Here is a 461,373-nt window from a genome sequence, read left to right as displayed (position 1 = left end):
CAAGCGGTGCTGGCGCATCGGGACACCCCGCCCGTTTGCGGCTGCATGGACCTCGTCTGATGGCAGGTCTCCTGGCTCGCGGGTCGTCGTCCGATGCCGGCCTTCCCGGTTTACCAGTGGCGCTGCGTGGCATGGACTCGCCGCTTACAGTTGCGGGGGCAGCCGCAGATTCGAGGCGTGAGCGCCTCTACTGCGTTCCCTTTTGATCCCGTCTCGGGGAACCATCAGCGCGCGAGGGTAAGGGCGCAGGCCGAGGTCCGTCAACCTCAGCGCTCATGAGTGTCGCGAATCGACACGTTTCGGAGGGCGCAGTGCAGACCCTGCCCTTCAAGCACCTTTCGGGATATGGGGCAAGCGGCAATGCTTCGGACGGGATTGCGCAATGCGTGGCCTTCATGTCGCTTTCAGGAGGTGGCTCTCAGCCGGCGATCCGAAGGGGTGACTCCAACGCGACAGCGGCGCGGAGGCAATGGCGTGCGAGCGGCAACGGCCTTCAGTAGCCGATTTTCACGCTGCTGCCGCCACTGCCTTCGCAAAACTCGCGATGCTTGCGGTGCGCAGGGGATAGAACGGTACTGCGTGCCGATCGCAGACACGCTTGATGGTGTTCATCGAATCGTGATCGATGCAATCGACGGGGAAGAACACCACGTCGGCGCGCGCGATGGCCGATGCGAGCAAGCCCTTGCGATCCTCGAGTCCGCCGTCGTGCGTCGAAAAGTGGCCGCCGGCCTCTTCGACGAGCGACCTGAGTACCAGGTTGGACCCGGGACGACCGCCGACATAGACGACTGTTTTTCCCTTGAGCGCATCGAACGCGGCTTCTCGCGACGTGTTTCGATCGAGCGCCATCAACATCGTCCGTTCGATGGCACCGGCCTCAGCGTCGAGGGTTTCGGCGAGCGCAGAGGTCTGATCGAGGCTCTGCCTGAGTCCATCCAGTTCGGCCTCGAGCGACTGCGCGCGCGCTTCTGCCGTTTCGCGACGCTGGTTCTGAAGCGCGGCGTTGGCTTCGGCGGCGGCGACGCGTTCGCTGAGCTCCCGCAGTTTCTCCGCGAGTTCGTGGTCGCTTGTGAGCGGCGCGCGTTCCGCGGCGGACTCGAGATCGGCGATCTGCGCCTGCGCCGCGCGCAGTTGCTGCTCGTGGCGATACGCCGCTTCATGAGCACGAGACTGCTGGTCGTCGAGTTTGTCCTGCAACGCGGCATTCTCAGCTTCGAGTTCCACCAGACGGCGAATGTCGGCCCGATTGGCGGCGCCCACAAGGTGGGACAGCATGTGCACGTCGCCGAACACGCGCTGGCGGACGTCGAGCGTGGCCACGGGATGGCTCATGATCGCCCAATAGGCCGATGCGACGTCACCCTTCTTCAGGGATGCGTCCCACATATCGATCAGCTGCGCTTCGTCACGTGCGTCCCGATACTGCCTGATCGCCATCGCGTGACGTTCGTCGAGCGCCTTGCTCAGGGCCTTGCTGGCTTCGCCGCCGTCCACGGCAAGTTGAACGGCTTCGTGATGAATGTCGAGGTCGGTGGCCGATTTGCGGTCGACAGGCACGAAGCGCGGAACGAGCCGGCGCAATTCGGACAGCGTGAGGCACGTACCGATAATCGAGCAATGAAGGTTGGTGTCGAGTTCCGACAGGCGCACACGCCGCGCGGTCCGCTCCGGCGCGGCAGGCTTTCCGTTGAGGGCATGCGAATCACAGCACGCTGCCGCGTTGTGGAGGGGCAGGCCGAACAGCTCTCGTGTGGCCTCGGCTTTCTCGTCGAGGCGTTGAAACGGCGGCCGGATCATCGGAACCTCGCGCTCATGACCAGTTCCGTCGAAATATACCATCGAATATAACGGGGTCGCGCGGAGGGTGTTTCCAGCTGAGGCTATCAGGCCGCGAAAACGGCAGGGCGGCGCACGGCCCGTGTCTCGGCCATCACGTCGCGGCGAGGCCGTCGAGCCGGCCTTACCGACCCGCTGCCCAGAGCAGGGACAGGCCCGAGGACAGCATCAGGCCGTCGACGACAAGCCTGAAGGTTTGCGGGGACATGCGCGCGACAATTCGGCGCGCGCCGAACGTACCGAGCATCAGCGCCGAACCGGTAATCAGGCCATCGGCGACGAGATGCGGGGGCAAGGCGCCAAAGTGCCGAAATACCGCGACCTTGGCGCCGTATACCGCCAGCGACCCGGCGGCTTCGGTAGCGAGGAATGCGCCTTTCACGAGGCCGTAGCCCATGAACACGGGCACCGTGATCGGTCCCGTAGACACGACGATGCCGGTCAAAAAGCCAACGACAGCACCAATCAGCGAGAGGTGTAGCAAGGAGAAGCGAATCGAGCGACGTGCGAGCCAGCGGCGCACCGGCACCATGCCGACAAAAAACAGTCCTAGTGCGAGTTCAACGGCGTGCGGAGGCAAGGCGAGCAAGGTTCGGACACCGAGCATCGCGCCGGGCACGGCGGTGATGCAGTAGGCGAAGCACGCCTGCCAGTCAATTTCGCGCCACCAGGACAGCACCTTCCCGAGGTTCCCCATGATCGCCGCGATGGCCATGATGGGCACCGCCTGCTGAGGGCCGTACAAGATCACGAGGACCGGCATCAGCATCATCGACGATCCCGTGCCGATCACTCCGCTCAGCACACCTGCCATGAGCCCCACGCATAGCACGACCAGATATCCCATTCACTCGCCCCGTTCATGTCGCGGGATTTTATCGGATGTGCCTGCTCATTCGTAAATTGCGCATTCCCTTACCACTTTCGATAACTGGGGTAAGCACGCATCGTTTTGCAGTGGCTCGCGGTCGATATATCCGATTTGTAAGTTCAGCGGTAACCGATTCAATCGACGCGTCCCTCACTGAGATTTACCGATCGCCATGTTTCGACACGCCTCCATTCGTTCCAATGTGACCTTCGTGATTGCGGCATTCGGCGGCATTTTGATTGCCGTCATTGCAATCGGCGTTGGAAGCCTGAATATCAGCAACGATGCGCTGCGCAAAATGTATACCATCGACACGAATGCGCTCGTCGATCTGCAGGAGAGTGCGGAACATTTGCAAAGCGCGCGCATTTCGATGAATAGCTATATCGCGCTGTATGGCGTCGGCGACCCGGAACCTGCATTGCTCGATCACGCAAAGATCGATCTTGACGCTTCGAGCCAGGCATTTTCCAAATACATCGAGGTGGCCGTCAAAGACGCCGACCTCTCCGCGTTGTCCCAACAATTGCAAAAGGAACGCGACGCGCTGATCAAGAACGCCGTTGTACCGAGCTTCGATGCGCTGAAGAACATGGACTTCAGCAACTTCAAGATGCTCCAGGGCAAAGACACGCAGACGATGTCGGATGCCTACTCGCGCGACATCGCATCACTCGAGAACCAGCTCGTTGAACGGCAGAAGATGCGATACGTGCACGCGCAATCGCGCTTCTCGCTGATGATCGGCATTCTCGGCGCGGCCGCGCTGCTTGCGATCGTGCTGAGTTTTCTTGCGCGGCATACGTTGCTCTCCGCAGTCGTCAGGCCGATCGGGCAAGCCATCGACCACTTCGAGCGGATCGCCGCGGGCGATCTGTACGGCGATATCTCGATCGAGCGGCATAACGAAATGGGTGCGTTGCTTGCGAGCCTCAAGTCGATGCAGGAATCGTTGCTGAACACGGTTGAAACCGTGCGCAGCAGCTCGGAGACGATCAGTATCGGCGCGAAGGAGATTGCCAGCGGTAATGCAGACCTGTCGCGGCGCACCGAAGAGCAGGCGGCCTTGCTTGAACGCACCGCGTCGAGCATGGATCAGATGACGTCGACCGTGAAGCTCAACGCCGACAACGCGCTCGAAGCCAGCAAGCTTGCATCGCATGCGTCGGACACGGCGGCATCGGGCGGTCAGGTGGTCGACGAGGTGGTGTCGACGATGCGCGGAATTGCCGGGCACTCGGGCAAGATCGCCGATATCGTGGGTGTGATCGAAGGCATCGCATTCCAGACAAATATTCTTGCCCTGAACGCAGCCGTGGAAGCGGCGCGCGCAGGCGAGCAGGGCCGCGGCTTTGCAGTCGTCGCGAGCGAAGTGCGCAACCTCGCACAACGCAGCGCATCAGCGGCCAAGGAAATCAAGCAACTGATCGGCGACTCGGTCGGGCAGATCGAACGCGGCTCCGAACTGGCGGAACGTGCCGGCACGACGATGAGCGGCATCGTCGAGTCGATTCGCAATGTCACCGTCATCATGAACAGCATCTCGTCGGCGGCCGACGAGCAAAGCCGTGGCATCGAGCAAGTCAATCAGGCCATGACGCAGATGGATGCTGCGACTCAACAGAACGCCGGGCTCGTCGAGCAGGCCAGCGCAGCGGCGCATTCGCTCGACTCACAAGTCGACGCGCTGACGCAGGCGATTGGTGTCTTCAGGCTCCGCGCGTAAGTCAGTCGTAGCGCGAAGCCCGGGCCGGGGAGACATCGCCGCCCGTCGTCTCCTCGCCCATCAGCCGTGCGGCGCGAGTTCGCCGCAGCGGTCGGCCGCAGAATCACGGGTTGGCAGCGCGTCTCTCCGTCAATCCTTTGAGCAGGGCCGCATGAAACGCATCGGGGTCCTGCATCTGAGGTGCGTGGCCGGCATCCGGGAACGCGACCAGCTGGATGTTCGGAATCGTTGCAGCGGCATGATGCGCAAGCTCCGGATAGTGGCCGAGTGAGGTGCGTACATCGGGAGGCGCCATGTCCTTGCCGATCGCGGTCGTGTCCTTGTCGCCGATGATCAGCAGCGTCGGCGGCTTGAGCTGCGAGAGTTCGTAGTAGACCGGCTGCGTGAGAATCATGTCGTACAACAGCGCCGAATTCCACGCGACCAGCGACTTCTGCGGGCCTCGATACATGCCCGCCAGCATCTGGACGGACGGTTCGTACTCAGGCCGCCACTGGCCCGCGAAATAGGTCGCCTTCTCGTACTCGCGGATCCGGTCCGCGCTCGTGTTCAACTCGCGCTCGTACCACTGATCGACTGAAATCGGCGGCACGCCCTTTGCCCTCCAGTCTTCGAGTCCGATCGGATCAACGAGGACAAGCTGATCAGTCTGTGCGGGATAGGTCAATGCATAACGAATCGCCAGCATGCCGCCTGTCGAGTGACCGATCATGGTCGCGTGTTCGACGCCCAGCGACTGAAGCAATGCACGCGTGTTGAGCGCCAGTTGCTGGAACGTGAACTGATAGTGCTCCGGCTTCGATGACTTGCAAAAGCCGATCTGATCGGGCGCGATGACCCGATAGCCCGCGTCGCTCAGCACACGGATCGTGGGGCCCCATGTCGCGGCACAGTAATTCTTTCCATGCATCAGTACGACCGTGCGTCCGTTCGCGGTTGCCGCAGCCGGGGCGACATCCATGTAGGCCATGTGCAGGTCTTGCCTTTGCGAATGAAACGTAAAGGTCGACACCGGATACGGATACTCGAAGCCTTGAAGCTCCGGGCCATAGACCGGGCCGCCGTCAGACGTGCTGCTCGAGTGGGCGGCGGCGGGAGACGTCGTGAGAGGCAGCGACAGCGCAATGGCTGCCGCAACGATGGTCGAGACGAAGAGACGGTTCATTGCGTTGAGAAGGCGCGGATCACGGATAGATCGATGAATCACTCAGGCGGGACTGAGCCTGAGACTGGGCCCATCATAAGCCTCGTCGCTCGAGCCGGCCTTGTAGCTGAATGCAAGCCCGTCTTCGTTCAACGCGTGAGTACGCTGTCGGCTGCGGTGTCGGCAGGCAGGCTTTCGATCCATGCACGCAGCGCGGTGTCGCGGATCTGCAGCGTGTCGAACAGCCCGATCGCGCGCAGCGCGGGAAGCAATTCGGCGATATCGGCTCCCGCCTCGTTGCGCGCCGATTCGCTCGCGCCGGCATCGCTCCAGACACGTGCATTGGACAGAAACGCGGCAACGGTACCCTTGCGGATCGTCGTGCCGCGTACATCGAGCTGGTTGACGTCATCGGGAAGAACCTGGTCGGCTCGCATCTTGATGCACTCCAGAAAAGTTTCACGGTGAAGCCAGTGTAGGCGTGCGCAATCGGCCGGTCTCAGGTATAAGAGCCATTCGATACGGAAATCCGGCCATGCCCTCACCGCTGATTCGCCCTGATCTCGTCTTGTCGTCCGGCGGCCCGTTCGTCGCGGCCGCCGCGTTGACTCAGCGAGACGCACGCGAGACCGCGTCACACAGCCATGCGCGAGGCCAATTGATGGGCGCGTTGAGCGGGCTGGTGTCGGTGGGCGTGAATCGGCAGCAATGGGTCGTCCCGGCCATTCACGCCATCTGGATCCCACCGCACTACGAGCATTCGGTGCGTTCGCACGGACCGTTTTCTGGATGGAGTGTTTTTGTGACCGAAGCACGGTGCGTGACGTTGCCGCGCGAACCGCGTGCCATCCGTACCTCGCCATTGCTGCGCGAGGCCGTCAAACGCGCGGCGACGTGGCCCGGCGCTGAACTGGATACGCAGCAGGCGCGCATCGCGGAAGTCATCCTGGATGAAGTGGCGGCCTCGACCCCGGAATCGCTGGGGTTACCCACGCCTGAAGATGAACGGCTCGCAAAGATCACGAATGCGATGCTCACGGACCTGTCGGATAGTCGCCGCCTCGAGGAATGGGCCGTCTGGGCAGGGCTCTCGCCGCGTACGATGAGCAGAAAGTTTGTCGCGGAAACAGGGCTGAGCTTTGCGCAATGGCGCCAGCAGGCGCGTTTGTTACGCGCGCTGGAGCTCGTTGCCGACGGCGTCGGCGTGACGACGATCGCGCTTGAACTGGGCTACGACAATGTCAGTGCGTTTATCAACATGTTCAAACGCGCGACGGGGATCACGCCGGGCCGTTATATGGCCGTCAAGGCTGGCCTCGATTCCGAAGTGCACGACAGCTAAGTCGTCCACGGCTACTGCGAAGTCATCCCGCTGCAGTCGCGCTTGTAGACGGTCTGAAGCTTTTTCTCGGCCTTCTCGATGTCGTCGGGGTAGTAGGCGTCGACGGCATTGGGTCGATATCCGACCGCTTCCAGCTCACCCAGCTCGCGCTGCAGGCCACGTTGGGTCACCTCTCCGCTCGCGGGCTTCGTGAACGGATATCGCTGACACTGACTCGGCGTCAGATGCAGGTCGGCATACGCCGACGACGACGCCCACGTGCCCAACAGCAACACAGCGAGACCACATGCTTGCTTGATCATATTGCCCTCCCGACTTTCGAAGCATTTAAAGGATCACATCTGGATCACGTCTTACCCGGTGCGTTCTTTTTTATTGCGCGGCAGTCGTCATGCCCGACGATTTTTGCCGGGTGCGTGCGACGAAATGCCGATCGTCGTTTGGATTCGGATAGTTGTTCGGTTCGTCCACGGCACGGGTGTCATGCAGATAGGCCCGAGTCAACTGAGCCTGCACTTCGGAACGCGTCAGCGATGGCGCCATCGGGTCGGCATAGGCCAGGCTTTGAACGGCGAGCGCTGCGCTCGCAACGACAAGAGGTAAAAGGAGTTTCATGGCACGCCTCACAATTATTTCGTTAAACGAAACATCGATCGCATACGTGTGCAAGAAATGAATAAGAGTAACCGCGTGGTGAACATATTCTTGCGCTGCGATAGAAGTCAGTATCGATGATCAAGCGTGAGATTCAAGTTAATAAATCTTCACTCCGATGATGGAGTTAGAGACGTCAATGAAGACTCAGGGTCTTGAGGCGAGCAATGAAGTTGGTGATGAACCCGGCAATGAGCCCGGCAGTGGCGGAACAATGATTTCTTCCGCACCCTGGAAACGCGATCAAAACACGAGTTGTTGCTCGCTGATATCCAGCGCGTGTGCAAGACGCTCGAGCGTTCGGCGGCGCAGATGATCGGTGCGTTCACTCGCGGACAAGGTCGGTTGCGAGACGCCAAGGCGCCGCGCGAGGTCGTGTTGCGTGACGCGCAGATATTCGCGCCATGCACGCGCGCATGAGGCGCCTCGCAGCACGCGAATCACGACATCGTGGGGAATCAGTACATCGTTCGAGAGGTCTCCAGGCGCACGGATGTCCCGATGGCCGCACGCAAGCACAACGACGCGTGCGTCGGAAAACGACCACGCAACCGAAAGCGTCAGCCCGCGACAGCAGAGTTCAAACGTATCGGGGCTGGTCTGCGTGACGGGAATCGAAGCTGGCTCAGGCAAGTGCATGAGCGGGCACGCCGCGCATTCGAGGGCCATGATGCGATCCGGCGGCATGGCGCGCGCATGCTGTGTCGCATCGCGGGTCCAGTAGATATCGTTCATCGGGCACAAAAGGAAAACGGCATGACGGTGCTGGGGGCGCGTCATGCCGACCGAGGAAGGACTGCGTAAAGCTCAGTTTCTTGACTGCTTATCGCCCACAGGGTGCGGGTTCTTTTCGATCGGCCGGATCAGAACGACGTCATGATCCCGGCGAACACGCCGGTCTGGCTGTGACCATAGTTCGGCGCCGTGCTGTTGGCGTCGCCCGTGGCCGGATCGTTGTTGATGTTGGCACCGTACGGATCGCTGTATCCGTTGCCCAGGCCGACGTTCGACGTCGAGCTGTTATGCAGATAACCGAACTCCGTATAGAGGAAGGTGCGCTTCGACAGGTTGTACGTGGCGGCGAGGGTCGCCATGGTCGCGTTGCCGTTTCCGTTGTTCGCGTTCGCGTGATAGACCGCGGCCGTGATCAACGATGCCGGTGTCGCCTGCCATGCGGCGCCGACCCATTCGTGATTGACCTGGGTAGGCAGCGTCACGCCCGCGGGCAGCGCAGTCGGTACGCCTGCGGTGCCGTAGACCCCGACATTCGACGCATCCGGCGCGCTGAGGTGCTGATAGCCCGCATAAAGCTTGACCGGCCCGAACGTGAACGTGCCGCCGGCCATCACCGAGCGCGAGTTCAGGTAGACATTGTCGAACTCACCGTTGCCGTCACGAATCTCGTCGTAGATCGCGAGCAGCTCGATGCCCTGGATGTTGTATTCGACCTTGAGGCCGTCGGAACGTCCCTGCGTGCTACCCGGCAGACCGGAGCCCGGCGCGTTGCCGAGTTGTCCGGGCCCGCTGTTGCCCATATTCCAGCTCGAACTGTTGCCGAGATCGTATTGGCCTTTGACCACGAAGCCGTACATATTCGGTGATGTGTACTCGAAGCCGTTACCCGCTTGCGCCCAGTTGCGTCCGCGCACGAGCGTCGCGATCGCGTACTTCTGCATGACTTGCGGATCGATATCCCAGCTGTCTTGCGAGATCTCGCCCGCGCCGAGGTTGCCGAGCTTCAATGTCCCCCAGTTCACGTTTGAGAGACCCACCGTCGCGTGACGACCGAACAGACTGCCGTTGTTGTAGGCACCCGTCTGCGTATTGAGGCCGGCTTCGAGCTGGAAGATCGCCTTGTTGCCGCCGCCGAGGTCTTCCGAGCCTTGCATGCCGAACCATGATTCACCCCAGTCGCCGGTTTCAGCGGCCCAGCGGTGGCCAGACGGCAGACCTGCTTCGTATTCAAGACCATTGTCGATACGGCCATACAGCGTCACGCTGCTTTGGGCCTGGGCGGCGGCCGCCACGGCCAGCAACGTTGCGGCCAAAGCGATTCTTTTCATGACGTCTCCTTGTCGATGTTTTTTCGGGCTTCCGGCCTTGCGAAACGTCGCAAGAGCCGGCGGGCTTGTTCACTGAACTCACCTTGGGCCGAGTATAGGGAGACGTTGAATAAATGATTTTTTATGGCAATTCGAGGGTTAACTTGGATTTGAAAATGCGTAGTTTCATCAATGTGATGTGATTTTCATGAAATCAATAATATTGTGGTGTGTGATTGAGAAAAATCATTGAAATTCAATGCATTGGAGTCGTGATTGAATTTAATGAAAATGATTGGATGAAAGGTGACTTCAGTTTAATTATCACGATGACGGCACTGAGATTCTTTATATTTTAACGACTGGAAAGAATCATAGGTTTCTGACTGTGAGATGTCCCGTACGCGAAATCACCCGATGTCTTTCCGAAGCAACACCGTGTTCCGATGGCCCATTCGGCTCGACGGAAATCGACTGCATATCGATGTCCAGAACGCAAGCCGATGACTCGCGATCGGCGTCGTTTCGAAGGAATCCTCGACTCCGTGCAATCACTTGGACAGGTGCAAATCCGGGTACTAGAATCCAGATCAAGAAATTCGCGGACTCACGTGAAATCTTGAAACCGAACCGAACAGCAGCGTTTGTTTGGTCACACCACTTCGTGACGCACGCCTTGGCGACTCGCCTGGCGCGCATGGCAGATCGTTCATTTGCCAAGGCTCACGACCTCGGCGCGACATGCGGCGCATTGGCCGCGACCTGCGTCTACTTCATCGACACCATCATGACCATCGCTGAGCTTTCGATGCGGCGGCTTCCCTCATTCTTCACGGCGTCAGCCGGCACCTGACGTCGCATCCGGCCGCGGATCACTGATCCGCGCTTCCTGTTCCTTCAAGTCCTGATCCGGTTCTTCGGAACGCGGAGGACCGCTGTCGACTTCAGGAACGTGCTTCACGTCCTTTAAGAGAACAACATGTACGACTTCTTCAATACGGGTTGGGTGTTTGCGGTGCTTGGCGAACTGTCGATCGCGGCGCTGATTGCGCTCGTGGTCCTTCGCTCCGGCATGATCCGCTACGTTCCGAACGATTCGATCGGCGTCGTCGAGCGGCTATGGAGTTCAAAAGGCTCCGTCAAATCAGGTCTGCTGGCCGGGCAAGGCGAAGCGGGATTGTTGCCTGAAGTGCGTCGGGGCGGGTTTCACTTCTTCGCTCCGTTTCAATATCGCGTCCATATCCGTCCGATGATTGCCGTCACGCAAGGCAAGATCGGCTATGTGTTTGCACGCGACGGGATCGACTTGCCCGCGGGGCAAACGCTCGCCGACAACTCGCGCATTGACGACTTTCGCGATGCGCGCGCGTTCCTCGAACGCGGTGGCCAGAAAGGTCCGCAACGCAAGGTCCTGCGTGAAGGCACGCATATTCTGAATCCGGCGCTGTTTGTCGTGGTCACCGAAGACCAGATCTATTCGCTCTCGCTTGGCAAGCAGGAGTCGGACTACTACGGCCAAATGCGCGCCTTGCTCGACGAGCGTAGTGCGTTCTCGCCGATCGTCATCAAGGAAACGACAGGCACGCATGGATCGGATCAGATTGCCGTCGTGACCGTGCAGGATGGTCCTGGCTTGATGAAGGACGAACTGCTGGCCCCCGATGTCGGCGATTCGCATCACGCGTTTCAGGAACCTGAAGCATTTCTTGCCGCGGGTGGACGTCGCGGCCGTCAGGAACGTGTGCTCGTTGAAGGCACGTACTACATCAACCGGCTGTTCGCGACGGTCGAGCTATTGACGAAGACCGTGATACCGGTGGGTTTCGTCGGCGTCGTGGTGTCCTATACGGGTCGCAAGGGCGATGACGTGTCGGGCAGCGACTATAGCCATGGCGAACTCGTCGAAAACGGCAATCGCGGCGTATGGCGTGAGCCGATGATGCCTGGCAAATATGCATTCAACCCGTACGCGGGCAAGATCGAGCTGGTGCCGACGACCAACTTCGTGCTGATGTGGAAGTCGGGTGAGAGTGGGTCGAGCTTTGATTCGAATTTGCGCGAGATCACCTTGATCACGAAGGATGCATTCGAGCCGCTATTGCCGCTATCGGTCGTCGTGCATATCGACTACCGCAAGGCGCCGATGGTGGTGCAGCGCTTCGGCAATGTCGGACAGCTTGTGGATCAGACGATCGATCCGATGGTGTCGTCGTACTTCAAGAACGTGTCGCAAACGCGGACCTTTATCGAGTTGATCCAGTCGCGTAGCGAGCTTCAGGCGAATGCCTCGCTGGAAATGCGTGAGCGTTTCAAGGCCTATTCGCTCGAGTTCGAGGAAGTATTGATCGGCACCCCGAAGCCGCAAGCCGGCGATACGCAGATCGAAAACATCATGGCGCAGTTGCGTGAGCGACAAATTGCGCGCGAGCAGGTCGAGACCTTTGCGCAACGGCAAGTGGCCGCCGACAAGCAACGCGAGTTGAACGAGGCTGAGCAACGTGCTTCGAAGCAGAAGGAATTGACGGCGTCGCTCGTCGACGTATCGATCAAAGAGAACCAGGGTGCCGCGAGCGTGAAGGCCGCCGAGAAGCGTCGTCAGGAAATCGAGGCGCTGGCGCAGGCAGAGAAATTCCGCCAGGAACTCGAAGGCGCCGGCCGTGCATCAGCGATTAAGGCCGTGGGCGAAGCCGAAGCTTCCGCGATCAAGGCCAAGGCCGAAGCCCTTGAAGGCGAAGGTGCCGACAAGCAAGTCATGCAGGCCGTGATGATGCGCATCGCCGAGGCGCTGGAAACATCGCGCGTTCCGCTTGTGCCGCAGATTCAGGTCGGTGGCGGCAGCGGTGGGGAAGGCAATGCGCTTAGCACGTGGCTCGCTTTGATGAGTTCGATCAAGGCCAGCGAGTTGGTGAAGTCGGTCGACGAACACGCTTGATGTCCGAGGGCCCGTCGCGCGCATGCGAAATGCGTGCAACGGGCCCACGAGTAGGAAGCACCGAATGCGCGGTTTTTGCAGCGCGCGCTTGAATTATTTACCTGAGTGGCGTCAACGAAAGCGCGACGGAGCGAAATCACCCGGCAGAAACGCCCATTGCATGCCGCCTTGAGTTGCGCGAATGTTCCGGTGCTCTCAAGCTGAGCAGCGTCGATATCGCTGTTTGGCTGGCCAGAATCCAATGCGAAGCGGCCCCACAGTAAGTCGGCGCGGTTTATGCTTTATGCGCTGCTGCGCATGACGCGCAACGACGCCTGCTAGCAGGCGGGTTCGCCAGTCGGGAGACACGGATTGTCTGCAAGACACACGCACAGGGGTTCTGACGTCATAAGCCGAGTTCACGTCGAGCCGGCGCAAGCCTGCGTTGACGGACTCGACTCTGGCGCGCTCACGCATGTTGATGGCGAAGCCGTCGGCAACGAGATGGCGGCGCGGATCCGCGACTTCGACTGGGCAAAGACGCCATTGGGCCCGGTGTCTGGCTGGTCACCCACGTTGCGCGCAGTGCTTCCTATCGTCCTGGCCAACCGCTTCCCCCAAATCCTGTGGTGGGGGCCTTCGTACGTGCAGTTCTATAACGATGCCTATATTCCGATCCCCGGAGTCAAGCATCCGGACCGCGCGCTCGGCTTGCCGGGCAGCGAAGGATGGGCCGAGATCTGGCATGTGATCGGACCGCTGGTCGAGCGGCCGTTTCGCGGTGGCCCGGCGACATGGGATGAAGACATTCTTCTTGAGGTCGACCGGCACGGGTTCCGTGAAGAGAGTCATTTCACGATCGCCTACAGCCCCGTACCGGACGAAACCGCCGAGGGCGGAATTGGTGGCGTGCTGGGTACGGTCAACGAGATCACGCAAAAGGTCGTGGGCGAGCGTCGGCTCGTTCTGCTTAGTGAGCTCGGCGCGCGAGTTGCGGAAGCGAAGACGGCGGACGACGCATGCGCACTAACGGCCGAGGTGTTTGCGACGCACGACAAGGACGTCCCGTTCGTTCTGCTCTATGTGCTCGACTCGACCGCACAGCGTGCCCGCCTCGCCGCCTATGCGGGTGTTGAACCCGGGCAGGATTGCTGCCCCGCCTACGTGGACTTCGACGGCGGACACAACAAGCCCTGGCCGTTTGACGAAGCACTCCGGGACGGCGCGGTGCTCGTCGAAGGTCTGAGCCGGCGATTTGCTGATGTGCCAAGCGGACCGTGGAGCGATCCGCCGGACTCCGCGTTCATCATGAAGATCCCGTCGAACCGCCCGGGCGAGCCCGCAGGTTTGATGGTCGCCGGGGTGAGTGCGCGACTCCGATGGGATGAGCGATATCGCGACTTTCTCGAACTGACCCGGACTCAGGTTGCAACCGCGATCGCCAACGCGCGTGCTTACGAAGAAGAACGAAAGCGTGCGGAAACGCTGGCCGAACTCGATCGCGCGAAGACCGCGTTCTTCTCTAATGTCAGTCACGAATTCCGGACACCGCTGACGCTGATGCTGGGGCTGGTTGAAGACCTCATGTCTCGTCCCGGCGCCGTGAGTGCAGCTGTGCGTGATGATTTGCAGAATGTCGAGCGCAACGGTCTGCGCCTGCTGCGCCTGGTCAACAGCTTGCTCGATTTCTCGCGCATCGAGGCCGGGCGTGTCGAGGCCACGTACGAAGAGACAGACCTGGCGGCGATGACAGAGGACCTTGCGGCCGTATTTCGTTCCGCCTGTGAACGGGCAGGACTGACGCTGACTGTCGACTGCGGCACGTTGAATCGGAGGGTGTTCGTCGATCACGGGATGTGGGAGAAGATTGTCCTGAACCTGCTGTCGAATGCGTTCAAGTTCACATTCGAGGGCGGTATTCGCGTGAGCCTTCATGCGCGCGGCAACGCGGTGGAATTGCGCGTGCAGGACACCGGCACCGGTATTTCGTCCGAAGAGGTTCCGCGCGTGTTCGATCGGTTTCATCGTGTGGCGGGCGCACCCGGTCGAACGCATGAGGGCACGGGTATCGGCCTCGCTTTGACGCTTGAACTGGTCAAGCAGCACGGCGGCACCTTGCAGGTCGAGAGCCGGTTGGGCGAGGGCAGCACCTTCATCGTGTCGATCCCGATGGGTCGCGACCATCTTCCGGCGGATCGCGTCGGCACACGCGGTTCGGTCGATTTGCCGGGCGTGGGTTCGCGACCGTTCGTCGAGGAGGCACTACGGTGGTTACCGGATGAGATGTCGAATGCGATGACGTCGATGTCGTCGGATGGCGAGGCCCCGGCATCATCCGGGTTCCCTGCATCCGCCACAGCCTCCGCTTCCCGTGCGGCGCTACACGCGACACACGACCACAGGCCTGCGTACGTGCTGGTCGTCGACGACAACGCCGATATCCGGCAGTACCTGAACCGTCTGCTCGCAACGCACTACGACGTCGAAACCGCAGCGGACGGCGTTGCGGCGCTCGAAGCGATCGGGCGTCGACATCCGGACCTGATCCTGACCGACGTGATGATGCCGCGCCTCGATGGGTTCGGGCTGCTCGAGGCACTGCGCCGCGATCCGAAGACCGCGGGCCTGCCCGTCATCATGTTGTCGGCGCGTGCGGGTGAGGAGAGCCGGAGCGAAGGCGTCGAGGCGGGGGCGGACGACTATCTGATCAAGCCGTTCAGTGCACGTGAACTGCTCGCGCGGGTCGGCACGCATCTGAAGATGGCGCAGTTCAGAAAGCAGGCCCAGGAGGCACTGCGCCAGAGCAGCATTCAGTTCAAGACGCTGCTCGATCAGGCGCCGATCGGCGTCTATCTCGTTGACGGCAACCTGTGCGTGCGTGAAGTCAATCCGATGGCGCGCCCGGTCTTTGGTGATGTACCGGGTGGCGTTGTGGGTCGTCATTTCGACGATGTGATCCGCGTGCTATGGAACAAAGAGAAAGCCGATGAAATCGTCGGCCGGTTCCGCCATACGCTCTTAACGGGCGAGCCTACCGTCGTTCCGGAATGGTCCGAGCGGCGCATCGATCGTGGCGATGTCGAATACTACGAGTGGAGGCTCGATCGCATCGCGCTGCCGGACGGTGGCGACGGCGTGGTCTGCTATTTCAGGGACATTTCGAATCAGGTTCGCGCGCGCAAGCTCATTGAAGCGAGTGAACAGGCGCTTCGCGAAGCGGATCGCCGCAAGGACGAATTCCTGACGATCCTCGCGCACGAGCTGCGCGGACCCCTGGCGACGCTCGGCAACTCGATGAGCATCATCCGGCGTCATGAAGCCGACAGTCGTCTCGCGTGGGAAGCACAAGAGCGGATGGACCGGCAATTGCGGCACTTCGTGCGGCTTGTCGAAGATCTGCTCGATATGAATCGCATCACGCACGGCAAGCTGAGGCTGCGCGTGGAGCGCATCGAGCTGGGTACGATCCTGCGGGACGCGGTGGAAATGGGCCGCCCGATCGGCGAGGATATGAAGCGCGAGATCGTGCTGCATGTCCCGGATGAGGCGATTTATCTCGATGCCGATCCGGTTCGGCTTGCTCAGGTGTTCGGGAACCTGCTGAGCAATGCCTGCAAATACACCGAGCCCGGCGGGCATGTGTGGATCACTGTATTTCCCGGTGACAACGAAGTGCGTATCAGCGTGAGGGACGACGGCATCGGCATCCCTTCGCACATGTTGCCCTCGATATTCGATTTGTTCGTGCAGGTCGACGCATCGCTCGAGCGCTCGCGAGGCGGCCTCGGCATCGGACTGACGCTCGTCAAACGTCTCGTCGAGCTGCATCACGGCACGGTCGAAGTATCGAGTCAGGCAGGAAGCGAATTCATCGTGCGATTGCCGATCGCTGCGGGAGCGGAATCGGAGGCTGTGCCTCTCCTGTCCGTGCCGGCTGTCGTGATGTCCGAGTCGGCCACCGCTCGCAGCGTGGTTCGCAGGGCGCTCGTTGTCGATGACGATGTGGATTCCGCATGGTCGATGGCCTCACTCCTGGAAATCGCCGGGCACGAGACCCATACGGTTCACGACGGGATCCAGGCGGTGGCGGCTGCCGAACACTATCGTCCCGACGTCGTGATCATGGACATCGGCTTACCGGGTTTGAGCGGCCACGAAGCCGCACGCCGCATACGAACACAGTCCTGGGGCAAGAACATGCTGCTGATTGCCATGAGTGGCTGGTCGCAGGATGAAGACCTCCGTAAATCGCAAGAGGCCGGGTTTGATGCCCATCTTGTCAAGCCGGTGGACCTCGATGCGTTGACGGAATTGATGCGGGCGAATCCGGCGTCCAAAGCGATGTGATGGCGCCGATTCGGAACGCGCTGTGTCGTGCGCGTTCTCGAATCGGCGTGTGATGATGCGTGCGTGTCCTCGCGCTTCGGCGTCCATCGAAACGGCTGCCGCGTCTCGGGCACCCATCTCTTCCTCGTCCAGAACGGTCATGTCGCAACGCGACCTCGCGTTGTCGACGCTTAGCCATCGGTCGAAGCGGTGACCGTTTCCCAAGCGCGGATTTCCTTATCAAAAGCGGATAACTTCGCACGCACGAGTGTCAGCGCGTCGCTACCCAGCAGAAGATGCGCGGGCGGGTGGTCCGAGGCGATGGCGGCGAGCATGGCGCGCGCGGCTTTCACGGGATCGCCCAGTTGCTTGCCGCTTTTCTCTTCGCGCGCCTTGCGCACCGGATCGAAGATCGCGTCGTAGTCGGCGATCGAACGCGGTGTGCGGGTCATCGAGCGGCCCGCCCAGTCGGTGCGGAACGAGCCGGGCGCGACCGCGGTCACGGCAATACCCAAAGCCTTGACCTCTTTGCCAAGCGCCTCCGAGATGCCCTCGAGCGCGAACTTGCTGCCGCAGTAGTACGTGATGCCCGGCAGCGTGATGTGGCCACCCATCGATGTGATGTTCAGGATGTGTCCGCGGCGTCGTGTGCGCATGAACGGCAGTACGCCCTTCATCATGGCCACGGCGCCGAAGACGTTGACGTCGAACTGACGTCGCATCTCTGACAGAGGCGATTCCTCCATCACCCCCTCGTGTCCGTAGCCTGCGTTATTGACCAGCACGTCGATGGGGCCGACGCTCTGCTCAATCTCCGCGATCACACCGTCGATCGCCTCGAAGTCCGTCACGTCGAGCACACGTGCGTACGCTGAACCCGCAGCGAGTGATTGGAAGTCGCGCTTCGCCTCTTCGCTTCTGACCGTGCCGACGACCGTGTGGTCCGCCGCGAGCGCTTCTTGGGCGAGCGCACGGCCAAAACCGCTGCTGACGCCGGTGATAAGCAGAATCTTGTTCGAAGCCATGTGCTTCTCCTGTTGCAGTTGCAAATTGGAGATTGCATGTTAGTTTGATTGGTGGCAGCGTATAAGGCGCATTTCGCTGACTTTCTTGCCTAAAAATATGAGTCCTTCGCAAGCCACCGATGTCGATCCCGATGTGTCGCCGGCCATTCAGCGCCGCATGATCGCCCTGCTGCGCGAGCTGGCGCCGCTCGAGGGCTACAACCTCACAGCGCTGCCAAGCGTGCGTATCTTGCGGTCGGACCGCGCGTTGTCACGTACGCCCGTGCTGTATGACCCGGGCATCGTGATCGTCTGTCAGGGACGGAAAAAGGGGTACTTCGGCGACGCGCTCTATCTTTACGACGAGCGTCACTATCTGGCGGTGTCGGCGCCTGTTCCGTTCACGATGGAAACCGAGGCGACGTCCGATCATCCGCTGCTCGCGCTTTATCTGCATCTCGACTTTGCGATGGCCGCCGAGCTGGCGGAGCAGATCGATCGCGAGGGCGCATGCGGTGTCGAGCAGGCTGCGCAGAGCATGATGTCGACACCGATGGATGCGCAGATGCAGGTGTCGGTGTTGCGTTTTCTGGAGGCCTTGCATTGTCCGCTCGAGGCTGCCGTGCTGGGGCCGAGCCTGTTACGCGAGCTGTATTTCCGCGTGCTGACCGGCGCGCAGGGGAGTGCCATGCGCGAGGCGCTGGCGATGCGAGGGCAGTTCGGGAAGATCGGCAGAGCACTTCGATTGATCCACGCGGGCTATGCGCAGCCGCTCGACATCACGCAACTCGCGGAAGAAGCGGGAATGAGCGTGCCGACGTTTCACAGCCATTTCCGGTCCGTCACGCAGACGTCGCCGATGCAGTACGTGAAGTCGACACGCCTGCATCAGGCCCGATTGCTGATGGTCCGTGAATCGCTGACGGCCGAGGTCGCGAGTCATGCCGTGGGCTACACGAGCCCGTCGCAGTTCAGCAGGGAGTTCAAGCGCCTATTCGGACTGTCGCCGAGCGCGGAAGCGAAACGGATGCGGGAGAGTTTTGCGATCCCCGCCGCGTTTCCGGGGGCGGAGTTTGTGGCTTCGCATTGACTATGTCGACCGAAATCAGGCCTCGGCTAAGCACGCGTTTTCGGGGTCTTCTTCGAACTTGGGTAGCGAATCGACGAAGATTCTAAAGCTCTCGTTGTTTTCGTAGCACGCTTTGAATCCGTCAGCCTTTCTAATCGGTTTGCAATGCTTTCTATAGAAGGTCGAATTCTTTTCGTACTTCTTGTTGTCGGCCGCGAACGCGGTATGAAGGCGAGCTTCGCAATTAAGAATGGCGATAATATCCGCCGGTTTCTTTGCGTACAGAGGCAATATCCAGCATTCGAGTGAATGGACGCAAATCGCGAACGTTATGCGATTTTTGAATTTCTCGAAAACTTCGATCCCGATTTTTTTAATGATTTTATCTCGCACATCCGCCACAAGTTCTATAACCGTTTTATCACGACCTTCGACTTGCTTTTTGATTGCAAAGTTTTCGTGCTCGCAGACGTCGGTGTCGATTTGAACGATTAAATGATCGTTCATCGAAAATACTTCGTAAACCGCGGTCGGACGTTCAAAGAATGCAAAGACGTTTTCCCATCCACCGAAGTCGCCTTGGCGATTTTTATCGGTGGCATCAAGCACAGGTTGAATCGGAAGAGTCGTGACGTCGTTGCCGTATATTCCATTCAGAAGTGCTTCAAGGAATCTTTGATCGGTTCCGCCTTCACAAACAAGCGCAATCTTCTTCATTTAGAATTTCGTTGGAAGTCCGCCAATCAGGCCACGCATAAATGCTTCTGACATTTTCAGATGGGGGAGATTCTCGAAGGACTTTGGCTTGCGAATTCTTTCTGCACACGTCTCTCCGTCCATATTCCGACTCACGACAAACAGTCGCTGCTCGTCGTCATCCAGATTCAATCCATCCAGAATCGCGGGATTGTGCGTCGTGAGAATGACTTGCTTATCGTGCTTCTTGGCCAGAATGACGAGTTCGCTAACCAAATTGCGGCACAATGCCGGATTAAGCGAGGCATCGATGTTGTCGATTGCAAAAAATGCGGGCGTCAAATTACTGGAAAACAGTAGGAAATAAAAAAGAAGAAAGAAAAATCCTTCGTTCGCGCTCGATAGCTCAAAATGTCGACCTTCTTCTTCGACGTAGTAGTCGCGCAATTCAAGTGAATCTTCTTGCTTCTCTTTTCCAAGTCGCAGGCCATCGAACCAACCGAGCATGCGTAGTGAGCGGTCCACTGAATCCAGTAACGATCGGGCGCGGTGGACAGATTCTTCGTCGATGTCTTTGCCGCCAAGCGCTTCACTAAGGTAGAAGGCGAATAATTTGGAAACACCCTCACCTTTGATACCAAGCGGTTCGATTTGCGCTTCTGCATGCGACGCGCGTAGCACGGAATTCTCCGGCGAGTATGTAACAAATTCGCTCAGTTCGCGTTGGGCATCTCGATCTTGTGTCGCCAGAAGCGCTTCGGACAGAATTGCTCCTTCCGATTGGGAAAGCTCAATGGAGCGTGGCTCCGAAAACTCTCCCTTGTCTGCTTCGGCAAGAATGGGAGTCAGTTTTTCGTCTAAAGACTTAAGAACACGCACAAGATCCTCCAGCGCGGGCGTGTCCGCATTGGCGATCTTCTTAATTCCGTCGGTACCAACGGCATTGTTTTCAGAGACTTTGGGACTTCGCTTCGGTGCAATTCGCGTCAACGTCGACGATATCCTGGCGATAAATTCCGCTCCGCCCAAGTTTGGATCCAGTAGGGCAGTTGCACGCCATTTAGAGTAGGGCTTATTGTCATTTGCAATGGAATAGCCGATGCGGCCGCCGTTTTCCGCCGTGGCGGTCACCGTGATAGCTATTTTCGGATCATTCCCGGTGAACGCAGGGCGCATGTCAGCCGGACGTACAACTCGAATGCCACGCGACGCGAGAAACTCATTGTCAAGCTTGTTAGCCGCTGCAGCACCTGCCAGCGCGATAGCTTCAAGTATGTTGCTCTTCCCTGCCCCGTTCTCGCCAATGAATACGTTGACACGCCCCAGTTCGAGGGGAAGGTCAATGATCGATTTGTAATTCTCGATGTGGATATTGGATATCACGTTGGCTGAATATTCTTTGGCTGGCGGTGAGAGACTCGGTGAAGCAACCCTCCCGAAGCGCGCGGAGGCACGCAAGGATACCATTCGCAGTCTTCCAGACGGGGCCAGCCGGCGCGGGCGCGCGAGCAAAAGCGACATGGTCAGATTAGTCAAAAAACGATGCAATAAATCCGATAGCGCTTGCCCGGCAGAGGAGAAATCGACGGTAGGTACTTCGTGACACCGCTTCACACCGAGATGGCACCGCTGAGCTCTTCGATCGTTAGACGCCCGCCGTATTCATTGGAACGGACCGACCCGCCAAGGGTGTCCGCGCGGGTTCAAGGGTTCGATGTCGGATGCGGGGATTCATCGCACGGGAATATTCGCTCGCCCCAGGTGTTTGCTGTGGGTGAGCGACGCCCAATGCCGTGTTCGAACCGCCGTCGCCGTTTCTACAGAGAATCCTCGATGGCAATCCGCTACCTTATTCCCACGATCGGCGCCCAGAAGGGCCCGACATGCTGGTACACCGCAGCGAAGATGATGCTGCGCTTTCACGGCATGATCGATCCCGAGCAGACTTACCACAACGAATGGAAGGAACTGCACGAGCTTCGCAAGACCATTACGGCGCTCGCAAAGGCGAAAGAGCCCTATGACTATCGTTCAGTGCTGAAAAACCTGATCAGCCGGATGACGGCGGAAGATGGTGCGAGCCCTGAGCGCGAACATCTGAGGTCGCTCAAGCGCAAGTGGGAATCCGCAGGGTCCGATGAACGATTCGACGTCCTGCAGGCCTTCGTGCCGGGCTTGATTGCCCCCCTTCCGCTGGCCGGCGCGAACTACGATGCGGCATTCGTCGAGACCAGCTTGGCGACCTACGGCCCTTTGTACGCGAGCGTCAACCGCCCGGGCACGTCGCTTATGGACATGGACTACGCCCCCGATCCGTTCCCGAACCAAACGGGATACGTCTACAAATACGATGCGAAGGCCAGCTTCGGAGGTCTTCATGCGATCGTGATCTTCGGCGTCGATGCTCAGGAAAACATCTACTACGCCGATCCGAACCACCCTCATCGATATAGCGTGATTCCGTGGGCAGTACTTCAAGGGGAACTCCATTCGCCCGGCGGTTCAATGAGCGATGCCTTGTTTGGCGCCGTTCACTGCACGAACTGCCACCATGTGCAGACGTTTCAGTCCTGAACGGCGGTTTGTGGAATGCCGCTTTGTGGCGATAGGGCGGAGTCGTCGAGGGAGAAAGGTTTGACGGGCTATCAGGATAAAAGTCACATATAAGAGGCGTATAAGACAAGTATTGGCTTAATGTGCTACATTTATGCGGCATATGGAGCTGCCAATGGAATGCACACTGCAGATTTTTCTCGGTGATCGATGGGTTGACGCCGCGCTGATCCAGTTCACCGGCGCGCTATGTCAATGGGACTATGCGGTGGAGTACGTTGTCGACCATGCCGACGCGGCGCTGTCGCTGATCGAACCTGTCGACATCCAGATTCGCGCGAGTTCGACCATGCCGGCTTTTCTATACGACTTGGTCCCGCAGGGCAGCGGCCGACGCTTTTTGCTTGGCGAACTGAAACTACCTGATGGCCCTGACGCAGACTTCCCCTTGATATGTGCCGGTGCTTTCAATCCGATTGGTCGGATTCGCATCGCCGAGGCGGTTCAATACTTTGAAACGCATGTGGCGCGGCATCCGGATGCAGTGGGCCTGCCCGGTCTGACAATCGACGACGTCGTAGCACGCAGCATCGAATTCAAGGAAAGGATGTTCCTCCATGGGATGCTTGGCACAGGCACCACAGGCGTCCAGGGCGCGGCACCTAAATATCTTTTGACTCAGGACCGGGCAGGACTTTTGCACGGCGATGCCGTGCTGCCGGACGACGAAGCCGTCCGGCACTTCATCGCGAAGCTGCCTCGTGGTACGAGCGCGGCCGACGTCAAGGTGCTCCGCAATGAGGCAGCCTATATGCAGGTGGCGTCCCGGCTGGGTATCCGCACACATCCGGATCTGCCGACGCTGCATGGCGACGTTTTACTCGTGCCGCGTTTCGACCGGTCCGTGAGCGAGGGCAAGGTCAGGCGTTTCCATCAGGAGAGCGCGGCGTCGCTCCTCGGCTTGCGTGGATTTGACCTGCGCCCGAGCCTCTTCGAAGTCGTCACCGCGTTGCGGAAGGTGGTCACTGACCCTGCTGGCGAGACACTTGAGTTCATCAAGCGCGACGTGCTCAATCTTGCGATGCGCAACACAGACAATCATGCGCGAAACACGGCAGTTCAATCGATTGATGGCAAGGTCCAGCTCACGCCATTGTTTGACTTCGCCCCGATGTACCTCGACCCCGAGTTGATTCCACGTGCGCTGCGGTGGTATCGGCCGGACACAGGGGTGGAACTGACAAATTGGGCCGACGTGCTCGACATGATGAACATGTCGAGAGACGAATTGGTTCGACTCGCTTCCGGGTTGCATGAGTTTGCCGGACAAGTCGAACGCCTGCCTGACACGATGGAAGCACAGAACGTCGATCACGACATCATCGAGTTTTTGATGCCGTCCATCGACACGCAGGTCCGCCAACTCCAAGCCCTTTAACCGCTGGAGGCTCAACATGCCCCGCCGGAACAAACCGACTCGCGACGAGCAGAATGCCATGCGCCGCGACTTCTACGACAGGCTCGCGCGAAACGAGTTGAATCTTCCTGAAGCCATGAAGGCGATGCGGAAAATGACAGGGCTGACTCAAGCGGAATTCGCGGCGCATCGAGGCGTAAGCCGTCGCGTGATCCAGGATATCGAAAGCGGAACGGGCAATCCGACTGTCGAGTCACTCAACAGCATTGCGAAGATGTTCGGTCTGAAGGTCGGGTTGGTATCGATTCGCCGGATGGAGCCAGCTGTGACTACCGCGCCCGCGAACCAAGCCACCGATCCCCGATAAGGCACGACTCCATATTCACCGCGGTCTCGGTGCGTTCTGGTCGCAGACCGTCCGTATGAGGGCGGTCCTGAGGCTCTGCCGATACGTTCGACCTACACGTGCAGATGATCGTGATGACTCTTCCCGTGCCCGTGATGATGCTCGGCGCGTTCGAGCGTGACCGGGATGGTGTGAAGCTGCGCGTAGCGCACTCCCCGCTGGCTCGACAGGCCGTCGGCGAACTTTGCAATATCCTGTGCGCTCCCTCTGAGCACCGACGACTCCAGGCAGCTTTCGTGGTCGAGATGCACGCGCAGGCTGGCGACCGCCAGATCGTGATGGTCGTGATGCGCCTGCGTGACTCGACGTGCGAGGTCGCGCGTCGCGTGGTCGTACACGTAGGACAGCGTCGCCACGCATAATTGATCGGGCGTTTGCGTCTGTTCGCGAGAACCGCGTTCGCGCACGATATCGCGGATGGCCTCCGAACGGCTCGTGTAGCCGCGCTCCAGCATCAGCTGGTCGACAACGGTTAGCAGATCGTCGTCTATCGTGATCGTGATTCTTTGCATCGCAGTTCTCGCGTCGAAAATCGGAAGCCGAATGGCGGATGTCGTGCGCCAAAGTGTAGGGCAGCTATATCTGAGTATCGTATTCGAACAAATGCCGTGTGATGTTTTTTGAAAAAGGTATTATTCGGGCCTGAATTCGATGTTATCCGGCAGCCACGTGCCGATCATATCGACATCCATTCTGCGGAGACAGCGATGATGGACCCGATTCGAGCGGTGTTTGCGGATGATCGCGGCAACCTGCGGCAGAAGGTCACCGGCGTCTACTCGCTCCTGATCGCATTCAATATCGGCGCCTGGATCTGGGCGTTCGCGGCGTTTCGCCACTATCCGCTGTTGATGGGCACCTGTCTGCTCGCATACTCATTTGGTCTGCGTCATGCGGTCGACGCCGACCACATCGCCGCGATCGACAACGTCACGCGCAAGCTCATGCAGGCAGACAAACGGCCGGTCACGGTCGGTCTGATGTTCTCGCTGGGCCATTCGACGATTGTCGTGCTTGCGTCCGTGGGTATCGCTGCGACCGCGCTCGCGCTTCAAGGCCGCCTCGACGGTTTCAAGGAGATCGGCGGCCTGATCGGCACACTGGTGTCGACGTTCTTCCTGTTTGCCATTGCCTTGATGAATCTTGTGATCCTGCGTTCGGTCGTCAAGGCGTTTGGACGCGTGCGCCGAGGCGAGCCGTACGCCGAGGAAGACTTCGATTTGCTGCTCGGCAATCGCGGTTTTCTCGCCCGTATTTTCCGGCCGATGTTCGGGCTCGTGAACAAAAGCTGGCATATGTACTTCCTCGGCTTTCTGTTCGGGCTCGGATTCGACACCGCAACGGAAGTCGGGCTGCTCGGGATCTCGGCGGCCGGCGCCGCGCACGGCATGCCGATCTGGTCGATTCTGGTGTTTCCCGCTTTGTTCACGGCGGGCATGACGCTGGTCGACACGACCGACGGCATTCTGATGCTCGGCGCGTACGGTTGGGCATTCGTCAAACCCGTTCGCAAGCTGTACTACAACATCACGATTACCTCGATCTCGGTGCTCGTCGCGATCGTCGTCGGCAGTATCGAAGGACTGGGTCTGCTGGCGGACAAGCTGCATCTGAGCGGCGCGTTCTGGGATGCCGTGGGCATGCTCAACGATAACTTCGGGCTCGTGGGCTACGGCATCATTGCCGTGTTCGCGGCCAGCTGGCTGGTGTCCGCGGTGATCTACAAGGTCAAACGGTTCGACGAGCTCGGCGTGAACGCGGAGTCGGCGTAGCCGCTGCACGAACGTTCTATCTCCCGCTCGACGGGCTGCCTATGCTTGATGCAGCCCCTTCTGCAACCTCCCACATCGAGCGGAGAGAACGATGTCTCAAGCGACAGCCACACCCACGGCGCCGGCCGACCGCGGCCAGTGCCGGACCATTGACCCGATCAGCAAGATCGACCACATCGACGGCTACTGGCAGCAACGCGTCATTGCCGAAATGAACGACTACCAGTTCAAGGTCGCGAAACTCGACGGCGACTTTGTCTGGCACAAGCACAGCGATACCGACGAGACGTTTATCGTGCTCGAAGGAGAGTTGCATATCGACTTTCGCGGTGCGCCGTCGGGCGACGGGACGATCGTGCTGCATGCGGGGCACATGGCCGTGGTGCCCAAAGGCGTCGAGCATCGGCCTCGCGCGCAAACCGAAGTCAAACTGCTGCTGATCGAGCCGCATGGCGTCGTCAACACAGGTGACGGCGAAGCCACCGAGCGCACCGTCGAACTCGATCAGTGGGTCTGAACGCGGTGTGTCGGTTTAGCACTTGAACATCCGCGCTCGAACTTGACCGCTTGAATATCAGCGCTTGAACATCACGGCGATCGTTTTCGGGTCGACCGGGCAGGACGAATGTTGATGGACGATTTTCCACGCTTCCCCGGCGCGCCTGAGCGTGACGGTGAGGCGATTGTCCATCGACCTTAACTCGACACCGGCGGGGTCTACGGCTTTGAACTTCATGAAGGTGTGCAGGACGCAAACGTCTTGCCCGCTCACGACCCGGGTGTCGCTGAAATCGACGATCACACGGTCCGTGCCGAGTGAGCCGAACCAGCCGGCCACCATGTCCCGCCAGGGCCCGATACCGTCGTATGACCAGACGCCCCACATATCGAAGACGGAAAGGTCCGGGTCATACAGGCTGACGAATGCGTCGACGTCCTGTGCCAGTACGGCTGCCTTGTAGTCATCGAGGACCTGCAGAACCGGATTGTCGAGTGTTTCCACTGTGCTTCTCCTGAGTGAACTGCGTTGACGGCCGACGTGGGCAACGGCCAAACGTAGCCCGTCGATCCTGCCGGTTTCAGAACCACGACGAACGACGCGTCGCAGGATCGACACGGAAGCGGAAGAATCGGCGGACCAGACGAACTCGGACTACACGGGGGCTGACAAGGCCAGCGCCACGCGCTCACGCAAAGTCGGCAATACGTCAGCTTCGAACCATGGATTGCGCTTGAACCACGCAATGTTGCGCGGCGACGGATGGGGCAAGGGCATGACGTTGGGCCCAAGTTCCCGCCACCCTAACAGCGTATCGGTCAACGTCGAACGGTATGCGTTGCCGAGGCCATATCGCAGCGCGTATTGCCCGATCAGCACGGTCAGCCTGATAGAGCGCATATGCGCAAGCAATTCGCTGTGCCAGCGCGCCGCGCATTCGGGCCGGGGCGGCAGGTCGCCGCTCGCTCCGCGTCCGGGGAAGCAAAAGCCCATCGGCACCAGCGCGATCTTCGAGTCGTCGTAGAACGTGGTGTCGTCGACGCCTAACCAGTTTCTCAGGCGGGCGCCGCTGGCATCGCTCCATGGAACGCCTGAGGCGTGGACCTTCGCACCCGGCGCCTGGCCGATGATCAAAACGCGCGCGTGCTCCGATGCCGCGACGACTGGACGGCAACCATGCGGTAAAAACGGCGCACAGATCGTGCACGCGCGGATATCGCGCAACAAATCGTGAAGGGGAACCACCGGGGAGGCACTCATATCGGAGACGGCGCGGCATTCAAGCGGGAGCGGGGCGAACCTGACAGCGCAAGCGGTACCGTGCAGATTCTTCGCGATGATACGCCGGAGGGGACGCAGACCCGTGTGCACTCCTGCGTTGGGCCAGACCCAGACGTGGATTCAGGCCATCGGGTTCCGATGCGGATTCGCGCGCAGACTCGAGCCCGGAGCGGGGCCTGGACTCCGGCCCCGGGGCGACGCACACTGAGACTCGACACGGTCAAGGTGCCTTGCCGTTTGCGACGGACGGCTGGGCGAGGTAAGTCGTCCACAGCGCGGGCCAGCGATCGGCCCAGCAGCATGCGTGTCCGAATTCGTCGATCGTGATCACAGTCGGGCGCTGTGCAGGCGCAAACCGGTCGGCGAAAGACTGGGTGAGGGCGGCGGGTACGACGGTGTCGCGCCCGCCGACAAAATGCCACTGTGAAATGCCAGCGAGTGGCTGGACGTCGTCGACTGGGTCGAGCGAGCCGTCGAGCGGGCGGAGTCCTTGTTGCTCGGCCCATGCACGAGGATCGAGATTGCCTGCGACGGTCACGAGACGGTCGACGTCAGTGCGGCGTGCGGCGACCAGCGCGGCGATGGCGCCGCCGCCGGAATAGCCAATCAATGTGAGGTGTCCGGCCCCTGAGACGCGCTTGAGATGCGAAACGACTTCGTCGGTCGCGCGGACGGCATCGTCCGAGAAGCGCCTTGAGGTCCAGTAAGCTGACGAGCACGACGTGTGTTCGGCATCGACGTACTGGCACGGCCGCGCAAGATACACCGCGCGCCCCGAAGGCTGCGCAAGGGCAAGCCGAAGCGCGATGGGATCGACGGGCGTCGGATCATCGGACGGCGACGACGGGCTCACCCACGCGAGGCCGTCGCCTTCGATATAGATCGACAGACGTTCGGGCGATATGTGCAGCGCCGGCATCCAGAGAGCGATCTGAAACGCGCCTGCGTTCCATTGCTCGTGCTGCCAGCCTTTCGATGATGCGAGCTGATCGGCGCGCTCATAACGGTCTGCCGGACTGGGTAGCAGCGAGCATGCGCTCAGTGACAGCACCAGTCCGAGTGCCAGTGCCATCATCGGCATCGGCATTGGCATCCGCGTCATTCCAGCAAGTCCGTGGCGTCGTTGCGCCGCGTACCTCACGTCCCCGGACCTCGTCTCGCCTGACTGGCATTCGCCGACGCTCATGACCTCACGCCCCGAACTGTGCCTCAGGCCTTCACGTAGTCGCCCAATGCTTCGAGCAACGGTCCGAGATAGCGCTCGTAATGTTTCCATCGTTCTACCGAGCTTGAATAGATAGGCTGGCGCACCTGCGTCACGCTCGCCGTGCGAATGGCACGCTGAGTCTTGTGGAAGTCGAGACAGGCGTCGTTCCAGGGCAGCTCGACATAGTCGATGAGGCGCCGCGCCTGGGTCTCGATGTCGGCGACCAGATCTTCATACTGCACCTCGATAAAGCTCCCTTGCGGCAGCACCGCGCGCCAGTGATCCATAAGCCGCGCGTAGTTCACGTAGTGAAGGCCCAGTTCGCGCAGGTCATAGGTCGCATCCTGATGGCGCGTGAAGAGTCGCGTAAAGCACGACAAGCACGTATCCACAGGATTGCGCCTGACATGGATGATCTTTGCGTTGGGCAACACCAAAGGTATCAGTCCCAGCAACATATAGTTGGCCGGCATCTTGTCAGTCATGCGAAGCGCATTCGGTGCGCGCGCACGAAGCCGGCGCACATACTCAGCGCCCTTGTGAGTAAAGTCCTCGGGGGTGGCGTGAACCAGGTTGTCCGGAAACCGTAGCTGCGTGCCTGCGCTCGCAATGGGCTGCTGGAATACGTCCATCAGATCGCGCAGTTCGCCGGCGCCGTGAACGTCGGGGTGGCTCGCGAGGATCTGCTCCGTCAACGTCGTGCCCGAACGCGGCATGCCCAATACAAAGACGGGTGCGCGCGAAGGGTCTCCTTCACCGCGAAACCGGTCGATAAAGCCTTGCGAAACGACCTGCATGATGTGGTCGACATGAGCGCGCTCTTGCTGGCTGTCGTACGTCAGTCGCGAACGCTTGATCCGGGCGCCTTCGAGATAGTGAGGAAACGCCGTGTCCCAAACGCGCATATCGTCGTAGGCCTTGCCGAGCGCGTAGTGGATCGCCAGACGCTGTTCGGGATTGGACTCGTCACTGAGCATGGCTTCGAGCGTCGCGACGTTGCTGTCGCCCGGCGTCACTTTGCGGGCCTGAATCAGCGCGAGACGCGCGCCGAGATGATCCGGGTGGGATGCAAGAAAACGCTCGAGCGCGTCGACGGCCTGATCGATCCGGCCGTGCTCGACGTGCAGATTGCAGAGCGCGGTCAGTGCATCGCCGGAGTCGGGGTCGAGACGCAGCGCTTCGCCGAATGCATTTTCGGCCTCGGTGATGTGCTCGAGTTCCACGCAGACCTCGCCGAGTTGCGTCCATGCGGCCGCGTTGGTCGCGTCGCGCCTCACTGCTGCTTGCAGGATGGCGTAAGCGTTATCGATCAGACCTTGTTCGCGCGCGATGCGCCCGTACGCGATCAGCGCCTTGGTGTAGGCGGGCGCGATCTCCAGGGCGCGCTGCACATGTTTCGAAGCTTCCTCGAGCCGCGCTTGCTTGAAGCGCAGCAGCCCGAGGTTGTACCAGGCTTCGGCATGCCGCGGGTTCAGCGACAGCGCTTTGTCGATCACCGGTTCGGCCTGCTCGAGCGTGTCTTGTTCGACGAGCGCGCCGCCGAGGTTGGAAACAGCCTCAGCGTAGTCGGGCTGCGTCTCGACCGCCTTGCGGTACCACTCGACGGCCTGGTCGAGCTCGCCGCGCTCGCGCGCAATGCTGCCGAGGTTATTCATCGATTGCGCAAGCTGAACGTCCAGGCCCAATGCACGTCGATGCTGGGTCTCGGCTTCGTCGAGGCGATGCGCATCAAACAAGGCGATGCCCAGATTGGACCGTGCGCTCGCGGAATGCGGATCGAGTTCCACAGCCGCGCTTCCGTGGTGGATCGCCATGTCGAACTGTCCCTTGCGGCGATACATTTCGGCGAGATTGCTTCGGAACAGCGGCGTGCCGGGGGCGAGTTCGACGGCACGTTCGACCAACGCCATGCCTTCGTCGACACGCTGCGTCTGATACAGCGCGACGCCCAGCAGATGCACTGCATAGGCATCGTTCGGGAACGACGAAATGACATCTCGCAAGAGAATTTCCGCATCGCGCCCCATGCCCTCATCGACGTAGCGCTGCGCGAGTTCGGTCAGTGCCTGGGCAACCTGTGCCTTGCCGTCTGCCGTAGGCAGGCTGTCATCCGCGTTGCCTTTGACGATCTCGATGAGGGGGCCGAGATGACGCGCAAACTGCTTCCAGCGATGAATCGATCGCGTATAAATGGGCTCGCGCACCTGGGCCGCGCTCGCTGTTTTGACCGTACGCGTGTTCTCATGAAAGGACAGCACGCCGTCATGCCATGGCAGACCGATGTAGTCGAGCATGCGTTCAGCCTGCGCTTTAGTGTGCTCGACGACGTGTTCATACGGCACATCGAGAAACGCATCGGTGGGCAGAACGGAGCGCCAATGGGTCATCACGCGTTCGTATCCGCGGTAATAGCGGCCGAGCGAGCGCAGGTCGTACGTGTAGTCCATACGGTCCGCGAACAATCGGGCGAAGCATGAAAAGCACGTATCGAGCGCATCCCGCGACGCGTGAATGATCTTCGCCTGCGGCAACGCGAGACGGATCAGGCCAACGAAGAAAAAGTTGGCGGGCATCTTGTCGACCACGAAGGCACGGCCAGGCGCGATGCGCTGGATGTTCTCGAGATAGAGACGCCCGATTCGCGCCAGGCCTTCATCGCCAAGCTGTGCCAGGGCAGACGGCTGCAATGTTCCGGCCGAGCCTGTCGCCTGGGCGATGGCATCGGTGAGCGCATTCAGCTCACCAGCGCCGTACACGTCGGGATGACTCGCGAGCATTTGCTCGAGCAGGGTCGTGCCGGAGCGCGGCATGCCGACGATAAAGATGGGCACCGGCCCGTTGTGCGTCTTGCGGGTGTCGTGTGCTGCAGCCTGATGTCGCGCGAAGTAGGGCACATCGAACACCCCGACCATCGCGTCGAGTAAGACACGTGTCTCCTGCTCCTGTTCGACCGCGCCGGACAACGTCGCACGGTGGATCGCGTTGCCCTCCGCGTAGGCGAAAAACGCCTCGTCATAGCGACCGATGTCCTCGAGCGCCTTGCCTAGCGCGAAGCACAGGCGCACGCGCGAACCAATGGGTAGCTCGGCGCGCCGCGCTCGCATGGCTTCGAGAATCGGAATGTGCGGATCGTTGCGGTTGTAGTGCTTGAGCGAAGACAGGTTGTAGTGCGCTTCGGCAAAACCGGGGCTTGCTGTCAGCGCGGCTTCGAACGCGCGTCGCGCCTCCGCGTGATCACCGGCGGCGACGTGGAGCGCGCCAGCGTTGTTCAATGCCTGCGCATTGCCGGGGTCGAGTGCCGCGGCCTGCTGGTACGCCGCAAGCGCGCCTTGTGCATCGCCGCGGCGTTCACGCACGGCCCCGAGGTTGTTCCAGGCCGCGGCTTGGTTCGGGTCGACCTCGAGCGCGCGAGTGAAGGCCTCGACCGCCTGCGTGTCGTCATGCGCCTCGAAGCAGGCCAGCCCGAAGTTCAGATGTGCGCCCACGTCGTCCGGCATCAGCGAGGTGGCGCGGCGGCCCATCGCGATCGCCTTGGGCAGGTCGCCGGTGCGACGACAGATCTCGGCCAGGTCGCGATAGTACAGCCCCTGATCGGGCCGCGCCGCGATGGCGGTTTCGAGGTTCGAGACGGCGTCGCGCCACTGGCCGGCTTCAAACGCATGAATCGCAAGGGCGTGCCAGGCCTGATCGTCGCCGGGCTGTTCAGTCACCCGTTTGCGCAGCAGGTCGAGCGTGGACGCATTCATGAAGGGTTCTCGCTGGATAAGGTCGCTGATGGTAGCGCGTACCGGGACGTCGAGGCCGGCCCGGCGCTGGCTAAGCGCGGGTTCAGCGCTGGCTCGACGCTGACTTGGCCCAGGCTTCGGGCGAGTTAAGGGTCGACGCGAGCAGATTGGAAGAAGCAAAGGGTAGCGGGCATATTGAACCAGAACCCCCCGATACGCAAAAGGCAGCGCCGCGTTCGGTCAATGCTTCCGCGGCGGACTTGCGTTGCAGTAAAAAAAGACCCGCACCTCGTCGGGGAGGTGCGGGTCTTTGTGCGCGAAGAAGGTCGTCTTCTTAGAACGCCCAGCGCACGCGCGCCGACAGCGTCTGGTTCAGGTACCCCGAGGTACGCGCTTCAAGGTCATAGCGCAGCGAATACTCGATGCCCTTGCTGCCGTCCTTGATCAGGGCTGCGCCAGCACGATAGATCCACGGCGATGCGAACAGGCCGTTGGTCACGAATGCCGGGCCGCCGCCCACGAAGATCGACGAGGTCTGACCTTGCTTGTTGAGGAAGTCATACCCGACGCCAGCGTTCGCGAGCACCTTGAGCGTATCCGTGAAGTTGTGCGACATCTTCGCGTCAGCCGACAGCACGAGCTCGCGATACGAGCTTGCGTCGACGTTCAGATCGAGCGGGCCGGCTCCCGATTCCGTATAGCCTTGCGTGCGCATATACGTGTAGTCGAGGCGCACCGAAGGCGTTGCGGTCGTCGTTTGCCCAAGCGCCAGCGTGTGACCGATACCGACGCTCGTGTGGACATCCATGCTGCTGAAGTCGGCCGTCGCGGTCGAGCCCATAAAGCCGATCGTGCGATGGCTCGTTGCGTCGTTGCGGCCGATATCGAGCTGATAGTTGATGTCGGTCAGCGGATTCAGGTTGTAGCTTGCATAACCGACGAGCTCGAACGTATTTACGCTGACGTGGCTCGGCGCATCCGATGATGTGCTGCGGATCGAGCTGTCCGCGTAGGTGAACGCACCGCCCGCGCGCATGTGCTCCGACACCGGCAAATCGCCACCGAACACGACACCGCCGGTGTCCGACTTGAAGCCGCTCACGCCGTCGAGGTCGTTCTGCGATCCCTGGTCGCCGAACGCACGCACCCAGAGGAAGCGGTCGGGCGTGGCGTCACCCGACGACAAGCCGTGGTTCGACTCGTTGCGCGACTGGATGATCTTGTTCATGCTGTGCAGCGCGTTCATGCCCGCTTGCGATGTCGCCCCCGTCACGGCCGGCAGCGTTTGCGTGACGGCGCTTGCGACCTGTGCGGAATTCATCGTCGACAGGCGGTCGAACACGGGCTGCATCGCTCCGAACGAGCCGCTGTTGAAAATCTGCTGCAGCGAATTGGCCGCGCCTGTTGCCACGTTCATGTGGTTGTCGAGCACGGACTGGGAGATCCCGGCCGAGTTCGCCTTGGCTACAAGGTCGAGATCCTGCGCATCGCGGCTGGTCGACGCGGTGAAGTCATACAGCGCGCTGTTGTCCGTGACCGTGATCGCGGTCGGGTCGACGCTCAGCTTGCCTTGCGCAGAGATCACGCCTTGTACGACGGCTCCATTGGTGATGACCGGCGAACCGACGACGTTGACGTTGACCACTGAGCCATTGGCGATCGATGCGTTGCCGGTCACGGCCAGACGGCCGTAACCGGAGGTCGCGCTCGGCAGGTTGATCTTGAAGACTGCGCCGGAGGCCTGGGTATAGTTGCCCGTCACCGTCTGAGCGGTGCTGCCGACGCCGACTGTGCCGTTGTTGTAGAAACCATTCACGGTTTCGACGCCGTTGGCCATGTTGAAGACGCTGCCTGCAGCCACGTTGAAGCGCGACACGTCAAACGTGCCTTCGCTCGTGAACACGGCGCCGCTCACCAGATCGAATTCCGTTGATGGCGCATCGACGTTGCCGACGAGTCGCGCGGTCGTGCCTTCGACTGTGATGGCGCTGACGTGCGAATCGGCGCTCACGTAGATCGCGTTCGTTCCGCCCGAGATCGTGCCGCTGGTGACGATGCCGCCGGCGATGGTGGCACCCGAGGTCACGCTGACGCCTGCGCTGCCGCCATGGATGAGCCCAGCGTTCGACAGCGAGCCCTGGACCGTGCCGCCGGCAATACTGACGCCGTTGGTGCCGCCCGTGATGGTCCCGCTTGCCGTGTTCGCGATGCCGCCAAGGATCGTCGAATGATCGATCAGGATGCCGTTCGTGCCGCCCTGGATCAGGCCGCTGTTCGTGATGCTGCCCGTCATGCCCGCGGCAGCGGTGCCGCTGACGCCGGCCCGGGCCAGCGTGACGCTGCTGCCGGACGTGTAGTAGTACGTCGACGTCCAGTTGCCCGCGGCGATCTCGATACCGTTGGTCGCGCCGATGATCGATGCGCCGGCGGCGTTGGAGATCGAGCCGTTGAGGATGCCGCCGTACAGGCTGATGCCGGCGCCAGACGTGCCGCGGATGGTGCCGCTGTTCGAGATGCTTCCCGTGAGCGTAGAGGATGGGACGCTGTTTGCCGTGACCGACGAGCCGCCCCAGAAGAAGCTGTAGTCGTCGACATGGGACGGGACACCGACCGTGATGCCGGACGCGCCGGCAATCGTGCCGGAGTTCACGATGTTCGCTGTAACGGCGCCGCCGACGAAAATGCCCGCGCCCGAGCCGCCCGAGATGGTGCCTGAGTTGACGATGCCCTGCGTGAGCGTGGCGTCGCCCAGGGAAATGCCGATTCCGCTGCTGCTGATCGCCCCCGTGTTCGTGATGCCGCCGGTGATCACGCTGCCGCTGTTCACCGCGATGGCCGTGCCGCTCGTGCCACCGACGTGGATCATGCCGGAGTTGACGATGCTGCCCTGCATCGGTCCGCCGGACACACCGACTGCGGTGCCGCCGTCCGTCGCGTCAATCGTCCCGGTGTTCGTCAGATTGCCGGTGAATTGAATGTTGTTGAGGATGATCGGGAAATAGCGCGCGCTGAGCACACCTGCGTTCGTGATGCCGCCCGTGATCGTGGCATTCGTGCCGCGGATCACGGACTGATACGCGCTCATGGTCCCGGAGGCCGTGTTGACGATGCCGTTGACCGTGGAGCCGCCCTCGAGTGTGAAGACCTGCGTCGTGTAGGTCGGCGCGAGATCGGTGTTGGCGATCGTGCCGCTGTTGATCAGGCCGCCCCCGAGATTACCGTAGACGACGATGGGTGCCGTCGAGCCTTCGGTATTGCTCTCGATCGTGCCTGCGTTGTTGATCGAGCCGACCGTCGTGTTCGCGCTGACGCTGACCGCGTTGCCCCCCGACCCGTTGATCGTGCCGGTCGATGTGACGACCACATTCTGCCCGGCGCTGGACAGCGTGCAGGTCTGTGACATCGTGCCCGAAATCGTGGTCGTCGACCCGGAGCAAACCGGCGTGGCGGCCGCTTCACCCGCCATCGCCAACACGGCGCTCGCGACTGCGATTTGAACGATGGCCGCCTTCGACTTGGTCTTGCCATGGCCCTTGACGTTCTCGGCCGCTGCCACAAATGCATTGCGGCGCGCGCTCCAGACAACCCGATAACAACGATTCATTAGTCTTCCTTAGTTCCAGAGTGATGGGACGTCGCAAAGTAAGCCCGGCCAATCCCGCGTCTGAAAACGTGAGGAAACGCAAATCGTCGAAATCCGGAAATGAATTCCGATTTGAGCCGAAATGAATTCTTGATTGCCTGATACCCGCGGGCGACCACAACGTGGCCCGTCCGTGGATGCTCTTAACGGTTTGTTACAAATAAACTTGATAGCGTGCTGTGCTGTTGTTGCGGTCGCGCAAATGCGGTGGGTTCAACCGCATGGAAGGTCTATCGCATTGATTGTTATGAGATTTCTAGATCGATTTATTGAAATCAGGTAATCCTGACTGATTAATTTAAGGCTGGCGATTGGCAATTGATTGGATCTGCTAAGTGAAAGCCCCTATCCGGTATCCAATGCAGTGACATTCAGTCATTCCTGAGCCGTAAAAAAATAAATTCAGCACACGTCGCCGTTTAGCGATTTTTATTTTGTTTATCTGCAGGGGTACGCTCGGCGTGTTCGGTGAACGAACGAACTCGCACCCGGCGTGCTTTTTTTCATCGAAGCCTCAAGTTCCCTGTTCGGCCTTCCGTTAGAGCGTAATAAGAGGCGGTCTGCGCGATGGGCAACGCGGGCAGACCCGGTGGTAGCAGACGACGCGCGCGGAGTGCGCGGGCGACGCGTGCCGCGCGCAAAGCGGGGCGCACGTCCGCTGTTCAGTCAGTAAAGCGGTCGTTGCCAGCGTTCAGGAATTCGAATAAATGATCACGGCACAGACCCTTTGGTTCACCGGCCTCTCCGGCTCGGGGAAATCGACGCTCGCGTCTGCGAGCGCGACGTTCTTTCGCGCTCACGGCCTCGCGTGTGAAATTGTCGATGGCGATGTCTTGCGCGACACGGTCTGTGCAGATCTCGGTTTCTCGCGCGAGGATCGCCGCGAAAACATCCGGCGCGCCGCGGTGCTCTGCCGCGATCTCAACGAGCGCGGCATCGTTGCGATCGCCGCGCTGATTTCGCCGTATCGCGAAGACCGGGAGATGGCCTGCGAAATCGTCGGCGCCCCGTTCAAGGAAATCTGGGTGGCCACGCCCATCGCCGAGTGCGAACGACGCGATCCGAAAGGGCTGTACCGCAAGGCGAGAGCGGGCGACATTCCGTCGTTCACCGGTATCAGTGCGCCGTATGAGCGTCCGTTGAATCCCGACCTCGTGGTTCACGCCTACAACGCGCCGATTTCGGAATGCGTCGCGACGATTGATATCCGCTTCGGACTGTCGAGCCTCGCGCACCGAGTCGCCGCTTAAGCGAAAAGGGTGCGAGGTTCGGCACCCGCTTCACGGCGCATGGGCCTGGATGTGTCGTTGTCCGGCCGGACGGTTTCAATGCTCCGGCTTCAGACCTGCGAGAACGCCGGAGGCGGCACAAAGCCGCCGAATGCCTGCTCGACGAGTTCGGCGAAGGCGATCGGCGTACGGTCTTCGAGGTAAGGTCCGATCGCTTGCAGGCCAATCGGCAGTCCACTCGCTCCGAGACCCACAGGGAAGGCCGTCGATGGAAGTCCGGGCAGCGTGGCGACGCACTGCCATACCGCCTGAATCGTGTACGGATACGGTGTGCCGTCGATCTCGAGCGTCCGGGTCGACATATCCGAGTGGTCGTGGCGGTAAGCGGGCACCGGCAGGATCGGACACACCACCACATCCCATTGCTTGAAGAACTGACGCCATTGGTGAAGCACCCCCGTGCGCGCGCTATCGGCCTCGAGCCAGTCACGGTGGCTGAGCACGAGGTTGCGCTGCTCCATCGCCGCGTCGCTCGTATCCGTCTTTGCCAGTCCAGCCACGCGCGCCCGAATCGCCTCGTATTGCTGCGGCGGCATCCTGCCGCCGATAAATCCGAGCAGCCGCTGCCCGAACGTGCGCATTACGGTCTCGAGATCCGGAAGCAGATCGCTCTTCGACGAGACCGTGCAGCCGGCATGCTCGAGCCGTTCCCTGAAACGTTGTGTCGCGGTCCGCACCTCGTCCGACAGCGGCATCATCGGATGGTCGTCGAATACAAAGACCTTGAAGTCCGCAAGACGCGTGTGCCGCGGCGCGGGGAGACTGAGCCGATAGGCGATCGCCTCGGCGTCATCCGGACCGGCCAGGACATCGAGTGCCAGAGCGAGATCGCCTGCGCTTCGCGCCATCGGGCCCGCGACGACAAGGTCCGGATCGACACCGATCGACAGCGTCGGTACGCCCGGGGGCGCGGCGCCTCGCAGCGGGATCAGGCCATGGGTCGGCTTGTGCGAGTAGATGCCGCAGCAATGAGCCGGCACGCGCAGGGAACCACCGATGTCGCTACCGAGTTCCAGCGGGACGAACCCCGCAGCCAGCACCGCTGCAGATCCGCCTGACGATCCGCCTGGCGTGCGCGCGAGATCCCAGGGGTTGTTCGTCACCCCATAGACCGCGTTATACGACTGCCAGTCCGACAGCATGGTCGAAATATTGGACTTCCCGATGATCACGGCACCGGCCTGCCTGAGCCGCTGGACGGCGACCGCCTCATCGGAAGCTTTGACGCTGCCTGTGCCGGGCAGGCCCCAGGTTTTTGGCATGCCGATGACGTCAAACGATTCCTTGACCGTCATCGGCAGGCCGAGCAAGGGTCGACGCTCACCGCGCGCGATCGCGGCGTCGGCATCGACGGCACTCTGGCGCGCACGCTCGAAGTCTCTGACCACCACCGCATTGATTTGCCCGTCATGGCGTTCGATGCGCGCCACCGCGTCATCGAACAATTCGACCGCGGAGACCTTGCGGGACTGCAAAGCGTCGATCAATGCGCGTGCTGTGGCGAAGCTCAAGGTGCACCTCCGATAAGAGCGGTTGTTATCCCGAGTTATCCCGAGTCCTGCAGCCCGCAGGCTACCAGGCGAATGATGCCTCAAGGTGTTGTCGCCCTGAAGTGTCATCCCTTATCGAAGGTGCCAGGTGTGAAAGAGGCAGCGAGGCAGCGAGTTAGTGAGTCAACCAGGCCGCCATCCAGCACGACATTCAACCCAACATTCACTCAAACATTCAACAAAACAATGAACGACACACTCAACGAAACGAATGGAAGCTTGCACGGACCTCTTCGGTAAATGTCTGCGGCTGTTCCCACGCGGCGAAATGCCCGCCCTTGGGAAGCCGGTTGTAGTGAATCAGCTTCGGATACGCTTTCTCCGCCCAGCTTTGCGGCGCTGAATAGATCTCGTCCGGAAACACGCTGACCGCGACGGGGAGCGTCACATGCTTGGGCGCAAAGAATACGAATTTGTTTTCCCAATAGAGCCGCGCGGAAGAGACGCCCGTTTGCGTGAGCCAGTACAGCGTGACATTGTCGAGCACGTCGTCCTTCGTCAGGCCTTCGGAGGCGCCGTCGAACACGCGCGCGATCAATGCCTGGCTTGCGGCGTCGTGATCGAGCATCCATGCCGCGAGGCCGATCGGGGAGTCCTGGATCCCGTAGAGCGTCTGCGGGCGGTTGGCCATTTCCTCGGCGTAGCCGAGTCCGTGTTTGTAGAAGGAGTCGAGTTGATCGTAGGCGTGCTTCTCATCGGGCGACAAGCCTGCCGGCGGCGGGTTGCCGTCTTTGAGTGCGTTGGCGATATCGTCCGGCACGGTCGCCGGCATGTTCGTGTGAATGGCGAGCAAGCCCGGCGGCGTGAGCAGCGCCATTTGCTCGGTGACGGCGTTACCCCAATCTCCGCCTTGGGCCACATAGCGCGTATAACCGAGCCGACTCATGAGTTCGACCCATGCCTTTGCGATACGAGCCGGGTCCCATCCCGTGGCCGTTGGCTTGCCCGAAAATCCATAGCCCGGAAGCGACGGGATGACGACGTCGAATGCATCGGCGGCGGTACCGCCGTGCGCGGCAGGGTTGGTCAACGGGCCGATGATCTTCAGTTGTTCGATGATGGACCCGGGCCAGCCGTGGGTGACGATCATCGGCAGTGCGCCGGATTCCTTCGATCGCACGTGGATAAAGTGAATATCGAGCCCGTCGATCTCGGTCACGAATTGCGGCAGGGCATTGAGCCGTGTCTCGACCTTGCGCCAGTCATATTGCGTGTCCCAATACTGCGCAACATGCTGCATCGTGGCGAGCTGCACGCCCTGGGAGGCATCGGTGACCGTCTCGCGCTCGGGCCATACCGTGGCTTTGACGCGTCTGCGCAGGTCGGCAAGCTGCGCGTCCGATGCATGAATGCGCAGCGGTCTAATCGCAGTCTTGCCGCCGCTCGCTGACTGCGCCACCGACGTGATGGAGGTGTCGGCGAACGACATGCGGCTTAGCATGCTGGCCGCGATCGCGGCAGCAGCCGTGCCGATGACACGACGGCGTGAAGGCAGGGGGAGAAGGGTATCGTCCGGCATGGAAGCTCCTGCCGGGAATCATTCGCGTGAATGACGCTATCGCGCCTCAGGGAGGTGTTCCCGGTTATTCAGTATCACTGATCGATGGGGCGGTGCGAGCGCACGCATGTGTCGCTACCGCATTGGTCGCTGCGAAGGGTGACGCGCGTGCCAACGCTTTTCATGATGCACACGCTTGAATGGCGTCGCAGAGCGATGACGGACGCGCAGACCTCACCGTCAGACGCTTTCCGGGTGAGATATCTGCTTGATGCAAAAGCGTATTTTTGCAATGGCTCACGCCGCGCGCCGGCATGGCGTGGTGAGCCGACTCGAACCAATCGAGAGGTCGGGCATACCTTTGTATGCCTTCTGTAGGGCCCCTCCAACCCGATCCTGGCCGGATCGAATCGAAGGCGCGAGCGATGACTATACGGGTGCCGCCGTGGACGATGCTTTTCGGCCCGGCACGAAGTACCACAGCGCGCCGAGGAGCTGGATCACGACAAGGGCCGCCCACACCGTTTGATGCGCGACGGCCGGATAGTGGCCGTCGACCATCGGCCAGTGACTCAAGGCGGCACCAATTGCGTTCTGGGCAACGAAAATGCCGACGAAGATCACCAGGGTGAACGTCGTGTTGGCGCGGCCCAGCAGGCTGGCGGGAAAGTATTCGGCGAGCACCGTGTAGGTCAGGATCCCGGTGCCGCCCAATGCGCCGTAGGCGGCCCACAGGACGGGTTCCGGGACCGGGACGCGCGCGGCGAGCAAGGCCTGCACGACGACGTACAGCAGCATGGTGATGCCGGAGAAGATCTGCACTCGAACACCCCGTCGTTCGAAGGTTCGCGCGAGCGCGCCGAAGCCGATATTTCCGGCGATAAAGGCTGCGCCAAGGACCGAGATCATCGCTCCGATTCGCGCCGTACCGTTCGCCGCGGTCGACGGTACGACATCGCGGAGAAACGCGCCGACCCAAAGCGATTGCATCGCGTAGAACACCGCCTGTGTCAGACCGGAGAACGTCGCCACTTTCCAGAACGCGCGGCTTCTGAGAATGTGCAGCGTGCCCCTGAACTGGTCAGCCACCGTTGCGCGCGATGCATTGGGGCCGGACCGTGGCCCACCGATCCAGATCGTGGCTGCGACGCAGGCCGTGAAAATCGCGAGGCCCAGACCGACTGACCGCCAGGGCATGACCATCAACAACCGCGTCAGCGGCGTGCCGACGGCCACGCCGCCCAGACCGCCGACCGCCATCACGAGGCCGTTGATCAACGTCAGCTGAGCGACGGGAAAATACTGCGCCGTCGCCTTGAATGCACCGCCGAGACAGACCGACGCGCCAACACCAATCAGCAATCGCCCGAGCATCAGGCCCGGCATGCTGTGGGACAGCGCGAAGCAGGCCGCGCCCGCTGCCGCGAACAGCATGACCGACGAGGTCACGCGCCGGGCGCCAAAATGATCGAGCAAGACGCCTGCGGGAATCTGCGCGCCCGCGAAGCCGAGGAAGTACAGGCTCGTAAGCGTACCCAGGTTGGTTGCAGTCAACCCCAGCTCTTTGGTCAGAAAGGGCGCAAAGCCCAGGTTGACGCCACGAAACAGGTACGAAACGAAATAGCCGAGCGAAAAAACGGCAAACACACGCAATCGGATTGCGGTCATGGCGACGAGGCTGGGTTGGGTAATCCCCGAAGTGTGCCAAAGCCTGAACGTCAGTCAACCTGTTGCCCGGGATCTATAGGGGATTAGCACTCTGCGCCATGCCGCTGTCACGTCACGGTCAGCCGGCGTGTTCACACGAGGCTCAACGTCATGCTATGTTCAACGTCGCCGGAAACCAGGGACGACCTCAATGACAACAATGCGTATAGCGTGCTCATGTGGAAAGGTGGAATGCCAGGCAACCGGGACGCCCATCGTGACGACAGTGTGCCATTGCGACGATTGCCAGCGAGGCGCTCGTCTGATCGAGATGCTTCCCGGCGCCGCGCCCGTCGCGGAGCGCGACGGAGGAACGGCCTACGTGCTGTATCGCCGCGACCGCTTCACATGTACGAAGGGTGCCGAGTGGCTGCGTGACATGCGTCTGCAGGCAGAGTCGCCGACCAAGCGCGTCGTCGCCGGCTGCTGCAACTCAGCGATGTACGCGGACTTCGAAAAGGGTCATTGGATATCTGCGTATCGGAGACGCGTGCAAGGCGCGGCGCCTCCGATACAGATGCATATCCAGACCCGATTCCGGCCGAAACCGGGGCCACTGGCGACAGACCCGCCGAGCTATCGGACGTTTCCGCCGTCGTTCCTCTTCAAGTTGCTGTTCACGCGCGTCGCCATGTTCTTCTCATAGCGCGATCTTCACCGGCCGCACGTTCCAGATCTGCTGGCAATACTGCGCGATCGCACGATCCGAAGAGAACTTGCCCGAGTAGGCGGTATTGAGGATCGACATGCGGGTCCAGCGCTGCGGCTCTTGCCAGGCGGCGCTGACGTCCTCCTGGCGCGCCACGTACGACGCGTAGTCGGCGAGCACCAGGAACGGATCCGCATACAGCAGGTTGTCGACAAGCGGCCGGAACATCTCGCGATCGCCGCGCGAGAAGTGTCCGCTGGCGATCAGATCGAGCGCCTCGCGCAGCGTGTCATTCGAATTAGCGTAGTCGCCCGGACGATAACCCTCTGCTTTTACGCGCGCCACTTCGTCCGCCGTCAGACCGAACAGGAAGAAATTCTCGTCGCCGACTTCCTCGCGGATCTCGACATTGGCGCCATCCAGCGTGCCGATGGTCAGTGCGCCGTTCATCATGAACTTCATATTGCCCGTGCCCGACGCTTCCTTTCCGGCCGTGGAGATTTGCTCGGACAGGTCGGCGGCCGGATAAATGAAGTGCGCATTCCTCACGTTGAAATCGGGGAAGAACACGACCTTGATGCGATCGCCCACGACGGGGTCGTTGTTGACGACCTCGGCGATGCCATTGATCAGGCGGATGATGAGCTTGGCCATTGCATAGCCGGGCGCGGCCTTGCCGCCAAAGACAAAGCAGCGCGGTGTCAGTGCAAGGTGCGGGTCGCGTCGCAGACGCAAGTAAAGCGCAACGATAAACAATGCGTTTAGATGCTGGCGCTTGTATTCGTGGATCCGTTTGACCTGAATATCGAAGAGCGCCGAAGGGTCGACCACGATGCCGGTCGCGCTACGGATATTGGCCGCGAGCCTGTCCTTGTTGGCTTGCTTCGCGCGGTGCCAGCGATCCTGAAACGCGGCGTCGCCGGAGTGCGTTTCGAGCTTGCGAAGCTTCGAGAGATCGGTCACCCAGCCTTCGCCAATCGTTTCGTCGAGCAGTGTGCCGAGGCCGGGGTTGCTTAGCGAGACAAAGCGCCGAGGCGTCACGCCGTTGGTGACGTTGAGAAACCGTTCGGGCCACATCTCGGCAAAGTCGCGCAGCACGGTTTGTTCGAGCAGCTTCGAATGCAATGCCGCAACGCCATTGACGGCATGACTGCCGACGGTGGCGAGGTTCGCCATGCGAACGCGCTTCTCTCCGTGCTCGTCGATCATCGACATGCGCGCGATCCGTGCGTCGTCGCCCGGGAAGCGTTGCCTGACTTCGTCGAGAAAGCGGCGATTGATTTCGTAGATGATGTCGAGGAGTCGCGGCAGCAGACCTTGAAACAGGGGCAGCCCCCATGTTTCCAGCGCTTCGGGCAACAAGGTGTGATTGGTATAGGCGAGCGTGTGGCGCGTGATTTCCCATGCGTCGTCCCACGGCATCTGACGTTCGTCGACGAGCAGACGCATCAGTTCGGCGACGGCGATCGACGGGTGCGTATCGTTGAGCTGCGCCGTGAAATTCTCGGCCAGGCGTTCAACGGGCTCGCCTTTGAGTTCGAGCAAGCGCAGCATGTCCTGCAGCGAGCACGAGACAAAGAAGTACTGCTGCGCGAGCCGCAGGCGCTTGCCGGCTTCAGGCTCGTCGTTCGGATAGAGGACCTTCGATAGCGTTTCCGACCGGACCTTCTCGTGCACGGCCTCGTAGTAATCGCCGGCGTTGAAATCCTGCAGGTCGAACGACTCGACCGCTTCACTCTTCCAGAGTCTGAGCGTGTTGCATGTGTTGACGCGGAAACCCGGCATCGGCGTATCGCACGCGACACCCTTGACCGTATAGGCCGGAATCCAGCGAACGACGAAGCGGCCCTGAGCGTCGGTACCTTGCTCTGTCCTTCCGCCAAAGTTCACATAGAACGCCACATCCGGACGCAGGATTTCCCACGGGTTGCCCTTCTGCAGCCATTTGTCGGTGACTTCGACTTGCCAGCCGTCGCGGATCTCCTGATCGAAAATGCCGAATTCGTAGCGGATGCCGTAGCCGATCGCCGGAATCTCGAGGGTCGAGAGCGAGTCGAGATAACAGGCGGCAAGGCGTCCGAGGCCGCCGTTGCCGAGGCCGGGCTCCTCTTCGATGGCGATCAGCGCATCGAGATCCTGGCCCAGCGCGTGAAGTGCGAGCCGCGCGTTGGTTTCGATACCGAGGTTGATCAGGTTGTTGCCGAGCTGAGGGCCGATCAGAAACTCGGCGGACAGATAGCAGGCGACTTTGGCCCCGCGGGCCACATAGGCGTGAGTGGTGGCGACGCGGCGCGTCATCATCCGGTCGCGCACGGCGTAGGCGAGCGCCATGTACCAGTCGTGCGGCGTCGCGATCTCTGGATAGCGCGTCTGCAGGCAGATCAGGTTGTCGACGATATCGCGCTGCAGTGCCGCAACGCCGAGGCCGCTGCGCGCGGGCTCCACGTCGATTGGCGATGCTAAGGTGGGCAAGTCATCCATGGACTATCCTTGTCTTTGCATTGATCAAGCTGCCGCCGACGGTTCAGCAGGGCAGCGCGTTTTGCCGTGCAGAAGTGCAAGAGTGGTCCAGTTGTATGTCGAATCGTTGACACGCCGGCATGCGATCGCGCCGTCGTGTCCGCGCTTGCGCCGGGAGGGCGATATGAACGGATTGCGCGTGGCGGTGCCGGTGGTCGCGATATGCGTCGTGTCGGGAGCGATGCTCGTTGGCGAGGCGCTCGCGCAAGCGGGACCGCCGATCACCCGACAAATGCAGGATACGCAGCGTGCGGCGCAGAAGAAGGCGCTCAAGTCCAAGAGCTCGGCGCACGATCAGTCGAAAAAGGAAGACAAGACGCTGCCCGCGTCGACGCCCGCTGCGCAATAAGGGATGAATCGAATGGGGCAGCGGCCGTTAGCGGGCTAACGATCGTTGGCGACTAGCGCCGTGACGGATCCATCGCATTGAGTGCGATGATCTTTGCGATCTCTTCGTCGGCCTGCGCGCCATACTGCGCGAAGACATCCGTGCGATACATCGTGTTGATGGCCGCACCGAGCTGCGTGCCTGAGTCGTCGTGCGTATCGACGCTGACCTGCATCGACAGACCAATGCGCAGCGGATGCGCTTCGAGCTCCTTCTGATCGAGCTGAATGCGCACTGGCAGACGCTGGACGATCTTGATCCAGTTACCCGTCGCGTTCTGCGCCGGCAGCGTGGCGAATGCCCCACCTGTTCCGGCGGAGAAGCCTTCGATCCTGCCGTGATACTCGACGCTCGACCCGTAGACATCCGCTGTCAGTGTGACGGGCTGTCCGATACGCATCCGCGTCAGTTGCACTTCCTTGAAGTTGGCGTCGACCCATACGCCGTCGAGCGGCACGATGGCCATCAGCGACGTGCCGGGCGAGACGCGTTGACCCACCTGGATCGAGCGCTTTGCGACATAGCCCGTGACGGGCGCGGGTAGTGTGTTGCGCGCGTACCAGAGGTAAGCGTCGCGGACCTTCGACGCCGCAGCCTGGACGTCCGGGTGCTCCCCGACCGTTGTGCGGTCCGTCAACGCGTGATTCGCCTTGGCCTGCTGCCGTGCCGCATCAAGCGCGGCTTGCGCCGTGTTGACGACATCATGGGCATGCGCGATATCTTCGGCCGATACGCCGCCGGTGTTGGCAATCGCCACGCGTCGCCGCAGATCGTCGCGCGCTCGCACCAGATCCGATTCCCGTTGCGCGATATTCGCTGCGTAGTAGTCGTTGTTCACGTACAGACTGCTCACGCGGCGAACGGTCTGACCGAGTGCCGCCTCTGCGTTCGTCAGTGCGATCTTTGCATCGGCCGCGTCGAGCTCGACGACCGGATCGCCTGCCTTGACGGTTTGCGTGTCGTCGGCATTCACGGCGACCACGGTCCCCGTCACTTGCGGTGTCAGTTGCACGAGATTGCCGCTGACATACGCATCGTCAGTGGCCTCGTGGAATCGGCCATAGCTGAAGTAGTACGCCGCATAGGCAGCACCGCCGGCAATGACGGCGGCGACGAGAAGCACCAGCAGGCCCTTGCGCTTCCCGGGCGGTTTGGCCGGCATCGTTTTGGCCGACGCTGCAGCGTGTGCGTGGCTACTGCTTGCGTGGCTGCCTTTGTGATCTGCCGTCTGACTGTCGGCCGTGAAAGTTTCACTCATGTCTGTTTTTCTATCCGGTGGGCAAACGAGCCGCGTGACGTGGGGTCAGCGCGCGGCAACAAAGGGGGGATGGGCCTGCATGGCGGAATCCGGAGGCGCGAGCGTGTCGGTCGACGTGTCGACGTATCCGCCACCGAGTGCCGAGGCGAGTGCGATCTGCTGATCGCGGCGATTCATCTTGAGATTGGCGACGGCCTGATCCGCGTTCAGTACGGTGACGTCGGCGTTCAATACCGTCAGCTGATTGGCGATGCCGGCCTTGTATTGGGCTATTGCGATTTGATCCGCTTCCTGTGCCTTCTGTTGCTCGACGTGTGCGTCGACGAGCTGTGCATCGCTCGAGCGAATCTGCGCGAGGCGCGTGGCGACGGCGGTCAATGCACCGATCAGCGTCTGGTTGTAGGTCGCGACTGCGTAATCGAATTCGGCGTAGCGTCCCTTCAGCTGCGCGCGCAGCGCTCCCGCATCGAAGATCGGCAAGTGGATCGCCGGGCCCACTGCCACCGTACGACTGGCGGCGTTCAGGAATTCGCCGAAGCCGAACGCGTCGAATCCGGCAGCCACGCTCAGATTGATGTCGGGGTAGAACTCCGCCTTGGCTTTGTTGACCTCGTGCACGAGGGAATCCACGCGCCATCGTGCGGCAACGATATCCGGCCGTCGGCTCACAAGGTCGGCGGGCAGATTGTCGGGAAGGTGCACATCGTCGCCGACGCCGAGAGCGGGCGGGTTGATCGAAAGACCACGGTCGGGGCCTGCGCCAATCAGCGCGGCCAGTTCGTAGCGTGTTGTGACGATATTGCCGTCGATAGCCTTCAGCGAGGCGCCGCTCGCAGCCACATTCGCTTGCGCGATCTTGCGTTCGACCTGCGTGTCGAGACCCGTTGCGATACGACCTGCAGTAATCGTGTCGATCTGATTGCGTCGATCGAGTTCATGCTGTGCGATGTCGCGCAGCACATAGAGCCGCGCGAGTTCGTTGTAGGCGCGCGCGATGGACGTGCTCAGGGTCAGCTTGACGATTTCCGCGTCGGCCTCGCTGGCCTTGGCCTCCGATACGGCGGCCTTCCACCCTTCGCGATTCTTCCCCCACAGGTCGAGATCGTACGAAGCGCTGAGCAGGCCGTTGTTTTCGGTGCGCCATTGACCCCGGGCCGGTGGCGGCACGATCGCGGTGCCGCTGAATTCTTCGCGGGTCAGCGAGTAACTCGCATTGACGCGCGGCATCAGGTCCGCGCTCGACGATTGAGCGAAAGCATTCGCCTCGGCGATGCGCGCCTGAGCCTGCGCTATCGTCGGGTTGGCTTTGAGCGCTTCGTCGATCAACGCTTTGAGTTGCGCGTCGCCGAACTGGTCGACCCAGTCTGATGCCGGCCAGTGACCTTGTTCACCGGCGAGGCTCCGATCGGTTTCGAACTGACCGCCTCGGGCGATGTGCTGGTCGCCATGAATGCCCGCGTAGTTCACGCACGCCGAGAGCATGGCTGCAAGGACGATGGGCGCGCCGCGTTTGAGCACGGGCGCGCAAAGGCCCGAGTGGGATACCCGCAGTTTCATATCTTTCTTGGGTTCTTGTTGGGTTGAATCAATGCCCGCCCGCACCGGCTGCGCCGGCGGCGGCGTTCTTGCTCGGGTGGGTCACCCAGATCAGCGGGATGATCAGCACGAAGATCACCGCCGAAATCCAGAAGATGTCGTTGATGCCGAGCATGGTGGCCTGTGCGTTGAGCGAGGCTTCGTAGAACGCGTTGGCCTTGGCGGGTGAAGCGTTCAGCGTCGTCTGCAAATGCGTGATGGCATCGACAAACGTCGGATTCGTGGCGCTGGTCTGCTCGATGAGCCTCGCGTGATGGAGGATCGTGCGGTCGTTCAGGCCATTGCTCAGCAAGGACGTGCCGACCGCGCCCGCGAAGATACGAGCGAAGTTCGACAGTCCGGCCGCTGCTGGGATCTTTTCAGGCGGCTGTCCCGACAGGATGATGGCAGTCAGTGGCGTGAAGAACAGCGCCGTAGGAATACCCTGCAGCAGCGTGGGCAGTATCAACGTGAAGGGGTCGACATCGGTCGTATAGTGCGAGCGCATCAGGAACACGCCCGCAAAGCCAAGGAACGCGAGCGTGGCGAGCACGCGCATGTCGGAGCGCGGCATGATCTTCTTGCCCATGATCGGCGCGAGAATCACGGCAAAGATGCCGAGTGGCGCTGTCACGAGCCCTGCATCGACGGCGCGATAGCCGAGGAAGCCCTGGATCCACTGCGGCAGGATCACGAGGTTGGCGAAGAAGATCGCATACGCCACTGAGATTGCTACAGTTCCGCCCGCGAAATTCCGCTGTGAAAACAGGCGCAAATCGACGACGGGTTTGTCTGCAGTGAACTCCCAGATCAGGAAGAACAGAAAGCTGATGCCTGCGACGATCGCGAGACACCAGATCACGGGCGAGGCAAACCAGTCGAGATCGCGTCCCTTGTCGAGCATGATCTGCAACGAAGCGACCCACGCAATCAGCGAGAAGAGCCCGGCCTTGTCGAGCGGCAGTTTGCGCGCCGGCGTTTCGCGATCGCGATAGACCGACCAGATCACGCCCGCTGCGAACAGACCGACCGGGACATTGATATAGAAGATCCACGACCAGCTATAGCTGTCTGTGATCCAGCCTCCGAGAGCAGGGCCTGCAATGGGGCCCACGGTCGCCGTCATGGCCCATAGCGCGAGCGCACTCGAACTCTTTTGTTTGGGGAACGACGCGAGCAGCAGTGCTTGCGAAAGCGGCACGAGCGGCCCCGCGACAGCGCCCTGGACGATTCGGGCAGCCAGCAGGATCGGGAGATTGGGCGCAAGGCCACACGCTGCCGACGACAGCACGAACAGCAGAATCGCCCATACAAAAAGCTTCACTTGCCCTACGCGCTGAGTCAGCCAGCCGGTCAGCGGAATCGATACGGCATTGGCCGCGGCGAACAGCGTGATCACCCAGGTGCCTTCGTCGATCGACACGCCGAGGTTGCCCGAGAGCGTCGGTATCGCCACGTTGGCGATCGACGAGTCGAGCACGTTCATAAAGGTCGCAAGCGCGACGGCAAACGTGCCGATGGCAAACTTGGCGCCACTCAGGGGCGGTCGTGCGCCCGCGTTAGTCGAGGGGTTCATCGTGCTTCGAGGTGAATTCAAATGATTCGGGGTTCAGTACACATATCCGGTATATCTGACATATCAGATATGTGTTTAAAAAAGGCCTCAGCCATCGACGAGTTTGCCCAGCAGCCTGCCCAAGGTCTCGATCTCGGGGTTCGTAAAGCGGGCGAGTCGAACGTTGGGCTCGGTGGGGGCGGCGCGTTCGCAACGTGCGATGGCGTCGTGACCTTCTTGTGTGACGGTGATATCGACGCGTCGACGATCCGTTTCGCTGCGCGTGCGTCGTACGAGCCCTCGTGCCTCGAGCTTGTCGAGCGCCCGAGTCATCAGCGCCGGATCGACCGCAAGCATTCGGGAGAGCCCGATCGCGGACCCGGCCGCATTGCGCGACAGCGCAAGCAGGATGCTGAGTTGCTGGGAATTGATGCCGACATCCTTCAATGCCGCATCGACTTCCGCCGCCACCAGGTTGCGCGCTCTGCCGAGCGTAACGCCGAGGCTCTGGATCCTCTCAAAGTCGTTCTGGGTACGGTGGCTCATCGAGCGCCTCGCATATCTGACTCGAACTATCTCTGACAATGCAGATATGTGCAAGCGATTTTTCGTCATCACAAAGTGCCTTCAAAAAGGCTGCTTAAGCCTAGATACACGAGTTATGGGCGGGTTTCGACCGGATGGCCCAGAAGCGGCAGGCAATGGCCCAAAACCGATGCAAATTGGTAGTGAAGACGCATCGGCACTACGTATTCCGTACCGCGGGTGTGGCGAATCGAACGAGCCGGAGAACCGCTTCGTGCTGTGGATAGATCAAGTCGTTGCGCTCACAAGCGGCGTGCGTGGCGAGGAGCGTGCAGACCGAGCGTCGCATAGGCATCGTTCGCGAGATCGGCTTGATCGCCTGGTGAAGGTGCAGCGTCCCCCGAATGGCCTTCGGGGGACTGAAGACGCTAGTGAAATAGCGATGGGTACGGTTTCTCGTCGACCTATTTCTCTTCGACGGATTCCGCCATGATTTGACGAATGGCCTTTTCGAAGGCATCCGCGGGCTGTGCGCCGGTCAGCAGATAGCGTTCGTTGAAAATGATCGACGGCACGGAGTTGATGCCGAGCGACTGGAACTTCGCCTCTTCGTCACGGACCTCATCGCCGTATTGACCGCTTTGCAGAACGGCGCGCGCTTCCGCACCATCCAGGCCTACCGATTCAACCGCGTCCACCAGGACGTCGTGATCGCTCGTCGACTTGCCCTGACCATGATAGGACTGCAGGAATGCCTCTTTAAGCTGGACTTGCTTGCCCTTCAAGCCAGCCCAGTGCAACAGGCGGTGCGCGTCGAACGTGTTGTAGATGCGCTCGCGCGTGCCGAAGGTGAATCCGACGGCGGCACCGCGCTGACGCAGTTCGCCTTGCGCCTGCCGGACCTGGTCCGGCGTACGGCCGTATTTCTTGCTGATGTGCTCGACAAGGTCTTCGCCCTCGTCCTGCATGTTCGGATTCAGTTCGAAAGGGTGCATGACGAGTTCGGCATCGACCGTGTCGCCCAGGCGCGCCAGCGCCGTTTGAAGCGATGACAGGCCGACCGCACACCACGGACACGCGACGTCGGAGACAAAATCGATTCGGATCGGTTGTTTCATAGGTTTCCTGCGGGTGATCGTCCATTGCCGTATTGACCACGACCGGATGCTTCGGGCGTGAACGGGCCTGGGGTCTATTCTGGACCCGATCGGGCAAACCGTGCTTGCGCATGGCGGCAATTCAATTGTTCCGGCCGGTCAAGCGTAGGGCGATCGTCGAAGCCGCGCGCGCCAGAGGAGGCCAGTGAAGCGGCCTCGATTCCACCTTGACTCGGTAGTCAGGACTTGCGTTTTCTTGCGCGGACGACCGGCGCGTCTTTTTGCGCAGTGACCGGCGCGGCTTTCTGATCTTCGCGAGCCTGTTCGGTATGGGAGATCCTCCAACGCATCAGCTCGTCCGCGCCGGGGCCGTTCTGAATGGCGATGTCCTGACCCGTCAGGCGCTCGCCGGTCTGAAGATCGACGAAACTCCACCCCACGTCGGCGCCTGTCTTTCGACTCACGAATTTCATCGGCGGGGCGGAGGCGCCCGACGCGTGCCAACGATCACCGATGCTGGCCAGTACCGGCATGATCGGCGCGACTTGCCGGCCTTTGGTGGTCAACCAGTATTCGAACCGCTCCGGATTGTCTTGATAGCGCCGACGCTCGACGAGGCCACCCGCTTCAAGGTGTTTCAGACGGTCGCTGAGGGTCGCGTTCGTGATGCCCGACGACTGTCGAAAATCGTCATAACGATGCAGACCGAGGATGAGATCCCGCAGGATCAGCATCCCCCAGCGATCACCGATCGCGGCCATCACGCCGGCGATCGAGCAGACCATTCCATCAAATCCCTTTGAGCGCATCAACAAGCTTCCTGTGTGCCCGCGGACCGTTTGCGCCGCGGACCGTTTCGCTTACGGTGGGTCTCATTATAAGAGCCACTGGATTTCCCTGCGGATACCGGTCGCCGATCGATCACGTCCTTCGCATGACGCGCCGCGACGCTGTCAAACACGCGTCGCTTGCAGGACTCGGTAGTTGCTCTTATTATGAGAGTGACTGGCGAGATACAACACGCGTGCCGTATGGCGCAGTGCATTGCGTCGGTTATCGCGACCCCGACGGGCTGCGCGTTTGCGGCCGTCGGGACCGCGCGTTCAGGAATTTCCGCGGAGACACCATGCATTCAGAAGCACGTTCCAAGATCTTTGTCGTTGGCGGCACCGGCGCGCAGGGCATACCGGTGATCAGCGCACTCGTTGCCGACCAACAATATTCAGTCCGCGCGCTCACACGCTATCCGGACTCCCGGCGAGCGAAGTCATTGCTGGCCCTCGGCAACGTTTCGCTGCTTGAGGGGACATTTGCCGATGAGGCCGTATTGCGCGAAGGGTTTCGCGGCTGCGATGGGGCCTACATCAATATCGACGGCTTCAATACGGGCGAGAAAACCGAAATCTATTGGGCGATCCGCAGCTATGAAATCGCCATCGAAGAAGGCGTGAAATTCTTCGTCTACGGGAATCTGGACTACGCATTGAAGAAAGCCGGCTACGACTCGAAATTCCGCGCCGGCCACTACGACGGGAAGGGCCGTATTGGCGAATGGATCCTTATGCAGAACGAGGCCAATCGAAACCGCATGGGCGCCGCGGTCTTCACGACCGGGCCGTATATGGAAATGGCCATTTCGGCGATGACGCCCATGACGCCTGCCGTGGAAGACGGCGTCGTGACCTGGCGAGTGCCGCTCGGCAACGGTGCCGTGCCGCACGTCGCGCTCGACGATTGCGGCCACTATGTTCGCTGGCTCTTCGACAACCCTGAGCGTGCGAACGGCATGAATCTCGAGGTCGCGATCGAGCATGTCGACTATCGCGCGCTTGCTGCGGCATTCGAGAAAGTCACCGGACATCCTGCGCGATACATCGACACCGACGTCGATACCTATTGGAATGGACCGCTGCGGATGGCTGCCGACAAGCCGGCGGGGTACAACGCCGACCCCAGCGACAAGAGCACGATGAGCTTCCGCGATAACTTCACGGGCTTCTGGAACATCTGGAAATACGGTGTCGTGCAGCGGGACTACGCGTTGCTCGACGAGATTCATCCGAATCGAATCCGTACCGTTGAAGAGTGGCTCAGGCGGGAAGACGATCTGGGCCGCGCGCAAGGCAAGGGAAGTCTTTGGGAAAGGGTGCAGCCTGAAAAGATGTACACGGCGCCGCCGCTGCTCAAGGTGTCCGAAGACAAGCGACAGGGCGTGCTATGAGCGTCGACGCTCACGCGGGCATTTTCATACGTTGATGTGTGTATAAACACATATGCAGGAGCGATGTCATGGATCAAGCAATGCAACGCCGCAAAAGCCGCGGCACACGCATGTTGTTGAGCGTATTGATCGCCTGGGGAGTCGCCGTTGCGATCGCGGCTCACGAGGGTGTGTATCAGTCGATTTACCCGCTGCTGATCGCGCCGATCATCGCCTTGGGCATCATCGTGCCGGTGATCGTCTATGCGATGTCAAAGGGCTTTCGGAGCTACATCGACATGGTTGGCTTGCGTCCGATCACGGCCTTTCATGTCTGGCGAATTGCGGCTGCGCTGGTGTTCTTCTGGTACGGCGCCTACAACTTTCTCCCCGAGGCTTTCGTTCGAAACGCGGGATGGGGTGACCTTCTCGCAGGCTTCTTCGCGCTCGGCGTGCTGATGCTTCCCGAGAGCCGCAACCGCTATCTGGCGTTTCATCTCTTTGGATTTGCTGACTTCGTTCTGGCCGTCGGAACAGGGCTGACCTATTTCATCCACAACGATCCCCGCATGGCCGCGATCCAGACTTTGCCGATGGCATTGATTCCGCTGTATGGCGTCGGCATCTCCGGAGCAAGTCACATCTTTGCCTTCGATCTGCTTCGTCGACGCGCGGGTATCGAACATCCGCTGAAGGCTGCACCGGTCAGGTTCTAGTCAAGAGACCAAGAGACGGCGTCGTCGAACCGGGAGGTTGGCGGCGCCGTCAGTCCGAGCATCACATTCCATCACGCAAGGAAAAACTGCCATGGTGTTTCACCGTGCTCGCGCCGCCGCGAGCGTCGTATCAGGTTTTCTGTGTTTCACATCCTTCGCCGCTCATACGGCATTCGCGCAATCCGCTCCCCAAGCGGCCACGTGGGACAGGCAGGTCAATCCGGCTGCCGTGCAAGGCGATGCGCTGTTCGACCACTACCGCTTCGAGGACGGCGAAACGCTCGCGAGTGTCAAGATTCATTACGCAACGCTGGGTACACCGCACCGCGACGCAAAGGGCGAAATCGATAACGCGGTGCTTGTCCTGCACTGGACGGGTGCCGACAGTCGCGCATTGTTAAGCCCGACCTATACCAAAGCACTCTACGACCCCGGCAAACCGCTCGACAGCCGTCGCTATTACCTGATCTTTCCCGACAGCGTAGGACACGGTCAATCGAGCAAGCCCAGCGATGGCCTCAAAGCCAAATTCCCGAATTACAACTACAACGATATCGTCGACCTTCAGCACAAGGTGGTCACGCAAACGCTGGGCATTCGACATTTGCACGCGGTAATCGGCATGTCGATGGGCGGCATGAACGCGTGGCAGTGGGCCGAAACGTACCCTGAGATGATGGATGGCGCGATGCCCGTCGTGTCGCTGCCGATTCCGGTCTCGGGCCGCAATCTGCTCTGGCGGCGCATGGTCGTCGACGCGATACGCACCGACCCGGACTGGAAAAATGGCGACTACACCGAGACACCGCGCGGGTGGATCGCCGGCTACGGCATCCTGCGCATGATGATCGACAGCGCACCGGCGTTGCAGCAGGAAGTGCCTGACGAAAACGCGGCAGACAAGTTCCTGGCCACCAACCGCTTTGCCGCCGAGCACGTCGATCCGAATGACATCCTCTATTCGCTGAAGTCGTCATTCAGCTACGACCCGCAGCCCGGCCTTTTTAAAATCAAAACGAAGCTCTTTGCCCTGAACTTCTCCGATGACGAGTTCAACCCCGATCGTTTGCAGATCCTCCAGACGGTGGTGCCGAAGCTCGAGCAGGGCCGCTACGTCGTTCAACAGGGAACGGCGTCGTCACCGGGCCACTACACGATGACCCGGCCTGATCTGTGGGCTCAGCATGTCGGAGCGTTCATGCATTGGCTTGGCGACGCTGCGCCATCAGCGAGTTAGCACTCACGCAGCTGTCGATTCTCCGGTGATCGCGCTCGCGTCGAAGCGATAGGCCATCAGCGCTGCGAGTCCGCGCCGTCCGTCGATCGAGGCCACTGCGCTCGTAAAACCATGTTTGGCGAGCAGGGTGGCTTCGATCGCGTCGGCGGCGGCTTTACCGACTTCGATCCCGTGCAAGGATGCGTCGCGATTGCGGGCCAGGCCCGCGGCCTGCGTGGCTGCGATGCCGAGTGCGTGGCGCATCTTGCCGGCATCGAGACCGACCAGGCGTGACACCGCAAGCGTGGCGCCCAATACGCCCAGCGCGGAAACGACGTTCCAGCGTTCGCGAAACTCCGGGCTATCGATTGCGTCGAGCAAGCGCGTCGTGGCTTGAGAAGCGACAGCGACGGCGGCCGCGACCTGCTCGCTTTGAGCCGCGGGCTGCGAATCGCTCCACGCGATCACGGCCGCGAGAATCGGCGTCGTCAACAGATCGGGCTCGGTGTTCGACAGTACGACGCCATGTGCCCAGGCGTTCGTGCGGGCATCGCCCGAAGGGCTGTCCTGCAGTGCGCCGGACATCAAGTGCGCGGGACGGCCGTCGCCAGAGGCGGAGCGCGCGGTCCCGCTGGATGCACTGATCCACTGACGCGCACGAAGCACGGCGCTGCGCGCTTCGTCGAGCGCTACGGCGTCCGGCGTTGACTGTGCAAGCGCGACGAGCGCATCCGATACGGCTGAGTGCGTGGCAGCGTTATGCATGAACGGCCTCCTTGTTCGGCAGGCAATGCGTGAAGAGCGGGTCGAGATTTGCGGCCTGGTCGATGCTATCGACGACCGCTGCAATGCGCGCGATCGCGCCTTGGCCCAGATGGGGCTCGACGAGATGACGGACCTTCTCGAGCAGTTCGTCGTCGGTCAAAGGTCGTGCGAGACTGCCACGCGCATGCTCGACGTGATGCGAGACGATGGCGCCGTCCTTGAGCTTCGCTTCGATATAGACCTCGTCACGATTCACGGAGGGGTCCGGCGCAAGCGTCGTGCAGGCTCGCACGCGCACGACGTCTTCCCGCACGACACGACCATCGTCGTATTGCGCGAGCCCGACGACCTTGTCGCACAACGCCGCGGCGACGCCGTGAATGGCGCTGAAACGAGCCTGCAATCCGTCGCGTGGATTCGGGTTGCCCATCAACTCGGGCACAAGTGGGTGGCAGCGCAACGTGATCGCTTCGATCTGATCGACATCGTCGATGCGTGTCGATAGGGCGAGACCGCCGTCGATTGCAGGGTGCGCAACGATGCCACACGGGTAGGGCTTATAGGTGTTGAACAGCAATTCCCAGCGTTCGCCCATCGCGCCGGTCATGCGCTCGAAATCGACACGCGTTGACAGTGAACGCGCATAGCCGCCCAGCGCTTCGAAAATGTCCGGCGCCGCACGCTGCCCATGTTGCGCAAGGCGCGCGGCGGCGATGCCGTTCGCAGCGGCCTTGCCAGGGTGATATGGCTTGGTCATCGTGCCAAACGCCTCGCGCTGGCCAACGAACATCGAGGCGGCAATCGAGATCGCCTCAGCGAGCTGGGCTTCGTTGAGCCCGAGCAGCAGCGAAGCGGTGACCGCGCATCCAATGACGCCGCATGTTCCCGTGATGTGCCAGCCGCGGTCGTAGTGCTCCGGCGAAATCGCGACACCGACGCGCAGTTGCGCTTCGCATCCCAGGGCGAACGCAGTCAATGCGGCTGCGCCCGAGGGTCGTGTCTGCAGGTTGAGTGCCGTCACCACCGCAAGGGTCGACGCAGCAGGATGAATGACCGTCGCGAGGTGTGTGTCGTCAAAGTCATCGAGATGACCGGCAAATCCGTTCGCAAGTGCGCAGAAGTGCAGGTCGACGCGTTCGTGCCGTCCGAGCACCGGGGCGATCTCGGCGACACCGAGTTCATGCGCCGTGGCCAGGATCGCCTGGACGCCAGGGTGATCGCACGCACCGATCGTTGTGCCGATCACGTTGAACAACGAACGTTTGGCTTCCCTTGATACGTCAAGGCGCAACGGGCTTTGCGCCAACTCAAGCATGCCGTGCGCGAATGTAGCGGCAATCGAACTCATCGGGACAACTCCTCAAGACGCACGCCGTTCGTGCGCGGACCGAGCACGCCGACGACGATAACAATGACCACCATGGCCGACGAAATCAGGGTGAACACAGCGGGCACGCCAGAGTGCTTGAGCAATGCCGCGACCCAGAACCCCACGAAGATGGAACTCACCCGGCTCCAGCTGAACACAAAGCCGACGGCCCGCGCGCGTATGCGCGTCGGATACAGTTCGGCCTGATAGGTATGGAAGATGCCGATGAGCCAGTTGTTGGCGATCGTGACCGCGCTGCCGAACACGAGAATCCAGAGTGGTTCGCGAACCATGCCGAAGACAATCCCCGCACCGGCAACGACGGCCGCGCAGGCGACGAGTTGCCACTTGCGTTGAATCCGCTCCGCGTACAGCATCGCGCCGACCGCGCCAAGCGGCGTGGTGATGGCGATGACCATGGTGTAAAGCAGAGAATGCGTCAGCGTGATGCCCTTCGAGTAGAGGAGCACCGGAACCCACGAGCCAAACCCGTAGACGCCGAATGTCTGGCAGAAGTTGAACACCGACAGCATGATCGTGCGACGCAAATAGGGTCCGTGCCAGATCTCGGACCACGTGCCTCCTGTCGCGTTGTCGTCATCCTGCTTGCGGCTTTCAGGCTCGGCGAGGTCATGTCCGATTTCGGCGACCACCTTGCGCTCGATCGTGTCGACGACCCGTCGTGCCTCTTCGGTGCGTCCCTTGCTCTCGAGCCAGCGCGGTGATTCAGGCAGGCCGCGCCGGAGAAACCAGATCAGCACGGCGCCTGCCGAGCCGATGATCATGACCCAGCGCCACCCCTCGAGGCCGTAGATCGTCGCGGGAACGAGCGCATACGAAATGGCCGCCACCGCAGGGACCGACGTCAGGATCACGAGGATGCTGAACGCCGTATATCGACCGCGCGTACGGTTGGGCGTCAGCTCTGAAATGTAAGTGTCGACAGTAATGAGCTGCGCACCGATTCCACAGCCGGCGACAAAGCGCCAGGCATCCATCGCGACGGGAGATGTCTGAAACGCCGCGGCGAGCGTGGCGATCGAGTAAATGAACATCGCAAACGTAAAGACCGTACGCCGGCCAAACCGGTCCGACAGGCCACCCAGTGCGACCGTGCCGACAAACATCCCCGCAAAGAACGACCCGAGAAAGCTCGCAAATCCGTTCACGTCGAACACGCCCGCGGTCGTCGCGTGATAGAGGCCACCGTGAATCATGCCCAGCGAGATGTACGCGGCCATGAACATCTCGTAGAACTCGAACCACCCGCCGATCGCGATGCGCGCCACGAGACCACGGAAATACCGGGTGGGCGGCAACCGATCGAGCCGCATGGAAACACTTGGCGGCTCGCGCGACGAGGCTCGGGCGTCGGCGTCGGTATGCGTCAGGTCGGTCATCTCCTCCACGTACATGCTCGTCTCCTTGCCGTGATCTGACATCGATCTGGCACTTATAGTGTCGACAGTTTGCGGATTTGCTCGACGGATGATCGCTAATTTACCGCCAATATTCCATTAAGTGTATACACTTAGCAAGGGCAGTGTGTGTTTGATCGGGCGGAGCGTCCCGCGGTGTTTGCTACAATCGCGCACGATTTGCGCCATGGATTCGCACCACACAACGACTCTGGAGAACGCCGGGTGACTGAGGACGACGAGGAAGGCCTGCGGCGCGACGACGGCGATATGACGCCCGTCGCGGCTATCGTCGACTGGGTCGCGCGGGGCATTATCGAAGGGCGCTTGCAGCCTGGAGACGACCTGAACTCAGTCGAACTGTCGCGGCGCTTCGGCGTGAGCCGGACACCCGTGCGCGAAGCGCTGTTTGCACTGTCGCGAGAAGGTCTGGTCGAGTGGTCGCCGCGTCGTCGGCCTCGCGTCGCGAAGATGCAGCTCGATGAGGTGCGTGAGATCTACGCGTTGCGAGCATTGCTCTATGGGCAGGTGTCGCTCGAGATTGTCGAACGCGCGACCGACGAGGATATCGAGGCACTCTGGCGCGCGAATCGGCGCCTTGCCGAGGTCGCCGAAAAGGGCGATATCGATGGCTATTTCTGGGCCAATGTCGCGTTCCGCGACGAAGAATTGCGCATCAGCGGCAATCGCATCTTCAAGGAAGTGCTCGATTCAATGCGCATGCGAACCAATCGTCTGCGCCATCTGAGTACGTCGCTGCCTGGGCGCATGCAACGCTCATGTGCGGATCACCAGCGCCTGTGCGAAGCGTATGCCGAACGCGACGGCGTATTGGCGGCCGCCATCAATCGATCGATCGTGATGAGCGCGCTGCGCGCGATCGAGAAGGCGTGGGGCGAGACGCCCGAGGCTTCCTGACGGACCCATCTGCAGGCCCCTCGTTTCTCCGTTTTGTATCGCCATGTATCCGCCTTACTTGCCGATACGTATCAATACATTGACATTTGCTGAGGAAATCCAGCCGATACATCACCGCCGTCAAATACGCCTCATCCAATACACCATGCACACGTGACTGACTCGACCGCCGCGTATGCGCTTGCAGGATGAGGTTAGACATGACACTCGAAGACACCGCTCTTGAAGACACCACACCGACCATAGAGCAAGGATCAACCGGTTGCGCCGTCCACTCGATCGCACGTGATTGCCTGTTGACGCGCACGCGACAAATCTCGCGCGTGATGACGGCGATCTACGACGATGCACTTCGATCGATCGACATCAACGCGACGCAGTTCTCATTGCTGGTGCTGATCTCCGAACTTGGGCCGCTCAGCCGCTCGGATCTCGGCCGCAAGAACCACCACGACCGCTCGACACTGTCGCGCAATCTCCAGCCGCTGATCATGCGTGGATGGGTATCAGAGGTGGCGGCAGACGAGGACCGCCGTCGTCGCTTGCTTCATGTCACGGAACAAGGTCAGGCACTGCTTCGTGATGCCACCCCAGCCTGGGTGAGCGCGCAAGCCAAGGCACGCGCCGTCCTCGGTGAGCGTGGTGCAAACGAACTCATGAGTATCGCATCCGACCTTCCGCGCCGCCTGAGTTGATTGTTACCACGGTGTCTTGCATATGCATCGATTCAGGGGCGCTTGCGCCCATCTCCCCGTTGGTTTCTGCAAAACGGCGTGTGAGCTGCCAGAACGAGCGCAGACCTGCCTCGGTGGTGGCCGCGCCGACGGGCGGTGAATTAGGCGTTGGCTCGGAAGGTCTCGAATCGGATACATTGGCGTTGACTGAACAGACTCCCGTTTTACGGCGCGCGAACTTCCGACAGAAGTTCGGGGTGCCGATCGAGCACTTTCAACAATTTGACCAAGGCGAGCGGTGGCTTGGTTTTACCCGTTTCGTACCGGGAGAAAGCGTTTATGCCGCCGCCAAAGATTTCGGCGGCTTCGCGTTGATCAAGAGCGAGTTTGCGTCGAACGCCCGCGATGTACGCGGGGTCAACGTATGACGCGTTCACTTCGCGTTGGAATTGACCGACGAGGTCACTGAATCTATTTCCTTCCTCTCTTTCGAGGACGACTTCTCCGCATGCAGGGCAGAAATCGCCATTCACGCCGCCGATTGTCGTGGTCTCGCCCTTGTAGGTATAGGGCAGATCTCGCGTGTCGTGGACCAATTCCGCCGCGCCGCAAACAGGACATTTCATGTCAGAGCTCCTTGAACGACACAATGAGCAAGCCATCGACGACCGTTAGTTTGAGGTATGCGATTCCGACCGGCGTTGAAGGTCGGTACACGTCTTGCCACATTGTGTGATCTGCATACGTCGTCATGCTCTTGTAGAAATCCGCTGAGGTGAGACTCATAACCACGGCGCACATACCTTCGAGGTTATCGATGCCAAACTCGCGAGCACCTAGAAAAGCGTTGCGCGTGGCTCGCACCTTTCCCTTCTCTACTAGGCTTCGGATTATCGAAAGCTTGCAGTGTGGCGTTCCTTTCTCCATGAGAATGCTAACCTACTTGGTTATTACCGGCAAGTTTGAAAATCGGATGAGATCAGTGATCTCCGTCGCTGCGTTCGCCTCGATGGGGCAAGGCGGTCAGATTTTTCAACGCGGGCTAAGTAGGTGCATCCATCATTCGCTCATCTTCGATCGAGCCCGCTTTAAGCCGACGCGATCGGTGCCAACGATTGGTTATTGCGACGTCGGCTCACGCGCGCCCGTCGCGCTGCAATCAAGGGTCATGAATCCGCGACGTCGGCGCGAAACGACCGGAACGCTCGCCACAACTCCGTCGCGAACAGTGCTGGCTGTTCGAATGCGGCGAAATGTCCGCCTCGGTCGACTTCGTTCCAGTAAAAGAGATTCGCCCACGCGGCCTCGGCCCATGCGCGTGGAGCGACGTAGTTTTCTCGCGGCGAGATGCTGGCTGCCATAGGCAGTTCAATGCGCTCTGACGATGCCCGCACCGACGAGAAAAACGTGTGCTCACGAAGGGTCTTGCCGCCGCAGCTTTCCCAATACAGTCGCGCGCTGCTTGTTCCGGTGCCCGTGAGCCAGTAAAGCGAAATGTCGTCGAGCATCTGGTCGCGCGTCAGCGCATCCTCCGGATGACCGCGGTTGTCCGTCCATTCGCCGAATTTCTCGTAGATCCACATCGCGAGCGCAAGCGGTGAGTCGTTGAGCGCATAGCCGATGGTCTGTGGGCGCGTGTTCATCTGATCGGCATAGCCCGCCTTGCGGTCGAGGAACAGTTCGATGGAGTCGATGGCCGCCGTTTCCTTATCGCTCGGATTCATCGGCAAGACCTCGGGTGCAACGAGTGGGAGATTCACGTGGGCGGCGAGCAACCCTTGCGGACGTTGGCTGGCCATCGCATGGGTGATGGCTGAACCCCAATCTCCCCCTTGAGCCACCCAGCGTCTGTAGCCGAGTCTTTCACGCATCAAAACGGCCCACGCCCTTGCGATGCGATGAGTGTCCCAGCCGGTCTCGGTGGGCTTGTCGGAAAAGCCGAAGCCCGGAATCGACGGGGCGACGACGTGGAATGCATCGTCGGCTTGCCCACCGAAACGCGTGGGATCTGTCAGCCGGTCGATGGCATCAAGGAACTCGGCAACCGATCCTGGCCATCCATGCGTCAGGATGATCGGGAGCGCATTCGGGTGCGGCGAGCGAGCATGGATGAAATGAATCCCGACGCCGTCGATATGCGTGCGGAACTGGGAAAACCGATTGATGCGTGCTTCGAACTTGCGCCAGTCGTAGCGATGAAGCCAGTAGTCGATCAACGCTTTCGCCGACGACAAGGGTACGCCTTGCGACCAGTCAGCCACGGTTTCACGATCCGGCCAGCGTATCAGCCTCAGTCGCGCTCGGAGATCCTCAAGCGCGGATTCGGGAATGCGGACTTCGAAGGGCGTCAGCGTTTCGGTCACAGTGGGCAGGACGGCGGCTTCGCAAGCGTCTGCGATGCTGAGCGCGCGCATGCTGGTGCGATCGGAAGAAACGGACATGTCTATCTCCGGATGAGGTGGCTGCCTTTTGCGAAGCGCGATGCACAAAGCGCGCAGACAAGCCGGGATGCGGTGGTCGCATAGTTGTAGTGAGTGCTACAACTATGATGTTGACGAGCATGCCGCGTCAAGCATTATCTTTAGCGGTCGCTACAACTACGGTATAGTCGCGGCATGGCACGCACGATTTCATTCGATTACGAACGAGCGCTCGATAGAGCGACGGCGCTGTTCTGGAAGAACGGCTATGCGCAGACGGCGTTACGCGACTTGCTGAAGGTCATGGAGATCGGCGAGGGGTCGTTCTACAACACGCTCAAAAGCAAGAAGGATCTCTATCTCGCCTGTCTTCAGCGCTACGACGACAAGGAGCTGCGCGTACGCATGGAAGCATTGGCTTCCGCGCCGACTGCCGCCGAGGGCATCCGGGCGTTCTTCAAGCTCGCGCTCGATCGCCTTGATGACCCGAACACGCCGTCACGCCTGTGCATGATGGCCGCGACCGCGGCCGAAGATGTGCTGGCGGATGCTGAGCTGAGAGACCGGGCGGAAAAAGGATTCGAGGATGTACGCTCGCGCATGCGCGAGCGTCTGACTCAGGACAGGGATCGCGGCGTCTTGCCGGAGTCGATGGACCCCGTGGCGACGGCATCGGTGATCACCACCTATCTCCAGGGTCTGTGGCGTTCGGCGCTGGTGGCGTACAACCGCGCCGAGTTTGAACGGCAGATCGACGCGCTCCTGACCGGACTCGGACTGCCCGCAACGGGTGTCGCCGGTGGCTCGCCTGCAAAAAAGCGGGCCCCGCGCAAGCAATAGTCACCAGAGCGATCCGGATCGAGCGCGCCTCCCTACATCTTCAACACCGACTTGATCGATCGCCCGCTCAGCGCGTCGTCGACAGCGTCGTTGATCTTGTCGAGCGAATACGACGTCACGATGCGGTCGAGCGGGAATTTGCCCTGGCTATACAGATCGGCCATCCGCGGAATAAAGACCTCAGGGTTGCAGTCGCCGAGGATCGCACCGCGCAGCGTGCGCCCGCCGGTCATCATGTGCTCGACATCGACGACAAGCTCCATGCCCTTCGGCGCGCCGCCGACGAACACGCACGTGCCCAGCCGCGCAAGCACAGCCATCGCCGTCTCCAACACGTTCATATTGGCCGTCGTGTCGAACGAGAAGTCGACGCCTCGCCCCGCAGTGGCATCCAGAATGCGCGCATGCGCATCTTCACGAGACGAGTTGATCGCAAGCGTGGCACCCAGCTCGACAGCTTTTTCAAGCCGCTCATCGCTCAAGTCGACCGCGATGATCTGACCCGCACCAGCCAGCCGCGCCGCCATCAACGCGCAAAGCCCAACCGACCCGGTGCCGAAGATCACGATCGAATGACCCGGTCGAAGCCCCATCACGTTGATGACCGAGCCTGCGCCGGTCTGCACCGCGCACCCCATCGGTCCAAGCACTTCGAACGGCACATCCCCGCGAACCTTGATCGCCGCGTTCTGATGCACGATGGCGTGGGTGGCAAACGACGACTGGCCGTGGAAGGTATGAATCAGGCACCCGTCCTGGGACAGCGGACTGCTCTTGTCGATGCGCCCACCCTCGAAATTGAGTGCATCGAAGTGCGCGCAATAGCTGGGCCGCGACATGCGACAGGCCGGACACTCGCCGCAATAGCTGAACGAGAGCACGACGTGATCGCCGGGACGCACCTTCGTGACCGACGCGCCGACCTGCTCGACGACACCTGCCCCCTCGTGGCCGAACACGCACGGGTGCGGGATCGGGTAGATCTCGTGGTCGCGCATCGCGATATCGGTGTGGCAGATACCTGATGCGCGCACGCTCACGAGGATTTCGTCGTCGCGCGGCATCTCCATCTCGAGCGTCTCGACCGAGAAGGCCTGCCCGATGCCACGCGCGACAGCTGCGTCGATTTTCATAGTGTTCTCCGGCATGGTGCCGATGTCATTGTCGGTATCGGGGATCAGTCGTGGGCCACGACGCGGCTGGTGCCTCGCGACACGGCCAGCGCGACAACGGCGATCACGATGGCCGTTCCGGCCGCCACGAGGTACAGGAATCGCGGCGCACCGGTGCCGCCGATCGCACTGGCGAGCGACTGGAAGAACGGCGATGCAACCACGCCTGCACCGATGCCTGCGGTGACCACGCCGAAGGCTGCGTCGTGCTGGTCCGAACGAATCCGTCCCGAGGTCATGGCCAGGATATGCGGCGTCAGCGCTGCATTGCCGGCACCGACGATAAACGCGCCGACCGACACCATCACAGGCGTATGCGCACCCGTCAGCACATAGTAGCCAACCGCATAGAGCAGAAACGATACGGGAATGATGAGGCTTTTGAGCAGACGCAGCGTTTCCGGATAAAACGGGCTCAGCACAAAGCATGCGAGGCCCGGAAACGAGATCACCACGCCGATCATCCACGGCTCGCCGATATGGTCCGACGTCATGAACATTGCAACGGACGTCGTGATGATGGCCTGGATCGCGAAGTTCAGTGTCATGAACGCGAACATGGCGAACACCGCCGGCGGCAGGTCACGTATGCCGCCATGGCCGGTCGAGCGTTGCGGCAGCGTGGCGGGAGTACCCAGCAGGGCAAACACGGCGATCACGAACACGATGGCAAAGGTATAGAACGGGTATTGCCACCCGTACGCGAGCAACATGCCGCTGACGAGACTCGCGATCACGTTGGCTACCATCGAGATCGACGACGTCATGCCGAGCAGGCGGCGCATCTTCTCGCCGTCGAATCGCTCGGTAATGATCGCATTCGGAATGGGCGATACGAGGCCCACGCCGACGCCGGTCAGCAGCCGCACGACCAGAATCGAATTGATGTCGTTGAGCCATGCGGGCAGCATCCCGGTGACACCGTAGATCACCAGACCCACGATCAGGATCACCTTTCGATCGACATAGCGGGCCAGCATTCCCGATACCGCGCTGAAGATGATCGCCGTGATGAAAGGCATGGTCATCACGAGTTTGATCTGCAAATCCGACGCCGATGAAAATGCCTCGGCGATGCGGCCCAATGCGGGCCCGATCGCGGACGCCTCGAACGTCCACATCAGCGGAATGAGCAGCACGACAAAGATATTGAACCGCGTCAGGGCAGTGCCCGAAGCAGATGATGTATCGGCTTGCATGAGTGTCTCCTCCTTTTTAATAGAATCCGTCACCTGTGGCGACGAACATGTGCTCGGCCCGGCATGCTATGTCCCGTGCATCAGCGAAATCAGGAGTGCCGGACCCGGTCCGAGATTGATCCACGCATGATGTGTCCCGCTTTGGCGGACCACATCGAACGGCCTGATTTCCAGCGGCTCGCCGTGGTCCAGCACGAGCCCGACGCGCCCTTCGAGCAAGATCACGCAATCGCTCGTGGGCGTCTTGTGCATCAACGGATGGCGGGCGCCGTCGACGCGGCACTCGTCAATCTCGTTGCCCTTGAAAAACCCCTCTGCGATCGCGTCCCAGTCGACGTCGCTATCGCCTGCCGCCGGCGGCGCCGGCAACACAAAGAAGCGCGGCAAGCTCTCGCCGTCCGGGGGATAGAACGGGATGCCTCGCTGACCTGCACCAGCCCGGGCTACGAAGCTCTGCCAGAGCTCGATATCCGCACCTTCGATCATGGGCACGTTACCCGCGCCGACGACGGTTGACGCCGCCTCGGTGTTCAGCCCGACGTCGTAAATCCGGATGTGTCGCTCCATGGTCATTTCAGCCCAGACATTGTTCGGCGATCATTCGCCCGATCGGAATGGATGACGTCGCGGCCGGTGAAGGCGCATTGCACACATGCAACATGTGCGGCGTCTGCAGGAACAGGAAATCGTCGACCATCGAGCCGTCACGACGCACCGCCTGCGCACGGATGCCCGCGCCCATCGGCAACAGATCGTCGAGCGCAAGCGAAGGGCAATACTTGCGGCACTCCTGCAGATAGCCTCGCTTCCAGAGCGAGTTCACGATCTCGTGCAGCGCCGAAGACCGGTGGCGGATCAGCAGTCTCCAGAAGCCGGCGAACGTCGACAGGTCGAACACGTCGCGCAGATTCATCGCCCGCTTCGAATAGCCTTCGCGCGCCGTGCCGAGTACGGCGTTTGGCCCGACGGTCTGACCGCCGGCCATTGTCTTCGTGACGTGGATGCCCAGGAACGGCAGCGCCGGGTCAGGCACCGGATAGACGAGGCGTTTGACGATATCGTTTTTGGCGCTTGGCAAACGAAAGTACTCGCCGCGAAACGGGATGATCCGATGATCGATGTCGAGGCCCGCGAGTCGTGCGATCCGGTCGGATTGCAGTCCGGCGCACGCGATGAGCTTGCTCGCTGAAAAGCTTGCGCCCGGCGTATCGACCTCGACGTGCCCGGCTTTTTCCCGGATGCCCGTCACGGTCGTCGCCATATGGATCGTCGCGCCGTTGCGCTGCAGCCGCTCACCCATCGCCGTGCAGACCTGCGTGTAGTCGACGATCGCCGTATCGTGAACCAGAATGGCGCCTTCACCGTCGACAGCCGGCTCTTCCGCACGCAGTTCGGCCTTTGTCAGTCTGTTGGCACGCACCCCGTTGATCGTCGCGCGTTCGAGCAGATCTTCCATGCGATGCAGCTCCTGTGCATCGGTCGCCACGATCAGTTTGCCGCACGTGTCATATGGCACGTTGTTGTCGTCGCAAAACTGCTTCATCGCTGAGGCGCCTTCGAGGCACAGGCGTGCCTTGAGACTGCCGGGCTTGTAGTAGATGCCGGAATGAATGACGCCGCTGTTGTGCCCCGTCTGATGTGCGGCAAGGCGCGGCTCCTTCTCCAGCAAAAGGACGCTGCTGCCCGGGCGGCGCGATTGCACGGCGAGTGCAGTCGCGAGCCCTACGATGCCGCCACCGATCACGCATACGTCGTATTTCATGCAGGCTGGCCGGCAGTGCCGTCTCCGATCATTGAATAGGTGTTCAAGGTACTCATCCGTGTTGCTTCGCGGTCTTCGTTTTTGTCTTCGACTTTGTTTTCACTATCCCCAACACCATCGTCATCGTCATCGTCATCGCCGCCATCAATGTTCTAGGCGGTAGTCTTCGTGCCCTGAAACAGCATGAGCCGCCAATCCGAATTGACCGGATGCCTTTGCCACACGGCCGTGTACCGGCTGCATACGTCGATGTCGCCGGTCACCTTGCGGATCGATGCGACCATGATGCCGGTCAGCACCAGTACGTCGTCGGAAGCCGCCCGTACGCAGATATCCTCGAGCGACAAGGCGCGATATACGATGGCGCCGCGCGACAGGTCCGCGAGATAGCGGGCTTTTGTGTCTTCGACGCCGTTTGAATGCACATACGCGAGTGCGTCGTCGAGCAGCGTATCCAGGCTGCGTATGTCAGCGTCTCGCATCGCCGCCTCGCGGCGAAGCTCAAGCGCTCGCGCAAGTTCGGTGGCGACTGGGGCCAAGCGAGGTGCGACAGCCTCTTGCGCAACAGCATCCGATAGCGCCACCAGCGTTGATTCCGATGTGGCACGGCTTCGATTCACGTTATTCACGATCGACTCCCGCAAGCCTGAGCTGCGTCGATTCGCAGCACGCGCGGATCAACGCCATTCCATAGTCGTTGCCGTTCGGCGTCCGCACGATCGTGTGGATATGGAATTTCTTCGGTTCGGTATTCGACAGAAACACACCGGCGTGATGGTCGAATTCAACAATGAGCACCGGGCTTTGAATGCGGTAATAGAACGGATCGTTGTCGCCGTATCCGCCGATCCAGCAAAAGTGCGTCTCGTCGAGGTGGCTTCGGATTTCAGCCATTCGAGCTTCGAACGGGCCGGTCGGCAGATAGGCGTGATAAATCGCAACGAGCTCGAGCAGCAGCGCTTTGCATTCGGCCGGGAACTGCTTAACCGCGACGCCTTCGTACGGAATGGTCCGGTTGTCCTGAAACGCGCCTGCCAGTAGCAGTTCGTCTCCAATCGCGACGCGTCCCGCCGGCATCGAAGGATCGCGCTTGAGATCGTAAAGCCGGGCCTGATCGCGAACGGCGGGAGGCAGGCTGCGCATGAGTTCGAGGCCGACCGCTTCCTCCTCGTTGAGTTCGGCGACGCCCTGATCCTCACCTGCGTCGATCACGTTGGGCTCGGCGCCCATGAACAGCGGAGTAAAGACCATCTGCCGCCCGATGATCGTGCAATTGAGGCACAGATGGTGTCCGTAGAAACTCCACCCCCACGGTTCGTCCGACGAGGGTGTGCCGAACACGTTGAAGTTGTAGCTGTACTCATTCATGACCTTGGGCGCATGAGTGAGCGCGCCAAGAAACGCATTGACCTTCATGAGATGCCGGGCCTTCTGGAAACCTCTTGCGCTCAGGCTGGCCTTCAGGATGGCAAGGATCGCATCGCGCTTGGGCGCATCGATTTCATCGAGCCTGAGACCGAAGCGGTTCATGTAGACCTCGGGGTTCATCCACGCACGGCGGGCGGGAGCGTCGAGCGGGTGCATGACCTTGGCCCTTTCTGCATCCGATGCGATCTGCAGGAATGCCTCTGCGGCTACGCGTATCTCGTCGACGGGTGCGGATTCATCGCGCGGCGCGTAGAGATCGTCGATGAGCGACCCGTCCGCGGAAATGCCGCGGAACGACTCTTCGGCAAGACGTTTTCTCCACATCGCGAACATCGGTCCGCTGCGCGGATTGGCGATGCACAGATCAGCCCAGGAATACGCATCGTGTTGCTCGATGCCGGCAACCTTGGGATCGTCGGCAGGCCGCAAATAGGCGCGGAAAGATTGAGGGTCGAGGTACTTAGACTCCGCAGCGGAAGCTTCTTCATCAAGCAAGCGTCGTTTCAATGACGTCAATGCATCGCATGCGGCTTCAATACTCTGAAACCCCGCAAAGACGTAGTGATCCGGCCGGACGATCGCGCCAATGCAGTCATGTCGTTCGAGGAAGGCACGCACGACGGTTCCCGATTCCACAACGCATTCGATGCCATACGCGTGCGCACGCTGTCGGGTCACCGTATCTCCGACGACGATGACCACCAGATTCAATCCATGTCGTGCCTCGTTCAAGGCGTGCAGCTCGGCGTCATCCGGCCACTGCGAAAGCACGATATGAAATTGCCCATCGAAGCGCTCGTCGAGCAGTGAAGCATGACCGAGCGCATCGATCACCTCGGGCTGAGGGAACACGCGGCCTGCCATCCCTTCTGCACCCGAAGTCGACGTGTCATATGCGATCAGGCCATCGCGAAGCGGTGGAATCATGTCCTGCCGCACGAAGGTCTGCGGCTCACCGGAGCTCAGCAACGCGGCATCGCGCGCACGGGCGGCGGTTTCGTCGCGCTCGGAAATCAACGTGCCGCGTTGTTTGGCGATCAGCGTTGTTTCGATGACATTGGGTTTGCGTTCTTCGACATAGGTGTCGAGTAACGAATCCGAAGCCTCATTGCGAATGACGCTGGCCAGCTTCCATTCGAGGTTTCCCGCATCGCGCAGGCCCTGACACATGCCTTGCCCGAGAAACGGAGGGGTCTGGTGCGCGCTGTCGCCCGCGAGAAAGATCCTGCCGCCGTGCCAGTCGCGCGCGACAAGGGCGTGAAATTGATAGGGTGCGGCGCGCAGGATTTCAGCCTGACCTGGCTTGAGCCAGCGCGACAGCAGCGACCACAGGTAGGTATCGGACAGCAGGGTGTCGCGGTCTTCGCCTTCGAGCACCATGAATTCCCAGCGCCGGTGATTGCCGGGGCACACGATATAAGAGCATGGGCGCGACGGCTCGCAATACTGGCGGTTTGCATCGGGGAGCAGGTGCAGGTGTGCGTCGTCGACTCTGACGTCCACGACCATCCATGACACGTCATAGTCGTAGCTCTGCAGTGTGAGGCCGAGGCTTTCGCGCGTCGGGCTCCATGCGCCGTCGCAACCGACTGCATAGCGGGCGGTCCATGATGCGCTATCGTCGATTGCGTCGCTGTCTGAACGCGTTTCGATGCGCACTCCGTTCGCGTCCTGTGAGACCGACGTGACTTCGTGTCCGAAGTGCAGGGTCACGGTCGGCATGTCGTGCAGCGACTCGCGCAGGACGGTTTCGACGCCAGGCTGGTCGCACGTATAGTTCGGCTCCCACGTGAGGGCGAACGGAGGTTGCTCGCGACGAAGCCGCTGGATGATCTGACCGTCGACGCCGGTGTATTCGGTGTCCCTGAACGAATCGATATGCGGCAGCAATTTGTGCGCGACGCCGATGCGCTGGAAGAGACGCATCGCATCATGATCGAATCCGACGGCACGCGGCTGCGGATAGACCGATGTCGTTCTTTCGAAAACGACGACGCGCAGGCCGCGTCTGCCCAGGAGTCCTGCGAGTGTGGCGCCGATGGGGCCGCATCCGAGAATGGCGACGTCGTAGGAGGTGAGGTCCTGGCTGGCGATCATGCTTGCGTCTTGTCCGATAGGGGCGGGAAGTAAGTGAACGCAAGCCTAGCGACGCGTACATTGCGGCACAATTGACATAATTTGACACCTGAGTTGCATTGGATTGAACGATGAGCCGCCGCCTATTCAAAATCCCGCTCGAGAGCTTGAACGTGCTGGACGCTATCGACAGATACGGCTCGTTTGCCGGCGCGGCGCAACATCTTTGCGTTGTGACGTCGTCGGTGACGCACTCGGTCAAGACGCTTGAGGAAATACTCGGGATTACCCTATTCGACCGCTCCGGGCGACGGGCTCACTTCACAGCGGAAGGCCGGACGATTCTCGAGCGCGGCAGACAATTGCTCGCTCAGGTCGGTGAGTTCAACGACGGGCTTCAGCTACTCGCGACGGGATGGGAGCCGAGGCTGCGCATCGCGGCCGATCACGTCGTGCGCATGGAGACGTTGATGTCGGTGCTCGACGAGTTTTACGCAACGACGTCGGACACTGCGCTGCACATCACTCAGGAAGCCGGATCGGGATGCTGGGACGCACTGCTCTCCGGCCGCACCGATCTGATCGTCGGTGCACCGGCCGAGGGGCCGCCGGGTGGTGGCTATGAATCGATCGTGATGCACGAGATGCGTTTCGTGTTTGCTGTCGCGGCGAGTCATCCGCTTGCCCGCGTCGAAGGCGAGGTGACCAACGAAATGGTCCAGTCGCATCGATCCGTGGTGATCTCGGACACGACGTTGTCGTTGCCGCGCTTGAGGCGCGGGTTGCTGCACAACCGCGATGTGCTTTACGTGCCGAACACGATGTCGAAGCTTCAGGCCATCCTGCAGGGCACGTCGTGCGGATTTCTTCCGCGTGACCTTGCGGCGGCGCACGTCGAGGCCGGCGCCCTCAAGATCCTGGATGTGCAGATTCCTCACCCGCCCGCGGAAAGTCGTATCGCCTGGCGCACCGACGAAGACGGCAAAGCGCTGCGCTGGTGGATCGAGCGCCTGACCGCACCGCGATTTGATGAGCAGCTTTTCTATTAATTTTCGGGGGCGACGCGCCTTGCGTCTTGAGACGCTGACATAGAGGGCGCATCGTTCAACGCCTCTCAACGTTCTCGTCAATATTTCTGAATTGTCCGCAGTGAAGACGTCCACTAACGTGACAGGCCTTGCCCTAGCGGCGATACGCCTCGCACTGAGTCTTTATTGCGCCCATGAAATACATCAGCTTCCAATACCAGCAACGCCAGAGCTACGGTGCAGTTGTCGCCGATCGCGTCATTGACCTTGGCCGTGAATTCGGGGCGCGCGCGCCTGACCTCAAAAGCCTGATTGCGCAAGACTTGATGCGCGACGCGGCACGGTTTGCGTTGCAAGCCACAGAGACGCTGGACCTCAAGGCGGTGCAGCTGCTTCCCGTCATCCCCGATCCGGGCAAGATTTTTTGCGTGGGCTTGAATTACTCCGAGCACGTCCAGGAAAGCGGACGTGAAGTCACCGAGCATCCGACGATCTTCCTGCGCGTGCCTGATTCGCAGCTTGCGCATGCGGCTGCCATCATCGCGCCACGCGAGTCGACCCGGCTCGACTACGAAGGCGAAATCGCGATCGTCATCGGCAAAGCGGGGCGCCGCATCAGCGAAGCGAGCGCCTACGAACATATCGCGGGGTACGCGTGCTACAACGACGCCAGCGTGCGCGACTGGCAACTCGCTACATCGCAATGGACGGCCGGAAAGAACTTTGCGTGCACTGGCGCGTTCGGTCCGTGGATGGTGAGCCGCGACGAGATTCCCGACGATCGGGTGATGACGTTGGTGACGCGCCTGAACGGGCAGGAGATGCAGCGCACCACGACCGACAAGCTTATCCACGGCATCCCGCGATTGATCGCGCATATCTCGACGTTTTCGCCGCTTGCTGCCGGCGACGTCATTGTGACGGGCACGCCGGGTGGTGTGGGGTCGCGACGCACGCCCCCGGTGTGGATGAAAGAGGGCGATGTCGTCGAAGTCGAAGTGGATGCGATCGGCGTGCTACGCAACACCGTGATGGGTGAGTGATTGTCTCTACGTCGTCGCTTTGATTCACGTGCGCATTGACCGCGCGAACACACGCTGCACAGCGATAACAAGGAATCACCATGGATTTGGGCATCCAATCACGTAAAGCACTCGTCGCGGCTTCGTCGGCAGGGCTTGGACTGGCTTGTGCGACGGCGCTCGCACGAGAGGGCTGTGTGGTCACGATCAACGGACGCGACCTGTCCCGCCTTGAACGCGCGCGCGAATCCATTGCGCAGGAAACCGGCGTGGAGGTTGCGACGGTTGTCGCGGACATCAACTCGGAGAGCGGGCGCGCCACATTAATTCAGGCATGTCCCGACGCCGATATTCTCGTCAATAACAATGCGGGTCCGCCGCCGGGATCCTTGTCCGAATGGGACCATGCCGCATGGGTCAGCGCACTCGAGGCCAACATGCTTGCGCCGATCCTGCTGATCCGCGCCCTGCTGCCCGGGATGCGCGCGCGGCGGTTTGGACGCATCGTCAACATCACATCGGCGATGGTGAAAAGTCCGCGTCCGCACATGGCGTTGTCGACGACAGCACGCACCGGGCTCACGGCTTTTTCCAAAGCCATGGCGCTCGAGTCGGCGGTCGACAACGTGACGATCAACAACCTGCTGCCCGAACGTATCGACACAGGCCGCCAACGGTTTATGGCGGAACGCATGATGAAGGCGCAAGGCATCGACATGGCCGAAGCGCGGCGACGCATCACGGAGACGGTCGCGGCCAAGCGCTTTGGCACGCCGGCCGAGTTCGGCGACGCCTGTGCGTTTCTCTGCAGCGCGCAGGCCGGTTTTATCTCGGGACAGAACCTTCAACTCGACGGCGGCACGTATCCGGGGCTGATCTAGATCGCGGACGTCGGGCGTTGCTTTGAGAGCGCGCGACACGATCCGGCCCGTTCAGCGCAACGTCGGGGGCTGACCGACGCGGTCGGATCGAGCAACGATCAGCAGCGATCAGCAGCGCCCCCGGTGGTCACTCGTCGTTGTCGTCATCCGGTCCGACGAGGTCGGCCCAATATCCTTGTTGCTTGAGGAATTCGATCCGTGCGAAGTCGGAATAGCCTTGCTCGCCGACAGTGTCGACCAGCACGCTGAGCGACACGCCCTGGCGGACGCTTTGCCTGTAGAGAGCCTGATACTCGTCGAGGGGCAGATCCCGGACGATTTCATAGCGCCGGGCGTCCCTTCGCCATTCGGAGATTCGTTGCTTTGCCACGCCGACTTCGATGGCGACGGTTTCGGACGTCAGCAGTCCGGTCAGCGCCTTTTGAATGAGCGCGAAAACTCGATCGTCCATTGACGCGACGTCTTTGCGTGCGACGTCCGCGATCGGACGAAGCGATTTGGTAGGGCTATTCAGCATCTTCTTTTTCCCCGCAGTCATCGCTGGAACATGGACCGCTGCGAACCGCACTGTCCGTGCCTGCGATGTGTTACCCCGTGTGCGCGCTATCTTTCCGACGCACCGTATCCGGGCCCTTTTCAGGGCCATATTCGCGATCGCCCTGACGGCGCACCGCTTTACTTCGCATTTCTGACAACCTGATTCTGTTGCGTTGTCGGTCACACTTTTTCGCACGCCTGTGCGCAATACTTCGTACCTCTATGACTGGCTAACGACCGTTGGGCCGTATAGTTGAGTCAAACTTACTTGCGCGATGTTTTATTCACTCATTCGTCATTCATCAGTCAAATCTCCAGATACATCAGCGCCGGCATTGGGATCGCGGCGGCTTCGATGCGTAGTGATCGGCTAGTGAAGGCGCAAGTACTCACTGCGACCGAAATGCGTGATGTGCCATGGCTCGACTTCACCATGTCGAACGCGAATGATGCAACGCGCCTCGGCATCGGCGCGTGCCGTTCAAATACGACCGGATTGATGGGCTTGCGTTCACGGACTGTCACCAGCAGCCGCGCACGTGCAACACGACATGAGCTATGCTTCAATCGAGTGTTGATTTCCTCATATGTATGTCTCGTCGGGCTGCGCCGCAACGACTCGATCCATCCCCTTTCCACGTGCAGTCGCACACTTCTCAGGAATAGACCATGGCACACGCCGATACCCCCGTATGGCTCATTACTGGATGTTCTACCGGCCTCGGCCGAGCGCTGGCGACGTTGATCGTCGAGCGCGGCTGGCGCGCGATCGTGACTGCGCGTGACGCTTCGAGTGTGGCCGATATCGTGGAGGGCGCTCAGGATCGCGCCATCGCACTCAAGCTCGATGTGACGAAGCAAGCCGATATCGACGCGGCCGTTGCGGCGGCGCGTGAGAAATTCTGCCGGATCGACGTGCTCGTGAACAATGCCGGGTACGGTTATCAGAGCAGCGTCGAGGAAGGCGAAGAGTCGGAGATCAGGGCGCAATTCGACGCGAATGTGTTCGGCCTGTTCGCGATCACGCGCGCCGTGTTGCCGGTGATGCGCGCGCAGCGCAGCGGCAACATCATCAACATCACGTCAGTGGCGGGTCTGATCGGATTTCCGGGCTCGGGATATTACGCGGCGTCGAAGCACGCAATCGAAGGCTGGTCCGATGCGCTGCGCGCCGAGCTTGAGCCTTTGGGCGTCGGCGTCACGTGCGTCGAGCCCGGCCCGTTCCGCACGGATTGGGGCGGCCGGTCGCTGCGTCAGACGCCGAGCTCGATTGCCGACTATGCGGAAACCGCAGCCAAGCGGCTTGCGATGACCAGGCAATTGAGCGGTACGCAAGCGGGCGACCCGGTGCGAGCCGGCGAAGCCATGATCGCGATCGCACGCAACACCGAGGCGCCGCGCCATCTGGTACTCGGCGAATGGGGCTTCAATGCAGTCGTCGAGCGCATGCACAAGCGCACACAGGACATCGAGAGTCAGCGCGAGCTGAGCTTGTCCGCGGACTTCGACAAGGCGGCGTCGTAGGCCATTGCACATCTTCCGAACCGGCGCGCAATCGCATATCGACGCAACGCTGCGTACGGATAGGCTGGCGACAATGAGTCCGGGACGAAATACTCCGGGCGAATCGGCGTTTCGCCACGCGTGCCCTCACTGGCGCTAAGATACGGGCCCCCTCAACGATCGTATTGACCAAGGATTGACCGATGATCGAGCCGACCCCCGTATTCAAGGACAACCTGTCCCAATTGCCTTCGATCGAAGGCATCGACCATATCGATCTGGTCGACGGCGCAGGCACTGTCGTCGCGACCATCGAGAACAAGCCGGGAAAGCAGGGCTCGGTGGCGGTGTACCACTATTTGAAAACCGTCTTCGGCTCGCTCGATGCGAAAGCCGCCGAGCATGGCCTTGCGGTGTTCGGCGAACACACGGCCGATGCGCGCAATCGACCCGGCGCGCATCCGAACGTCGATCGTCTTATCGTGATCGCGGAGGGCGGCGAGCCACTACGGATCGAGGTGTTGCCTAGCCAATAAGATCTGTAACTTGGGGTTAACCCATTTAGAAGAGTCCTCCAAAGCACGTACAGTGCTTGCCTACGAGCCTGCTCAGGCGCCGGGGTATCGCTCGGAGTATCGCTGTCCAAGGCCGCCAGGCTGTGTTTCCTTATTTCACGCACTGAAAGGAGGTGACAGATGGACATTCGAGACCCTTCCCCCGGCCTCTACAACGAAGACCTTGCGCCGAGCCGCGTGCGCAACTGGGGCGCCTTCAGCATCTTCAACGTCTGGACCTCGGACGTGCATAGCCTCTGGGGCTATTACCTCGCCGCGAGCCTGTTCCTGCTATGCGGCACCTTCATCAACTTCGTGCTCGCGATCGGCATTGGATCGCTCGTGATCTTCGCGTTGATGAACCTGATTGGCTACGCAGGCGAGAAGACCGGTGTGCCTTATCCGGTGCTCGCACGTGCATCGTTCGGCGTGTGGGGCGCGAACCTTGCCGCACTCGTGCGCGCCGTGGTCGCGTGCTTCTGGTATGGCGCGCAGACGGCCGCGGCCTCGAGCGCGCTCGTGGCATTGCTGATCCGCGACGACCACATGCTGCTGTTCCATCAAAGCACGCACTTCCTGAGCCATTCGGGTCTCGAAGTGATCTGTTATGTCGTGATCTGGGCGTTGCAGCTGCTGATCATTCAGAAGGGCATGGAGACGGTTCGCAAGTTTCAGGATTGGGCCGGCCCGGCGGTCTGGATCGCGATGCTGATTCTGGCGATCGGCTTGTGCGTGAAGGCGGGTGGCTTCTCGTTCGAGAGCGGCATTCCGACGAGCCTGTTGCTCGACAAGACCAAAGACGTCGGCGTGAGCGGCGACCCGGGGTCGTTCTGGGCGCTGATGGCGGTGGGCGCGACATGGGTCACGTATTTCGCGGCGCTCTATCTGAACTTCTGTGACTTCTCCCGTTACGCAAAGGATCGCGATGCCGTTCGCAAGGGCAATTTGTGGGGACTGCCGGTCAATCTGATCGCGTTCTCGCTCGTGGCGGGTGTCACGACGATCGCGGCATATCGCGTCTATGGCGAAGTGTTGCTGCATCCCGAACAGATCTCGGCAAAGTTCGACAGCTGGGTGCTCGCACTGATCGCAGCGCTGACGTTCGCGGTGGCCACGCTCGGCATCAACGTGGTGGCCAATTTCGTTTCCGCATCGTTCGATATTTCGAACGTGTTTCCCCGGCAAATCAGCTTCAAGAAGGGTGGGTATATCGCGGCCGCCATTGCGCTCGTGCTGTATCCGTCTTCGCCTTGGGAAGGCAATGCGGCGCACTTCGTCAATGCGATCGGCGCGACGATGGGGCCGTTGCTCGGCATCATCCTCGTCGACTACTACCTGGTGGCGAAGGGCAACATCAACGTTGCCGCGTTGTACCAGGAACATGGCGAATATCGCTATGAAGGCGGCTGGAACATCAACGCCTTGATCGCCGCCGCCGTGGGCAGCGTGTTTTCGACGTTCCTGCCGAACCTGACGACCGTGCTGCCGATCTGGTGGGGGACCTATGGCTGGTTCTTCGGCGTCGTAATCGGCGGCGGCGTCTATTTCGTCATGACGATGCTGCGTCCGCGCGTGGTCGCCACGCCCACGCGGGCGTGACGTGACTCCATAAAACGCGTTGACCGATGGCGCCGCGACCTAGGCTTTGACCCACGCGTCGGCCGTAACGACAGCGAAGTCAGGATATGGCCTCGGCGCGGAGCCCAAGAAGATGCGGTGACCGATGGCGCCGCGATTTATTCCTTGACCCATGCGTTGGCTGTCGCGACTGCGAAGTCGCGGTACGACCTTGGCGCGCGGCCCAACAAGGCGGTGAGGCGCTCGACATGCGCCGTGGAGGCACGCGCACCGTCCTGCTGGTAGCGCTGCATCATCAGGCGCATGTCGTACACGAGCCATGGCGGCGCAGCGGCCTTGAGTCGTTGCTCCAGCACGTCGAGGTCATTGCCGCCATAGCGAATGGGGCGGTCAAGGACCTCGGCCCAGACCTGAACGATGGATTCGGCCGTCATGGCATCCGGACCGACGAGGTCATAAGTTTCCCGCGGCAAGCGAGTCTCCGCGCGCTCCCGGCGAAGCAGTTCCTTGGCGGCCACTTCGCCAATATCACGCACATCGACCATCGAAATGCCTTTGTCACCGATCGGCATGCCATAGATACCGTGCTGGAGAAGCGGCTCCTTCTGCCGGACATCGTTCTGAATGAAATACGCAGGGCGCAGCACCGTGGCCGGCAAGTCGCAGCGTTCGATCATGCGTTCTGCGGTGTACTTGCCCGTGAAGTGCGGCACGTCGACGTACTCCTCTCCCTTGAATACCGACAGATACACGATGCCTTTGACTTCCGCTTCGCGAGCGATGCTCAACACCTGCAGCGCCTGAGTCAGTTCGTCAGGTGCGTTGGGCGCGAGAACGAACACGGTGCTGATGCCCTTCATCGCGCGCCGCACGGAATCGATGTCGGAAAAGTCACCCTGTACGGCTTTCACGCCGTCGGGGAATTGCGCCTTGTCGGGCGAGCGCGTCAGTGCATGGATCGACACGCCGCTACCGCGAAGTTGCTCGAGCACCTGCGTACCGATAACGCCTGTGCTTCCTGTGACGAGAATGGTCATGATGTCCTCTCAAGTGGATGGGGGCTGAAGGTTGAAGGGTTGAAGCGGCCCCGGTGAATACAGATTATTCGTTCCGAATATGACGCGATAGCCATAGAATCGAAACACCTCGTCTCATCAGCGGAACGATTATGGATCTGACGGCACTTTCTGATTTCAACGCAGTGGCCCTGTATGGCGGGTTCGGCCCGGCCAGTCGAGCACTCGATCGTCCGAAGGCGACGCTGTCGCGACGCGTCGCTGAACTCGAGGACGCACTCGGTGTGCGATTGATCGAACGGGGCGCGCGGCGCATGCGCCTGACCGAAGAGGGCATGGCGCTTCACGAGCGCACGCATGCCCTCGTCACGGAGCTTCAGGAGGCGGGCGAAGCGGTGGCCTCGCGAGGGCCCGTCGCTCGAGGGCGGCTTCGGGTCAGCGCGCCGGTCGTGTATTCGCACGTGGTGTTGTCCAGAATCGCGGCGCGTTTTGCTTTGGCCTATCCGGATGTGGAACTCGAACTGGTCGCTGAGGACCGCGTCGTCGATCCGGTCGAAGATGGTTTCGACCTCGTGATCCGTGTCGATCCGCCAACGGACGAGAGGCTGATGGGAAGGCGCATTCAGACCGATGAGCTATGGCTGGTTGCCACGCCCACCGTGTCGATTCCACCGAGACGCAAGCACAATGCGAACCCGATCGCGATTCCGGCCGTCGTGTCGACGGTCGGTCGTTCGAATGCGAACTGGAGCGTGTTGAACGATCGCGGCGCGGCGATCCGCTACGACCCGAAGGCCGTGCTTCGCTTGTCGTCGCTTCTGATGGTGCGCGAGGCGGTGCTGACGGGCGTGGGTGCCGGCATGCTGCCCAAATTGCTGGTCGAGCACGACGTCAAGGCACGTCGGCTGGTGCGGCTAGGCAAGGACGACGGCGCACCCGTGGAAATCTGGGCGTTGTACCACTCGCGCCGTCTGCTGAGTGTGAAGGTCAAGGCCTTCCTGAGCGTGCTTCAGGAAGCGGTGGGATCCGTCAGTTCGATACCGCCGCGTACTTAGCGATCGCGGGCTCGCTGACCGGCGTAAAGAAGTTGATCAGATTTCCATCGGGGTCGCGAAACAGCAATGACCGGTTGCCCCACGGCTGTGTTGTCGGGAGCTGTGCAATGACTGTGTCGGTTTTGCGCAGCTTTTCATACTCCGCGTCGACGTCGGCGACGATGAATTCCATGATCGACGTGCGATTGTCCGCCGCATGGGCAGCGCTTGCCCCGTAGGCGTCCATCGATCGCTTGCTGGCAATGGCCAGGGTGCCCGACGGCGTCGCGAGTTCGGCGAAGTCGTCCGTGTACCACCGGGGCGCGAGTCCGAGAGCGTTTTCGTAGAAACTGACGAGTCGCTTCATATCGTCGGTGATGACGCGGGTCGAGACAAAATTCATTGCATGCTCCGGAGGTGGTGTATTGAACGGGATTCGGTCGAGGCCGGATGTCGCTGGCTGTTCGCGGAAGCCGCGTATAGCGACGGGTTCGCTTGTCGTCGCGGCGGGGACCAAGCGCATGTCCGCTACTATTCGCGTCACAACGACATCGTTTGAACGCGACGTCGATCACATCCTAGACAAGGGCTGCTGCCACCGTGGTGTCAGCAGTGAACTGCGATGCGCCGATCCGACCGGCTCTTTCAAATCATCCAGATCCTGCGCCGTTCGTCGCGACCGGTGACGGCGACCGCATTGGCCGACGAGCTCGAAGTGTCGAAGCGGTCCGTCTATCGCGACGTTGCCGATCTGATCGGTCAGCGCGTGCCGATACGCGGCGAAGCGGGCATGGGATACGTCCTGGATCGCGACTACGACATGCCGCCGCTGATGCTCACGCCCGATGAGCTCGAAGCTGCGGTGCTGGGGGCGTTGTGGGTTGCGCAGCGCGGTGACCCTGCATTGTCGAGTGCAGCGAAAGACTTGATCGCCAAGATCACGGCCGCTGTTCCTGAACGGCTTCGTCCGTTCATTGATGAACCCACGACAGGTGCGCCGCCGCCACAAGTGCGTTTCCACGATGGGCTTGATGCGGTTCGGACGCGTGACTGGATTCGCAACGCGAAGAAGATCCGGATCCGTTACCGCGACGAGCACGCACGGGAGAGTGAGCGCACCGTATGGCCGGTGATCATCGGGTACGCGGAAACCGTGCGGCTACTTGCTGCATGGTGCGAGCTTCGCCAGGACTTCCGGCATTTCCGCACGGACCGGATCGTATCGGCCGAGTTTCTCGATGAGCGTTACGAAGGCCGCAGGAGTGAGCTGATGACGCGATGGAAGCGTTATCTCAAGCGTGCACGCGGGGTCGAGCTGCCATAGCGACCCCTCTCGCTCCGATGCGTCGTCCGGAGCGTGCGCCTTGTATGGATGGCAGCTGAGTGTCGCGGCCTTAGTAACGCGGCCTTGGCAACCCAGCCGTAGTAACGCAGCCTTAGTAACGAGCCTTAGTAACGGAGGCCTAGTAACGAGGCCTTTGCAACGTCCACTCGGGGTGGAGTTTGCGCATCTGCGCGACGTCGTTGCGTTGCGTGATGCCGCAGGTCAGGTAACGCTCGTGCAGTGTGGCGAGCGCATCGTAGTCCAGTTCGAGACCCAGGCCAGGCGCATCGGTAACCGTCACGCACCCGTTTTCGATCGGCACCTTGCCGCCCTTGAGCACTTCATCGTTCTGCCACGGGTAATGCGTGTCGCACGCGTAAGTCAGATTCGGCACGGCGGCGGCAATGTGTGTCATTGCCATCAGACTGATGCCGAGATGCGAATTGGAGTGCATCGACAAACCGAAGTCGAACGTCTCGCACATCGCGGCGAGCGTTTGCGTTGCGCGCAGGCCGCCCCAGTAGTGGTGATCGGACAGGATGATCTGCACTGCACCCAACGTGACATTGCGACGGAACTCGGCGAGATCGGTCACGACCATATTCGTAGCGAGCGGCAGACCTGTCGCGCGATGCAACGCGGCCATGCCTTCGAGATCGGGCGTAGGGTCCTCGTAGTATTCGAGTACGCCTTGCAGGTGTTCAGCCATGCGGATGGCCGTCTGCAACGACCAGTTCGCGTTGGGATCGATACGCAAAGGGTGATTCGGAAACGCGCGCTTCAGCGCCTTCAGGCAGGCGACTTCATGTTCAGGATCGAGTGCGCCCGCCTTGAGCTTGATACTGCCGAACCCGTAGCGCTCGATCATCGTGCGCGCTTGGGCGACGACTTGTTCGTCGCTGAGTGCCTCGCCCCATGAATCGCGTCGATAGGACGGGTCGACGTCGCTCGAATACTTGAAAAACAGGTACGCGGAGAATGGAACGCTGCGTCGCACTGCACCGCCAAGCAGCTCATGCACGGGGATGCCAAGCGAGCGAGCTTGAAGGTCAAGGAACGGCACTTCGAATGCGGCGAAGATCTTGAGTTCCTTCTTGTCTTCACGCGATCCGGGTGCGAGATCGAGTTCGATCGACGAGACGCTGGCCGTTGTGCCCAACGACGACGACACGACGCGTTGCCAAAGGCCATTGAGATCGAACGGGCTCAGGCCCCTGAGGCTGTCCTTGACGCGCAGCAGTGCATCGAGCACGGGCTTGTCGCCATAGGTTTCTCCAAGCCCGAGGAGCCCGTTATCCGTTTCGATTTCGATGATCGAACGCAAAGCGTAAGGTTCATGGACACCGCTTGCGTTGAGCAAGGGCGGATCGCTGATGGCAATGGGGGTAACGCGGACGGCCGTGATTTTCATGGTCAGAGGACTCAAAGCACGCGGGAAAGTCATCGGGTGCGATGATTCATGCTCGCCGCCCGAAACGCAACCGTGGTCATCCCGAAGATGCGCGTACGACTGCGGGGCGATAAGGCGCATATGACGTTCAACACGATTGTGTCTGCCGTGGCCGGATATCGTCGACTTCGCCGACGATATCCACACGTCCGGCTCCGGACTCAGGCAGTGAGGCGGTGCCTGACTTTGCGCTCGAGCGCGTCTGTGGCGTCGATGGAATCGACCATGTCGTTGGCTGCGTTCATCAGACGACGAAGATCAGCGCTCCCGATTTCGTCAGCGTTTTGAAACACCACGATCGAGTTGAATCTCGAAAGATGTTGCTGCAAGTGCTGGAGCACAATCGTTGCGAGTCGTGCTTTGTCGCGCCCGGAGACGCCAAAAACGTAAAGCGGCTCGGTCGTTCCTGTAATGGCGAAGTCGACCGGATAGTCGTCGGCGGACGGGAGATTGGGCACGCAGAACTTCTCGACGACCCGATCTGCGCCGACGATCGCGTGGAGGTTCCTCCGCAGGTCGTCGAAAAACGTCGATGTGACTCGCGCCCTTGACCAGGCACGCACCTCGCCCGCTCGTAGTAGTGCTTGGCCGTATCGCAGCAGAGAATGGCCAAGGTCCGGCTCGGACGTTTCCGCGATCACTTGCCCACCGTCGTCGATTCGTGCTCCGTACTCGAGAAGCATCTTGTCGAGCAAGACCTTTCTCGGACCTCGAAGTAAGGTCGACACGTCGGTATCGTAGGAAAGGCGCATCAACGTCGATCCGGCATCTTCCAGCCGCCAGCCTCCCAGTATCTCGCGAAGCCATACCGTGACAAGGTCTCCGTCCGACTCCAGAAGCGGCATCGAAAGACGTAGCGCATCACCATCCTCTGTCACTTCGAGGTCGGAGCACCACGACTCACAAAGTAGCCGCTTGATCGCCGTCGATCTATCAGCTTGCACGATTCAGAAAAGGCTCGGTTGGACTTGGGATTCTGCGAGTTCGGTATCGAAGCCGTCGACGTTGCAGTGGTCGCACAACGTCATGAGCGCTTCGTCGACATCATTGTAGTCTGACGCCGGTTCAGCGAAACCGTCGGCATCCAGCCCCGCTTTGATATAACGCTCGGTCGCGATATGCCGATGGCAGACCGCGGGCACCTTCGTACGCTCGAGGACGTTGCGATGCGAATGGTATCCGCCGTTGTACCGAGCGAGTACGAGCATCACGTCTTCAGCGAACACACGAATGAGTCCAACAGAAAATACTTGGTGATTGTGTTCCGATACGCGCGCGAAGATTCGGTACCGTTCTTCGTTGCATCGGCACGCTCTTAGATGAAAATTTTTCTCGCGATGACTGCCTTTGCTCACCCACCTTGCGGACGGATTGGAAACGATTTTCCGTGTTGCGCGCATGTCGTCAAGCTGTGCATCGGTGAGCCCTGTCAGATCCATATTTCCTTGTCTCTCTCAGCGCTAGCGGGGAGCTGAGAGGTTTCCCAATCAGGCCTGAGATTCGCGCTTTACTTCGCACGCAAGCACGTTGACGTGTCCAATGGCGAGCGATTCTAAGACCAATGGCACGCGCTGCGCGCTTGGGGTGGGAACTATGATCGGAATGTGCAAGTTGGACGAACTTGCACGAGTCGGAAGGCAGTCGGATGCGCCTGAGGCGAGAGGATGACGTCAAATTCCGACTCTCATCGGAATAGGTCTGTGGCGGGGTGCTACGTTACATCAGCGCGACGCGCTCCGTGCGATGGGCGACTTCGAGGCGGTTGCCGCCGAGTGCTTTCGCGCTGTAGAGCGCTCTGTCCGCGGTGGCGAGCAAGTCGGCGAGCGTCGAAGCCTCGTCGCCGAGCTGTGCAAGGCCGATGCTCACGGTCGTCGGGATATGGATGCCGTGGATGCGATGGGCAGTCGTTTCAGCGAAGTGTTTCGCGACTTGTTCGCCGATGGCTTGGGCACTCTGCCGATCGTGACCGGGCAGCAAAGCGGCAAATTCTTCCCCACCGATCCGCGCCAGAATGGCCTCGGATCCCAGCACGCCGCGTGCAATGTCGGCGAACGACTTCAACACTTCGTCGCCTGCCTTGTGTCCATATCGGTCGTTGATGGCCTTGAATTGATCCAGATCGAACGCCAACAGCGTTGCGGAGCGGTCGGCCTCGTTGCCGCCCAGGACGCGCTCGCCTTCTTCGAAGAACCACCGCCGGTTACCGAGGCGAGTGAGGTAGTCGGTCTGCGCTGCCTGCACAAGCTCGACGTGCGCCTCTTCGCGGAAGAGCTTGAGCAAAGTCATCGGCAAGACGACGGAGTACAACACGCCTTCGTACATCGTGACTTCGCTCGCGAACGATTGCGCGTGATGGCCCAACGTCGCGACGACCCATGGCAGCGCAAAGGCCCGGAAGACATAGAACAAGGCGTGAATACTCGTCACGGCCGCGGCAATCGGCCGCGATTGCGCCAAAGGCATGGTGTCTTTGCGCAAGAGTTCGCGCGCGGTGAGCGCAGTCGTGATGGCAATCGGTACCGACGTGGCGTAGTTCCACATCACAGCCTGCCAGTGCGAGCCGCTCGCTGCCCACGCAAGTGCCTGCAATGCGAGTAATACAACGGACACCGTTAAATATCGCCTGCGGCGCAATGCGGCGACGCCGTGCAATATCAGCAGATAACCGGTAAGAATGACGAGATTGCTGATGGCCGAACTCAGCGTGCCGGGCAAGCGGCTGCGAATGGCCACGCCCACGCATCCCAGCGCGAGCGTTGCAAAACCCGCTGCGAGGATCTTCAATTCCTTGCTGCGCTTGGGGTGTGTGCGATGCTCCCAGAGCATCATGCCGGCGCTAGCGAACAGCGTTCCGATCGCTAAGAGATACAGAGTGAGTAGATCAACATGCATACTGACGTAAAAGCGTGTTCGCCGATACGGCACGGCGACTGCGGCATTCTACGATGCATTGTGAATATCATCATTAAAGACCGACTTAAAGACCCGTTGAAGCGGTTAAAACGGCTGTTTGACAATGCGCGATTGACGGTTCTTGAAGCGTGTGTTTATCGGTGACAGATAAACATGGGCCATGGCGTCCGCGAGCGTTCGATATGCGCACGGACGCCGTTGTGGCTTAGTAGGTCAAATGTGCCTGTACATAGACCATGCGCGGTGCGCCGACCATTCGACCCGCATTGCCGTCGACGTTGCGCGTGTAATAGCGCGTGTCGCCAATATTGTTAATGCCGGTCGTCAGATCGCAGCCCTTCCAGCCTGGAATTTTCCAGTCGGCCTGCATATTCCACACGCGAAAACCGGGCACTCGGCCGTTGCTGCCGTCAGGCGATTCCGCCACGGTGTTTGCGGTGTCGGAATACTGCGAGGTTTGATGGGTCGTCGACACGTCGAACGTCCAGGCGTCGATCGCGTACTTCGCGCCGAGGGTGTCGGTGAAGCGCGAATAGAAGGGCACATCGAGACCCGCCGTTGCACCCGACTCCTGGATCGCCTTGGTATAGGTGAAGTTCGCGTACGCGTCGAGTCCCTTGAGCGGGCCATCCTTGAAGGCGTAGTCGATCGCGGTCTCGATACCCTGATGATGCGTCGCGCCGATATTCTGGAATGTCGCCGGCACGATGCCCGGCACTTGAAGAATCTGATTGTCGAATCGCAGATTGAACGCCGTGATTTCAGCGTGCAATTGCCGCCCCGTCCAGCGTGCTCCCACTTCGAACGTTCTCGCGAGTTCCGGTTGCAACGGATTGGTCGCCGACTGCGAGTTGAGCTGGATGTTCTGAACCGGCCCGAACGATGTGCTGTAGTCGGTAAAAAGCGTCAGCGACGAATTCCACAGATACGACAGGTTGATCGACGGTAGCGGCTTGTTGTTCGTCGTCGAGTAAGTCTGGTTCAACGCCTCGTTCAGGCGAGTCGACTCGATGTGTTCGAAACGCACACCGGGTGTCAGGCGGAATTTACCGAACGCGATCCGGTCGTCGATGTAGGCGGCACTTGCATTGGTCGCGTTGTCGAATCGCTGGTTCGGCGTGTCGCGGCCCGTGGCGATGACTTCGTTGTAGCTGTTGTCGTCGCCGCGCTCGCGGATGAAACGGTAACCGACGGTCACGTCGTTGACCGTCGGACCGAGCGCGAAGCGCTGTGTATAGCGCGGTTCGACGCCAAGCGTCGTGTAGTACCGCGGCTGATATTGCAACTGTGTCTGCGCCGTATTGATCAGCGCGCTGGTGCGGTTGCTCGAGTTGTAGAACGTGCGGATCTCGAACTCCTTGTCGTCCGAGATCGTATTGACGTAGCCGATATCGAAGGCTTCGCGCTCGCCTTGCCAATAGTCCGTCGGCCGCGTGTTCTGGAACGGATCGGCGTTGTACTGCGCAACCGTCAGACCACCCGGCGTGCGCGATTTCACGTCGTAGTACGAGAACTTTCCGTAGATTTCCGATGTCGGCGTGAGCTCGTACCGATACTTGAGCTGCAGGTCATTGACGCGTTCGTCGCTGCCGTCACGCCAGTCGCGGCCTGTCTCGCCCGAATAGAGCAACGCGAATCCCAGCCCGTTGCTCAGCTGCGTGCCAAGAAACGTGTTGTAGGTCGTATTGCTGCCACCACCTTGCGTGTAGATGTTTTCGCGAACCGATGCGTCGGCGGTCAGGCCGGGTTCGTTCGGGATCGAGCGCGTCTGGAAATTGATGATGCCACCGACGTTCTGCGGGCCGTAACGGACCGCGCCGCCACTCCGAACCACGTCGATCGACTCGATGTTGCCGAGGCTAATCGGCGCAAACGACAGTTGCGGCTGGCCATAAGGTGCGACAGCCAGAGGAATGCCGTCGAGCAGCACGGTCGAACGCGGCGAATACCGGCCCGTCAGGCCACGCACGCCGATGTTCAGCGAAATCGCGCTGCCGGCTGTTCCCGAATTGTCGGTCGACTGGACGCCGGGAACCCGGCGCAGCACATCGCCGATGCTGGTGGCGCCGCTGTCCTCGATCTGTTGCTTGTCGACGACGGTGCGCGCGCCGGCGAATGTCTTGACGCTATTTTGCAGGCCCGAGCCGAGCCAGCTTCCCGACACCTCGATGGGCTCGAGCATCACCGGGGTGTCGGCGAGCGGCGAGCCGGATGCCTGTGTCGTCTGCACGCCCGGTGCGGACGGGTCTTGCGAAACGCTCTGCGCGACCGCGCCTTCAACGGCAAAGGCACCTTCAGGCACCAGCGCAAAGGCCATGGCGGCCGCAGCCGCGAACGTCGTCAGACGTGTGAGTGCTTCCTTACTGTACGGACCCGCCAGCGCCATCGTCGTTTTCCCCGGTGTGTTGTGCGATCGCGATCCACAGATGCCGCGATCGCCAGAGGGAACCTGATTCCGGCAGCGCCACAGTGTTACCGATCCTTACTCGAACTGGGCGCGGAGTATAAATGCGAATCACTATCATTAGTAAGCATAGTCTTATAATTAAAAGGGTCTTGTAAACACACGGAAAGGTTTATTGATTTGAATCGCGCTGCGTAGCCAGCCGACGTGGCCATGCCTCGCCAACGCCAAGGCAGCGCGGGAGAGAGGATTTTTCCCGGATGATATTCGGGGGATATTGCGCGGATGTTTCCCGGGAAAAACGGCGAATCTCTGGAAGGCGAGTCACGCCTCCGGCGATTCAGCGGCGGTCAGGCGTTCGGCTGAGACTGGCTTGCCCGGTGATTGAAAGCGCTGACGTGCAGTGAACGACGCCCCGATCAGTGCGTCATCGAAAAACAATAGCAATCCCGTGCCTGGTCCCCAAACGCGGGCAACATCAGCCAGCGTCGAAGCGTGCCTTCGCACTCGAACCCCAGTTTCTCGAGAACGCGCCTCGATGCGTGGTTTTCGACATCGCACACGGTCCAGATCCGCTGGATGAAAGGATGGGTGAGCACATGCCGCACGACGGCGTGCCCCGCTTCAACGATCAGCCCCTTGCCGCGAAACGCCTTGCTGATGCCGTAGTGGATTTCGCATGCATGGCCATTCGAAAACACGAAAAACAAGCCAAGCGCCTTGTTGGTCTCTTTGCACCCCAAAATCCAGGCGAATTCCGCGCTGCCGTCCTGCCACTTCTTATGGCACCAGTTTTCGAGGACCTGCTGGGTGTGCTGAATATCCGCGTGCTGAGTGCGCTGCAGAAACAGTGAGCTGCCTGCGTCGCCGGTGTAGTCGAAGAGATCGATTTCGTCGCCGGGCTGGAAGCGACGCAGGACCAACCGGTCGGTTTCCAGATCGATGCTCCTCAGGCGGCTATTCATTTCGTTCATGTCGACGGCTCAGTTCCTGGCCGAAAAATAGCATCCTGGATTTCTTGCGGACAACCCTCGAGGCGTTACGAGCTTTTACGTTTGGACCCGTCGGGCACGTGGTTGGCTGGCGAAACAGGTCATCCGCATGATGTGCGGATGACGAGCCTCGGGTCAAAAGCGATCCGGGCACAACGAAAGGGTGAAAACATGACCGATCGAAAAGCCGCAGCGATTGAGCAACGTATCCGCGAACGTGCCTATCACCTCTGGGAACGCGACCATGCGCCCGGCAAGGACGCGAACGACTATTGGGACGCCGCGCGCCGGCAACTCGCCGCCGAGGGCTCATCCATGAATCTGGTCAGCGATGACCTCGCGGACGTTCAGCAATCGGACAAGCGTCGTCTGGAAACGCGTGATCCGCAGGACGATGGGCAAGCGCCGAACGTACATATCGACGCACCGCGGGCAAAGCGCGCGCATTAAGAGGGTCATTGCAGGGCCATTCCGTCCGGCAGAACGCGACGGGATGCTGCGAACGGGTCGCGTGATTGCGGCCCGTTTTGTTTTGCGGATTCACCCGCACTCGCGCCAAGGGCATCCGATCGACCCGGGCGCAAACCGGCACAATACGACACCGTAGCGCCGCACCTTGGCACCGCTTTATCGAACAGCATCGAACACGCATCGAACAGACCGATGACGCGCTACTGATTTCCGTCACCCACTCGCCGTCATGAATCCTGATACCCCCGACCGGTCACACGGTGCCGAGCGCATCGCCAATTCGCCGCGATTTCTTCTGCTCGTGATCTGTTTCTTTGTCTCCGCGGGGCAACTTGCGATCGACATCTACGTTCCTGCGTTGCCAGCGATGGCGCGTTCGTTTGCCACATCGCCGCAGGCGATTCAGTCGAGCGTATCGGGATATATGGCCGCTTATGCGTTCGGACAGCTCGTCTTCGGCCCCATCTCCGACGCACACGGACGCAAGCCCGTATTGGCATTCGGCCTCGTCATGTTCACGCTGGGCTGTCTGTTGTCGCTCGCCGCACCGAACCTCGAGACGTTCATTCTTGCCCGCGCCTTGCAGGGATTCGGCATCGCGAGCACGAACCTGCTCGCCAAGGCGATCACGACCGACTCGTTCACGGGGCAGGCGATGATGCACGTGTTCACGTATATGGCGACGGCATGGGGCGTGGCCCCGATCATTGCCCCTGTGATCGGCGCGCATCTGCAGGAGGCTTTCGGCTGGCGTGCGTGCCTCGTTTTCCTCCTTGTCTATTCGATCGTCATGTGGGGGATGTGGTGGCGATTCCGCGAGACACTCGCGCGCCCCGTGCACCTCGAAATACGGACGCTGACGAAGAACGCCGGCAAAGTGCTCGCCAGTCCCGTTTTCCAAAGCTGCTTTCTTGCGCAAGGCGTGTGCTACAGCATCCTGCTCGTGTTCAATATCGTGGGACCGTTCATGATCCAGAACACGCTGCACAAGCCACCGACGTTTTTCGGCTATCTCGCGCTGGCCATCGGCATGGTCTACTTCCTCGGCGGCCTGTCGAATCGTCTGCATGGTCCGCGTTTTCCCACACCGGAACAGCGGTTGCGTGTGGGCTCGCGCGTGATGGCGGGTGCATCGATCGTGATGCTCGTGCTTGCACTCACAGTCGGACTGCGTGTCTGGACGCTCGCGACGCCTGTGCTGGTGATGGGCTTCTGCGCAGGCGCGATGTATCCGACGCTGATGGCCAAGGGCAATTCGCTGTTCCCGCATATCGCGGGTCTGACGAGCGCGATTCTCGGCTGCGCGCTGTTGCTCGTGTCGTCGGTCGTCATGGCCCTGGCCGGTTTTGTGTCCGTTCAGATCCTTACGCCGCTCGCCGTTTTCTTCGTGATTCTTGCGCTGGCCGTCGTCGTGGTCGTGACCAAGCTCCTCAAGCATCTTGCCGAAGTTGAGTCGGAGAACGCTGCACGTCCCACCGCAAGTGCTGCTTGACAATAGGCCGCCGGCTCATGGCCGGTGATGTGCGCAAGCCCGCGCAGGCGTTCGCTAAACGAGCCCCTCGCTTCATCGGGGTTAACTATAAAAGGCAAACGCTTGCGCAAGTGCTTACCCTTACATACTCTCATTTGAGTAGATTTATTCAGTAGCCGCGAATCGTACACATCCCTAACCCGAGTTCAGAGGGGAGGAGACATGGATGTCGGTATTCGGCAATGGCGGAGCGCACGGTGACGATGCGCCTGCTCGAAGTTAAAGGCATCCAGAAGCGTTTTGGCGGCGTGCACGCGCTCAAGGGCGTGGACTTCGATCTGTCGGCAGGCGAAGTGCATGTCCTGCTCGGCGAGAATGGCGCCGGCAAATCCACGTTGATGGGTGTGCTCTCGGGGGCCTACGTTCCCGATGCGGGCGAAATCCGTGTCGATGACCACACGGTGCATTTTGCGCGTCCGCGCGATGCGCATGCGGCTGGCATCGTCATGATCCCGCAGGAGCTCGATCTGGTGCCCGGGCTCGATATCGCGGCGAATCTTTTTTTAGGCAACGAAATCACACGTGCAGGTGTGCTGTCGAGTGCCGAAATGCGGCGCAAGGCACAAGGCCTGCTCGAAAGCGCCGGCGTGTCGCTCGATGCGGGACTTTCGATTGCGAGCCTGCGCATGGGCGAACGTCAGCTCGTCGCGATTGCCAAAGCGTTATCGGCCAATGCGCGGATTCTGATCATGGACGAACCGACGGCAGCGCTCTCTGCTGCCGAGGCCGATCATCTGTTCGGGGTCGTCAAGGATCTTGCCGCACGCGGCGTTGGCATCGTCTATATCTCGCATCGGCTTGAAGAGGTGCCCCGTATCGCAGACCGGGTCACGGTGATGCGAGATGGTGCGGTCGTCGGCACGACCACACCCCATGCACCGCAAGCAGAGCTGGTGCAGCTGCTCGTCGGACGGCCGTTTTCCGATCTCTTTCCATCGCGCGCAAAGGCGATGGGTAAGCCCATCTTGCGTCTCGAACATGCGGCGTTCGATCCAGACATCATTCGAGCCGGATGGCAGGCCTCTGTCGATATTTCATTGACCGTGCATGCGGGCGAGATTGTCGGTCTGGCCGGGCTGATGGGGGCGGGACGTACGGAGTTGTTTTCCGCGCTCTACGGGTTCGGTGTGAGCGGGCGTTGGCGTGGTGTTGTCGAGATGCATGGCCAAGCCGCGCAACTCGGTACGATCCACGCGTCGCGTCACGCCGGGGTGGCGTATGTGACGGACGATCGGCGCGGCACCGGACTCATCCTGAACCACACGGTCGCGCAAAACACACTGCTTTCCACGCTCAAGCGCGTGACGCCATTCGGGTTGGTGTCGCGTGCGCTCGAACGGCGCGAAGTGCTGCGCGCACTCGAAGACTACGACGTGCGCCCACGTCTGCCGAATGCCAAGGTCCTGAATTTATCAGGCGGGAATCAGCAGAAGGTTGTGTTCGCCAAGGAGCTGATCAATCGTCCGGCGCTGCTGTTGCTCGACGAGCCGACACGCGGCGTCGATGTCGGCGCAAAAGCCGAGATCTATCAGCGCTTGCGCGGACTCGCCGACGACGGCCTGGGCGTGCTTGTCGCATCGTCGGAGCTGCCAGAACTGATCGGTCTGTGCGACAAGATCGTCGTCATGCGTGAGGGACGCACGATCCATGAGTTCGGTCCGGGCCCGAGTGAAGAGTCGATCCGCAAGATCAGCGAAGGGGAGGAGCTGGCCGCATGAGCACGAGTCCGACATCGTTGCCTACGCGCGCGCGTCACAGGCGCGGAGGAATCCTTGCGCTGCTGGTGCGGTTCCAGAGCCTGCTCGGGCTGATTCTGGTCCTGATTGCCGGGGTGGCGCTGTCGCCGCGGCGTCATGGTCATATCCTGTTTCTTGCGCCGGACAACATCGCCAATATCATTCGATCGATCTCGGAGACGGGGATACTTGCGCTCGGCATGACGTTCGTCATCATTGCCGCAGGGATCGATCTGTCTGTCGGTGCGTTGCTGGGTCTGTGCTCGGTGTTGACCGCGACATTGCTCGTCAACGAAGGGTGGGGCTTATGGACCACGCTGCCGCTCGTGATCGTGACGGGCATTGTGTTCGGCGCGATCCAGGGCGCGATCTCGACGCGCTTCCGCATTCAGGCATTTATCGTCACGCTCGCCGGACTTCAGGTTGCGCGTGGCTTATCGTTGATCGCTTCGAACAATGCCTTTATCAACATCAACTACGGCGAAGGACCGGGTAATGCGCCACCTGCATTTCAAGTGCTCGGCGAACGTATTGGTGGCGTGTTTCCGGTGGCGACGCTGATCTTTGTCGTGCTCGCAGTCATCGCCGCATTCATGCTCAACAACACGCGGTACGGGCGATACGTCATCGCCGTAGGCGGTAACGAAAAAGCGGCGCGACTCTCAGGCATTCCCGTGAGCACCATCAAGATATCGGTCTATGCGCTGACGGGCTTCGTGTCGGCGGTAGCCGGCATCGTGCACGCCGGGCAGTTTTCATTTGGTAGCCCCAATGACGGCGTCGGATACGAACTCAATGCCATCGCAGCCGTGGTGATCGGCGGAACGGATTTGTTTGGCGGGTCCGGCTCGATGATTGGCACGATCGCGGGTGCCGTCATGCTCGGTGCGCTCGCCAATATCCTGCAACTCAATGACGTCAGCGCGGCGATGCAACTGCTCGCGACCGGCGCCATTATCGTCGGCGCCGCGGCGCTGCAATCCTATGTCGCGGGCCGCGGAGGCACGGCCCGCTGACTGTCGTGCGCGGCTCCTTTGCGTGGGAGCCTCAGGTCCATGATGTCAAACAAGGGACGATCCTATGAAAGCGATCTTGCACTCGACGTTGATGGTGACCGGCATGGCGCTCGCAGTGAGCGCGTGGGCTGAAGGTGGAAAACCCCTGGCCAAGGATTGCGGGCCGAACAATAACTACGTGATCGGCTTCAGTCAGGCCAACTTCAAGGAGCCGTATCGCGAGCACGTGAATCACGAGCTCGAGCGGCTCGTAAAGAACTATCCGAAGTTCAAGATCGTGATTGCCGATGGTCAGGCGAGCGTCAATACACAGGTCTCGCAGGTCGAGAACTTCATGACGCAACACGTCGATCTGTTGATGATTTCGCCGTATGAAGCTGCACCGCTGACTCCGTCGGTGACGAACGTTTATAAGGCGGGTACGCCGGTCATCGAGCTGGACCGCAAGACGACGGGCGACAACTACACCGCGTTCGTGGGCGGTGACAATCGCGCGATCGCCAAGGAAGCAGGAGAGTGGACCGCCAAGACCTTGCTGCCCGATGGCGGTGAAGTCGCGATTCTCGAAGGCCTGCCGAGTTCATCGCCGGCGATCGAACGTCTCGAAGGCTACAAGGCGGGCATTGCGAGCAACCCGAAGATCAAGCTCGTCGCCGTGCAGCCGGTCGACTGGATGGAAGACAAGGCCGTGACGGTGTTTTCCGCGATGTTGCAGGCACACCCGGATATCAAGGTCGTGTACACCAGTAACGATCTCGCAGCGGCGGGTGCGTATATCGCGGCCAAGCAGGCGGGCAAGGCCGATCAGGTGAAGATCATCGGCACCGACGGATTGCCTGGACCCTCGGGCGGGATTCGTGCTGTGGCAGACGGGCAGTGGGCGGCGACATATACCTACCCGACCGGAGCCGCCGAAGCGCTCGAGCTGGCCAAGAAGATCCTGATCGATTGCGCGACCGAGGTGCCGCGCAGCGTTCTCGTTCCGACGCAGCGTATCGATCAGCAGAACGCGAAGTCGCTGTATGGCAAGGAACAGTTCTGATTGATGCTGAAGGCGGGGGCTGCGGTTGGAGATTTTGATCGCGATCGCGGCCCTGCTTTCGATTGCCACAATCTGATCGGCAGCTTGGGTTCCGGACTTAGGCTGGTTTCGGCCTAGGCCGTTGCTCAATCCCAACCGCTACCCAATTTACTATCTCGACGTCACCCGCCGTCTTCGACAGCTGAGAGCGGTGTCGCGACGTGTTCGAGCGATTTGCGCTCGGCGTCGACACCCCATACGGCTGCAATCACCGCGCCGACGATCATCAGTGCCGATCCGACCAGATAGCCCGTGAAGACTGCGCCGCGTTGATGCGTGTCGATCAGGCTGCCAAAGAAGGCCGGTCCGATGATCCCGCCGAGTGCGGTGCCGAATGCGTAGAACACCGCAATGGCCAACGCGCGAATCTCAAGCGGGAATGTCTCGCTGACGGTCAGGTAAGCCGAACTCGCCGCCGCCGATGCAAAGAAGAAGATCACCATCCACGCGATGGTCTGCGTTGTGACGGTCAGCCATCCCTGTGCAAACGCATATCCGCTGCAGGCCAGAAGAATCCCTGAAATCGCATACGTCGACGCGATCATTTTTCTGCGGCCGATCACATCGAAAAGCCGTCCGAGCAGGATCGGCCCTAGGAAATTGCCGAGCGCAAACGGCAGCAGGTACAGGCCGACCCTGCCGCCGGGCACGTGATAGAAGTCGGTCAGTACGAGTGCATACGTGAAGAAGATCGCGTTATAGAAAAACGCCTGTGCCGTCATCAGCGATAGCCCGACAAGCGCGCGCCGCAAGTGAACCCGAAACAGCGCATTGAACACGTCACTGAGCGGTGTGTAGGGGCGCGCATGCAGACGCAGGCGGTGCGTGGGTGAGTCATCGATTGGATGGCCCGTTTCACGAAAGCGCGCTTCGATATCTTCGACAACTTTCTTAGCCTGCTCGTGTTCACCATGCGTGATCAGCCAGCGCGGGCTTTCCGGTATCCATGCGCGCATGAACAGAATCACGAGCGCGAGCGCTGCGCCGATAAAGAAGCAGGCTCGCCAACCCCAGTCGGCAGGCAGCAGGTGCGGATCGAGCAGCACGAGCGACCCGGCGGCGCCGATGCCAGCGCCGACCCAGAACGTGCCGTTGATCGTGAGATCTGTCCAGCCGCGCACGCGCGCCGGCGTGAATTCCTGAATGGTCGAATTGATGGCGGCGTATTCGCCGCCGATACCGGCGCCTGTCAGGAAGCGGAAAGCGATAAAGGCAGCGAAGCTCCACGAGAACGACGTCGCCGCCGTCGCGAGCAGGTAGACCGCGAGTGTGATGAAGAACAGCTTGCGGCGACCTAGTCGATCCGTGAGCCACCCGAATCCCAGCGCACCTAGCACGGCGCCTGCGATATAGGCGCTACCGGCCATGCCGACCTCGGCGTTTGTCATATGCAAGGCCGGGCTCGACTTGAGCGCGCTCGCCACCGCGCCCGCCAGCGTGACCTCGAGTCCGTCGAGCAGCCAGGTGACGCCGAGTGCAATGACGATCAGCGTGTGAAAACGACCCCACGGGAGGCGGTCGAGGCGCGACGGCAGATCGGTATCGATGATCTCTGACGAAGTACGCGCGGTGGCGTCGTCATGCGCGCCGGTTGGCTTGGCGGCGGCAGCTGAATGTCCGGGCATCGGGGTCGGGTCGCGGGTTGGGACACCCCGGGAACGAGCACGAGGCATACCTGGGACCACGCGGGTGAGGTCTGTCGGGTCTTCGAAACCTCATCCGGTACGTCGCTTCGTCGGGGCTCTCAGCCCGGCTTGCGGAGAATAGCGGGTTTAATCTCCGCACAATCTGCGGCGAATAGACCGCCTAATCTCCGCATCCTTCGCGGAGATTAGGTGACCAACGCGCAAATTTATGGCGGTAGTCCTCACGACCGTGCAGAAATGTCCTGTGGGCCGATCGGAGTTGAAAACCAACTTCAGCTGCGGGGCGTTGGCAACTTACTAGCGTCAGTTGGCCAGCAAGCGCCCACTCCCGACCTGATTAACCCGGCGAGCCGACTGCGCCGAGTTGCATCATCAGCCCGAGCGCATCCATGAGGATGCGGGTGTCCTTGATACGGCCTTCCTCGAGGTGGTCGATGACCATGCCCCAGGTTTTCACCGCCCGTCCGGTGGCCGGGACGCCAAGGAAGTTGCCCTGATGCGTGCCGGTCCATTCGAAGCGCGTCATGACGCGATCGCCTTCAGCGATCTGTTCCTCGACGGTCCAGTGCATGTCGGGGAATGCGGAGCGCATCATCCGCAGCACATCTTTAAGCCCTTCAATGCCGGGACCCTGACCAGGGAAAGGCACTTGTTCGACCATGTCTTCCCAGAAGTACTGGTCGGCTGCGTCGATGTTTCCCTGATTGATAACGTCTTCGATAAAACCGCGAACAACACTACGAGCTTCTTGCATCAGCATGAGAGGCCTCTTCCATGTCGTTGGGTAGCTGCAGAGCGAAAGATCACATGACCTTTCGCGGGAGTGAAGCGAGGGGAACGTGCGATGGACATCGCACGAACTCATTGTAGTGAGTGAAATGCGGTGTGGAGGAATTGTTATCGTGGGATGCGATCGATTTGCAGGCGAAGGGAGTCAGCCTGCGCGATCTTTATAAGTGGCTATTTAGAAGCAGACGTTTAAGTCGCTGGTGGCGCCGAAGCCAATGCCAACATCAAAGCCGGCTTCGGCGTCAAACCCGATCCGATGATCGTGCGATGTTGCTCCGGCGAATGACGTTCCTGTGTGCGTCACTCGCCAGAACCCAACGCCTCCGACATTAATTCATGTTCAACAGCGTCTGATCCACGGCGTTTTGCGTCTTCACGGTTTGCGCATTCGCCTGGTAAAACCGTTGCGCGGTGATGAGATCGACGAGGTTGGCCGTCAAGTCGACGTTCGACTCTTCGAGTTCACCCGGCAACAGCGCACCGAGTGGCCCGGTGCCCGGCGTGCCGACTTCGGCGGGACCGGAGTCGGCGGTTGCGGTCCACGCGTTGTTGCCGACGTTTTTCAATCCGTTCGGGTTGATGAAGTTGGCGAGCACGACTTTGCCGAAGGTGACGGTCTTGTTGTTGGTATAAGTCGCTTCCACCGTGCCATCGGATTCGATCTGCACGCCGTCGTAGTTGCCAGCCGGGTACCCGTCGGCGATTGCCGCCGCCGCGTTCCCGACCCCTGCAAATGCCGTTGCGCCTTGAAAGTTGACCGAGATCGGCAACGGGGTGTTGGAACCCGTCGACGAGGTCAACGTCATCGACACGGTGTCCGGCGTGGTCGCGCTCACGTTTCCGTTGGCGTCGGAGAATTGAACCAGCGTACCTGACGAGCTGAATTGCATGTCGCCCACGAGGCCCGCTGTTGTCGCGGGCGCGGGCGGGGTGATCAGCGTGCCGTCTTCCGTCGCATAGACCGAAAAATTAACGGTCGCCGGCGTGACCGGCGGCGTCGGCTGCGGGTCTCTGACGAAGTACATATTCACGTCGTGCTTGTTGCCAAGCGAGTCGTACGTCTGCGTCTGCGCTACGTATGTATACGAGTTGCTATTGGTCGGGCTAAACGGCGTCACCGAAGGCACGCCAAGCGACGAGTCGAGATTGATGCCGCCCGATGTAATCGTGGTCGACGCACTCGGCGCCATGCTGCCTTCGTTGATTTGAAGCGGCTGCGGAATCATCGTTGTGACCACGCCGCCCGTGCTTGTCGGATAGCCCGTGAGGTTCGCGCCCTCGGCGTTGATGATGTAGCCGTTCGGGTCGACGTGAAACTGGCCGTTGCGCGAGTATTCCGTGACGCCGTTGGCCGACAACTGGAAAAAGCCGTTGCCATTGATGGCGAGGTCCGTCGCACTTCCAGTGCTCGTAAAGCTGCCTTCGCCGAAATTCTGCTGCACGCCGACCGTGCGCACGCCAATACCCTGGTCCGATGTGACGCCGGTGGATACCGTGTTGGCGTACATGTCGGCGAACAGGGTTGTGCCGGATTTGAAGCCTACTGTCGACGAGTTGGCGATGTTGTTGCCGATCGTGTCGAGCTCATCGGATGCGGAGCCCAGTCCGCTTAGTGCTTGCGAATAACCCATTGAATTCTCCGTATTCCAGATAGGACGCGACGCGCATTCAAACAATGCGTTGCCCGGATTATTTGTTTGGGTGGCGTGCTACGAAGTGTTGAACAGACGGCAGGAATTGACGGCTCCGGGTGCTTCAGGGGCTGATGCTATGACGAGGCATCAATGATTTATCTGCTTTGCTGAAATTGCATAGCGGTGCATTGCTAAGCCGGGAAATAAGCTCGATGATTCAGGTCTAAAGCCGACGCACTTGAAAATCGCCGTGCAATTTCCCGTTTCGACATTGATGCTGATGATGAATAGGCATAGCGTGACAATGAATTCTTAGGCGGAAAATAAGCGATGACTATGTCAATGTGCCATTACGCGTCGTTGCTTTATCAGTGCGTTTAGCACCGTGTGATCGTCTGATAGTCTTTTTGCATCTCAAGAATGACTGCATGAATCAAGCTCTTACGCCGGGCTTTTTTCTGTGCGGTCATCTTTAAAGGCACGACATCACGATGACCAAGCAGCTTGCCCACGCGCCGCAATTGCGCCCCGCCTCCCAGGATCTCTCCCTCTTCGAAACACCCATGCCGTTCGCGATTGGATTCGTGACGCGCGATGGCGATGTCATGGGCAGCTGTCTGAAGTTCTCACTCGACGCGTCGACGACGGCGACGATCCATTTGAATAGCGCGCTGACAGCGGGCCTGATTTGCTCGCTGACGGAACAACGGAATAGTGAATGGGCCGGGTGGATGCCGTTCGATACCGAGAGCGCTGAATCGAGCCTGCCACTCCCGCAACGAGAAATCGATACGGTCAAAAAGGCGACCGTGGCCGAGAGGTTCCACGTGTCAAAACACGACGGCGGTCTGGTCGTTCGATTCGACCTGATGAGCCGACGACATGTCGACGTGCCCATGACGTGGGCCACCGTCGAGCAGTGGCTTAAGCGAATGGACGGCTCGATTTCTCAGCTTGAAACGTTGAGAGACGCGCCTGCAGCGATGTGCTAAGACTGCTTGGGTGGGCCGTATTGCATGGGCCGAATTGCCTGGGTCGAATTGCCAGGAAAAAGGCCCATTTCTTTCGAAGAATGGACGCTGCTTTATTTACAGTGATTTCGATGCGCTACGCGCATTTACGCTTGCGGCAATGCCGACAGCCAGATTCGATCCACCGAATCGTTCTTGCTCAGCACATCGCGATAGAGCTTGACCGCGAGTTTCACGACCCACTCCTCGCCACCAGCCAGAACCAGCGCCCCGCTTTCGAGTTCTGCACGCACCGATCTTCTGCTTAACCAGGCCAGCGCGCGACCTTCAAGCACGAGATGCTTGAGTACGTGATCCCATTCCGATTCATAAGCGATCCGAAACCGACTGACGACTCTCGCGGCGGAAAGCATGTCCGCGACGCACCGGCCGAACAAGGTGGTCGACGCATAGCTCGCGAGCGGCAACAGCTGCGTCTGAAGCGTATTCAAATCGAATAGTGGCTGGCCCGACGCGCCGGGTTTGCAGACCGGCACCAGCTCATCCGTCTCGATCGAGAGGCTCGGGTAACGCGCCGGATCGATGCGCGACGGCTCGTCGTGTTTTTCATGGACCAGCATCAGATCGCAATGACCGTCACCGAGCATCATGGCGCCATCGTTCAGTGCGACCGGTGTGATTTTCGTCCGGCATTGCTGGCCATCGATTTGAAATCCATCAAGCCACGCAGGCACAAAGGAAGTCGCAAGCGCGTGACTCGCGGCGATTTTCAATGTCGGCGCGACGGTGCGCTGATGATTGCGAACCTGCAGACGCGCTTCAAATAAGTTATTCAGCGTGTCATACGCGGTGCCGGAAAAGATATGTCCGGCCTGCGTCAATGCAGGTGGAAACGTGCTCCGGTCAAACAACTCGGCGCCGAGCCATTGTTCAAGCGCCTGGATGCGTCGGCTTAAACCTGACTGAGTCAGAGAACGCGCGCGCGCCGCTTTGGAAAATGTCTTATATTGAGTGAGCGCAAGAAAGTCTTCGATCCACTTCACTTCCATGTTTGCATTCCCATTGCGTGCCGTACGCATGCGTCCAAAGGAACGCAGTATGAAGGGAATTTATCTTTGCCAAGAACCCGATTTCCAAAATTGTGTATTTTGGAATGGTGATGGAAAGCATAACCATGCTTTGGCAATTCATATTTCGATGACCTATGCGATTCTCGCATGGCGCATTCAATCATGACGTGGCGTGAATGACCCCGTAAATGTCATTTACGGCAATGGTCCGACGCGCTTGCTCCGACTACAGTGACTGAAACGGACATGCCGCCGATCGGTGACGTGCCCGATCCATGAAATACCGTCGGACGTTTCGATCTTCAGTGCAGGCGCATGCTCCGTGTCCTTGTGCTCGATGTCGTGTTCGACACGCACTGGGAGTGGGTATGAGTCATACGATATCCGCCGCACTGGACAATCCGGTCTGGTCGGCACTGACAATGCGGCAGGGCCATCTCGGCCAAAGCGCCGGAGTCGCCCGACGTTATCTGCCTGACGTCGCACCGTTCGCGGGCATCGAGCAGGAAAGCGAAGCGGCATTCGATCGTCTTCGCGAACTGGTGATACCCGACGAGGCGCTCGCGGTGCTGTCGAAGCGTCGCCTCGACCCGATCGACGGATTGCAGCTCACGTATGCCGGGGCGCTTCATCAAATGGTCGCGGTGAACAACGACGTCAAGGGCACGGACACGCACGACGTGATCCGGCTTACCCGGACCGATGTGCCCGATATGCTGGATCTCGCGCGGCGAACCAAACCGGGCCCCTTCGCGAAGCGAACCCAGGAAATGGGAAGCTACATCGGCATCCGCAATCAGGGACGGCTCGTGGCAATGGCTGGCGAGCGGATGCATCTCGATGGATATGTGGAAATCAGCGCGGTCTGTGTCGACGACAGCTGGCGCGGCAAAGGAATCGCGGGCCGGCTGATGAACATTCTTCGCGTTGAGATTGCGCAGCGAGGCGAGATACCGTTTCTCCACGTGTTCAAGCACAACACGACCGCCGTCGCGTTATACGAACGTCTCGGGTTCGAAGTGCACCGCACGTTTGAACTGACTCGCCTCAGCCGCGCCGCCTGATGCTCAGCTTTCGCCGAGCTGGGGTTGCTCTGCACTGACGGACCGTGCCGATCGCGACGGCACGGTTTCCTTGAGGCTCAGCGCCACGAGCATGCCGACGGCGAGGGCGACGAAGCCCAGCACCATGATGTACTGAATGCCGAAGTGTTTCGCGACAAAGCCCGCGATGGCCGGGGCAATCCCGCCGCCGAACACTTCCCCGACACCGACGACGATGCCCGATGCGGTCGACATCAATGCGGCGGGCACCGACTCGGCGCTGATGGGACCGACGGTCAGCGTAATCAGGCTGAAGATGAACAGCAGCGTCATCATCAGATAACCGAACAGCGCCGTGGGATTCGGCCCGGTGCGTGCTAGCAGCACCATAAAGATCGCAGCGCCGATCACACTCAGGATCATCACGGGCTTGCGTCCGAGGCGATCCGATAGCGTCGGCATCGTGACGGTGCCGAGCATGCCGCCGAAACCGATGGCCGACAGCACAAAGCCCATTTGCGACAGGTCGAGATGCAGGTAGTCGACGAGATAGCTCGGGAACAGCGCGCTCAGCACTACCAGGCACGTCAGCCAGCACAGCATGCCCACGACATTGAGGCGGATGTTGTGGTACCGGAAGACCTCGGTCCACATGTGCCGGGCGGCGTCATGTGCCGGAGTGTGGACGCTTGCGTTCGACGGCGTCGAATTGCGCAGCACGCGCCACATCAGCAAGGCGATCACAAGACCGGGCAGCGTGACCACGGCAAAGATCGAATGCCACGGCATGACCTTGAGCATCTGCGTGACAAGGATGGGCGCGAGGCCCAGTCCGAACAGCGGCAACGCCATCTGCTGTATGCCCACGTTGCGGCCGTGCCGGCTCGGTTTTGAAGCATCGAGCGTCGCGATGATGCTCGCCGGCGTGTACGCGCCTTCGGCGAAACCCATCACGGCACGAATCAGGACGAGCGACCCGACGCCGGTCGCCAGACCGCTGAGCCCTGCGAGAAGCGAGAACAGCACGATTGCCGGGATGATGACCTTGCGACGTCCGATGCGGTCGGACAAGTTGCCCATCAGCATCGCCGAAATACCCCAGGCCACGGACAGCGCGCCGGTGATGTGTCCGAGGTCCTGATAGTCGAGATGCAGGTCGTGCATCATGACGGGGAACAGCGGCATGATCATGAAGCGGTCGATACCGACCAGGCCGAATCCGAGTGAGAGCAATAGGACGGCCTTCCATTCATAGGCCGTGTCCCAGCTTCTATTGCGAGGGGTTTGCATGTTTGTGTCTCCTGATAGGATAGTCCCGAGAGGTGCGGGACAGATATCCGGAATCGGCGCCTCGTCAATGCGGGCGCTCTTGTGATCCCGGTGAGCGGCATGGGCTGCTCGATCGCATCGTCATGACCGATCGGTCATGACCTGTGATGCATGACGTTCGCGTGTCTACGTGGCGTCCGCCGAGACGGAGGCTTCCAAAGCGAACGCGGAATTCGCTTCAAGACCAAGTTCCACTGTGAGTCCGGCGACGAGTGCAGGCAGTTCATCCAGCGTGTGCGCTGCGCCGTAGATGTAGTAGTCAGGGCGCACGATGATGGCTGCGGCTCGATGCGTCTTGAAGAACGTGTCGTATCGGCCGCTGACGTCGTACATCACGCGATCGACAACGAGGCGGCCTTCGTTGCGCGTGAGGCCCACCGTGCTCGCACCCATTCGCGCGAGCGCGGCCCTGGCGGCTTCGCCGAGGCAGGTATTCGGATCGACGTCGAGCGCGATGACATGGAATCCGTTCGGAATGACATCGTCGTACCGGGACTCGACGCCTCGATTGCGTACTTGTCCGTGGACGCTCAACGCACCGGCAATGCCGCCGTGAGACGCGTTCCGCGTGTGACGAATCAACCCGTCCGTGAGCCCTGGAAAAGGCGGCAGTGGCGGCACGTTGCCCGACAGGAACGCCTCGTCGCGACGTGCGGCTTCGGCTGGGTCGGAGATGCACACGACCTTGCCCATCTCGATCGATGCATCGATGACGGCGCGCACTTGAGGCCGGCGCTCGAGCGTGTAGGCATCGAGGATGTCCGGCGAGGCGATCCCCTTGAAGATCATGTCGAGGCGCCATGCAAGATTCCAGACGTCGCGAATGCCGGAGCACATGCCCTGACCCATAAAAGGCGGCATCTGGTGCGCAGCGTCACCGGCGATCAATACTCGGCCGTCGCGCCAGTGCTCGGCGATCAGCGAGCGGAATGTGTAGACAGCGTATCGAACGAGCGTCGCTTGTTCGGGCGTGACCCACGGCGCGAGCAGCGACCAGACCTTCTTGGGCTTCTGAAGGTCCTCAAGCGTTTCTCCGGGCAGACGCATGAATTCCCAGCGGCGGTAACCCGGGCCGCCGGGCACCATCGTGGTCGGGCGCGCTGGGTTGCACCATTGACCGATGTCCGGCACATCGAGTTTGACGCCTTCATTGGGTTGCAAGTCGATGACGAGCCAGTCTTCCTGGAAGCCGAGGTCTTCAAACGCGATGCCTTGCGAGCGGCGCACGAAGCTGTTGGCACCATCCGCGCCCACGACGAAGCGGGCACGCACGGTTTGCGTTTCGCCGGTGGGGGTCCAGGTTCCGCTTTGCATCGTGCCGTGCTGGAGCACGACTTCGGTGTAGTCGGCAAACTGGCGAAGCTCGATGGCCTCCCAGCCCTGGTTCACGCTGACGTTCGGCAGCGACTTGGCCTTGCGATCGAGGATGGCTTCGAGCGAGGGTTGATTGAAGAGGTATCCGACCGGGCCGTCGCTGATCGACTCGGCCGACCAGTCGATTTCCACGAGCGTCTTCCAGTCCGCGTTGAACCATTGATAGGTTGCCGATGGCTGAGAGATCTTCTCGACTTCGGCACCCATGTTCATGGCGTGGAAAACGCGGCGGATCTCGTGGTCGTGGAAGACGGCGCGCGGCAACGGGTACAACGACGGCCAGCGTTCGTAGACGGCGACATCGTAACCGCGTTCACCCAGCAGGATCGACAGCGATTGCCCAACCGGGCCGTAGCCGATGATGACGACGTCATGCAGCGTGTTGTCAGTCATGAATGCACCTTCGTTAAAGCGAGTTGTGCCCTGGCGCCAGTCGGGCTGGCTGCCATACGGGAAAACTACGGGTTGAATGGGTCAGCGCGGTGCGCTGACGTCAGTGCTCAATGCCGGCGGATCGCAACAGGCTGAGCGCGATTCACCTGCCAATGCATGCGGCTCAATGAGTGGCCGCCATTCGATGCCGGTCAATGAAGTCGGACCCGCCACTCGTTGCCAACGACACGGCGAGCGGCACGGATCCGACACGTTGGGTTATTGATCGCCGATGTAGCGCCGGCGCTTAAGGCACGGCTTCCGTGTTGTGGATGAAATTGGGGGGGACGGCAGGACCCCAGAGGTAAAGCGAATCCTCTGGCGCGTAGTCGCCTGCGGGCCATTCGGAGCCCGCGGAAACGAAGTCGATGTCTGCCGAGTACTCGCAGAACGAACCCCACGGATCTTCGACATAGTGGAAGTAGTTGGAGCCCAATACATGGCGTCCCGTACCCCAGCCCTTTGTGTAGCCGGCGTTGCTCATTTGCGAGGCGCCTTCGCCGACCGTGTTGACATTGTCGACATCCCACGACGAGTGATGAAAGCCGCGCGCGGAGCTCTTGGCGAACGCTACGAGGTGGTGATCGCTGCCGTGAGGAGCATGGGTGAAGGCAATGATGTCTAGCGACTTGTCCGACAGGCGAAGGCCGAGCGCGCGTTCATAGAAATCAAGGGCACGCAGCACGTCGGGCGTAAAGAGCAGCACGTGCGAAAGCCGGCGCGGTCGAACAGTCTGCGAAGCGGAGCGCGTGTGCGAACCGCGTTCATCCGCGGCGCTACCCGTCATGACACACGGCGACTTTGCGGTGGGACTGGTTTTGACGCCGACTTTGACCTGAATGAGGTTGCCGTCCGGGTCCCGGAACCAGAATGCATCCTTACTATCCGTGACATGGGCTTCAATGGTGGCGCCGGCATGCGTCACCTGGTGACGGAGCGCATCGATGTCTTGCGCAAAGCAGCTGAAGCTCAGATACGCGAGGCTTTTGCTGGTGGACATCAGGACTCTTGCCCACCGGTGTCCGTCGGCCGCGCGCAGCGCGAGCTCTTGTCCTGTCTCGCCGACGTGACGGACGTCGAGACCGAAGGCGCTGAAAAAGCGCTCCGCGTCCGCAATGGACGGCACGTTCAGCGCGAAATGATCGATGGAATGCACGCTTGCTGGTGCGTGCCTGCCACCGTTTCGGATCGTGTTCGAGCCGCTGGATGCGTTCATGACTGTCTCCTGCCTGTTCAGGTTGAACCCGCTCTGCGGCAGGTTTTATCGGTGTGGGTCGAAGTGCAGCGTGGCGCTTGCTTTGGATCGCCTATTGCCAAACACCTGACCCGTGACGCGTATTCCTCAGTGCCGATTTCCGATTGTTAGTCGATTGCCGATTGCCCAACTCGAAACGCGCGATAGATCACACACGACGCATGAGGGGCGGCGCAACGCAGACCACGCGCGACGCCGCCGCGGGTGTTCACCTCAAGCCGCGACCTCGTCCTCGATCACGTTTCGCAACGTGCCGATCTGCTCCACAGTGACTTCGCATACGTCGCCGGCCTTCATCAGCAGGCGCGGACTGCGTGCCCAGCCGATGCCCGAGGGCGTACCCGAGACGATGACGTCACCCGGCTCGAGCGTGATGGCTTCGCTGATCGTGCTGATCAGGCTCGCTACATCGAACACCATCTGATCGGTGCTGGCCGACTGAACGACTTCGCCATTGAGCCGCGTTTCGAGGCGCAGACCCTTCACGCCAGGCGGCAACTCATCGGCCGTCACGAGGTCGGGCCCAAACGCGCCCGTGCCGTCGAAGTTCTTGCCGACCGTCCATTGCGGCGTCTTGAACTGATATTCGCGCACCGACCCGTCGTTGAACACCGAATAGCCGGCCACGTGCGACAGCGCGGTGTCCTTCGAAATATGACGGCCACCCTTGCCGATCACGACCGCGATTTCGCCCTCGAAATCGAGGCCGTCCGAATCGGTGACGCGAGGGCGGATCATCGGTTCATCGTGGGCGATCAGGCTGGTTGCCACGCGGAAGAACAGCGTCGGATAGGTCGGCTGCTCGTAGTTGCTTTCCTGCGTGTGGTCGGCGAAATTCAGGCCGACGCACAGAATCTTGGGCGGCCGCTGCAGCGGCGGAAGCAGCTTCACGGAGGCCGCGCTGACGCGCTCTTGCGATGCATGCGAGCGGACGTAGTCCGCCAGATCGACACCGCGCGCGACCAGCGACTCCATGGTTTCATCGCCGATGACCCGCAGTTGATCACCTTCTCTCACACCCAGCGTCGCCGATCCGTTACGCTCAAAACTTACCAATCGCATGTCTGTCTCCTAAGCCCCTCGCACCATGCTCAACGCACCGGTTGCACACGGGAACTGTCGTTTTGACGAATTCGTCAAAACTATTCTAGTCGATTTGATAAAATCGTCAATTCGAAAAATGCTCGGGACAAACCCGCACTCGTATACTTGTCGGGTGGATGGCAAACGGAACGAAAGATGAGCGAGTTGACGGAGAACTATCAAAGCCGGGTCGGCGCATTGCGGCGCGAGAAGACGCGCAATCGCCTGATCGAGAGTGCGCTCGTCGTATTTGCCGAAAAGGGGCCCGATGCGCCGTCGATTGACGACTTCATCGCGGCAGCAGGCGTCGCTCGAGGTACGTTCTACAACTACTTCCGGACGCCAGCCGAGTTGCTGTCGGCGGTGGCGGGCGAAAGCAGCGACGAGGTGCTCGCGGTGGTGGATCCGCTCGTGCAGACGTTCGACGATCCGGCGCAACGCGTTGTGGTCGGCTCGCGGCTCTATATGGGCATGGCTGCGCGTTATCCGCTGTGGGGCGCTTTTATTACGCGCGTGGGCACGCGTCGCGGGTCTCGCGGGCGATTGCTCGATGAGTATCTGACGCGCGATCTGGAGATGGCCATTGCAAAGGGGCGCTTCCATGTCGGGCATGTCACGATTGCACGCGACATGGCGCTGGGGTCGATCATGTACGGTATTGAAACGCTGCTTTCGCACGAGGCGCCGGCCGAGTATGTCGAGAACGCGATGTTTGCGTTGTTACGCGCCTTTGGTGTCGACGAAGAAGAAGCGCACCACATGGCGTGGGCGCCGTTGCCTGAGTGTCCGGAACTCAGCGGCGTGATCTTCCGACCGGCCAGCGAAGCGTGAACCGGCAACGCGCAACGTATGGCGAATCCGGACTTGAGCGGCGTGAATTTCCGGCTGGCCGGCGAAGCTTGAACTGTCGTCAGCGCGGTGTCCGGGAAAGAGTGTGAGGATTTTTTGTTGTCCGGTATCGAGGTGCAGGCACGTTAATGGCTCATTTTTTCATGACGTACTTGCAGACGTCGAATCGATGCGCGCCCGGTTCAACCGCCGGATAGCAGCAGATTCTTGAAGGGCGTCTGCAACGTTGAAATCAACGACAGGGCCCGATCATGATGCTTCCCATCGATACCGTCGCTTTCGCGCGCGGCGTACATAACGGTTACAGGAACGAAGTCCTGACAACCGTGAACGACCACAATGTGCATATCAGCGTGATGGACGAGCCGTTTCGATGGCACTTTCATCCGAACACCGATGAAACGTTTTTAACGCTCGAAGGCACGCTGGTGATCGACTTTGCTGAAGGTCCGGTTCACTTGCATGCCGGACAGATGCTGACGGTGCGCGCAGGCACGCGTCACCGGACCCGGCCGGGAGGCGCTCGTTCGGTGAATCTCACCGTCGAGCGCGAGGATTCCGAGACCGTGTTCTGCGATGGACCCGTATAGAGACCCAGTCTTCGCTACGATATGTATTCACCCTTGCTACGATTAGATCCATGACCACGTTTGCCGATCGTCCCCATACCGCACTGATTGTCATCGACCTTCAAGAAGGCGTTGTCGTGAATGCCTATAAGCGGCACGAAGTGCTCGACGCCGTGAAAGGACTGGTCGAGCGCGCTCGTAGCGCAAACGTGCCTGTGGTTTGGGTTCGACACGCCGATGATGACCTGGTCCCAGGGAGCGACGCGTGGCAAATCGTGTCTGAGCTTTCACCTGATCAAAACGAGTCGATTGTCGAGAAACGCTACCGGGACGCGTTCGAAGACACCGATCTCGAGCAGATACTGGCGACGAATCGCATCGGCAAACTGGTTGTCACCGGTGCGCAGACGGATATGTGCGTGCGCTCGACGTTGCACGGCGCACTCGTTCGCGGCTATGACGCTTTGCTCGTCAGCGACGCCCACACGACCGAAGACCTGACCGAATGGGGCGCCCCGCCTCCCGATGGCGTGATCAACCACACCAATCTCTACTGGCGAAACCAGCGTGCCCCCGGCCGATCAGGTGGTGTCGTGGAGAGCAAGGATGTGGTGTTCGGGTGAGCTCGTCGGCGAACCATTGAATCTGTCTAGCTACGCACTCGGATAGCGTGGAGGATCCAACCTGCAGCAGGCGTGTGCGTCTGGAAAAATTGTCGTAACTAACGAAAGTACTTGAGTTAACGCGAAAATTCCACGCGCGATTCAGGCTCGGGGTCGCCGCTTCGCCTGCGAAGATCGGATGATCGAGAGGGGAGCCTGCAGGCCATCAAAGCGCACTGCTAGTGTGCGACAGCATCCAAGACTTGCCTCAAGGACGTCTCTTGCATCGCAAACTTGGCAGCGTTCGATTTTCGAAGCTTTTCGAGGTTTTGAAGCTTCCATCGAATGGCGGGCATGTCCTTGAGATGCGGATACGGCATTAAGTCCCACTCAGGCGCGAGTCGCACAAACGAAAGCAGGAACCTTCTGTGATGATCCTGAAGTGACTGTGGCAGTTCGGTGAGCAAGCGTCGCTGGACCTCCTCAAGCGTCGTAGCCGGAACGTCGTCAATGGTCATGCCGACGAACTCTGATTCATGAAGCGCCGTAAGCGACTTCGGTTTTGCGAACAGAACTTCATGTACCGGTCGATCGTGTCCGACGAGGTATCCGACGAACGCGTCAATGAAATCGGAGGGTAAGCCGAAGGCGTCGTACATGTACTTTGCATCGTAGAAGTCTCTTGGATGCTGGCGATCCATCGCGGCCACGAGCTTGCTGCCGTACAACTCGGCGTCGGCAAGTGTGGGCACCGCCACTTCCATCGAAAAGAGTTCTCGTGCTGCCGGAACGAGCATCCTTGACACGGGCTCCAGCAACGTTCCGCGGAAGACATAGTTGACTTCCACTTTGACTGAGACGTCGTCGTGAAAGACAACAAGTTTGACTTCGCTCCCCTTGTCTCGTCGACTCGGTGCGATATGACTACGTGCTACTTGAAAGCCCTGCTTTTCAATCGCGAGGGTTACTCGTCCGAGTTCTGAAGCAATGTTTGCGAGGGACTCCTCTCGCGTCGATTGGTGAATGCGATAAACGACGTCGATATCCACCGATAGTCGAGGCATGTCCTGCACAAATAAGTTGATGGCAGTCCCGCCCTTCATGACAAAGAGCGGGTTTTCAAAGACGTCCGGCGCGATTGAAAGTAGCAATCGAACAGTCCTGAGATAGATGTCGTTCATTTCGGCTTCAGTGTCAGACGTTCGCCATCCTTGTTAACGTTGGACCAACGTTTGTCGGGGCCGAGTCGATCGACGTGTCTCTGAAGATCCGAGCCCCATGCATATCCGCTGCTCTTGCCGAGATCGCGAACGATCTTGACGACCTTGACGCGATGGCAATGCGCGAGGAATTGATCGAGGACAGACTGCCGAAGGTTTCTGAGGCCTGCTACCAAATTCTGAGCTTCCTCGAGCGATTGTCCCTTGCCAACATCGCTGGCCAGTTCGAGGAGCGCTCGTTCGGGCACGGACACGAGCACACCCGAGTTCATGTTGGGCAGCAATTTGAGTCCGGTGTCGTAGGGCAAATCCTCGTCGAACAACTTCGTTGTCTGAAACGAGTGTCGAAGATGGTGACTCACCCAAATCGGCATTGCGTAAGGTTTCTGGGCCCACAACGTCACCTTTTCGTCGAGTGCGATGTTGTGGCGCACGCCTTGCCAGTTCAGTGCTGTCTTGCCGCCGACATGCAAGCCGGGTGTCTTGCGGGCGAGGAAAGCGATGATCCCCTCCCGACCGGGCGCGTCACCGGTCATGACATAGGCGCCTTTGCCAAGACGCTGAAGCCACCCGGCTTTAACCAAGTAGGTCGCCAAGGCCGGACTTATCCCAAAGCCACGAAGCATTCTTGTGTCCATGGGCTGCCCGCGCGGGGCCTCCGTCATGAGACGCTGAAGTCGTTCGTTTGCCATGCGACCCTCGATCGGCGTTGTTTTTTCGCAGTAACTATCGTTTTCACTTTAGTTTAGCAGAATAAACAACGCAATCAGCGCCTGACAATGTGCCGTCGGCTATAGCACAACCTGCACCCCGAGCTCGATGACATCCTCGCTCTTGAGCCCGTAATACTCGGCGCTCGAGGCGGAGTGGAACGACATTTCGCCAAACAGTTTTTCGCGCCACCGTGCCATTTGGCCGTGGGAGCAGCCCGGGGTGATTTCTTCGCGGGGAAGGAAGAAGGTTGTGTGCTTCGGATCGAACTTCCAGTCGCCGAGCCTGCCCTCGAGTGAGGCAAGAAGGCTGGGCAGATTGGGTCGCTCGACGAAGCCGTGACGTGAGATCACCTCAAAACAGCCATGACCCAGATCCCGGACTTCGATGCGCATGCGCTCGTCGACCCGCGGCGCCGACTCGGACCGGTTGGCGAAGCAGATCACGGTGTGATGCAGCACGCGGTTATGCCTGACGTTGTTGACGAGCGCAGCGGGCGTGGTGCCCGACATGCTGCCCGGATACACGGCTGTGCCCGCCACGCGAGCAGGCGGATCGTCTCGGTCGAAGATATGCGGCAGGAACGACGTCAACGGTTCTGCGCGCGCCGCGCGTATCGCTGCGAGTTCGCGTCCTCGATGCCAGGTGATCATCAGAATGAACAGCACGGTGCCCACGGCAATCGGCGCCCAGCCTCCTTGCGGGATCTTCTGAAGGTTGGCGGATACCAGCAGCACGTCGATCACGAGCAACGGCCCGCTCACTGCGATCACGGCAAGCCATGACCACCGCCAGACATGGCGCGACAGACTCACCATCTGTACGGTCGTGATCAACATCGTCAGTCCCACGGCAATGCCGTACGCTGACGTCAGGCGATCGGAGCTTCGGAATACGAGTACCAGGAAAAGCACGGCGCCGAAGAGCAGCGTATTTACCGCGGGGACATAAACCTGACCCCGTTGCGTTCGCGAGGTTTCGATCACGCGCAAGCGCGGTAGAAAGCCAAGCTCGATCGCCTGACTCGTCATCGAAAAGGCGCCGGAAATCACGGCCTGCGAAGCAATGACTGTCGCAAGTAGCGCAATGACGACTGTTGGGATCAACGCCCACGGAGGCGCCGCATAAAAGAACGGCTGACGCACCGCACCGGGTTGAAACAGCATCGTCGCGGCTTGTCCGAAGTATCCGATGATGATCGAAGGAAACACGATGAAGAGCCAGGCAATGCGGATCGAACGGCGGCCGAAATGTCCGATGTCGGCATAGAGTGCTTCCGCGCCGGTGAGCGCGAGAATCACTGCGCCGAGCACGATGAAGGCCACCCCGGCGTGATGTACCGCAAGCGCCCACGCCCATGCTGGCGACAGTGCCTTTAAAACGTCCGGGTGCTGTACGACCCGATAGATCCCCACCGCAGCAAGGTAGACAAACCACACCGTCATCACCGGTCCGAACGACTTGCCAACGACCGAGGTGCCGCGTCGCTGGAAAGCAAACAGCGCGACGAGAACGGCCGCTGCGATCGGCACGACAAACGGATTGAAATGTGCGTCGACTTCGCGTAACCCCTCGACGGCGGACAGCACCGAGACAGCAGGCGTAATCATCGAGTCGCCATAAAACATCGCCGCCCCGAACAGCCCCGCAACGAGCAGCAAACGTGGCACGTGCTTGCCCTGTTGTTCATAGCCGGACCGCACGAGGGCTGTCAGCGCAACGATGCCGCCTTCGCCTTCGTTGTCGGCGCGCATGACGTACAGCACGTACTTGCCCATCACCACGATCACGACCGCCCAGACAATCATCGACAGAATGCCCATGACCGTTTGCACATCGACCGTACCGGCGTCGCTGACGGCCTGTCTGAGGGCGTAAATCGGGCTTGTGCCGATATCGCCGAACACCACGCCGAGTGCGCCGAGTGTCAGCCCGGGCAACGTATTGCTGGGCGCAGCCGCGTGCCGGCGATCGCTCGCTTGTTGGGCGCGATCGTCATTGCGCGCGGTGGATCCGTCACGCGGTTGCTGAGCGTCAGTCGAGGTATGGACCATGCGAAGAATTGGGTTGCGAGTGCTTTGCGCAATTAGGAGGCGGGGGCAGATCGGCAGAGATCCAGGGCAGCCGAGAGGCAGCGACATCCGAGAGGCAGCGACACCGGGGAGGCAGCAAGCTTCATTCCCTCCCGTGAAAAGTCCCGGAACGTAGTCCTGGGGCGGGCGAGCGGCCCGCACTGAAATTCGACGGCGAGTAGCGGACCATCGCGCTGGAGGGTCCGACGGCAACGCGATCACGATCGACGCGTTTGTACGGGCCAGGAAAACGACAGCACCGATCAGGGAGGATCCGGCGAATGTCATTCAAGGCGTTGGTCTGTACGTTGCTAGGGTGCGTGATACTGTGGCACGCCGGTTCCGCGGCCGCTGAGGTCGCTGCACAGGCGATCGCAGTGCACGAGCTGACCCGCTACAAGAGCGTCGAAGTCGATGGTCTTCAGATCTTTTATCGCGAGGCGGGACCGCCAACCGCGACGACGATTCTGTTGCTGCACGGCTTTCCGTCGACGTCACGAATGTATGAGCCCCTGTTTCAGAGGCTTGCTGACCGATATCACCTGATCGCCCCTGACTATCCGGGGTTCGGGCACAGCGACGCTCCGCCGGCGGACCAGTTCGCCTATACCTTCGATCATCTCGCGACGATCGTTGACCACTTCACGCAGCGTGTGCACGCGACGTCGTATGTGCTCTACGTGCAGGACTACGGCGGCCCGGTCGGTATGCGACTCGCCATGGCACACCCCGAACGCGTGAAAGCGCTGATCATTCAGAACGCGACGTCGCACGACGACGGGCTGGGCCCGCTATGGGAACCCAGAAAGGCATTCTGGAAAGACCGTGAGAAATACGAGGCGAAGGTCGAGGAGAACCTGATGTCGCTTGCCGCGGCCAAGCAACGGCACATCGGCTCGAGTCCGAACCCGGATGTCTACGATCCGGATCTCTGGACCGATGAGTTTGCGATGCTCAGCCGCCCCGGCGAGACGGCGATTCAGAGCGATCTGTTCTACGACTACCAGACGAATGTGGCTTCGTACCCCAAGTGGCAAGCGTGGCTGCGCGAAACGCAACCGAAGACACTGGTCATCTGGGGTCGATACGATCCGTCGCAATTGGCGGCGGAAGCAGCGGCCTATCAACGGGATCTGCCTCACGCCGAAGTGCACGTAATGGATGCCGGCCACTTTGCGCTCGACCTTGCGCCCGATGCCGACGCGATCGCCGCATGGATGCGTGATTTCCTGAGGCGCAACGGCCTGTAGCGCAAACGAAAAAACGATATGGGCATGGTGCCCATATCGCCCACACACCGCTCATCGTGGGAAAAAGCTGGCGGGTGGAGACACGCCAGCAGGCGAACCGTGGCGGCGGCGCTCAGCTGCTCCGCTTGCGATTGCGATACTGATCGGCCACGACGGCGGCGACGATGATGACGCCTTTGACGATCTCCTGGTAATACGCGTCAATGCGCAGGAAAGTGAAGCCGGATGTCATGACACCGAGGATCAGCACGCCGATGATCGTGCCGCCAATGCGGCCCACACCGCCCGCGAGCGATGCGCCGCCGATCACGGCCGCGGCGATCGCATCGAGTTCGTAGTTCACGCCCATGCCGGCTTGCCCGGTGATCGCACGTGCCGAAGTCACCATGCCCGCCAGTCCTGCCAGCAAGCCGGCGATCGAGTACACGATGATCAGGTGGCGGCCCACGTTGATCCCGGAGACGCGTGCGGCCGTACGATTGGCGCCGATCGCGTATGTGAACTTTCCGTAGCGTGTGTATCGCAGCGCGATATGGAAGATCAATGCGACCACCAGAAAGATCACGACCGGGTGCATGCCCGAGCCGATCCATGCGAAGTCGTCGGTCAACATGCTGATCGGGCGACCGTGTGTGTACCACTTGGCCACGCCGCGCGCCGAGACCATCATGCCCAGCGTTGCGATAAACGGTGGCAGTCCGGTATGGCTGATCAGCGCGCCGTTGATCAGGCCACATACCAGCCCGACCGCGAGCCCAGCCAGAATCGGCCAGACGATCGGCAGACCCGTCAGCGCCGGATAGACCGCGCGCCCATAGCCGGCCTCCTGCGCGAGGCTCGCAGACACCATCGCCGCGACCGCGACGACCGAGCCCGAAGACAGATCGACGCCACCCGTGATGATGACCTGCGTGACCCCGACCGCGATGATGCCGATCACGGACATCTGCAGGATCATCACTTCAAGGCGATCGGCGTTGAGCAGAAAGCTCTGGCCATTGACGAACCAGCCCAGTGCCTCGAAAAACAGGCCCATTCCCACCAGCACGAGGAAAATGCTGGCTTCCGGAGGCCACTTGCGGCGGCGTGACGACGACGGCCGCGGCGGCTCGCCGGTCCGGGTTTCGATTGCTACGTTGGTGTGTGCCATCTCCGTCTCCTGGAGTGCTGAAAGCAGGTGTGTTGCGTGCGTTTTGCCAGTGCCGCGACGGGTCGATGGCGCGGGTCAGCGACCCCGAGTGAGCGACCCGGGTGCGCGATCTACCTGGATGCAAGGTCCATGATCGTCAGCTGGTCGGCATTCGCGCGATCGACGATGCCCGTCATGCGTCCTTCGTGCATCACGATGATCCGGTCGCACATGCCGAGCACTTCGGGCATTTCGGACGAGATCATCAGCACGGCGACGCCTTTGCTTGCGAGCTTGCCGATCAGGCCGTGAATCTCTGCCTTGGCACCGACATCGATGCCGCGGGTGGGCTCGTCCAGAATCAATACTTTCGGGTGGGTCATCAGCCAGCGGCCTATGAGCACCTTTTGCTGATTCCCGCCGGACAGGTTTTCGATGGGCTCGTCCATGCCGGGCGTTTTGACGCGGAGGGTATTCGCCATCTCTCGGCAAGCCCTGGCGAGCGCCCCTTGTTCGACGAACCCACCCTTGACGAAGTTTCGGTTGAGCACCGCACTCCCCATATTCGATAGGACGTCGAGCATCAGGAAACAACCAGTGTCCTTGCGGTCTTCGGTCAGAAACGCGACGCCGTGGCGCATTGCGGTGGCTGGCGAGTCGATGTCGACAACGCGGCCTTCGATGCGAATCGAACCGCGCGTTGCCGGCACGACGCCGAACAGCGCCTCCGCCACATTGGAGCGCCCGGAGCCGATCAGCCCGGCCATGCCGACGATCTCGCCTGCTCGCACGTCGAAGCTCACGCCACTGAAGACACGCTCGAGCGCGAGGTCCTGAACCGAGAGCACGACCTCGCCGATCGGCACCGTCTCCTTGGGAAACATCTGCGTGATCTCACGCCCGACCATCATGCGAATGATTTCGTCGCGCGTGACTTCGTTTGCCGCATGCGTGCCGATATAGCAGCCGTCGCGAAAGACAGACAGCTCGTCGGCTATGGCGGCAAGCTCATTCATCTTGTGCGTGATGTAAACGATGCCCTTGCCCTTCGCCTTGAGGTCGCGAATGATCCGGAACAGCCGCCCGACTTCATGCTCCGTCAGCACCGAGGTCGGCTCGTCCATGATGAGCACGTCGGGATCGTACGAGATCGCCTTGGCGATCTCGACCATCTGGCGGCTTGCAATCGACAGATGGCGGACTTCGATTTCCGGATCGACATCGACTTCGAGCGTCTCGAAGAGGCGCTGCGTCATCCGGCTCATCTCGCGATGATCGACAAGGCCGATGCGGTTGTGCGGCTCTCTGCCGATCCAGATATTCTCGGCAACGGTCATATACGGCATCAGGTTCAATTCCTGATGGATCATGGCGATGCCATTGTCGAGTGCGTCGATCGGCCCACGCAGTTGCATGGGCTTGCCCTGGATCAGCACTTCCCCTTCGTCGGGCGTGTAGACGCCGGCAATGATTTTCATCAGGGTCGACTTGCCCGCGCCGTTTTCGCCCATCAGCGCGTGCACGGTGCCGCGCCTCAGCGTGAATTGCACGTCGTCGAGTGCGACAACGCCGGGGAAGGCTTTGCGTACGCCGCGAACTTCAAGCAGCACGTCGGCGGAACGGGAATTCCCGGGGCTTCCCGGCACGGTACGGTCCGCGGACGTCGTTACGAATCCAGTCACAGTCATCACACGCTCCTGATGCACGCGGCGCTGTCGAGCCGCGTGCGGTATGCGGCCAACCGTCAGTTTCTGCTCGCGAATTTAGGCAGGTTGCCCGGTGTCACGAGCTCGAAGGGGATCCACACGGTCGAGTCGACCTTCTGATTGCGTGCGAGCTTGAGGGCCGTTTCCACGGCGTCGGACCCCTGCGCCCCGCCGTTCTGGAACACCGTGACCTTGAGGTCGCCCGACTTCATCGAAGCGAGTGCATCCTGTGTCGCGTCGACGCCAGCGACGATCACACCTTTCTGAAATTTGTGCGCGGCCTTGAGAGCCTGAATCGCACCAAGCGCCATTTCATCGTTATTCGACACGATCGCATCGAACGTCAGGCCGGCGGACAACCAGTTGTTCATCAGATCCACTGCGTCGGTGCGTTGCCAGTTGGCCGAGCGCGCGTCGACGATCTTGATACCGTTGCAAGGCGGTTTGGCGATCACGTCCTTGATGTCCTGCGTGCGCTGGCGCGCGGCCTGGTTGGCGAGGTCGCCGATCATGACGAGGATATTGCCCTTGCCACCCATAAGACGGCAGACCTCGGTCATTTCGAGCGTGCCGGAATCGACCTCGTTCGAGCCGACAAACGAGACTTTCGGCGGAAGCGACTTGTCCGATGGCATGCGATTCACGTAGACGAGCGGAATGCCTGCGGCTGAAGCGAGCTTCGTCATTTTCGGCGTAGCGTCCGTGTCGACCGGGTTGACGATGATGGCGTCGACCTTCTGCGCGATGAAGTTCTGAATTTGATTGAGCTGCTTGCCGACGTCGTTCTGTGCATCTTCAAATTGAACACTGACGCCTTGCTGCTTAGCTGCATCCGCAGCCATCGAATTGCGCACGACAGTCAGGAAGTTGTCGTCGAACGCCGACATGCTGACGCCGATTTTCTCTGCATGGGCCACCGATGTGGCGAGCACCGCACCTGCTGCGAATGCCAACAGAATCCGTTTCATGTTTCGTCTCCTCCGGTTGGGTCCGGTTTGAAAGGAGCCCGGTTGTCTCCTCCTGGGCTCGGGGTGGACGTGCCTGAATCAGGCGAGCCCGGTCTGCACAAAATCCATGCTGGTTCTGAGCCGATGTTCGATATCGGCAGCTTCGGCAAGCTCTGCGGCAAAGGGCTCGAAGGACAGTGCACCGCGATAGCCGCGTCGCAACAGCGTTTTGAGTTGCCGGATATTGCCGAGCTGATCGGCTTCACCGACCAGTACGCGGTGACCGTCGCGCATACGCCCGACCGGGAGCCCGTCGTCTTCGACGCCGGAGATGTGGACGAGCCCGGTCAGGTCGGGATAAAAGATGTCTTCGCCTGACAGATGATGATGGAAGGTGTCGTGAACGAGTTTGAACACGCGCTCTCCGCCCGCGGCATAGATTCCCTTGACCGCGTCGGACTTGCGACGCAGGGCACACTCTTCGAAGCCGAGCGGTTCGATCAGGCCGATCAGGGCTCTTTGCGTGAGGATCGGGGTCAAGCCTTGCAAGGCAGCGACGAGGTCGGTGTGGCGCTGCGTGTCTGTACGGTGATCCTGACGCGAGTTGGTCGGGCACAGCACGAGGGCCTGAGCCCCGCATTGCACGGCGTAATCGGCCAGTTCGACGGCTTCCTGTTCGCGCTCGGCATTCCATTGTTCAAAGCGCTGCAGCGCGTTGATCGTCAGAATCGTGAGGCCCGCGCTTTCGACCGTTGCGCGAATCTCATTCGGCGAGGCGCCATTGCGTGTTTCCACACCGTCGAGATCATTGCGGATCTCGATCGTATCGATGCCGAGTCGCTTGCACAGCGACACGTATTGCCCGAACGGAAGCCGCGGCGCGCTCATGCGATTCAGGGAGAAGTGAAACACGGAATTCATCGTGATGGTCCTTGGTTGCCGGTGTGGTTTGCGGAGTCGTTTCAGGAATTCAAAGTTCATTCTTCAAGGGAAGCACTGCGCACTGGCGGCTATGCGTGAATGCCACTTCCGTATCGTTGTTCCATCTGACAAAGCCAGGTGTCGCGCAACCAGCGTGCGCACGCGACGTTGTCGCTCAGGGCATCGAGCGCGGCATCGCGACGCTGACCCGGGGCCGAGGCGAAGGCACAGGTGATCTGGCGAAGCCATGGACGCAGCTCATTCGCTTGCAAACGGATCAACTGGCGCAACTCCCGTTTCCAGCCCTCTGCCCGATTGACGGCCCAGACTTGTGATGTGACCGGTGGTGGCGCATGTATGCCGCGAGCCGCCGTGCGAGCTGCGCGCGTCTTGCGGGCCGTTCGCGACAGCAGGCCATGCGTGCGGACGTGGTAGACCCAACCTTGAGCAATCCAGTCGCTGTGGGGCGTGTCGGATGCTTGTGCGCTGCACGCGGAAATGGGCGAGAGGTCGCCCCGTGTAGCGCCGGCGTCGTTCGATGCGCCATGGCTCAGCGGCGGCAAATCCGACAGGTCGAGCGTCACGCGGAAGGGCGCACCGGCGTTCGTGATCCGCTCTCCCAGCCGGGTCACGCGTGTGCGATCTCTTTTCGAAACCGAGCACGCATCGAGACTGGGAACACAACCGACACGATCTCCCCATTCGCACAGCCTCAGATAGAAGGCGACCACTTCGTCGTCGGAGAGCAGGGCGCCGTCAGCGCGATGTCCGCAAAGCCGCAAGTTCAGCACTTTGCCGCCGACGCGTGATCCGGCGTCGATGACGTCCTTCGCTTTCGCTTCGTCACGACCGATACCCCAGGTGCCGTCGATCACGCGAACGGGCAACGCATAGCGATCCACAAGATCGAAGTACGGTGCGAGATCGTCGCCGGCTGACGCATGCGTTTCGACAAAGTCGAAGACACCGGCTTCTGCCGCAAGACGGAAGTGGTCGGCCTGGCGCGAGCGTCGCGTGTTGCCGCTGGCGCCGGGCATTGCTCCCCCGACGTCGACACCGATGAACATGGGTTCCGCCATGATGGTTCGAGCCTCTCCGGATCAGGCCGTAGGGCCACGATCCTGTGCGCTTGCGTACGGCAAAGCGATGCCCTTCCATGCTCGATGGTTCATGGGGTGTCTCCGGTTCTTTGTGTTCGGGCGCGGCGAGGCGTCGTGCTTCGTTGTAGCCGCTAACCATTAATCGCTAACCACTACACGCTGACGGTCTGCCGCTCGACGCGTTCTGTGATGTCCAATGTAGGAATGTGAACGGTGGCCCGCACGTGCTTTTTTGCCGAAAAATCGTCACAATGATTGCCGATTTCTCGGCAGCGACTTTCACGGCTACGCGCCTTATGACCCAGTCACCGTCTCGCCGCAAACGTTCCGCGCGCTTTATTGAAATCGCCGAGGCGGCGGGGGTCAGCACGGCCACGGTCGATCGCGTGCTCAACGAGCGAGGCAGTGTTTCGACGGCGACGCGCACGAAAGTGGTCGACGCTGCGCGGCGGCTCAGCGTGCCGCGTCTGCTGCCCGAAGTCCGGCATGGCCTCGTTCACCTCGATATCCTGCAACCCAGGAACAGCACGCCATTTCATCGGCGTCTGGCGCTTGCGATTCAGCGTTCGGTGCAGATGCTCGACCGGCGCGTGATCGTCCATCGCAGCGCGGTTCCGGAGGACGACGAAACACTGATTCTCGAGGCGATCCTGCATCCGCCTTACCGCCGGCATGGGCTCATCGTGACGGCGCACGATTCACCGCCGGTACGCGAAGCGCTCAACAGCATTATTGAAGCGGGTGAGCCGGTCGTGACCCTCGCGACAGATATCGGCGGCATCGACCGTGTTCACTACGCGGGGATCGATAACTACCGCGCGGGGCGTACCGCCGGTCATTACATCGGTCGCATGGCGCGTGGACCTGGGCGCGTTGTCGTGATCTGTAACGCCTTGCAGTACCGATCTCATGTGGACCGCACGCGTGGTTGCCGCGATGCAATCGACGAGCGCTTCCCTGCGTTGCAGTGCGAGCCGTTGAGTGTAGAAACGCATGACGATCCGGATCAGTGCTATCTCGCAGTGGTGCATGCATTGCAGCAACATCAGGACATCGTCGGGATCTACAACAGCGGCGCGGGATCCGTTGGCATCGATGCGGCGCTACGCAAGTTCGGTGCGGCGGGGAGAATCGTCTGGGTCGGCCACGAAATGTCCGATGAGCATCGGCGCTATATCGAGGAAGGCACGATGGACGTCGCGATAGATCAGGACCCGGACGGCCAAGCCATTTCGGCGCTGCAGCACTTGTTGCACGCGTGCGGCGTCGTCGACGAAGCGCCGCCGGGCGACACCAATGAATTCCGCCTGTACATGTCCGAAAACATCAGGCGGAATGCGTACCTGCCTTAGTGCCGGGAGATACCAGAGGTGTCGGGCATGCAGGCTTTCTGACACGCTGCGCGGTACGGGCTACTCAGGCTGCAAGAGAACGGGAACACGCATCCGGTACAGCGAAACGCCTTGCACCGCCAGTGCGCACAGCACGGCGGCCCCATACGTAAAGGGCAGCGGCCACTGGCCTAGTAACAACGTCAGCACAAAGAAGAACGACGCGAAACCCAGCAGCCCCGATACCAGGCCGCGCATCACTTGCTGAGCGGCCTCGGCACCGACCGCGCGATGCGCGCAGATTCCCACGAAGCTCACGATAAAGGGAAACGACGACAGCAGGCCGCTGACGCTTGCCCCGACATGTCGCGCGAACATCGTGACGCCGAGCACGAGTGCCGTAATGAACGTCATGCGCAGCGGCAGATCCCACCACGGTGAAGCGGGCATTGCGACACGATTGGTCGCCTTCGGCATCCGCACGAGCGCGACGGTCATCGCGAGGACCGCAAGGAGGAAAAGCGCAGCCGGCGGGAGTGCTGCCTTTTGCAATATCCAGCCGGCGACGGCGAACGCGCCGAAGGCGCCCGCCGCCGCAACCTGCCAGCCGCGCATCGCCAGCGCGCAATAGGCGAGCGCAAAACACGCCTGAGCAATGGTGGCGGCGAGCGATCCCGCCGCCGCTTGTGCAGCGAAGGCCGGACCGTGATCGAGCGCAAGAAACATGGAGATCGGGCCCGATGTCAGCGGCAGACCAATCAGGCATCCGCCGACCGCCTCACCCCAACGGCGCGTGGCGACGGTCGCCGCGAGCAGCAGCAGGGGGGTGAAGAGGAGTTTGAAAACCAGGATGCTCATGGTGAAGGTTCCGACGTGCGCGTAAAGCGCTGAATACGGGTATTGCCGGCAGGCATTGAGTCGCATGATCCGGAATGCGCTCTGATATGTAAAATCTTTCTTTCGTATCTGCGTGATACGTTTTTCGGAATTCAACGGCTACGTTCAATAGCCAGAATCACAAACGCCGCTGCAACTGCAGTGGCAGTTACCGGCAGGGGTGGGCGTACAAACGCGATCTCCTGGCGGTACGCACAACACACCGGATATCGCCCCGACACCGCGAGGAAAACCATGGAAACGACCATCGATTTCAGGCTGATTCGCCAGCTCTGGATGTTTCTTGCCGTCGCCGAGGAGCAACACTTCGGCCGTGCCGCAAAGCGGCTCAACATGTCGCAGCCGCCGCTGACAGAGCAAATCAAGGTGCTTGAGCAGTCGCTGAATTTGCGGCTGTTCGAACGCTCGCGCCAGGGGACAAAGCTCAGCCCCGCAGGAGCGGCGATCTTGCCGGCGGTACGACAGTTTGCGGGGCAGGCAGAGCGACTCGAGCAGGTCGTGCGCGAGATCGCTTCCGGACAATCCGGCGTACTGCGCATCGGCGCGATCACGTCATCGATGCTCGATATCGTGCCGTCGTTGCTCAGCGCGCTACGAAAGTCCTATCCGCAGGTGACGATGCTGGTGCAGGAAATCGACACAGTGGAGGGGATGCCGAGTCTCGAGCGAGGCGACCTTGACCTCGCACTCGTGCGACTCGATGGCGATGAGGACTACGGCATGGCCACCATGCCACTGACCGAAGAGAGGCTCGCGGTGGCGTTGCCCAAGGATCACGTCCAGGCGATGGAGTCGCGCGTCAAAATTCGCGCGCTCGCCGACGAACAGTTCGTGATGTCGGCGCGGCAGGTCAATCCACTGTATTTCGATCGCCTTACGGCGATCTGCCGGTCCCATGGATTTTCACCGCGCGTGCTCCGCGAAGTCCGTTCGATTGCGTCGCAGATCGCGTATGTGAGTTGCGGACAAGGCGTGGCGCTCGTGCCTGCATCGACGCAGCGCCTCGCGCCGGACAATGTCGTGTTCCGCTTGCTCAGGGAGCGCATCATGGTGCGCACCGCCGCGCTCGCGTGGAATCCCCATCGCCATCATCCGCTCGTGGATTTTGCCGTGTCGTGGTTAGGAAGCCGACACAAAGTTGGCGCGGCTAAGCCGTGAGTGCACGCGCAGCGCTGTGCCGTGGACGCACGCCTGTTTGCCATTGCAATCCGCCGACGTGGCCCGGGACCTCTGACGCATCATCGCGGCGTTGTCATACGTAATACGTTTGAGCACAATACGATCGCTCGTGAGCTTGCTGATTTGCCGACTCCCGGAGATCGAATATGCGTATGGTCCGTCGCTGGCACTTTGCGGTATGCGTTGCTCTGCTGAGTACATATGTCCTCACTCCGGTTGCCAACGCACAAGTTGCGCAAGCTAAAGTCAATCCGGCTGAAGGCAATTTGCAAGTCATCACGCCGCCTGCGGTGCCGGCTGCTCAAGCGACAGTGAACAGTGCGACCGATCAATGGACCGTCACCGGCGAACTGTTCAATCCCGAGAGCGGCTTCTATACCAACGTCGCCCAGAAGACGATCGGACCGAACAATCCATCGTGTCCGCAGTGCGCACCCGACCTCGATTTCCAGTACCCGAAGTCCGATTCAGCGCCGTTGTCCGGCACACCGGCCAATCTTTACGGGCGGGTGTCATGGCACACGCTCGAGCCTGTGCAAGGCCAGTACAGCTTTTCGACGATCGATCACGTGCTCGCTCCTTGCACATCGTCGCAGCAGACGACGCCGTGTCTGTCGCGCGGCATGACGTTCGGGTTCCGCGTCATGGCGCTGAATCCGCAGGCCAACCTCGATACGAACGTCACGACCGGCGAAGACGGCTATCCGGTCTACAGCGACTCGCCTTCTTACCTGCTGAAGGACAGCGCGGGCAAAGCGCACGGCTGGTTGCTGCCGCGGGACCCGAGTGATGTGACGCAAGGCCACTACTTCATCCCCGACTGGAACGACGCGTTCGTGATCCAGCGCATGACCGCACTGCTGAACGCGCTCGGACATCGCTATGGCGAAGATCCGCGCATCGGCTCGATCGACATCGGTCTCTATGGCAGCTGGGGAGAATGGCATACCGGCGGCTTGCCCGATACGACCGACTACAAGTTCGGCAGGATTCCGTATGCGTCGACCGATACGGGCTTCAACATCAATCAGGCCGCCTATCTCGCCAACAACGGCGTGGCCGGCGCGTATCAGGCGGGCAGCGCGGCTTCGAAGACGGCGATCATTCAGGCCCACGTGCATGCATTCCCGAGGAAGCAGCTCGTGATGCTGACGGACGATGCGGGCAGTCTTTGCACGGCCATGCGTATCGACACCGGCGACTTCCCGATCGGCCTGCGCCGCGACAGTCTGGGTTCCTATACCGGGTGGGCTTCGGGATTCCCGGTGACCTCGACATGCACCGCGCCCGATGGGACGGACCTCGTCGCCGAACGCTGGAAACGCGCGCCCTTCATCACGGAGCCGTTCGGCAACGGCAGTTCGCCGACGTTCCCGTGCCAGACATTTGAAACCGATCCTGCGACGGGGCAGCTCGCGATTCTCGAAGAGGTGCCGCAATTCCATATCGCGTCCATCAAGAATGCGAGTTACTGCACCGGGACCTGGGCGGCGCTGACGCAAACGGAGCAATCCGCCGTGTGGACTGCGGGACTTACGGCGGGCTACCGCTATGCGCCGGTGAAGATCACTGTGTCGACGGCGCGCACGGACGGCGCACGTCGTGTGCTGTCCTTGCAGACGCAATGGAGCAACACCGGCGTGACGCCGACTTACACGCATTGGCGCGTCGAATTCCGCTTGCGTTCGGCGAGTCATGCTTCGACGGCGCTCTGGAGCCGGCCGTCGGACTTTCTCGTGTCCCGCGTCGATCTGCGCAAGGTCCTGCCGGGCAGCCCATACACCATCGACGACACCTTCAGGATTGCCGGGGACACCGCTCCCGGAGCCTACGAGCTCGATGTCCGGGTCGTGGACGCAAGACACTATCTCGCGCCGATGCAGCTGGCGCTCAAAGACGCGGACAGCGACGGCTTCTATCGCCTGGGCGTGGTGCAACTTTCGCGGCGTGCGCTACCGGAAGCATCGGCGTCCGTGACGAATGCGAGTCAGTGAGCGCCGGGGAGCGGCGCATCGAACAACGACTCGCAGCGCGACATTGGGCAGGGCTCCAAGCGCCGTTTAAAGCGGCGGACTGAATGACTATGGAAGCGGCCTGACGCACCGTACCGGTTCCGATCCCTTGGGAACCTTCAGCGGGTGCGGCTTCACGGCGCCGCTCGATTCAAGCTGATCAAAAGCCACTTCTTGAAGCGACGCGACCTGCGCGGTCGACAGGCCGAGTTCGAAGCCCGAACACTCGGTGTCGCCAAGCGAGCGCGGGTCGAGTCCTGTGACGCTGCCGAACACCACCAGTGCCTCCAGGTAGTAGCCGTAGGCACTCGCGTGATAGTTGTCGTAGGACCAGAGATCGACCTTGCCCGCATCGATGCCGTCATACGGATTGCCATCGGCGACGCCGGTCTGGATCGCGCGCAGCCACGCTTCGCCGACGGGGATCACGGGCTTGAGGCCGCTCGTTCCCGCAGCGGCCATGTCGTAGCCTGCTCGAATGTCGTGCGTCATCGCTTCGACCGACTTGCCGTACCACGCACCCTTGGCATCAAAGACCTGATCCGCGCGTGGCCACGTGGCCATCACGCGAATATCGACGGCCGGGTTGCGTGAGCGCAAGAGATCCGACATGCGGTGCACGGTATCGACGAGCACCGTCGGGTCGCCAGGTTTCTTCGGATCGAGCGTGCTATAGCCATGCATGACGACGGCATCCCACGGACGTTGGCCGATCAGGCCGCTCTTGTGATCGAGATGCCAGTCGATGCCCACGCCGGGTTCTGTTTCCACATAGACGTCGTAATTCAGGCCAGCCTGCACGGTGAACGACTTGAACAAGGCCGGCATGCCGCCGATGCCTTCACTGTTGAGATCGGTGACGGAGTCGGACCGGTAAAAGTGCACCGATGATTTGTCCGCGAACGTGAAACTGTTGCCGATAAACAGAATGTTGCCGGCAACAGCGTGGCTGGCGACGACGAACAGGCCAGCGATTAACGCCACACAACGGGCTAAACGACGTGCGATATGACGACGTGCAACACGGTGCGTGATGCGCTTCGGCGACATGGCATTGCGAAAGCGAAACCGCAGGGGAAGGGGGAAGCGATGGGCAGCCAAGGACATCTCCTTTGCAAGGGCGCGACGCAGACCGTCGTTGAGTGCCCGCGTCAGGATCGATTCGGCAATGCGTGCGGGCGATGGATACGGATCGGTGCGAGCATGCCACCAATGGCTCGCGCCCGGCAACATGATGCGCTTCGACGCAATACATCATGCGTCGCTCGCAGTGGCGAGGGGGCACGCGTACCCCGCACCCTAGCCGTTTCCTCCGAGGATTGGTAACATCGTCCGGCACGTCCCGCGTGACCTCTGGCCAGATTGGTATGCCAGATGCGCGCAGGCTTTCGGGGAGGAGGTTTATGGACGCTGATACACCGCAGAAGCACAAGGTACCGGTCACCGATGCACGTGACGAGGCGCGGCGTCTGCGCGCGCTGGTCAAGGCGCATTCGCGACTCGCTGCGGCGCGCCTGGACGTCGAGCACTTTTTGCAGCTCGTCACGGACACCCTGCTCGAACTGGTCCCCGCCGCCACGGCATCCGTCGTCGAATGGATCGACGGCGATGAACTGGTTTACCGCGCATGCAGCGGGACAAACGCGGCGCACGTCGGCATGCGGCTCGGCCGCGTCGGAAGCCTGTCCGGGCGGTGTGCAGGGGAAAAGCGCATCCTCTATTGCGCCGACACCGAGACCGATGACCGGGTCGATCGCGAGGCATGCCGCCGGGTCCATGCCGCTTCGATGCTTGTCGCGCCCTTGCTTTACGACTCGCAATGCGACGCCGTCGTCAAGGTCTATTCGTCCCGCCCGGCCGCCTTCGACGATGACGATGTCGAAACGCTCGAACTCATCACCTCGTTGCTCGCCACAGGCATGGCGCATCAACGCGTGTTCGCGGAAAACCGCACGCTGATCGCTGAAAACTCGGTCACGATCGCCAAGCTGCGTGCCGAGGTCAGCCGGCGAGAAGCGGCAGATGAACGTTTGCGCGCGTTCTCCATGCGTCGCCGTCTGGTGCTTGACGCCTTACCGGACCCTTACGTCTGTGTCGACGCAGCGGGTGTCATCATCGACTGGAACGACGCTGCGACCAGCCTTTTCGGCGGCGAGCGGGAGGCGTTTATCGGCCGCCCGATTCGTGATGCGTTGATGTGCCCCGAGAATGCCGCCGAGTGCGAACGAAGCCAGATCTTCGACGTACAGCGCCTGCCATTCGACCGCCGACGCATTCAGACCACGGTCCGGCGTCTCGATTGCACATCGGTTCCAGTCGAAGTCACGGCTTGCTCGGTGCCCTCCGACGGCCGCATGGAGACAGCGTATTTCTTCCGCGACCTCACGCCTCACCGTCTCGCGGAAGAATCGGACCGGCGTTTCCGTATCCTGCTCGATGCGCTCAAGGATTTCTCCATTGCGATGCTGGATTCGCAGGGACGCATCGCGACCTGGAGTGCGGGTGCGACCGTCGTGATGGGCTACGACGCGGACGAAGTGATCGGCGAACCGGCCTCGATTTTCTACGCGCCCGAGGATGTTCGGGAAGGCCGCCCCGAACGCGATCTTGAAGCCGCTGCGCAGGAAGGCCATCTGGAATTCGAAGGATGGCGCGTGCGTCGCGACGGGTCGGTGTTCTGGGCGAACATCGTGATCTCCGCGCTGTACGACGCGAACGGCAGGGTGCACAGCTTTGCGGAAGTCACGCGCGACATCTCGCGTCGACGCCGTCTTCAGGAGCTCGAAGCGTCGAGCCAGCGCATGAGTCAGTTTCTCGCGTTGCTCGGCCACGAACTCAGAAACCCGCTGGCCCCCTTGCGCAACACGATCAGTGCGATCCGCTTGCAGAACACCGATGATGCATTCGCCGCCGAACATCTGGTGATCGATCGTCAGCTCGCGCATCTGACTCAGCTTGTCGACGACTTGCTCGACGCGGGCCGCGTCACGCTTGGGCGCGTACGCATTGAGAAGCGACCTGTCTCGATCAAGGAGATCATCGACCTCAGCGTCGAGGGCGGCTCGCATCTGATACGCGAGAAGCAGCAACGGCTATCCGTGGCCATGCCTGAAGAAGCCTTGATGATCGAAGGCGATCCGACACGCATGGTCCAGCTCGTTCAGAACCTGCTGCAAAACGCGGTGAAATTCAGTCCGCCGAGGTCCGAGATCAACCTCAGGGCCTATCGCGCGGGCCGTCTGATCGCGATCGAGGTGTGCGACACTGGCCGCGGCATCGATGCGTCGATGATCGATGCGATCTTCAACTTGTTCGTGCAGGAAACGCCCGCCGACGAACAGCAGAATCGCGCGGGCCTGGGCATCGGGTTGACACTCGCACAGTCGATTGCGGAAATGCATGGCGGGCATATCGAAGTTCACAGCCTCGGGCGTGACCAGGGCAGTACGTTCACGGTATGGGTGCCGGAACTCGATACGTCGCCGATCGAAGACGCGCGTGGCACTGAGCCCGCGAGCGCAGTGGCCGATGCATCACTACGTATATTGGTGGTCGACGACAACGAAGACTCGGCCAACAGTATGGCGAGCCTCGCCTCGCTGTTCGGGCACGAAACGCAAACCGCTTACGATGGCGTGTCATCGATCGATGTGGCGCGAACATTCGAACCGCATCTGATCCTGCTCGATCTGTCGATGCCTGGCATGACGGGGTTCGAGGCGTTGCCGCATCTGCGGCAACTGCCAGGCTGTGCGGACACGCTGATTGTGGCGATGACCGGCCTCGGCACACTGGACGACAAACGCAGAACGCAGGAGGCCGGCTTCGACGGGCATTTGGTGAAACCCGTCGCGCTCGATGAATTCGAACACACGGTCGCGGCTGCGATCAGCCGGTTCAGACTACGGGGATCCGAGCCCTGAGGCGTGGCGACATGAAGTCCAGGAAAGCGCGGAGCTTGAGCGGCAAGGGCGTCTGCCCGGCATGAACCAGATGAATCGGCATCGGCGCGAGACTGAACGATTCGAGTACAAGTTCCAATCGGCCCTCGCGTATCGGGTCCGCAACCTGATACGCGAGTACTCGCGCGAGCCCGGTGCCGAGCACGGCCGAATCGATCGCTGACTCCACCGTGTTCGTGACCAGCCGCGAATGAATTCTCATGGGCTGTTTCGACTTGCCGAACATGAAGGGCCATTCGCGTGGTGAGTTCAGACCGTCGTAGCTAATGCACGCATGATCGACGAGTTCGGCCGGCGACGCCGGCGTTCCGTTAGCGGCCAGATAGGCAGGAGACGCGCATACGATGGGGCGCGTCTCGCCAACGCGTATCGCAACAAGCGAGCTGTCCTGCAAATGGCCGATGCGAATCGCGACGTCCACATGTTCTTCCAGGAAGTGCACGTTGCGGTCGACGAGAAAGAGACGCGCATCGATCTCCGGATAGTGCGCGAGAAATGCGGCCATGACCGGCACGACATGTGAGCGGCCGAACACCACCGGCGCCGTGACCACCAGATAGCCCCTGGGAGCCGCATACTCGCCGGTCGCCGCGCGCTCGACTTCGGCCACGTCTTCGAGAATGCGCCGGCACGACGCGACATACGATTCGCCGGCCTCCGTCAACGACAGCAGCCGCGTCGTGCGATGAAGCAAACGCGTCTTCAGATGGCTCTCGAGTTCACCGACCTTGCGGCTGACAGTCGCGAGCGGCACGCCAAGCTGGCGCGATGCCGCGGACAGGCTGCCTGCATCGACGACTGCGACGAGGATGGACATTCCTTCGAGACGGTCCATGATCTTCTCGAGAAATGGAAGGAAGATTCCCGATGTTAGCGGTTCTCCTCCGATTCGACAGTGGATAGCATGTGAATACCCAGCCCCATTGAAAGTGAATCTTAAGGTGGACTCATGACTCGCATTGCTACCCCTCCCACTGTCGCGGAGGCGCCCGCCGCATCTCAACCCTTGCTTGAAGATGTCAACAAACAGCTCGGTATCGTGCCCAATGTATTTCGCATGGTCGGAAACAGTCCGGCTGCGCTCGAAGGCTGTCTTGGTCTGATGGATGCCCTCGGAAAGGGCGATCTGTCAGCGCAGATGCGTGAACGCATCGCGCTGGCCGTCGCGGAAACCAACGGTTGCGACTACAGCCTGTCGGCGCACGTGTACTACGCACGAAATATCGCCAAACTCGACGACACCGAAATTACCGCGAACCGCAGCGGCGGCTCCAACGACCCGACCGCCGCCGCCGCGGTGTTGTTTGCAAAACGCGTCGTCGACACGTGTGGTCGCGTGACCGATGCCGATGTCAAGGAGGTCAAGGCAGCCGGCTATAGCGACGCGACGCTGATTGAGATCGTGTTAAACGTCGCCTTCAATATCTGGACGAACTACATCAATACGGTGGCCGGCACGGTGATCGACTTTCCCGTCGTCCATGCGCGAAAAGCCCGAGCGTACGGGACTTAAACCGGTGCGATAGGGCTTGGCTCGTACGAGGTGCGCGCGCGTAAGCGTGGCGTGACGAAGTTCAGGAACGCTCGTACCTTCAACGGCAGCGGCGCCTGGCCTTTGTGCACGAGATGGATCGGCGAAGGCGCCGACTCGTATTGATCGAGAACGATGCGCAACGCGTTATCACGCACTGCGTTGGCGACCTGATAGGACAGCACGCGTACCAGCCCCACACCGAGAACCGCGGCGTCGATCGCCGCTTCGGCGGTGTTGACCGCGAAGCGCGAGCGAATCGGCACGGACTTCTCCGACTTGCCCGAGCCGAAGACCCACGCACGCATCGAGGCGAGCACTTCGAACGAAATGCATTCGTGTTTCGCCAGATCGGCCGGCGTCGCCGGCTCGCCGTGCTTCGCCAGATACTCAGGACTGGCGCAAATCACTCGTCTGACTGATCCCACAGTGGTCGCCATTAGCGTGCTATCCGGCAATTCTCCAATGCGGACGGCGATGTCGGCGTTCTCGTCCATCAGATGCACGACACGATCCGTGAGCACGAGACTGATATCGATTTCCGGATAGTGCGCGAGAAACTCCGCGATGACGGGCACGACATGCAGGCGCCCGAACACGACAGGCGCCGTGACTGAGAGCGCGCCTCTGGGCGACGCGTATTCGCCGGTCGCCGCACGTTCCGCTTCGCCGATTTCTTCAAGAATGCGCCGGCACGACGCGACATAGGCACTGCCTGCCTCGGTCAATGAGAGTTGACGCGTTGTTCGATGGAGCAGACGCGTCTTCAGATGCAGTTCCAGTTCCCTGACCTTGCGACTGACCGTTGCGAGCGGTACGTCAAGCTGGCGCGCGGCCGCCGACAGACTGCCCGAGTCGACCACGGTGACAAGGATGGACATGGATTCGAGGCGATTCATCGAGGGCTATCGAAACTTGGAAGGATGATTCCCAATCGTGGGGAATTCTCTTTGCAAATGCAAGCGCGTAACGTTCGAACTCATTCTTCGGCAAGCAGTATCGAGTTCGCGACATCCCGTCGCGACACACGCCGGAGGGATCGAAATAAGGAGAATGCCGTGAGCGCGCAGCCCACACAACCCGATGGTTCTTACACGCCGGCGGTCGCATCCCGCAGCAAGATCGTCATGATGGCGATCGTCGCCGGGGCAGTGATTACGAACATCTACTGCACGCAGCCGATTCTGCCGTTGATCGGGGCTGGCATGCATGTCGACCTCACGCAGGTCGACCTCGTCGCCGCGGCCGCGTTGCTCGGCTTCTCCACCGGCCTTGCGTTGCTGTTGCCGCTGGGCGATCGCTTCGACCGTCGCAAGCTCGTGCTGGCGCAGATCGCCCTGGCATGCTGCTTCGGCATTGGCGCCGCCGTCGCTCCCGGCATCTGGGCGCTGATCGCCGCGTCGTTCGGTCTGGGCATCGTGAGCTGCGTGCCGCAGCAACTCGTGCCGTTTGCCGCCGTGATGTCGCATCCGAGCGAGCGCGGCCGCAATGTTGGCACGGTGGTCAGCGGCATCATGGTCGGCATTCTGGTGGGCCGCACGGTCGCAGGGCTCATCGGCGCGAACTGGGGCTGGCGCGCGGTGTATGGCTTCGAAGCGGCGTTCATGGTGCCCGTCTTTATCGCTGCCGCATTCCTGCTGCCGCGCGGCGTGCCTTCCACGAACCTTTCGTATGGACGTCTGCTTGCTTCGCTGTGGCCCCTGGCCCGCGATAACCGTCCGATCCGCGAATCGATGCTGGTGCAGGCCTTGTTGTGGGCCTGTTTCAACGCGTTCTGGGTCAACCTCGCAGCCCTGCTCAAGACGGGTCCGTGGCACCTGAACAGCGCGTGGGCCGGTGGCTTCGGCATCATCGGCGCGGCGGGTGCGTTCGCAGCGTCGTTAGGCGGCCGCGCGTCCGACCGTCTTGGAACGCGTGCCGTGATCGGCGTCAGCATCGGCATCGTCACGCTCGCTTACCTGATTCTTTCCGGAGCGGATGTTTCGCTGACGCTTCTCGTCATCGGCGTCATCGTGCTCGACATCGGCGTGCAGGCCGGCCTGGTTTCCAACCAGACGCGCGCCTTTGCAGTCGACCCGAAAGCACAGGGCCGGATAAACAGTCTTTACATGACGGCCACCTTTTTTGGCGGCGCTGTCGGCACCACTGTCAGTGGGTGGCTGATGACGCGGTACGGGTGGCACGGCATCGTCGCCTTCGGCATTGCGCTGGGGCTCCTCGCATCCGCATTTCACTGGATGGGTTCGCCCAGCCGCTCAGGAGGTCGGCAAAGTCCCCAAGCCGGAGCCTGACCCATGGCGTTCGGTTTTGTAGTGATTCCCCCATTGAGGTAGCAGCATCTCGTCGGACCCGGATCGATATCAGTCGAAGCGACTCTGGTGGCCGGAGGGCGGATGGTGAACTTGCCTCCTGCTTTCGCAGTACTGGAGTTCTTATGATTGGCATCGTGCGCATTGCGCTTAAAAGGCCATACACGTTTGTGGTTCTGGCCGTGTTTATCCTTATCGTCGGGGTGCTTTCGTCATTCCGCACCCCGACCGATATTTTTCCTTCGATCAACATTCCGGTGATCAGTGTCGTGTGGCAATACACGGGACTGTCGCCGGATCAGATGGAAGGCCGTGTCATGGCCCCGTACGAACGGGTGCTGACGACGACCGTCAATGGCGTCGAACACATTGAAGGTACGTCGCTCACGGGCTACGGCATCGTCAAGATCTTCTTCCAGCCGGGCACCAATATCGCCACGGCAAATGCGCAGGTCACTGCCATTTCACAGCAGATCCTGAAGCAGCTGCCGCCCGCGGCCACGCCGCCGTTCGTGATCAACTACAACGCGTCGACGGTGCCGATCATTCAGCTCGCACTGTCCGGGAAGAGCCTGTCGGAACAGAATCTCGCCGACCTCGGGAAGAACCAGCTGCGTCCGATGCTCGCGACCGTCAACGGCGCCGCCATTCCGTTCCCGTTCGGCGGGAAAGACCGGCAAGTGCAGATCAACGTCGATCCCGCGCAGCTCGAGGCGCGCGGACTGTCTGCCCAGGACGTGCTCAATGCACTGTCCGCACAGAATCTCGTCACGCCGGTCGGCACCGAGAAGATCGGGAAGTACGAGTACACGCTTCAGCTCAATGACGCGCCGTCGACGATCAAGGCCATTGGCGGCCTGCCCGTCAAAGCCGCCAACGGCACGGTCGTTCATATGAACGATATCGCCGATGTGACCGACGGAAGTCCGCCGCAACCGAATATCGTCCACGTCGAGGGCAAGCGTTCGGTGTTGCTGACTGTCTATAAGAACGGCTCCGCATCGACGCTGGCCATCATCGGCGGCATCCGTGGGCGCGCTGCCGACGCGAAGGCTTCGCTGCCCGATGGTCTCAAGATTGATGCGATCGGCGACCAGTCGATCTTCGTACGCTCCGCCATTACCGGCGTGGCACGCGAAGGCATGATCGCCGCGATGCTCACGAGCGTGATGATCCTGTTGTTCCTCGGAAGCTGGCGGTCTACGGTCATCATCGCGACGTCGATTCCGCTCGCGATCCTCGGATCGATTGCCACGCTGTCGGCGCTCGGCGAAACGCTGAACATCATGACGCTCGGGGGACTCGCGCTCGCGGTGGGCATTCTCGTCGATGATGCGACGGTGACCATCGAGAACATCAACTGGCACCTGGAACAAGGCAAGGGTGTCGAGGACGCGATTCTCGACGGGGCCGCACAGATCGTGACCCCTGCTTTTGTTTCGTTGTTATGCATATGCATCGTCTTTGTGCCGATGTTCTTCCTGCAGGGCGTTGCGCGTTTCCTGTTCGTGCCGATGGCCGAAGCCGTGATCTTCGCGATGATTTCGTCATTCGTGCTGTCGCGTACGCTGGTGCCGACGATGGCGAAGTACCTGCTCAAGGCGACTTCGCATGAAGCCGAAGGCGGTCACGCGGAGTCGCAAGGTCGGTGGGCGCGGTTTCACCGTGGCTTCGAACAGCGCTTCGAGCGGATTCGCTCGAGCTACAGCGCGATGCTCCAGTATCTGCTGGAACGTCGTCGTGGTTTCGTCATTGGCTTCTTTGCATTCGTCGCGATGTCGTTTGCGTTGATGCCGCTGCTCGGACGCAATTTCTTCCCGGACGTCGATGCCGGCCAGATCCTTCTGCACGTGCGTGCACCGGTCGGTACGCGTATCGAGACGACGGCCGAGATCTTTGCTGACGTCGAAGCGCGCGTGCGTGCAACGATTCCGCCGTCCGAACTCGGCACGGTGGTCGACAACATCGGGTTGTCGTCGAGCTCGATCAACACCGCGTACAACAACACGGGCACGATCGGGCCGCAGGATGGCGATATCCAGATCTCGCTCAAGGAAGGGCATCACCCGACGGCCGCGTATGTGCGCAAGTTGCGTGAAGACCTGCCGCGTGCGTTCCCCGGTGTGACGTTCTCGTTCCCGCCCGCGGACATCGTGAGTCAGATCCTGAACTTCGGTTCGCCCGCGCCGATCGACGTGCAGATTCGCGGCAATAACCTGCCGGCGAACTTCGCCTATGCGAATCAGATGCTGCGTCAGATCCGGCACGTTCCGGGGATTGTCGATGCGCGCATCGAGCAGTCTCAGGCCAACCCGCAGTTCAACATCGATGTTGATCGGGACCATGCGGTGCTGCAGGGCATTACTGAACGTGATGTGACGAACAGCCTCGTGGTGCATATGGCCGGCTCGAGTCAGATCGATCCGACGTACTGGCTGAACCCGGCCAACGGCGTCGAGTACTCGATCGTGCTGCAAACCCCGCAGCACAGCCTCGATTCGCTCGCATCGCTCGTGAACCTGCCGCTCAGCGGCGGGACCGCGGCGAACGACGGTCAGGTCCTCGGCGGCGTGGCGAGCATTCACCGCACGATGAGCAATGAGGTCGTCAGCAACTACAACGTGCAGCCGATGGTCGAGGTGTTCGCCACGATCCAGGGCCGCGATCTCGGCGCCGTCTCGGCCGATATCCGGCACATCATCGCCGCGAATGCGAAGAGCGCACCGAAGGGATCGAAGGTGGTGCTGCTTGGCCAATCGCAAACGATGAACAACGCCTTCGGCGGCCTGTCGTTCGGGCTGCTCGGCGCAGTCGTGCTGATCTACCTGCTGATTGTCGTGAACTTCCAGTCGTGGGCCGATCCGGCCGTGATCGTCGCTGCCTTGCCGGGTGCGCTCGCGGGCATCGTGTGGATGTTGTTCGCCACGGATACCACGCTGTCGGTTCCTGCGTTGACGGGCGCCATCATGTGTATGGGGGTGGCGACGTCGAACTCCATCCTGGTGGTGAGTTTTTGCCGCGAACGTCTCGCCGAGCATGGCGATGCATTCAAGGCCGCACTGGAAGCCGGCGCGACCCGGTTCCGTCCGGTGCTCATGACGGCGCTCTCGATGATCATCGGCATGGCGCCGATGGCATTGAGTCTTGGCGAAGGCGGAGAGCAGAACGCGCCGTTGGGTCGTGCGGTGATCGGCGGACTTGTGTTCGCGACCGCTGCCACGCTTTTTATCGTGCCTGCCGTCTTTTGCATGATTCATTCGCGTCGGGGTCGCACGTCGACCGCTGCGATTTCCGGAGATTCCTATCATGTCGTTTGAACCCACATCGCGCGCATCGGGCGCGCAACGTCAGCTCTCGCTCGCAGGTCTTGTTGGTGGAGCACTTGCCGTCCTCATCGTTGTCGGCGGTGTCACGCACCGTATGAAGAGCGAGCACCAGCTCAAAGGCTGGACCGAGGCCCAGGCCGTTCCTTCGGTCAACGTCGTCATTCCTGCGAAGGAGGCGCCCGGCGGCTCGCTGGATCTCCCGGGCCGGCTCGAAGCGTTTGAAAGCGCACCGATCTATGCACGCGTAAGCGGCTACCTGAAGTCGTGGAGCGTCGATATCGGCACGCAGGTCAAAGCGGGTCAGGTGCTGGCTGAAATCGACACGCCTGAGCTCGACGAGCAGTTGAGCCAGGCACGTGCCGACCTCGCAAGCGCCAAGGCCGACGCCGTGCTTGCAAAATCCACGGCGGATCGCTGGCAGAGCCTTCAGGATTCCGACTCCGTCTCGCGTCAGGAAATCGACGAGAAGACGCAGGACGCCGCTGTGAAGGAAGCGCGCGTTCAGGCGGCGCAGGCCAACCTCGACCGGCTCGTGGCGACCAAGAGCTTTGCACGCATCGTTGCACCGTTCGACGGTGTGATCACGGCACGCGAAACCGACGTCGGTGCGTTGATCAACGCGGGCGGCGGTTCCGGGCCGCAGCTCTTCTCGGTGTCGAGCGTCGACAAGCTGCGCCTCTATGTGCGTGTGCCGCAGGAATATGCGCCGCAGGTCAAACCGGGCAGCGTCGCGACATTCGCCGTACCGGAGTATCCGGGCAAGCCGTTCAAGGCAACGGTCGTCAGCCTTGCCGACTCGGTGAACGAAGCGTCGGGCACGACCCTGGTTCAGTTGCTCGTCGACAACCCGGACCATCAGTTGCTGCCGGGGGGCTTTGTGAACCTGCACTTTGCGCTGCCGGCACGCGCCAATGCGTTGCGCCTGCCCGCCAGTGCACTGATTTTCGACAACCAGGGGCTGCGCGTGGCCACCGTCGACGGTAGCAATGCGATCCATTTCAAGCCGATCGCCATCGTCCAGGATCTCGGTAACGCCGTCGACGTCAGCTCGGGTCTCGCGGCGAGCGATCGCGTGATCGACACGCCGCCCGATGGTCTCGTCGAAGGGGATCATGTTCAGGTGATCGCCCCCGCTGTGAAGGGAGGCCATCATGAATAACAGATGGATTCAACGTGTGATCGGGCGCGAATGCGTTCCCGATGCCGTTCCCGAAACCGCGCGCGGCGATCGTCGCGAAACGAAGACGGCCTATCGGACATGGGCGCTGGCGATGAGCGCGATTGCGCTGGCCGCCTGCTCGCTCGCTCCGCCGTACAAGGTGCCGGACGTTCCGGTTGCGACGCAGTATCAATCGCAAGGACCCTGGACGACGGCAGCACCGGCAGATCAACTCGATCGCGCAGGGTGGTGGAAGCTGTATCAGGAACCGGAACTCGACGACCTCGAGCAACGGCTGATCGCGAACAATCACGACCTGCACGCGGCGCTGTTCCACTACGAACAAGCTCAGGCCTACATCAAGCAGGTCAGTTCGGATCTGTATCCGCACGTGGGCGCGTCCGGCAATATTCAGCGCGATCGCGAGTCGGATACGCGACCGTTGCGCCCGGCGGGCGCACCGAGCGACTACACGTCGGCGACACTGGGTCTGCAGGTGGATTACGAAGTCGATCTCTGGGGCCGTGTGCGCGACTCGGTGGCGGCAAGCAAGGACGAAGGTCAGGCGAGTCAGGCTGACCTCGCATCGACGCAGCTGAGCCTGGAAATCGAACTGGCGCGAAGCTATATCGATCTGCGCGGCCTCGATCAGCAGATCCAGCTGATCGAGGATACGAATCAGGCTTATCAAAAGGCACTGGACCTGACGCGCGACCGGCATCGTGCGGGCATCGTGTCGGACCTCGACGTGGCGCGTGCGACGAGTCAGTTGTCCTCGACCGAGTCGGAACTCACGCAGGTCAAGGCCAAGCGCGCGTTGCTTGAACACGCGGTGGCGGTGCTGGTCGGCGCGTCGCCATCGGAATTCACGATTGCGGCGAACACGCAGCCGATTGCGCTGCCGGCCATCCCGGTTGGCGTGCCGTCGACCTTGCTGCAAAGACGGCCGGATATTGCGGCCGCCGAGCGGCGCGTTGCGGCGGCGAATTCGAAGGTCGGTGTCGCGCGTGCTGCGTTTTTCCCGTCTCTGACGCTGAGCGCGGGAGGGGGCGTGCAGAGCTCGGTGCTCGGCACGCTGCTGAGCGCGCCGGCCTCTTATTGGACGCTTGGACCGACGCTCGCGCAATACGTGTTCGATGGCGGCAAGCGGCGTGCACAGCTGGCGTCCGCGAAGGAAGCGACCTCCGAGGCAGGTGAGCGCTACCGGAGCGTGGTGCTGGGTTCGTTCCGGCAGGTCGAAGACGATCTCACGCTGCTCGACGATCTCGGCACGGCCACGGGACAACAGCAAGACGCGGCGAACGCGGCCGATACGGCTGTCAATCTTGCGCTGGCGCGTTATCGGCGCGGTGCGGTCAGCTATCTGGACGTCGTTGAAGCACAGTCGGTCGCGCTGCAATCAGAGCGCAGTGTGATCGGTATTCGCACCCAGCAGCTCGACGCGAACGTCGATCTGATCCGGGCTTTGGGCGGCGGCTGGAACAAGGACGACCTCACGAGTGGCTGACACATCGGAGCGTATCGGAAGGTATGTGAAGCGACGTGAAGTGACGCGAAGTGACATGAAGGCAGGCGGAGGATTGCGATGTTGCGATCCTTCGCCTGCCTTTATGGCTTTAAAAAGAAGGTTTTTTGAAGTTTGCGCGGTATTCAAGAACCTTCTGAAATAATCGTTCCCCGAATATCGACTTAAGCGTTTGCCGCAGAAAACGATAAAACGGAAAACACGCCCTATTTCAGACGATTCGGGCATACCCGATCGATTCATTGCGTGGCATGCGTGCGCTAGCGCACGGCGGTAATACGGTCCCGCTGTATTAATGAGGCATCCAAAAAGCGCGCGACCTGAGACGGGCGCGGCATAACAATCATTCGAGCGCTAACGATTTGAGCCTGCCTCCCGAAGGTCGGCCCGGGCGAGCGCTGTCACCGGAATCTAGGGGCCAGGAACACGGTGCGAAGCGAAAGCTCGTCTCCTGGAAGCGGGGCTCAATGGAGATCTAGGAGAACGGCACGATGGATATCGCAACGAAAGAGAATATTGAAATCGATTTCTGGACGAATTCGGATACGGAAAGCCCGCAATCGAACGCAATTGAAAATATTCTCGAGAAAATGGCCGAGGGTCGAGTATTTCTTGAGAAGGTCAACACCTTTGCCCCGCTGTTTGAAAAGGCATCGACCGTGCTCGAACTGGGCGGCGGTCAATGCTGGGCAAGCTGCATCCTCAAGCGCCGTTTTCCGCACCTGCATGTCACCGGCACCGACATCGCGCCCGACGCGGTCGCGTCGGTCTGGAAGTGGGAGCACATCCATGAGTGCAAGGTCGACGACACGCGCGCATGCCGAAGCTATGACACGGGATTTCCCGACGCGTCGTTCGATGTGATCTTTGCGTATTCGGCCGCGCATCATTTCGTGCGCCATCGCAGCACGCTCGTCGAACTGAACCGTATCCTGAAGCCGGGCGGCACCGCACTCTATCTGCACGAGCCGACGTGCAATGCGTTGATGCATCCGATGGCGTACGCCCGCGTGAATCGCAAGCGGCCGGAAGTGCCGGAAGATGTGATGATCGCAAGCAAGATTGCCGAGCTTGCGCGTGAGGCCGGTCTCGCTGCGACCGTGAAGAACAGTCCGACGCTGACCAATCGCAACGCCGGACCGATGATGTACTACTACGTGCTTCGTCGACTTCCTTTCCTGCAGAAAGTCGTGCCTGTGACGGCGGACTTTATCTTTACCAAGCCGCGCTGAGCGCAGGCGATGTCGTATTGAACGGCGGGCATGGCGAACCCGACGCCCTTCATTGAGGGCGTCGGATCAGCGCTGCGTGCGTGATGCACCGTTGCCGGACCGCCTACAAGGCGAACTCGGCACCCTTTTCAAGGGTCTCGGGCCACTGCTGCGTGACGCTCTTGTACCGCGTGTAGAAGCGCACGGCTTCCTGGCCGTAGGTGTGATGATCGCCAAACAGTGAGCGCTTCCAGCCGCCAAACGAATGCCATGCCACCGGCACCGGGCTCGGGATATTGATGCCCACCATGCCGACCTGGATCTGCCGCGTGAACGCGCGAGCAGCACCGCCATCGGCCGTGAACAGCGTGACGCAATTGCCGAGCTCATGCGCATTGATCAGCTTGATCGCCGCAGCGAGATCCGGCACGCGGACAATCGACAGGACCGGCCCGAAAATCTCTTCGCGATAGATGCGCATATCGGGCGTGACGTTGTCGAACAATGTGCCGCCCAGGAAGAAGCCATTTTCGTGACCGGGGAACGCAAGCCCGCGCCCGTCGACCACGAGCTTCGCGCCCGCCTCGATGCCCGACTCGATATAACCGGTGACCTTGGTGCGATGCGCGGCACTGATCAGCGGACCCATGTCGAGATTCGGTTCGAGGCCGCCACCGATGCGCAGCGAGCGAACGCGCGGCGTCAGGCGTTCGATCAGCTCGTCGGCAACGCGGCCGACAGCGACGACAACGGAGGTGGCCATGCAGCGTTCGCCGGCCGAGCCATAGGCCGAGTTGATGATGGCTTCGACAGCCTGGTTCAGGTTGGCGTCGGGCATCACCACAAGATGGTTCTTTGCACTGCCCAGCGCCTGTACGCGCTTGCCGTGCCGCGCGCTTTCCGCATAGATGTATTCGGCGACCGGTGTCGATGCAACTGCCGAAATCGCGGATACATCCGGGTGTTGCATCAAGGCGTCGACGGTGCTCTTGTCGCCGTGAACGACGTTAAATACGCCCTTGGGGAAGCCGGCTTCGATAAAGAGTTCGGCGAGGCGAAGCGACGCCGACGGCGTGCGTTCCGAAGGCTTGAGAATAAACGTGTTGCCGGTGGCCGCGGCCATCACGAACATCCAGCACGGCACGACGACCGGGAAGTTGAACGGCGTGACACCCGCAGCGACGCCGACCGGTTGACGCAGATTCCAGCTATCGGTGCCGCTCGAGCTTTGATCCGTGAAATCGGTCTTGAGCAATTGGGGAATACCGGCGGCGAACTCGACAATTTCGATGCCGCGGATGACCTCGCCTTTTGCATCAGAAAGCAGCTTGCCGTGATCGCGCGTGATGAGCTCGGCGATTTCGTCGAGATGCGACTCGAGCAGCTCCTTGAACTTGAACATCAGGCGAGCGCGCTTGAGCGGCGGTGTTTCGCTCCACGTCACAAAAGCAGCTTGAGCCGCGGCGACAGCGGTGTCGACTTCCGCAGCACTTGCGACAGGCACGCGGCCCGAGAGCTGGCCGAGGGCCGGATCGTAGACGTCGTTAAAACGTCCGCTGGTGCCGGCCACGTGTTGACCGTTGATGAAATGCGTCAGGTCGCGCACGCGCACGGTGCTTTGATCTGCTTCGCTCATACGTCCTCCAGTAAGTCCAGTAAAAGATGCGGGCGCTGACGAAGCCCAGGGTTCGCCGTCGCGTCCAGAGGGAGTCGACGAATCCCTGAGGTGGTGAGAACAGTCTATGACTAGCGGTTCCGCGGCGCGGACCGGTTTGCGACGGCCTGGGGACAGTGTTTGTTGATTTCCGGCCAGGCGGTTCGACGCGGATTCCGTCGGGTGTTTTAGCGTGCCGATGTCACGTGCCTGTCACCGAGTCCGGCGCACGCCCGTGCAGCAGCGTGACGCACTGAGCATGAAGTGCTGATCGCACATCACCTTGACGATTTGACCCAGGCCGATGCGCAATGCGTAGCCGGTTCACACTGGCGCAGCGGGGCTTCGGATGCTGCTACGAAAGTTAGCCGTGACCAAACGAAGGTATGGGGCGTGCGCAAGCATTTCGGAAGCCAGCGATCGGTGCATGCCGACCGTACGTTCCGGTCGTGCATGCCGGGCGTGTGTTCGGGCTTCGCATCCGACCGCGCACCGGCCTGCTCGTGTGCTTGCTTATCTTCTTTGCTTATCTGCTTTCATGCGTGTGACCGAAGGCTCGCTTATGCCTGAAAGCGTATGATGCTCGGGTGACTTCCATGGTCGAGCTCCGGATGCATGCTCCCGGACGTTGGCATCCGGGCTCAACGCGAGCCCAATCCTCAACCCGTACTCAACAGGAGACGCAGCATGTCACTTCGCATCAACGACATCGCGCCGAATTTCACGGCGCGCACGACACAAGGCACCATCGATTTCCATAACTGGATCGGCGACCAATGGGCGATCCTGTTCTCGCACCCGAAGGATTTCACGCCGGTCTGCACGACCGAGCTGGGCTATATGGCGCGCATCGAGCCGGAATTCACCAAGCGCAATGCCAAGCTGATCGGTCTGTCGGTCGACCCCGTCGACCAGCATGAGAAGTGGGTGGCGGACATCGAAGAGACGCAAGGCGCGACCGTCAAATACCCGATGATCGGTGACACCGACCTCGCCGTTGCGAAGCTGTACAACATGCTGCCAGCCGACGAAGGTGAGACGAGCGAAGGCCGCACGGCCGCGACGAACGCAACGGTGCGCTCGGTGTTCATCATTGGTCCGGACAAGAAGATCAAGCTCATGCTCACGTACCCGATGACCACGGGCCGTAACTTTGACGAAATCGTACGCGTGCTGGATTCCATGCAAATGACCGCGAAGCATAAGGTCGCGACCCCCGCGAACTGGAAGCAGGGCGACGACGTGATCATCACCGGCGCAGTGAGCAACGAAGAAGCCGAACGGATGTTCCCTGGCTTCAAGACGATCAAGCCGTATCTGCGCACAACGGCACAGCCGAAGTAATCGGCAAGGCGGGCGGCCTTTGACGGCACGTCGCTTAATTTACCCGGGTGATATTGACTTTGTATTTAACCCGGATAAAAATAACGACGCGCTGAAAGGGGCTGCCTGTGCCGACAAAGGTTGAGATCGTTGGGCAGGCCGGACCGGAGAGGCGCACATCACCACTCGACGGCCAGGCCAACCCTCCATGCAACGACTCTTGGCAAGCGGTATTGAACTCGCCTACGACATCTTCGGCGACGAAGCGAATGAGGCGATCGTACTGATCTCCGGACTCGGCACTCAGCGTATTCGGTGGGCCGACCCGTTCTGCCTCACCCTCGCGACGCGCGGATATCAGGTGATCCGCTTCGACAATCGCGATGCAGGGGGTTCGACGCATTTCCATGAACACGCTGCGCCGGACTTCAATACGCTCGCCGCGACACTCATGGCGGGGCGGCGACCGCCCGTCCCCTACACGCTATATGACATGGCTCATGACGTCGTGGGCCTGCTCGATGCGCTCTCAATTCAACGTGCTCATATGGTTGGCCGCTCGATGGGCGGCATGATTGCGCAAGTTCTGGCCAGCGAACATGCGGACCGCGTAGCATCACTGACGTCCATCATGTCCGGCACGGGCAATCCATCGCTACCGGGTGCCGCGCCTGACGTGATGGCGATGATGATGAGCCCGGCACCGGATCCGAGGCTCGACGAAGCGGCATATGTAGCGCACAAAGTTGCATTTGCACGGCGTATCGCAGGCTCAGCTTTTCCGTTCGACGAATCGCATCATCGCGAACTCGTGAAGGAAGAACTCCGCCGCGCTTACGACCCGGCGAGCACAGGCCGACAGATCGCTGCCATCGCGGTCGCCGGTGACCGACGCGCGCAACTGGCGACAATCAAGGCACCGTCACTCATCGTTCACGGGTTGGACGACCCATTGGTTCATCCCGCGTGCGGAGAAGACACCGCTTCCTCGATTCAGGGAGCGGAGTGGATGCCGATCGCCGGAATGGGCCACGATATTCCTGCGCCGCTATACGATAGATTGGCAAGCGCAATCGAACGAAACGCGTGGCGTGGGATTAAAGACGCGCGCTGATCTCGCTCGCGAAGGCGCGGATCACGTCTTCGTTGCGAGAGAAGAACGTCCACTGGCCGACGCGCTCGGATACGAGCAACCCGGCCTGCGTCAGCGCTGCCAGATGCACGGACACTGTCGATTGCGACAACCCGCTGCGCGTTTGAATCGCAGTCGACGGCACGCCGTTCGCCGGGCCCGCGAGCTGATGCACGAACGCTTCGTCCGGTCGCTTGAGCCACTCGAGTACATCCCGACGGAATGGGTTCGCGAGGGCCTTGTGGATCAGGTCAAGGTCCATCGCGAAGCGCTTCGTCGTGTCAATGCGCGGCATCAGAACATATCGGCGGCTTGCAGGCGCACGACACCGTCCTGAGGTTGCGTGTCCGTGGAGCGCGAAGGAATGAACGGCCCCGTCAGCATCGTCGCAAAACTTTGCCCCGGTCCGACGATCGGGAACACGTCGGCAATCGGGTCGATCATCACCTCGAGAAATGCAGGGCCCTTGAATTCGATAAAGGCCTTGAGATCCTCGTCGAGCTGCTCTTTGCTTTCGACACGACGCGCGAACTCAAACCCGTCGGCCTTCGCCGCCATCAGAAAGTCCTTGCGGTGCAGGGTCTTGTCACTGACGAAAAAGCGGCCTTCATAGAAGAGCTGTTGCCATTGCCGGATCATGCCGTCGCCGCGATTGTTGAGCAACAGGACCTTGACCGGCGCGTCGTACGTGCTGGCGGTCTCCAGTTCGCCCATATTCATCCGGATGCTGCCGTCGCCGTCGATGTCGATCACGAGTGCATCGGGTCGCGCGAATTGCGCGCCGATCGCCGCGGGCAGGCCGAAGCCCATCGTGCCCATGCTGCCTGAGGTCAGGAAGCTTCGGGGTTCGACGAAGTCGAAAAACTGCGCGGCCCACATCTGATGCTGGCCGACGCCCGTTGTGATGATGGCGCGTCCGCCCGTCAATTCGCTGAGTCGTTCGATTACGAACTGCGGCTGAATCGCAGGGTTGTTGCGATCGTAGTTCATGCCGTAGACGCGCTTGAGTTCCATCACTCGGTCGAGCCATTCAGCGGGCGGCTGCATCGGGACGTCATGCTCCATTAGCGACATCAATGCGTCCTTCGCGTCGCCCACGTGACTCCAGTCCGCACGTTTGATCTTGTTGATCTCGGCGGCGTCGATATCGATATGCGCGACATGGCGCGCGTTGGGTGCAAACGTTTCGGGACGCCCGCCCGCGACGCGGTCGTCGAAGCGTGTGCCGACGGCGATCAGAAAGTCGCAATCGTCGACGGCGTAGTTCGCGCACGCTGTGCCATGCATGCCCAGCATGCCGAGGTTGAGTTCGTGTCGCGCGGGGATCGCACCGAGTCCCATCAACGTCGTGACAACCGGAATGCGATGGCGTTCGGCGAAGTCCTTCAACGCTGCTGTCGCACGCGACGTGATGATGCCGCCGCCCACATACAGCACGGGGCGCTTGCTTTGCTTGAGCAGTTCGAAGAAGGCAGCACGCCGGGTCGGCTTCAGATGTGCGCCTTTGGCCACGACTTTCAGGCGGTCGGCGTAGCCACGAAGCTGCAAGGTGCCCTGGCCTTTGTAGGCGCCGATCCAGTTCTGGATGTCCTTCGGCACGTCGACCACGACCGGACCCGGCCGACCTGTGCGCGCGACTTCAAAGGCGGTCCGCAAGGTCTGCTCGAGCTTCTCGGGGTCGGTCACGAGAAACACTTGTTTTGCGCACGCCGACATGATGTTGACGACAGGCGCTTCCTGGAACGCATCGGACCCGATCATGGAGCGCGGCACCTGTCCGCAGATCAGCACGACGGGAATCGAATCGCCATTGCAGTCGGCGACCGGCGTCAGCGCGTTGGTTGCGCCAGGTCCGGAGGTGACCATGAACACGCCGACTTTCCCGCTTGCCCGCGCGTAGCCCGCGGCCATGAATCCGGCTGCCTGCTCATTGGCCGGCACGACCAGCTGGATCTGCCGCTCGGGGCGGGCAGCATGCATGGCGTTATAGCGGAACACCGCATCGTAGGTCGGAAGGATCGCGCCGCCGCTGTAACCGAACAGCGTGTCGACACCTTGCTCGGCCAGTACGCGCAGGATGATATCGGCACCCGACATGATGTTGCTCTCGTCGGCTGGCGTTGAAGCGGCAGCGGCGCCCGACGAAACCGAAGAGGCAAGCGCAGTGATAGGGGCAGCGGGGGCAGCAGGAGAAGCAGTAGTCGTCGCTGCAGAAGCAGCAATAGCAGGTTTGGCGTTCATGACTGGCTCGCATGGAAACCGGCGCCGATCGGATCGGCGGCCACAATCAAAATTCGATTTCCCTTTCAACTCGAGAACAGCATATGTTCGACACCAGCAGGCGGACGATCGGTCGGGCGGGGTCTCCGCACAGTGCTCGTTCCGCCGGGCCCAATCTTGTGGGGTGCTTCTGGAAGAATTGCGAGGGGCGTGCAGTCATTCTCCAACGTTCACGCGTGTCTTGTCGTACCGGGAGCGTGCATGGCGGGCCAAAATCGATGCGTTTCGCGCCAACCCGCTCGCAAGAATCGAAAGCGGGCCGTGTTGTGTCGTATCGCGACGATTCCGCGTCGCTTCTCAGCGCGACGGTTGCATCAGGGCGTTCGTGACGCCGGTTGCGATGTGCGGGCCGAGATCTTCTCTGACCAGCGCCAGCGCGAGATGCATGCCGTCGTACACGCCACCCGATGAGTACAGATTGCCGTCCTTCAGGTTGCTGAGATTGCTCATGACATGCACGAACGGATGCGCGTTCGCCAGGCGCTGAGCATCGTCGACATGCGTGGTGAGCCATCGATGATCGGCAAGGCCTGCGCGCGCCACGAGGAATGCGCCGCTCGATACGCAGATCAGGCGTCGCGCCCTGCGCCCGGCTGCGCTGAGCCAGTCGACGATATCGTCGCGTTCATCGCGCGCCTGCACTGACGTATGCACCGATGAGCCGCCGGGTACCACGACGATATCGAAGGACAGATGCCTGTCGACGAGGCTCGCGGTCGTGCCGACCGCGGTACCGTTCGACGATACGACGGGGCCTTCGGCGGGCCCGACCAGATGCGGTTCGTAAAACGCACTGCCATGCAGGCGGTTCGCTTCATGGAACACATCCATCGGGCCCGTCACCTCGAGCAGCCGAAACCCCGTGTAGAGCATCATCGCAACGCGCATGGACCGCTACTCCGCAAAGGCGCTCGAAAGCAGCTCGGCCTGAATGACGGCGTGCACTGAGTGATAGCCCGGCGCTGTCGACGCCGACTCCGCAGGGCCTGCATAGCGCAGCGTGGCACCCGCAGGCAGCACGTCACGCAAACGCGGCTCGGCGAAGCCCCAGGCGCCCTGGTTGTGCGGTTCTTCCTGGCACCAGACGACGGATTTGAGATTGGCGTACTGCGCGAGCTCTTCCGCAAGCCGTTGCGACGGGAACGGATAAAGCTGCTCGACGCGGATGATTGCGGTGTTGTTCGCACCGGACGTGCGCCGGCGTTCGAGCAACTCGTAGTAGGTTTTGCCCGAAGTCACGATGACGCGCTCGATCTCGGATGCACGCGACGATTCGACCGGCGAATCGACAAGCACTTCCTCGAAGTCGCCGCGCGACAGGTCGTCGAGCGTGTTCACCGCTTCGTGATGACGCAGCAACGACTTCGGCGTCATGACGATCAAAGGACGGCGGTCGAACGAGAGGGCCTGTTTCCGGAGCAGGTGAAACATCTGTGCCGGCGTCGTCGGCTGCACCACGCGCATATTGTTCTGCGCGCTCAGCTGCAAATACCGTTCGAGTCGCGCTGAAGCGTGTTCGGGTCCCTGGCCTTCTTGCCCGTGGGGCAGGAACATTGTCAATGCGCTGTGTTGGCCCCACTTCGCAGCAGCCGCGGCAACGAACTGATCGATGATCACTTGCGCGCCGTTGGCAAAGTCGCCGAATTGCGCTTCCCAGACGACGAGCGCGTTGCGATGGACGATCGAATAGCCATATTCAAATGCCAGCACCGCAGCCTCCGACAGGATGGAGTTCGTGACCGACAGGCGTCCCTGCATGTCGTCGATGTGCTCGAGCGGCAAATACACGCCGTCTGTCCGATTCGTACGCTTCTGGTTGTGCAACACGGCATGGCGGTGATTGAACGTACCGCGTGCGCTGTCTTCGCCGCTCAGGCGAACGTCGACGCCCAAACCCAGCAGCGAAGCAAACGCGAGATGCTCAGCCATACCCCAGTCGACGGGCTTCTTTCCTGCGGCCATATCGCGGTGCGAGGCAATCATCTTGGCGACGAGCGGGTGAAGCTCATAGCCTTCCGGAATCGTTGAAACACGCTGCGCGAGAAACTGCACGCGCGACAGGGACGGTGCGCTGTAGTCGAGCGAACCCCGATCGCGCGCATCGGTCTGCTGCAGTGTCAGCGGTTCGGCGCTGGCAGGGGCGCGTGTATCGGCGGTGGCATCGGCACTGTCACTTCCGTTGGCAATCGCCGCAGCTGCGTCGTTGGAGTCAGCTTCAACGTCGGCGTTCGCGTCGTGAGCGGTTGCCTCACTGACCCGTGCCTGCCACTCGTGAGCCCGTTCAAAGACGTCGCGACGCGCGGCCACATAGCCTTCAACGTCTTCTGCCGTCACCACACCTTGTGCGATGAGCTTGTGTGCGTAGATCGTGCGCGTGCCGGGGTGTGCCGCAATGGCGCGATACATCAGCGGCTGCGTGATGGCGGGTGTGTCCTGCTCCTGGTGACCGTACTTGCGGAAGCAGATCAGGTCGATGACGACGCTGCGCTGGAATTCCGTGCGGTAGTCGAGTGCGAGACGAACCGCCAATGCCACCGCTTCGGGGTCGTCACCGTTCACGTGCAGCACCGGAGCTTCGATCATCTTGGCGATATCGGTCGTGTAGAACGACGAACGCGTATCGCGCGGATCCGAGGTCGTGAAGCCGATCTGGTTGTTGACCACGATGTGCACCGTGCCGCCCGTGCCGTGGCCGCGCGTATAGGACAGGCTCAGCGTTTCCATCACGACGCCCTGACCTGAGATTGCCGCGTCGCCGTGGATTTCCACGGGCAGGACTTGCGTGCTGTCGCCGCCGGGCAAGGTTTCCGCCTTCGCGCGCGCCATGCCTTGTACGACCGGATTCACGGCCTCGAGGTGCGACGGATTGAAGGCAAGCACGACTTCGACCGGGCCGTCGTCCGTTTGCGTGATGCTGCTGAAGCCCTTGTGATACTTGACGTCGCCTGCAGGCAGATCGTTGGCGCCCTTGCCGTCGAATTCGTCGAACAGAGCGTGGGCGGGCTTGCCCGCCACGTTCACCAGCACATTCAGGCGACCGCGGTGCGCCATACCCATGATGACCGAGCGCAATTGCTTGGTCGCACCGTAACGCACGAGCTGGTCGAGCAGCACGATCAGCGATTCGCCGCCTTCGAGCGAGAAGCGCTTTTGCCCGACGTAGCGTGTATGAAGGTACTTCTCGAGCCCCTCGGCGGCAGTCAGGCGCTCGAGGATCGCGCGCTTTTCCGTAGCGGAGAACGACGCTGTGGCACGTGTCGACTCGAGCTGCATCTGCCACCAGCGGCGTTGAGCGGCGTCCGTCAGGTGCGTGAACTCGGCGCCGAGCGTGCCCGTATACGTTTGTTTGAGTCCCTCGACGATGTCCTGCAATGCAGCGTCGTCGTCGAACAGGAAGGTGTCGGACGTGCTGAAGCGCGTCGACATGTCTGCCGCCGTCAGCCCGTAGTAGGCCGGCGTCAGTTCGGCCAGCGGGCGCGGAGGCGTCCACGTGAGCGGGTCCAGATTGGCAACGCGGGTGCCGACCATCCGGTATGCCGCGATCAGCGACTGCACGGCGACCTGCTTTCTTGCGAGGCCGAGGCCACCGTCGCCAGGGGCAGCGGCAGTCGCAGTGCGGGGCCGTTTGGCGAGTTCGACGAAATTCGACACGACGGGAGCGTGGGGTTCATCGTCGCGATCGGTGCCGTCGATCGCCGGCGTTTCGCGCAGCGCGTCGAAATAGGCGCGCCACTCGTCGGTGACCGACGCCGGGTCGGCCAGATAGAGCTCGTATTGCTCTTCGACATACGGCGCATTGCCGCCGAACAAAAATGAGTTTTGACGTTCTTCCAACATGATGACTGTGTCCTGAGTTGCCGTGCGACCCGACATCGACCGCGACTTGTGCAGCGGCGGGACAGTCCCGGCCGCCTTGTTGAAATCAAGTCTAGTAGCCGGGGGCGGCGTGCAAACGCCCGGATGGCGCGGTGTCTGGCCAATAACGATGCGTTTTAGGCCAGCGTCTGCGGGCGGTGCTCCGGTGCGCCGGCCATGAGGGAAAGGGCGGGTTTTTTGTCCCCGGAAGCCTTACCGGACGCGCATCAATGCGTGATGTCTTCTTACATGCACGCAAAAGTCAAATTCCGGTTGTGGTGTCTTTCGTCTGGACCCTCTGCGATAAGCTGGGTCATCCCTAGTGAGTACTGGCAACCAGGCTGATCAGCGAGGCGAATGCGCCGCTGACATAGCGAACCGACCGCCGGTATGCACGCAGACATGCTTACTTTGCGAAGGTCCCGAGATGAAAGTCGCCATTGTTGTGTTTGACGGTGTGCAGGCGCTCGATGTGGCAGGTCCCCTCGACGTGTTCGCCGAAGCCAACACGATGCTGTCCGAGCATCAGAAGTACGAGGTCTCGCTCGTGAGTTTGCGTGCGGGGTCCGTGACTTGCTCGAACGGCATGCAGCTCACCGTGCCCTACGGCTATGCCGACATCGATACTCACTGGGACCTGATTCTCGTCGCGGGCGGCCCGCAGCTGCCCGATACGCAGATATCCGGTGCCTTTATGGACTGGCTGCGAGACCAGACGCGCGATGCCGACCGCTTCGGCTCGGTATGTACGGGTGCGTTTGTGCTGGCTCATGCGGGCTTGCTCGACGGCAAGGACGCGACGACTCACTGGGCCGATGCCGAACGCCTCGCCGATGAATTTCCGCAAGTCCGGGTGCAACCCGACAAGATTTTCGTGCGCGACGGACGTCTGATCACGTCGGCCGGGGTGACCTCGGGTATCGATCTCTGCCTGTCGCTCGTGACGGAAGACTGGGGCCATGAACTCGCGGTGCGCGTGGCCAAGCGCCTGGTCGTCTATATCCATCGCGAAGGCGGCCAGTCGCAGTACAGCCCCTACATCGGGACAGGCAAGGAAGACGACCCGATCATCGGGAAAGTGCATCAGTACGTGACGGATCACATCACCGACGCGCTGTCGATCGAGCAACTCGCGAGCGCGGTGTCGGTCAGCCGCCGGACGTTTTCGCGGCTCTTTGCGAAGTATGCGAAGGTCACGCCGTCCGCGTTCGTCGAGCAGGTTCGCGTCGATACGGCGAGAAAGCTGCTTGAAGATACCGACGCGCCGCTGAAGACCGTCGCTTTCAAATGCGGCTTTCATAGCGCAACGCATATGCGAACGACCTTTGCGCGTCGGCTCAATGTGACGCCCAAGCAATACCGTCAGCGTTTCCGCGACGAACCGGGTGCCGAGCGACTCGCGCATCGCGCGGTCAACGAACCTGTCGCGCCGTTTTATTTGCGCGCAGCGGCGTAGTTCATTGTCCGGCGCTGCTCGCGCCGGCCGGGCTCGCTGCACTTGCGGGGCCCGGACCATGGATCACGCTTTCCGCATACTGCAGATGCACGTTCCTGCGGAGCGTCTCGGTGACGAACTCCACGAATGCCCGAATCTTCCCGCTGGCTCCTCGACGCTCGACGTGAAGCAGGCTCACCGGCGTAGGCTCCGGCTCGAAAGCGGTCAGAATCGGGTGGAGGCTGCCGTCGATGACTTCCGAGGCGGCCTGATACGACAGGAGCTGTGTGACGCCGACGCAGTCGACTGCAGCCATCACGGCAGCCGGCGCCAGATCGACGGTCATGCGCGGCTGGAGCCGCACGGGCAGCCGCGTGCCGTTCTCGTAGTACGACCACTCTCCGGGCAGTGTGACGCCCGTGAAAGAGACGCAGTGATGGTCGACGAGTTCTCTGGGGTGCAAGGGTTCGCCATGCGCGGCGAGATAGCCGGGCGCGGCATAGGTGCGCCGGCGGACAAATCCCAGTGGCACGGCAAACGTCGACGAATCGCCGAGATGGCCGATGCGAATGGCGATATCGACGCCGTCTTCGAGTAAGCGCGTCGTGCGATCAACGTACACGGCATTGACCGCGACGTCCGGAAAACGACGGACGTAGGCATTGATGAGCGGCGCAATGAATCGCTGGCCGAACAGGACCGGAGCGGAGACCGTCAGGGTGCCGACAGGGTTGTGATGGTCTGCCGAAATCGTGGCTTCGGCATCGGCGATCGTATCGAGCACCGCGCGGCACGCATCGACATAGGCCGTGCCGGCGTCGGTGGGCCGCACGGTTCGCGTTGTGCGCGCCAGCAATTGCGTTCCGAGCCGTCCCTCAAGCGAATGGAGCGCTCGTGAAACGGCCGGTGTCGACATACCCAGCTTTTCCGACGCAGCCTTGAGGCTACCCCGGTCGACGATGGCGACAAACACCTCCATCTCGCGCAATTTATCCATCCTGATTCCCAACCCGATTCCCGATCACGCATGCACGGCGCGATGCACATGACCCGTCACTTCGTCCTCGTCGATCATCGCGATCTCGGTGGAAGTGAATGGTCTCAATCGGCCGGTCCCGGATTCTAAGCAGCGCTTCGCGCGATGTGTTGCGCGCGGGCATCGATTGGCATAAAGACGACTCAATTTGGCCGTAATCCATTCATTTAGAACGGGTGCCATGAGGTTTTTCTGATTGTTGTAATTGCACTCAAAAATATCATGCTTCGGCGGCGCGTCATGACTCGAAAAAGACTCTTTCCGCTTTTGAATTACGACTAAGCAATGCGTCAATTCAAACGATATCTACAAATGATGTTTCTCAGGGGAGTGTGCACCGTTGCGCGCTTTCCACATCAGAAGGTATAGCGTGCGCAACGAAAAGGTGCGGCATGTTTTCAGGGACGTAAACCCGAACGCGGGTCTTTGAAATCCATAGACGATTACCGATAAAAAGCACGTTTCGCGCCCTGCGTGACAGGGTGGCCGGGACTATGATCCAGCCACGATGAGCGTGTGGATCCTTGTCCCGCCGGCTCGTTAGATCAATTCAAACAAAGCCGTGTTGAGCGTTGATTTATAGGGAGTCCTACGTGTGGCAAGAATGTCAAACGTATTGGCCCAATACATCGCTGTCTGAGCCTTCAAGAGGCGGTCGATATCTCTACAATTTTCTTACACGCCGCTTTGTGGCGACACGATGAGTCGATCGACTCCGCGACAGCCTTCAAGGGCTGGGTTTGCTGTGATCCATAGGGTTGTGATGCCGGGATCGCCTCGACATCGTGCCGTTCACAACGGTCCTTCTTAACTGCGATGCCCCTTTGATTGCGAGTAGCGAGTGGACGTCATGACTACGGCCAACCCTTCGAACACAGCGAACGCGCCGGCAACACCGCCCGCATCGCCCTCGACGACGCAGGAGCCCGCGCCCATGGGTGCGACCGTAGCCGATTCGGAACTCGCGCCGGCGCCATCGCTCACACCTGCACCTGCACCTGCACCTGCACCTGCACCTGCACCTGCACCTGCACCTGCACCTGCACCTGAAGCGTCGCTCGCACCGGTACCTGCTCCGGCACCCGCGCCCGTAGCGGCGACGTCGGCCCCGGTTCCGCCTGCGGCCCAAGCCACAATGTCATTGCAACTCGCCGTCGGGCTGATTGGCATGCTGCTCGCGTCGTTGCTCGCCATTCTCAACGAGCAGGTGACGGCAATTTCGATGGCCGACATCCAGGGTGCGCTCTCGATCGGACATGACGACGGAACGTGGCTGACGACGCTGTTCGAAGCGGCCAACGTGTCGACGATGGTCTTCGCACCGTGGTTCGGCATCACCTTCACGCTCAAGCGATTCACGATCGCCGCCGTCGTCGCGACGATGCTGTTCGGGTTCCTGTGTCCTCTGGCACCGAACCTGATGTCGCTCTATGTGCTGCGTGTCCTGCAAGGCATTGCCGGCGGATGCCTGCCTCCGATGCTGATCATCGTCGCACTGCGTTACCTGCCGCCGAAGGTCAAGCTGTATGGACTCGCCGGATATGCGCTCACCGCGACCTTCGGCCCCGCACTGGGCACGCCGCTCGCCGCGCTCTGGACCGAGTTCGTCGGCTGGCGCCTTGCGTTCTGGCAAATCATTCCGATGGGCCTGATCAGTTGCGCGGCAATCCAGTGGGGCTTGCCTTCCGACCCGCTCAAACTCGAGCGCTTTGCGACGTTCAATTGGCTGGGGTTTCTCACAGGCGGACCCGCCATCGCGATGCTGGTCATCGGTCTGCTGCAAGGCGACCGGCTCGACTGGCTGAGTTCGGACTTTATCCGCCTGATGTTTATCGGCGGAGGCGCACTGCTTGTGGTGTTTCTCGCCAATGAATGGTTTTATCCGGTGCCGTTCTTCAAGCTCCAGTTGCTCGAGCGCCGGAACTTCGCACATGGTCTTTCGTCGTTGGCGGGCGCGGTGATCCTGCTCGTCGGCGTTGCTGCGATTCCCGGACAGTTTCTCGCGCGCATTCATACATATCGCCCGCTGCAAACTGCACCGCTGTCATTGCTGGTCGCGGTGCCCTTGCTGATCGCGCTGCCGCTGACGGCGGCCGCCATGAACACGCGCCGCGTCGACCACCGCTGGGTCATGGCGATCGGGCTGAGCCTCATGATCGCGACGTGCGTGATGGGCAGCTATATGACGTCCGAGTGGATCCGCGATAACTTCTACCTGTTGCAGTCGCTTCAGATTGTGGCGCAACCGATGGTCATCATGGCCATCCTGATGGGCGTCACAACGGGTCTGCCACCGACGGAAGGACCGTTTGCCTCAGCGATGTTCAACACATTCAAGACGTTCTTCTCGGCGGTCGCCACCGGCCTGATCGAAGGCGTCGGCACCGATCGTGAGCGGCTCCATTCGAACATGCTCGTCGATCAGCTGGGCAACCACGCGCTCGTCACGAGCCAGAGCATCAACGCGTCGCACGGTATCGGCGAACTCGCCCACCGGATTCACGAGCAGGCGCTGGTGCTGACTTCCGCAGATCTGTATCGCGTGATGGCGGGTGTTGCCGTCGCGCTGCTTCTCCTGGTGCCTGTGTTGCCCGTGCGGATTTATCCGCCGTGGTGCACAACGCCGCCGTCATCCCACTAAGGGTCGATCATCATGTCCACCGCTACTCGCTCTCCTCTCAAACTCGTTCGCATCGCCGCGGTCCTCGTTGTGCTCGGCGTCGGTGTCTGGGGCTGTTCCACCCTGTTTTCGAATCCGGCCACGGAGTCGACGAACGATGCCTATGTCGAGGCGGATTTCACGCTCGTTGCGCCACGCGTCGCGGGACAGATTTCCGACGTGCTGGTCGACGATAACGAGAACGTCAAGGCGGGGCAGGTGCTCGTGCGTATCGACGATCGCGACTACCGCGCGGCGCTGATGAGTGCGCAAGCGGATGTCACGGCCGCCAAAGCTGCAGTCGCGAACTACGACGCCGAGATCGCGCGTCAGCCTTCGTTGGTCGACGAGGCCCGCGCAACGCTGAAATCCGATGCAGCAGCGATCGAGTTTGCGCGACAAAACGCGGCGCGCTATCAAAACCTGTCGGATGCCGGCGCCGGCACCGCGCAGGAGCAGCAGCATGCGACAAGCACGCTCGCCGAGCAGCTTGCTCAGCAGGCACACGATCAGGCTGCGTTGACGACGACGCAGCAAAATCTCGATGTATTGCGTACTCAGCGTGACAAGGCAGCAGGCGCAGTCGACCGCGCGCAAGCGGTGCTCGAGCAAGCCAAGCTCAATCTGTCATACACGGAGATCCGCGCGCCCGTCGACGGCAAGGTGGGCCGGCGTTCCGCGCGCGTTGGCGCCTACGTGACGCCCGGTGCGTCGGTGCTGGCCATCGTGCCGCTGTCGGACGCCTACGTGGTGGCCAATTTCCAGGAAAACCAGATCACGCATATGCGCCCGGGTGAAAGCGTACGCATCAAGGTCGACAGCTTTCCGGGTGTCGTGATCCATGGCCATATCGACAGCCTGGCACCTGCCACCGGCGTGAGCTTTGCGCCGATCGCGCCGGATAACGCGACGGGTAATTTCACCAAGATCGTTCAGCGTGTGCCGGTCAAGATTCGCATTGATCACGGCCAGCAGGCTGCGTCCGAGCTGAGCGTGGGGCTGTCCGTTGAAACGGAAGTGAACGTGCGCGATGGCAGCGACGATCATGCGCAAAAGGTGGATTGACATGGACACGCGCACCTATTCGTTCAGCACGTCGCTGCTGGCCATCGTTGCGAGCCTGATGATGGCAGGGTGCATGGTCGGCCCGGATTTCCAGCGGCCGACGAGCACGACTCCTGACGTCTTCGACCGGACGCAGTCCGCGCAGGCGCCGAGCAAGCCGGTCGAGGCGGAGTTCACGCCAGACTGGTGGACCTTGTTCAACGACCCGACGCTGAACACCCTTGAGAAACAGCTGGCCGATGCGAATCTCGACGTGGCTGCGGCGTCTGCGCGCTTGCGGCAGAGTCGTGCGGAACAACGCGTTGCAGGGGCGGCGGAATATCCGACGCTCGACGGCGCGGCTTCGTACAACCGTGAACGTGGGAGCGAGAACGGCATTCTGTCGTTGCTTGGTGTGACACCTACGCAAACGCAGACGCAGTCAGCGGCCGGCAATACCGGCCTGGGTGTCGCTCCGCTACCCGGTTCGTCGGGTTCACCGGCCTACAACCTGTATCAGTTCGGTTTCGATGCGTCGTGGGAAGTCGATATCTGGGGGCGTGTGCGTCGTGGTGTCGAAGCGGCGACGGCTTTATCTCAAGCTTCATACGAAGACTGGAACTCGATCCTGTTGTCGGCGCGCGCCGAGCTTGCGCGCGACTATGTCGATCTGCGCGATACGCAGTCGCTGCTTGCCATCGCGAACCAGAACCTCGACATCGCTCGCAATGCATTGAAGCTGACTCAGGTTCGAGTGCACGAAGGTGTGACTACCGAACTCGACGTCGACAATGCATCGGCCCAGGTCGAGACCATTCAGAGCCTGATTCCGACGCTGGAGTCGCGAAGCGAGACGGATATCAACGCGATCGGTGTGCTGCTCGCGGAAGAACCGGGCGCGCTCAAGCAGACATTGGCCGATGCGCATGATGTGCCCGAGCTTCCAGGGCAGGTGCCGATCGGATTCCCCTCTGAGCTGGTGCAACGCCGACCCGATATCCGCAAGGCCGAGGCGGAGCTTCATGCTGCGACGGCTTCGATCGGCATGGCGAAGGCTGATTTTTATCCACGTATCTCGCTCAACGGCAGCGCCGGGTTCCAGAGCCTGCAGTTGTCGAACCTTGCGAACTGGGCGTCGGGCCAATTTGTGGTCGGGCCATCGATCACGATGCCGATTTTCGAAGGCGGGCGGCTCAAGGGCACGCTTCACTTGCGCGAAGCGCAGCAACAGGAAGCGGCCATCATGTACAAGCACACGGTGCTCGACGCGTGGAAGGAAGTCGATGATGCACTGGTGACGTACGACGCAGAGCAACGTCGTCGAGATCGTCTGACCGAAGCGGTGAAATTTAATCAGAAGGCACTCGTCGTCGCTCAGCAACGATATAAAGCCGGTGCGATCGACTACCTCGATGTGCTCAATGTGCAGAAGCAGTTGCTCGATGCGCAGAGCAGTCTCGAACAGAGCAAGGCCACAGCGGATGCCGATCTGATCTCGCTCTGCAAGGCATTGGGCGGTGGCTGGGAAACGACCTACGGTCCTCAGGTCGTGTCCCGGTAGCAATGAGCGACTACTTCGAGGCAGGGTTGCCTGCCTGCTCGCGCACGATGTAATCGGCGTACCAGTCGGGCCAGTTGTCGTCGTGATGACCGAGTTGCTTTTCGTACTCGCCATGCGCCGCGGCAGCGCGGCGCAGCGCGCCTGCCAACTCGACGGAGGACGAGAACACGGTGTCGCTTTCGCTGACGCGGCCGGGCAGGCGCGTCGTGATCTCTTGAAAGACCCAGCCGTTTCCATCCGGATCGCTGAACGACGCGAATGAGCCGTAGCTGCGTCGTTGCGGTTGCAGGCCGCTGACGCGTGCTTCGGTGCCCGCGTGGTGGAACACACCGCCGGCGTCGTGGAAGACTTCGCTGACTTCGATGCCACGATCGACTAGCGCGGCGCGTGCAGCGACGACATCGGATACGGTCAAATGCAGCCCTTGCACCGAGCCCGGCGCCTGCGTCGTCACGCCTTTGCCGAACAATACCGAGCACTGCGAGCCCGGCGGCGTGAAATGAACCACGCGGAACTGCTCGTTCGTGGAAAGATCGACGTCGAGTTTCCAGCCGAGCTGCGTATAGAACGCCTTGGCACGATCGATATCGGCGACGGGAATGACGACGACCTCGAGTTTCATGTCGACGGACTGCGTGGATTGAGCTGCAGACTGAGTGTCGGCGAGCGTCTGTGTATCGTTCATGACAAGGTCCTCGGATTCGGATGATGGCTCGGCGGCGATGCTGCGCGACATGCGTGCAAGCGCGCTGCCTGGGTACGGCAAAACCAGGTGGATGTGCGGCGTGTCCGGGCATGCCCGGCGGGTTCGCCTCTGACAGTGCATGTCGGCAAGCGTATAGCGCCTGCACAACGCTTTCAGACCGACATCGTCAATCGAGTTGACGATGCCCGCATGCTCCGGATCGACAGCTTGATGCGCGCTATCGACCCGGAGCGTCCGCGGTAGCGCCGCTTATTGCGTGACGACGTTCAGCGCGAGGTCGATGTTGCCCTTGACGGCCTTCGAGTACGGGCAGATTTCGTGCGCGAGATGGACGACGGCTTCGGCGAGCTTCTGTTCGACACCGGGCAGGCGCACCGTGAACTCGGCGCCGAGGAACCAGCCAGGACCGGTCTGGCCCACGTCCACGCGAATATCCACCGCATAGCCTTCCGGCAGCGTCAGCTTCTTGAGCGACGCAGCGATGCCCAACGCGGTGATGTAGCAGGCCGACCAGGCGCCGGCGAACAGTTGTTCGGCCGTCGGGTGCGGCTCGACGGCGTCGAACGAATAGTCCACACCGCCGGGAGCCGACAGCTTGAGATCGACCACGCCGTGGTCGCCGCGCTGGACGCTCGGGTCGCGATTGACAACGGTATGGGTCGTGCCGGAGAAGATGACTTTTTCGATCGTGGTCATGATGGGTTCCTCAAGTTAAGTGCGCGGTAACTAATTCAATCGGATGCGATGCAGTCGAATGCGATTGAACGCATCTTGATCGTGGCGATTCGGGCTGTCAAGCAATTTCGATCGGTTGCGAATTCATCGCATGCGATGTATCATTGGCGCGTCCATGGCACGGGCGCGTGCGTATGCGCCACAACACAGGGATTCCCATGAAATCGAACCCGAGCAACAACGCGGCAAATGCGAAGCTGGCCGACTTTCTGTGTTTCGCGGTCTATTCGACGAATCTGGCATTCGGCAAGGTCTACCGGCCGATACTCGAGGCACTCGGCCTGACCTACACCCAGTACGTCACGATCATTGCGCTGTACGAACAGGACAATCAGACCGTGCATGGCCTCGGCGAGAACCTGTTTCTCGAGTCGAACACGCTGACGCCGATTCTCAAGAAGCTCGAAGGGTTGGGCTATGTCGAGCGAGCGCGCGATCCGCAGGACGAGCGTCAGGTACGTGTGAGCCTGACCAAGAGCGGCAAGCGGCTTCGCGAGAAGGCGTTCGCGATCGATCTCAACGATGCGTGTGGGCTGACGCCGGAGCAGTTCTCGAAGCTTCAGCAGGAAATCGTCGCGCTGCGAAGCAGTCTCGTCAGGTCGCTTGAGGATGAGGCTTGAAAACACGTTGGACGATGTCGCGTTCTGTCCACGGTGACCGTTCGGCTTGGGAGGGTTATCCCTTGCCGCAGCGGTCCGTTCAATGCGTGAGCATTTAGATGCAAGCCAATTACCTATTTAATATGTGCGCTTGCTGATGCGCATTGGCTTAAGGCTGTGATTCAAATCCACTCAAAACGCATCAAGCCTGCCTTTAAACCGGATCTCCACCACACTTTGTTTAACGCGCTAACTGCTTGAATGCGCTGTCAAACCCTTGTGGCAAGGCTTTCCGGATTCAATGCTTTGGGAATAGGTGGTTACCCACCCTCGAAGTTGCATATTCTTTGGAAATATCATCCACCACGACTCATACGCCGGATTAGGCCGGCGTAAATAATGACAGGGGATGATATGAAAAGAACCGCCGCAGCGCTCGGCACTGCACTGCTTGCCCTCTCAGCTCACTCCGCTTATGCACAAAGCTCGGTCACGCTCTATGGCCTGATCGACACCAGCGTGCGCTATGTGAATAACACCACCCCGACGAACGACGGCACGCTCTCGATGGGCGAAGGCGTGGAAACGCCGAGCCGTTTCGGCTTGAAGGGCAGTGAAGATATCGGCGGTGGTACGTCGGTGATCTTACGCCTCGAAAATCAATTCCAGTCGTGGACCGGTAAGCTCGACAACAGCAGCAACCGCCTGTTCCAGCGTCATGCGTGGGTCGGCGTGTCGAACAGCCAATACGGTTCGTTCACCATCGGTCGTCAGCAAACGCCGTTCTTCGACGTGATGGGCAATATCTATGACCCGTTGACCGTCGGCGACTTCTGGCAAGACAGCTGGATCTACAACCCGGTCGGACCGTTCCTGTTCACGGACAGCTCGCTCAAGTATCAAGGCGACTTCGGCGGCCTGCATGTGGAAGGCATGTACGGTGTGGGCGGCGTTGCCGGCCACAATGGCGAAAACGCGATGTACGCGTTCACCGCGTCGTACACGCTGGGTTCGTTGTCGGCGGACGTCGGCTTCCAGCAAAACGACGTGTCCGGCAAGAAGTTCAACATCGTCAACGTCGGTGTGAATTTCGCGCTGACGACGCAGCTCAAGCTGCTTGGCGGCTGGTTGCATTCGCAAGACAACACGGGTCTCGCCGATGTCGATATGCAACAGGCCGGCGCACCGAAGCTGCCGTTCGTGAGCCCGAACCGGATCGACGACGCGCTGTACGCGGGTACGCAATGGCAGGTCACGGCGCCGCTGGCGATCACGGTGGCGGGTTACTACGACCACGCACGTAATGCTGCGACGCTGGATGGCACGCTTGGCGTCGGCATCAACTACTCGGCGACGGTGCTTGCCGAGTACTCGCTGTCGAAGCGCACGGAAATCTACGGCACGGTCGACTTCACGCGTGGCAACGGTGCGTTCCTTGCGGACTATCCGGGTCGTAACAATCAGACCGGTGTTGCAATCGGCCTGCGCAATATCTTCTAAAGACGACGTCCGGCTTGAGCCGGATCTCGCTTGAGGAAATCGCGACGCATACGCGCGCGTTGTTCGGGAGCGATCCCGACACGCTGTGTATGCGTCGTTTTGTTTTGTGTTTCGTTCTTTGTGTTCGCCAGGCTTTAGCGAAGCGGCAACGTTCGCACTGCGCTCGCTTGCGCCGCGGATTGGGTGCGATCGATCCAGTAGACACGATCGCGCACATCGTCGATCGTGACACCCCGCGCATCGCTGAAGTCATCGGCGATCACGGTGACATCGCCATCGCTCGCGATCCTGCACACGCTGTTTTGACCGCACTTCGTGAACAGCTGCCCCGTGTGATCGACAGCCAGCAGATCAGGGGAATTGACCTGCGCCAGCACCTTGTTCGGCGTGACCGGTTGTTGCGAATCGAGCACAACGTTCAGGTCGGCATCGACGACGCAATGGTTCGTCTGATCGGTGATGTAGATGTGGTCGCGGAAGACGGCCACGCCGATGGGTTTGCCGAATCCGGTCAGGACATCACGTTCGGTTGCGCTGTGCGTCCTGGCGTCATATGAAATCAGGCTGACGCCGCCCTTGAGCGGCTGATTGTCTTCTTTGACAAACCAAGTCGAAAGCAGCTTGCCCGGGCTCACGGGCGTGAGGCCGAGTCGGCGGCGTTTGGGATCGAGTCCGCTGAGCGCGACGGCGGGGCCCCGTTGAGCGATTTCAAACACACCACCTTGGGATCCAAAACCAAACCGCGCGACGAACAGCAAGTTCGGCCCTGCGAAGACCAGTTCGCTCAGGCTGTTGGGTTGTCCGGCGACGGTGCCCACGGTCGCGTAGGGCGTGAAGTGAAGGCCGTCCGTCGACAGCAAGACGCTGTTGGACGCATCGTCGGTCATGAACAGCGCACCGTCCTCGGTGCGCACCGCGATCCCGTTCGGGCGAGCGTCGATGTTGACACGCTGTGGCGAGACACTCGCGTCCTTCGTCGCGCAGCCTGTCACCAGGAATGCAAGGGCGACAGCACCTGCGAGGCGTCGTCGTGTGCTCTTCGTTGCACGAGATAGCGTCATGACCGCTCCGGGTGTTTTAAGCGGGCTCCCGGCACAGGCTGCCTACGCGCGCCTCCGGCCTGAAGCCCAATGCCTGGTAGATTTTCCCCGCATGATAGCTTTCATCGGCGACCATGACGAACACATTGGCACGAGCGGCCGTCATCTGCGTGACTTCGCTCACGAGCGTCTTGCAGATACCCTGATTCCGAAATGCTTCGCCGGTCAGCACGGACTGGAAGCGGCCGATGCCGTCGAGGAAGAACAAGCCGAGGCTCCCTGCAAGCTCTCCATCGATAAATGCGCCCCACCAATTGCCGAATCCACGTTCGATCAGGCGCTGATAGGCCTTCTCTTGATGCGCCATAAAGCGCTGCGAGGTCACGTCGTCGGGGTTGGGCATATCGCCCAATTGCATGGCTGACCAGGTATCCCAGTCTTCCTGAGAGCGGAAGGGTCGGACGTCGACGTGCGCGCGCGATGTGACGGGGACGATGTCCGACGGCTTCGCCGCGAGCACTTCATAGAGCGTAGCGTCATAGCCCTGCGCAATAAAAGCGTCCAGATCGACTTCTTCCCTCGGGTATTCCGGCCACGTAAAGGTGCGATGCGCAATCCGCGGCGGCACGCCCACGAGCCTCGCGAAATCCCGCTCGATACGGCCGAGATCCGAAATCAAAGGACGTTGAGGCAAGACAAGCAGATTGCCAAAGAAATACTCGGGCGCGTCGGGCGTACGGACCACTGTGTAGCCGTCTTGTGCTTCGACGATTCCGCTTTGCTCATGCAAGCGCAGGTCAGTGGACAGCCCCAGATTGGACTCAAGCTTCAGCATCGTTGTGGCAGTGGGTTGCGGCGACGCGCTATCGCTGGCATTCAGGCGCTCTGACATAGTAGATGTCCCACTCGGATTCGTTGACCTTCACGAATCCATGTCGCAGGTAAAACCGGTTGGAGTCGCTGTCGCGCAATGCGCCGACTCTGACCGGCAGCGATTGCGAGTCGGCCTCATCGAACACCGAGCTGAGTACGGCGGCGCCGATACCTTTGCCCTGGTGCTCCGGAAGGATATACAGATGCTCGAGCGCGAAGTGATCTTCGGCTGGCTTGAACACGATAAAGCCGGCGCACTGTCCATCGGCCACGATGAATTTGCAGTACGCGGGTTCGAACGTGGCCAGAAAGCGATCTCTTGCGCGTTGAGGATCGAAGCGGCCGATGCGTTCGAGACTTTCCCGCATGGCTTCAATACGCATCGCCACGAGCGTGTCGGCGTCCGTGAGCGTGGTCTTTGCGAATATCACCTTCATCTGAGCGTGCGCGCCGCCTTGGTCGGCGGTGTTTCTTTGCGAAGCCGATATGATACTCGCGCAGGTACTGTTTTCGCCTGGGGCGCGTGATGCTGACTTGAGTGGCGGCACGGGACTCACATCGCGGTGCGGATCACCGTGCCTTCTTTCAGGGCGTACGCCAGCGGTCACTTATCCGGTGTGATCACCACTCTGAAGCGCGCCTTGCCGCTCATCATGCGGTCATAGGCTTCGGGCGCCCGGGATAGCGGATATTGCTCGATCATCGGTTTGACGCCGGACAGCGCGCTGAACGCGAGCGTTTCCTGGGAATCGGCCGCCGTACCCGACGGCCAGCCCTGGACGGATTGCCGACCCATGATGAACTGTGCGACCGGGACTTCGACCGGCTCCGTCGAGATGCCGACCACGATGAGCTTGCCGTTAAGGCCGAGTCCGCCGATGACCGCGCTCATGGCCTTGCCGCTCGTGACCGTTGCCAGGATCACGCGTGCGCCGCCGAGCTTTTGCAAGGACTCTGCGACGTTTTGCGCTTCGCTGTCGATGTAGTGATGCGCACCGAGTTGTTTCGCCAATGGCGCCTTGTCCTGACCGCGTGCGATGGCCACGGTGATAAAGCCCATTTTCCGGGCGAATTGCACGCCGAGGTGTCCGAGGCCGCCGATGCCGAGCACTGCGACGACATCACCGGCGTGCGCGCCGCTCTTGCGTAGCGCATTGAATGTCGTGATGCCGGCGCAAAGCAATGGCGCGGCATCGACGTCCGACAGGTCATCGGGCATGCGCGCCAATGCCTCTTGCGGCGCCACCATGTATTGAGCGTATCCGCCGTCGTAACTGATCCCCGGCACGAGGCCGTTTTTACACAGCACGAAGTCTCCGTGGCGGCAATTCTCGCAGAGGCCGCAGTGGCCGCCATGCCAGCCCACGCCGATGCGTTGCCCGACTTGCCAGCCTTGCACGCCCGCGCCGAGCTTTTCGATCACGCCGGCAATTTCGTGCCCGGGCACGCGCGGATATTGAAGGCCTGGCCAGTGTCCCTCTTTGGTCAGAGAGTCGCTATGGCAGACGCCGCACGCCTGCACCTTGATCAACACGTGTCCGTCTGACGGGTCCGGAATGTCGCGCTCGACGATTTCAAAGGGACCACCCGCTTTCGTGACCTGCACTGCCTGCATGGTTCGCATCACTGCTCCTGAGAGTGGAAGGAATCGCTACGGTGTGCGTGAGAATGCTGCGCCACAGAGGATACTCGGGTGCTTCATTCTGCGCGGACCGGCATGTCCGCCACACAACCGTGGTCACGATTCCTTAAGCCGCTATCAGGCGCTGCAATGATCAAGCCTGCTGATCCAGTACCTTTTCGAGCGAAGCGAAGAAATGCTGCCATCCGCCCTTCGCACCTTGGTAGGCCTGTTCCTGATCGGTACGGAAGCCGGCTTGCTCCATGCGGAGATGCGTGCCTGCCGCAGTGGGCGTGAGCGTCCATGTAACGACACTCTCGAGGCCATACGCCGACCATGTATAGGACAGAGTCTTGTTCGGCTCGATCTCCATCACCTGGCATTCCACCGAGCCCCAGTCTGCACTCAGGCGAAACCGATGATCCGCGGCAAGCTGAAAATCGTTTTTCATGAGCCACTGCTCGATCAGGTGCGGCTGCGTGAGCGCGCGCCAGAGCTTTTCCGGCGCATGCGCGAACTCGCGTTCGACAACGACCGAGCGTACTTCCGTCGACTTTTCGTTCATTGGTCCATCCTCTTGAGAAGGTCATCCAGCGCGTCGAATCGGCTCTCCCAGAACTGAGCCATCTGACGCGTCCAATCGACAAGCGGGGCCAGTGCGCCGATCTGCGCGCTGTAGTGGGTCTGACGCCCTTCGTGACGGTCGAGCACGAGCCCGGCTTGCTTAAGCACGCCAAGGTGCTTCGATACGGCAGGCTGCGATACGCCGGACTCCGCTGTCAGCGCCCAGACGGTCTGTTCCCCTTCTCGACACAGACGCTCGAACAGCGCGCGTCGTGTCGGATCGCCAAGCGTTTTGAACAGGACATCGTGAGCATTCTGCATCGCGAATCTATAACTGAGTGGTTATGGATTTAAATATAACCATCGAGTTATGAATCGTCAAGCGGCACATCACACGAGAAATTCACTTGCCGATTCGTCGATTTGTTTCGAAGCTTGTCATGTCCATTCACCCTCAACGTCGGGAGATTCGACAATGACTGATGCCTACCGCAGCAAGGGATGTTCGAGTGCGCTGTCTTATCAGGACCCCAAGACTGCCTTTCGCTGGCTGGAGTCAGCGTTCGGATTCGAGCCGATATTCGTCATACTCGATGCCGACGGTAATCTTGCCCACTCGGAAATGTCATACGGCAATTCTGTCGTGATGATCGGCTCGGAATGGAGCGACGACCACAAGAGCCCGCGTTCCGTCGGCGGCAAGAACACACAGTCCGTCCACGTACAGCTTGCAGAGGGTGAGGATATCGACGCGCATTGCGCGCATGCGCGAGCGGCGGGGGCGACGATCCTGATGGAGCCGCAGACGCAGTTCTACGGCGATCGCAGCTATCGTGCGAAGGATCCAGAAGGCCATATATGGACCTTTGGCGTCACCGTGCAGCGGATGACGCCGGAAGAGTGGGACAAGGCGAGCGGGCTGATCACGAAAAAGCGTCTCGATTAACGCTCATCCTCTCGCGCAGTGTCGTGCACACGCCTCTGCGCAGGCCGCTGCGGAAGCAACGCGACGCAGCCCACGATGAACACGAGAAGAATGCCGGACGCATAGAACCGGCTGATCTCGAGGCCGCCTTGTGCAATCGGCTTGTCGAGCAGATCGCCAAGCGTTGCACCGAGCGGCCGTGTGAGCACGAACGCAGCCCAGAAAATCGCGGTACGCGATACGCGCGTCGCCAGATACAGCGCCCCGACGATCACGAGCCCGGCGCAGAAGATCGCTGCGCCCACTTCGTAGCCGAGACCGAACCCGCCACGATCGTCGCCCGCAACCCAATCGCCCAGCGCCGTGCCCAGCGTTTGAGAAAACAGGATCGTCACCCAGTAAAACCATTCGACGCGAGGTTTCGCGACGCTGTCGACCGCGATCGAACCTTCCGTGCGATACCAGATGGCGAGACTCACAACGAGCAGCGTGCAAATGATCGCGACACCACCGGGATAGCCAACGCCCAGCGAACGGTCGCAGAAGTCGGCAAGCGTCGTGCCCAGCGTCGTCGTCGCCACGATCGTCGCCCAATACAGCGACGGATAAAACGCGCGGCTGCGAATCTGGCCGAACACGAGCACGACAAAGGCCACGAGGAAAATCAGCGTGCCCACGAGATAGCCGAGGTTCAGCGACATCGTGACCCAGTCGCCACCCGTCTCGCCCAGCGTCGTCGCAGCGATCTTGATAATCCAGAAGCCGAGCGTCAGCGCAGGGACTTTGCTGACAGCATGCTCGGCGGTACTACGGTAATCGACAGTCACAAGATGCTCCTTCTGCGGTGCAATAAGTCTGCGCATTCGGTGCAACTTTATGTGCCGCTACCTTAACTTTCGCTTAACTTAAAAATCTTCCAGGTGACGCTTTATTTCAGTGGCATCGCGCGCGTGGGGCCGCGGAACTGACGAAGTGCTGCGCGGAAATACGGTGCCGGTTCACGCAGCGGCATCGACATGTCTGCGTGGCTTTCGGAGCCGATACTGCGTTCGTGAGTCTGCTCCGCGTATGTTGGCAACGTCGTCCATGGCAAGGTCGGATGCTGATGATGCAAGCGATGAAGATGATGATTCATCGTGATCGTTTGCCAGAACCGAGGCAGCTTGAAGTTGCGTGCACGGCCGGGCTCATCGAGCGCGACATCGAAGTGCGGCAGATTGTCGGCCAGCGAGATCCAGACGCCGCGCAACAGCATCACGCCGAGCAGCACAGGCCAAGCGTCGCCGTAGAACCGGAATGCGGCCCCATACACGATAAGCGTCAGAATCCAGTCGCGACGTGTGCGGCTGCGCCGCTTGGGGTCGGTCGCGAAGTTCACATAGTGACGCTGCACCTGCTCGCCGACGGGGCCCTTTGCGCTGATGGCCCTGACGATCTGCGCGCTCGCCATGCGTGTCGGCATGAACGCAAGCAGCGGCGCCACGATTTCACTCGCATACGTGCCGCCCAGCAGTCGTGCGTAGTACACAAGTCGCGCACGCCACAAAGGCCCGGTCCCATCGTAAAGATCCGGCTGATCGTAGGGCTCACGCGTGAAGCGATGATGCATGAGATGACCAAACCGCACGGCGTCAAATGGCACACCCAGCGCGACCGCGAGCAGGCGAGCGACCGTTTCGTTGAGCCGTCGCGATGCGAAGAGCTGACTGTGAATGCCTTCGTGGATGAGTCCCCAATGCGTCGGCGTCAGCACGACGATCGGCACGACAAGCAGCAGCGCGACAGCGCCGTATGCACGCAGCAGTACCGCAAGGCCGAAGAGTTGAACGACGGATGCGACGACGACGATCGTCAGAAGCATCACGTTTAAACGCACCGGGATGGGAGGGCGGCGAAGCGGTGCCGATCGCGCATCGCGCGAGTCGGTCGTCCGGGAGATCGTCACAGGGTGGCGAAGAGTCATGCAGGGCTTACGCTCGTAAGGAACAAGGAAGCGAGCGGCCCAAGCTTGCCGATCGCGCGCGACAGTGAAATCGCGAGCAAGCTAATCCGATGAACATTGCAATCCGATGAAAAATGATGCGGCGTTGATGCGCGCTTCATTACCGTTGCTTCTGCCCGACTCAGCCCTACCCAACTCGGCCCAACCCAACCTGACTTGCGCTGGGGGCCGGGGCCCGCTTCGTTTGGCTTTGTTAGAGCGGGACCTGGGCTGGCGCCCAACTTCGATTTCACGTGGCGTCGACTGAGCCGGGCCGAGGTGTCGGCAGGCACTGCCGGCGCTTGACACAAAATAGATGACCAGTTACTTTATTATCCATTCAAGACACCGATCTGCTTCACGCTCATGCCAAGACCCGCCAACCCCGAAGTGCGCAGCCGACTGTTATCGATCGGACGCGACGTGGTGCTCGATAGAGGATTCAACGGCTGCGGCGTGCAGGACATCACGGCCGCGGCAAGCGTGCCGAAGGGCTCGTTCTACAACTACTTCGAAACGAAAGAGGCCTTTGCGGCCGAGATCGTCGAGCAATATTGGCAATCGATCGAGGACAGGCACGGTCCGATCCTCTACGACGCGCGCATCAAGCCGCTGAACCGGATCGCCCGGTTCTTCCACGCGGTCAGCGAGGACCACGGCCGCGAGAACTTCAAGCTGGGCTGCCTGATCGGCAATTTGTCGCTCGAGCTGTCGAACACGAGCGAAAGCACGCGCATCAAGCTCGCCGATCTGTTGCGTCGTTGGGAAGGTGCACTCGCGGCGTGCCTGACGGAAGCCCAGGAACGGCGCGAACTGGCCGCGCATATCGACGTGAGCGAACTTGCACAGATCCTGGTCGAGGCCTATGAAGGCGCCTTGATGCGCGGCAAGGTCGAACAATCGGGCGACGCCTGCGACCGGTTCGAGCGCGTCGTGCTGCCCCGTCTTCTCGCCTGATTTTTTTGGAGTTTTTATAAAGCGACTGGTCACGTATGTTTGTGCGAGTCGTGAGATGCGGCCCGGAAAGGCATCGGGCTGACTTGTCGAAGTGTCTCTAGCGAAGAGGTGGATATGAGTAACGCAAGCACGATCCAGCAAGGTGGCGTCAACCTGTACGCGGATCCGGCCGAACCCGGGCTGCCCGAGACAGGGTTCAAGCTGGACCGCAGCAAGGCGGCGCTGGTCGTCGTCGATCCCCAAAACGACTTTCTGAGCCCGACGGGCGCGAGCTGGCCCTTTTTTGGCGAGAGCATCACCGAGAACAATACGGTCGAGCATATCGAGCAGCTGCTCAAAGGTTTCAAGGCGCTGGACCTGACGGTCGCCGTGTCACCGCATTACTACTATCCGTACGATCATCACTGGCATTTCGGCGGCCCGCTCGAGAAGGTCATGCACAACATCAATATGTTCGAGCGCAAGGGCCCCACGACGCTCGAAGGGTTCGAAGGCTCGGGCGCCGACTTCCTCGAGCAATACAAGCCCTATCTTCTTGATGGCAAGACGATCATCGCGTCACCGCACAAGGTGTATGGCCCGGAAACCAATGATCTGGTCCTGCAGCTGCGCAAGAAAGGCATCTCGCAAGTCGTGCTGGCCGGCATGGCGGCCAACCTGTGCATTGAGTCCCATCTGCGACAACTCATCGAACAAGGATTCGAAGTGCTCGTCGTGCGCGATGCGACTGCCGGTCCGCGCGTGCCTGAAGGAGACGGCTATCTCGCTGCCATCATCAACTATCGCTTCCTTGCCCACGCGCTCTGGACGACCGAGCAGACGTTGGCCGCGCTGAACGCGTGATCGGACGCGTCAAAGCGTCTTAACTCGCAAACACATCGCGAAGCACGATCGTGTCTTGGCGTTCCGCGCCGGTGGTGATCATCGACGCGGGCACACCGGTCAGTGCTTCGATGCGTTTGATGAGGTGCTGTGCCTGCAGGGGAAGGTCTGCGAACCGTCGAATGCCCTGGACGGCTCCGGCCCATCCATCCAGCGATTCATAGACGGGCCGGACGCATGACGTCGCTGCGATATGTGTCGGCATGACATCGGTCAGCACGCCGTCGATGTCGTAGCCGACACACAATTCGATGCGTTCGAAACCATCGAACACGTCGAGCTTGGTCAGCGCGAGCGAGTCGATACCCGACACGATCACCGCCTTGCGGAGTTGCGCGACGTCGAGCCACCCGCATCGGCGCGCGCGCCCTGTATTGACGCCAAATTCACGTCCCTTCGCGCGAAGCGACTCGCCCGTTTCGTCATTGAGCTCCGTCGCAAACGGACCGCCACCCACGCGAGTTGCATAGACCTTCGTTACGCCGAGCACATGTCCGATCTTCGATGCGCCAATTCCGGTGCCTGTCGCGGCGGCCGAGGCGACGGTGTTCGACGACGTGACGTACGGATACGATCCCCAGTCGATATCGAGCATGACCGCCTGCGAGCCTTCGAAAAGGATCCGTTTCCCTTCGGCGTGCGCCTTGTCGAGGATCGACCAGGCCGGACGGACGAAAGGCAGGATCCGCGGCGCAATGTCCAGCAGCGCGGGCAACATCGAGTCCTTGGTCACCGTTTCGAGCCCCAGGCCCTTGAACCACGCATTGTGATGCGCAAGCAATGCGTCGACCCGGCTCGACAGCGTCGACGGATCCGCGAGGTCAGCGATACGGATGGCGCGGCGGCCGACTTTATCTTCGTATGCCGGCCCGATGCCTCTTAGCGTCGTACCAATAGGCTCGTTGCGAAGCTTCTCTTGGGCAGCGTCGATGAGGCGGTGGATCGGCAGAACGAGCACCGCATTCTCGGCAATCATTAAATCCTCGGGCGTCACCGTGAGGCCCAACGCCTCAACCCGCGCGATTTCCGCGAGCAGCGCTTCGGGGTCCAGTGCGACACCATTGCCGATGACACCCGGCTTGTTGCGTACGAGGCCGCTTGGCAGCAGGGCGAGCTTGTAGGTTTTGCCGTCGACCACGAGCGTATGCCCGGCATTGTGGCCGCCGTTATAGCGCGCGACGATATCGGCGTCTTGGGCCAGCCAGTCGACAATGCGCCCCTTGCCTTCATCACCCCATTGCGCTCCGACCACGACGACATTCGACATTCAGCAACCTCATGTGAGAAAAACTCGGAACCACCGTTTTCGGCGATCCGCAGACGGCTGCTAATATAGGTCGGTACGTCCGTGATGCTCAATCGATAAATTCTCGTTGATCGTGTGATAAAAAATCACATGAAGACCTGGTGAGAAAACTTCCTCCCCTCAATTCGCTGCGCGCTTTTGAAGCCGCAGCGCGACTCGGCAGCGTTTCGCTCGCGGCCGATGAGCTCTGCGTAACGCACGGCGCGGTAAGTCGTCACATCCAGCAACTTGAGGCGTGGATGGAATGCACGCTGTTTGAGCGGCATAACCGGCGCGTTGTGCTGACCGACGCGGGAAGCAGCTATCTCGCCGAGATCGGCGCATCGTTCGACCGCATCGCCATTGCGACGGCGCAGCATATGCAGAGAGGCGGGCAGCGTGTGCTTCGTGTGAGCGCACCGGCGACGTTTTCGTTGCGTTGGCTTGTTCCGAGGCTGTCGTCGTTTCAGCTGGCCAACCCGAATATCGAAGTCCGCCTCAGCACCTCGAACGAGCCCATCGAAAAGCTTCGCGAGTCGGTCGATCTGATTATTCGTGGCGGGCCGCAGAACATCGATGGCTATATCGCCGAGGAATTTCTGTCCGAGGCACGCCTTCCGGTGTGCTCGCCCAAGCTTCTCAAAGCGAAGAAGTTGCGCAAGCCCCAGGACCTCGAGCATTTCACGCTGCTTCACACCGCGACGTATCCACGCATGTGGCCCGACTGGCTGGCGGCGGCAGGGTGCCCTGATCTCAAGCCGCAGCAATCGCTGACGCTCGCCCATTTTTATCTGACGCTTCAGGGCGCGCTCGATGGATTGGGCGTTGCAATGGGGCCGATTGCGCTGGTGGCAGACGATATTGCCGAGGGCCGGCTTGTGTTGCCATTCGACAAGCCGACGCTGGATCCGTGGCGGTATTTCACGTACGTGGCCGCGGCGCGCGAAAACGATGCGGCGGTGCGCGCGTTCAAAGAGTGGTTGGTGAGTCGTTAAGCGAGCAGCGCGCATGCTCCGCGCGTACGCTCTCGAGGTCCAACGCCCAACGCATATCAGCTTGCGTTGCCCCTCGATGGGCAAGCGCATTCGTCGATCGTTTGACGCGCGGCGCGAAACATCAATCCATCAACGCCAGCATGTCGCCGAAAATCACAAGGTCTTCGCGTGCGTCGGACAGCGACGTTTTCGGCGATTTTCCGGTTGTCGCGTTGTCGTAAAAGGCACGCCACTCGATGACAAACGAATCGGTCCGGGTCGCATAACTCGACGATTGGTCGACGCCAACCTGATCGCTCGCCCGCGTAACCTGCAGCTTCGCAGGCAGATTCCTCACGTAAGGCGTGTCGTATTCGACGCGAACGACTTCCGTGTTCGTATAGACCTCGAGATGCGCGTCGAACCGTGCGATCTGATCGATTGCGGTTTCGTACTGGCACACATAGTGTCCATAGTCGATCGCTGCCGTCAGCGCGAGCCCGCCGAGACGCTGCGTGGCGTGAAGAATGCGTTTTGGATAGCCGAGCAGCTCACGCATCGCCGAAATATCGTGGCTTCCAAGCCCGAGCAGGATCTCATAGGCACGCGCCTTGGCCCCGCCGCTGACACCGATCGCCGCTTCCACGGCTTGAGCCATGGCGCGCTTCGCATCATCGATCGACTGCGTAGCGATATCGGTGCCGCGAATGACGCGCGAAGTCTGACCGATGATCAGCGAGTTCATACCGATCACGTCGTGAACGCGCGCAAGAATGATGTTGTCGCGCATCGTCGAAATGCGTTCGACCGCAGCGGTGAACGCCGGCGCATAGCGCCGCATGAAGCCGACCTGCACGAACACGCCCGAGCGTGCTTCGGCTTCAAGCAATGCATCGGCTTGCTGCAAATTGATGCACATCGGCTTTTCCACCATCACATGCTTGCCGGCCGACATGGCGGCCAGCGCGACCTCGCAGTGATACACGTGCGGATTCGCGATCAGCACGACATCGACGTCCGCGCTCGCAATGAGATCCTCGTAGCGGAGATACCGCTTAGCCGAAGGCACCCATGCACCGACACCGTCGAGCACCACCTGACTCACGTCACATAGCGCGGTGACATCAAATAACTCGGGCAACTCGCGCAGCGCCGGAAGGTGAATGATTTGCGCGACTTCGCCACAGCCGACGATACCGACTCGAAGAATGCGTGACACGTTCGAATTCCTTGTATTGAAGTTGGACTGCGATCTGCGTGCACTCAGCCTTTAACCCCACCGCTGACCGCGCCGTACGCGACGTATTTCTGCACGCCAAGAAAAAGAATGAAAGTCGGAATCAACGTCACCGTGGCGGCGGCCATCAGGCTGCCCCAGTCGGTCGAGTATTGCTGCATGAACATCGTGATGCCAACGGGCAACGTCATGGCGTCGTCGTCACGCAAAAAGATATTGGCCACGAAAAACTCGTTATACGAAAACAGGAACGAGAAGATCGAAATCGCCGCGATGCCCGAGCCGGAGAGCGGTAGCACGATGCGAAGAAAGGTACCGAACGGCGAGCAGCCATCGACAAGCGCGGCTTCCTCAAGCTCGCGCGGGATCGTGTCGAAGAACGAACGAGCCATCCACGTCGCGAAGGGCAGTTGCACGACGGAGTACACGATGATCACGGAGATCGGACTGTTGATGAGATCCGCCTTGCGAAACAGGATAAACAGCGGAATCAGCGCAAGAATGATCGGGAACATCTGCACGACAAACAACGCACGCGCGTACCCCGTGAGCAAACGTCCCTTGTAGCGCGAGAGCGCATAGCCTGCGAGCGCCGCGGCCACCACGCTGACGATCGTCGCGCCGCCTGACACGATCAGACTGTTGATGAGGTAGGTCCAGAATTTCGTGCGGCCGCTGAGATAGACGAAATTCGCGAACGTCGGATGCTCGGGAATCAGATGCCTTGCCGTGGTGAGCTGCTCGGTGGTCTGAAATGAATTGAGCACCATCAGGATGACGGGCAAGTTGATCGCAAGCGTGATGATCGCCAGCACGACGAACCTGCGCCATTGTCGAGCCGGTGTGTTGCGGACTTCGCTCATGTCACGACTCCTTGCGACGCAAGAGAATGACGACAATCACCATCAGCAACGCGAGCGTGACAAACGACGTTGCCGACCCGAGCCCGACGTTGTTGCGACCAAACGTGTAGCGATAAGCGAGCAGCACGAGATTCTCGGTCGCATTTGCAGGGCCACCCTGAGTCAGCAGCCACGGCGTGTCGAAGTCGTTGACGGTCCAGATCGTCATCAACAGACACAACACGATCGAGATATTCCGTATCTGCGGCAGCGTGATATGGAAAAACGCCTGCCGGGCCGTCGCACCGTCGATTTCTGCGGCTTCATACATTGAGCGGTCAATCCCTTGCAGCGCGGCCAGCAACGACAACATCATGAACGGGAAGCTGCGCCAGACCTTGATCACGATGACGGTGGCTTGCGCCCAATGGCTGTCGCTCAGGAAGTAAACAGGCTGTCCGCCCAGGCCGACGATGACCTGATTGATGAGCGCGCGCTCGTCCGCGATCATCCATCGCCAGCTCACGATCGAAACGATTGAAGGCACGATCCACGGCAGCAAGAGCGCGATGCGGAAAAAGCCGCGGCCTGGAAGGTGTTGATTGGTCAATAGCGCGAGTGCAAGGCCCAGCGAATAGCACCCAATGATATTGAACACGGCGAACACCACGCTGAACCAGAGCGCGTTGTGGAAATCGTCGGACGCCGCGAGGTGCACGTAGTTGTCCAACCCGACAAACGTGCCGGGTCGCAGCAACGTGCCGTTCATAAAGCCGTCTTCGAAGCCGATGATCATGGGCCATGCAATGACGCCGGCGATCATCAGGATCGAAGGCAGCAGCAAGAGCAAAGGCAATGACTTTTCGCTTCGAAACCAGCGGCCTGCGCGCGACCTCTGGATCGCACGCGTGTGTTGCATGTCTCCCGCGTGCTCGGCGTGGCCGATCATTTCCCGTTCTCCGGCACCAGTTGCGACAAGCGGGATTGCGCCGCGCCGGTGATCTGGTCGAGCGGCTTTCCTTGCCAGAGTTGCTGCGTCATCGTCTGGAACGCGCCTTCGCCTTCGACGTCGTTCAGCGCGGGGAAGATGCCGGGCGCTTTAGTCGCCGTCGTTTTGCCGATGGGCACGTAGTCACGAATCACCTCGGACAGCTCGGCACTATTCGTGAAGTACGGATCCGATGCGAACGATTTGCGTACCGGGAGTTGACGCGTACCGCCGGCCGTCCAGAGCGCCTTCTCGTTATGCGACCACCATTTGAGGAAGGTCTTGACCTCATCCGGGTGCTTGGTCTGTTTGTAGACCATGATGTTATTGACCCAGTAAATCGTGCCTTTATCGCCGTGAGGTCCTGCGAGCGGCGGCACGATGCCGATCTGGCTGGCGGCGGCACCCGCGCTCGCGATATCGCCGGGACTGTCGAGATAGAACGCCGATTCGCCACGATAAAACGCTGCACGCGCATCGTCGGCGGTGTAGCCAGCGCTCGCCGGGCTGACCGAGCCGTCCTTCACCATGCCTTCATAGAAGCGCCACGCTTCCATGTTGCGGTCCGACGTCAGCGTGAGCTTGCGGTCCGGTGTGAATAGCGCGCCGCCGTTATTGAGCATGGCGGTATAGAGGTAGTGCGATCCGCCGGTGTCGCCCGAAGAAACCAGGCCGTATTTGCCCTTGCCCGTCACAGCCTTGGCGACTGCGCGAAGCTCACTCCAGTTGGTCGGCACCTTTTGATTGGCCGCTTGCAACAGATCCTTTCGGTAGTACCAGACGCGGATGTCGATACCCCAGGGTAGCGCCACGTAGTGGCCGTTGTACTTGAGTGTCTCCAGCGTGTTGGGCAGGAAATCCTTGTCGTCACCCGACGCCTTCATTTCGGCGACGAGATCGTCAAGCGGACGGATGGCGCCTTGATCGTAGAACTGAACCGCCTGATAGCCGGCCCCTGTCGAGATATCGGGCGCCGAGCCGGATCCGATCGCAGTCAGATAGGTCTGATACCAGTTATTCCATGGCACCGAGCGGTACTCGACCTGGATATCCGGGTGGGCCTTGTTGAAGTCGGTGACAAGGTTTTTTGCCGCGTCGATGTACGAAGGCGGACCCCAGATCATGTCCCAGAACTGAAGCTTGACCGGGTCTTTCGCTTGAGCCTGAAGCGGCATCAGCGCAAAGAGCGGCGCGAGTGTGAGTGCGGCTCCGAATCGCTTTAGGCATGTGCTTAGGGATGCTGATGATACGTATCGGTGAGCGGAGTTGGAAATGCCCATTTCTGTCTCCTTTCGCGCGAGGCGAAAATAGGATCGCGTGCCTGACGGCGCGTCCGTTCTTGTGGTGGGTACTTCGTCGAATCAGGTCGGCGCTTCCGAACGCATACGTTGCGTCGATTTGCCCTTGCGTGATTGCGGTACAGGCCCCGTCGAGTCTCTGATGACGAGTGTTGGCGTCAGCGTGACGGATTGCGGAGCGAATTCGGGGTCTTCGATGGCAGCCAGTGCAAATTCGAATGCGCGTTGCCCGAGCTCGGCCATGGGTTGTGCCACGGTGGTGAGCAGCGGAGCGAGATTGGTCGCAACGGAATCGTCAAAGCCGACAACGGAGATGTCGTCGGGAATGCGTAACCGGGCCTGATAAATGGCCTGAAAAGCGCCCATCGCCAGCACGTCGCAGCCGATGAACACCGCAGTCGGCGGATTGTCGAGCGCGAGCAAGTCCTGCATGGCGTTAAAGCCCGACGCGTTTTCTCCGCGCGAGCCTGGCACGTAGTAGCGAACAAGCCGAATCAGCGCGTCGTCGTCATCGAGACCGGATTTCGCTACCGCTTCGCGATACGCATCAAGGCGTTCTTCTTCGACCGAGCGTGGGCGACTGAACGTGCGTGGATAAAGCGCTGGGTCGCCGCCAATGAAAGCGATGCGGCGGTGTCCGAGTTCGATCAGATGCTGCATGCCGAGCTGTGCACCGGCACGATTGTCGACGAATACGGTATGCGTTTCTCCGCGCTGATCGCGTTCGATCTGGACCACGGGAATCGCTTCGTCGACAAGGAGCTGAATGTTTTCCGCGCCGCGCGCGTAGGTGAATATGACGGCATCGACACGCCGCTCGATAAACCGCTCGACGCCCTCACGTTCGTGCTCGACCGTGCCGCTTTGCGTATAGAGGAAGACCTTGTAGCCGTGAGCCAGCGCTTCGCGCTCGATGCTACGGGCGACATGCGTGAAGAACGGGTTCTCCATCATGCCGTGGACGACATGCCCGATCGTGTAACTGCGATTGGAACGGAACCCCTTGGCGACGAGATTGGGCCGATAACCCAATTCGCTGGCGGCTTGTTCGATACGCGCTCTCACATCGTCGGCGACATAGCCTTTCGCACTCAACGCCCGCGCGACGGTCGCCTTCGATACGCCGACATGGTCGGCGATATCCATCAATGTGACGGTCCGAGTACGCGACATCAGGGGCTCCGAGGACTCAAAAGTCCGAATGAGAAAACCAATGTGATACCGATCTCACACGCAATATAGGAGTCGGATTTCGGAGCGTCAAGGAGATTTTCTATTGCGAATTTGTGCAATGCGGAAATGGAATTCGCTAGGGTAAACGAGGGATCGGGGGGGGTTGCGCGTGGTGGAGTGCACGCGACCGGCGGGTCGCTTCGATGCCCTGTATTGCTGTGAACGGAGGGTGTGCGATTTACGTGAGTGCGTAAGTGCGTACGTGAGTGAGTGCTTGCGTGAGTGCTTGCGGTAAAGCGCCCAAAGGCGATTGTTCGGACGAGCGGATTGTTATTCGCGTAAGCGTTTGATGTACAAGCGGCGGTAAAGAATCGTCCACACCGTCAGTCCGCCCCACACACCGTATCGCACGTACGTCGACAGGCGATCGCCGTCGTCAGCGTGATAGATCAGCCAGAATCGAATCGCATTTTCGGCGATGAGTCCGATGCCCCAGACTGCTGTCATGACGCGTATCGCGCGCACGATCGGCGGACGTGTTCGCCACAATTCATCGAATTGCGATTCGTTGCCTTGCTTTTCGCGTGACATGGTCGACCGTGCGAGGTAGAAGACAAGCGGTCGGTCCAGCAAGAGTGAGAGCAGGAACAGTGCGCCGGTAAAGCCACTCACGAGCGGATCCTCAGTAGCGATCGCCCAGTGCGCGGGCGCGAGCACGCTGACGAGCAGCGACATGACCACGGCTGACAGCGCGAGTGCGCTCAAAGCATCGAAGTGCTGATAGCGGAGAAGGTCAATGCCCATCCACACGATCAACGGCACGGCGGATGCGGTCAATGCGCCGGCTTGACCGAAATGACCGAAGGCGAGCCGATAGGCTGCAACGGGAAGCACGACATTGACGACCAGTGCGAGCGCGTAGCGAGCGGAGCGGACCATCTCGACCTTCTCCGGCCCCGGGGCGGAGCCATGCGAAGCGCTCATCTTAGACTGCCTAATCGGGGGTGCGGAATGGGATGAGTGCAATGCGCAAAGCAATCGCAACGGGCACGCCGATGGCGAACCAGGCAAGCGGGCGCCACATTGGGGCACCGAGCAGGGCGGTGAGCAACCCGAACATCGTGAGAGCGGCGAGGATCGAGGGCATCCGCCAGACGTGTCGCAGGAGAAGTCTCATGGGCTCGTCGCGTCACGGGAGGAAGTCACATCTGGCGATGCATGTGCGGCAAGCAGACGCTCGATGCGCGCAGTTTGCTGCTTGCGCCGTGCGACCCAAAGATAGAGCCCGCTACCCAACACAACGAGCGTCAACAAGTCGAGCAACACCCACAGCAGCTTGAGCGGCAGACCGCCGTAGTCTCCGAAATGAAGCGGCCTCGATATCTCCAGCGCACGCAGGTACCACGGCATGCCAAGCAACGTCGGAGTACCAGATTCGCGTGCGTTGACTAGCACCGGCGTAAACAACCGCGATGTCAGCGTACTGCTGCCGCGGCCCCACACAAGGTAGTGATCCGGGCCGCTCGACTCGCTGCCCGGAAATTCGATGCTCACGAACGTCGAGCTGGCTACCGTGCGCTGTGCCATATCGAACGCGGTTTGTACGAGGACGTGATGACCTGATGTCGTCGGATTCCGTGCGCCTGACGTCTCGCGCGCGTACGCGGCACGGCTGACATCGACATGTTGCCAAAGTGCGAACAGCGGCGTCGACAATTCGTTCATCAGGCCGGTTGCGCCCACAACGAGCGCCCATGCCACGGTGGTGATACCGAGTGCGTTGTGCAGATCGAGCCATCGCACTCGTATATTGCGATCGGTACGCACGGTGCCGAAGTCGAGTTTCTTCATGAACGGACCGTAGAGCACGATGCCAGTCGCAATCGCGAGCACGAACATCAAGGCCATCAACGCCAGAAACAGCTCGCCGGCAAGCCCCGCAAATAAATCCGTATGCAGGCGCAGCACGATATCCATGAACGAGTTGGACTTGGAGCCGGTGTTAGACACTTCGAGTACCTGCGCAGTGCGCGCGTCGAAGCGAATCGAATGTTCGACCCGGCTGTCAGCCGCCGCCGCTTTGAACGAAGGCGCCATCCACAGGTAAATCTGCGGCTCGTCGTCATCGATGTAAAGCGACACCACCACTTCCCGTGGAAATAGCCGATGTCCGGCGGCAACGATGTCGTCGAGATTCGCGCGCGGCGTATCTGCGGGCAACTCGATATACCGGTGCGGTTCGAGCCACTGGTGGAGTTCGTCGGAAAACACCAGCGGCAGCCCGGTCAGGCACAGCATGAACAGAAAGACGGTGCATACCAGGCTCGTCCAGCGATGCACGAGAAAGGCAGTGCGAAACGCGTTTGCCCCGTGCCGGGATTGAATTCCTGTCACCGGTTCGCCTCTTTGTGCTCGAGCCCGTGTGGTCCGGGCGCGCGCATCCGGTCCAACGAGACGTCATCAGTGGAGTTAGGCATAGGTCAAGAATTCATCCTGATTACGTTACCACTGATATGTTGCACGGCCGATGACGCTTCGGCGCAACCCGTAGCTGCAGTAGTTCGTCGACTGGCAATTGGCGTACACGCGATCGAACAGGTTCTGTGCGTTGACCGAAAGTCGCCAATGGTCAATGTCGTAGTGCACGAGTGCGTCGAACAACGTGGTCGAGGCCATTTTGACGTCGTTGGCCTCGTCCCCGTACTGCGGGCCCAGATAGCGCACGCCACCGCCGAAGCCCAGGCCCGCAAGCGGGCCACCTTGAAGCGTCTTGTCTGCCCACAGACTTGCCATATGGTGCGGTACGTTGGGCGCCTGGTTGCCCGCGAACCCCTGGTCGCTCGAAGCAACCACCCCATCCATATACGTGTAAGCGGCGGTGACGCTGAGCCCGGCGCCGAAGTCCGCAACACCTGAGAGCTCGATACCCTTGACGCGCTGAGCGCCGGTCTGGACGACGAAGTTGCCATCGGGATGGTCGAAGTCGGGCTCGACCACGTTCTTCTCGAGCGTGTTGTAAAGCGACAGCATGGCGAAGCTCTTTTGCCCGGCGGGCTGGTACTTGACGCCGACTTCAACGCTCTGTCCGGTCGTGGGTTTGAGGGCGGCGCCGTCAAACGTGTTGCCGAGACCGGGTTGAAACGACGTCGAATAGCTCACGTACGGAGCGAGGCCCGTATCGGACAAATACACGAGACCCGCGCGATAGGTGAACCGGCTCGAATCATTGTTCTGGTCGGTCAGGCCGGCAATGCGATCGAACTCGCTCGTGCGGGCCCAGTCCTCACGCACGCCGAATGTGCCGATGAGCTTGCCAAACTTGATCTGATCCTGCGCGTATAGACCGGTCTGGTCGACATGGTGCTCAACGCTGTAGTCGACACCCCCGAGCACGATCGGTCCTGCGCCATAGACGGGCGCATAAAGATTCAATGAAGGGACGGACGTTGCGTCGTTTTCGGCCCATTGATCGATGGAATGGACATAGTCGATGCCGACCAGGGCTGTATGCTTGAATGCACCTGTGTCGAAGTGAAACTCGGCCTGATTGTCGACGGTAAAAATGTTCGAACTCGCTTCTGCGGCAAAGCCGTAACGATCGATCGTCTGACCGTCGTCTTCGAGGCCCGCATTTCCGACGACCTCCTCGTCCAGTTTGACGTGCGTGTAGCGCAGGTTCTGACGCACGGTCAGCCAATCGTTGAATCGATGCTCGAATTCGTAGCCGATGGCCTCTTCGGTTCGACGAATGGAGTTGAAGTCAGGTTCGCCGTCAAACGTGTTCGTACCGATGCGTGTTCCGTTGGGTCCTTCGAACAGCGTGCCCTGTGAGGGCAGGTTAACCGTCGGATCGCTGCTGTTGCGATAGCTGAAATGGGAAAGCAATGTGAATGACGTATCGGCTGACGGCTTCCAGGTGAGTGCCGGCGCCAGGTACACATGCTTGTCGGTCTGGAAGTCTTGTTGCGAGCCCGTGGTGCTCGCATCGCCTGTAAAGCGGTAGAGCAGGGTCCCGTCGTGCGTCAGCGGACCGCCGATGTCGACCCGTGCATCGACGTCGCCGTAGCTGCCGATACCGAACGACGCCTCGTGCACCGGTTCCTCTGTGGGCCGCTTGGTCACGAGGTTGATCATGCCGCCGGGGATATTCTGGCCGTACAGCACGGACGACGGTCCGCGGAGCACGTCGATGCGTTCAAGTCCGTACGGATCATATGCCGGCGCGAGCAGCGTGAAGAACGTCTCGGTCGACAGCCCGTCGATATAGGGAAACTGATTCGGGAAACCGCGGACCACGAAATAGTCGATCGTCGTATCCAGGCCGCCGTACTGTTCCCCGATGACCCCAGGCGTATATCGCAGTGCTTGTCCGACGGTTTGTACGGCTTGTGCCTGCATCTGATCGGCCGTGATGACCGAGATCGATTGCGGCGTTTCGACGATCGGCGTGTCGGTCTTCGTCCCGGTCGCGCTGCGGCGGGCGACATAGCCGTCGATGGGGCTCGTCGCCGTTTCGCTCACTTGTCCATTGACCACGACAGGCGCGAGCGTCGTCTCGGGCGGAGCGGCCGGTGTGCCGGTGGCATCGCCTGCTGTCTGCGCGAATGCTCCGCTTGCCACGGCACACGCCATGGCGATCGGCACGAGACGTACTGCACGTGCCTGGCCCAGGAGGGTCGATTGAAAGGTTCCTGTTTTTTGAGTGCGCGTGTGTGCTGGCATCCCCGTCGTGTCCTTGCTTATGTCGAAATCTTTTGAGGGCGCGTGCATCGCAGCACCCCGAATTCGGGGCTGGATGTCCAGAGAATGAGAATCATTAATGTTTATGGGTAGAATTCTCTGTGCTGCCCGGTGCGAGACAGAAGAATACGGGCGGCTCAACCGATTTGTATTGCCGACATATGTCGCAAATCGGCCAACATTTTGCTGAGTCGCGATGAATCTGATCGAAATCGATGGAACGGGCCCGATCTGGCGGCAACGTTATGAGGCGGTGCGGACGGTGGCGGACGAGCCGGTCGAGGCACGGATGTGGGAATACGCGAACGGCTTTCGAGAGTCCTGGCACGACCACAGTCAGGCCCAGATGATCTACGTGACGAGGGGCGTACTCCAGATCACGACGCCTGCCGGCATGTGGACGTTGACGTCGCATCACGGGCTATGGCTGCCGCCGACGATGCTGCATGAGCTGTATGCGATCGGAGATGTCGAAGTTCGCACGGCCTATATCGATGCGGGCACGAGCGCTGAACTCGAACGATGGTCGACGAGCCGCATGTTTCAGGTGAGTCCGTTGCTCGACGCGCTTCATGGCGTGCTGGCGACGCGCAGCGCCGACGTCGACACGCAGCGAGCGCGCCTCGCATTACCGTTGTTTTTGCTTGAACTGTCGCGAGCGCAGGTGGTGCTCACGGGCGCGTTGCCGTTGCCGCATGACCGGCGGTTGCGGTCGATTTGCGAACAGATGCTGACGTGCCCGGAAAACAACGACACGATCGAGCGCTGGGGAGAAAGAGTGGGTGCGAGCACGCGCACGCTTGCCCGACTCTTTCGCGAGGAGACCGGGCTCAGCTTTGGCCAGTGGCGTCAGCAACTTCGGCTTGTTGAAGCGATTGCCCGGCTTGCGCTGGGTCGATCAGTCAGCGTGATTGCGACGGAGCTCGGTTATCAGAGCTCGAGCGCGTTCATATCGATGTTCCGGAAGACACTCGGAGAAACGCCGCAGCGGTACCTGCGGCGTGGTGACACGGTCTGAAGCACGGGAGGGGGCGAAGCGCCGGCGCGTTACATCGTGGCGCGCAACGTGAACAGCACCTTGGCGGGATCGCCGTAGTACTCACCGAGCACTATCGGGCCAATCTGCTCAAAGCCGTCGCGGAGTCGGCATTGCCGTTCGTTTCGAGCATGAAAACCGACGAACGGTAAAGACTCGCTATCGCCGCAAATGAGGCCATCGTCAGAGCACCGGACGCCTTGAAGGGTTACGTCGTCTCAATCGCGAACAATCTGGAGTCATCGACTTGCGAAGGACTGTGCAAGTATTGATCGAAATCCAGTGGCAACCACCCAGTGTAAATTCGACCGGCGCACCGGTCGCGTTCATTAACCGGATAAACGGTATGATTATTTGTGTGCCGTGCGCTTGACGTAGGGCACAAAAAGCGCGAGCGTGTGTACATGGCAGTGGGAGCACGCGGGTACATCCAATGTCGCGATCGCTGACGGCACCGTCGCGAATGCGCTCACCACAAAGCTCACAAAATCCGTGGAGACCGCGACATGAAACCTGCAGCGCCAACGACGTCGCATCCGCATCGGATGCCCCTGCTGCAAGGCTTGTTGCCGCTCAATCTCGCGCAATTGCCTCATGACGTCATTGCCGGGATCACATTGGCAGCGCTCGGCATCCCCGAGGTGATGGGATACACGAAAATCGCAGGGACACCCACCGTCACGGGTCTCTACACGATTCTGCTGCCGCTACTGGCGTTTGTGATCTTCGGTGCATCGCGGCAACTGGTGGTGGCCGCAGACTCCGCGACGGCAGCGATCCTGGCCGGGACATTGACGGCCGTCGCCGCCCTGGGGAGCAAGGATTATGTCGCCCTGACCAGTACGGTGGCCTTGATGGTCGCCGTGATGCTCGTGATTGCACGCATTTTCCGCCTTGGATTTCTTGCCGACTTCTTGTCTCGCAGTGCTTTGATCGGCTTTTTGACCGGCGTGGGCATCCAGGTGGCGGCGGGCGAGCTCGCCGGGCTGTTCGGCCTCGCAAAACAGGGGCACGGCCCCGTGATGCAGATTGTGTCGGCGTTCGAACGCATCGGCGGGGCTCACTATCCGACGACGATGCTTTCACTGGCTGTTCTCGTTGTGATCATCGGTTGCAAACGTCTGACGCCTCGCGCGCCTGGTGCGCTGATTGCCGTTATCGGTTCGATTGTGGCAAGCGGGGTGTTTGATTTTGCCGGGCGCGGTATTGCGGTGACAGGCGAAGTGCCGGGTGGTCTTCCATCATTGTTCGTGCCGCCGTTACATATGAGCCAGATGAACCAGGTGCTGGCGACAGCTGCGTCATGCTTTATCGTCATCATCGCGCAAAGTGCGGCGACGGCGCGCGCGTATGCCAATCGCTACAACGAGAAGGGCGACGACAATGCCGACATCATCGGGCTCGCTGCAGCGAACGCGGCCGCCGCGTTCACGGGCACCTTCGTGGTGAACGGCAGCCCGACCAAGACCGAGATGGTTGACGACGCGGGTGGGCGCACCCAGCTTGCGCATCTGACAACCGCGGTCATCGTACTGCTCGTGCTTCTATTCCTCACGAAGCCGCTCAGTCTTCTGCCGTCTGCTGTCTTGTCGGCGATCGTTTTCATGATCGGCGTGAAGCTGATCGACGCGAAAGGCATGACCGAGCTGTTTCAGGTGCAGAAGGATGAGTTCGTCGTCGCACTCGTCACAGCGCTGGTCGTTGTGTTCGTCGACGTGATGCACGGAATTCTCGCCGCCGTGGTGCTGTCGCTGATCGCGCACGCGCAGCATAGCTATCGCCTGCGAACGCGCGTGATGACGCGCAGCCCCGGTGGGCGCTGGTTTGCGCATCGCGTCGCGCCCAACTTGCTCGCGGCTCCGGGCATCGTCGTGTACCGGTTCGAAGCGGACCTCTTCTATGCGAACACCAGCCGCTTTACGGGAGAAGTCCTCAGGCTTGTCAACGAGACGAATCCGCCGCTGCGCTGGGTGGTGATCGACGCATCGGAGATCAACAACATTGACTACACCGCCGGCAAGACCCTCGTTCAGCTCGGGGGCGAGCTGAACAAGCGCGGCGTGGGTATTGTCGCCGTCGCGCTGGCGACGGGCGTACGGCATGAAATTGAACGCTATAAAGCGCTCAGTGAGATCGGCGTGCGCCGCGAGATCTTTGCGACGGTCGATGCAGCGATTGAGGCGCTGAGCGATATCAGTCCGTCGACGGCCGAACGCTCCCCGGACGCCGAAACGAAACGAGACGGACAAACGTGACTCGGTTCCGTATTGCCAGCTCACAGGTGCGGCGATCCCCGAGATAGAAGTCGATCAACCACGTGCGCCGCGTACGCCACCTACCGCGCCTCAACGCGCGCTTCGAGCGCAGTCAGGACCGCCTTTGCGGCAGCCGCTGCCGACGCCGGGTTTTGGCCGGTCACCAGATTGCCATCGACAACCACATGCGGAGACCAGGGCGCTCCGGCTTCGAACACTGCGCCCGCTGCACGCAGCCGTGTTTCGAGCAGCCACGGCGCGTTTGCTGCGAGACCGACCTGTGTCTCTTCGTCGTCCGTAAATGCGGTAAGCCGACGGTTTCTGAACACCGAGCCAGAGGCATTGCCCGCGGAAAGGAAGCTCGCCTGGCCGTGACATACCGCCCCCACCACCTTCTCGGGGTCTGCCAGCGCGGCAGCGAGAATGAGCCCGACGCGTTCGTTCACAGCGAGATCCTGCATCGGACCATGGCCGCCCGGAACGAAGACGGCGTCGAATTCGGATAGATGAATGTTAGCGAGCGACTGCGGCGCCTGGAGTGCCGCTGCGTGTTTCTCCAGATAAGCCGAGAGCGCGGCGACCTTGGCGCTGTCTCCATGGTTGACCTCAACAGAGAGGCTCAGCGCATCGACAACCGCGGGGCCGCCATACGGTGTCGCAATGGCGATATCCGCGCCGGACGCGGAGAAGACTTCATGCGGAGCGACAAACTCTTCGGCCCAGAAGCCGGTGGGGCGTTGCGATCCATCGAGTTGTGTCCACGACGTGGCGCTTGTCAGGATCATCAGAATTGAAGGCATGGAAGTGACCTGCAAAAAAGGCTTGGAAGGGGGATGCCTATCGCTGCACACGCACGAGCTTGCGCACCTGTGTCGCAGATCTTTGCGATACTGCGTGGCGCTCGACCGCTTGCTCGCGACAGGAACGTCGCATTGACGAGCCGAAGTCTGACGATTAACCCGACACCGGTATATGGACCCCGTGCGATTTGTGAATTCCCGTGAATGGAACCCGTTATGCGGGGCGGCTCAATGAATCGCTTCGAAGCATTGCGTGTGTTTTGTGTCGCGTCCGAGAGCGCTAACTTTCGAGAGGCTGCGATCAAGCTTGGCGTCTCGCCTCAGGTCATCACGCGGGTCGTCAAGCAGCTCGAGGAAGAGATCGGAGAGCCGCTGTTCCATCGCAGCACGCGCGGCGTTCGCCTCACGGACTTCGGCGAACGACTGGCGACTCGAAGTGCGGAAGCGATTGCGGGCATCGACACTATCTTTGCCTTCGATGCGCAGAGTGAGGGTGAAGAATACGCGGGCTCCGTGCGTATTGCGACGCCGACGGCACTTGGGCGGCGATTCGTCGCACGCGGGCTGGCGCCAATCATTGCGAAGCACCCCGGCCTGACGATAGACGTGCGCGCATCGGAAGTACTTGCAGATGTGGTCGACGAGCAAATCGATATTGGCGTACGTATCGGTCCGATGCGCGACAGTCGGTTCGTCGCGCGCGCAATGTCAAAGGCGTCGTTATATTTCGTCGCAGCGCCGGGAATGCTGAAGAGTACGGGGGCGCCTGCGACTCGCGACGATCTGCTGCAGGCGCCGCTGACCCTGTTAATCGACCGAAATACCGGGCGTCCATGGCCCTGGATGTTCAAGGGCGACAGCCAGGTCGTACCGCCCAACCCCGTGTTCGTCACGGACGATCCGGAAACCGAATGCGAAGCTGTTGTCGCGGGGATCGGCATCGGGCAATTGCCGGGACACTTGGCGCTACCTTTGATTCGCGAAGGCCGGCTTGTATCGATTCTCGAAGAGTTGCGCCCGGAGCCTTCGACGATCTATGTCTATCGCCCACACCGCGCGCCGGTCCCCCCTCGTATCCGACTCGTTTTCGACGCGCTGTGCGAGATCATGGCAGCGTGCGAAAGCGATAGTCTAGGTACTGATGGACTCGGAATCGGGTAATCGGAATCGAAATGGATTAATAAACGCGCATGAATAAGCGAATTCCTCGAAATCCGTTCATTTCCGCGAGACTCCGCGAGATCGGGGGTGCGTTGCGATGGAGGCGTCTAGGCCAGCGATACCGGAAATACTGAGACCCGCTAAGACTCTCGATCGGCGTCACGATTGATCTCATCGATTTCTTCCGTGAGCAGCCTCGAAAGATCCTCCGGCGCCATGTGCCTCAGGCGCTTTGCGAGCTTTCGGTCGTATTGCCTGTCGTTCGGATCGCCATTTGCGGCCTTGCGCGCGTATTTCTGGACGAACACGCCAAGTGCGCCGGCCAGACGGGACTTTTTGCGCTGTGTGTTCATAGAGGCCGTGGAGGCAAACTGCGTGCTTTGCGCCTTTACCTCAGCGACATAAGATCGGAGGCGAATCCCTCGCCATGAGACTCGACGGCTGTGCAGACGCGCTTCTCAAACTCTATAGCCTGCGTACAGCGTGCCTTGACGCGGCCCCATTGAGCCGTCACCTCAGCCGTCCTTGATCGATACTCACGTACCGACTTTCGGATGCGCGTGGCTTTGGGCTGTGAGGCCAATTGGGTATCGAGGTCCATTCGGCACTCGATACCTGCAAGCAATGGATGTCCGTCAGCCAAGACGGCTGCAGCCAGCCAAGACTCAACCGCCTTTGAAGGAACGCAGAAAAGACTCTTGGGGCCCGTCGTCGCGATGCCCATCCAGCTACATAGGACCGCCTCAAGCGCTGCCACTGTGTTGTTTGCCGGGGGGCACGGTTGAGCGCATGGGAGCGGCATCAGATTGCGTGCCACGTCGCCGAACGCTTCGCCGTAGTCCAAGTAGCGTTTGTCGGCGACATCGGCGTCGAGATGCACAATCACCATGTCGAAGTTGCTCAGCGTCGGATCCGACTCAATCGTCGCCGCACCACGCTGACGGAACTCGCGGCACCACTTGAACACACCGCCCCAGCCGCAACCGAGGTCTGGCCGCGTGGGTTCGGGTTGCAGAAGATTGATCACAAAAGGTCGACGCAATATTGCCTTCAGTGCGCCCTCAATCACCTGGAAGTCAGTCGGACCTTCGGCGACCAATCCGATACGAAGATCAGACATTGGGTACTGCCCCCAGGTTGCCCATCAGCCACAGCCGCGACAAGGGATACGATTCGCTCAATGTCTTGAGCTCATCCGTCAGCTCGATTCGACGAACGACAGTGTGCCCATCGCTGTTACGTTCGACGGCAAACAGTCGAACCTCAGCGTCGTTCAGATCGAGTCCATCGAGAACCGCCGGATTGTGGGCCGTGAATACCAACTGACGTTTTGTTTCGCTCCGTTCCAACCACGCGGAGAGCTTGGCCGTCAGTCGACCGACGAGCCGTGGATTGAGCGCCTGATCCAGGTTGTCGATAGCGAACACGCGCGGCGCGTGCGGGGACAGGCAAAGAATCGCGCAGAACAACACATATAGCGCGCCTTCGCTTGCGTCGTAGGCGGTCAGCGTGTTTCGACTCTTCTGCATGAACCGATCTGTGAACCGCAACACATCTTTGGTACGGGCGACCGACGGTGACAAGAGCGAACCCGCGGATGTCGCAGTCTGGATGTCGGCGACCCAATCGATCAACTCGAAAACGCTATCGAGCAAATCATCATCATGGTCGAGCACCGACCTTCTGAACTCCGCGAATCCTTCGGCCAGTCCGCCTCCAGCGAGTCCGACGGGATTGCGCGATTGCGGATCTCCGACCATGGCGCGCAGCGTCGGGGTATTCGGCGAATAAATTGCGAAGTTCTGCAGGCGGTGCATGAGCAATGCTGCTGCGCTCTCTGAATTCACCTCGACGAGCTTCAAGGCGGCCAGCCCTGCCGTGGGTGTGAGGTTCAGGCGATTGCGAACCCCATCCGAAACGATCTCGTCGGTCAAGTCCGCAAGGCGCTCGGTCTTGAACGTCCACGCGGGTTCGGGGTTCTCGAGCGGATTGAGCAGTGACACGCGATAAACCGCACCGCTCTCGCTTTGCGCCGACAGGCCGATATGCGCGGGTACGTGCGCCGACTCGAACGAACTCTTGTAGAGCCTCGGAACGCCAGGGCGCACGCCGCGTCGGAGCAGCGCTTCGTCGTCCACCCGGCCATTCGCGGCAGCGCCTAGCACGCCGATCGCCTCGAGGACGTTGCTCTTGCCGACCCCGTTGGCACCGATGAAGCAATTGACCCGTCCCAGTTCCAGCGACTGCGACACGATGGACTTGAATCCATCGATTTGAATGTTTCGAATCATGAAGGTACCTGGAGGTCCTGCGAACGGAGTGCCGTGAGGAGACGATCGCACCAGCGCCAGAGGATATCGAGCGAGATTTTCCTTGTCCGTCGAAAATCGCGCAAGTACCGTCTATCAAGGCGTCCGCTTCGCCCCCATCTCAATCGCGGCCTTGCGGACTGCTGCGCCGATCTGCTCGCTGACCGCAGGGTCGTTCACGGCTCGAGCCAGGGTGACGCCGCCAACGAGCATCGCAAGCAATGCGGTGGCTTCTTCGCGCCGCGCCTTGGGTTTGCCTTCCAAACCAGATGCCAGCGCCGCAATGATTTCGTTCAACTCGCGTTCATACGCTTGCCGCGTTTCCTCGTCGGCGCGGGCCACTTCGCTTGAGAGGCTCTGCACCGCGCAACTGTCGGCAAGATCGCAGGTGCGGCGATCGCCCATATAGAAGTCGATAAACGCCTCACGCCACTGGCTGCCCTTTTGCTGGATGGTCTGCTCGATGCCGTGCCGCAGGTCCTCGAGTCCGACCACGACCGCCTCACGAAAGGCAACGGCCTTCGACTTGAAATGCGCGTAGAACGCACCCGATGTCACATCGGCGTCCTTCGCCAGACCGTCGACCCCTGAGCCGCCAAAGCCTAGACTGCGGAACCCTCGGCCCGCGCTCGCGAGAATCTTTGCCTTGCTTTCTTCTTTCTTCCCGGCCGGATGTGCCATGCGCACCTCTTAATATAACGATCGTTATTTTGTGCTTGACGACATCACGATCGTTATGAAACCATCGCGACATCACGATCGTTATATCGTGACCGTGATGATGGCGCAAGAGTTCTGCTTCGACTAAACCCTTAGATGAAGGAGTTATTTCAATGCCTATTTCAGTTCATGTCACCCAGGGACTTCTGACTGCGCAAGGCGAGCGCGAAGTCCTTCCCCTGCTAGCCGACGCGTTGCTGCGCGCGCATGGCCTGAGCGACAACCGGTTCATGGTGCCCAACGTCATTGGTCACGTGATCGTGAGCCCGGAGTCGCGAAGCTACGTTGGGGGAAAGTCCCAGTCGTTGGCCGTCATTGAAGTCAAAGTGCCGGCGGCCACGTTCCCGAACGACGAAGTCAAGCAGGCCTTCGTCACGGCGGCGACCAATATCATTGATGAGCTCAGCGCGGACACGCATTCCCGAGAGCGCACCTTCGTCAATGTCACGTATGCGGTCGACGGCACATGGGGTATTGGCGGTAAAGCGTATTCCAACGTCGAGCTCGGCGAGGCCATACAGCGGAATGCCGCCTGAGATATCGGACGGACGCAAGACGACGCATCGCTGATGCACTGAAGAAGCCGAAATAAAGCCGAAACAAAACCGAATAATTTCGGGGCTGAAGCGTTTTATTGAGCACTCGACCCGTTGGCTCATCGCTGCAATGCGATGAGCCAACAAGACGTACCGCAAGACGTACCGCTTCAAGCTCGATACGCTGCACGATCTGCACCGCTAGACGCACCATCCGACGCACCGCAAGCCACACTACAAGTCGTACATCGCAGTGAGCTTCACGCGAAGTTACACATTGCTTTCATAAGCCAGAATGTGGGCAATCGCCAGGATATCCGTCCGGGCTGCAGCACATATTGTCCAGGCGCCAACGCGCGTAGAATCGCATCGTCGCAATCAGGCCGTATCGCAACGTGGGTGTTGATTCTTTGGGATTGATCCTATGTCGACAGTGACGACAGAGATGACCGCGCTGAAGCCGGTTCCGGTACCTGCCGAGGTCATCCGGAAGTGGCAGGAGATCGTGGATCTGCTTGCCGCGATCATGCACGTCCCTGCAGCGCTGATCATGCGCGTCGAGCCCCCGAGCATCGAGGTCTTCGTTTGCAGTGAATCTACGGGAAATCCCTATGAGCCCGCAGAAAAGGCATCGCTGAACACGGGTCTCTACTGCGAAACCGTGATGAAGACCCGGCGGCCCTTGCATGTCGCCGATGCCCTTGTCGACACCGACTGGAATTCGAACCCGGATATCAAGCTCGGGATGATTTCCTATCTGGGTGTTCCCATCAGTTGGCCCGACGGCGAGATCTTCGGGACCATCTGCGTACTCGATAGCGAGCGCAACGACTACAGCAACGTGTATTTGCGTCTGTTGCTTCAATGGCGAGACGTCCTTCAGGCCGACCTGCGCGCGATCGCCACGCTCAATCGACAGCTCGAGGAACGCGAGACGAAAATCCGCCGCCTTGTCGATGCCGACATCATCGGTATTTTCATTTGGGACTTCGACGGGCGCATTCTCGAGGCCAACGACGCATTCATCGAAACCCTCGGATACGAGCGGGAAGAGTTCACGGCGGCCCGCATCGGATGGGTCGAACTGAATCCGCCTGAATGGTTTGAGCTCGAATGGGAACGCTGGATTCCCGAGCTCAGGCAAACAGGACGTCTGGAACCGCGAGAAAAAGAATACTTCCGAAAGGACGGCAGCAAGGTGCCCGTGTTGTTCGGCGCGGCCATGTTCGAAGACGGCGGAAATCAGGGCGTCGCTTTTGTGCTGGATCTCACGGCGCGCAAGCGGGCAGAGTCCGAGGCGCGGGAGAGCGAACGGCGGTATCAGGATGCGCACGCATCGCTGGCCCACGCGAACCGGGTTTCCACTTTGGGGCAACTGGTTGCGACCATCAGCCACGAGATCCGGCAACCGATCTCGGCATGCTCCACCAACGCGGCCGCGGGATTGCGCTGGTTGTCGATGCCCACTCCGAACATTGAAGAGGCCAGCAAGGCATTTGAGCGGATCAGTGAGACGGCGAACCGAGCCGGCGAAATCACGGAGCGGGTGCGTCGACTCGTCAAGAACGCACCGACGGAGAAAGAGCCCGTGGCATTGAATGCCGCGCTGGAAGAGGTCATTGCGATGACACGCGGCGAAGCCGAGCGGGTCGGTGTATCCGTGAAAGTGATGCTTGAGCGGCAGTTACCGCTGGTCCGGTGCGACCGCGTACAGCTTCAGCAAGTGTTCCTGAACCTCATTCTTAACGGTTTCGAAGCGATGGCCGATACTGCCTCGGGCCCCCGCATGCTGACGGTGACGACGCACGCCGCGGAGAACGCTTCCGTCGTCGTGTCCGTCGGCGACACGGGTCCCGGTGTTGCCCCCGAGAATGCCTCACGCGTCTTCGAGGCGTTTTACACCACGAAGGAACGTGGCATGGGGATGGGGCTGTCGATTTGCCGCTCTATTCTGAATGCGCATGGCGGTACGCTCGAGGTGCAGGACAACACGCCTCGCGGCGCTGTTTTTCGACTGACGCTCCCGGTAGCCTGAGTCGAACACGACCGCAAACGACCGCGCCCGGATCTCCCGGGCGCTTGCTTTCGTGCTTCGGGCAGTGTGTTCACCCGTCCGGCACAGTTCTGGGATTCGCCGACCTGAGAAGCCGAAACTCCGCGCAAGAGCCTAACGAATCTCCCGCGCCAGGCTTTGCAACTGCTTGAACGCACTAAAGCGCTTGTCGTGCAGTTCGGCAACCGCACCTGCGCTCGGCTTATAGGTCTCGGCGATCTGGGACATCGCGCCCATCGCTGAGCGTACATCGCCAAACTGACCGCCCGCGACGCCACCGAGCATTGCCGCGCCAAGCAGCACGGGCTCTTCAGCCTGAATCGCTAGCACGGGCTTGCCCGTCGCATCGGCGAGCAGTTGCCGCACGAGGTCCGAGCGTCCGGCGCCACCACTGATGACGATGCGCCGAATCGGCGCGCCGGCCTTGTCTTGCGTCTCGATGATCTGGCGCAATCCATAGCCGATGCTGCAAATCCCCGCGATATACAGCGCAACGAGACTCACCAGGTCGCTCTCCATGCCCAGCCCCGCGATCACCGCGCGCGCATGCGGGTCGGCCAACGGCGCACGATTGCCCAGGAACTCAGGAACGATATGCAGGCCTTTGGCGAGCAGCACCGAGCTCGACAGATCATTGGCGCCCTTGGCAGCCAGATCGGCCAGCATTGAAGGCAACGACAACCCGAGGCGCTCCGCCTGCACATGCGCTTCAGCCGTCGCCGGGTGCATCGAGAGCAGCCGTTCGATCGCAGCGCCCGCGACGGATTGCCCGCCTTCATTGAGCCACGCGTCGGGCACCATCGCCGAGAAATACGGCCCCCAGACTCCCGGCACGAACACCGGCGCCTGGGTTGTCGTCATCGTGCACGACGAGGTGCCGAACACGTAGGCCAGGTTCGCCTCGGCCTGACCATCGGCGCCAACGGTGCCGATACCGCCCGCATGCGCGTCGATCACACCGGTGGCGACCGGCGTGCCGGCGCGCAGCCCAAGCTCGGCCGCCGCGGCTGCGGTGAGTCCATTGCCGAGCGGGGTGCCCGGATCGACCACCTTGTCGCCGATCCGTGCGAAGCCTTCATCGGCCAGCACGCCAAGGCCAACGGTACGGAAGTAGTCCTCGTCCCAGCGGCGCTCATGCGCGAGATAGGTCCATTTGCACGTGACCGTACACGTCGATCGCGACAAATCGCCCGTTGACCGCCAGGTGAGAAAGTCGGTCAGGTCGAAGAATTGCCATGCGGCTTCGAACACCTTGGGCCGGTTCTCAAGCAGCCAGAGCAGCTTGGGCGTTTCCATTTCCGGCGAGATCTTGCCGCCGACGTACTTGAGCACCTCGTGGCCGGTCGCATTGATGCGTTCGGCCTGGTCGACGGCGCGATGGTCCATCCAGACAATGATGTCGCGTTCGGCTTCTTCCGAGGGGCCTACGGGCAAGGACTGTCCGCCTTCGCCAAGCACGACGAGCGAGCACGTCGCGTCGAAACCGATTCCCGCGATCTGGTCGGGCGACACGGATGCCTGCGCAAGCGCGTCCCGCACCGACTCGCAGACCGCGCGCCAGATCTCGCTGCTCGATTGTTCGACGATCGAGCCCGCGGCATGAAAGAGGGTGATGTCACGTTTTGCCGAACCGACCATGCGGCCGACCAGATCGAAGACGCCGGCTCGGGCGCTGCCCGTGCCTACGTCGACGCCGATCACATATCGCGCGTTGCCGGATGCGCCGGCGCTCGGATGTTCAGAAGTCATAGCGAGTGCAGTTCAATGACGAAAAAGGAGGGCGTCACAGCCGCGACGCCCTCCTCATGCCGACCATCGATCAAAGATCGACGTTGTTCGGAAGGAGGACGAGATCGCGAATGGTCACATTGCGCGGACGCGTGAGCATGAAGAGTACCGAATCCGCGACTTCCTTGGGTTGCATCAGGCTGCCCGATGCAAGCGCTTCATCCATCTTAGCCTTGGGCCAGTCATCGAGCAGCGCAGTCACGACGGGTCCCGGACACACGGCGCCCACGCGCACACCGTGCTTCGACAGCTGGCGCCGCGTCGTATGCACGAAGGCCTGCACCGCGAACTTCGATGCCGTGTAGATCGGCTCCCATACGACCGGCACGATACCCGCAATCGAACTCGTGAAGATGATGTCGCCTGATTTCTGCGCGACCATATGCGGAATCACCGCGCGCACCGAACGAAACGCCGCGTTGACGTTGAGGTTCAGCACGCGATCCCATTCATCGGGATTGCCCTCCGTGACATCGCCGCCGATATATGCGCCGGCGTTCGCATGGAAAATATCGAGGCCGCCCGCGAGTTCAAGAATGCGCGGCAGCAAGGTCGCGACTTCTGACGGCTGCAGCAGATCCACGGCAAGCGGGAACGCGTTCGGTCCCAACTCCGCGCAAAGTTGCGCGAGTCTGTCTTTCGCGCGATCGACGAGCACTACCTTTGCGCCTTCCGCAATCAGCGTACGCGCGCATTCGAGACCGATACCCGATGCGGCGCCGGTGATCGCGGCAACCTTTCCTTCCATTGATTCACTCACTGACTGCTCCTGAATAGCTGGGATTAAGCGCGACCGTGCGACACGCGTGAACGCCGCGCGAGCGAGTCGACAATGACGGCAATCGCGAGCACCGCGCCGGTGATCATGAAACGCAGCGACGACGAGAGGTTCAGCAGCGTGAGGCCGCTTGCGATCGACTGGATCACGATGATCCCGAGCACCGCCGAATACGCACTGCCGCGACCGCCGAAGAGCGAGGTGCCGCCGATCACGGCCGCCGCGATCGCGTTGAGGTTGACGTCGCCCGTACCGGCTTGCTGGCTGGCCGACGCCAGTCGCGCAGCGGTCAACACGCCGCCAAGCGCAGCGAAGCTTGCGCAGAGCACGAATGCACTCGTGTAGATCGCATTGACCTTGATGCCGGCGCGGCGCGCGGCTTCATGATTACCGCCGACTGCGTTCATCGAACGGCCCCAGCGGGTCTTCGTCAATGCGTAGTTCATCGCCACTGCGAGGCCGAGAAACAGGCCGAACATTAGCGGCACACCGCGCCCTTGATTCAGGTACGCGACGACGACTTCGAGGAATACCGTCAACACAAGCGCGCGCACCACGATGCTGCCCAGCGACGCCGCCGACAGATTGACCGCACGACGACGCTGTCCGGTGCGAATCCCCGACAGCAGGATGATCAAGCCCGGTAGCAACGCGAGGATGTACGACACGACCGCGGGAATGATCATCAATTGCCCGAGGTTCACCAGGGCCGCGCCATACGGCAGGTTGATCGAACCCGTCGAGCCGAGTACGTAGAGCTGCATGCCGAGGATGGCGAGCAGACCTGCGAGCGTCGCAACAAAACTCGGCATGCCGAGCTTGGTCAGCAACAGCGCATAGACCGCGCCAACGACGGCGCCGACGACGATCGCAAAGAGAATCGCGAGCAGCACAGGCCAGCCGCTATTGACCCAGAGCGTCCCTACGAGTGCGGACGCAAAACCGCTCATCGAACCAACCGACAGATCGATCTCGCCGACAAGCAGCACGCAGACGATGCCAAGCGAGATCACGCCCACTGTCGAGCAATCGAACAGCAGGTTGACCAGATTGTTGGCGGACAGAAATACGGGGTTCAGAACGGTGAACACCGTCCAGATGATGACCAGGCCGACGACGACCGGCAGCGAGCCGAGGTCGCCCGATTTCACGCGACCGATAAACGCAGAGATCGAATCGCCGACCCCGGCCGAGTGTTTGACGCGAACATCGCTGCGGTCGAGCTGCGTCGACGGCTGTGCGTTGCCTTGCGTGTCGCGTTGAGCGCCGCTGGAAGGGTTGGGAGAGCTGGAAGAGGGGCCGCCTGAGGCGTTGCCCGAGGAGCCTTGAGGGGCGCCATGCGCTTCGTTCATCATGATGGTTCCTTTGGTCAGGCGCTTTGTTCAGCCTGGCGGCGATTCGCTCGACGCGACACGGCGTTTTCGGTGGCGCCGGTAATGGCGGCCACGAGTTCCTGGTTGGACGAGTCGGGATAGAACACCCCGTTGTTCCGGCCAAGGCGCAGCACGACGATGCGATCCGCCACGGCGCGCACGTCTTCCATGTTGTGGCTGATCATGATCACGGCGTGCCCGCGATCGCGAACGCGCTCGATCAGGTTCAGCACTTCCGCGGTTTGCGCGACGCCGAGTGCGGCGGTCGGCTCGTCGAGCATGATCAGCTTCGGGTCGAGCAGCAGCGAGCGCGCGATCGCGACCGTCTGGCGCTGGCCGCCCGACAACGAGGCGACCACGTCGCGCACGTTGGGGATACGCGCCGATAACTCGTTGAGCAGCGTCCAGGCGCGCACTTCCATCGTGACTTCGTCGAGACGCGTGGGCCGGAGTTCGCGACCCAGGAAGATGTTCGCGACGACATCGAGGTTTTCGCAGAGCGCGAGATCCTGGAACACGGTCGCGATACCGAGGTCGAGCGCCGTGCCCGGATCGGACAACGTGACTTCTTTGCCCGCAAAGCGGATCGTGCCGCTGCTGGGTTGATGCACGCCCGCCAGCACCTTGACGAGCGTCGACTTGCCCGCGCCGTTGTCGCCAACGAGTGCGACGACTTCGCCGGCGTGCACATCGAGTTCGATGTCCGTCAGCGCCGACACCGCTCCGAAGTGTTTCGAAATGCCGCGCAAGCTCAGTACGGGCTCGCCCGACCGGGTTCGTGATGTGGAGTTGTCAGTCATTTGACGGATACCTCTTCAAGTAAAGCGGGACCCGGCCAGCGCCGGATCCCAAACGCTCAATCGCACACACTCACACGCGCGAGATCAGTTCGAAATGCCCAGCGTCTTGCAGCCGTCGGCGTAGCGGCCCGTGCAGAGGTCCTTGCCACTTGCAAAGCCCTTGTCGATGACTTCGGCCTTGATGTTCTTCTGCGTGATCACGGCGGGCTTGAAGAGTTGCGACGGCGTCTTGAACAGCGTCGTTTCCGCCTTCGGTGCCTGGCCCGACAGGAAGCCGACTGCCACCTTCGCCGCGGCTGCCGCAACGACTTCGCTCGGCTTCAGAATCGTGTTGTACTGATCGCCCGCGATGATCAGTTGGAGAGCGGCGGTCGTTGCATCGTTGCCCGTGACCGGCGGAACGGGATTCACGCCCGCTGCCTTGAAGGCTGCGATAGCGCCGCCACCCGTGCCGTCATTGGCGGCGACCACGCCGACGATTTGCGAGCCGAAGCGCGTGATCTGACCGCTGACCCATTGCTGCGCCTTCGGCGGTGCCCATTCGGGTGTGTCGAACTCGGCAAGCGTCTTGTAGCCGCTGCCTTGCAGGCCGGCATGGATGCCGTTCTTGATCAGTCCTGCTGCCGCGTCGGTCGGCGAGCCGTTGACTTCAAGCACACCACCCTTGTCCGTCGGGATTTTCATGTCCTTCATGTGCTCGACGAGCGACTGCGCGATGGACTTGCCGATGCCTTCGTTGTCGAACGACACGTAGTAGTCGGCGGGCGTCGACGGCACCGGGCGGTCATAGGCGATGACCTTGACGCCCTGGCCCTGCGCCATATGAACGAGCGAGGCTGCGGCTGTCGAATCGACCGGGTCGAGGACGATGACCTTCGCGCCCTGGGCGATGACCGAATTGAACTGTTGCTGCTGCTGTGACGCATCGGCGTTGGCGTTCTGGTACAGCACCTTGCAGTCGGGGCACAGCTTGGCCATTTCCGCCTTGAAGCCCGGGAAGTCGTGTTGTTCGTAGCGCGTCGATGCCTGGTCGGGCATCAGGAAGGCCACCGTGCCGCTCGCTGCGGCGAAGGCTGCCGTAGCGCTCATCATGCCGAGGCTCAATGTGCTGGCGGCGATCAGAGTGTGGGAAAGACGAGTCATCGTTTGTCTCCGTTTTTAGAAAATATCGGCGCTTTCGCCGCCGTTTGTGAGCCTCGTGCGAGGCTCGTTGTTGACGCGGGTCCAATCCAGGCCGCGTTCAAATTCAGGCGCCATGAGCGGAGCGTGCGCAAAGGCCGCTCAAAACGTCAGGGCGAGCTTCTCCAGCGCGGTGTGTCCTGCCACATCGCGTCAGCGGGTAGGTGGGTCAAGAGTCAGCGTTTATCCGAACGCTTCCTGTGCGTGCGTGGCATCGGCCGCATCGTCGTCAGACGAGACGCTTGCGCTCGTCATGTTGAGTTGCTGGTCGGCGCGCCATCGCGACGGCGAAGTGCCTTTCAGTGCGAGAAACTGGCGATTGAAGTTGGACAGGTTATTGAATCCGACCTGGTAACAGATGTCGGTGATGCTGAGTTCGCCCGCCATCAGCAACTGGCAGGCGAGGTTGATGCGCAGCCGGTTGACGTATTGAACGAACGGCACGCCGGTATGGCGGCGGAAGTAGCGCGAGAACGCGCTGGCGCTTTGTCCTGCGAGTTCGGCGAGTTCGGATTCGCGAAGTTCCTTCGACAGGTTCCGGCCGATATAGGACAGCACGTGATTGATGCGTGACTCGGCATAGTGAGCCGGGTCCGCGCGATACGCGGCGCTTGCCAGTTTGATCGGCGCAGCGCTGCGCACGAGCAAGTCGATGAGCGACAGGAACAGCGTGATGCGCCGGATGCCTTGCGCGACGAGCATCTCGCGCATGATCGGCTCGGCAGCGGCGCCGGTTTTCGTTGAAAACAGCACACCCCAGCTCGACGCGTCGAGCAGCGTTTCGACCCGCTTGAGTTCGGGGAACACGTCGATCGCGCGTGTCAGGAATTCAGTGTCGAACTGCACGACGAGGCAACGCTCGTCGACCCGTTCGCCGGTCGGCACATTGCTGACCCAGTTGTGCGGCAGGTTCGATCCGACCATCACGAGGTTGCCGGGCGTGAAGTCGCCGATGTAGTCGCCGACAAAATATTTGCCGGTGGTGGCCGTGATCAGCTGGATTTCGAACTCGGGGTGAAAGTGCCAGCGCACCGTACGGTACGGATAGCCGTGCGACCAGACCTTATACGACTCGTCGCGCGGTACGGCCACCAGCTCCAGATCGGGCTGGATGCTCGCGCGGTGTGCGTCCGCGCGCGCCTTGCGGCACTCCGGACACTTGCCGCACTGACATGTCGCTCCGTTTGGAACTGTGTGCATTTGCCTCTCTCCAGGCCCCGTTATGGTTGTTCTCGCGAAACACGATGTGCCCCGCCATGTACAAAATTTAGCGATAGAAAGTATCGGTCGCTACTGAAATTGAAACCCCGGTCCGATACTTTTTTGCATCGGGGTTAGTCCGTAGGTTAGCAAATGTCAACGATTGTGCAATGCAGCGGGGGAGGCGGTGATACGGAATTGATGGGCCATGGCGGGGCATTTCCCCCGTGCAATAACAATTCGGAATCGGCTGATACCAATTATTCAATAGTCAGTTACCTCATACTTTTGCACACTGTGTCTTCGCGAACGCGCGCGCGACGCTGATACCCGAGGCAGCGCACGAACAAAAATATCGGAGACACCGTATGGCAACCCACGACGGGTCCGCTTTGCAGCGGGCGATCGGCACGGCACGCGTCAGAATCCTGCCCTTCCTGATCCTGATGTACTTGCTGGCGTTTCTCGACCGGGCAAACGTCGGATTTGCGAAGAACGTGCTGCAGGCAGACACGGGCTTGAGCGACGCGGCCTTCGCGTTCGGTGCGGGTGTGTTCTTCGTCGGCTACGCGATCTTCGAGGTGCCGAGCAATCTGCTGATGCATCGATTCGGCGCCCGGGCCTGGATCAGTCGCATCATGATCACGTGGGGCATCGTGTCGGCATGTACGGCATTCGTGCATGACGCGAGCGGGTTTTACCTTCAACGCGTGCTGCTTGGCCTCGCCGAAGCTGGCTTCTTTCCCGGCATCATCCTGTATCTGACGAACTGGTTTCCGTCGTCGATCCGCTCGCAGACGGTCGGCGCGTTCTACTTCGGCTTTCCGCTTGCGCTGATGCTCGGCAGCCCTGTTTCGGGCTTGCTGCTCGATACGACCAATCCGTTCAATCTGTTACCGTGGCAGTGGCTTTTCGTGGTCGAAGGGCTCGCTGCATCGGTGGTGGGCGTGATCGCGTGGTTTTATCTGACCGACGGTCCTGCCAAGGCGAGTTGGCTGGCTGACGACGAGCGCGAGGCGTTGGTCGCGGCGGTGCGTGCCGAAGACGCTCAGAAACGCGCACATGGCCCCGTTTCCGTCACCGCTGCGCTATGCGATGGTCGCGTGTTGATGTGCTGCCTGATCTACTTCGTGATGCAGATCGCGGTGTACGGCGTGGTGTTCTATTTGCCGACGCGTATCGCAGCGGTGGCGGGCGGGCATGTGGGTACGAAGGTCGGTCTGATCTCTGCCATTCCATGGGTCGCGGCGATTGTCGGGACGTTTATCGTGACGCGGCTCGCCGACCGGACCGGGCGCCATCGGATATGGGCAGCCGCCATGCTGACACTGGCAGCCCTGGGTATCGCTGCATCGACACAGGCCGCTACGCTGCCTGCCGCAGTCGCCGCGTTTTGCGTCGCAGCGATTGGCTTCGTCTCCGTACAACCCTTGTTCTGGACGCTGCCCTCGGGTTACCTCGCCGGCCTTGCCGCCGCAGGTGGCATCGCGTTGATCAATTCGATCGGCAATCTTGGCGGCTTTGTCGCGCCGAACCTGAAGGCCGCGGCAGAACGCTGGGCCGGACCGTCAGCGGGCATGTTGACGCTGGCAGTCGTGGCATTGATTGGCGCTGGCCTCCTGCTTGCGTTTCGACCGAGGCCCCGACTTGCGGCCTCGCCGACGAGTGCCCCCGCCGCGCGGCCGTAACGTCGCACGCTGCTCGGTCTTTCAGAAGCAGCACCTCGAACCGGGGCACAAAAGGGTTCGATCGGGGAGGCGGATTCCGCGAGGCCTCCCCCTATAACGACATTCAACAGATGATTCTTGAGTGCCCGCCGTCACATTGGTATGCGTGACGACGAGGCCTGTGTTTATCTCGTCCAATCACCGAAATTTTTTTCGATGAAGTCGCCGAAGACGACGCGACGCGAAGTCGATTCTCCGGGCGTCAAAGCGCACAAAACGATTTGCTAAAAACGCGCGTTCGAACGACGACGGCTATCCAGAGTCTGTCCTCTCCTGCTGTTTAGATTCACGTCATTCACAATTGTGATGACGTCAATTGACGTTGGTGATGGGTAATGTACATCGCTGAAATCTCAAGACATCTTCCGCGCTTCTTTTGTCCGTGCTCTGCGAACTGCCTGATTCGGCACGTTTGACCGGTAGTTCAGACAACTAAAGAAGACATCGACCACGCCGTTACAGCAACCACTGTCAAGGAGCGACCTCTCTAACTTGAGCCGCATTTGAACGTCGCACGCCGTTTGGCGTGGGGCCTCTGCGGAACACATATGGCTAAACGTTCGAACCTTTCGCGGCAAGCTTTATTCGTTTTTTCCCTAGGATCACTAGGTGGACTGATCAGCGTCGGTGTGTCGAGAGCGGATCTGCCCGGCTGCATGGGTGCGCTGTTGTTGTTTGTGCTGGGCGCCGCAGGTGCACGACGTGCCCGGCAGCGTGAGCGCGAGTCCGACAACGCCTATCTGGAACTTGCGACAAGCAGCCGCGATTTCAGCGCATCGCTTGCGCCGGTATGGTCAGCCCATATCGAGTCATCTCGATCGCAAATGGAAGAGGCCATCACGGCAATCACGGTGCGCTTTGCCACGATCGTCGGAAAGCTCGGCCACACGCTGAGCCAGACGGATGGTGAGCACGGTGTATCAGGCGATGCCGCCGCACAAGCCGTCTTCGACGCGAGTTCGGAACAACTGCAGTCCGTCGTGGCCTCCTTGCGTGAAGCCATGGAAGAGAAGGCGCAACTGCTCGCCAAGGTTCAGAGCCTGCAGTCCATCGTCGGCGAGCTGCAGGAAATGGCGGACGGCGTATCGCGCATCGCACACCAGACCAATCTGCTCGCCATCAACGCAACCATCGAGGCCGCGCACGCTGGCAACTCGGGTCGTGGCTTCGCGCAGGTTGCCCACGAAGTGCGTGCCCTGTCGGGCATGTCGAGCGATACCGGTCGACTGATTGCCGCAAAGATCGCGGCGATTCGCACGGCGATCGACGAAACGCGCAAGGCAGCCGACGCGAGCAGCGAGCATGAAGGCCGCATCCTGAACGACTCGGAGGCACGCATCCGGGGTGTGCTCGACGAATTCAGCAGCCTCACGCAGTCGCTGGCGCAATCGGCCGAAATCCTACGTGTGGAAAGCCGCGACATCCAGAGCGAAGTCAACGAAGCCATCGTTCAGTTGCAATTCCAGGACCGCGTGAGTCAGATCCTCTCCCACGTGCGCGACAACATCAATCGCTTGCCGGAGGTCGTTCAGGAACATGCGGATGCCTGCCTGAACGGAACGATTGAGCCGCTCGAGGCGCAAGGTCTGCTCAGCGAACTTGAACGTACCTACGCCATGGCCAGCGAACGCGTCGTTCATAGCGGCGGCCACAAGAAAGCAGTGCAAGCCGTTGCGGCGACGTCTGAAGACATCACATTTTTCTAAAGGACCGAATCCATGGGCAAGACCATCCTTATCGTTGACGACTCTTCTTCTGTCCGCCAGGTCGTCGGCATTGCATTGAAGGGCGCGGGCTACAGCGTGATCGAAGGCTGCGATGGGCGTGACGCGCTGAGCAAACTTACGGGCCAGAAGGTCCACCTGATCATCAGCGACGTGAACATGCCGAATATGGACGGCATCACGTTCCTGAAGTCGGTGAAGGCCATGCCTGCCTATCGCTTCACGCCGGTCATCATGCTGACCACCGAAAGTCAGGAAGAGAAGAAGCGCGAAGGCCAGTTGGCCGGTGCGAAGGCGTGGGTCGTCAAGCCGTTCCAGCCGCCCACCTTGCTCGCCGCAGTCGAAAAGCTGGTGCTGCCATGAGCCAACCGACTCGTGTCGCCCTTGGCGCAGAGCTCACGATCTATCGTGCCGCGGAGCTTCGCGAGTCATTGCTCGCGCATCTCGCGCAGCCGTTCGACGTGCTCGATATCGATCTCTCCGATGTCGCGGAGATCGATAGCTCAGGCATTCAGCTCCTGCTGGCCACACAAGCTGCCGTGCATTCGCTGGGCCGCTCGATCGTGCTTCACGATCCGAGCGAACCCGTGCGCGACGTGTGCGGCTTACTGAATCTCGGATCGCTGTTTGCGACCGAACCCGCCGCCATCGGCAAGCAGGACGGAGCCGCGTCATGAACATGGATCAGGCATTGCAGACCTTTATCGTCGAGAGCCGCGAGCTGCTCGACGCGATGGAGTCGGCCCTGCTGCGGGTGCTCGACGAAGACGATCGGTCTGACTCTGTCAATGCGATTTTCCGGGCCGCGCATACGATCAAGGGCTCGGCGGGTTTGTTCGGCCTCGACTTCATTGTCGAATTCACGCACGTCGTCGAAAGCGTGCTGGACCAGGTTCGCGAGGCAGAGCTGGATGTCGGCGAATCGGTCGTCACGTTGCTGCTCGCGTGCGGCGACCATATCGGCCAACTCGTCGAAGTCGCAGCACGCGGTGAAACGGTGCCCGACGCCGGGCTCACGGAGCGAGCCCAACCCTTGCTCGAACAACTGAACCGGTTGTTGCATCGCGAGCCGGCGTTGATGGAGAGCGCGGAGACCGCACTCGCTTCCGCGATGCCCTCAGCACCCCCGCGTCCCGTGGTTCCTGCATTCCTGTCCGACGCCAGTGCGCAGGCATCGGAGAGCGCGCATCGTACTGCTCGCCACTGGCATATTTCGCTGCGCTTCGGACCCGACGTCCTGCGCAACGGGATGGACCCGCTCTCGTTCCTGCGGTATCTGGGCAAGCTCGGTACCGTCACGCACGTGATCACGCTGACTGACGCGCTGCCGCCGCTCGATGCGATGGACGCCGAGTCGTGCTATCTCGGGTTGGATATTGCGCTGCTGAGCGACGCCGAGTACAAACAGATCGAGGGCGCGTTTGAGTTCGTCATCGACGATTGCGACGTGCGCATCGTGGCGGCCAACACGCCCGTCGAAGCGCCCGTGGAAGTACCGACCGCGTTGGGGCAAGCAGACGTAAGCGCGGCTGTACCCCCATCGAACGCGACCGAGGCGAGACAGCCGCAGGCAAAGGCACATCGCGAAGGCAAACCGGCGGAAAGCCAGTCGATCCGCGTCGATGCAGAGAAACTCGATCGCCTCGTCGATCTGGTCGGGGAGCTGATTACGGCCTCTGCGTCAGCGATCCAGGCGGGCCGCAACGTGCAAAGCGGCGCGCTGCATGAAGCCCATTCGACGCTGTTGACTCTGGTCGAAGAAGTCCGCGATAGCGCGCTACAGCTGCGCATGGTCAAGATCGGTGCAACGTTCAGTCGCTTTCAACGTGTCGTGCACGACGTGTCACGCGAGATCGGTAAAGACATCTATTTGCAGATCAGCGGCGAAGACACTGAGCTCGACAAGACCGTCGTCGAAAAGATCGCCGACCCGCTGACGCACCTCGTGCGCAACAGCATGGATCACGGCATCGAGTCTGCTGACGTGCGCATTGCGCGCGGAAAGCCGGCACGCGGCTGCGTGCGGCTCAACGCTTTTCACGATTCGGGCAGCATCGTTATCGAAGTCGGCGACGACGGAGGCGGGCTGTCGAAAGAAAAGATTCTCGCGAAGGCAATCGACCGCGGTCTGGTCGAACCTGGCAAGTCGCTCAGCGACGCCGAAATCTATGCGTTGATTTTTGAACCCGGCTTTTCGACGGCTGATCAGGTCACGAACCTGTCGGGTCGCGGAGTCGGCATGGACGTCGTCAAACGCAACATCACGGCACTGCGTGGTGCGGTGCTGCTCGACAGCCAGCCGGGCCAGGGCTCGACGGTCACCATCCGTCTGCCGCTGACGCTTGCCATCATCAATGGCTTCCAGGTTGCGGTCGGCAACTCCGTCTTCGTGCTTCCGCTCGACTCCGTCGAGGAATGCGTGGAATTCCGCGAGGACTCCGGCCACGACTTCACCGAGCTTCGCGAGAAGGTCTTGCCGTTCATCCGTCTGCGCTCGCTGTTTCGCGTGCCGGGTGCCCGGACGGGCCGTCCTTCAATCGTTGTTGTGCGTCATGGCGACCAGCGCTTCGGCCTGATCGTCGATCGCCTCCTGGGCGAAGCCCAGACTGTCATCAAACCCCTTGCGCGCATGTTTTCGCACCTGCACGGCATCAGCGGATCGAGCATTCTCGGTAGTGGAGAAGTCGCTCTGATTCTCGATGTTCCGGCACTCGCTGACGTCGCTCAAGGACTGAGCCGGCAAGAAAGACCGGTACTCGAGTCGTCTATTCAATCATCCAACAGCTGACCTCTATCGCGGCTGCTTCGAACACATCATGCAAAGGGAATGACCGTGCTTAACAAAATGAAACTCGCGACCAAGCTGTTTGGGTCCTTTCTGATCGTACTGATCCTGATGAGCGGGGTCGGTGCCTATGCCATCGTTCAGTTGTCGAACGTCAATGATTCGACCGTTGCGCTTGCGACGAACTGGATGCCGAGCGTGCGCAACGTGCTGATCATCCGCGCAAACACGAACCGCCTGCGCGTGCTCGAAATGCGTATGGCGTTGACCGACGACGTCAATGAACTTCACCTGGCGTCCAAGGAGTCGGATGCGCGTCTGGTCACGACGCGCTCCACGCTCGATGACTACGCGAAGCTCGTCTCATCGCCTGAAGAACGGGCGATGTACGAAACGCTGAAGACGAATCTCGATCTTTTCTACGCGGGCCACGACAAGCTGGTGACCGCCGCGCTGTCGAACAAGCGCGATGAAGCAAAGGCCTTGCTCGACGGCGATCTGCTGAAAGCCTACGACACGGTTCGCACGACGTCCGACAAGCTCTCTGACTTGAATATCACAGGCGGCCAACATGCAGCCGATGATGCGGGAAAGACCTATTCCTCGGCGCGTAACTGGGTCATCACAACGCTGGGTGTGTGCGTCGTCCTTGCGCTGGGCATGGCCCTGATCATTACGCGTTCGCTCGTTCGTCAGCTGGGCGGCGAACCCGTCTACGTCGCCGACATCGCGAACAGCGTGGCCAACGGCGATCTGACGCTGGACGTACAGATCCGCAACGGCGATTCGTCGAGCGTGTTGTTTGCGATGCGAAGCATGGTGGCAAAGCTCTCGCAAGTCGTGACGGAAGTGAATAGCGGCGCCGAGTCGCTCGCCGGAGCATCGGAAGAGGTCAGCGCGACAGCGATGTCGCTGAGCCAGGCGTCGAGCGAACAGGCTGCAGGCGTGGAAGAAACGAGCGCATCGATCGAAGAGATGACCGCCTCGATTTCGCAGAACACGGAGAACTCGAAGGTCACCGACTCGATCGCGACGCAGGCAGCCAAGGAAGCGGCCGAAGGCGGCGACGCCGTCAAGGCGACGGTCAATGCGATGAAGCAGATCGCCCAGAAGATCGGCATCATCGATGACATCGCGTATCAGACGAACCTGCTCGCGTTGAACGCAGCCATCGAAGCAGCGCGCGCAGGCGAACACGGCAAGGGTTTTGCCGTGGTCGCGGCGGAAGTTCGCAAGCTCGCCGAGCGCAGCCAGGTCGCGGCGCAGGAAATCAGCGCGGTGGCCGGTTCGAGCGTCGAGCTCGCCGAGCGCGCCGGCACGCTGCTCGATGAGATGGTGCCGAACATCCGCAAGACGTCGGATCTCGTGCAGGAAATCACCGCGGGTTCGGAAGAGCAGTCGTCCGGTGTCAATCAAATCAACTCTGCCATGACCCAGCTGAGCCAGACCACCCAGCAGAATGCGTCGAACTCGGAAGAGCTCGCTGCGACGGCCGAGGAAATGAGCAGCCAGGCCGAGCAACTGCGCAAGACGATGAGCTTCTTCCGCACGCCGGGTAGCCCTGTCGTGGCGCGCAAGCCGAACCCTGCCGCGCGCAAGGCTGCAAAGGGCATGGCCAGCAAGCCCGCTCCGATGCACGAGCTGGCGCTCGCCGGCGGCGAAGCGCTCGACGAGTCGCATTTCTCCCGGTATTGAGCCGCGAGTGGGAATACGCCATGACTAACGTCTCTTCAATTCAGACGTCGACCGCAGCGCGCGGATCCAGCGCACGCGTGGTCGATACGGCTCAGTTTCTGACCTTCCAGCTTGCCGGCGAGATGTTCGCGATCGGCATTCTGGCGATCAAGGAGATCATCGAATACGGCATGCCGTCGATGGTGCCGATGATGCCGCCGAGCGTGCGCGGTGTAATCAATTTGCGCGGCGCCGTCGTGCCGGTCATCGATTTGCAGGCGCGCTTCGGCCAGCCGTCGAGTCCGGTCGGCAAGCGCACGTGCATTGTGATCGTCGAGATCCCGATGGGCAGCGAGTATCAGGTGGTGGGTGTCGTTGTCGATGCGGTCAGCGAAGTGGTCGACATCGATGCGGCCGATATCGAGCCGCCGCCGTCGTTCGGCGCGCGCGTGCGGGTTGACTTCATCCAGGGCATGGGCAAGGTCAAGGGCCGCTTCGTGATCCTGCTCGATCTGGCGCGCGTGTTGTCACTCGATGAAATGGAATCGTTCGCGCAACTGCACACGGAGCCGCTGGCTCTCGTCGGGCAATAAGGCGCGAGCGTTGTCGGACTCAGTGATATGCCGCTCGATCCTTACGTTCTCTCCGATAAAGATTTTGGGAATTTCCAGCGCTTTATCTTCGACGCCGCGGGCATCACGCTCACGTCGGCGAAGAAATCGCTCGTATGCGGCCGGCTGGCCAAGCGGCTGCATGCTAGGCAGGTCGAAAGCTATGCGGACTATTTTCGCCTGCTGCAAAGCGGTACGGACCCCGTGGAGGTGCAATCGGCCGTCGATCTGCTGACGACCAACGAGACGTACTTCTTCCGCGAATCGAAGCATTTCGACTTGCTGGAGCGCCTCGCCCGGACGGATACGTCGCGTCAGACCTATCGCGTGTGGAGCGCGGCATGTTCGACGGGAGAAGAGCCGTACAGCATTGCGATGGTGTTGAACGAAGCGTTGTCGGGCCGAGCGTTCGAAGTCGTCGGCACCGACATCAGCACGAGAGTGCTGGTCCGGGCACGTACGGGACACTACCCCGAGCAGCGCGCACGGCTTATCCCTATGCCCTATCTGAAGCGCTACTGCCTCAAGGGGCAGGGTGAACACGAGGGCACACTACTGATTACGCGCGGCCTGCGCGAGAAGATCCGCTTCGTCCATGCGAACCTGAACGACACGTTGCCGGATATGGGCCTGTTCGACGTGATTTTCCTGCGCAACGTCATGATCTATTTCAACAACGACACGCGACGCAACGTCGTGGCCCGCGTGCTCGCCCATCTGAAGCCGGGCGGGTATTTCTGCATCGGCCATTCCGAAAGCCTCAACGACGTCACGCGCGAAGTCGAGCAAGTGGCACCGTCCGTGTATCGCAAACCGCTATGAAGAAAGTCCGGGTTCTGGTGGTTGACGATTCCGCTGTCGTGCGGCAGTTGCTCACGGGTCTGCTGCAGGCGACCCCGGGTATCGAGCTGCTTCATGCTGCGGCCGATCCGCTGTTCGCCATGGAGCGCATGAAGCAGCAGTGGCCCGATGTGATCGTGCTCGATGTCGAAATGCCGCGGATGGACGGCATTACGTTCCTGCGCAAGATCATGGCCGAGCGTCCGACGCCGGTCATTATCTGTTCGACGTTGACCGAGAAGGGCGCCAAAACGACGATGGAGGCCATGGCAGCGGGAGCGGTGTCGATCGTGACCAAGCCCAAGCTGGGTCTCAAGCAGTTTCTCCAGGACGCGTCCGAAGACCTGGTCGCGGCGATTCTTGCGGCTGCCGGTGCGAACGTACGGCGTCTTGCCGTGCGCTCACAGGGGCAACCCGCACCACAGCCGAAGGAAAAACACACGGCCGACGTGATCCTGCCTCCGGGGGCGGCGCGTGCGATGACGCAGACGACCGAACGGGTCGTGGCGATCGGCACGTCGACAGGTGGCACGCAGGCGTTGGAAGAAGTGCTGACAGGCCTGCCGCGGATCACGCCGGGCCTCGTCATCGTTCAGCACATGCCCGAGAAATTCACCGCGGCGTTTGCGGCGCGGCTCGACAGCCTGTGCGACATCACGATCAAAGAGGCTGAAAACAATGACCGCGTGTTACCGGGACGCGCACTGATTGCCCCGGGTGGACGGCATATGTTGCTGCGCCGAAGCGGCGCCCAGTACTACGTCGAGGTGGTCGACGGACCGCTTGTGAACCGTCACCGTCCGTCGGTCGATGTGCTGTTCCGGTCCGTTGCGAAGTGTGCGGGGGCCAATGCCGTCGGCATCATCATGACCGGCATGGGCGACGACGGTGCGGCCGGCATGCTCGAAATGCGAAACGCGGGTGCGCGAACGGTCGCTCAGGACGAAGAAAGCTGCGTCGTGTTCGGCATGCCCAAGGAGGCGATCAAACGAGGCGGCGTCGAACGCACCGTGCCGCTATCGTCAATCGGCAAGGAGATCACGGCACGCTGAGGTCAGCGCGGCTTCGCGTATCCGCTTTCAATCCATTGTGCGGCGCTTTTGGCGTTGAGCTTGAACGCCGCCGACACCTTGATGCGCGCAAGCGATTCGCCCGCGGCGTTTTCGGCGGCCAGCATTGCGTGCGGGTCGTCTTCGTCAGGGGCGATATCGAGCGTCACGCTGATCCGGTCATCGGCCGTGTCGACCCAGACCTGCTTGTGCAGCATGGCGTGCAGTTGCTGCTCGTGCCGGCGCAGGACTTCCGACGCGGTCTTTACGAGCGTGTTGAACGCCGAGACGTCGAGCGGCTTGGGGTTCTTCTTGTCACGGCCCATCGTCCAGGGGCCGACGAGCGCAGGTTCGGCTTCGCCATCGCGTGTCATTTCGACAGCCCATCCGTCGTCTTCTTCATTCTTGACGACGCGGCACGTCCATCCTTTGTCACACCAGAGGCGATCTTCGTGGACGACGCCGTCGTCAGCGGAACCGGCGGAGTCTTCCATGCCGGAATGGGGATCGAGTGCAGAGGTCATGCGGCAGATGATGAGTCGAGGGTGAGGACAGTCGGCGAGGCGCAGGCCTCGCAGGAGCGGGGATTTTACGCGACTTCGTCGTGGCACGTGCCGAAGGGCAGCGCGCGCTATTCCCCGTCGCCCGGCGCGGCCGTGCGCGGGCCGCACGCCTTCACCGCGACGTCACCTAGCGCGGTACCGGGGACTGCGGGTCCGGCGGCCATCTGTCCATCTGCCTTGGCGATGGGCTGCCCATTCGCCATCCATATCGTGGAAAGAACCGTCGCAGTCAGGTCGCTGCAATCGATCTTCACGCGAAAGCGTGCGTCGTCGAACGGCACCGTTTGACCGGGCCTCGTCTGAGGCTCGGCGAACCGCTCGCGGAACCAGACTGACGCCTGGTCCCCTGATCGCGTCCAGGTCGACTGCTCCATATCGACCGATACATCCGCGGCGTTGCTGACAGGAACCCACGCGGCGCTATCCGCCAAGGCCGAACCGCTGACCGCGATAACCGTAACAAGGACGAGTGCTTTTCTCACGATCTGACTCAACGCTTCCCCATGGTCTTTTCGATGGATTCCCGACGCTCGAGCCACGTTTTCAATTCGAAGACGAGGTGTTGCTCCCGCAGCAGATCATCGCTTGTCACCGCGGCATCCATTGCGCAATGTCGAATCCGTTCGCGAGCCTTGTCGAGTTCGCGACGAATCTCGGCGATATGTCGGTCAATGTCTTCGATTGCGGTCAGCACTTGCACTTTCCTTGACGTGTGCGTTTTGCCGATGGGGCTTTGGGCTGGCGTGGCGTCAGTCTGACACAAGCGAATCAGAACGACGGGCTGCCTGTGTCACATCCCGCAGTGTGCATGGCATCAATTATTCGCGGCAACAGGTATCGAGGGCATTCATGCGTAATCAACCAGAAACATATTCCATTCGATGCGCTTACTTTGTTTAGCTGCAAAGCATAGCGCTTCAACTTGCAGACTTTTGGTGGCAGTACTTAAAGGTGAAGACCGCAGGTGATGTTTAGTTTTAAGAGGGGGTTCGTGTAACCGCGCGAATCAAAGGGTCCTGCTGGCAGGCCAAGCTAACTGATAAAAATATTGCTATGCGCCGCCCGATCCGAAGCATTTATTTCTACCGCATTGGCGGCTGTCTCTGCCACGTTGTCGTCGGTCGTCGCGACGGAGAACAGGGGGGTCATCAGGAAGTGTTTCCTTGAACGTTGCAGACGCTGCGGCCACCGCGCAACGCCAAGTCACGAGTGCGATAACGGATCCCGTTTAAAAGCGGGATCCACGCCGCGCACATCGCGGATCGCGCTGTCACACTGCATCGTGAAGTGTCCGCATTGAAGCCTTGATGCGGGCACGTTGCATCGCTCACCTTGTCGTAGATCCTTCTGTGCGGAGTGCGCATGGCAGCGTTCGTCGATCATCCGGCCGTCCTGCTGGTGGTGCTTGCCGTGGTGTTTATTGCCGCGGTGGCGTTTGGCGCATTCGTCCTCCGGCCCCGGGCAGAACTGACCGAAAGCCAGCGCGAGGACTTCAAAGTCGTTCAGGGTGCAACTTTTACGCTGCTCGCATTCATCATTGGCTTCTGTCTGTCGATGGCGGTCAGCCGATACGATCAGCGTAAGAACCTCGAGGAAGCAGAGGCTAACGCGATTGGCACGGAGTACGCGCGCGCCGACCTCGCGCGTGATCCCGTCGCCAGTTCGATAAAAAGCGGCTTGATACGCTATTCACAACTCAGGCTGGCCGACTATCTGACGCGGGATCCGGAAGCGCTGGCGCAGATCGGACGGGACACCACGGCACTGCAGTCAGAACTCTGGCAGTCAGCGACCCAGGTGGCGAAGGACATGCCGACACCCATCGGTGCGACCGTTGTGACGGGCATGAACGACGTGCTCAACTCGCAAGACTATTCCGAGGCGGCTCGCATCAATCGAATTCCCATCGGCGCCTGGGTGTTGATGATTCTTATCGGCGCGTGCGGATGCGTCATGCAGGGGTACGGCGCGAGCGGCAGTCTTCGCAAGGGCATGTTGATCGCGATCCTGCCTGTCACGGTATCGCTGTCCCTTGCGCTGATCGCAGACGTCGACAGCCCTCGCGGCGGCGTTATTCACGTGCAACCCCAAAATCTGGGACGGCTGTTGCACTCGTTTGGAATCCCCTGACATTCATACATTCAGAGCCCGCGCAGCATTTTCTGTTTATGGCGGCCCCATAAACAGAAGGTCCTGAGCGACTTTCGGCGTGTTTGTAACGAAAATGACACGAGGGGTCAATAGCGTGCTGTGTTTCCTCCTTTTTTGCCAGAACGGATCGCCATGCATCCCGCGCTCGCTCAGTTTCGTCGTACGGGACCCGCTGGTGGGTCGTTCAGCGCCGCGGATCTGGCTCAGGAAGTTCCGGCCATCGACGCTTCGGACACGAACTCCGTCGTGCTCGAGATGTTCTACGCGCGCGGCGATATGGCCAGCCTCGCGGTCATCGAAAACGATCGCCCGATCGGTCTGATCAATCGCGACATCTTCCTGTCGCAGATGAGCAAGCCTTTCCATCGCGAGCTCTACGACAAGAAGAGCTGCATCGCGTTTATGGACAAGGAGCCCTTGATCGTCGATGTCGACACCGACATCGAGGCGCTTGCGTTCAAAACCGTCGAAGTCGGCGAAAAGGCCCTGGTCGACGGCTTTATCATCACGCGAGAAGGTCGCTTTGTGGGCGTCGGCAATGGCCTTCGCCTGCTGAGCATCATCGCGGAATCGCAGGCCGAGAAGAATCGTCAGGTCATGCAGAGCATCGAGTATGCGAGCGTGATCCAGCAAGCCATGCTGCGTGCATCGCGCGAGGCGATGGCGAACACGCTTCAGGACGCTGCACTCGTCTGGGAACCGCGCGACGTCGTCGGTGGCGATTTCTATCACTTCGCCGCATTTCCCGATGGCTGGTTTGGCGCGATCGCCGATTGCACCGGGCACGGCGTGCCGGGCGCGTTTATGACGCTGCTGGCCATGTCGTCGCTGTCGCAGGCGCTCGAACAAATCGGTCCGCGTGATCCGTCGGCCTTGCTGGCAGCGGTCAATCGCAACGTCAAGGGCTTGCTGGGTCAAGCCATGGGTGCGGGCGATGCGCCCCAGTCGAACGACGGGCTCGATGCAGCGTTCTTCTGGTTTGATGCCAACAATCAAAAGCTGCTGTTCGCCGGCGCGCGGGTGGCGGTGCATGTGCTTCGGCCTGATGCCGACAAGCTCGAAAGCATCGCCGGCGATCGCATGGGCGTGGGTTATGTCGACAGCCTCGTCGACTACACATGGAAACTGCACAGCGTTGACGTACCGCGTGGCAGCTTGCTGTTCGTCTCTACGGACGGGCTGATCGACCAGATCGGCGGTCCGCGCAAGATCGCGTTCGGCAAACGCCGGGCACTCGATCTCGTACTTGCTCAGCGCGAAAGTGCGCCTTCATCGATTTGCGACTCCGTGCTCCGTGCGTTCGCCGACTGGCAAGGCAGCCAGTTCCGTCGCGACGACGTCACGCTGTTCATTGCACAGGTTTGAGGTAGTTAACACACATGTCCGAAATGTTGAATCGAGATCAATGCTTTTTTGAAATCGCGCAGCGACCGAACTTGCTCTTTTATCATAAGGGCTATTTCTCGCACAGCATCGTTGCGGCGATGAGCGAAGTGGTGAAGTTGCAGCTGGAAGTAGCAGGACTGAGCGGACCGACGCGACGCCGAATTTTCTCGTCGTTTATCGAGCTGTCGCAAAACATCGTTCAGTACTCGTGCGACGCGATCGGCGAAGAAGCCGATCGGGACAGCGCGATTCGCGAAGGCGCGATGTGCATTTCCGTCGAAGGTGAGCGTCACCTGATGGTGTGCATCAACCCGATCGCGACGGTGGCCGTGAACGACTTGCGCGAGAAGCTCGAGCCGCTGCGCACGATGTCGATCGAGGAGATCAAGCAAGCGTATAAGCTGTCGCTGCGCGCAGAAGCGCCGGCGGGTAGCAAAGGCGCGGGCCTGGGATTTCTGACGATGGCGCGTGACGCGAGTGCGCCGCTGGAGTTCGCGTTTCACCAGCGCGATGACGATCCGAAAACGACTCTGTTTTGCCTGAAAACAATTATCTGACCGGGGGGCTGCGTACAAAAATGGAAAACCTTTATATCGCTGCCACGGTCACGTCGCCCGAAATCGACTTCCGCTTCGATCAGAATGTGTTGTCGCTGCGCGGCGAGTCGTATCCGGAGAACGCCGCGGCATTCTATGCGCCGATCATCGAGCAGCTCAACGCGTGGCTGAAGGAATGCGCGGCAGAGGCGATCACGGTCGAAGTGGCGCTGACGTACTTCAATAGCTCGAGCACGAAGATGCTGTTCAGCGTATTCGACGCGCTGGATCGTGCAGCATCGTCGGGCAAGCAAGTCCTGGTGAACTGGTACCGGGACGCAGAAGACGAGACGATTCTGGAATTCGGCGAAGAATTGCAAATCGACTTTACGGCGATCAAGTTCAACGATTGCCCTGTAGCAAACTGAGGACGGGTGGCGTGGATAAGAACGCTCAGGGTGAGGCAGCGACTGGCAGCTCAGCAGATTTGTTTCGCAACGAAAGCGAGGCGCTGGAGCGGGCAAAGGCCATCAGCGCGGCGCCCGATGCACAGGCAGAGGCTTACCGCGATGCCCTGGGCGAGCTTATCCGGCACTACGAGCGACTCATGCGCGAGACGCGTCGTCTGATCGGACGCAGCGACCGCGCTGAACGCGAAATGCAGTCGCTGACTCAGCTACTGCAGCATCGGGCCACGCACGATTCCCTCACGGGCGTATTCAATCGAAGCGCGGTCATCGAGCGCGCCGTCAAGGCATTGCGTGTCGATCGGGCTGTGATGATCCTGCTCGATATCGACGAATTCAAGAAGATCAACGACGACTTCGGTCACCCGACCGGCGATGCCGTGATCCTCGGTATCGTGAACTGTCTTCGCGAGACGTTGGGCGATCAGGGCATTCTTGGCCGCGTTGGCGGAGAAGAGTTCACTGTCGTGCTGCCCGGCAAAAGCATGGCCGACGGTCTGCGCATGGCTGAGAACATGCGCGCGGCCATTGCGAATCACACCTTCGGGGATCCGGTCAATCGACGCATCACCGCGAGCTTCGGCGTGAGCGACAACCGGGCCGGTACCGATTTCGACGCGGCCTATGGGCTTGCCGACTCGGCGTTGTACGCCGCAAAGCGCAGCGGGCGGGATCGTGTTGCCTTCTTTGAAGGGGCCAAGGTCGAGGGGTAAAAACCCCGCGGCCTATCAATCATAGGCGGCCGACGTCCCATGCCGCCGCATCGAGGCTGCTGAGCAGCCTTTGCGTCTCGCATGGTGTGTCCATGCGGAATCCCGTGCATCCCTCGCGTGAATGGTTGTCTCCTGCAACTGCGCAGGTCTCTCAAGCATTTTTGCCCACTGCATCGCCTCCTAGAAGTCTCCACAGTGCCCCGGTGACCAGATCAATCGGACCATAGCCATCGTCAGGCGGTCGCGATACTCTCCGGCGTGCGTGCTCGACTGACCGTCGAGCGCTGCCCAATGAATAAAAAAATATTGGCAGTCACCAGGGAGACCGTTTCACGATGTCAGACCAAACCGGTAGTGAATCCATTGCGATGCCGGAGCCAGCCGTGCGTCATTCCGCATTGCGTCAAGTTGCCGCTTCGAGACTGTTTCTCGGCGCGACGATTGCGATGTTTTTGTCCGGTCTTGGAACATCGGCGGCTGCACCGCAGATCGTTTTGTTCCTCGTTAAAGAGCTTGGTGCGTCGCTGCCGGTAGCCGGGTTTTATTACCTGACGAGCCTTGCTGCGCCGGTCGCGGGATATCTCGTGGGCCGGTATTCCGATCGGACCGGAAACCGCCTGGGGCTTTTCCGTCTCTGTGCGGTGGCGGGTTTTCTGGGCTGGGCCGGGGTCGCGCTTTCTACGTCGGTCTGGATGCCTTTCGTGATTGCAGTCGTGTTGCTGGCCGTGGCCGGCGCGACCGCTTCGCAGATTTTCGCGGCCGTTCACGATGAACTGAGCAGCAAGGCGGACGGCGCAAACGAAAGCGTGGTGGCGATCATCCGAATGGCCCTGACCGGTGGATGGATCGTCGGTCCCGTGCTGGGCGCGTGGGTGGCTGCAGTTTATGGGCTTCGCCCGATGATCTGGATGACCGCGATTTGCACCCTGTTGCAGATCGCGCCGCTCGGCGCATTGAATCCGACGGGCAGTATCAAGAAGGCCTCAGCGGATCAACCTGCACACCATACCGGTCTGCGCGCCATGCTTCCTTTGCTCGCATTTACAGGGCTATTCGTCCTCGTTTATGCGGGTGAACCCATCAAATATGGATTTCTGCTGATTTACATGGAGGAGCACCTGAAACTGAGTCCGCCCGTGCGTGGGGCGGTCATCGGGATTCAGCCCTTCATCGAACTGTTGATCATGCCCTTCAGCATTCGCCTTGGCCGTCGCTTCGGCAATGCATCGATGATGAGCGCGGCGGCGGCTTTCGGCGTGTGTGCCAACCTGTGTTTCGCGCTTTGGCCATCGGCGGTCGGCATGTTTGCCGGGCAAATCCTGATGGGGGGCGTGTGGGGCATCTTCATGGTGCTGGGCATCATCGTTGCGCAGCGCATGCTCCCCGACGCGGTCGCAACGGCCTCCGCGATCTTCATGAGTTCGACCGCGCTAGCGTCGGCGTTGGGTGGCGTCGCAGGCGGTCTCGGCGTCGCGCGGATAGGCCTGCCGAGCGTCTTCCTGCTGCCAGCGCTGTTTGCCGCTATTGCGATGGTCGGGCTGGCGGGGATGGCGCGGGGTCAGCGTTCGTAGAGTTGCGGGCGGAAATTTTTCATGTGAGGCTAAGGACGATTGCCCAGCATCGCTATCGCTTGACTGACGAACGAGCTCCTGCCGAGTTTCCCGACTGTTTCCACAAGCGAATCAGCTCTTGCCGGTCGTCGGGCTCAGTTTCGAACTGAGCCACGTTCTCCGGAATTGAGAACCATGGCTGCTTGCTGCGCACGTACAGATGAGCAATGGGCGTGAAGGCACTTTGATCCACAAGCGTCCCCGGACGGAGTATCGCGACATCCGGCTTGTCCGCGGGCTCGGCCCAAAGGCGCGTGTCACATCGCGGACAGACCCGGCTTCTTCTTTGCCTGCCTTCTCCTAGTTCAAATACCTGCAGAACTGGCGTACCGACGAGAATGCGAAGTGCCGTTCGCGGTACCCACATCACCGGAAGGGCGGCACCCCCGGTTCGGCGTTGGCAATCGAGGCAGTGGCATACATAAAACGTCAGCGGCTCGCTTAGCAACTGATATCGAATGCTTCCGCACATACAGGTACCTGCGAAGGGTGGCTGCATGGGTTGCTCTCCGGAACGACTAGGGATCGACCACAGGTAACGTGCGTTTTAATAGGTCGTACCATCATGTCGCAACGAAATCGAAAGCCCCTTGATACGCCCGCATACGGTGTGCACAAGCGATTTGACTTTGGATGCGTCAATCGGACGCTCGGTCTCGAACTCAACCCGCGTGCCTGATTCTTCGGTAAGGCCCAACATCGTCGCCGGTCCCGTGGGCCTTCCACCTTGATACAGCTGAGACCAAATTTCTCCGTCTCTCATGCTGGTAAAACGATAAGACTTGCAGGCAAAGTTTGCTACCGACGGCCCCAATGAACCGCGCGCGCCCCAGATCAGTTCACTAAGTACCGTGCCCACAACGTCGTTGGACGGCAGACACGGATAGTGGCCGATCAGCGCTCGCTCCGCATGCGACAGCGTGTCACCGCGGTCCGGCGTCAGGCGCATTCCTCTGCCCGTATCTCGGAGCACGCCCTTCGTGCTATCAATATCCAGAGTGATGCGACTCTTGGGCGTATGACTGAATTCAACAACGCTAAGAGCCAGAATTTCTGCACACACATCGTCGCCGGACAGCTGACTAGCGATCTGAAGAATTTCGTCTTGTTCCAAGCTGGCTCCTTCGGGCGTTCATTGCAGGTTCGCGACACAATCTAAAGAATATACAAAGCAGTAAGATGTCATCGATCGAGTAGATCATGGCCGCATCGACTATGCCATTGCCCATCCTATCCATTGAACCCTCTCAGCGGCGAACAAATTCAAGCCTCGAACGTGAGCTTGTTTTAGTCATCGAGAAAAATCGCTGGAACAAGCTCATCCTGGCGCGCGCCGATCAACTCGGTATCACGGATTGGTGGTTGACCTCGGGCTGTATTGCCCAGTCTGTTTGGAACGTCGCGTGCGGCCGTGAGATTGATGCCGGCATACTGGACTACGACCTCATCTACTACGATTCGGATACGTCGTGGGAAGCCGAAGATGTGGTGATACGTAAGGCTCGATCATTGTTTGCGGATCTGCCAATCGAGGTTCAAGTCCGCAATCAAGCACGAGTTCCGCTGTGGTACCAAGCAAAGTTTGGTATTCCATTCGGAACCGTCATGCGTGCGTCGGACGGTATCGACAGATTTCCTTGCGCAACGGTTGCCGTTGGTGTCAAACGCCTTGAGGAACAGTTCGAGATCTATTCGCCGTTCGGTCTGGCATCCCTGTTCGACGGACACCTTAGACCAAACAAGGCACTACCGATTCGGGAAGTCTACGAGGCGAAAACAGATCGATGGCGACGTGAGTGGCCGCATTTGTCTTTTGAGCGTTGGTAGCCGGGCTTGATTGGGTTGATCGTTTAGCTCGGCATCTGAAGGCAGGCCGGTTGCGCATGCGACCTCACCGTGATATTCAATACCGGCCGCGTCAACGAGGGATTGCAAAAATGATCACGGTCTATGGCGAAGGGCGAGGATTCAGGGTCGTCTGGTTGCTGGAAGAGATGGGGCTCCCGTATCAACTGAGACCCGTGGATCTACTGGCCGGAGTCGAGAACGATATAGAGTTTCTGGCCATCAATCCCGCTGGCTTTATCCCCGCGATTCGGGATGGCGACGTTTCGATGGTCGAATCCATTGCGATCATGGAGTACCTGATGGCCCGCTACGGGCCGACGCCGCTCGCGCCGGAGCCGCGTGATCCGGCTTTCCCCGTGTACCAACAATTCCTCCACCTTGGAGAGGCCGGCCTTGCGGCGTCCATGTACTTTGTCGTCGTTGCACGCAATTCTGCGCCCAACGCCGAAGGACAAACCTGGAAGGCTGATCAGGCACAGGAGGTGTTCGACAGCAGGCTGGGCCTGGTGACACGACAGCTCGCACGCTCGCCCTATCTTGCAGGCGAGACGTTTACGGCGGCCGATATTTCAGTGACCTACGCTCTCGAGTTAGCCACAAGAGCGGGCGGTGTAGTCCTCAACGAGGCGGAGCGAGCTTATGTGGCCCGCACAACCGGACGTGAGGCCTACAAGCGCGCAATGCAAACCTGCCATGCGACGAGGGCGTGGGCTGCTAAGGCGTCCGGTCAATGATCGTTTCTGCCGCGACGCGATGACCCCCTCACGCTATCGAACGGTCTTCACCTCGGATCTGACAGATCTCGTCCAATCCGCCACCTCGATCGTGAGCCTTCACGTGACAAAGGAAACACAATGAGCCTAAGACGCTCAATGCTTGCCGCATTCATCTTGCTATGTGTGCCGCTGTGGTCGAACGCAGCCGGGAAACCATCGATCGGCGAAAAGCTGCCGCTGTCCATAGTCGACAATCGCCCGTTTGTCGACGTGATGGTCGACGGAAAAGGGCCTTTCGGCTTCATCCTCGACACGGGTTCATCGGACACCACCGTCAGCACTGCTTTGGCCACACGCCTCAAGCTGCCTGCGCTGAAGTCTGACTCAGGGACCGGCGCAGGCGAACAGCCTCTCGAGTTTCAGACCGTGCGAGTGCGAGCTTTGAGCTTAGGGCCGATACACATGCATGACCTCGATACCCCGGCGATGAACACCGATCAACTCCGCCGCGTCATCGGATTTGGGCGATTCGACGGTGTGATCGGATTTGGCGTGTTCGAGCATCGCGTTGTCACGCTCGATGCGGCTGCGAAGCAAGCGGTCATCGAGAATGCGACCACCTTCACACCACCTGCCGGCGCACTAGGCGTTCCGTTTTCCCTAGATGAAAACGGCACTCCGCTTATACAGGCGTCCGTCAATGATCTGCCTGTCACGCTTCAGGTCGATACGGGGGATCGATTTGCGCTGACGCTATTCTCGGGCTTCTGGCGGGAACACGGATTCGATCAAAAGATCGGCCAGACCGTCGAGGCGATGACCGGCTATGGGGGCGGAGGCCCAATCCACGCCATCATCGGGCGTATGACGCAATTCTCGATCGGTAACATCGACATACCACCGCCGATCACGCGTCTGTCGCTTCAAAAAGCGGGAAGCTTCACGCGAACCGATCGGGCCGGCAGTATCGGTATGGGTGTTCTCAAGCGATTCGTCGTGTCGTTCGACTATGAACATCGCGTCATGTGGCTTTTGAAGGGGCCTGATTTCGCTAGCCCGGACACGTATGATCGCAGCGGCATGTGGATCGGTCTGTCCGAGCACGGCGCACTCGAAGTGATCGACACCGTCGCCAACGGTCCTGCCGCTAAAGCGGGCATTCGCGTCGGCGACCAAATCGCTCGCGTCGGAACCGTGACGGGCAATCCAAAGAACCTGTTTCGCATTCGAACTCTGCTCGAAGCGCCTTCGCAAACCGACATCGAAATCACCACGAAACGCGACGGCGTCGTTGAGCTTCACACCATCGCACTACAGGACCTCATCTCGCCCGCGAGGACGGTCAGCGCGAGCGCCGCAACCCGGTCCAGATAGATCGGAAGCCGCGCGTTACGCGGTGGCGTTCGAATACGAAAACGCCGCCGCGTTCTCTTTTGCAAACTCGGCCCAGGATTTCGGCTTACGTCCAGTCAGCGCGACGAAGTTATCGTAGATCGTATCTGCGCCGACGATGTTTCCCGCTTCATAGTCGATCCAGTTTTGGTAAACGCAGTTCATGTATGCGACATCAGCGCCTGCCGATAGCATCGCGTTCAGGAATTCCTCAGGAGGGCGCGCTTCGTACGTGAACGGTTGACCGACTGCTGTCGTGAGGATCTCGGCGATCTCGTGATAGGTCTTCGCGTCGTAGCCAAGGTGATACGTTTTCCCGGAGTGCTCGGCCGGATTCCGGAGCGCGACCGCGGCGACGGCAGCGACATCTCGAGTATCAACCCAACTGATCCGCGCGTTACCGACGAAGTGGCGAATCGTTCCGTTTGCTTCCTCTTGTGAACCGCCGTACCCGAGCAGGTTCTGCATGAAAAGCTCCGGTCGCAGATGCGTGAAGGCAAATCCGGACCATTCGATATAACGCTCGACGAATTGATGCCACGCCCAGTGAGCGACTTCAGTGTTGTCATGCCCGGGTGCGCCAAGATGCACCACGTATTTGACGCCTGCTCGCTTCGCCGCATTCAACAGCGCGTAGCTCTGCTTGAGCATATCGACGGTATATCCGGTCAACATGAACACGCTGTCGACGCCTTCGAGTGCGGGCGCCATCGTCCCTTCGCGATCGTAGTCCAACAACACGACCGGCACGCCGAGGCTTTTCGCTTTCTCAGGGTTGCGCGCGGCGGCAACGATTTCGAGCTTCTCATCCTTCGCAAGTAAGCGAACGAGTTCGCCGCCAATCTGGCCCGTTGCACCTGTGACTAAAATTCTTCGCTTCTCGGCTGACATCCCAACACTCCAAACTAAAGAAAATTCTTATCGACGCAAAACCGATTACCGCCTGTAGGTGCCGTGCCGAAGACCAACTTACGATCCTCGTCGATCAGGAAGGCCGTGGGCACTGAAACCTGATCCGTAACGGGCCGTGGCCTCCCGCCATTGCAATGGCAACAGCGGGAGGCCACTTACCTAAGGACGGCTGCGTACGTCACGGACACGATCAAGACGCTTGATGCTTTCGACGTGTCCCATCCGACTGAGCCGCCTCACTCATGCGACTTCGGCGTTCTCCTCGTCTTCCGAAGCCTGACGAGCCGCTTGCTGCGACTCATACGTCGGGAAGTCCGAGTAGTTTTCTTCGGTGCCACCCCAGAACGCGGTGCGGACATAAGGCGTCAGCGGCAGATCGTTCCCGAGCCGGTAAGGAAGGTCCGGATTCGACGTGAAGTGGCGGGCGAACGCGACGAGGTCTGCGAGACCCGACTCGACGGTTTCGATCGCCGACTCACGATCAAACCCGCCGGCGGCAATGATCGGACCCGAGAAGTGCGGGCGCAGATAGGCCGTTGCGACAACCGGGTGACCGTGGTGCAGCGTGTCGTCACCCTTGACGCGCGGTTCGATCACGTGGAGGTAGGCGATCTTGTATTCGTTGAGCACCTTCGCCACATAGCTGAACGTCGCTTCGGGGTTGCTATCCGAAACACCGCCCCATTCGCCCGACGGCGAGATACGCACGCCGACGCGGTCTGCGCCGTACACCGAGATCAGCGCTTCGAGTGATTCGCGCATAAAGCGCACGCGATTCTCGACCGGGCCACCGTATTCGTCGGTGCGCTTGTTCGATCCGTCCTGGATGAACTGATCGACGAGGTAGCCATTCGCGCCGTGAAGCTCGACGCCGTCAAAACCTGCCTTCTTCGCACGCAGTGCGGCCTGACGGAAGTCCTCGACGATGCCTGCGATCTCGTGGGTTTCCAGGGCGCGGTGCGGTGTAACGGGTACGAAACCATCCTTCGTCAGTGCAACGCCGTCGAACGGTCCGACCGAAGGTGCCACCGGTGCACCACCATCGTTGACCTCGATGTGGCTTTGGCGGCCACCGTGGATCAGTTGCAGGAATGCGCGACCACCCTTCGCATGAACAGCATCAGCAATCGCCTTCCAGCCTGCGTCCTGCCCGTCGTGGAAGATGCTTGCGGCGCCGAGGTAGGAGCGTGCCTGCTTCGAGATGCTTGCCGCTTCGATGATGACCAGGCCATCTTGCGAAGCGCGCTGACCGTAGAAGTCGGCCATCATCGGGCTCGGGATGTCGTCGGGTTGAATCGTACGGAGGCGCGTCATCGGAGCGAGGACAACGCGATGCTTGAGGTCATATGCACCGATCTTGCTGGAGGTGAAGAGCTTGGCCATGATGATTCCTTTGAGAGTTTGTTGAGCATCGCCGGGGGGGTGATGCATCGCGTGCTGCGTTGGAATCAAATGTAGGTTTTTCGGGGCGCCGGAAATAGAGACCGGGCGGGATGACGCCTATTCCGGATTTGGATAGATGACTGGCGTTCGGGCCGCGGCACCAGAAGCCTCGCGGCACCTCCGAAGGGGAGGTCCCATCACGCAACGGATGGCGCTCATTCCCAATCCAGATGGACTTGCAATGAAAGTTGCGAGACCGGAACGGCGTCGTTGCGGAAACTAGTCCAGACGCTCGGTGTATTCGGATCTGTCGAACGGAGGTTCGTAAGGGTCGGGCCAAAACTCGACGATCTTGGATATGAGTCCGCTCTCAACGGTAAAAAACGAAATCGCGCGTGCCCGCAGCTTTCCATCCGTGACGTTATCGGCTCCAGGTCGACGGAATGCAGACCTGGAGTGTTCTATCCCGATCTCCTTGACAATGGTTTCCATGGAAACAATAATAGTTTCCATGGAACTCATATGGAGAGATTTGCGTGCCACGTGCGACTTCGACGCAACCTGCGTCCGTACTCCAAACCCATTTGGGCTACTGGGTGAGACTCGTTTCCAATCATGTATCCGGCGCGTTTGCTAGAGAAATGCAAGCGCGAGGCTTGTCGGTCGCCGAATGGGTGGCGCTGAATCAAATCTCTCAGGCAGCAGCCTCGACTCCGGCTAGCCTTGCCGACGCAATGGGCATGACTCGCGGGGCCATATCAAAGGTGCTCGACAAATTGCAGTCCAAAGGATTGATTTCCAAGGCGACGAGTGAAGAAGACAACCGCGTGCAACGACTTGCGCTGACTCAACAGGGCAAGCGGGCCTTGCCGGAACTGACAACCATTGCCGACGGTAATGACGAGCACTTTTTCGGTGCTCTGGATGAGAGCGAGCGCGCCAGGCTTCGAAAGTTACTGATGAAACTGGCCGATGCTCATCAAATGCATAACATCCCTGTGGATTGAGGGACAACACTCTCCGCACCGAAGGCAGCAGTATTTTCCACAACGAGGAGTCGCAGTGAGCAAAGCGATTGAGAATCTGATGACTGCGCAACATCGTGCGATGGAAAACCGCCCGAAAGTGGGCGGTTTTCCGTACTTGGCTGATTCACTGCGGCGAGCTGGGGTGATGCGCAATGTGTGGTTCTTGCCTGCGTGCGAGAGCCTGTACCTGACAGAGGATGGGCCGGTCATCGTGCAGGGCACACCGCTTGTGTCGGGTGCCGTGGATGTGCCGCCGTTCGACCAGTCGGCTCTCGTGACGGCGCTGCGGGTTGATCAGGCAGGGGAGAGCTCATTTCCAGAGTTTCTGGAAGCGTCGTGGCGTGCGGGTGTTATTCGCTATGAGGTCGACCTGCTGGAGCGTACCGTAACGTACTACGGATGCCGGGATGAAGAATACGTTGAGGCATATCCCGCACTGGACGACCAACAGACGTGACGACGGGTAGATCGAGCGAATCGTCGAAATCAGCATCCTCTCCGCTTGAAGTACTTGCGTGGCGATCTGTTGTTGTTCGACGCGCTGCGTCTCGAGGCCGGGCTGCTCGTAACGGTTGAAATTGCATACTGCGTACTGAGTAGTTCTCGTGCTAGCGAGTTGATCTTCATGGCAGTGGGCGGCCCGATAGAAGCGGGAGGAGTCGATCGCTGCGCGGTTGTCATGTGAGGTTCAGGCCGCCATCGGACAACAGAATTTCGCCGGTCAAATAGTCCGAGGCAACTAGCATCGAAACAGCTTGGGCAATGTCCTCCGGGCTTGCGGCACGGCGCATGGGAGCTCGCTCCTTCCAGAGTTCCTGTGCCTGCTTCCAGTCTGCGGTGAGAGGCGTATCGACAAGGCCAGGTGCGACTGCGTTCACGCGGATATCCGGCGCAAGCGAAAGCGCAAGCAAGCGGGTCATGTGGTTGAGTGCTGCCTTGGTCGCCGCGTAAGGAATGGACGCGCCCTTTGGCCGAACCCCGGCATGCGAGCTGACGTTGATCACGCAACCAGGCTTTCCTCGTTTCGCGGCCTCGCGAAGTGCGGACTGGGCTTCGGCCACCAGCCGGAACGGTGCGATGACGTTAACCTCATGCAGTTCACGCCATACGTCGGGCGTGGCCGTCGCCAGATCTGCATGAGGGATGACGCGACTGATCCCCGCGTTGTTGACCAAAACGTCCAGCCGGCCCCATATGGCCGTTGCTTGTCGGACGAGCTCTACCCGGTCTGCATCATCCGCCAGATCAGCTTGAACGTAAGCTGCGGTTCCCAGTTCACGGGCCAACGCCTGGCCCGCCTCTGCGGAGTTGCGCGAATGCAAGACGACTGCGAAGCCGTCCATTGAGAGTCGTCGTGCGATTGCCGCGCCAATGCCCGAAGTCGAGCCGGTGACGAGAGCGACAGGGAGCGTAGCCGTCATGGAGTGCCAATATCCGGTATAGGTTTTTTCTCAGACTGGCAGGCTACACCGACAGCCTTCGAGTGGACAACAAGGCAGACCGCTCGGCGGTCTGTCCAGGTCCGGTGCGTACTGATTCCCTTTCGAATGGTGCACTCGCGGTGGCCAAGCGGCAGATCGAAGACCATGCCGAGGTTTGATCGGGGTTGCTCGGGAAGCGGAGTTAAGAGGTTGCGTTCGCGGATTGCCGCCGTTCATGTGGCTTTGTTGTGTTGCATCCACCGGTTAAATCCGCAGCCCGGAGCGGTCGTTCGATTCCGCACGCCCACGTCGGCGGCTTTTGAGAGTACATCGGCCACGGGCTCCCACTTGGGAACAGCCTTCCGGCTCGTGACATCTATTCCCTCGAATGCAGGCGAAACGCCAGTCATTCAACAGGAAGAGCACGCCGTTCACCCGTCGAGGAGACCCACATGAAAACCGCCCATTGGCTGTCGCTCACCGCGCTCGCGTTCGTGAGCGCCTCTGCGTTGGCGCAAGGCTCGACCCCAACCGACCCGCAGATTGCCGCCATCGTCGTCGCAGCGAACCAGGCAGATATCGATGCCGGCAAGCTCGCCGAATCGAAGACGCATTCGCAAGACGTCAAAGCGTTCGCGCAGCGCATGGTCGCCGACCATACCAGTGTCAACCAGGCGGCCGTCGATCTCGTGCACAAGCTTGGCGTCACGCCTGCAGCGAATCCGACCAGTGACAGCCTCAAGCAAGGAGGCGAAGCCAACACCGCGACTCTCAATTCACTGCAAGGGGCACAGTTCGATCGCGCCTATATTGATCACGAAGTCACCTATCACGAGGCAGTCATCGACGCACTCGACAAGACCCTGATCCCGAGTGCGCAAAACGCCGAACTCAAGGCGCTGCTGGTAAAAGTCAGGCCGGCCTTCGTCGCGCATCTGGATCACGCGAAGCGTATTCAGGCGTCGTTGGCGAACGCGCAATGAGCTGTGTGCATCGAGTCGCACTCGCCGTCTGTGCAATCATGTCCGTGGCCGGCGCCAAGTCGGCGGCTGCGCACACCTATGTCGTGACGATCGAGCAAATGCGCTTTGATCCGCCCACAGTAACGGTGCATAGCGGGGACACCGTCGTGTGGGTTAACAAGGACCTTGTGGCCCATACGGTGAGTGGCGACGCGAAGCGTTTCGACTCCGGCAGCATCGCGTCCGAGGCGTCATGGCGATCCGTCGTGAGCGAGCCCGGCCGTTATCCGTACACGTGCCTTTTTCATCCGACGATGCATGGCACACTGATCGTCGAGCGGACACCATGACAGAGCGGGAGGCGGGAATATGGCCGACGTGTACTCTAGCGAACTGACGTACGCCGACGCGGAGATCGTGCGCCGCATCATCGCAGGGGACCTCGCGACTTTCGAACTGTTGATGCGGCGCCACAACCGGCGGCTATACCGGCTTGCCCGCGCCACGCTGCGCAATGACGCTGACGCGGAGGACGCCTTGCAGGAAGCGTATTTGAAGGCATTCCGGGCGCTCGCGCAGTTTCGCGGCGACGCTGCACTCGCTACGTGGCTTTCGCGCCTCGTCCTCAACGAATGTTTTGGCAGGATGCGTCGCGCCGCGCGCCGCCAGAACGTGTTGCCGATGCTGCCGCTCTGCCCCGACGACGAAGAGATGTCTTTCGACATGAACCCGGTGAATGACGATGATCACTGCGCCCCCGACCAGGCGGTCGCCCGTGCGCAGATCCGCGCGCTGCTCGAACGAAAGCTCGATGCTCTGCCCGTGGGTTTTCGTACGGTGTTCGTGATGAGATCTGTCGAAGAGATGAGCATCGAAGAAACGGCGGAGAGCCTGGGCATTCCCGAGGCCACGGTGCGCAGCCGTCATTTCAGAGCAAGACAGATGCTGCGCGAATCGCTGTCGGAAGAAATCGAGCGGCTGGGGCCGGAGCTATTCGAGTTTGGCGGCAGGTATTGCGATCGTACCGTCGCAGCCGTGCTCGCACGGTTGCAGCAGCCGTAGCGAGGTCGATATGCTTCCAAAGCTCTGCACCGTCGTCTTCATCGCTTGTACATGGGAAACCAACGCAAGCGCCTTCGCCCAATCCATTCACATCGAATCCGGAACTTTGCGGACGGACGGCTCAGTTTGACCCGAATCGGTCACTGAATCGTCTATCGGCAGGGGAGTCTTCGCGTTTTGCGCTCGGCGTGCGCGCGTTGCACGAAAGCTGTCGACGGCTCCGACCTGTATGGCCAACGTCTCGTTTGGACTAAGGTGCATGGTCGTCATCTCGCGCGGACGCACCGGACCAGCGGGGCCGGGTGCGTCCGCGCGCGTTCCCTCAAGCCTCGTAATTCGTGCTTCTCGTAAGATGCTCCCACGTGTCGAGGTCGTGCCGCAGGTCCTCGAGTTTGGCGCGGACGAGATCGAGCGCATCGCCTCCGATGACGAGATGCAGCGGCGGCTGATCCGATTCCAGCGCAGCGATGATGGCTCGACTGCCGCGCTCTGGATCTCCCTGCTGTTTTCCGTGCCCGGCGAGCACACTGTCGCGAGCCTTGCCGGCCGTGCCCTCGTAATCTTCAAGGCGCATGCCGGACTGTTTCATTGATGCGCCCCGGAAATCGGTCCGGAATGCGCCCGGTTCAACAACCGTCACGCCGAGGCCTAGCGGGCCGATCTCTTTCGCCAAGGTCTCGGAGAGTCCTTCGACCGCAAACTTCGTCATGTGATAGAAGCCGACGCCCGGAAACGTTGTCAGGCCGCCAACCGAGCTGATGTTGACGATATGCCCCGCACGGCGACTGCGCATGCCGGGCAGGGCCGCCTTGATCATGTTCCAGGTTCCATAGACATTCGTCTCGAACATCGCCCTGACATCACTGTCCTCGCCCTCTTCGATTGCGGCCAGATATCCGTAGCCGGCGTTATTGACGAGCACGTCGACGGCGCCGAACCGTTCGTGAGCGGCGGCAACGGCGGCCTCTGCCTGCTCTGGGCGGGTCACGTCGAGCCTGACGGTCGCGACAGCGTCGCCATACTCGCGGCCGAGGTCCTCAAGAGCTGCCGTATCCCGAGCGCTTGCCACCACGCGATACCCCGACTCGAGCGCGCTTCGGGCCAGTGCCCGTCCCAGCCCTTTCGAACATCCTGTGATCAGCCACACCGCATTCTTCTTCAACATATTCGCTCCGTTCGTTCGCCGCGTTCGCCATCGTCCACTAACCGGCATCCCGTGCCACAGCGGTCTACCGCAGCACCTTGACTGGATTTTAGTTACGCATATCCTTTCAATCATCCCGCACAATTCGAACGAGTCATGCAATCTAATGGAATGATCGCGCGAGGAAGCCTGGACGACCTTTCGGCCTTCGCGACGGTTGCGAGAACACGGAGTTTCACGCGCGCGGCGGCCGAGCTTGGGGTGTCGAATTCGATGCTTAGCTATACGATCAAGCGGCTCGAACAGCGGCTCGGCATCGTATTGCTTGGACGGACAAGCCGCAGCGTCGCGCCGACGGAGGCAGGTGAGAAGCTACTGCTGACACTCGAGCCGGCGTTACTGGCCATCAACGCCACATTGGGCGAGCTGGGCCAGGCTCGCGACCAGCTCGTCGGTACGGTCCGCATCACCGCGACAAGGCAGGCTTACGAGGCCGTTATTCGACCCGTGCTCGACACATTCTGCGAGACATATCCGGACGCAACCGTGGAGGTCGTCATCGATTACGGATTTCGCGACATCGTGGCGGACCGCTTCGATGCCGGCATCCGGCTCGGAGAGAAATTGCAGAAGGACATGGTCGCGTTGCGCGTCGGCCCCGCGCTCCGGATGTCAGTCGTCGCATCGCCCGCTTACCTGGCACGGCATCCCGCGCCAAGAACGCCACAAGACCTCGCCATGCACCGCTGCATCAACTACCGGATGGTGTCCGCCGACACGCTTTATTCGTGGGAGTTCGAAGGGGATGGCCAGCCGTTGAAGGTCGCCGTTTCGGGGCCACTCACGTTCAACGAGCCCGACCTCATGCTTCACGCCGCAGCGGACGGGCTTGGGGTCGCTTATGTTCTGGAACACGAGGCAGCAGACTGGCTTGCATCTGGCCGGCTGGTGAGCCTGCTGGACGACTGGATGGCTCCCTTTCCGGGCTTTTACCTCTACTACCCGTCCCGCAAGCAGATTTCTCCAGTACTGGCAGCACTCCTGACGCTTTTGCGAACGCGGCAAACTTCGCCGTCTCAAGCGCAGTGAACACCGGGATCAGTGATCGTAACCAGCTGATCGCTCGGCCGAATCACGACGGCATTTCTGAATTCCGCCGTTTTAGTTGAAAGGCTGCGGGTAAGGCGGCGCGGCCACGCGGCTCGCATACACGGCCGACCAGAGCGCGCAACCTTGGCCGGCACGAGCTTGACTCGGAATGCTGAATGGCCGCCGTTGCGCTGAGAAAGGTCGTCTTGCGTCGACAGGCCGGCGGCCGCTTGTGGCCGCGTACGGTCCGATGGCGATTGTCGCTACGCGACCCATTTCTGCCGGTCAATGATGCGAGTTCGAACGTTCGATTTAGATGGAATACTTGCCACCCGCAAACTGATCTCGCGTAGGGCAACCGCGTTTGGGAGGCAGCGGTGTTTTTCGCGAAGAAGAGCGTAGCCGAGGTATATAGTGCGCCGATGAGACGTCGCCCAATGATTTGTGGGGGCGGTAGTTTTCGTGTTCTTGACGGGGTGCCGCGGATGACTGATAGCGAGCGTGTCACACTAATTGCGCTTTTGACGGTCCACGCGGACATCCGAACCCTCGTCAGAGCGCTGAGAGAGCGAGCAAGCCCCTGCGCCGGTCGTGACGCGGCAAACGCCCTTCAGAATGACTTGATAGTCATAGAAAGAGAACTGATCGTGCAGCGTGAACGGCGTGAGATGCTTCTGCGTCTCTCACTGTACGTACGGTTATCCGCGCTCCAGTAATACGACTCCGGCGTCGGGCTGTTGGCTAGCTGTGTTGAGCAGTCGGTCGCAAACTGAAGAAGGCAACGACTCGACTGAGCTGGAGCCCCTGCTCCTGCAGCGAACTGGAAGCGGCGGCTGCCTCTTCGACAAGCGCAGCGTTCTGTTGAGTGACCTGGTCCATTTGTGCGACGGCCAGGTTCACTTGTTCAATTCCCTGGCTTTGCTCGCTCGACGCGGCGGCAATATGACCCATGATCTCGCTCACCTTACTGACCGCCAGCGTGAGTTCGTCAATTGTTCCGCCTGCTTCCGCCGCCAGGTCTTTTCCATCCTGAACCTGCCGCGCCGAAGCGCCTATGAGCTCTTTGATCTCCTTCGCCGCGACGGCAGACCGCTGCGCCAGCGTCCTGACTTCGCCGGCTACCACGGCGAATCCACGCCCTTGCTCGCCCGCGCGAGCGGCCTCCACGGCGGCGTTAAGCGCAAGGATATTCGTCTGAAATGCGATCCCCTCGATAATTCCCGTGATGTCGGCGATCCGGGCAGAGCTCTCGCTAATCTGCCCGATCGTATTGACCACTTTGCCCACCACCGCGCTACCTCTCACGGCGACGTCTGCTGCCACGCCGGCCAACGCGCTCCCCTGCGAAGCATTGTCGGCATTCTGCCGTACGGTGGTGGTCAGTTGCTCCATACTCGATGCGGTCTCCTGAAGCGAACTGGCCTGTTCTTCTGTGCGAGAAGACAGATCTTGATTGCCTGCCGCTATCTGGCTCGTTGCTGTCGCGAGATTGTCGGCTCCGCTACGTACGCGAGCGACCACTTGAAGGAGACTTTCGTTCATGTCTCGCAACGCGCGCAATAGTCGCCCTGTCTCGTCTGCGTGTCCCTCTGAAATGTCCTGTGTCAGGTCGCCCCGCGCGACCGCTTCGGCCGCAGAAACAGCGACATTGATAGGCACCGTGATGCTGCGCGTGATGAAGAAAGCCAAGAGAGCGGCAACGCCGAGCGCAGCGAGCGTGACGATCACGATCGTCCATTCCGCGATCGAAGCAAGGTGTGTGACCGTCGCCCCTTGAGCACGCGTGTGCTCCATGCCGATCTCGATCAACGCGTCCAGCGCTTTGCCGATCGGCTTGTCTGCTCCAGCGACACCTTGGTCGCGAGCCTCGATGGTCGCTCCGGAGGCCACCAACCCTTGGAGCTTGGAAAGCGACTCACGGTAGCCGGCGGTCGCAGCGATCAACGCGCTCACGGCTGCGGGTTCTGTCGGTGCAAAGGTGCCCATTTCGAGGGAATGACGCGCCGCATTGTCGATCGCATCCAGGTCGGCGACCACCTTCTCGCGATAGTCACCGCCGCGCAGAACGTAGTCTTTGTAGTTATGGACCGCGTGGCCGAACTGGTCCTTGGCTTGTTGGAGCAAGCGAAGCTTTGCCAGCGTGACCGACTCGTACCCCTGCCACTCGTTCGTGATGGCCGATAGACGCGCATAGGCGACCCCACCCAGCAATGCGGTCAACAACGCAGCGATGAGAAATGCGACGGCCAGCCGAACGCCGATGCGCAAGTCACGGAAATCGAGCGACATAATGGAAAGTCCTTCGGGTGACGGTGGGCGTCAACGCGCCCATTTAAACGCCCGCGTAAGAACCGCGGCGGATGCAGCTTTGTCCCCGATTCAACGGCAGTCACTCGACTTTCTGAAGGCTTGCGGTTACCGGCCTCGCGTTTTCCCCGAGCGTTGCTCATGTCTCTAATGCGCGTGAAATCACATCCGGTGCTCGCCTGCAAAGCGAGGCATCGAGCGACCACGTTGGGCGCGATTCAATGCTGATTGTTGTTCTGTTTGGACATGGCGCGATTGCGCGACGCTACCGGCAGGCGCAAGGGTTTGCTGTGAATTCGAGTGACAAGCGAAAGCCCGCGCGCTCGAACCTCACCACCCACATAGCGGGGCCAACAGGCCAAATGGTAAAAATGGGTTATGCCGCGCCGCCATCCCCGTATCCACCTCCAGGAGATGCCTGCCGTAGGAAACTCTTCGAGCGTGCGGTATCCCACCGCGCAGACACCTGCAGTCATCCAAATGACGGCAACAACGAACGTAGGGACGCTGAACACGCAAAGCCCAAGCACGATGGCCGCCGGGGCAAAAATTTCAATCGACGAGCGGGTTTTCATTTCGTTTTCTCCCCTTCAGAATTCACGCTGGCGAGTGACACTCGTTGATGGGTCGGTGCGCTCGGCGTTGTTATTAATAACGACCAATCCGCTGAAGACTTTCGACCGTGCGCGCGAATCGCGAGCAAAAAGCATATCCCTCAGTGCCTATCGAAAACCATGAGAGAACGCGCGACCATTGTGTGCTGGAGAGACGACAAGGTCCTGCTCGTCGCGCGTACGCGCGGGAGGTGGGCGCTCCCCGGCGGCACCATTAAACGGGCGGAGTCGCCTGTGGAGGCAGCTTCGCGTGAGTTCGAGGAAGAGACGGGACTTTGCGGCCACTTCTTCCAACACCTGTTTCAGTTTGGTGGCCTCGCTAAACGTCATCACGTCTTTGAAGCCTTGATCCCAGACGGCGTGGAGCCAAGTCCGCGCAATGAGATTGCCCGGTGTCGATGGTTTCGAGTCGGAAAGGTTGCGACGCTCGCCGCGAGCGTTCCAACCAGGCAGATCGTCAACCTGGCGATTGGTCACAAAAATGTCACAATCCAGTTTTCTACTGACCACCGATAGCGGGTCAATGACTCCGGTAGCGGTAGGCAGTGATGTCAACAGCTAGCTCGGGATGGGATCTGTGATCGGACACGTTGAAACTTTGTCGCGCCTGCTCATTGCGGCACTATTGGGCAGCGTTATCGGGTTCGAGCGGGAGCGTTTGAACTGGGCAGCAGGCCTTCGCACGCATATGCTTGTTTGTGTGGGTGCGTCGCTGATGATGCTGGTGTCGGCGTACGGCTTTGCAGACGTGCTCGGTCAGAAGGACGTGGTTCTCGATCCGTCTCGGGTGGCCGCACAAGTCGTCTCAGGCATTGGATTCCTCGGCGCAGGGGCAATCCTGCTTCGCGGAGAAGTCGTACGGGGTCTGACGACGGCCGCAAGCCTATGGTCTGTCGCAGGCGTTGGCCTGGCAGTGGGCGGGGGAATGTACACCGCGGCGATCGGGGCTACTGTCATCATCCTGATCATCCTCGCCGGCGTGAAGCCTCTGGAGCGGCGATTCATCACGGTTAGGCAGCAGCGAAGCCTGTTGCTCGTCGTGGAGCGGGGACGCGCATCGTTCGAAACTGTGCACTCAGCGCTGGGTACGAGCAGCGTACGGGTGAAGCAGTTCATCGTGCAGCAGTCGGAAGAGGATGCCGACCTCGACGAGATTCAAATCGCCTTTTCGCGGGCGACTATCAGCGAGTTCGCAGGAATTCGAAGCCGTCTAGAAGCGATGCCAGGTGTGCGGGAATGCCGGCACGAGAAATGATGGGAGACACGTCGATGAACCGCACATACGACTATCGCGGATACGCCATCTCGGTTTCGATTGAGGCCGACTTCAGCTGGAGTCCTCGGGGTGCTCGCTCATAGCGTATCGAATACGTATCGATCGTCAGTATTTCTAGCGTGGGTGACGCTGTTCCCGTGATGCCGCCTCTGCGCCTCGGTGACGCAGGGGGCAAGGCGTTCGCTTCGCAGGCAGAAGCCATGATGGCCGGGTGCACGGCTGCACGCCGAATCATCGACGATCTTTTTGCGACCGCTGTACACGCGAGCATTGCTCAAGGGCCGGAGGTCTAGCTAACCGCAATCAAGATAGTACTGCGGCGACACAGTATGTCCGTTGGCCAAGCAAGAGCGGCCCATCGCGTTGTCGTCGCGAACGACTGAAAATGGCTGCACGTTGAATTGGACACCGGTCATCCGTTAAGCCGATGTGACGTACGCTCCGAACGACGTTTTAGTGCATCGTTCATCGCGCGCATGCTGGTGAGCGTGCTACTCAACACACCCTGCGTCAGACTTCCGACAAGCAGCCCTGTGAACGCTTCGCTCTGAATGAAGTGAGTTTTGCCGCCCACCGCCTCGAGTACGAAGCGGTGTTCACCGTCAAAGATCCCAGTAACCCACACATGACCTTTCCACGCCAATTCCTGCGGCGGGTGCAGCGTGATTATTGTTGGCTTGAATGTCATCGCATCGGACCCCGATCCAACAACGATTTCAACAACGTTGCCTTCGCGAAGCTCGCCGTGGAGCTGCGTAATCTCGGGGTTCCATCTCGGATACTCATCGGTTGTGGCTAAGATCTGCCATACGTTCGAAGGCGGGCTGTCGATCAGCGTGTCGGTTTCAACCACCTCGTCGCGGTGCAAAACGAATAGTGTCGCGAGCCCCAGGACAGCCACGATCAACACTCCAACGCAAAAGAGCTTTGCGAGACGCAAGACGTTTCTCCGTAACTCGTAAAAACACGCGGTCAATATCCGTCAAATGGAAGCCGCCGCACACGACGACATCGCGACTGGTTGCCCGTGGCGGGACAGCCCACCTTCGATCAGCGCAAGCGCGTTGCGCTGGCCTTCGAGCCGTACCGGCGAGTCCCGACTCCCATTCTTGGTCTACACAAGAATACCGATCTTGGTTCTTTTGTCAGCACTATCGATGGTACAGAATCTTCCAGCCGGCATTGATAGAAATGCAATGCCAACACAGATCGAGTGATCCGCTTTCGCCTGCATGCTGAGGCTATCGACGCGGAGCAGGCGACCGCGCCACTTTAGCCGTTGCGAATCGGCAGGAGAGAAAGGCATGAATATTCTGCACATCGATTGCAGCCCGCGGCTGGAGTCGCATAGCCGAAAACTTTCGGCAGGAATCGTCGAGAAGCTTCTGTCGATTCTGCCCGGCGCACAGGTTCATCGTCGCGACCTGGGATTCGAGCCGATACCCCATACTGAATCTGCCTACGCTGAAGTTCTTTCGACGCCTGCGACATTGGCCGCCGCGGGGCGGACCGCCGACGCACTCCGTCTCGCTGAGGAACTCATTCAGGAAGTCGAGGCTGCCGATGTCATCGTCATCGGAACGCCGATGAACAATTTCACGGTCCCCTCCGTCCTGAAGGCATGGATCGATCAGATCCTCCGCGTCGGTCGCACCATGAAGTCGACACCCGCTGGAAAAGTCGGACTGCTTCAGGATCGTCCGGTATTTGTCGGCATTGCTTCGGGTGGCGTATTTACGGGCGAGCGTGCCAATCAATCGGATTTCCTCACGCCTTATCTCTCCGCCGTACTCGCATGCATCGGAGTGACCACGGTTCACTATCTCCCGTTGCAAGCCACCGCATTCCTCGATGACGCGAAGGCAGATGAACTTCGTGCTTCGTTGATCGCAACGATCGAGCCGGCGATGGTGAATCTCGTGTCTAGTCTCGTTTGAGTAGTCGAGCATCTCATGCAGAACGAAGCGACGATCCCGCGGGTCTCCGTCGTCGAGAAGCTGACGTCGACGACGATCAGCGTACGTTGGAGTGATCCCTGTCTGGGCCATTACGAGAGTCAGGTCTGGGGTATAGGTCTCGCGCAGATGGATGCCGTTTGTGTGCTGTCGGGTAAGCCCATACACAGCGGCGACTCGATCTTCCGACCGCGTGTCAATCGAACACATATCCCCATCAATCGCCATCGAATGATGCTGGCGTCCGCAGTTGCTTGCACTCCTGGGCAAGCGTCATATTGAAAGGCACTGGACCATGGACGCACCGCTGAAGATGATGGTCGAGCGTTCTGAAGATAGCGACCAAAGCAGTCCTGTCTCTCACGTCGACTGGTTGAGTCAACTGGTGCAAATCATCACCATCACCGGTCGACCTGAAGTGCGCTGTGCCTACGGTGCGCCATGGCGCGTGGCGTGGGATCAGGCAGCCACCCACGAAATCCCCTATCACATCGTCCTCAAGGGCAGGGCTGTCATCGAGGATCCGGAGACGGGGACGACCAAGTCGCTTGTGGCCGGCGATATCGTTCTATTGCCTCACGGATCAGCGCATGTTCTGCACGACGGTAGCGGAAAGGAACCGGGCCCTACGCGTGAACGCCGGGACGCCTCGGGATTGACCTTTAGCGACAACGACGACGTCGGCGAACGCCTGGATATGTTGTGCGGCCGCTTTTTTATCGGCGCCCCGCATGACCGGCTGATTCGCAACTACCTTCCGACAAATCTGGTAGTGCGAACGAATGGCAGCGATGATGAAGCCGGTATCGAGTCTGCTTCGAGTCACCTTGCCAATTTTGTGAGGCTGATACGCGAAGAGTCTGCAGGCGACAGAGTGGGCGGTTATGCCATCCTCAACGCACTCAGTTCGGCGCTGTTCACGATCGTGCTGCGTGAGGCAAGCAAATCCGGACAAGCGCCGAAAGGCTTGTTGGCGCTGGCCGGCCATCCGCGATTGGCCCCTGCGATTTCAGCCATATTCTCTGAACCCGCGCGACCCTGGAACCTGCCTGATCTGGCTGCCTTGTGCAATATGTCGCGCGCCACGTTCATGCGGCATTTCCAGGATACGTTAGGGCGCTCAGCGGTCGATTTGCTGATCGATATCCGCATGAGCCACGCCGCCAACGAACTGAAGAAACCGACGATGACCACTGAGGCCGTTGCCGAATTGGTTGGCTATCAATCCGTCTCGTCATTCCGTCGTTTGTTCGCGGACAGGATGGGCATGACACCCGGTGAATGGCGCCGTCTCGCACGCCAGGTTCGATAGCGCTCCAGGTTTCGCGTGCACGCAGGGTGAAGTGATCCTATTGGATATTTTCTTGAGCCCATACGCTCTCGAAATCGCTATAGGAGAGGCCTAAAGTTGAGTCACAGCATCACTTGAAGACGAGCAAGCAGCAAGCACTGCAACGCCGCGTTACTCGCGGCAGAGGCGAAGAGATTTCGGCATAAGACCGGGAATTCAAGCCGCGCAATGCCGCACGAAAGCAAGTGTGTGACTCAGCAGATACCTCTATCCATAGGAATCACCATGAGCAGCGAAATCACCATGAACAACGAAGTCATCCAATGCATCGTCAGCCGCAGCGCGACCAAGTACTACGACAAATCAGCGAAGTTGAGTGACGAAGAAATTAGTGAGCTGGTGCGAATTGCCACCAGCGCGCCGACGTCTTTCCACTTGCAGAACTGGCGCTTCATTGCTGTGCGCACGCCCGAAGCGAAGGCCAAGCTTTTCCCGCTTGCGTGGAAGCAACCCGCTGTCGCAGACGCGGCAGTGACCTTCATCATCTGCGGACAGCTTGTCGATACCAGCGTGATTCCGCAACGTCTGGCGCCGCTGGTGGCAGCGGGTGTGATGCCGGCTGACATGGTGCAAGAGTGGGAGAAGCCGGCTCGTGAGTTGTATATGGCTTACCCGCAACGTCGACGCGATGAAGCTGTACGCACGGCGACCTTCGGCGCGTCAGCAATGATTTACGCGGCCCGCTCGCTCGGCCTGGGTTCGACACCGATGATTGGCTTTGACGCCGACGCGGTGCACCGTGAATTCGGTCTTGCCGACGACGAAGTGCCGGCACTGCTCCTCGCCGTCGGCGTCGAGCGACAAGGCAACTGGGCGCAAAAGCCCCGTCGCCCCGTGGCCGAGGTGCTCGACCTCGTATAAGCGCACCGCAGGGGCATTGACGGTACGCAATGATCCACCGGCTGCGAAATCGGCAGACACAAGCAAGGTCTCTCTTGTCTGTAAGCCGAACGCGCTCCGACCCGTCTGCAAGGACGAAATGAACCCGGGGAACAGTTCAATGATGAACTTTCCTCAATCAGTCAAACCAGCAAATTAGAGAATTGATGATGACAAGGACTACTACGCTTACTCTGGAACAAGTGCCCGCCGAATCGAAGGCAACACTCGAAGCATTCGCCAAGAACATCGGGTTCACCCCGAATATGATGGGTGCCTTCGCGCAGAGCCCGATCGCCTTCAATGCATGGGCTCAACTGCTCGGCTCGTTGAGCAAGGCGCTTGACGTGAAGACGCGTGACAGCATTGGTCTGGCAGTCTCCGAAGTGAACGGTTGCAACTACTGCCTGACGGTTCACAGCTTCACGGCAGAACACCTGGCGAAGCTGCCGGCGGATGAAATCATCCTGGCCCGAACCGGTCACGCTGCTGACCCGAAGCGGGACGCTGCTGTCCAGTTCGCGCGCAAAGTCATTGAAACCCGCGGGAAGGTCAGTGACTCCGATTTGAATGCTGTTCGCGAAGCAGGCCACACGGACGCCAACGTGATGGAAATCGTTGCACTCGTGGCCATGTATTCCCTCACGAACTTCTTCAATAACGTGTTCGATCCGGATATGGATTTCCCTGCTGTGACTCCGGCCGGCTCAATCTGAGCGCTCGACTGAGTGGTATGTGACGTTGAGGAACCTCAAGAACGGTGTTCTCGAGGTTCCTCAGTCGATCGCTTCTAGAGAACGATGCTCGATTCCGCAGGAATCTTTTTTAGACGAGTACATCGATGATTGAAATCACCGCCGACGCTGAGACAGTCATCGAGAGGGCGATCCTGTCGTTCGTCGCGACAGTGAACCGGGACGGAAGACCCAGTCTGTCGCCGAAGGCATCCTTGACTGTCAGGAATGGTCGCCTCTACTTCGCGGATATCGCTTCGCGTGGAACGATACAGAACTTGAAGCGCAACGCTTCGGTCGAGATCAACGTAGTCGATATCTTCCAGAGGCGTGGCTACCGGTTCAGCGGTCGGGGCGTCATTCTGCTGCCGGGTAACGACGAGTATTCGATGATCGCGGAGTGGGTTCGTGCGACCAACGGGCCCGAGTATCCCGTCGAGCATGTGGTCAGGATTGAGCTGACGTCGATTTCCCCATTGAAGTCGCCTGCGCATATTTTCGCCGATCCACCTCGTAGCCAGGACGAGATCGAGCAAACGTACCGTGAGAAATACGGCGTGAGCCGAATCGGGGAATAGGTCGCGCTCAACCACGCGCGGTTAGTCGGGGCGACCCTGCTGTTGTGAATCGAATGTCGGGAGCATCTATGCAATCCATCGAAATCAGAGCCATTGAACGTAGTGATTTTGATATTTGGCTGCCCTTGTGGAAAAGCTATCAAGTTTTCTACAAGGTGGATATTCCCGAGAGCGTGACCCTCGATACCTGGGAGCGGTTTCTCAACCCGAACGAACGAATGTACGCATCACTTGCTGTAGCGGGCGGTGGGGCCTTCGGGTTTGCCCATACGGTCTACCATCGGTCAACCTGGGCCACCTGCGATTACTGCTATCTCCATGATCTGTTTGTTGCCCCCGAAGCGCGTGGACGCGGCGTTGGACGCAGTTTGATCGAGCATGTCTACGCGGACGCAAAACGTCGCAACGTTTCCCGTGTGCACTGGCTGACTCATGAAACCAACTTCGCGGGCAGAGTCCTTTACGACAGCGTCGGAGAGCGTTCGGGCTTTATCCAGTACCGAAAGGTGCTCGGCTGAGACGCAGGAGAGATGAGATATGGAAACCAACGCACAGCAAACCGCCCAGATTGGCGACAGAATGGCGGATAAGTTCTCCGAGCCTGATGAACGCACGATCCGAGATTGGTTAGGGCCGGAGGCATTTGAACATTGGGTCGAACTGCGCAAATGGATCGACGAGTTCTACCCCGACGTTTTCCAGCCGGACTGGATATACGGCGGCAAAAAGCGCGGCTGGGCGCTACGCTATAAGCAAAACAAGGCCTTCTGCAGCTTGATGCCCGAATACGGGCAATTGTCGACGCTGGTTGTCCTGGGCCGAGTCGAGCGCGAGAAGTTTGAAGAGCGGCGTTGTTCCTGGAGCCCGGGGCTGGTCAAGCTGTATGACGAATCGCGGACGTATCACGACGGGAAATGGCTGACCGTGCCAATCCTGTCGGCGGACGATCGAGATGAGGTGGCCGATCTGATGAGAATGAAACGCCCTGCGGTTGCGCGTTAAATGCGTCACCGTCGTTCGCCTTTGATTCGGAGGATGTTGCCGAGAAATCTGTACCGTCGATGGTATGAGTCAAGCAAGCAGGATTCGCGGATCTTGTGTGTATCAAGAACATGAATTCAGACCTGAAGATACGGCTCGACCGGACATCGAAGATGTCCCTCACAGAGCAGATTCGTACGAGCATCAGCCGAGCGATCGAGTCGGGCACGCTCGCGCCGGGGACGCGGCTGCCTTCGTGGCTGGATCTGTCTGCCCAGCTCGGTGTATCGCGCGGCACCGTTCAGGCGGCCTATGACCGGCTGTCCGACGCGCAGATGATCGAAACCTTCCGTGCGGGCGGCACGCGCGTCGCGCCACGGCCTCGCGCTGCGACGCCCAGGCATGAGGCACCCGAGCCCGGGATGTTTATGAAGGCCTACGACGAGATGCACGGTGGCCCCAATATCTTCCAGCTCGGCATTCCAGCCTATGAGGGCCTGCCAGAAAAGCTTTTTGCACGTGCACGTTCTTCGAATCTCTTGAAGGCCGGCGGATTATCGTCGCTGCTCCATCCCGATCCGAGAGGAGAGTTCGAGTTGCGCAGGGAGGTTGCGGGATATCTCTCCATCGCCCGGAATCTCCACTGCTACCCGGAACAGGTGTTTATCACCGCGGGATATAGCTCCGGTTTAGGTCTCGCGCTGCGCGTACTCGGTTTGGACGGAAAGCAGGCGTGGGTAGAAGACCCTGGTTTCCTGGTCACGCGAAAGGCACTGGAACTCACTCGGCTGAATATCGTCCCGGTACCGGTGGACGCCGAAGGCATCGATGTCGAATACGGAATGGACCATGCTGCGGATGCGGCGCTCGCCGTTGTAACGCCGGGTCAGCAGGCTCCGTTAGGCGTGACACTGTCGTTGAGAAGACGCCTTCAGTTGCTCGAATGGGCAACAGCGCGAAGCGCCTGGATCATAGAAGACGATTATCTTGGCGAATTGCAACTCGATGGCCGGCCGGCTCCGGCTCTGGCGTCTTTGGACGAGGGCAACCGGGTCATCCACATCGGCTCATTCAGCAAAACGATCAGTCCGGCATTGAGACTCGGGTTTGTCGTGGCACCCGAGGAACTGATTGACGAGTTTTCAGTGGTGGCCGCGACCCTTGCACCCGCGCCCGCCCCGGTCATTCAACTCGCCACCGCTCACTTTATTCGTGACGGTCACTATATCCGGCGCGTTCGCCGGCTCAGGCGTCTCTATACCGCCCAGCGTGATGCGTTGTGTGCGCAGTTACGCATGCGCGACGCGGAATGGATCAATGCCGGTCTGACGGTACTCTTCAGACTTCCTGACGGCGCACCTGACGCGCAAATCGCGCGGGAGGCCCGTGCAATGGGAATGGCACCGTCGCCTTTGTCCAAGTGGTTCGCGACGCCATCGAGGGCCTTGTCCGGGCTTTTACTCGGAGTTTCCACGGCGCCTGTGCCACGCCTTGAGACGTCATGCCGTCTTTTGTTCGAGCTCGTCGATCGTTTCTGCTAGACGGAGGGAAGGGGCGCACCGTGTTTCGGCCGTCGTAAATGTCATACAACGCACATAGAATGCCGCCTTTATTCGATTGACCGTCTATAACAGATCGAGGCTTCGCAATTCGTGCGGGCGTCCCGCAGGAGACAAACGAGAAATGACTTCAATAACAGAAGCTCGATATATCCGGCGCACCCGTTTAATGACTGCGCAAATGGTCGCGCTTGCGGCCGTCACGATGGCGCTTGCGGGCTGTGGCGGCGGCTCGGGCGGGTCTGACAATGCTGCTGCAACGCCAGCTGCTCCTGCGACAACGCCGGTTGCAAATTTCTCGATCAGCGGGACGGTTTCGGGACTGCACGGACAATCTCTGCAGCTCAAAAACGGCGCTGATACGGTGACGGTGAATGGCGACGGCTCCTTCGTTTTTCCGACGAGTGTGGCATCGGGGAGCACATATAGTGTGACCGCCGTCACACCTTTCTGGACGCAGTGCAGTCTTCAGAATCAAAGCGGAACGGTAAAAACCAACGTGACCGTGACGGTAAGCTGCTCGACCGCGACTGCAACCAACTCGACGTTTGCAAGCGGACTTTCAGTTCCGGATGAACTCGCACTCGACGCAAGCGGAAATGTGTATGCGGCCACGCAAAACTCGAATCAGGTTGTGAAGATCTCGTCGAGCGGTACGGTATCGGTGATTGGATTCACTGGGCTGTCTGTACCAAATGCGGTCGCAGTGGACAGTTCGGGAAATGTCTACACGATGAACGGGGCCAATTCCTTGATCAAGATGTCCGCAGATGGGACGACGCAAACCGTCGTTGCCCCAGGATTGCCGTTTTCGGACGCTATCGCAGTCGACAGCAATGACAACGTCTACGTTGCGGACTTCAACAACAGCGTCGTGCACAAGGTAACGCCGGGTGGCACGGTGACGACGGTCCCCGCCAGTGTTCCGTCTCCTCAAGCTATTGCCGTAGACGCTGCCGGAAACTTCTATGTCTTCGGGACTGGCGGGGTCATCGATAAAGTTGACCCGACGAACGGGCAGATTACCGCGCTCGGCAGTGGCATTACAGGCGGCTTTGGGATTGCCGTCGATTCGAAAGGAAACGTCTACGTCACAGAAAGCGGCAGCGGCGCGGTGCAGGAAATCGAACCAGACGGCACGGTAGCGACGCTCGGTACCGTCAACGACCCGGGAGGTATCGCTGTGCGTTCGGATGGGGGCATCTATGTCGGTTCGCGAACTCCCGGCACCATCGTGTTACTGACGCCGAGCCACTAAAGCGCAACGTTGAACGAGCGATTCGCGAAGCAGCTTTGCGTAGATACTCGTCCAAGGACCTTGGTCGGGAGGGCGTCGCAGGGTTAAGCGATCTCGAGCGCGTCCAACTGAATTGTCTCCGCGCTGCGGAGACAATTCGGCCCGAAGCCGCTCGATGCGCACGCTTCGGAACTTATCCCTTCAATTCAAAAATACTGTCGATTTCGACCGGGATTCCCATCGGCAAGGTATGCACGCCCAGCGCGCTTCGCGCCGGAAGGTTGTCTTGACCAAACAAAGTCAGCAGGACATCGCTGGCACCATTCGCCACTTGCGGATGCTGGGTGAATGACTCATCGGCGCGGACGTACACCGTGAGTCGACTACACCGCGCAATCTTGTCGAGTCCGCACTCCTGTTCAACACACGCCAAGATCATGAGCATCGTCAGGCGTGCTGCCTCTTGAGCCCTTTCTAGCGATAGATCGCGACCGACGACCCCGACAATCGGTCGGCCATTCTCAAACGGACCCAGCCCGGACACATATAGTTGGTTTCCCGAAACAGAGACGGTCCGATACGACCCGAGCGGCTTGATGGGTTGAGGCAAGTGAAGACCTGCTTCGGAAAGGCGGTCGAAAATGTTCATGTTCAGGCTCGAGGCGGCGTGATGGAGCGTGGGTCATTGTGATCGTGCGGATCAGCTGGACCACGATCCGAACGGATGGCTCAATCCGATGAGATGCTGCGATTCTAGCGTCCGGCGCAGAAAGCAACAGCGGGCGATCTGGCTTAGATCCCCGCTGTCAGAGGAGCATCATCGTCATCGAACTGACGTCACCCAGACGGTGACTGAATGGGTGACCGGGTGACCTGGCGCGCTGTAGCGCATCTGTCGCGTCAGGTCGTCGGCTGGAGCCCGTGCCTACTTCGCGGCATCCTCAATGGCTTTCGCAAGGCCGTCCGGATCGGTGAGGAACGGCGTATGGCCAGTCTGCAGGGTGTACTCAGCCCTTACAGGCGTAGCGGCAACCATCTTTGCTTGAAACGAAGGGCTGATGACCTGGTCGTTGGCGGTGTGAATGTAGACTTTGTCGACCTGACCGAAGTTGGCGGCAGTGACGTGCACGGGCGTGCCGAGCGGGACCACCGGTTCAGGCAGGATCAGATCGGGGATCGCCTTGCGCAGACCGTCAGGACCATCGTTTGCAAACAGATCGGCACGTGCCGAATATTCGATGGTGGCAATGCCTTTCTCCTTGTCGATCTGCAGGTGCGGGCCGATCTTGGCATCAGCATCCTTGTTCGCCATCGACACGAGTGAATCACCGTCTTGCGGCAAATAGGCTGCAAGGAAGACCAGGGTCTTGATCTTCTTCGGCGCTGCTTCGGCAGCGTCGGCGATGACAAGCCCGCCGAAGCTGTGACCGACCACAACGGCAGGGTGATGAGTTTTGTTCAGGGCAGCGAGGACGGTGTCGCGATACAGATTCAGGCTTACCTCGTTCGGCGCTGCGGGCGAACCGGGACGGCCTGGCAGTTCAACAGCGACAACCTTGAAGCCGTCTGCTTGAAGTTTGGCGCTGACGTGCCCCCAGATCTTGGCGTCTTCGAAAGCGCCATGGACCAACACGATAGGGGGCTTTTCTGCGGCCGACGCAGAGGCACTAAACGCGAATGCAGACACGGTGAGAGCGGCGAGGAGTTGTTTCATCAGACTTGCTTCCTTGACGAGTCCAGATTGTTGTGTGCGGCAACTCGTATTCTTTTCAGATATACGAGTGACCCGCTTCTGGACTGTAAAGAGCGCATCTGAAACAAACCATATCCCGACGTCTCGTTTACATGATCGATTGTATGAACGACTGTGATCCGACCGATGCAAAAAGCCGAGACCGCTCAGACCTTACCCGATTCCTTTGAATCGTAACTGCCGAAACGACAGTTGCGACTGATTGATGAATCGATTGAGCATCTTTGCGCTGACCGTCAACGTTATTCCGAGCTTCGAGCGACAAAAATGTCGGTCTGTGTCATGCGATGCGTCTCACTCGGCGAATAGCCAAATTCCTGCTTGAATGCACGGCTGAAGGCCGCCTCCGAGCCGTATCCGGCGTCATGCACCACTTCGGTGACCTTGACGGTTCCGCTGCGCAGCAAGTCAGCGGCTAACGTCAGGCGCCACCGTGTCAGATAGCGCAACGGTGAAAGCCCGACCACCGCGCTGAACCGATTTGAAAATGTCGATCGCGACATCATGGCTGTCTCTGCGAGTGTCGAGACAGTCCATGCCCGACCGGGGTCGAGATGCATGGCGGTCAACGCACGGCCAACGCGTTCATCGCTGAGTCCGGACAACCAGCCGACGCGATCGCCTTGCCGACTGACCCACATCCGTAGCGTACGGACCACGAGCAGGTCAATCAGCCTCGATATCATCAATAAGGACCCTGGGCCGCCGCTGCGCGATTCAACGTCCAGAAAATGCGTGATGGAGGCCAGCCAAGGGGGATCACTGACCTTGTCGCATGTCAGGTGTATCAGACCGGGAAGCCCGGTCAGCAAGGAGCGCAACGGCGCACCGTCGAAATGAAACGAACCCGCGAGAAAGGATCCGGCGACGCTTCCTGCTCCCCACTTGAAGGTCTGAACTTTCCCGTTCGGCTTTGCTTCGGCCAGCAGTTCAAACCTTTGCGGCGTGCTTTTCCCCGACTCGCTTTGAATCGTAAGACCATCGCCACGGGGTAACAGAACGAAGTCACCCGCGCGCACGAGCACGGGTTGCCCGTTGCGTTGAGACACGGACAATTGCCCGGTTCGCAAGTGCAAAAACGTCGCCGGCCCGGGCGAAAAGGCGACTTCGGTCGCGTGACCCAGTTCTCCGTGAAATACGTGATCCCCGCGAAGACGAATCAGCTTGAGTACCTCGGACAAGACATCGACGTGTTCGGAAGGCATGGGTATTCCTCTGGGTATAGACAGCGACGCACAAACGACTAGACGCTTGCCCTGAATGCCGGGTGTTCACCCACCACCTTCAGCAGGTAGTCCGTGACGGCCCGTACCTGCGGAGCGCTGCGCAGATCGCGGTGCACGGCCATCCAGATGTCGCGCGACAACGGCGGAGTCTCGTGCGCAAGCCGGCGCAACGCCGGGTCCTGATCCGCAAGAAAGCAGGGCAGACATGCCACACCTGCGCCTCCCCTGGCTGCGGCAAGATGGCCATTGATGTCGCCAATCTCACAGACAATGGGCCGCCCTTTCGCGATCTTCATCAGCCACTTCTGCTGCGGAACGTCGATTGACGCAGAGTCGTAGGCGATGAATTCCCACCCGGACGGATCGCCCAGAAAAGGATAGGTCTTGCTGGCATACAGATCAAACGACATGCGGCCGAGTTTGCGCGCGACGCTGGTGGGTTCCTGAGGCCGGGTCAGTCGAAGAACGATGCTGGCTTCTCTGCGGCCGAGCGAGACCAGCCGCGACTGCGCCGAGACGGATAACTGCACGCCAGGATGCACAAGTCGAAAATCGGCGAGGTGCTTCGCAAGAAAGTTCGCCACCAGGACGGGTGGTGCGCTCAGCGCGACCTTTCCCTTCAGCGGCGAGCGGCTGGCGTCAAGGAATCGCTCAATGGAGTCCGCACCTTCTTCCATGGCCTGGGCCAGTTCGAATACGCGCTGACCCGCGGCCGTCAGCGTGCACGCGCGCGGCTGACGGTCGACTAGGCGGCCGTTCAATTGTTCTTCGAGCGCGCTCAGGCGTCTGCTGACCGTCGCGTGATCGACTTCCAGTGCGCGCGCGGCCCCTGTGAGCGTGCCAAAGCGGCCCACCGCGAGGAAATAGCGCATGTTTTCCCAATCGAACATCGGTGCAAATTCTCACGGATGACGTGCAATTGTGGGGAATATTCGCACAGAAGCATTCCCCCTAGCATAGCGCTGGTCCTTTTATGACCCGTGCACGATGATTCCCAGCTTCCTACTGATGAGCGAATTGCTCACGCTTGTTCTGCTTGCCGGCGCTTCCAAGCTTGCGTTAGCGACGGCCGTGCCGTTCGTCCTCTTTCCAGAACTCAGCGCATTGTCCTACAACGTGTTCTCGCGCCCGGCCGGCGTGTGGGCCAACGCGCCGCTCATGATGATCGTCACACCCACGGCGACAGCGGTGGTCGGTGTTCTGATCGCGCAGCACCTCCCATATGGGGCGCTGAGCGTGGCGGTGTGTGTCGCTGCGGCTATCGGGCTGATGCGGCTGCTACGCTCACCCATCGCGCCAGCGATTTCGGCGGGCTTTCTGCCGTTGGCTCTGGGGCTCACGAGCTGGCAGTACCCGGCGTCGATTGCGCTCGTCACTGCCGTGCTGGCGATATCGTCCATCGCGTATCGTCGGATCTTCAGCGAACGGATTCCGGCGGTCACGCAGTCTTCGAGCCAGAAATCAAAACACGGCGCGGACCGCACGAGCGACCGTTTCGCATGGGTTCCGGTATTCGCCGGCTTTCTTGTACTTGTGTACGCGCTTGGCGCGATCACCGGGCTGCGCTTGGCTTTGTTTCCACCGCTGATCGTGATCGCTTACGAGATGTTCGTTCACCCCGATAGCTGTCCGTGGGCCACGCGTCCCTATGCGCTCGCCGTGACAAGCACAATCGGCGCTGGTGTGGGCGTGGCCTTGGTGACCATGAGTGGGGTCGGCCCCGTTTCCGTAGCGATTGCGTTAATCGTCGGGGCGATGACATTGCGGCTTTTCAGGCTGAATTTTCCTCCGGCGCTGGCGATTTGCCTGCTTCCGCAAATCATCCCGGCACCGGGGCTTGGGTTTGTCGCTGCCGTTGCGCTAGGTTCGACAGCGCTTACCGTCACTTTCTTGGCGGCGCGCGCTTATCCGCGTGTCGAAGGGGTGCGCGGTGCGCGTTGATCGACTCAAGCCGCGAGCCTTGTGGGCCCGCGGCATACGATCGATCGTCACCGCCGTTTAGGCGACGACGGTGAAATGCCCTGCGTCAATCAATAGTCCCACTTCACCGGCACAAAACGAAACGCCTTCCCGTTCTTGGCGATGTGCCCGACGGACGGAAACCCGATGTGCGCTGCGGCCATCAGCGAGCCGGTTTCCGCGGCTTCATTGAGCAGCGCGATACGCACGTCAACCGACGCTTCAGGGTCGTGCTCGAAGCCATTCTGCCAATCGGGATTGTCGAACCCGACTTCGAAAATCGCGTCGCCCACGAACGTCAGCTTCTCGCCGTTCGATGCCACATCCACGACACAATGCCCCGGCGTATGACCGCCGGTCACGCGCGCCGACACGCCGGGCGCGACTACAACAGTCTGATCGAACTGCACGATGTTCTTGCCGTAGAGTTCAACAAACGTTGCCGCGGCCTTGCGAAGCGCAGGAGGCACCGTTTCCGGCATCACGGTCTTGCTGAAGTCCGGGTTCTTCCAGAACTCCACTTCCCGCGCCGCCACGTGAATGCGCACGTCCGGACGAAGCTTGGCCTTGACGCCGTCATTGTTCAGCCCGCCGACGTGATCCATATGCATATGCGTGATCACGATATCGGTGATCGCAGCCAGATCGATGCCCGCCGACTCCAGGCGCATCACCGACTGTCCCGCGCGCGTGAAGTATTCGAAACCGTCGCCCACACCCGAGTCGATCAGGATCAGGCGTTCACCGCTGCGGACGAGCGCGATATTCAGCGCCCAGTCGAACATGTCGCGCTGCAGGAAACGACGGTCGAACCACTCGTTGCGGTTCGCTTCGCTCACGTTCGTGGACATCGTCGAAGTCGGCAACGGAAGAATCCCGTCGCTGATCACCACGACGTCGACGTCACCCACGCGCACGGCGTAACGCGACGGTACGAGCTCTGTCGATCCTTCTTTACCAAGAGGCGAAATCACCGGCTGCACATTGCGAATTGTTTGGCTCATCTTCAATAGTCCTGTCTATTCAATGGAAGATTCGATCTGGCGACAAGTCGGAAGGAAACGGGTCGTTCCGACGCTCTGCACGTCGCCGCGTTCAAGCTCAAAATCCGGGAGCCGGATGTTCGGGGATCTGGTTGCGCAGGCTCAGGTTGATGACGTTCCAGCCGCGGATCGTTGCGATCGCATATGACAGTTCAGCGATCTGTTCTTCGTCGAAGTGCTGGCTCAGTTCCGGATAGACCTCGTCGGTCGTGTCGCGATGCGGCAGCGCGTTGACGGCTTCAGCCCACGCAAGCGCCGCGCGTTCGCGGGCGTCGAAGAACGGGGCTTCACGCCAGCCGGCCACGGCATTGAGGTGGCGCGGGTCGGCACCCTGTTTGATGAGGTCGCGCCAATGCATGTCGACGCAGACGCCACAGCCGTTGATCTGCGACACACGCAGATTGACCATCTCGACGATGCGATGGCCGAGCGAGCTTTGCTTGACCGAGCCGGACAGGCCAATCAGCGCTTTAAGACTGGAGGGGGCGAGTTTGAAAAAGTTGATGCGTGCAGCAGTCATGGTGGTCACCTTGGGGTGGAGCGGCGCCCTGCGCGCCTCTGACCTCCCTTAGACGCAGCGGTCCCGCAATCTGTGACAAAGCCGCTCGCGATTCTGGCAACACGCTAAAAAAAACGCGCTTATACGCTGCTCTGTCACAAAATGCACGGTCCAGACGTCTAATGTTTTCGGGCGTCCAGTGACGTTAATTCGACGAGTGAGTCCCATGGATACGCTACAGACCTTCACGACTTTAAAGCCGCGCCTTTTCGGCATTGCGTATCGCATGCTCGGTACGCGCTCGGATGCCGAAGACGTCGTGCAGGACGCATGGTTGCGCTGGCACGAGGCCGACCACACTGAAATGCGCTCGTCTGAAGCATGGCTTGTCACAGTCACGACACGTCTGTCGATCGATCGGCTGCGGGCCCGCAAAAGTGAACAGGAGCAATACGTCGGAAGGTGGCTGCCCGAGCCGATCGTCGAACTCAATGAAGACACACCCGAAGCGGCGATCGAGCTCGCGAGCGAAGTGTCCATCGCGTTTCTCTGGGTACTCGAGCGTCTGTCCCCCGATGAACGCGCCGCGTTTTTGTTGCGCCAGGCGTTCGATCTCGACTATGCGGAAATCGCAGCGATTGTCGGCAAATCCGAGGCGGCCTGCCGCCAGCTCGTCAGCCGGGCTGGCGAACGTGTTCGAGAAGGCCGGCCGCGTTACACCGTCTCCGAACAGGAGCACAACGAGTTGCTTGTGCGTTTCATGCAGGCGGCCAGCTCCGGCGATCGCGAAGCCATGAAATCCATGTTGAGCGCGGAAGCGGAGCTCATCAGCGATGGCGGCGCAAAAATGTCGTCGTTTGCCAAGGTGCTGCAAGGGGCTGCGCGCGTGGCGGGCGTGTTCTGGTCGGTCGAACATGCGGCGCCAGGCCATGTCACCTATCGGCTCGCGCGCATCAATGGCGCGCTGGGTCTGCTTCGCTACGTGCACGGCGTGATCGAGTCGGCCAATGCATTCACGATCGAAGACGGCCGTATTACAGAGGTCTATGTGATGCGCAACCCCGACAAGCTGTCGTCCGTCCCGCCGCTGTAAAGATCCAGATCCGTCACAAATGAGCCCGCTCTCGCGTCTAAGCCCGCAGAGAGGGACGCATTGGGCGTGCCCTTACACGGTCGGGGATGTCCACCATGTCCAACATCAAGGTGCTTGTCGCTATCGTCTACGACGATCGTGACGGCCGCACCACCGAGCAGGCGCAGGCAGTGGCCATTGGCGCGTCCAGCCATCCGCAGGCGAATAGCTTGCTGATCTCCGTCGACGAAATCGATTGTCATTGGGACACGCTCGAGGACTCGGACGCCATCATATTCGGGTGTCCGACCTGCATGGGCAGTGCGTCGGGCCCTTTCAAGACGTTCATGGATGCAAGCGCATCTCGTGCGTTCGATCAGAGTAAATGGCGGGACAAAGTCGCTGCAGGCTTTACACATGCATCGGCACGCTCAGGCCACACGCTGAATACGCTCGTGCAGCTCTGGATCTTTGCGGCGCAGCAGGGCATGCATTGGGTCAATCTCGGTCCGTTGCCGTGCCACGACGGGTCGTCGACCCGCGACGCATCGGTCTGTCTGCATAGCGACTTTCTCGGCGTTGCTGCGCCAGAGACACCGAGGGCCGATGTCGATGCCGAAATCGATGTCAATGCGGACACGACGCCGGTACGCCCTTCCGAATGGGTGGCGTCGGAACACCTCGGACGACGTGTTGCCCGAGTCGCCTATCAGCTTGCCACAGGCCGTGCCCTGGGGGATGGGCTCTGATGAACCCGCCGCTGGTCTTGTCGCTTCCGCTCGACGCCCCGCAGGCGGGCGAGAGTCTGCACCGCTGGCTCTACGAAGGACTCCGTCAGTCGATCGTGAGCGGGCGTTTGCCGGCGGACAGCGTCCTGCCCGGCACGCGCACGCTTGCTCGCCAATTCCACCTCTCCCGCGGGACGGTTCTTGCGGCCTACGATCAGCTCCTGGCCGAAGGCTATCTCGTCACACGCGTAGGCAGCGGCACGCGTGTGAGCCGCCATTTACCGGATCAGTCCGCTAAGGTCAGCGTCGCGCCACCTGCCAGCGTTTTGACCCAACGACCTGTGGAGCGACGACCGAAGGGGCCGTGGATCAACCGGCTTGTCGAGCACGTGCCTGCGCTACCGCTCGCACTCTCTGACGTCCCGCCTCGTCCATTCCTGCCGCATCGAAGCGATATTCGGGCGTTTCCCATCGATACGTGGCGACAATTGCATGTGCGACAGTTACGCAGTTCGCGTATCGACGCCTTGCGGGAAGTGAACCCCGCAGGACTGCCCGCACTGCGCGAAGCCATCGCCGATCACCTCGCGATCTCACGCGCCGTCTCTGCGTGCCCTGAGCAAATAGTCATCGTCAGCAGCATGCAACAAGCTCTCGATCTCTGCATGCGACTGGTCGCCGGACCCGACGATGCGGTCTGGATGGAAGATCCCGGTCACATGGGCGCGCGAGAAGTCATGCTCGCATCGGGTGCAAGGGTCGTCGACATCTGCGTAGATTGCGACGGCATGCGAGTCGAAGACGGCATACGCGAAGCGCCGGCCGCGGCGCTCGCCTACACGACACCGTCCCGCCACGCGCCGCTTGGCGTCAGCCTCTCAAGCGACAGACGTGCCGCGCTCTTGCAATGGGCGATCGAGCGAGATGCCATCGTTTTCGAAGACGATTGCGACAGCCAGTACTGCTTCGCGGCAAAGCTGACTCCGGCTTTGCGAAGTCTGCCGGGAGCCAGCGAGCATGTCGTGTTCACCGGCACCTTCAGCAGACTGATGTTTCCCTCGCTACGCCTCGCATACGCTGTGCTGCCGCTTCGCCTTGTCGAGCCATTCAAACGCGCCGCGGCGGTCACTGCACGTGGTGCAAATGGAATCGCGCAAGCGGTGATGGCGGACTTTCTCGCGGAAGGTCACTTCGATCGTCATATTCGCCGCATGCGAAAGCGATACGCTTCACGCGCACAGGCATTCGAAACTGCAGCCAGGCGGCATTGGCAAGGGCTTATCGATATTCCGGCAATCGAAGCGGGCCTCGACGTCGTGGGCCAGCTCGTGCGCCATGATGAAGCGGCTGCGGTAGAACGACTCGCAGCAGCGGGCATCGATGCATCACCGCTCGCGCGATACAGCGCGCGCCATCGACACCCGTCGAGCCTGGTGATGGGATTCGCTCCGTTTGACGAAGTCGAAATCGACCTGAGCGCGCGACGTATTGCCTCGGCGCTGCGCGTTGCGGCCTGACTTAAGGTATGTCCATGCAAGACAGGTCATAAGCTATCCCACGACAGGAGTTCGTGTGCGAGCTTGTTGTTGCCGTTGCTGTGAACGCCGTCTCGCGAACTGCGCAATCGAGGCACAACTACGTTGAAATAGTCGTGAAAGAATGCGTGCGCAGTTGCAATGAGAGGGAGTGCTTGAAATGGGTGAATTGTCGCTGTCCAGCGTGCTGGCCGGCGCGGATGGACGGGAATACGGCGAATCCGTGTCGTTCGGTCCGTTCACGCTCCATCCGCTTCAACGGCGCCTCGAGCGTGCCGGCGAAGAGGTGCGGTTAGGGAGCCGCGCGCTGGATATTCTGATTGTGCTGGTTCAACACGCCGGGCAGGTCGTCGACCGGCGCAGCCTGATCACGCGTACGTGGCGCCACATCGTCGTGGATGAGAGCAACCTGCGAGTGCATATCGCGGGGTTGCGCAAGGCACTCGGCGAGGGTGTCGACGGGATCCACTACATCCGCAACGTGCCCGGCATCGGATATTCGTTCGTCGCGAAGGTTTCGCGCTATCTGGCTCCGGCTGACCGCGCGGATGTGGCCTTCGATGCAGTCGAACGAGCGTCGGCTACGCGCATCGTCGCCGGATCGACAGGGTTGATCGGACGCGAGGCGACGCTTGCGTCCTTGATATCCATCGCGCGCCAGACGCGGCTCGTGTCGGTTGTCGGTGGTGGAGGTATCGGCAAGACGACTGTTGCCCGCGCGTTGTTCAATCACACAGCGGCATCGATACCACGCGAACGCTACTTTGTTGATCTGAGCCACTGCGACAGAACAATCAGCGACGTTGAAGCCGCAGTGGCAAACACGCTCGGGATCGATCGCTTAAGCGATAATCGACTCGCACAGATCGCCGGTGCGGTGATGGGGCGCCCTGTGATGATCGTGCTGGACAATTGCGAGCACGTGATCGACGAGGTGTCAGTCCTGACCGAGTATGTCATGGGCCGCTCTCCTTTGAGCCGTTTCATTCTCACGAGCCGGGAAGTCCCCAGAATCAAGGGGGAATATGTCTATCGTATCGGCGGGCTCGCGCTACCTCCTCCTTACGCGAGAGCGTCGCCGCGAGAATGGCTTGGCTATGCATCGGTTCAACTTTTCGTCGTGCGCGCACGTGAGGCGGGCGCGGGCTTCGATTCCGGCGATCACAACTTTGCGACGATCGGCGCGCTATGCCGCAAGCTCGAAGGCGTGCCGCTGGCCATCGAAATAGTGGCCTTGCGTGTCGCTTCGTTCGGGCTTATCCACACGCTGAATCTCATCGACTCGGAATCGCGCTTGCACTGGCCAGCATGTCGTAACGTGCCGCCCAGGCACCGCACGCTCGACGCGTCGATCGAATGGAGCTATCGCTGGCTCAGCGAACGAGAGCGCGTTGCGTTCGAGCGATTGTCTGTGCTCGACGGGCCGGCGAGCCTCGAGGAAATGGTCATTGCCGCCACGCCGGATGTTTCGTCGAGAGCGGGCAGCCTGCATGCGATCGAAGGCCTCGTTGCGAAACACCTGCTCTTCATCACCGAAGAAAATCGCGCGATGCGCGGACGCCTTCCCGCTTCCGAGCAGATCTACGCACGGAAGCGGATGCTCGGATCTGCCAACGACAAAGTGGTCCATTCGACGGCTTCCGACGTGAGACTACGTCTTGATCAAGCTGAAGAGCGACAGTGACTGCGTCTTGACGAAAGCCGTCTGTGTCGCAGTCAGCTGAGTGCTGACCGATACCAGCTGCTCGTAGACGCCGGGCATCTTGTCTGTCGTCAGGCCGACCTCATCGCTCAGTTGCGACGAATACGTGAGGTCTTTGGCGCTTCCAACAGACTTGAGCGACTTGAGCTCCGTCTGCCGCGCTCCGACCGAGGCGAGCGTGGTCAGCATGGTCGTGTACGTGTTGCCAAGCTGCTGCAGTCCCGACGCCATCTGATTCGCCAGGTTTGCATGACCCCCCGGGCTTTGCGACGGGGTTCGCAATGCGGTGATCAGGTTGTCGATTGTTGCGAACACATTGCTCTGCGCTGCGTTGGGCGGCCCAACGTCGAATGTATCTCCGGCTTCAGGCGCGCCGTGGATCATCAGAGTCTGTCCTGCACCTAGCGGAATGGCGGAACCATCCGAATACGCGGCCGGTTGCGTGGTGGTTCCCGTCGTATTGTCCGTCACGGTGTACGTCGTGTTGCCGTTCGCGTCCTTCTGAAATGCGATCGTGTACGCATCCGAATTCGATGCGGCACCCGCTTGAACGGTGGACAGAACGCCAATCGTTGCGGAGCCCGCGTTGCTGCTCGGTGCGGTCGCGATTGAGGATGCCACGCTCGGCGTTGAACTGAGAAACACGTTGCTCCCCGGGTCATTGACGGCCAATTGGCGCGTCGGCCCGACCTGCGCCTTGATTTGCCCCTGGTCGCCGTTGTAGAGCACGCCCGCGCCATTCGGATTGTTCGAGAACGGCGCCGCGCTCGTTTGAAACCCGCCGAACACATAGTTGCCATGCGCGTCGGTCGTGTTGGCCAGGGCGAGCAATTGCGCGCGCGCACTCTCCAGCTCGGTCGCATAGGCAGCGCGATCCGAGTCGCTCAGCGAGCCATTGTTCGCTTTGGCAACGAGGGTCTGGATCTTTTGAAGTTGCGTGACCGCACTGTTGAGCGTGCTGCTTTCAAGACCCAGCGACGCATTGGCCGCATCCTGGTTCGCCGTGTGCTGCGTATTCGCGCTCAGCGCCGTCTTGGTCACGACGGCGTGCGCTGCCGCGACAGGGTCGTCACCGGCAAGACTGACGGTGCGGCCCGACGCGATGATGTTGCTGAGTCGAAGCAACTCGGACTGCTGTTGTGCGATCCCCGTCGGACCGATCTGGTTAAGCGTGCTTGTTGCGATGCGCATGGTCGAACACCGATTGAAATGTGTTCGCGAAAATTACCAAGCGCTTACGGCCGAGTCTGTACCCACTTCAGGCGACTCAATTTTCTGGAGCCGGTCCCGAGAGTGGTCCACTTTCGACCACCTCCGCGACTTCGATCGAGTCGAGGATGGGCCCAATGGCCACGGAGCGGATCATTGCGCCCGCATTTGCCGGCTGACCGATAGGACGATAGATGGGCTCGCCTGGCACGATGCGAACACCTGTCAACGCGCAAAGGCCCGTGATGCGCGCTGTGCCTTCGCGCCATATCTGCGATTCGTAGTTGCACAGCGTCGGGTCGTGCCACGTCACTGCGGCGGTTACGTCGCTGAGACGTTCGAGCACTTTGACATCCGCTAACGAGGTGCATGTCATTCTCGTCGACGACGTCGCACCGCGCGTGCCCCGCCGCAATACCGAGGGCATAGAGGCGTCCGCGAGCTCGTTGGCGGGGGCGGACACCCAGCCGAGCAAGCGTACGGTTCGCGCCCACGGATCGTCACGATGCGGATCGATTACAGAATCCATGATGGTCATCCTCGACTCAGTTGGTGAGACGAGTGTCGAACATCGTGCTATCGGGACATAGTGAAGCGATGTTAAGCGTTGGGAGGGTGTTAAACGAGTGGTGCGCTGGGAAGCGCGCGTGTTGGGGTCGTGTTAAGCGTTGTTAATCCTGGGCAATTGGACGCGCACGGCTTGAATGTCATGCGTCTTAAAGAGAACCCGGCATAAAAAGCCTCGGAAAGTAGAGCGCTTTGTTTCAGCTCGACAGACGCCTCCCAAGAGCTGGGACGTGTACGACCAAGTAGGGATTGTCCTCGAGAGAAGTCTCACTACACTGCGCGTATCGGCGGCCTTTGTGTCTGAGACCGCTTCTCCCTCTGCAACAGCGATCGGTACCTCTATCCCCATTCGAAGCGCAATCCGCGTCGCGACCCCGAGTCTCTGTATTCGAATTGGCGAAACGACCCGGATCGTCGGATATGGGCACACGACGGAAGAAGCACATGAAACAACCTGGGTTATCTCTCTCGGACACGCTTTCGAACACACACGTCGACGCGATCGCTGCCTCGTGGGTGCACGACGATTCAGACGGCTCGAAAGGCGCGACCGTCATGTTGCTCGATGAGGACCCATGGTTTTGCGCGCACGTCGAACGGATGCTGTGGGCGAGGGGATTGAACGTCCAGGCGTTCAATCGCGTGGAGGACTTTTTTTCAAGGGCGCCATGCGCCAAGGCTGCTTGCCTGATCCTCGAGGCTCAATTGCAAATCGTGAACGGCCTCGATATACAACGTCATCTTGCGTTGGCAGGCGACCTCACGCCGCTCGTCTTCGCCACATCGCTCGACTGTGCTGCAACCGCGGTGCAGGCGATGAAGGGCGGTGCGATCGACTATCTCGTCAAGCCCTTGCGTGACGAAGCGCTGCTTGATGCAGTTTTCGAGGCTATTGAACACGGCGGCGCGCTACGTCGCGGGGAGATCCGCGTGTTCGATGAGCCTGCCGGTGGGGAAGCTGAAGACTCTGCTGAAACGTCGGCTGGCCTGAACGCGCTGACACCGCGCGAACGCGAAGTCATGGAGCTGATTGCCGTCGGGAAGCTCAACAAGCAAGTCGCGTATGAGCTCGGCATCAGCGAAATGACCGTCAAAGTCCATCGCGGCCGCGTGATGAAGAAAATGGGCGCGAGGACGGTTGTGGATCTGGTACGGAGGTTTGATCGGTCGGTCAAGGGGACGCGGTCGTAGCGCGCGGCAGTCAAGTTTCGAGTCCCTTTGCCCTACCGGCCGCGCATCAGCTGGCTGAAGTGCCCACCGCGCGGGCCGTTCTCTCGAATACTTGGCAATCTGTTGCGCCCGTAGAAACCGTCGCTCGACCTAAGGCAGCACGACACCTGAAACCTCCTCACAGATTCGTAGGAACCGATCCTGCAAGTCGGGATCAAGCGCTTGCTCATTCGCCCTCATGCGCTTCAAGTGATAGAAATATTGGCCCGTCACTTCCGCCTTGGCGTCGTCGCCGGCAGCAAGCCATGCCTGCGTCAAATGCGCCTGGTCCATTTCGTCCGGCGCGCCGGGCCCGCCCATCCTTGTCGCAACCCAACCCGGCTCAAGCGCATTGCTCAGCACGTCGGGCCAACGCCGTGCAACAGCGAATGCCAGCATCGTGTCGTGAAGCTTGCTCTCAGCATAAGCCTGAGATCCATTCCACCGACGCTTGCGCCAAAGGATGTCGTCAAGATTGGCATCCGCATGGTGATGCATGCCCGAACTCAGATAGACGCACCGCTTTGGACGCTCGATCAATGCCGTGAGGATGTAGGCCGACAGCGTGTTGACCGCGAAGACATGAGGCAAGCCGTCGGCCGTCAGGCGATTGCCTTCGCGATAGCCCACCGCCGCATTGTGGATCACGGCATCGAAGCGCCCCAATGTATTGACGTCCGCAGCAACCTTCCTCGCGGCTTCGATGGTTTCCAGGTCACCTATGACGACTGCCTCGGCTTCCGGCAACGCACGCTTCGCGTCGCGTGCACGATCGGCATTGCGTGCGTGCAGCACGACCTGATGCCCCTGCTGAACAAGCTTTTCCGCCGCCATCAGGCCCAAGCCGGTCGACGAACCCGAGATAAAGATACGAGACATGATGTTCTCCTTGTAGATGCCGGGGGCTTCGCCTGACCGGCAATGGATGACGTTCAGGAATTCGGACGGGCTTCGCGCTAACCGCGCTTAAAGCTCGTAGTGATATTCGTCGCTCACAGAACCCTTGAACTCGTCGGCACTCTTCACGTGCCGGACGCACGAGAAGCCGAGGGATTCGACGAGACGGATTGATGCAACGTTTCGCGTGTCGATTTCTGCGCGGAATTTGACGATGCCGTACGCTTCTCGAAGAGCCGGGAGCAGTTCACGCAGCGCTTCTTGTGCGTAGCCCTGACGCTGGCTCGCCGAAAATATGAAATAGGCGATCCAGGCTTCTTTCGAGTTCAGGTCAATCGTTGCCTGAGTGTAGCCATGCGCCTTGTCGTCGACGTCAAACAACCCCCAGTTTAGCCACGCTTCGCTTCCGTCCGGTGAACGGCGGCTTTCGAGTTTGCGGTATCTCGTCGCGAGCGCCTCCAGGGATGTTGGCGGATCCTGCGGGATGTGACGATAGCAAGCGGCGTCGTTCAGTCCCTCGAACATGTCATTAGCATGCTCCGCGACAAGTGGCACGAGCCGGATGCGAGGGGTCGATAGGATCGATGAATCGAAGGGTGTTGTGATCAAAGATGTTCGCCTTGTTGCTCGCAAGTTTTGCTTATGTGTAATGGACGCTCGAGTTGCCAGAATGTAGCGGGCATGAGCAGCGTTCGGGGCGCTACGCCCTCATCAGATTCACGACATAGGTGACCCAGTCATCTAACGACATGCTGGATGTGTCGAGAATCCTGCATCCGTCTTTGTGCGCTTCGTTCCTCAGATAGCGCGCCCAGTTCATCATGTGTTCGTTCGCCAGGTCGGGTTGATTTCTGGCCGAGGACAATCTGTCGATTCGCGTTTGGTCGTCGCAATCGACCAAGACGGGAACGTAGCGGAGGCCGCCCGCGCTCGCTGCGGCTTCGGCAAGGTACGACAGGCGAGTTTGGCCTTCGAACAGAATCGGGCGCGTGGGGTTTGGCAGCGTCGCTATTCTGTGAAGCCACTCAAATGTCTTGGCGCGTTGCCACGCCTCGCCCGATCCATGCGTCGCGAGCATCTCTTCTGTACTCGGCACCCCGATCCGATCGAAGTAGAACACGTCGAATTCGTTTCCATGGCGCCTCTCGATTTCCTGAGCGATGGTGGTTTTCCCCGCTCCCGAAGCGCCGATGAGAATGACAACCGTCATAGTTTCCTCGTGACGACTTGAACGCATGCGATGAAAGCGATGCGCCACGACTTTACAACGAACTCAACGCGACGGGCACCGAGGTCGCCAGATGAATCACGGATAGCGTGAAGTTGACGAGGGAAATAACAACAGGCAGTATCGGCGCATGAACTACGACGCCAACTCCATGATGATGCGTACCATGACCGCCTCCGGCGGCCCGTGGGAGTCGTAGCGTTCAGACCATTGCAGTATTCCCAACGGCCCGCCAGTCATGACGGAGCCGTACGCTTTGAGCCGCTCCGACATGCACCGACGTAAATTGGAGCGAGGACCGCTCAATGCTGACCATCCGAAAAGCAACCGCAGCCGATGCAATTGAAGCGTGGAATATCCGCGCGGATTCAGTGCTCACCGCATGCATCAATCACTATCCCTCGGAGACACTGTCGTCCTGGATAGAAGGTACGCCCGGCGAGAAATGGACAAAGCTCGTCGAGCACGGCTTCTACGTGATTGAAGACACCAACCTGATCGTCGGCACAGGGATGCTGACCCCGGCGAACGGGCAGATCGATGCGATCTTTGTTCGTCCGTCTCATATGGGCAGGGGCGTGGGACGGTTGATGCTGGACTATCTCGAGTCCCAGGCGAAGACGCATGGCATCTCAATGATGCGACTTGATTCGACGCTCAACGCAGCGCCCTTTTATCGGCGCTGCGGGTGGTCAGGCGATGAGATCTCCGTCTACAAATCTCCACGCGGAATTGATCTGGCTTGTGTGCCAATGACCAAGCGCGTCGCGGCACAAGGCCAGGTTATCCGCGGTTCGACCCCACCAGCTTCGTAGTCAGGCCCGGAAATTCCCCAAGAAACGCATCACGTGCCCGTAGGCCGGCGGGTCCTTTACCAGCGACGCCGTCGTCCTGAATCAGTCGTGCGAACACCAGTGTTTTGTCCTCACGCCGGGCCCATCCGACGAACCATCCCCAGCCGTGCGCTCTATCGTCTGATCCGTCGGCGTTCGCTGGAAATCCGGCTCCGGTCTTCCCGTGTATATCCCAGCCGTCCGGGAGTTGAGTCACTTCGGTGATCTGCTCGGTCATTGCGAACGCGTGGTCGGTCACTGGCAGCTTGCGATTGACCAATTTCGTCAGAAAAGACACCTGCTCTCGCGGGCTGATCTCCAACGACGAATCAATCCACGCATGGGTCAAACCGTCGGGATGCCGCGAATCGCCCGATACATTGGCATTGCCGAAGGCGAATTGTTTCGCATAGTCGGCAAAGCGGGTCATACCCAATGACGTTGTCACGCGTTGCGAGAACCACACGACCGAATACTTGATCCAGCGCGTAGGGTCGGTCGGCTGTTTCCAAATGGCACCGAGCCAGTCGGGGTCACCCTGGCGGTACTCAAAAGTGGGATTGTGAGCATCTTTAAGAATCCCCGAGTCATAACCCATCAAACTGATTGCGATTTTGAAAGTCGATGCGGGTGTCACGCGCTTCGCACAGTCGCCTTGCTCGAGCAACGTTTTCCCGCTGTTGGCATCCGCGACGATGGTGCAGATCGTGTGAGCATTGACCGACATAGCCGCACACATTGACGTGGCGACCAGCAACATTCTTAATTTCATGGTGTTTGTGAATTCGAGTAGGCGGGCGGTTCTGATCGTTCAATCAAGCCGATACCAGCGCCCTGACTCCGGATACACGGCAACGGGTGCACCGTTCATCCAGACTTGTTCGTCATCTGGCTGCTGAGAGGTCGAAGGCGAGACGTCGAAGTCCACCTTCAGTGCACGAGTCACACCGACGTCTTCGATGGGAAGCTCCCAGGTCAGAAATATCTGGATGTCATCGTGATTCGATGCGAAGTCATCCGCATTAAAACCGGTGCTGTCGCGTCGAATAACGCCATGTGGTTGGCAGGTGTCGAATATCACCGCCGTTCCGCGAGTCAGGGGAATGCGAAGGCCTGTCGACGCGAAATGCAAGTCGAGCCCTTTGTCTTCGCTCAGGAACAGATTGCAGAAAGCGGCGCTGCCGTATTGGCCGCCGTCATGGTGGTACCGCGCGCCGCGGCAGGCCATCAATGCGATATCACTCGAGGCGAGTACATCAGGCAATCCGAGTGCGGATGTCCAGGCAGTCATTGCCTGCACACATCGCAGGAAATCCGGCCAACGTGCTCGCGTGCGTGCCAAGGGCATCGTCTCGACGTCACCCGGTTCGAGGACGAGTTGCGTAGACGTTTCTCGTTCCCAATCCGCAAGCACACGCGCGGACGGCGCAGGCACTTCGACCGTGGCTGTTAAAACGACGTCACTTACGCGGCGACTGCGAATGGCGTCGCCGCTCCAGAAATAGGAAGTCAGTATGTCGGTCACGTGTCGCGGTGAATGGCCTTAATCATCTGCGTGATTGTAGCGATTCGATGTGTCTGCATCGACGCAATTCGAATCCCCATGCGTACCGCGACGTGCTCAATTCGCTTTCACGACCGCCGGCGGCGTCCACTTTCCGCTCGTGATGGCCTGTTCCGGCCAATATGCCCTGACATACAGGGAAAAATCAGCATCCTTCGGCGCGGGCAGCCAGTTCGACTCATGATCGGCCCCGGGGGAATCGGCCTGAATGTAGATCGTGAGAGAACCGTCGGCATCAGGCTTCAACGACTTGTTCTTGGTGCCAAGCGAATAACGCTTCAAAGCGTTTGGTTCGAAGAAGTGGTGGGTGTTGTAAAGCGTGAGCGACCAGAAACCTCGCACGGGCGGAAGCGCGCCCTTCTTGAACGTCAGCGTATAGCGATTCGCACCGTTCAGGCGTCCGCCTGAAGCGTCGAGATCCTGATAGAAGTATTTCGTCTCGTTCGGCTTGTTGACGAAGATGTTCGATTTGGCGACCGCGGTGCGGGTCAGGTAGTCCGTTCCGAACATCGCGCCGTTGTCGATGGTCCCCCAGTTGTCCGGCAGCGGAATACCGAAATTACGCAATTCGAATAGCGGTTGAATGACTTCGCTATCGGTTTTCCCGGCTTCGTCGATCATCGCTTGTTTGATGGCCGGATCGCGCTGAGCGGCTGCAAGAACGGTCGTGATGCGTTTGTAGCGCGCCTGTTCGCCGGGCAATGGCGGGGCGTCTTTCATAATGAGCGGCAATTCATCGACAAACTTGGCCGGATCCACCCATTTTGTTTCGGCGTCGCCAGTCGCCTGCGCCGGGAATTTAGGTGCGTCGGCCCAGACACGATGCTTCATCTTGCCGTCGAACTGGGAAAGCGGATACATATCGACCGCGTTCACGAAAGGCTGCACGGCGCGTTTGTCTTCAGGCGTGTCGTCCATAAAGATGCGCGGCACGACGAAGCCCGTATTGGTTGATGAGCGAAACACCTTGGTGATGCCCTTGGGTACTGTGCCTTTCCAGTTGGGTCCGACCAGCATATAGAAGCCGGGCTTGGTGCCATACATCGCACCGAGATCCGCGAAGCTGTCGGTCCGGACGTCGACGATCTGATACACCCAGAAGCGTTTGCCGAAGTCGGGTACTTGAATCACCACCGGGCTTTCATCGAGCGCGAGTGTCGATGCGCCGTATACGACATCCTGGTTCGGGCACGCGACCAGTCTTTCCTCCGGCTGTACATAGTCGCTAAGCATGGCGAGCCGGTTGGGTGGCGCGATCGGCACGATGCCGCCTTGTAGCCCTGGCTCGGGTACGTCCTTGAAGGCGAGTCGCCGGTTGTACACGTTGAGCATCGGCCACGCCCAGAAGTAGGCGTCGCGCGCGACCATCCTTGCGTAGCCTTCGGTGATCTTCGGCTCAGGGGTGCTCGTCGTTCCTTGGGCAACCGCACTGATGGCGGAGATCGTGAGTGACGCAGCCAGCAACGCAGCCAAAAGCGTTTTCATGAGAATCCCTCGAATGCGTGATCGCGCCAGAACGGCGTACCGCAAACCAATGCATCTCAAGCATCGGCAGGGACCATCAATACGCTTGCGTCGCGTGCCGAGAGATCGGCCCGTCTTCGAGCGACACGATCCACACGTCAACGATATCGGATGAGCTGACTAGAAATGAACGTGTCTCCGCGCACTTCGCGGAGCGTCGAAATGATTCGCGAGCTTGAGAAATCGCGCTACTCGATGACGATATCCCGCTCGCCGCCGGACTGGACGTTGATGTACACGACATCCGTCTGGGTTTCGTTCCGGACGTGATGATGCACGCCGGGCGCAAGCGCGTAGTAGTCGCGGACCTCGACTTTCCTGACTTCGCTTCCTTCGCGGAACTCGACCGTCAATACGCCTCGGACCACGACAAAGCGATCGGAGATGTGGGTGTGATGGTGCCACTGCGTTTCGCCACCAGGGCGAACGGTGGTGCGTGTGACGCTGTAATCCGCTTCTCCGATCAGCGACTTATACAGGACGTCGCTATTTGCCAGAGGGATGTCTTGGTCTTCCATAACGGTGCTCCGGATCCGAACAGATCAATCGATCCACGGATCAATGCGTGTGTCGTTCAAATGCAGGTTGGATCGATTGTACGGCGAGCGGCAGCCTGACGCTCGAGTCCTTACCCTCTTGCATCGAACCGTGCCGCAATACGTTGCACCCGAAACGACTCGACGACAAACTCGACAAAGGCTCGTGTCTTCGGCGGTAACAGTTTCTTGTTGGGGTAGTACAGGCTGATCGTCCCCAGGCTCGCAAACCACCCCGGCAGCAGTCGGACCAGACAGCATTTTCGCAATAGCGGTTCAGCGTGCGGCATAGGTAGTAGTGCAACGCCGAGGTCGCGTACCGCGGCGGCGGCCATCGCTTCGGGGTCGTCGAAAATCATCCGCGTACGAAGCTGTGCGTCGGCGCGCTCGCCAATCGCGTTCTGCAATGTCCACGCATAGACACGTCCCGAAGAAATCGAGCGACGTGCGATGCCGTCGAGCACGGCGAGTTCGGACGGATGCACGGGCATGCGTTTGCCTTCCATATAGCGCGGCGACGCCACAGCGACCACATGCGCAGGCGCAAGCTCGCGCGCAACGACGCCTTCGTTCAGCTCGATGCCGCCGCCGACCGCGACGTCATATCCGTCGCCCACGAGATCGACCTGCCGATTGTCGAAGTGCCAGTCCGGCACGATCGACGGATATCGCTCGAGAAACTCGCCAAGCAGCGGCACCAGATACTCGCGGCCGAACCCGACGCCGACGCTGACTTTCAAGGTGCCCGACGGCGCGCCGTTTTGCTGGGACACATGCGAGAACGCCTGTTGAAGGTCGTCGAATGGCGTGCGGACCTGCCCGAGAAACTGGTCGCCTTCATCGGTCAGCGTCAGGCTGCGCGTGCTTCGGTGGAACAGCCTCAGGCCCAGTTGCGCCTCGAGCCGGCCTACATTCTTGCTCACCGCGGCGGGCGTCAAACCGAGTCGGCGCGCAGCTGCCGAGAAGCTGCCGGTCTGGGCGGTCGTGACAAACGATTCGAGGAGATTCAAGGCTTCCATCGCCGTCCTGATACTTTGGGTTGAAAGTGATTGCCGTGATTATGGTCTATTCGAAGTGGAATCGCAGAACCATACTGCAGTCACTTTCTTCCACACAAGCAACGGAGCACATCATGGCAACGGTTCTCAACGGTAAGGTGGCTTTTGTAACGGGCGGCGCACGTGGCATCGGCGCAGCGATTGTGCGTCGTCTCGCACGCGACGGTGCGACGGTCGCGTTCACGTATCGCGGCTCGGCTGCTCAGGCCGACGCGCTCGCAGCCAGCATCAAGCAAGACGGCGGCAAGGCACTGGCGATCCAGTCCGATGCGGGCGACGCTGCGGCGCTGACGCGCGCCATCGACGAAGTGGCCCGTGAGTTCGGCAAGATCGATATCCTCGTGAACAACGCAGGCGTCTTGTTGCTCGGCCCGATCGACGGTTTCTCGCTCGACGATTTCGACAAGACCGTTGAAGTCAACGTCCGCGCCGTCTTTGTCGCGAGCAAGGCCGTGCTTCCGCATATGGGCACCGGCGGCCGGATCATCAATATCGGCAGCACCAACGCCGATCGCATGCCTTTCCCGGGCGGCGCCGTCTACGCAATGAGCAAGTCCGCACTGCAAGGCCTCGTGCAAGGCATGTCGCGTGACCTCGGCCCGCGTGGCATCACGGTGAACAACGTGCAGCCGGGTCCGGTCAACACGGACATGAACCCGGAAAACAGCGAGTTCGCTGCTTCGCTGCATGGTTTGATGGCCCTGCCGCGTCACGGTCACGCCGATGAAATTGCCGGCATGGTGGCGTATGTCGCGAGCCCCGAAGCCGCGTTTGTCACGGGCGCGAACCTGATGATCGATGGTGGCTTCGCTGCCTGATCGCAGGGTTCCGCACTCGGCGCGCAATCGAAACGTTGCGCGCCTGGGCCTGATCTGCGCCCTCGCAGGCTGCTGACCTTTGGGTCGGAGGCAAGCCTGTGAGGGCGCTTTGTCGTGCACCCGGTTCCGACGTTGTATCCGCAGAGCGCTGCTCAGTTTGACTCGAGTCAGTCTCGCAACTTTTAGCGTTGATCCCCTCGCGTGTCTGTCGACGAAATCTAAGGGTATTTACTCATTCAAGGGTGCTTTTCATATAGTTTGTGTACGGAGTATATTTCGCTTCAACAGGAGACCGAGCCTGATTGGAGGAAGACACCATGCAATTTCATCTCAACGGATTTCACGTCGGCGATCCGACGATCGAGCCCGCTGTCACCGGCGCGTTTCGCGCCGATATGCCCGACACGGTCGACGTGCTCATCGCCGGCAGTGGTCCGGCCGGCTTGGTGCTCGCGGCGCAGCTGTCGCAGTTTCCATCGATCAAAGCGCGCATCGTCGAGCGTCGCTCGGGCCCGTTGCTGATGGGACAGGCCGATGGTGTCGCATGCCGGACCGTTGAGATGTTCAATGCCTTTGGCCTGAGCGACCGGATGCTGCGCGAAGCCTATTGGGTCAACGAAACCGCGTTCTGGAGACCGGATGCAACCGACCGTGGCGCGATTAAGCGTACCGGTCGTGTTCAGGACACCGAATCAGGTCTGTCTGAATTTCCGCATGTCATTGTCAATCAGGCGCGCGTTCAGGAGTATCTGCTGGATGTGATGCATCGTTCCGCACAGCGACTCGAGCCGGACTACGACCTCGAAGTCGTGGACGTGCAGCGCGACGACGTGGGTGACTATCCGGTCCGCGTGACTTTGCGTCGGACGAATGCATCGCAACTCGATGAACTCGTCACGGTCCGCGCGAAGTACGTCGTGGGTTGCGATGGCGCGCGCAGTCGTGTTCGCACCTCGATCGGGCAGACGCTTAACGGCGATGCAGCCAACCATGCATGGGGCGTCATGGATGCGCTCGCCGTGACGGACTTCCCGGACATTCGCCTGAAAGTCGCGATTCAGTCGGCGAGCGAAGGCAATCTGCTGATCATTCCGCGTGAAGGCGGCTACCTTGTGCGCTTTTACGTCGATCTGGGCGAAGTCACTCCCGAGAATCGGGACACGATCAAGCAGACAAAGGTCGACCGCATCATTCAGACCGCGCAGCGAATCCTGCACCCGTATTCGCTTGATGTGAAAGAGGTCGCATGGTTCTCGGTTTATGAAGTGGGTCAGCGTTTGACGGATCGGTTTGACGACGCGATTCGCATGGATGGAACAAAGCAAGTGCCGCGCGTGTTCATTGCCGGGGATGCCTGTCATACGCACAGTGCGAAAGCAGGGCAAGGCATGAATGTATCGATGCAGGACGGTTTCAATCTCGGTTGGAAGCTGGGAGCCGTATTGCAAGGGCTGAGCGACGTCGACCTGCTGCGTACGTACTCCGATGAACGTCAACCTGTCGCGCAGGAGCTGATCGACTTTGATAAAGAGTGGTCGGCGATGATGGCCGCGCCGCCGAAAGATCCATTGCGCCCCGAGGCGGGCGGCATCGATCCGGAGGAGCTTCAGGCCTATTTTGTTCGCGCGGGCCGATATACAGCGGGCGTCGCGACGCGCTATCGACCGGGCGCGTTGACGGGGGAGTCCACCTATCAGTCACTCGCAAGTGGCTTCACCATTGGCACGCGCTTTCACTCGTCGACCGTCGTCCGGGTCGCGGATGCAAAGCCGATGCAGCTTGGGCACGCGGCACGCGCGGATGGCCGCTGGCGCTTGTATGCGTTTTCGGATGCGAGCGGGGAAGCTCTGAACGCGTTGTGCGAAAACTGGGCTACGTCGCCGGATTCGATCCTTAAGCTGATCACACCGCCGGGCGCCGACTGGGACCATGTCGTTGACTTGCGCGCGGTGTTGCAGAAGCCTCATCGCGATGTCCGCGTCGGCGATCTGCACTCGCTGTTGCTGCCGCGCAAGGGACGTTACGGATTGATCGACTACGAGAAGGTATTTACGAGCGACGCGGCAAGCGATATCTTCGTCGAGCGCGGCGTAAGCCGTGAAAAGGGCGCACTCGTTGTCGTGCGTCCGGATCAGTATGTCGCGCATGTGTTGCCACTGGATGCTCACGCAGAATTAAGTGACTTCCTGCTGCGCATTTTTCGAATTCACACACCTGCGCTCGTCGCTTAAAAATTGCCGCCCAAACACGACGTCCCCGAAGCGCTCTCCCGATTCACTGGCAGTCTGGTGCGGCGCGCCCAGCAGCGGCACGTAGCCGTGTGGCTTAGCGAGGTTTCTGCGGAGATCACGAGCGTGCAGTACGCGGCGCTCGAGGTCCTGCAGAGGACACCGGGCGTCAATCAGCGACAACTTGGCGATGAACTCGACGTCGATCGTTCGACCATCGCGGATCTGGTCGCGCGCCTGGTCCGCAATGAGCTGGTCGAACGCAAGGACGACCCGGTCGACAAGCGGAGCTACGTGCTGTATCTCACCAGCGCCGGCAAGAAACAACTCGCAACCTTGCGACCACGTGTCGAAGAAGTTGAGCGCATATTGACGGCGAGGCTGACGCACGAAGAGCGCATGGAATTGCGTCGGCTGCTTTCAACGTTGTTGCCGTCGGAGGAGTAGTCCGACGTCGCGATAGCGAGTCGGCCTGACCGAAGTGCATTGGACTCCTGCCGTCGGGTGACTCGAAGTCCCGAAGCGCCGTCGGCTCAACGGCGTTTCTGCATGTGCCGGCAGCGCGACATGCCCCTGCTAAACCGGCGGGCTCGTCAGTTGATGACAGGCGTGGAGAGAGCCAGCAAACCTTGCGAAGCAGTTTGCATCACCTTCGCGGATAAGTCGGCCCCCGAAACGTCTTCGTAGCGAGCCGGGATGCGCTCTTTCAGACGAAATAGTCGCTGATGCGCTGAGCGAGTGATCTGACAGTAAGTGACTGCCTGAACCCGGCCTCGCAGTGCACCGTCCTCTTTGAGCTCCTTTTCTCGGGTGGTCTTCGCCGCAACTTCGTGACCGACCACGAACGCCCTGAACATCGGCGTTCCGTCGAGCGTGCCGCTGTTGAGAAAATCCTGTACGTAGCCGTCGGCCTGGTTCATTTCCTCGCGGCCGATCGCGGATCTTCCCTTTTTGAGTTCGATGATCAACACGTTCTGGATGCGCGTGAGCGTCGGATCGGCCGGATCAAATCCTTCGGTACCGACTATTGAGCAGGTCGCGTCTCCGAGCACGACGATGTCCGGTCGTTGTCTCTGATTGATGAAGGCGCCAGCAGACAGTCTCTTTTTAAAGATCTTTTCTGCCGCCGTACGCAGGCTGACGTTCGAAGAATATTCGCTACTGTCGAATTCAGGCCCAAACAACCAGCGCGCTTGTGTGACTAAGGGGTGGAGAGTGTGCAACTCGTCGGTGGTTTCGTCGCCACATAGCTTCTCGATGGCCGCCAGTACGGCCAGACGATGATCGATCTCGTCGAGCACCGATAGCGCATCGCGGATGGTCCATTGACGGAGAAGTTGATCAATGTCGCCGAGTCGGCCGCCCTCTGCTTCGGTCATACGGTTGCCGCGCTGCATTGTGCTTTCTCGCTCGGTTTTGTCGGTTTGGTCAACGAATAGTCCGGTCCGGTTGCCGCACGTAGACGTGAAGACCTTCCATCGTAGCGATTTGCATGAAGCGATCTTTGTACATTTCGATCACTGTGGGGCGCCGACGTTCGAACTAACGCGCCCGTGCATGTACCAGCCGCAATCCCCAACCTGTGCGAATCGTGCCGTCGCTGTCCTGAAGGGGCGACAGGGCGGGCATGAAGTGATCCCTGAGCCGGTTGCGTGCTGGTTCTGAGAGGCGGTCGACGTCGTATGTTTCGCCCAGTGACTGCCACAGTTCGTCGGGCGTCGGACTCCATGGTACGTCGATGTCTTCGAAACGAATGTCGTCGAAACTTTCGCGCAGCAACTCAGTCCAGCCATCCATCGATCTTGTTCGTGAGTCGCCAAATGGCAGCGGTGAAAGATCCTCTTTCGCGATGGGCTTGAACGCGTTCAGAAAGATCTGATTGACCTCGCCCAGCAAAAACGTGCGGCCAATGATCGCGCCGAACGTGCCGCCGGGCCTCAGAACGCGTCGAATCTCCTGCATGACCTGGCCAATATCGTCCATCAGCATGAGCGCCATATGCGACAGCGCAACGTCGACCGCGCCCGTGTCAACAGACATGGCTTGTGCGCGTTCATTCAGCAACACCACTTCCGGGGGCAATGCCTTTCTCGCGAGATTGAGTTCTCCCTCGCTCATATCCACGCCGATGAGACGCACATTCTTATTTTTATTCAGGAGAAGTCCCAAGAGATGGCCGTCACCGCATGCAACGTCGAGCACGGTTTTAACAGAGGGCATTTCGAGCGCAAGTGAAGCAAGCACGTCGTACGACGATCGATATTCGCGTGAAGCCATCCATGCGGGAAAGCCTCCAAACGCCGAACTCGTTGCACCTGCAACACGTCCGTGGAAGTTCTGCAGATACCGCTCACTGGGGGAGAACGCGCTCATTGGATTCCGTGTGAACATCGATGTGAACGCACCGAGGATACACAGCTTTGTCGTGAGCGGTCGATGTCCAGGCGGGATATTGCTATCGCGTGCGTTGTTAGCGTCGCAGGCGGCTACTCGAGCGTTGTTAGCAAACGCCTCGGCCCGCTTACGCAGCGATTGCCGATTTCAAAGAATCGCAAAGGCCGATCCATTTCGCGTGACAAGCCGATACGCGTCGTCACGCCGACCGCGGTTGCTGGTTGGGCCGGGCTGTTCGCCGCGGGTTGCTCGGTACCAAGCCAGAGCCCAGAACCCGTGCATAGATTCTTTCCGTCCGATTCGACGCCCACGCCGAGCGCGGCGCACAGTCGTCCGGGACCGCGTGCAAGTTCGCGTATAGGTACCGTAGAACCCCGTCGTGACTGCATGAGTTCGATGCCGGAGCGCGGCTCAAGTGCTCGTAGCAATACCCCGGCCCCGATACCGTCTGGTTCGGCTGAAATGTTCAACGTCCACGCCGCGCCATAGACGAGCTTCACGTACGCAAAACCGGGTGCCTTGAAAAGCGGTGCGTTGTACCGTGTCAGCCCTCGATACGCATAGCCGGTCGAGTCGCCGACAGGATAGGCTTCAACTTCGACGATCCTGCCGGCGCAGCATCCTTCAGCGGTGTCATGCGTAAGCCATTTTCCAACCAGCCAGCGCGCAAGCTCGACGGCTCCGGACGGCAGTTCGTCGCTGCGCAGCGCGCGCAGCGACTCCGTTTCTCCGCGACGGCTTTCGTCCTGCTTCAATGCTTGAGACAGGTGTCAGCGTTTTGCCACGTGCACGTATCGAGACCGGTGTGGATGATCGTCTTGACCGTCTTGCCTTGCGCAAGATCACGCATGACCATCGCGGCCTGATACCCCATTTCCTCAGGGCGTTGACCGACCAGAGCGTTGACCTTGTGATCCTTGAGTGCCTGGATTTCAGGTGCAAGCGTGTCGGCCGAGATAATGACGAACTTGCCGCTCGAGATCTTGTCCATGATCGGCGTGACGACTTGCGAATAGGCCTGTGGCGCAAACAACGGCCAGCCGCCTTCGAGCACGAACGCATCAAGCCCTGTCGCGTTGGCGGTCAGCGTGTCCTGCATCATCTGATTCGCCTTCGCGGCATCGTCGTTCGAATACAGCGGGCAAGCGCTGATCTCATGCCAGTTGTTCTCGCCATTCAGCTTGGTGATGCCCTTCTTGCCGCCCAGGGCGTCGCGCGTGCCTTGCGCACGTTGATTGATGTTTTCAGCGGCAGGATTGCCCATGACGAGGCAGATGTTGCCGCCCTTGGGCATCAGCGCCTTGAGCTGTTCAGCGAGTTTCTGGCCAAGCTCGTAGTTGTCGGTCCCCACATACGCCTTGCGCAGCGACGCATCCTTCGGCAGCAAGTCGGCATCCGCGGTGATGATCGGGATCGACAGGTGACGACGGCGCAGGACTTCGGCCACCGCCGGCGCGTTGGAAGGCGAGATCGCCATCGCAGCAACGCCCTTGGTCAGCAAGTCGTCGATGATCTGCACTTCGGCGCTTTCATCGGCAGCGGTTGCAGGCCCGGTGTAGTAGCAGGTGAAGCCCTGACCCTTCAGTTCCTTGTTGGCGCGATCGCACCCCTGATGCATGAGGTCGAAGTACGGGTTGTCGAGTCCTTTGACGACGAGCGCAAGGGTCTTGTCGTCCGCAAATGCGGTCGAGGCGAATAAAGCCAGCCCTCCGATCGCGGCCATGCACATCGAAGCAATCTTCATGTTTCCTCCTGGTCGGCGCCGGCTCTGCGGCGCACATGTCTGCTCGCACTAAGGTTCTTGTGTTGTCGACCCCGGGCCCGTGTTCGAGTCTGGGTCAATGTGCGGAATCTCGCTGCATCGCGAACACGTGCGTCCGGTAGTTCCGCGCCTCGTCCGGCCGAGCTCCCTCCTTCCCGCACCCGCCGCAGCGCGGCCAATGCGTATGAAGACTCTTTTAATCTCCCTGCCGCCCGCCACCCAATCTGTTGAACAGCACTGCAACGATGATGAAAGAACCCACGAGCGTGCCTTGCCAGAAGGAATCGACACCCAGCAGGATCAGGCTGTTACGGATGACTTCGATCAGCGCGGCACCGACCACGGTGCCGAATGTGCTGCCAATGCCGCCCACGAGATTGGTGCCGCCGATCACCGTGGCGGCGATCACGCGTAGTTCGTCGCCCGTACCGAGGCCCGTGGTAACCGCACCGAGCCATCCGACTTCCAGAATGGCGGCGACGCCGGCCATCAGGCCCGCAAGCACGTAGACGGAGCAGATGATACGGCGCACCGGAACGCCGGTCAGGTTGGCCGCATGTCGGTTGCCGCCGACTGCGAACACGTAGCGGCCCCAGCGCGTGAATGCAAAGACGAACCAGAAGATCACCGCGAAGAGCAGCAGAAACCAGACGGGGTTGGCCACGCCGAGCGTCGCACCGCCGCCGAGCGCCAGCAGCTTGCTCCCGTCGGGGCCGAATTCAAAGATTGTGCGGCTGCGCGAGATCACGAGTGCGAGGCTGCGCCCGATGCTCAGCATGCCGAGCGTCACGACAAAGGGCTGCATGTCGAGATACGCGATCAGCACACCGTTCACGAGCCCGACGAGCCCTGCGGTCAGCATGCCCATGCCAATACCCGCCCAGATCGAATAGCCCGCGTTCATGACGACGGACAGCACGATGCCGCTGATGCCGATGGTCGACCCCACGGAGATATCGATGCCGCCGGTGATGATCACAGCCATCATGCCGAGCGCGACGATCGCCACAAACGCGAAATTGCGCGTGACGTTGAACAGATTCTGCGAAGTCGCGAAGGTCGACGTCACAAACGAGAGCAGCACGCATGCGATGACGGTGGCGAGCACCACCCAGAACACCTGGCTGGCGAGCAACCCCGACCAGCGCGTATGCGTTCTTTGCGCTTGCGGATCGTCGATCAGCGTTGTGATCGAGGGCGGTCTTTCCGACGGCTCGTTCAATTGCGGTCTCCCGTGCTGGGCAAGGTCAGGCGGTGGTGATGGCTCCGGTGATGAGACCGGTCACTTCTTCCGGCGATGACGTATCGGTCTTCTTGTCCGCCACCTTGCGCCCGCGCCGCATGACCACGACACGATGCGCAACGGCGAACACATCGGGCATGCGGTGACTGATCAGAATGACCGCAATGCCATGTTCGGAAAGACGGTGAATCAGATCGAGCACCTCCGCGACTTGCCGCACGCTGATGGCGGCGGTCGGCTCGTCCATGATGACGAGGCGCGGCTCAGAAAGGCGCGTGCGCGCAATGGCCACCGCCTGCCGTTGGCCGCCGGACATCTGGCGAACGAGATCGCGAGGCCGCGTTTCCGATTTCAGCGATTTGAAAAGCTCGCCGGCGCGCCGGTACATGGCCGCGTGATCGAGGATGCGGATCGGACCGAATCCGATGCGAGGTTCGCGGCCGAGGAAGACGTTCGCGGCGGCCGTCAGGTTGTCACAGAGCGCGAGGTCCTGATAAACGACCTCGATGCCCTGGGCGCGCGCGTCGACGGGCTTGTTGAAATGCACCGGCGAACCGTCGATGAGGATTTCGCCATGTGAAGGCGGGAAATTGCCGGCGATGACTTTCACCAGCGTCGACTTCCCCGCGCCGTTGTCCCCCATGAGCCCGACCACCTGACCCGGTTCTAGTTGGAACGTCACTTCGGTCAGGGCTTGAATGGCGCCGAAGTGCTTCGAAATACCTCTGAGCTCCAGGAGACTCATGGAAGGTCGCACGCGCTCCAATGAAAATGTCGCCTCCGCTACTGGCCGAGGCGACACATGGATAAGTTAAGTACTTTTTTAGAGCACGCCAGCGCATTTTTCAAGCAATGCGGGGCGACTCAGTATCTACCCCGATTACGGGTTATCCCCATGTCGGGCCGGGCGAAGCAGAGTGCGCAACGGTTGTTCCGGCACTGACGCGTCACGGTCGTTCGTGCGCTCTCAGATAGGGGGCTTTCGCTGCGCCTCGTGCTTTGTGCTGACGATTACAGTTGTTAACGTTCGACGTGCTACTGCTACCGTCGACGTTACCGTTTGAGGTGGATTCATGCGGACGACTGCTACCTGGCGTAAGGCGTTTCGCAAGTCGAAACGGTGCATGCTCCCGCTCGCTGTGGCGATGTGCTCGCTCGCATTCGAAGCCCACGCGACGGAAGGTGGGCTAGGGCGCCCCGTCGCGGGTATGAGCGTGCTTTCCGGAGCGGGCATCGTGCCCCCTGAGCCGGTGTTCATTTTCAATCTTCAGCAGATTTATATCGACGGGTCGATCAGCGGCGATCGCGGTGTGCCGATCGCAGGCAAGGCATCGGTCGGCATCGACGCGCCGGTCGCGTTCACGCTGGCGACATTAATGAAAGTGTGGGGCAGTGCGGGCGGGTGGGATTTCGCGTCGGGCTTCACCTTGCCCTATGTATGGACCGAGGTGACGGGGAGTTTCTCCGTCGGCGCGCTGACACGCTCGACGAGCGACCGCGCGTCCAATCTGTTTGATATGTATTTCACCCCGATCGTCGCGGGCTATCACCTCACGCAGAACGATCACATCGCACTCAGCTTCAACTTCTGGGCGCCGACGGGGCACTATGACCCTAACGACCTTGCGAACCCCAGCCTGAACAACTGGACGTTTGTGCCGCAAGTGGCCTATACGAAGATCATTCCCGAGTACGGGATTCAGCTGGATATGGTGCTCGGACTCGAGTTTTATACCCGCAATAACGCGACGAACTATCAGAACGCGCCGCTGTTGACGTTCGATGCGATGGGCGTCAAGAAATTTCCCAACGGCCTTGGAATTGGCATTGTGATGGGTACGGTTCAACAGCTGGGCAATGACAGCGGGCCGACCGCCGACAAGCTCAATGGCTTTGTCGGACATGATTTTTCTTTAGGCCCGGTGATCACATACGACACCAAGATCGGCGGCAAGCTCCCGCTATCGGCGAGCTTGCGCTGGGTACCCAGTATTTACAGCGTCAACCGGCTCAAGAGCACGGAGAGCGTGCAGGCCACCGCGACGGTGGCGTTTTGAGGTCTATTGCGAGCACGTAAACGAGGTTGCCGAATCAGGCGACCCGGTGCCGTTGTATTTGGGCCAGAGCGGAAACTCGCAAAGAGGGCGTGTACGGCCGGGCACGCCGACGGTGTCGGCGACGACTTGATTCGTGGGCGCCTGGGCGTTTTCGACCCAATCCTCGAGCGTAGTCAGCGAATCCCACGACGCATTGAACACAGCACTCGCTGCGTGGTTGTATCCGGGCACTTCGTAGAATCTAACAAAGGAACGGACGGCGGCCGGGCCCATCTGGGTGACGAGACGGCCGTAGTAATCCTCCGTCGATCGGGTGCTCACGAGCACGTCGCTGACGCCGTGAGCCAGAAGCAGCTTGCCGCCTCGTGCGGCAAAGGCGGAAATATCTGTCTTTGCGTCGAGCGTGACGCTGAGTTCGCTGATCCGGGCCGCCCACTGGCCTGGATTGGCCGCGTCAAACGACCGCGAGTCGTAGTTCGGATCGCGGGTAATCGCGTATTTGAACCATTGATCCGCGAAAACGCTGATGTAGGGGGCGTTGCTCGGCATCGGGTTCGTCGGTGCGGCGGAGCCGAACGCCAGCCAGCGTACGGCTTTGTGCACTGCGTCGTCTGCGTCGCTCATTCCCGTATCAGCGCCCCAGATGTTGAAGCCGGGATGTTCCGTTTGACCGCTAGCGAGATAGTTAAGCCGGGTCGAAGCGTTGATGGTTTTGACTGCCTTGATCTGTGCGTCGGACAGGCACCGATCGCCGGTGTCTTTGCCATCCTTGCACCGCAGTGGATGGCCGTCGACTGTTGCGGTCGCCGGATCGAATATCGCGTTGCACTGAGACTGGTTGCTGATCACGCCGTCGCGAAGGCCGTCCAGTGCGTCACACGCTTGCATGGCCGCATCGAATAGCGCTTTACGTTTGGGGGGCGTGAGATAGGCGCCCTGCTGCGCGAGTGCCCGATTCATTTGCTGGCCGCCGAGAATGCTGACCATCCCGGCCCATGCCGGATACCACGCGACTGCGCCATTCCAGTCTTCGGGCCATCGTTGAATGGCTGTCAGTGCTTCGCGGCCGCCGGTTGAGCCGCCGATGAAATACGCCTTTGCCGGATTGCGTCCGTAGTGTTGCTGGATCAGATAGGTTGCAGCGTCACGCGTTTTTTTGAGCGCGTCGCCTGCGTTCCAGTTCATCAATGCTTCATCGTTCTTTGCGAATGAACCGTCTTCAGAGCCTAACGGGCCTGCCTGATGGCCCGAATCACTGCCATACACGGTGTAGCCTCGCGCGACGGGGTAGGGCTTGTCAGTGGGCCCCGCGGGCACGTTGCCGATGACGTTCGGAATCGAACCATCGAGTCCACCGCCGCCGAACATCACGGCTTTTGAATTCCATGCGTCCGGCAGGGCGACTTTGAATCTGATCTCAGGGGCGGTGTGATCGACCGGGTCAATGGAGCCTGTCACCATGCAATGCGCCGGGATACGTTTGGCGCCTTCGCCGCTTGCGTCCACGACGGTCGCTGTCGTCACGACTGCTCCGGTTGTCGGCAGCTTGATGGCAGAAGCTGGAATATGAAGGCCGACGAGTTGGGCACATCCGAGCTGCGCTGCGGGGGCGGAAGCTTCGCCAGCTGGCGTGAGCGAAGTGGATCGAACCGATGAACACGCGGCGAGGACGAACCCCAATACGACAAGCGAACCCAATCGCAAGCTCGAATGCATCGATGTCTCCGGATTGTTATGTGGACGAAGGCCCGTGTATTCCGAAAGCATACGAGTGCGCGACTTCGTGAAACAGCGCCCTGCAGGACAGAATGGTGTCCGTTTAGGACCGAGGCGTAGCGTTGAGTCGCGCTTGTCCCAGCGTCGGGAACTCACGTCCGATCTCTCTGAAGCGGACGGCTTTACGCTGCCCGCTCGGACGAGGTCCGTCGTTGCCGTCCTGTTACGGAGCGGCATAAGTCTTTTGCCGGTTCCGGTGTGTACCGCGGTTGCCTTCGAGCAGAGAATGCGTCGACGGGCTGGCGTAGACGGTTACGACGTTCTTTTAGGTCAGCTATGACGGCAGGCCGGTCGGCGAGCAGGCTTCTCTTTGTCTATGTATTTGACAGGTCAGACAAATGCCGGGCGTGTCGGATGGTTGTGAGCGCGGAGGCGGGCCACGTCGAATGAAATCGGGCGGGCGACGCGGTCGCTGGTGGATTGGAGGCAGTGGATTTTGAATAAAAAACCGGACAACGGAGTACGCGGATTTCCGCGCGGTGCTCCGCAGGCGCCATGGGGTTTCATGGTGCGCAGTGTGTCGATGATCTTGCTCGCGGTGTGTCCGGCTATTTTGTGTGCGTACCTTGCACGAAGCTCGGCAGATTGGCGCCTGTTCGAGCGCTCGGGTTCGCTCGTGACGATTGCGGGGCTTCTACTGGCATCACGTCGGTATTTCGAGCACCGAGTGACCGAACTAGTTGTCGCCCAAACGCGGGGACAGGCTGCGATCGAAGTCACTGAGTCCTTGAATCGCATCCTTGATGCCAGGCGCGGACTCACGCTTTCTGCGTTCGGCACGCTGATCTGGGGCTGGGGAATCTATCTGCGATGGTGGAGTTTCGCGGTGCTGGCGTTATGGCTGCTCTTCGTGATTTACCGGGCGTTTTATGACCCGGTCTTGCACCATAGCCGCGGGCTAATGTTGCAGGCGAGGCAACACAATCACAGCGATGCGCGCTTTGCCGAAGAATCTGAGGGCGACGTGGAGCATGACGAGGTCACGCTGTTTGTGAATGTCGACACCGAAGCGTCCTGATGCCCCTTGTCCAATGTCTTCAGTAGAGACCATCGTAGTCATAGCGCCGACAGCCTGTAGCTAGATTTGCGCTTCGATCGCTGCCTTGTCGAGGACCGACCACACCTCAGCGATCTTCGCGTCACGAAACGTATAGAAGACGTTCTCGGCGAACTTGATGCGCCTGCCGTTGATCGGTAAGCCGAGGAAGATGCCTGCTGGTGTGCAGTCGAACTGCAGGCGGCTGGCAATCGTCGGAGCTTCGACCACGAGCAACTCGAGATTGAACTGCAAGTCGGGTATCTCGAGAACGTCTTGTTCCAGCATCCTGCGGTATCCGGACAGTCCGAATGGCCGCCCATTGTGCGTGACTTCGTCGCCGACGAATTGGCCAAGCGATGCCCAATCTCGTTGGTTCAGGCACGCCAGATAGCGGCGATAGATGTCGCCAAGGTCCAGGTCGGTCACGACGATTTCCTCACTAGCCACAAAAGGACATGCTGTGATCATAGACCGACCTGGACTTGACGACGCCCTACGCCACTAAAACCGCTTTGACGCCATGGGACGCCTCATAGGCCATCGCCGATTCGATCTGGTCGTAGCGGAACGTATCGCCAAGTCGTGTTGTCAGCATCGGATCGTCAATCAGGCCTTCGAGTGCATCGAGCGCGCGAATCAGTTTTGCGTTTTCCTTGACGGTCCGGCTTTCGAAATTGCTGAATCGCTTGATCGTGAGATTCTTCGCCATCAGAAGCATGGTCGGAATCCCAATCGTCGTAGCACCGCCCAGAAACCCATAGATGTAGACCGTTGAATGCATCGGCAGGGCGGATGCCACCTTGTTCAGCAAGTCACCACCGACGCCATCGAACACCGCGGTCGCGTTGAGTTCGGTCGCCAAAGTGTTCAGCTCGGTTTCGAATCCCTCGCGTGTCACGACAACGTGTTCGATGCCCATGGCATGAAGCTCGTCTCGGGCGGTTTCGCTGCGTACCAGAAGAATGGCTGGCAGATTCCGTTTGCGCGCAAGCGTCGCAAGCGCGTGAGCTGTCGCAGCGTTCCCGGCTGTGGCGATCACGCCCTTGTGCCCGGCTTCCACGATTTCTTCAAGGAATGCGTAGGCGGTCATCACGTTGACGAGCGAGCCGCTGTATTCCCGCGCATCACGGTGCTCCGGCAAGATGAGGCACGCTGTAAAGGGCACATGCGCGCGTTCGCTCCACAGGCCGATACTGTCCGGGCTTCTGCTCAGCGACCGATAGATCGCGACGTTCCTGCCGAGATATTTTTCCGGCACGCCGGCGCCAATCGAAACGACTCGCCCGGCGCCTGACGCACCCCAGACGGGATACGGACCGAGCGCAAACGCGGTGCCTGCGGCATTCGGCATTTTCAGAAACGCCTTGTCGCCCTGATTGATTGTCGAAGCATCCATGTCGATCACGACATGGTTCGGTGCGGCGTCTTCAGGCGCGGGAACGTCACGGACTTCAAGTTCTCGACTCGGTGTCACACAAATCGCTTTCATGGGTTGAACCTCGCTTGCATCGATGTGGGGTTGCGGTGTCGCTAAGTTAGTTGTTTTCATTCATTGCCGAAACGGCGATTGGCGGCATACCATGCATTCCACTTCGGAATCGATTGAGGCGACTGACATGGACCGACTCGATGCAATTCGCTTGTTTGTGCGCCTTGTGGAATGCGGCAGTTTTTCTGCGGCAGGCCGCGAGAATGGAATAGGGCAGCCCGCAGTCAGCAAGAAAATCGGCGCACTGGAAGCGCATCTCGGCGCGCAACTGCTGCTGCGAACGTCGCGCACGGTGGTGGTCACCGAAGCCGGACAACGCTTCTACGAGTCGGCCAAGCACCTGGTCGATGATTTCGATGCGCTCGAATCGTCGATAGGCGACCGGCAGCGTTCACCCAGCGGTGTGGTCCGGGTCGACACGGCTCCCGCCCATGGGCGGCTCTGGATTACGCCGCTATTGCCCAGGTTTTTTGAGGCCTATCCCGACGTGTCAATCGAAGTGTCGGTCTCCGAGCGGCATGTCGATCTTGTGGGAGAGGGTATCGATCTCGCGGTTCGGCATGGCCGCTTGATGGACTCGTCGCTCACTGCGCGAAAACTCACTGAAACGAATTTCCTGTTGGTGGCCAGCGCACGATATCTGGCCGAGCATGGGGCACCGTCGAAGCTGTCGGACCTCGACAAGCACGCATGCGTTGTGTTTGCGAAGGGACGTGAGCGCTATCCGTGGCCGTTGCGTGTGGGGAAGGAGACGGTGTCGTATGTGCCGCGAGGGTCGCTGACCACCGGCGATGCGGAGCATGTGCGCGCAGCCGTCCTGTGCGGGCTCGGCATTACCCAGGCACCGAAGTGGCTATTCGCCGAGGAAATCCGAACGGGCGAGGTCAAGGTGATTCTGCCGAAGCTGCAACCGGACAGCGCGCCAATTCATCTCGTCTATCCCGCAGGCCGTCGCATCCCGATGCGTGTCAGAGTGTTTGTCGACTTCCTTGTGAAAGCCTTTGAGCATGTGGACGCGTGAATGTCAGCGAGCGCTCACCTGCGATCATTGGGGCACAGACTCGTCTCAACATGTTGCATATCAAACTATCTTTGTTCTACAAAAGTCGATCTGTCACAAACAGTTGCACATATTGCCTTTAGCGATATAGAAAATTTTTCTTCTTGAAACAATGTCCGCTTAGCATTCGCACCTTAGTCCGCTTAAACGGCGGGTTTGGCACAGGGCGCGCGTGGCGCGAGCATTGAGAGAAGAAAAAAAATGAATCGATTCCTGAACGGCTCTTTGAGCCGGACCGCCATTTGCGCGGCTGCTTTGTCTCTGCTCGCCGCGTGCGGCGGGGGTGGTGGCGGTAACTCGACCGGTCAGTCAGGAACGTCAGGTGATGCGTCCGCGCCGGCTGTGCCGCTCGCGACAAGCGGCAATGGTCCGGGCATCTCGGTGCAGCCGCAAGCCCAGACGGTCGCCGCAGGACAGCGCGCGTTCTTTACGGTGACGGCTCCCGGCGCGACGCTTTTCCAGTGGTATCGCAATGGCGTGGCGATCGCGGGCGCTACGTCTGCCAGTTACTTTGCGCCGGCCGCCGCGGCTTCGGACAACGGCGCTTCGTTCGCTGTTGCGGTCGGCAATGCGTCGGGCACCACGGCGTCGACTGCGGTTACGCTGACCTTCAATACGGCTTCCGACGCTTCGCCGCCCGCCAGTTTCTGGGGGGACACGACGACGATCCCTGCGGCAACGCAGGTCATGCGCTTTGTTTTTCTCAACAAGACGAACGGCAAGTATCCGGACAGTCAGGTGTTCTGGCAGATCACGGGTACGAACGCATCAGGGCAGCCCGTCAACGAATTCCACTCGATTGCTGACGAGCCGACCTACGATAGCCCTGGAATTAATTCGACTCGCATCTATTTCTATCTCGCTCCCAACCAGGCCAGCGCGACGCAAACGAACACGAGCTACTACGACTTTATCGAGTTCAATCTGGGGCGCTCGTCGTCGACGGATCCATGGAACTTCAACGGCGACACGACGCGCGTCGATGCTTTTGGCGTGAAGCTCGCCATCCGGCTTCAATGCAGCGACGGCACCGACGTCGCGCGCGGCGAGGACTACGGGACGTTCCTCGAAGACCGCTCGGTCACCTTCGCCAAGTACCTCGCCGAAGTGCCGGCCGAGTTTCAGTCGACGGGTACCCAAAACGCGCCTTATCGCATCGTTGAGCCCGGAACCGCGACCAACTTTCAGACGGGCGGTGCTAACGCGAGCTATTACGACAACTACATCAACACGGTGTGGGCCAACAACAATATCGATCCGACGGTGGTACCGAAGCCCACGCCGTTCCTTCGCTTTGCCGACGGCTCTCGACCCGACCTGATCGCCGCTGTTGAGCGGCACGTGGCCGATACGCCGGGCACATTCAAGTCGGACGGCACCTTGGTCAATCCGAACTTCTGGAGCACGATCGACGCGAGTGCGTACTACCCGACTTCGCCCGCCAACTACTATGCGAAGTTCTGGCACACGCATGGCATTGCCAACCTCGCCTACGGATTTTCCTATGACGACGTGGGTAGCAAGTCGTCCGATATCGGATGCAACAACCCGCAGCGCATGCTGGTAGCCATCGGCTGGTAATACCCCATCAATAACAAAAATGAATGTGATGAACCCAATGATTGGCGGCCTCAGAATGGCCGCGTTCGCTGCACTCGTTGCCTTGAGCGTTGCTTCGTGCGGCGGAGGAGGTGGCGGGAGCACGGACTCTGCGAGTAACGGCGCCACGAATACCGGCACGTCGGGCTCGACGACGAACCCGACGGGTGGGACGGCGACACCCGCTGCAAAGAACGCAAAGCGCGGCGTGGCCTACGACTTCGCGACGCCCGACGATCTCGCCGCAGTCTCGTCCAATGTGAGCTGGTGGTACAACTGGAGCCTGACACCGAATGCCGGTGTGCCGAGCGACTACGCCACACGCTACAACATGCAGTTCATTCCGATGCTCTGGAATGGCAGCTTCAACGACGCATCGGTGGTTGCCTATCTGCAGGCGAACCCGTCGATCAAATATCTGCTGGTGCTCAACGAGCCGAATCTGGTCGATCAGGCGGATATGACGCCGTCGGCCGCTGCCGCCTTGTGGCCGCGCTATGAGGCTATATCCGCGGCGACTGGCGTCAAGATCGTCGGTCCGGCGATGAACTGGGGAACGCTGCCGGGCTATTCGGATCCGGTGGTATGGCTCGATGAATTCATCGCGGACTATCAGGCCGCGAACGGTGGCCGGAGTCCGCAGATCGACTATCTCGCCTTCCATTGGTACGACTATGGACTCGCTTCGCAGCTCAACGCGCTCGACAAGTACGGCAAGCAGATCTGGGTGACGGAGTTTGCGAACTGGCACAGCGCGAACGACGGCGCACAGTTGATCGATACGCTCGCGGCGCAACAAGCGCAAATGAAGGACATGGTGTCGACATGCGAGACACGGCCCGATGTCTTTCGCTATGCATGGTTCACAGGCCGTATCAGCCCCGATCCGCATTTCACGAGCTTGCTCGGTGCCAACGGGCAACTGACAGGGCTCGGCACGACTTACACCGGCTTGCCGGCAGGGCAATAAGCCTGGTCGCGATCAACCGTCCGATGGCAGTGATCGGGCGGTCGTGTCACTCAGATCGCATGCCGCCGGCCGAGACAGGTTCTTCCTGTGAGCGGAAATGATTGACGGCCAGGTCAATAAACGCTTTGACCTTGAGCGGAATGAATTTGCGGTTGGTGTAGACCAGGCGGAACTCGCGATCGGGTAACCGGAATTCCGGCATCAGGCGGATCAGCTTTCCCGCGCGGATATCGTCGTCGACGAGATAACCCGACATCGTGCCGATACCCAGCCCGGCCAGCGCACATCGACGCACCATGCCAATGTTGTTCGTGTAGACGACGGGATTGACCGATGCGGTGACCTGAGTGCCGTCCGGGGCTTCGAAGGTCATTTCGTTCGTATTGTGTTCAGTCCTGAACGCGATGAACGGGTGCGCCTCGAGTTCGGACGGATGCGTCGGCGTGCCGTGTTCGGCGAGATAGTCAGGCGCGGCACAGGTATAGAAGTCGGTCGACATCAACGGTCTCGACACGAGCGTCTGACCCGTGATGTATCGCGACGCGAGAATCCCGAGATCGAACTCGCCTTCGATCAGATCAACAGCGCGGTCAGCGAGTGCGACTTCGATGGTGACGTTCGGGTGCAGTGCCCGGTACTCGCGCAGGATCGGCGCGAGCTTGCGCATGGCGAAGAGTGCAGGTGCAACGATCTTGAGTCGGCCCGAAGCGTTGGTTGCGCTAGACGACAACATTGAATACGTGTCTTCGATGTCGCCCAAGATCAGCCGACAGCGATCGAGATACATGCGGCCGGCCTCGGTCAGCGACATGCGACGTGTCGTACGCTGAAGCAGTCGCACACCCAGATGTTCTTCGAGATCGCTGATCGTGCGACTGATGCGCGGCACGCTCATATCGAGCGCCTCCGCCGCGTGCGCATAGCTGTTCGCCTCGACGACCTTGACGAAGATCTTCATGCCGGTCAGTACGTCCACGTGCGTCTCCTTCTTGCCTTCTCAGGCCTATGCGGCGTATCGCCCGATGCCATCACCCCTACTTTAGCCAACACGCACGCGTCGGGCAGACAATCGCTTTCGAATAACGGTCACGCATGTTGCTCAATGGGGCAGGGTGTTCAGGGCCGCTGCAATCCTCGACGCATACCGAACACCGGCGTTGCACGGCGGCCCCACCAGAACTTCATCAGCAAAGCGATCGCCGCGAGGATCGGGATCTGCACGATGCTGCCTTCGGGTCCCACCGTTCCGCCGCTCAGCAGCACGTGTCCGGCAGGGTGGAGCGAAAACAAATGTCCTTCGACGGACGCACCGCTATCCAGCGCACCGAACAAATAGGATTCGGTCCAGTCCCACGCTGCATGAAAGCCGATCGCCCAGAACAATGAGCCTGTGTACCAGAGGCTCATACAGAACACGAAACCGAAAGCTGCGGCAACCAGCACGCCCACATGCGTTTCATTGGCATTGAATCCGTGAATCGCGCCAAACAGGATGGAGAGCGCGATCGCGCTCCACCAGAATCCGATGCCGCGGGCGAGGGTGTATTGCAGGTAGCCGCGCAGCGCGGACTCTTCAAACAGCCCGACCAGCAGGAAGCCGCCCGCCCAGCTCAAGGCCGGCACAAGGTCCGCGCTCTGGACAGGGCGAACGTCGAGCGTTGCCGCATGCAGTCCGACGAGCACCAGCACCGAAAAACTCATGGCCACGACACCTAACGCGGCGCCTGTGAGGAAGCGGACTCGTTTTGCATCGCCCTGAAATCCGAACGCTAGCGGGGAGCGTCGCTCGATGGCCGACATGACGCAGACCGCCGCGAACAGGCTGACCAGTGCCATGCCCTCGCCGACGTACAGTATTTGCACATGCAACACGACGTTGCGCGGCGAATGCGTGAAATGGCCGACCAGCTTGGCGAACCCGACAAAGATTAACGCGAAGATTCCGGCGAATAACAGAATGCTCCAGCCCGCGCGCAAACCTTGAGCGCCGAGAAAGATACGACGGGTCGTCTGCCTGATCGCGCGGGATGAAGTCATGTTCTGCGGGCACTCCAGCTTATGGAGAACAAGAGAAGTCTGCGCCGAATTGTCCTGGCGATCAGATCGATCACCGGCGCAAAGACATGTTGGGCACTACAGATCGGGTTCGCCGTGCTTGATCGCGTGTTCAAGCTTCGCTTTGCGCATCAGCCATGTATCGAGTTCTTCCGACAGGATACGTTCGGCGACGACCTCGTCCGACGACGGCAGGCCCATTTCGGAGAGCGCGAGAATCTTCGATCGAATCTGCGCGAGTTCGGTCAGGCGCTGTTCGCACTCTGCCGAGGCTTCCGCGAGTTCGCGGTCCAGTGGCGACGTCATACCGGCTCAACCGCTCGTCGAAAACTTGTTTTGCTGGCGCTGTCCAGGATCGAACCCTTCGTTCGCTTAAAAGGTCATTGGGTGCGCATGGAATGGCACGTGACGTCCCACATACCGGCTAACACAGATTGGTTCCATGCACAGTGGGCGCATTGTACCGAGACATGCGTGGGCTGAATAGATCCGGCAGACTCAGGGGCCTGAGTCGCTCCGGGACTCAAGTCGATACGACACGTCGATATGACAAGTCGAATCGATACTGACCTGACGGCAAACCGGAGACGAATGTTGGATATGCAAGTTGGCCGCCAACATTTAATGAGCCATCCGAACTGAGAAAACACGTTGACGCAAGACTAAACAAGCGCCGCGTTGCGGCGCCGACTTCGATATGTACACCGTCTTGTGACGCGTTATGATCGTGCACTCGAAGCGCGCAACATGCTTGCATATGCACGCTTCCTGCCTTTGGTCCGGTAAGCACGCCTTATTCCGGGCAGATCGAGAATGATATGAAAAAGATCTACCTCCTGGGTGCCGTGCCACCCGCCGTCAATGTTGTAGGCGCTTGCCTGTCGCAGAGTGCGCGACCGTATATCGCGGGGATGCCTTTCATGCTCGCGTGGGTGGTCGGATCCGTTCTGCTGACCGCCGTGGTGATGCAGATCATTTATTGGGTCGACACGCGTTCCTCACATCGCGCGTCACGTTTGGCTTCGGCGGCGGAACCGGGCTCGGACTTGGCATCAGGTTCTGACGGCATGTCTGAACGCGTGTCCAATCTGACCCGGGACATCGCATCATGAGCGCGCCGCTGGCGCTGCTTGCCGCGACACTCGTTGTTGTATTTGCACTCGCGCTTCGCGCGCGGCGCGGCGTCGGCATGAGCCTTGAGCAATGGAGTATCGGAGGACGCGGATTCTCGGCATTGCTGGTGTTCGTCCTGATCGCGGGCGAGCTCTATACGACGTTCACCTTTCTCGGCGCGAGCGGGTTCGCCTACGGCTTTGGCGGCGCGGCGCTGTATATCGTTGTCTACACGACGCAAGCGTTCGTTCTGTCCTATTGGCTGTTGCCGGCGATCTGGCGCTATGCAAAAACGCATCGATTGCTCACGCAGGCCGATCTCTTTGCTAAACAATACGACAGCCCGTTTGTCGGACTGCTTGTGGCGGCGATATCCCTCGTTGCCCTGTTGCCGTATCTCGCGCTGCAGCTCAAAGGGCTGGGCATTCTGGTCGAAACGTCCTCGTACGGCGTGATTCCGACCGGCGTGGCGATCTGGATCGGCGCAGCGGCGCTTGCCGGCTTTGTCGTGGTGTCGGGCGTGCACGGCTCGGCGTTGACCGCGATCGTCAAGGATGCCGTCGTACTGAGTGTCTGCGTGTTTCTAGGCGTCTATCTGCCTTGCCACTACTACGGCAGCCTGACCGGGATGTTCCATGCGATTGACGCGCAGCGCCCCGATTTCTTTACGTTGCCCGCCGCGGGAAAAAATCTCACGTGGTACCTCTCGACGATCGTCGTCTGCGCACTGGGTATGTTCATGTGGCCGCACACGTTCAGCTCGGTCTACACGGCGAAGTCGGACGACCACTTCCGCCGCAACGCGGCGGTCATGCCGCTCTACGCGCTCGTCATGCTGTTCTCGATGTTTGTCGGCTTCGCAGCGGTGCTTCAGATTCCCGGGCTCAAGGGCCCGCGTATCGATCTCGCGCTGCTGGCGTTGTCGATTCGAAGCTTTGACCCGTGGTTCGTCGGCGTGATTGGCGCGGCGGGTTTGCTGACGGCCCTGGTGCCGGCGTCCATCATGCTGGTATCGGTGGCGACGCTCTTTGCAAGGAATATCTATCCCGTCTCGATGTTGCGTCCAGGCGAACGGCAGCTTGCGCAGATCGCAAAGCTTGCGGCGCTCGTGCTGACGCTGGCGGCGGTCGTGATCGCGCTGCACGGCGGGCAAAGCATCGTTGCGCTGCTGATCATGGGCTACAGCCTGGTGAGTCAGGTGTTGCCTTCGTTGTTCGCAGGCTTGCTGCGAAACAATCCGGTCAATAAGTATGGCGCGAGTGCCGGCATGATTGCCGGCGTCGCAACCGTGGCAACGCTGGTTCTGACGAACAGCTCGATCGCGACAGTCATGCCTTCTCAGGCATGGGCGGCGACGTTGAATCCGGGGATCGTTGCATGGACGCTCAACGTCGCCACGATGCTTGTCGTGAGTGGCCTGACGAAGAGGCGGGTGTCGAATGCGCTCGCATGACGTGCAGAAGGACGTGAACGCGAGCTATGTCCTCGCAGCGGATGAACGCGAAGTGCTCGAGATGATCGCGGCCGGAGGCTACCGGCTTGTCGCCGGTGCGACGGACCTTTATGCAACGCAGTCCGATCAGCTCGCCCGCACCCGGCTCATCGACATCAGTCGGGTGCCCGGACTACGCGGCATCGACGCGGCTGAACGCGGGGTACGTATCGGGGCGGCGACGACCTGGTCGGACCTTAGGCAAGCACGCTTGCCAGCCGCGCTGGGCGCTATTCAGGACGCAGCGCGCGGTATCGGTTCGCTACAGATTCAGAATCGCGCGACGATCGGGGGCAATCTCTGCAACGCGTCGCCTGCCGCGGACGGCACGACGGCGTTGCTTGCGCTCGACGCAGAGGTCGAACTCAGATCGCTCGGACATACCCGCACCGTCCCGCTTCGACAGTTCCTCACCGCAAGGCATCGTATCGATCTGCGTCAGGGAGAAATGCTCCACGCTGTGTGGATTCCGTTCCCGCCCGGCGAGCCGCGTATGGCATCGGCATTCTGCAAATTTGGCCTGCGGCGCGAACTCAATATCTCGATCGCATCAGTCGCGGTATCTGTCACATCGGCCGACACACAGGGTCAGGCATTCGACTACCGGATCGCTGCGGGGAGCGTTGCGCCGACACCGGTGAGGCTCTCGACGCTCGAGCACATGTTATCGAGTGCTTACGCGGACGATTCGGCGTCTTTGATCGCCGACACGGATTTGCCTGAAATCGACCCGATCGACGATGTGAGAGCGTCGGCGCACTTTCGTATCGATCGCGTGCGTGCACTCGTGGGCGAAGCGATCGAACGGGCTCAGCGGAGGCTTCTCGATGCTTAAGCCGATCCGCTTCGATGCGCTCAAGGTGAATGGCGAAGAGGTGACGCTGCCTGCCGATCGGCACAAGCCGCTTGCCGATTTTCTGCGTGACGATGTCCGTCTGCGCGGCACAAAGATCGGATGCGGCACGGGCGATTGCGGCGCGTGCACGGTGATCGTCGACGGCGAGCCGGTCTATGCGTGTATCACGCCGGCCGGTCGCGCGGCCGGGTGTGAGGTGGTGACCGTTGAAGGGTTGGCCTCGTGCACGGAGCATGGTTCGGCGCTGCAGGCGGCGTTTCTGGCCAATCAGGCGGTGCAATGCGGCTTTTGCATTCCGGGCATGCTGTGCGCGGCAACGGCCGCGCTCGATCAGCAGCGCGTTGAAACAGCGGACGACGCGAAGGCAGCTATCGCCGGCGTGCTGTGCCGATGCACTGGGTATCAGAAGCCGGTCGCGGCGATCCATCAGGTTGCGTGCGGTATTTACAAGCATGGACCCGCACCGGTAGAGGCGGGTGACGCCGTGGGTCGGCCCGTGACTCGACTCGATGGGGTCGAGAAGGTGCTTGGCACCGACGTATTCGGGTCGGACGGAATCCCGTCCGATGCGTTGATGATTCGCGCGGTTCGCTCTCCGCATCACCGCGCGCTGTTCGAGATCGGCGATGTCGACGCGTTCGTCGCACGGCATTCTGGCATCGAGCGCGTGCTGTTGGCCAGCGACATTCCAGGTGAGAACATCCATGGCGTGGCGACGGCGTATGCCGAAGAGCCCGTGCTGGCGGCGGGGTTTGTGCGGTTTCGCGGTGAAGCGATCGCGCTGATCGTCGGATCGGCTGCGGCGATTGCGCGCAATGACTTCGATGATTTTCCGGTGACGTGGACGCCCCAGCGCGACATGCAGGCCATGGACGATGCGCTGGCCCATGGTGCGCCGCTGTTGCACGACTCGCGGCCGGGCAATGTGCTGATCCGGGGACGTGTTGCACGCGGAGATCTCGAAGCAGGTTTCGATGAGGCCGACGCAGTGGTGGACGGCGTGTTCCAGACGAGCTTTGTCGAACATGCCTACCTCGAGCCCGAGGGCGGATGGGCTCGTCGAATGGGCGACGTGATCGAGGTCTATTCGCCGACACAGGCTCCGCATCCACATCGCGCCGAGCTTGCGCGCGTGCTCGGCTGTGACGCGGTCAACATCCGCGTGATCCCCACGGCCGTTGGCGGTGGCTTTGGCGGCAAGCTCGACATGACCGTGCAGCCTTTGATCGCCGTCGCGGCGTGGGTGCTCAACACGACAGTCGGCATGACCTATACGCGTGCCGAGTCGATCGCGACGTCGACCAAGCGACACCCTGCCACGATGCACAGCCGGATCGCCGCGCGCGCCGACGGTACGATTACCGCGATCGATTTCAGCGGCGATTTCAACACCGGTGCCTACGCATCGTGGGGTACGGTTGTCGCGAACCGGGTGCCCGTGCATGCATCCGGACCCTATCGCGTGCCGCACTATCGCGCACAGACGCGCGCGATTCACACGAACGTGACGCCGTCGGGCGCGTTTCGCGGCTTCGGTGTGCCGCAGACGTTGATCGCGCAAGAGCAACTGATCGACGACCTTGCGACAAAGCTCGGTATCGACCGGCTTGAGTTCCGCCTGCGCAATGCGATCCGTGCCGGCGATTCGCTGGTGACCGGGCAGGTGCTCGAGGATAGCGTTGGCATCGTGGAGTGCCTGAATGCACTCAAGCCGCGCTGGGACGCGGCGCTTGCGGACGCGCGGTGTGCGAATCGCGAATCCGGCCGGATCCGACGCGGCGTCGGGCTCGCGGCGATGATCTACGGATGCGGCAATACGGCGATGAGCAATCCGTCGACGATTCGCATCGGGGTCAAGCCCGGTGGCGAAGTCGTGCTGCATCAAGGCGCGGTCGATGCGGGGCAGGGCTCAAACACGGTGATTCCGCAAATTGCGGCAGATGCGGTTGGCATTCGTCTGCACGAACTCCAGTGTGTCGGCGCGGCAACCCATATCACGCCGGATTGCGGGCGGACTTCGGCATCACGCCAGACGTTTGTCACAGGACGCGCCGCCGAACTCGCGGGCCGGGATCTTCGCAAACAAATTCTTCAGGCACTGGGCAAGGCGCCCGATGCCGATGTCTCGCTGATCTTTGCCGAGGGCGCCATTGCAACGTCGGATGCCGTGCTCGACGTCTGCGAAATGCCGGTCAACGCGTGGGGCTACGTGCTGATGGCGGAAAAGACGTTCGATCCGCCGACGCTGGATCTCGACGAGGACGGTCAAGGCAGCCCTTACGCTGTCTACGCATTCGGTGCGCAGCTTGCGGAAGTCGAAGTCGATCTCGACTCGGGAGTCACTCGCGTGTTGCGCGTGACCGCGGCGCATGACGTGGGCCGCATGGTCAATCCGACGCTGCTCGAAGGCCAGATCGAAGGCGCGGTCGCGCAAGGCGTCGGTCTTGCGCTGATGGAGAAGTTTTTACCGGGTCAGACAGAAAGCTTTTCGAGCTATGTGATTCCCACCGCGCTCGATATGCCTGAAGTCGAATCGATTTTTATCGAAGCCCCGGCGTCGATCGGACCCTATGGTGCGAAAGGTATCGGCGAGCCATCGCTTGTGCCGACGGCCGCAGCCATCCTGAATGCCATCGCCCATGCGACAGGCGTTCGCATCCATGAAGCCCCGGCGACACCCGAAGTGGTGCTGCGCATGCTGAATGCGCATGGAACGCTGTGAAATGCCGGTGATGCATTTTAACTTTTACTCTGATTAAATAAAGTGTAGGCTCTCGATCCATCCCGATACACCCAGTGTGGTCACCACGATGCCGTCCTCAGTCGATAGTTATGATTTTCACGATCAGATCGGGCATCTGTTGCGCCGCGCTTACCAGCGCCACGTCGCGATCTTCCAGGACGCGATCCCCGACTCGGAGCTGACGGCCGCGCAATTCGTCACGCTGTGCGCCGTCAAGGAAGCCGAATCCTGTTCGCTGAACGATATTGTCAAATCGACGGCGATCGACCAGGGGACGATCCGCGGCGTCATCGAGCGCCTCAAGACGCGGGGCCTGATTCAAGTCACCGCCGACCCGAGCGATGGCCGCAAGCTGGTCGTCCAGGCCACCCCGTCGGGGCTGGCCCTGGTGGAACGCACGATTCCCTTTGCCCGGGAAGCGACGACACAGACGTATGTGCCGCTCAATCCGGGCGAACAGGTCGCGCTGCATTTCCTGCTGAGCAAGATGATCGGCGCGCCCGAGTCGCACTAAGTCGAATTCAAAGCGCCTGAGCCTCACGGTGTCTGTGCGCCACGTCGCACGTGGCCGCCACGCAACATCGTCCGGGCCAATCCGTATCCAGTGGTGTGACCTTTTCTCACGCGTGCTGCCGGGGGCATGCGGCGGCATCGATGTGATGATCGCCCGCGCAACACGAGGCTCCGCCCGCGGAAACCACGAGCTGCCTCGCTTTTCATTTCTGTCCGCGCGCACTATCGGGTGGCCGTCCTCGCCTCGATGACCTTGCTCCGGAACTTGATTTGTCTTGCGTCCGGATCATCGGTCCTATTTTTTTGTTCTTGCAATTTGCAGTGTGTACACTATAGTTCGATTTGTAGTGTGTACACTGTATTCGACAGGAACCGGCGCCCTGGGCGCAGCCCGTAGTATCAGACCGATGTGCGTGCGCGAGCTCAGACCATGCGACCCCTTCCGATTCAATATGCCGCCCTTGACCGACGCGAGTCCGCGTTCAGCGCTGCCTTAGGCGTCGAATGGGCCGATATGGCAGCGGGCTGGCCGTTTCCTCCGAACGAAGCCGGTCATGGCGACAGCCACGGTACGAGTCACGACGATTCAACGCGCGACCATCCCGCATCGGCGATATCCCAGCCGTCGACCGGAACTGAAGCATCGGCCGCAGCTGTGCTCCGCGCATCCAGCGTGCTCTCCAACACCTTGCCGCAATGCCTTGTCGAAACGCTGTTGAGCATGGCGTTGGACAGCGTCGGCGCGGAGTGCGGCGCACTGGTTGTCCTGAATCAGGATCGGTGGGTCGTGCAAGCGCTTGCACAACGCTGTGACTCGGATCTGACGATCGACCGTGAATGCATCCCGATGTCGGCGAGCAGTGTGCCGGTGTCTCTGGTCTTCACCGTCGCGCAGACACATCAGGTCACGTTCATTGGTGAAGAAAGCACCGCGCTCGCTTACGCCAACGATGTGTACGTGCGGGGGAGGCGACCTCGCTCGATGCTATGCGTGCCGTTGATTCGATATGCAACGGTCGCGGGTGCGCTTTATCTGGAGACATCGCGCGAGCCGATGGCATTCAGCCCGGCGAAAGTGCCGCTGCTCGAGTTCATCGCCGCGCAGGCTGCGATGGCGCTCGAAAGCGGCCGGCTGCATGATCAGCTCATTCAGGAACACCGTCAGCGTTCCAGCGCCGAAGAGCAGCTTCGCACGGCCCTCAGCGAACTTGCACGCGCGACCCGTCTGAAGGCCATGGGTGAGCTCGTCGCGTCGATCGTTCATGAAGTCGGACAACCGCTGGCCTCGATCAATGCATCGGCCAGCGCGGCGATGCGCTGGCTCGAGCGCGATCCACCGGTCATGGATGAAGTGCACGCCATGGTCGGCCATATCAGCTTGAGCGCCCAGCGTGCCAAGGCGATTGTCGAAGCCTTGCGTGCCAAAGCCCGGCAGGCCGCGCCCCGGTTCGGCACGATGGAACTCGGCAGCGCGGTGAGCGAGGCTGCTGCGTTGATCGCCGTTCAGCTCGACGACCTGCATGCGCGGCTCGTCATCAAAGGGTTCGCTGCGCCGGTGCATGTTCACGGAGATCGCATCCAGCTCCAGCAGGTGCTGATCAATCTGCTGGTCAACGGGGCGGAGTCGATGGCCGAACGCGCCAAAGGCGAGCGGCTGCTGTGGCTGACATGCTCGACAGACCAGCCGGGCGAAGTCAGCGTGGTCGTCGAGGATGTGGGCTGCGGTATCGATCCGGCCGTATCCAGCCGGTTGTTCGAGCCCTTGTTCACGACCAAGGAAAACGGCATGGGCATGGGCCTCGCGATTTCGCAGTCGATCGTCGAATCGCATGGCGGTACGCTATGCCTCGGCGCACGCGAGGTTGCGGGCACGCGTGCAACGCTGACGCTGCCCCGCCTCGTCTCTTTGGACAGCAAAGGCACGGACATCGTGGCGCCGCGCATCGAAGCGTCGACCGTTGAAACATCGCCCGTAGAAACATTGCCCGTCGGGACGCGTGTAAGCTCACACCTTGAGGCAGACATGAGCGCAAGCGAGGGTGAGCGCGCGAATCTGTCTGTCGAATCCGCACAGGCCTCGGTACAGATCCCGGCGCACGTCCCTGGACGAGCGGGGGCACAAGGTTGAAACCAGGATGAGTTCGATTCCCCCCGCCCGTTTGCCGGCGACCATGATGCAAGGAAATGTGGCCGGCGGCCCGGGTTTCGATGCCGGCTTTCCCGGCAACGCGCAAAGCCTCGCCGAGATCATCAACTCGATCCCGGCACTCGTATGGTGTGCGCGCCCCGATGGCAGCGCCGAATTTTTCAATCAGCACTATCTCGACTACGTCGGGATGACCACCGAGCAGGCTCAGGATTGGGGGTGGATCGGTTCGCTGCATCCTGAAGACGTATCGGGGCTGTCGGACGTTTGGCAGGCTGTGCTCGCCAGCGGTCAAGCGGGCGAGGCTGTCGCGCGCATGAGACGCCACGACGGTCAGTACCGCGCGTTCCTGTTTCGCACCCATCCGATGCGCGACAGCCTCGGCAATATCGTGCGCTGGTATGGCGTCAACACCGATATCGATGACCGCGTGCGGGCCGAAGAAGAACTTCGGCGCAGTGAGGCTTTTTTTGCCGCCGGGCAACGTCATGCGCGCATCGGGTCGTTTTCGTGGCATTTGGGCACGAAAAAGATCGTCTGGTCCGATGAGCTTTACCGCCTCTTCGATTTCGCGCCTCAGGTTCCGCTGACCCTGGCGTTGATCTCGTCGCGTATTCATCCGGACGACGTGGGGCTGATGGACGAGATGTTCCAGAAAGCACGAAGCGGCGTCCAGGACCTCGAGTATCAGCATCGGCTGATGATGCCGGACGGCTCGATCAAGGCCGTCCATTTCTTCGCGCATCGCGTGATGGACCGGCCCGAGGAAATCGAGTACATCGGCGCCGCGCTGGATATCACGCAGCGTCGGGCTGAGGAAGAAGCGTTGAATATGGCGCGTGCCGAGCTTGCGCATGTCACGCGCGTGATGAGTCTCGGCGCGTTGACGGCATCGATTGCACATGAAATCAATCAGCCGCTGGCGGCGATCGTGACGAACGCCAGCGCGTGCCTGCGCATGCTGGGCGCCGAGCCGCCGGACATTGAGGGCGCGCTCGACACGGCGCGGCGCACGATTCGCGACGGACACCTTGCTGCCGACGTCGTCGGTCGATTGCGTGCCCTTTATGCGCGCAAGGCAACGTCGTTCGATGCGGTCGATCTCAACGATGCGGCGAACGAAGTGATTGCCATGTTGCGTGGCGATCTTGATCTCGCGCGCGTCGCTGTTTATACGCACTACGCCGTCGCGCTGCCGCGTGCAGCGGGCGATCGCGTGCAATTGCAACAAGTCATCATGAATCTGATGCGCAATGCCGCCGACGCGATGAGCGAAATTCACGATCGCCCCCGGCAGCTCACGATCAAAACGCAGGTCGATGGCGAGGACCGTGTGTCGCTGAGCGTGCTTGACGTCGGTCCCGGCTTGCAAGGCATCGACGTCGAGCGGATGTTCGACGCGTTCTATACGACCAAAAGCAAGGGGATGGGGATCGGGCTATCGGTGAGCCGCTCGATTGTCGAGAGCCATCGAGGCCAGATCTGGGGCGAACCCAATGGCGCCCAGGGTGCTGCATTTACGTTCACGATCCCGGTAAAGATCGTCCGGCCGCAAGGCTGACGGCGCGGACGCCGGCTCGTACGGAATGAGAGCAGAGTCCTGCACAACTTCCGCAGGGCTTGTGCAGGACTTCTGCAGCACTCGTGCAGGATGGGTGATCTTATGCGGGCGCGTTTTCGTGCGTCAGGTGTGTTGCACGCGCAGTGATTCAACGCCTCGGACATTGTTGCGCTTTTGCCAGACCAGCGCGTCGAGATCGACCGGAACCATCTTGGGGAACGCTTCAATCAGGGACTCGAGCGCCGTTTCGATTTCGAGCATCGCCAGCCGCGCGCCGAGGCAATAGTGAATGCCGCCGCCGAACGAGAGCGAAGGCAGCGGATTCACGCGGTGAAAGTCGAGGGTGTCCGGATCGCTGAACGTCGCCGCGTCGCGATTGCCTGCGCCGAGCAACAGAAACACCACGGTGCCGGCCGGCACGGTCGCGCCCTCGACTTCGACGTCTTCGAATGCCGTGCGTGCTGTCATTTGCACGGGCGTGTCATAGCGCAGGCACTCGGCCATCGCGGCTTTGAGCAGCGAGGGTTGCGCCTGCAGTTCGGCCCAGCGCTCAGGGTTTCGGAACAGCGCGACGAGCGTGTTGCCAATGACATTCGTGGTGGTCTCGTGGCCGGCGATAAACAGCAGGATGACGTTGGACACGATCTCGTCGTCACTGAGCGTCGTGCCTTCGTCTTCGACGCTGAGCAAAGCCGAAATCAGGTCGTTGCCCGGGCGTGCACGACGCTGTTCGACGATGCGATGGAAATAGGTCTCGAGTGAGCGGGCCGCTTCGTTGGCGAGTTCGAGCGACGGCGGGTCGAGCGGCGACAGATCGAATGCGGAGACCAGCCGGCTCGCCGCTTCAGCGTATTGCGCGCCTTCCGCATAGGGAATGTCGAGCAAACGGCAGATGATCGTCGCGGGCAGCGGCAACGCGAACTCCGAGATCAGGTCGAACGTCGGCTTCGCTCGCAGCGGCGCAATCAGTTCCTGCGTGGTGGCATGGACCAGTTCGCGCAGGGTGTCGACCTGTCTGGCGTTGAACGCTTTCATGAGCAAGGTCCGCAGGCGCGTGTGCGTCGGCGGATTCATCATCAGGAACGTACGGTCGAGTGCCTGAAACACGGGCTGGCCCGTGGCAGCGTCGCCATAGCGCGCGCGAACGCTTTGCATATACGTCTTGCCCATACGGCGATCGCGCAGCAGCGCATCGATCACGTTGTAGTGCGCCGCGATCATGGCTCTGGGGCCGACGGGCAACAGCGCGCCTGCGCGCCGGATCTGATCGTAGTAGGGGTAAGGGTTCTGGTAAAAGGCGGGCGAAGCGAAATCGGCGAAGTTCATGCTGGGGGAGTCGGCAGGATCGTGGACGTAGCAGGCGAGTGATGCAGGCAATTAACCGGGACAAACAAAGCAAGCGAATGACGCAAGCCACTGACGCTGGCTAAGGCGGCAAGCCAGTGACGCTGGCTAGTGCGGCAAGCCAATGACACAAGCAGACGAAGCAAGCGTCGCGCTGAAGCATGCGCGTGCATGACGTATAACACAGCACCTTGATTGGCGCTGTGGGGCATGGCGAATTGACTTTACGCAATGGCGGTCTGGACACGGTGCCATTTATGTATCCGAACGTAGCTGCAAGTATCTGAACGTACCGGAACGTATCTGAATGTGTATGCGCGGGGTAACTGTAAGAAACGGCCTTGTATGTGTCAGCGAAGTGCCACACAATCGCTGGCGCCAGCATGTGCCCTGCGCAGAATGTAGCGACCTCATGCGAAATGCGCATAGCGATACGCCGTCATGTTGATGCGGCATCAAGCAGCGCGTATGCGTTAAATCCGGCGTCGAGTGTCGATACGTCATGTACGTCTTTCGACCTGACGCGTTTTCTCATCTTTTCCCTGTATGAATACCGTACCGGATCATCGTTCGTTACCTATCGTTTATGTCGTGGACGACGACGAGCTTGTGCGCGGCGCGCTGGCGAGCCTGTTGCGCTCCGTCAGTCTCGAGGTGCGGGTATTCGATTCGACTGAAGCGTTTCTGGCTGCGCCGAAGGCGGCAGGCCCGTCGTGTCTGGTGCTCGACGTGCGGTTGCGGGGACGCAGCGGACTCGCGTTTCAGCAATTGCTCTTTGAAAGCGGCTTGCCGCATATGCCGATCATTTTCATGACCGCGCACGGGGATATCGCCATGAGCGTCAAGGCGATGAAGGCAGGCGCGATGGATTTTCTGTCCAAGCCGTTTGGCGAGCAGGAGATGATCGATGCCGTTAATGCCGCACTGGCATGCGATACGCAGCGTCTTGCTGCCGAGCGCGACCTGGACGATGTCCGCGCATGCTGGGAGTCGCTTACGCCGCGTGAGTGCGAAGTGCTCGGGCATGTGGCGGCCGGCCTGATGAACAAGCAGATTGCCCACTTGCTGGGCATCGCCGAGATCACAGCGAAGATTCATCGCAGTCAGGCGATGCGCAAAATGCAGTCGCGCTCGGTCGCCGACCTCGTGCGCAAGATGGAAGCGCTCGGCGTCGGCGATTTAGCGCCATTGAGCCACACACGCGCGCATGAGGGACATAAACCTTCGTAGGGGGTGCGCGTCCGCATGTTTGATGGTCCGAAATCGTGTTGCATGGTGTCATTGCGTTATGCCGAGTCATCCTGCGGCACCACGAGAACCGGAGCTGAACATGTTGACGTACTTTCCCGACGGTGCGCTGCTGCGAATCCTGATTGTCTATCTGGGTATGGGCGTGGCGATGCTGATCGCAGCGGTGGTGCTTCGCGCGCAACGCCAACGGCAGCAACTCGACCGGTTGGCGGCGATACTCGAGCGCCCAATGGGGGAAGGCATGCGCATCGTGCTTCCGGAGTGCGGGTCTGAGAGCGTCGTCAGACTGGCAAAGGCGATCAACGCGACGTTACGAGGTTGCGCTGAACGCGAATCAACGTGGCAGACCGTGCAGGCTGCTTATGCCTACGATATGCGCTCGCCGCTGACACGTATCGGGATCCGGTGCGAGCGGCTGGGCGACGAAGCACTGCGTGACGCGATCGAGCGCGACCTCGCTCAAACCAATGAACTGATCGACGCGAGTCTGGCCGCTTAGACGCCTGATCGGATCCGTATTAGACGCTCATACGCATGGATGATTACGTGCGTGCGAGCGCTGAAATACATTCAAGCATCCATTCAATTCCCCGCTAAGACAATGCTCACGCGCTCACTGATGACTCCGCTTTCCCGTTCCAGGGCCTTGATGATGGCCGCCCTTGCTTGCGCCGTGATGCCGGCTGCGTTTGCCGCCGACGCGTCTCAGTCGATGCAATCCGCTCAGGGAGCGAGTACGGTAGCCGCTACTGCGAACGCAAGCGCCACGCCAGCAACAACGGTATCCGCCAACACGACGTCGAGCACCGTTGGCCAGTCGCTAGCCTCGCCAATCTATGGCGTGACGATTCCGAAGGGATATCGCAAGTGGGAAGTGATCGCACCCGCGGAAGAAGCGGCCCCGCTCGATGAATTGCGTATGGTGCTCGGCAATTCGGTGGCGATCAAAGCGATCGAAAAGTCGACGCTGCCTTACCCGGACGGCACGATCCTCGTGAAGCTCGCCTACAAGCGCAAGCAGTCCGACGACTTTGCACCGGCGACGGTGCCGGGCCAGGCCACGACCGTGCAGGTCATGGTCAAGGATTCGCGTAAGTACGCGTCGACTGGCGGCTGGGGATTTGGTCGCTTCATCAACGGCGTGCCCGTCGACGAAGCGCAGCACAAGACCTGTTTCGCGTGCCACGAAGCGCGCGTCAAGGATCGTGACTACGTCTTCACGCGTTTTGCACCGTAATTGGCCTGCGTCGCCGCAGCATCGTTATAGCGACAGCGGCCGCAAGGGCCGTTGGGTCAGCCAACGCGCAAGCCGGAATGCACTCTCGGCACCGGCTGGCGCGCTTTCTTTGTCGGCGGCCTGTCGCCTGTCGCCGTCCCTATTACTTCCCCCCGCCGCATCCATTCGTTGTGCGTTGATCCACCCGTATTCGTCTGACAAGAAGCTGGCCGTCGCCCTGCCGACGTCTTCAGGCGCGCCAGCACGTCCGAGCGCGGTGTGATCAGCGACGGCCTTCTTTAGCGGATTCCCGGCCCCGACCCGGTGACATGCACTGATCCGCTTATCCGCCCCGCCACCCGTAAAGAATCCGTGAAAACGATAGGATTGTCACAAACGCTGAGATATTTATGTCAAAACGGGCGTCGTTCAGGGCTCAATTAAGGGGTAAATGTTATTGACACGTCATTTACCTGATGCAAAGATCACAACACAAATTGCGACACGATCGCGACGTATAAGCATTCGTCGTACCGACGAAGGAGACATCACGATGAGTGAGCCGGTTGCGGGCGCGGCCGCTTCATCGCCTCGAGTGCCATTGATCCGGGTTACGGGCGTCACCAAGAAATTTGGAGGCGTGCAGGCTCTGCGCGGCGTGAATCTGGAGGTATTGCCGGGCGAAGTCCACGCGCTGCTCGGTGAGAATGGCGCGGGCAAATCGACCCTCATCAAGATCCTGAGCGGTGTGCACGCGTATGACGAAGGCTCGATCGAAATCGCCGGCCAGAAAGTCGCTTTCGAGTCGCCGGCCAAATCGCGCGAAGCGGGCGTTGCCGTCGTCTATCAGGATCTGAGTCTTGTCGAATCGTTGTCGGTGGGCGCCAACCTGATGCTCGGGCGCGAGCCGCGCACGCGGCTCGGCTTCGTCAAGCAGCGCGAACTGATGGCGCAAGTCAGCGCATTTCTGCGCGAACACAATATTCCGCTGGACCCGCGCGTGCCCGTCGACTCGCTGCCGTTTGCGTATCGGCAGATGACGGAGATCTGCAAGGCGCTGATGGGCGACGTGCGCGTGCTGATTCTCGACGAACCGACATCGGCGCTGACGGGCGGTGAGGAACAGATCCTGTTCGACGCGATTCGCACGGTCACGCAGCGCGGTGTCGGTGTGATTTATGTGACCCACCGGCTTAACGAGGTGTTTCGCATTTCCCAGCGCGTGACCGTGTTTCGCGATGGCGCGAATGCAGGGCAATTTGCCACTGCAGACACCGATATGAAGCAGCTTGTCGCCGCGATCATCGGACCGCGACAGGCGGCGAGGCAGGCCAGAACGGAAACGGTCACCGGCACAGCGGGGCATGACGCGACGAGCGTGGCGGCACACGTCGCAACAGGAAGTGACGGACTGGGCACGGGAAGGACGGAAAGCACCGAACAACGCGCCGCATCCCAACAGACGCGAATCGCCCCCGTCCTGACACTATCGAACGTAAGCAATGCCCGTCTGCATGGTGTCGATCTGTCGGTGCTTCAAGGTGAAGTGCACGGCCTTGCGGGTTTGATCGGCAGCGGCCGCACGGAAATCCTGCAGACGATATTCGGTCTCTTGCCCATTGAAGCGGGCTCGATCGAACTCGACGGGCAGCCGCATGCGCCACGACGTCCCGGCGACGCGATTCAACGCGGCATCGCGCTCGTGCCGGAAGACCGGCATGTCCAGGGCCTGGTGCTCGATCACTCGATCGAACGCAACCTGACGTTGCCGCGCTTGCCGCAGTTTTCAAACGGCGGATGGCTGCGCGCCAAAGCGGCTGCATCGCAGGCGCGCACGGCGATGACGCAACTTTCCGTGAAGGCGCCCGATGCGTCGACACCCGTGAAATTCCTGTCCGGCGGCAATCAGCAGAAGGTCGTGTTCGCGAAGTGGAACCATCCGCGGCCGACCGTGTTGCTCCTCGATGAGCCGACCGTCGGTGTCGACGTCGGTGCACGCGAAGAAATCTACGGTGTGGTGCGCGATGCCACGCGCGCTGGCACGAGTGTCGTCGTCGTGTCGTCGGACCTGGACGAGTTGTTGCGGCTCTGCGATCGCATTTCGATCGTGGTCGACGGCTCGATTGCACGCACCGTCGAGCGCGCGCAGGTGCGCAACGCGGAGGAGCTGCATCACCTTATTCAAACGCCCCGGCTGACTGAAGAGCTTGCCACATGACCGAGTCCGTTTCTCGTATGCCCGCAGAGCAACAAGCTACCCAACGCCATGCGCGCATGCGGCGCATTGCGCAGATCCTGTTGCAAGGCGACAGGCCGTACATGCTGTATATCGCGTTCGTCGTGCTGCTGGTCGTGTTCAGCTTTGCATCGCCGTGGTTTCTGTCGATCGATAACTTCCTCAATATCGGGCGGCAGACGGCTTTGGTGTCGATTATCGCGATCGGCATGACGTTCGTGATCATTGCGCGTCAGATCGATCTTTCCGTCGGCTCGGCGCTGGCGTTGTCGGGTATGTCGGCCGCGCTGGCCATGTCGCACATCAGCGATAGCTGGATCGTCGGCGCGATTGCGGGCATCGGCACCGGCGCAATCATCGGGGCCATCAATGGCTTTGTGACGACGCGCCTGAACATCCCGTCGTTCCTCGTCACATTGGGTTCGCTGAGCGCGGCGCGCGGGCTTGCATTGATGGTCACGACCACACGGCCCGAAATCATCACGAACGACCGCTTTATCGCGATCTTTGGCGAAGGGGATATCGCGGGCATTCCGGTGCCGATTCTCTGGACGCTGCTTGCGGTGATCGGCGGCATCTTGCTGCTGCACTACAGCGTGTTCGGCCGGCAGATCTATGCGGCTGGCGGCAATCCGACCGCGGCCCTGTATTCGGGCATCAACATTCGTCGTGTGACGACGCTCGCCTTCGTGCTGACAGGCGTGCTCGCCGGTGTCGCAGCACTCGTCCTGTCGGCGCGCTCGCATGCGGCGCGACCGGATGTCGTGCAGGGCATGGAGCTCGACGTCATCGCGTCAGTCACGCTGGGCGGCTGCAGTTTGTTCGGCGGACGCGGCTTTATTCTCGGCACGTTGCTTGGCAGCCTCATCATCGGCACGCTCAACAATGGCCTCGTGCTGCTCGGCGTGAGTTCGTCGCTTCAGCTCGTGATCAAGGGCGTGATCATCGTTGCAGCAGTTGCGTTCACGCGTAAATGACGTATGCGATGAAGGCCTGGTCATCGGGATTTCAGGCGCACGCGCCACACCGCATTTGAGCGATACCGCGCCTTTGCAAAGCGGCGCTCAAGCATGAGAGCTTTTCAGTACTACGACTTTTCAGCAGTACAGCATCACAGCGGTACAGCATGACAAGGCGGGCTACCCGGCGTCATTCCAATAACAGCAGGAGACGTAGCCCATCACGACCAACGGAGGAAACATGAATGATCGTCGTGGATCAGTAGTAAAGCTGGCGAGCGTAGCGGTAACCACTGCCATGGCCCTATGCTGCTCGCAGGCATTCGCGGACGCATGCACCCCCTTGCCGGCTAATTCGATCGGACCCGCAGGCATCGTCGGACAAGGGCCGAACGGCGAAAAAGCAGCGTCCGTCGACGCCGTCAAGCTGACGGACGCCGAAGCTGCCAAGATCAAGGCGGGCAACTTCAAGGTCGGCATTTCGATGCAGACCATGAACCTCGACTGGTCGCAGCTGCAGGTGGCGGGCATCACCGATACGCTCAAGAAATATGGCGTTGAAGTGATTGGCACCGCGTCGGCTGAGTATCAGGTCGACAAGCAGATTGCCGACATCGAAAACACGATTCAGCGCCACCCTGACGGCATCATTTCGATTCCTGTCGATGGCACGGCGACGGCCGCGACCTATAAGAAAGTGTCGCAAGCCGGTATCAAGCTCGTGTTTATGGACAACGTGCCAACGGGCCTCAAGCATCCCGAGCAATACGCCGCGATGGTGTCGGCTGATAGCGAAGGCAATGGCCAGATCGCGGCGAAGGTGCTCGCGTCGTGCGTGCCCAAGGGCGGAACGATTGGCCTCGTGAACTTCGGTGTCGATTACTTCAGCACGAAAGAGCGCACCAAGGCAGTCAATGACTGGATGAAGAAGAATCGTCCGGACATCAAGATCAAGCAGGTCGACTTCACGGACCCGTCGAAGGTCGGTCAGATTGCCGGCGACTTCCTGACGGCGAACCCGGACGTCAAGGGTGTGTTCGCGGTGTGGGACCAGCCTGCGCTCGATACGCTGACCTCGATGCGCGCGCAAGGAATCAATACGCCGATGACGACGGTCGACCTCGGCCTGGAATCGGCGATTGAAATTGCCAAGGGCGGTCCGCTCAAGGCCACGGGTTCGCAACGTCCTTATGATCAGGGCGTCGCCGAAGCCATGGCGATGATGAAGGCGCTGCTTGGCCAGACGCCACCTGCATGGATCGGCGTGCAATCCCTGCCTGTCACGCAAGCGAACGTGCTTGAGTCATACAAGACGGTGTTCAAGAAAGACCCGCCGCCGCAACTGGCCGACGCCTGCAAAAAGGCCGCGCCAGCGTGCAGCTGATGAGCAACTGACGGCACAACTGACGGCACTCCAGGGAGAAAGCTTGAGAGCGAAGCCTTTGCGGGCTTCGCTTTTTTTATAAGGGCTTCACTTCCGGCAGCAGTGCCGCTTGTCCGCGGTACACGCCGTTTTCATCAGTCAATTGCCATACCGTCACATGTTCGATCCAGAAGCGCGTGCCGGACTTCGCGATGCGGATTCCGCGGTAGTTCGTGACAAAGCCATGCGCAGTAACTTGCTCAAGAAAGGCCTGACGCTCGCTGCGCTCAGGTGCTTCGGCTGAGAGGCGCGAGGGCAGCGCCGTCAGCTCGTCCCAGCGATAGCCAAAGATCTCCTGCGCTCGCAGATTGCCGTAAACGAATACGGGATCGGCTTGCGTGTCGTGCGCAAGGATGCCGAACGGTGCGGCTTCATACAGCCACGCCGCGCGTTCGTTCGCTGGCACGGTGTCGGGCACCAGCGGTTGGCCAACGAGACGGCGGTAATTGTCCGAGAGCAGTCGAAAGAAATCGGGATCGGTGGATCGCGACAGTGCGGCGGGCTGCGTTTGCGTCATAGAGAAAAAGGCAATGCATGCATACGGAATGCCTCAAGCATACCGTGCGATCCGGCAACGCGAATGGCAGCCCTGATGGCAACGCGCTTTTTTGAAGAGGGACAGACGCTAAAAAATCAGCATTGAATTCCTTGTTTGAGTCGACTAGCTTGAACGAAACGCACCGGTGGAGTTTCCAGTACATGCACCGTGAATAAGGAAAGTCATGGAAATGGAAACGGCCCTCAAGTCGGGAAGAGGTGGTCGCCCTTCGCGATCTGACTCCGAAGTGCGCGTGCATGCGGTGCTCGAAGTGGCGAAGGGCAAATTCCTTTCACAGGGCTATCGGGAAACCAGCCTCGACTCGATTGCGCGCGATGCCGGCGTGGCGAAGAAAACGCTTTATGGCCACTTTGGCAGCAAGGCCGGCCTGTTCGACGCTATCGTGCGGACATTGACCGATGCATGGGTCGAGGAACTCCGGAAGATCGTCGCCAAGGAAAACGGTGCAGATGCCGTGCTTGAAGCGGCGGCCCTGCATCTGCTCGATGTCGGCACGCGGCGCGACATGATCGAGCTGTATCGCTTGCTGCTGGTCGAGTCCCGTCGGTTTCCGACGCTGGTCGACACGTATCGTGGCCGCTGCGGCAAGCTCACGGGCATGGAGCCGCTGACCGAGTATCTGAGCCGTGCAGTCGGGCGGCGTGAGCTTGAACTCGACGACGTGGACCTCGCCGTCGAGCAGTTTGTCCATCTGGTGCTGGGCTGCGTGCGCTCGCGCATGCTGCTCGGGCGCGCTCCCCGGCCGAATGTAACAAGCCGGCGCCGTATCGCAAGACAGGCGGTCGCCATCTTCCTGTCAGGTTGCGCAGCCGGCGCAGAAAGTCGGGCTGCGCAAGCGTGTCGGTCTGCGTAACATAAGGATCGCCTTTCCTAAGCATTCGCTTGTCCTGCCGTACAGGTTTCCAACGCTGGTATCCAACGCAGTTATCCGAAGCAGGTATCCGTAGCACGGTCGACGCAGCCTGGTGGCCGTGGGTTCATGGAGAAACGCGCATGAGGACAGATCCGCGTATCGCGGGCTCTGGAGCAGCAAGCGGCCCCGTGCGGCCGCGATGGCGGCGGCTCGACAACGGTCTGACACCGGTGTCGAGGGTCGCCGTTTTGCTTGCCGCCGGGCTGGCGGCTGCGCTCGCGGGTTGCACGCTGGGCCCCGACTATCAGAAGCCCGAGGTGCAGGTTCCGCAAAGCTTCAAGGAAGGCGTCGACTGGCAACGGGCCGAGGCGAATCCTTCCGCAGCGATCTCGAGCACCTGGTGGAAGATGTATCAGGACCCCGTGCTCGACGACCTCGTCGATCGTTCGGTCAAGGCCAATCTGTCGATCGCCGCGGCCGAAGCGGCGTATCGCGTCGCGCTTGCGACCGTCGAGGCCAACACGGCGAGCCTGTTTCCGGTGGTCTCGGCGAGTCTCGCAGCGTCACGCACGGGCATCGGCTCCGGTGTGACGTCGTCCGGCCTTTCGTCGTCAGCGGCGGGGTCGGCGGGCGCGCTTGGCGCTGGTGTGCACAACAGTGTCAGTGCGACCGCGTCCGCGAGCTGGGAAATCGATCTCTGGGGCTCGATTCGCCGGCAGATCGAATCGGCGAAAGAGAGCGCGCAAGCGAGCGACGCGCAACTCGCGGGCGAGCGGATTTCGATCGAAGCCAGCGTGGTCGTCGATTATTTCGCGCTCCGGCAAGCCGACTATGACATCCAGTCGTTGAGCAAACAGCAGGAGATCGATAACCGTCTGCTCGACATGGTCCAGCAGGCGTATCGCCAGGGCGCCGCTTCGAGCGATCAGGTGCTTGTCGCTCAGGATGATCTTGAAACCATCGTCGCCGAGCTGCAGACCACGCGAATCACGCGCGAGCAGGACGAGCACGCACTGGCCGTGCTGGCCGGCGTGCCGCCGCAGGGCTTTACGATTCCGCCCGATCCGGGGCACGAGTTCCTGATTCCGGACATTCCGCTCTCGCTGCCCTCGCAATTGCTCGAACGTCGTTATGACGTGGTCAGCGCCGAACGTACTGCGGCTGCCGCGAACGCGCGGATCGGCGTGGCCGAGGCGGCGTTTTTCCCGGACCTCACGCTGACCGCTGAAGGCGGCTTCCAGCACAACACGTTCGCGCATCTGTTCTCGCTGCCGAACCGCCTGTGGACGCTGGGTCCGACGCTCGCCGAAACGGTCTTCGACGCGGGCTCGCGTACCGCTGCCGTGAGGCAGGCGCAAGCCACGTATGACGAAGACGTGGCGTTGTATCGCAACACCGTGCTCACTGCGTTCAGCAGCGTTGAAGACAGCCTGTCGTCGGTCAACCATTTGCGCACGCAGGAAGAGTCGTTCGCGAACATCCTGCATCGCAATCAGCAGTTGTTTTCGAGCATGCGCGCGCAGCGCGACGCCGGTGCGGCGAGCGAGCAGGACTTGCTGAACCAGCAACTGACGCTGGTCGAGGCCGAGCAGAGCCTGCGCGACACGCAGTCCGTGCTCGCCCAAAGCACGGTCACGCTCGTCAAGAACCTCGGTGGCGGATGGCAATGGGATGACGACAAGGCCTCATCGGCGGCCGGCCATCCGTTCTCGTCGACGGGCTACGGGTCGTTGGAATCGCAGGCGCGCGAGCAGGATGCGGGCACGCCGCCCAATCCGACCAATGCGACCAACACGACCAACACGACCAACGCGCCTGCCACACCGCAGCCACATAACTAAAGATGCTTCTGACTGGAGTCACCCGTTCATGAAGTCATTCTCGCTACTCGCCTCGGTGCTGTGTCTGAGCGTCCTGGCGCTCGCAGCCTGCTCGAAGAAACCGCCGGCTGCGCCACCGCCGCCGAAGGTGGCCGTCACGCAGGCCCATGCGCAGACGGTGCCGCTGACGCGTCAGTTCGTCGGCCGTCTTTCGCCGTATTACAGCGCCAACGTCACGGCCCGCATCTCGGGCGTGCTCGTCAAGCGCGTCTATGCCGAAGGCAGCCAGGTCAAGCAAGGCCAGGTGTTGTTCGAGATCGATCCGTCGTATTACCAGGCGCAGCTCGATAACGATCTCGCGCAGCTTGCGGAGGATCAGGCAACGTACACCAACGACCACATCACCGCGGAGCGTAATCGCAAGCTGCTGCCGGTCGGGTCGGTGTCGCAACAAACGGTCGATAACTCGAACGCGGCCGAGCGTAGCGCAGCAGCCAAGCTGCAGGCGGACCAGGCGCTTGTGAAGACCGCGCGCATCAATCTGGGTTACACACGCGTGACAGCGCCGATCAGCGGGATCGCGGGACAACAGCTCGTCACGGCGGGCGCGCTGGTTGGTAGCGGCACGAGCGACTCCGGTGCGAGCGGCACGTTGCTGACCACGGTGCAGCAGGTCGATCCGGTCTACGTCAACTTCACGATCAGCGCGGCCGATTTGGTGACCTTGCGTCAAAACGAGGGCAACGGGTCCGTCAAGCTGTCCGAGCAAGATGCGCAGACCGTGCAGGTGAGCCTGCCCAACGGCTCGAAGTACGACCAGACCGGCAAGCTCGATTTCTCCGATCCGGCCGTCAACGCCACGACGGGCACCGTCAACCTGCGCGCGCTGGTGGCGAATCCGAAGCATCTGTTGCTGCCCGGCATGTACATCACGCTGACGTCGCACTTCGGCGACCAGAACAATGTGTTCCTGATCCCGCAGCAAGCGCTGTTGCGCGATACGCAAGGCGCGTATCTGCTCGTGGTCGGTCAGGACAACAAGGTCGTGCGCAAGGACGTCGAAACCAGCGCGAGCTTCGAGAACAGCTGGATCGTCACGAAGGGCATCGCCGAGGGTGACCAGGTGGTCGTCACCGGCGTGCAAGCGGTGCATGAGGGCAGCCAGGTCACGACGATGGCATGGCAGCCGCCGGCGCAGCCTTCTGCGGAAGCCTCCGGCGCGCAGCCGGCCAGCGAGACCCACGCGGCGCAATAGGAGAGCATCGCATGCCGAGTTTCTTTATTGAACGGCCGATTTTTGCCTGGGTCGTCGCGATTCTGATCTCACTGTTCGGTGCGATTTCCGTGAGCACCATGGGGATCGACTCGTATCCGGACATCGCGCCGCCACAGGTGACGATCACCTCGACCTATCCGGGCGCGAGTGCCGCCACGATGGAATCGACGGTCACCCAGGTCATCGAGCAGCAGCTCACCGGCATCGATAACTTGCTGTATTTCAGCTCGAATTCGAGTTCGAACGGACAGAGCGTCATTACGCTGAGCTTCGCGACGGGCACCAATCCGGACATTGCGCAGGTTCAGGTGCAAAACAAAGTGCAGATCGCTACACCGCTGCTGCCCTCGCAGGTTACGCAGCAGGGTGTGGTCGTCGCGAAAGCCAGCCCTGACATTCTGCTGTTTCTCGCGTTGCGTTCGAATAGTCCGGGAGTCGATGCGGCGCGGCTGAGCGACATTCTCGCTTCGCAGATCCAGCCGGTGATCGGGCGGATCAGCGGTGTCGGCAACACCACGCTGCTCGGTTCCGAATATGCGGTGCGTATCTGGATCGATCCCGACAAGCTGCAAGGCTATGGGCTGTCGACGACGCAGGTGCTTAACGCGGTGACCTCACAGAACGCGCAGTTCGCGGCGGGGTCTCTCGGCGCCGATCCTGCGATCAAGGGACAGGTCTTTACCGCGACCGTGACAGGCGATGCGCTGTTCTCGTCGCTGCAACAGTTCCGCGACATCATCCTGCTCGCGAACAGCAACGGCACGACGGTGCGCCTGTCGGACGTCGCGCGCATCAGCTTTGGTGCGCAGACCAATGGCGTGGCGCCGGTCTACGATGGCAAACCGGCAGGGGGTCTTGCCGTGTTCCTGCTGCCGGGCGCCAACGCGCTCAAGGTCGCCAAGGCAGTCAAACAGACGATGGGCGAACTCGCACACGATCTGCCGCCGGGCGTGACCTGGGATATTCCGTACGACACGACGCCGTTCATTACGGCGTCGATCACGGACGTGGTCAAGACGCTCGTCGAAGCCATCGTGCTGGTGTTCTTCGTGATGTTGATCTTCCTGCAGAATTTCCGGGCCACGATCATCCCGACGCTCGTGATTCCGGTGGCGCTGCTGGGGACGTTTATCGGTCTGGCCGCACTGAAGTTCACCTTGAACCAGCTCACGCTGTTCGGGATGGTGCTGGCGATCGGGATCGTGGTCGACGATGCGATCGTCGTGATCGAGAACGTCGAGCGGATCATGACCGAGGAGAACCTCGATCCGAAGGCGGCCACGCGCAAGGCCATGGCGCAGATCACGGGCGCCATTATCGCGATTACGGTTGTGCTGTCGGCCGTGTTCGTGCCTTCTGCATTGCAGCCGGGCGCGACCGGGATCATCTACGCGCAGTTTGCGCTGACGATCGCCGTGTCGATGCTGTTCTCCGCATTCCTGGCCATGTCGTTCACGCCATCGTTGTGCGCGGCGATTCTCAAGCCCGAGCACGATACGCGAAGCAACCCGATCTTCCGGTGGTTCAATCGCGGCTTCGACTGGACGTCGTCGCATTATCTGGGGCACGTGGGGCGGGCCGTGCGTCATGCACCGCGCTGGATGGTGGGCTTCGTCCTCGTGGTCGTGCTGACCGGGTTCCTCTATACCAAAGTGCCGACAGGCTTCGTGCCGGATGAAGATCAGGGCTTCATGCTTGCACTGGTCAACTTGCCGCCGGGGTCGACGCTGCAGAGCACGAACCGCGTGATGGGAGAGGTGCGTGAAAAGCTGCTGAAAAGCGATATCGGCCGCGCCATCGCTGCCATGTTCCAGCCTGAGGGCTTCAGCTTTGTCGGGACGAGCGAAAACGTCGGGATGACGTTTATCAAGCTCAAGGACTGGAACGAGCGATCTCGAACGGCGATGGAGCTGATTCCACAGGCCAACCAGATCCTGCACAGCATCCCCGATGCGCAGTTGTTCGTCGTGAACCTGCCGACGATTCGCGGGCTCAGCCAGTTCGGCGGCGTCGATATGTATCTGCAGGCGCGTGCCGGGCAGTCGCGTAACGAACTGGGCGCCGCGGAAGTGACGTTGCTCACCGATGCGAGCAAGAGCAAGGAGCTGTTCGGTATCCGGCCGAATTCGTTGCCGAATGCGCCGCAGTTACAGATCGCAGTCGACCGTCCGCAGGCACAGTCGATGGGGCTGTCGCTGACGGACGTCTACAGCACGATCGAAATGGAGCTCGCACCGTTCTATGTGAACCAGTTCACGTACGAAGGGCGCGTGAAAAAGGTCTTTATTCAGGCCGATGCGCCGTTCCGGATGAGTCTCGATTCGTTCCAGCATCTGTACACGCCGGCAGGGATCGCGAACGCGGCGTCGGGAACGTCGAGCAGCACGCGTACCGCGACGAATACGAGCGGGTATCTGACGCAGATCGACCCCTCCGTGGCGAACACCGCGATCAGTCCGTACGACATGGTGCCGCTGTCGAGCGTCGTGAAGACAAACTGGTTCAACGGCCCGACCGTGCTGCCGCGTTATAACGGCTATTCCGCGGTCGAAATCGTCGGCAACTCGGCGCCGGGGTATTCGACAGGTCAGGCGATGCAGACGCTGCAAAACATTGTCAATCAGAAACTGCCGCGCGGCTTCGATGCGGACTGGACGGGGCAGTCGTATCAGGAGCTGCTATCGGGAAGCTCGGCGACGACCTTGCTTGCGCTGTCGATCGTGGTCGTGTTCCTGTGTCTTGCGGCACTCTATGAAAGCTGGTCGATTCCAGCGGCCGTGCTACTCGTCGTGCCGCTCGGGATGCTCGGCATGGTGGTGTTCTGCCTCTGGCGCGAGGTGCCGAACGATATTTACTTCAAGATCGGCCTCGTGACGGTGATCGGGCTTGCGGCAAAGAACGCGATTCTGATCGTCGAGTTCGCCGTGGAAGGTCAGGCGAACGGCATGACGCTGTATGAGGCGGTCACGGCAGCAGCACGCCTTCGCCTGCGACCGATTCTGATGACATCGATGGCCTTTATCCTGGGCGTGTTTCCGCTGGTGGTGTCCACGGGTGCGGGCGCTGCGTCACGTCATGAGATCGGCACCGGCGTGATTGGCGGGATGCTCTTTGCGACGGTTTTCGGGCTGTTGCTGATTCCGATTTTTTACGTGTCGGTGCGCCGCATGCTCGGCGACAAGCTCGATGAGGTGACGCATAAGCTCAAGCATCACGGTGGCGGGGCTACCGCGGCGTTTGCGACACCGGGCGGAGGTGGTCACGGCGGTGACGCTGGTCACGGCCACGACACCGCCGCGCGTGACGAAGACGAGGATCCGGGCGGCCATTCGTGACGGGACGGGGCGTATCGCTGCGGTAAGGAGACTCGTTCCATCGCCGCACCGCTTACGCCGCGCACAACGCACAACGCACAACGCACAACGCACAACGCACAACGCACAACGCACAACGCACAACGCACAACGCACAACGCACAACGCACAACGCGCTCCGTCGCTTCGCCCTGGGTGCGTTGTATTGACGCTTTGATGGTGCTTGCCCGGTGCCGCCGGCTTGTGCGAAGAAATAAATTTCGAGTACAATCCGCGCCACTGGAGATGGCATTCCTCCAAACAACCGCCGGCTAGCCCGGCTGATGATGCCTACGAGTTCCTGGGTGCAGGAGGTCGTAGGCCGTCCAAAGCGGCGACCGCCCGCCCAGGTTTGATGTCCTGTCAGATCTGGAAATCAATGAAACGTCTGAAATCCGTCGAACAGATCGCAATGCTGCCGCATCTTGGCCGCTGGCTGCTGTTCTCGACCCTCGTCGGTGTGCTGGCTGGCTCGGCTTCCGCACTCTTTCTCTTTCTGCTCGATCTCGCGACCGATACGCGAACCACGCATATGTGGCTCGTCTGGCTCTTGCCGCTGGCAGGGCTGGCGACGGGCTGGGTCTATTTCCGTGTGGGCCAAAGCGTCGAAGGCGGCAATAACCTGCTGATCGACGAGATCCACGACCCGAAGAAAACCATCCCCCGGCGGATGGCGCCGCTCGTGCTCATTGCAACGGTGATCACACATTTATTCGGCGGATCCGCAGGGCGTGAAGGCACGGCGGTTCAGATGGGAGGCGCGCTTGCCGACCGTGTCACGCAATGGTTCGGACTCGAGCGTGATGAGCGACGCATCCTGCTGATGGGCGGGATTGCGGCGGGCTTTTCCTCGGTGTTCGGTACGCCGCTCGCCGGCGCGATCTTTGGACTCGAAGTGCTCGCGATCGGGCGGCTTCGCTACGACGCACTGCTCGCCTGCTTTGCATCGGCCATCGTGGCGGATGAGGTGTGCCGGCTCTGGGGCATTCACCACACCGTGTACGTCGTGCCGTTCGTGCCAGCGCTTACGTTGAGTGGCGTGGCGTCGGCGATTGTCGCGGGTATCGCGTTTGGCGTGGTCGGCATGTTGTTCGCGGACTCGACGCATGCGCTGTCGGCATGGATCAAACGCAGGATCCAGTACCCGCCCATCCGTCCGTTGATCGGCGGAGCGTTCGTTGCCGTGCTCGGCATGACGCTCAATGTGCCCCAGTACCTTGGCCTGGGCATTCCGACGATCGAGGCGGCGTTCAAGGGCGATCTGCCTGTCTACGATTTCGCGGGGAAGTTCGCGTTCACCGTGATGACGCTCGCGTCGGGCTTCAAGGGCGGCGAGGTCACGCCGTTGTTCTATATCGGCGCGACACTCGGCAATGCGCTCTCGCATGTGCTCGCTTTGCCGCTACCCGTGCTCGCCGGTCTGGGTTTTGTCGCGGTGTTCGCGGGGGCGGCCAATACGCCGATCGCATCGACGATCATGGCCATCGAATTGTTCGGCTCGCACATTGGCGTGTACGCAGGCCTTGCGTGTGTGGTCAGCTACCTGTTCTCGGGACATACCGGTATTTACCGCGCGCAGCGCCTTGGGCAGCCCAAACACGCGCTGTTTCCGCACGGTGTGCGATTAGCCGATATCCCCGCGCTGCGGCGGGTGCGCAGCAAGTCGTCGGGGACTTCGGACTAAACGCTTTCGAATCGTGCGAGCGCCAGGGAGAGCTGCGTCGTATCCCGCATCTCTTCGAGCAGTTCCATTGTCGCGTCGGCCGATATCGGTCGTGAAAACAGATAGCCCTGTGCGAATTCCCCGCCCGCGATCTTGAGCGCCTGCAGCTCCTCGTCGCTTTCGATCCCCTCGACAACGCAGTCGAGGTTCATATCGCGTGCCAGCGCGAGCAAGGACTTCACGATCTTGTAGCTCGCCGGCACGTTATGCATATTGGCGACGAAGCTGCGATCGATCTTGATCTTCGTCAGCGGGAACGCGTGCAGATGGCTCAGGCTCGAATAGCCCGTGCCGAAATCGTCGAGCGATACGCCGCAGCCGACTTCACGCAGTTGCTCGGTGGAGGCCTGCACAGTGCGCGCGTCGTTGATCAACGCCGTCTCGGTGATTTCAAAATCGATCCGAGACGGGTCGACGCCACTTTCGACGATCAGGTCAATCAGATCGCGCACACGCTCCGTCGATCCAAGATCATGCGCGGACAAATTGAACGAAAGCCGGATCGAGTCCGGCCAGCGTTGCGTGGTGACGAGTGCTTTGGCTAGCAAGACTTTCGTCAACGCATTGACCAGGCCGATGCGCTCGGCCACCAGAATAAAGCGGTCAGGCGGCACCTGTCCGAGCGTCGGGTGCGACCAGCGCGCGAGCGCTTCGAATGCGATGATGCGACCGGAAAAGATCTGAATGATTGGCTGGAACACGACGGACATTTCCCGGTGCAGATCGGCGGTCTGTAATGCCTGCTCGATGCGCGCGTCGTACCGGATCGCTTCTTCGTGGAGCGAGGAAAACACCGTGGCGCTCCCGCGGTGGTTCCGCTTGCCGTAGTACAGCGCGTAGTCGGCGAATTCGTAGAGATCCGTGGCCGTTTCGGCGTGTGCCGGATAAACGGCAAACCCCACGGACCCGGAGATCTGGATCGTCACGTCGCCGACGACGATCGGCTCGCGCAGCGTCTGACAGATCTGCTCGCCGAGCGCGCGTAGTGCTTCGGTGCTGGTCGCATGCGTCACGAGCATGGCGAATTCATCACCGCCCAGACGCGCGAAATACACATCCGGTGCGCAGAGTTTCGCAATGCGTTCGCCGACGCGGCAAAGCACGCGATCTCCGATCGCGTGACCGTGCACGTCGTTGACGGGCTTGAAGCCGTCGAGATCGATGATCCCGGCTGCGAGAGCCGTGCCGTTTTCAACGGCGGCCGCGTATCCGAGATTGAGCTCATGAAAAAACGCGCGGCGATTCGGGAGCCCCGTGAGGCTGTCGAGATTGGCAAGCCGTTCGTTTTCCGCTTGCGCGTCGATCAGCAAGGTGAAGTCGCGGTAGTAATTGAGCATCACGATCAGCATGACCGCCGAGACAATCGCCGTGTTGACGGCGATGGCCTTGAAGACAAGATGACCGGACATCAGGAAGAAAATGACGAATGCGCCGTTGACGATAACGGTGACGGTGATTGCCGCGGGTCGCAGGTGCATCAGCGAGAAGATGACGCCGATGACCGTGATGGCCATGTAAAACGCCACGTGAGATTGCGCGTACGCGTCGCCGTAGCGAAAGAGTCCGAGTGCCCAGACTGTGAACGCAATGGCGATGAGGATCGCGAGCCAGCCGGTACGCGACAACGTCCGCTCCGCGAGTTCGGCCGTCACTTCGACGCGGCGCATCCGCAGCCAGGTCAGCGAACGGCGCGCGCAGGCGAACGTCAACAGGAGCGGCGCGTAAAGGGTTGCCCACCGTGGGGCAACACCGGCATGACTGAAAGCGATGGCCCACGTGTTGACCGTGAGCATCAGATACATGAGCGGCATTTGCCGCGCAAACGCCTTGAATTGCGCGATGAGCAGCGTCGGGTTACCGCGTGGGATGGATGCGAGGGCGGTGAGACGCCGGATCGGCAAATACGCCTTCATTCTCTTGTACGTAGATCTAGGTGCGTTGCTCAACAAGGCTTTGGTATACCTTGTTGCCGCCTCTGGCGGGCATACATGAGTAACGGCAGATGCGCTGCGTTCTTGAGTCGCGCGACGACACCATGTGGCCGAAGCGAGTGCTTACGGTGCGCGGCAGATAGTCGGGAATGCGAAATTAGAATTCCTTTCATTTCATTACCACGTCGTGAGTAAAAATATTTTCCGCTCACGGCACTTCGGCAAGCGATGTCGTCATCGAAGCCGACGCCGGAAATCGAGCCGGGTCTGAGCAGAGTGGCCACGTCAATACGCACTCGTTCGACCAAGGCGACCGACCGGTCGCGATTGTCGAGGCCCGAGCGCCGACTTGCCGTGTGACGCGCGAGCACCGGTTTCGCGACAAATTAGGGCTTTCCCTTGCCCGGTTCCGAACGGGTTGACGGACGAATATTGACGCCGTAGATTCACGCCATTCGTCGCCGAGAAGCATTCGGCGGCGTCGCGGCAACGATGCCGCGTCACATATGGACGGCTATGTAGCCCCCGAACTTGCGTGAGAACGCCGGTTCGGGGGCTTTTTGTTTTTGGAGAATGAATTGGAAACGATGCAGCATCGCGGTGCAGAGTCGGGCAAGGACTATCCCATTGTCGCGTGCGTCCAGATGGAGCCGCACGTCGGCGAGAAAGACCGGAACGTCGCGGAATCACTCCGGTGCGTCGAGGAAGCGGCGAGCCACGGTGCTTCGCTTGTCGTGCTACCGGAACTGGCGAACACCGGGTATGTGTTCGAGAGCCGGGAAGAGGCGCTTGGCCTGGCTGAGGTGCTGAGTGAGGGCAGCACGGTGAAGACGTGGGCGGAAGCCGCGCGCCGGCTCGACGTGCACATCGTCGCGGGCATTACCGAGCGCGACGGCGACCGGCTCTACAACTCGGCCGTGCTCGTCGGGCCATCGGGCCTGATCGGCACCTATCGCAAGCTTCACCTCTGGGACAGGGAGAACATCGTCTTTGAGCCGGGCAATCGGGGTGTGCCGGTGTTTGACCTTCCGTTCGGGCGCGTATCCATTGCGATCTGCTACGACGGATGGTTTCCGGAGGTCTACCGGCTGGCGTCGTCGCAAGGCGCCGACATCGTCTGCGTGCCCACGAACTGGGTACCGATGCCGGCTCAGCCGCTTGATCGCCCCGCGATGGCCACGACGCTTGCGATGGCTGCGGCTCATAGCAATGGCGTGATGATCGCGTGCGCGGACCGGATCGGCGTCGAGCGAGGCCAGCCGTTTATCGGGCAGAGCCTGATCGTGGGCGGCGATGGCTGGCCGCTTGCCGGTCCGGCACCGCAGGACCGCGAGGCGATCCTCTACGCCCCGATCGATGTGCAGCGAATTCGCAGTGCGCGCGCGCTCAGCGCCTTCAACCATGTTTTGCGCGATCAACGGCCCGACGTGTACGCGCCTTTGCACGTGCCGCCCCAGGTACCGCCCCAAGTGCCGCGTTCTGCATCCGTAGACGCACCACGTGATGCGACGGCTTACGCACGACCCGGCAACGAAGCGGCGCCACGCGATCGCGACTGATCTGCAGCTTGTACGACGTACCCGTATTGATCCGAATCATCCGAACGAACCGAATTATCCGAACTATTTGAACTGAACCATCCGAACCGAACCATCCGAACCGAATTAAAACCCTGCGAAGGATATCGCCATGAATAAATCGTTGAGCTTGTGTCTGATGTTCCACGTCCTCGCGGCCACGGCCGTGTTCGGCACGAATGCGTTGGCTGCAGAACCCATCAGAGTCGGCGTGGCGGTCGGCCTCTCGGGCGCCAACAGCGTGGTGGCGCCCGCGGTGGTGCAGTCGTCGCAACTCGCCGTCGACGAAATTAACGCAGCGGGAGGCATCCTCGGGCGCAAGGTCGAGCTCGAAATCGCGGACGATGCATCCGGTGCCGTCGGGGCACAGAAAGCCTATGACACCCTGGTGTTTCAGAAGAACGTCGACGCGGTGATCTCGATGGAAACCAGCGCCGCACGCAATGCAGCCTTGCCCGCGATTGCACGCGGCCGCAAGCCGCTGATCTACACGTCGTTCTACGAAGGCCGTTCATGCAGCCCGTGGATGTATGTGAACGGCTGGGTGCCGGAGCAGCAGGTGGCGCCCGTGGTGGACTACTTCCAGAAGACCGCCGGTGCGAAGACGTTCTATCTGGTTGGCAACGACTACGCATTCGGGCGCGGCATGCTCGACTTCACGAAGAAGTACATCGAGCAGCATGGCGGCAAGGTGATTGGTGAAGACTATCTGCCGATCGACGGGACGGACTGGACACCGATCCTGTCGAAGATTCGCGCGGCTCACCCGGATGCCCTGATCAGCGCAACCGCGGGGGGCGCGCCAAACGTCTCGCTGGCGAAGCAATTGAAGAGCTCCGGCCTGAACGTGCCTTACGGCAATCTGGCGATCGACGAGGCAACGGCGAAGAGCATGGGTGACGTCGCCAACGGCATCTACATGTCGGGTTCCTACTTTACGAGCATCAACGCGCCCGCGAACGAGAAGTTTCTGACGGACATGCAGAAGCGCTTCGGCAAGGACCTGAAAACACCCAATGAATTGTCCGAGCCACAATACGAGGCGTTCTATCTGTACAAGGCTGCAGTCGAGAAAGCCGGCACGACCGATCCCGCGAAAGTCGTCAAAGCGCTGGGAGAAGTCTCGTTCGACGGTCCGCGCGGACCGGTGAGCATGGACAAGAGCCGGCATACGCCGCTCTCGATGCGGCTTGGCCAGATTCAGCCCGATGGCTCGGTCAGGATTCTCGAGACGTTCAAGGGCGTCGACCCTGGCCAGCAGTGTCCGAATATCAAGTGACGTGATGACGTAATGCGTCCGCCGGCCTTTGGCGCGCGGACGCGACCGGAGACGCAAATGGTTTTGACACTGGATGTTCTGACGACCGCAGCGTTGCTGTTTATCGTGACCGCCGGATTGATGGTGATTTTCGGCGTGATGAAGATCGTCAATTTCGCACACGGCGCATTGTTGACGATGGGCGCGTACGCAAGCTACGTGGTCACGCAACTGAAGCTCAGCCCGTGGATGGGGGTGCCGCTGTCGATTGTGGTCGGTGTGGTTGTCGGCATGGCGGTCGAGCAGTGGATCGTTCGCCCGCTCTACAAGCGGCCGCTCGATGCGATTCTCGCGACGTGGGGGCTGGGCATCGTCATTGGGCAAGTGATCGTGATGCTGTTCGGACGCGAGGTGCAGTTCGTCGATTCCCCGTTCAAAGGGGCCATCGCGATCGGCGACACCGCCTATTCCGCTTATCGTCTGCTGCTGATCCCGATTGCTGTCGCGCTCTGTGCCGCACTGACCGGCTTGCTGTCGGGCACGCGCTTCGGCGTGAAAACGCGTGCGGTGATCATGAACGAGGATCTCGCGAGCGGTCTGGGCATTCATTCCGGACGCATTCGTTTCATCACGTTCAGCCTGGGCGCTGCACTCGGCTCGCTGGCAGGGATGCTGATCACGCCGCTATCCAGTGTCGATCCGAACATGGGGCTGCCTTATCTGGTCAATGCATTCATGCTCGTCATGGTGTCCGGCTACTCGATGGTGAACTTGCTCATGACCTGCCTGGTGTTCGGCGCGTGCCAGGTGCTCGTCAGCACGTTCGTGAGTCCGGTGCTTGGCGGCCTGACTATCGCCGTGCTGGCTGCGTTGACCTTGCGTGTCTTTCCGAAGGGGTTCGCTCATGGATAACGCAAAGGTATCGCCCGATCTCCGGCAGATCGGACATGGACAAACCGCTTCGGGGCGAAGCGGTGCACGCACGCGCATCGCGTTGGGCCTCACAGCCGTGGCCGTTCTGGTGCTGGTGGCCGGACCGTTCGTGTTCAGCACCTACCTGCTGAACGTGCTGATCCAGGCGTGCTTCTTTTCGATCGTGGCAGTCACGGTCGACCTGTTGTGGGGATACACGGGATACCTGACATTCGGGCAGTCGGCATTCTTTGGCATCGGTGCTTACGCCGCGGCGCTTGTTTTTACGCATCATGGTTTTTCGGCGATCGATGTCGTGCTCGCGATCGGTGTGGCGATCGTGGCAAGCGCAGCTGTCGCAGCCTTGCTCGGATGGCTGTCGTTCTATCGAGGAGCGTCGCCGTTCTTTGCGACTGTGATGTCTCTCGTCCTGCCGATCGTATTGAGTCAGCTGCTGCTATCAGGCGGCGAGTGGACCGGATCGAGCTCCGGGCTGACCGGCTATACGACCTTCGATTTCTCGCTTCAGACGTGGTACTGGATCGCGGCGGGCGGCCTCGCCGTGATCGGTGGGCTCGCATGGTGCTTCGTGCGCAGCGACGGCGCGCGCGTGCTCGTTGCGATTCGCGACAACGAATCGCGCTGTGCTTACCTCGGCATCAATACGTCGCTGATCAAGATCGTGCTGCTGGTCGCCGCCGCGATCGTCGCGGGTCTCGCGGGCTTTGGCTACGGCGCGTTCAGCGGTGTCGTTGCGCCGGAGCTGACCGGCTTCGTGCTCGGCACGCAACTGATCATCTGGGTTGCGCTCGGTGGCCGCGGCACGCTCTGGGGGCCGATCGCGGGCGCTTTGCTGATCAACGTCGTGACGTCCTATCTGAGCGGCAGCATGCCGTTCGCATGGCAACTGATTCTGGGTCTGGCATTCGTATTGGTGATCGTGCTCTTGCCGCAAGGACTCGTTCCCTTGCTGCTCAGGCCATTCAAGGGCTGGGCTGGCGAACGCGTGCAGCCCGAATTGATTCAGCGACAGGCAGGCACGCATCGCGATGCCGTTCATGCCGGTAAGGCATTGCAGATGAAGGGCGTCGAGAAGCACTTCGGCAGCCTCAAGGTCCTGCAGGGTATCGACCTCGAGGCCGAGGCAGGTGAACTCGTCGGTCTGATCGGGCCCAATGGCGCGGGTAAAACAACACTCATGCGTTGCATGAGCGATGGCGACGCGCGCTCGGCGGGAACCGTTGTGCTTTGTGGTCACGATATTCGCGAGTTGCCGCCCGAGCGCTGCGTCCGCTTTGGGCTCGGTCGCAAGTTTCAGAACGCGAATATCTTCGATACGCTGACCGTCGCCGAATGTCTGCGCATGGCGAGTGCGATTGTCGATCGTCCTTCGTTGTTCCGGCGTGCGCCCACGCTCGCGTTGCCTGCTTATGCACTCGAAGTCATGCGGCGTACGCATCTCGACGAAAAACTCGGCGCGGCGGCGAAGGACCTTTCGCATGGCGAGCAGCAAGCGCTCGAGCTGGCGATGGTACTGGCGCTTGAGCCCCGCATTGTGCTGCTTGATGAACCCACGGCAGGGCTGACCAAGACGGAGCGGACTCAGATCGGCGAGGTGCTCGCATCACTTGCCCACCGTTACGGCCTGTGTTGCCTGCTCGTCGAGCATGATCTCGACTTTGTCGAAGAGGTGGCCACGCGTATCGTGGTTCTTCATCAGGGACGTATCGTGATGCAAGGCAGCTTCAGCGAAGTCGTGCATTCGGAACTGGTCAGGACCATCTATGCGGGGACGGCATTGCCCGGCTCGGGCAATGCCGGTCTGGAGCGAGGAGTTGCACAATGAGCGGCGTGGCATTGAATGTGGATCGCGTGACGAGCGGGTATAAGGCGTCCGTCGTGCTGCGCGATCTGTCGCTGTCGATCGGCAGCGGCGAAGCCGTCGGTCTGCTCGGCAAGAACGGGATGGGCAAGACGACCTTGCTCAAGACGATCATGGGCTATCTGCCGGCCAAGGCCGGTGCGGTGCACGTCAACGGCAGCGACGTGACCCGTTCGTCCCCGCATCAGATCGCCCGCGCCGGCATTGCTTATGCGGCGCAGGAACACGCGTTGTTTCAGGACCTGTCGATCCGGGACAACCTGCAATTGGGTTTGTCGAGGGTATCGTTGTTCGACGAGCGATTCGCCGAAATCGAAGCATTGTTCCCCGTGTTCAAGAGTCGCCTGAAGCAACATGCCGGCACCTTGTCGGGCGGGGAACAGAAGATGTTGCTGGTAGCGCGCGCGCTGATGATGCGTCCATCGATTATCCTGCTCGACGAGATCACCGAAGGTCTGCAACCCTCGGTGATCGATCGCCTTGGCGATGCGTTGTTATGGGAGCGCGAGCGTCATCGCACGACGCTTTTGCTGATCGAGCAGAATGTGCCGTTTGCGTTGAAGGTGGCGGATCGCTATGTGGTGCTCAAGCAGGGCGAGATCATCGAGCAGGGCGACGCCAGGCATGCCGGTGCGGCCGCCTCCATCTTCGATCATCTGCGCGTCTGAGATGAACCGAGCCGCACTGATCTGAGCTGATGTGACTTGAGCCGACCTGATTCGTCCTGATCGATAGAGAACACGCATGAACACGAGTGCTGGGGTGGTGAGCGATGGCGATTGGCGAATCGGGGTGCTGTTTTCCCGAGCCGGCGTAACCGCGGCGACGGAGACCGAGCATTTTTACGGCACCGTGCTGGCCATCGAGGAAATCAATTCGGCAGGCGGCGTCGCGGGCGGCATGCTCGATCCGGTCGTCTACGACCCGAAGGGCGATCTCGACGAATACCGGCGCCTCTCCGCACGCATGCTGCAGGAAGACGACGTCACGGTGATTTTCGGTTGCTCGACGTCATCGAGCCGGAAGGCCGTGCTGCCTGTCATCGAGCGTAACAACGCGTTGCTGTGGTACTGCTCGATCTACGAAGGCTTTGAATATTCACCCAACGTGATCTATACGGGTGCGGTGCCGAACCAGAACAGCATGCAGCTTGCCGCGTGGCTGCTGCGCAATCAAAAGCGTCGTTTCTTTCTCGTCGGTGCCGACTACATTTACCCGCGCGAATCGAACCGCATCATGCGCGATATGGTCGAGCAGCATGGCGGCGAGATTATCGATGAGGTGTATCTGCCCCCCGATGCGGATCCGGCTGATCTGGTCAACGTTGTTAAAGACATCCAGTCCGTGCAGCCGGATGTCGTGTTTTCGACCTTGATCGGCCGTGGCGCGCGTGCGTTCTACACGCTCTACCGCGAACACGGCATCGATCCGGCCGAGGTCCCGATCGCGAGCCTCACCATGACTGAGGGAGAAACGAGCCTGATTGGCGCGGAGCTGTGTGGCGGGCATATCGTTTCGGCAAGCTATGTGAACACGGTGGATCAGGCGGGCAATCGGCGGTTTCTTGAGTCTTGGCGCGCCCGCTTTGGCGACCAGCCTGCGAGCATGTGGTCGGAGATGGCGTATAACCAGGTGCATCTCTTTGCGCTTGCGCTGGAACGCGCGCGCAGTCTCGATACGGCGAAGCTCGTGGAAGCCGTGCATGAAGTGGAGTTCGATTCGCCGGAAGGGCTGCTCAGGATTGACCCCGAGAACAACCACGCCGTGCTGACGCCGCGCATTGCGGTCTGTCAGCCGGACGGCTCGTTTCGTGTGGTGTGGGAAAGCCGCCAGCCGGTGCGTCCCGATCCGTATCTCACGGCATACGGTTTCGCCGAGTTCTGGCTCGACGGAGAGACGACATGAGTTCGGGTGCGCGCCGACTGTTCGACGACTTGCGCACCCTGCAGGTGGTCGTGATTCATCCACCTGGCGAGGACCGTACTGTCCTCGAGGAGCAATTGCGGCGGATCGGTTGTCCGGTGCGACCCGTCTGGCCGTTTCCGGCGCAGTTGCCGGCCGACGCGGATGTGATCTTTTTCCTCGTCGGGCCTGAGCTTCGCACGGCGGGCAACTGGTGTGCGGCCGACACGCATGCGACGCTGATCGCGCTGTCCGACTATGAAAACCCGACGGCGCTGAAAATGCTGGTCGACACGCAGGCGCATGGCGTGATCACCAAACCCTATCGATCCACCGGGATCCTGAGCACGCTGGTGCTGGCGCGTGCTTCATGCGGCTATCAGCGACGTCTGGAAGGCAAGATCGTCAAGCTTGAAGACGCGATCAAGGCGCGACGACACATTGAAAAGGCCATGCGCATTCTGATCGATACCCATCGCCTGAGCGAAAACGACGCGTACGAACATATGCGTTCGCGTGCCACGAGCTTGCGCGTCACGGTCGGCGAGATCGCGACGATGGTCATCGATGCGCACGAGGCGATGGACAAGCTCGGCCTTGGAAGGCCCAAACCTTCGTAAGGGCGGTTGGGCAATTTCACAACGGCCAGCGTTCAAGTTCGCGATTGAACGTGTGGCACGCCCCGTGCAGAATCAGTGGAATCACGTCCAGAAAAAGACCGTTCCCCGATGAGCACGATTCAGAACCCCGTACTGCGTGGCTTTAATCCCGATCCCTGCGTGTGCCGCGGTAAAGATGCCTGGTACATCGCTGTCTCGACCTTCGAGTGGTATCCGGGTGTGCTGATTTACGAATCGAAAGACTTCGTCAATTGGGAACTCAAGGCGAATCCGCTTGATCGTCTTTCGCAGCTGAACCTCATCGGCGAGCAACCGTCGGGCGGAATCTGGGCACCGGCGCTGTCGTATCACGACGGTCTGTTCTGGCTGGTCTACACCGATACGAAGGCATGGAAGGGCGAGCAGAAGATTTCGCCGCTGCGCGACATGCATAACTATGTCGTGACGGCGCCGGATATTACCGGCCCGTGGTCCGAGCCTGTGCACCTCGTGTCGGGCGGCTACGACCCGTCGCTCTTTCACGACGATGACGGCAAGAAGTGGCTTGCCTATATTCGCCGTGATTTCCGCGGCATTTATGAGGACTTGTTCGCGGGCATCATCGTTCGCGAGTACTCGGCCGAAGCGCAACGCCTCGTCGGCGAAGAACATGTGATCTACAAGGGGGCCAACCTCCGGACCGACTACTTCATGAAGTGCCAGATCTACGAAGCACCGCACTTGATGAAGAAGGACGGGTGGTACTACCTGATCACGGCGGAGGGCGGCACGGGCTATACGCATGCGACTGTCGTGTCGAGGTCGCGCGACCTGTTTGGCCCGTACGAATTGCATCCCGATACGCCGATGCTGACCTCGCGTGATGTTGAGCGGCGTATTCAGCGAACGGGCCACGGCAATCTCGTCGAAGGGCCGGGAGGCCAGTGGTATATGCCGTATCTCGGCTCCCGGCCGATCGAGGGGCAGACACGTCGTTCGCCGCTTGGGCGCGAGTCGTGCATCGCACCGATTGAATGGCGTGACGGATGGCCTTGCCTCGCGATTGGCGGGGTCGTGCCCGGGGAATCGTTTGAAGTCGAATCGGACGTCGAACAGAACCTCGATTCGAGCTGGGCCGTCGACTTCAGTCAGGCCAAGGCGATTCCGCTCGAGCTGCAAAGCCTGCGCATTCCGAAGAGCGAGGACTGGTGCAATCTGAGCGAGCGTCCGGGGTTCCTGCGTATTCGCGGTCAGGAGTCGCCGACGTCGCGGTTCTATCAGAGCTTGCTCGCATGCCGCGTGCGGGACTTCGCGTTTGAAATGGAGACCTCGTTCGAATTCACGCCGACGTCCTATCTCCAGATGGCAGGCGTGATGGCACGCTACGACGAGAACACTTTCTATTACCTTTTCGTCACGCGTGACGACGACGGCTCGAAGATTCTGTCGTATATGGAAACGGACGCGGGTAGCTATGCGTACCAGAACCGGATTGCCGCGTTGCCTGAATACGGGGAAATCGGGCTGCGCATCCGCGTGGTCGATTCGACGGTGCGGTTCTTCTATCGGTCGGTCGCGAGCGATTGGGCCGATGCGGGTCTTGCAAAGGACTTCACCAAGCTTAGCGACGAATACGCGACGCCGATCGGTTTCACGGGCGCGTTCACCGGGATCACGGTCAACGACATGCTGGGCTTCTCGCAGCCCGCGGATTTCAGCGCGTTCGCGTACAGGCAGTTGGCTGAGTAGGGAACGCGACGACGGGAGGCGCTGTGCCGCGGATGCGCTGCGCATGCGGCGGATGGGCGAGTCGCGAACCCACATACGCCTGCTCGAGTGAGCGACCCTTCATCGCTGCGTAAACGAAGGAAATGTAAGCGAGCCGACAGAGTCGGTACTTCTGCGTGTCTTTGAGGCGAGAACGTGATTCCATCGATCTTTCGATGTAACTCATGTCCTTTCGATGCCCTTTCAAGGGCCCTCAGGAGCGCATTTGATGTCCGGCAACGACCCGACTTCCGGCAACAACGCATCGCGTGCTGTCGCGGTCGCCGTATTGGAAAAACTCGCCAGCGCTTCCTCGCTCGACGCGGGGTTGCAGCATGCACTGGCTGTCGCTTATGAAGTCGTCGGCGAACGCCTGAAGGCCGCCGTCGCGCGCACGGCAGCGAAGGCGCTGACCGATCGCAACGCGCTGTTGCTCTACAACGTGGCCACCGCGTATCTGAACGACCTGCATCTCGAGGAAGCCGAGCACTGGTACCGCGTCACGCTCGCCATCGATCCCGAGCTGGCGGTTGCACATCAGAACCTCGCCTCCGTGCTTCGCCGACGTGGCAAGCCCGATGAAGCCGACGAACATCTTCGCCAGGCATACAGTCGACAGGGGGTGTTTATCGAGCCCGCTACGAGTGCCGCTGCCGGGTCGGCGCCCGAGGCCGCACGACGTGTGCTGATGCTGTGCGCTGGCAGTATCGGCAATATCCCGATCAAGCATCTGATGCCTGACGGACGCTATACGCAAATCCGTTACTTCGTCGAATACGCGCGGGAGCCCGAACTCGCGTCCGTGCCTGAGCACGACATCGTGTTCAACGTGATCGGCGACCCCGATGTCAGCGCAAGCGATCATCCGAATCTCGATACGCTGCTTGCCCGCACGAGCCGTCGTGTGCTGAACGCGCCGGACCACGTGAGAAGCACGCGACGCGATCGGTTGCCTGAACGACTCGCTGGCATAGAAGGGATCGTCGTGCCGGTGACACGTCGCATTGAACTCGCATCGTCAAACGAGCAGTCACTTGCCGATGCGATCGACCGGGAAGGACCTGCGTATCCCGTCATTGTGCGGCCCATCGCATCGCATGGCGGCCAGGGTGTGCAGTTCGTGAACACCCGCGACGAACTCGATACGAGCGCGCTGGCGTCGGCTCACGCGGTCTATGCCACCGCGTTTCACGACTATCGAAGCGACGACGGGTTCTTCCGCAAGTACCGCGTGATCTTTGTGGATCGTGAGCCCTATCCGTATCACCTGGCGATTTCACCGAGCTGGCTGGTTCACTACTTTTCAGCCGAGATGCTCGAGGCACCGCGTAAGCTCGACGAAGAGCGCCGTTTCCTCGAAGACCCGCAAGCGGTGTTGGGTGCAAAGGGCATGCAGGCACTCCGCGATATTGCCCATCGTCTCGACCTCGACTATGCAGGGATCGATTTTTCGGTGCTGCCCAACGGCGATCTGCTGGTGTTCGAGGCCAACGCCACGATGCTGATTCATCCTGAGCCGGCAACGAGCGCGCTCGCTCACAAGAATGTTCACGTGCAGGCGATCGTCGATGCGTTTGCGTCGATGCTCGAACACTAGAAGGGCGTCTGCGCGGGCCTGCTGTATGGATCGGGGACGACCTGCGTTATGCTCTCGCGACATTGATCAGGGCTGTCTGCGTGATGCGCATGCGGCACTGACGCGTAGCCTCGCTATCCCGCGCCGTGCGATTCACCGCGCGGCCCACCCTGAGACGCACCATGAATCGTTTTTTTCTTGCCGTTCTCCTGACGATTTCCGTCGCAACTGCGGCCCACGCGCAAAGCGACGACGCCGGACCGATCGCGACGCCCGCAGGCAAGCTTCAATTTACGCGGCAGGGCCGTGAATTCACCGCGACGCTTGACGCAACGACGCTCGATCACTTTAACGCGTGGACGTTGACGCACTTCGACGATATCAACGATCACGATGACGTTTCGCGCATGCTCGTGGATACCGATGCGGGCCCGGTGATCTACGACTTTCGTTCGCGTCCCCCGCTTGTGTTGCGCACCGCAAAGGGCATGACAATCAAGCGCGTGTTCTGGCAGGGAGAAGAAGTGGTGATGCAAGGATCGCAGGGCTGGTTTCGCTATGAGCACGGCGTACTGACGAAACTGCAGTCGACGACCACGACGTATCACTGAGTTCGCTAAGCGAGTCTTCTGGCTGCGCGACCTTCGATCCTGTCGCCAACGCCCGATGTAGTCCGTGCATCGGGCGTTGTAGATCAACCTCTCTGCGAATGTGCGTTACATGCTTAAGCACGCGTGATCGAAGCACCACCATCGACCAGCGAAGCCGTGCCGGTGACGAATGACGAATCATCCGATGCGAGGTACAACGCCGAACGTGCGATCTCTTCAGGCTTCGCGACACGCTTGAGCGCATGCAGACCGGTGATGAAGGCTTGCGATTCGGCCGTGTCGTTCATGTCTCGATACATCTCCGTATCGACCGCGCCCGGCAGGATTGCATTGACGCGGACGTTTTGCGGGCCGTATTCAGCGGCGAGCGCTTGAGTCAGACCAATAACGCCAGACTTGCTTGCCGCATACGCTGCCGTACCCGGGAACGCGAACGAGTAGCCGACAAACGTCGATGTGAAGATGACCGAGCCGCCGCCATGCTTCACCATCTCCGGGATCTGATGCTTGGCACCCAGAAACGCGCTGGTGAGGTTGGTGGCCAGCGTCGACGTCCAGCCTGCTTCAGACACACCGCTCGTCGGGCCCATTTCGCCCAGCGTCCCTGCGTTGTTGAACGCGATGTCGAGGCGGCCGAAGCGGCTCACGGCAAGTTCGACCAATGCCTTTGAATACGCTTCGGATTGCACGTCGCCTGCCAGCGAAACGGCGGTGCCACCGGCTTCAGTGATCTCGGCAACCAGCGCTTCGAGCTCGGCTTCGCGACGCGCAGCCAGCACGACCTTCGCGCCTTCTGCGGCGAACAACTTAGCGGCTGCACGACCGATACCTGCGCTAGCACCGGTGACGATGGCGACTTTTCCTGACAAGCGGTCCATGTTCATTCTCCAGAGTGGGTTTCAACCGATGCCGTGTGCGTCGGCTGTCTGGAACGAACTATAGGGTTTCCTTTTTGTTGGTGAAAGATCGAATTGCTGGTTGTATCATTCAGTTTTTATGAATCATCGTGGCGACATATGGATCGGTTACGTGCATTTGAAGTCTTCGTGACCGTAGTCAATCGGGGCGGCTTTGCGCGCGCGGCCGAAGCGCTCGAGACGTCGCCGGCGAACGTCACGCGCTATGTGAACGAACTTGAAGCGCATCTCGGCACGCGGCTGCTGAATCGCACCTCGCGCAAGCTGTCGCTGACCGAAGGTGGCGAAACCCTCTACGCGAGGTGCAAGACCATCCTCGAAGACGTCACCGAGGTTGAGGGACTGGTATCGACGACGTCGATCGAGCCGCGCGGCCGCTTGCGCATCAACGCGCCGGTGAGCTTCGGCATCATGCATCTCGCGCCGCTCTGGCCGCTATTCATGGAGCGTTACCCCGACGTCGAGCTCGAGGTCGCGCTCGCGGACCGCGTAGTCGATATCGTCGAAGAAGGCTTCGATCTGGCGATCCGCATTTCACGCTCGGGACCGGTCGACTATGCGGCGCGCAAGCTCGCGACCTCGAAAAACATCGTATGCGCATCACCGGCTTATCTGGACCGATGGGGACATCCGGAGCAGCCGAATGACCTGCTCAAGCATCGCTGCATTGGTTACACCTACTCGGCCACGGCGAACATCTGGCAACTGACAGACAGCGACGGCAAGCCGCATCCTGTCGAAGTGAACTGCCATATGTTTTCGAACAACGGAGACACCGCGCGCGCGGCCGCGCTGGCGGGCCAGGGCGTGATCTGGCAACCGACGTTCCTGATTGGTGACGACCTGCGCGCAGGCAGGCTGGTTCACGTCCTGCCGGACTACCGCTTGCCGGACATCGATGTGCTGGCCGTCTATCCGAGCCGTCGCCACCTGAGCGCGAAGGTTCGCGCGATGATCAATTTTCTTGTCGAGGCGTTCGAAGGCGTGCCGTCGTGGGATCGGGTGTGAGTACGCGCTAGGGAATACGCGGTTTTCGTCATGCGGGTTTCGTGCTTTCCGATACAAGCCGGCAGCGGACGAGCGGCGCCCTGGATTGTCGAGTCATTTGCCCTTGCTTAGTGTTATGTTATAACATCGAAAAAGAAGATAACACCAAGGAGCAATGCATGAATGCGCGCCTGCCCGTCACGGTTCTCTCCGGGTTTCTGGGAGCCGGCAAGACGACTTTGCTGAACCACATCCTCAACAATCGCGAGGGTCGTCGGGTCGCGGTCATCGTGAACGACATGAGCGAAGTGAACATCGATGCAGCTCTCGTGCGAGACGGCGGCGCGCAGCTCTCGCGCACCGATGAAAAGCTTGTCGAGATGAGCAACGGATGCATTTGCTGCACGTTGCGTGAAGACCTTCTGCTCGAGGTGACCCGGCTCGCGAAAGAAAATCGGTTCGATCAGTTGGTGATTGAATCCACCGGAATCTCAGAGCCACTGCCTGTTGCCGAGACGTTCACTTTCGCAGACGAGAGCGGGCAGAGTCTTGCCGACGTAGCGCGCCTCGACACGATGGTGACAGTCGTCGACGCATTCAACTTTCTCAAGGACTACGGGTCGCAGGACAGTCTGCGCACGCGGGGTGAGTCGCTCGGCGATGAAGATCATCGAACGGTCGTCGACCTTCTTATCGAGCAGATTGAGTTCTGCGATGTCATCGTGCTGAACAAGCTCGATCTCGTGAGTGATGCGGACCGAGATCGGTTGATGGCCATTTTGCGCGGCTTGAATTCGCGGGCCCGCATCGAGCTCTCCGAGTTTGGACGTGTACCGCTTGATCGGGTGCTCGATACGGGACTGTTTGATTTCGAAGAGGCATCGAAAGCGCCTGCGTGGCTCAAGGAATTGCGCGGGGAGCATCGATCGGAGATCGACGAATACGGCATCGGAAGCTTTGTATGGGTCGCGAGGCGGCCGGTTCATCCGGAGCGCTTCTGGAATCTCATCAACACCGAGTGGGCGGGCGTGTTGCGGTCCAAGGGCTTCTTCTGGCTTGCGAGCCGGCCCACCTACGCCGGCTCGTGGTCACAGGCCGGCGCTGTGTGCCGGCACGGTGCGGCGGGAGTGTGGTGGGCGGCCGTGCCGAAACAGCATTGGCCTACCGATCCTGAAGCGCTTCAGTTTATCGAGAAGTACTGGGACCCGAATGTCGGCGACGCGAGGCAGGAGCTCGTGGTCATCGGCATCGACGCGGACGAGCATGCGCTACGCCAGCGGCTCGATGCTTGCCTGCTGACTGACGAAGAAATGGCACTCGGACCGCAGGGCTGGCTCGTGCTCGACGATCCGTTTCCGAGTTGGGCTACGCACGCCGCCGATGAAGAAGACGCAGTCTGAGGCACGCTCGAATCCACCGGGCGAGTCCATCGCCTCTCGCGACCCGTGCGATTGCCACAGGCGAAATACATTCATACAAGGGGGCTTGTTCCTGCGTAAAAGACTTTAAGCTTGGGCGTCGTGTGCGTCGGAGGCATTGAGCGACGTCGCAAACAGATCGTCGATGATCCTTCTCGCAGCCGCGTATCCGGTCATCATGGCTTCTGCTTCCGTCCCGAACGCCTTCCCGCCGGAATCGCCAAGACGTAGCGGAGGCAACACGAGAGCAGAGCGATCTGCTTCGCGAATCGCGACAATCGAAACGTATTCGATTGGGACCGAATGTGCGTTGCGCGGGCTCCAGCTGAAGTCGGCCTCGACGGAAACCGAGATCGCGTATCCACGATACTCATACGAGCGGTTCATCGTCGTGTCTCCCATCATTTGTCGTGACGGCACTCTCTGACCCCCGGCATCGCTTCGAGCCGGGACAGAATCGCCGAGAATTCGCTAGCGGTCGCGCGCGACAGGGCGATTTGCACTTCGTCCAATTCCGGATCGTCATCGGATTGCTGCACGACAAACTGCTTCACACGGACGCTACTTGTACCCAGTGCTGAGTGCAGCGTCTCGAACGACACGCGGCCGCGCTCGGCGATAAGCAGGACGCTGCGTTGCTGCTTGACGGTGATAAAACGCCGTTCCAACGGCTTCACGCCGGCGAGGATAATCAAAATGATCACCGTAGCGCCTATCGCCGCGGTGTACATGCCGCCACCGACCGCCAGGCCGACTCCAGCGACTGACCACAAGCTCGCGGCGGTTGTCAGCCCCCGTACGACTTCTCCTCTTAGCAGGATAGAGCCGGCACCCAAAAAACCAATACCCGAAACCACCTGTGCCGCGACGCGCGACGGATCGAGCACGACATTGCTCTGTCCGAGGACGTCTGCAAACCCGTAGGCGGACACGAGCATCATGAGCGAAGCTCCCACGCAAACCAGCATATGGGTGCGTAGGCCGGCGGCCCAGTTCAGTCGTTCCCGTTCAAATCCGATGACGCTGCCGAGCAGCGCGGCGATGAGAAGGCGCGATAACGTTTCGACATGTCCAATCACGATGCATGACCCCTGTTAGCCTGCAACCAGTCTGCGCAGATAAAGCTCATTCGCGGGTTTTCACCTGCGCGATCAGCAGAAAGGCGAATTGTGACACTTTTATGACGAACGATCAGGCTGATGCGAGATGCCACAACTGGCAGACCGGTCATCAAGAACACGAGGAGTAAGGTATGACGCTCAAGCGCATGGACAATGTCCTTATCGTTGTCGACGATCTCGAAGCCACCAAGGCGTTTTTCAGCGAACTGGGCTTGACGTTTGAGGGCGAAGCGACAGTCGAAGGACCGTTGATCGGACAGCTGATCGGGCTCGAGAACGTCCGCGCCACGATCGCGATGATGCGAACACCCGATGGACAGGGCATTGAGCTAGACAAGTTCCACACGCCCGATGCGATCAGATTCGGTCCGGTGGCCCAACCGGTGAACACGCTAGGCATCCGCCGCATCATGTTCGCTGTCGATGACATCGACGCTGTGGTCGAGCGCATGCGCGACCATGGTGCCGAGATCATTGGCGAAATGCAGTACGAGAACAGTTACCGTTTAGCCTATATCCGCGGACCTGAAGGCATTATTGTCGCGCTGGCCGAGGAGCAAGGCTCCAATGTACGGCCCGATATGGAATCTATAGCCTGACTCCGACAATGCCCCGCGAAAACCTGCACGACCTGTTAGCGTTCGTCGCCGTGGCGCGCGAACGCAGTTTTACGAAGGCCGCCGCGCAACTCGGCATATCGCAATCGACGCTGAGCCATAAGATGCGAGCCCTCGAAGAGCGCATGGGCTTGCGTCTCCTGACACGCACCACGCGCAGCGTTTCGACGACCGATGCCGGCGAGCGGCTGCTGGGAAGCCTGGCGCATCATTTCGAGGAGATCGATGCCGAGGTTGCCGCCGTCGTTGACCAGGGGGACACGCCGGCGGGTGCCATTCGCATCACCACGACAGACTATGCGGCCAACACAGTGATATGGCCCAAGCTCGCGAAAGTGCTGCCCCAGTACCCAGACATCAAAGTCGAGATATCGATCGACTACGCGCTTCGCGACATTGTGGCGGACCGATTCGACATCGGCGTGCGCTCGGGAGACCAGGTCGCGCGCGACATGATTGCGGTGCGCATTGGGCCGCCGTTTCGCATGGCAATCGTGGGAGCGCCGACGTACTTGCGCAAGCATGCGCGGGTTGCGTTACCGAAAGACCTCCTCCAGCATGACTGCGTCAATCTGAGGTTGCCCACGCATGGCGGCTTATTGCCATGGGAACTCAAGAAAAAGAGCAAGCAGACGCAAGTGCGCGTCGAGGGGCAAGTGACCGTCACGAACACGTATCAAATGATCGAAGCCGCCGTGGCGGGATTCGGGCTCGCGTACGTCCCTGAAGATCTGGCCAAGCCCTTTGTCGACGAAGGCCGCCTTGACTGGGTGCTGCAGGACTGGTGGCCAACGTATCCCGGCTTGCACGCCTACTATCCGAGCCGGCGTCAGACGTCACGCGCGTTCCAGATCGTGGTCGATGCATTGCGGGCGCGCGCCTGACGAAGGGGGGCGTGCGAGCCTTCCGCGCCTGTCTTGAAGGCGTGCAGCGTTCGCCGATTGATGGCTACAGGCCATAAGTGCATGCGACGCGGGTCCCTTTATCGCAGGAGTCGGGTTCGATAACATCGTTCGAATACATACCGTACCGAAAGCCTTGAGTCTGAACCTGGGCTTCGCGTGCAGGCCACCCGCGCTTTCGCTAAGGATTGACACCATGCAACCCCGCTTTCTCGGACAAGGATCTCTTAAGGTATCGTCGCTTGGCTTCGGCTGTATGGGCATGAGCTTCAGCTACGCCACGCAGTTGAGCACGCAAGAAGGTTTTGCGCTCGTCCGGGGCGCAGTCGAACGAGGTGTGACCTTCTTCGATACCGCAGAGGTGTACGGCCCATTCGTCAATGAGGCCGTGATCGGCGAAGCGCTTGCGCCGCTTCGCGACAAGGTGGTCATTGCGACGAAGTTCGGCTTCGACATTGACCCGGCGACAGGTGAGAACCGTGGAGTCTGCAGCCGCCCGGAGGTCATCCGAAGGTCCGTCGAAGGGGCGCTCAAACGTCTGCGGGTCGATACCATCGACCTGCTCTATCAACATCGGGTCGATCCTGATGTGCCGATCGAGGATGTGGCGGGCGCGGTGAGCGATCTCATTGCATCGGGCAAAGTACGGCACTTCGGCATGTCCGAGCCGGGCGTGCAAACGTTGCGCCGGGCGCATGCGGTGCTGCCCGTCACGGCGATCCAGAACGAATACTCGTTGTGGTGGCGTGCGCCAGAAACCAACGGCATCCTGCAAGCGTGCGACGAATTGGGGATTGGATTCGTACCTTATAGCCCGCTCGGAAAGGGTTTCCTGACGGGCGCGATCGATAAGGAAACGCTGACCGATGGCGACTTCCGCAAAACGATGCCGCGCTTCGCTCCCGAGGCGATCGAAGCGAATCGCGTCCTGGTAGATCTGCTAAGTCGAGTCGCCGATGACAAGGGCGCAACGCTCGCGCAAATCGCTCTTGCCTGGCTGCTCGCGCGGCGTGGCTACATCGTGCCGATACCCGGGACGACCAAAATAGGGCGCCTGGAGGAGAACCTCGGTGCGGCCGACCTGGTTTTGACGACCGACGAACTGAGCAGAATCGAGCAGGCTGCAAATCAGATTCAGATCGTCGGGAACCGATATGCTCCTCAGCACGAGGCGCTTGTGGGTCGCGAAGCCGTGGCAACCAGCGCAGTCCGTAAGTCGCACGACTAACGAACCACCTCAAGCAGTAGCGATTTCTTCGCGCGCAGAGGCGAGCGATGCGCTCGCAGCGTCGGGCCCCATGGCCAGGCCCTCTGCGTAGATGAAGTTCACGTCCGTCATGCCGAGGAAGCCAAGGAACATGCGCAGATAGGGCGTGTGCGTATCGTCCGGCGTGCCGACATACTGGCCTCCGCGCGCGGTGACGACGAACACCTTCTTGCCCGTCACGAAACCCTCCGAGCCGGTAGCCGTGTACTGGAACGAGATGCCAGCGCGCGAGATGAAATCGAAGTAAGTCTTCAGCTGCGTCGAGATGCCAAAGTTGTACATCGGAGCGCCGATCACCACGATATCGGCCGCTTGCAGTTCAGCGATCAGCGCTTCGCTACGAGCAGAGATGGCGGCCTGCTCGGGGGTCCGCTTTTCAGCCGGCGTGAAGAACGCGCCGAGGATGGCATCGTCGAGATGGGGCAGCGGATCGGCTTGCAGGTTGCGATAGACGACGTGTGCGCCGGGATTGGATTGGAGCAATTTTTCGGTCAGTTCGTTAGCGAGCAAGGTCGAGGTTGCGCCTTGCGAGCGGGCTGCCGAGTTGATCTGGAGGATGGTTGTCATGATGGGTCGGATGTCTGGCTCAAAGGATGGGTCATTCACGTACACAGTCGACCACGAGGGAGCCGACTACGAGCGAATGGAAAGGCTACCTATCCCCGCCATGCGGCGGTAGACCCAGGTCATGCGAATCTGTGTCGCGGATTCTGCAACGCAGCCGCATACGGAATCTGCGCGCCGGCGCGCGCCGCCATCATGCATGTGTCCCGACGCGACCTGCAACGTCAGCTGGGAGAGCCGAAATGCTTGGTGAGCAGCTCGATCAGATCGCGCACTTTGCGCGGTGGATGCGCACCCTGCGGCCGTACGACGTAAATGCCGGCCTCCGGCACGCGGAATTGACGCATGATCGGCACGAGCGCTCCCGAAGCCACGTGCTCGTCCGTCAGAAAATCGGGGAGTGAAGTGATACCGAGCCCCGCAATCGCGGCAGCAACGAGCGCCTGACCGTTGTTGGAGATGAATCGGCCGCGCGGATTCACGGTAATCACCTTGTCGCCGTCGACGAAGCGCCAGACTTCCGCGTGCTGACAGACTGCCGCATGGCTCGAGATTTCGTCAGGAGCTTGGGGCTCTCCGTGGGCATCGATATAAGCCGGGCTCGCAACCAGCTTGCCGAATATCGGACCGATTCGACGTGCGATCAGATTGGAATCCGGAAGATGGCCGATACGAATGGCGACGTCGAAGCCTTCGTTGACGATGTCGACGAAGTGATCGCTGAAGGATGTGTGAAGCTGGAGAAGGGGATGCTGTTGCGCGAGGTCTGCGAAAAGAGGCGCGAGATGCGTCGCGCCGAAGGATGCAGGTGCTGCGATTCTCAAGCGTCCTCGCAGGTCGCCCGCAGGAAGAATCGATTCACGCGCGAGATCGAAATCGGCGCAGATGCGTGCCGCGTACTCGCGGAAGGTCGATCCGGCTTCGGTCAGCGTTGCGCCCCGCGTGGTGCGCGATACGAGCTGGATGTGCAACTCGCTCTCCAGTCGCGCGAGTCGACGGCTGACGATCGATTTCGACAGACCGAGCCGCCGCGCAGCAGGCGTCACACCGCCTGCATCGGCTACTTCGACAAATGTGTACAGATCTTCGATGTCAGGCATTTTCGCCTTCGTGTGCTCGATAGGAGGCCGCTGATACGGGACCCGATGGGCGGCTTTCGTAACGGGGCTTCGAAAATAATATCAAGAATCGGAATTTAGATTTTTGTCGCGATGCCGATATCAATAGCGTGCGGCGGTTTCGTCATTCGGTTCTCGGATTTCGTTGTCGCTAAGGCAAGCCCTTTTGGATTCAATCACATACCCGATGACCCGCCATACGTTCGCGCGACACGTTTCACTTCTGAGTTTCATGCTATTGAGCGCGTGCGCGGGCACGCCGTCCCAGACCGCCGCGGACTACCATCCGGAAACCGAAGCACGCGTACGGGCATATTGGGGGCCTAACGTGACCTTCTACATGAACACCGCGTGCGCCACGGGTGAGGCGAAACACTTCGTCGCGACGAAGCCGGGTCTGTCGAGTCTCACGAACAAGACTGTGGGCATGCCCGTTCCGTCAGATGCGGGACAGTATTTTCACGAATACATCGTACCGGCCGGCGAACCAATGACCATCCGTGCGCAGTTCGTGAGTCAGCAGTTTCTCAACGGCAAAACCTACGTCGTGACCGACCAGCCAAAGTTCGCGACCTTCGTGCCCGAGCGTGGACACGACTACGAGATTCTTGGGCAGGACAATGGCGGCCCGGACGCGATTGTCGCGCGTGAACTGGTTTCGAGTGACAAGGGCATATCGACATTGCCGCATTCGCTCAAGCCGACTGGGGCTTGCAGGCCTTAAGGCCGTCGATGTGTTCGATGGGACGTGGTGCGCGAGATTGGAGGCTTTTGCTGCATGCATGGCCGGAACCAGTGATTCAATGTTGCCGCAAGAGCAAGCTTGTGAACATGCGCCCATATTCATTGCACGAAGCCTTCGCCAAGTTCAATACACTGTGCATACCATGCACTCTTTCTTTCCTCGTGTGATCACGTTCCCGGCGATCCCCTTGCGCAAGTTACCCGTCGCATTGATGAGTGAGATGCAGTTCCTGGGCACCGCCAAACCACATTAGGCACGCAACCGATTCAGCAGACATCCGCGGTCTGGGTTCGGCTACAGCTGACCTTGTCGAGCAGAAGTCGGCTGCGGATTCAACCGCTTCGAGCACGATTCAGCCATTCAACACCTAAGGCCGAGTTCGCCGGGGATGCGAGGAGGACGGACGCGCTGATGCACCATCGTCCAAGCGATAAAGTCCTCTCTGCACAATCCGCGGAGAACAGCGCCGGACGTCTACTTCGGCGTGGCTTCTGAAGCAGATGCTTAGCCTGTCTCAAGGCGGCCCGAACTCATGAACTGAATCCCACAAGCCTCACGACACGAGATCTTCGAACTCGTTCCAGGCCGCCCGCCCGAGCATTACTGAACGGTTATCGTCTCTCGCATATTCGGATGAATGCCGCAGAATATTCTGTAGACGCCCGGCTTGGTGAACTTGTACTCGAAGGTCTCGTTCTGATCGAGCGCTGCAGAACGGAACAGGCCGGCATCACTGACAACGGTATGCGGTTCGTCGTCGAGATTCTTCCACGTCAAGGTCGAGCCCGCTTTGATGGTCACGGACATCGGAGAAAACATGAAGTCCTTGATCGTGATCATGTCGGTTTGCTGATCCTGCGCCTGGGCCAGATGAAATCCGGCCGTTCCGGCCAGAATCGATGCGGCGCCGAGGGCGATGGCAAGTGCGTGACGAAGTGTGGTGATTTTCATGGGGAAGTCCTGATATCTGGTTGTGTCGCTGGTTTAGGCGAGGGTGGAGTCGGTCAGCGTCGCAGTGGGCGGAGCGAACGAAATCTTCACGTCGGTCACGCCGAGCATTTTCGGAAGCTGATCGCTCGGCACCGTGAGCGGCACAGGGCCAGGACCATTGCCGGCGGTCGGTTGCGGATAGGCCGTCGAGCGCGCCGTGTGAAACGTGATGTTTCCTTCCACTTTCGAGACGATCTGGTGAATGTGCCCGTTGAGAACGGTCACGGAACCGAACCGCTTCAGATAGCTCATCGCCTGGTCGGCGTCGCCGGTACCCCAACCCCACGGCTCATAAATCGTCCACAAGGGCATGTGCGCAAACACGACGATCGGCGTGCTCGACGAGCGTCCGTTCAGATCCGCTTTCAGCCACGCCAGTTGATCGTCGCCCAGTGCGCCGAGGCCGTTCGGCTTGAAATGCATCACGTTGTTCAGCGCAATGAAGTGAACGCCGTTGTGATCGAAGCTGTAGTAGCCCTTGTTGTCAGAGGCCTTGCCGAATCGGTTGAAATACTCGGTGCCGGTTCCATCGGTCACGTCGTGTTCTCCCGGGACGGTATGCAACTCGGTGATATTCAGGCGCGACAACAGTTGCTGTGCATCGTCGAACTGCTGTGCCTTTGAAAGGTGCGTAATGTCGCCGGTATGGATCGTCAGCGCCGGCTTCAAGGGCATCGAGTTGACGTAGTCGATGGTTTTCGAGAGCGTGGCAGCGACGTCCGGATTGGCTTCCTTGTTGAAGCCGATGTGCGTATCGCTGATCTGAAGAAACAGGGGCGTGCCTTGCGCGGCTGCTGTTCCCTTGTTGTCGGCTGCCAAAGCGACGTCGACCGGCGTGAGCACCCCGCCGGCGAGTACGAACAGCGTCCCGGCACCGCCGAACGCGAGACATTTCAAGGCGTTGCGACGGCTGGGATCAGATGGAAATTGGTTGGATGACATATTGCCCTCGTGAGTAGGAACAGGAACCGGTCCGCCGGCCCATCCGACGATCTCGTACAGGTTCATGGAGCAAGACCCTGCGGCCGCCCCGTTTATTCCCACAATCGATGGCGCAACAGACGCGCGGTCTTCCAGAGCGCATCGGCAGCGGCCGTTCGTGAAGTTTTTCTGTGATGTGGGAATAAACGCGAGAGAAACCCGGTCTACCGGATGTCCATCGAGCGGAGACAAACGAATCGGGTTTCGCGCGCTCGAAATTGGCAATTTCCGTCAAGACCACCAGGACCGAGGGCGGGAATCGCCCTGTCGAATGTCATCCAAGTCACCGTGTGGATCACCGATGAACGCGCTTCCCACTACAGATCAGACGTTTCAGCCGAATCGACCCTTCCGCGAATCATTGCTTGCGATGTTCGGTATGGCGCTCGTGGCCATGCTGGTCGCGCAGGATCAAACGATCGTCGGAACCGCGTTGCCGCAGATCACCCGAGATCTTGGGCAGTTCGATCTTTATGCGTGGGTGGCGACGTCATACATGCTGACGTCGGTCATCGCGATTCCCATTTTCGGGCGGCTCGGAGACCTGGTTGGCCGAAAGAGGCTTCTGATCGCGGCAATCATCCTGTTCTCCGTCACGTCGCTGCTATGCGGGCTCGCGACAAGCATGCTTCAGCTCGTCATCACGCGAGGATTGCAAGGGCTTGGCGGCGGCATCATGACCGGCACGGTCTTCGCCTCCGTCGCGGACCTGTTTCCGAACTCCGCGTCGCGTCTGCGATGGCAGGTGATCGTGAGTGCGGCATTTGGCGTCGGTAACCTCATCGGACCGATTCTGGGCGGGGTGCTCGCGCAGTACTGCAACTGGCGGCTGGTGTTTCTGATCAACGTGCCGATCGGCGTCGTCGCACTGATGTTCGTCTATCGCTTCCTTCCCGACATGCACCACGCGCGCCGCGCCGACGTTGCGCGTGTGGATTGGTTCGGTGCATGTCTTCTCGTTCTCACTTTAGCCTCGGCGCTACTGTTGATTGAGGTGCTGCCGAAGGACGGTGTCAGCAGTGTGACGGTGACGCTTGGCCTGATCATCGCAACGGCCGCGTTCACACTTTGGGTCTGGGAAAGAAGGGTAGAGCATCCGATCATCCCGTTCGCCATCTTTGCCGACCGCAGGCTCATCGCGCTTTTCATTGTGTCGGCCCTGGGTGGCTTCGGATCCTTTTCCCTGCTGTTCAACGTTCCTCTGCTGTTTCAAGGCGGATTCGGAATGTCGTCGTCTCACTCCGGCATGCTGATCACGCCGCTTGTCGCTGGCGTGACGGCGGGTTCCGCATTGAATAACAAGATCATGGCTTGGGTGAAGCGAGCCAACCTCACGATGAGCGCGGGTTTCGCGTTGTTCATCATCGCGTGCTTTTGCGTGGTCGCCATCACGGGCCAGTTCTCTCATCTCCTGTGGATGACATGCATGGGCATCGGCGGGATCGGACTCGGTCTCGTTGCATCGGGCCTGTCCATGTTTTCGCAAAACATCATCGCGCGGACCGACCTCGGGGCGACGATGGCGACGTTGCAATCGCTCAGAACGCTCGGCGGAATGTTGGGGATTTCGGTGACCTGTTCGGTGTTGAAGCACTTGTACACGGGCGACATGCACGGTCTGCTGCATGCGTACCAGACGACGCAATGGTTCAAGTCGCTCGCCAGTCCGACGCGCATGGTCGACCGAACCGATCAAGGCGTACTCGTTAATCAGCTTGTCTTTGCGGGGCATACCGGCAATGCCATTCTGTCGTCGGCACGCCTCGCGCTGATCAGTGCCATCCATACGAGCCTCGTGCTTGCAGCCGGCGCGGCGCTGATCGGGCTATGCCTCACGTTGTTCGTCCTTTCGGGGCGAATCACGCACCCGCGCGGAGCCTGAGCGCAAGATCGCCGCGGTGCCAGTGATCCTGCCGGCTAGGGCAGTGCACGTGTTCTCACGTCGTTCACGAAGCCATTCAGTTCGTCTGCTCCGGTGTCGGTCACGGCCCAGAAATCTCTGTGCATAGCCGTTCGTGTGTCACCCGTATCCTTGATTTTCATTCGCTTCCGTTCGCAATGTCTTCGTAAGAAAAGCTTCACACGATTTGCGAATTTCGCTGACAACTGCGCGCGCTCCATCGATGGTTCGGATGCCGTAACGAAGTCATGGCGTTCATTTTTTCGCTAAAGCTCGTAGTCTTTCCTCCAGATCTTCAGGAGCGTCCACGCATAAGAACGCGGTTCTTAGGCGGATATTCAGCTTTTGATACGTCGCATAGATCTCCTGACATCGCCTGCAGCTGGCGAGCTGACATTCGACCCGAAATGTTTCGGCCGGCCCTAGCTCGCGGTCGAGGTACCCGGACAGCAGATCGGTGTTGTGGGCATGTCGCATAGATCTATGGAGAGGTTCAATGGATCGTGGAGTCCCCAAATAAGGAGCGCGGAGGATCGCAAAGCGCGCACAAATTGTCGAATCCTTTGCTATGGACTGCGTACGCTAACGATTTATTCCAGACGTGTCTAAGAGCGATATGAAACGATCGAGACGACCTTTCTGTTCCATGCCGCATTGATCGCTTCGTTCCGACACAGACGTCGAACACGTTCATGAATGCGTGGGTGCGAATGTCGAAGTATCCGCACGTAGGCCCATTGAGTGCTCGCGAGAACTCGTTCTGGTCACTCATGTTTACCGCATTTACTCAGACTTTATTCCCATTGCTCGAGAAGAATCCGGCGCACAAGGCGAGGTCGGATTTCGTGGGGTTTTCGGGAATAGACAGCGAGCGAGCCGCGTCTTATAGGCGACGTCGTTTGAATTTATTTGGGTTTGCCTAACGAACGCTCGGAGCATCGCATGAGATGCCTCGGGTACATCTTCTGTATCTGAAAGGACTTCAGCCCGTGCATACTCATACTCATCACTTCGGCTTTTTTGCTCGAGCGCTTCACTGGAGCATGGCCATCATGATTCTCACGATGCTGGGGATCGGTCTGGATGAAGACCTGCTCTGGCTCCATGAGCCACTGGGCATTTCCATACTGTTGCTCGCGCTCGTCCGGATTTGCGTGCGGCTCAACAGCAACATTCCGCCCCTGCCTTCGGACATTCCTGTCGTGCAACGCCGGGCAGCGAGAGCGTCTCACTTCGCGCTGTATGCGTTGATGTTCGCCATGCCGCTGGTCGGGTGGTCGATGGTATCGGCCGAGGGGCCGCCGATCATCCTGATGGGATGGCTGCACCTGCCGTCGATCATGCCGCACAACATTCACCTGTACCACGCGCTGAAAAAGGCACACATCACGCTGGCGATTCTTTTGGCAGGGACATTCGGCATGCATTTCATGGCGGCTATGTATCACGCGTTGGTCCGCAAGGACGGCGTATTCGCCAGCATGGCCAGTGGCGGAGGCAAGCGCAGCACAGAATGATTGTGGTTGTCGTCGCTAGCGCTGCGGCGCCGGCCACGGTGTCCGACCTTGAGCGATTTAGCTCGGCGAGTATTGATTCACGCGGCGGTGAGAACAGGCTGAACGATCATTCCGACCTTGTGTAACCGGCAGATCCTATTGGCGTGGGGGAGGGGCACTCACACGCCCGGGTCAATCGATCGAATGCGAAGCGTCGTCGCGCAGCGGCATGACGAGTAGGCCGCTTGCCACGCCGATGGCAACGCCGAGCACGGTCTCCCACAGCCTCGCAACCAGTACCGACATCGAATGTTCCCCTCCTGCAGCGAGTGTCAACAACAGCGTGAAGGCGAATGCACCGCACGCAACGTCGTAGCGCTCGGGCAAAGCCATCGCATAGATGACCATCGCGATCGACGCGGCGCACCAGATTAGCAACGGGGCGTGCGAGAGCACCGGCAAAAGACAGAGCGCGAGCGGCACGCCGATCAACGTGCCGACGACTCTTCGCCGCCCGCGCTCGAGCGTGCCTGCCGCCGTTCCGCTAATCACATACACGCATGCAGTGATAGCCCATGCCGACTCAGTCAGGCGGAACACGCTGTTGAGCACGACGATCGCTAACGCTGCGCTCGCCGCTTGCAGACCCATGACGAATTCGGCCGGATAGCCGCCCGATCGTTTGGCCGGTACGGTCGCGAGGGCGGCCATCAACGCGGGCTTCTCCGCGGGACCGCTTAGCAGGCGCGGCAGCGATCGCCGAGATACAGGCGATCGCTGCCGCGACGACGATGGCCTGGCAGTCCGCGGTACTCGCCTTCAGCGTATAAGCCGTGAGTTCGCCGATGTAGATTTGCGAGCCGATGCCTGCGCCCAGTACGCCATAGCGCTTGAACGCACCGACCGCGAACGCACCAGTGATCAGAATCCATTCGCTGCCGGCGAGACCCGGCACGTGCGCAGCGAACGTGAGTGGCGCAAGCGATGCAAAGAGGGTCGCGCCGACCGCCGCGGCGAAACATAACGCGACCAGATCGCGGCTCGACTCGTAACGCGTGGTACGTGCTTCGGATACGCTTGCCCACAACGCAAAACTGCCGGCGAGCGCACCGAGCGATAGGCCCGCGGGCACAAGCGTAGCGAGATCGCGCAACGTGCCGAGCGCCAGCGCGATGCCGTAGGCCGTGACGAGCCGCAGCCCTTTGATGCGTCGATGCGTGCCCGGATCTATTCTCTCGAGCCACTGAGTGACGAGGTTGAGCGCACGTTGCATGGCAGTGTTTTCCTCCCGGCAATCGGCAATCGGCAATCGGCAAGCGGCAAGCGGCAAGCGGCAAGCGGCAAGCGGCAAGCGGCAAGCGGCAAGCGGCAAACGGCAAACGGCAAACGGCAAACGGCAAACGGCAAACGGCAAACGGCAAACGGCAAACGCCGCGCAGCCATTGTGCCCGATCAATCGATCGAGGCACGCGCAGCAAAGAGTTCGTCGAGCCAGCCGCAGCATTCCTGCGCGAGCCGCAGCCGTCCGTTCACCTGCACGGGGCCGTCGGCGCCGCTTCAGCTTCCCAATAGAGTCCGTTGGCCTGGTTGCGGCCCTGTCCCGGCAGATCGACCAACGCGACCGAATAGCCGCGCTCGAACAGATTGCGCGCCACAGTCAGGACCAGGTCTTGGAAACAGGTATCGGCGCCGCCGATCACGAGCACCACGGGCGCTTCTGCGCGTTCGTTTCGCAAGAACACGCCGGGCAATTGTTTGCCGCGGTACGGTGTTGCGAAGAACGTGAGCCGGAAACGGCTGCCGTTACAGTCGGTCGATGCGACTGGCAAACTCGATAATGGCGGATGACAGTTCCTCAGGGCGCTCCTGCGAAACCCAGTGCCCGCAATCCGGAATGATTGCCGTCGACTGCAACCGCGGAACAAGCGCTGGCATCGCCGCAATGATTTCCTGCATGCCCGGAATGCTCAAACCAGGATCGCGTTCACCCGCGATGAATGCCGCTGGCACCTCGATCTTCGGATCGTCACGGGAACGCTCCAGTGCCCAGTTTGCGTCAAGGTTGCGGTAGTAGTTCAGACCACCTCTGAATCCACTGTGTGCGAAGGCCTGGGTGTAGGTATCGAGGTCTTCTTGCTCGAGCCACGCTAGTCGCTTCGAAGGTATGGGAAGCGCCGCAAGCAAGCCCTGTGAGCGCGACACCATCGAAAATGGACTGGGTATGGTGGTGTCGATAGCTCGTGGGCCGGCATCGCCCGACGCCCAGAACAGAATCTTCAGAAGCGCTTGCCTGATGTCGCGCTGAAATTCAGTCTCGGCCGGTCCCTCGGCCTGAAAGTACAGCGTGTAGAGCAGGGCGTCCGCTGTTTGTGGAAAGAGCTGCGTAGGTGGCACAGGGGGCGACGCCATCATCGGCACGCCGAGCGCCATCACACCGCGAAAACGATCCGGGCGCGTCAGCGCAGCCTGCCACGCAACAGTCGCGCCCCAATCGCTACCGACGATGATCGCCTGAGATTCGCCCAATGCATCGAGCACGCCGACCATATCGGCGACTAGATGCTGTATGCCGAACGCAGCAACCGCCGCCGGACTATCCGTTTGCCCGTAGCCCCGCATATCCGGCGCGACCGCGCGAAACCCGGCTTGCGCCAACGCAGGCAGTTGATGACGCCAGGAATGCGAGGTCTCCGGAAATCCATGACATAGCAGGATCATTGGCCCTTCGCCTTGCTGCACGATGTGCATGTCGATACCGTTTGTGCGGATCTTACGTTCGTCGGTTGCAGGCATCTAAGCTCTCCATGACTTTTCCGTAACATCATAGGTTGCGCTTTGTGCTATCGTCAACCGTATTAACCTCATCGATTGCGCTTCATGGGAGAGACCCGGTGCGACACGACACCCGCCTCGCGCGCATGCTGCATGTGCTGGTGCACATGCATTTGCTCGGCGGCACTGAGACGTCTGAGACGATTGCCCTGATGCTCCAGACCAACGCCGTCGTGGTCCGACGTGTGATGGGCCGGTTGCGCGACAGCGGGCTGGTGACATCTACCGGAGGGCGGGGTGGCGGGTGGCGGCTCGCACGCGCGGCGAAAATGATCACGGCACGAGACGTGTTCGAGGCGCTCGAGAGCGAGAACGTCTTTGCGATCGGAGCGTCGGCCGATCATCCGCATTGTCCGGTCGAGCGAGCCGTCAATGCGAAGCTCGAGATAGCGCTGGATAGCGCACAACAAGCGCTTTTGAAAAGCTTAGGTGGCACGACGCTGGAAGAGCTCGCGCGCGCCGTATCGAAGTTGGCTCCATAAAATCTTCGACGCAGCCAAGGCGTTCATCACAGCGGCGCAAATCACACGCTCTCAATCATCCCGCTCTCACTACCGCGCATGAGTCATGAAGCAGCGTCTACGGATAAAACTTGTCCAGATGCTGCGAGAACGGTGCCGAGCGGCTTGCGAGTTCACAGACCGGAATTGCGAAAGCAAGAATCGGAGAGCAATAAGCGCGTACAGCACGCAACATGGAACCATTCACTCAGAGAGAGCAAGGTATCCATGAATACGCGCCATATTGTTGCCGAACCCAACATCCTCTATTTCGGCACCCCGGTTGTTTTAGTCAGCACCGTCAACGAGGACGGGACACACAATCTCGCACCGATATCTTCGGCGTTTTGGTTAGGCTGGCGAGGTGTGCTGGGTATTGCGTCTGGATCGCAGACCACACGCAACCTGCTTCGCACCGGTGAATGCGTTCTGAATTTGCCGTCGATCCACGAGGCGAGCGCTGTCGATCGAATCGCACGCACGACGGGTACATATCCCGTTCCTAAGTCCAAACTTGCCAGGGGGTACACCTACGAACCCGATAAGTTCGGCCGCGCAGGGATGACGCGCGTGGAATCCGAGACCGTACAAGCGCCTCGTGCACTGGAATGCCCGATTCATCTTGAAGCGGTCGTCGCGGCAAGTCACGGCATCGGGGAAGACAGTGCGGAACTACGCGGGGCGATTACGCTGGTCGAAGTGCGCATTCAGCGCGTGCATGTTCAGCCCGAACTGCTGATGGACGGTCACGTCGATCGCATCGATCCTGACAAGTGGGTGCCTTTGATTATGAGCTTCCAGAAGTTTTACGGGCTGAGCGAGCAAGTGCATCCGTCCAGACTCGCGGAGATACCGGAAAGATCGTATCGAAGCCCGGACATTGACCGTGCACGCGAGTCCACGCTGGTGGATCGCTGCGCATAGGTTGCTGCGATCGGGGGCGATGTTGCGTCCGTCGAAGCACCCGGCGCTTCGATCGTGCGCAAGCAATCAGACGACGGCCTGTCTGGCAAAGCGGGCATTCAATCTCGAAGCGACCGAGCCGGCATCCACAACCTAGACGGCATAGCGAATGATGCTTTGATCTTCAACATTTGCGACCAACTCGTCCGCACGAGACAGCAGCCGAAGAAGTAACGGGTTGGTATTTGCATCGCTGTATCCCAAGACGAGATCGATCGTCGGGGGTACGCCGTCAAGCGCTCTTGCAACGACGTTGGGTGTCAGCATATTTTGCGCATACAGTGGGATAAGCGTAACGCCACCCGTAGACGTAACGAGCGACATTGCGGACGGCAGGTTTTCGCCCTCGTATCCTGCCTTGAGCGTTATGCCGACACTCGATGCGTAGCGCTGAATCACCGTTTCGAGTACAGGAGAAATCTTGGAGGAACTGACGTAAATTTGGCTGGCCAGATCCTGCGGCCGAATCCTCTTGCGCGACGTCAGTCGATGATCGGCCGGTAGTACGGCGATCAGCGGCTCCTTCGCCAAGACTTTAAATGACAGGCCAACGGTCTCTTTCTCGGGGCGAAGGAAAGCGACGTCTAGCTTTCCTCGCATCAGCCCGAGAGCGAGTTCAGGGGAAGATTGGCTGCACAGTGTGATCTCCGCATCCGGTGCTTCCTCGCGGAGGATGCGCAGCGCGTGCGGCAACCATACGACTTCCTGCCCAGCAAGGAAGCCCATCGCCAGGATGGGTTTTTCAGGCATTTCCGCACGCCGCGCACCGTCGACTGCCGCTTCGACTTGAAGCAGCGCCAGCCGCGCGTGATCAAGGAAAACTCTCCCAGCCGAGGTAAGCGCCACGCCGCGTGCCTGGCGCTCCAGCAATTTCGCACCCACTTCATTCTCAAGATCGCGGATCTGCCGGCTCAGTGACGGCTGCGATGTGTGTAGCCGTCGTTGGGCGGCCGTCAACAGACTTCCTTCCTCAGCAACCGCAACGAAATATCGTAGATGTCGAAGTTCCATTGGCTCTCCTGTATGCCTGTGAGGCATAGCTCAAAGCTTACAAAGTCTTTGTCATCGAGGCAACGGATACCTATATTTCAACGGCTGCCGTATCGACGAGCCAAGCGCCCAGTTGGAGTTCTCATGGACGCGGTCGCCGCACCCCGAGAGCTCAATCACAGGCCGATTCTTGTACTCGATGCGTTCAAGCGGCAGCAGAAGGGACGTCGCGCCGAGGGATATGGAGCCCATCGCAGCGTTGTCGGCGCGCGCTCTGCTCGCACGTTTTTGCGTGCGCATGAAATAAGAGTTCGCAAGTGGCCGCCATCAGCATTCTCGATGTCTCGCAGAAAACCAACTCTTCAATCAATTTCCTATAGGAGGTACAGCAATGCCTACGATTACCACCCCGGACGGCGTAAAGATCTTCTACAAGGACTGGGGTTCCGGTCAACCGATCGTCTTCAGCCATGGCTGGCCCTTGTCGGCCGACGACTGGGACGCCCAGATGATGTTTTTTCTTCAACACGGCTACCGGGTGATCGCCCATGACCGACGTGGGCATGGGCGATCCGATCAAGTGGGCACCGGCAATGACATGGACACCTGGGTAGCCGACCTCGCAGCACTGACCGAACACCTCGACCTCCGCGACGCGATCCACATCGGGCACTCCACCGGCGGCGGCGAGGTCGCCCGCTACGTCGCTCGCCACCAGGAGCGCGTCGCCAAGGCGGCACTGGTGGCCTCGTTGACGCCGAACATGGTGAAAACCGACGCGAACCCTGGAGGCCAGCCGCGGGAGTGGTTCGATGCGGTTAGGTCCGGCGTGCTTGGCAACCGGTCGGAGTTTTACCGGGCAGTCCCGGAGGGTCCGTTTTATGGATTTAACCGCGCGGGCGCCAAGCCGTCTGAGGCAGTGATCGCGAACTGGTGGCGCCAGGGCATGGCCGGCAGCGCTCAGGCTCACTACGAGACCGTATCGTCCTGGCTGGAGGACTACACCGAAGATCTGAAGAAGATCACTGTGCCGGTGCTGGTCATGCACGGCGAAGATGATCAGATCGTGCCGTTCGCCAGCGCGGTGCCCCGCGCGGTCAATCTGCTCGTGAACGGTGCGCTGAAGACATACCCCGGCTACCCGCACGGCATGCTGACCACTCACGCGGACGTTCTCAACCCCGACCTTCTCGCATTCATCAAATCCTGACGGGACCTTAGTCCGAACCAGAACCAGGCAATTCGGGTGGCATGCTCCACGGGCGCGCCACTCGACCCTGGAGGTGGTTCGACAGCCTCGGGTCGACAATGAGCGGTCACAGCGCCATGCCACCATCCATGACGCGTTGCACCGGCCAGAATATCGGTCACGCTCCCCGTTGCGAGTAGCGAGTGCCAGCCTCCTCGATCAACCATTCCTTGAACGCGATCACCGAAGGCAGATTCTCTGCGGACTTGCGGTGCACCAGGTAATACGCAAGCTCGCATCGCTGCACCATATCGAAGGGCTGAACGAGTCGCCCCTCCTGAAGATCGTGTTCGACAAGCGTCGTACGGCCGAGTGCCACGCCGTTGCCGGCTATCGCCGTCTGGTAGGCGGCCGCGGAATCGTTGATCTGGATGCCTCGATTGCAGTCGACGACGTTCTTGTATCCGGCCTTCTGTAGCCAGGACTGCCACGTCGGAAAGACGCCGCTCGATTGCATCGAGACGTCGTGAATCAACAGGTGGTCTTGCAGATCGGCGGGTGTCCTGAGCCGATGTCTGCCGCGCATCAAGGAAGGACTGCACACCGGGAAGAATTCGTCGCGCAGCAGATAGGTCGAGACGAGATCGGGCCACACGCCCGCACCATAGCGAATGCCGACGTCAATGCGATCGGTGGTGAAATCCGCGAGACGGTTGCTCGTGTCAATGTGAAGATCGAAGTACGGATGCTTCTGCTGGAATCGCTCGACGCGTCGCAGGAGCCATTGGTTGGCAAACGCGGCAGGTACCGTAACCGTGAACCGCGTGCGTGACTTGCTGGCCTTTAATTGTTCGACCGCCTCGGACAACAGGTCGAAGCCGGATTGGAGAGCAGGCAGCACCGATCTCGCTGCGTCCGTGAGAAAGAGCCGAGTCGCGCCGGATGAGGCGCGGTGAAAGAGTTCGACATCGAGCGTGTCCTCCAGTCCGCGAATCAGATGACCGACCGCCGCGGGCGTGACGTTGAGTTCTTCCGCCGCAGCAGCGTAGCTCAGGTGTCGCGACACCGCTTCGAATGCGCGGAGTGCGTTCAGGTTGTTTGGAGCGCGCATGGCATGGGTTCCCGTGTGATGGCGGGCTCTTTCAAGGCCTGCCGAATACAGCTAACCAATTGCAGCCAACCACTTGCAGCTGACCAATCTCAGCTAACCAATCACTGTTTTCTCGAGTCGGTCGAGTCGCTGGATGGGCGTTGCGCCGTCCATCAGGCTGAAGCGAGGATAGGTAGCCAGCGCGTGAATGTCGGACTGCATCATTGGGCTCCGTTGAATGGGTCGGACGACGGCATCGTATCCGGTAACGCGAATCGATGCCGTCTCTCGCTTAGATTTGCGTCAGTCCGCCGTCGACCACAAATTCGGAACCCGTCGTGAACGATGAATCGTCGCTCGCGAGGAACAGCGCTGCACGCGCGATTTCGATGGGTTGACCAAAGCGCTTCAGCGGTACCTGTGCTTCGATCGCGGCAGCCGCTTCTGACAACTGGTTATCGGTCAAACCGAGTTTCGTATGGAACGGCGTCGCGATCGGGCCGGGGCTCACTGCATTGACGCGGATGCCGCGCGGAGCGAGTTCGGCGGCAAGCGAGCGGACCAGGGAACGGATCGCAGCCTTCGTCGCAGAGAGAATCGACAGTCCGGGTGCGCCAACCGCGTTAAGAAACGACGTTGTCGCCACGATGCTGCCGCCCTTGGAAATGAGCGGTGAGGCTTTCTGGATGGTGAGGAACAGGCCCGTGAAATTCAGCGCGAACTGGTCGCTGATCATCTCCGGCGTGATGCCTTCGAGCGGTGCGGCCTTGGCTGCACCGGCATTCGCAAAGACGATATCGATGCGGCCGAACGTTGCGGCCACATCGCCGATCGCGCGGTCAATGTCGGCCGGATTGCGCAAATCAGCGCTGAGCACGAGGGCATCGTCGCCAAGCGTTTGAGCGGCGGCTTGCAAGCGCTCCGGATTCGTGCCGATCACTGCGACTTTTGCACCTTCAGCGATGAACAGCTTTGCCGCTTCCAGGCCGATGCCCGAGGTGCCGCCCGTGATCAAAGCAATCTTGTTTTGCAGCTTCATATGTCATCTCCGTGAGGTCAGTGGCGAGAACCGTTGGCGTTCTCGATGAAGACCATTTTGGTCAGCCACTGCCGTCCCGACAAATGAGAAGAACTTGCGATCCAGAGTAGAAAAACTAGTTTGCGAGTTCGGGTCCGGCAAGAAAGGCTTTGGAGGGCAAGTGAAAGCGTCGCGAACTGGATTCGCACCGCGAAGCTCATGGCGAGCGACTTCCTGTTTCCGAGCAGGTTGCGCGGATCGCCTCACACCTCCACCCGACAATACTCGCGGATCGTCCACCGATGGATCGCATCGATTGGCCTAGACGACAGCACATACGGGACGCACACAATGCGACGCACGAAGGCGTCACTGATCTGCCGGCGAACGAAGAACCTCCGCGCAGTGCAACTTTTGCCTGGACATACGAAGCTCGAGAACACGGTCCGCTACCTCGGCATCGAAGTCGACGATGCCCTCGAGATGGCTGAGCAAACGGAAGTGTGAGTAGATGAAGGCCGGCGAGTGGACGCTTGCCGGCCAACAGTGGTCAGTCCACACGGCGATGTGGATCGCCGACAAGGTACCCATACTTGCACGACAAGATCGCATCGCCTCGCAGATAAAGCTGCGGCCCGCGCTATGCGCGGGCCGCAGCAGCTAGGCAGTCGACCTAAATCGTGAACTTGCGCTTCAGGGCATCACGTCGATGCGACCGAATACACCCGTCGTCGGCGTCGGGCCAGCCGAGTAGAACAGCGTGTTCGACGGCTGGTTGTTCGTATCGTTACCGAACAGCAGACCCCACAGACCAGACTGTACAAACGGCTGGCCGTTGGTCTGCAGCAGCGGCCCTTCCAGCGCGCCGGTGGTCGGGCTGAACATGTTGAGCGCGCCGTCGCCGAAGTTGCCGATCAACAGCTGGTTGCTCGCCGCACCGAAGTTCGCCGGCGCCATCACCATGCCCCACGGTGCGTTCAGCACGCCGCCGTTCGATACCAGGCGCTTGACGAAATTACCCGCGGTGTCGAACTGGTCGACGAGGCCCAGGCCTGCACCCTTCACCTGAGTTTTGCCGTCCGGGCCGAGCTCGGCGTAGGCAACGAAGATCGACGTGCCGATTGCCTGAATACCGAACGGCGAGAAGCCTGTCGGCAGATTCGGGTCGGTGAAGCTGCCTGCGAGATTGACCTTGGTGAACGTCGTGTCGAACACGTTGACCGTCTTGTTATGGAAGTCGGCTGCGTACAGGAAGTTCGCACCGTTGTTGCTCGAGACCGTCAGGCCTTTATAGACCGCTCCGTTGGCGCTGTCGTCATGCATGTTGACGGCCGTGGTCGGCAGCACATTCGGCGACCAGCCGGCGATCGTGCCCGCGTCGGTAGCCCACATGAACACGGCAGGTGCGGACTTTCCGCTCGCCGTGATCACGAAGTCGGTCGTGCTCGGGTTGTTCACCATGCCCGTCGGACCAGCCGCCGCGCCTGCGACGTTCGGCGGAATGTCGACCACCAGCGATTGCGTCACACCGTTGCCGTCATGCAGCGACGACTTCTTGGTACCGTTGTCCGAATTCCAGATCGTGCTCGTCTTGCTTTCCGCGAGGCCCCATGCGTTCTGCAGGTTCGGGTCGATGTTCGCGGCCGTCACGCTGCCGTCGGAGGTCAGCACCGTCGCGCGGAACTGGCCCATCGTAGGCGGCGTGTTGCTGCCGCTGTTGTTATTGTCGTGATCGCCGCCGCCGCAAGCGGTCAATGCTGCCGATGCCGCACACACCATAATGCTTAGCATTACTACATTGTTCTTGAGCTTCATTTTCTTTGAGTCTCGCTATAAAGACGGATGTGGGTTGATGTCTAACAATGAAGACGTGCAACTGCGATGTGCGGTGTGTGAACGCTTGAAAATCAATAGCCGCCGCGTACATGGATCTTTTGGAGCCACGCGCTCGAATAAGCATTCGATGCAAGCCGTCGCAATCGTCCCTTTCTCAACACCTGTAGGCTGAAGATTGTTCCGCCTTGTTTTATTTTTTTTCGGGCGATCGGACTCGAACAAGTCGGCCAATCTGTTGCGGCGGTCGGCGCATCTGCAGTAAGGATTTGAGCTGATAAGAAAGACGCCTCGGTCACCGAGGCGCGCGCTCCTCGCGCGCGAATGGCCGCTTCACCTTGCGACCGGACAAATACGAGGCGTTGGCTTTAAGGGCAGTTCAGGGTCGGCAAAGGCCGGTCCTGTCGGGCTGTGTTGGGTCAGAGACATACGGTCTCTACGGCGCTCGACTAGACGTCCGCGCGGCGCGTATGTGGCGCCTCACTATTCTGCAGACTCGAAGCGGCTGCTCAGCCTCGCTTGAGCAGCCGCTGCGGCGTTTCTCCTAGCGAGCGCCGGAACATGGCAATAAAGCTGCTGCTGCTCTGGTAGCCCAGCTGGTCAGCAACCTGGGCGACGGAATCGCCCTGAGCCAGTCTCGCCATCGCCTCCACGAGGCGCAACTGCTGGCGCCACTGGCCGAACGTCAGTCCCGTTTCCTGGCGAAAGAGCCGTGCGAGTGTGCGCGCGCTGGCGCCCACTGTTTCGCTCCATGCTTCGAGCGTGTCATCGTTGTCGGGCTTGGCCAGCAGGCGGCTGCAGATCGTGCGCAAGCGGCGGTCGCTCGGTAGCGGCAAGCTGCCTTGCGTCGTTGACTGGGCGTCGCGCAACACAGCGAGCAGCAACACCGCGATGTGGTTGCCCAGGCTTTCTTCCCCGTAGTCGTGAGGCTGCTGCGCGAGCGCCATGATGAGTTCGTGCAGCAGCGGCGTGATGAGCAGCACGCGGCATGTCGGCCACAGCCACGGCGCTGCGTCTGGCTCCAGATAGACGCTATAGGACTGGACCGCGCCGATCGTGTGCAGCTCGTGATCGACCCCGGGCGGCAGCCATATCGCCCGCATCGGCGGCAGCATCCAGCTGCCCATGGGCGTGAGCGCACGCACCGCGCCGTTCATCGGATAAAACAGCTGCGCCTGCTCGTGCGAATGCCAGATCTCGCGATGCCCGTTCGGGTAGTGCGAGCCACGTGCCATGACCGGCCGCGGCTGCTTTTTGTACTCGAAGCCGAACTGCGCTCGCCATATTGGATCCATCTCTCCCACCATGTTCTGACACTGCCAAAACTTGTCTGTTTCGCCGTGTTTGGTGGCAAGACAGTGCATTAACGCAGACGATATCCTTTCACGTCTGTTGGTTTTCGGCAAGAAATTGCGAATCAAAATAGTAACGATTCTCATTATTGTTTTGGTTTTTCTATAACATGCGCGTTGGGAAAAGGTGCAGGAATGGGTTATCGGGGATCGAAGCGGGTTCGGGTTAAAAGGGTGCAGGGTGCGGTTCTGGCGGCGTGGCTAGCCGGCGCTACTGCCGCGCACGCCCAGTCGGTCGGGGATGGCGGCGGCACACCGGCCAGCCACGCAGCGCAGGCTGAGACGGGTGTTGATTCCGGCACGCTGGCACCCGTCGTCGTCACTTCGTCTCGTGCGGACGAGTCGGGTACACAAGGGTACGTGGCGAAGCGCAGCGTAGCGGGCGCGAAAACGGATACGCCAGTCACCGAGATTCCCCAGTCGGTATCGACCGTGACGCGCGACCAGATGGATGCGCAGGCCGCGCAGACGGTCGACGCTGCAATCCGCTACGTCCCGGGTGTAACGACGCAGGACAACGATCTGCGCTTCGACCAGATCACCGTGCGCGGCTTCAGCCTCGACGGCGACACCTTTCTCGACGGCATGCGCCTCATGCGAACGACGTGGTACGCGAACCCGCGCATCGACCCGTACTTCCTCGACAGCATTGACGTGGTCCGTGGTCCGGTATCGGTGCTGTACGGGCAGGCGAGTCCCGGTGGTGCCGTGCTCATGACGAGCAAGCTGCCGACCGACTACGCGTTCCATGAGATCCAGATGCAGATTGGTAGTGACAATCGCTATCAAGGCATGTTCGATATGAGCGGCCCGGTGGACCCGAGCGGAACGATCCTCTATCGCGTGACGGGCCTCGCGCGCGATGCCGATTCGCAGACCGACAACGTGAAGGAACAGCGCGTCGCCATCGCGCCATCCGTGACGTTCCGCCCGGACCGCGACACGAGCTTCACGCTGCTCAGCAACTACCAGTACGACCCGCAGGGCGGGCTCTTCAATCCGGTGCCCGCAGCGGGCACGATCCTGCCGAACATCAACGGTCATATCTCGTCGCACGACTATCTCGGCAATCCGGACACCGACCGCCTCAATCGCCAGCAGTTCTCGATCGGCTATCTGTTCGAGCACGCGTTCAACGACACGTGGACGATCCGCCAGAACGTGCGCTACCTGCATCAGGATCTGCAGTACTACCAGAACTCGATTTTTGGTTCTCTTGCGAGCGATCAGCGCACGGCGGGCCTCTTTACCAACAACAATGACGAGCACCTGAACAACTACACCGTCGATACGCAGATGCAGGCGAAATTCGCCACGGGCCCGGTCAGCCAGACCGTGTTGTTCGGCTTGGACGTGCAGCGCGTGACGGACCGCATCAACCGCGGCTACGGGCTCGGCACGATCGATATCTTCGATCCCGACTACAGCGATATCCCCTATGTGTCCGACACGACGAAGGAGTACATCGGGCAGACGCAACTTGGCCTCTACGCGCAAGACCAACTGCGCTACAAGGACTGGACGCTGACGATCGGTGGCCGTCAGGACTGGGCGCGAAGCTCCGACACGATCGATGGCGCGGACTCGCAGAGTCAACAGCACGCGTTCACGTGGCGCGCCGGGCTCTCGTATGAACTGGTCTCGGGTATCGCGCCGTACGCGAGCTACGCGACGTCATTCCAGCCGCAGGCCGGCAGCACGTTCGACGGCACACCGTTCCAGCCGACTCGTGGCAAGCAGTACGAGGTCGGGGTGAAGTTCCAGCCGAAGGGGTATAACGCGCTCTTCACGCTCGCCGCTTTCGATCTGCGCCAGCAGAACGTCGAGACACTGGACGACGATCATCCGGGTTTCATGACGCAGACAGGGGAGATCCGCTCGCGCGGGTTCGAAGCCGAGGCGCGCATCAGCCTGACCGACAGCCTCAACGTGATCGCCTCCTATGCCTACCTGAATCAAACGGTCACGGCGGCGGCCCCTGATGATCCCTCGCTCGGCAAGACGCCTCCGACGGGCGACCCCAGCAATATGGCTTCGCTGTGGCTCGACTACACGCTGCATACGGGCGAACTGCGCGGGCTCGGCTTTGGCGGCGGTGCGCGCTACATCGGTGCTGCCGCGGGAGACACGGCGAATACCTTCGAGGTGCCGAGCCACTTCCTCGTCGATGCGGCCGTGTACTACGACGTGCGCAACTGGCACTTCGCGATCAACGTGAACAATCTGTTCAACCGCCAGTACATCGCCTATTGCAACAGCGCCACGCAGTGCTACTACGGCTCCGATCGTTCGGTCATCGGTACCGCGCGCTATCAGTGGTAGTGGTACGAATCGGCTGACCGGCGGGCGTCCTCACGATACATACAACGAAAACAATGCATACCCTCTGGTACCTGGTCCAGGGCTCGCGTGTGCGGCTCTTCCCGGCCGTCACGATGAGTCTCGCCAGCGGCTTCGGCAGCGCAGCACTGGTCGCGTTAATCAATCAGGCGCTCGTCGCGCCGCGCGCGGACCTGGGTGCGCTCGGTCTGCGGTTTCTTGTGATCGCGTTTGGCGTACTGGTGGCGCGTACGGCTTCGCAGACGCTCTTCATGAGCCTTGGCCAGAACGCGAAAGCCAGCCTGCGCATGCGCACCATCAAACGCATCGCGTCGGCGCCGTACGCGCACGTCGAGCGTCAAGGTTCCGCGCGTGCGCTTAACGTGCTGACGCAGGACCTCGATGCGGTCGTCGTGTTTTTCGTTGGGTTGCCCGCGCTCGTGATGAATGGCGCGGTGATAGCGGGTTGTCTCGTCTATCTTGGCTATCTGTCGTGGCAGGTGCTCGCGTTCGCGGGCGTGACGGTCCTGATCGGCTCCGGGGGTTTTTATCTCGCGAACGCACGCGGCATCTACCACCTGCGTCGTTCGCGCCAACGCGAGGACGCGCTGGTGCGCCACTTCCGGGCGCTGTTCGACGGTGCGAAAGAACTGAAGCTGCACCGGGCGCGTATGCGCGAATTCGTCGACGAAACAATCGAGCCGAATGTCGAGGCGGTGCGCGTGCAGCGCACTCGCGGTTATGTGCTCTATGCGGCGGCAGCGAGTTGGGGCAGCTTCATCTTCTTTGCCTTCATCGGTTGCGTGCTGTTCGTGTTGACGCGCTATCTGCCCGTCACGCCGCATGTCCTGTCGGGCTACGCGATGATCTTCCTGTACATGATCATGCCGATCGAAAGTGTACTTTCCGCGATTCCCAATCTCAGCACCGCGCGTGTGGCGCTCGAGCGCATCGAGCAGGTGAACGCGGAGCTACCCGTCGAAGAAGACGATGCGGCAGGCGAACCCGCGACGTTCGGGGACATCGTGCTCGAGGACATCACGCATCGCTATTTCCGAGAGCAGGAAAACGAAGTGTTCACGCTCGGCCCGGTGAGCCTGAGATTGAAGCCCGGCGAACTCGTCTACCTGATCGGCGGCAATGGCAGCGGCAAGACGACACTCGCCAAGCTGATCGTCGGCCTTTACGCGCCGGAGAACGGACGCATCCTGCTTGATGGGCAAGCCGTGACCGACTCGACACGGGCCCGCTACCGGCAGCTCTTTTCCGCGGTGTTTGGCGACTTCTATCTGTTCGACAAACTGCTTGGCGTACACGTGGGCGATCTGGATGCGGCCGCGCGCGCATTGCTCGAAGACTTACAGCTTGCGCACAAGGTGAAGATCGAAAACGGCGTGTTCTCCACGCTCGACCTTTCGCAGGGGCAGCGCAAGCGACTCGCGCTGCTCGTTGCTTATCTGGAAGACCGGCCGTGCTATCTGTTCGACGAATGGGCAGCCGATCAGGACCCGCTCTTCAAGGACGTGTTCTATCGCCGGCTGCTGCCGCAGTTGAAGGCGAAGGGCAAGACCGTGCTCGTCATCACGCACGATGACCGCTATTTCCATCTTGCCGACCGGACTATCAAGCTTGATTTCGGCCAGGTGACTGAAGAGTGCACGCTATGACCACCCGTTCGATTCCGACCGGATCCGCGGCCGCGTCGCCGCTCTTCGAACTCGGAAAGGTCCGCTTCGAGGCAGGCTCTGCAACGCTGCTCGACGGCATCGACCTCACGATCGCGCCGGAGCGCGTGACTGGCCTGATCGGCCACAACGGATCCGGCAAGACAACGTTGATGCGCCTGCTCGCGCGTCATCATACGCAGAGCGCGGGTTCGATCCGCTTCGCAGGCAAGCCTATTGCCTCGTGGGGTCCGCGCGAGTTCGCGCGCCAGGTGGCGCATCTGCCGCAGTACACGCCTGCAACCGACGGTATGCAGGTGCATGAGCTCGTCGCGCTCGGGCGCTATCCGTGGCACGGGAGCTTCGGTGTGTTCGGCAAAGAAGACCGCGAACACGTGATCGAAGCGATGCACATGACCGACGTCGCGCAGTACGCGAATCGCACGGTAGACAGCCTTTCGGGCGGCGAGCGACAGCGTGTCTGGATCGCGATGCTGATCGCGCAGGATAGCCGCTGCCTGCTGCTCGACGAACCGACTTCCGCGCTTGATATCGCGCACCAGATCGACGTGCTGGATCTCGTGCGCAAGCTTTGCGCGCAACGCCGCATGGCGGTCGTGATCGTGCTGCACGACATCAACATGGCCGCGCGTTTCTGCGATCAGATCGTGGCGCTGCGGCACGGACGCGTCCTGATGCAGGGCACGCCGCGCGACATCATGACCGAGCCGAATCTGAACGCGATCTATGGCGTGCCCATGAACGTGCTGCGCGATCCGAACGGCGGTCACTTGGTGGGCGTGCCGCAATGAAAGGCGACGATCGCCTGAAGACGCCGCGCGCAACGACGCGTCGTGCCGTGCTGCGTGCGCTGGCTGCCGCCGTGTTGGTGAACGGCACGGCAGCGGCCAGGGCTGCGATGGCACCAGCGCCAACGCGCATCGTGGTGCTCAGCTGGGAGCTGACCGAGATGCTGCTCTCGCTTGGCGTGGCACCGGTTGGCGTGCCCGCGCCTGCATGGTACGCGAGAGACATCGTCGAGCCACGGTTGCCGCTGGGCGTGACCGATGTGGGGCTGCTGTTCCAGCCTGACTACGATCTGCTCTATGAACTGCGTCCCGACCTGATTCTGATCACGCCCGCTCATGCGAGTGCGCGGGCCTCGTACGAGCGCCTCGCACCGACGCTCACGCTGGGCGCCTATATCAACGATCCGCAGCCGTATCGGGCAATGTGTGCGGAGACGCTGATCCTGGGGCGGCGTCTTGGCCGTGAAGCGCAGGCCGAGGCGTTGCTTGCGTGCACCGACACCGTGATAGCCGAGTCGACTGCGACGCTAGCGGGTATCCGCGCACCCGTGTGGGTCGCACAGGTTGTGGACGACCGGCATGTGCGCGTCTACGGCCGTGGCAGCCTGTTCGACGAGATCCTGCAGTCGCTTGGGCTGCGCAATGCCGCTGCCGAGACGTCTTCCGGCGCGCGCGTGGTGGAACTGGAACGGCTTGCGCTGCTGCAGAACGCGAACCTCTTGTGCGTCGACGGCGGTGTACCCGGTGGACTCGCAGCGTTGCAAGGCAATCCTGTGTGGTGGCACCTGCCTTTCTCCGAGCCCGGACGCAGCGCGATGCTGCCCGTCATTGCGGCGACGGGCGCGCTCGTTTCCGCTCAGCGTTTCGCGCGCGCGGTCGCTCGCGAGGTTCCATCGATGCGTACCCCTCATGTCATCTGATTCGATGCCCGATACCTTTGCTACGGGCGGCCTGCCTGAGCGCGAGCAGCCGCGCGGGCGGCTGCTGTCCTTCGCGCTAGCCGGTGTGCTCGTGGCCTTCCTGCTGACCGTCTGGACATTGCGAGCACAACTCGCGGGTGCGGGCCTGTGGGACACGCTCGTTGCGCCCGAGTCTGGGAACCTGCACCAACTGATCGTGCGCGACAGCCTGTTGCCGCGTATAGCGATGACGCTGGTCTGCGGCGCCGCGCTCGCGTTGGCGGGCACTGTGGCACAACAGGTCCTGCGCAATCCACTTGCGGAGCCGATGACACTCGGCATCTTTCCAGGCGCGTGGCTGGCGTTGACCCTCGCGGCGATCTGGGGGCCTGCGTGGCTTGTCGCACAGCGCGAACTCGTCGCGTTTGCGGGTGGCGCGCTCGTCGCGCTTGTCGTCCTCGCGCTCGCATGGCGGCAGCGGCTTGCCCCGCTCGCCGTGATTCTGGCGGGCATGATCGTGAGTCTTTATTGCGGTTCGGTGAGCCTCGCGCTGGCGATCTCGCATTTCCAGCTACTCGCGGGTCTGATGATTTGGGGCGGCGGGGCGCTCGACCAGCAAGGCTGGCATGCGAGTGCCGCGCTCTTCGCACGCTTCGTCCTCGCGGCTGTAGCAGTGTGGATGCTGCGTCGGCCTCTCGGGCTCTTCGACGCGGGCGAGAGCACTGCGCGCGGACTGGGCGTCTCACTGATGCGCACTCGTTTTGCAGCGCTTGGGTTGACCGTGGCATTGACGGCATGTGTCGTCAGCGCGGTGGGCGTAGTCGGCTTCATTGGCCTCGTGGCGCCGACGCTTGCGCGTCTGGCGGGGGCGTGGCGCTTTCAGCAGCGGCTCGTCTGGGCGCCGCTCTTCGGCGCGCTGTTGCTGTGGTTCACCGACGAGCTCGTGCAGTGGGTTGCGCTTTCGGGCCTGTATGGCTCGCAATTGATCCCCACGGGCGCTGTGACTTCGATCGTCGGTGCACCCATGCTGCTGTGGCAACTGCGTTATCTCCGATCACAGCCCGATGTTCGGGCCGATACTCTGGCTGCGTCAGCCGTATCACGCTGCAAGCATCCTTTGCGCATGATGGTAGGACTCGCTTTGCTCATCGGGATGGTATCGATCCTTTCGCTGACCGTCGGACGTGGCCTCGGTGGCTGGCGATTCGCGAACGTCGCGCAGATCCGGGCGCTGGCGTTCTGGCACGTGCCGCATCTCGCGGCCGCGTTGGCGGCCGGCATGCTTTGCGGCCTCGCCGGCACCCTGATTCAGCGCATGACGGGCAATCCGGTTGCAAGCCCCGATCTGATCGGCGTGAGCTCGGGTGGTGCACTCGGTCTTGTCGCGGTGGTGTTCCTCTGCGCCGTGCCGGCGCCACTGCCGATGTTCGTCGCGTGCCTGGCAGGTGCAGCGGGTACGCTCGCACTGCTGATGTGGTTCGGGCGCAGCTCGAGCTACGCACCGCAGCGGCTGCTGCTGATCGGAGTGGCGCTCGGCGCGCTGTTTCAGGCTGTCGTCGGGGCGGTGACGGCCAGCGGCGACCCACGTGCCGAACTGCTCCTGAATTTTGTGGTTGGGTCAACGTACTATGTGCAGCCGCTCACAACGGCGATCGCAGTCGTGGTCGCTCTGGCCGGTTTCGCGTGCGCGCCGTTGCTCGCTCGCTGGCTCGAGCTGCTGTCGCTGGGCGAAAATATAAGCCGCTCGCTGGGCGTGCACGTGGCCGTCGCCCGGTTGATCGTGCTCCTGCTGGCGGCGTTGTTGAGCGCCTGCTCAACGCTGCTGATCGGCCCGCTATCCTTCGTTGGCCTGATGGCGCCGCATCTTGCGCGCGCGCTCGGGTTTCGCCGTGCGCATGAACAACTCCCCGCCTCGGCGCTGATCGGGTCATTGCTGATGGTGTTGGCAGACTGGCTGGGCCGCATTGTCACCTTCCCCAATGAGATGCCGGCGGGACTCATGGCCGCATTGATCGGCGGACCCTATCTTCTGTGGGCGCTCCTGCGCGGGTAGCGACTCGACAAAAAATTGCACCTCAACGACAATCACCGCGAATTCTCTCGACGAGTTAGCTAGTACGTTATCCAACGACCGACATGAACGCATTGCTCAACCGAATCATGATGTATGTGAGGAATGTAGAGGCCACCTGTGCCTTCTACGAGCGTCATTTCGGATTCGAACGTTCACAGGTCCCGAATGATCGAGTCATCGAGTTAAAGAGTCCGAACGGTGGGGCGATTCTGATGGTGCACCAGGCCGCCAAAGGCGTGAAGTCGGGACAGGTAACGATCAAGCTCGTGTTCGATATCGAAGACGTCGAGCGCTTCAAGCAGCAGTGCGCGACGGAGGGGCTTGATTTTGGATCCACGCACAAAGCCGACGGATACTGTTTCGCGAACGCAAAGGATCCCGACGGGAACTCGATCTCGATATCGAGCAGAGCGTTTGCTCAGGTCAGGGCATTGAAGGATCTCGGTTAGGGTGTAGTGATGACTAAGTATGCAGGCGCGCGATGATCGATAACCGCTCACAAGCGCACAACGGTGAGCGGCACTTGCCGCCACCGCATCGCCGGATACCGCTCGACGGAGGCCGATATGCCATCACCCATGGACTTCGGCAGCACATCTGGCAGGACGTTTATCATCACGCGCTCACGGTCCGATGGCCAGTCTTTTTTGGCGTGGCGGCCGTGTTGTTTGTGTTCCTGAACGGCGTGTTTGCATGGCTCTTCCTGTGCGGCGACCACGCGATTGCCAATCAGGCGCCGGCCGGTTTTCTCGGTGCGTTCTTCTTCAGTGTTGAAACCCTGGCCACCGTCGGGTATGGCGATATGCATCCCGCCACGATCTACGGCCACTTGGTGGCGACCATTGAAATCTTTGTCGGTATGTCAGGGGTGGCCTTGACGACAGGGATGATCTTCGCGCGATTCTCGCGGCCTCATGCGCGGATCGTGTTCGCGAAATACGCGGTCGTGCAGCCAGTCGACGGTCGACCCACCTTGATGGTCCGCGCGGCGAACGCCCGGCAAAACGTCATCATGGAAGCCACGGCGCGCATGCGCATGATGCGATCCGAAACCACCCCCGAGGGCCTGTTCATTCGCAGGGTCTACGACATCCAGTTGATTCGCGAGCGTCACCCAATCTTCCTGCTCGGCTGGAACGTGATGCACGTGATCGATGAAAGCAGTCCGTTGTTTGGCGAGACGGCGGAGTCGCTGGCCGAAAGTCGAGCCGAACTGCTGCTCATGATCGAGGGTGTTGACGAAACGACGATGCAAACGATGCAGGCTCGTACGGCCTGGTCACCCGACATGATTCTTTGGGATCACCAATACGTCGATCTGTTGCACGTGGAAGACGGGATTACGCATATCGACTACTCGGTGTTCCACAAAGTCGTTCCCCGCTGACACTTTGAGCGTAACGATCCGCCGGAACAGGCCCCGAACCTATCAACCGTCCGACAGTTCCTTTAGCACGGCGTAAAACGTCTTGAAACGTTCCGAGCCGATCAGCTGTTCCCATTCGCGTTCGATCTCGTGCACCGTGGCTCGCTGTAGTTCAGCCACTTTCCATCCCTTCTCGGTCAGAGAAACGAGACGAGCGGGTGATTCGTCGGTCGAGACCCTTTGCAGATAACCCAGCTCTTCGAGCTGCTGCAGCAAGTAGTTCATCGCCTGCTTGGACATGCCCGCGCGCTGTGCCAGGTCGATGGGCCGCTCGTTCTCGGGAGGAGGAAAGCGCAGCACTTTGAAGTGGGCAGTCTGGATATCAGTAAACCCGGCCGAGGCCAATGCCTGGCCCACGCGCTGTTCCACCCGGAGGAGGCAAAAGCGCAGCCGCGCCCCGATGAGCGGATCACTCGGGTCTGGATCGCCGGGGAATCTCCGGGCGGAAAGGGATTGACGGTTCGATTTCATATGGTAAAGTGACTTTACCACAACCCCTTGGAGTGTCGCGATGAATTCGACGGGAAATGAACTGATCACCATTGGCTCGCTGTCGATGAGGTTCCTGGTCGATGGTCGCGACACGGCGGGCCATATGGCGATGGCGGAAATGATCGTCCAGCCGCTCGCCAAAGTGCCGCCCCCTCACCGCCACGTCGACGTTGACGAGACGATCCACATCCTGGAAGGATCGCTGACGTGCCGGGTCGATGACGCCGTACGTGTCCTGAACGCGGGCGATTATGGTTTCTCACCGCGCGGCAGCGTTCATCACTTCTCCAATCCTGGCGACGTCCCCGCTCGCGTGCTTGTGGTGTTTTCGCCCGCGAACATCGGGCCTGACTATTTTCGCGAGATAGCGGGTGTGCTGGGCGCCGGCGGCCCACCGAATCTGGACATGATCAAGTCCGTGATGAAGCGCCACGGGCTCGAACTGGCCGCTTGAATGTAGCAAGGGCCGATGCGGAGCTAACCGGAGGCGTCGTGTGCGCCTCTGGCGATACGGTTCGGGCGACCCGCGGTATGACGGCCTTTTTCGGCAAGGTGATTGCCGATGTGCCATCACGTCCACTGCTCGTGAATCGATCGTGCGATCACGGGTTAGCGGCGACAAACCGAAAGAACGGTATAGACTTTTTCTTCGACGAACTTCATCGAGCGATTGAAGTTCAATCAACGCTTGCGTGAATCTGCGTTCAAGCACATTTGGCAACGGGTAGCTCCGGAAGGCATCGAATCGATTCGGGCGCGGCAAGCGTCATGGTGATCTGCAACGGAGGACGAAATGTCACGGCTGCCATGGCTTTCGCAATATCCCGTTGGGGTTGAGCCGGACATCGATCTCGTGGATTACGGCTCGATGGCGGCCCTCCTGGAACAGGCCGTCGCCCGCTTTGGCGACCAGATCTCCTTTCACCAGTTCGGCGTGGATCTCACGTACCGCCAACTGGATGAGAACTCGGCCCGCCTCGCAGCCTATTTCCAGAAAGACCTTGGTCTGAATCCCGGCGACCGCATCGCGCTGATGTTGCCAAACTCCCTGCAATACCCCATTGCGTTGTTTGCCGCACTCCGTGCGGGGCTCACCGTGGTCAACGTCAATCCGCTCTATACCGCGCCGGAACTGACGAATCTGATCAAAGACTCTGGTGCGCGTGCGATCGTGGTCATGGAGATTTCCGCGGCGACCGTCGAGCGGGTGCTCGCCCATGTCGTCATTGAGCACGTTATCGTCGCCCGCGTCGCGGAGATGCAGAACTTCCCGAAGTCGATCCTCGTCGACTACATCGTTCGAAAAAAGAAAAAGCTCGTACCGGACTGGACGATCGCCGGCGCGATCCCCTTCAGGACTGCCATGACCGCACGCCTGGCCTCGGATTTCACCAAGACGACGCTGACCCGTGAGACCAGAGCGTTCCTTCAATACACCGGCGGCACGACCGGCGAGCCCAAAGGTGCCGTATTGACCCACGGCAACGTGCTCGCGGACGTGCTGATGCTCACGGCCTGGTGCACGCCTGCGTTCCGGCCAGGCGGGGAAACCGCGATCATCGCGCTGCCCCTGTACCACGTGGCGGCCCTGGTGTGCCAATGCCTGGTCTTGTTCCATATGGGAAACCGCGCCGTCCTGGTGATGAACCCGCGCGACATCCCCTCCCTCGTGAAGGATTTTGCGACGCACCGGCCAACCATCTTCGGCGGTCTTAACACGCTATTTACGGCGCTGATGAACAACGAGGACTTTCGGGCGCTCGACTTCTCGGCGCTGCGCAACACCTTCGGAGGCGGTACTGCGACCCAACCGGCAGTTGCGGAGCGCTGGCAGAAACTCACGGGCAACCCGATTCTGGAAGTCTATGGACTGTCGGAAGCTGCTGGCGCGGTGACGGCCAGTCCCGTGACGCGCAGGGACTTCGACGGTTCGATCGGCGTCCCGCTGCCTTCGATGTGTATTGAAATCCGCGATGAAAGCGGAGCGGCCGTCGGCACCGGTATGCCGGGCGAAATCTGCGTTGCAGGGCCCGTTGTCATGCAGGGCTATTTCAATCGGCCGGAGGAAACTTCACACGTGATCGGCACGGACGGATTTTTCGCGACCGGCGATATTGGCGTCATGGACGATCGCGGCGTGATCAGGATAGTTGACCGCAAGAAAGACATGATTCTGGTTTCCGGTTTTAACGTCTACCCGAACGAAGTCGAGGCGGTGCTCTTCCGGCATCCCGGCATTCTGGAGGCTGCGGTCGTGGGTGCAAGGGATTCACAATCCGGCGAGACGCCCGTCGCCTTCGTAGTAAAGAGGGAGCCGGAGTTGACAGAGGCGGAAGTGATTGAGTTTGCCCGAACTAGCCTGGCCGCCTACAAAGTGCCGAAGCGGGTCGTCTTTGTGAACGATCTGCCGAAAACGCCGGTCGGCAAAGTGCTGCGCAGACAACTGCGGGACCGACTGGCGAATCCAATGTGAGGCTGTGTGCCCACGTCTTATCGTCTAAAGCGAGCATCATCCGCAACCGTTCGAGAATGAGAAGCTGCGCCACGACACCGACGCTGTCTTGACTGAGCCTTAGCAAGCGCTGCAAGAGAGCGCGCCTCTCTGGATCACAGCGACTGGCATAATGCCGCCATCATTCGCTAGCGAACCATTGAGGAAGTCGATGCTACTGTCAGAACAAAACGTACTCGTCACTGGCGGGGCGCGGGGCTTGGGTGCTGCGATCACAGAGGCACTTGCACGCGAAGGTGCCAGCGTTGTCATTAACTATCATCGCAGCGAGAAGCAAGCGAAGGAACTTGCCGAGCGACTCGGCCCGAAGGTCGTGGCGGTGCAGGCTGATATCACTAACGAAGCAGCTGTCGCGCGTCTGTTCGAGGAGGCTCGCGCAAAGAGCGGTCGACAGATTCACGCGGTTGTGAACAACGCCCTGGTCGACTTCAGCTTTGATGGAGATGCACGGCCCAACATTGGCGACATTGCCTGGACGCGTTTTCAGCATCAGATTGATGGTGCCGTCAAAGGTGCACTCAACACGATTCAAGCTGCATTGCCCGCAATGCGTGCGGCGGGCTTCGGTCGCGTCGTCAACGTTGGGACCAACCTGTTTCAAAACCCCGTCGTCCCGTATCACGACTACACGGCCGCCAAAGCCGCACTGTTGTCGCTGACGCGCACGGCATCGAATGACCTCGGGCCTGATGGCATTACGGTGAACATGGTGTCAGGTGGCCTCCTGCGCACCACGGACGCCAGCAGCGCGACCCCGGAAGCGGTGTTCGACATGATCGCCGGCTTCACGCCGCTGCGGCGTGTGACGACGCCGGCCGAGTTCGCCGACGCGGTGCTTTTCTTCCTGTCACCCTGGGCGCGGGCTGTGACCGGGCAGAATCTGGTGGTTGACGGCGGTCTGGTCAAGGACTGATGCGCTCCTCTGGACGAAGCGGCGTCGATTTGACAGGTCTGTGCGACAACCACGCATTCAGAGTTCATTGGAGATCTTGAGCCAGAACTTCGCGCCCTTCGTTCTCTCTCTGCGTGGCATCTCGAATCCGGGCTTGTAAAAGTCGAATCCATCTTGGCGTTTTGGCGTCAAGGTACTCACGCGATGGATAGAGCGCATAGGCGGTAAAGTCATCCAATGTTGCGCTTGGCAAGACGCGAACAAGCTTCCCCGTTTCAACCAAAGGTTTTGCCATGATCCATGGCAATGCGCCAATACCGAGTCCTTCCTGAATTGACGCCGCAAGAGCATCCATGGATCCCACCCGGATTCTGGACGGCGCTACAACGAAAGTCTTGTCAAGGCCAGACTCGCGAATTGCCCATTTCTCGTCTACTCGCGTGTTCGCTATGAGTTGCAAGATCACGTGGGACTGCAAAGACGCGAACGTTTCCGGAGTTCCTGTTTTTGCCACATATGCCGGCGACGCACAAAGTACGGTCGCAGTGTCAAACAGCTTAACCGCGACCAATCCAGAGTCTGGCAGTGGTGTTTGCGAAAAAGTAATCACGATATCGAACGCGGAGCCGACCGGATCAATAATGTCGGGCGACAGCGTCAGGTCTACCTGAACATCCGGATAGCTTTCCAGATACTTCGAACATACGGGGACGACGTATTGCTTCCCAAAGGCAGGCGGTGCGTGGATTTTCAATCGACCCATTGGCTTCGTGCTTGCTTGAAGCGCCTCCTTGTCCGCAACATCAGCCAGTCGAAGTATCTCGCGGCAGCGCTGGAAATATCTCTCTCCTGCATCGGTCAGGAAGAGACTGCGGGTCGTGCGCTGAATAAGCCGTGTCTTCAAAAGTACCTCGAGCTCCGCGACGCTCCTTGATACTGCGCCTGTTTTTATGCCGAGCTTCCGCGCCGCACCCGTAAAGCTGCCTACCTCGCAGATATTGACAAAAATTTGCATGTGCCGCATCTCAGCCATGACAACCCCAGCGATGTCGAATACGTTCAATGTACTGTTGATCAATGAAGGCGAGGCGAACTATCCGACATGGCATGCTATGTCGTTTGCAGACATGGCCTAGAAGGCCGTACTCCGATTGTTCCATGCCAAAGCGCGATTGCCGCGATCATTGCGATCGTTACGATGAGTCTTCATCATTTAACTGCGATCATATGAGTCGTAGTTTAAAAAGACAAGACTGCTGAAAGCCGGAGCCAGGAAAGCCACATGATTTGACCCGGCTGCGCAATTGCGCAAGCGGGTCCACGAGCTTGACCGCATGCGGGTCTGCCGTCTGGTGCGAGGTGAGTTCTTCGGCTTGGCCTAGTATTAACTGACGTTCTTGGCTCTTTCGGCTGACCCCTTGTGCAGCTAGTGTGTGGGTCTTCTCAGGTGGAGAGACGCATGACCGATTCGCTCACATTCGAACATCTGGACGAGCCAGCAGCCATTGCTGCTGCTTTCGACCTTATGCAACAACTGCGACCGCATCTGAAGGATCCAGGTGCTTTTGTCGCACAGGTGAAACAGCAACATAAGCAGGGGTATCGCCTCCTTGCCGCCCGTTCTGACGGCGCTTTGGTGGGGCTGTCGGGCTATCGTACGCAACTGAACCTGCTGTATGGAAACTTCATCTATGTCGACGATCTCGTCGTTGACAGCAGCCAGCGCCGGGCGGGCATTGGCGAGCAGTTGCTCGCAGCGACACGTGATATTGCGCAAAAGGCCGGCTGCACGGTCTTCGTATTGGATACAGGGCTCCACATGGCACTGGCACAACGCTTTTATTTCCGCCAGGGATTGCTTGCAAGAGGGATGCACTTCGCTCAAGAGCTGACATCCTCGTAAGTCAATGACCGTCCTGGAGCCCCAACGATGAAAATCTTGTCAATCAACGCGAGCCCGCATGGAGAAGCCAGCACCGGGTTTGCCATCGCTCACGAGATCGAGCAACGCGTGAGAAGTCTTACGACATCCCGTTTCGAACGGGTATCCCGTGACCTTGTAGCCGAACCACTTTCCCCGATCTCTCAGGAATACGCGCTGGCGATAACGTCGAGGGATCCGGACCTGTCCAAGTTCGAGACATCTGAGCGCTTGATTTGCGAGCTGGAATCGACCGATGTGTTAGTCATCAATACGCCGGTTCACAACTTTACAGTGCCTGCGTCATTAAAGTTATGGATCGATCATGTGCTGCGCATTGGGCGCACCTTCGTACCGACGCCGGATGGCAAGGTGGGGTTGATGAAAGATCGCCCCACCATTGTCATCGTAGGTTCCGGCGGATTCCACGTCGGTGAGCGGGCGCGACAGCCTGACTTCCTTACTCCGTATGTGACGCATGCTCTCGGTTCCATCGGGATCAAGGATGTTCGATACATACGACTTCAGGGGCTTGTGTACGGCCCGGATGCGGTCAATCTTGCGCTCGAAGAAGCGCGCGCCGAACTAAACCTGCATCCGTTGTTCGCGACGTCTGCTGTTTTCTGACAGAGATTCCAGTTTTACCGCAGATCCTCACTGTGACGATTAGCCGCGATAGAGGCACTGGGCCAGGGTTTTAGCATGCGTTAGTGCTTCCTCGGCAGTTCGGACATTTGCGAATCCCAGAACAAGCCCACGAGGCGTGTGGGCGGCGTGACTGTTTGCGTACCAGATGGAAAGGGGTACCACGCCCATTCCTCGCTCACGTGCGCGGGCAACCACTGACGTATCGTCGATTGGGTCTCCTGCCATGTCTGAAAACTGCACGGAAAGCTGAATGCCACCAGCAGGCAAGTCAACTGTCACACACTCGCCGAGTGTGGATCGAAAAGCAGAGGCAATGAGCGAACGTCTGAACTCATACAATGCGCGCATCCGTTTCAGATGTCTCGCGAAATGCCCCTGGGCTAGAAAATCTGCGACCGAAGATTGCACGAGCGTGGGTGTCCCGGCATTCATTCCGCGGGCAACCTCGCTCACGCGACCGATAGCACTTTCAGGGACAACCGCATAGGCGAGCCGCAATCCTGGAAACATGACTTTACTAAATGTCCCGCAGTAAATGACGCGGTCGTGTGAATCCAGACTTTTCAACGGCGGCAAGGGCCGGCCGACGTACCGGAACTCGCTGTCATAGTCGTCCTCAATGATCCAGCTTTTCGCTTCTTGTGCCCAGTCTATCAACGCAAGACGCCGCGCGAGAGATAGCGTATGGCCAAGCGGGCTTTGATGCGAAGGGGTGACGATCGCGAATCGCGCGTCCACATCCAGCTGCCGGCCGCGTTCAACGTCGATTCCTTGCTCATCAACAGGCACGGGTACAAGCTTGACACCGATATTCTCCAGAAACTGCCGAGCGAGCAAATATCCCGGATCCTCGAACCAGACGCGATCATCCTGGCCCAGGAGACTGCGAAGAAGCAGTTCCAGGGTGGCACGATATCCGTTGGTGACGAAAACCTGTTCGGGAGCACAAGCGACTCCTCGTGACAGACTCAGATAGGTCGCGATGTACTCCCGCAAGGGAGCATAGCCAGTCGGGTCAGGATATTGAAGTAGCGAGGCGCCGCCGCTATGCAAACGACGCGTGACGATGCGACTCCACACCTTGTCTGGAAACGCATCTAGCGCCGGCAATCCCGGTTGAAGAGGGGGCGGCGACGATTCGGGTTGGAGTATCGGATGGGGCGTGCGCTTCTGCGCAGGGAGGGTCTGTGGCACAGCATCTTCCCCATGCTGCTGCCGAATAGTCGAGCGCGGGGTGACTTCGGCCAACACCGGCGACACGATCGTACCCGCAGCGCCTCGCATCTGGAGATACCCTTCATTCGCAAGAATGGTATAGGCCAGTTCGACTGTGCCGCGCGACGCATTGAGCTGCAGTGCAAGCCCTCGCTGCGCCGGCACGCGGTCTCCAGGCTTCAAATGACCAGCGGCTATCGCTTGCTTGAAGCGTTCGCAGATCTGCAGATATATGGGCGAGTCGCGTTGGCGATCAATATCAAACTGCAATGGGTTTTGGCGCACCATGGTGTTTGGGCATTTGATGTATTCGCACGCCGCGCGCCAATTAGCTTCTGCCTCAGCGAAAGCGTAGCGCTGTTTCGGCGTCAGTAGTTGCGACAGGGGGCAAGCGACTGCGCCTCGTTCGATGATTCCCCTTTTTTCTCGGCCTTATTTCTCGGGTCGATTCAGAATCACCGTCGATGGGAGCGTGTGCAGAGCCGCCAGGCATTCGTCAGCGGCTTTGCGCTTACTGGAGCGTTACTTCAAACAGCGTCACACAAGGCGCCGCATTGGATCCGCCGCCGCAAAAGCCTCGACGCGATCAGCCTTGGGCGGATAGATCCAGACCGTGTTGATCTGGTGTTTCAGGTCCTTCGCTTCCTTGCCCTTGAGCTTCACCTTGCGGTCCCAACCCTCCGTCAGCACGGCACCCCACGGCCCCAGATCGAGACACGTGACGTACTTCACCTGATCGTAGGGAATCGTGGGTTTGCCCAACAGGTCACATGCGACGTTGTGTCCCGCCGAGCGACCGAGATTCGACGCGTGCTGGCACGACATCATCGTATGGTTTCCTTCGTCGTCGGTGGCAGCGAACGCTGTATCGCCCGCGGCAAAAATATTCTGCTGACCAACGACCTTCAGGTCACGACCAACATGAAGACGTCCGAGCCGATCGCGCTCACCGGGAATTTGGGCCGTAAGGGGGCTTGACTGGAGACCAGCGGTCCAGATCACGGTGTCACTTTCGATCCGCGATCCATTGGCAAGCGTCACGCCGCCGGCATCAACTGCCGATACCGCCTCACCGAGGCGGACGACGACGCCGAGATGCTGCAACGCCTCCTCGATCACGGGGCGCGGACCTTCGCCAAGGTCTGGTCCGATCGCGTCGCCACGTTCGACGATGACCACTTCGATCTCTTCCGAAGCGCCAAGGATCGAGCGCAGACGCGAAGGCAATTCAGCTGCCGTCTCAATTCCTGTGAATCCACCGCCGGCGACAACGACTGTGTTTCGTGCGCGACTGCGCGGTCGCGATGCCAATCCCTCGAGGTGCTTCTGCAGACGCTGTGCTTCGGGGAGCGTGTCGTTGTTGAAAGTGAAATCGTCGATGCCCTTTATATTTGGCTTGGCTAGCTTACTTCCCGTCGCAAGTACTAGTCGGTCATATGTCAGGGTTGCCTCGGCATTCGTCTCGTCACGATAGGTCACCTCACTGTCTGCTGCGTTGATGCGTTCAACCCTGCCCCGTACAAAACGCACGCCAGTCACATCGAACAGCTCTGTCAACGGGGCCGATACACCCGACAGATCACTTTCGTAGAATCGCGGACGGATTCCGATCGTCGGCTCCGGTGCGAGCACGACGATCTCGACATCATTCGTTCGCCCCTCCAGATCCGCGGCTCGTGCAGCGGACAAAGCACTCCAGACACCGGCAAAACCAGCGCCGATAACAAGGATACGTTGCGTCATTCCTGATACTCCTAAGTGTATGTTCAGTTGATCTACCGTTCATCTACCGCGCGTTTTAACTACGACTATAGCAGTCGGAGTTATAGGATGCAAAGAAAGGACGCTCGTCGGTCAGGAGTCGACGCGTCTTCCAAGATGTATCAGGAACGCTTCGTTGGCGCCTTTCCGGCAAAGGCTCGATGCCACGAAGGGGCCAACTGCATGGCTCACGACCGCACGTGATTTTGCGGCGCGCGTGTGTGGCTCAGAGTGCGTGATTCGATGGGAAGTTGGGTCACGAGAACTTGGGCCTGTTGGGTCCCCGATGACGGGTGCAGTAGCGCATACAAACCGCGCACCACGTCAGTCGTCGGCTCGAGACCGTCAGATGCGTACGCCTAGCATTCCAACAATAATTACCAATGAGAAGACGAGTGCCGCAGCGATAAGTCCGCCGGAGATGCGATTCGCGCGAGCCACTTCAACATTGTGTGCAAGCATCACGGTTCGAATTCCACAGATCGCATGGCATAAAAGCAGAATCACGCCAATGCTGTAGTGCGGGATCAATCGGGTCGACCATGCGTCACGAATCAGACCGACTGGCTGATTCGTGGCCCACACATAGTCGGTTTCAGTGCCGAAGTGCCTTGCGAGCGTGAACACCGAGTTCATATGACACGGAATAAACGCCAACAAAAACGCGCCAGAGGCGATCTGTAGGCTGACGAAAGAGTCTTGCTCGCGGGACATTTTTTCCGATATGAGGAACATACCGGTCAATACCTGGAACAGCATCAAGCCCACTATCGATGGTTGAACCCATTTGTTCAGATAGACATGTCTGATAACGTGCTGCACAGCTTTGTGCAAGTCGTTCCCGAGGACGCCAACGCTGTGATTCACGAGATGCGGTACGAGAAACACGACGAGGAGCAGCGCCGCTGAGACGCCGTGAATTGTGCGAATGCGGCTGGTATCGCGCTTCGCATTGCGCTGCGTCTCCGATGATTCTGGAATTGAATATCCGAGTGCCACGGTCATCAGGAGCATCGTCCAGCCAGCGCTCCAGACATATTTGTCGGCGTTGTCGATTTTCATCATGTACAAGACGACACCGACCAACACATACAATGATGGCGACGCAATCGTTGCAAGCGATGCGCGCTTCACTATAAGCGCTCTGCAGTTTCGATCCTGAGCGCAAGACAATTCGGTGAAGCTCACAAAAGCACTTGCCGGAACAGCTAGTACGACAAGCATCGCGAACGCTGCAATCAGATTGTTTCCCCTGTTAACTTCTGCGGCGAACCAGCTTAGATACCAAGGATAGCCGAGCCCAGCGATTGTCGGCAGGAGATGAAGGGTGAGGGAAGATCTCGTCTCCCTCGCATGAGTCATGGCGTTCATCGTTACTTTTGTCCTCGCGGGGTAGACTCGGCAGGTTTGCAGCGCACCCGAAGCGTTGATTTCGTTCGAGTATAAATTTGGCGCGTCTGCCTAGTGGGCCATATTCGACGTCACAAATTGGTCTGATCCGACGCATTCCCGCAATGACAGGGCACGGAAGACACATTGATTGATCTCTTGATTGAACTCGGCGACAACGGTCCGATGCAACAGCGCGTCTACGAAGGCATCTATGCGGCACTTCGGGACGGGCGTCTGAAGCCTGGCCAGCGGTTACCGGCGTCGCGCGTGTGGGCGCTCGAGCTCGGAGTTGCGCGAAATACCATTCGGGAAGCTACGACTGCGCTGATCGCAGAAGGTTGGCTGGAAGCACGCGCAGGCTCGGGACTGTTTGTGCGGCCCCAACCGGCCTTGCATTCGAAGGTCGAAGCGGCTTTGACGAGCGCGCGCGCCGCGTCAGGACAGCTGTCGCTTTCGGCCTGGGCGGGACAACTTCCTCAGGCTCTGCCAGAGTTGCCATCTTCGTCTCTTGTCGTCGATTTCCGCCCGGGCGTCGTATCGTCCGACGCGGAGAGGCTGTTCCGGTACCGTCGGCCCGCACAAAGTCGCGATGCTGTGACGGCCGCGCTCTGCCAATACGGCGATCCTGCAGGTGAGCTACCTTTGCGACAGCGGATTGCGGCGTATCTTCGCCAATCCCGATCTGTCCGATGCGGCCCCGACGATATCGTAGTCACAAGCGGGATGCACCAATCCATGGACCTGCTATGTCGCCTGTTACTTGAACCGGGAAGATCACTTGCCGTCGAAGATCCGGGTTACCCCGTGATTGGCCACGCAGCGAAACTCGCTGGCGCCGCCTTATGTCACATTGGCGTGGACGATAACGGCCTCAAGGTCGATGAAGTGCCATCCAGGATCGCAGGCGTCTATTGCACTCCGAATCATCAGTTTCCACTCGGTGTCGCGCTGAGTGGATCAAGGCGTCGGGAGCTGCTCGATCGTGCCGCACGGGAGGATTTTTTTGTTATTGAGGATGACTACGACTGTGAGTTTTATCACGGTGCTGCCCCATCACGCTGCCTTCAGGCAGAAGACGCTGCGCAGCGCGTCATCTATGTCGGATCTGTCTCCAAGATACTCGCGCCCGCGCTCCGCATTGGATATATCGTCGCTCCGCCCTGGCTAAGAGACAGTCTTCATCGTGCCAAATGGGTCGTCGACAGGCAGACGTCGTCTTATGCGCAAAACGCACTACTGGCAATCATGTCCAGCGGAGATTTCGCGACGCATCTGCATAGAATGAGATTTGAGTACGGCAAGCGGCGTACAGCGTTGCTAGACGGAATCGGTACACGACTTCGGCAATACGTAGTTGCCTTGGCATCTACTTGTGGCATGCATGTCGCCGCTCGCATAACTAACGGCTGCGATGCAAGAACACTCTGCAGACTCGCAGAGGCAGAGGGTGTCGGGATATACGAAGGCAATCAGTTCTCTAGTACGGGGTCGGCGAGCGATATTCTTGTCTTTGCGTTTGGAAGGACTGGCGCAGCCGAGATCGAGCGAGGGCTTGAACTGATCGAGAAAGCGTGGGCATCGAGGAGAACGGCGGACGCACTGCGGGGGCCTTAACCTGATTGCAGGCTAGACACTGGGCGCACGAGAGCTTGCCCACGAAGTTGGGGCGTCAATATAGCCCTCGGAATTTCAGGCGGCGACGCGAAGAGCGGAATCGCCTTAACCTGCAAGCTGCAGCTTGTACCCCTCATGGCTGGCAACGAACCCAAGCTTTTCATAGAAGCGATGGGCATCAGGCCGGCCCTTGTCCGTTGTCAATTGAACAAGTTGGCAACCGCGCGATTTGCACTCCGAGATCGCCCATTCGAATAGCTGCTGACCGATTCCCGTGCTACGAAACGGGGCAGCGATTCGAACGGCTTCGATTTGCCCTCGCCACGCGCCTCTTCGCGCAATGCCGGGGATGAACGACAGTTGCAGTGTGCCGATCACGGCTTCCGCATCGGTAGCGACTACGAGCCGCTGATTCGGATCAACGTCTATCGCCTTAAACGCCGCGACGTATCTTTCATCCACGGGCGAGCTCACGGTCTCTCGCTGGCTACCCAGTGGATCGTCTGCTAGCAGCCCGACAATCTCGGGCAGATCCGTCAGTCGCGCGGTGCGGAAAATGATGTCGCTCATGGGTGGGCCAAAGCAGTGGTTCCGGGGAAACCGGAAGTGTATCGAGCGATCGCCCGATATTCCACTCAAGCACGCCCTCAAGCAAAGGCACTACTCGCAGCCGCTGCGCGCTTGCGCAACCAGTTCATGCACGCAAACAGCGCGATCGCGAACACCATCAGCAAAGTCGCCACCGCCAGGATCGACGGATCGATCTGATCACGAATCCCGCTCCACATCTGACGTGGCACCGTGCGTTGATCCGGGCCGCCGATAAACAAAATGACGATCACTTCGTCGAACGATGTCGCAAAGGCAAACACGCTGCCTGTCGCGACTGCAGGCGTGATCAACGGGAGCGTCACGCGCCGGAAGGCGACCCACGCCGGCGCGCCCAGTCCCGAAGCCGCTCGCAACAAGCTCTGATCGAACGACAACAGCGAAGCCGTCACGGTAATCACAACGAACGGCGTTCCCAGCGCGGCATGCGCAAGCACGACGCCGACATACGAATTGACCAGCCCGAGCGGTGCAAACACCAGATAGAAACCTGCCGCGACCACCACGATCGGCACGATCATCGGCGACACGAGTATCGGCATGATGATCGAACGAAACGGGAACTGCGTCCGGCTCAATCCGAGCGCCGCGAGCGTGCCAAGCACTGTGGCGATCAGCGTCGATGCCAGGCCGATCCCGATGCTGTTGGCAAACGCACGCTGCCAATCCGGCGAACTCAACGCCTGCTCGTACCAGCGCAGTGAAAAGCCCTGCATCGGATAAGAAAAGAACGAGCCCGAATTGAACGACAGCGGCACGACGGCGAGAATCGGCGCAACCAGAAAACCGAAAACGATCACGCAGAGCACGCGCACTGCGATGGCGGCGATACGTTCGGAAAGCAGCCGCGTATGTCCGTCTTTCATCTCACTCTCCACCTCTGCATTAGCGATACCTACCCGGAGCTGCGTCGCTGCAATCGCGCGTCATCCGAATCTCAGCCGGTCGATGCCGACCAGGCGATTGAAGATGAAATAGAACACGGCCGTGAACACAACGAGGTAACACGACAGCGCACCCGCAAGCCCCCAGTTGAGCTGATCGTTGGTCTGCGACGCGATGAGCTGGCTGATCATTTCGTCGCCGGCGCCACCGAGCAGGGCAGGCGTGATGTAGTAGCCCAGCGCGAGCACGAACACCAGAAAACAACCCGCACCGACACCCGGCAGTGTCTGCGGAATGTAGACGCGCACGAACGCCACGGCCGGATGCGCACCGAGCGATTTCGCCGCGCGCATATATACGGGTGGCACGTTCTTCATTACCGAGTAGATCGCCAGGATCATGTACGGCAACAGGATGTGCGTCATGCCGATCAGCACGCCGGTCCGATTGAACACAAGCGGCAACGGATGCTTCACGATGCCGAAATGGAGTAACGCACTGTTGATCACGCCACCAGGCTGCAGCAATACGTACCACGCGGTGGTACGCACGAGCAGCGAAGTCCAGAACGGTACGATCACGAACAGCATCAGACGGCTGCTTTGCTTTTCCGGCAATGTCGCGAGTAGATACGCAACCGGATAACCAAACAGCAGGCACAACACGGTGACGGTCGCGCTGATCGCCACGGTGCGTGCGAACGCTGCGCGATACACCGCGCTGTCGGCGGCGACGGGCGCCACCGAGCCGTCCGGCGCCACGTGGGCGTCGACCGCGTTGAGCAGATAGTCGGGCGTTGGCGAGACGGATGCACGCTTGAGCAGACGCCAGGTCTCCGGTTCGTTCCAGCGCGCATCGAGATCGATCAGCGCAGGCTTCCATTGATCCGGCGTTTGCGAACGCGTAGCACGTGCTGTTTTGAACAACAGACTGCGGAACTCCGGCTGATAGAAGTTCATGCGGCGCGCGATATTGCCGAGCTGGCCGTTTTCTCCGGTGCCCTTCAAATCATGCGCGAGCGCCGCGAATGCAGCCTCGCCCGGTACGTCCGGACCTTTCCAGCCTGCGAGCGCCGCGCTGAGTTGCGGCATGCCGTCGCGAACCTCCGGGTTCTGCACACTCCGTCCCAACAGGCTTGCGATCGGCGCCACAAAGGTCGCCAGCAGAAAGATCAGCAACGGCAAGGCGAGTAACAGCGCTTGCACCGCCGCCTTGCGGCGAGCCGCGCGAAACGATGCGCGGTCCGCGGCAGGTGCGTCTCGGCGAAAGGGGGCCGTGGAAGGCAGCGGCGTATTCATTGTCGCGCGTCTCTCCGATGTCGGTCTGATCGATCTCTGATGACGCCGATTACTGCGTCAGCCAGTTCTGGAAGCGCTTGTTGATCGCATCCGCGTTGTCGGCCCAGAAGGTCGCGTCGATTTGCAACGGACGCGTGAAGTTCGCGGGCGCGGTCGGCAGATCATTCAGTCGAGCCTTGTCGATCAACGGAATCGCATCCTTGCGCGGCGGCGCGTAAGCGATGTACTTCGACAGGTCGGCATAGGCTTGCGGCGTCGACGAGGCGACGATGAATTTGTTCGCCGCGTCGGCGTGCTTCGCGCCATTCACCACTGCCCACCATTCGTAGTCGTAGACTTGTGCGTCCCAGACGACCTTGAACGGCTTGCTGTCCTTATGCACGGCGTCGTCGATGCGACCGTTATAGGCCTGCGTCATCACGACCGCGCCGTCGGCAAGCAGCTGCGGTGCTTGCGCACCGGCTTCCCACCAGACGATGCTCGACTTGATCGTGTCGAGCTTCTTGAACGCGCGATCGACACCCGCCGGCGTACCCAGCACCTTGTAGACGTCCTTGGGTGCGACGCCGTCGGCGATCAACGCCCATTCCATCGCCACCTTCGGCGACTTGCGCATGCCGCGCTTGCCGGGGAATTTGCTCAGGTCGAAAAAGTCGTTGATGCTCGTCGGCGCAGTTTTGAGCTTGCTGGTGTCGTAGGCATAGACGGTTGACCACACCATGGCCGCCACCGCGCACTCGCTCAGCGAACCCGGCAGGAAATCACTCGTGTTGCCCAGCGACTTCTTGTCGAACTTCGCAAGCAGGCCTTCGTCGCACGCCGTGATCGCATCGTTGGTCTCGAGGTCGATCAGATCCCATGTCGGATTCTTGGCCTGTTCCATCGCCTGCAATTTGGCGAGGCCGCCGTCATACGACTCGGTCGCGAACTGCACACCGGTCTTTGCGGTGAACGGCTCGAACCAGGCCTTCTTTGCGGCCGCTTCATAGGCGCCGCCGAATGTGACGACGGACAGGGTATCGGCCGCCTGTGCCACGTTCGCGGCAAACGCGCCAAGCATGCACGCAGCGAGGGTGGTCGTGAACAAAGGGACGTTGGTTTTCATTTCTAGTTGACTCCTGCGATGAGGGGCGAATCGGACGATGAAGACGACGAAGTGGAGAAACCGGCACTGTCCTGCGGCGTAATGGCATTCAGGGCTGCGGCGGTGGCGGGCAGCACCTTGCAATCGTCGCGACGCCAGGTGACGGCGGTCTGACGACCCAGCGCGGGCAGATCTCGATGTTGTGTATTCGGGACCTTCACGACGACGGTTTCGCCGTGGCTGAGTTTCAGATGCACGCGGTGATGATCGCCGCAATAGACGAGTTCCTGCACCAGCGCATGCACGACGTTCATGTCCTGTTGCGCAGCCTCTTGCACGGAAGCGGGGGTCGCGGCAATGTGGGCGCGTTCGGGGCGCAACGCGAGCATCGCCGTATCGCCCGTCGCGAGGCCTGCCCCCGCGCGACCATACACGGTGCTGTTGTCTGCGAGTTGCAGCGCGGCCCATTCGCCTTGCGTCGACACCACATGGCCAAGCAGCCCGTTGTTCTCCCCAACAAAATTAGCGACAAACGCATTGGCTGCGTTTTCGTAGAGTTCCGTCGGTGCGGCGGCCTGCTGGATGCGTCCGTCGGAGAATACGGCAACGCGATCCGACATCGTCAGTGCTTCGTTCTGATCGTGCGTCACGTAGACGATGGTCAGCGACAGTTCGCGGTGGAGCCGCATGATTTCGTATTGCATGCTTTCGCGCAGCCGCTTGTCGAGTGCGCCAAGCGGTTCGTCCATCAACACGACACTCGGTTCGAACACGAGCGCGCGGGCGAGTGCGACGCGCTGCTGCTGCCCGCCTGACAATTGCGCCGGACGCCGCGCGCCGAGATGCGACAGTTCGACCATGTCCAGCGCGCGCTGTACGCGTACCTTCTGTTCACTGCGGCTCATCTTGCGCACGGACAACGGGAACGCGACGTTCTCGGCGATCGTCATATGCGGAAACAGCGCGTAGTTCTGGAACACCATGCCGATGTCGCGTCGATGCGGTGGCTTGTCGTCCAGCCGATTGCCGGCGAGACGAATTTCACCGCGCGTCGGCGATTCGAAGCCCGCAAGCATCATCAGGGTCGTGGTCTTGCCCGAGCCGGACGGACCGAGCAGCGATACGAACTCACCCCGCGCGACATCGAGATCGAGCCCTTCGACGACGTTATGGACGCCGTCGTACGACTTGCAGACGCCCGCGAAAGAAATAAACGGTTGGCTTGACATGGAAGGGTCGGCAGAGGATAGGCTGTCCACGCGAGGGGCGACCGAGGTCACGCCGCGCCGATGCTTCGCGCGAGGTACCGCGCGAAGTCGTAATTGGGCCGCTCGAGCGGACTCAGATGGCCGGGCTTTGCCAAGGGCGCATGCACCCCTCGAAACACGGCTTCGACGCCGCGCCGGTCTTCGGCATTGACCTCGTCGAGCAGCGTCTTGAGCGTGGCCATATAGTCGGCGGCTTTAGGGTCGCTGACGAATTCGGGTGCCAGGCCGCCACCAAACTGGATATGTACTTGCCCGACGCCCTTGGGCTGAAGAATCAGGTACCAGAAGTAACCGGGCGTCAGCGTGACCAGGTGCGTCGGATAGATGGCGAGAAGTGCCGTCGTGCGGCGCCAATGGCCCTGCAAGCGCGAGTTGTCCGGATGCGCGTTACCGATCGGCAGCGATGCTTCCTTGGTAATCCAGTGATAGTTGAATGCAGGCCGACCCGGCGGACATTCCATCTCCTCGAGCTTCGAATGCGGTCCCACGGTTGCGCGATGCAGCATCGGCAAGTGGTAGCTCTCCATGAAGTTTTCCGCGAGGATTTTCCAGTTGGTATCCCACACGTGCTCTTCGTGAAACGTCTCGACGTAATCGGTCATCCCGTACGGTTCGATCAGCGTGCTTAACTCGGCAAGCTGCGCGCTCACTGACGGTGCATGCGCGTTGAGCGTCACGTAGATCCAGCCCTGCCATGTCTCACAGCGCACGTTGGGTAATGCGTACTGCTCTTTGCAGAAGCCCGGCTGACGATCCATCATCGGCGCGCCTGCCAGCGTGCCGTCCAGCGCGTAGTTCCATGCGTGATAGGGGCAAACGATGCGCCGCACATTGCCACGCCCTTCAAGCAGGATCGACATCCGGTGCAGACAGACGTTTGAAAACGCGCGCAGCGAGCCCTGTGTGTCGCGCAGCACGACAACGGGTTGGTCGTCGATCTGTGCGGTCAGATAGTCTCCGGGGTTGGCGAGCGCGCTGACGCGGCCTACGCATAGCCATTCGTTGCGGAACACATCACGCTGCTCCAGCGCGAGAAAATCCTCCGACGTGTAGACCGCCGCGGGCATGGCCCGCGCATCCTCGAACGGTCGCTCGCAGTTTGCGCGCAACGCGCTCACGACGTCGGGCTCCGTATCCGTCGAAACTGGAAAGGCTGCCATGCGGCCTCCGGGTCAGCAAAAGCGTGGCGATGACTCCAATTTAACAATCCAATTTACAAGTCAAAACATTGTTTTCGGATGCATTGGATAGGGCCGGGCTATGCAGCGTCGTCCTTTAGCCTCGTTATGCCCGTGGTGCGGTGCTTGCAGCCGTTACGAATCGATATGCAGACGGCGGATATACCCTTCACAAAACGTCGAGAAGCGCCGCACGACTTCGCGCGGCTTCATGCTGCTCGACGTCGCGATGCCGAGCGTCGTGGCGTTCACGTTCTCCTTGAAACGCTTAATCACGAAGTCTTCGCCATCGACGGTACGACTCGACTTGAGCGGGAAATTCAGAATGCTGTAGCCCAAGCCGTTTGCGACCATACCCCGCACCACCTCGGGCTGCGACGAGCGGAACGCCGCCACAGGCCGGCTTCCGACTGCATCGAACAGCGCCGAGAAATACTCGCGGCTGTGCGGCAGATCCAGCATCACATAAGGTTCTGGCAGCAAATCCGCGAGCGAGACCTTGCGCGCACGCGCGAGGCGATGCGTTTTAGGAAGGATGACGTAAGGCGGCAAGGAAAGCAGTGGTGTAAACGTGATGCCATCGGTAATGTCGAGGCTATAGGTCAGCGCAATATCGAGCGATCCATCGCGCAGTCCGCTCAGCAGCGTGTCCTGGTGCGCTTCCGTCGTACGAAACGTGATGGCCGCGTGGTCGCGCACGAAGCGGCTGATGATGCCGGGCATCAGCGGGGGTGCGAGCGACACCATACAGCCGAGCGAAATCGCGCCGGACATGCCGCCGTCCATTTCTCTCGCGGTCAGTTGGAGTTCCTCGGCGTTCTTAAGCAGATTGCGCGCATGGCCAAGCAAGTCGCGGCCGGGCTGCGTCAGCGACAGGCCGCTTGCATGGTGCCGGATAAATAGTTGCACGCCGAACGATTCCTCGAGATCTGCGAGCGCGGTCGAGATCGAGGGCTGCGAAATATGCAGCCGTCTTGCCGCAGCGGTGAACGACAGCGTTTCCGCCGTCACGACGAAATATCGCAGCTGACGCAGCGAATACCGCACCGAATTGCCCTCCATCCCGGCGACTCCTCGAGTTTCGTTGAACGCCATCTTCGCCCGTGATCGAGATGCTTGCATAGCAAAAAACAATGCATGGCATTTTTTAAATGTATTTTTTCGTATGCACTGCGAGACGTACATTCTGTCCAAACGCGCCGGACATCGTTGTCCGTGCGACGCATCGCGTCGCCTGAAGCTTGACCTCATCGAACTGCTATTTCGGAAGGAGACAGCCATGACGGCTGAAACATTGTCGATCGACACGCTGGTGGTGGGCGCCGGTCAGGCTGGCGTTGCGATGAGCGAGCACCTGGGCAAGATGGGCGTACCGCATCTCGTGCTCGAACGTAACCGGATCGCCGAGCGTTGGCGCACGTGCCGCTGGGATTCGCTGGTGGCGAACGGTCCGGCATGGCATGACCGGTTTCCCGGGATGACGTTTGAAGGACTGGGGCCGGATGCCTTCGCGACCAAGGATCAGGTTGCCGATTACTTCGAATCGTATGCGCGCAAACTAAACGCGCCGATCCGCACGGGCGTCGAGGTCAAAAGCGTTGCGCGACAGAAGGGACGCCCCGGATTTACGGTTGAGACCTCGGACGGCGTCATCGAAGCGCGTCGCGTGGTGGTGGCGACGGGGCCGTTTCAGCGCCCTGTGATTCCGCCGATTGCGCCTAAAGACGCGACACTCACACAGCTTCACTCCGCCGAATACCGTAACCCCGCGCAATTGCCCGACGGCGCCGTGCTGGTCGTCGGCGCGGGTTCGTCGGGCGTGCAGATCGCTGACGAACTCCAGCGCGCAGGGCGCACGGTGTATCTGTCGGTCGGCGCGCATGACCGGCCGCCGCGCGCGTATCGCAACCGCGATTTCTGCTGGTGGCTGGGTGTGCTGGGCGAATGGGACAAGGAAGTCGCGGGTCCGGGGCGCGAGCACGTCACCATCGCCGTGAGTGGCGCCTACGGCGGGCAGACGATTGATTTCCGCAGACTTGCGCATCAGGGCATCACGCTGGTTGGCCTGACGAAGTCGTTCGAAGGCGGAGTCGCGACGTTCGAACAGGACCTCGCGTTCAATCTGGCGCGTGGCGACGAAAGTCTCATGGCCTTGCTCGACGCTGCGGACGCTTATATCGCGCGCAACGGCATCGATCTTCCCGAGGATCCGCAAGCGCGGATCGTGCCGGCGGATCCGGATTGCGTGACGAACCCGCTTCGCGAACTCGATCTCGTGCAAGCCGGTGTGAGCACGATTATCTGGGCCACCGGCTACGCGGTCGATTTCGGCTGGCTAAAGGTCGACGCCTTCGATGAAAAAGGAAAGCCGAAGCATCAGCGTGGCGTGTCCGCCGAGCCGGGTGTGTATTTCCTTGGCCTGCCATGGCTCTCGCGGCGCGGCTCGTCATTTATCTGGGGCGTCTGGCATGACGCCCGGCATATCGCCGATCACATCGTCACGCAGCGCAAATACCTCGAGTATCGCGATGCATCGCAGCGCGCGCACGAGCATGCTTCGACCGATGCGGCAAACGCGCCGCTCGCCGAATCTCACGAATAGCACGAACAACGAATCGAACTATCAGGAGTCAACCGATGCCGACGCATACCCGCATTCGCATGTTCAACACGAAGGACACGTATCCGAACCAGTCGCTGGACAACGACCTTTGCCAGGCCGTGCGCGCAGGCAACACCGTCTACGTGCGCGGCCAAGTCGGAACGGATTTCGAAGGCAACCTCGTCGGACTCGGCGATCCGCGTGCGCAGGCCGAGCAGGCCATGAAGAACCTCAAGCAGTTGCTTGAGGAAGCGGGCAGCGATCTGTCTCACGTGGTCAAGACCACAACCTATCTGATCGACCCGCGTTATCGTGAGCCGGTGTATCAGGAAGTCGGCAAGTGGCTAAAGGGCGTCTATCCGATTTCCACGGGCCTGGTCGTCAGCGCGCTTGGGCAACCGCAATGGCTGATGGAGATCGACGTCATCGCCGTGATTCCGGACGGCTGGACACCCGCTCAGGCCTAAGGAGCTGCATATGACCTTCTCGATCGTCGGACGTTGCGCGGAAACGGGTCAGCTTGGCATCGCGATCAGCTCGTCGAGCATTGCAGTGGGCGCACGTTGCCCCTGGGTGCGCGCGGGCGTTGGCGCGGTTGCCACGCAGAACGTGACGTTGCCCGCGTTGGGTCCGCAGGTGCTGGATTTACTCGAACATGAAGCGATCGATCCGACGTTGGCCGTCGAGCGCGCGTTGCAGGCGGATGAGTGGCGAGCGTACCGGCAGGTCACGACGGTGGATAGTCAGGGTCGAACCTTCGCTTTTACCGGCGAACAGGCGCTCGGCGTGCATAACGCCGTCAGGGGCGAGCAATGCGTCGCTGCGGGGAATATGCTGTCGGGCAAAGAAGTGATCGAGGCGATGGTGACAGCGTTTGAAGCCACTCGCGGCGCTCTTGCCGACCGGCTGCTGGCCGCGATGCAGGCCGCACTCGCGGCCGGAGGCGAAGCGGGTCCGGTGCATTCGGCCGCGCTCAAGATCGTCGACAAACAAGTCTGGCCGGTCGTCGATTTGCGTGTCGACTGGGCGGAAGACGATCCGATCGGACAACTCGAGAGTTTGTGGCAGGCCTATCGACCGCAGATGCTCGACTACATCGCGCGTGCGTTGAATCCGACTGCTGCGCCGAGCTATGGAGTACCAGGTGATGAGTGACTATTCGAGCCGCGCGTTGCTCGAGCGACTGATTAGCTTTGCAACGGTCAGCCGCGATTCCAATCTCGAACTGATCGCGTTTATCCAGCAGTATCTGACCGGACTGGGCGTGGAGAGCGAGCTCTTCTACAACGCCGAACGTACCAAGGCGAACTTGTTCGCCACGATCGGACCGCGCGATCGCGGTGGCATCGTGCTGTCAGGACATACCGATGTGGTGCCTACCGACGGTCAGAAATGGACCGTCGATCCGTTCAAGCTCACCGAGCGCGACGGGCGCCTCTATGGGCGCGGCTCGGCCGACATGAAGGGCTACATTGCATCAGTGCTTGCGGCGGTGCCCGGTTTTCTGCGGCGATCGCTGAATACACCAGTGCATATCGCGTTCTCGTACGACGAGGAAGTGGGTTGCGTGGGGGTGCGGCCGATGCTGGCCGAACTACAAAAGCGTGCGCATGCGCCACGGTTGTGCCTGATCGGTGAGCCGACCGAACTTAAGCCGGTGCTCGGGCACAAGGGCAAGCTGGCAATGCGGTGTCACGTCAAAGGCGCCGCGTGCCATTCCGCGTATGCACCCTACGGCGTCAATGCGATTCAGTACGCGGCACGGATGATCAATCGGCTCGAAGAGATCGGCGAGTCGCTCGCGCAGCCCGAGCATCACGACGCGCGATTCGATCCGCCGTTCTCGACAGTACAGACGGGGGTGATCAAAGGCGGTCGTGCGCTGAATATCGTGCCGGCGGAATGCGAATTCGATTTTGAAGTGCGGGCGATGCCTGGCTTCGATGCGTATTCGGTGGCGAACCGACTGCAGGATTACGTCGACGACGAACTGCTGCCGAGGATGCGTTCCGTGCAGCCCGATACGGATATACAGGTCACGCCGTTGAATGCCTACCCCGCGCTTGCGACGTCGAATGACAGCGATGCGGCGCGCTTATTGGCGATGCTGACGGGATCCGATGCATTCGGCACCGTCGCGTTTGGGACGGAAGGTGGACTATTCGTCGAAGCAGGCATTCCCACCGTTGTTTGCGGGCCTGGCAGCATGGATCAGGGGCACAAGCCTGATGAGTTCTTGAGTGTTGAGCAATTGGCCCGGTGTGATGCGATGTTGGAGAGGTTGGGGGAGCATCTTGAGCATGCGGGCTGATGAGCGACCCACATCGGTCATTGACGCATTCAGGGCGTGCACTACGATTTAAAAAGGCTCCCCGGGGAGCCTTTTGTGTAATGTTCCGCAACGCGTTGATTGGGTTATTGGGCTCTGGTTTCGGTTTGCGTGCCGCTTGCGATAGCGTTCTTGCGCGTTGCGCTCAACGATGCAGAGAAACCGGGGATTAGACTCATCGCCGCATCGTCCAACCCTTGGATTGCATGTGGAAGATCGTCTACGATGCCTTGATAGGTAGCGTAGCTATACGGGTCGGTGAATTTTAAAAAGGACAGGCGTTTGGTGAAGATGGGTTCCAGCGTGTCTGCTTTATAGATATCGATCCCCCCATTGATCTGGCGGGTAAACGAATTTAACGGCCCCGGTGCAAAGTAGGCCTCGCCTACGTTGGCAACGAGAATGGCATCGGCAGCCTTGTACCCTTGTGGCCCCGTCAGTTTGAACGACCAGGTATTCCGATCGAATTCGGTTTTCAACCCTTCCTGGGAAAGATCGATTTCACTAACCGTGTATCCTTGGACTCGAAGTTCGGCCTCCACCGCATCGACAAATCGACGGCTGAAGTGCGTGTCGCCAAGCTTCGCGGACACGACTTCGTCGAATGTCAGCGCCTTTTTGTCGGTCGATGCATTGATTCCCCCGGAGACTGCGGCACCAACCGCGGCCGCGATCACTCCGGCACCGGGAATGACAATGGGGCCGCTGCTCGAGGCCGCGGAGTAGTGCGCGCGATGCGGGACCGCGACAGCAATCGTCCTGACCGTTGCGAGCTTCGAAGAATCCAGTTTAGGCTGCGGTGCAGCGCAAGAGGCCAGAATCAGTGTGGCCAAAAGACATGTCAGGAGTCGCTTCGCCTTCATTGGTTGGTTTCTTTGTTGGAATGGTGCGGGAGGCAGAGGTTTTAAAATGCTTTCCGAGTTTTCTTTTAGCTTATCGGCGTGCTGGAGTAAATCTTTAACCCGCTCCGGCCTAACGCAACAATCGACGGCCGTGCGGGTAGAAAGGATTTGTTTGTGACGCTCGGCAATGCGGCTGAACGGTCGTATACCATCGCGTAGTGCGTTCGATTACGAATAGATTGCCTATGGCGGAAAGACTCGAATTTCAAGCGAAGAAGGTTGGAGTTTGGTTATACGAACTTCCCACGTCAAAACTCATAGCACTCGCGCTAATCTGCACATACTTGGCTGTATTGCCGTCGGCCATTTACTCGATGCTGTCGAACACCGTGGAGCCCCTCGGTGGTCCAGCTTGGGGGCGGCATGATGCGCTCAAAATGGTGCTGCTTGGCTGTATTGCCGCGCCCCTCATCGAGACCGCCGTTATTCAATGGGGATGTCTTCGATTGCTTGGTCGGTTAGGTTGCGACACCCGCGTTGCGATCTGCGTTTCCGCGCTCGCCTTTGGACTGGCACACAACTACAGCGGCGCTTACGTCGTGTTCGGCGTGGCGGCGGGTCTGGTATTCGCTCTGGTCTTCGATATAGAGGACGCACGGAACGGTCGCCCGTTTGCGGTCACGTGTGCTGTGCACGCCATACGCAACGGACTCACTCTCGTGATTTCGCTGTTGGTTCGGTGAGCGGTCAGGCAGACGGTCATTTCAACGCAGCTCGACCGATGCCACCTAGTTCGCGAGTGCAGCCTGCAGGAGAGCGCAATCGAGCTCTACTCGGAGTCAATGCGGAGACGCAGCGAGAGCGGGGGCGCTTGCCTGACTTCGTGAGCGATCATTCCTGCAATCGCCTCGCCCGTCAGTAGTCGAGCCTCGCGTTCGCGCCGCGCCTAAACAGTGATTTAGTTGCCATTCAGCAGGTCGGCGTGAGCGCGAGCAAATTCACCGACGGTCATCGGGCGGCGGCCGGTGAGTTTCTCGATGTTGTTGTCCGCACCACTCATATGGCCATTGCGATAGTCGAGGAGACCGCCGCGAAAATGATTGACGAGATACGGCGGCATACCTGCGTTCTCGGCGGCGGTGCAGTATTCGTCAAGCGAAGCATCCTGGAACACAATCTTGCGCCCAAGCGCCTTCGATAGTTCGGCGGCGATCTGCTCGTGGTCCATCTCGACTGGCCCGGAAAGATCAATGGATGTACCGATATGCTCTTCAGGATCTTTGAGGAGCGCGGCGATTGCCCTGCCTTGATCACTGGAAGCGATTGGCGAATGCCGACCTTTACCTACCGGCATGCTCAGGATGCCCTGCCGCAAGTGCCGCAATTGCGTCGGGTAGAGGAGCCAGTCGAGGAACATGGTCGGACGCAGATGGATCACCGGCAGTCGCGACCAGTTCAGGACTTGCTCGGCAATGTAGCCATCGCGGCACAAGTGGCTTGTCGAATTGCGGTTTATTGAGCGCTGCGACAGATAGAGCACAGCCTTCATGCCCGTTTCCCTGGCCGCCTGTGCGAAATTTACCGTCGCGTTAAGTAGGCCGGGCGCGACGGGGTAGCAGTAGTACGCAGCCTCCACCCCTTGCGTGGCGGCACAGATGCTGTCGATATCGAAATAATCACCGATGACCACTTCGGCACCGAGCTTCTCCAGAGCCTCGGAACGCGCATCCTTGGCGCGTACCATTGCGCGGACATCAAGTCCGAGCGCAATCGATTCGCGGACTGTGGCCAGCCCCGTGGCACCCGTTGCACCGGAGACAAGTACTTTTTTGCTCATCACATTTACCTAAGTAGGAGAGGCATACGCCCAGTATTCAAGTTCAAGGCGACTGCGGTTCGACGATCGGCAATCCTCGTAACGGGGTTGCGTTCGCGACCCGAGATGCGTTTGAGTCTAGCGATGGGCTCGGATGATGGATACGGGAATACGCGACGGCGTTGATGTCATTTGCGCCAAATAGGGCATCGTGTTTGGCAGACTGACTGGCACGAGAGGTTGAGGTAGCCGCGAGCCATTGACCTTGGCAGACTGCACGAGACTGACAATCGCGGCAGCGCGTTTGCCTGCTCGCAACGAGCCCGCAAATAACCAATTCTTTGTTCCGATCCTTGACGCTGCAACGCTGGGGTTGTTGCGCGTTCGGCAAGGTCATCGAGGGCCTCGACATCGTCGATACGATCGAAATGGTCAAGACGAGGAACAAGGCTTCAGTCAGGATGTGCGCGCCGAAAGCGTGGGCATCCTGACGGCGAGCTTCGGTTCGATCATGTTCACGCCGGAGCGCAGGTACTGTTCTACGACGACTCCAGCGCCAGCGCGCTGGTCACAGAATTCTAGAAAGACGTTAAGACGTTTCTGAAAATCCGGGGTGAGCAATGATCAAGAAGACATTGAAGGCAGGCATCATGTCTCCGGCGCAATTCAAGGCTTGGACGATCGCCATTGCCAGTGGGCAGGTCAAGCCGTCGCCAAACGATCCGAAAGTATGGTTTCAATCGATCGAGAGCTTCTCGAAGGTTCTCTCGGAGGGCAATCGAGGTCTACTGGCAATCATTGCAGAAGCACCTGTTGCAACTGGATCGGATTGCCGCTGAATTGTGCAGCAGCCCGCTGCACAATTGCCGTGGTTTAATCTCTGCACGCGTCTGGACGAAGTCAAGGATTGCGCACAGCGCGAGTCGATGTGAAAGCCTCGGTGTAGAAGCGAGGCGCGAAGGGCCGGTTCGCGAGATTGACGGGACACTTAGGCGACAATGTCACGCGGTCAAATTACAGAGCAGATTGAACGCCTTTAAAAAACATCTCGTCACTGCCCCATCATGCAGACACAACTCAGAATCGCTCGTCCTGTTAGTGATCTCGCTCGTGCTGAGCGTATGTATTCCGCCGCGCTTGAGCTCGCCGTGCTGGCGAGATTCGAGAACCACGAGGGATTCGACGGTGTGATGCTCGGGAGTGCGGGCGCGGCCTATCACTTCGAGTTCACGTATTGCGGCGAACTTCCGGTGGTGCCAACTCCAACCAGCGAGGACTTGTTGGTCTTTTACCTTCCTGATCAACAGGTATGGCAATCAACATGTGACCGCTTCACCCACAATGGGTTTCGGTCTGTCACGTCGTTCAATCCGTATTGGGACGTATCGGGTCGGACGTTTGAGGATCCGGACGGCTACAGGATTGTCTTGCAAAACGCCGCGTGGAATCGCTGATACTCCTACGACGCTAACCGCCGGCTGCATGGGTTTCAATGCAGCCAGACGCAGTCGGCAGCCTTACTGGCGTTGAACTTTCGCAGTACTTTCGCATTGACGCGTTTTCGTGCGCGCTCTCCTACATCGCGTCCCAATCAGGGAATCAACCCGTTGGTCCGATAAGCACGCAGCGTCTCGTCGAAGATCCGGATATCGGCCCTTCCACGCGCGATGAGTTGCGCACCTTCGACTGCAGCGAAGATCGCCATGGCGCGAGCTTTGTTGGCCTTCTTGTCTTTTCTCTCAGCGTCGAGCGACAGCAAGCGAGTGAGCCACTCGACGTTGATATCCATAAATCGTTCGACCTCGACTTTGACCGCGTCCGGCAGATCGTGGTGTTCGGCCGCCAGTATGCCGCTCAGGCACATACGGTTGTCGTTCTCGAGTGCGGCCCGAAAAATCTTGATGTAGTCATCGAACTGCGTGCGCTCGCTCTTCTGCCGTTCCAGCAAGCCATCGAGATAGGTCTGCGCGTCGTCGCTGTATTGCCGCGCGAGCGCTGCGCCAAGGTCGCCCTTGGTCGGATAGTGATGGTGCACCGCAGGCCCCTTGATGCCGACCTCGGTTGCCACCTCACGAATGCTGAGCGCATTGTACCCGTGGGCCTGCACCATGCGGCGCGCCACCGCAAGTATCCGGCCCTTTGTGTCGAGAGTATCCATGCGCGCGATCATAGCAGATCACTTACCACTCGGTAGGTAAGCTTACTTATCGATAAGTAAGCGTTGACACGGCGGCGCGGCAGCCTCTAGGATTCGAACTCGCTTACTTAGCGGTTGGTAAGTAACCTATCGAACGAGGGCTAGAGATGAAGATCTATGACATTCCGGGATTCCCGAATCCGCTGCGTATCCGCATCGTGCTGGCGGAGAAGCAGCTTGCTTCGAGCGTGGAGTTCGTCAAAGTTGACTTGCCGGCTGCCGAACACAAGCAAGCCGCGTTTCTGAAAATCAACCCGACAGGGACCGTGCCGGTGCTCGAGCTTGACGATGGCACTCGCATCGCCGAATGCACGGCGATTACCGAGTACCTCGACAATCTTGATGGCAACCCCATCCTCACGGGGAAGACGGCGCGAGACAAGGGCGTGATTCACATGATGCAAAAGCGAGCTGAGTCCGAGCTGATCGATGCGATCGGGGTCTACTTCCATCATGCGACCCCGGGGTTGGGCGACGCACTACGCGAATTCAAGCAGCCGCAATGGGCTGGGCGTGCGGATTGGGGCAAGCTTCAGGGGGAAAGGGCGGTCGCCGGCATGCGGTACTTCGACAGCGTGCTGAGTACGCAACCGTATGTCGCGGGCGATGCGTTCTCGATGGCCGACATCACCGTGTGGGCGGGCCTGCTCTTCGCAAACTTCGCAAAGATTGACGTGCCGGCAGAGTGTTCGGCGTTGCGCGCATGGAAGGAGAGGGTCGACGCACGTGCGTCGGTCGCGCATCCGGCGTAATCGGTTGCCGGGGTTATGCAGCAATGAGCGGGTCGCGAGACGCGACCCGTACTCAAAACCTCTCGGCTATAACGCCCCTGTCTTCGTGTCAGCGGAAACGCGCGAGCGACGCGCTTTCGGTTTGCTCGGGCAGATTGAGCATCGCGGGCAAAGACTTCAGCGACGGCATGCCGCTCGTGTCGGCCCAGCGTCCGTCGGCGGTCTTATAGATGATGGTCGGCGTGCCGTCGAAACCCATGTCCTGGAAGATATGGATATTCTTGGTCAGCTTCGATTGCGCGGTGAACGACACGGGGTTCGCCGGCTGAATGCCGCCCGATTCCGTCGATTCGACGAACTTCACTTCGTTTTCACGCAACAGTGCAGCGCTGTCCTTAGCGTCGACCAGAGCGGCGGCCTTGCCCAGCGAATCGGGCTTCAGAAAGCCCATCGGGATCCATTGCACTTGCAGACCAACGGCTTCGTAGGGCTGGAACGCTTCCCACGCGTAGTGACAGAAAATGCAGTTCGGATCCATAAACACATAGATCGTCGATTTGACCTTGTCGCCGGTTGCACCTTCGATAATCGTCGAGGCATTTTCGAGTTTGGCCGCTGCGGATGCGGTCAGGTACGCCGGTGCGGGTTGATCGGCCGCGTGACCCAGTGTCGGACCGAGCGTTGAAATGCACAGCAATGTCGTTGTGATGGCTGCCTTGAAACCTTTCATTTTGTCTACAGCTCCGCGCGAGGAAATATCACGCAGGACTGTAGCAGGACTGAGCGCCGCGCGAGCAAGCGTCGAGCGTCGCTCGTTGCTTTATTAAGTGACTGGCGAGTACGTCGAAGCGCTGATCACCGAAGGGCGCCCTGTGAGCCCATCATGCCACGCCATGCTTCTGACAGGGCCGTCGGATGCACCCCGCTTTGCGCAGCAATGCCTCGATACTCTTTCGACAGGAATCCCGACTGTCGTCGCCCTATCGAAGGTGTATTCTTCTTGAGTGATTTGGGCAGATCTCCATTCCGACATACACCGTTATGGCTACCGATCCGATGTCCGGCACCCGGCAAGGGATTCTGGACCAGCTTCTTGAACACAAGAACGGCATGACGGTCGATGAAATCATTGCGGCGGTGGGCGTCAGCAGGACGGCGGTCAATCAGCATTTGATTGCTCTGGAAACCCGGAATTACATTCAAAAGAGTTTTCCGCGCAAAACCGGTGGCCGTCCCGTTCAGATCTACGTGCTGACGCAAGAGGGCACCAATCTTTTCCCCAAGCAGTATTCATGGTTTTCGGCCTTGCTCGTGTCGACGCTACGGCAGGAGCTGGGTCCTCAGCGACTCGATCGTTATATGTTCGATCTGGGCATGAAGACCTCGGCCGCGCTGATACCGCGATTGGTCGGCAAAACGCGCTCCGAGCGGATCACCGAAACCGTCAAGATCATGAACGAGGCGGGGTTCCGCGCGTCGGAGATTGATCCCGCGGAAGGATCGAAGCTCGCCCGCGTCGAATGCACGAACTGCGTGTATCACGACCTCACCAAGGATTACCCGGAAGTGTGCCGCTTCGACATCGGCTTCCTCTCGGGGCTGATGGGCACCGAAGTCGAGCACCTGACGTGCATGCAACGCGGTGGCGATACCTGCCGGTTTCGATTCAAGCCGTTTGCTTGACGCAGCTCCCAAGCAGTCCCCGGCCGGAGACCCGAGATCCAAGATCCGTGTTGGGTGAATGCTTGCGAGAACACGACCCAGAAAGGTTCGGTGCTCCGTTCTGTCCAAAATCTTTCGGCTGCCCGGCATTCTGCGCCTGAAATACCTGTGTCCTGACGCGTCTTCCGGGCGTCGGCCGCTAATTTGTAACAGTCCCGGCTTTCGACACTTTTGACAATTGGCAGCGTTAAAAGCCCTGCCTATGCTGACGACACAGATCCACTTCGAGTCGCACAGCAACCCATTGTTGCCTGCGGTCCCTCAGGAGGCTCCAGATGACAATCGACTTCACGATGTCTGCCGCCCAGAAGGCGATACAGGTCAAGGCACGCACATTCTCCGAGTCCGTTCTCGCGTCGTCGATCCACGACGCGGACTCAGAGCTCGACCTGATCAGCGCATTCGTCAAACGGAAATCAGCCTATATCGAAGCCTATCGACAAGGCATTGCTACGGCGATGTTGCCGTCGGCCTATGGCGGTGCAGGCCTGTCGTGCCTGGATTTCACGATCGCGACCGAAGAAATCTCTGCGATTGATCCGGGCTTTGCCTGCACCGTGTTATGCAACGGCTTCGGACTCATGCCGATCGTCTGGTACGGAGACGAAGCGCAAAAGCGCCGGTTCGTGCGTGCTGCGACCTCTGATCCGGATGAGCAATATCTCGCAGCCTGGACGGCCGCCGAACCTTCCGGTGAGCCTCAGGCGACGACGATCTCCGAGAATCCTTTAGCGGCCACCGGCATCGGATTGACCGCGACACTGCGCGGCGACCACTACGTCCTGAACGGCCGGAAAAAGTGGTCATCGGGCGCAGGTTGGGATGGGCTTGGGTCGAATTCGCAGATCGTGATTGCGCGCACAGGCCGGGAGATCGGGTATATGCGAGGGCTCTCTGCGATCGTCGTCGAGCGCGGTACGGAAGGCGTGACCTGTGGCTTCGCGTCAGACGGCGTTTCCCGAAAGCCGACCGACGCGCTGATTGAGTTCAACAACGCCGAGGTCCCCGTTGAAAACTTGCTTCGCGCGACCGAAAGCCGCGGCGATGTCGTGATCAATCGGAATTTTGCGTGGTTCGGTCCTGTGGCAGCAATTGCAGCAGCCGGGGTGGCACGTGCGGCATATGAAGTGGCGCTGCGATTGTCGAAGCGATATTCGGGCCGATCGATCCCGCTGATCACGCAGTTCGGCAATGTGGGCTACGTGTTGGGCGAAGTCGCGGCGAAGATCGAATCGGCGCGGTATTTCGCTTGGCGCGCGGCCGACTATCTGGACAAGCACGAGGACCACGCGGAAATTCTTGGTGCGATGTGCAAGCTCAATGTCACCGAGATCATGTTCGACTGCGTGTTCAAGTGCATGCAGATCGTGGGTGCGCATAACGCTGAACGTCAATACAGCTTCACGAGAAATCTTCACGACGCCGCTTTGCTGCCGATCTTCGATGCCGGCAACATGACGATGCAGCGGCGCCGGGTCGAGGGTGTGCTGGCGGCCGATGGCTTTAATCCACGCGGCGCGATGGACGATGAGCCGATCTATGTGCAGCGCATGACAGGATCGGGCTAAAGATTCGGCTAAGGGCAGGGCTAAGGAAATACGGCGGCGCGAAGGTCAGACGCTCGAACGGGATCGTTCGTCTGCCAGGCAGACACTAACCGACGCGCTAATCAGCAACCCGAACACAGACCGGGCCTGCAATGTCGATCGATTTCACTCTGACTACCGCTCAACAAAGGTTGCAGCGTAATGCGCGCGAATTCGCGCTCGAGATTCTTCAGCCGCTGGTCAAGAAAGCGGACGAGGAGCCCGACACGCAAAAAGCCTTCGCCTTGATGAAGGGCGCTTATCTCGAGTGCTACAAACTGGGCTTTGCAACCGGGTTCCTGCCTAAGGACTACGGAGGCGGGGGTATCAGCAATCTGGACCTGCAAATCGTCGCCGAAGAGATCACGGCGGTCGATCCCGGCTTTGCGACGGTGCTGCTGGTCAACGGTCTCGCACTGATGCCCTTGGTCTGGTTTGGCTCCGCCGCACAAAAGAAGAAATGGCTGAATCAGGCGACAAGCGATCCGCGCGGCGAATATCTCGCCGGATGGACCGTGAGCGAGCCCGTCGATGAAACAGGAGGCACGGCCAACTTCGATCATCCCGGCGCGCGTCCCGCGGGCATGGGCCTGATCGCCAAGCATGACAAGTCGCGTGGCGAGTACGTGCTGAACGGAAAAAAGTACTGGCCCTGCAATGCGGGTGGCTGGGATTTGATGGGCGCGGATGTAAATGTATGCATCGTTCGCACAGATTCGACCAAGGGCGGCCGCGAGGGACTGAGCGCCATCATCATCCCGAGAGGAACGGCGGGCGTCACCTATGGCGAACCGATATCGAAGCTCGGTCATCGCTTGTGCCAGAACAATACGATCACCTTCAATGATTGCCGCGTTCCGGAAGAGAATCTCTTTGCCGTTGGCGATGGGGATCTTGTCATCAGCAAGGCGTTTACCTGGTCCGGCCCGGTTGCGGCCATTGCAGCGGTGGGTGTCGCACGATCCGCTTACGAGTTCGTCCTGCAATGGTCGAAGACGCGCACCGCCGGTGGCGGCATGCCGCTGATCCATCATCAGGCGGTGGGCTACATGCTCGCCGACATCGCGATGAAGATCGAAGCATGTCGCGCGTTCTCATGGAAAGCCGCGCACTACCTTGATCTGTTCAACTCGGACGGGCACGCGGTCGGCGCGATGGCCAAAATCTTTTGCGGCGAGACGCTCTTTACTGCCGTCTTTCGCGCGCTTCAGGTGATGGGTGTCAACGCGCTCGACCGGCAGCACCCGATGGAGAAATTCCTGCGTGAAGCCGCGGTGTTTCCTTTGTATGACGCGGGTAACATCGGCATGCAGATGCGGAAAATCTGGGGTGTCATGCTGGATGAGAATTTCGACCCGCGCGCCATCGCCGACTCACGCCGGATGGATTTCAGCAAATCGATGGAAAGCGCGGGGGCATTGGTAGAGCCGCCGCTCGAGGTCAGCGCACGACTGAAAACTGGATAGGATCCGTGCACAATCAGCGCTGCTCTTTGCCGCTTGCAGACTGATGCCATGCCGATACCTGCCGACAAGTCTCTACCTGAGAACTACGAAATCGAAGAGGCCGCCCAACGCGTGCAGGTTGAGCGACGCCACTATCAGATGTATCCGGTCCTGACCGAAGCGCGGCTCGCGAAGATCGCGCGTTTCGGGCAGCGCATGGCTTTTCGCGCAGGCGAGCCGCTGTTCCAGACCGGAGAACGTACGCACGGCATGTGGGTCGTGGTGAACGGGGCGGTGCATCTGGTGGTCCGCAATGGCCTGGGTCTTTCGCAGGCCGTGCGTGAGGTGTCGGCCGGCCAGTTCATCGGCGAGACCGCGACGCTGAGCGGCAAGCCTTATCTGGTCGACGCCGTGGCGGTAACGGATGTGGACGCCATCCTCGTTCCGCCCGATCAGCTTCGCGCGCTGTTGATTGCGGAAGCGCAGCTCGGGTCCGAGATCATGCGCGCGTTCATTCTCAGGCGAGTCGGCCTGATTCAAGGCCAGATCGGTCCGGTCATCGTCGGGGCGCCGGCATCGCCGAGCGTGCTCGCGCTGTCGGACTTCCTCCGTCGTATCAATCACCCGTACCGAGTGCTGGACGCATCGACGGACCCGGGCGTCGCCGAATTTCTTAAATCGACCGATACACAACCCGATCCCGAAGTCGCCGTGATTCTTGCGGACGGCCGTATCTTGCGTGATCCCGGCGAGCGGGAATTGGCCGTGGCGCTGGGCGTGGTCGGCGATGTGAGCGAACAACGGGTCTATGACACTGTGGTCGTCGGAGCCGGCCCCGCTGGCCTCGCATCCGCGGTGTATGCGGCATCGGAGGGGCTTTCCGTCCTTGTTCTGGACTGCAGGGCGTTTGGCGGACAGGCCGGCGCCAGTGCCCGCATCGAAAACTACTTCGGATTTCCGACCGGCATATCCGGACACGTTCTAGTGAGCCGTGCCTTTGAGCAAGCCGTGAAGTTCGGGGCCGAGATCGTGATCCAGAGCGAAGTGGTCGGCCTCGATTGCCAGAGCACGCCGTTTCAGATCGCCCTGAAAGATGGCAGGCGTATCAAAGGGCGGACCATTGTCATTGCGTCGGGCGCCACCTATCGGCGGCCCGATATCGCGGGGCTCGAGAAGCTTGCCGGGCGAGGTGTTTATTTCTGGGCTTCGTCGATCGAAGGCCGTTTGTGTCAGGGTCAGGAAGTGGTGCTGGTCGGCGGCGGCAATTCGGCCGGGCAAGCGATCGTCTTTCTGGCAAGTTACGCGGCGCATGTGCACGTGATGATTCGTCGCGATGACCTCTCGGCGACGATGTCGCGCTACCTGATCGATCGGGTCTCGGCATTGGCGAACGTGTCGATTCATCTGCGTTCGACGATCGATGCGCTCGATTGCGATGAGGATGGCCTGACACAGGTTCGCGTTCGCTCGCCGCATGGGACGACCACGATCGATACGCGGCACTTGTTCCTCTTCACCGGAGCCGACCCTTGCACGCACTGGCTCCAGGGCTGTGGAGTCGAACTGAACGACAAGGGTTTTGTGATCACCGGGCGTGGCGAAGAGGACCCTGAGACGGGCCGGCGCGCAGCGTTCCAGACCACGGTGCCCGGGGTGTTCGCCGTGGGCGATGTGCGTGCGACCTCGATCAAACGCGTGGCGTCTGCAGTTGGCGAAGGGGCGGCGGTCGTGTCGGAAGTCCATGCTTTGCTCTCCAGCAAAACGTAACACCTTTTGATGCATATCGAGTCGAGCCATTCAGTGAGCTCGCTCCGCTCGCAGCAGGGTGTGTGTGACCCGTTACCTGCTGCCATAACCCACACAAATCCGCGTGATAGCATCGATTCAAACGACAGCGCCGAAGAGACCGGCGTGGGAATGATCGGAGCTATTTCATGCGTCCCAGCGAGACCAGCCATTCGAACTTGACCGTAGGAGTCCTGGGCCAGACGCTCGTGATGCATGACGGTGTGCGCTGCGAACTCCCGGCTTCGCGCAAGACACGCGGCCTGCTCGCGTATCTGGCGCTGGCGCAGAAGCGGTGTCTGCGCGACGAGCTGTGCGACCTGCTGTGGCAGGGCGCAGCCGACCCGCGCGGCGAACTGCGCTGGAGTTTGTCGAAACTCAAGCTCGTCGTCGGGCCCTGGCTCGATATCTCGTCTGACGGAGTGGCATTTGTTACCGACGGACTCACGGTCGACGCCATTGCGATGCGCGCGCTGGCCGAGAGCCCGCTCGACAAACCGGGTATTCACGAGGCCCTGGCACTCTGGCGCGGCTTGCCGTTGGCCGATGTAGAGGTCGCAGGGCAACCCGCGTTTCAGGCCTGGATCGCTTCGGAGCGCGATGCGTTGAGCGGACTCCGTAGCACCTTGCTTCGCGCCGCAGTCGACCTGGATTGGGCGCGACCGGAAGAAGCACTGTCCGCTGCGCGTCGACTCGTGGCTGCCGAGCCGTGGAGCGAATGGGGCCATGCGCGCGTTGTGCAGCTGCTTGAACGCTGCGGTCGGGTCGATGAGGCAACCGCCTACGCGGCGTCGACGCGTCGTAGCCTGAGCCGCGAGCTGGGTATCAAGGACATCCAGCTGGCCACCGCGCCGCCGCCGCGCATCGAAGTCATCGCTGGCAGTCATCGGACGCCTCAGCAAAGCGGGCCCCGGCCTGGTGTCATGCTCGAGCCGCTCAAGCTGGCACCGCGAGGCGACGAGACCGCTGCAATAGGCCTGAGAGTCGCAGCGAGCCTGAGTACGAGCCTCTGGCGTCAGGGGTCCTTCGTGGTGGTGGACGGCGAGCGCGCCAGCCGGCTCCTGAGTGATCGGGCCGACATCGACTTCGCCATCCGGGGCGCGATCGTCCGGGAGCGCCATGCCGCGCAGGTGTCCTTACGGTGCATCGACGTGCGTCGGGGCTCCGTGATGTGGGCTGATCAGATCGAGCTTGAGCGGTCGCCGGTCTCGCATCTTCAGGAATGGGTCGAGAAGACGGCGGAGGCGATGGGTGCCGCGATGCGGGCGGCAAGCGATGAAGCGGACGACGATCGTCGCCTTCACAACCGCATCGCGAAAGCGGGCAGGCTGACCGCGAGCCTCGAGCCGGCGGCGAATCAGATGGCGCTCACATTGTTGAAGGACATTCTCGACGAGAACCCCGATGAGCCCTGTGCACTCGCGCTCGCGGCCTGGTGTCATGCGCAGCGCGTCGTCTATAACTGGTCGAGCAACATTGATGGCGACCGGGCCGAAAGCCGTTACTACGCGGCGTCGGCCACGCGCGGCGGCATCCATGATCCGAAGTGCCTGACGACCATCGCGACAGCACGCATGCTGGTTGGCGATCCGAACGGTGCCGAGGTGTTGCTGAGCCGTTCTCTGCAACTGGACCGGCAGATACCCGAGACACGCATTCGAAGCGGCTGGCTGGCCAACTTCGCGGAGGATCCGGGCGCGGCTGTGCGTCATTTCCGTGCGGCAATCAAACTGGCGCCGCTCGATCAGCCGCCGTTTAACGCGTTAGCGGGGCTCGGGGCCGCGCATTTCATCGAGGGCAACCATGGGGAAGCGATCCGGCGCATGGAACAGGCACTCGCGTTGAACCCGAAGGCCCTCTGGATTCATCGCAATCTGGTGCCCGCTTATGCCGCGGCGGGTGAGCGGAGAAAGGCCGAAGACGGCGCGCGCACGCTGGTCGATCACTACCCGCGGCTGACCGTCGGCGACATCACGGGTGCGATTCTTTTTTCATCGCCTGTGTTGGCGAGGATTGCTGCGGGGCTTCGCGAAGCAGGTGTTCCGGGCTAAGCGCGGGCCGCTTTCTACGCGTGTTTCCACGTTGGTTCCCACGATTTCTCCCACGCCTGTCGCTTAGGCTCCAAAGCGTTCCAGAAGGGAGACGGGATTCATGATTTCCGCAGCCCGTGCTGATCGCAAGCCGCGGTTCCGAAGCCGACCGCGTTTCGGCTAAGCACGGGTTGAAGCGTTCACTACACCAACTCGGGTCGAAGCACGAAACGATGCGTAGGGTCCAGCTGCAGCATTTCACCGGCTCGCACGAATTCGGCAATGCATCGGCTACCCATCTTCTTCATCGCGAGTGCCCGGTGTGTTTTGACGGTGATTTCGCTCAAGTGCATGCGATCGGCAATTTGTTTATTCAACAGTCCGGCGTGCACAAACTCCATGATCTTCCGTTCCTTGGCGGTCAGTGATTCGTAGCGCTTGCGAAGCACAGAGATCGTGCGCTCCGTGTCGGCGCGTCCTCTGTCCTGACGCAGGCCATTTCTCACGGCATCGAGAAGATTCTGATCACGAAACGGTTTGGACAAGAAGTCGATTGCGCCTGCACGCATCGCCTGAACGGTCATCGGGATGTCGCCGTGGCCGCTGATAAACACGATGGACATGGAGAGGCCAATGGCGCTCAGCTGCTGTTGAAATTCAAGCCCGCACTCATTGGGCAGGCGAACGTCGAGAACGAGACAGCTCGGACCTGAAGTTCTTTTGAAAGCCAGAAAGTCGCGGGCTGAGGCGAACGTCTCGACCCGGACGCCAACCGAGCGAAGCAACGAGCTGATCGAAGCACGCATGCGCTCGTCATCATCGACGACATACACGCAGGCTTGTTCTGCGACGTCGATCTCGCGTTCGTATCCGATGGTGGGGTGTTCAACTCGCATGGTTCCTCCGTCTTCTGCAGTAGCGGCAAGCATATCGCTCCGATGCGATGACGTCGACTTGTAACTTGACGTCGCTCAACGTCGAATAGCTTGAATGGCTTGTCACGGGTTTCGATCAGACCGGGGTCGTCGATACATATACTTAGGGATGCTTGTTCGCGGTAAATATCGCTGCTAGCTCGCGCAACAGACGTCCCTCCTCGAAAGATTCTGAAATATCTCTAACGATCGCTTTGCGAAAACAGTTCGAGATGCATTGCTGTTGAGCACGGAGGACACACAGATGGCCAGTTGCCAGGAGAGACACGAAGCCGAGTCGACGCGCGTGGTGGACGACTTGAAGAAATGCACGCAAGCACTATCGCTGGAAAACGCGCGACTCTATTCGCGCGTGCTGGCAGAGCGCGCTGAACGCGAAGCTGTCGCTCGACGTCTGCAAAGCGCTCAGGCCGAACTGGCTCGTACTGCACGGCTCACGGCGATGGGTGAACTCGTTGCGTCGATCGTGCATGAAATCAACCAGCCGCTCGGCTCGGCCCTGACCGGTGCGAATGCAGCACTGAGGTGGCTTGACCGGGCGCGTCCCGACATCGAAGAAGTGCGCGCGGCGCTTGAAGGCATCGTCATTGATGCGACGCGCGCGGGCGCTATTGTCCGCAGCCTGTATGCGCTGGCGCGCAAATCCGGACCGCAAATGAAGCGCTTCGATCTGAGCGAGGTCGTTTGCGAAGTGCTCGAGATTCTGCGCGGTGAGGTCGAGCGTATTGGCATCGACATTCACTACGATTCGACGACAGATTCATGCGAAGTGTGCGGCGACCGCGTGCAGATTCAACAGGTGGTACTCAATCTGATTGTGAATGCAATGGAAGCCATGCGAAATGACGTCGAGCCGCATAAGCAGCTGAAACTTGGCGCGGCCTATTCGCGGTGCGGACAAGTCGTCCTGTCGGTGATCGACAGCGGTCCGGGCATGGCGAACGACATTGCCGATAAAGCGTTCGAGCCTTTTGTGAGTACCAAGGCGACGGGGCTGGGGATGGGATTGGCCATTTCGAGGTCGATCGCGGAGTCGCACGGCGGCACACTGACGTGTGTGCCAAACTTGCCGCGCGGAATGCGATTCGATTTCACGCTTCCCGCAGCGCACTGATTGACGTATCTGCAATCCGGTTTCCTGGGGCAATCATGATGGGACGGCTTGAAGCCATTAAGATTTTCTTGCGGATCGCTGAGACCAGCAGCTTCACCAAGACCGCCGACTCACTGGATGTGCCCAGAGGGACCGTGAGTCGCGCGGTACAGACGCTTGAAGAGCAATTGGGTGTCCGTCTGTTCAGCCGGAACACCCGGCGAGTCAGTCTCACCGACGCAGGACGCCGTTACTACGATCACTGCCAGCAGCTCGTGCGTGAACTGGCTGAACTGGAGGGGGATCTTCGCTCGGAGCGATCGGCGGCGAGCGGTCTGGTCCGGGTCGATACGTCGGCCACGCTGGCGAATGGCCTGATCATCCCGGCACTGAACCCGTTTCTTGAGCGGTTCCCCCAGATTGACGTGCAACTCGGCCTGACTGATCGAAATATCGATCTGATCGAAGAGGGTGTCGATTGCACGATACGTGCGGGGTTTCTCGAAGAGTCGAGCCTGATTGCGCGTCGCATCGGCAATGCGCAGGTGGTCACCTGTGCGTCACCGGCCTATCTGCAAAAGCATGGTGTTCCGACGGTGCTTGAGGACTTGCAGAAACATCTGGTCGTGAATTATGTCTCGGCAAGAACGGGGAAAATCGTCCCATTCGAATTCGAGCAGTTTGACCAGATTGTCAAACATATCTTCCGCAGTCGCTGTGCCGTCAACGAAGGTGCGGCTTATGTCGGAGCGGGCGTCGAAGGGATTGGAATTATTCAGCCTTCGAAATACCTGGTGAGTGAGCTGATATCGGCGGGGAAATTGATTCAGATACTGCCTGAAATCAAGTCCCCGCCGATTCCTTTGTCACTGATTTTCCTGCATCGCGATCACGTGACTTCCGCGACGCGAGAATTCGCAGAATGGGTCGCGTCGGTCTTTCAAAATCATCCCGATTTATCGGCACCATAAACCCTGCGGCGCTCGTTTATTCCGGGTGTACCACAACGAGTTTGCCGTTGGCTTCATTGGCTTCCGACACGCGATGTGCTTCGCGGATTTCGCTGAACTGGAACACGCGGGCGGGGTCCGCCGAGAATTTTCCTGCCTCGATATCCGCCGCGATCGACTGGAACGGGATATCCGACACCGGGAATCCCGGCGTTCCGAATACAAAGCTGCCAAAGAACGTCAGATCCACGCCGCTGGGCATTTGCAGCAAAGGATTGAATTCGGGAATCGGCGCGAGGCCACCGAGCCAACCCGCGAGACACACCTTTCCGTCGCGGCGCGCGATCCGCAGTGAATCGAGTACGGTGCTGTTTCCGACGAGGTCCAGCACGGCATCGAGTTGCTTCGCTTCCTTCAAATGCTCGGACAGATCCGGGCGTTCGACTTCACAGCGAGTCACACCCAGTTTCAGCAGCTGGTCGAAGCGGGATTCACTGCGCGTCGTCGCGATCACCTTCAGACCGGCGTTGACGGCCAGTTTCACTGCCGCAGTTCCAAGCGATGACGTCGCGCCACGGATCAGAATGGTTTGGCCTTTTTGAATCTTCAGATTGCGAAACAGGGTCGTCCACGCCGTGGCGAAGCTCTCCGGAATGGCGGCCAATTGCGCCCACGACAGATTGGATTCGATCGCCGCAATATTGGTCACCGGTGCAGACGTATATTCGGCGTAGCTACCGTTGATCGTGCGTCCGAGGCCACCCATCAAGGCGACAACTTTCGCGCCGACTTCGAATTCACCACCCGGGCATTCCTCGATGATGCCGACACATTCAATACCACTGACGGGGGCCGCTTCCGCCCATTCGCCACGGCGCATATGAATTTCTGCGTGATTGATCCCGAACGCCTTGATTTTAATCACAGCCATACCCGGCTCTGCCTTCGGCTTCGGAATGTCCTGATACGTCAACGCTTCAAGTCCGCCAAAACCGTTCAGTACGATCGCTTTCATCGCGCAACTCCAGATAATATTTAATGGAACTAAATGAAATATTCATTTAATGGGTATTCACATGCGCATTCAGAAGATCCGTCGTGGTCATTGAATGCCGTGAAGCTTGAGTGAAGTATTGGCCGATCGGAGACACGCGTAAAGGGACCCCGGTGGAGGACACTTGTCCATTATTCGTGCAGATCGCGGCCTGCGCGTCATACCTTGGTCTCTCGGAAATAGACCCCGGGATTCTGGTTTCACCCCGCTGGCGGACGCACACTCGATGATGGTCAAGGCAACGGTATCCATCGGGGCCGGGCGGTATCGGAGCCTGGATGTCATCGTGGCCTGAAACGAAAAACCGCGACCGCGCAGTATCACGACGGTATGCGGGTCATCTACATCGATAGGAGATTCAAATGGCAGGCGACGCTACGGTGGTTCTGGTTCATGGTGCCTGGGCGGATGGTTCGAGCTGGAGCAAAGTCATCACAGGTCTGCACGCAAAGCACATCGATGCTGTGGCCGTGCCGATGCCGCTGACGTCGTTCGAGGATGACGTGAACGCCGTGCAGCGTGTCGTGGAGAAAGTCGGCGGCCCGGTCATTCTGGTCGGCCACGCCTATGGTGGCGCGCCGATGGCAGCTGTGGCCAGCCCGATGGTCAAGGCGCTCGTGTATGTGGCCGCGCTGGCGCCGGACGAAGGCGAGACCGTGGCCGAAGTGTTCGGTCGCGACACGCCGCACGCAAGCGCGCCGAAACTCGCTCCGGACGCACACGGTGTGATGTGGCTGCCGACCGAGAGCTTTGGGAAGGCGTTCGCTCAAAACGCCAGCGCTGACGAGCAAGCCGTGCTGGCCGCCGTTCAAAGACCGATCTCCCCTCAATGCATCATGACGCCCGTTGGCCGCCCTTCATGGAAAGACGTTCCGGCTTACTATCTGCTCGCGGAACACGACCACATGATCCCGGCGAGCACGCAACGGTTCATGGCGGAGCGGATGAAGGCGACGATCCACGCTCACCCGTTTGATCACACCCCGAGCGTCACGGCACCTGCCGCGGTGGTCGATGTGATCTGCGAAGCGCTTGAGCGCGTCAGTGCATGAGCACTTGGGTGAGCGCGTAGGTGAGCACGTCGATGAGCATGACTTGATACGGCACGCGTCGTGCAGCGAGAGACAAGATGGCTCGACTCGTATCGGTGAATGTGGGTCTGCCCCGCGATATCACGTGGCGGGGCAATACGGTCCACACAGGGATTTATAAGGCCCCCGTTTCCGGAAGATGCACGGTGGGTCGGCTGAATCTCGCCGGCGACGGTCAGGGCGACCTCGGCGGACATGGCGGCGAGAATCGGGCCGTCTTTGTCTACCAGCTCGAGGCTTACGCGCACTGGCGAGAGCACTTGTCGAAGCACGACCTGACGCACGGACAATTCGGCGAGAACTTCACGATCGAAGGACTCACCGATGACGTCGTGTGTATCGGTGATCGTTACAGAATTGGCAGTGCCGTCTTCGAGGTGACGCAACCGCGTGTCACGTGTTATCGCGTCGGCATCCGGCTCGACGAGCCGCGCATGCCTGCGCTGCTGACCGCCAGCGGGAAGACCGGGTTCTACTTCCGCGTGCTGGAGGAAGGCGATGTCGGTGCGGGCGACGAGATCGTCAAGATCGGCGAGTCGGCAAGCGAACGCATGTCGGTGTCGTCGATCAATGCACTGCTCTATTCATCCAGTCATCCACAGCAGCAGCTTGAGCGCGCGTTACGGATATCCGCGCTGTCGCCGGGTTGGCGTTGGTCGTTCGAGCAGCTTCTACAGAGCGCGAAGACAGGAGGTGACGGCAACCCGGGCCTCGCGCCCGCGAGTACCGCTCAGCGTGTGGCATCGGGATTTCAAAGCGTGAAAGTGGCATCCATTTCGCGTGAGGCCGCCGGGATCGTCTCGTTCTATCTGGAACGGACCGGAGGCGATCCGCTGCCACCTTCGAAGCCCGGACAGTACGTCGTGCTTCGGCTGCGCGGGAGCGACGGTACGACGCTGCTGCGCAGCTATTCGCTTTCGGCGGCGGCATCGGATCGCGCTTACCGCATCAGCGTCAAGATCGAACCGCACGGCGCTGCGGGGCGGTATATGAGTCAGGACGTGACAGTGGGAAAGGCGCTGGAGGTGAGCGCGCCGAGAGGGGCCTTCTTTCTGGAACCCGGTGAGGCCCCGGTTGTACTGATCAGCGCCGGCATCGGTGTCACACCGGTCCTTGCCATGCTCCACGAGCTCGCGCACACACGCTCGAGTCGTGCTGTGTATTGGATGCATGTCGCGCGTGATGGCGAGCATCATCCGTTCAAGCAGGAAGTCGATGCTTTGCTGGCGCAATTGCCGAACTCGCGTTGCCGGATCTGGTTTAGCCGCCCTGGTGAACGAGACCGCCAGGGCAAGGATTTCGACGTCCCGGGCCGCCCGACAAAGGAACAGCTGCAAGCCTGGGGGATCCCTTCACACGCCGTCGCGTACATCTGCGGTCCCGACGCCTTCATGTCGGACGCACAAGGCATTCTGATGACGCTGGGCTTACGATCCGGCAACATCCGTACGGAAGTGTTCGCGGGTGGTGCATCGCTCAAGCCCGGCATCGTCGACGCAAGCCTGCCCAAGACCCCGCATCAGCCCGAAGGCGAGCAGGGCAGCGGCCCCTTGATCTCGTTCGCCCGAAGCGGCGTGTCCGTGCGCTGGCATCCTTCGAGATATCAAAGCCTGCTGGAGCTGGCCGAGGCCTGCGATGTGCCCGTCCGATGGTCGTGCCGCAGCGGCGTGTGTCACAACTGCGAGAGCGGCCTGATCTCGGGCACGGTCGACTATCTGCCTGACCCGCTCGACGCTCCCGGCGAGGGAAACGTGCTCATTTGTTGTGCGCGGCCGAAGGAAGACACCGTGATTGATTTGTAAATCGATCCGCCGCGATTCGGTTCGGTGCGACATCGGCCGCGCGGCCTTGAAACATGCATCGTCTGGTGGTAATCCAGTGTCGTCGCGTGAGCGCGAGCGAGTGCTCCGAGTTCGCGCGCGGGAAACCCGCCATCACACCGGCGACGGCTCGATCCCGAGGGCGGCCGCCTTCAACGCCAAAGACGCGACCGACCGCACACCCATTTTCTTCATGATCTGCGCGCGATGCAGCTTGACTGTGATGGCGGTGACGCCGATCTCGGCGGCGATCTGCTTGCTCATTAGGCCGCGAAGAATCAGGTTCAGCACTTCGCGCTCTCGTGGCGTCAGCGTGTGATACGACGAGCGTGTGTCTTCCATGGCACGGTCACGCACGATCCTCTCGGTGTCGCGTGCCAGCGCGCTGTTCACCGCATCGAGCAAATCCTGCTCGCGGAATGGCTTCTCGATGAAATCCGATGCCCCGGCCTTCATGGCTTTCACCGACATTTCGACGTCGCCAAAGCCCGTCGCGATGACCACGGGCATCTGCACGCCCAGACGCGCCATGTCCTGCTGAAACGCCAAGCCGTTTTTATTGCGCAGGCGGATGTCAAGGATCAGGCAGCTCGGTACCTGCGGCCGGTGAAACGCGAGGAACGCATCGGTATCGTCGAACACCTCGGTTTGGAGTCCGACCGAGCGCAACAGCCGTCCCACGCCGTCCCGGACTGACGAATCGTCATCGACGACGTAGACCACGGAGGGCTGCGCGGTTTCGACAGCACAGGCGAGCATAGGCAGACCCATCAAGGTCGGTAAGCGAAATCAATGTCGACGAGATTACATCAATCCGTATTAATTTGGTCAACGCATATAAGTGGATAAGCAATGCGTTTTGCCGAGCGGTATCGGTGTGAGCGCATGTGTGCCCGACTGAAATAAAACCTTCGTATAGGTACCCTTGTCCTCTGGGTGGTAATGGCGGTCCAAAGTGACGATGGTTTTTTGCTGCACCGCGTCTTACCTTCCCCACAAGACATCAGCCGATGTCGGCGAACGGCGCAGCCCATGGGCACGAGAGGCAGGATGCAATGATGACTCGATTCCAGCACGAGACCGCGGCATACGGTGAATCGGCAGGCCATTTCGCATCGGTGTCCGCCGTGATTGCACAGGCGAGGCTGAAGCAGGCGAAGGAGTTCATGCTTGCGCATCTGGATCAAGACATCGGTCTCGAGCAGACCGCCGCGGCATGCGGGATGTCGATCAATCATTTTGTGCGCGTGTTCCGTCGCCACATGGGCACGACGCCGCACCGTTGGCTGATATCGCAGCGCCTCGAGGTCGCGATGCGCCTGATGCAGGACCCGGAACAGGCACTTGCTTCGATTGCTGCGTCGTCCGGGTTCGCGGATCAGAGCCACCTCACCCGAGTGTTTGCCGAGCGCATCGGCACCACGCCGGGCCAATGGCGGCGAGCGCATTTCGACGGGTGTGAAGCCGACCGACTGGCTTCCATGGCGCGACATGACACGCGACACGACGACGCCGTGTCGCACGCAGGATGAGATCGAGCGCAAGATAAGCGAATGGATCGGGCGCGCGAAACACCAGTTATTTTGTTCAATACGGTGTCGCGTTCCAAGTAGATAGTCGGACCAACCTATCGATTGCCGAGCGACCCATGAATCCAAGCGCGCTGGATTTGTCACGGCTGCAGTTTGCGTTCACCGTGTCTTTTCACATTGTGTTTCCGGCGCTCAGCATCGGACTCGCGAGCTTTCTCGCTTTGCTCGAATTTCTCTGGCTTAGAACCTGCAAGCTGCACTATCAGCAACTGTGCAAATACTGGGCACGCATCTTTGCCATCGGCTTTGGCATGGGAGTGGTATCGGGCGTGGTGATGGCCTACCAGTTCGGGACCAACTGGTCCGGGTTTTCGCAGTTCGCAGGGCCCGTCACGGGGCCCCTGCTGACTTATGAAGTGATGACGGCATTCTTTCTCGAAGCCGGGTTTCTCGGCATTTGTCTGTTCGGATGGGAGAAGGTCGGGAAATTGCCGCATTTCTTTGCGACGCTGATGCTCGCCGTCGGGACGCTCATTTCGACGTTCTGGATTCTTGCGTCGAATAGCTGGATGCAAACCCCTCAGGGCTTTACCGTCGAAAACGGCCAGGTCGTTCCGCAGGACTGGCTGCAGATTATTTTTAATCCGTCATTTCCGTATCGGCTTGCGCACATGAGCATCGCGGCGTTCATTTGCGCAGCGCTCGTGGTGTCCGCCACAGGCGCCTTGCATCTGTTGCGGGGCCGCCGCGACGAGGCGGTCAAGACGTCGTTCTCGATGGCGCTCTGGCTCCTGCTGATCCTTGCGCCGATCCAGGCCGTTGTCGGCGATCAGCACGGCTTGAATACCCGCAAATACCAGCCCGTGAAGATCGCGGCGATCGAGGGTCTCTGGGAAACGGAGAAGGGCGGCACGTCCCTCAACCTGATCGGCTTTCCGGACATGGATGCAGAAGTCACACGCTATGCGATCAAGATCCCGCATCTGGGCAGTCTGATCCTGACGCACACGTGGGACGGCGAGATCCGGGGCATGAAGGAATTCCCCAAAGCGGACCGTCCGAATTCCTCGCTCATCTTCTGGACTTTCCGCGTGATGGCCGGCCTGGGCATGCTGATGATCCTGACGGCCGTGATCGGTGCGTTGCTGCGGATCGGCGGGCGCGTCTTTGAGAACCGGCTCTATCAGCGCGCGATGGTGGCGATGGGCCCTGTGGGGTTTATCGCGCTTCTTGCGGGTTGGATTACGACTGAGGCGGGTCGGCAACCTTGGGTCGTCTACGGCTACTTCCGCACGTCGCAGGCCGTATCGCCAGTGCTGCCGCAATCGGCCGGCCTGTCGTTGCTCATCTTCGTGATGGTGTACTTCCTTGTGTTTGGCACGGGCATTTACTACATCGTGAAGCTGATCAACGAGGGGCCTCCGCTTCCCGGCGAACCAGAACCCGTATCAGCACCTTCCGAGGATGCCACCGTCTCCGGCCGCCGGCCGCTTGCGGCGGTCAAGTGAGTCGTATCTGTCGTATCAGTCGAGCGAGCCGCATGCCTCGCGCGTGGCATAGGGGTCGTACGAGTCGAATCGGCCGTGCGTGATCGATCACCACAGGAGTGATGAATGGACGTGACAGTGATCTGGGCTGCGATCATCGCGCTGGGTGTGTTCATGTATGTGTCGCTCGACGGCTTCGATCTGGGCATCGGCATGATCTTTCCGTTCTTCCCGGACACCGAAGAGCGCGACATGATGATCCATTCGATCGCGCCCGTATGGGACGGCAACGAAACGTGGCTCGTGCTCGGCGGCGCCGCGCTGCTGGCTGCGTTTCCGGTGGTCTACGCGGTGGTGTTGTCGGCGCTGTATTTGCCGATCGTCTTTATGCTCGTTTGCCTGATTTTTCGCGGTGTGTCGTTCGAGCTGCGCGGCGCGGCCAACAAGACACGGAACCTTTGGAGCCTCGCTTTTATTTGTGGCTCCGCAGGTGCGGCGTTCTTTCAGGGCGTCATTCTCGGCGCCTTTATTCACGGCATTCCCGTACAGAATCGCGTGTTTTCCGGTGACGCATTCTTCTGGGTAACGCCATTCACGTTCTTTACCGGCATGGGTCTGATGGTGACTTATGCGTTGCTCGGCGCCTGCTTTCTGGTGACGAAGCTCGATGGAGACATGCAGCAGAGGATGCACAAGCTGATCTGGCCGCTGACGCTCGTGCTGCTCGGCTTTATCGTCGCCGTCAGCATCTGGACCCCGCTGACCGATGCGCAAATCGCGACGCGGTGGTTCGATTCGTCGTTCCGCACACGGCTCTATCCCGTTCCTGTGCTCGTGCTGATCGTCGCGGCACTGATGTATCGAAGCGTCGTCGTTCGCCACGACAATGCGCCTTTTGTTCTCGCGTTGTTGCTTGTACTGCTGGGGTATATCGGCCTCTGCGTGAGCATCTGGCCTTACGCCGTTCCAAACTCGATCACGCTTGCCCAGGCTGCGGCGCCACGCTCGAGTCAGATATTTGCGCTGGTTGGCGCCGTGATCATCATCCCGGTGATCCTGGTCTATACCACCGCGGGGTATTGGGTGTTCCGCGGGAAGGTGGAACGCGGTGCGCACTATCACTGATACAGGCACCGACACGGACACTGGCGCTCGCACTCGCTCGCATTTGCGCTAGCAGGCGCACGGAGACCTCCATGGATCCCGATCTCGAAGCAATGGCACCAGGCAGTGGCAGCGGCAGTTGCGAAGGCCCGGCCACCGGCACTCGTACCCACGGCAAGCGCCTGCTCTGGTTCGTCCTCCTCTGGCTAGGCGGCGTCGCTGCGACGTTTCTTGTGACCTTGCCTTTCAAATTACTGGTTCACGCGGTGACGCATTAATCGACTGTGTCGGCGTGTCGCTGCATCGATGCGCCAATGCGTCGATGCCTCAACTCTTCAATTCGTCAATGCGTGATCGTTCATCAAATTCCACAAGCTACTGACCGGAGGGTGTATGTCTGAGAAGCGTGAAGTACCCGGTATTCAACGGTACGACAGCCCTGCGGGCGGATGGGGTGCGCTCAAGGCTACCGCTGAAGCGGTGCGCACCCAGATGGACGCGATCATCGCGCCGATCACACTGATCCACACGAACCAGCCCGATGGATTCGACTGCCCGGGTTGCGCGTGGCCCGACAAGGAGCACAAGTCGACTTTCCAGTTTTGCGAGAACGGTGCCAAGGCGGTCACGTGGGAAGCGACCAAAAAGCGCGTCGCGCCGGAGTTCTTTGCGAGCCACACGGTGTCGTCGCTGCGCGAATGGAGCGATTACGACCTCGAGAATGAGGGACGCTTGACGCATCCGATGGCCTACGATGCAGCGAGCGATACCTATCAGCCCATCGAATGGGAAGCGGCGTTTGCACGCATCGGCGAGGTGCTCAGGCAGATCGAGGATCCCGACGAGGTCGAGTTCTATACGTCGGGCCGTGCGTCGAATGAAGCGGCGTTTCTCTATCAGCTCTTCGCACGCGAGTATGGCACCAACAATTTTCCCGATTGCTCGAACATGTGCCACGAGGCGACGAGTGTCGGCTTGCCCATGTCGATCGGTATTGGCAAGGGCACCGTCTCGCTCGACGACTTCGAGCATTGCGATCTGATCATCGCGATGGGCCACAACCCGGGTACCAACCATCCGCGCATGATGGGCACGCTGCATCACGCCGCGCGGCGGGGCGTTCCGATCATTGTGTTCAACCCGCTCAAGGAGCGGGCGCTCGAGCGATTCGCCGATCCTCAGGAGGCGCTCGAGATGATCACGTTCAGCTCGACCGATATCGCTTCGTCGTACTACCAGGTCAAGGTCGGTGGCGACGCTGCAGCGCTCAAAGGCGTGCTTAAAGCCATCCTCGATCTGGACGACGCGGCGAACGCCGATGGCTCCGTCATCGACTACGACTTTATCCGCGAACATACGAATGGCTTTGATGCGTTTGCCGAGGATATCCGGGCGACGGCATGGGACGACATCGAACAGGCTAGCGGCTTGCCTCGCACCGGCCTCGAAGCAGTGGCCAAAGCCTACGTGAAGTCGAATGCCACGATCGTGACGTATGGCATGGGGATCACGCAGCACAACAAAGGCACGGCCAACGTGCAGCAGATCGCGAACCTGTTGTTGTTGCGCGGGAATTTCGGCAAGCCGGGTGCAGGCATTTGCCCTTTGCGAGGTCATTCCAATGTTCAGGGCAACCGCACGGTCGGCATCACTGAAAAGCCGGCGGCTGACATGCTTGAACGTATGGAAAAGGCATACGGGTTCAAGCCGCCTTCGCATCATGGCCACGACGCGGTCAAGACCATGCAATCCATCGCGGCCGGCCAGTCGAAGGCATTGTTCTGCCTTGGCGGCAACTTCGCCGTCGCGCTTCCCGATCCGCAAGCGTGCTTTGCCGCGATGCGCAAGCTGGACCTGACGGTCCATATCAACACCAAGCTTAATCGCAACCATCTGCTTGTTGGCAAGGCGTCGTTTATTTTCCCGTGTCTGGGTCGCACCGAAGTCGATATGCAGGCGAGCGGTCCGCAATCGGTGACGGTCGAGGATTCGATGTCGATGGTGCACGCCTCGCGGGGCAGGCTGACACCGGCGTCGCCGTATCTGCGCTCCGAGCCCGCGATCATTGCGGGCATCGCCGATGCCGCGTTGCCCGACAGCGCAGTCGACTGGCTTGGACTGATTGCGGACTACGACCGCATACGTGACGGGATCGAGGCAGTGTATCCCGACTTCAGGGAATTCAACGCGCGGATCCGTGTGCCCGGCGGCTTTCGGCTTCCGCTCCCGCCGACTGAGCGCAAGTGGACCACGGCATCGGGCAAGGCGGAATTCTTTCCATTTACCGGCGTGCATGAGGGGCCGCAGTTCAAGGATCACGACGTGCTCACACTCGCCACGCTGCGAAGCCACGATCAGTACAACACGACGATCTACGGTCTTGACGACCGATATCGCGGCGTCTTCGGGCGTCGCGATGTGATTTTCATGAACGAAGACGATATGGCCATGCGGTGCCTCGAGCATGGAGATGTCGTCGATATCGAGGCGATATTGCCCACGCCTGAGCCATTGCGACTCTCGGGCTTTACGGTCGTTGCCTACAAGATCGCCAGGGGCTCGGTGGGTGCGTACTACCCCGAAGCCAATGTGCTGGTCCCGCTCGATTACATCGACCCCGTTAGCGGGACACCTTCCTATAAGTCGGTACCGGTCAAGGTCCGCGCAATGCAGCGATAACGCCCAAGGAGGCGCGATGGAATATCAGTTTGTCGAGACGCGGCTATTGAATGTCGGCTACTTCGACTGGAATCCGGAGGGTGAGCGCACGGCGGTGCTGGTGCACGGCTGGCCTGACAGTCCGGAATGCTGGCGTCCTGTCGCAGCGCGTCTTGCGCATGAGGGCTACCGGGTGCTCTGTCCGGCGCTCCGGGGGTTTGGTCCGACGCGATTTCGAAATCCCGAGACGCCCGTGAGCGGCCAACTCGCGGCACTGGGGAGAGACCTGCTGGAGTTTATCGAGGCGATGAACTTGCATCGGCCCTTGCTCGTCGGGCATGACTGGGGCGCTCGCGCGGTCTCTATCGCGTGTGGGTTGCGCAGCGACGTGGCGTCGCACCTCGTGATGTTGTCCGTCGGATATGGCACCAACGATCCGCTGCAACCCCTGAGCTACGTGCAGGCGCGTAACTACTGGTACCACTGGTTTCTGGCGACGCCGCGCGGACAACGCGCGATCGAACGAGACCGGCACAACTTTACTCGCCTGATGTGGGGCACGTGGTCGCCTTCGGGTTGGTACACCGAGGCAGATTTCAACGAGGCTGCCGTCGCCTTTGACAATCCCGACTGGGCGAGCATCGTGCTGCATTCGTATCGTCATCGCTGGGGCTTCGTAGCGGGGCATCCGTCCTACGCAGACGATGAGGCGAAGTTGAACCCTGCACCGTTGCTGCCTGTGCCCTCGTTGGTGTTGCACGGCGGCGCCGACGGATGCAATCACCCGGACACGTCGGCGGGCAAGGAACGCTTCTTTGCCGGCCCCTACCAGCGCGTGGTGCTCGACGGCATCGGCCACTTCCCGCAACGAGAGGCACCGGACGACGTGGCCAGTGCGATCCTGAGCTTTGTGGATAGCCATTGGTGAAATAGAGTGCACGGGCCCGGGCTGCTCGAACGGTCATCTACCTCGCTCAATCCATCCGGCGGAGAACTGCGCATCGAATCGTGCAATCAGAATTTTGCTGCCACGGCGGAATTGGTGAAGGTCGGCGGCATCCGTATCGAGAGGTCCTCTGAAGTAGAATCCGGCATCCAGGCTGCGCTCACGCAGGCCCATCTTTGGCGCTGATCGCGATCGGTACGCGGCGTCTCATCCTTTGAGTTTTCGATGCAAGAGGATTTCGACTACGTGCTGGAGCCGCTTCACGAAGCAGCGGACTTCATTCTCTACCGCGGAATGGAGGCTCGCAGTCTCAAGCGAATCCTCGTGCTGATGGCTGCGGCCGAGCGGCCGTCGCGCGAAAGCGTGTTTCGGCTCGAACATGAGTGGTCGCTCGCGCGCGTGCTCGATTCGGCATGGGCGGTTCAGCCGCTCGCACTGACGCATATCAAAGGGCGGCCGGCCCTTGTTTTCAAGGATCCGGGCGGCGAACCGCTGGACCGGCTGATCGAGAAGCACCATGGATGTCCCGTGGATCTCGCGGATTTCCTGCGCATTGCCGTGGCTCTGGCAGCCGCACTGGGCGAGACCCACCGGCGCGGCCTGATTCACAAGGACATCAAGCCCGCTAACGTACTGGCCGATGGCACGGGATCGGTCTGGCTGACGGGTTTTGGCGTGGCATCGTGGCTGCCACGTGAGCGCGCGTTGCCGCTGGCGCCCGAGATCATCGCGGGCACGCTGGCGTATATGTCCCCGGAGCAGACCGGGCGCATGAATCGTTCGATCGACTCGCGCAGCGATCTGTATTCTCTGGGCGTCACCCTATATGAGCTGTTGACCGGCACACTTCCTTTCCACGGCGCCGATCCGATGGAATGGGTGCATTGCCATATTGCGCGACAGGCGGTGCCCCCATCCGAGCGCGATCCGGTTATTCCGCCTGCCGTCTCGTCGGTGATCGTGAAGTTGCTCGCCAAGACGGCCGAGGACCGGTACCAGACAGCGGTTGGCCTCGAGCACGACCTTCAACGGTGTCTGAGCCAGTGGGAAACGCAAGCGCGCATCGAACCGTTTGTACTGGGCGCGCACGATACGCCGGACCGATTGTGGATTCCCGAGAAGCTGTACGGCCGGGAGTCCGAGATCGATGCATTACTCAAGGCCTTTGGCCGCGTCGTAGACCAGGGGCGCCCGGAACTCGTGCTCGTGTCCGGATACTCCGGCGTCGGAAAGTCTTCCCTGGTCAACGAACTCCACAAGCCCCTCGTACCGCCTCGCGGATATTTCGCATCGGGCAAGTTCGATCAGTACAAGCGCGATATCCCGTATGCGACCCTCGCATCGGCATTCCGGGGATTGATCAGGCCGATTCTTGCGAAGCGCGAAGACGAGGTCGATCGCTGGTGCGTGGCGATTCGCGAAGCGCTGGGCCCGAACGGTCAGCTCATGGTGGATCTGGTACCCGAACTCGAGCTGATCATCGGCAAGCAATCGCCCGTACCCGAACTTGCCGCGCAGGACGCACAGAGCCGGTTCCAGGTCGTGTTTCGCCGGTTTGTAGGCGTGTTCACGCGAGAACACCCGCTTGCGCTGTTCCTCGACGATCTGCAATGGCTCGACGCAGCGACGCTCGACTGGATCGCGGACCTGCTCACGCATCCGGAGGTCGGGCATTTGATGTTGATCGGCGCGTACCGCGACAACGAGGTGGACGCCACACATCCGCTGATGCGCACGATTGGTGCGATCCGTCGGGCCGGAGCGGCCGTCAGCGAGGTCGTGCTCGAGCCGCTGAGGCACAACGATCTGGAGCAACTGATCTCGGATGCGCTGCGCTGCGACCGCGCACGCGTGAGCTCGCTGGCGATGCTGATTGAGACAAAGACGCACGGCAATCCGTTTTTCGCGATTCAGTTTCTCTCCGCTATTGCGGAAGAGGGCCTGCTCGCGTTTGACTATGGTGCAGGGCAGTGGCGCTGGGATCTCGACCGGATCCGCGCGATGGCGCATACCGAGAATGTGGTGGACCTGATGGTCGGAAAGCTGCATCGGCTGCCCGTCGAAACACAGATCGCGCTGCAGCAGCTGGCTTGCCTCGGTAACAACGCCGAGTTCGGGATGCTCGCCATCGTCTACCAGGAGTCCAGCGAGCTGATACACCGGCACCTGTGGGACGCCGTTCGCGCGGGGTTTATTTCACGGACTCAGGATGCGTATCGATTCGTCCATGACCGCGTTCAGGAAGCGGCGTACTCGCTGATGCCGGAGGCACAGCGGGCCGAGGCGCACCTGCGCATCGGCATGTTGATGGTGTCGCATACCCGCGCGGATGCGCTCGAGGACGGCATCTTTGAAATCACCAGCCAGCTCAATCGCGGGGCGCATCTGATGACGCTGGTCGCAGAGCGCGAACGCCTTGCGGAATTGAATCTCATGGCCGCCAGGCGCGCGAAGATGTCGACCGCCTATGCGTCGGCGCTGGCCTACCTGCGCACTGCACGTGACCTGGTCACCGATGCAGCGTGGGATCAACGCTACGAACTGATTTTCTCGATCGAGCTGCTTCTCGCCGAATGCGAAATGCAGACCACCGCCTCGTTCAAGGCGCAAAGACGGCTTTCCGTTTTGGCTGAGCGAGCGAACACGGCGCACGATCTCGCGGTCGTGACGCGCTTGCGCCTGACGCTGTATGACCTGATCGGTCACAGCGATCGCGGCGTGGAGGTGTTCCTTGCGTATTTGCAGGGACTTGGCGAGGTGTGGTCGCCTCATCCGAGCGACGAAGACGTGTCTCGGGAGTACAACCAGATCGCGGCGTTACTCGGTACGCGAACGATTGGCGAGCTGGTGACTTTGCCGCTGCTCACCGATCCGGATTTGCTCGACGTCCTGGGGGTGTTGACCGAGGTCGTGATGCTGGCGATGTACACGGACGCGAACCTGCTTGCCCTCGTGCTTTGCCGGATGGTCACGCTAAGCCTGCGGCACGGAAATTGTGACGCATCCTGTTTCGCATACGTTTCTCTTGGCATGCTCGCCGGGCCGCATCTTGGAGACTATGCGGCGGGCTTTGAATTCGGCAGGCTTGGATACGACCTGGTCGAGGAGCGTGGCTTGCATCGCTACCAGGCGCGCGTGTATCTGCGGTTCGCAAGCCACATTGCGCCTTGGAGAACGCATATCAAAGGTGGAAGAGCGCTGCTGCGCCGTGCCTTCGACGTCGCGAACCGGATCGGCGATCTGACCTTCGCTTCGTATAGCTTCAACAACCTGAATACGAATCTGCTTGCTGCGGGTGACCATCTTGCGGATGTGCAAAAAGAAGTCGAGCGCGGATTCCATTTTGCAACGAATATGCGATTCCCTCGATCCGCGGTCGTCATCGAGGGTCAGCTTGTACTGGTTCGAACATTGCGGGGACTGACGAAGCAATTCGGTTCGTTTGACGACGAGCACTTTGACGAACGCGAATTCGAATCGCAGGTAACGACCAATCCGTCGTTGCTGTTACCGGAAGGTCAATACTGGATCCGGAAACTACAGGCACGGTTCTTCGCGGAAGATCACGCCGGCGCGATTGACGCGGCGCGCAAGGCCGAGCCCATTCTCTGGACCTTGCGGTCCTTCTTCGACACCGCCGAATACCATTTCTATGGGGCACTTGCGCGAGCCGGGGCGTTCGACACTGCAATCGGGCTGGACAGGCTGGAGCACCGCGAGGCGTTATCCGGTCATCACGCGCAGCTTGCGATCTGGGCGCAGCACTGTCCTGACAACTTCGAAAATCGTGTTGCCTTGGCGCGTGCCGAGATCGCGCGGATCGACGGGCACGACATGGAAGCGATGCCGCTCTACGAGCAGGCGATTCGCTCCGCGCACGCCCATGGATTCATTCACAACGAGGCTGTCGCGAACGAGCTTGCGGGGAAGTTCTATCTGTCCCGCGGGATCGAGACAGCGGGCCACGCCTATCTCAGGAGCGCGCGGAATGGCTACGCGCGGTGGGGCGCGACGGGCAAGGTAGAACACCTCGACAGCCGGTACCCGCATCTGCGCGAAGAACGAGCGCCGGCATGGATCGCCGGCGGCGCCGCGCTGGCCGGACAGCTGGATGTCGGGACCGTGGTCAAGGCGTCGCAGGCCCTGTCGGGCGAAATCATGTTGCCTGCGCTGATCGAGCGGCTCATGCGTATTGCCATGGAGCACGCCGGCGCGGAGCGCGGGTTGCTGATCCTGATCCGTAACGGCGGCACGTACATTGAAGCGGAGGCGACCACGGGCACAGGAAAGATCGCGGTGACGATTCGTCAGCAAGCCGTGACGTCGTCCGATCTCCTTCAGTCGGCGTTGCATTACGTGATCCGCACGCGCGAGAGCGTGATGATGGATGACGCGTCAGCCGATGCCGCGTACGCGACGGACGACTACGTGCAACACAATCGGTCAAGGTCGGTGCTGTGCGTGCCCATCGTCAATCAGTCGAGGTTGAGCGGCGCGCTGTATCTGGAGAACAACCTCGCATCGCGTGTTTTCACGTCGGGCCGGGTCGCGATACTGCAAATGCTGGCGTCGCAAGCCGCCATTTCGCTTGAACGCACGCGCGCAGAAGATGCGCTGCGCCAGGCGTCGATCGACCTCGCTCGCATCAACCGGGTCACGACGATGGGGGAGCTCGCCGCCTCACTCGCTCATGAGATCAATCAGCCTCTTACAGGCGCTATCACCAACGCTATCGCGTGCTTGCGTTGGCTCGATCGCGATGCACCCGACCTCGTCGAGGTGCGCAGCGCCGTAAAGAGCATCGTGAGCGACGGCGAGCGCGCGGCTCAAATCATGCGCAGGATTCGCACGCAGTTTGAGAAGGGTGCCTTGAAACGTGAAGTGCTGGATATCAACGAGATCATTCGGGAGACTGTCGAACTCTTGCTGGGTGAGGCTGCGCGAACCCATACGTCGGTGCGAGTCGAGCTGGCGCCCGATCTGCCTCAGGTTGTTGGCGATCGCGTACAGCTGCAACAGGTTGCGATGAACCTGATCGTCAATGGCATCGAAGCGATGAAGGAGGTCGACGGAGTCCGTCACTTGAGCATTCGAACGCGGGTGCAGGATGGCGGGCGGATTCTGGTGTCGGTCAGCGATACGGGCGCAGGGATTCCGCCGGAGATCACGGGACAGATCTTTGAGGCCTTTTTTACCACCAAGCCGAGCGGTACGGGCATGGGGCTTCGGATCTGCCGATCGATTGTCGAGTCGCATGGCGGCGACATGCGCGCAGTGAACGGGGGTGGGCCGGGCGCGACGCTCGAGTTCACGTTGCCGGTACCCGGCGCGGATCGAGACGCGTGATACTTCCTATGTGGTACCCGACTACTCGCGTGCACGGGCTTTCGGTGTCAGAATCCGGTACACAAAGCAACAACCGTTTATAAGCCACCCAGCATTCAAGCGGAGACAAGTGATGACACGCGTTCGCGTTAACGGCTTCACCATCTCACTCGACGGATACGGCGCCGGTCCGAATCAGGACCTCAACAACCCGCTCGGCATCGGTGGAACCGAACTGCATCAATGGCTCTTACCGACACGCACGTTCCAGCGATCTCTGTTTGGCAGGGAAGGTGGGACGACCGGCGTTGACGATGATTTCGCCGCTCGTGGGTTTGAGAACGTCGGGGCCTGGATTCTGGGCAGAAACATGTTCGGACCGATTCGCGGCGAATGGCCCGACATGAACTGGAAAGGCTGGTGGGGTGACAGTCCGCCGTATCACGTGCCCGTCTTCGTCCTGACACACCACGCTCGCGCACCCCTTGAAATGGAAGGCGGCACGACGTTCCACTTCGTCACCGGCGGTATTCACGAGGCGCTCGATCGCGCGCGCGAGGCCGCTGCCGGGATAGACGTGCGGATTGGCGGCGGGCCGGAGACGATCCGGCAGTATCTGCGTGAAGGCCTGATCGACGAACTGCATATCGCGATCTCGCCGGTTCTGCTCGGCCAGGGCGAATCCCTGCTTGCCGGAATTGACGTGCGTGCGCTGGGTTACGTGTGCGCCGAATTCGTCGCATCGGAGAAGGCCACGCACGTGGTTCTACGGCGTCAAGGGCAGCGGAACGCCTGATCGTGTTCGCAGGGCCGGCGCCCTCGACACCCCCCGGCTCTGCTTTCAATTCCCTCTCGCGCGGTGTGTCGTTTGATCCTTTCGCGCATGCCTTTGACCCCTTCTCGACTCGGCGAGTGCACCTGTTCGACTTAAAGTTCGTGCTCCTATTCACATATCGAAGGAGTTCAACATGAGCAAGATCGAACAGGTTCTCTACTCAGGCAACAGCCACGCCACGTTCAACCACGAACCCAGCCTGCAACGCGGCGAGCACGGCGTCCTCGACCTCAAGCTGTCGGCTTTCGACGGCGCGAGCCACGCGTTCGAAGCCACCGAGCTGCATCCGAGGGCCGAGCAGTTGTTTTCGGGCGCGTGGTCGGCTTGCTATATCAGCGCGTTCGAGGGCGCAGCGGCGCAGAAGAAGGTCGCGCTGCCGACAGACTATTCGGTGGACATCGAGGTCAGCATCGGGTCGGCGGGCAAGGGCTTCTGCCTCGCTGCGCAGTTCACGATCCGTGCGCCAGGTTTGCCGGCGGACGTCATCGAGTCCGTCGCTCACCTGGCTCATCAGCGCTGCCCGTATTCGAAGGCGGTGCGCGGCAATATCGAAATCGGGCTCGAAGTGGTCACGGCATAGAAAAAGCCCCCCATTTTCTTTGATTTATTAATCGTATGCGATGACATCGCATGCGTATTAAAGGCATTTGACGCGTGATTTGACACGCACATTGACACGCATATTGACGAAGGAATGCATCATGGAAAAGATTGAAACGATTCTCGCCTCGGGCCGCACGCACGCTACGGTGAATCGCGAGTCCCACGTCCGTCGCGGCAAGTTTGGCGCGTACAACCTCACCCTCTCCGCGGCGGGCCTTGAGACGATCGAATACATCGGCATCGACCCGCACCCGAAAGCCGAGCGGCTGTTCGCTGGCGCATGGTCGGCGTGCTACACCACCGTGTTCGGCATGGCCGCACAGCTGAAAAAAGTCACGCTGCCGCCTGACTACTCTGTCGACATCAAGGTCAACATCGGACAGACCGATGCAGCATGGTTGCTCGGCGCGGAGTTCACTGTCCGCGTACCGGGCCTGTCTAAGGATGTTGTCGAATCCGTCGCGCATCTGGCTCATCAGATCTGCCCGTATTCGAAGTCCGTGCACGGCAATATTGACGTCGTGACGAACGTCGTCACGGTGTGATCGGAGAGCCCGGCGGTCGGCGGGGCAAGTCGATCGCTGGCATGCTGATGGGGCCGTCCGCCGGGCCGCACGCTTAGCGGGCGCTTCGCTGGCAGGGGGAATGCCGCCGTTGAAGGGGATGCCCGATATGCAGAATCAGATCGACTGGCTCACGCGCTTCATGGAGCTCGTGACCATCACCGGAAAGGTCGAAGTTCGCTGTGCGATGCGAGCTCCCTGGATCACACGGTACCCGCAGGCGGGTGCCCGGGAAATGCCTTACCACGTTGTGCTCACCGGGACGGCCGTGTTCGAGAATTCGGAAACCGGCGCTTCTTATGCAGTGCAGCCAGGCGATATCGTGCTGCTTCCCCACGGCTCCGCGCACGTTCTGCACGACGGCAGCGGCCGCAGGCCGAAGCCTTCGAAGGTTCGAAGCTCGGGCAGTCTGCTGGTCAACGAAAACAGCGGAGCCGGCGAGCCGTTCGACATGCTGTGCGGTCGCTTCGTCGTGGCGGCTCCACACGACCGGCTGATCCGAAGCTATCTCCCGCTGGAGCTCGTGGTCCGCACTGACCATCTCGACAACGCCCCAAAGGCTCTGCTGCAGGTCGAACGCCTGAATCGTCTCGTTGCATTGATGAGAGCCGAAGCGTTCGACGACGAGGTCGGCGGTGGCGCCGTGCTGAACGCGCTGTCGTCAGCATTGTTCGCATTGACCCTGCGCGCCGCAGGCGAGGCGGGTGAGGCTCGCCCCGGCGTACTGGCATTGGCAGCTCACCCCAGGCTCGCTCCGGCGGCCGCGGCCATGTTCAGCGACCCCGCCCGGGCGTGGACGCTGCCTGAACTGGCCGAACTCTGCAGCATGTCTCGTGCGACGTTCATGCGCCATTTCCAGACAAGCCTCGGCCGCTCCGCGATGGATTTGCTGACCGATATCCGAATGAGCGCGGCCGCGAACGCACTACGAAACTCCATGTCGTCCACTGAGACGGTCGCCGATCTGGTCGGCTATCAGTCGGTCTCTGCTTTCAGGCGCGTCTTCGCCCAGCGCATGGGCGTGACGCCGGGTGACTGGCGGCAGCTTCATCGTGAGGCTGCGGAGTGACGGACCGCGGTTGCTTGCCTGAGACGTGCCGGCGTCGATGCAATGCGCGCGCGACGTACGAAATCCATTACTTTGAATATGTGGTGTTACTGCAATTGACACATATCCGTTCATATAGTCGAGGTGAATGGACTCGGGTTATCAAGCAATTCTTACCGTGATTTTGATCTGTATCATCGGGACAGTCATTTTTCACAAAAGATTCCGGATTCATCGTCGTTATCCCTTTCTAAGCGCTTGCAAAATAATTCGGTATCCGAATCGGAAATTATTGCGCGCTTGAAAACGACGGTTAATTGGGGATTTTTGTGAATCACGTGTATCGAGTTGTTTGGAATAAGAGTCTGGGTGCGTTTCAGGTTGCATCAGAATTGATTACCGGTTCGGCTTCGGGCGCTTCGCGCGGCGAGTCTGCTGTGAAGATGCGCAGCGCCTTCACATTGCCCGCGCTGAAGCACATTGCAGCCGCAGTGGCGATGCTGAGCGCGACGTCTGCTGCATTTGCGATCCAGGGAATGACGGTCGACGGCACGCTCGTCACCAACGGCAGTGCAACCTCCGGTTCGGGCTGGACGTGGGATGGTTCGAACGTCACCATCGATTCGTCGGCGAACCTGTCCAGCCAGTCCAGCCAGTCGGGGGGCGAGGAGGTGTTCGTTCCCTACGGCCAGACGATGAGCAACGTGACGAACAACGGCACGCTGTCCAACAACGACACCGGCATCGAAATCAGCGGTACCTTGACGGAACTCGATAACACCGTAACGGGCGTCATCTCATCCCCTAACGCAATCGTCGTGGGTGGATCGATCGGCACGCTGAACAACGACGGCATTATCGGCGGCACCGCCGCCGGCACGGCGACGGCATCGTATGGCATCTGGAGTGGAGGGGGGATCGGGCAGGCCGCGTCGTCGATCGGCACGCTTCACAACGGCTCGACCGGTGTGATCGAAGGCACTTATTTCGGCGTCTTTAACGACATGGATCCGATGATGATGAGCGGATCCAGTGCAATAACTACGCTGAACAACGATGGTCTGATCACGGGCGGACAAGGTGCCATCGAGAACTACGGCACGATCGGTTCGATCAACAACACCGGCACCATCCAGGGTCCTACGGCGATTTACAACGGCTTCCTTGGGACGATCGGGACGATTACGAACTCGGGCACGATCGCCGGCGACATCGTGTACGGCACCGTGCTGCCGCAGACCCTGACTCTTGCGGGCGGCACCGGAACGACGTTCGGGACGTTGACGGGCGCGGACTCCGTGTCGCTGGGCACGATTACGAACATGACGGGCGACGTGGTTTTCAGCGGCGGCAATACGCTGCTCAACGACAACATCAACGTCGGCACGAACACCGTCCACAATGCGGGTGGCGTGCTTCAGGTCAATCAGCCCGTTGCGATCACGGGCAACTACACTCAGGCGGCCGCGGCAACGCTGCAGATCGGCGTCGCGAGCGGTGCGACGACGACGGGCGCGCTCTCAGATACGGGTTACGGTCGTCTGGTGGTCTCGGGCAACACGAGCATCGATGCGAATTCGAATGTCACGCTGAAATCCAACGGCTATGCGTTCGCAGCCGGCCAGCGTTACGTCGTGATCGATACGGCTGGTGCGGCGACCTACAACGAAAATACGCTCCACTATTCGATGCACGGTGTGTCGGGCTCGGTAACGGGCGCGGCCGTGACGAACAACGGCAATAGCGACCTCGTGCTCACGGTGCAACACGTCGATGCTTCGACGACCCCGACGAGTCCGGCATCCCCGACGGCGCCTGCGACGCCCGCAACACCGACCTCACCGGCCACGCCGACGACACCCGTGACGTCGACTACCGCGACGACGACGCCGTTTGCAACGATCCCCAATGCGGTGTCGTCGTTGAATGGCCTGCTCGGCTATACCGGCGTCAGCGACGCCAGCCTGCTCAATCTGTACGACGCTGCACTGGGTTCGTTGAGTAACGCGACCACTGAAAGTGCAAACCGCATCGGTAAGCAACTGACGCCGACGCAAACGTCGACCGGTGCGGCTGCTCCGACGTTCAGCGCGCTCGACGTCGTGAACGCCCACATGAATTCGATGCACCTTGCGTCGTCAGAAATGGGCTCGGGTATTTCGACCGGTGAGTCTCCGCTCGAATGGCAGGTCTGGGGGCAAGGCTTTGGAGGCCACGCGAGCCAGCAAGAACGCGATAACGTCGATGGCTATAGCGCGAACTTTGGTGGCGCGCTCGTCGGTGCCGACAGGGCAGTCAGTGATCGCTGGCGCGTGGGCGGCGTGTTCAACTACGCGCATACGGCGATCGACAATAGCGGCGATACCTCGGGTGACAGCACGGGCGTGAACAGCTACGGCCTGCTCGGGTATGCAAGCTACGCCGGCTCGCCGTGGTACGTGAACCTCTCGGGCGGCGTGGTGTTTCAGCACTACGACACGTCTCGGATCGTCGCGCTCCAGGGCTTTACGGGTCTCGCAAACGGCAGCTTCAGCGGTCAGCAGTATGTCGCCCGCGTCGATGGCGGGTATCCGATCGCAGTCGGCAGTGCCACGGTCACGCCCGTTGCAAGCCTCTCGTACAGCTACCTGAACCAGAACGGCTACACGGAAACGGGTGGCAATGGCGCGGCGCTGGCAATCGGGGGTTCACACGCGACTTCGGTGCGCAGCGCACTCGGCGCGAAGCTCGAGAAGTCGTACGAGACGAAGTATGGCGTCATCGTGCCCGAGGTATCGGCGCAATGGGTGCATGAGTACGATCAGGCCAGGCAGACGACCGCAGCGCGTTTTGCCGCGGACACCTCAGGCGAAACCGCGTTCACGTCGTTCGGCATGACACCGGTCTCCGATGTGGCGGATCTGTCAGTCGGCGTCACGTTGCTTCGCGCGAACAACATGAGCTTGACCGCGCGCTATGAGCTTCAGGCGGGTTCAGGCTTCGTGTCGAGCACGGGCATCCTGCGCCTGCAGCAGAAGTTCTAAGCGTGGCTTGCGCGACCGGATGGCATGCGCACTCGTTAAACGGGTGCGGCCATCGGGTCGTGCGACGCGTGCGTGCTGCCCGTCGCGATGGCTCTACCGAGCCGGATGCGTCACCGAATGGATCGCCGAGTCCTGACGACAGCTTGGCTCGAGCTTGAGTAAGCCGGGCCAGCGAGCGGCCCAGTCGCCGTCATGTGAAAGGCCCGGGACCTCAACGACTTGCGCGCATGTCGTTCCCGTAGCTTGTGCGAAACGCGTGGCCACGGATGCAGGCACGACCGTGTCGTCGGTGCCGCTGAAGTGAATCTGCGGGATCGCCGCTACGCGGTCGGCGACGTCGATGGCGTTAAGCGAATCGGGCATAGCGGATACGTGATGCAGACGATTCACATACTCGTCGTCGAGATTGCCGGCCACGGTGCGTAGCGATGCCACGTCGGTTCTGCGCGCGGCGATCAGGACAGCGACTGCCGCGCCTCCGGAATATCCGGTGAGATGAATCGACTCGCCGGGTGCTTTCATTGCAATGTGGCTGATCGCAGCGTTCATGGAGTCGATGACTTCGGGCGCGTACCGCTTGCTCGTCCAATAGGCGGGGGTACATGCAGGGTTGTCTGCCATGGGCGTGAATTGGCATGGCCGCGCGAGATAGACGACGTTGGACGCGCTGTCCGTTGCAGCGATCGCAAGCCCGGCGGCGTCGCGCGGTGTCGGGTCCAAAGAAGCCTCCGACCTCGATATCCACGCGAGTCCGTCACCTTCGATATAGACATGAATCGGCGCATGCGGATCGCCGATTCGCGTATAGGTGGTGAAAACGAATGAGCCGCCCTGCACGGTTTCGCGATGCAGGCCGGCGGGTTCGGCCAGCGCGTCGGCATGCTGATTGCGATCGAGTGTGCCGCAGGCGGATACACCGACGGCGACCGCAAGCGTGACGCTGGCCGCGATCGCCCTCGGTGCCCGATTGAGTTTGTTCCCTACCTGTCGATGCATCACGCCCGTATCTGCAAGCCGAATCTCTCCTATTTTATCGGCAGCACGGCACGTAACTTGATTTGGCCGGACACAAGGAGGTCACGCCTCCGCGGAGCGGGCTCCCGTGTGATTGTTGTGACGGCTAGAGCACCTTGGATTTGTCCAGCTTTGACCCGGTGGCTGCGTTGTATTGATCGACGTAGTCCTCGATCAACCCGCGCACCGCACGGCCGATCTTCCGGTAGTCCGATTCGTTGAGGTTCGCGAGCGATACCCGGCCTGACGGATGAAGCGTGCCGAATCCTTTGCCCGGCAAGAGCACCACGTGCGCTTCTCTGGCAAGACGGAACAGCAGTTCGCTCGGCTCGGTGTGCTTGAGAAGCCAATCAACAAATTCCCGGCCGAATGCGCGCTCGCCGAGAAATTCGACATCGAGGATCGTGTAGTAGTCCACCTGATTCGGATCGTCGTCCTTGAACGAGATGCCGATTTCTTCATAAAGCGCTTGCTTGCGGCGGCGGATCACGCGCTTCAACGCGTTCTTGTAGGCATCAGGCGTGTCCATCAGCGCGAACAGGGAGAACAACACCATCTGCACCTGTTGCGGCGTCGAGAGCCCCGCCGTGTGGTTCAGCGCGACAGTGCGGCTGTCGGCGACAAGGCGATCGATGAACTTGAGGTTTTCAGGGTCGGTCGTAATCGACTCGTAACGCTTGTTGAGTTCCTTCTTCTTGTCCTTGGGCAACTCGGCGAGCAGCTTGTCGAGCACGTTGTCGCGATGCGTCGCGATCGTGCCAAGGCGCCATCCTGTTGCGCCGAAATACTTCGAATATGAGTACACGAGAATCGTGTTCTTGGGCGCGAGTGCAAAGAGCGAGACAAAATCGTCTGCAAACGTGCCATAGACATCGTCGGTCAGCAGGATCAGATCCGGCCGGTCCTTGATGACGTCGGCAATGTGGTTCAGGCTTTCGTCGCTGATCTTCACAGAAGGTGGATTGCTCGGGTTCACGAGGAAGAACGCCTTGACCTTCGGATCACGCAGCTTGTCGAGTTCCTTCTTCGAGTATTGCCAACCCTTGGTGACGTCGGCTTCGAGATTCACGACGTTCAACTGATAGTCGTTGAGCGTGGGGATCTCGATGTAGGGCGTGAAGATCGGCAAGCCGAGCGCGATCGTGTCGCCGGCCTTGATCAGGTGGTTCTCGCGCATCGTGTTGAAGATATACGTCATTGCAGCTGTGCCGCCTTCGACCGCGAACACGTCGAACTCGCCGACAAACGGATGCTTGCCGATCATCTCCCTGCGCAGGTACTGACCGACGATAACCTCCGACATTTTGAGCATGCGGTCGGGAACGGGGTAGTTCGACGCGAGAATGCCTTCGCACATTTCATAGAGAAAATCCGTGCCCGACAGACCCAGTTGGTCACGGACGTACGACACGCAGCCGGCTAGAAAATCGATGCCCGGCGTGCCCTTGTGCTCGCGAACAAACAGCTCGAAGCGTTCTGCGAGCCCTTCGCGTTTGGGAAAGCCGCCGACGCCCTCGGGCATATAGGCAAACGAGCGCTCCGCCTCGCGCATCGCAAAGAGCCCCAATTGCCAGAACCCATGGCGTGGAATCGTCGCGAGGAAATTCGGATTGCCGCGGCCGGCATTGAGCATCGCAAGATTCTCTGGCCGCGTGACAGCGGCGCCACCGGCTGCCTTGATCAGTTCGTCCTTGAGCTCAAACGGACTGAGTGCTGCGAATTTCGAGTGCCCGTTGCTGCCTTTGTCTTTGGCCATGATGCGTTCTCCAATGCGCTAAAGAGCATGCCGGCGTTCTGCGATCGATGACGGTGACCGGCAAGCGGGAAGGGGGTGTCACGCTAGACAAGTCCGACCACCAGCGGGCCGAGCAGCGTCAGCAATACGTTCGCGATGGCATAAGTGATGGCGAATGGAACAGTCGGCACAGCGCTTTCCGCTTTGTCGAGCACGCCGCCGAAAGCCGGGTTGGCACTTCGCGATCCGGACAGCGCGCCGGCCAGCAGGGCGGCGTTGTTGTACTTGAGCACGTAGCGCCCGAATACCATCGTCAGCAAAAGTGGCAGCAAGGTGACGAGTACACCCAGCAGGAAGATCGTGATGCCGAGCTGTTTGACCGTTTCCACGGCCTGCAAGCCCGAATTCAAGCCGACGACCGCGACGAACGCCGCCAGTCCAAAATCCTGCAGCAGGCGTGAAGCTGCGGGAGGCATCACGCCGTACATCGGGTGCTTGCCGCGCATCCATCCGAATACCAGGCCTGCGAGCAGGCATCCGCCGCCTGAGCCCAGCGTCAGTGGAATGCCGGCGATGTTGACGACGATGAGACCGATCAGCAGGCCGAGCACGAGCCCGACGCCCATATAAATGAAGTCGGTCTTGATCGAATACGGGAGTTCATAGCCTGCGGTTTCGACGGCGCGTTTCGTATCCTTCGCTGTGCCGTAGAACGTGATGACGTCGCCGTGCTCGAGCTTGGTCCCGGGCAGCACGGGCACCGGCTGACCGACGCGCGTCACGGCGTCGATAAACACGCCATGCCGCAACGTGCGATCAACCTGATCGCGGATTTCGCCGATCGTGTGATGGTTCAGGCCTTTAGCCGTAAAGACGCCTTGGCGTGTCTGCATGACCAACCCGGTCTCACCACTACCGGAAACCTCCGGCCCGATAAGACGTGCCACATCGACGATCTGCTCGCGGTGCCCGACGACAATGACGACGTCGTCGCGTCGAAGGATCACTTCAGGCTCGGGCTCGACCGACTTGCCGCCGCGAGTGATTCGCTCGATGGCGATCAGGTCGCGTTCACCGGTTTCGATCTCGCGGACCTTGCGGCCGTCGGCCACGTCGACGCGATACGCTCGCCCGAACAGCTCGCGCAACGCGGCAACCTGTCCCGGCCCCATCGTCGATGTCCCGCCGCTCATCTCTCGCTCGGCCTCGACCGATGCTTCGCGCAAGCCTTGTCCCATGAACTTTGGCAGGATGTTCACGCAGACGATGATGGCGCCCAGCGATCCGAACACATACGTGACCGCGTAGGCGATCGCGACGTCCGACTGAAGCGACTTCACCTGATCGGCCGGCAAGCCGAGCCGCGCGATCGCATCGCCGGCCGTGCCGATGATTGCCGATTGCGTCAGCGCACCACCCGCAAGCCCTGCCGCAATCCCCTTGTTCAGGTGGAAAAGCTTCGCGCACACGATGACCGTGATCAGCGCCGTGATCGCGAGGAACAAGGCCATCGCGATCTCGCGCAGTGTTTTCCGATTCAGCGAGTTAAAGAAGCCCGGACCGGAGTCATAGCCGACCGCGTAGATAAACACCGCGAACATGACCGCCTTGACGCCGCTGTCGATCGTTACGCCGACCTGGCTGACGACCACCGCTGCCAGTAGCGACCCTCCCACGCCGCCGAGCTGGAATTTCCCGAAGTTGATCTGGCCGACGTAGTAGCCGACGGCCAGTGAAAGGAACAACGCGATTTCCGGAGATTTATGAAAGACGCCGTGTATCCAGTCCATCGTGTCCTCGCTAGCAAAGTACGGGCGGTACTGCTGTCGAAACGGCATTGCGACTGCGATGCTGCTAACCCCCTAACTGCCGCGCCAGGCCCACGACCACCGGTCCCATCAACGGCAGCAAGACGTTCGATAAGGCATACGTGATGGTGTAGCCGATGACGGGCGTCGAATTGCCGGTGACGCTGACCAGCGAGCTGATGGCCGGCGTGCTGCACTGTTGACCCGCGATCGCGCCGAGCAGGGTCGGGATGTCGAGCTTGAGCAGATGCCGGCCGATAAGAAGCGACAAGAGGCCGGGAATCAGCACCATCAGAATGCCGACCAGCGGCAGCGAGATGCCGTACTCACGCACGAGCTTGATGGCGTCGGGACCGGCTGACAGGCCCACTGCGGCGATAAACGTCGCCAGGCCGAAGTCCTTGAGGATTTGTGCGGCCGCCGGCGGCAGGGATCCGACGAGCGGATGGCGTGAGCGTATCCAGCCGAAGAACAGTCCGGACAGCAGGCAACCGCCCCCTGTTCCGAGCGACAGCGAGATGCCGCCGAACGTGCCGCCCAAGTGTCCGATGGCCATGCCGAGCAACACGCCGATACCCAGATAGACGAAGTCGGTCTTTTGCGTGGGCACGAGCGGATAGCCGAGCAGGCGTGCACCGCGATCGACGTCGCCTTTCGTGCCGGCGAGCGTCAGGATATCGCCGCGGTTGAGGCGCGTCGCAGGCAAGGCGGGAATCGTCGCTTCGAGTCGTGTGACGGCCTCGACATAGATGCCACGTCCCCTTTCAGCGGTCGAGCGGCCACGAAGCTCGCGCAGACTGACCCCTTCGAGATCCTTGCGCGTCAACACGACATCCAGGCGTTCTGCCTTGGCAAGACCAAAGGAATCGCGACCCGCTATCTCGACGCCGATATCCGCCGCGCCAGCAAGCAGCGCATCGCGACGTCCCATGATCATCGCGATGTCGTTCTGCGCAAACACGAAATTGGCACCGACGATCGAAGGCACGCCGTTGCGTTCGACTTGTTCGACAGTCAATGCGCCGCCATGGCGCTGCTCGAGTACGCCGACCGCCACGCCGTTGAGGGCGGGGCCCACCTTGAACACGCGCGTCACGAGGGACGCCATCGCTTGACGCTGCCCGTCTTCAAGCGCGCTTTCTCCGCCCATCTCACGCCATAGGCGTTCGGACTCGTCGCGCAGGTTCACGCGCAGCATCAGCGGCGCAAGCTGGCTGGTAAAGAGCACGATGGTGATCAGCCCGAACAGATAGCTCACGCTGTAGGCGGTCACGACATTGGCCTGCATATGGCTGATGTCGGCATCCGGAATCCCCAGCTTCCCGATCGCTTCGGTCGCCGTGCCGATCACCGCAGACTCGGTCGCGGCGCCGGCGAGTAAGCCCGCTGCCGTTCCCGCGTCGAGGTGCATGATGACGACGACGATCATGATCAACGCGAGCACCGACACGATTTCGACGATCGACAGCAGGCCATAGCGCCAGCCGCGGCCAACGTTGGCAAAGAATTGAGGTCCGCCGGTGAAGCCCAGCGCAAAGATGAACAGCGCAAAGGCGATGTTCTTCAGATCTGGAGCGATGCGCGCTCCGGTCTGGCCCAGAATCAGAGCGACGATCAAGGTTCCGCAGACGCCGCCCAGCTGGACGGGCCCCAGCTTGAAGGATCCGATGAAATACCCGACGGCAAGGCTTACGAAGAGTGCGATCTCCGGCTGCGATCTCAGTATTTCACCGAGCATGAGCTGACCCCGTCTGAAGGACGAATCGAACTACCGCGTGGCGGAGCCAGAGCAATCGTTGGCTGCCGTTTTGAGACTTGAGAATACGACCGCCTGCTTGACCCGCAATACGCTCTTTAGCGATAAATGCGTGGAAAAGGTAGCGCGCTAGCGTATTTCTATAGAGTCAAAACGGCTCGCGCGTCGCAGGTTGATTCTCACGTCGAGGGTTCTCTTCGACCTTACCGGCAGAGACCGTGACCAGACGCGCACACACCGGGACAAGGCAGAGAAGAGCGGCCAAAACCCAGAACGCACCGGGCAGACCGATTCCTTTGGCGACAAAGCCGACGCCGGCCGGGCCCACGAGATTGCCTGCATAGCCCGTTGTCGTGATCGCCGCGACGGCGAGTGCCGACGGCATCGCGCGTTGCGATCCTGCACGACGAAACAGGACCGGCACGACGTTCGATGCACCCAAGCCGATCAGGACAAAACCCAACATCGCCAACGCTGCGACGGGTGCTGTCAGAAGCACCACAAAACCGATGATCGCCAGCACGCCGCCCCAGAACATCATGGCGCGGTCTCCGATTCGGGCGCTCAATGAATCGCCGCCGAGCCGTCCGCATGTCATCGCAATCGAAAACAGCATGTAGCCGACACCGCCTTGCGCAGCGACAACCAATCCTTTGCCGGTGATCAATAACGCGCTCCAGTCGAGCAACGCACCTTCGACCAGAAACGTAATGGCCGTGAGACTCGCAAGGAGCAGCACGATGCCGCGCGGAATGGCAAAGAACGGCCCGTCATGCGGGCTGGCCGTTTCGATCAGGCGAGGGCGTGCACTCAGGATCGCAATGAGCATGAGCACCGCACACAGCAACGTGCTCGCCAGCGTGCCGATATGCAATGAAAGCAGCAGTGTCATCAGGCTCGAGCCTGCGAAGCCACCGACGCTGAACAGCGCATGGAATCCTGACATCAAGGGCTTGGCCTCGAGCCGTTCGACTTCGACCGCATGGATATTCATGGCGACGTCGAGCGAGCCGAGCGACGCACCGAACGCAAGCAGTGTGATCCCCAGCGTCAGCGGCGTGCTGACTACGGCGAGCAGGGGAAGGATCACAGCGAGCCCGCATCCTCCTGCAACAATGATGGGCTTGCTTCCGTAGCGCGCACTCAGCGCGCCCGTGATCACCATGGCGACGACGGACCCCAGGCCAATGCAGAGGAGCAGCATGCCAAGCACACCGTCGTCGACGCCGAGACGATGTTTGGCGAACGGCACCAGCGGCGCCCAGCCTGCTACACCGAATCCGGCGACGAGGAATGCGAGCCGTGTCGCCAGTCGAGCGGCGGGTTGCTTGGAAGTCATGGGAGAAAGCTCCAGAGGAAACAGGTGGTGCGCTTACTGAGCGGCCGGGGGCTCGGCGCGCAAGACGGCGGTACCCGCCTTTGACAGGACGGTGTGCTGGGCGCGCGGCACATCGTGCTCGACGACTACGTGGTCGATCGCCTTGATCGCGGCGACGCGATACGGCGCGCGTGTATCGAACTTGTCGGTCGTCACGAGCGCGACGCTATGCGCGCTGGCGGCTAGCAGTGCGCGCTTGAACGTTGCATCGGCCAGGCCGAATGCGCTGATGCCGTCTTTGGGCGAGACGGCACATGAGCCAATAAAACATCGGTCGATGCTCAATTGCGTCACGCTCTGTACTGCGTTCGCGTCAACGCTTCCGCCGACAACCGGATCGACTCCGCCGCCGATCATGACGAGTTGCAGATCCGGTCGGCGAAGCACAGCGGCCGCGATATCGATCGAATTCGTCGCGACGGTGAGTTCGAATTCTTCGGGCAACACATCGACGAGTGCCAGATTCGTGCTGCCGCTATCGAGAAACACGAACTCGCCGCGATCAATCAGGGAGACGGCCGCGCGGGCCAAGGCCGACTTTCGTTCGGACGCGGCATCCATGCGAGCTGCCATGGGTGCAGACGCCGGCGTGATGGGCAGCGCGCCGCCGTAGACCCGGCGACAACGACCTTCGGCGGCTAACGCGCGGAGATCGCGCCGGATGGCGTCTTCGGAAACATCGAATTCGACAGCAAGTGCTGCCGCCACCACAGGCTGGCCCTGGGCGAGGCGCTCTGCGATCTGGTCGCGGCGGGCAAGGGGAAGGTCATCGTTCATGCGTCGATCATATCGTGCATGAACAAGAATGTAAACGTGCACAAACGTGCATAGATTGAGGATGCACAACGCTCGACTTTGGCGCGGGGGAGGCACAAAGCGTCGGCGTGACGAGGAGCGTCGTCGATAAAAACTTGTTTGCGGAGACGAGCCGAACCGAAGCCGACGTCTGAGTCGCGTCGACAACGCCCAAGGTGGGCTGGAATAGGAATGGCGCCGCGGCGTTGCTTACCGCTAGATTGAATCGGATTGCGCCGGCACTTCGGTATGAATGACGGGTTTGCTTGCTGTCCCGGTTTCGGCGTAGACCCGGAACCCATTGCGACCGGCACGTTTTGCCGCGTACATCGCCGTGTCTGCTTTGAGAATCAGTGTTGCCGAGTCGTCGCCATCGACGGGCGCCTGGCTGCAGCCGATGCTGCATTCGACTTCAATGGGACGACCGTCGAGCAACACGGGTTGGGAAATGTCTTCGAGCAGTCGTTCGGCGAGCTCGTCGCGTTCCGCATCAGAGAAGCGCGAAGCCACGACCAGGAATTCGTCGCCGCCGAGACGACCCGTGGCGACACAGTCGCGTGCGACGTGTGCGATGCGTCCCGCCATTTCGACAAGCAGACGATCCCCGGTCGGATGACCGAACGAATCGTTCACAAGCTTGAACCCGTCGAGATCGAGATAGAACAAGGTCACGATGTCGCGCGAATTTGCCGACCTCGCCAGCTCCGCTGTGAGTTCTTCGATGAGCGCCTGGCGATTCAAGAGCCCCGTGAGCGGATCGATTCGACCGATTTCCCTCAAGCGATGCGATCGGTCGGCGAGCTTGACGGCCATCTCGTAGGCGAGGTTAGCAACCAGCAAAACGTAGATGGTGACGAGGGGTACCCACCACATCGCGCCCGTCAGTGCATCGCCGCGGAAGACTGCGCCGCCCGTCAGTGCGAAACCCGTCAGGCCACCGACTCCCATTGCGATCAATGCCTTGAGAAAGCCCGACACGCCGCCGCCGGCCATTGAATTGACGGCAAAAATGACGAAGGCCGCAAAGGTCGGCACAGGCGCGAATTGCATCATCGCGACGAACATGCCGCCGAGCACGCTATCGATGATCAGGTTGCGTCTCTGTCCACGCAGGGGCGTGCTTGCACACGCTGCGAAGTACCTTGCGAGCCATGGCCACGCGAAGCAGACAAAAATGCCAAAGCCGATCAGCGCCAGCGACGCATGCTCTTCCCAGCCGACCGCAGAAACCGGAATGCTTGACGCACCAAATCCGATGACGCGCAAAAGATGAGTCCGGCGCGAGAAGCGATAGCCTTGAGGTGCCCGCGCGCCCTCAGGTGCGCCAGGAATGGCCCGCGAATCGGGGTGATGCATGTGAGTAGAGACTGTCGGAGAGTCGTGCGCCGAGTTATCTGGTTAACGAACGGCGCAACGACAATCTTTAGCCCGGGCGCGGACTTTCTCGCGGTCAGTCCGGCTCAGGCTCGACGTGCCGGACGAGATTCGCACGGCCTGATGCGCGGTGTGACCGGGTTATCCCGAAGGCGACCTGAAGCGCTTCACGCGTCCGCCGATCGTCTTCAAGGCAAGACGTAGCGGACGCTCGTCGCGCGTTACCAGGGAATCGTCGTGTTCTCCCACCGCGTGAAGGTGCCGGAGGGACCGTCCGGTCCGAGCAGTGCAACTCGCACGACTTCACGCGAGCCGTCCTCAATGGATTCCGTGCCTTCAAAGTTGTTGAGATTCGTGCTCGTGAAAGCAGGCGATACGAGATTGACCTTGATCGCTGTGTTTTCGAGTTCGATACACATCGCGAGCGTGATCGCATTCAGCGCGGCTTTTGACGCCGGGTACACGGGGCCGAAGATGTGGCGATATTCATAGGTCGGGTCGGACGCGCTGGTCAGCGAGCCGACGCCGCTCGATACGTTGACGATCCGCGCATCGGAGGACAGCCGGAGCAAGGGCAAGAACGCTTGATAGACGGCGAGGACGCCAAACACGTTGGTTTCCCATACCGCACGCACTTCGTCCAGCGAGGCGGTACTTGCCCGATTCGCCTGTACGTTCTCTTGCAGCGTCCGTTTTGTCGTCTGCGAAATGCCGGCGTTGTTAACGAGCAGGTCAAGGCGACCGAATTCATGGCGAACGCGTTCTGCCGCGGCCGAAATCGATGCCTTGTCGGTCACATCGAGCTGAAAGGCAATCGCGCCGCGTCCTATTTCTTTGGCAGCCGCTTCACCCTTGGCGAAGTCGCGCGCCGCGACCAGCACGGTCACACCGTTCGCAGCAAGCTCTTTAGCGACTTGTCGACCGACACCTTGATTTGCGCCCGTGACGAGAGCAATGCGATTGTGGTCATCCATGTCGAGTCTCCTTTGGCTTGAGTAAAGAATCAATTTAGCTCAGGCCAAGGGGACGATCGATGATAGAAAGTCCAATGTTCGTGCCTAAAAGTCCAGAAGTTCAGGCATCGAAAATGTACGTCGAAGCACGGGCGTGTGTCGCGAGGTAACTGGACGTCGTGTTGCCGGCTAGTCAGCCGTCAAGCGCCCCGGGGTTTGCCCGATCCGGCACATCATCCAACGCTTTGAGCTTCGCTTCCAAAGCGTCGAGATACGGGTCGGCGATCCCGTGCTTCGCCAGTGCCGTCGTCAGCCGCTCAAGATATTCCGCGTTCGTGCCGAATGCGCCGGATGCGCTGTGAATCAGCGGCGCGATCGTGTCGATTGATGAGTCATGCGCATATTGCTGGCGCTGTGTGTTCGCGACAAACGCAATGGCGTGCGTATGCGTGCCGTCTTCGAACGTGACGGGTGCCCAAGTCGGGATATATGACCCGAGCACCATTTCGCGGATCCAGAGGACCATGAGTTCTTCTTCGGCATTCGCCTGGTGCAAGCGCAATGCGACGCCGTGCGCGACGCCGCCACGCTCGAGCGCAAGCATGCGACCCGGAGCCTCGGGGCTGCCGCGGCCCACCGTCAGGTGCAGGCAGAACGATCGGTGCCAGTCGTGCAACGTCGCGAGGCGGGACTGATCGAATTGCATGACCGGGTTCCACATCAGGGACCCGTAAGCGAACACCCACAGCTCATCGCATTGTTGGGGACGCTGCCGGAGCGTCTGCTCGAGCGATGCCTTGATTTGCTGGGGCGTCCATACATCGGGCAGTGAATCGAAGTGCTCGATGTATTTGCCGGACTCGATCGTGTCTCGTGTGAACATAGCCGTGCCGTTGCCGAATGCGTCCGTGCGTCGTCGAGCCCTGTTGGCGGGCGATGCACGCCGTCGATCGGAGGATCGACGTGATGGAGTATGGCGACGCCCGGCGAATCGATAAACGGCGTTTGGGGAACAACATTGATTACAGGGCGGCTACATTCAGGCAGGCATGCACGCGTCCTTCAGTCCTGAGAGGCCTTGAAATCAAAGGCAATTCGCCCGGCAGGCAGGAACGTCAGCGAGATGACGGCGCCGCCCTTGACCTCGGGAAAGTGGCGGCTGCCCGGCTCTGGCGCAGTCCAGCCGCCATGACACCAGCCGTTCGGGCCCGCGAGCGCGGCGCCTTTATTCAGCGGCACGACGAGGTTGATTTCGCCATACGGATGCAGATGCTCGTTGGCGCGGAAACCGCCTTCGGCGTTGTTCTGGGTGTTGTCCGTGCTGTCCATCAACACCGCGGTGGCGCTGAAGAAGAACGTCTCGGCGCTGGGCGTGACGATCTGTGAACGACGGTAGCGCGGGCCGGCAACTTCGATGTCGGCTGCCCAGCCTTCTTTCACGCCCTCTGTGATCAGGCGGGCGAGATCTCGATACAACGCGCTTTCAACGCCATATTTGACGTTAAGCCATTGCTCGAACTTCGTGCCGGTGGTGGCGTCCTTGATCTCCTGAAGGAAGGGGGTGAAGCGAGCGACGAATTCAGCTTTACGACTCATATTGGGGGCTTGAGGCATGGTGGATATAGGGCCTGTGAACGTCAGCGCAGCCCGTTAAAGCGGCATTCAACACACCTTTCCGAAACGGCGGCGGTTCGAAACGCACGGGAAGTGCGAATGCAGCGGCAGTCACTGCGAGGGGACATTCTTGCCCCGCATGCACAGACAATCCATAATCATTCGGCCATATTTCCTATCGAATCGTACAAACCTCCCGTGGATCCGCTCTCCGATGTGCTCTCACTGCTGAAGGTCAAAAGCGTGCTGTCGGCGCGTTTCGAGGCTGCCGGCCCTTGGGCGTTACGATTTCCCGCCTATCGGCACATGAAATTCGGCGGCGTCGTCAAAGGGTCCCGGTGGGTATGGATCGAAGGCGTCACGGACCCGGTAAAGATGGAAGAAGGCGATTTCTGTCTGCTGACGGATGGATCTCCGTACTGTTTCGCAAGCGACCCGGACGTCGCGTTGCAGGATGGGGACGCGGTGTTTGCCGATCACCTGGATGACGACGGCATCGTTCGCTATGGACGAGGCGACACACGTGCGATCAGCGTGGGAGGCGTGTTTGAATTCGACGATGACGTGAGCGGGGTATTGCTTGGCGTGCTGCCCCCGCTGGTCCATGTGTCCGCGAATTCACCGGATGCGAGATCCTTAAGCGCGGCGCTCGAATTGATCAGGGCAGAGACAGAGTCAGTCAGACCAGGAGCGACGGCGATGGCCGGCAGCATCGCGAATATCGTGCTGATGAACATCCTGCGTGCTCATCTGGCTGCCCACCCTCGATCGGCGGGATGGCTCGGCGCGCTGTCCGATCCGCGAATCGGCGCGGCGCTGCGCATCGTGCATGAAGACATCGCGCGTCGCTGGAAGGTCGATGCATTGGCGGAGAAGGTCGGCATGTCGCGTACTGCGTTTATCGAACGCTTCAAGGAACTCGTTGGCTTGCCCCCGCTTGAATATCTGATCCGGTGGCGCATGACGATGGCGCGGAATGCCTTAAAGACAGGCAACGACACGCTTTCGACCATCGCCGCCACAGTCGGCTACGTGTCTGAAACCACCTTCAGTTCGACCTTCAAGAGGATGTTTGGCCAGAGTCCGGGCCGGTATCGTGCGGAAGTGCGAAGCAGGACTTAAGAGTCTTGGCGCGGAGTACGTATGCGACGTACGCATGCGCGGAGACATGTTCCGTGTGTCGTCCGCCCCTACGTACCCGGCTCCGCTACAGATCCTGACCAGTAATTTCGATCGGCGCGCCGCTCAGCGGCGGGGTCGCGCGCTCGGCCGCTCGCAGCAGCTTCTGGTTCCCAAGCTGGAACGCGAGGAGCAGTTGCCGATGACTGTCATTCGCTGCGCCAAGGTATTGGCACGCCACTTCAGGGCTGACTTCGAAAGCGCAATAACCCCAGCCAAAGCCATAGGCCGAGAAGCAGATCGTGGATTCGTTGGCGAAGCGCGGTGCTGTCAGACTGATACGTGCCGGAACCATACTCGTCGAACTCCGTCATTGCGGTGGGTTAGGGCGATTCTCCCATAACAAGCTCGTCTTTCCACTGCCGATGGCCGCGCGTTCTCTGATGATTTACGACGGTCATCGAGAAATATGTTCTTTTTTTACTCGTCGTCTCCGCACGCTCGAAAGTCTCACGCTGATCGGTCGTTATCACTGTTAGAGGTGAGCGCCTTGGGCCATGAACGGGGCCTGGCGCAGGTTAAGGATTTTGCAGGGAGAATCAAAATGAAAACCCGCTCGTCGATTGAAATGTGCGCGCCCGCGGCGATCGTGGCAGCCCTTTGCGTGCTCAGCGTACCGACGTTGATTGTTGCGCTTGTCTGGATGACGGCGGGTGTCTGTGCCGTGGGGTATCGGTCGCTCGAGGAATTTCCCGTGGACCGCATCTCGTGGCGATGGCTACGGGGCTCGCGTCGCAGCGTGACGCATTTCTACCATCTGGCCTGCTGGCCCCGATACGTCAAGACCGAGGTGCGGGAGTTCGCGTTCGTCGTGAGTCGTCGTATCGATGTGGGGCATCGAATTTTCCAGTTGTCTCGCCGCAAAGCGAATCGCGAAGGCCGTGTCGATCCATCGTGAGTTTGAAGCGGCGCATCGCGTGAAGCTCAGGTTCGTGCAGCACGGTTCCCCGATGCGCTTCGGCAGGATGTAGCGTCCGCGTCCTGTCGCATGCGGACGCATGCAATGAGGATGGTATGGTGGAGTCACGGCCACAAATCGGCTCGATGACTAAGGCATCGCCACTCCCCCATACCTCATGAACCTGACCAGCTTCGATCTCAACCTGCTCAAAGCATTCGATGCGCTCTACGCGGAACGCAATGTCACGCGGGCCGGCTTGCGGATCAGCCTGAGTCAGTCGGCGATGAGTGGCGCGCTGACGCGTCTGCGCGAGCTATTCAACGACGAGCTGTTCGTGCGCACGCCGCTCGGCATGCAGCCGACTCCGCGGGCTCATGATCTTGCGGCTCCGATTTCCGACGCACTTCGACTCATTGGCGGAGCCATCCAGACCGATGGCTTTGAATCCGCAACAGCGCGGAACACATTTACGCTTGCCATGGCCGACTATGGCGCGTTTGTGTTGTTGCCCCGACTTCTGGCACGCCTCAGCGTCGAAGCCCCTTACGTCGATATCCACGTGCGCGGCATGTTGGGCCGTGACGAAGCGGTCCAGCTTCTCGACAGCGGCGAGGCCAACCTTGCAGTCGGCTTTCCGGTCGACGCGTCGACACGCATCATGATGCAGACCCTGTTTCGCGAGGACTTTTCGTGCATCGCGCGGCATGGCCATCCCGCGTTCGCCGACGGTGCGGGTATTGAGGAATACGCGGCAGCGGAGCAACTCATGGTGTCTCCCGAAGGAGACCGTCTGGGCATTGTCGACAGAAGGCTCGACGCCCTGGGCATGAAGCGCAGGGTGGTGCTGAGCCTTCCGCAATTCCTCGCCGCACCGTTCGTCGTTGCCGAGACCGATCTCGTTGCGACACTGGCAACGCGTGTTGCGCAGCGCTTTGCTGCGACCGGGGTGGGCATCACGGTTCATAAGCCGCCGCTCGAGCTACCCACGTGGCCGGTCACGATGATGTGGCATCGACGCGTGGATGCCCATCCGGCCAGCGTCTGGCTTCGCAACCTCATCACAGACATCGCTGCGTCGATTTGACGTCATCGGCGCGACCGATATCCTCGCATCAGAATTTGCGATTTCCCTCCTTGAAGCGGCTTCCTTATATTCGACTTCGTTAATCCTTAGCGAGGTGGGATATGCGGGTGCTGGTGACTGGAGCAACGGGTTTGATTGGCGGCGCTGTCGCGCGACGGCTGAAGGCGGGCGGACATCAAGTCGTGGGATTGGCGCGTTCGCAGGAGAGTGCAGGCAAGCTCGAGCATGAAGGCTTTGAAGCCTTGCATGGCGACCTGGCCGATCCGGTGAGTGTGGAAGCTGCGGTCCGTGCGACTGACGCGGTGGTCCATGCGGCCTCGCCGGGCGATCAGAACACGGCGGCGTACGACGAGTCGTCCGTGCGCGCGATCCTTGCCGCCATGCGCGGCACGGGGAAACGCTTCGTCTACACGAGCGGCACCCTGGTCTACGGCCCGACTGGCGACACGCCGGCCACCGAAGAAAGCCCCTTGCGACCGATCGACATGGTGCGCTGGCGTCAGGGTCTGGAGGCCGAAATACTCGCTGCTGCTGCGGATGGAATCCATCCGATCGTGATTCGTCCGGGCTGGGTCTATGGCAATTGGGGCGGTGCTGCGATGATGATGTACGGCGCGGCGAAGGAGCATGGTTCGGCGCTGCACGTCGGCAATGGGCGCAATCGCTGGACGACGGTACACGCCGACGATCTCGCTGACCTCTACGTGCTGTCGCTCGAGAAAGCACCGCCTCGTTCAGTGCTGAACGGCGCCCATGGCGAAGCGGTCGCACTCATCGATATTGCTCGCGCTGCAAGCGAAGCGGCGGGCGCAGAAGGGCGAGTCACCGAGTGGCCGCTCGATGAGGCGCGTCAGACGTTGTGGGCGTTCGCCGATGCAATCGCCTGTGATCAGGTGGTATCAGGCGCCAAGGCGCAACGCGAACTGGGTTGGCACCCGTCGCGGCACTCGATCATCGATGAGCTGCGTTCGTACGCGGTGGCTGTTTAAGCAGCTTAGGGCACTCGGCGCCGTCGACCCTCAGGTCGGGCGTCGATCGTGCATGACCCTTCTCGACTCTCAAGCGTGATTCTCGTGCTGAATATCCTTTCCTTCTGGCCGCTGGTGGTCGCGCTATGCGGCGCAGGCGTGTTCAATGTGCTCGGCAGGCCGGCTACGAAAGACGGCTTCGTCCACTGGGGCTATCCGCGTTGGTGGTGCTATGTCACCGGCGCGTTGGAGTTGACGGCCGCCTTGATGGTGACGTTACCCCACACGCGTGAGTGGGGTCTGTTCCTTGCTGCCTTCGTCGTTGTCGCAGCGACCTTGACCATCTTGCGTCATCGCGAGTTTTCGCATCTCGCCCCGATCGGGGTGTTCGTTGCGTTGCTCGTACTGGGCTGGCACGCATCATCGGGGCTGGTTTAGGCCACGGTCTAGGCCACGACCTCTGAAAGGCGCGTCAAGACGCCTGGCCATCCATTCCCCATACCGTTGAACGCCGTTTTGCCTAGCGGCGAATCCATATCAAAGCCCTTGTGCTCGAGCGATAACCGCGTGCCGTCGCCCTCGGGCGTCAGTCGCCATGTAATCGTCGTGTTGAGCGTGCCGGGCGCAAACGAATAAGAAAGCAGCTTTGGCGCCTCAGCGGCAATGACTTCGCAGGGTTGCTGACCCCACTGGCCCATGTCGAGCGTGAACGTGTGTCCCACCACAGCGCGGATGTCGCCGGCGGCCCACCATCGCGCGTGGATCACGGGATCTGTCAGCGCCGCCCACACCTTTTCGGGTGGGTGAGGGATGAAGCGCGTCAGCTGGATGATGCCGGGTTCGATCATGTCGAGTCTTTGTTGAGAACGTCAGTCAGCGCATCGAGACGCTGTGCCCAGTACTGTTCAAACGGGTGCAGCCACTCGGCGAGCTCTTGCAATCGCGCTGCGTTCAGGTGGTAGACCCGCTCCCGGCCTCGCGAGACCTCGGTCGTGAGGCCAGCCAGGCGCAATACCTGCAAGTGCTCGGAAATAGCGGGACGGTTCACGTCAAACGACGCAGCAATTTCGCCCGCCACATGCGGCCGCTGACGGAGCATCTCGAGGATGCGCCGCCGCGTCGGGTTCGCGAGCGCGGCGAAAAGGTCGTTATCAGCCATGCGTTCACTATATGTCGGAAATTTCCGACGCGTCAAGACTATACTGAATTGAGCCCCTGTCGGTGATTTGAATAAGGCGTGGTCGTGGCCCGTTTAGTAGTACGCAGGCTGTTGCCGCGCCCCCCGCCGTCGCGTTCGTTCACGGAGATGAAACATGAAGATCAGCAGAGTCACTCGAGTCAGTTGTGCGTTGGTGCTGTCGCTGTCGTGTGTGTCGACCGTTGCAATTGCGGGCAAAGCGAGGTCTGGACCAGCCTCGCCCGGCATTACGAGCAACACGTCGGCTTCCGCCCAGCCGGGCACGGCCGCATCGGCACCGAGCGGGACGACTACCGCGCCGCAGTCCGGTCAGTAATCCTGTGGGCATAGGTGTTCCGGCCCTGGTAACGGCGGCCGTGGACACCGGCGGATCGCTTACGCGAATTACTCCTGCGCGTTCAGCTGGATCAGTGCGTTGGTGAGCGTCTTCGCCAGTTCCCATGCCGGCGTATCTCGCTTCGCATCGCCGTTATCGATCGACGGCTTGAGTATGGATAGCAGATCCTTTTTCGAAGAGGTGTCGACCGGTTTCATCACATCGGTCGTCACCACACCGTTCTGGTGTTTGGTGTCGGTCTTTGTCTGATGGGTCGACTGATTGAGCGTTGCGCTAACCAGCGCGCCGCGCTCCGCGGTGAGTTGAACGGTGCTTTGGGCGGTGTCGTCGAGCTGCGTGAAGTCGTAACTCGACGGCTGCATTGCCGTCGTCATCGGCTTCAGCCCGGCACCCGTCATCAGCTGATGGAAGCTCGCCTTTAGGTGCGCCGACTGACGCTGGGTGATGCCCGTGGTGTCGGATGAGCCAGTCGTACCCGAAGTACCTGAATTACCCGAGCCATCCGGCGCGACGTCGAGTGACGTATCTTGCGACACGTCATAGTCGAACGTGTCCGTCTCACCCGGATGTGCCGCATTGTCTCCGGGTGCGTCGTGAATCGACGCGGTGTAGTCCGCCAGTCCCGTCACCAGGGACGATGAGTCTTGCCCACCCGGCAATGCATCCGGCGCTGCGGGGCCGTAGTCCTCGTTCATCTGCTTGAACCCTTGCTCGAACATCGACATCAGCGCAGCGTCGCCGTGCCCCTTTGCATTGGCCGCATCAAATTGCTTGAGCAAGCTCGTCACCGCTGCGTCGCGTTGCTTGCTCGTTCCCCATAGCGCGGGATTGGATGTGTCGACCTTGAGGTTGATCGTGTTGTCATCCCCGGTTTTGATGCTCAAGGTTCGCGACGCGCTGTCCTGCACGTAGCTCGCCGAGATGTTCGGACTGTTAAGTTGAGAAATGTCTTCCTTGAAGCTCACAGAGGCGATTGCCGACGTATCGAACTGCGTCAAGCCGCTCAGGTCGAGCTTGGGCGGCTGGCCGCTCAGACCGTCAATCGCGTTTTGAAAGCCGTCGGCCAGCTTGGCGATCGCGCCGCGCTCACTATCGCTGAGTTTGCCGCTGCTCTTGATGCTGACCGAGAGGCCGCCGTTCTCGCTGTCCATTTCAATCTCGACCGTTACGCCGCTCTTGGTCTTGATGGACAGATCGATTTTTCCCTGCGGCAGCGTCGCCAGCGAAGCGTAGGCGCCGGCACCGCTGGGCGGCCCGTAACTGACGGATTGCGAATAATCACTGCCCGTCGACTCGAAACGATCAAGCAGCGCGCTACCGAGACCCGCAAAGCGACCTGACATGCCCGACGACGTGTAATCGTTGTTCATCAGCGACGAGATGGCATCGCCAGTCGAGTTTGCCCACGTTATGGCTGGCAAGCCATTCGACAGCGAACCATTGGATAAATAAGTCGCCATCGAGGAATCCGTTAATCCCGTTGCGATAGAGACAGCCGATGCTTCGGTAGTGCCTTGCGGCGTAACCGCATTATTTTTATTCGCCGTGCGAGCGGCATTTTCAAGTGCGGCTATTTCCAGTGACAGGGCTCGGTTGACGGGGGGCAGCACGTTCATGGATTGATCCGTTGGTGTTATTCGGGAAGAGCGAGGGCGGGCAAGACTTGTCGGCGCTCAGATGCTCTATCGACACGGTATTAAGGATCTTTACAGTGATATTCAATGAATCATTATCTCTGCCGGGTATTTTCTTTGTGATCGCGCGGTGGTATTTGTTAATTTAGATTGATTAATCGCTTTATTGGAAATTCACTATTTACGGAAATGAATGATATAAGAATGATTTAAGCGGGCGCGTGAATATCCATTCAGTCGCGTTCTGACGTTGCCGGGGTGATGGCGTCGGGCGCGACCATGTCGAATCGCGCCTTCGTTCAATGCGGGTGTCGATGATGTACGTCGGGGAAATGCGCGTGCGAATGCGTGATGGGCAAATGGACGTGTGCGTGGGTATGAGGCTCTACGCCCGAGTAAGGAAAGTCGTGCTCGTGCTGATGGTGTTCGTCGTGGCGGTGTCGATGGGTGTGCTCGAGGCGTTCATGGAGATGCACGTGTTCGTGACGTTCCCGAACGTGCAACCAGACGCCGATTGCCATGAGTCCCGTGGCGATCCAGAACGATGGATGCGGAAGCTCGGGCCACAGGATCAATGAGAGTGCCACGCCGAACAACGGGGCCACGGAGAAATAAGCGCCCGTGCGGGCAGTGCCCAGGTTGCGAAGCGCGACGACAAACAGCACGAGGCTGACGCCGTAACCGGCGAAGCCTGTCGTCATCGCTCCAGCGATGGTGACTAGGGCCGGAAACTTCGCGTCGGCCGCCAGCGCAACTAGCAAATTCACTGGACCGGCGATCAGCCCCTTGAGGCTTGCAATCACCATGGCGTCGTTGGCGGACACCTTCCGCGTCAGATTGTTGTCAATCGCCCAGCACAAGCACGCGCCCATGATGAGCATTGCGCCGGTCGACACACCGTGACTGCCGCGTTGCCACGACAGCAATACGCCGCCGGCAACGATGGCGACCATGCCGAGAAAGATTTGCGTATCGACGTTCTCGCGAAACACGACCCATGCGATCACGGCGGTCAAGACGCCTTCTAGATTCAGCAAGAGTGAGCTGGTCGCCGCGGGTGTGGTCGACAAACCGAGCATCAGCAGGGCTGGGCCCGCGACGCCACCGGCCGCAATCGCTCCGAGAAGCCACGGAACTTCGCCCTTGCTGATCCGTTGAGTGACCTCTCTCGTGTTCGAGGCCCACAAATTGCGCACGATGATCGCAATGCCCAGTCCGATTCCGCTACCCAGATAGAACAGTCCCGCGACCATGAACGGTGACATGGCGCCGAGAAGCGCCTTTGCGAGCGGAGTCGCAGCGCCGAACAGGGCAGCTGCGGCGAGAGCCGTGGAGATTGCACCGAGACGAGCATTCATGGATGGAGTGACTATGCAGACCGATCTGGAGCTGATTGAACAAAGGTTTCAAGCTGCTTGCAAGCAGTTGCACAAGGCTGGCTCATGGCGCCCGGAAAACCAGACCGAGGAACAGTACCTGTCCGATGCCATTGTGATCTTTTGCGAAGAAGCGATGCGCAATGCGCAGGCAAAACGGGACGCGGGGCACGAGCTCACCGTATTCGAGCTCGCCTCGGAGGCGTTGGCGCAACGGCTGCTCTACGTACCCGTCGGGAACAAGGACTGGAACACGGTGTTGCCCTATCCATTCATGCCGAAGTCCGAGCTCCTGGCACACAACAGAAAGAGAGGCTGATCACTTCGCCACTTGCTGCGCTGTGCCCTTGCAGAGTGCGGCGTTGTGGAGAATGGCTTTGCCAGTCGACTGATAGTTCTCGGCATCGCACGGCGGCAGGCCAAAAGTGCCGTCGCTATCGTCGCCGCCGTTGCTTTGATTCTCGATCGCTCTTGTCGGTGCAAGCGTCGACAGACATTGCGCGTTGTCACCCATGTGGTACTGCGTGAGCGCGAGTTCGCTGCGCACGCGATCCGCTTCTATCCAGTCCATGAACGTCGAGCATTGATCCAGCAGGGACTGATAGCTCGTTGCGGCCGCAGTGAAATTCTTTGCGCCGTATTGTCCGCGAGCCTGTTTCAGTCGCGAGGATCGTGAATGATCGGAGCAAGCCTGCGGCGCCTTCTGATACTGGCCGTCGAACATCGCGCGTGCGCCGCAAAACGAGCGGCAGGCGTCCGAGTTACCTGAATCGAGCTTTAGCGTGCCGTGATCATCGGAGAACGTGATGCGACAGGTTTGGTCGGCGTCGCCTGCAATGCCGTGATTGCCGTCGAGCTTGCCTTGCACGTCGCAAGAATGGCAATTGCTGCCCACGGTGCTGATCGTGAATTTACCGCCGGAGATGGAGAGCGTGCCACTCGCGTGTCCGGCCGGGGTGTACACGTATTCGCCGTCGAGAGGAGCGGCGATCGCGGCAATCGCACATGCGGATGCCAGACACGCTGCTGAGAGCGTCAATGCCAGACGTATAGATCTTCGAATCAACATAGTCCTTTGCCGCCGATCTGTAATGGTGTCGCGCACGTAGGGAGGCCGACGTCGTGTAGCGATGGCTACTGAAGGCACTGTCCGCGCGGGCACCTGAGTCTAGCAGCCCCGGTACACAACGTCGTGTCGGACCAGGTAACCCAGAGCCAGGCATCGCGCGACTTCACTGCATCGGCCGTCCGCTTCCGATCGCGAACGAGCGACTACGACTGGCTGAAGTTGATTGCGGATTCAACCGCGCGTGTCGACCCAGTTGCGGCCCCAGCGGGCTGAGTGTTGCAACGCGTCTTCCTCACTCTCGTGGTAGTCAAGCGAGAAGAAGGAGAAATGGCCTTCGCCTTGTGGGCTACCAATGCGCTCAAGTAGCAAATTGGACGAAAAACTGCCGTCAGGCAAACGATGCGTCGTCGGTTGGACGAGGTAGCCGTTGTATTGTTGGATGTGTACGTTCTGCATTTCAAATAGTCATATGGATGTCTCGTGTGTGGTACGGAAGATTCACGTGCGCGGACTAACCGATTCTCGACCCGAATGGATCTACGGTCGAAGGCGAACGACGCTTAAGTCAGCGGAAGAAACGAGGCACAACGAGACGTATCGCAGCCACCTGCTCGAGGCAACGCCAACGAGCGGCGACCGCGCTTACTTGGAGAGACAAAAACTTGGCGGGAGTGCTACTCGGTCTGTCATTCCGAGGGAGTGCCAGACCGTTCAGTTCACAACGGCTTGATATTGGCTGCCTGCAGACCCTTGGGGCCTCGCTTCGTTTCGAAGCTTACCTTCTGGTTTTCGGCCAGCGTTTTGAAGCCATCGCTCTTGATCTCGGAGAAATGCGCGAACAAGTCGTCGCCGCCGTTGTCGGGCGTGATGAAGCCGAAGCCTTTCGTCTCGTTAAACCACTTAACGGTACCGGTATCCATAAAAATAACCTTGAAAAAATAGAAGGAGTTCGCTCTATGCGAGCATGTGTGAAACATCAAGGAGGGAGAGGACAGCGAATACCGCTAACGAGCGAGTAATTGATGAACAGCAATCGGACTTCTTGAGGATTCCAAAACACAGTACGTTACAGATGAATCGGCGTCAACCCCTATCTTGTAACGCATCACGTCAACGGTGTATTCGGCCTGAGTACGAATGGCCGAAGTCCACTGCCTTTGCCCTCCAGGCATTAAGCGAGGAACCGCGCGCCCGGGCTCGCGGATACAGGACGGCATTCCGTGCCACAGATTGGCATGTGCTGGTGCTCGCAGTCATTGCAACTCGTGCCTCTGTTGCGGCTGCGCCCTTGCTTCCTCCTGCATGTGCGTATCGCACACTACGTTAGCCGACCCATCTCCCCAGCTTCACGTATCTATATCGAAGACGGTTCGATTTGGGGGGCACGCGTCGATCAGCCCTTCGGCATAGAGTTTCGAAGCGCGATTCGCGTCCCCGACGGATCGAAACGGGACTTCGGCGTTCAGTTTGAACACGCGACTTCGCGGCTCGATTGCCGACGCGAGTCGTTCACGAATCTGAACCGCGGCGTCGAACCCCTGATCATCGTTACGTGCACGACCTGGCACGAATGCGGTGTGCCGATAAATCAGAAGGGTGATCTCTAGCCCACGATATTGATGCAGATTGGGCATCAGGATTCTCCAAATTGGCCAAGCATAAACGTCGGAGGACTGGCGGCTTCCCAGCCCCGTGTTCCTTACGCAATGCCATGGCGTCGCGCCACCGAGGACGTGGTTACTCGGCGGCATGGTGTCCGCGATCTTGCCGCCGAGACTAGTCCGTACAAGACAAGCTTCGGCATCGTGATCGGCGAACGCGGCACTCGGTGCGATGAAGCAGAAGTCACGAAGTGAACGCGGCGTTGAATAAGCGCGCAGTTGTGCTCCTCGAGAAAGCTACCGACGCTGGCTCGAAGCAATCACATCACGACCCGGACTCTTGGTGTCCTTGTGGCGAAAATTGATTCGACCTTTCGTCAAGTCGTACAACGAGAGCTCAAGCGTTACGCGATCACCTGCGAGAATGCGAATGTGATGCTTGCGCATCCGGCCTGATGCGTACGCGCCGACGACAATTCCGTTATCGAGGGTCACCCGATATTTGCTGTCGGGAAGCACCTCATCGACGATTCCTTCGAGTTCCAGCAGTTCTTCTTTTGGCAAAATGGTTCCTTGCGAGATCTATATGCGTTCGCGTGAAGACGCCATGGCGTCATGTGTTGCCGCGTCGACGCGCATTTTCAGCGCGCGTCTCAATTGCGGATGCAGATCGAACCGACCCGGTCGAGCAATACCGTCGAGGGGGGCGTGCGACGTGCGCGAACATGCACTAGCTCAACACGTAGAGACGCAATGGCGACACCGTGTTGGTCAAGCGTATGCGACGTCGGTCGTTCAGTTTCGGTTAGGGCCAACTCGCCTTTGAGCTGGCAAAGAAGGGGATTCGCGGAGATGGGGGGTGCGGTTCAGGGAAATTACCCTGCTGCAGTTCATGCGTCGCGACACTGACCCGACAGTACGCGTCGCGCGGCATGCCGTCAAACGATTTCGTTTTCCACAAGCCCCCGTTTCGCATTCAACTCGTCGACATTGCGGCGCGCCGAGCCCGACAAGGCTTCACAGGCGTCGAGACTGCAACCTTCGTTGTTTCACTCAAGCAACCGATATTTGAGCAGTTGCGCGAGGCATTGGTCGACCTGGTCGAGCCGGCGACGGTGATTTGGGCGACCACCGTGTTGTTCGATGACTTTGGCCTCGTTGCGATGGAAGCCCATTCGCATAGTCGCGATCAGACTATTTCCACCGCGCCGAAATCACACCTGCCGGGCTTCACGCTGTTGCTGCGGATACCATCCCGTAAACTTGATCGCCGCATACAGTGCGGCAACGGTAATGAAAATGCCCGCTGAATGCGGCACGGTCGAAGAATACGTCATCAGCAGATCGGCCGCGACCATCGCGGCAAACGCGAGCGCCCAAGCGAAGGTAATTGCGTAGTTCACGCGAACGAAGGCAGGCGAATCCCACAGATGGGGCGCGACTTTCTCGCGTGCGTACTGCAGCGTGAACGGCTGGTGCAACACGATCGACGCCAGCACGATCAAGAACAGACCCGAATCAACAAGCAGTCGCACTGCCGGCACAGACCAGGACGCACCGGACGAAAACGAGTACAGCGCCAGTGCGCCGAACAGCAAAAACGTGCCGACCTCAAGGATCTTCACGCGGCGTTTGCCCGACAGAAAATCGCGCGCCAACAGCACGGCTGCCACAAGCGCACCTGCTGCCAAACCCGCCGATGTACCGACGGTGCGCTCGATGATCACAAATGCGACGAAGGGGGAAAACGCCAGAAGCATGTCCATTGAAATCTCCAAGGGAAGGATTGAAGGGTCTGGACAGCCGGGGCTGTGCGCGTCGACCCGGCGCATTCGCCAGGTGTGGAACGGCATCGCCACTTCCACGTCGCCTCCTGAGCGCCTTGAAGATGTGTCCAATGGAAACATTTTGACTTTGTTCGCGTGCCCGGTCAATATGTGTTTACACTGGAAACACTGAAAAGAAGATAGCGCGCATGAATGAAGTACCCACGCCAAATCGCAAAGCACGACCCGATCCGGGCAAAAAGGACAAGTTGCAGTCAGTTGCCGAGGGGGACGTTCCCGCGCGCCCGTACCATCACGGCGCCTTGCGCGAGGCGCTGCTCGAGGCCGCCGAACTGGTTTTGCGTCGGGACGGACTGCGAGGTCTGACTCTGCGCGCGATTTCGCGGGAGGTGGGCGTGTCGCACACGGCGCCGCAACGGCACTTCAACGACACGTCTGGCGTTCTGAGCGAGCTCGCGGCGATCGGTCACCACCGTCTCGCAGCATCGATGGCAAAACACAGCGAAGGTGTGGGCGACGAGCTTGAACGGCGCAAGGCGATCGCCCGCGGCTATATCAGCTTTGCGGTGGAGCAATCGGAACTGTTCAGGCTGATGTCCCGTAACGAGTTGCTCGATCAGTCAAATGAAGCGCTCGGCATCGCACGGCGCATGTCGATTCGTGCGCTTGCCGGCACGATCGGCCAAGAGACAGCGCAGGAGAGCGCGCCACTCGCCATCGACACCGCTCGGGCGGTTGAGATGACGGCCGGTTGGGCGTACGTGCATGGCCTCGCGACGTTGCTTATCGATGACCGCCTCGACGGTGTCGCGCGAATCGCCGACAACATCGACGATGCGGCAGGTCTCGTTGCAGCCGCAATCGAGCGGATGCGTCTGACTCTTGCAGATTAGGCCGCCCACACAGCAATGGTCAGGCATTCATAGCGCAGCGAAGGCTGTCGCGGCTCTTCAACCGCCACGGCCGGCGCATTCATGACACGCGAAGCAATGGCTTGCCTGCTGCGATCGCTCGGGTCCAGGCGGCATTGAGACACTTCACGTCAATCCCGGCGTGCTCGCATGGATTCTCGCTGCGCCCGTCCGTACTAACCCTAATGCAAAAAACTGGTAGTGATCGGGGGCGTTTAGGGTAGTGCTGTGACGCTTTTGCGTTTAATTTTCGTCACATAAGCAAAAGATTCGCGGCACGCCAGGTTGGCAGCGTTCTACCAGGCCGCGTCCATAGAGGAAGACACGTGCAGCCTGATCTCGAACTAGTGACCGTACGCCATGACGAGTCGTTCAAGGCGTGGTACCACGGCTATCCGTACCGTACGGTGCGCTGGCATTTTCACCCTGAATACGAAATCCAGCTGATTGTGGCGACCACGGGCAAGATGTTCGTCGGCGACCATATCGGACGTTTTGCGCCCGGCAACCTCGTATTGATGGGCCCGAATCTGCCGCATAACTGGGTGAGCGACGTTCCAGAAGGCGAAGTCATCGAGCAACGCAATCTCGTCGTGCAGTTCGGACAGGATTTCGTCGCGCGATGCATGGAGAGTTTCCCCGAGTTGCGACAGGCGGAAGCCTTGCTCGCCTCTTCAAGGCGCGGCGTGTCGTTTGGCGAGCACACCAGTGAAATCGTCAAGCCTTTGTTCTTCCAATTGATCGACGCACGCGGCGTTCGCCGCATTGCACTGTTCATGTCGATACTCGCGGCCTTGATGGATGCGCGGGATATCGAGTATCTGGCGAGCCCGGCTTACCAGCCGGACCCGACCGCTTTTGGTGCGACCCGCATCAGTCACGCGCTGTCGTTTATCGGTCAAAACCTGGCTTCGGAATTGCGCGAGTCGGATCTCGCGCAACTCTCGGGGCAGAGTGTCAGCGCGTTTTCCCGCTATTTCCGTCGCCACACCGGCATGACGTTTGTTCAGTACGTGAATCGATTACGCATCGATCTCGCGTGCGAGCTGCTGACGGATAGCGAATTGAGCGTCACGGACATCTGCTTCAAGGCCGGCTTCAACACGCTGTCGAATTTCAATCAGCGCTTCCTGCTGACCAAAGGCATGGCCCCGTCCGAGTTCCGGCGCAATCAGCGACTCAACGATGCAAGTCGCGAGGCCTCGGAGGCTGCGGCCGCTCGCGGTCATGGCATCGATAACGCACCGTCGATCGTGCCGGCGGTGCCGAGTCTCACGCACGCGCGTGCTGCACCTGTCGCGCGCCTTTCGCACTAAGTTCTTCGCCTGACCTGAGTTTCAACACGCATCGCGCGGCCACGCACCGCGCGAGGGATTTGCTCATCCTCAATATTTGGAGACGACATGACGAATATCACGCAGCAGCAGCCTTCATTTCATTCCATCGCGCGTCGTGCACGCGCTTCGGCCATCGGCGCCGCCCTTGCGCTTGGCCTGTCTCTGTCGGTGACTGCAGCGCACGCAGCGCCGTTGAAAATCGGCATGACGTTTCAGGAAATGAATAACCCGTATTTCGTGACGATGCAGAAGGCGCTCAATGACGCCGCTGCAAGCATGGGCGCGGAAGTCGTCACGACCGATGCGCATCACGACGTGAGCAAGCAGGTCAGCGATGTCGAAGACATGTTGCAGAAGAAAATCGACATCCTGCTCGTCAATCCCACGGATTCCACAGGCATTCAGTCGGCTGTGATCTCCGCGAAGAAGGCGGGGGCGATTGTGGTGGCCGTGGACGCCAACGCGAGCGGCCCGGTCGACTCGTTCGTTGGTTCGAAGAATTTCGATGCGGGTGAGCTGTCGTGCGACTACCTCGCCAAATCGATCGGCGGCAGCGGTGAAGTCGCGATTCTGGATGGCATTCCGGTCGTGCCGATTCTGGAGCGCGTCAAGGGCTGCAAGGCGGCCCTGGCCAAGTTCCCGAACGTGAAGCTCGTCGATACGCAGAACGGCAAGCAGGAACGCGCAACGGCACTGACGGTGACCGAAAACATGATCGAAGCCCATCCGAATCTGAAGGGTCTCTTCAGCGTGAATGACGGCGGTGCGATGGGATCGTTGTCGGCGATCGAATCGTCAGGCAAGGACATCAAGCTCGCCAGCGTCGACGGCGCGCCTGAGGCAATCGCAGCGATCCAGAAGCCGAACTCGAAGTTCATCGAGACCTCCGCGCAATTCCCGGCGGACCAGGTGCGGATCGCGCTCGGCATTGCGCTGGCGAAGAAGTGGGGCGCCAATGTGCCGAAGACGGTTCCGGTCGATGTGAAGCTCATCGACAAGAGCAATGCAAAGGGATTCAGCTGGTAAGTCACACGTGGCGGCATCGCGTCTCTTCTGACGTCGCGATGCCGTCGCGTGCCCCGCGCACATGAGCTCGACGGACCCGATGGACACGATACTGAAACTCGACGGCATCACGAAGAGCTTTCCCGGCGTCAAGGCGTTGCAAGGCATTCACCTGGAAGTCGCACGCGGCGAGATCCACGCCTTGCTCGGCGAAAACGGCGCAGGCAAATCGACGCTGATGAAAATCCTGTCGGGCATCTACCGGCCAGACACCGGCACGATCTCGGTCGATGGCA

At 60.4% G+C, this 461,373-nt stretch carries 413 protein-coding genes, 2 pseudogenes and 2 riboswitches (1 of these 417 cut by a window edge); of the genes and pseudogenes, 210 read left to right on the top strand and 205 right to left on the bottom strand.

Annotation, left to right across the window (positions count from 1 at the left end; translation table 11 throughout):
• Positions 1-43: 43 nt before the first annotated feature.
• Positions 44-241: riboswitch (cobalamin riboswitch) on the bottom strand.
• Positions 242-507: 266 nt separating this feature from the next.
• Both ACMFWR_RS26315 and ACMFWR_RS26310 read right to left on the bottom strand, forming a co-directional pair.
• Positions 508-1,800 (bottom strand): DUF2325 domain-containing protein, encoded by a 1,293-nt coding sequence (locus tag ACMFWR_RS26315; protein ID WP_413195319.1) that lies wholly within the window; start codon positions 1,798-1,800, stop codon positions 508-510.
• 163 nt (positions 1,801-1,963) lie between these two features.
• Positions 1,964-2,686 carry a sulfite exporter TauE/SafE family protein gene (locus ACMFWR_RS26310; RefSeq protein WP_413195318.1) on the bottom strand — a complete coding sequence of 241 codons (723 nt, stop codon included), beginning with the start codon at positions 2,684-2,686 and terminating at the stop codon, positions 1,964-1,966.
• Between the two features lie 196 nt (positions 2,687-2,882).
• Between ACMFWR_RS26310 and ACMFWR_RS26305 the strand changes: the two genes are divergently transcribed.
• Positions 2,883-4,436 (top strand): methyl-accepting chemotaxis protein, encoded by a 1,554-nt coding sequence (locus ACMFWR_RS26305; RefSeq protein ID WP_413195317.1) that lies wholly within the window; start codon positions 2,883-2,885, stop codon positions 4,434-4,436.
• Positions 4,437-4,539: 103 nt separating this feature from the next.
• Here ACMFWR_RS26305 and ACMFWR_RS26300 read toward each other — a convergent pair whose 3' ends face one another.
• Both ACMFWR_RS26300 and ACMFWR_RS26295 read right to left on the bottom strand, forming a co-directional pair.
• Positions 4,540-5,601 (bottom strand): alpha/beta fold hydrolase, encoded by a 1,062-nt coding sequence (locus ACMFWR_RS26300; protein ID WP_413195316.1) that lies wholly within the window; start codon positions 5,599-5,601, stop codon positions 4,540-4,542.
• 128 nt (positions 5,602-5,729) lie between these two features.
• The gene (locus ACMFWR_RS26295; RefSeq protein ID WP_413195315.1) at positions 5,730-6,017 is read right to left on the bottom strand and encodes a hypothetical protein; all 288 of its coding nucleotides are present in this window, start codon (positions 6,015-6,017) and stop codon (positions 5,730-5,732) included.
• Positions 6,018-6,115: 98 nt separating this feature from the next.
• Here ACMFWR_RS26295 and ACMFWR_RS26290 point away from each other — a divergent pair, with 98 nt between their 5' ends.
• Complete coding sequence (locus ACMFWR_RS26290) at positions 6,116-6,922, top strand: AraC family transcriptional regulator (protein WP_413195314.1); 807 nt, start codon at positions 6,116-6,118, stop codon at positions 6,920-6,922.
• A gap of 11 nt (positions 6,923-6,933) precedes the next feature.
• Here ACMFWR_RS26290 and ACMFWR_RS26285 read toward each other — a convergent pair whose 3' ends face one another.
• The 4 genes from ACMFWR_RS26285 to ACMFWR_RS26270 form a co-directional block, all read right to left on the bottom strand.
• Positions 6,934-7,224: a hypothetical protein gene (locus ACMFWR_RS26285; protein ID WP_413195313.1), complete on the bottom strand. Its 291-nt coding sequence runs from the start codon at positions 7,222-7,224 to the stop codon at positions 6,934-6,936.
• 70 nt (positions 7,225-7,294) lie between these two features.
• A complete protein-coding gene (locus tag ACMFWR_RS26280) occupies positions 7,295-7,537 on the bottom strand; it encodes a hypothetical protein (protein ID WP_413195312.1) in 243 nt (80 codons plus the stop codon).
• Positions 7,538-7,819: 282 nt separating this feature from the next.
• Positions 7,820-8,311 (bottom strand): helix-turn-helix domain-containing protein, encoded by a 492-nt coding sequence (locus tag ACMFWR_RS26275; RefSeq protein ID WP_413195311.1) that lies wholly within the window; start codon positions 8,309-8,311, stop codon positions 7,820-7,822.
• Between the two features lie 128 nt (positions 8,312-8,439).
• Complete coding sequence (locus tag ACMFWR_RS26270) at positions 8,440-9,639, bottom strand: porin (RefSeq protein WP_413195310.1); 1,200 nt, start codon at positions 9,637-9,639, stop codon at positions 8,440-8,442.
• A 676-nt stretch (positions 9,640-10,315) separates the two neighbouring features.
• On the opposite strand from ACMFWR_RS26270, the gene ACMFWR_RS26265 reads away from it, so the two are divergent.
• From ACMFWR_RS26265 to ACMFWR_RS26255, 3 genes are all read left to right on the top strand, one after another.
• Positions 10,316-10,471 (top strand): hypothetical protein, encoded by a 156-nt coding sequence (locus ACMFWR_RS26265; RefSeq protein WP_413195309.1) that lies wholly within the window; start codon positions 10,316-10,318, stop codon positions 10,469-10,471.
• 126 nt (positions 10,472-10,597) lie between these two features.
• The gene (locus ACMFWR_RS26260; RefSeq protein WP_413195308.1) at positions 10,598-12,550 is read left to right on the top strand and encodes an SPFH domain-containing protein; all 1,953 of its coding nucleotides are present in this window, start codon (positions 10,598-10,600) and stop codon (positions 12,548-12,550) included.
• A gap of 483 nt (positions 12,551-13,033) precedes the next feature.
• Complete coding sequence (locus ACMFWR_RS26255) at positions 13,034-16,876, top strand: ATP-binding protein (protein ID WP_413195307.1); 3,843 nt, start codon at positions 13,034-13,036, stop codon at positions 16,874-16,876.
• A 170-nt stretch (positions 16,877-17,046) separates the two neighbouring features.
• On the opposite strand, the gene ACMFWR_RS26250 is transcribed toward ACMFWR_RS26255, so the two are convergent.
• Positions 17,047-17,880, bottom strand: a complete 834-nt coding sequence (locus ACMFWR_RS26250; RefSeq protein ID WP_413195306.1) for an oxidoreductase — start codon at positions 17,878-17,880, stop codon at positions 17,047-17,049.
• Between the two features lie 97 nt (positions 17,881-17,977).
• Here ACMFWR_RS26250 and ACMFWR_RS26245 point away from each other — a divergent pair, with 97 nt between their 5' ends.
• Positions 17,978-18,949 (top strand): AraC family transcriptional regulator N-terminal domain-containing protein, encoded by a 972-nt coding sequence (locus ACMFWR_RS26245; RefSeq protein ID WP_413195305.1) that lies wholly within the window; start codon positions 17,978-17,980, stop codon positions 18,947-18,949.
• A 15-nt stretch (positions 18,950-18,964) separates the two neighbouring features.
• Here the strand turns inward: ACMFWR_RS26245 and ACMFWR_RS26240 are convergent, their stop codons facing one another.
• Both ACMFWR_RS26240 and ACMFWR_RS26235 read right to left on the bottom strand, forming a co-directional pair.
• Positions 18,965-19,645, bottom strand: a complete 681-nt coding sequence (locus tag ACMFWR_RS26240; RefSeq protein ID WP_413195304.1) for a hypothetical protein — start codon at positions 19,643-19,645, stop codon at positions 18,965-18,967.
• Positions 19,646-21,091 (bottom strand): AAA family ATPase, encoded by a 1,446-nt coding sequence (locus ACMFWR_RS26235; RefSeq protein WP_413195303.1) that lies wholly within the window; start codon positions 21,089-21,091, stop codon positions 19,646-19,648.
• Positions 21,092-21,457: 366 nt separating this feature from the next.
• Between ACMFWR_RS26235 and ACMFWR_RS26230 the strand changes: the two genes are divergently transcribed.
• The 3 genes from ACMFWR_RS26230 to ACMFWR_RS26220 all read left to right on the top strand — a co-directional run bounded on the left by ACMFWR_RS26230 (position 21,458) and on the right by ACMFWR_RS26220 (position 23,961).
• Positions 21,458-22,198, top strand: a complete 741-nt coding sequence (locus tag ACMFWR_RS26230) for a hypothetical protein (protein WP_413195302.1) — start codon at positions 21,458-21,460, stop codon at positions 22,196-22,198.
• Positions 22,199-22,331: 133 nt separating this feature from the next.
• Positions 22,332-23,615 carry a type II toxin-antitoxin system HipA family toxin gene (locus tag ACMFWR_RS26225; protein WP_413195301.1) on the top strand — a complete coding sequence of 428 codons (1,284 nt, stop codon included), beginning with the start codon at positions 22,332-22,334 and terminating at the stop codon, positions 23,613-23,615.
• Between the two features lie 16 nt (positions 23,616-23,631).
• The gene (locus ACMFWR_RS26220) at positions 23,632-23,961 is read left to right on the top strand and encodes a helix-turn-helix domain-containing protein (RefSeq protein WP_413195300.1); all 330 of its coding nucleotides are present in this window, start codon (positions 23,632-23,634) and stop codon (positions 23,959-23,961) included.
• A 92-nt stretch (positions 23,962-24,053) separates the two neighbouring features.
• On the opposite strand, the gene nikR is transcribed toward ACMFWR_RS26220, so the two are convergent.
• A complete protein-coding gene (gene nikR, locus ACMFWR_RS26215; protein WP_413195299.1) occupies positions 24,054-24,512 on the bottom strand; it encodes a nickel-responsive transcriptional regulator NikR in 459 nt (152 codons plus the stop codon).
• 195 nt (positions 24,513-24,707) lie between these two features.
• On the opposite strand from nikR, the gene ACMFWR_RS26210 reads away from it, so the two are divergent.
• Together ACMFWR_RS26210 and ACMFWR_RS26205 are read left to right on the top strand one after the other, a co-directional pair.
• The gene (locus ACMFWR_RS26210; RefSeq protein ID WP_413195298.1) at positions 24,708-25,772 is read left to right on the top strand and encodes a HoxN/HupN/NixA family nickel/cobalt transporter; all 1,065 of its coding nucleotides are present in this window, start codon (positions 24,708-24,710) and stop codon (positions 25,770-25,772) included.
• A gap of 91 nt (positions 25,773-25,863) precedes the next feature.
• Positions 25,864-26,289: a cupin domain-containing protein gene (locus tag ACMFWR_RS26205; protein WP_413195297.1), complete on the top strand. Its 426-nt coding sequence runs from the start codon at positions 25,864-25,866 to the stop codon at positions 26,287-26,289.
• A 57-nt stretch (positions 26,290-26,346) separates the two neighbouring features.
• Here ACMFWR_RS26205 and ACMFWR_RS26200 read toward each other — a convergent pair whose 3' ends face one another.
• From ACMFWR_RS26200 to ACMFWR_RS26180, 5 genes are all read right to left on the bottom strand, one after another.
• Positions 26,347-26,889: a YybH family protein gene (locus tag ACMFWR_RS26200; protein WP_413195296.1), complete on the bottom strand. Its 543-nt coding sequence runs from the start codon at positions 26,887-26,889 to the stop codon at positions 26,347-26,349.
• A 36-nt stretch (positions 26,890-26,925) separates the two neighbouring features.
• Entirely contained in the window at positions 26,926-27,531 is a 606-nt protein-coding gene (locus ACMFWR_RS26195) for a uracil-DNA glycosylase family protein (protein ID WP_413195295.1), read from the bottom strand.
• 241 nt (positions 27,532-27,772) lie between these two features.
• Positions 27,773-28,654: an alpha/beta hydrolase gene (locus tag ACMFWR_RS26190; protein ID WP_413195294.1), complete on the bottom strand. Its 882-nt coding sequence runs from the start codon at positions 28,652-28,654 to the stop codon at positions 27,773-27,775.
• Positions 28,655-28,761: 107 nt separating this feature from the next.
• Positions 28,762-32,505, bottom strand: a complete 3,744-nt coding sequence (locus ACMFWR_RS26185; RefSeq protein WP_413195293.1) for a sulfotransferase — start codon at positions 32,503-32,505, stop codon at positions 28,762-28,764.
• A 313-nt stretch (positions 32,506-32,818) separates the two neighbouring features.
• Positions 32,819-36,088 carry an autotransporter domain-containing protein gene (locus ACMFWR_RS26180; RefSeq protein WP_413195292.1) on the bottom strand — a complete coding sequence of 1,090 codons (3,270 nt, stop codon included), beginning with the start codon at positions 36,086-36,088 and terminating at the stop codon, positions 32,819-32,821.
• A 746-nt stretch (positions 36,089-36,834) separates the two neighbouring features.
• Between ACMFWR_RS26180 and cysC the strand changes: the two genes are divergently transcribed.
• A complete protein-coding gene (gene cysC / locus ACMFWR_RS26175) occupies positions 36,835-37,377 on the top strand; it encodes an adenylyl-sulfate kinase (RefSeq protein ID WP_413195291.1) in 543 nt (180 codons plus the stop codon).
• Positions 37,378-37,466: 89 nt separating this feature from the next.
• Here cysC and ACMFWR_RS26170 read toward each other — a convergent pair whose 3' ends face one another.
• The 3 genes from ACMFWR_RS26170 to ACMFWR_RS26160 form a co-directional block, all read right to left on the bottom strand.
• Positions 37,467-38,927, bottom strand: coding sequence for an amidase (locus tag ACMFWR_RS26170; RefSeq protein ID WP_413195290.1), 1,461 nt, complete (start codon positions 38,925-38,927; stop codon positions 37,467-37,469).
• A 238-nt stretch (positions 38,928-39,165) separates the two neighbouring features.
• Positions 39,166-40,485, bottom strand: coding sequence for an epoxide hydrolase family protein (locus ACMFWR_RS26165; protein WP_413195289.1), 1,320 nt, complete (start codon positions 40,483-40,485; stop codon positions 39,166-39,168).
• Positions 40,486-40,893: 408 nt separating this feature from the next.
• The gene (locus tag ACMFWR_RS26160; RefSeq protein ID WP_413195288.1) at positions 40,894-42,132 is read right to left on the bottom strand and encodes an MFS transporter; all 1,239 of its coding nucleotides are present in this window, start codon (positions 42,130-42,132) and stop codon (positions 40,894-40,896) included.
• A 256-nt stretch (positions 42,133-42,388) separates the two neighbouring features.
• Between ACMFWR_RS26160 and ACMFWR_RS26155 the strand changes: the two genes are divergently transcribed.
• Positions 42,389-42,817 (top strand): hypothetical protein, encoded by a 429-nt coding sequence (locus ACMFWR_RS26155; RefSeq protein WP_413195287.1) that lies wholly within the window; start codon positions 42,389-42,391, stop codon positions 42,815-42,817.
• On the opposite strand, the gene ACMFWR_RS26150 is transcribed toward ACMFWR_RS26155, so the two are convergent.
• The gene (locus tag ACMFWR_RS26150) at positions 42,812-45,301 is read right to left on the bottom strand and encodes a glycogen/starch/alpha-glucan phosphorylase (protein ID WP_413195286.1); all 2,490 of its coding nucleotides are present in this window, start codon (positions 45,299-45,301) and stop codon (positions 42,812-42,814) included. The two genes, ACMFWR_RS26155 and ACMFWR_RS26150, sit on opposite strands and share 6 nt — an antisense overlap.
• A 163-nt stretch (positions 45,302-45,464) precedes the next feature.
• On the opposite strand from ACMFWR_RS26150, the gene ACMFWR_RS26145 reads away from it, so the two are divergent.
• A complete protein-coding gene (locus ACMFWR_RS26145) occupies positions 45,465-45,689 on the top strand; it encodes a hypothetical protein (protein ID WP_413195285.1) in 225 nt (74 codons plus the stop codon).
• A 52-nt stretch (positions 45,690-45,741) separates the two neighbouring features.
• On the opposite strand, the gene ACMFWR_RS26140 is transcribed toward ACMFWR_RS26145, so the two are convergent.
• The 6 genes from ACMFWR_RS26140 to ACMFWR_RS26115 all read right to left on the bottom strand — a co-directional run bounded on the left by ACMFWR_RS26140 (position 45,742) and on the right by ACMFWR_RS26115 (position 52,523).
• Entirely contained in the window at positions 45,742-46,890 is a 1,149-nt protein-coding gene (locus ACMFWR_RS26140) for an HlyD family efflux transporter periplasmic adaptor subunit (protein WP_413197352.1), read from the bottom strand.
• A 141-nt stretch (positions 46,891-47,031) separates the two neighbouring features.
• The gene (locus ACMFWR_RS26135; protein ID WP_413195284.1) at positions 47,032-48,543 is read right to left on the bottom strand and encodes an efflux transporter outer membrane subunit; all 1,512 of its coding nucleotides are present in this window, start codon (positions 48,541-48,543) and stop codon (positions 47,032-47,034) included.
• Positions 48,544-48,571: 28 nt separating this feature from the next.
• Complete coding sequence (locus tag ACMFWR_RS26130; RefSeq protein ID WP_413195283.1) at positions 48,572-50,137, bottom strand: DHA2 family efflux MFS transporter permease subunit; 1,566 nt, start codon at positions 50,135-50,137, stop codon at positions 48,572-48,574.
• A gap of 87 nt (positions 50,138-50,224) precedes the next feature.
• Entirely contained in the window at positions 50,225-50,662 is a 438-nt protein-coding gene (locus ACMFWR_RS26125) for a MarR family winged helix-turn-helix transcriptional regulator (protein ID WP_413195282.1), read from the bottom strand.
• Between the two features lie 443 nt (positions 50,663-51,105).
• Positions 51,106-51,759: a DsbA family oxidoreductase gene (locus tag ACMFWR_RS26120; protein ID WP_413195281.1), complete on the bottom strand. Its 654-nt coding sequence runs from the start codon at positions 51,757-51,759 to the stop codon at positions 51,106-51,108.
• 218 nt (positions 51,760-51,977) lie between these two features.
• Complete coding sequence (locus ACMFWR_RS26115) at positions 51,978-52,523, bottom strand: winged helix-turn-helix transcriptional regulator (protein ID WP_413195280.1); 546 nt, start codon at positions 52,521-52,523, stop codon at positions 51,978-51,980.
• 341 nt (positions 52,524-52,864) lie between these two features.
• Here ACMFWR_RS26115 and ACMFWR_RS26110 point away from each other — a divergent pair, with 341 nt between their 5' ends.
• The 3 genes from ACMFWR_RS26110 (at position 52,865) to ACMFWR_RS26100 (ending at position 55,891) form a co-directional block, all read left to right on the top strand.
• The gene (locus ACMFWR_RS26110; protein WP_413195279.1) at positions 52,865-53,959 is read left to right on the top strand and encodes an NmrA family NAD(P)-binding protein; all 1,095 of its coding nucleotides are present in this window, start codon (positions 52,865-52,867) and stop codon (positions 53,957-53,959) included.
• Positions 53,960-54,027: 68 nt separating this feature from the next.
• A complete protein-coding gene (locus ACMFWR_RS26105) occupies positions 54,028-54,654 on the top strand; it encodes a hypothetical protein (protein ID WP_413195278.1) in 627 nt (208 codons plus the stop codon).
• Positions 54,655-54,745: 91 nt separating this feature from the next.
• Positions 54,746-55,891 carry an alpha/beta fold hydrolase gene (locus tag ACMFWR_RS26100; protein ID WP_413195277.1) on the top strand — a complete coding sequence of 382 codons (1,146 nt, stop codon included), beginning with the start codon at positions 54,746-54,748 and terminating at the stop codon, positions 55,889-55,891.
• A gap of 3 nt (positions 55,892-55,894) precedes the next feature.
• Here ACMFWR_RS26100 and ACMFWR_RS26095 read toward each other — a convergent pair whose 3' ends face one another.
• From ACMFWR_RS26095 to ACMFWR_RS26085, 3 genes are read right to left on the bottom strand one after another with little or no spacing between them, the layout of a single operon-like run.
• Complete coding sequence (locus ACMFWR_RS26095) at positions 55,895-56,635, bottom strand: MmgE/PrpD family protein (RefSeq protein WP_413195276.1); 741 nt, start codon at positions 56,633-56,635, stop codon at positions 55,895-55,897.
• Positions 56,628-57,983 (bottom strand): MmgE/PrpD family protein, encoded by a 1,356-nt coding sequence (locus ACMFWR_RS26090; protein WP_413195275.1) that lies wholly within the window; start codon positions 57,981-57,983, stop codon positions 56,628-56,630. Before ACMFWR_RS26090 ends, ACMFWR_RS26095 begins: the two co-directional genes overlap by 8 nt.
• The gene (locus tag ACMFWR_RS26085) at positions 57,980-59,419 is read right to left on the bottom strand and encodes an MFS transporter (protein ID WP_413195274.1); all 1,440 of its coding nucleotides are present in this window, start codon (positions 59,417-59,419) and stop codon (positions 57,980-57,982) included. The genes ACMFWR_RS26090 and ACMFWR_RS26085 overlap by 4 nt, the downstream gene beginning before the upstream one ends.
• 273 nt (positions 59,420-59,692) lie before the next feature.
• Here ACMFWR_RS26085 and ACMFWR_RS26080 point away from each other — a divergent pair, with 273 nt between their 5' ends.
• Positions 59,693-60,340: a GntR family transcriptional regulator gene (locus ACMFWR_RS26080; protein ID WP_413197351.1), complete on the top strand. Its 648-nt coding sequence runs from the start codon at positions 59,693-59,695 to the stop codon at positions 60,338-60,340.
• A 200-nt stretch (positions 60,341-60,540) separates the two neighbouring features.
• Positions 60,541-61,035 carry a MarR family winged helix-turn-helix transcriptional regulator gene (locus ACMFWR_RS26075; protein ID WP_413195273.1) on the top strand — a complete coding sequence of 165 codons (495 nt, stop codon included), beginning with the start codon at positions 60,541-60,543 and terminating at the stop codon, positions 61,033-61,035.
• 203 nt (positions 61,036-61,238) lie between these two features.
• Here the strand turns inward: ACMFWR_RS26075 and ACMFWR_RS26070 are convergent, their stop codons facing one another.
• The 3 genes from ACMFWR_RS26070 to ACMFWR_RS26060 form a co-directional block, all read right to left on the bottom strand.
• Positions 61,239-61,640 carry a type II toxin-antitoxin system MqsA family antitoxin gene (locus ACMFWR_RS26070; protein WP_413195272.1) on the bottom strand — a complete coding sequence of 134 codons (402 nt, stop codon included), beginning with the start codon at positions 61,638-61,640 and terminating at the stop codon, positions 61,239-61,241.
• Position 61,641: 1 nt separating this feature from the next.
• Positions 61,642-61,941 carry a type II toxin-antitoxin system MqsR family toxin gene (locus tag ACMFWR_RS26065; protein ID WP_413195271.1) on the bottom strand — a complete coding sequence of 100 codons (300 nt, stop codon included), beginning with the start codon at positions 61,939-61,941 and terminating at the stop codon, positions 61,642-61,644.
• Between the two features lie 239 nt (positions 61,942-62,180).
• Positions 62,181-63,455: an epoxide hydrolase family protein gene (locus ACMFWR_RS26060; protein ID WP_413195270.1), complete on the bottom strand. Its 1,275-nt coding sequence runs from the start codon at positions 63,453-63,455 to the stop codon at positions 62,181-62,183.
• 174 nt (positions 63,456-63,629) lie between these two features.
• On the opposite strand from ACMFWR_RS26060, the gene ACMFWR_RS26055 reads away from it, so the two are divergent.
• Complete coding sequence (locus ACMFWR_RS26055) at positions 63,630-64,274, top strand: TetR/AcrR family transcriptional regulator (RefSeq protein WP_413195269.1); 645 nt, start codon at positions 63,630-63,632, stop codon at positions 64,272-64,274.
• A gap of 32 nt (positions 64,275-64,306) precedes the next feature.
• On the opposite strand, the gene ACMFWR_RS26050 is transcribed toward ACMFWR_RS26055, so the two are convergent.
• The 6 genes from ACMFWR_RS26050 to ACMFWR_RS26025 all read right to left on the bottom strand — a co-directional run bounded on the left by ACMFWR_RS26050 (position 64,307) and on the right by ACMFWR_RS26025 (position 71,932).
• A complete protein-coding gene (locus tag ACMFWR_RS26050) occupies positions 64,307-65,407 on the bottom strand; it encodes an NAD(P)-dependent alcohol dehydrogenase (RefSeq protein WP_413195268.1) in 1,101 nt (366 codons plus the stop codon).
• Between the two features lie 44 nt (positions 65,408-65,451).
• Positions 65,452-66,645 (bottom strand): MFS transporter, encoded by a 1,194-nt coding sequence (locus ACMFWR_RS26045; protein WP_413195267.1) that lies wholly within the window; start codon positions 66,643-66,645, stop codon positions 65,452-65,454.
• A gap of 66 nt (positions 66,646-66,711) precedes the next feature.
• Positions 66,712-67,212, bottom strand: a complete 501-nt coding sequence (locus ACMFWR_RS26040) for a hypothetical protein (RefSeq protein ID WP_413195266.1) — start codon at positions 67,210-67,212, stop codon at positions 66,712-66,714.
• A gap of 7 nt (positions 67,213-67,219) precedes the next feature.
• Positions 67,220-68,407 carry an L-2-hydroxyglutarate oxidase gene (gene lhgO / locus ACMFWR_RS26035; protein WP_413195265.1) on the bottom strand — a complete coding sequence of 396 codons (1,188 nt, stop codon included), beginning with the start codon at positions 68,405-68,407 and terminating at the stop codon, positions 67,220-67,222.
• Positions 68,408-68,559: 152 nt separating this feature from the next.
• Positions 68,560-68,991 (bottom strand): nuclear transport factor 2 family protein, encoded by a 432-nt coding sequence (locus ACMFWR_RS26030; RefSeq protein WP_413197350.1) that lies wholly within the window; start codon positions 68,989-68,991, stop codon positions 68,560-68,562.
• A gap of 37 nt (positions 68,992-69,028) precedes the next feature.
• Positions 69,029-71,932 carry a bifunctional 3-(3-hydroxy-phenyl)propionate/3-hydroxycinnamic acid hydroxylase gene (locus ACMFWR_RS26025; protein WP_413195264.1) on the bottom strand — a complete coding sequence of 968 codons (2,904 nt, stop codon included), beginning with the start codon at positions 71,930-71,932 and terminating at the stop codon, positions 69,029-69,031.
• A 110-nt stretch (positions 71,933-72,042) separates the two neighbouring features.
• Between ACMFWR_RS26025 and ACMFWR_RS26020 the strand changes: the two genes are divergently transcribed.
• The 3 genes from ACMFWR_RS26020 (at position 72,043) to ACMFWR_RS26010 (ending at position 74,842) form a co-directional block, all read left to right on the top strand.
• Complete coding sequence (locus ACMFWR_RS26020) at positions 72,043-72,960, top strand: LysR family transcriptional regulator (protein WP_413195263.1); 918 nt, start codon at positions 72,043-72,045, stop codon at positions 72,958-72,960.
• Between the two features lie 173 nt (positions 72,961-73,133).
• On the top strand, positions 73,134-73,982 hold the full coding sequence (locus ACMFWR_RS26015; RefSeq protein ID WP_413195262.1) for a fumarylacetoacetate hydrolase family protein: 849 nt from the start codon (positions 73,134-73,136) through the stop codon (positions 73,980-73,982).
• A gap of 80 nt (positions 73,983-74,062) precedes the next feature.
• On the top strand, positions 74,063-74,842 hold the full coding sequence (locus tag ACMFWR_RS26010; protein ID WP_413195261.1) for an SDR family oxidoreductase: 780 nt from the start codon (positions 74,063-74,065) through the stop codon (positions 74,840-74,842).
• 127 nt (positions 74,843-74,969) lie between these two features.
• Here the strand turns inward: ACMFWR_RS26010 and ACMFWR_RS26005 are convergent, their stop codons facing one another.
• Entirely contained in the window at positions 74,970-75,293 is a 324-nt protein-coding gene (locus ACMFWR_RS26005) for a hypothetical protein (protein WP_413195260.1), read from the bottom strand.
• A gap of 755 nt (positions 75,294-76,048) precedes the next feature.
• On the opposite strand from ACMFWR_RS26005, the gene ACMFWR_RS26000 reads away from it, so the two are divergent.
• From ACMFWR_RS26000 to ACMFWR_RS25990, 3 genes are all read left to right on the top strand, one after another.
• Positions 76,049-76,903, top strand: coding sequence for an oxidoreductase (locus tag ACMFWR_RS26000; RefSeq protein WP_413195259.1), 855 nt, complete (start codon positions 76,049-76,051; stop codon positions 76,901-76,903).
• A gap of 182 nt (positions 76,904-77,085) precedes the next feature.
• On the top strand, positions 77,086-77,418 hold the full coding sequence (locus ACMFWR_RS25995) for a DUF2322 family protein (RefSeq protein WP_413195258.1): 333 nt from the start codon (positions 77,086-77,088) through the stop codon (positions 77,416-77,418).
• A gap of 159 nt (positions 77,419-77,577) precedes the next feature.
• Positions 77,578-79,035, top strand: a complete 1,458-nt coding sequence (locus ACMFWR_RS25990; protein WP_413195257.1) for an NCS1 family nucleobase:cation symporter-1 — start codon at positions 77,578-77,580, stop codon at positions 79,033-79,035.
• Positions 79,036-79,172: 137 nt separating this feature from the next.
• Here ACMFWR_RS25990 and ACMFWR_RS25985 read toward each other — a convergent pair whose 3' ends face one another.
• Complete coding sequence (locus ACMFWR_RS25985) at positions 79,173-80,051, bottom strand: SDR family oxidoreductase (protein WP_413195256.1); 879 nt, start codon at positions 80,049-80,051, stop codon at positions 79,173-79,175.
• Positions 80,052-80,182: 131 nt separating this feature from the next.
• On the opposite strand from ACMFWR_RS25985, the gene ACMFWR_RS25980 reads away from it, so the two are divergent.
• Entirely contained in the window at positions 80,183-81,085 is a 903-nt protein-coding gene (locus tag ACMFWR_RS25980) for a LysR family transcriptional regulator (protein WP_413195255.1), read from the top strand.
• On the opposite strand, the gene ACMFWR_RS25975 is transcribed toward ACMFWR_RS25980, so the two are convergent.
• Positions 81,060-81,467, bottom strand: a complete 408-nt coding sequence (locus ACMFWR_RS25975; protein WP_413195254.1) for a VOC family protein — start codon at positions 81,465-81,467, stop codon at positions 81,060-81,062. The two genes, ACMFWR_RS25980 and ACMFWR_RS25975, sit on opposite strands and share 26 nt — an antisense overlap.
• A 219-nt stretch (positions 81,468-81,686) precedes the next feature.
• Here ACMFWR_RS25975 and ACMFWR_RS25970 point away from each other — a divergent pair, with 219 nt between their 5' ends.
• The gene (locus tag ACMFWR_RS25970; RefSeq protein ID WP_413195253.1) at positions 81,687-82,388 is read left to right on the top strand and encodes a helix-turn-helix transcriptional regulator; all 702 of its coding nucleotides are present in this window, start codon (positions 81,687-81,689) and stop codon (positions 82,386-82,388) included.
• A 139-nt stretch (positions 82,389-82,527) separates the two neighbouring features.
• On the opposite strand, the gene ACMFWR_RS25965 is transcribed toward ACMFWR_RS25970, so the two are convergent.
• From ACMFWR_RS25965 to ACMFWR_RS25940, 6 genes are all read right to left on the bottom strand, one after another.
• Positions 82,528-83,799, bottom strand: coding sequence for a glucarate dehydratase family protein (locus tag ACMFWR_RS25965; protein ID WP_413195252.1), 1,272 nt, complete (start codon positions 83,797-83,799; stop codon positions 82,528-82,530).
• A gap of 200 nt (positions 83,800-83,999) precedes the next feature.
• Positions 84,000-84,683 (bottom strand): DUF1828 domain-containing protein, encoded by a 684-nt coding sequence (locus ACMFWR_RS25960; protein ID WP_413195251.1) that lies wholly within the window; start codon positions 84,681-84,683, stop codon positions 84,000-84,002.
• A gap of 102 nt (positions 84,684-84,785) precedes the next feature.
• Complete coding sequence (locus ACMFWR_RS25955) at positions 84,786-85,064, bottom strand: hypothetical protein (RefSeq protein WP_413195250.1); 279 nt, start codon at positions 85,062-85,064, stop codon at positions 84,786-84,788.
• Between the two features lie 490 nt (positions 85,065-85,554).
• Entirely contained in the window at positions 85,555-86,730 is a 1,176-nt protein-coding gene (locus ACMFWR_RS25950) for a diguanylate cyclase (protein ID WP_413195249.1), read from the bottom strand.
• Positions 86,731-86,956: 226 nt separating this feature from the next.
• Positions 86,957-89,137: a TonB-dependent receptor family protein gene (locus ACMFWR_RS25945; protein ID WP_413195248.1), complete on the bottom strand. Its 2,181-nt coding sequence runs from the start codon at positions 89,135-89,137 to the stop codon at positions 86,957-86,959.
• A gap of 437 nt (positions 89,138-89,574) precedes the next feature.
• Positions 89,575-90,129 carry a GNAT family N-acetyltransferase gene (locus ACMFWR_RS25940; protein WP_413195247.1) on the bottom strand — a complete coding sequence of 185 codons (555 nt, stop codon included), beginning with the start codon at positions 90,127-90,129 and terminating at the stop codon, positions 89,575-89,577.
• A gap of 189 nt (positions 90,130-90,318) precedes the next feature.
• Between ACMFWR_RS25940 and ACMFWR_RS25935 the strand changes: the two genes are divergently transcribed.
• From ACMFWR_RS25935 to ACMFWR_RS25915, 5 genes are all read left to right on the top strand, one after another.
• Entirely contained in the window at positions 90,319-90,597 is a 279-nt protein-coding gene (locus tag ACMFWR_RS25935) for a DUF2934 domain-containing protein (RefSeq protein ID WP_413195246.1), read from the top strand.
• Between the two features lie 250 nt (positions 90,598-90,847).
• A complete protein-coding gene (locus ACMFWR_RS25930) occupies positions 90,848-92,110 on the top strand; it encodes a multidrug effflux MFS transporter (RefSeq protein ID WP_413195245.1) in 1,263 nt (420 codons plus the stop codon).
• A 221-nt stretch (positions 92,111-92,331) separates the two neighbouring features.
• The gene (locus tag ACMFWR_RS25925) at positions 92,332-93,867 is read left to right on the top strand and encodes a sugar ABC transporter ATP-binding protein (protein ID WP_413195244.1); all 1,536 of its coding nucleotides are present in this window, start codon (positions 92,332-92,334) and stop codon (positions 93,865-93,867) included.
• Entirely contained in the window at positions 93,864-94,901 is a 1,038-nt protein-coding gene (locus ACMFWR_RS25920; protein WP_413195243.1) for an ABC transporter permease, read from the top strand. Before ACMFWR_RS25925 ends, ACMFWR_RS25920 begins: the two co-directional genes overlap by 4 nt.
• A 64-nt stretch (positions 94,902-94,965) precedes the next feature.
• Positions 94,966-95,943: a substrate-binding domain-containing protein gene (locus ACMFWR_RS25915; protein WP_413195242.1), complete on the top strand. Its 978-nt coding sequence runs from the start codon at positions 94,966-94,968 to the stop codon at positions 95,941-95,943.
• Between the two features lie 161 nt (positions 95,944-96,104).
• On the opposite strand, the gene ACMFWR_RS25910 is transcribed toward ACMFWR_RS25915, so the two are convergent.
• The 3 genes from ACMFWR_RS25910 to flgE all read right to left on the bottom strand — a co-directional run bounded on the left by ACMFWR_RS25910 (position 96,105) and on the right by flgE (position 100,048).
• The gene (locus tag ACMFWR_RS25910; RefSeq protein ID WP_413195241.1) at positions 96,105-97,607 is read right to left on the bottom strand and encodes an MFS transporter; all 1,503 of its coding nucleotides are present in this window, start codon (positions 97,605-97,607) and stop codon (positions 96,105-96,107) included.
• Between the two features lie 358 nt (positions 97,608-97,965).
• Complete coding sequence (locus ACMFWR_RS25905) at positions 97,966-98,388, bottom strand: ester cyclase (protein ID WP_413195240.1); 423 nt, start codon at positions 98,386-98,388, stop codon at positions 97,966-97,968.
• A gap of 358 nt (positions 98,389-98,746) precedes the next feature.
• Complete coding sequence (gene flgE, locus ACMFWR_RS25900; protein ID WP_413195239.1) at positions 98,747-100,048, bottom strand: flagellar hook protein FlgE; 1,302 nt, start codon at positions 100,046-100,048, stop codon at positions 98,747-98,749.
• A 494-nt stretch (positions 100,049-100,542) separates the two neighbouring features.
• Between flgE and ACMFWR_RS25895 the strand changes: the two genes are divergently transcribed.
• On the top strand, positions 100,543-101,043 hold the full coding sequence (locus tag ACMFWR_RS25895; protein WP_413195238.1) for a hypothetical protein: 501 nt from the start codon (positions 100,543-100,545) through the stop codon (positions 101,041-101,043).
• 125 nt (positions 101,044-101,168) lie between these two features.
• On the opposite strand, the gene ACMFWR_RS25890 is transcribed toward ACMFWR_RS25895, so the two are convergent.
• Positions 101,169-102,071 carry a LysR family transcriptional regulator gene (locus ACMFWR_RS25890; protein ID WP_413195237.1) on the bottom strand — a complete coding sequence of 301 codons (903 nt, stop codon included), beginning with the start codon at positions 102,069-102,071 and terminating at the stop codon, positions 101,169-101,171.
• A 389-nt stretch (positions 102,072-102,460) separates the two neighbouring features.
• Here ACMFWR_RS25890 and ACMFWR_RS25885 point away from each other — a divergent pair, with 389 nt between their 5' ends.
• A complete protein-coding gene (locus ACMFWR_RS25885) occupies positions 102,461-103,156 on the top strand; it encodes a GNAT family N-acetyltransferase (protein ID WP_413195236.1) in 696 nt (231 codons plus the stop codon).
• A 3-nt stretch (positions 103,157-103,159) separates the two neighbouring features.
• Here ACMFWR_RS25885 and ACMFWR_RS25880 read toward each other — a convergent pair whose 3' ends face one another.
• The 4 genes from ACMFWR_RS25880 to ACMFWR_RS25865 all read right to left on the bottom strand — a co-directional run bounded on the left by ACMFWR_RS25880 (position 103,160) and on the right by ACMFWR_RS25865 (position 108,587).
• A complete protein-coding gene (locus tag ACMFWR_RS25880; protein WP_413195235.1) occupies positions 103,160-104,425 on the bottom strand; it encodes an MFS transporter in 1,266 nt (421 codons plus the stop codon).
• Positions 104,426-104,590: 165 nt separating this feature from the next.
• Entirely contained in the window at positions 104,591-106,231 is a 1,641-nt protein-coding gene (locus tag ACMFWR_RS25875) for a bifunctional 3-(3-hydroxy-phenyl)propionate/3-hydroxycinnamic acid hydroxylase (protein ID WP_413195234.1), read from the bottom strand.
• Between the two features lie 286 nt (positions 106,232-106,517).
• Entirely contained in the window at positions 106,518-107,486 is a 969-nt protein-coding gene (locus ACMFWR_RS25870) for a VOC family protein (RefSeq protein WP_413195233.1), read from the bottom strand.
• Between the two features lie 252 nt (positions 107,487-107,738).
• Complete coding sequence (locus ACMFWR_RS25865; protein WP_413195232.1) at positions 107,739-108,587, bottom strand: fumarylacetoacetate hydrolase family protein; 849 nt, start codon at positions 108,585-108,587, stop codon at positions 107,739-107,741.
• 177 nt (positions 108,588-108,764) lie between these two features.
• On the opposite strand from ACMFWR_RS25865, the gene ACMFWR_RS25860 reads away from it, so the two are divergent.
• The 3 genes from ACMFWR_RS25860 (at position 108,765) to ACMFWR_RS25850 (ending at position 110,649) form a co-directional block, all read left to right on the top strand.
• Positions 108,765-109,439, top strand: coding sequence for a TetR/AcrR family transcriptional regulator (locus tag ACMFWR_RS25860; protein WP_413195231.1), 675 nt, complete (start codon positions 108,765-108,767; stop codon positions 109,437-109,439).
• Positions 109,440-109,708: 269 nt separating this feature from the next.
• Positions 109,709-110,047, top strand: coding sequence for a cupin domain-containing protein (locus ACMFWR_RS25855; RefSeq protein ID WP_413195230.1), 339 nt, complete (start codon positions 109,709-109,711; stop codon positions 110,045-110,047).
• A 50-nt stretch (positions 110,048-110,097) separates the two neighbouring features.
• On the top strand, positions 110,098-110,649 hold the full coding sequence (locus tag ACMFWR_RS25850) for an isochorismatase family protein (RefSeq protein ID WP_413195229.1): 552 nt from the start codon (positions 110,098-110,100) through the stop codon (positions 110,647-110,649).
• A 218-nt stretch (positions 110,650-110,867) separates the two neighbouring features.
• On the opposite strand, the gene ACMFWR_RS25845 is transcribed toward ACMFWR_RS25850, so the two are convergent.
• The 3 genes from ACMFWR_RS25845 to ACMFWR_RS25835 form a co-directional block, all read right to left on the bottom strand.
• Positions 110,868-111,809 (bottom strand): nucleotidyl transferase AbiEii/AbiGii toxin family protein, encoded by a 942-nt coding sequence (locus ACMFWR_RS25845; RefSeq protein WP_413195228.1) that lies wholly within the window; start codon positions 111,807-111,809, stop codon positions 110,868-110,870.
• Positions 111,806-112,540, bottom strand: a complete 735-nt coding sequence (locus ACMFWR_RS25840) for a type IV toxin-antitoxin system AbiEi family antitoxin domain-containing protein (RefSeq protein WP_413195227.1) — start codon at positions 112,538-112,540, stop codon at positions 111,806-111,808. The genes ACMFWR_RS25845 and ACMFWR_RS25840 overlap by 4 nt, the downstream gene beginning before the upstream one ends.
• A gap of 99 nt (positions 112,541-112,639) precedes the next feature.
• The gene (locus ACMFWR_RS25835; protein ID WP_413195226.1) at positions 112,640-114,613 is read right to left on the bottom strand and encodes a potassium transporter Kup; all 1,974 of its coding nucleotides are present in this window, start codon (positions 114,611-114,613) and stop codon (positions 112,640-112,642) included.
• A gap of 299 nt (positions 114,614-114,912) precedes the next feature.
• On the opposite strand from ACMFWR_RS25835, the gene ACMFWR_RS25830 reads away from it, so the two are divergent.
• Entirely contained in the window at positions 114,913-115,881 is a 969-nt protein-coding gene (locus tag ACMFWR_RS25830; protein ID WP_413195225.1) for an alpha/beta fold hydrolase, read from the top strand.
• 112 nt (positions 115,882-115,993) lie between these two features.
• Here the strand turns inward: ACMFWR_RS25830 and ACMFWR_RS25825 are convergent, their stop codons facing one another.
• From ACMFWR_RS25825 to ACMFWR_RS25805, 5 genes are all read right to left on the bottom strand, one after another.
• Positions 115,994-117,031 carry an ABC transporter permease gene (locus ACMFWR_RS25825; RefSeq protein ID WP_413195224.1) on the bottom strand — a complete coding sequence of 346 codons (1,038 nt, stop codon included), beginning with the start codon at positions 117,029-117,031 and terminating at the stop codon, positions 115,994-115,996.
• 110 nt (positions 117,032-117,141) lie between these two features.
• Positions 117,142-118,698 (bottom strand): sugar ABC transporter ATP-binding protein, encoded by a 1,557-nt coding sequence (locus tag ACMFWR_RS25820; RefSeq protein ID WP_413195223.1) that lies wholly within the window; start codon positions 118,696-118,698, stop codon positions 117,142-117,144.
• 56 nt (positions 118,699-118,754) lie between these two features.
• The gene (locus ACMFWR_RS25815; RefSeq protein WP_413195222.1) at positions 118,755-119,684 is read right to left on the bottom strand and encodes a sugar ABC transporter substrate-binding protein; all 930 of its coding nucleotides are present in this window, start codon (positions 119,682-119,684) and stop codon (positions 118,755-118,757) included.
• A 78-nt stretch (positions 119,685-119,762) separates the two neighbouring features.
• Complete coding sequence (locus ACMFWR_RS25810) at positions 119,763-120,584, bottom strand: TIM barrel protein (RefSeq protein ID WP_413195221.1); 822 nt, start codon at positions 120,582-120,584, stop codon at positions 119,763-119,765.
• A gap of 89 nt (positions 120,585-120,673) precedes the next feature.
• A complete protein-coding gene (locus ACMFWR_RS25805) occupies positions 120,674-121,663 on the bottom strand; it encodes a xylose isomerase (RefSeq protein WP_413195220.1) in 990 nt (329 codons plus the stop codon).
• Positions 121,664-121,980: 317 nt separating this feature from the next.
• On the opposite strand from ACMFWR_RS25805, the gene ACMFWR_RS25800 reads away from it, so the two are divergent.
• A complete protein-coding gene (locus tag ACMFWR_RS25800; protein WP_413195219.1) occupies positions 121,981-123,036 on the top strand; it encodes a LacI family DNA-binding transcriptional regulator in 1,056 nt (351 codons plus the stop codon).
• Between the two features lie 60 nt (positions 123,037-123,096).
• Here the strand turns inward: ACMFWR_RS25800 and ACMFWR_RS25795 are convergent, their stop codons facing one another.
• Positions 123,097-123,873 carry a hypothetical protein gene (locus tag ACMFWR_RS25795; protein ID WP_413195218.1) on the bottom strand — a complete coding sequence of 259 codons (777 nt, stop codon included), beginning with the start codon at positions 123,871-123,873 and terminating at the stop codon, positions 123,097-123,099.
• Between the two features lie 273 nt (positions 123,874-124,146).
• Between ACMFWR_RS25795 and ACMFWR_RS25790 the strand changes: the two genes are divergently transcribed.
• Positions 124,147-125,070, top strand: coding sequence for a LysR substrate-binding domain-containing protein (locus ACMFWR_RS25790; protein WP_413195217.1), 924 nt, complete (start codon positions 124,147-124,149; stop codon positions 125,068-125,070).
• Positions 125,071-125,237: 167 nt separating this feature from the next.
• Positions 125,238-127,085: a DUF4832 domain-containing protein gene (locus tag ACMFWR_RS25785; protein ID WP_413195216.1), complete on the top strand. Its 1,848-nt coding sequence runs from the start codon at positions 125,238-125,240 to the stop codon at positions 127,083-127,085.
• A gap of 87 nt (positions 127,086-127,172) precedes the next feature.
• Here the strand turns inward: ACMFWR_RS25785 and ACMFWR_RS25780 are convergent, their stop codons facing one another.
• Entirely contained in the window at positions 127,173-128,204 is a 1,032-nt protein-coding gene (locus ACMFWR_RS25780; protein ID WP_413195215.1) for a PEP-CTERM sorting domain-containing protein, read from the bottom strand.
• A gap of 302 nt (positions 128,205-128,506) precedes the next feature.
• Here ACMFWR_RS25780 and ACMFWR_RS25775 point away from each other — a divergent pair, with 302 nt between their 5' ends.
• On the top strand, positions 128,507-131,026 hold the full coding sequence (locus ACMFWR_RS25775) for a PAS domain S-box protein (RefSeq protein ID WP_413195214.1): 2,520 nt from the start codon (positions 128,507-128,509) through the stop codon (positions 131,024-131,026).
• On the opposite strand, the gene ACMFWR_RS25770 is transcribed toward ACMFWR_RS25775, so the two are convergent.
• The gene (locus ACMFWR_RS25770; protein WP_413195213.1) at positions 131,001-131,900 is read right to left on the bottom strand and encodes a LysR family transcriptional regulator; all 900 of its coding nucleotides are present in this window, start codon (positions 131,898-131,900) and stop codon (positions 131,001-131,003) included. The genes ACMFWR_RS25775 and ACMFWR_RS25770 overlap by 26 nt on opposite strands.
• A 114-nt stretch (positions 131,901-132,014) precedes the next feature.
• Between ACMFWR_RS25770 and ACMFWR_RS25765 the strand changes: the two genes are divergently transcribed.
• Complete coding sequence (locus tag ACMFWR_RS25765) at positions 132,015-132,578, top strand: carboxymuconolactone decarboxylase family protein (RefSeq protein ID WP_413195212.1); 564 nt, start codon at positions 132,015-132,017, stop codon at positions 132,576-132,578.
• Here ACMFWR_RS25765 and ACMFWR_RS25760 read toward each other — a convergent pair.
• Positions 132,575-133,495, bottom strand: a complete 921-nt coding sequence (locus ACMFWR_RS25760; RefSeq protein ID WP_413195211.1) for a LysR family transcriptional regulator — start codon at positions 133,493-133,495, stop codon at positions 132,575-132,577. The two genes, ACMFWR_RS25765 and ACMFWR_RS25760, sit on opposite strands and share 4 nt — an antisense overlap.
• A gap of 159 nt (positions 133,496-133,654) precedes the next feature.
• Between ACMFWR_RS25760 and ACMFWR_RS25755 the strand changes: the two genes are divergently transcribed.
• The 5 genes from ACMFWR_RS25755 to ACMFWR_RS25735 all read left to right on the top strand — a co-directional run bounded on the left by ACMFWR_RS25755 (position 133,655) and on the right by ACMFWR_RS25735 (position 142,147).
• Entirely contained in the window at positions 133,655-134,887 is a 1,233-nt protein-coding gene (locus ACMFWR_RS25755; protein WP_413195210.1) for an MFS transporter, read from the top strand.
• A 143-nt stretch (positions 134,888-135,030) separates the two neighbouring features.
• Complete coding sequence (locus tag ACMFWR_RS25750) at positions 135,031-138,222, top strand: efflux RND transporter permease subunit (protein ID WP_413195209.1); 3,192 nt, start codon at positions 135,031-135,033, stop codon at positions 138,220-138,222.
• Positions 138,212-139,390 carry an efflux RND transporter periplasmic adaptor subunit gene (locus ACMFWR_RS25745; RefSeq protein WP_413195208.1) on the top strand — a complete coding sequence of 393 codons (1,179 nt, stop codon included), beginning with the start codon at positions 138,212-138,214 and terminating at the stop codon, positions 139,388-139,390. The genes ACMFWR_RS25750 and ACMFWR_RS25745 overlap by 11 nt, the downstream gene beginning before the upstream one ends.
• Entirely contained in the window at positions 139,383-140,897 is a 1,515-nt protein-coding gene (locus ACMFWR_RS25740; protein ID WP_413195207.1) for an efflux transporter outer membrane subunit, read from the top strand. The genes ACMFWR_RS25745 and ACMFWR_RS25740 overlap by 8 nt, the downstream gene beginning before the upstream one ends.
• 509 nt (positions 140,898-141,406) lie before the next feature.
• Positions 141,407-142,147 carry a class I SAM-dependent methyltransferase gene (locus ACMFWR_RS25735; RefSeq protein WP_413195206.1) on the top strand — a complete coding sequence of 247 codons (741 nt, stop codon included), beginning with the start codon at positions 141,407-141,409 and terminating at the stop codon, positions 142,145-142,147.
• Between the two features lie 103 nt (positions 142,148-142,250).
• Here ACMFWR_RS25735 and ACMFWR_RS25730 read toward each other — a convergent pair whose 3' ends face one another.
• Entirely contained in the window at positions 142,251-143,762 is a 1,512-nt protein-coding gene (locus ACMFWR_RS25730) for a CoA-acylating methylmalonate-semialdehyde dehydrogenase (RefSeq protein ID WP_413195205.1), read from the bottom strand.
• A gap of 705 nt (positions 143,763-144,467) precedes the next feature.
• Between ACMFWR_RS25730 and ACMFWR_RS25725 the strand changes: the two genes are divergently transcribed.
• Together ACMFWR_RS25725 and ACMFWR_RS25720 are read left to right on the top strand one after the other, a co-directional pair.
• Positions 144,468-145,124, top strand: a complete 657-nt coding sequence (locus ACMFWR_RS25725; protein WP_413195204.1) for a peroxiredoxin — start codon at positions 144,468-144,470, stop codon at positions 145,122-145,124.
• 187 nt (positions 145,125-145,311) lie between these two features.
• On the top strand, positions 145,312-146,217 hold the full coding sequence (locus ACMFWR_RS25720) for an alpha/beta fold hydrolase (protein ID WP_413195203.1): 906 nt from the start codon (positions 145,312-145,314) through the stop codon (positions 146,215-146,217).
• On the opposite strand, the gene ACMFWR_RS25715 is transcribed toward ACMFWR_RS25720, so the two are convergent.
• The 4 genes from ACMFWR_RS25715 to ACMFWR_RS25700 form a co-directional block, all read right to left on the bottom strand.
• Positions 146,201-146,530 (bottom strand): ArsR/SmtB family transcription factor, encoded by a 330-nt coding sequence (locus tag ACMFWR_RS25715; RefSeq protein ID WP_413195202.1) that lies wholly within the window; start codon positions 146,528-146,530, stop codon positions 146,201-146,203. The two genes, ACMFWR_RS25720 and ACMFWR_RS25715, sit on opposite strands and share 17 nt — an antisense overlap.
• Positions 146,530-148,332: a biosynthetic-type acetolactate synthase large subunit gene (gene ilvB / locus ACMFWR_RS25710; protein WP_413197349.1), complete on the bottom strand. Its 1,803-nt coding sequence runs from the start codon at positions 148,330-148,332 to the stop codon at positions 146,530-146,532. The genes ACMFWR_RS25715 and ilvB overlap by 1 nt, the downstream gene beginning before the upstream one ends.
• 480 nt (positions 148,333-148,812) lie before the next feature.
• Positions 148,813-149,403, bottom strand: a complete 591-nt coding sequence (locus ACMFWR_RS25705; RefSeq protein ID WP_413195201.1) for a GlxA family transcriptional regulator — start codon at positions 149,401-149,403, stop codon at positions 148,813-148,815.
• A 6-nt stretch (positions 149,404-149,409) separates the two neighbouring features.
• Complete coding sequence (locus ACMFWR_RS25700) at positions 149,410-152,352, bottom strand: 2-oxoglutarate dehydrogenase E1 component (protein ID WP_413195200.1); 2,943 nt, start codon at positions 152,350-152,352, stop codon at positions 149,410-149,412.
• 445 nt (positions 152,353-152,797) lie between these two features.
• Here ACMFWR_RS25700 and ACMFWR_RS25695 point away from each other — a divergent pair, with 445 nt between their 5' ends.
• Complete coding sequence (locus ACMFWR_RS25695) at positions 152,798-153,826, top strand: GlxA family transcriptional regulator (protein WP_413195199.1); 1,029 nt, start codon at positions 152,798-152,800, stop codon at positions 153,824-153,826.
• A 1-nt stretch (position 153,827) separates the two neighbouring features.
• Here the strand turns inward: ACMFWR_RS25695 and ACMFWR_RS25690 are convergent, their stop codons facing one another.
• Entirely contained in the window at positions 153,828-154,802 is a 975-nt protein-coding gene (locus ACMFWR_RS25690) for a LysR family transcriptional regulator (RefSeq protein ID WP_413195198.1), read from the bottom strand.
• Between the two features lie 846 nt (positions 154,803-155,648).
• Positions 155,649-156,011: a hypothetical protein gene (locus tag ACMFWR_RS25685; RefSeq protein ID WP_413195197.1), complete on the bottom strand. Its 363-nt coding sequence runs from the start codon at positions 156,009-156,011 to the stop codon at positions 155,649-155,651.
• Here ACMFWR_RS25685 and ACMFWR_RS25680 point away from each other — a divergent pair.
• From ACMFWR_RS25680 to ACMFWR_RS25670, 3 genes are read left to right on the top strand one after another with little or no spacing between them, the layout of a single operon-like run.
• Positions 155,977-157,482 (top strand): MFS transporter, encoded by a 1,506-nt coding sequence (locus ACMFWR_RS25680; RefSeq protein ID WP_413195196.1) that lies wholly within the window; start codon positions 155,977-155,979, stop codon positions 157,480-157,482. The two genes, ACMFWR_RS25685 and ACMFWR_RS25680, sit on opposite strands and share 35 nt — an antisense overlap.
• A 12-nt stretch (positions 157,483-157,494) precedes the next feature.
• Positions 157,495-158,565 carry an HlyD family secretion protein gene (locus ACMFWR_RS25675; protein WP_413195195.1) on the top strand — a complete coding sequence of 357 codons (1,071 nt, stop codon included), beginning with the start codon at positions 157,495-157,497 and terminating at the stop codon, positions 158,563-158,565.
• A gap of 1 nt (position 158,566) precedes the next feature.
• Complete coding sequence (locus ACMFWR_RS25670) at positions 158,567-160,105, top strand: efflux transporter outer membrane subunit (protein WP_413195194.1); 1,539 nt, start codon at positions 158,567-158,569, stop codon at positions 160,103-160,105.
• A gap of 10 nt (positions 160,106-160,115) precedes the next feature.
• On the opposite strand, the gene ACMFWR_RS25665 is transcribed toward ACMFWR_RS25670, so the two are convergent.
• Positions 160,116-160,790, bottom strand: coding sequence for a VOC family protein (locus tag ACMFWR_RS25665; RefSeq protein ID WP_413195193.1), 675 nt, complete (start codon positions 160,788-160,790; stop codon positions 160,116-160,118).
• Positions 160,791-161,060: 270 nt separating this feature from the next.
• Entirely contained in the window at positions 161,061-161,507 is a 447-nt protein-coding gene (locus tag ACMFWR_RS25660) for an Ohr family peroxiredoxin (RefSeq protein ID WP_413195192.1), read from the bottom strand.
• A 197-nt stretch (positions 161,508-161,704) separates the two neighbouring features.
• Between ACMFWR_RS25660 and ACMFWR_RS25655 the strand changes: the two genes are divergently transcribed.
• The gene (locus ACMFWR_RS25655; RefSeq protein ID WP_413195191.1) at positions 161,705-162,166 is read left to right on the top strand and encodes a MarR family winged helix-turn-helix transcriptional regulator; all 462 of its coding nucleotides are present in this window, start codon (positions 161,705-161,707) and stop codon (positions 162,164-162,166) included.
• A 393-nt stretch (positions 162,167-162,559) separates the two neighbouring features.
• Positions 162,560-163,645 carry a porin gene (locus ACMFWR_RS25650; protein ID WP_413195190.1) on the top strand — a complete coding sequence of 362 codons (1,086 nt, stop codon included), beginning with the start codon at positions 162,560-162,562 and terminating at the stop codon, positions 163,643-163,645.
• Between the two features lie 134 nt (positions 163,646-163,779).
• Here ACMFWR_RS25650 and ACMFWR_RS25645 read toward each other — a convergent pair whose 3' ends face one another.
• The 6 genes from ACMFWR_RS25645 to ACMFWR_RS25620 all read right to left on the bottom strand — a co-directional run bounded on the left by ACMFWR_RS25645 (position 163,780) and on the right by ACMFWR_RS25620 (position 168,064).
• Positions 163,780-164,706, bottom strand: a complete 927-nt coding sequence (locus ACMFWR_RS25645) for a hypothetical protein (RefSeq protein ID WP_413195189.1) — start codon at positions 164,704-164,706, stop codon at positions 163,780-163,782.
• Positions 164,707-164,722: 16 nt separating this feature from the next.
• Complete coding sequence (locus tag ACMFWR_RS25640) at positions 164,723-165,577, bottom strand: GNAT family N-acetyltransferase (RefSeq protein WP_413195188.1); 855 nt, start codon at positions 165,575-165,577, stop codon at positions 164,723-164,725.
• On the bottom strand, positions 165,549-165,995 hold the full coding sequence (locus tag ACMFWR_RS25635) for a GNAT family N-acetyltransferase (protein WP_413195187.1): 447 nt from the start codon (positions 165,993-165,995) through the stop codon (positions 165,549-165,551). The genes ACMFWR_RS25640 and ACMFWR_RS25635 overlap by 29 nt, the downstream gene beginning before the upstream one ends.
• A gap of 167 nt (positions 165,996-166,162) precedes the next feature.
• Entirely contained in the window at positions 166,163-167,182 is a 1,020-nt protein-coding gene (locus ACMFWR_RS25630; RefSeq protein WP_413195186.1) for an alcohol dehydrogenase, read from the bottom strand.
• A gap of 151 nt (positions 167,183-167,333) precedes the next feature.
• On the bottom strand, positions 167,334-167,744 hold the full coding sequence (locus tag ACMFWR_RS25625) for an SRPBCC family protein (protein WP_413195185.1): 411 nt from the start codon (positions 167,742-167,744) through the stop codon (positions 167,334-167,336).
• Positions 167,741-168,064, bottom strand: coding sequence for an ArsR/SmtB family transcription factor (locus ACMFWR_RS25620; RefSeq protein ID WP_413195184.1), 324 nt, complete (start codon positions 168,062-168,064; stop codon positions 167,741-167,743). The genes ACMFWR_RS25625 and ACMFWR_RS25620 overlap by 4 nt, the downstream gene beginning before the upstream one ends.
• A 154-nt stretch (positions 168,065-168,218) precedes the next feature.
• Between ACMFWR_RS25620 and ACMFWR_RS25615 the strand changes: the two genes are divergently transcribed.
• The gene (locus tag ACMFWR_RS25615) at positions 168,219-168,689 is read left to right on the top strand and encodes a VOC family protein (protein ID WP_413195183.1); all 471 of its coding nucleotides are present in this window, start codon (positions 168,219-168,221) and stop codon (positions 168,687-168,689) included.
• Here ACMFWR_RS25615 and ACMFWR_RS25610 read toward each other — a convergent pair.
• Together ACMFWR_RS25610 and ACMFWR_RS25605 are read right to left on the bottom strand one after the other, a co-directional pair.
• Positions 168,686-169,495, bottom strand: coding sequence for a hypothetical protein (locus ACMFWR_RS25610; protein WP_413195182.1), 810 nt, complete (start codon positions 169,493-169,495; stop codon positions 168,686-168,688). The genes ACMFWR_RS25615 and ACMFWR_RS25610 overlap by 4 nt on opposite strands.
• Before the next feature lie 101 nt (positions 169,496-169,596).
• The gene (locus tag ACMFWR_RS25605; protein ID WP_413197348.1) at positions 169,597-170,529 is read right to left on the bottom strand and encodes a fatty acid desaturase family protein; all 933 of its coding nucleotides are present in this window, start codon (positions 170,527-170,529) and stop codon (positions 169,597-169,599) included.
• A 486-nt stretch (positions 170,530-171,015) separates the two neighbouring features.
• Here ACMFWR_RS25605 and ACMFWR_RS25600 point away from each other — a divergent pair, with 486 nt between their 5' ends.
• Both ACMFWR_RS25600 and ACMFWR_RS25595 read left to right on the top strand, forming a co-directional pair.
• The gene (locus tag ACMFWR_RS25600; RefSeq protein WP_413195181.1) at positions 171,016-171,606 is read left to right on the top strand and encodes a TetR family transcriptional regulator C-terminal domain-containing protein; all 591 of its coding nucleotides are present in this window, start codon (positions 171,016-171,018) and stop codon (positions 171,604-171,606) included.
• A gap of 114 nt (positions 171,607-171,720) precedes the next feature.
• Entirely contained in the window at positions 171,721-172,449 is a 729-nt protein-coding gene (locus ACMFWR_RS25595; RefSeq protein WP_413195180.1) for a cysteine hydrolase family protein, read from the top strand.
• A gap of 19 nt (positions 172,450-172,468) precedes the next feature.
• Here ACMFWR_RS25595 and ACMFWR_RS25590 read toward each other — a convergent pair whose 3' ends face one another.
• Complete coding sequence (locus tag ACMFWR_RS25590; protein ID WP_413195179.1) at positions 172,469-173,755, bottom strand: adenylosuccinate synthase; 1,287 nt, start codon at positions 173,753-173,755, stop codon at positions 172,469-172,471.
• 137 nt (positions 173,756-173,892) lie between these two features.
• Between ACMFWR_RS25590 and gcvA (ACMFWR_RS25585) the strand changes: the two genes are divergently transcribed.
• Positions 173,893-174,768, top strand: coding sequence for a transcriptional regulator GcvA (gene gcvA, locus ACMFWR_RS25585; RefSeq protein ID WP_413197347.1), 876 nt, complete (start codon positions 173,893-173,895; stop codon positions 174,766-174,768).
• Positions 174,769-174,889: 121 nt separating this feature from the next.
• On the opposite strand, the gene ACMFWR_RS25580 is transcribed toward gcvA (ACMFWR_RS25585), so the two are convergent.
• The 9 genes from ACMFWR_RS25580 to ACMFWR_RS25540 form a co-directional block, all read right to left on the bottom strand.
• Positions 174,890-175,966 (bottom strand): Gfo/Idh/MocA family protein, encoded by a 1,077-nt coding sequence (locus ACMFWR_RS25580; RefSeq protein ID WP_413195178.1) that lies wholly within the window; start codon positions 175,964-175,966, stop codon positions 174,890-174,892.
• Between the two features lie 44 nt (positions 175,967-176,010).
• Entirely contained in the window at positions 176,011-176,847 is an 837-nt protein-coding gene (locus ACMFWR_RS25575; RefSeq protein ID WP_413195177.1) for a carbohydrate ABC transporter permease, read from the bottom strand.
• Position 176,848: 1 nt separating this feature from the next.
• A complete protein-coding gene (locus ACMFWR_RS25570; protein WP_413195176.1) occupies positions 176,849-177,775 on the bottom strand; it encodes a carbohydrate ABC transporter permease in 927 nt (308 codons plus the stop codon).
• A complete protein-coding gene (locus ACMFWR_RS25565) occupies positions 177,772-179,094 on the bottom strand; it encodes an ABC transporter substrate-binding protein (protein ID WP_413195175.1) in 1,323 nt (440 codons plus the stop codon). The genes ACMFWR_RS25570 and ACMFWR_RS25565 overlap by 4 nt, the downstream gene beginning before the upstream one ends.
• An 81-nt stretch (positions 179,095-179,175) precedes the next feature.
• Complete coding sequence (locus ACMFWR_RS25560) at positions 179,176-180,285, bottom strand: LacI family DNA-binding transcriptional regulator (protein WP_413195174.1); 1,110 nt, start codon at positions 180,283-180,285, stop codon at positions 179,176-179,178.
• A 330-nt stretch (positions 180,286-180,615) separates the two neighbouring features.
• Positions 180,616-181,269 (bottom strand): VC0807 family protein, encoded by a 654-nt coding sequence (locus tag ACMFWR_RS25555; protein ID WP_413195173.1) that lies wholly within the window; start codon positions 181,267-181,269, stop codon positions 180,616-180,618.
• 10 nt (positions 181,270-181,279) lie between these two features.
• Positions 181,280-181,462, bottom strand: coding sequence for a hypothetical protein (locus tag ACMFWR_RS25550; RefSeq protein ID WP_413195172.1), 183 nt, complete (start codon positions 181,460-181,462; stop codon positions 181,280-181,282).
• Positions 181,459-182,679, bottom strand: a complete 1,221-nt coding sequence (locus ACMFWR_RS25545; RefSeq protein ID WP_413195171.1) for a PepSY-associated TM helix domain-containing protein — start codon at positions 182,677-182,679, stop codon at positions 181,459-181,461. Before ACMFWR_RS25545 ends, ACMFWR_RS25550 begins: the two co-directional genes overlap by 4 nt.
• Positions 182,680-182,787: 108 nt before the next feature.
• Entirely contained in the window at positions 182,788-185,007 is a 2,220-nt protein-coding gene (locus tag ACMFWR_RS25540; protein ID WP_413195170.1) for a TonB-dependent siderophore receptor, read from the bottom strand.
• Positions 185,008-185,221: 214 nt separating this feature from the next.
• On the opposite strand from ACMFWR_RS25540, the gene ACMFWR_RS25535 reads away from it, so the two are divergent.
• The gene (locus ACMFWR_RS25535; RefSeq protein ID WP_413195169.1) at positions 185,222-186,043 is read left to right on the top strand and encodes an AraC family transcriptional regulator; all 822 of its coding nucleotides are present in this window, start codon (positions 185,222-185,224) and stop codon (positions 186,041-186,043) included.
• A gap of 524 nt (positions 186,044-186,567) precedes the next feature.
• Positions 186,568-188,316, top strand: coding sequence for a SulP family inorganic anion transporter (locus tag ACMFWR_RS25530; protein ID WP_413195168.1), 1,749 nt, complete (start codon positions 186,568-186,570; stop codon positions 188,314-188,316).
• A gap of 80 nt (positions 188,317-188,396) precedes the next feature.
• Here ACMFWR_RS25530 and ACMFWR_RS25525 read toward each other — a convergent pair whose 3' ends face one another.
• Positions 188,397-189,116, bottom strand: coding sequence for a type 1 glutamine amidotransferase domain-containing protein (locus tag ACMFWR_RS25525; RefSeq protein WP_413195167.1), 720 nt, complete (start codon positions 189,114-189,116; stop codon positions 188,397-188,399).
• A 231-nt stretch (positions 189,117-189,347) separates the two neighbouring features.
• Here ACMFWR_RS25525 and ACMFWR_RS25520 point away from each other — a divergent pair, with 231 nt between their 5' ends.
• Positions 189,348-190,277, top strand: coding sequence for a LysR family transcriptional regulator (locus ACMFWR_RS25520; RefSeq protein WP_413195166.1), 930 nt, complete (start codon positions 189,348-189,350; stop codon positions 190,275-190,277).
• A 388-nt stretch (positions 190,278-190,665) separates the two neighbouring features.
• Here the strand turns inward: ACMFWR_RS25520 and ACMFWR_RS25515 are convergent, their stop codons facing one another.
• The 3 genes from ACMFWR_RS25515 to ACMFWR_RS25505 form a co-directional block, all read right to left on the bottom strand.
• On the bottom strand, positions 190,666-191,397 hold the full coding sequence (locus ACMFWR_RS25515; RefSeq protein WP_413195165.1) for a hypothetical protein: 732 nt from the start codon (positions 191,395-191,397) through the stop codon (positions 190,666-190,668).
• On the bottom strand, positions 191,390-192,568 hold the full coding sequence (locus tag ACMFWR_RS25510) for an AAA family ATPase (RefSeq protein WP_413195164.1): 1,179 nt from the start codon (positions 192,566-192,568) through the stop codon (positions 191,390-191,392). Before ACMFWR_RS25510 ends, ACMFWR_RS25515 begins: the two co-directional genes overlap by 8 nt.
• 114 nt (positions 192,569-192,682) lie before the next feature.
• Positions 192,683-193,267: a TetR/AcrR family transcriptional regulator gene (locus tag ACMFWR_RS25505; protein WP_413195163.1), complete on the bottom strand. Its 585-nt coding sequence runs from the start codon at positions 193,265-193,267 to the stop codon at positions 192,683-192,685.
• Positions 193,268-193,419: 152 nt separating this feature from the next.
• On the opposite strand from ACMFWR_RS25505, the gene ACMFWR_RS25500 reads away from it, so the two are divergent.
• Both ACMFWR_RS25500 and ACMFWR_RS25495 read left to right on the top strand, forming a co-directional pair.
• Positions 193,420-193,842, top strand: coding sequence for a tautomerase family protein (locus tag ACMFWR_RS25500; RefSeq protein ID WP_413195162.1), 423 nt, complete (start codon positions 193,420-193,422; stop codon positions 193,840-193,842).
• Positions 193,843-194,266: 424 nt separating this feature from the next.
• Positions 194,267-195,877: an ATP-binding protein gene (locus tag ACMFWR_RS25495; protein ID WP_413195161.1), complete on the top strand. Its 1,611-nt coding sequence runs from the start codon at positions 194,267-194,269 to the stop codon at positions 195,875-195,877.
• Between the two features lie 132 nt (positions 195,878-196,009).
• Here ACMFWR_RS25495 and ACMFWR_RS25490 read toward each other — a convergent pair whose 3' ends face one another.
• From ACMFWR_RS25490 to ACMFWR_RS25465, 6 genes are all read right to left on the bottom strand, one after another.
• Positions 196,010-197,644: an FGGY-family carbohydrate kinase gene (locus ACMFWR_RS25490; RefSeq protein WP_413195160.1), complete on the bottom strand. Its 1,635-nt coding sequence runs from the start codon at positions 197,642-197,644 to the stop codon at positions 196,010-196,012.
• 70 nt (positions 197,645-197,714) lie between these two features.
• A complete protein-coding gene (locus ACMFWR_RS25485) occupies positions 197,715-198,443 on the bottom strand; it encodes an SDR family oxidoreductase (RefSeq protein ID WP_413195159.1) in 729 nt (242 codons plus the stop codon).
• Between the two features lie 23 nt (positions 198,444-198,466).
• Positions 198,467-199,816, bottom strand: coding sequence for a sugar ABC transporter permease (locus ACMFWR_RS25480; protein ID WP_413195158.1), 1,350 nt, complete (start codon positions 199,814-199,816; stop codon positions 198,467-198,469).
• 14 nt (positions 199,817-199,830) lie between these two features.
• The gene (locus tag ACMFWR_RS25475; protein WP_413195157.1) at positions 199,831-200,634 is read right to left on the bottom strand and encodes an ATP-binding cassette domain-containing protein; all 804 of its coding nucleotides are present in this window, start codon (positions 200,632-200,634) and stop codon (positions 199,831-199,833) included.
• An 84-nt stretch (positions 200,635-200,718) separates the two neighbouring features.
• Positions 200,719-201,777, bottom strand: a complete 1,059-nt coding sequence (locus ACMFWR_RS25470) for a sugar ABC transporter substrate-binding protein (RefSeq protein WP_413195156.1) — start codon at positions 201,775-201,777, stop codon at positions 200,719-200,721.
• 219 nt (positions 201,778-201,996) lie between these two features.
• A complete protein-coding gene (locus tag ACMFWR_RS25465; RefSeq protein ID WP_413197346.1) occupies positions 201,997-202,926 on the bottom strand; it encodes an AraC family transcriptional regulator in 930 nt (309 codons plus the stop codon).
• A 455-nt stretch (positions 202,927-203,381) separates the two neighbouring features.
• Here ACMFWR_RS25465 and ACMFWR_RS25460 point away from each other — a divergent pair, with 455 nt between their 5' ends.
• The 9 genes from ACMFWR_RS25460 to ACMFWR_RS25420 all read left to right on the top strand — a co-directional run bounded on the left by ACMFWR_RS25460 (position 203,382) and on the right by ACMFWR_RS25420 (position 213,426).
• Complete coding sequence (locus ACMFWR_RS25460; protein ID WP_413195155.1) at positions 203,382-204,701, top strand: MFS transporter; 1,320 nt, start codon at positions 203,382-203,384, stop codon at positions 204,699-204,701.
• 695 nt (positions 204,702-205,396) lie between these two features.
• Complete coding sequence (locus ACMFWR_RS25455) at positions 205,397-206,446, top strand: methyl-accepting chemotaxis protein (protein WP_413195154.1); 1,050 nt, start codon at positions 205,397-205,399, stop codon at positions 206,444-206,446.
• A gap of 12 nt (positions 206,447-206,458) precedes the next feature.
• Positions 206,459-206,827, top strand: coding sequence for a response regulator (locus ACMFWR_RS25450; protein ID WP_413195153.1), 369 nt, complete (start codon positions 206,459-206,461; stop codon positions 206,825-206,827).
• Positions 206,824-207,141: a lipid asymmetry maintenance protein MlaB gene (locus tag ACMFWR_RS25445; RefSeq protein WP_413195152.1), complete on the top strand. Its 318-nt coding sequence runs from the start codon at positions 206,824-206,826 to the stop codon at positions 207,139-207,141. Before ACMFWR_RS25450 ends, ACMFWR_RS25445 begins: the two co-directional genes overlap by 4 nt.
• On the top strand, positions 207,138-209,252 hold the full coding sequence (locus ACMFWR_RS25440; protein ID WP_413195151.1) for a chemotaxis protein CheA: 2,115 nt from the start codon (positions 207,138-207,140) through the stop codon (positions 209,250-209,252). Before ACMFWR_RS25445 ends, ACMFWR_RS25440 begins: the two co-directional genes overlap by 4 nt.
• Positions 209,253-209,309: 57 nt before the next feature.
• Positions 209,310-210,944 carry a methyl-accepting chemotaxis protein gene (locus ACMFWR_RS25435; protein WP_413195150.1) on the top strand — a complete coding sequence of 545 codons (1,635 nt, stop codon included), beginning with the start codon at positions 209,310-209,312 and terminating at the stop codon, positions 210,942-210,944.
• A gap of 20 nt (positions 210,945-210,964) precedes the next feature.
• A complete protein-coding gene (locus tag ACMFWR_RS25430) occupies positions 210,965-211,516 on the top strand; it encodes a chemotaxis protein CheW (RefSeq protein ID WP_413195149.1) in 552 nt (183 codons plus the stop codon).
• Positions 211,517-211,543: 27 nt separating this feature from the next.
• On the top strand, positions 211,544-212,356 hold the full coding sequence (locus ACMFWR_RS25425) for a CheR family methyltransferase (RefSeq protein ID WP_413195148.1): 813 nt from the start codon (positions 211,544-211,546) through the stop codon (positions 212,354-212,356).
• A complete protein-coding gene (locus ACMFWR_RS25420) occupies positions 212,353-213,426 on the top strand; it encodes a protein-glutamate methylesterase/protein-glutamine glutaminase (protein ID WP_413195147.1) in 1,074 nt (357 codons plus the stop codon). The genes ACMFWR_RS25425 and ACMFWR_RS25420 overlap by 4 nt, the downstream gene beginning before the upstream one ends.
• A gap of 2 nt (positions 213,427-213,428) precedes the next feature.
• Here ACMFWR_RS25420 and ACMFWR_RS25415 read toward each other — a convergent pair whose 3' ends face one another.
• The 3 genes from ACMFWR_RS25415 to ACMFWR_RS25405 all read right to left on the bottom strand — a co-directional run bounded on the left by ACMFWR_RS25415 (position 213,429) and on the right by ACMFWR_RS25405 (position 214,680).
• Positions 213,429-213,947 carry a hypothetical protein gene (locus ACMFWR_RS25415; protein ID WP_413195146.1) on the bottom strand — a complete coding sequence of 173 codons (519 nt, stop codon included), beginning with the start codon at positions 213,945-213,947 and terminating at the stop codon, positions 213,429-213,431.
• Positions 213,948-214,054: 107 nt separating this feature from the next.
• Positions 214,055-214,468: a surface-adhesin E family protein gene (locus ACMFWR_RS25410; RefSeq protein WP_413195145.1), complete on the bottom strand. Its 414-nt coding sequence runs from the start codon at positions 214,466-214,468 to the stop codon at positions 214,055-214,057.
• Positions 214,469-214,476: 8 nt separating this feature from the next.
• On the bottom strand, positions 214,477-214,680 hold the full coding sequence (locus ACMFWR_RS25405) for a hypothetical protein (protein WP_413195144.1): 204 nt from the start codon (positions 214,678-214,680) through the stop codon (positions 214,477-214,479).
• A 668-nt stretch (positions 214,681-215,348) separates the two neighbouring features.
• Between ACMFWR_RS25405 and ACMFWR_RS25400 the strand changes: the two genes are divergently transcribed.
• The 6 genes from ACMFWR_RS25400 to ACMFWR_RS25375 all read left to right on the top strand — a co-directional run bounded on the left by ACMFWR_RS25400 (position 215,349) and on the right by ACMFWR_RS25375 (position 220,810).
• Positions 215,349-216,116, top strand: a complete 768-nt coding sequence (locus ACMFWR_RS25400; RefSeq protein WP_413195143.1) for a hypothetical protein — start codon at positions 215,349-215,351, stop codon at positions 216,114-216,116.
• Positions 216,117-216,269: 153 nt separating this feature from the next.
• Positions 216,270-217,502: a SpoIIE family protein phosphatase gene (locus tag ACMFWR_RS25395; protein ID WP_413195142.1), complete on the top strand. Its 1,233-nt coding sequence runs from the start codon at positions 216,270-216,272 to the stop codon at positions 217,500-217,502.
• Positions 217,503-217,516: 14 nt separating this feature from the next.
• On the top strand, positions 217,517-218,080 hold the full coding sequence (locus ACMFWR_RS25390) for a SiaB family protein kinase (protein WP_413195141.1): 564 nt from the start codon (positions 217,517-217,519) through the stop codon (positions 218,078-218,080).
• Positions 218,081-218,100: 20 nt separating this feature from the next.
• A complete protein-coding gene (locus ACMFWR_RS25385; RefSeq protein WP_413195140.1) occupies positions 218,101-218,487 on the top strand; it encodes a DUF1987 domain-containing protein in 387 nt (128 codons plus the stop codon).
• A gap of 11 nt (positions 218,488-218,498) precedes the next feature.
• Complete coding sequence (locus ACMFWR_RS25380) at positions 218,499-219,239, top strand: GGDEF domain-containing protein (protein WP_413195139.1); 741 nt, start codon at positions 218,499-218,501, stop codon at positions 219,237-219,239.
• 335 nt (positions 219,240-219,574) lie between these two features.
• A complete protein-coding gene (locus ACMFWR_RS25375; RefSeq protein WP_413195138.1) occupies positions 219,575-220,810 on the top strand; it encodes an MFS transporter in 1,236 nt (411 codons plus the stop codon).
• 52 nt (positions 220,811-220,862) lie between these two features.
• Here ACMFWR_RS25375 and ACMFWR_RS25370 read toward each other — a convergent pair whose 3' ends face one another.
• Both ACMFWR_RS25370 and ACMFWR_RS25365 read right to left on the bottom strand, forming a co-directional pair.
• Positions 220,863-221,321: a GFA family protein gene (locus tag ACMFWR_RS25370; protein WP_413197345.1), complete on the bottom strand. Its 459-nt coding sequence runs from the start codon at positions 221,319-221,321 to the stop codon at positions 220,863-220,865.
• Positions 221,322-221,396: 75 nt separating this feature from the next.
• The gene (locus tag ACMFWR_RS25365) at positions 221,397-221,963 is read right to left on the bottom strand and encodes a hypothetical protein (RefSeq protein ID WP_413195137.1); all 567 of its coding nucleotides are present in this window, start codon (positions 221,961-221,963) and stop codon (positions 221,397-221,399) included.
• A gap of 86 nt (positions 221,964-222,049) precedes the next feature.
• Here ACMFWR_RS25365 and ACMFWR_RS25360 point away from each other — a divergent pair, with 86 nt between their 5' ends.
• From ACMFWR_RS25360 to ACMFWR_RS25350, 3 genes are all read left to right on the top strand, one after another.
• Positions 222,050-222,676 carry a nucleotidyltransferase family protein gene (locus ACMFWR_RS25360; RefSeq protein WP_413195136.1) on the top strand — a complete coding sequence of 209 codons (627 nt, stop codon included), beginning with the start codon at positions 222,050-222,052 and terminating at the stop codon, positions 222,674-222,676.
• Between the two features lie 110 nt (positions 222,677-222,786).
• Positions 222,787-223,431, top strand: coding sequence for a glutathione S-transferase family protein (locus ACMFWR_RS25355; protein ID WP_413195135.1), 645 nt, complete (start codon positions 222,787-222,789; stop codon positions 223,429-223,431).
• Positions 223,432-223,551: 120 nt separating this feature from the next.
• Positions 223,552-224,787: an aspartyl protease family protein gene (locus ACMFWR_RS25350; RefSeq protein ID WP_413195134.1), complete on the top strand. Its 1,236-nt coding sequence runs from the start codon at positions 223,552-223,554 to the stop codon at positions 224,785-224,787.
• 15 nt (positions 224,788-224,802) lie between these two features.
• Here ACMFWR_RS25350 and ACMFWR_RS25345 read toward each other — a convergent pair whose 3' ends face one another.
• The 3 genes and pseudogenes from ACMFWR_RS25345 to ACMFWR_RS25335 all read right to left on the bottom strand — a co-directional run.
• Positions 224,803-225,696, bottom strand: a complete 894-nt coding sequence (locus tag ACMFWR_RS25345; RefSeq protein ID WP_413195133.1) for an SDR family oxidoreductase — start codon at positions 225,694-225,696, stop codon at positions 224,803-224,805.
• 261 nt (positions 225,697-225,957) lie between these two features.
• On the bottom strand, positions 225,958-227,100 hold the full coding sequence (locus ACMFWR_RS25340; protein ID WP_413195132.1) for an alkene reductase: 1,143 nt from the start codon (positions 227,098-227,100) through the stop codon (positions 225,958-225,960).
• Between the two features lie 279 nt (positions 227,101-227,379).
• Positions 227,380-227,523: pseudogene (locus tag ACMFWR_RS25335) on the bottom strand (nuclear transport factor 2 family protein); the annotation flags it as partial.
• A 173-nt stretch (positions 227,524-227,696) separates the two neighbouring features.
• Between ACMFWR_RS25335 and ACMFWR_RS25330 the strand changes: the two are divergent.
• On the top strand, positions 227,697-228,107 hold the full coding sequence (locus tag ACMFWR_RS25330) for a MarR family winged helix-turn-helix transcriptional regulator (protein WP_413195131.1): 411 nt from the start codon (positions 227,697-227,699) through the stop codon (positions 228,105-228,107).
• Between the two features lie 55 nt (positions 228,108-228,162).
• Complete coding sequence (locus tag ACMFWR_RS25325; RefSeq protein ID WP_413195130.1) at positions 228,163-228,585, top strand: DUF1398 domain-containing protein; 423 nt, start codon at positions 228,163-228,165, stop codon at positions 228,583-228,585.
• A 220-nt stretch (positions 228,586-228,805) separates the two neighbouring features.
• Here the strand turns inward: ACMFWR_RS25325 and ACMFWR_RS25320 are convergent, their stop codons facing one another.
• The gene (locus ACMFWR_RS25320; RefSeq protein WP_413195129.1) at positions 228,806-229,549 is read right to left on the bottom strand and encodes an SDR family NAD(P)-dependent oxidoreductase; all 744 of its coding nucleotides are present in this window, start codon (positions 229,547-229,549) and stop codon (positions 228,806-228,808) included.
• A 452-nt stretch (positions 229,550-230,001) separates the two neighbouring features.
• On the opposite strand from ACMFWR_RS25320, the gene ACMFWR_RS25315 reads away from it, so the two are divergent.
• The 3 genes from ACMFWR_RS25315 to ACMFWR_RS25305 are packed head-to-tail and all read left to right on the top strand — an operon-like array spanning position 230,002 to position 231,573.
• The gene (locus ACMFWR_RS25315; protein WP_413195128.1) at positions 230,002-230,532 is read left to right on the top strand and encodes a DUF4142 domain-containing protein; all 531 of its coding nucleotides are present in this window, start codon (positions 230,002-230,004) and stop codon (positions 230,530-230,532) included.
• A complete protein-coding gene (locus ACMFWR_RS25310) occupies positions 230,529-230,861 on the top strand; it encodes a cupredoxin family copper-binding protein (protein WP_413195127.1) in 333 nt (110 codons plus the stop codon). The genes ACMFWR_RS25315 and ACMFWR_RS25310 overlap by 4 nt, the downstream gene beginning before the upstream one ends.
• A 19-nt stretch (positions 230,862-230,880) precedes the next feature.
• Positions 230,881-231,573 carry an RNA polymerase sigma factor gene (locus ACMFWR_RS25305; RefSeq protein ID WP_413195126.1) on the top strand — a complete coding sequence of 231 codons (693 nt, stop codon included), beginning with the start codon at positions 230,881-230,883 and terminating at the stop codon, positions 231,571-231,573.
• Between the two features lie 322 nt (positions 231,574-231,895).
• Here the strand turns inward: ACMFWR_RS25305 and ACMFWR_RS25300 are convergent, their stop codons facing one another.
• Positions 231,896-232,738 (bottom strand): oxidoreductase, encoded by an 843-nt coding sequence (locus tag ACMFWR_RS25300; RefSeq protein WP_413195125.1) that lies wholly within the window; start codon positions 232,736-232,738, stop codon positions 231,896-231,898.
• Positions 232,739-232,888: 150 nt separating this feature from the next.
• Here ACMFWR_RS25300 and ACMFWR_RS25295 point away from each other — a divergent pair, with 150 nt between their 5' ends.
• Positions 232,889-233,806 (top strand): LysR family transcriptional regulator, encoded by a 918-nt coding sequence (locus tag ACMFWR_RS25295; RefSeq protein WP_413195124.1) that lies wholly within the window; start codon positions 232,889-232,891, stop codon positions 233,804-233,806.
• A gap of 741 nt (positions 233,807-234,547) precedes the next feature.
• Here ACMFWR_RS25295 and ACMFWR_RS25290 read toward each other — a convergent pair.
• Both ACMFWR_RS25290 and ACMFWR_RS25285 read right to left on the bottom strand, forming a co-directional pair.
• Entirely contained in the window at positions 234,548-236,095 is a 1,548-nt protein-coding gene (locus ACMFWR_RS25290) for a methyl-accepting chemotaxis protein (protein ID WP_413195123.1), read from the bottom strand.
• 236 nt (positions 236,096-236,331) lie between these two features.
• Positions 236,332-236,688 carry a hypothetical protein gene (locus ACMFWR_RS25285; protein ID WP_413195122.1) on the bottom strand — a complete coding sequence of 119 codons (357 nt, stop codon included), beginning with the start codon at positions 236,686-236,688 and terminating at the stop codon, positions 236,332-236,334.
• 159 nt (positions 236,689-236,847) lie between these two features.
• Here ACMFWR_RS25285 and ACMFWR_RS25280 point away from each other — a divergent pair, with 159 nt between their 5' ends.
• Positions 236,848-237,243 (top strand): NUDIX hydrolase, encoded by a 396-nt coding sequence (locus tag ACMFWR_RS25280; protein ID WP_413195121.1) that lies wholly within the window; start codon positions 236,848-236,850, stop codon positions 237,241-237,243.
• A 61-nt stretch (positions 237,244-237,304) separates the two neighbouring features.
• Positions 237,305-237,982, top strand: a complete 678-nt coding sequence (locus ACMFWR_RS25275; RefSeq protein ID WP_413195120.1) for an MgtC/SapB family protein — start codon at positions 237,305-237,307, stop codon at positions 237,980-237,982.
• 433 nt (positions 237,983-238,415) lie between these two features.
• Here ACMFWR_RS25275 and ACMFWR_RS25270 read toward each other — a convergent pair whose 3' ends face one another.
• Entirely contained in the window at positions 238,416-238,943 is a 528-nt protein-coding gene (locus tag ACMFWR_RS25270) for an SRPBCC family protein (RefSeq protein WP_413195119.1), read from the bottom strand.
• A gap of 364 nt (positions 238,944-239,307) precedes the next feature.
• Here ACMFWR_RS25270 and ACMFWR_RS25265 point away from each other — a divergent pair, with 364 nt between their 5' ends.
• The 10 genes from ACMFWR_RS25265 (at position 239,308) to ACMFWR_RS25220 (ending at position 247,298) form a co-directional block, all read left to right on the top strand.
• Positions 239,308-239,940 carry an FMN-dependent NADH-azoreductase gene (locus ACMFWR_RS25265; RefSeq protein WP_413195118.1) on the top strand — a complete coding sequence of 211 codons (633 nt, stop codon included), beginning with the start codon at positions 239,308-239,310 and terminating at the stop codon, positions 239,938-239,940.
• 15 nt (positions 239,941-239,955) lie between these two features.
• Entirely contained in the window at positions 239,956-240,240 is a 285-nt protein-coding gene (locus ACMFWR_RS25260; protein WP_413195117.1) for a DUF3331 domain-containing protein, read from the top strand.
• Positions 240,241-240,253: 13 nt separating this feature from the next.
• Positions 240,254-241,270: an AraC family transcriptional regulator gene (locus ACMFWR_RS25255; RefSeq protein WP_413195116.1), complete on the top strand. Its 1,017-nt coding sequence runs from the start codon at positions 240,254-240,256 to the stop codon at positions 241,268-241,270.
• Between the two features lie 282 nt (positions 241,271-241,552).
• A complete protein-coding gene (locus tag ACMFWR_RS25250) occupies positions 241,553-242,170 on the top strand; it encodes a nitroreductase family protein (protein ID WP_413197344.1) in 618 nt (205 codons plus the stop codon).
• 188 nt (positions 242,171-242,358) lie between these two features.
• Positions 242,359-242,904 carry a carboxymuconolactone decarboxylase family protein gene (locus ACMFWR_RS25245; RefSeq protein ID WP_413197343.1) on the top strand — a complete coding sequence of 182 codons (546 nt, stop codon included), beginning with the start codon at positions 242,359-242,361 and terminating at the stop codon, positions 242,902-242,904.
• Positions 242,905-243,029: 125 nt separating this feature from the next.
• Positions 243,030-243,500 carry a pyridoxamine 5'-phosphate oxidase family protein gene (locus ACMFWR_RS25240; RefSeq protein WP_413195115.1) on the top strand — a complete coding sequence of 157 codons (471 nt, stop codon included), beginning with the start codon at positions 243,030-243,032 and terminating at the stop codon, positions 243,498-243,500.
• A 68-nt stretch (positions 243,501-243,568) separates the two neighbouring features.
• Positions 243,569-244,018 (top strand): N-acetyltransferase family protein, encoded by a 450-nt coding sequence (locus ACMFWR_RS25235; protein WP_413195114.1) that lies wholly within the window; start codon positions 243,569-243,571, stop codon positions 244,016-244,018.
• 19 nt (positions 244,019-244,037) lie between these two features.
• Positions 244,038-244,502, top strand: a complete 465-nt coding sequence (locus ACMFWR_RS25230; protein WP_413195113.1) for a DUF3788 domain-containing protein — start codon at positions 244,038-244,040, stop codon at positions 244,500-244,502.
• A 110-nt stretch (positions 244,503-244,612) separates the two neighbouring features.
• Positions 244,613-246,022, top strand: coding sequence for a PLP-dependent aminotransferase family protein (locus tag ACMFWR_RS25225; protein ID WP_413195112.1), 1,410 nt, complete (start codon positions 244,613-244,615; stop codon positions 246,020-246,022).
• A 199-nt stretch (positions 246,023-246,221) separates the two neighbouring features.
• Entirely contained in the window at positions 246,222-247,298 is a 1,077-nt protein-coding gene (locus ACMFWR_RS25220) for a hypothetical protein (RefSeq protein WP_413195111.1), read from the top strand.
• A gap of 172 nt (positions 247,299-247,470) precedes the next feature.
• Here the strand turns inward: ACMFWR_RS25220 and ACMFWR_RS25215 are convergent, their stop codons facing one another.
• The 4 genes from ACMFWR_RS25215 to ACMFWR_RS25200 form a co-directional block, all read right to left on the bottom strand.
• Positions 247,471-247,926, bottom strand: coding sequence for a RidA family protein (locus tag ACMFWR_RS25215; protein ID WP_413195110.1), 456 nt, complete (start codon positions 247,924-247,926; stop codon positions 247,471-247,473).
• Between the two features lie 276 nt (positions 247,927-248,202).
• A complete protein-coding gene (locus ACMFWR_RS25210) occupies positions 248,203-248,991 on the bottom strand; it encodes an alpha/beta fold hydrolase (protein ID WP_413195109.1) in 789 nt (262 codons plus the stop codon).
• A gap of 281 nt (positions 248,992-249,272) precedes the next feature.
• Entirely contained in the window at positions 249,273-250,235 is a 963-nt protein-coding gene (locus ACMFWR_RS25205) for an AraC family transcriptional regulator (RefSeq protein ID WP_413195108.1), read from the bottom strand.
• Between the two features lie 38 nt (positions 250,236-250,273).
• Positions 250,274-251,146, bottom strand: a complete 873-nt coding sequence (locus ACMFWR_RS25200; RefSeq protein ID WP_413195107.1) for a LysR family transcriptional regulator — start codon at positions 251,144-251,146, stop codon at positions 250,274-250,276.
• A 97-nt stretch (positions 251,147-251,243) separates the two neighbouring features.
• Here ACMFWR_RS25200 and ACMFWR_RS25195 point away from each other — a divergent pair, with 97 nt between their 5' ends.
• Positions 251,244-252,197: an HPP family protein gene (locus ACMFWR_RS25195; RefSeq protein ID WP_413195106.1), complete on the top strand. Its 954-nt coding sequence runs from the start codon at positions 251,244-251,246 to the stop codon at positions 252,195-252,197.
• Positions 252,198-252,286: 89 nt separating this feature from the next.
• On the opposite strand, the gene ACMFWR_RS25190 is transcribed toward ACMFWR_RS25195, so the two are convergent.
• Together ACMFWR_RS25190 and ACMFWR_RS25185 are read right to left on the bottom strand one after the other, a co-directional pair.
• A complete protein-coding gene (locus ACMFWR_RS25190) occupies positions 252,287-253,219 on the bottom strand; it encodes an MBL fold metallo-hydrolase (protein WP_413195105.1) in 933 nt (310 codons plus the stop codon).
• 97 nt (positions 253,220-253,316) lie between these two features.
• Entirely contained in the window at positions 253,317-253,778 is a 462-nt protein-coding gene (locus ACMFWR_RS25185; RefSeq protein ID WP_413195104.1) for a carboxymuconolactone decarboxylase family protein, read from the bottom strand.
• Positions 253,779-253,956: 178 nt separating this feature from the next.
• On the opposite strand from ACMFWR_RS25185, the gene ACMFWR_RS25180 reads away from it, so the two are divergent.
• The 4 genes from ACMFWR_RS25180 to ACMFWR_RS25165 all read left to right on the top strand — a co-directional run bounded on the left by ACMFWR_RS25180 (position 253,957) and on the right by ACMFWR_RS25165 (position 258,776).
• On the top strand, positions 253,957-254,850 hold the full coding sequence (locus ACMFWR_RS25180) for an RNA polymerase sigma-70 factor (protein ID WP_413195103.1): 894 nt from the start codon (positions 253,957-253,959) through the stop codon (positions 254,848-254,850).
• A 95-nt stretch (positions 254,851-254,945) separates the two neighbouring features.
• Positions 254,946-255,578, top strand: coding sequence for a flavodoxin family protein (locus ACMFWR_RS25175; protein WP_413195102.1), 633 nt, complete (start codon positions 254,946-254,948; stop codon positions 255,576-255,578).
• Positions 255,578-257,074, top strand: a complete 1,497-nt coding sequence (locus ACMFWR_RS25170) for a PLP-dependent aminotransferase family protein (RefSeq protein WP_413195101.1) — start codon at positions 255,578-255,580, stop codon at positions 257,072-257,074. The genes ACMFWR_RS25175 and ACMFWR_RS25170 overlap by 1 nt, the downstream gene beginning before the upstream one ends.
• A 178-nt stretch (positions 257,075-257,252) precedes the next feature.
• Positions 257,253-258,776, top strand: coding sequence for an ATP-binding protein (locus ACMFWR_RS25165; RefSeq protein ID WP_413195100.1), 1,524 nt, complete (start codon positions 257,253-257,255; stop codon positions 258,774-258,776).
• Here the strand turns inward: ACMFWR_RS25165 and flgL are convergent.
• Both flgL and ACMFWR_RS25155 read right to left on the bottom strand, forming a co-directional pair.
• Positions 258,744-259,985: a flagellar hook-associated protein FlgL gene (gene flgL, locus ACMFWR_RS25160; RefSeq protein WP_413195099.1), complete on the bottom strand. Its 1,242-nt coding sequence runs from the start codon at positions 259,983-259,985 to the stop codon at positions 258,744-258,746. The genes ACMFWR_RS25165 and flgL overlap by 33 nt on opposite strands.
• A gap of 76 nt (positions 259,986-260,061) precedes the next feature.
• Positions 260,062-260,532: a DUF3331 domain-containing protein gene (locus tag ACMFWR_RS25155; RefSeq protein WP_413195098.1), complete on the bottom strand. Its 471-nt coding sequence runs from the start codon at positions 260,530-260,532 to the stop codon at positions 260,062-260,064.
• Positions 260,533-261,014: 482 nt separating this feature from the next.
• On the opposite strand from ACMFWR_RS25155, the gene ACMFWR_RS25150 reads away from it, so the two are divergent.
• On the top strand, positions 261,015-261,761 hold the full coding sequence (locus tag ACMFWR_RS25150; protein WP_413195097.1) for a response regulator transcription factor: 747 nt from the start codon (positions 261,015-261,017) through the stop codon (positions 261,759-261,761).
• A gap of 129 nt (positions 261,762-261,890) precedes the next feature.
• On the opposite strand, the gene ACMFWR_RS25145 is transcribed toward ACMFWR_RS25150, so the two are convergent.
• The 3 genes from ACMFWR_RS25145 to ACMFWR_RS25135 all read right to left on the bottom strand — a co-directional run bounded on the left by ACMFWR_RS25145 (position 261,891) and on the right by ACMFWR_RS25135 (position 263,886).
• Complete coding sequence (locus tag ACMFWR_RS25145; protein WP_413195096.1) at positions 261,891-262,658, bottom strand: SDR family NAD(P)-dependent oxidoreductase; 768 nt, start codon at positions 262,656-262,658, stop codon at positions 261,891-261,893.
• A gap of 87 nt (positions 262,659-262,745) precedes the next feature.
• Entirely contained in the window at positions 262,746-263,231 is a 486-nt protein-coding gene (locus ACMFWR_RS25140; RefSeq protein WP_413195095.1) for a GNAT family N-acetyltransferase, read from the bottom strand.
• Positions 263,232-263,376: 145 nt separating this feature from the next.
• Positions 263,377-263,886 (bottom strand): AAA family ATPase, encoded by a 510-nt coding sequence (locus ACMFWR_RS25135; protein WP_413195094.1) that lies wholly within the window; start codon positions 263,884-263,886, stop codon positions 263,377-263,379.
• Between the two features lie 323 nt (positions 263,887-264,209).
• On the opposite strand from ACMFWR_RS25135, the gene ACMFWR_RS25130 reads away from it, so the two are divergent.
• Complete coding sequence (locus ACMFWR_RS25130) at positions 264,210-264,719, top strand: GNAT family N-acetyltransferase (protein WP_413195093.1); 510 nt, start codon at positions 264,210-264,212, stop codon at positions 264,717-264,719.
• Here ACMFWR_RS25130 and blaOXA read toward each other — a convergent pair.
• The 5 genes from blaOXA to ACMFWR_RS25105 form a co-directional block, all read right to left on the bottom strand.
• Positions 264,688-265,509, bottom strand: a complete 822-nt coding sequence (gene blaOXA / locus ACMFWR_RS25125; RefSeq protein WP_413195092.1) for a class D beta-lactamase — start codon at positions 265,507-265,509, stop codon at positions 264,688-264,690. The genes ACMFWR_RS25130 and blaOXA overlap by 32 nt on opposite strands.
• 39 nt (positions 265,510-265,548) lie before the next feature.
• On the bottom strand, positions 265,549-266,253 hold the full coding sequence (locus ACMFWR_RS25120) for a hypothetical protein (protein ID WP_413197342.1): 705 nt from the start codon (positions 266,251-266,253) through the stop codon (positions 265,549-265,551).
• Positions 266,254-266,358: 105 nt separating this feature from the next.
• Entirely contained in the window at positions 266,359-267,786 is a 1,428-nt protein-coding gene (locus ACMFWR_RS25115; protein ID WP_413195091.1) for a DUF1254 domain-containing protein, read from the bottom strand.
• Between the two features lie 227 nt (positions 267,787-268,013).
• Positions 268,014-268,343: a cupin domain-containing protein gene (locus ACMFWR_RS25110; protein WP_413195090.1), complete on the bottom strand. Its 330-nt coding sequence runs from the start codon at positions 268,341-268,343 to the stop codon at positions 268,014-268,016.
• A 110-nt stretch (positions 268,344-268,453) separates the two neighbouring features.
• Positions 268,454-269,380, bottom strand: a complete 927-nt coding sequence (locus tag ACMFWR_RS25105) for a LysR substrate-binding domain-containing protein (RefSeq protein WP_413195089.1) — start codon at positions 269,378-269,380, stop codon at positions 268,454-268,456.
• Positions 269,381-269,493: 113 nt separating this feature from the next.
• Between ACMFWR_RS25105 and ACMFWR_RS25100 the strand changes: the two genes are divergently transcribed.
• From ACMFWR_RS25100 to ACMFWR_RS25090, 3 genes are all read left to right on the top strand, one after another.
• A complete protein-coding gene (locus ACMFWR_RS25100; protein WP_413195088.1) occupies positions 269,494-270,237 on the top strand; it encodes an SDR family oxidoreductase in 744 nt (247 codons plus the stop codon).
• 317 nt (positions 270,238-270,554) lie between these two features.
• Complete coding sequence (locus ACMFWR_RS25095; RefSeq protein WP_413195087.1) at positions 270,555-272,468, top strand: FAD-binding monooxygenase; 1,914 nt, start codon at positions 270,555-270,557, stop codon at positions 272,466-272,468.
• Positions 272,469-272,471: 3 nt separating this feature from the next.
• On the top strand, positions 272,472-272,912 hold the full coding sequence (locus ACMFWR_RS25090; RefSeq protein WP_413195086.1) for a MarR family winged helix-turn-helix transcriptional regulator: 441 nt from the start codon (positions 272,472-272,474) through the stop codon (positions 272,910-272,912).
• 146 nt (positions 272,913-273,058) lie between these two features.
• Here ACMFWR_RS25090 and ACMFWR_RS25085 read toward each other — a convergent pair whose 3' ends face one another.
• From ACMFWR_RS25085 to ACMFWR_RS25060, 6 genes are all read right to left on the bottom strand, one after another.
• Entirely contained in the window at positions 273,059-273,862 is an 804-nt protein-coding gene (locus ACMFWR_RS25085; protein WP_413195085.1) for a hypothetical protein, read from the bottom strand.
• A gap of 145 nt (positions 273,863-274,007) precedes the next feature.
• A complete protein-coding gene (locus ACMFWR_RS25080) occupies positions 274,008-274,742 on the bottom strand; it encodes a class I SAM-dependent methyltransferase (RefSeq protein WP_413195084.1) in 735 nt (244 codons plus the stop codon).
• A 209-nt stretch (positions 274,743-274,951) separates the two neighbouring features.
• Positions 274,952-275,614 carry a DNA-3-methyladenine glycosylase gene (locus ACMFWR_RS25075; protein ID WP_413195083.1) on the bottom strand — a complete coding sequence of 221 codons (663 nt, stop codon included), beginning with the start codon at positions 275,612-275,614 and terminating at the stop codon, positions 274,952-274,954.
• Positions 275,611-276,603 (bottom strand): sugar-binding protein, encoded by a 993-nt coding sequence (locus tag ACMFWR_RS25070; protein ID WP_413195082.1) that lies wholly within the window; start codon positions 276,601-276,603, stop codon positions 275,611-275,613. Before ACMFWR_RS25070 ends, ACMFWR_RS25075 begins: the two co-directional genes overlap by 4 nt.
• Before the next feature lie 214 nt (positions 276,604-276,817).
• Complete coding sequence (locus ACMFWR_RS25065; protein ID WP_413195081.1) at positions 276,818-277,843, bottom strand: ABC transporter permease; 1,026 nt, start codon at positions 277,841-277,843, stop codon at positions 276,818-276,820.
• A gap of 25 nt (positions 277,844-277,868) precedes the next feature.
• Positions 277,869-278,609 carry an ATP-binding cassette domain-containing protein gene (locus ACMFWR_RS25060; RefSeq protein ID WP_413195080.1) on the bottom strand — a complete coding sequence of 247 codons (741 nt, stop codon included), beginning with the start codon at positions 278,607-278,609 and terminating at the stop codon, positions 277,869-277,871.
• Positions 278,610-278,988: 379 nt separating this feature from the next.
• Here ACMFWR_RS25060 and ACMFWR_RS25055 point away from each other — a divergent pair, with 379 nt between their 5' ends.
• On the top strand, positions 278,989-279,921 hold the full coding sequence (locus ACMFWR_RS25055) for a transporter (RefSeq protein WP_413195079.1): 933 nt from the start codon (positions 278,989-278,991) through the stop codon (positions 279,919-279,921).
• A 3-nt stretch (positions 279,922-279,924) separates the two neighbouring features.
• Here the strand turns inward: ACMFWR_RS25055 and ACMFWR_RS25050 are convergent, their stop codons facing one another.
• Positions 279,925-281,637 carry a tannase/feruloyl esterase family alpha/beta hydrolase gene (locus ACMFWR_RS25050; RefSeq protein WP_413195078.1) on the bottom strand — a complete coding sequence of 571 codons (1,713 nt, stop codon included), beginning with the start codon at positions 281,635-281,637 and terminating at the stop codon, positions 279,925-279,927.
• A gap of 727 nt (positions 281,638-282,364) precedes the next feature.
• On the opposite strand from ACMFWR_RS25050, the gene ACMFWR_RS25045 reads away from it, so the two are divergent.
• Entirely contained in the window at positions 282,365-282,715 is a 351-nt protein-coding gene (locus ACMFWR_RS25045; protein ID WP_413195077.1) for a hypothetical protein, read from the top strand.
• Between the two features lie 60 nt (positions 282,716-282,775).
• Here ACMFWR_RS25045 and ACMFWR_RS25040 read toward each other — a convergent pair whose 3' ends face one another.
• Together ACMFWR_RS25040 and ACMFWR_RS25035 are read right to left on the bottom strand one after the other, a co-directional pair.
• A complete protein-coding gene (locus tag ACMFWR_RS25040; protein WP_413195076.1) occupies positions 282,776-283,162 on the bottom strand; it encodes an ester cyclase in 387 nt (128 codons plus the stop codon).
• A 67-nt stretch (positions 283,163-283,229) separates the two neighbouring features.
• Positions 283,230-284,225, bottom strand: coding sequence for a zinc-binding dehydrogenase (locus ACMFWR_RS25035; RefSeq protein ID WP_413195075.1), 996 nt, complete (start codon positions 284,223-284,225; stop codon positions 283,230-283,232).
• A 127-nt stretch (positions 284,226-284,352) separates the two neighbouring features.
• Here ACMFWR_RS25035 and ACMFWR_RS25030 point away from each other — a divergent pair, with 127 nt between their 5' ends.
• The 3 genes from ACMFWR_RS25030 to ACMFWR_RS25020 all read left to right on the top strand — a co-directional run bounded on the left by ACMFWR_RS25030 (position 284,353) and on the right by ACMFWR_RS25020 (position 287,854).
• Entirely contained in the window at positions 284,353-285,246 is an 894-nt protein-coding gene (locus ACMFWR_RS25030) for a LysR family transcriptional regulator (protein ID WP_413195074.1), read from the top strand.
• 240 nt (positions 285,247-285,486) lie between these two features.
• A complete protein-coding gene (locus ACMFWR_RS25025; RefSeq protein ID WP_413195073.1) occupies positions 285,487-286,866 on the top strand; it encodes a beta-1,3-glucanase family protein in 1,380 nt (459 codons plus the stop codon).
• Between the two features lie 28 nt (positions 286,867-286,894).
• Positions 286,895-287,854, top strand: a complete 960-nt coding sequence (locus ACMFWR_RS25020) for a glycoside hydrolase family protein (RefSeq protein WP_413195072.1) — start codon at positions 286,895-286,897, stop codon at positions 287,852-287,854.
• Positions 287,855-287,900: 46 nt separating this feature from the next.
• Here ACMFWR_RS25020 and ACMFWR_RS25015 read toward each other — a convergent pair whose 3' ends face one another.
• The 3 genes from ACMFWR_RS25015 to ACMFWR_RS25005 form a co-directional block, all read right to left on the bottom strand.
• Positions 287,901-288,830: a LysR family transcriptional regulator gene (locus ACMFWR_RS25015; RefSeq protein WP_413195071.1), complete on the bottom strand. Its 930-nt coding sequence runs from the start codon at positions 288,828-288,830 to the stop codon at positions 287,901-287,903.
• A gap of 140 nt (positions 288,831-288,970) precedes the next feature.
• Positions 288,971-289,891 (bottom strand): CPBP family intramembrane glutamic endopeptidase, encoded by a 921-nt coding sequence (locus tag ACMFWR_RS25010; RefSeq protein WP_413195070.1) that lies wholly within the window; start codon positions 289,889-289,891, stop codon positions 288,971-288,973.
• A 96-nt stretch (positions 289,892-289,987) separates the two neighbouring features.
• Entirely contained in the window at positions 289,988-290,215 is a 228-nt protein-coding gene (locus ACMFWR_RS25005) for a hypothetical protein (protein ID WP_413195069.1), read from the bottom strand.
• Positions 290,216-290,727: 512 nt separating this feature from the next.
• Between ACMFWR_RS25005 and ACMFWR_RS25000 the strand changes: the two genes are divergently transcribed.
• The 7 genes from ACMFWR_RS25000 to ACMFWR_RS24970 all read left to right on the top strand — a co-directional run bounded on the left by ACMFWR_RS25000 (position 290,728) and on the right by ACMFWR_RS24970 (position 300,333).
• A complete protein-coding gene (locus ACMFWR_RS25000) occupies positions 290,728-291,021 on the top strand; it encodes a DUF3311 domain-containing protein (RefSeq protein WP_413195068.1) in 294 nt (97 codons plus the stop codon).
• Positions 291,018-292,475 (top strand): sodium:solute symporter family protein, encoded by a 1,458-nt coding sequence (locus tag ACMFWR_RS24995; RefSeq protein ID WP_413195067.1) that lies wholly within the window; start codon positions 291,018-291,020, stop codon positions 292,473-292,475. Before ACMFWR_RS25000 ends, ACMFWR_RS24995 begins: the two co-directional genes overlap by 4 nt.
• Entirely contained in the window at positions 292,462-293,349 is an 888-nt protein-coding gene (locus ACMFWR_RS24990; protein ID WP_413195066.1) for an FAD binding domain-containing protein, read from the top strand. The genes ACMFWR_RS24995 and ACMFWR_RS24990 overlap by 14 nt, the downstream gene beginning before the upstream one ends.
• Positions 293,342-296,092, top strand: coding sequence for a molybdopterin-dependent oxidoreductase (locus ACMFWR_RS24985; protein WP_413195065.1), 2,751 nt, complete (start codon positions 293,342-293,344; stop codon positions 296,090-296,092). The genes ACMFWR_RS24990 and ACMFWR_RS24985 overlap by 8 nt, the downstream gene beginning before the upstream one ends.
• Positions 296,093-296,180: 88 nt before the next feature.
• Complete coding sequence (locus tag ACMFWR_RS24980; RefSeq protein WP_413195064.1) at positions 296,181-296,627, top strand: MarR family winged helix-turn-helix transcriptional regulator; 447 nt, start codon at positions 296,181-296,183, stop codon at positions 296,625-296,627.
• 429 nt (positions 296,628-297,056) lie between these two features.
• Complete coding sequence (locus ACMFWR_RS24975; RefSeq protein ID WP_413195063.1) at positions 297,057-298,754, top strand: ATP-binding protein; 1,698 nt, start codon at positions 297,057-297,059, stop codon at positions 298,752-298,754.
• A gap of 7 nt (positions 298,755-298,761) precedes the next feature.
• A complete protein-coding gene (locus ACMFWR_RS24970) occupies positions 298,762-300,333 on the top strand; it encodes a PAS domain-containing protein (protein WP_413195062.1) in 1,572 nt (523 codons plus the stop codon).
• 123 nt (positions 300,334-300,456) lie between these two features.
• On the opposite strand, the gene ACMFWR_RS24965 is transcribed toward ACMFWR_RS24970, so the two are convergent.
• Complete coding sequence (locus ACMFWR_RS24965; RefSeq protein WP_413195061.1) at positions 300,457-301,659, bottom strand: cytochrome P450; 1,203 nt, start codon at positions 301,657-301,659, stop codon at positions 300,457-300,459.
• 564 nt (positions 301,660-302,223) lie between these two features.
• Between ACMFWR_RS24965 and ACMFWR_RS24960 the strand changes: the two genes are divergently transcribed.
• The 6 genes from ACMFWR_RS24960 to ACMFWR_RS24935 all read left to right on the top strand — a co-directional run bounded on the left by ACMFWR_RS24960 (position 302,224) and on the right by ACMFWR_RS24935 (position 308,723).
• The gene (locus ACMFWR_RS24960) at positions 302,224-302,907 is read left to right on the top strand and encodes a response regulator transcription factor (protein WP_413195060.1); all 684 of its coding nucleotides are present in this window, start codon (positions 302,224-302,226) and stop codon (positions 302,905-302,907) included.
• 100 nt (positions 302,908-303,007) lie between these two features.
• Positions 303,008-303,427 carry a hypothetical protein gene (locus ACMFWR_RS24955; RefSeq protein WP_413195059.1) on the top strand — a complete coding sequence of 140 codons (420 nt, stop codon included), beginning with the start codon at positions 303,008-303,010 and terminating at the stop codon, positions 303,425-303,427.
• Between the two features lie 213 nt (positions 303,428-303,640).
• The gene (locus ACMFWR_RS24950; protein ID WP_413197341.1) at positions 303,641-304,165 is read left to right on the top strand and encodes a cytochrome P460 family protein; all 525 of its coding nucleotides are present in this window, start codon (positions 303,641-303,643) and stop codon (positions 304,163-304,165) included.
• Between the two features lie 532 nt (positions 304,166-304,697).
• Complete coding sequence (locus ACMFWR_RS24945) at positions 304,698-306,362, top strand: sugar ABC transporter ATP-binding protein (RefSeq protein WP_413195058.1); 1,665 nt, start codon at positions 304,698-304,700, stop codon at positions 306,360-306,362.
• Positions 306,359-307,357 (top strand): ABC transporter permease, encoded by a 999-nt coding sequence (locus tag ACMFWR_RS24940; RefSeq protein WP_413195057.1) that lies wholly within the window; start codon positions 306,359-306,361, stop codon positions 307,355-307,357. Before ACMFWR_RS24945 ends, ACMFWR_RS24940 begins: the two co-directional genes overlap by 4 nt.
• A gap of 325 nt (positions 307,358-307,682) precedes the next feature.
• Positions 307,683-308,723, top strand: coding sequence for a substrate-binding domain-containing protein (locus ACMFWR_RS24935; RefSeq protein ID WP_413195056.1), 1,041 nt, complete (start codon positions 307,683-307,685; stop codon positions 308,721-308,723).
• Between the two features lie 76 nt (positions 308,724-308,799).
• Here ACMFWR_RS24935 and ACMFWR_RS24930 read toward each other — a convergent pair whose 3' ends face one another.
• Positions 308,800-309,255: an MEKHLA domain-containing protein gene (locus ACMFWR_RS24930; RefSeq protein ID WP_413197340.1), complete on the bottom strand. Its 456-nt coding sequence runs from the start codon at positions 309,253-309,255 to the stop codon at positions 308,800-308,802.
• Positions 309,256-309,484: 229 nt separating this feature from the next.
• Between ACMFWR_RS24930 and ACMFWR_RS24925 the strand changes: the two genes are divergently transcribed.
• The 5 genes from ACMFWR_RS24925 to ACMFWR_RS24905 all read left to right on the top strand — a co-directional run bounded on the left by ACMFWR_RS24925 (position 309,485) and on the right by ACMFWR_RS24905 (position 318,307).
• Positions 309,485-310,174 (top strand): TetR/AcrR family transcriptional regulator, encoded by a 690-nt coding sequence (locus ACMFWR_RS24925; RefSeq protein ID WP_413195055.1) that lies wholly within the window; start codon positions 309,485-309,487, stop codon positions 310,172-310,174.
• A 140-nt stretch (positions 310,175-310,314) separates the two neighbouring features.
• Positions 310,315-312,015, top strand: a complete 1,701-nt coding sequence (locus ACMFWR_RS24920; protein WP_413195054.1) for an efflux transporter outer membrane subunit — start codon at positions 310,315-310,317, stop codon at positions 312,013-312,015.
• A 28-nt stretch (positions 312,016-312,043) separates the two neighbouring features.
• Entirely contained in the window at positions 312,044-313,249 is a 1,206-nt protein-coding gene (locus ACMFWR_RS24915) for an efflux RND transporter periplasmic adaptor subunit (protein WP_413195053.1), read from the top strand.
• Positions 313,250-313,260: 11 nt separating this feature from the next.
• Positions 313,261-316,605 (top strand): efflux RND transporter permease subunit, encoded by a 3,345-nt coding sequence (locus ACMFWR_RS24910; protein WP_413195052.1) that lies wholly within the window; start codon positions 313,261-313,263, stop codon positions 316,603-316,605.
• Between the two features lie 251 nt (positions 316,606-316,856).
• Positions 316,857-316,924, top strand: a riboswitch (Fluoride riboswitch).
• 78 nt (positions 316,925-317,002) lie between these two features.
• On the top strand, positions 317,003-318,307 hold the full coding sequence (locus ACMFWR_RS24905) for a voltage-gated chloride channel family protein (protein WP_413195051.1): 1,305 nt from the start codon (positions 317,003-317,005) through the stop codon (positions 318,305-318,307).
• Here the strand turns inward: ACMFWR_RS24905 and ACMFWR_RS24900 are convergent.
• Complete coding sequence (locus ACMFWR_RS24900) at positions 318,304-320,259, bottom strand: putative bifunctional diguanylate cyclase/phosphodiesterase (RefSeq protein WP_413195050.1); 1,956 nt, start codon at positions 320,257-320,259, stop codon at positions 318,304-318,306. The genes ACMFWR_RS24905 and ACMFWR_RS24900 overlap by 4 nt on opposite strands.
• 605 nt (positions 320,260-320,864) lie before the next feature.
• Here ACMFWR_RS24900 and ACMFWR_RS24895 point away from each other — a divergent pair.
• The 10 genes from ACMFWR_RS24895 to ACMFWR_RS24850 all read left to right on the top strand — a co-directional run bounded on the left by ACMFWR_RS24895 (position 320,865) and on the right by ACMFWR_RS24850 (position 332,361).
• Entirely contained in the window at positions 320,865-321,836 is a 972-nt protein-coding gene (locus ACMFWR_RS24895; protein ID WP_413197339.1) for a nitrilase family protein, read from the top strand.
• Between the two features lie 157 nt (positions 321,837-321,993).
• Positions 321,994-323,133 (top strand): substrate-binding protein, encoded by a 1,140-nt coding sequence (locus ACMFWR_RS24890; protein WP_413197338.1) that lies wholly within the window; start codon positions 321,994-321,996, stop codon positions 323,131-323,133.
• A 57-nt stretch (positions 323,134-323,190) separates the two neighbouring features.
• Positions 323,191-324,024: a branched-chain amino acid ABC transporter permease gene (locus tag ACMFWR_RS24885; RefSeq protein ID WP_413195049.1), complete on the top strand. Its 834-nt coding sequence runs from the start codon at positions 323,191-323,193 to the stop codon at positions 324,022-324,024.
• Positions 324,017-325,870 carry an ABC transporter permease subunit gene (locus ACMFWR_RS24880; RefSeq protein WP_413195048.1) on the top strand — a complete coding sequence of 618 codons (1,854 nt, stop codon included), beginning with the start codon at positions 324,017-324,019 and terminating at the stop codon, positions 325,868-325,870. The genes ACMFWR_RS24885 and ACMFWR_RS24880 overlap by 8 nt, the downstream gene beginning before the upstream one ends.
• Entirely contained in the window at positions 325,867-326,574 is a 708-nt protein-coding gene (locus ACMFWR_RS24875) for an ABC transporter ATP-binding protein (RefSeq protein ID WP_413195047.1), read from the top strand. The genes ACMFWR_RS24880 and ACMFWR_RS24875 overlap by 4 nt, the downstream gene beginning before the upstream one ends.
• Before the next feature lie 76 nt (positions 326,575-326,650).
• Entirely contained in the window at positions 326,651-327,811 is a 1,161-nt protein-coding gene (locus ACMFWR_RS24870) for a transporter substrate-binding domain-containing protein (protein WP_413195046.1), read from the top strand.
• Positions 327,808-328,428, top strand: coding sequence for an ANTAR domain-containing response regulator (locus ACMFWR_RS24865; RefSeq protein ID WP_413195045.1), 621 nt, complete (start codon positions 327,808-327,810; stop codon positions 328,426-328,428). Before ACMFWR_RS24870 ends, ACMFWR_RS24865 begins: the two co-directional genes overlap by 4 nt.
• Before the next feature lie 108 nt (positions 328,429-328,536).
• Positions 328,537-330,156, top strand: a complete 1,620-nt coding sequence (locus ACMFWR_RS24860; protein WP_413195044.1) for a glycoside hydrolase family 43 protein — start codon at positions 328,537-328,539, stop codon at positions 330,154-330,156.
• A 247-nt stretch (positions 330,157-330,403) separates the two neighbouring features.
• Positions 330,404-331,771 (top strand): hypothetical protein, encoded by a 1,368-nt coding sequence (locus ACMFWR_RS24855; protein WP_413195043.1) that lies wholly within the window; start codon positions 330,404-330,406, stop codon positions 331,769-331,771.
• 161 nt (positions 331,772-331,932) lie between these two features.
• On the top strand, positions 331,933-332,361 hold the full coding sequence (locus ACMFWR_RS24850) for a hypothetical protein (RefSeq protein WP_413195042.1): 429 nt from the start codon (positions 331,933-331,935) through the stop codon (positions 332,359-332,361).
• A 113-nt stretch (positions 332,362-332,474) separates the two neighbouring features.
• On the opposite strand, the gene ACMFWR_RS24845 is transcribed toward ACMFWR_RS24850, so the two are convergent.
• On the bottom strand, positions 332,475-333,239 hold the full coding sequence (locus ACMFWR_RS24845; RefSeq protein WP_413195041.1) for an SDR family oxidoreductase: 765 nt from the start codon (positions 333,237-333,239) through the stop codon (positions 332,475-332,477).
• 138 nt (positions 333,240-333,377) lie between these two features.
• On the opposite strand from ACMFWR_RS24845, the gene ACMFWR_RS24840 reads away from it, so the two are divergent.
• Both ACMFWR_RS24840 and zigA read left to right on the top strand, forming a co-directional pair.
• A complete protein-coding gene (locus ACMFWR_RS24840) occupies positions 333,378-334,286 on the top strand; it encodes a LysR family transcriptional regulator (protein WP_413195040.1) in 909 nt (302 codons plus the stop codon).
• Between the two features lie 158 nt (positions 334,287-334,444).
• Entirely contained in the window at positions 334,445-335,665 is a 1,221-nt protein-coding gene (zigA, locus tag ACMFWR_RS24835) for a zinc metallochaperone GTPase ZigA (RefSeq protein WP_413195039.1), read from the top strand.
• A 105-nt stretch (positions 335,666-335,770) separates the two neighbouring features.
• On the opposite strand, the gene ACMFWR_RS24830 is transcribed toward zigA, so the two are convergent.
• Together ACMFWR_RS24830 and ACMFWR_RS24825 are read right to left on the bottom strand one after the other, a co-directional pair.
• Positions 335,771-336,070: a hypothetical protein gene (locus tag ACMFWR_RS24830; RefSeq protein WP_413195038.1), complete on the bottom strand. Its 300-nt coding sequence runs from the start codon at positions 336,068-336,070 to the stop codon at positions 335,771-335,773.
• Positions 336,071-336,084: 14 nt separating this feature from the next.
• The gene (locus tag ACMFWR_RS24825; RefSeq protein WP_413195037.1) at positions 336,085-336,762 is read right to left on the bottom strand and encodes an MgtC/SapB family protein; all 678 of its coding nucleotides are present in this window, start codon (positions 336,760-336,762) and stop codon (positions 336,085-336,087) included.
• Between the two features lie 173 nt (positions 336,763-336,935).
• On the opposite strand from ACMFWR_RS24825, the gene ACMFWR_RS24820 reads away from it, so the two are divergent.
• From ACMFWR_RS24820 to ACMFWR_RS24810, 3 genes are all read left to right on the top strand, one after another.
• Positions 336,936-337,403, top strand: a complete 468-nt coding sequence (locus ACMFWR_RS24820) for a VOC family protein (RefSeq protein WP_413195036.1) — start codon at positions 336,936-336,938, stop codon at positions 337,401-337,403.
• An 8-nt stretch (positions 337,404-337,411) separates the two neighbouring features.
• Positions 337,412-338,305 carry a LysR substrate-binding domain-containing protein gene (locus ACMFWR_RS24815; RefSeq protein WP_413195035.1) on the top strand — a complete coding sequence of 298 codons (894 nt, stop codon included), beginning with the start codon at positions 337,412-337,414 and terminating at the stop codon, positions 338,303-338,305.
• A 214-nt stretch (positions 338,306-338,519) separates the two neighbouring features.
• Complete coding sequence (locus ACMFWR_RS24810; RefSeq protein ID WP_413195034.1) at positions 338,520-339,551, top strand: aldo/keto reductase; 1,032 nt, start codon at positions 338,520-338,522, stop codon at positions 339,549-339,551.
• Positions 339,552-339,560: 9 nt separating this feature from the next.
• On the opposite strand, the gene ACMFWR_RS24805 is transcribed toward ACMFWR_RS24810, so the two are convergent.
• Both ACMFWR_RS24805 and ACMFWR_RS24800 read right to left on the bottom strand, forming a co-directional pair.
• A complete protein-coding gene (locus ACMFWR_RS24805; RefSeq protein WP_413195033.1) occupies positions 339,561-340,157 on the bottom strand; it encodes an FMN-dependent NADH-azoreductase in 597 nt (198 codons plus the stop codon).
• Between the two features lie 221 nt (positions 340,158-340,378).
• Entirely contained in the window at positions 340,379-341,254 is an 876-nt protein-coding gene (locus ACMFWR_RS24800; RefSeq protein WP_413195032.1) for a LysR family transcriptional regulator, read from the bottom strand.
• A 250-nt stretch (positions 341,255-341,504) separates the two neighbouring features.
• On the opposite strand from ACMFWR_RS24800, the gene ACMFWR_RS24795 reads away from it, so the two are divergent.
• Positions 341,505-341,996 (top strand): hypothetical protein, encoded by a 492-nt coding sequence (locus ACMFWR_RS24795; protein WP_413195031.1) that lies wholly within the window; start codon positions 341,505-341,507, stop codon positions 341,994-341,996.
• Between the two features lie 621 nt (positions 341,997-342,617).
• Here the strand turns inward: ACMFWR_RS24795 and ACMFWR_RS24790 are convergent.
• Both ACMFWR_RS24790 and ACMFWR_RS24785 read right to left on the bottom strand, forming a co-directional pair.
• On the bottom strand, positions 342,618-342,968 hold the full coding sequence (locus ACMFWR_RS24790) for a cupredoxin family copper-binding protein (RefSeq protein ID WP_413195030.1): 351 nt from the start codon (positions 342,966-342,968) through the stop codon (positions 342,618-342,620).
• A 33-nt stretch (positions 342,969-343,001) separates the two neighbouring features.
• Positions 343,002-343,949 carry a metallophosphoesterase family protein gene (locus ACMFWR_RS24785; protein WP_413195029.1) on the bottom strand — a complete coding sequence of 316 codons (948 nt, stop codon included), beginning with the start codon at positions 343,947-343,949 and terminating at the stop codon, positions 343,002-343,004.
• 340 nt (positions 343,950-344,289) lie between these two features.
• On the opposite strand from ACMFWR_RS24785, the gene ACMFWR_RS24780 reads away from it, so the two are divergent.
• The gene (locus tag ACMFWR_RS24780; protein WP_413195028.1) at positions 344,290-345,870 is read left to right on the top strand and encodes an MFS transporter; all 1,581 of its coding nucleotides are present in this window, start codon (positions 344,290-344,292) and stop codon (positions 345,868-345,870) included.
• Between the two features lie 273 nt (positions 345,871-346,143).
• On the opposite strand, the gene ACMFWR_RS24775 is transcribed toward ACMFWR_RS24780, so the two are convergent.
• Positions 346,144-346,365 (bottom strand): anti-sigma factor family protein, encoded by a 222-nt coding sequence (locus ACMFWR_RS24775; protein WP_413195027.1) that lies wholly within the window; start codon positions 346,363-346,365, stop codon positions 346,144-346,146.
• Between the two features lie 512 nt (positions 346,366-346,877).
• On the opposite strand from ACMFWR_RS24775, the gene ACMFWR_RS24770 reads away from it, so the two are divergent.
• The gene (locus tag ACMFWR_RS24770) at positions 346,878-347,405 is read left to right on the top strand and encodes a cytochrome b (RefSeq protein WP_413195026.1); all 528 of its coding nucleotides are present in this window, start codon (positions 346,878-346,880) and stop codon (positions 347,403-347,405) included.
• Between the two features lie 171 nt (positions 347,406-347,576).
• On the opposite strand, the gene ACMFWR_RS24765 is transcribed toward ACMFWR_RS24770, so the two are convergent.
• The 4 genes from ACMFWR_RS24765 to ACMFWR_RS24750 all read right to left on the bottom strand — a co-directional run bounded on the left by ACMFWR_RS24765 (position 347,577) and on the right by ACMFWR_RS24750 (position 350,177).
• A complete protein-coding gene (locus ACMFWR_RS24765) occupies positions 347,577-348,035 on the bottom strand; it encodes an FUSC family protein (RefSeq protein ID WP_413195025.1) in 459 nt (152 codons plus the stop codon).
• A complete protein-coding gene (locus ACMFWR_RS24760; protein WP_413195024.1) occupies positions 347,968-348,657 on the bottom strand; it encodes a hypothetical protein in 690 nt (229 codons plus the stop codon). The genes ACMFWR_RS24765 and ACMFWR_RS24760 overlap by 68 nt, the downstream gene beginning before the upstream one ends.
• Before the next feature lie 256 nt (positions 348,658-348,913).
• Complete coding sequence (locus tag ACMFWR_RS24755) at positions 348,914-349,120, bottom strand: hypothetical protein (protein ID WP_413195023.1); 207 nt, start codon at positions 349,118-349,120, stop codon at positions 348,914-348,916.
• A gap of 67 nt (positions 349,121-349,187) precedes the next feature.
• Positions 349,188-350,177 (bottom strand): alpha/beta fold hydrolase, encoded by a 990-nt coding sequence (locus ACMFWR_RS24750; protein ID WP_413195022.1) that lies wholly within the window; start codon positions 350,175-350,177, stop codon positions 349,188-349,190.
• A 98-nt stretch (positions 350,178-350,275) separates the two neighbouring features.
• Here ACMFWR_RS24750 and ACMFWR_RS24745 point away from each other — a divergent pair, with 98 nt between their 5' ends.
• Together ACMFWR_RS24745 and ACMFWR_RS24740 are read left to right on the top strand one after the other, a co-directional pair.
• Positions 350,276-350,698, top strand: coding sequence for an RrF2 family transcriptional regulator (locus ACMFWR_RS24745; RefSeq protein ID WP_413195021.1), 423 nt, complete (start codon positions 350,276-350,278; stop codon positions 350,696-350,698).
• 246 nt (positions 350,699-350,944) lie between these two features.
• Entirely contained in the window at positions 350,945-351,640 is a 696-nt protein-coding gene (locus ACMFWR_RS24740) for a flavin reductase family protein (protein WP_413195020.1), read from the top strand.
• Between the two features lie 132 nt (positions 351,641-351,772).
• On the opposite strand, the gene ACMFWR_RS24735 is transcribed toward ACMFWR_RS24740, so the two are convergent.
• The gene (locus tag ACMFWR_RS24735) at positions 351,773-352,690 is read right to left on the bottom strand and encodes a LysR substrate-binding domain-containing protein (protein WP_413195019.1); all 918 of its coding nucleotides are present in this window, start codon (positions 352,688-352,690) and stop codon (positions 351,773-351,775) included.
• A 370-nt stretch (positions 352,691-353,060) separates the two neighbouring features.
• Between ACMFWR_RS24735 and ACMFWR_RS24730 the strand changes: the two genes are divergently transcribed.
• Positions 353,061-353,879, top strand: coding sequence for an alpha/beta fold hydrolase (locus tag ACMFWR_RS24730; RefSeq protein WP_413195018.1), 819 nt, complete (start codon positions 353,061-353,063; stop codon positions 353,877-353,879).
• A 157-nt stretch (positions 353,880-354,036) separates the two neighbouring features.
• On the opposite strand, the gene gcvA (ACMFWR_RS24725) is transcribed toward ACMFWR_RS24730, so the two are convergent.
• Together gcvA (ACMFWR_RS24725) and ACMFWR_RS24720 are read right to left on the bottom strand one after the other, a co-directional pair.
• Positions 354,037-354,969: a transcriptional regulator GcvA gene (gcvA, locus tag ACMFWR_RS24725; RefSeq protein ID WP_413195017.1), complete on the bottom strand. Its 933-nt coding sequence runs from the start codon at positions 354,967-354,969 to the stop codon at positions 354,037-354,039.
• 271 nt (positions 354,970-355,240) lie between these two features.
• Complete coding sequence (locus tag ACMFWR_RS24720; RefSeq protein WP_413195016.1) at positions 355,241-355,987, bottom strand: SDR family oxidoreductase; 747 nt, start codon at positions 355,985-355,987, stop codon at positions 355,241-355,243.
• 165 nt (positions 355,988-356,152) lie between these two features.
• Here ACMFWR_RS24720 and ACMFWR_RS24715 point away from each other — a divergent pair.
• Positions 356,153-356,473 (top strand): annotated as a pseudogene (locus tag ACMFWR_RS24715) (tyrosine-type recombinase/integrase); the annotation flags it as partial.
• 186 nt (positions 356,474-356,659) lie between these two features.
• On the opposite strand, the gene ACMFWR_RS24710 reads toward ACMFWR_RS24715, so the two are convergent.
• Together ACMFWR_RS24710 and ACMFWR_RS24705 are read right to left on the bottom strand one after the other, a co-directional pair.
• Positions 356,660-357,757 (bottom strand): TIGR03118 family protein, encoded by a 1,098-nt coding sequence (locus tag ACMFWR_RS24710; protein ID WP_413195015.1) that lies wholly within the window; start codon positions 357,755-357,757, stop codon positions 356,660-356,662.
• 551 nt (positions 357,758-358,308) lie between these two features.
• Entirely contained in the window at positions 358,309-359,094 is a 786-nt protein-coding gene (locus ACMFWR_RS24705; protein ID WP_413195014.1) for an AraC family transcriptional regulator, read from the bottom strand.
• Between the two features lie 192 nt (positions 359,095-359,286).
• Between ACMFWR_RS24705 and ACMFWR_RS24700 the strand changes: the two genes are divergently transcribed.
• The 7 genes from ACMFWR_RS24700 (at position 359,287) to ACMFWR_RS24670 (ending at position 368,303) form a co-directional block, all read left to right on the top strand.
• Positions 359,287-361,473 (top strand): TonB-dependent siderophore receptor, encoded by a 2,187-nt coding sequence (locus ACMFWR_RS24700; protein ID WP_413195013.1) that lies wholly within the window; start codon positions 359,287-359,289, stop codon positions 361,471-361,473.
• A gap of 53 nt (positions 361,474-361,526) precedes the next feature.
• Positions 361,527-363,137, top strand: coding sequence for a cyclic peptide export ABC transporter (locus ACMFWR_RS24695; protein ID WP_413195012.1), 1,611 nt, complete (start codon positions 361,527-361,529; stop codon positions 363,135-363,137).
• Positions 363,134-363,946: an ABC transporter ATP-binding protein gene (locus ACMFWR_RS24690; RefSeq protein WP_413195011.1), complete on the top strand. Its 813-nt coding sequence runs from the start codon at positions 363,134-363,136 to the stop codon at positions 363,944-363,946. Before ACMFWR_RS24695 ends, ACMFWR_RS24690 begins: the two co-directional genes overlap by 4 nt.
• Positions 363,943-364,863 carry an ABC transporter substrate-binding protein gene (locus ACMFWR_RS24685; protein WP_413195010.1) on the top strand — a complete coding sequence of 307 codons (921 nt, stop codon included), beginning with the start codon at positions 363,943-363,945 and terminating at the stop codon, positions 364,861-364,863. Before ACMFWR_RS24690 ends, ACMFWR_RS24685 begins: the two co-directional genes overlap by 4 nt.
• Positions 364,853-366,895, top strand: coding sequence for a Fe(3+)-hydroxamate ABC transporter permease FhuB (fhuB, locus tag ACMFWR_RS24680; protein ID WP_413195009.1), 2,043 nt, complete (start codon positions 364,853-364,855; stop codon positions 366,893-366,895). Before ACMFWR_RS24685 ends, fhuB begins: the two co-directional genes overlap by 11 nt.
• A gap of 83 nt (positions 366,896-366,978) precedes the next feature.
• Positions 366,979-367,365, top strand: coding sequence for a VOC family protein (locus tag ACMFWR_RS24675; protein ID WP_413195008.1), 387 nt, complete (start codon positions 366,979-366,981; stop codon positions 367,363-367,365).
• Between the two features lie 32 nt (positions 367,366-367,397).
• Positions 367,398-368,303: an ion channel gene (locus tag ACMFWR_RS24670; RefSeq protein ID WP_413195007.1), complete on the top strand. Its 906-nt coding sequence runs from the start codon at positions 367,398-367,400 to the stop codon at positions 368,301-368,303.
• Positions 368,304-368,345: 42 nt separating this feature from the next.
• Here ACMFWR_RS24670 and ACMFWR_RS24665 read toward each other — a convergent pair whose 3' ends face one another.
• On the bottom strand, positions 368,346-368,813 hold the full coding sequence (locus tag ACMFWR_RS24665) for a MarR family winged helix-turn-helix transcriptional regulator (protein WP_413195006.1): 468 nt from the start codon (positions 368,811-368,813) through the stop codon (positions 368,346-368,348).
• Positions 368,814-368,853: 40 nt separating this feature from the next.
• Here ACMFWR_RS24665 and ACMFWR_RS24660 point away from each other — a divergent pair, with 40 nt between their 5' ends.
• The 3 genes from ACMFWR_RS24660 to ACMFWR_RS24650 all read left to right on the top strand — a co-directional run bounded on the left by ACMFWR_RS24660 (position 368,854) and on the right by ACMFWR_RS24650 (position 372,259).
• Positions 368,854-369,288, top strand: a complete 435-nt coding sequence (locus ACMFWR_RS24660) for a cupin domain-containing protein (protein ID WP_413195005.1) — start codon at positions 368,854-368,856, stop codon at positions 369,286-369,288.
• Positions 369,289-369,627: 339 nt separating this feature from the next.
• The gene (locus ACMFWR_RS24655) at positions 369,628-371,307 is read left to right on the top strand and encodes an AMP-binding protein (RefSeq protein ID WP_413195004.1); all 1,680 of its coding nucleotides are present in this window, start codon (positions 369,628-369,630) and stop codon (positions 371,305-371,307) included.
• A gap of 190 nt (positions 371,308-371,497) precedes the next feature.
• On the top strand, positions 371,498-372,259 hold the full coding sequence (locus ACMFWR_RS24650) for a 3-oxoacyl-ACP reductase (protein ID WP_413195003.1): 762 nt from the start codon (positions 371,498-371,500) through the stop codon (positions 372,257-372,259).
• Positions 372,260-372,323: 64 nt separating this feature from the next.
• On the opposite strand, the gene ACMFWR_RS24645 is transcribed toward ACMFWR_RS24650, so the two are convergent.
• Positions 372,324-373,301 (bottom strand): LysR family transcriptional regulator, encoded by a 978-nt coding sequence (locus tag ACMFWR_RS24645; RefSeq protein WP_413195002.1) that lies wholly within the window; start codon positions 373,299-373,301, stop codon positions 372,324-372,326.
• A gap of 396 nt (positions 373,302-373,697) precedes the next feature.
• Between ACMFWR_RS24645 and ACMFWR_RS24640 the strand changes: the two genes are divergently transcribed.
• Together ACMFWR_RS24640 and ACMFWR_RS24635 are read left to right on the top strand one after the other, a co-directional pair.
• A complete protein-coding gene (locus ACMFWR_RS24640; protein WP_413195001.1) occupies positions 373,698-374,141 on the top strand; it encodes a GNAT family N-acetyltransferase in 444 nt (147 codons plus the stop codon).
• A gap of 27 nt (positions 374,142-374,168) precedes the next feature.
• Positions 374,169-374,786, top strand: a complete 618-nt coding sequence (locus ACMFWR_RS24635) for an FMN-dependent NADH-azoreductase (protein WP_413195000.1) — start codon at positions 374,169-374,171, stop codon at positions 374,784-374,786.
• Between the two features lie 39 nt (positions 374,787-374,825).
• Here the strand turns inward: ACMFWR_RS24635 and ACMFWR_RS24630 are convergent, their stop codons facing one another.
• The 3 genes from ACMFWR_RS24630 to ACMFWR_RS24620 all read right to left on the bottom strand — a co-directional run bounded on the left by ACMFWR_RS24630 (position 374,826) and on the right by ACMFWR_RS24620 (position 379,154).
• Positions 374,826-376,310, bottom strand: coding sequence for a PLP-dependent aminotransferase family protein (locus ACMFWR_RS24630; protein ID WP_413194999.1), 1,485 nt, complete (start codon positions 376,308-376,310; stop codon positions 374,826-374,828).
• Between the two features lie 249 nt (positions 376,311-376,559).
• Positions 376,560-377,765 carry an NAD(P)/FAD-dependent oxidoreductase gene (locus tag ACMFWR_RS24625; protein ID WP_413194998.1) on the bottom strand — a complete coding sequence of 402 codons (1,206 nt, stop codon included), beginning with the start codon at positions 377,763-377,765 and terminating at the stop codon, positions 376,560-376,562.
• A gap of 363 nt (positions 377,766-378,128) precedes the next feature.
• Positions 378,129-379,154, bottom strand: a complete 1,026-nt coding sequence (locus tag ACMFWR_RS24620; RefSeq protein WP_413194997.1) for a hypothetical protein — start codon at positions 379,152-379,154, stop codon at positions 378,129-378,131.
• A 165-nt stretch (positions 379,155-379,319) separates the two neighbouring features.
• Here ACMFWR_RS24620 and ACMFWR_RS24615 point away from each other — a divergent pair, with 165 nt between their 5' ends.
• Entirely contained in the window at positions 379,320-380,789 is a 1,470-nt protein-coding gene (locus tag ACMFWR_RS24615; RefSeq protein ID WP_413194996.1) for a PLP-dependent aminotransferase family protein, read from the top strand.
• 105 nt (positions 380,790-380,894) lie between these two features.
• Here ACMFWR_RS24615 and ACMFWR_RS24610 read toward each other — a convergent pair whose 3' ends face one another.
• The 7 genes from ACMFWR_RS24610 to ACMFWR_RS24580 form a co-directional block, all read right to left on the bottom strand.
• Entirely contained in the window at positions 380,895-381,359 is a 465-nt protein-coding gene (locus ACMFWR_RS24610) for an N-acetyltransferase family protein (RefSeq protein ID WP_413194995.1), read from the bottom strand.
• Between the two features lie 77 nt (positions 381,360-381,436).
• Positions 381,437-382,264, bottom strand: coding sequence for an ABC transporter permease (locus ACMFWR_RS24605; RefSeq protein ID WP_413194994.1), 828 nt, complete (start codon positions 382,262-382,264; stop codon positions 381,437-381,439).
• A 60-nt stretch (positions 382,265-382,324) separates the two neighbouring features.
• A complete protein-coding gene (locus tag ACMFWR_RS24600; RefSeq protein WP_413194993.1) occupies positions 382,325-383,581 on the bottom strand; it encodes an ABC transporter permease in 1,257 nt (418 codons plus the stop codon).
• A gap of 49 nt (positions 383,582-383,630) precedes the next feature.
• Positions 383,631-384,686 carry an ABC transporter substrate-binding protein gene (locus tag ACMFWR_RS24595; protein WP_413194992.1) on the bottom strand — a complete coding sequence of 352 codons (1,056 nt, stop codon included), beginning with the start codon at positions 384,684-384,686 and terminating at the stop codon, positions 383,631-383,633.
• 2 nt (positions 384,687-384,688) lie between these two features.
• Positions 384,689-385,894: an ABC transporter ATP-binding protein gene (locus tag ACMFWR_RS24590; RefSeq protein ID WP_413194991.1), complete on the bottom strand. Its 1,206-nt coding sequence runs from the start codon at positions 385,892-385,894 to the stop codon at positions 384,689-384,691.
• Between the two features lie 47 nt (positions 385,895-385,941).
• A complete protein-coding gene (locus ACMFWR_RS24585; RefSeq protein ID WP_413194990.1) occupies positions 385,942-387,093 on the bottom strand; it encodes an SRPBCC family protein in 1,152 nt (383 codons plus the stop codon).
• Positions 387,094-387,246: 153 nt separating this feature from the next.
• On the bottom strand, positions 387,247-388,173 hold the full coding sequence (locus ACMFWR_RS24580; protein WP_413194989.1) for a LysR family transcriptional regulator: 927 nt from the start codon (positions 388,171-388,173) through the stop codon (positions 387,247-387,249).
• A 217-nt stretch (positions 388,174-388,390) separates the two neighbouring features.
• On the opposite strand from ACMFWR_RS24580, the gene ACMFWR_RS24575 reads away from it, so the two are divergent.
• Genes ACMFWR_RS24575 through argE form a run of 4 tightly spaced genes read left to right on the top strand, consistent with a single transcriptional unit; the run spans position 388,391 to position 392,024 of the window.
• On the top strand, positions 388,391-389,713 hold the full coding sequence (locus ACMFWR_RS24575) for a flavin-containing monooxygenase (protein WP_413194988.1): 1,323 nt from the start codon (positions 388,391-388,393) through the stop codon (positions 389,711-389,713).
• Positions 389,714-389,748: 35 nt separating this feature from the next.
• Positions 389,749-390,180, top strand: coding sequence for a RidA family protein (locus ACMFWR_RS24570; RefSeq protein ID WP_413194987.1), 432 nt, complete (start codon positions 389,749-389,751; stop codon positions 390,178-390,180).
• Between the two features lie 10 nt (positions 390,181-390,190).
• Entirely contained in the window at positions 390,191-390,868 is a 678-nt protein-coding gene (locus ACMFWR_RS24565; protein WP_413194986.1) for a DUF1028 domain-containing protein, read from the top strand.
• Positions 390,861-392,024, top strand: a complete 1,164-nt coding sequence (gene argE, locus ACMFWR_RS24560; RefSeq protein ID WP_413194985.1) for an acetylornithine deacetylase — start codon at positions 390,861-390,863, stop codon at positions 392,022-392,024. Before ACMFWR_RS24565 ends, argE begins: the two co-directional genes overlap by 8 nt.
• A 104-nt stretch (positions 392,025-392,128) precedes the next feature.
• Here the strand turns inward: argE and ACMFWR_RS24555 are convergent, their stop codons facing one another.
• On the bottom strand, positions 392,129-392,875 hold the full coding sequence (locus ACMFWR_RS24555; RefSeq protein ID WP_413194984.1) for a hypothetical protein: 747 nt from the start codon (positions 392,873-392,875) through the stop codon (positions 392,129-392,131).
• A gap of 254 nt (positions 392,876-393,129) precedes the next feature.
• Between ACMFWR_RS24555 and ACMFWR_RS24550 the strand changes: the two genes are divergently transcribed.
• The gene (locus tag ACMFWR_RS24550) at positions 393,130-393,627 is read left to right on the top strand and encodes a type II CAAX prenyl endopeptidase Rce1 family protein (protein ID WP_413194983.1); all 498 of its coding nucleotides are present in this window, start codon (positions 393,130-393,132) and stop codon (positions 393,625-393,627) included.
• A 215-nt stretch (positions 393,628-393,842) separates the two neighbouring features.
• On the opposite strand, the gene ACMFWR_RS24545 is transcribed toward ACMFWR_RS24550, so the two are convergent.
• Complete coding sequence (locus tag ACMFWR_RS24545) at positions 393,843-394,721, bottom strand: NmrA family NAD(P)-binding protein (RefSeq protein ID WP_413194982.1); 879 nt, start codon at positions 394,719-394,721, stop codon at positions 393,843-393,845.
• A gap of 599 nt (positions 394,722-395,320) precedes the next feature.
• Between ACMFWR_RS24545 and ACMFWR_RS24540 the strand changes: the two genes are divergently transcribed.
• A complete protein-coding gene (locus ACMFWR_RS24540; protein WP_413194981.1) occupies positions 395,321-395,539 on the top strand; it encodes a hypothetical protein in 219 nt (72 codons plus the stop codon).
• A gap of 225 nt (positions 395,540-395,764) precedes the next feature.
• Positions 395,765-396,154, top strand: a complete 390-nt coding sequence (locus tag ACMFWR_RS24535; RefSeq protein ID WP_413194980.1) for a VOC family protein — start codon at positions 395,765-395,767, stop codon at positions 396,152-396,154.
• A 137-nt stretch (positions 396,155-396,291) separates the two neighbouring features.
• Here the strand turns inward: ACMFWR_RS24535 and ACMFWR_RS24530 are convergent, their stop codons facing one another.
• A complete protein-coding gene (locus tag ACMFWR_RS24530; protein WP_413194979.1) occupies positions 396,292-396,870 on the bottom strand; it encodes a TetR/AcrR family transcriptional regulator in 579 nt (192 codons plus the stop codon).
• Between the two features lie 134 nt (positions 396,871-397,004).
• Between ACMFWR_RS24530 and ACMFWR_RS24525 the strand changes: the two genes are divergently transcribed.
• The gene (locus ACMFWR_RS24525; protein WP_413194978.1) at positions 397,005-397,649 is read left to right on the top strand and encodes a glutathione S-transferase family protein; all 645 of its coding nucleotides are present in this window, start codon (positions 397,005-397,007) and stop codon (positions 397,647-397,649) included.
• Between the two features lie 88 nt (positions 397,650-397,737).
• Here ACMFWR_RS24525 and ACMFWR_RS24520 read toward each other — a convergent pair whose 3' ends face one another.
• Positions 397,738-398,358: a thioredoxin fold domain-containing protein gene (locus ACMFWR_RS24520; RefSeq protein WP_413194977.1), complete on the bottom strand. Its 621-nt coding sequence runs from the start codon at positions 398,356-398,358 to the stop codon at positions 397,738-397,740.
• Between the two features lie 311 nt (positions 398,359-398,669).
• Here ACMFWR_RS24520 and ACMFWR_RS24515 point away from each other — a divergent pair, with 311 nt between their 5' ends.
• The 5 genes from ACMFWR_RS24515 to ACMFWR_RS24495 all read left to right on the top strand — a co-directional run bounded on the left by ACMFWR_RS24515 (position 398,670) and on the right by ACMFWR_RS24495 (position 406,217).
• The gene (locus ACMFWR_RS24515; RefSeq protein WP_413194976.1) at positions 398,670-399,311 is read left to right on the top strand and encodes a helix-turn-helix transcriptional regulator; all 642 of its coding nucleotides are present in this window, start codon (positions 398,670-398,672) and stop codon (positions 399,309-399,311) included.
• Positions 399,312-399,625: 314 nt separating this feature from the next.
• A complete protein-coding gene (locus ACMFWR_RS24510) occupies positions 399,626-400,918 on the top strand; it encodes an acyl-CoA dehydrogenase family protein (RefSeq protein ID WP_413194975.1) in 1,293 nt (430 codons plus the stop codon).
• A 131-nt stretch (positions 400,919-401,049) separates the two neighbouring features.
• Positions 401,050-402,402 (top strand): acyl-CoA dehydrogenase family protein, encoded by a 1,353-nt coding sequence (locus ACMFWR_RS24505; RefSeq protein WP_413194974.1) that lies wholly within the window; start codon positions 401,050-401,052, stop codon positions 402,400-402,402.
• 48 nt (positions 402,403-402,450) lie between these two features.
• Entirely contained in the window at positions 402,451-404,148 is a 1,698-nt protein-coding gene (locus ACMFWR_RS24500) for an FAD-dependent oxidoreductase (RefSeq protein ID WP_413194973.1), read from the top strand.
• 167 nt (positions 404,149-404,315) lie between these two features.
• Complete coding sequence (locus ACMFWR_RS24495; RefSeq protein ID WP_413194972.1) at positions 404,316-406,217, top strand: BTAD domain-containing putative transcriptional regulator; 1,902 nt, start codon at positions 404,316-404,318, stop codon at positions 406,215-406,217.
• A 182-nt stretch (positions 406,218-406,399) separates the two neighbouring features.
• Here the strand turns inward: ACMFWR_RS24495 and ACMFWR_RS24490 are convergent, their stop codons facing one another.
• Positions 406,400-407,092: a response regulator transcription factor gene (locus ACMFWR_RS24490; RefSeq protein ID WP_413197337.1), complete on the bottom strand. Its 693-nt coding sequence runs from the start codon at positions 407,090-407,092 to the stop codon at positions 406,400-406,402.
• 283 nt (positions 407,093-407,375) lie between these two features.
• Here ACMFWR_RS24490 and ACMFWR_RS24485 point away from each other — a divergent pair, with 283 nt between their 5' ends.
• Positions 407,376-408,245 carry a sensor histidine kinase gene (locus tag ACMFWR_RS24485; RefSeq protein ID WP_413194971.1) on the top strand — a complete coding sequence of 290 codons (870 nt, stop codon included), beginning with the start codon at positions 407,376-407,378 and terminating at the stop codon, positions 408,243-408,245.
• Positions 408,246-408,280: 35 nt separating this feature from the next.
• Positions 408,281-409,195: a LysR substrate-binding domain-containing protein gene (locus ACMFWR_RS24480; protein WP_413194970.1), complete on the top strand. Its 915-nt coding sequence runs from the start codon at positions 408,281-408,283 to the stop codon at positions 409,193-409,195.
• 16 nt (positions 409,196-409,211) lie between these two features.
• On the opposite strand, the gene ACMFWR_RS24475 is transcribed toward ACMFWR_RS24480, so the two are convergent.
• Positions 409,212-410,189 carry a zinc-binding alcohol dehydrogenase family protein gene (locus tag ACMFWR_RS24475; RefSeq protein WP_413197281.1) on the bottom strand — a complete coding sequence of 326 codons (978 nt, stop codon included), beginning with the start codon at positions 410,187-410,189 and terminating at the stop codon, positions 409,212-409,214.
• Between the two features lie 401 nt (positions 410,190-410,590).
• On the opposite strand from ACMFWR_RS24475, the gene ACMFWR_RS24470 reads away from it, so the two are divergent.
• Together ACMFWR_RS24470 and ACMFWR_RS24465 are read left to right on the top strand one after the other, a co-directional pair.
• Entirely contained in the window at positions 410,591-411,280 is a 690-nt protein-coding gene (locus ACMFWR_RS24470) for an alpha/beta fold hydrolase (RefSeq protein ID WP_413197280.1), read from the top strand.
• A 77-nt stretch (positions 411,281-411,357) separates the two neighbouring features.
• A complete protein-coding gene (locus tag ACMFWR_RS24465; protein WP_413197279.1) occupies positions 411,358-413,121 on the top strand; it encodes an MOSC domain-containing protein in 1,764 nt (587 codons plus the stop codon).
• Positions 413,122-413,253: 132 nt separating this feature from the next.
• On the opposite strand, the gene ACMFWR_RS24460 is transcribed toward ACMFWR_RS24465, so the two are convergent.
• The gene (locus ACMFWR_RS24460; protein WP_413197278.1) at positions 413,254-413,898 is read right to left on the bottom strand and encodes a response regulator transcription factor; all 645 of its coding nucleotides are present in this window, start codon (positions 413,896-413,898) and stop codon (positions 413,254-413,256) included.
• Positions 413,899-414,194: 296 nt separating this feature from the next.
• Between ACMFWR_RS24460 and ACMFWR_RS24455 the strand changes: the two genes are divergently transcribed.
• The 12 genes from ACMFWR_RS24455 (at position 414,195) to ACMFWR_RS24400 (ending at position 432,263) form a co-directional block, all read left to right on the top strand.
• A complete protein-coding gene (locus tag ACMFWR_RS24455; protein ID WP_413197277.1) occupies positions 414,195-414,671 on the top strand; it encodes a helix-turn-helix domain-containing protein in 477 nt (158 codons plus the stop codon).
• Positions 414,672-414,787: 116 nt separating this feature from the next.
• Positions 414,788-416,179 (top strand): cytochrome ubiquinol oxidase subunit I, encoded by a 1,392-nt coding sequence (locus tag ACMFWR_RS24450; RefSeq protein ID WP_413197276.1) that lies wholly within the window; start codon positions 414,788-414,790, stop codon positions 416,177-416,179.
• Between the two features lie 105 nt (positions 416,180-416,284).
• Positions 416,285-417,283, top strand: coding sequence for a cytochrome d ubiquinol oxidase subunit II (gene cydB, locus ACMFWR_RS24445; RefSeq protein ID WP_413197275.1), 999 nt, complete (start codon positions 416,285-416,287; stop codon positions 417,281-417,283).
• Positions 417,284-417,354: 71 nt separating this feature from the next.
• Positions 417,355-417,540: a hypothetical protein gene (locus tag ACMFWR_RS24440; RefSeq protein WP_413197274.1), complete on the top strand. Its 186-nt coding sequence runs from the start codon at positions 417,355-417,357 to the stop codon at positions 417,538-417,540.
• Positions 417,541-417,655: 115 nt separating this feature from the next.
• The gene (locus ACMFWR_RS24435; RefSeq protein ID WP_413197273.1) at positions 417,656-419,941 is read left to right on the top strand and encodes an FdhF/YdeP family oxidoreductase; all 2,286 of its coding nucleotides are present in this window, start codon (positions 417,656-417,658) and stop codon (positions 419,939-419,941) included.
• Positions 419,942-419,957: 16 nt separating this feature from the next.
• Positions 419,958-420,848, top strand: a complete 891-nt coding sequence (locus ACMFWR_RS24430) for an alpha/beta fold hydrolase (protein ID WP_413197272.1) — start codon at positions 419,958-419,960, stop codon at positions 420,846-420,848.
• A gap of 243 nt (positions 420,849-421,091) precedes the next feature.
• Positions 421,092-426,212 carry an AAA family ATPase gene (locus ACMFWR_RS24425; protein ID WP_413197271.1) on the top strand — a complete coding sequence of 1,707 codons (5,121 nt, stop codon included), beginning with the start codon at positions 421,092-421,094 and terminating at the stop codon, positions 426,210-426,212.
• A gap of 112 nt (positions 426,213-426,324) precedes the next feature.
• A complete protein-coding gene (locus ACMFWR_RS24420; protein ID WP_413197270.1) occupies positions 426,325-426,987 on the top strand; it encodes a dihydrofolate reductase family protein in 663 nt (220 codons plus the stop codon).
• A 172-nt stretch (positions 426,988-427,159) separates the two neighbouring features.
• A complete protein-coding gene (locus ACMFWR_RS24415; protein ID WP_413197269.1) occupies positions 427,160-427,606 on the top strand; it encodes an Ohr family peroxiredoxin in 447 nt (148 codons plus the stop codon).
• A 121-nt stretch (positions 427,607-427,727) separates the two neighbouring features.
• Positions 427,728-428,174, top strand: coding sequence for an OsmC family protein (locus ACMFWR_RS24410; protein WP_413197268.1), 447 nt, complete (start codon positions 427,728-427,730; stop codon positions 428,172-428,174).
• 100 nt (positions 428,175-428,274) lie between these two features.
• On the top strand, positions 428,275-429,261 hold the full coding sequence (locus ACMFWR_RS24405; RefSeq protein ID WP_413197267.1) for a cupin domain-containing protein: 987 nt from the start codon (positions 428,275-428,277) through the stop codon (positions 429,259-429,261).
• A gap of 308 nt (positions 429,262-429,569) precedes the next feature.
• Entirely contained in the window at positions 429,570-432,263 is a 2,694-nt protein-coding gene (locus ACMFWR_RS24400) for an autotransporter domain-containing protein (RefSeq protein ID WP_413197266.1), read from the top strand.
• Between the two features lie 93 nt (positions 432,264-432,356).
• Here the strand turns inward: ACMFWR_RS24400 and ACMFWR_RS24395 are convergent, their stop codons facing one another.
• From ACMFWR_RS24395 to ACMFWR_RS24350, 10 genes are all read right to left on the bottom strand, one after another.
• Positions 432,357-433,259 (bottom strand): alpha/beta hydrolase family protein, encoded by a 903-nt coding sequence (locus tag ACMFWR_RS24395; protein WP_413197265.1) that lies wholly within the window; start codon positions 433,257-433,259, stop codon positions 432,357-432,359.
• A gap of 124 nt (positions 433,260-433,383) precedes the next feature.
• Complete coding sequence (locus ACMFWR_RS24390; RefSeq protein ID WP_413197264.1) at positions 433,384-435,033, bottom strand: bifunctional aspartate transaminase/aspartate 4-decarboxylase; 1,650 nt, start codon at positions 435,031-435,033, stop codon at positions 433,384-433,386.
• Positions 435,034-435,116: 83 nt separating this feature from the next.
• Entirely contained in the window at positions 435,117-436,802 is a 1,686-nt protein-coding gene (gene aspT, locus ACMFWR_RS24385) for an aspartate-alanine antiporter (protein ID WP_413197263.1), read from the bottom strand.
• Between the two features lie 64 nt (positions 436,803-436,866).
• A complete protein-coding gene (aspT, locus tag ACMFWR_RS24380) occupies positions 436,867-438,558 on the bottom strand; it encodes an aspartate-alanine antiporter (RefSeq protein WP_413197262.1) in 1,692 nt (563 codons plus the stop codon).
• Positions 438,559-438,724: 166 nt separating this feature from the next.
• Positions 438,725-439,915 carry an MFS transporter gene (locus tag ACMFWR_RS24375; RefSeq protein ID WP_413197261.1) on the bottom strand — a complete coding sequence of 397 codons (1,191 nt, stop codon included), beginning with the start codon at positions 439,913-439,915 and terminating at the stop codon, positions 438,725-438,727.
• A 33-nt stretch (positions 439,916-439,948) separates the two neighbouring features.
• Positions 439,949-440,731 (bottom strand): DeoR/GlpR family DNA-binding transcription regulator, encoded by a 783-nt coding sequence (locus tag ACMFWR_RS24370; protein WP_413197260.1) that lies wholly within the window; start codon positions 440,729-440,731, stop codon positions 439,949-439,951.
• A 234-nt stretch (positions 440,732-440,965) separates the two neighbouring features.
• Positions 440,966-442,015: a diguanylate cyclase domain-containing protein gene (locus tag ACMFWR_RS24365; protein ID WP_413197259.1), complete on the bottom strand. Its 1,050-nt coding sequence runs from the start codon at positions 442,013-442,015 to the stop codon at positions 440,966-440,968.
• A gap of 329 nt (positions 442,016-442,344) precedes the next feature.
• Positions 442,345-443,097 carry an SDR family NAD(P)-dependent oxidoreductase gene (locus ACMFWR_RS24360; protein ID WP_413197258.1) on the bottom strand — a complete coding sequence of 251 codons (753 nt, stop codon included), beginning with the start codon at positions 443,095-443,097 and terminating at the stop codon, positions 442,345-442,347.
• Between the two features lie 172 nt (positions 443,098-443,269).
• Positions 443,270-443,959: a gamma-glutamylcyclotransferase gene (locus tag ACMFWR_RS24355; RefSeq protein WP_413197257.1), complete on the bottom strand. Its 690-nt coding sequence runs from the start codon at positions 443,957-443,959 to the stop codon at positions 443,270-443,272.
• A gap of 179 nt (positions 443,960-444,138) precedes the next feature.
• Positions 444,139-444,690 (bottom strand): DUF4863 family protein, encoded by a 552-nt coding sequence (locus tag ACMFWR_RS24350; RefSeq protein ID WP_413197256.1) that lies wholly within the window; start codon positions 444,688-444,690, stop codon positions 444,139-444,141.
• 198 nt (positions 444,691-444,888) lie between these two features.
• Here ACMFWR_RS24350 and ACMFWR_RS24345 point away from each other — a divergent pair, with 198 nt between their 5' ends.
• On the top strand, positions 444,889-445,812 hold the full coding sequence (locus ACMFWR_RS24345) for an AraC family transcriptional regulator (RefSeq protein ID WP_413197255.1): 924 nt from the start codon (positions 444,889-444,891) through the stop codon (positions 445,810-445,812).
• Between the two features lie 85 nt (positions 445,813-445,897).
• Here the strand turns inward: ACMFWR_RS24345 and ACMFWR_RS24340 are convergent, their stop codons facing one another.
• Entirely contained in the window at positions 445,898-446,164 is a 267-nt protein-coding gene (locus ACMFWR_RS24340; RefSeq protein ID WP_413197254.1) for a hypothetical protein, read from the bottom strand.
• Positions 446,165-446,413: 249 nt separating this feature from the next.
• On the opposite strand from ACMFWR_RS24340, the gene ACMFWR_RS24335 reads away from it, so the two are divergent.
• The 4 genes from ACMFWR_RS24335 to ACMFWR_RS24320 all read left to right on the top strand — a co-directional run bounded on the left by ACMFWR_RS24335 (position 446,414) and on the right by ACMFWR_RS24320 (position 449,260).
• Complete coding sequence (locus tag ACMFWR_RS24335) at positions 446,414-446,767, top strand: hypothetical protein (protein ID WP_413197253.1); 354 nt, start codon at positions 446,414-446,416, stop codon at positions 446,765-446,767.
• Between the two features lie 178 nt (positions 446,768-446,945).
• Entirely contained in the window at positions 446,946-447,854 is a 909-nt protein-coding gene (locus tag ACMFWR_RS24330) for a LysR family transcriptional regulator (protein ID WP_413197252.1), read from the top strand.
• Positions 447,855-447,961: 107 nt separating this feature from the next.
• Complete coding sequence (locus ACMFWR_RS24325) at positions 447,962-448,843, top strand: NAD-dependent epimerase/dehydratase family protein (RefSeq protein WP_413197251.1); 882 nt, start codon at positions 447,962-447,964, stop codon at positions 448,841-448,843.
• A gap of 48 nt (positions 448,844-448,891) precedes the next feature.
• The gene (locus ACMFWR_RS24320) at positions 448,892-449,260 is read left to right on the top strand and encodes a DoxX family protein (RefSeq protein ID WP_413197250.1); all 369 of its coding nucleotides are present in this window, start codon (positions 448,892-448,894) and stop codon (positions 449,258-449,260) included.
• An 8-nt stretch (positions 449,261-449,268) separates the two neighbouring features.
• Here ACMFWR_RS24320 and ACMFWR_RS24315 read toward each other — a convergent pair whose 3' ends face one another.
• The 4 genes from ACMFWR_RS24315 to ACMFWR_RS24300 all read right to left on the bottom strand — a co-directional run bounded on the left by ACMFWR_RS24315 (position 449,269) and on the right by ACMFWR_RS24300 (position 453,349).
• Positions 449,269-449,670 (bottom strand): SRPBCC family protein, encoded by a 402-nt coding sequence (locus ACMFWR_RS24315; RefSeq protein ID WP_413197249.1) that lies wholly within the window; start codon positions 449,668-449,670, stop codon positions 449,269-449,271.
• Positions 449,667-449,981 carry a metalloregulator ArsR/SmtB family transcription factor gene (locus ACMFWR_RS24310; RefSeq protein WP_413197248.1) on the bottom strand — a complete coding sequence of 105 codons (315 nt, stop codon included), beginning with the start codon at positions 449,979-449,981 and terminating at the stop codon, positions 449,667-449,669. The genes ACMFWR_RS24315 and ACMFWR_RS24310 overlap by 4 nt, the downstream gene beginning before the upstream one ends.
• Before the next feature lie 423 nt (positions 449,982-450,404).
• The gene (locus tag ACMFWR_RS24305; protein ID WP_413197247.1) at positions 450,405-451,817 is read right to left on the bottom strand and encodes a hypothetical protein; all 1,413 of its coding nucleotides are present in this window, start codon (positions 451,815-451,817) and stop codon (positions 450,405-450,407) included.
• Positions 451,818-452,290: 473 nt separating this feature from the next.
• On the bottom strand, positions 452,291-453,349 hold the full coding sequence (locus ACMFWR_RS24300; RefSeq protein WP_413197246.1) for a DMT family transporter: 1,059 nt from the start codon (positions 453,347-453,349) through the stop codon (positions 452,291-452,293).
• A 13-nt stretch (positions 453,350-453,362) separates the two neighbouring features.
• On the opposite strand from ACMFWR_RS24300, the gene ACMFWR_RS24295 reads away from it, so the two are divergent.
• Complete coding sequence (locus ACMFWR_RS24295) at positions 453,363-453,686, top strand: hypothetical protein (protein WP_413197245.1); 324 nt, start codon at positions 453,363-453,365, stop codon at positions 453,684-453,686.
• Here ACMFWR_RS24295 and ACMFWR_RS24290 read toward each other — a convergent pair whose 3' ends face one another.
• The 4 genes from ACMFWR_RS24290 to infA all read right to left on the bottom strand — a co-directional run bounded on the left by ACMFWR_RS24290 (position 453,687) and on the right by infA (position 456,601).
• Complete coding sequence (locus ACMFWR_RS24290; RefSeq protein ID WP_413197244.1) at positions 453,687-454,406, bottom strand: tetratricopeptide repeat protein; 720 nt, start codon at positions 454,404-454,406, stop codon at positions 453,687-453,689.
• A 261-nt stretch (positions 454,407-454,667) separates the two neighbouring features.
• On the bottom strand, positions 454,668-454,892 hold the full coding sequence (locus ACMFWR_RS24285; protein ID WP_413197243.1) for a hypothetical protein: 225 nt from the start codon (positions 454,890-454,892) through the stop codon (positions 454,668-454,670).
• A 260-nt stretch (positions 454,893-455,152) separates the two neighbouring features.
• Entirely contained in the window at positions 455,153-455,356 is a 204-nt protein-coding gene (locus ACMFWR_RS24280; protein WP_413197242.1) for a cold-shock protein, read from the bottom strand.
• A 978-nt stretch (positions 455,357-456,334) separates the two neighbouring features.
• Positions 456,335-456,601 (bottom strand): translation initiation factor IF-1, encoded by a 267-nt coding sequence (gene infA / locus ACMFWR_RS24275; RefSeq protein WP_413197241.1) that lies wholly within the window; start codon positions 456,599-456,601, stop codon positions 456,335-456,337.
• Positions 456,602-456,969: 368 nt separating this feature from the next.
• On the opposite strand from infA, the gene ACMFWR_RS24270 reads away from it, so the two are divergent.
• The gene (locus ACMFWR_RS24270; protein WP_413197240.1) at positions 456,970-457,347 is read left to right on the top strand and encodes an RsbRD N-terminal domain-containing protein; all 378 of its coding nucleotides are present in this window, start codon (positions 456,970-456,972) and stop codon (positions 457,345-457,347) included.
• Here the strand turns inward: ACMFWR_RS24270 and ACMFWR_RS24265 are convergent.
• Entirely contained in the window at positions 457,252-457,803 is a 552-nt protein-coding gene (locus ACMFWR_RS24265) for a hypothetical protein (RefSeq protein WP_413197239.1), read from the bottom strand. The genes ACMFWR_RS24270 and ACMFWR_RS24265 overlap by 96 nt on opposite strands.
• A gap of 209 nt (positions 457,804-458,012) precedes the next feature.
• Between ACMFWR_RS24265 and ACMFWR_RS24260 the strand changes: the two genes are divergently transcribed.
• From ACMFWR_RS24260 to ACMFWR_RS24245, 4 genes are all read left to right on the top strand, one after another.
• Positions 458,013-458,717 (top strand): TetR/AcrR family transcriptional regulator, encoded by a 705-nt coding sequence (locus ACMFWR_RS24260; RefSeq protein ID WP_413197238.1) that lies wholly within the window; start codon positions 458,013-458,015, stop codon positions 458,715-458,717.
• 344 nt (positions 458,718-459,061) lie between these two features.
• Positions 459,062-460,051 carry an AraC family transcriptional regulator gene (locus tag ACMFWR_RS24255; protein ID WP_413197237.1) on the top strand — a complete coding sequence of 330 codons (990 nt, stop codon included), beginning with the start codon at positions 459,062-459,064 and terminating at the stop codon, positions 460,049-460,051.
• 87 nt (positions 460,052-460,138) lie between these two features.
• Positions 460,139-461,098 carry an ABC transporter substrate-binding protein gene (locus ACMFWR_RS24250; RefSeq protein WP_413197236.1) on the top strand — a complete coding sequence of 320 codons (960 nt, stop codon included), beginning with the start codon at positions 460,139-460,141 and terminating at the stop codon, positions 461,096-461,098.
• 79 nt (positions 461,099-461,177) lie between these two features.
• A protein-coding gene (locus ACMFWR_RS24245) for a sugar ABC transporter ATP-binding protein (protein ID WP_413197235.1) crosses the window boundary here: on the top strand, positions 461,178-461,373 show its 5' end (the start). 1,328 nt of this gene lie beyond the right edge of the window; 196 of the gene's 1,524 nt are visible here — the first part of the coding sequence; its start codon is at positions 461,178-461,180; the stop codon falls past the right edge of the window.

Origin of the sequence: Pararobbsia alpina (assembly GCF_965118125.1) — a bacterium.
GTDB lineage: Bacteria > Pseudomonadota > Gammaproteobacteria > Burkholderiales > Burkholderiaceae > Pararobbsia > Pararobbsia alpina_A.
The sequence above is the reverse complement of the archived record's forward strand: the minus strand, read 5'-3'. Positions and strand labels throughout refer to the sequence as shown.

Bases quoted from the DNA above. Each gene is read 5' to 3' on its own strand.
- ACMFWR_RS24530 (WP_413194979.1), bottom strand. From the start codon at position 396,870: ATGATCGCGCGCATGGATACTCTCGACACAAAGGGCCGGATACTTGCG.
- ACMFWR_RS25315 (WP_413195128.1), top strand. From the start codon at position 230,002: ATGAAAACCGCCCATTGGCTGTCGCTCACCGCGCTCGCGTTCGTGAGC.
- ACMFWR_RS24620 (WP_413194997.1), bottom strand. From the start codon at position 379,154: ATGAACGCCATGACTCATGCGAGGGAGACGAGATCTTCCCTCACCCTT.
- ACMFWR_RS24845 (WP_413195041.1), bottom strand. From the start codon at position 333,239: ATGGACCGCTTGTCAGGAAAAGTCGCCATCGTCACCGGTGCTAGCGCA.
- ACMFWR_RS24805 (WP_413195033.1), bottom strand. From the start codon at position 340,157: ATGACAACCATCCTCCAGATCAACTCGGCAGCCCGCTCGCAAGGCGCA.
- ACMFWR_RS24970 (WP_413195062.1), top strand. From the start codon at position 298,762: ATGAGTTCGATTCCCCCCGCCCGTTTGCCGGCGACCATGATGCAAGGA.
- ACMFWR_RS26015 (WP_413195262.1), top strand. From the start codon at position 73,134: ATGAAATACATCAGCTTCCAATACCAGCAACGCCAGAGCTACGGTGCA.
- ACMFWR_RS25060 (WP_413195080.1), bottom strand. From the start codon at position 278,609: ATGAGTCTCCTGGAGCTCAGAGGTATTTCGAAGCACTTCGGCGCCATT.
- ACMFWR_RS25595 (WP_413195180.1), top strand. From the start codon at position 171,721: ATGAGTAACGCAAGCACGATCCAGCAAGGTGGCGTCAACCTGTACGCG.
- ACMFWR_RS25480 (WP_413195158.1), bottom strand. From the start codon at position 199,816: ATGATGAACGAAGCGCATGGCGCCCCTCAAGGCTCCTCGGGCAACGCC.
- ACMFWR_RS26210 (WP_413195298.1), top strand. From the start codon at position 24,708: ATGATGGACCCGATTCGAGCGGTGTTTGCGGATGATCGCGGCAACCTG.
- ACMFWR_RS24635 (WP_413195000.1), top strand. From the start codon at position 374,169: ATGAAAATCTTGTCAATCAACGCGAGCCCGCATGGAGAAGCCAGCACC.
- ACMFWR_RS25130 (WP_413195093.1), top strand. From the start codon at position 264,210: ATGCTGACCATCCGAAAAGCAACCGCAGCCGATGCAATTGAAGCGTGG.
- ACMFWR_RS25990 (WP_413195257.1), top strand. From the start codon at position 77,578: ATGGACATTCGAGACCCTTCCCCCGGCCTCTACAACGAAGACCTTGCG.
- nikR (WP_413195299.1), bottom strand. From the start codon at position 24,512: ATGCAAAGAATCACGATCACGATAGACGACGATCTGCTAACCGTTGTC.
- ACMFWR_RS25235 (WP_413195114.1), top strand. From the start codon at position 243,569: ATGCAATCCATCGAAATCAGAGCCATTGAACGTAGTGATTTTGATATT.
- ACMFWR_RS25415 (WP_413195146.1), bottom strand. From the start codon at position 213,947: ATGACCTCTGCACTCGATCCCCATTCCGGCATGGAAGACTCCGCCGGT.
- ACMFWR_RS25925 (WP_413195244.1), top strand. From the start codon at position 92,332: ATGGCGGAGCGCACGGTGACGATGCGCCTGCTCGAAGTTAAAGGCATC.
- ACMFWR_RS24435 (WP_413197273.1), top strand. From the start codon at position 417,656: ATGTCTGAGAAGCGTGAAGTACCCGGTATTCAACGGTACGACAGCCCT.
- ACMFWR_RS26100 (WP_413195277.1), top strand. From the start codon at position 54,746: ATGGTGTTTCACCGTGCTCGCGCCGCCGCGAGCGTCGTATCAGGTTTT.
- ACMFWR_RS25870 (WP_413195233.1), bottom strand. From the start codon at position 107,486: ATGAACGCATCCAGCGGCTCGAACACGATCCGAAACGGTGGCAGGCAC.
- ACMFWR_RS25360 (WP_413195136.1), top strand. From the start codon at position 222,050: ATGGCCGCATCGACTATGCCATTGCCCATCCTATCCATTGAACCCTCT.
- ACMFWR_RS24820 (WP_413195036.1), top strand. From the start codon at position 336,936: ATGACGCTCAAGCGCATGGACAATGTCCTTATCGTTGTCGACGATCTC.
- ACMFWR_RS25905 (WP_413195240.1), bottom strand. From the start codon at position 98,388: ATGCTGATGCAAGAAGCTCGTAGTGTTGTTCGCGGTTTTATCGAAGAC.
- ACMFWR_RS25820 (WP_413195223.1), bottom strand. From the start codon at position 118,698: ATGACTGTGACTGGATTCGTAACGACGTCCGCGGACCGTACCGTGCCG.
- ACMFWR_RS25430 (WP_413195149.1), top strand. From the start codon at position 210,965: ATGACTAACGTCTCTTCAATTCAGACGTCGACCGCAGCGCGCGGATCC.
- ACMFWR_RS26065 (WP_413195271.1), bottom strand. From the start codon at position 61,941: ATGGAGAAAGGAACGCCACACTGCAAGCTTTCGATAATCCGAAGCCTA.
- ACMFWR_RS25195 (WP_413195106.1), top strand. From the start codon at position 251,244: ATGATTCCCAGCTTCCTACTGATGAGCGAATTGCTCACGCTTGTTCTG.
- ACMFWR_RS25455 (WP_413195154.1), top strand. From the start codon at position 205,397: ATGGGTGCGCTGTTGTTGTTTGTGCTGGGCGCCGCAGGTGCACGACGT.
- ACMFWR_RS24910 (WP_413195052.1), top strand. From the start codon at position 313,261: ATGCCGAGTTTCTTTATTGAACGGCCGATTTTTGCCTGGGTCGTCGCG.
- ACMFWR_RS24660 (WP_413195005.1), top strand. From the start codon at position 368,854: ATGAATTCGACGGGAAATGAACTGATCACCATTGGCTCGCTGTCGATG.
- ACMFWR_RS24800 (WP_413195032.1), bottom strand. From the start codon at position 341,254: ATGCCTGACATCGAAGATCTGTACACATTTGTCGAAGTAGCCGATGCA.
- ACMFWR_RS25540 (WP_413195170.1), bottom strand. From the start codon at position 185,007: ATGCCAGCACACACGCGCACTCAAAAAACAGGAACCTTTCAATCGACC.
- ACMFWR_RS26190 (WP_413195294.1), bottom strand. From the start codon at position 28,654: ATGACGCGGATGCCAATGCCGATGCCGATGATGGCACTGGCACTCGGA.
- ACMFWR_RS25035 (WP_413195075.1), bottom strand. From the start codon at position 284,225: ATGAAAGCGATTTGTGTGACACCGAGTCGAGAACTTGAAGTCCGTGAC.
- ACMFWR_RS25475 (WP_413195157.1), bottom strand. From the start codon at position 200,634: ATGACTGACAACTCCACATCACGAACCCGGTCGGGCGAGCCCGTACTG.
- ACMFWR_RS25845 (WP_413195228.1), bottom strand. From the start codon at position 111,809: ATGAACGACATCTATCTCAGGACTGTTCGATTGCTACTTTCAATCGCG.
- ACMFWR_RS25460 (WP_413195155.1), top strand. From the start codon at position 203,382: ATGGCAACCCACGACGGGTCCGCTTTGCAGCGGGCGATCGGCACGGCA.
- ACMFWR_RS24505 (WP_413194974.1), top strand. From the start codon at position 401,050: ATGTCGATCGATTTCACTCTGACTACCGCTCAACAAAGGTTGCAGCGT.
- ACMFWR_RS26255 (WP_413195307.1), top strand. From the start codon at position 13,034: ATGGCGGCGCGGATCCGCGACTTCGACTGGGCAAAGACGCCATTGGGC.
- ACMFWR_RS25375 (WP_413195138.1), top strand. From the start codon at position 219,575: ATGTCAGACCAAACCGGTAGTGAATCCATTGCGATGCCGGAGCCAGCC.
- ilvB (WP_413197349.1), bottom strand. From the start codon at position 148,332: ATGTCGGGTGCCGATATCATCCTGCGCGTACTGGCCGAGCAAGGTGTC.
- ACMFWR_RS24455 (WP_413197277.1), top strand. From the start codon at position 414,195: ATGATGACTCGATTCCAGCACGAGACCGCGGCATACGGTGAATCGGCA.
- ACMFWR_RS25860 (WP_413195231.1), top strand. From the start codon at position 108,765: ATGAGCGAGTTGACGGAGAACTATCAAAGCCGGGTCGGCGCATTGCGG.
- ACMFWR_RS26115 (WP_413195280.1), bottom strand. From the start codon at position 52,523: ATGGTCTGCTCGATCGCCGGCGTGATGGCCGCGATCGGTGATCGCTGG.
- ACMFWR_RS25935 (WP_413195246.1), top strand. From the start codon at position 90,319: ATGACCGATCGAAAAGCCGCAGCGATTGAGCAACGTATCCGCGAACGT.
- ACMFWR_RS24550 (WP_413194983.1), top strand. From the start codon at position 393,130: ATGGCGGAAAGACTCGAATTTCAAGCGAAGAAGGTTGGAGTTTGGTTA.
- ACMFWR_RS24665 (WP_413195006.1), bottom strand. From the start codon at position 368,813: ATGAAATCGAACCGTCAATCCCTTTCCGCCCGGAGATTCCCCGGCGAT.
- ACMFWR_RS24510 (WP_413194975.1), top strand. From the start codon at position 399,626: ATGACAATCGACTTCACGATGTCTGCCGCCCAGAAGGCGATACAGGTC.
- ACMFWR_RS24995 (WP_413195067.1), top strand. From the start codon at position 291,018: ATGAGCGCGCCGCTGGCGCTGCTTGCCGCGACACTCGTTGTTGTATTT.
- ACMFWR_RS25625 (WP_413195185.1), bottom strand. From the start codon at position 167,744: ATGAACGAAAAGTCGACGGAAGTACGCTCGGTCGTTGTCGAACGCGAG.
- ACMFWR_RS25200 (WP_413195107.1), bottom strand. From the start codon at position 251,146: ATGTTCGATTGGGAAAACATGCGCTATTTCCTCGCGGTGGGCCGCTTT.
- ACMFWR_RS25425 (WP_413195148.1), top strand. From the start codon at position 211,544: ATGCCGCTCGATCCTTACGTTCTCTCCGATAAAGATTTTGGGAATTTC.
- ACMFWR_RS26020 (WP_413195263.1), top strand. From the start codon at position 72,043: ATGAGCCGCCGCCTATTCAAAATCCCGCTCGAGAGCTTGAACGTGCTG.
- ACMFWR_RS24405 (WP_413197267.1), top strand. From the start codon at position 428,275: ATGCCGCCGTTGAAGGGGATGCCCGATATGCAGAATCAGATCGACTGG.
- ACMFWR_RS25890 (WP_413195237.1), bottom strand. From the start codon at position 102,071: ATGGAAGTGAAGTGGATCGAAGACTTTCTTGCGCTCACTCAATATAAG.
- ACMFWR_RS24905 (WP_413195051.1), top strand. From the start codon at position 317,003: ATGAAACGTCTGAAATCCGTCGAACAGATCGCAATGCTGCCGCATCTT.
- ACMFWR_RS24830 (WP_413195038.1), bottom strand. From the start codon at position 336,070: ATGAACCGCTCGTATGAGTATCGTGGATACGCGATCTCGGTTTCCGTC.
- ACMFWR_RS24855 (WP_413195043.1), top strand. From the start codon at position 330,404: ATGTCCGGCAACGACCCGACTTCCGGCAACAACGCATCGCGTGCTGTC.
- ACMFWR_RS25240 (WP_413195115.1), top strand. From the start codon at position 243,030: ATGATTGAAATCACCGCCGACGCTGAGACAGTCATCGAGAGGGCGATC.
- ACMFWR_RS25705 (WP_413195201.1), bottom strand. From the start codon at position 149,403: ATGCGCGTTGCGATGATGCTCTACACGGGGTTTCGGCTGCTCGAGGTG.
- ACMFWR_RS24515 (WP_413194976.1), top strand. From the start codon at position 398,670: ATGGCTACCGATCCGATGTCCGGCACCCGGCAAGGGATTCTGGACCAG.
- ACMFWR_RS24700 (WP_413195013.1), top strand. From the start codon at position 359,287: ATGGGTTATCGGGGATCGAAGCGGGTTCGGGTTAAAAGGGTGCAGGGT.
- ACMFWR_RS26140 (WP_413197352.1), bottom strand. From the start codon at position 46,890: ATGCCGGCCAAACCGCCCGGGAAGCGCAAGGGCCTGCTGGTGCTTCTC.
- ACMFWR_RS25320 (WP_413195129.1), bottom strand. From the start codon at position 229,549: ATGACGGCTACGCTCCCTGTCGCTCTCGTCACCGGCTCGACTTCGGGC.
- ACMFWR_RS24250 (WP_413197236.1), top strand. From the start codon at position 460,139: ATGACGAATATCACGCAGCAGCAGCCTTCATTTCATTCCATCGCGCGT.
- ACMFWR_RS24695 (WP_413195012.1), top strand. From the start codon at position 361,527: ATGCATACCCTCTGGTACCTGGTCCAGGGCTCGCGTGTGCGGCTCTTC.
- ACMFWR_RS25070 (WP_413195082.1), bottom strand. From the start codon at position 276,603: ATGAAGATTGCTTCGATGTGCATGGCCGCGATCGGAGGGCTGGCTTTA.
- ACMFWR_RS26285 (WP_413195313.1), bottom strand. From the start codon at position 7,224: ATGATCAAGCAAGCATGTGGTCTCGCTGTGTTGCTGTTGGGCACGTGG.
- ACMFWR_RS25575 (WP_413195177.1), bottom strand. From the start codon at position 176,847: ATGAGCGAAGTCCGCAACACACCGGCTCGACAATGGCGCAGGTTCGTC.
- ACMFWR_RS25915 (WP_413195242.1), top strand. From the start codon at position 94,966: ATGAAAGCGATCTTGCACTCGACGTTGATGGTGACCGGCATGGCGCTC.
- ACMFWR_RS25135 (WP_413195094.1), bottom strand. From the start codon at position 263,886: ATGACGGTTGTCATTCTCATCGGCGCTTCGGGAGCGGGGAAAACCACC.
- ACMFWR_RS26260 (WP_413195308.1), top strand. From the start codon at position 10,598: ATGTACGACTTCTTCAATACGGGTTGGGTGTTTGCGGTGCTTGGCGAA.
- ACMFWR_RS25700 (WP_413195200.1), bottom strand. From the start codon at position 152,352: ATGTTGGAAGAACGTCAAAACTCATTTTTGTTCGGCGGCAATGCGCCG.
- ACMFWR_RS24790 (WP_413195030.1), bottom strand. From the start codon at position 342,968: ATGAAAATCACCACACTTCGTCACGCACTTGCCATCGCCCTCGGCGCC.
- ACMFWR_RS25450 (WP_413195153.1), top strand. From the start codon at position 206,459: ATGGGCAAGACCATCCTTATCGTTGACGACTCTTCTTCTGTCCGCCAG.
- ACMFWR_RS25020 (WP_413195072.1), top strand. From the start codon at position 286,895: ATGAACCCAATGATTGGCGGCCTCAGAATGGCCGCGTTCGCTGCACTC.
- ACMFWR_RS25655 (WP_413195191.1), top strand. From the start codon at position 161,705: ATGAAATCGAACCCGAGCAACAACGCGGCAAATGCGAAGCTGGCCGAC.
- ACMFWR_RS24870 (WP_413195046.1), top strand. From the start codon at position 326,651: ATGAACACGAGTGCTGGGGTGGTGAGCGATGGCGATTGGCGAATCGGG.
- ACMFWR_RS24315 (WP_413197249.1), bottom strand. From the start codon at position 449,670: ATGATCGAACCCGGCATCATCCAGCTGACGCGCTTCATCCCTCACCCA.
- ACMFWR_RS24450 (WP_413197276.1), top strand. From the start codon at position 414,788: ATGAATCCAAGCGCGCTGGATTTGTCACGGCTGCAGTTTGCGTTCACC.
- ACMFWR_RS25635 (WP_413195187.1), bottom strand. From the start codon at position 165,995: ATGAAGGTGATATTCGCAAAGACCACGCTCACGGACGCCGACACGCTC.
- ACMFWR_RS26005 (WP_413195260.1), bottom strand. From the start codon at position 75,293: ATGGACGATCGAGTTTTCGCGCTCATTCAAAAGGCGCTGACCGGACTG.
- ACMFWR_RS24440 (WP_413197274.1), top strand. From the start codon at position 417,355: ATGGATCCCGATCTCGAAGCAATGGCACCAGGCAGTGGCAGCGGCAGT.
- ACMFWR_RS26185 (WP_413195293.1), bottom strand. From the start codon at position 32,505: ATGAATGCGTCCACGCTCGACCTGCTGCGCAAACGGGTGACTGAACAG.
- ACMFWR_RS24670 (WP_413195007.1), top strand. From the start codon at position 367,398: ATGATCGATAACCGCTCACAAGCGCACAACGGTGAGCGGCACTTGCCG.
- ACMFWR_RS25265 (WP_413195118.1), top strand. From the start codon at position 239,308: ATGAATATTCTGCACATCGATTGCAGCCCGCGGCTGGAGTCGCATAGC.
- ACMFWR_RS25885 (WP_413195236.1), top strand. From the start codon at position 102,461: ATGAGTCATACGATATCCGCCGCACTGGACAATCCGGTCTGGTCGGCA.
- ACMFWR_RS26280 (WP_413195312.1), bottom strand. From the start codon at position 7,537: ATGAAACTCCTTTTACCTCTTGTCGTTGCGAGCGCAGCGCTCGCCGTT.
- ACMFWR_RS26310 (WP_413195318.1), bottom strand. From the start codon at position 2,686: ATGGGATATCTGGTCGTGCTATGCGTGGGGCTCATGGCAGGTGTGCTG.
- ACMFWR_RS25490 (WP_413195160.1), bottom strand. From the start codon at position 197,644: ATGACTTCTGAACATCCGAGCGCCGGCGCATCCGGCAACGCGCGATAT.
- ACMFWR_RS24775 (WP_413195027.1), bottom strand. From the start codon at position 346,365: ATGCGACATGCCCACAACACCGATCTGCTGTCCGGGTACCTCGACCGC.
- ACMFWR_RS25565 (WP_413195175.1), bottom strand. From the start codon at position 179,094: ATGGGCATTTCCAACTCCGCTCACCGATACGTATCATCAGCATCCCTA.
- ACMFWR_RS25910 (WP_413195241.1), bottom strand. From the start codon at position 97,607: ATGCCCGGACATTCAGCTGCCGCCGCCAAGCCAACCGGCGCGCATGAC.
- ACMFWR_RS24940 (WP_413195057.1), top strand. From the start codon at position 306,359: ATGACCGAGTCCGTTTCTCGTATGCCCGCAGAGCAACAAGCTACCCAA.
- ACMFWR_RS25400 (WP_413195143.1), top strand. From the start codon at position 215,349: ATGGCAGCGTTCGTCGATCATCCGGCCGTCCTGCTGGTGGTGCTTGCC.
- ACMFWR_RS25670 (WP_413195194.1), top strand. From the start codon at position 158,567: ATGGACACGCGCACCTATTCGTTCAGCACGTCGCTGCTGGCCATCGTT.
- ACMFWR_RS24390 (WP_413197264.1), bottom strand. From the start codon at position 435,033: ATGGCCAAAGACAAAGGCAGCAACGGGCACTCGAAATTCGCAGCACTC.
- ACMFWR_RS25795 (WP_413195218.1), bottom strand. From the start codon at position 123,873: ATGAGCATCCTGGTTTTCAAACTCCTCTTCACCCCCCTGCTGCTGCTC.
- ACMFWR_RS24890 (WP_413197338.1), top strand. From the start codon at position 321,994: ATGTTCCACGTCCTCGCGGCCACGGCCGTGTTCGGCACGAATGCGTTG.
- ACMFWR_RS25345 (WP_413195133.1), bottom strand. From the start codon at position 225,696: ATGTCAGCCGAGAAGCGAAGAATTTTAGTCACAGGTGCAACGGGCCAG.
- ACMFWR_RS25530 (WP_413195168.1), top strand. From the start codon at position 186,568: ATGAAACCTGCAGCGCCAACGACGTCGCATCCGCATCGGATGCCCCTG.
- ACMFWR_RS26220 (WP_413195300.1), top strand. From the start codon at position 23,632: ATGCCCCGCCGGAACAAACCGACTCGCGACGAGCAGAATGCCATGCGC.
- ACMFWR_RS25145 (WP_413195096.1), bottom strand. From the start codon at position 262,658: ATGTCTCGTATCTTTATCTCGGGTTCGTCGACCGGCTTGGGCCTGATG.
- aspT (WP_413197262.1), bottom strand. From the start codon at position 438,558: ATGCTCGGTGAAATACTGAGATCGCAGCCGGAGATCGCACTCTTCGTA.
- ACMFWR_RS25665 (WP_413195193.1), bottom strand. From the start codon at position 160,790: ATGAACGATACACAGACGCTCGCCGACACTCAGTCTGCAGCTCAATCC.
- ACMFWR_RS25230 (WP_413195113.1), top strand. From the start codon at position 244,038: ATGGAAACCAACGCACAGCAAACCGCCCAGATTGGCGACAGAATGGCG.
- ACMFWR_RS25535 (WP_413195169.1), top strand. From the start codon at position 185,222: ATGAATCTGATCGAAATCGATGGAACGGGCCCGATCTGGCGGCAACGT.
- ACMFWR_RS26070 (WP_413195272.1), bottom strand. From the start codon at position 61,640: ATGAAATGTCCTGTTTGCGGCGCGGCGGAATTGGTCCACGACACGCGA.
- ACMFWR_RS25970 (WP_413195253.1), top strand. From the start codon at position 81,687: ATGCGCCGATCCGACCGGCTCTTTCAAATCATCCAGATCCTGCGCCGT.
- ACMFWR_RS26305 (WP_413195317.1), top strand. From the start codon at position 2,883: ATGTTTCGACACGCCTCCATTCGTTCCAATGTGACCTTCGTGATTGCG.
- ACMFWR_RS25810 (WP_413195221.1), bottom strand. From the start codon at position 120,584: ATGAATTCCGTGTTTCACTTCTCCCTGAATCGCATGAGCGCGCCGCGG.
- ACMFWR_RS24895 (WP_413197339.1), top strand. From the start codon at position 320,865: ATGCAGCATCGCGGTGCAGAGTCGGGCAAGGACTATCCCATTGTCGCG.
- ACMFWR_RS26090 (WP_413195275.1), bottom strand. From the start codon at position 57,983: ATGAGTTCGATTGCCGCTACATTCGCGCACGGCATGCTTGAGTTGGCG.
- ACMFWR_RS24785 (WP_413195029.1), bottom strand. From the start codon at position 343,949: ATGTCATCCAACCAATTTCCATCTGATCCCAGCCGTCGCAACGCCTTG.
- cysC (WP_413195291.1), top strand. From the start codon at position 36,835: ATGATCACGGCACAGACCCTTTGGTTCACCGGCCTCTCCGGCTCGGGG.
- ACMFWR_RS24760 (WP_413195024.1), bottom strand. From the start codon at position 348,657: ATGCAACGTGCGCTCAACCTCGTCACTCAGTGGCTCGAGAGAATAGAT.
- ACMFWR_RS25295 (WP_413195124.1), top strand. From the start codon at position 232,889: ATGATCGCGCGAGGAAGCCTGGACGACCTTTCGGCCTTCGCGACGGTT.
- ACMFWR_RS25385 (WP_413195140.1), top strand. From the start codon at position 218,101: ATGGAAAACCTTTATATCGCTGCCACGGTCACGTCGCCCGAAATCGAC.
- ACMFWR_RS24945 (WP_413195058.1), top strand. From the start codon at position 304,698: ATGAGTGAGCCGGTTGCGGGCGCGGCCGCTTCATCGCCTCGAGTGCCA.
- ACMFWR_RS24330 (WP_413197252.1), top strand. From the start codon at position 446,946: ATGAACCTGACCAGCTTCGATCTCAACCTGCTCAAAGCATTCGATGCG.
- ACMFWR_RS25280 (WP_413195121.1), top strand. From the start codon at position 236,848: ATGAGAGAACGCGCGACCATTGTGTGCTGGAGAGACGACAAGGTCCTG.
- ACMFWR_RS25630 (WP_413195186.1), bottom strand. From the start codon at position 167,182: ATGCGAACCATGCAGGCAGTGCAGGTCACGAAAGCGGGTGGTCCCTTT.
- ACMFWR_RS25995 (WP_413195258.1), top strand. From the start codon at position 77,086: ATGATCGAGCCGACCCCCGTATTCAAGGACAACCTGTCCCAATTGCCT.
- ACMFWR_RS25555 (WP_413195173.1), bottom strand. From the start codon at position 181,269: ATGAGCGCTTCGCATGGCTCCGCCCCGGGGCCGGAGAAGGTCGAGATG.
- ACMFWR_RS25470 (WP_413195156.1), bottom strand. From the start codon at position 201,777: ATGACTCGTCTTTCCCACACTCTGATCGCCGCCAGCACATTGAGCCTC.
- ACMFWR_RS24270 (WP_413197240.1), top strand. From the start codon at position 456,970: ATGCCGTCAAACGATTTCGTTTTCCACAAGCCCCCGTTTCGCATTCAA.
- ACMFWR_RS25840 (WP_413195227.1), bottom strand. From the start codon at position 112,540: ATGGCAAACGAACGACTTCAGCGTCTCATGACGGAGGCCCCGCGCGGG.
- ACMFWR_RS26160 (WP_413195288.1), bottom strand. From the start codon at position 42,132: ATGACCGCAATCCGATTGCGTGTGTTTGCCGTTTTTTCGCTCGGCTAT.
- ACMFWR_RS24535 (WP_413194980.1), top strand. From the start codon at position 395,765: ATGCAGACACAACTCAGAATCGCTCGTCCTGTTAGTGATCTCGCTCGT.
- ACMFWR_RS24425 (WP_413197271.1), top strand. From the start codon at position 421,092: ATGCAAGAGGATTTCGACTACGTGCTGGAGCCGCTTCACGAAGCAGCG.
- ACMFWR_RS24495 (WP_413194972.1), top strand. From the start codon at position 404,316: ATGCGTCCCAGCGAGACCAGCCATTCGAACTTGACCGTAGGAGTCCTG.
- ACMFWR_RS24685 (WP_413195010.1), top strand. From the start codon at position 363,943: ATGAAAGGCGACGATCGCCTGAAGACGCCGCGCGCAACGACGCGTCGT.
- ACMFWR_RS26275 (WP_413195311.1), bottom strand. From the start codon at position 8,311: ATGAACGATATCTACTGGACCCGCGATGCGACACAGCATGCGCGCGCC.
- ACMFWR_RS24640 (WP_413195001.1), top strand. From the start codon at position 373,698: ATGACCGATTCGCTCACATTCGAACATCTGGACGAGCCAGCAGCCATT.
- ACMFWR_RS25445 (WP_413195152.1), top strand. From the start codon at position 206,824: ATGAGCCAACCGACTCGTGTCGCCCTTGGCGCAGAGCTCACGATCTAT.
- ACMFWR_RS25520 (WP_413195166.1), top strand. From the start codon at position 189,348: ATGAATCGCTTCGAAGCATTGCGTGTGTTTTGTGTCGCGTCCGAGAGC.
- ACMFWR_RS24540 (WP_413194981.1), top strand. From the start codon at position 395,321: ATGATCAAGAAGACATTGAAGGCAGGCATCATGTCTCCGGCGCAATTC.
- ACMFWR_RS25105 (WP_413195089.1), bottom strand. From the start codon at position 269,380: ATGGAAGCCTTGAATCTCCTCGAATCGTTTGTCACGACCGCCCAGACC.
- ACMFWR_RS25155 (WP_413195098.1), bottom strand. From the start codon at position 260,532: ATGGATTCTGTAATCGATCCGCATCGTGACGATCCGTGGGCGCGAACC.
- ACMFWR_RS24720 (WP_413195016.1), bottom strand. From the start codon at position 355,987: ATGAAGCTGCAAAACAAGATTGCTTTGATCACGGGCGGCACCTCGGGC.
- ACMFWR_RS25205 (WP_413195108.1), bottom strand. From the start codon at position 250,235: ATGCCTTCCGAACACGTCGATGTCTTGTCCGAGGTACTCAAGCTGATT.
- ACMFWR_RS24880 (WP_413195048.1), top strand. From the start codon at position 324,017: ATGGATAACGCAAAGGTATCGCCCGATCTCCGGCAGATCGGACATGGA.
- ACMFWR_RS25170 (WP_413195101.1), top strand. From the start codon at position 255,578: ATGAACCCGCCGCTGGTCTTGTCGCTTCCGCTCGACGCCCCGCAGGCG.
- ACMFWR_RS24750 (WP_413195022.1), bottom strand. From the start codon at position 350,177: ATGCCTGCAACCGACGAACGTAAGATCCGCACAAACGGTATCGACATG.
- ACMFWR_RS25210 (WP_413195109.1), bottom strand. From the start codon at position 248,991: ATGAAACAACTCCTCGCCGCTCTCACCGTGTCTGCATTCGCGTTTAGT.
- ACMFWR_RS24410 (WP_413197268.1), top strand. From the start codon at position 427,728: ATGGAAAAGATTGAAACGATTCTCGCCTCGGGCCGCACGCACGCTACG.
- ACMFWR_RS24590 (WP_413194991.1), bottom strand. From the start codon at position 385,894: ATGTCAAGCCAACCGTTTATTTCTTTCGCGGGCGTCTGCAAGTCGTAC.
- ACMFWR_RS25025 (WP_413195073.1), top strand. From the start codon at position 285,487: ATGAATCGATTCCTGAACGGCTCTTTGAGCCGGACCGCCATTTGCGCG.
- ACMFWR_RS26180 (WP_413195292.1), bottom strand. From the start codon at position 36,088: ATGAATCGTTGTTATCGGGTTGTCTGGAGCGCGCGCCGCAATGCATTT.
- ACMFWR_RS25650 (WP_413195190.1), top strand. From the start codon at position 162,560: ATGAAAAGAACCGCCGCAGCGCTCGGCACTGCACTGCTTGCCCTCTCA.
- ACMFWR_RS24415 (WP_413197269.1), top strand. From the start codon at position 427,160: ATGAGCAAGATCGAACAGGTTCTCTACTCAGGCAACAGCCACGCCACG.
- ACMFWR_RS26250 (WP_413195306.1), bottom strand. From the start codon at position 17,880: ATGGCTTCGAACAAGATTCTGCTTATCACCGGCGTCAGCAGCGGTTTT.
- ACMFWR_RS26240 (WP_413195304.1), bottom strand. From the start codon at position 19,645: ATGAAGAAGATTGCGCTTGTTTGTGAAGGCGGAACCGATCAAAGATTC.
- ACMFWR_RS25875 (WP_413195234.1), bottom strand. From the start codon at position 106,231: ATGACTGACAACACGCTGCATGACGTCGTCATCATCGGCTACGGCCCG.
- ACMFWR_RS26040 (WP_413195266.1), bottom strand. From the start codon at position 67,212: ATGGAGCGACACATCCGGATTTACGACGTCGGGCTGAACACCGAGGCG.
- ACMFWR_RS25165 (WP_413195100.1), top strand. From the start codon at position 257,253: ATGGGTGAATTGTCGCTGTCCAGCGTGCTGGCCGGCGCGGATGGACGG.
- ACMFWR_RS26105 (WP_413195278.1), top strand. From the start codon at position 54,028: ATGGATCAAGCAATGCAACGCCGCAAAAGCCGCGGCACACGCATGTTG.
- ACMFWR_RS26060 (WP_413195270.1), bottom strand. From the start codon at position 63,455: ATGTCCGTTTCTTCCGATCGCACCAGCATGCGCGCGCTCAGCATCGCA.
- ACMFWR_RS24975 (WP_413195063.1), top strand. From the start codon at position 297,057: ATGCGACCCCTTCCGATTCAATATGCCGCCCTTGACCGACGCGAGTCC.
- ACMFWR_RS25675 (WP_413195195.1), top strand. From the start codon at position 157,495: ATGTCCACCGCTACTCGCTCTCCTCTCAAACTCGTTCGCATCGCCGCG.
- ACMFWR_RS26315 (WP_413195319.1), bottom strand. From the start codon at position 1,800: ATGATCCGGCCGCCGTTTCAACGCCTCGACGAGAAAGCCGAGGCCACA.
- ACMFWR_RS24815 (WP_413195035.1), top strand. From the start codon at position 337,412: ATGCCCCGCGAAAACCTGCACGACCTGTTAGCGTTCGTCGCCGTGGCG.
- ACMFWR_RS24605 (WP_413194994.1), bottom strand. From the start codon at position 382,264: ATGAAAGACGGACATACGCGGCTGCTTTCCGAACGTATCGCCGCCATC.
- ACMFWR_RS24885 (WP_413195049.1), top strand. From the start codon at position 323,191: ATGGTTTTGACACTGGATGTTCTGACGACCGCAGCGTTGCTGTTTATC.
- ACMFWR_RS25590 (WP_413195179.1), bottom strand. From the start codon at position 173,755: ATGTCGAATGTCGTCGTGGTCGGAGCGCAATGGGGTGATGAAGGCAAG.
- ACMFWR_RS25185 (WP_413195104.1), bottom strand. From the start codon at position 253,778: ATGACTGCTGCACGCATCAACTTTTTCAAACTCGCCCCCTCCAGTCTT.
- ACMFWR_RS24675 (WP_413195008.1), top strand. From the start codon at position 366,979: ATGAACGCATTGCTCAACCGAATCATGATGTATGTGAGGAATGTAGAG.
- ACMFWR_RS25340 (WP_413195132.1), bottom strand. From the start codon at position 227,100: ATGGCCAAGCTCTTCACCTCCAGCAAGATCGGTGCATATGACCTCAAG.
- ACMFWR_RS25805 (WP_413195220.1), bottom strand. From the start codon at position 121,663: ATGGCGGAACCCATGTTCATCGGTGTCGACGTCGGGGGAGCAATGCCC.
- aspT (WP_413197263.1), bottom strand. From the start codon at position 436,802: ATGGACTGGATACACGGCGTCTTTCATAAATCTCCGGAAATCGCGTTG.
- ACMFWR_RS25030 (WP_413195074.1), top strand. From the start codon at position 284,353: ATGGACCGACTCGATGCAATTCGCTTGTTTGTGCGCCTTGTGGAATGC.
- ACMFWR_RS25495 (WP_413195161.1), top strand. From the start codon at position 194,267: ATGTCGACAGTGACGACAGAGATGACCGCGCTGAAGCCGGTTCCGGTA.
- ACMFWR_RS26010 (WP_413195261.1), top strand. From the start codon at position 74,063: ATGGATTTGGGCATCCAATCACGTAAAGCACTCGTCGCGGCTTCGTCG.
- ACMFWR_RS25960 (WP_413195251.1), bottom strand. From the start codon at position 84,683: ATGCCGCTTCTGGAGTCGGACGGAGACCTTGTCACGGTATGGCTTCGC.
- ACMFWR_RS24465 (WP_413197279.1), top strand. From the start codon at position 411,358: ATGGCTCGACTCGTATCGGTGAATGTGGGTCTGCCCCGCGATATCACG.
- ACMFWR_RS25260 (WP_413195117.1), top strand. From the start codon at position 239,956: ATGCAGAACGAAGCGACGATCCCGCGGGTCTCCGTCGTCGAGAAGCTG.
- ACMFWR_RS26290 (WP_413195314.1), top strand. From the start codon at position 6,116: ATGCCCTCACCGCTGATTCGCCCTGATCTCGTCTTGTCGTCCGGCGGC.
- ACMFWR_RS24690 (WP_413195011.1), top strand. From the start codon at position 363,134: ATGACCACCCGTTCGATTCCGACCGGATCCGCGGCCGCGTCGCCGCTC.
- gcvA (WP_413195017.1), bottom strand. From the start codon at position 354,969: ATGCGCGCTCCAAACAACCTGAACGCACTCCGCGCATTCGAAGCGGTG.
- ACMFWR_RS24865 (WP_413195045.1), top strand. From the start codon at position 327,808: ATGAGTTCGGGTGCGCGCCGACTGTTCGACGACTTGCGCACCCTGCAG.
- ACMFWR_RS26055 (WP_413195269.1), top strand. From the start codon at position 63,630: ATGGCACGCACGATTTCATTCGATTACGAACGAGCGCTCGATAGAGCG.
- ACMFWR_RS24740 (WP_413195020.1), top strand. From the start codon at position 350,945: ATGAATACGCGCCATATTGTTGCCGAACCCAACATCCTCTATTTCGGC.
- ACMFWR_RS25685 (WP_413195197.1), bottom strand. From the start codon at position 156,011: ATGCCAATCAGCCCGACGGCGAGTTGCAATGACATTGTGGCTTGGGCC.
- ACMFWR_RS25790 (WP_413195217.1), top strand. From the start codon at position 124,147: ATGGAAACGACCATCGATTTCAGGCTGATTCGCCAGCTCTGGATGTTT.
- ACMFWR_RS24500 (WP_413194973.1), top strand. From the start codon at position 402,451: ATGCCGATACCTGCCGACAAGTCTCTACCTGAGAACTACGAAATCGAA.
- ACMFWR_RS24840 (WP_413195040.1), top strand. From the start codon at position 333,378: ATGGATCGGTTACGTGCATTTGAAGTCTTCGTGACCGTAGTCAATCGG.
- ACMFWR_RS26025 (WP_413195264.1), bottom strand. From the start codon at position 71,932: ATGATCGCCAGCCAGGACCTCACCTCCTACGACGTCGCCATTCTCGGA.
- ACMFWR_RS25730 (WP_413195205.1), bottom strand. From the start codon at position 143,762: ATGAGCGAAGCAGATCAAAGCACCGTGCGCGTGCGCGACCTGACGCAT.
- ACMFWR_RS25825 (WP_413195224.1), bottom strand. From the start codon at position 117,031: ATGGCACACACCAACGTAGCAATCGAAACCCGGACCGGCGAGCCGCCG.
- ACMFWR_RS25855 (WP_413195230.1), top strand. From the start codon at position 109,709: ATGATGCTTCCCATCGATACCGTCGCTTTCGCGCGCGGCGTACATAAC.
- ACMFWR_RS25695 (WP_413195199.1), top strand. From the start codon at position 152,798: ATGAAAGTCGCCATTGTTGTGTTTGACGGTGTGCAGGCGCTCGATGTG.
- ACMFWR_RS24585 (WP_413194990.1), bottom strand. From the start codon at position 387,093: ATGGCAGCCTTTCCAGTTTCGACGGATACGGAGCCCGACGTCGTGAGC.
- blaOXA (WP_413195092.1), bottom strand. From the start codon at position 265,509: ATGAAATTAAGAATGTTGCTGGTCGCCACGTCAATGTGTGCGGCTATG.
- ACMFWR_RS24780 (WP_413195028.1), top strand. From the start codon at position 344,290: ATGAACGCGCTTCCCACTACAGATCAGACGTTTCAGCCGAATCGACCC.
- ACMFWR_RS24730 (WP_413195018.1), top strand. From the start codon at position 353,061: ATGCCTACGATTACCACCCCGGACGGCGTAAAGATCTTCTACAAGGAC.
- ACMFWR_RS25715 (WP_413195202.1), bottom strand. From the start codon at position 146,530: ATGCCGCGCATTGACACGACGAAGCGCTTCGCGATGGACCTTGACCTG.
- ACMFWR_RS25110 (WP_413195090.1), bottom strand. From the start codon at position 268,343: ATGGAAGACCAAGACATCCCTCTGGCAAATAGCGACGTCCTGTATAAG.
- ACMFWR_RS24525 (WP_413194978.1), top strand. From the start codon at position 397,005: ATGAAGATCTATGACATTCCGGGATTCCCGAATCCGCTGCGTATCCGC.
- ACMFWR_RS25950 (WP_413195249.1), bottom strand. From the start codon at position 86,730: ATGCATGTTGATCTACTCACTCTGTATCTCTTAGCGATCGGAACGCTG.
- ACMFWR_RS24795 (WP_413195031.1), top strand. From the start codon at position 341,505: ATGCTATTGAGCGCGTGCGCGGGCACGCCGTCCCAGACCGCCGCGGAC.
- ACMFWR_RS24295 (WP_413197245.1), top strand. From the start codon at position 453,363: ATGCAGACCGATCTGGAGCTGATTGAACAAAGGTTTCAAGCTGCTTGC.
- ACMFWR_RS24575 (WP_413194988.1), top strand. From the start codon at position 388,391: ATGACGGCTGAAACATTGTCGATCGACACGCTGGTGGTGGGCGCCGGT.
- ACMFWR_RS24260 (WP_413197238.1), top strand. From the start codon at position 458,013: ATGAATGAAGTACCCACGCCAAATCGCAAAGCACGACCCGATCCGGGC.
- ACMFWR_RS25080 (WP_413195084.1), bottom strand. From the start codon at position 274,742: ATGGCTTCACGCGAATATCGATCGTCGTACGACGTGCTTGCTTCACTT.
- ACMFWR_RS25220 (WP_413195111.1), top strand. From the start codon at position 246,222: ATGGTCGCGCTTGCGGCCGTCACGATGGCGCTTGCGGGCTGTGGCGGC.
- ACMFWR_RS24915 (WP_413195053.1), top strand. From the start codon at position 312,044: ATGAAGTCATTCTCGCTACTCGCCTCGGTGCTGTGTCTGAGCGTCCTG.
- ACMFWR_RS25735 (WP_413195206.1), top strand. From the start codon at position 141,407: ATGGATATCGCAACGAAAGAGAATATTGAAATCGATTTCTGGACGAAT.
- ACMFWR_RS26000 (WP_413195259.1), top strand. From the start codon at position 76,049: ATGGCACACGCCGATACCCCCGTATGGCTCATTACTGGATGTTCTACC.
- ACMFWR_RS24375 (WP_413197261.1), bottom strand. From the start codon at position 439,915: ATGACTTCCAAGCAACCCGCCGCTCGACTGGCGACACGGCTCGCATTC.
- ACMFWR_RS26265 (WP_413195309.1), top strand. From the start codon at position 10,316: ATGGCAGATCGTTCATTTGCCAAGGCTCACGACCTCGGCGCGACATGC.
- ACMFWR_RS25350 (WP_413195134.1), top strand. From the start codon at position 223,552: ATGAGCCTAAGACGCTCAATGCTTGCCGCATTCATCTTGCTATGTGTG.
- ACMFWR_RS26230 (WP_413195302.1), top strand. From the start codon at position 21,458: ATGGCAATCCGCTACCTTATTCCCACGATCGGCGCCCAGAAGGGCCCG.
- ACMFWR_RS25100 (WP_413195088.1), top strand. From the start codon at position 269,494: ATGGCAACGGTTCTCAACGGTAAGGTGGCTTTTGTAACGGGCGGCGCA.
- ACMFWR_RS25305 (WP_413195126.1), top strand. From the start codon at position 230,881: ATGGCCGACGTGTACTCTAGCGAACTGACGTACGCCGACGCGGAGATC.
- ACMFWR_RS25390 (WP_413195141.1), top strand. From the start codon at position 217,517: ATGTCCGAAATGTTGAATCGAGATCAATGCTTTTTTGAAATCGCGCAG.
- ACMFWR_RS26205 (WP_413195297.1), top strand. From the start codon at position 25,864: ATGTCTCAAGCGACAGCCACACCCACGGCGCCGGCCGACCGCGGCCAG.
- ACMFWR_RS25010 (WP_413195070.1), bottom strand. From the start codon at position 289,891: ATGACTTCATCCCGCGCGATCAGGCAGACGACCCGTCGTATCTTTCTC.
- ACMFWR_RS25920 (WP_413195243.1), top strand. From the start codon at position 93,864: ATGAGCACGAGTCCGACATCGTTGCCTACGCGCGCGCGTCACAGGCGC.
- ACMFWR_RS25370 (WP_413197345.1), bottom strand. From the start codon at position 221,321: ATGTGCGGAAGCATTCGATATCAGTTGCTAAGCGAGCCGCTGACGTTT.
- ACMFWR_RS25150 (WP_413195097.1), top strand. From the start codon at position 261,015: ATGAAACAACCTGGGTTATCTCTCTCGGACACGCTTTCGAACACACAC.
- cydB (WP_413197275.1), top strand. From the start codon at position 416,285: ATGGACGTGACAGTGATCTGGGCTGCGATCATCGCGCTGGGTGTGTTC.
- ACMFWR_RS24860 (WP_413195044.1), top strand. From the start codon at position 328,537: ATGAGCACGATTCAGAACCCCGTACTGCGTGGCTTTAATCCCGATCCC.
- ACMFWR_RS25850 (WP_413195229.1), top strand. From the start codon at position 110,098: ATGACCACGTTTGCCGATCGTCCCCATACCGCACTGATTGTCATCGAC.
- ACMFWR_RS25215 (WP_413195110.1), bottom strand. From the start codon at position 247,926: ATGAACATTTTCGACCGCCTTTCCGAAGCAGGTCTTCACTTGCCTCAA.
- ACMFWR_RS24600 (WP_413194993.1), bottom strand. From the start codon at position 383,581: ATGAATACGCCGCTGCCTTCCACGGCCCCCTTTCGCCGAGACGCACCT.
- ACMFWR_RS24980 (WP_413195064.1), top strand. From the start codon at position 296,181: ATGCCGTCCTCAGTCGATAGTTATGATTTTCACGATCAGATCGGGCAT.
- ACMFWR_RS24305 (WP_413197247.1), bottom strand. From the start codon at position 451,817: ATGGCGACTTATTTATCCAATGGTTCGCTGTCGAATGGCTTGCCAGCC.
- ACMFWR_RS25225 (WP_413195112.1), top strand. From the start codon at position 244,613: ATGAATTCAGACCTGAAGATACGGCTCGACCGGACATCGAAGATGTCC.
- ACMFWR_RS26145 (WP_413195285.1), top strand. From the start codon at position 45,465: ATGAACGGATTGCGCGTGGCGGTGCCGGTGGTCGCGATATGCGTCGTG.
- ACMFWR_RS26300 (WP_413195316.1), bottom strand. From the start codon at position 5,601: ATGAACCGTCTCTTCGTCTCGACCATCGTTGCGGCAGCCATTGCGCTG.
- ACMFWR_RS24960 (WP_413195060.1), top strand. From the start codon at position 302,224: ATGAATACCGTACCGGATCATCGTTCGTTACCTATCGTTTATGTCGTG.
- ACMFWR_RS25050 (WP_413195078.1), bottom strand. From the start codon at position 281,637: ATGCATTCGAGCTTGCGATTGGGTTCGCTTGTCGTATTGGGGTTCGTC.
- ACMFWR_RS24955 (WP_413195059.1), top strand. From the start codon at position 303,008: ATGTTGACGTACTTTCCCGACGGTGCGCTGCTGCGAATCCTGATTGTC.
- ACMFWR_RS25505 (WP_413195163.1), bottom strand. From the start codon at position 193,267: ATGGCACATCCGGCCGGGAAGAAAGAAGAAAGCAAGGCAAAGATTCTC.
- ACMFWR_RS25725 (WP_413195204.1), top strand. From the start codon at position 144,468: ATGTCACTTCGCATCAACGACATCGCGCCGAATTTCACGGCGCGCACG.
- ACMFWR_RS24735 (WP_413195019.1), bottom strand. From the start codon at position 352,690: ATGGAACTTCGACATCTACGATATTTCGTTGCGGTTGCTGAGGAAGGA.
- ACMFWR_RS24395 (WP_413197265.1), bottom strand. From the start codon at position 433,259: ATGCATCGACAGGTAGGGAACAAACTCAATCGGGCACCGAGGGCGATC.
- ACMFWR_RS24950 (WP_413197341.1), top strand. From the start codon at position 303,641: ATGCAATCCGCTCAGGGAGCGAGTACGGTAGCCGCTACTGCGAACGCA.
- ACMFWR_RS24490 (WP_413197337.1), bottom strand. From the start codon at position 407,092: ATGCGAGTTGAACACCCCACCATCGGATACGAACGCGAGATCGACGTC.
- ACMFWR_RS26235 (WP_413195303.1), bottom strand. From the start codon at position 21,091: ATGGTATCCTTGCGTGCCTCCGCGCGCTTCGGGAGGGTTGCTTCACCG.
- ACMFWR_RS25980 (WP_413195255.1), top strand. From the start codon at position 80,183: ATGGATCTGACGGCACTTTCTGATTTCAACGCAGTGGCCCTGTATGGC.
- ACMFWR_RS24625 (WP_413194998.1), bottom strand. From the start codon at position 377,765: ATGACGCAACGTATCCTTGTTATCGGCGCTGGTTTTGCCGGTGTCTGG.
- ACMFWR_RS24480 (WP_413194970.1), top strand. From the start codon at position 408,281: ATGATGGGACGGCTTGAAGCCATTAAGATTTTCTTGCGGATCGCTGAG.
- ACMFWR_RS25785 (WP_413195216.1), top strand. From the start codon at position 125,238: ATGCGTATGGTCCGTCGCTGGCACTTTGCGGTATGCGTTGCTCTGCTG.
- fhuB (WP_413195009.1), top strand. From the start codon at position 364,853: ATGTCATCTGATTCGATGCCCGATACCTTTGCTACGGGCGGCCTGCCT.
- ACMFWR_RS25245 (WP_413197343.1), top strand. From the start codon at position 242,359: ATGACAAGGACTACTACGCTTACTCTGGAACAAGTGCCCGCCGAATCG.
- ACMFWR_RS24470 (WP_413197280.1), top strand. From the start codon at position 410,591: ATGGCAGGCGACGCTACGGTGGTTCTGGTTCATGGTGCCTGGGCGGAT.
- ACMFWR_RS25095 (WP_413195087.1), top strand. From the start codon at position 270,555: ATGCAATTTCATCTCAACGGATTTCACGTCGGCGATCCGACGATCGAG.
- argE (WP_413194985.1), top strand. From the start codon at position 390,861: ATGAGTGACTATTCGAGCCGCGCGTTGCTCGAGCGACTGATTAGCTTT.
- ACMFWR_RS25965 (WP_413195252.1), bottom strand. From the start codon at position 83,799: ATGAAAATCACGGCCGTCCGCGTTACCCCCATTGCCATCAGCGATCCG.
- ACMFWR_RS26075 (WP_413195273.1), top strand. From the start codon at position 60,541: ATGACACTCGAAGACACCGCTCTTGAAGACACCACACCGACCATAGAG.
- ACMFWR_RS24900 (WP_413195050.1), bottom strand. From the start codon at position 320,259: ATGAAGGCGTATTTGCCGATCCGGCGTCTCACCGCCCTCGCATCCATC.
- ACMFWR_RS25815 (WP_413195222.1), bottom strand. From the start codon at position 119,684: ATGAAACGGATTCTGTTGGCATTCGCAGCAGGTGCGGTGCTCGCCACA.
- ACMFWR_RS24705 (WP_413195014.1), bottom strand. From the start codon at position 359,094: ATGGATCCAATATGGCGAGCGCAGTTCGGCTTCGAGTACAAAAAGCAG.
- ACMFWR_RS26295 (WP_413195315.1), bottom strand. From the start codon at position 6,017: ATGCGAGCCGACCAGGTTCTTCCCGATGACGTCAACCAGCTCGATGTA.
- ACMFWR_RS26150 (WP_413195286.1), bottom strand. From the start codon at position 45,301: ATGGATGACTTGCCCACCTTAGCATCGCCAATCGACGTGGAGCCCGCG.
- ACMFWR_RS25085 (WP_413195085.1), bottom strand. From the start codon at position 273,862: ATGCAGCGCGGCAACCGTATGACCGAAGCAGAGGGCGGCCGACTCGGC.
- ACMFWR_RS25750 (WP_413195209.1), top strand. From the start codon at position 135,031: ATGATTGGCATCGTGCGCATTGCGCTTAAAAGGCCATACACGTTTGTG.
- ACMFWR_RS24985 (WP_413195065.1), top strand. From the start codon at position 293,342: ATGCTTAAGCCGATCCGCTTCGATGCGCTCAAGGTGAATGGCGAAGAG.
- ACMFWR_RS25930 (WP_413195245.1), top strand. From the start codon at position 90,848: ATGAATCCTGATACCCCCGACCGGTCACACGGTGCCGAGCGCATCGCC.
- ACMFWR_RS25300 (WP_413195125.1), bottom strand. From the start codon at position 232,738: ATGTTGAAGAAGAATGCGGTGTGGCTGATCACAGGATGTTCGAAAGGG.
- ACMFWR_RS26270 (WP_413195310.1), bottom strand. From the start codon at position 9,639: ATGAAAAGAATCGCTTTGGCCGCAACGTTGCTGGCCGTGGCGGCCGCC.
- ACMFWR_RS25290 (WP_413195123.1), bottom strand. From the start codon at position 236,095: ATGTCGCTCGATTTCCGTGACTTGCGCATCGGCGTTCGGCTGGCCGTC.
- ACMFWR_RS24360 (WP_413197258.1), bottom strand. From the start codon at position 443,097: ATGGATGACCACAATCGCATTGCTCTCGTCACGGGCGCAAATCAAGGT.
- ACMFWR_RS25740 (WP_413195207.1), top strand. From the start codon at position 139,383: ATGAATAACAGATGGATTCAACGTGTGATCGGGCGCGAATGCGTTCCC.
- ACMFWR_RS24545 (WP_413194982.1), bottom strand. From the start codon at position 394,721: ATGAGCAAAAAAGTACTTGTCTCCGGTGCAACGGGTGCCACGGGGCTG.
- ACMFWR_RS24565 (WP_413194986.1), top strand. From the start codon at position 390,191: ATGACCTTCTCGATCGTCGGACGTTGCGCGGAAACGGGTCAGCTTGGC.
- ACMFWR_RS26165 (WP_413195289.1), bottom strand. From the start codon at position 40,485: ATGCCGGACGATACCCTTCTCCCCCTGCCTTCACGCCGTCGTGTCATC.
- ACMFWR_RS24655 (WP_413195004.1), top strand. From the start codon at position 369,628: ATGTCACGGCTGCCATGGCTTTCGCAATATCCCGTTGGGGTTGAGCCG.
- ACMFWR_RS25550 (WP_413195172.1), bottom strand. From the start codon at position 181,462: ATGAGACTTCTCCTGCGACACGTCTGGCGGATGCCCTCGATCCTCGCC.
- ACMFWR_RS24285 (WP_413197243.1), bottom strand. From the start codon at position 454,892: ATGCAGAACGTACACATCCAACAATACAACGGCTACCTCGTCCAACCG.
- flgE (WP_413195239.1), bottom strand. From the start codon at position 100,048: ATGGGTTATTCGCAAGCACTAAGCGGACTGGGCTCCGCATCCGATGAG.
- ACMFWR_RS25940 (WP_413195247.1), bottom strand. From the start codon at position 90,129: ATGAACGAAATGAATAGCCGCCTGAGGAGCATCGATCTGGAAACCGAC.
- ACMFWR_RS25615 (WP_413195183.1), top strand. From the start codon at position 168,219: ATGACTGATGCCTACCGCAGCAAGGGATGTTCGAGTGCGCTGTCTTAT.
- ACMFWR_RS25000 (WP_413195068.1), top strand. From the start codon at position 290,728: ATGAAAAAGATCTACCTCCTGGGTGCCGTGCCACCCGCCGTCAATGTT.
- ACMFWR_RS24520 (WP_413194977.1), bottom strand. From the start codon at position 398,358: ATGAAAGGTTTCAAGGCAGCCATCACAACGACATTGCTGTGCATTTCA.
- ACMFWR_RS24580 (WP_413194989.1), bottom strand. From the start codon at position 388,173: ATGGAGGGCAATTCGGTGCGGTATTCGCTGCGTCAGCTGCGATATTTC.
- flgL (WP_413195099.1), bottom strand. From the start codon at position 259,985: ATGCGCATCGCAACAAGCACGCTTAACCAGATCGGTCCGACGGGGATC.
- ACMFWR_RS25760 (WP_413195211.1), bottom strand. From the start codon at position 133,495: ATGAATCGCCTCGAATCCATGTCCATCCTTGTCACCGTGGTCGACTCG.
- ACMFWR_RS25640 (WP_413195188.1), bottom strand. From the start codon at position 165,577: ATGTCAGAGCGCCTGAATGCCAGCGATAGCGCGTCGCCGCAACCCACT.
- ACMFWR_RS24300 (WP_413197246.1), bottom strand. From the start codon at position 453,349: ATGAATGCTCGTCTCGGTGCAATCTCCACGGCTCTCGCCGCAGCTGCC.
- ACMFWR_RS25420 (WP_413195147.1), top strand. From the start codon at position 212,353: ATGAAGAAAGTCCGGGTTCTGGTGGTTGACGATTCCGCTGTCGTGCGG.
- ACMFWR_RS26110 (WP_413195279.1), top strand. From the start codon at position 52,865: ATGCATTCAGAAGCACGTTCCAAGATCTTTGTCGTTGGCGGCACCGGC.
- ACMFWR_RS25190 (WP_413195105.1), bottom strand. From the start codon at position 253,219: ATGAGCCAAACAATTCGCAATGTGCAGCCGGTGATTTCGCCTCTTGGT.
- ACMFWR_RS25500 (WP_413195162.1), top strand. From the start codon at position 193,420: ATGCCTATTTCAGTTCATGTCACCCAGGGACTTCTGACTGCGCAAGGC.
- ACMFWR_RS25255 (WP_413195116.1), top strand. From the start codon at position 240,254: ATGGACGCACCGCTGAAGATGATGGTCGAGCGTTCTGAAGATAGCGAC.
- ACMFWR_RS25895 (WP_413195238.1), top strand. From the start codon at position 100,543: ATGACCAAGCAGCTTGCCCACGCGCCGCAATTGCGCCCCGCCTCCCAG.
- ACMFWR_RS24355 (WP_413197257.1), bottom strand. From the start codon at position 443,959: ATGTTCACACGAGACACGATCGAGTCCGGCAAATACATCGAGCACTTC.
- ACMFWR_RS24765 (WP_413195025.1), bottom strand. From the start codon at position 348,035: ATGGGTCTGCAAGCGGCGAGCGCAGCGTTAGCGATCGTCGTGCTCAAC.
- ACMFWR_RS25175 (WP_413195102.1), top strand. From the start codon at position 254,946: ATGTCCAACATCAAGGTGCTTGTCGCTATCGTCTACGACGATCGTGAC.
- ACMFWR_RS26125 (WP_413195282.1), bottom strand. From the start codon at position 50,662: ATGAGCCACCGTACCCAGAACGACTTTGAGAGGATCCAGAGCCTCGGC.
- ACMFWR_RS25285 (WP_413195122.1), bottom strand. From the start codon at position 236,688: ATGAAAACCCGCTCGTCGATTGAAATTTTTGCCCCGGCGGCCATCGTG.
- ACMFWR_RS25620 (WP_413195184.1), bottom strand. From the start codon at position 168,064: ATGCAGAATGCTCACGATGTCCTGTTCAAAACGCTTGGCGATCCGACA.
- ACMFWR_RS24595 (WP_413194992.1), bottom strand. From the start codon at position 384,686: ATGAAAACCAACGTCCCTTTGTTCACGACCACCCTCGCTGCGTGCATG.
- ACMFWR_RS25440 (WP_413195151.1), top strand. From the start codon at position 207,138: ATGAACATGGATCAGGCATTGCAGACCTTTATCGTCGAGAGCCGCGAG.
- ACMFWR_RS25355 (WP_413195135.1), top strand. From the start codon at position 222,787: ATGATCACGGTCTATGGCGAAGGGCGAGGATTCAGGGTCGTCTGGTTG.
- ACMFWR_RS24990 (WP_413195066.1), top strand. From the start codon at position 292,462: ATGCGCTCGCATGACGTGCAGAAGGACGTGAACGCGAGCTATGTCCTC.
- ACMFWR_RS26245 (WP_413195305.1), top strand. From the start codon at position 17,978: ATGAGTCCTTCGCAAGCCACCGATGTCGATCCCGATGTGTCGCCGGCC.
- ACMFWR_RS24630 (WP_413194999.1), bottom strand. From the start codon at position 376,310: ATGGTGCGCCAAAACCCATTGCAGTTTGATATTGATCGCCAACGCGAC.
- ACMFWR_RS25510 (WP_413195164.1), bottom strand. From the start codon at position 192,568: ATGATTCGAAACATTCAAATCGATGGATTCAAGTCCATCGTGTCGCAG.
- ACMFWR_RS26225 (WP_413195301.1), top strand. From the start codon at position 22,332: ATGCGGCATATGGAGCTGCCAATGGAATGCACACTGCAGATTTTTCTC.
- ACMFWR_RS25765 (WP_413195212.1), top strand. From the start codon at position 132,015: ATGACTCGCATTGCTACCCCTCCCACTGTCGCGGAGGCGCCCGCCGCA.
- ACMFWR_RS25055 (WP_413195079.1), top strand. From the start codon at position 278,989: ATGCTCCCGCTCGCTGTGGCGATGTGCTCGCTCGCATTCGAAGCCCAC.
- ACMFWR_RS24485 (WP_413194971.1), top strand. From the start codon at position 407,376: ATGGCCAGTTGCCAGGAGAGACACGAAGCCGAGTCGACGCGCGTGGTG.
- ACMFWR_RS25835 (WP_413195226.1), bottom strand. From the start codon at position 114,613: ATGGTCCATACCTCGACTGACGCTCAGCAACCGCGTGACGGATCCACC.
- ACMFWR_RS24925 (WP_413195055.1), top strand. From the start codon at position 309,485: ATGGAAATGGAAACGGCCCTCAAGTCGGGAAGAGGTGGTCGCCCTTCG.
- ACMFWR_RS24340 (WP_413197254.1), bottom strand. From the start codon at position 446,164: ATGGTTCCGGCACGTATCAGTCTGACAGCACCGCGCTTCGCCAACGAA.
- ACMFWR_RS24710 (WP_413195015.1), bottom strand. From the start codon at position 357,757: ATGCTAAGCATTATGGTGTGTGCGGCATCGGCAGCATTGACCGCTTGC.
- ACMFWR_RS25800 (WP_413195219.1), top strand. From the start codon at position 121,981: ATGACCCAGTCACCGTCTCGCCGCAAACGTTCCGCGCGCTTTATTGAA.
- ACMFWR_RS24350 (WP_413197256.1), bottom strand. From the start codon at position 444,690: ATGCCTCAAGCCCCCAATATGAGTCGTAAAGCTGAATTCGTCGCTCGC.
- ACMFWR_RS25945 (WP_413195248.1), bottom strand. From the start codon at position 89,137: ATGGCGCTGGCGGGTCCGTACAGTAAGGAAGCACTCACACGTCTGACG.
- zigA (WP_413195039.1), top strand. From the start codon at position 334,445: ATGAATGCGCGCCTGCCCGTCACGGTTCTCTCCGGGTTTCTGGGAGCC.
- ACMFWR_RS25745 (WP_413195208.1), top strand. From the start codon at position 138,212: ATGTCGTTTGAACCCACATCGCGCGCATCGGGCGCGCAACGTCAGCTC.
- ACMFWR_RS25570 (WP_413195176.1), bottom strand. From the start codon at position 177,775: ATGATCGGCCACGCCGAGCACGCGGGAGACATGCAACACACGCGTGCG.
- ACMFWR_RS24370 (WP_413197260.1), bottom strand. From the start codon at position 440,731: ATGAACGATGACCTTCCCCTTGCCCGCCGCGACCAGATCGCAGAGCGC.
- ACMFWR_RS25720 (WP_413195203.1), top strand. From the start codon at position 145,312: ATGCAACGACTCTTGGCAAGCGGTATTGAACTCGCCTACGACATCTTC.
- ACMFWR_RS25975 (WP_413195254.1), bottom strand. From the start codon at position 81,467: ATGAATTTTGTCTCGACCCGCGTCATCACCGACGATATGAAGCGACTC.
- ACMFWR_RS25005 (WP_413195069.1), bottom strand. From the start codon at position 290,215: ATGACGTCGCCACTGGACCGCGAACTCGCGGAAGCCTCGGCAGAGTGC.
- ACMFWR_RS25770 (WP_413195213.1), bottom strand. From the start codon at position 131,900: ATGGACCGTCTCGAAGGAATGTCCATCCTCGTCGCAGTCGTCGATGCA.
- ACMFWR_RS26195 (WP_413195295.1), bottom strand. From the start codon at position 27,531: ATGAGTGCCTCCCCGGTGGTTCCCCTTCACGATTTGTTGCGCGATATC.
- ACMFWR_RS25250 (WP_413197344.1), top strand. From the start codon at position 241,553: ATGAACAACGAAGTCATCCAATGCATCGTCAGCCGCAGCGCGACCAAG.
- ACMFWR_RS26050 (WP_413195268.1), bottom strand. From the start codon at position 65,407: ATGAAAATCGACGCAGCTGTCGCGCGTGGCATCGGGCAGGCCTTCTCG.
- ACMFWR_RS25880 (WP_413195235.1), bottom strand. From the start codon at position 104,425: ATGCAAACCCCTCGCAATAGAAGCTGGGACACGGCCTATGAATGGAAG.
- ACMFWR_RS24460 (WP_413197278.1), bottom strand. From the start codon at position 413,898: ATGCTCGCCTGTGCTGTCGAAACCGCGCAGCCCTCCGTGGTCTACGTC.
- ACMFWR_RS24810 (WP_413195034.1), top strand. From the start codon at position 338,520: ATGCAACCCCGCTTTCTCGGACAAGGATCTCTTAAGGTATCGTCGCTT.
- ACMFWR_RS26085 (WP_413195274.1), bottom strand. From the start codon at position 59,419: ATGTACGTGGAGGAGATGACCGACCTGACGCATACCGACGCCGACGCC.
- ACMFWR_RS24650 (WP_413195003.1), top strand. From the start codon at position 371,498: ATGCTACTGTCAGAACAAAACGTACTCGTCACTGGCGGGGCGCGGGGC.
- ACMFWR_RS26135 (WP_413195284.1), bottom strand. From the start codon at position 48,543: ATGAAACTGCGGGTATCCCACTCGGGCCTTTGCGCGCCCGTGCTCAAA.
- ACMFWR_RS26045 (WP_413195267.1), bottom strand. From the start codon at position 66,645: ATGCAAGCCGATACATCATCTGCTTCGGGCACTGCCCTGACGCGGTTC.
- ACMFWR_RS24335 (WP_413197253.1), top strand. From the start codon at position 446,414: ATGAAAACCCGCTCGTCGATTGAAATGTGCGCGCCCGCGGCGATCGTG.
- ACMFWR_RS25680 (WP_413195196.1), top strand. From the start codon at position 155,977: ATGTCATTGCAACTCGCCGTCGGGCTGATTGGCATGCTGCTCGCGTCG.
- ACMFWR_RS25660 (WP_413195192.1), bottom strand. From the start codon at position 161,507: ATGACCACGATCGAAAAAGTCATCTTCTCCGGCACGACCCATACCGTT.
- ACMFWR_RS25115 (WP_413195091.1), bottom strand. From the start codon at position 267,786: ATGAAAACGCTTTTGGCTGCGTTGCTGGCTGCGTCACTCACGATCTCC.
- ACMFWR_RS25515 (WP_413195165.1), bottom strand. From the start codon at position 191,397: ATGTCTGATCTTCGTATCGGATTGGTCGCCGAAGGTCCGACTGACTTC.
- ACMFWR_RS25395 (WP_413195142.1), top strand. From the start codon at position 216,270: ATGCATCCCGCGCTCGCTCAGTTTCGTCGTACGGGACCCGCTGGTGGG.
- ACMFWR_RS24265 (WP_413197239.1), bottom strand. From the start codon at position 457,803: ATGGACATGCTTCTGGCGTTTTCCCCCTTCGTCGCATTTGTGATCATC.
- ACMFWR_RS25690 (WP_413195198.1), bottom strand. From the start codon at position 154,802: ATGGATAAATTGCGCGAGATGGAGGTGTTTGTCGCCATCGTCGACCGG.
- lhgO (WP_413195265.1), bottom strand. From the start codon at position 68,407: ATGAAATACGACGTATGCGTGATCGGTGGCGGCATCGTAGGGCTCGCG.
- ACMFWR_RS24310 (WP_413197248.1), bottom strand. From the start codon at position 449,981: ATGGCTGATAACGACCTTTTCGCCGCGCTCGCGAACCCGACGCGGCGG.
- ACMFWR_RS26080 (WP_413197351.1), top strand. From the start codon at position 59,693: ATGACGCCCGTCGCGGCTATCGTCGACTGGGTCGCGCGGGGCATTATC.
- ACMFWR_RS24965 (WP_413195061.1), bottom strand. From the start codon at position 301,659: ATGAACTTCGCCGATTTCGCTTCGCCCGCCTTTTACCAGAACCCTTAC.
- ACMFWR_RS26120 (WP_413195281.1), bottom strand. From the start codon at position 51,759: ATGAAACAACCGATCCGAATCGATTTTGTCTCCGACGTCGCGTGTCCG.
- ACMFWR_RS25600 (WP_413195181.1), top strand. From the start codon at position 171,016: ATGCCAAGACCCGCCAACCCCGAAGTGCGCAGCCGACTGTTATCGATC.
- ACMFWR_RS24430 (WP_413197272.1), top strand. From the start codon at position 419,958: ATGGAATATCAGTTTGTCGAGACGCGGCTATTGAATGTCGGCTACTTC.
- ACMFWR_RS25775 (WP_413195214.1), top strand. From the start codon at position 128,507: ATGGACGCTGATACACCGCAGAAGCACAAGGTACCGGTCACCGATGCA.
- ACMFWR_RS25525 (WP_413195167.1), bottom strand. From the start codon at position 189,116: ATGCCTTCAATTCTGATGATCCTGACAAGCGCCACGTCGTGGACACAA.
- ACMFWR_RS24920 (WP_413195054.1), top strand. From the start codon at position 310,315: ATGAGGACAGATCCGCGTATCGCGGGCTCTGGAGCAGCAAGCGGCCCC.
- ACMFWR_RS24570 (WP_413194987.1), top strand. From the start codon at position 389,749: ATGCCGACGCATACCCGCATTCGCATGTTCAACACGAAGGACACGTAT.
- ACMFWR_RS26130 (WP_413195283.1), bottom strand. From the start codon at position 50,137: ATGAACCCCTCGACTAACGCGGGCGCACGACCGCCCCTGAGTGGCGCC.
- ACMFWR_RS25985 (WP_413195256.1), bottom strand. From the start codon at position 80,051: ATGACCATTCTCGTCACAGGAAGCACAGGCGTTATCGGTACGCAGGTG.
- ACMFWR_RS24475 (WP_413197281.1), bottom strand. From the start codon at position 410,189: ATGAAAGCGATCGTACTGAACGGTTTTGGCGGACTTGAAGCGTTGACG.
- ACMFWR_RS24875 (WP_413195047.1), top strand. From the start codon at position 325,867: ATGAGCGGCGTGGCATTGAATGTGGATCGCGTGACGAGCGGGTATAAG.
- ACMFWR_RS24280 (WP_413197242.1), bottom strand. From the start codon at position 455,356: ATGGATACCGGTACCGTTAAGTGGTTTAACGAGACGAAAGGCTTCGGC.
- ACMFWR_RS24610 (WP_413194995.1), bottom strand. From the start codon at position 381,359: ATGAGCGACATCATTTTCCGCACCGCGCGACTGACGGATCTGCCCGAG.
- ACMFWR_RS24850 (WP_413195042.1), top strand. From the start codon at position 331,933: ATGAATCGTTTTTTTCTTGCCGTTCTCCTGACGATTTCCGTCGCAACT.
- ACMFWR_RS25645 (WP_413195189.1), bottom strand. From the start codon at position 164,706: ATGACGCTATCTCGTGCAACGAAGAGCACACGACGACGCCTCGCAGGT.
- ACMFWR_RS25605 (WP_413197348.1), bottom strand. From the start codon at position 170,529: ATGCTTCTGACGATCGTCGTCGTCGCATCCGTCGTTCAACTCTTCGGC.
- ACMFWR_RS25865 (WP_413195232.1), bottom strand. From the start codon at position 108,587: ATGCGATTGGTAAGTTTTGAGCGTAACGGATCGGCGACGCTGGGTGTG.
- ACMFWR_RS25560 (WP_413195174.1), bottom strand. From the start codon at position 180,285: ATGTCGCGTACTCGGACCGTCACATTGATGGATATCGCCGACCATGTC.
- ACMFWR_RS25830 (WP_413195225.1), top strand. From the start codon at position 114,913: ATGTCATTCAAGGCGTTGGTCTGTACGTTGCTAGGGTGCGTGATACTG.
- ACMFWR_RS25435 (WP_413195150.1), top strand. From the start codon at position 209,310: ATGAAACTCGCGACCAAGCTGTTTGGGTCCTTTCTGATCGTACTGATC.
- ACMFWR_RS24420 (WP_413197270.1), top strand. From the start codon at position 426,325: ATGACACGCGTTCGCGTTAACGGCTTCACCATCTCACTCGACGGATAC.
- ACMFWR_RS25310 (WP_413195127.1), top strand. From the start codon at position 230,529: ATGAGCTGTGTGCATCGAGTCGCACTCGCCGTCTGTGCAATCATGTCC.
- ACMFWR_RS26095 (WP_413195276.1), bottom strand. From the start codon at position 56,635: ATGCATAACGCTGCCACGCACTCAGCCGTATCGGATGCGCTCGTCGCG.